The organism is Paenibacillus sp. MT124 (assembly GCF_058792755.1).
Map to the genome: position 1 here is coordinate 1,898,532 of NZ_CM179500.1, position 461,373 is coordinate 2,359,904.

Genomic DNA, 461,373 nt, shown 5'->3' on the forward strand with positions numbered 1-461,373 from the left:
TGAGCAACAGCATACTACGGTTAATGAGGAAGCACCTCTCTTGCAATGAATTTGCAGGAGGGGTGCTTTTTTTGTTGCCTGGAGGCGGCTCATCTAACTGTGAATAGGCTGCAATATTAAGGAGGGGAAATCGATGGAAGTCATTTTCATGAACAGATTGTCCAAATTGTCAGGTCAACATGAGGAACACGCTCAGCTGTGGATTGGTGAGGAGGAAGGTGCCTGGCATCTCGGGTGGAGCCAATATGAGGAAGGAGATCGCGAAGACAGCATCTGGTATGAGGGGAGCTCCTGGGAAGAACTGCTCCATATTTATCGCCACCAGTTGGCGATTCGAATGAGTGAAGGTTACCGGCCATTGATTCAGGGAGTGTTTCATGAGACGGAAGATCTGAAATTACGCAGTTATGGTGGACAGCGTCTTCACTGTTATAGTGAACGCTACGGCCATGAAGAATTATATGCTGATTTATGCACATGGCGGAGAAGAAAGGCAGCGTCTGACCGGAAGGCCCCATACTTTATTGCAACGAATCGTTTGCTGCGCATGATCAGTGCATTCGTACCCCAAACCATGGATGAACTCATGCAGTTACCAGGTGTTGGGGAGAGCAAGGCAAGTGAATACGGTCAGGAGTGGATGGAGCTTACAAGCGGAGTAGAGCGTTCGACTGCTTTTCCACTTGATTGGGTACAGTCTGTCTTGTCTGAAGATGAATATGAGAGCTGGTTGTACAAGCAAAAAGAACAGAAATATAAGCAGGAGCTGGACAAATTCACCACTCGCAAGCAGGTGCTTGAGGGTATGAAGGAAGGGCATACTCTGGAAGAGATTGTGAACCGCTCCGGACTATCCCGCAGAGAGCTAATTGAACTGCTGGAGACACTCGATACGGAAGGTTATGATACAGATAGCCTCCTGGATGCAGAGCTTGCGATCATGCCTGAGCAGGAGCAGGAGGCGGTCTGGAGTGCATACGAGGAGCTGGGAGACAGTTTCCTGAAACCTGTATTACATAGAGTATACGGCGGAGATAAGCCGGTTAGGGGCAATCTGGAGCAAGTGTACGAGAGATTGCGCATGATCCGCATTCGATTCCGAAGACATGTAGAAACAGAGCAGAACGTCGGGTAGACACCCCATATCGTTTCGAGAGAAGTTTTTGAGTACAGAAAAAAAGACGAAGCCGTTTCTCCCTGGTTGGAGCGCTTCGTCTTTTTGAATGAATAGGTTCAGATCCAATCTTTTTTGCGGAAAATAAAGAACATGCTCAGGCCGAGGGTCACCATCAGGCCAATGACTACAAAATATCCATACTTCCAGTCCAGCTCAGGCATGTTGTTGAAGTTCATCCCATAGATGCCGGTAATGACCGTCAGGGGCATGAACACCGTTGTAATGGCGGTAAACACGCGCATGATTTCGTTCGCCCGGTTGGCGATACTGGATTGGTAAGCTTCTCGCAAGTTTCCCATCAGGTCTCGATAAGTCTCAAACGTCTCGGATATTTTCACAGCATTCTCATAGATGTCACTGAAATACTTCTGCAGTTGATCATCGATCAGACGCAAGTCTTTTTTATTCAGCGTGTTGATGACCTCTTTTTGAGGTCCCAGCACTTTTTTGAGCCACAGAATCTCACTGCGCAGCCCGATAATTTCATTCAAATGGGACTTTTTCGTATGCATCAAAATATCTTCTTCCAATTTCTCAATGCGTGCTTCGATCCGGTCGCCGACGGTAAAGTAGTTATCCACAATCAAATCGACCAACAGATACAGGAGACGATCCGGGGTGCTGACTTCCTGTTCCCACAGAATAGGCTTCAAGGTCCGCAGTTCGCTGACTTTCTGCTTCGTAACACTAATGATGTAGTGTCTCCCTAGAAACAGGTTAACCGCACGCAAAAAGATCTCTTCGTCATCAAAACGAATGCTGTTTACGACAATAAAATAATGGCTCTCATAAATTTCAATCTTCGGACGCTGTTCTTCATCACTCAAACAGTCCTCTACAGCCAGATCATGCATCATGAACAGCGGCTGAAGTACCGCCAGATCATCAACGTCTGCATCGATCCAGTAAAATCCCTCAGCTGGTGGCGTCAGCGCCTGCTCAATATCGTCCACCGGGATAAATACACCGTTGTTTACCAACCGGATTTTCATCGTTCATCCACTCCTTCTGCACCCGCCAAACAGGCGGATTTTCATCAATATGGGCGCAAAAAGAACAGATCAGCCGGTCGGCAGCGGAGCCTGGATGTCAGGACTGCGTTCGCTCTATAACCAAACGGAAATAACGTCCCGCTGCCGGCATGCTGATGTCAATTCTCTATGCAGTTTGTCGGAATACGGCTGACAGTCAGGCCTCGGGTCGCCATCCATTGAATATGTCACCTCTCACATAAGGGTTTGCAACACTTGTTTAGTATACCGCTGGTACATGGTGCTTTCAAGCGCAAAAATGTGTCTATTTCGCGCCCTGAAGCAGTGTATGACAGCGATAGACAAACGGTTCCGGCCTACATGAACAGACATAAAACTACATGCTTGACGTGAGAGGATTAATGTTTTAAAGTAGACGGTGAAGTACACTAAATACACAATTGAATAAGGCGAAATCTTATCAAGAGTAGGTGGAGGGACTGGCCCGATGAAACCCGGCAACCGGCGGTATACCGCACGGTGCTAATTCTTGCAGCGACTAAGTGTCCATTGAGGCACTGTTGTAACTGAGAGATGAGAGAGGCGCATATCTATTTACATATGACCTTTCTCGGAATCCGAGGAAGGTCTTTGTTATATGCACCGACTTCTCAGCACTGATTTTCGCTATGGAACTTGAGTTTGTCAGGTTAGAGCGTTGCGCTATTTGCAATTCTCCACCTATAGACAAGCTCATGGCAGTCTAGAACGATTTGATGTGAAACACATCAAGCCTGTGATGGCTGCATCTATCTATGCACAAGGAGGAGTTTGTACATCATGCCAATTAAAATTCCAGACGCACTGCCTGCCAAGGAAGTCCTCGCAGGTGAGAACATCTTCGTAATGGACGAGACACATGCTTACCAGCAGGATATTCGTCCACTACGCATTGCTATATTAAACCTGATGCCTACCAAGGAAACAACAGAAACCCAGCTGCTTCGTTTGGTGGGGAATACCCCTATACAGGTTGATATCGTTCTGGTTCATCCCAAGTCCCACATATCGAAGAACACGTCACAGGAGTATTTGAATCTTTTCTATAAAACCTTTGATGAGATTGAACACCGCCGTTTTGACGGGATGATCATTACAGGTGCCCCTGTTGAGCAAATGGATTTCGAAGACGTGAATTATTGGAAGGAAATCCAGGAGATCTTCGATTGGACCAAAACCAACGTCACATCGACCATGCACATCTGTTGGGCTTCTCAGGCTGGTCTGTACCATCATTTCGGTGTACCTAAGGTAGCGCTGGAAGAGAAGTGTTTTGGCGTATTTCCACATACGATTAACAAATCTCACGTACAGCTGCTTCGCGGATTTGATGAAGTGTTCAATGTCCCACATTCCCGTCATACCGAAGTTCGGCGCGAGGATATTGAGAAGAACGATAACCTCGAAATTTTGGCCGAATCGGAGGAAGCTGGCATTTTCCTGGTTGCCACCAAAGACGGCAAACAAATTTTTGTGACAGGGCATGCGGAGTATGATCCATTGTCCTTGAAATGGGAATATGACCGCGATGCATCCAAGGGATTGGATATCGCACTGCCAAGAAACTATTTTCCAAACGACGATCCATCCCGTGTTCCTCCGGCAACCTGGCGGGCACATGCAAACTTATTATTCTCTAATTGGCTCAATTACTATGTGTATCAGGAGACGCCTTACGATATTGGCCCGCAAATCTAATCGAGATTACAGGAGGATACTGCAATGGAAGACAATAAGTTGAAAATCGAAAGCCGCTTGGCTCAAATCGGATCCGTCAATGAACCGGGAACTGGTGCCGTGAATTTCCCCATCTATCAATCAACGGCGTTCCGCCATCCAAAGCTCGGGCAGAGCACAGGCTTTGACTACATTCGTACGACCAATCCAACGCGTAAGGTACTGGAAGAGGCTGCAGCTGCACTCGAATCCGGTGATGCCGGTTTTGCCTGTAGCTCGGGCATGGCAGCGCTGCAAACGATCTTCGCCATGTTTGGACAGGGCGATCATCTGATTGTCTCGCTGGATCTATACGGGGGAACGTATCGTCTTCTAGAGCGTATCCTGTCTCGATTTGGCGTAACGGCAAGCTACGTGGACACGAATGATCTGGTGGCCATGGAAGACATACGTCAGCCGAACACCAAAGCTGTATTTATCGAGACGCCAACCAATCCACTTATGATGATTACGGATATTGAAGCGGTCAGCTCCTGGGCGAAAAGCCATAACCTGTTGACGATTGTGGACAATACACTGCTGACGCCGTTCTTCCAACGTCCTATCGAGCTCGGAGCCGATATCGTTGTTCATAGTGCAACCAAATACCTGGGTGGACACAACGATGTGCTTGCCGGATTGATTATCACCAAGGGCGAGGAATTGTCAGCCGAAATGGCATTCCTGCATAACTCCATTGGTGCGGTACTATCTCCAAGTGATTCCTATCAGTTGATGAAAGGCATGAAGACACTCGCGCTGCGTATGGAACGTCATGAGTATAATTCACTTACCATTGCCAAGTATTTGCTGGAACATCCATCCGTGGGGGAAGTATATCACCCTGGTTTGTCAGATCACCCGGGATACGAAGTGCAGAAGAAACAATCTAGAGGAAACACAGGCATCTTCTCTTTCAAAGTTAAAGATGCCCGTCTAGTTGAACCGCTGCTGCGCCATATCAAGTTAATTGCTTTTGCTGAGAGTCTTGGCGGCGTTGAATCGTTGATGACGTATCCTGCGGTGCAGACGCATGCAGATATCCCGCTCGAAATACGCGACGCTGTAGGTGTCGATGACCGCTTGCTGCGATTCTCGGTAGGAATTGAGCATGCAGACGATCTGATTGCGGATTTGGGGAATGCCCTGGAAGCTGCGCAGCGTGAGGTTGAAGGAGGCGTACATCATGAGTGAGCAGAACAACAAGCAATCCGAATTGAAGTTTGATACCCAGCTGCTGCATTTTGGTGACGAAGTGGATAAAACAACGGGAGCCTCCAGCGTACCGATCTACCAGGCATCCACATTCCATCATTTTGATATCTTTAATCCACCACAGCATGATTACAGCCGTTCGGGTAATCCGACACGTCAAGCGTTGGAGGATTACATCACATTGCTTGAAGGTGGAGCTCGAGGATTTGCCTACTCTTCAGGAATGGCCGCAATCTCCAGTGTGTTCCTGATGTTCTCGGCAGGCGACCACATGATCGTAACAGAAGATGTGTATGGAGGAACATACCGCCTGCTCACGTCCATTCTTAGCAGAATGCAAATTGAGACGACGTTTGTGGATATGACCAATATTGAAGAAGTAAAGGCGGCCATCAAGCCGAATACGAAGGCGGTCTATATGGAGACACCTTCCAACCCGACCCTGCGGATCACGGATATAGCTGCCGTCACATCCTGGGCACAGGAACATGAACTGATCACCATTCTCGATAACACATTTATGACGCCATATTATCAGCGCCCGATTGAGCTCGGCGTGGACATTGTTGTACATAGTGCAACCAAGTTTCTTGGTGGACATAGTGACGTACTTGCCGGACTTGCCGTTGCCCGTACCGAAGAGCTGGGGAGACAGCTCAAACAGCTTCAAAATGGGCTTGGTACCGTACTGGGTGCTCAAGAATCCTGGCTTCTAATGCGCGGCATGAAAACACTTGGAGCTCGTATGGCACACAGTGAACAAAGCACGGCGAAGCTGGCTGCCTGGCTTAGCGGACGCAGCGATATTACCGCAGTATACTATCCTGGACTGCTGGAGCATCCGGGTCGTGAAGCTCACGAGCGCCAATCCACGGGTTACGGAGCGGTTGTCTCATTTGACGTAGGCTCGGGTGACCGTGCCAAAGCGGTGCTTAACCGGGTGAAACTGCCAATTGTGGCAGTCAGTCTGGGTGCTGTGGAGAGTATTCTGTCCTATCCTGCGATGATGTCCCATGCAGCGATGCCTGCTGAGGTTCGCCTTGAACGGGGCATTACCGATGGGCTGCTGCGCTTCTCAGTGGGGCTGGAAGATATCGACGATCTGATTGCTGATCTGGATCAGGCGCTTCAAGAATCATAATCATCATTTTGGGCTAGCTGAAAAACCAATAAAACAGTCTAAAAAAGCTGGAATTATAATAGATTGAATATGTCAATATTTTTACTTAAATTTAGGGCACCTTTCCATAAGGTGCTTTTTTTCACATGTAACCTGTGTTACGATAGACAGAGTACAGAAATGCGATGTTGCCACCAGCACTTGCAAGCGATGCGTCTTATGCATAGATTTAATGAGCCGTTTTTTTCTAATAACCCAGAATGGATCGAAAGGTTCCAATTCATCTAGAATTTCTATTTCTAAGCAATTGTTTGGAACTAACCAATCATGCAGAAGGCTGGCATATATACAAGTCGGGACGGATCGTGAACATATTTTCTCTTCATGAGGGAGGCTTTTTACGATGAGTACGGTAGACCGTATCTTAGATAAAGCCCTTCGGGGCGAACGATTAGACCTGGAAGACACAATTCAGCTGTTTGAATCGAATGAAGTCGACAAAATCGGGGCAGCTGCCAATGTTATTATGAAGCGTATGCATCCTGAGCCATACAGAACATTTGTCATTGGGCGTAACGTCAACTACACCAACGTGTGTGATGTGTACTGCCGTTTTTGTGCTTTCTATCGCAGACCTGGATCAGATGAAGGATACGTGTTGCCGGACGAAGTGATTTTCCAGAAAATTCAGGAAACACAAGATGTGAACGGTACTGAGATTCTGATGCAAGGCGGAACGAATCCCAATCTGCCTTTCAGCTATTACACGGATCTGTTAAAAGCAATCAAAGAACGTTTCCCGAACATCACCATGCACTCCTTCTCACCAGCGGAGATTATGAAAATGGTAGAAGTTTCGGATGGTCTTACGCTGGAAGAGGTCGTACGTGCCATTCACGAAGCAGGACTGGATTCCTTGCCAGGTGGAGGCGCTGAGATTCTGGATGACCGTACACGCCGCAAAATCAGCCGTCTGAAAGGTTCATGGCGCGACTGGATGGACGTTATGCAGACAGCTCACCGGATCGGGATGAACACAACCGCAACCATGGTGATCGGTTTGGGCGAATCGATGGAAGAGCGTGCACTTCACCTGCTTCGTGTACGTGAAGCACAGGATGAGTGTATTGCGAACAAATATGACTCAGAAGGCTTTCTGGCATTCATTCCTTGGACATTCCAGCCGGATAATACGAATCTGAAACTGGAGCGCCAAACGCCGGAAGAATACCTGAAGACGGTAGCGATCAGCCGACTTGTACTTGATAATATCAAAAACATCCAATCTTCATGGGTAACCATGGGTCCTGAAATCGGTAAGAAATCGCTTGAATTTGGCTGTAATGATTTCGGCAGCACAATGATTGAAGAGAATGTCGTATCCGCAGCGGGTGCTACATACAAAGTCAATATTGGCTCGATTCTTCAGCTTATTCGTGAGGCGGGTTATATTCCGGCACAGCGTAATACAAGATACGATATTCTGCGCATGTTTGATGAAGAAGAGAATTCAGTGCAGCAAGATTTTGTCATGCAGAACTAATAAGAGAATTTATTTACATCTAGGTATTAGAATGAAGACCACGGGCTGCCCATTGAAGGGTAATCCGTGGTTTTTTTGTTGGATGCTTGCCATAAGGGGCCATTCCTAGGTCATGAAAGAGTACATATTACGCATATGGCGATATTTTATATTGATATTGAACTGTTAAAATGAAAGAAACGGAGCAACAGACATGCTGGAAAGGAGCAAGTGAATGAAGAGAAGGATGCTTGGCAGGACCGGTCTAGATGTACCTGTGTTGAGTTTTGGCGCGTCTTCCCTGGGTTCGGTATTTCGCGATATTGACCGCGAGGAAGGTATTCGTACGGTACATGCAGCTCTGGATGCAGGAATGAACTATATAGATGTGTCACCCTATTATGGTCTAACCAAGGCAGAGACGGTACTGGGGGAAGCGATACGAAGCCAGCCGCGCAGTTCATATATTTTATCAACCAAGGCGGGACGATACGGAGAGAATGAGTTTGATTTTTCCCGTAAGCGCATTCAGGATAGTGTCAAGGAAAGTCTGGACCGACTGCACACCGATTATATCGATATTCTGTTCCTGCATGATATTGAGTTTGCACCAGCAGAGATCATTATTGAAGAAGCCTATCCAGCCTTGCTGGAACTGAAAGAGCAGGGGGTAATTCGTCATGCGGGAGTCTGTGGTCTGCCCCTGCCCCTGTTCGAGAAGGTGCTGCCGCAAATTGATGCCGATGCCATCATCTCGTATTGTCATTATGCATTGAATGATACCTCACTATTATCTCTGCTGCCGTTATTGGAAAAAGAGGGAGTTGGTCTCGTCAATGCTTCGCCTCTGTCGATGGGCTTATTAGGTACAAGAGGCACGCCCGCCTGGCATCCCGCAGATGAACGCGTCAAACAAGTCTGTCTTGAAGCTGCGCAGTTCTGTGCAGAGCAAGGTGTGAATATTGCCAAGCTGGCTGTGCAGTTTGCTACGGCAAATGAACAGATTCCAACCACACTGGTGAGCAGTGCAAGTGAAAATAACATCCGTCATAATGCCGAGTGGGTAGATGAGCCGCTCGATGAAGAGCTTTTGGCAGAGGTACTGCGCATACTGGCACCCGTTCATAATATAACGTGGACTAGTGGTCGTCCCGAGTATAACGAACCACAACAGAAAGCAGCGAAGGGGGAACAGGGATGAAGGCTGTTGTGTGTGAAGAGATCAATCGTTTGACAATACAGGATACCGACGAACCCATTCGAGCTGAACATGAGGCCATTGTATCGATCAAGCGGATTGGCATCTGCGGGACGGATCTGCATGCTTACAAAGGCAACCAGCCCTATTTTACCTATCCTCGTATTCTGGGACATGAACTGTCAGGGAACATTGATGACATTGGTCCGAATACTGCTGGCCTTCAAGTTGGAGATCAGGTAAGCATTATTCCCTATCTGCACTGTGGTCACTGTATTGCCTGTCGGACAGGGAAAACCAATTGCTGTGCAGCCATGCAGGTCATGGGAGTACATGTGGACGGAGGGATGCGCGAAAGAATCAGCGTGCCTGTTTCCCATTTGATTAAGGCGGAAGGACTGACCCTGGATGAAACAGCGATGGTTGAACCGCTCAGTATCGGAGCTCATGCAGTAAGAAGAGCAGGTGTGCAGCCAGGGGAGCAGATTATAGTAATCGGGGCAGGACCGATCGGACTTGGGGTCATGGCTTTTGCGAAACAGGCCGGGGCCCGAGTAATCGCCATTGATCGGAACCTGGACCGATTGGAACTAAGCCGCACCTGGGCTGGGGCAGATGTTGTAATACAGGCAACAGATCAAGTGGTGGAGCAGGTAGCTGAAGTGACAGAAGGGGATTACGCTGCCGCTGTATTTGATGCAACAGGCAATGTGCAGTCCATGAATGAGGCTATTCGGTATGTAGCTCATGGCGGACAATTAATCTATGTGGGATTGGTCAAAGCCGATATTACGTTTCATGATCCTGAGTTTCATAAGCGGGAGATGAGCATACTGGGCAGCCGTAATGCAACGCGTGCAGATTTTGAGCTAGTGATATCGACTTTGCGGCAGAAAAAGCTCAGCATGGATGGATACATTACGCATCGGGAGCCTTTAACTCAGCTTCCTTCCGCCATGGACAAGTGGTTGCTCCCAGATACACATGTGGTAAAAGCTATAGTTGAACTATAAAAGTATAGAGTATCGGAAATAAGGCAAGCAGGAATGAAAACCAGGAATAAAAAAACCTCTCTCTAACCTAAAGTGATATTTTATCACAAGGTTAGAGAGAGGTTTTTGGGGTTCAAGTCGTTGGGTCATTTCTCCGGATGGGTGATAATACCAGCGTGCGGATCAATATGGCGCACAATGGATTTCAACCAGATCATCTCCAGAAAATGAACTTCATAGTACAATGCCCCCGGAATGTGATGAATCCATCCTTCAGCAGCCAATAAGGAAGCAGACTCTGAAGAGGGTACAGGAGATCCGGGTTCCCGTCGCAGACGCTTGCGAACGACTTTTTCAACCTGCGAGCTTTGGGTAGTCAAAATGTACAATTTGCGAGTGGTCCTGAATCCGCGGAATGCGATATAGACCATTTCATATGCAATAAGATAGGCAATAACAGAGTACATCGCTTGATCCCAACCAAAGACAACACCAGCGGCTGTCAGAATCAGTAAGTTGAGCAGCATGATTATTTTTTCGATAAGCATCCGTTTCCCGCTAAATACCCGTTCAGGTGGCCGGGAGGACGGATCACCGATTTCCAGCGTATCCAGTGTCCCGCCGTACCGCACCACAAGTCCGATTCCAACACCAAGACATAGTCCGCCGAACATGGCGGCAGCCAGCGGATGTTCAACCAGAGGCGGCATGGGATGAAGCACGATGGCACCAATCGAAAAGACAACCAAACCCAGTACAGTAACGAGTACAAATCTCTTTTGCACCAGCCTGTAGGATAAAAATATAAATGGAACATTGAATAAGAACAGGAACAATCCAATTCTCATCTCAGTCCAATGAGCGAACAGAGAAGATATGCCTGTTATGCCTCCAATAATAATCTTATTGGGATGAAGGAATAATTCAAGTCCCACGGAGGCTAGAATTCCACCAGCGATCACCAGCAAGAGATTCAGGAAGCGGCGCGTGGATGATATTCTGGTCTTAGCGGTTTGTGGCACCGGATTAGCCGATATCAGAGGTGCTTTCATACGTCATCCTCCTTTGTGCGGCTGGCGAGCCATTCTCCCTGGTTGATCACAGAAGATCGGCGAAGAGCCGCAGTTACAATCATATGCCTGTTCTGAACAGGCACAGGTTTTATCCTTCTTTCTGTAAAACCTTCGGTTCTTCTTTCTTCTTCCGAGGATCTTTGAACTTGAAGATTTTATCCAAAATTCTAAACACATGTTTGGACTCTTTGGTTAATAGTGGTCCAAGAATGGCTAGGATCAGTACGTACAGTGCGGCAAACGGCTGGAGAAGCGGCAAGAGTCCACCGGCTTTACCCATGTTGGCCATGATGATCGAAAATTCACCGCGGGATACAATGGTTAAACCAATATTAGCAGAAGCTTTTGGAGACAGCCCCGCACTGCGCCCGGCCAGCATGCCTGCCAGGAAGTTACCGAATAGTGTAATAACAACAGCAATCAAAGCCAGCCATACAGCTTCTCCGCCAAGGGACAGAGGGTCAATGGACAATCCGAAGCTAAAGAAGAAGATGGCTCCGAAGAAGTCACGGAACGGCAGGATTAGATGCTCTATCCGTTTGGCATGTTCTGTCTCTGCCAGAACCAGACCAACAAGTAATGCACCGATGGCCTCGGCCACGTGAATGGTTTCGGAGAAGCCGGCTACCAGGAACAATGCACCAAAAATCACAAGTGAGAACAATTCATTGGAGCGTATTTTAAGCAATTTGTTGAGCAGTGGAGTCGCTTTGCGCCCTAGTATGATGACAATAAGCATGAATCCAAGCGCGATAAGCGCGGATACGATGACGCCTCCGATCGAGGATGAGTCACTAAGCACCAATCCCGATAGGATGGAGATGTAGACAGCCAGGAACACATCTTCGAACATGATAATGCCAAGAATCATTTCCGTTTCCGGATTGGCTGTACGTTTCAGATCGACTAACACCTTGGCCACGATGGCACTGGAGGATATGGTGGTAATCCCAGCAATAACAAGTGCCTCAGCAGGCGGGAAGCCGGAAGCAAATCCGAAAACTAATCCAAGCGTAAAGTTAATCCCGATATAAATCGAACCGCCGACGGCAATGGATTTACCGGATTTGATCAGACGTCCTACCGAGAATTCCAATCCGAGATAGAAGAGCAGGAACAGGATACCGATCCGGCCCATAAATTCGATGAAAGGCTGACTTTCAATAAAACGGAAGTCCAGATGCCAGATTTTCATGGCATGTGGACCAACCGCCATCCCGATCAGAATGTAAAACGGGACGACCGAAAAACGCAATTTGGCAGATAAGAGGCCAGCGGCAGCAATGAGAACGAGCGCCAGACCTACTTCAAAAATCAGATGATCCATCGACTCACCCCCTTCCGGTCAGGAGGAGGGATTTGAAGAGTTTCTGTTGGTTGCGTTCGCCAACGGCAACAACGGTAGACTCAGCAGTAATCACGACCTCAGGACCGGGGCTGATATGTTTTTTGTGGTTTTTCTCTACAACGGCAATAACCGTTGCCCCAGAGTTTTGACGTACGTCCAGTTCACCGATGGACTTGCCGATGCATCCATAGGAGGATTCGACTTTGTACCATTCGATGATCAGATCATCAAAAGTAACTTCAATATTTTCAAGCTGTTTTGGCTTATAGGTCAATCCGCCAACGATAGCGGCAATTTGTCTGGCTTCATAATCATCAAGCGTAATCATGGAGATGCTTTGATCCGGATCGTCGTATTCAAAATGGTACATTTCACGCCGTCCGTCATCATGAATAATGATCACAATTTTATCTCCGCTGCTCGTTTCAATCTGGAACTTCTTGCCGATTCCCGGCAAATCAGTTTCACGTACATCCATGGATAATATGCCTCCTTAAATTGAGGGCTGGCCACAGAAGACAGGCTTATTTCCCGAAAATAGAATGATCTGTATTTGGAAGAAACATTAAATGATGCGGGCAAACAGAGCCAGGTACTCCTGACACACAGCCGTATACATTGATTTTTGAACAAAATTGGATATGACAAATTCAACATCGTGACACACTGTTAACCTTGTCGTTAACTAACGTTTGCTTAAAGGGTTATAAGTTATGCACAAGTACACCGTCTGTTGGACAGAGATGTCTCTATGCATGGCAACCGAACATACGGTGCAACGCCTAGTGAAGGACGTTTACGTATCTTGGTGCATGAGGGGCGAGGGACAAATACATACTGGTGAATTTAATGGGTAGCAGAAATAATCTGCGCTTAAACAGACAAATCAACGGTTTAAAGGGCAGACGCGGAGTAGGAATTCGCAGCATCAGCAATAAGGCAAGCACCAAAAATACAGGCTTGTTATTTGTCACTGCAATCAGCTTGACCATGACTTGCGAGTATTTGCGGATAGCAGGTTTTTGCTGAGTTTCGGGTATTTGTAATAACACTTCCTTATTGGAAGTGGCATCAACGGATACGCCAACAGCGGATTCTGTCTGCATCGGAATAGGGAAGCACAACGCTTGGAACAAACACAAAATGATGATAAAAGCACTGCGGAGCATTCTAGGTTGTTGTCTCATTTTGGCTTCCCCCCCTTTCCGTGAAACATACTGTTATCAAAATAATAACACATTTTTGTCTGAACTCCAAACCTCTTTACAAATATACTGAGAAATGATGACACGCTTTCCATCAATCCGCTTCGTATATCCCCCTCGGCCTTGCCATATACTTTGAAGAGGAAGGAAAGGAGTGATTCTTGTGGAGCTGTTCGCCGTATGGACCGATGTGTCAGGGCAAGAGGAAGCAGATCAATTTTATCGCTGCATCAAAGAAAAAACCAAAGGTTTACATATAAGCAAAAGAGGTTTCCGGCTCACCTTCAAACATAATGACGGCAAAGCAGCCTGGGTCTGCAGAGGGAATGAAAATCACGTGGATTTTCAGCAGTGGCTGCCTCAGATCAGTGATTTGCTTGCCAAAGGACTGGCTGATTTCATTATGGATACCCGGGAGCACTCCATTGTAGAAAATATGATTTCCAAGGCCTGTTCCGTTATGGATGAATATGAAGTGGAGAAGGTACACCGGATCTGCATGCCCTTGTTATTCAACGGTGATCTGGATCAACCAGGGCTTCGAGAGAAACGGCGCTTAACCCTCGCAGGTGGTCTTAGACAGGATCTGGAGGAGGTTCATTTCTTTCACCTGGAAGGCATTCTTCATTTTCGAATGAAGCAATACAAACAGGAACTGCACGAACTGGTCGAATATGCACTGGATGAATTCTGGATGGACCGTCAATACGAAGAATTCATGGGACTGTTAAAATATTTTGTGTTCTTTCAGGAAGCCAAAGTTCCTTTGGTCCATCTGGTGCACAAAGGCTCGCATGAATTTCAGGTTCTGGATGCAGGGCTTAACCAGCTCCCTGTACAAAAAGATGAGCAAGTCGTCGTCGAGATGCCCGGTCTTGAACTGGAAATGGATATTGAAGACATGATTGTAAGCACACTTATATCGATATCTCCCGAAAAAGTGATGCTTCATACAAACACACCCGATCTGCCGATTATATCGACGATTCGCCAGATCTTCGAGGACAAGGTTCAATTATGCCATCATTGCCCGGAGTGTGAAGTGCTTCGTTCCGGCCTGCTGTCAGGCCTTGACGCAAGTGATCTCGGCAATTATAATAACTGTTGATCCATGAATTAATGAACATGTTTTATGGATGAACTTTTACCAATAAGCAAAAGCGTTGACAAAGACAAGGACCATACGCACGGTCGGTGCAGAGAGAGGGAACCAGGCTGAAATTTCCTCCGGATGCCACGTTTGGTTTACCCCTTTGTAGCTGCAGTTTTGAAAACGGAGATGAATGTAATTTTTCCGTGAGTAAGGATATGCCGGGTCATGCCCGTTACCGTCATGCCAATGAGGGCTGTATTTTCAATGAAGAATGAAGCAGCTGAATTAGGGTGGAACCACGAGTATACAACACTCGTCCCTTTGCCGGGACGGGTGTTTTTTGCGTTCTTTGCCAATCAGCAGGAATAGCAATAGATCATCAGTCCATGATGTGGATGGATAAGGTTACATTTACAGGAGGAATGAGACAAATGGCAGTTAACATTAAACTACCGGATGGTTCCGTACGTGAGTACGCCGATGGCAGCAGTATTGAGGACGTAGCAGCATCCATTAGCAGCGGATTGCGCAAAAACGCCGTAGCAGGGAAACTGGATGGAATTGTGGTGGACTTGTCGACCCAGCTTCACGAGGGAGCTTTGGTAGAGATCGTAACTTTTGACTCACCAGACGGACTTGAAGTGATGCGTCATAGTACAGCTCACTTGCTCGCTCAAGCTGTGAAGCGCCTATATGGCAGCAAAGAGGTTCACCTTGGCGTTGGACCTGTCATCGAAGACGGATTTTACTATGATATGGACCTGGAACACCCCCTTAACCCGGAAGATCTGCAAAAGATCGAGAAGGAAATGGAACGTATCGTAAGTGAAAACCTGCCGATTGTGCGCAAGGAAGTCAGCCGTGCTGAAGCAATCAAAACGTTTGAAGAAGTGGGCGATCCTTACAAACTCGAATTGATTCGTGATCTACCGGAAGACAGCGTGATTACCATTTATGAGCAGGGCGAGTTCTTCGATCTGTGCCGTGGACCTCACGTACCTTCCACAGGCAAGATCAAAGTGTTCAAATTGATGAATGTAGCTGGTGCGTACTGGCGTGGTGACAGCAAAAACAAAATGCTGCAGCGTATCTACGGTACAGCTTTTGTGAAAAAGGCTCAGCTGGATGAGCATCTGCACTTCCTGGAGGAAGCACGTAAACGCGATCACCGCAAGCTGGGTAAAGAGCTTGAAATGTTCACGTTCTCCCAACTGGTTGGACAAGGTCTGCCAATCTGGCTGCCAAACGGTGCCAAACTGCGTCGTACGCTGGAGCGTTACATTGTGGATTTGGAAGAAAGTCTTGGATACCAGCACGTATATACACCGGTTCTCGGTAATGTGGAATTGTACAAAACGTCTGGACACTGGGAGCACTACCAAGAGGACATGTTCCCTAAAATGGTAATGGATAACGAAGAACTCGTTCTCCGTCCAATGAACTGTCCGCACCATATGATGGTGTACAAGTCCAGCATGCACAGCTACCGTGACCTGCCGATCCGGATTGCCGAGCTCGGCATGATGCACCGATACGAGATGTCTGGTGCACTGACTGGCTTGCACCGCGTTCGTGCAATGACCTTGAACGACTCACACATTTTCTGTCGTCCAGATCAAATCAAGGAAGAATTCGCTCGTGTTATTGAATTGATCCAAACGGTTTACAAGGATTTTGGTATTCATGAATATCGCTTCCGTCTGTCTTACCGTGATCCGCAGGATACCGAGAAATATTTCCAAAACGATGAAATGTGGGAAATGTCCCAACGCATGCTGCGTGAAGTTGTGGAAGAACTTGACTTGCCTTTCTATGAAGCAGAAGGTGAAGCAGCATTCTATGGTCCGAAACTTGACGTGCAGATCAAAACAGCCCTGGGCAAGGAAGAAACATTGTCCACCGTACAACTGGACTTCCTGCTTCCCGAACGATTCGAACTGGAATATGTCGGAGATGACGGGCAGAAACATCGGCCGGTCGTTATTCACCGCGGCGTAATCAGCACAATGGAACGTTTCACTGCATTCTTGCTGGAGAACTTTGCGGGAGCATTCCCACTGTGGCTGTCTCCTGTTCAAGCAAAAGTCATTCCGGTATCCGGAAACTTCGATGATTACGCACGTGAAGTGGAAGCGAAGCTGAAACGCGCGGGGATTTCTGCTGAGGCTGATTTGCGCAACGAGAAGCTTGGATACAAAATCCGTGAGGCACAACTGGAGAAAATGCCTTATATGTTTGTCGTTGGTGAGAATGAGCGAAGTGCCGAATCCGTGTCTGTTCGTAAACGCGGAGAAGGCGATCTCGGCATGAAACCTGTGGATGAAATCGTAGCTCAACTGAAAGAAGAAATCAGCACAAGATCAATATAAATATATGCATTTGAGAAAGACCGTCAGGGCGTGGCTTAATCCATGCTCCTAGACGGTTTTTTTTCTATTTCTCATGTGCTGGAAACTTGTGGAGTAGAAAATGTATAAGCATTTTGCTTTTTGGAAAACCTTTGCAGTAAGGGGGAGGTTTTAAATTGAAAAAGCAAAATGCAATGAAAACAAAACAATTACGGGTTCTGATTTCAATTATGGTCATATCCATTGGATTGGTATTGTCCTGGAATCAGGCAGAGGCGTATACATTTGAAGAGGAAAATGAAGTGCTGCATGTAATCAAGCGGCAGGATCAAGCTGCAACGCGTCAGGTTGAAAGTCAGTCCGAGTTATCGATCCATGATTATGAATACAGTGATCAGGTACAGGTCACGACGATGGTTTATATGGCTTTATTGTGGTCTCCGCAGCCTATTGTCATTCCTAAGCCGGATGTCCCAGGAAAGCAGCTTGTTCTCGACCCATCTATGCCTGTGATGGCGCCGCGCTCAGAACAGGTACTGGGAACCCAAAAGGTGACCGCGACGGGTTACACGGCAGGTGTAGAGTCAACCGGTAAAGGACCGAAACATCCTCAGTATGGTATTACTTACTCCGGGGTGAAGGTACGAAGAGACAAAGAAACGGTGTCAACCATTGCTGCTGACCCCAAATTATTCCCGCTTGGTTCCATTCTTTATATTCCCGGGTATGGTTACGGTATCGTGGCGGACACAGGTTCAGCCATCAAGGGTAATAAAATTGACCTTTATTTTCCGACCACGAAGCAAGTGTATAAGGAATGGGGCAAAAAGGACGTCGAGGTACAGGTGATTAAACAAGGTGACGGAAAGTGCACGGAAAAGATGCTGGACGAGTTGTCTGAAGCGATCGATGTGTACAAATCCGTGCCGGATTCATGGTTAGACAAGGCCGTTTAATTTGGGATGTTAAGGATGAATAACTGTAGTGCTCTCTTCACATAATACTGACTGGGGACGAACCCCGCGCAGCAGCAGTGCAGCGTAAATATGAAGAGAGAGGTGATTCGTTGTGGCTAAAAGAACACAAGGACAAGGGTACCAAACGCCAAACGAGAAGTACAATGCTGAGTTTGGACAAGAAACTGCGGCAAGCAAAGTGAAGCAATCCCAGCAAAACAAAGTACAAGAAAATTTCCAAACACCTGATGAAAAATACAATGCAGAGTTCGGTGTAGAAAACACTGGACAAACAGGCCAAGTAGGCCGTGCAGGCAAATTTCAAAAATAAATAATGATTCACCGCACCCTGGAGCAAACGCTCCAGGGTGTTTTTAGTTTTTGATAAATTTTACATAAATATCCTCAGTCCTCAGTCTGGAGACCGAGACGAATTCCATCTGCCGCCGCTGTTATCGAATCCTTGTCTGAGGTACACTGGATACAGAATACAGACGAAGGAGACATGAGCGATGAAAGGATCTATGCGAGACCGCTGGTGGGTTGGCATACCGTTGATTGCCGTTGGTGCAATCATTTTGTTTCGGCAATTGGGTTATGACATTGATATAGGATATATATTTAGAACATATTGGCCGCTGTTTCTAATCTGGTGGGGCGTAAAAGGAGTGACTGAAATTCGTCGCAATGGCGGTTATGCCATGATTGGACCTGTCATTGTACTTGCTATAGGCGGATACTTCCTGTCACGAAATCTCGGCTGGATTGATTATTCCATGGGTGAGTTTATTCGTTACCTCATTCCAATCATGTTAATCGGAGGAGGGTTGTTTGTTCTGATTGGGCCTCGTCGCCGTGATCGCAAACATCAGGACAAAATGCAGCCACCTCCGCCGCCTGAACCTTACCAGCCCTTGTCTTCCGAGGACCTGGAAATGCCTTCTTCTTTTGATGAGCAATTCGAAAAGACGTTTGGGAAACCCAAACAGGAGCCGAAAGACCACCATTACGATCCATACGCCAATGCGGCTGGAGATGAATTGCATCAGGGACATCAGCATAAGAAAAAGCATCATTCTCATTCCCATAGCCATACTCATTCACATGGTCCAGATGGTACCGGGTATGGAAACCACTATGGTGATGGCGGATACGGTAATGAATATGAAGATTACGGCAACAGAAATACCGTTAACAAATCAGCATTTATCGGTGACCTCTACATGGGACAGGAAGTGTTCTCCCTTAAACCGATGAATATCTCGGCGTTTATCGGTGATACGGTTATTGACTTGACGAAAGCACAAATCCCTTATGGCGAAACCAAAATTAATATTTCTTCATTTATTGGGGATGTAAAGGTATTCGTGCCGGAAGACATGGATCTGGGAGTCACGGTCACCACGAACTCCTTTATAGGAGATATGTCGCTGTTGAACCAAAAACGGGGTGGATTCCTCAGTAGTGCCCAGGCGGAAACTTCCCATTATCGCGAAGCAGGAAAAAAGGTCCGAATCGTAGTAAGTGTATTTATCGGAGACGTCAAAGTAAATAAGGTGGGTTAACGCATGATTCGAACGATTCTCAAGGCCAACAAGTGGGAACTGATGATGTATTTTGTCCTGACCGGACTGATTACACTGGGCGGGTTCTACTTGCTGTACGGAGAGGTGTTGATGGGAACAGGACGACAGCGCGCATGGACGTATGTGGCTGTCGTTGTACTGGCGACTGTAGTTACCGGATATATTGCTGCACTGCGGCTTCAGCGCAAAATCGACCTGCTCGATTTGAATATGCTGAAAGTATCCAAGGGGAATTTGGCCGTTCGCATGCCTGAGGCAGATGATGCCTCTTTCGGCCGGGTATACCAGGAGTTTAACGTCATGATGGATTCGATTGAGAAAAAAATGAGACTCCTCCAGCGTCTGGGTGAGCAGGAAGTGATCGAGAAAGAACAGGCTTCCGAACGAGCGGTTCTTGAAGAACGCAGACGGATGGCGAGGGACCTGCATGATACGGTCAGCCAGCAGTTGTTCGCCATTCATATGTCAGCGTCTTCCCTGCCCAAACTGCTGCAGATGAATCCGGAGCATGGAAACAAAGTACTGGACCAATTAATCCAAATGTCGCATATTGCACAACGTCAGATGCGTGGTCTTATTGCGCAGCTTCGTCCGGTGGAACTTGAAGGAAGGGACCTGGCTGAGGCACTGGATCTATGGTTTCCGGATTATTGCAGACAAAATGGATTAAAGGGAGTAAAAGAGCTGGAACTGGATGGCGGCGTCTCGGATGCCATCGAGCACCAGCTGTTTCTTGTTATTCAGGAGGCCGTTGCCAATGTAGTGAAGCATGCGGAGGCTGGCCTTGTTAGTCTGTCCATACGGGAGAGCGAGCATCAGATCAGCATGAGCATAAGCGATGACGGTCAGGGCTTCATGCAGCAAGTTGAGCGGCCAGGGTCCTATGGATTGTCCACCATGCGTGAACGGGCAGAAAAGCTTGGCGGGGATGTCCAGATTATTTCAAAACCGGGAGCGGGAACGACAGTACGGGTGCTTATCCCGAAATTCCCGGATGAACCAGAGGGGGAAACGGAATGAACGGAAAAGTGAATGTGATGATTGTGGACGATCATGATATGGTGAGAATGGGCTTGAAAACGTACCTGATGCTTGAGCCGACATTTCATGTCATGGGAGAAGCGGGAAATGGACAGGATGCGCTTAACCAGCTGCGCAAGCTGGATCAGAGTAAGATGCCTGATCTTATATTGATGGACCTGATGATGCCTGTCATGAACGGAGCCGAGGCTACGCAAGCCATCATGAGTGAATTTCCGGGTTCCAAAATAGTTATGCTAACAAGTTTTCTCGAGGATGATCTGGTGGTGCAGGCCATTGAGGCGGGAGCTGTCAGCTATGTCCTGAAGACTGTATCTGCTGAAGAATTAATCTATGCGCTTCAGGGAGCCTATCGGGGAATGCCTGTCATGACGGGAGATGTGTCCCAGGCGTTAACCCGGGGAATCAGGCAGCGCACGGCCAGAGAGAACGAATCCGGTCTGACCGAACGGGAGAAGGAAGTTCTTTTGCTCATTGCAGAAGGCAAAACCAACAAAGATATTGGAGAAGAACTACATATTAGTATCAAAACCGTCAAAACACATGTAAGCAACCTGCTAATGAAGTGCGAAATGGATGATCGGACACAACTGGCCATCTACGCTCATCGTCAGGGTTGGGTGAAGAACAAGGATTAAAATGCTGATTTAACGGGAAAAATGTTCTATTATTGCGTGCTTTTATCTCCTTTTTAATTGTTTTTAAGGTACGGTTAAGGTTTAAAGTACAAAATAAGGACAGTTAAAGAATATCTCTTGTGAAGAAGAGATTGGGAGGTAGAAAGCATGGACGAACGTAATTATAGACCGAACCGTCAAGACGAGGAAGACCAAACAAAGCAAGCGGATAACCGCAATACATCCGGAACGGACGAATCCTCTTACTATTATTCTTATGGACCTTTTCAGTCTGTGAATAATGAAGATACAGCAAGCAGTCATGTGAGTCATAGCAACCGTGAAGAGGGCAATGTACAGATCACAAGACCCGATCCTGTCAAGCCGCTTCCGATGTATTACAATAACGGATCTTCCGAACAGGCGGGCCGCGGCAACGGAAGCAGCGGTTCCGGAAACGGCGGAGATGGTGGCAACGGTGGAAAAAACGGAAATGGAAACTGGAACTACAACAACCGTAAGCCTCGCTCCTCGGTCAGATCATTATTATTTTCCTTTATAGCAGGGATGCTGGTCATTACAGTACTGATGTACACGGCAGACCGCACGAACATGTTTACTCCGCAAGAAGCTTTAACAAGTGCAGAGAATCAAAGCACAAGTCAGGAATCGACTTCTACGAATACGGGCAGCAGCAATAATGTGACTGCATCCCTTCTGCCAACAGGTAAAGAGGATGTCTCTTCTGTAGTGACGAGCACAAGTCCTGCGGTTGTAAAGATTGAAACATTGGCTAAGCAGTCCACACGCAGTGGAAGCCAAGGTGGATCCACGATGAGTGATCCATTATATCAATACTTCTTCGGTAACGGAGGTAACGGAAGCGGTGGAACGGATAGCAACCAAGGCCAGCAGCAGCAGGGAAGCAATCAGCTTGTTCCACTCGGCATTGGTTCCGGATTTATTTTTGACAAAGAAGGATATATCCTGACGAACCAGCACGTTATTCAAGGTGCAGATGTCATTCAGGTTACACTGGAGAACAACAGCAAACCTTACGAAGCCAAACTGCTGGGAAGCAGCTTCGATCTTGACCTTGCTGTATTGAAAATCGAGAAAAACAGCGGTGACGATGATTTCCCTGTTGCTCCGCTTGGCGACTCAAACAGCACACAAGTTGGTGAATGGCTTGTTGCCATTGGTAACCCAGAAGGGTTCGAGCACACTGTAACTGCAGGTGTACTGAGTGCCAAAGAACGTACAATCAGCATTCCGGACGAAGAAACAGGTAAAACCCGCGAATACAGCCATCTGCTGCAAACCGATGCGTCGATTAACCCAGGTAACTCTGGTGGTCCGCTGCTTAACCTTAACGGTGAAGTCATTGGTATGAACGTAGCCGTTAGCGCTGATGCGCAAGGTATTGGATTTGCGATCCCTTCAAGCGTCATGTCGGATGCCGTGAAATATCTGAAAGAAAACAAAGAAGTTCCAAAAGAGCCGGTTCCGTTTATTGGTGCATCCCTGATGGCGCTGACGCCTGAAGTGGCGAAACAAATGGGAACGGATATTACTGAAGGTTCTGTCGTAGCCAGCACGATCTATCAGTCTCCAGCTTACCAAGCCGATCTGCGTGCCTATGATATCATCACGGGTGCAAATGGAACGCCGTACAGCACTAGCCAAGACCTGATTGATTTCATCAAAACTCAGGAAATCGGCAGTGAAGTTACATTGAATGTGGTACGCGATGGTAAGAAGATGGATATCAAAATTAAAATCGGCAACAAAAATGACTATGATACTTCACAAACATCTGATCAACAGCAACAAACACAACCATAATTTGAATGGTGGTCGAGATTCAGAGCGGAAGGGTTTGAGGGCCCTTTCGCTTTTTTTGTCCTAATGAAGGCATGATTACAGATACCAAGCAAGAGCTTGGAGAAGCGAGAAATGCGGCCAAGATGCAGACTGGGCTTCTGGCTGTTACAATGAGATTAAAATGTGAGAATAAAGGAGAAAGACCATGCGCTCAACTATTTTGATTGTGGATGATGATGAAAAAATCGTGTCCATGCTCCGCCGGGGGCTGGCGTTTGAAGGTTATGAGGTACAGACTGCTTCCAATGGGGCTGAGGGTCTCAGTAAATTAATGGATAAGGAACCGGATGTAGTGGTGCTGGATGTGATGATGCCTCAGATCGACGGTTTCGAAGTATGTCGCCGATTAAGGGAAGCCGGAAGCAAAGTACCTGTGCTCATGTTAACCGCGAAGGATGAGGTTCAGAGCCGGGTGACCGGTCTGGATACCGGAGCGGATGATTATCTGGTGAAGCCATTCGCACTGGAAGAATTACTGGCCCGTGTCCGCGCCTTGCTGCGTCGTAAATCGGATATTGCAGAAACACCGGATAACCGGCTCGTCTACGAAGATATTATATTGGACAATGACTCACGCGAAGTGCTGCGTGACGGGAAACGTCTTGAGCTGACAGCGAAGGAATTCGAACTATTGAACTTGTTTATGCAAAATCCGAAAAGAGTGCTCTCCCGTGACCTGATCATGGATAAGATCTGGGGCTATGATTATAGCGGCGAGTCAAACGTACTGGAAGTATATATTGCGATGCTCCGGCAAAAAACGGAAGAGTATGGAGGCAAACGCTTAATCCAAACGATTCGTGGAGCGGGTTATATTCTGAGAGGTGACTCCTGACATGTCCATTCGGTTAAAACTAACCGCATGGTATTCTGGCATCTTGGCAGCTGTGCTTATTTTTTGGGGTGTCGTAATCTATGCCTTTGTTTATTTCAATACGTATCAGGAAGTCGAACAGCAGTTAAAGTCGAAGAGTGCGCGAATTACAGACCAGATCGGAGTTAACCCGTTATCTCAGACGCTTGATCTGGACCCTTTTACCGAGAGTCAGCTGCAGGAAGCCCAAATTTACATTCAACTCTGGGATTACCAAAGTCAGTCTGGCAAAATCTCAGGAAACATGGAGAAGGTTCGCATCCAATTTCCGGTTTTGAAGACGAATGAAATAGTAGAAAAACGCGGGATATCCAAGATTTACGTGAATGGCACTCCTTTTCTGGTCAATCAGCAGCCCTTGTCCCTGCAGGGGACCAATGAAATTAGGGGGCTTCTTCAGGTGGGTGCCAATGTAAGTTCGCAGGAACGATTGCTGGAGGCGCTGCTTAATATTCTGATCTTTGGCTGGCTTGTGGCCATGGCACTGGCCATTACTTCAGGTCTCATTCTTGCCCGTAAATCGATGCGCCCACTCGTCAATGTCATTGATGCAGCCAATCAGATTCAATCCGGTGACGATCTGAGTGTCCGGATACAATATACAGGTCCCAAGGATGAAATCGGCCGCCTGATTGAAACGGTGAATAACATGCTCGAACGGACAGAACTGTCCTTCCGCGGCCTGGAGGAGACCAATGCTGCTCAGCGCAGATTTGTATCCGATGCCTCTCATGAGCTGCGTACACCGCTGACCACGATTCGGGGAAACGTGGATTTCCTGAAAAAGTTATGGGATCAGGAAGGCAATGACCGACCGAATTTGGATGAGGAGACCGTCAAGGAGATGTCGCTTGAAGCGATTGAAGATATGGCTGACGAAGGCAAACGCATGAGCAGGTTGATTAGTGACATGCTGTCACTGGCTAGGGCCGATACAGGACAGAAAATAGAACTGAATCCGATTCCGCTGCAAATTTTGGTGCAAGAAGTGGCTCGCAGAGCACATTTCCTCGATCACCACGCAGAATGGCGGGTTGGCGATTTATCGATTTTAAATGGAATTTATGTGAACGGCAGCAAAGACTATCTTCAGCAGATGCTCTTTATTTTCATTGAAAATGCGTTCAAATACACACCGGACGGATCGGTAACACTTGATGCGATCCTATACAAAGGCCAGGTTGGTCTCCGCATCAGTGATACAGGCATCGGTATGGATAAGGATGAGGTGCCGTTTATCTTCGATCGTTTCTATCGTGCAGACGAATCCCGCGGAGCTACACCGGGCATTGGACTGGGGTTGTCCATCGCTAAATGGATTATTGAGGAGCATATGGGCTCCGTTGAGGTCGTGACCAGACGCGGTGAAGGAACGACTTTCATCATCTGGATGCCAGTTGTCTTTGCTCCACCTATCGAATAAAGGTATAATAGACTGGACTGCAATTACATCGGCAGTAATGCTGAAAAAGAAAGCGGGTGGCAACCAATTGGAAGTACTGCGAATTTCGCCGCGAGGGTATTGTTACGGAGTTGTGGATGCCATGGTATTGGCACGTCAGGCAGCACGTAATCTTGATTTACCACGGCCTATATATATATTGGGTATGATTGTGCATAACAAACATGTGACGGATTCCTTTGAAGATGAGGGCATCATTACACTGGATGGTCCGAACCGGATTGAAATCCTGAGTCAGGTAGAGAGCGGTACGGTCATCTTTACGGCCCACGGTGTATCTCCTGAGGTACGCAAGATGGCACGGGACAAAGGGCTCACTACAGTAGACGCCACATGTCCGGATGTAACCAAGACACATGACCTGATCCGGGAGAAAACGGCTGAAGGTTATCAGATCATCTATATCGGTAAAAAGAACCATCCTGAACCCGAAGGGGCTATTGGAGTTGCGCCTGACCAGGTGCATTTGATTGAGAAGGAAGAAGAGATTGATGCACTGAATGTGCCAGCTGGCAAGATTCTCATTACCAATCAGACGACGATGAGTCAATGGGATATCAAACACATCATGAGCCGTCTTCTGGAGAAATTTCCTGGCGCTGAAATTCATAACGAGATATGTCTGGCTACACAAGTTCGTCAGGAAGCTGTAGCTGAGCAGGCAGGTCAATCTGATCTGGTTATCGTTGTGGGTGACCCGCGCAGTAACAACTCGAACCGACTTGCACAAGTATCGGAAGAGATTGCGGGTGTAACGGCCTACCGGGTATCGGATGTGTCCGAGATCAAGCAGGAATGGCTGAAAGGGGTAAACAAGGTAGCCGTAACTTCAGGTGCTTCGACGCCGACTCCGATTACGAAGGAAGTTATCAGTTATCTGGAGCAATATGAGCATGATCAACCGGAGACGTGGGAAATTAAGCGTACCGTCAACATGAGCAAACTGCTGCCCCCAGTGCGGGAGAAGACCCGTACAACGTAACAAATACAAGAAATCCTGTGCTGCAGCCCCGAATTAGGGTTGTGGCACAGGATTTTTTTGCAAGAGGAGTAGCCGTAGTGACCTTGACGAGAATGGCTGACTATGATATATTTACTTTAGTGGATAAAAGCTTAAAAGCGAACAAGCGTTTAAGCGCAATAGAACTTTTAATTATAATCAGATGCACATCGAATCAGTTTGGTGCTCTCATACAAGGAAGGATGGGAATTAATTATGATCGTTATTGCAGGTAAGGCAACACCGGAGGAACAGATTCAGGATATCGTCGCTGTGATTGAAAAGGAAGGGCTTCAGGTGCATATCTCCCGCGGGGAGGATCGTACCATTATCGGATTGATTGGCAAAGTGGAACCCAAAATGCAGGAGCATCTTCGTCAAATGAAGGGTGTAGAGAATGTCGTAAGAATCTCAAAATCCTACAAGTTGGCCAGCCGTGACTTCCATCCTGAAGATACAGTTATCTCCATTAAGGGAGTGGATATCGGCGGAAAAGAACTTGTCGTTATGGGTGGACCATGTGCGGTTGAATCTGCTGCCCAAATTGATGAAATTGCCGGTCTTGTGAAAGCTGCTGGTGGCCAGGTACTGCGCGGCGGTGCATTTAAACCTCGTACCGGTCCTTACAGTTTCCAGGGAACAGGTGTAGAAGGGCTCATCATGATGGCTGAAGCTGGCAAGAAACATGACCTGTTGACCATCACGGAAGTCATGACTCCGGAATACGTGGATATTTGTGCGGAGTACGCGGATATTCTGCAAGTCGGAACACGGAACATGCAAAATTTCGATTTGCTTCGTAAGCTGGGCGAATGCGGAAAACCCGTATTGCTGAAACGCGGCTTCAGTGCGACATACGATGAGCTTCTGAACGCGGCTGAGTACATCCTCGCCGGCGGTAACCCTAATGTAATGCTCTGTGAGCGCGGCATTCGTACGTTTGAGTCCTATACTCGCAATACGCTTGATCTGTCGGCGATTCCTGTGCTGCAGTCTCTTAGCCATCTGCCTGTCATTTCCGATCCTAGCCATGGTACAGGACGCCGTGAACTGGTAGAACCGATGACAAAAGCTTCTGTTGCTGCTGGTGCCAATGGATTAATTATCGAGATGCACACAGATCCAGACAACTCCATGACAGGCGATGGTGTACAATCCCTGTTCCCTGACCAATTCGCCAACTTGCTGCAGGATCTGGAGAAACTCGCTCCAATCGTGGGCAAAACGTTTAATACAGCCAAACAACCTGCCGAGTTTTTCCCGGCAAGAGTGGGCGTCTAATCTTATAGTTTGACTATACAATCGGACATTTTCCTCGTTTCATTCTTAAGAATGAAGCAGGGGGATGTCCGGTTTTTCATATCAAAAGGGAATTGAATACATTTATTAATCAACAGTGATAAGAAACATTTATGATGTAATGTTTTTACCATTTTTTAGGATGTTATTATGGTTACTTTACCGCATTAACTCGGTTAAATGTAAAATCAATTCGTTGTTAAGTGAAATTAGCGAATTTATAAAATGTAAGTATAGCTAACATAGTCGCAAAAAATACCTTACATAAGTATTGACGATGTCATGTTTAAGAATTTATAATGACGACAGAAAAAAATTCGAATATGGACATTTTCTTTCGTGGGGTTGTTTATTGTTCGGAATATTTGGGAGGACGAATACATGTCGGTTGAAAACGTATTGAAATCAATTCAAGAGAACAACATCGAGTGGGTAGATTTTCGTTTTGTAGATTTAGCTGGTCGTGCACATCACATCTCGTTGCCAGCTTCGGCTGTTGATGCAGACACATTCGTAAATGGAGTAGCTTTTGACGGTTCTTCTATCCAAGGTTTCCGTGGAATCGAAGAGTCCGATATGGTTATGATGCCTGATCCTGAAGCGACTTATGTCGATCCGTTCACTGCACACCCTACATTGAATGTTATGTGTGATATCTTCACACCAGATGGCGAGCGCTATGAGCGCGACCCACGCAGCATCGCTGTTAAAGCTGAAGCTTTCCTGAAAGAGAGCGGTGTAGGTACAGCAGCATTCTTCGCACCTGAGTCCGAATTCTTCATCTTCGACGATGTACGTTATGAGAGCGGCACGAACAGCTCTTCCTACTACGTTGATTCCGAAGAAGCATCTTGGAACACGAACCGCAAGGAAGAAGGCGGCAACCTGGGCTTCAAAGTTCGCACTAAAGGCGGATATGTACCTGTAGCACCAGTGGATACTCAACAAGATATCCGTAGTGAAATGTGTCGTTTGTTGGAAGAAGCTGGCCTGTCAATCGAGCGTCATCACCACGAAGTGGCAACAGCTGGTCAAGCCGAAATCAACTTCCGTTTTGATACGTTGAAGAAAACAGCAGATAACCTGCTTGTATACAAATACATCGTGCATAACACTGCACGTCAATATGGCAAAGTAGCTACATTCATGCCGAAACCATTGTTCGGTGATAATGGTAGCGGAATGCACGTTCACCAATCCATCTTCGATGGCGACTCCCCATTGTTCTACGACAAAGCGGGATATGCAAACCTGAGCGAAATGGCTCTGCACTACATCGGAGGAATTCTGTACCATGCACCAGCTCTGATCGCGTTGACTAACCCAAGTACAAACTCATTCAAACGTCTTGTACCTGGTTACGAAGCACCGGTGAACCTGGTTTACTCCAAAGGTAACCGCTCTGCTGCAGTGCGTATCCCGGTTGCAGCTGTGACACCTAAAGGTTGTCGTATCGAGTTCCGTACGCCTGACTCCACTGCTAACCCTTACCTGGCATTCTCTGCTATGCTGATGGCGGGTCTGGACGGAATCAAACGTAAAATCAATCCAACTGAGCTTGGTTACGGTCCTCTCGACAAAAACATCTATGACTTGTCAGATGCTGACAAAGAAAACATCCGCAGCGTTCCAGCTTCCCTGGAAGAGGCGCTTGATGCTCTGGCAGCAGACAACGAGTTCTTGACTGAAGGCGGCGTATTCACTAAAGAATTCATCGAGAACTACATCAACCTCAAACGTGATGAAGCAAAAGCTGTAGCTATTCGCATTCATCCACACGAGTACAGCCTTTACTTCGATTGCTAATCCGATCGAAACAAGTGTGCCTACAATTTAAGCCTCCGGGACTCGCTCTCGGAGGCTTTTCCATGAATGAGCGATGTAGTACGTTAACTTTGCAGGGTGATAAAGTATTTTGATGACCCTAATTGCTAGCTTCAGTGCTTATTGCCCTTGATGCGGATAGGGAATACTGATATCATAGCGATAATATTTACTTCATATGTAAGCTACGGATGGAAAGGGCGGGGGAAAAATGACAAAGAGAGCGTATAATTTTAATGCAGGACCAGCGGCACTGCCACTGGAGGTTTTGGAGCGTGCGCAAGCAGAATTTGTTGATTTTCGTAACACAGGCATGTCGATTATGGAGATGTCTCACCGTGGGGCAGTGTACGAGTCCGTACATAATGAAGCTCAGGAGCGTTTGCTGTCGCTCTTAGGCAATCCGAAGGGATACAAGGTACTATTTCTTCAGGGCGGAGCAAGCACCCAGTTCGCCATGCTGCCGATGAACCTTCTGGGAGCAGGCCAAACTGCAAGTTATGTCATGACAGGCAGCTGGGCAAAAAAAGCGTTATCTGAAGCGAAGCTGATCGGTGAAACCCACATTGCAGCTTCTTCCGAGGCTGATAAATACATGAAATTGCCTGATGTATCGAACCTGAGTTTGCCTGACCGCACAGCTTATGTACATCTGACATCCAATGAAACGATCGAGGGTACACAGTTCAAGTCTTTCCCGGACACGGGATCTGTACCTTTAATTGCTGACATGTCGAGTGATATTTTCTGTAAACCATTTGATCTTAATCAGTTTGGCATGATTTATGCGGGTGCACAGAAAAACCTTGGACCATCCGGGATTACAGTGGTGATTGCTCGGGAGGAGCTGGTAAACGAATCGCCAAAAACGATTCCAACGATGCTTCGTTACAGCACGCATACCGAAAACAATTCCCTATATAATACCCCGCCTTCTTTCTCTGTTTACATGGTCAATGAAGTTCTGAAATGGATTGAAGAACAAGGTGGACTGAAAGGGATTGAACAAAAGAACATCAAGAAAGCGGAATTGCTCTATAATACCATTGATTCCTCAGGCGACTTCTATCGCGGCTGTGTTGATGCTGCAGACCGTTCCCTGATGAACGTAACATTCCGCCTTGCTTCGGAAGAATTGGAGAAACAATTCATCAAGGCTTCAGAGCACGAAGGGTTCGTTGGATTAAAAGGACACCGCAGTGTTGGAGGCCTACGTGCATCCATCTACAATGCAGCACCTTATGAGAGTGTTAAGGCATTGACAGACTTTATGAGCCACTTTCAGAAGACAAATGGATAAATCATAGGGGAATGGATGAGAGGCCTTAGCCTTCCAATCTAGCCCTTCCAGAGCCTTCCACATTGACGTGTGGGGGGCTTTTCTTTAGAATTAGAGGATTGCAACAGATACATGAACTTAAAGGAGATTGAACACATATGGCTTTGCATATCGTTCTGGTTGAACCGGAAATTCCCGCGAATACCGGCAATATTTCTCGCACCTGCGCGGCTACGGGAACCCATCTGCACCTGGTTCGCCCACTCGGGTTTCGGACGGATGATGCTACCTTGAAGCGGGCTGGCCTGGATTACTGGCATGCAGTTCACATTGAATATCATGATTCATTCGCAGAGGTTCAGGAAAAGTATCCGGAGGGTCGCTTTTTCTACGCAACCACGAAGGCGAAGAACAACTATAGCGATTTTTCATTCCAGGATGAAGATTTTTTGGTTTTTGGCAAAGAGACCAAAGGACTACCTCCTGAATTAATTGCTGCCAATCCGGAAACTTGCATGAGAATGCCTATGACAGGTGATGTACGTTCATTAAACTTGTCTAATTCAGCGGCAATTATCGTATATGAAGCATTGCGACAATTGAATTTTCCGGGTCTGGATTGATCCATATTCGCCTTCAAGTGTTTGTTGGAATTCGCTAAAAAAACATTTTTCAAAAAAAAGGACAAAAAATGTTTATTTCCAGCAGGATTCGACAAAATCTTGGCGAATCTTTAAACATAGTACAATTGTACCTAGAAATTTAGAGTAAGATAGGAGAGGTGTGCCGTAGCTATGAAGCCAGCTGGAGTAGTTCGCAAAGTTGACCAATTGGGTAGGATCGTATTGCCTAAATCTTTGCGTAAAAGGTATCAAATGAATGAGGGAGATCCTGTAGAGATCTTAGTACAAGGGGACCATATTATTCTGGAGAGATACCGTCCAAAATGTATTTTCTGCGGATCAATGGAAGAAGTCAATGAGTTCAAAGAGCGTTACATATGCGCACAATGTCTAGATGAAATGACCCAGCTTCCACAGCACGGGTAAAATAAAGAAGTATCATGACCGATAAAGGCATGATACTTCTTTTGTTTTTTTCAATATGTTTTGAAAAAATACAATAATTTATAATCCTATTGAGTAGCTTAATGTTCACTTTCAAGATGGGGAAGGATATCGGACCAGATCAGGTTCAAAATGGCCTGCATGTTCAATTCGTCACTACTAACGGCAACCACAGCGTCCAGTTCGGGCAGGACCACGCATAGTTGACCATAAGCGCCATCAGCACGGTATGCATTGTGAGAACATAACCAAAATTGATATCCGTATCCTTGTCCCCAATCGCCTTCACCCGGCGTCGTTATCTGGCGAGTTGTTGCTTGATCTATCCATCCCGCAGGGACCAGCTGATTACCGTTCCAATTGCCCTTCTGAAGCAAGAACTGTCCGAACCGGCCTAATTCCTCATTCGTAAGCTGCAAGCCCGCACAGCCTAATGTAATGCCCAGTGGAGAGGTTTCCCACTCGACGTTGTAAATCTCCAGCGGTTCAAACAGTCTGGGAATCAGATAATCTTTTACGGTCTGGCCCGAGGCTGCCTGAAACATGGCCGAGATCATAAAAGTATCGGCACTGCTGTATGTAAATGCTTCACCAGGGACTCTGTCAATTGGAAGTGACATGTAATATTTAGCCCAATCTTTCTCCGCAAGTGTGGCCCGTTCCTCCGCCCAGAGCACAGGCACATCATGCCCTGAAGACATCCGTAGCAGATCATACAGTGTGAGATCCGCCGGAGAGAATGCTGTTAGGTTCGGAGCAGGTGTTGGCCATGTGAAGTATTCTCCCAGTTTGGATTCGAGTGTGAATATGCCTTCTTCGAGTGCCAATCCTACAGCCATACAGGTAAACGACTTACTGATCGAATGCTGTAAGCGCCGCTTATCCTCAGTCCGATCCCACATTCCACGTGTTTCTCCATGCTGCAGCACACGAACCGACAGTACGTTTAATTGCTGAGCCTCAATATGTTGAACAAAGCGATCAACAATGCTGGACATAATAACATCCTTTCATTAAAAAAGACGACATTTTAGGACTGGTGAAACGTTTCCGTAATCCGGAACCAAAATCAGAAATTATGTTAGTACAATCCGAAGGGGATGTCAATGAAAGATGTGCAAACGGTTACCAAAAGGGTGTTTTATCACAAATAAAGTGCCTTTTGACGCAAATTTACACTTGAATAAGAAGTTTTTTGAGAAAATAACGCGAAATTTGTAAAAAGGTTATTGACAGGATTTACTCATCGGGATTATGATTTATTCGAAACGATTCGAAGAAATCGCTTCCAAGTAAAAAGTGCTGTTTTTAAGTCCATGTGAATCAAGTTAGCTTTGTTTTGAAACGATTCGAGAAAATCGTTTCGATAACTCGTAGGGTATGGGGGAAAGGCAAGAAGTCGTAGCAGAAAAGCCAAAGTAGAGAGAGTACAGGCAACAGCTGATGATGAAAGGGGTTGCATATGGCACACATCACGATCGAAACCGGATCGCCTACATTATGCATGAACACAAGCATACATGTAGTGTCCAGTGACTCCGGAGAGACTTCAGGCGGTACGCTATATCTGCTGCATGGGGCAGGCGATAATGCGAGTACATGGCAACGATTGACTACAATTGAAATGTACGCTGCACAATATGGCTGTACCATCATTATGCCGGAGGCAAACCGAAGCTACTACACTGATATGGAATACGGCCTGAATTACTTCCATTACATTACTCAGGAGTTGCCTGAGTTCTGCAAACGTCAGCTCAACCTGAACACGGATCCCGAGAAGACTTACATTGCGGGATTGTCCATGGGTGGATATGGTGCTCTGAAATGTGCACTGACTTATCCCGAACGTTATCGCAAGGTGGTTTCTTTATCCGGAGTAACCGACATTCAGACACGGCTTCATGATCCCAATATGCCACCCGGTATGATCAAGGAAATGAAAGCGGTTTTTGGAGAACGGTTACAGGTAAAGCCCGACCAGGACATCTACGCACTGTCAGACAAATTGCTGCAAGAGGGCAGACCTTTACCGGATGTGCTTAGCTGCTGCGGTGAAAGTGATCCATTTATTGAAATGAATCGCAGGTTCGCCGAGTACATGCTGGGAACTGTGTATCGTTTCCAGTACGTTGAATCTCCAGGAGCTCATGAATGGAGATTTTGGGAGCATCACCTGAGAACCATGTTTGATTTTCTGTATAACGACAAGACCAAAGTAGAGTGAGGAGATGCAAATTGAAACCTGCAGCCGAAGGACCTAGCAAAAAGCTGAAGGGAAACCTGAGAGGAAATTCGCTCTGGAGTGAAATCTGGAAGCACAGAATGACGTACACCCTGCTTATTCCAGGGCTTGTCTGGCTGATCTTGTTCGCCTATCTGCCAATGGGCGGCCTGTCACTGGCATTTAAGGATTACAAAGCGAACCTGGGGATCTGGGGAAGCCCATGGAGCGGATTTGAGAACTTCAAATACGTTTTCCGGGATCCCACGTTTATCGACGCGGTATGGCGGACATTGTATATCAACATTTTGAAGCTGATTATTCAATTCCCGTTCCCGATTATATTGGCCCTGTTACTGAACGAACTGCGTATGCGCAGAGGGAAAAAGTGGTTCCAAACGATTCTTACGTTCCCTCACTTCCTTTCATGGATCATCGTATCCGGGGTTGTCATCAATGTGCTGGCGTATGACGGATTGGTGAATAGCACGCTAGCATTGCTTGGATTGCCAACGATTAACTTCCTGGGTTCCGAATCCAACTTTGTACCGATGCTTCTATTAACAGATATCTGGAAATCAAGCGGATGGAGCGCCATCATCTTCCTCGCTGCGATCTCGGGTATCGATCAGGATCAATACGAATCAGCACAGATCGACGGAGCTTCACGGTTGCAGCAAATGTTCCGCATTACGCTGCCGAACATCCTGCCGACCATCACCGTTATGTTTATCCTGTCTGTCGGTGGATTGATGTCATCCGGTTTCGATCAGATCTTCAACTTGGCGAATGCCGCAACCAAAAATGTATCAGAAGTACTCGATGTATATATTTATCGGATTACGTTCCAATCATCAACCGACTTCTCGTTCTCGACAGCGGTCAGCTTGTTCCGTTCCCTTGTGAATATGGTCTTGCTGCTTCTTGCTGACAGATTTGCGAAGCTGCTTGGCGGAGATGGATTGTTCCGATAAGAAAGGAGGAAAAATGAAATGAGCAAGAAAGCTAACAAAAAATCGAAGATTGGTACAGAACGAATGACGCTTCTGGATTACGTTATCTTCGCCATCTTACTTGTGCTTGCCCTAATGATTCTGATTCCGTTCTGGAATGTCATCATGATCTCGTTCGCTACACAAAAAGAATATGCCGACAATCCAATGCTAATGTTCCCTAAAGAATTCACCTTTGATTCCTATAAGGCGCTGTTCGCTGACGGAAGTATCCTGACGGGGTACAAAAATACATTGATCCTGCTGGTGATTGGCTTGCCTCTCAGCATGTTCCTGACAACAAGCATGGCGTATGGACTAAGTCGCAGCAAATTTCCATTTAAGAAATTTATCTTTTTCCTAGTGCTGTTCACCATGATCTTCAATGGTGGTATCGTACCACTCTACCTGATCATGAAATCTCTTCATCTGACGGGATCGCTATGGTCCGTTATTCTGGCGGGAAGCTTCAGTGCGTTCAACATGATCCTGATGATGAACTACTTCTACACGCTGCCGGAATCACTAATGGAGTCAGCTCGATTGGATGGAGCCGGTGAGTGGAGAATACTGTTCTCCGTCGTACTTCCACTGGCTACGCCTATTATCGCAACGATCACGCTGTTCTACGGCGTGGCTTACTGGAACAGCTGGTATGATGCGATGATCTTCCTGCGAAAGGCGGATCAGTTACCACTGCAAAACGTACTGCGGACCATTATCGTCGAATCCCAGACGAATGCTTCCAACGCTTCCAGCGTGGATGCAGCCGGAGCCGCATCCAAATTCTCCACAGGGATGAAGATGGCAGCCGTGTTCGTCACAATGGTTCCAATTATGTGCTTCTTCCCGATGCTGCAAAAGCATTTTGCCAAAGGGGTATTAACAGGGGCTATCAAGACCTGATTATACACATAGGATTTTGAGTCAAAAATTCTAACAAAACCATGGGGGTAAAACATGAAAACGAAGAAGAAGTTATCTGTACGATCACTCTTTGCCATCACGCTTAGTGTAGTCATGCTGATGGTGACCGCTTGTTCGAGCGAAGGTGCTTCGGGAAGTAACGAGAAAGACGAAAACGGAAACTACAAAGATAAGCTGGATATTTCCGTAGCAAGTACGATTCAACTGAAAGATGGCCAAATGGATAATGAGTTCCACAAATACTGGATGGACAAATTCAATATCTCTTGGGATTACAACTTCGTAGAGTGGGATTCATGGGGCGAGAAGCTTCGTCTGTGGATCAACTCCGGTGACCTTCCTGACGTAGCCAGCTGGAACTATGTACACGGCGATGCCATGAACTATATCGACCAAGGTTTGCTCTACAAATTCCCGGATGACTGGAAAGAGCGCTGGCCTAACGTGGCGGCAGCTTACAAGCTGACTGGCCTTGGTGAGAAGCTGGAAGAATTGAAAGGCGGCACGTACATCCTGCCTAGACCTGTATATTTTGAAAACAAACCGGCAGATCCGCTGGTGAACCAAATTGGTGTCATTGCACTGCGTAAAGACTGGGCAGAAGCCGTTGGGTTCGAATTGAAAGATGCTTATACAACTTCCGAACTGATGGAGTATGCACAACTGGTTAAAGACAAGGATCCAGGTAAAGTTGGAAACAAACTTGTTCCGTTGTCCTACAACGCTGATGATGCATTGACAAACATCGTTGTTGCCAACAGCGAGCATGCTCGTGTTGAATCTGCTTTCTACAAAGGTGAAGATGGCAAATATCACTGGGGTCCTGCAGATCCTGAAACCCTTACAGGTTTGAAACTGATGCAAGAAGCTTATCAAAAAGGCCTGCTTAACCCTGAGTTCTATACTTGGAAAAACAGCGAAGGCAGCGACAATTTCAGAGTTAACGGTGTAGCTGCTGTGACAAGCCTTGGCGGTCTGGCATCCTACAGACAAGATATGGATACTCAAATGAAGAAAAACCTTGGTGTTGATAGCGATGAGCTGGTTCACACAGCGATCGTTGTAGGCGACGATGGCAAGTATCGTAACCTGGAGCAAGTAAACTACTGGTCCGCGACCATCTTCTCCCCGGATATTAGCGATGAGAAATTCGAGCGTATCATGGATCTGATGGACTACTCCATCAGTGAAGAAGGACAGCTGCTTCTGAACATGGGCTTCAAAGACAAAGACTGGAAATATGGCGAGAACAACGAATTGGTAAGCCTGTTGCCTGAAGGAACTACCCTGGAAGATAAATATCCAAGCCGTTTCGAAGGTTTGTACCTGCTGGGTGACGATTTCAGCATGATTAACCCGGCGATCAAACAAGAATATCGTGACAGAGCGGTTAAACACTTCCAAGATAAAGCGAAGCTCGGAACTGAGGGCGGTGCACTCGCTACCTACGATTGGGATGTTCAATTGTATGATTCCAAAGCGAAAAACCAGGCTACATTTGAATACCAAAACGAGTATGCCAACCTGATTCTGAAAAGCGGCGATTTGGAAGCCAACTGGAAAGAATGGGTGAACAGCAAAATGTCACTGGTTCAACCAGTTCTGGATGAGCTGAACAATCTGAAGTAACATTCTGAACCCGGTGCGCGGTCTCTCCCCGAACGCAGCCGGGTTCTTTATTTCAACAACATGCAGTGGAGGATAACGGATATGAATAATGAGCAGTTGCTTGACCTGGTCAAACAGATGACGCTGGAGGAGAAAACAGCTCAGCTTCTTCAATTGACCGCCAATTTTTACGAAGGGACGGATGCCCAAGGCCAGATTACTGGACCGATGGAAGAAATGGGGATTACAGAGCAATCTGTCGTTGCCAGCGGCTCCATCCTGGGCTTGTCAGGCGCACAGGCCATTATTGATGTACAGCAAGCCTATCTGAAAAAAAGCCGTCTCGGTATTCCGCTGTTGTTTATGGCGGATGTCGTGCATGGTTTTAAAACGATTTTCCCGATTCCACTGGCGATTGGGTGTTCATGGGATACGGATTTGGCTGAGAAAAGTGCAGAGATTGCTGCACGCGAATCCGCAGTATCCGGTTTGCATGTGACATTTTCTCCAATGGTGGATCTGGTTCGTGACCCGCGCTGGGGCCGCGTGATGGAGACGACAGGCGAAGATCCGTACCTCAACAGCCTGTTCTCAGCGGCTTTTGTACGTGGGTATCAGGGAGACGATTTGAAAGATGAGCCAGATCGTCTCGCTGCTTGCGTCAAACACTTTGCAGCGTATGGTGCTGCAGAAGGCGGACGTGACTATAACACCGTAGATATGTCCGAGCGTAATCTGCGTGAGTATTATTTGCCAGCATACAAAGCTGCCCTGGATGCAGGCGTCGAAATGGTGATGTCTTCGTTCAATACAGTAGATGGCATCCCAGCGAGCGGCAATGAAAAGCTGATGCGTGACATTTTACGTGACGAGTGGGGCTTCGATGGTGTATTGATTTCGGATTGGGCTTCCATCCGCGAGATGATTGCACATGGTGCAGCTGAAGATGATCGCGAAGCGGCATACCGTGCCATTCGCGCAGGCGTGGATATCGAGATGATGACCCCTTGTTATGTTAATCATCTGCCTGAGCTGATCCAGAGCGGTGAAGTGGAAGAGAAGCTTATCGATGAAGCTGTATTCCGTATTCTGCAGCTAAAAGAAAAACTGGGATTGTTCGACAATCCACTTCGTGCCGCTGATCCGGAACGCGAGCGCGAGATTGTATTCTCGAAGGAACATCGTCAGGTATCCTACGAGCTGGCAACCAAATCGGCTGTTTTGCTCAAAAATGATAACAGCGTGCTTCCGCTTCAGCCGGAAGCGAATGTCGCATTGATTGGGCCTTTTGCCCAGAGTGAAGACATTCTCGGCTGGTGGTCTTGTGAAGGCGTGAAGGCGGATGCTGTCAAGCTGGGAACGGCACTGCAGGAGCGTCTGCAGCATGGACAGGTTCACATGGCCCAAGGAAGTGGCGTTCACACGATCACCTCGGAACAAATCACTGAAGCCATGGAAACGGCGAGTAAGGCTGACCTTATCGTTCTGGCTCTGGGTGAAGATTCGGAAATGAGCGGTGAAGGTGGTTCGCGTACCGATATTCGTCTGCCAGCAGCTCAACTTGAACTCATCAAACAGTTGAAGACGTTAGGCAAACCGATAGTTAGCGTAATTTTTAATGGTCGTCCTTTGGATCTGCATGGTGTGTTTGAAGAATCGGATGCCGTACTTGAAGCGTGGTTCCCGGGCAGTGAAGGCGGAGCAGCCATTGCTGATGTTCTCACAGGCGTAGTGAATCCATCTGCACGTTTGACGATGTCGTTCCCGCAGTCCGTCGGTCAGATCCCGGTGTATTATAACCATTTCAACACAGGACGCCCTCTGAACCCGGAGAAAACGGAAGAACGTTATGTTTCAAAGTATATAGATAGCCCGAACGATCCACTCCTTCCGTTTGGTTATGGCTTGTCATACACCTCGTTTGAATACGGTGATTTGGAAGTCTCCAGCCAGGAGATGACTGCCGATCAAACGATCAGCATCCAGGTTCGTGTAACGAATACCGGACAGCGCGCAGGTGTGGAGACAGTTCAACTCTATGTGCGTGACGTAACCGGTGAGGTCGTACGACCGATGCGTGAGCTGAAGGGTTATACGAAGCTTGCACTAGAGCCAGGCGAGAGTGGTACGGCTACATTTTCGTTAAGTGAGGAAAAACTTCGTTATCATCATTCCGATCTGACTTACCGCAGTGACAAAGGGACATTCCAGATTTTTGTCGGCCCTAACAGCCGCGATACCCTGGAAAGCACATTCAAGTTGGTGTAGTGAGTGATTGGATTTTAGCATAAAAATGCAGTGAAGCTGCACTGCCTTCTTCAAGGCTGCTTGGCAGGGGAAGAAGGCAGGATAGGAGGATATGAATAGATACATGAATACGATGACTAGATCGCAAATCAACATTCAAGCCGGCGAGCTGAACTTCACATTCTGGGAGAGCGGTGATCTGTTCCAGGCTGTAAGTGGACAGGCCATGATCAATCAATTAATGACAAGCCCGGTGGACGGGGCCGTGAATAATCTCTATTTGCGTTTTCATGACGAATCCAGTATTCGTTATGTTCCCATGCTCGGCATCCATTCCGAGAGCCAGGTTCAACAGGACGGAGACCGCTTGGTGTGGGCGGGAAATGCGGAAGGTGTGACTTATCAGGTTGTTTTTGCACCGTCAGCTCGGGGAGTCTGGTTCTGGGATGTAACGGTTAACGGCCACGGGGAAAAAGTGGATGTCATCTACGGCCAAGACATTGGCATAGCTGACCCCGGAGCGGTACGAAGCAATGAAGCCTATCTTTCGCAATATATCGATCATACAGTCTTCGAGGATGACAAATGGGGCTATGTCGTAGCATCCAGGCAAAATCAACCCCAGGGTGGGGTATTTCCTTATGTGCAGCAGGGATCTCTAACTCGTGCTACGGGGTATTCAACCGATGGATTCCAATTCTTTGGCTTAAGCTACAAGGAAACGAACATTCCGGAAAGCCTGCTTAAATCGTCGCTGGCGAATGAAGTATATCAATATGAATTTGCGTATACTGCCCTTCAGTCAGAAACCGTGGTTTTGAATGGCGAAGCCCGCTTTGTATTCTACGGCCTGTTCCAGGCAAATCATGCGGCAGCCATTAAGGAACTGGAATATAAGGATGTTGTGGAACAGGCCTGGAACGAATATGAAGCGAAAAGTACAGGGAACGCAGCTGTTGCAGCTAGCTCTGCCAACAATTTGCCTAAAGTCTCCCTGAACCCGACTCTGGGTGAGCCGCTTCGTACTTTGGCTATGTCTGATGACGAAGTGAATGCTCTTTTCCCGGCTTCAACCAGACAACAGGAAGAACGTGCCGATGGCGAACTGTTGGCTTTTTTCACAGACACTTATGAGCATATCGTCCTCAAGGAAAAGGAACTGCGCGTGGAGCGTCCGCACGGTCATATTCTGATGAGTGGAAACAATGTGAAACTGGGCGAGAATGTGATTACGACGACTTCCTATATGTACGGTATTTTTAACTCACACATCGTTGTGGGCAATACGAACTTTAACAAAATGATGAGCAATGCCCGCAGTGCGCTGAATATCGCGAAATCCTCCGGTCAGCGGATCTACGTGGAAATGGGCGGAGTCTTCCATCTGCTCACCATGCCGTCTCTCTTCGAGATGGGCTTCAACTATGTGCGTTGGTATTACAAAACGGATCAGGACACGCTGATTGTCACGAACTATACAACACTGGATACTCCTGAAATACGTTTGCATGTGAAATCGGAAAAAGGAATCGCTTATCGCTACCTGATCACTAATCAGATCACCATGAATGTGAATGAATACGAATTGCCTGCCCGTATCACCGAACAGAACGGTGAACTTCGCATTAAGGCGAATACGGACAGCCTCAGCGCCAAGGAATACCCGAATCTGGAATATCGCATGTCGGTGAGCGGAGCGGGAATGAAAGTAGGCGACGAGACCCGACTGGCGAGTGGTGTAAATTCGGGTGACGGATCCATTTTCACCTTGCAGCTGGGGAGTACGGCTGAATGGACAATGACCATTCAAGGCCTGCTTGAAGGAGATAGTGTGGTGTTGTCCACACGCAGCTTCGAGGAGGAAGTTAATGCATATCGTGCATTTTATGCGGATGTCATGAACGGGTTCCATCTGTCGCGTCCTGGGAAGCCAAACGCAGAAGAGTTGTTCAAGGTCAATGCGCTTGCGTGGTGGTATACCCATAATATGCTGGTCCATTACTCCGTTCCGCACGGTTTGGAGCAATATGGCGGCGCAGCTTGGGGAACACGGGATGTATGTCAGGGGCCTGTCGAATACTTTATGGCTACGCAGAAATATGAACAGGTCCGCGATATTTTGAAAATGGTGTATTCGCATCAGTATGAGGATGACGGCAACTGGCCGCAATGGTTCATGTTTGACCGTTATTTCAAAATTCAGCAGGAAGAGAGCCATGGAGACATCATTGTATGGCCGCTTAAAGTACTGAGTGACTACCTGATTGCGACCAAGGATTACTCCATTCTGGATGAAGAGGTTCCTTACACCGTTAAACATGGTTTCCATTTTAGTGAAGAGAAAGCATCAGTGCTGGAGCATGCGCAGAAAGAGCTCGAATATATCCGCAGCCACTTCCTGCACGATACATTCCTTTCCTCGTATGGTGATGGAGACTGGGATGATACACTTCAACCCGCGAATGCCCAACTGAAACAGTATATGGTCAGCAGCTGGACCGTTGCCCTTACGTATCAAACACTGAGTCAGCTATCCAGAGCACTTGTGCCTGTGAAGCCGGAACTAGCGGCAGAGTTAAGCAGTATGGCTGCAGGAGTTAAAAAGGACTTCAACAAATATATGCTGGATACCGACGTTATTCCTGGTTTCGTATATATGGAAGATCCAGAGCAAGCCAAGCGGATGCTGCATCCGGATGACAGCGAGACTGGCATTCAGTACCGTCTGTTGCCAATGACACGCAGCATGATTGCCGAGCTTCTGGAGCCCGAACAGGCGGCGTCCCACTATCGTTTGATTAAGGAAAAATTGTTCTGTCCGGACGGTGTGCGGCTTATGAACCGCCCAGCTCAATACGATGGAGGGGTAAGCACACATTTCAAACGTGCAGAACAGGCGTCCAACTTCGGTCGTGAAGTTGGTCTGCAATATGTGCATGCACATATTCGCTACATTGAAGCCATGGCGAAACTTGGTAATCCCGAGGAAGTATGGAACGGCCTTGGCATCATCAACCCTGTGGGTATTCAGCAAGTCGTGCCTAATGCGGATCTCCGCCAGAGCAATGCTTACTTCAGCAGTTCTGATGGTAAATTTAACAACCGCTACGATGCACAGGAGCAGTTCGATAAGCTTCGCACCGGTGATGTCCAGGTAAAAGGCGGCTGGAGAATCTATTCCAGCGGACCAGGGATTTACATGAACCAACTGATCTCGAACGCACTGGGCATTCGTCAAGAGGAAGAGGATCTCGTCATTGATCCCATCCTTCCGGCAAGTCTGGATGGCCTGCACTTTGATTTCCAATATAACGGAAAGAACGTGACCTTTGTTTATCATCTTGGCGGAGAACCGGTACAACGTGTGCTGTTGAACGGCAAGGAACTGGATTCGACGAGACTGCGGCAGCCTTATCGTCAGGGGGGACTGCGTATTTCACGTACAACCCTTGAACAAGGTCTGGCCGAAGGTAATGTGATCGAGATTTACAGCTAAAAATGGCAGAAGACCTCTGGGGTAACAGCGATCGAAAGAAGATTCTGTAACCGGAGTGTCATCAGATAAGAGGTTAGTCCGTTTACCAACTATTCAAGAAGTCAGGTCCTCCAGCCCGGAGGGCCTGATGAACATAACAGGGGAGCGAAGATTGTGGTCAGTATCAAGGATATCGCCAAAAAGGCGGGGGTTTCGATCTCCACCGTGTCTTATGCGCTGAATGGCAGCAATAAAGTGACAGATGAGACCAGCTCCAAAATTTTGGCCATTGCCAAAGAGCTGAACTATGTTCCGAACGCTGCCGCACGAACGTTGAAGAAAAGGGAATCCAAAATTCTCGGTGTATTTCTGACAGACTTTAGCGGGGATGTATACGGGGATTTGCTTAGTGGCATGAAAACAGTTTGCAACGCTCAGGGTTATGACTTGATTGTCTGCAGTGGCAAGCAGTCCCACCGGATGCTTCCGGAGCGAATGATTGATGGAGCCGTTATACTCGATCATACGTTTGCCAGCGAGGAGCTGCTGCAATATGCCGATCGGGGACACAAAATTGTCGTTCTTGACCGGGAGCTTCATCATCCGAATATCAATCAGGTACTGCTGGATAACAAGGCAGGAGCTACACTGGCTATGGAACATCTGATTGAGCAAGGACATACGAAGATATATGTCGTAACCGGTCCGGAGGGTTCATTTGACTCGGCACAGCGTATGAAAGCGGTAAGACAAGTGACCGAGCGGGAAGCAAATGTGGAATGGATCGAGATTGTGGGAGATTTTGAGAAAAGTGGCGGAGAGCAGGCTGCTGAGTTCATTATTCAAGAGTATACGAGACCGGCTGCAGTATTCTGTCTCAATGACGAGATGGCCATTGGTCTGTGTAATCGCTTGGCCGAAAGTGAGCTGCAGATTGGCCGGGATATTGATGTAATCGGTTTTGACAACATTGAACTGAGCAAATATGTTCAACCAAGGCTGGTCACCATTGATTATTCCAAAAGGAAGTGGGGTTCCCTTGCAGCGGAGCAGTTAATCAAAATTATTGCCGGAGAACCGGTAGATCATGAACGAATCTACGTTACATTGGTGGAGGGCGGTTCAGTTTGCAGACAGGTTCCACAAGAGATCCCATTGCCTATTCGCCATGAACGGGTGGTTAACTCTTGATGCGAGAGGACGAGCCGGTAAAATGTATCATCAGCAATAGCTTCAACAATGTCGATGCTGTACCCCGAGAGACAAGGCTTAGAAGAATTACAGCATTCTTTTAAGCCTTGTCTCTTGGTATATGATCACAATAAAAAAGCCCCTCACAAGGAGAGGCTTGGCCATTAAAGGCCCTTGGTTTTGTCGTTGTTGTAGGCTGCAGTGAAAATGCCTGTCATGAACAATGCAAGTACAATTGCAATAATCCAGAATGTCAATGAGAACGACATACACTTGCCACCTCCTGTACATTTAGCACTTTCTTCTATTATAACCAATAAGGGAAGAAAAGGAATGCCTATACAGGATCATTTGTAAAATAAAAAGTGAGTAGGCACAGGTCTGAGATTGCCGTCTGATGGATTGTTCACAACCCGATTGTTCAGGATTAGCGAGGAGGAGCCGCCGCCATCCAGATTGTAGGCATCCACTACGCCCAGTTTGTATAATCGACCCTGAAGCTGCTCAAGAGTCGCACCAGAGCTTCCGCTTTCGTTATATCCATCCACGACGATAATAAGCAGCTGATCATCCTTGTAATTGCCAATTACGGTACGCGGAGCCCTCTTGGGCGACACCTTCCACTTGGCAGGAATGGCTGTTTTCTTGCCGTTCTGAAGCAGGACAGGTACAAAAGTTGCGCCGAACTGTGGTTTAAGGCGGTCCAGTGAGTTTTTATCAAAAAATTTGCCGCCTACCAGTTTGCCCGTATCGTTAAGTCCTACAAAAAACAGATCCTTGAAACTGGCTTGGAAGCCGTTCACATATTTACCGTCCATGACCGTTGTGCTGAGCGGGTATCGTTTGCCACCGCTATCTGCGAATCCGCCTGCATTGATTCCGGCGATCGCACCATTTCGCTTAACGGCCTGCATGGTTGTCTCGGCTTTTCCTGGTTCACTGCTCATAGCCATTTTCATGGCCGTAGGGTCCTTCAGTTTAACTTTCATCGCGTAACCCTTGTACGTGCCAGGATTTACTCGATAGAGTTCAATCGTAAGCCGGTCACTGTTTACCCGTTCAATGGGAACGCCAAGCTTGGACGAAATACGCTGGTTGTATATCGTTTCCGGACGTGCGGCTTGTACCGACGCGGATTGTACAATGGTAGACATCGTACTGGTCGTACGATTATACAGCTCTGTCGTTCTTTTAATAGAAGAAGAAGTTTGAACGGCAGCTTCCTTGGCCCCAGTAAGCTCCTGGCGTATAGCCTGGGTCTGGGGAGTAATCGTTTCCTCTGACAGTCCGGAATGAATCAAATCCCCGGGTTCAAGCGGGGGGCGAAGCAGCAGCAAACAGATGATCAATCCAATAAAAGGAGCAAGTGCAAGCATAAAAAAACGATTAACCTGTTTTACGGGTGTAATCATTTGAGCAGGTCCATCTTTTTCTGGAGGGTTTCCAGTTGCTTTTTGACTTCGCTCAGCTGGGTGTACAACTTATTGCTGTTATCCGTTTTGTCGCTTGCATTATCCTTAGTAAACGTCAGCAGCTCATTGAAGGATTGAACTTGTCCCTGCAGGTCGGCTACTTCCTTCGATATCGTTGTTAGCTGATTTTCGTAGTCTGCTTTTAGCGCGGCAATCTGCTGCTGATTATGGGCCTGAATCTGACTAAGCATCTGCTTCTGAAGATGGTTACTATAGTAGTAGGTTCCCAAAACTCCCAGTGCAATGAGAACAATCCACATGACCAGAAAAAGCTTGACTGAAGATCCGGCCTTGCCTTTGGCGCTCCGGGTGTGATGGATGTCAGAAGGTTGAGTAGAAGGTTTCATATCATCACTCCTGGTTATTAATAGGTAATAAAAATTCCAATCCTCATTCTATCATGTCACTATTGATTACGCAAAAATGAAATTCTTTAATCAATAGGATAAAAAGAGATTGCATCGGATGGAAGTCCTAGGATACAATTTCTTATAGATGCAATAAGTAGGAACTTTGGGCAGGATTTTCGACCTTTTTAGCTAGAGATGCAGGAAAATTATACTATATTTTGCATGAGTGAGGCATATATATTGCAATGTCACGATGCAGTTTTGGTGAAATAAAACAGCTGTATGGCTGTTCATCCATTTATTCATCATATTTCGACATTATTCGACTTTACTTCTTCTATACGTGGACTGTCGCAAGTATGGTGATAGAATCAAGGCAAAAAAGTAGAAAAGTATTTGTCCAATACATAACCAGGGGGAACAATCATGAAAAAAGTATGGCAGGTGGTCATCGTAGATATCCACCCCACCAGCATGCTGGGTACCAAATTGATATTGGAAGAGCAACAGGATTTACTTGTACGGGGAATGACCTCAACAGGTACAGAAGGACTAGAATTAGTGAAGATCCATCAACCTGATCTCATTTTAATGGATTATCGGCTTCCTGAAGGGCAAGCAGATCCATATATAACTCAGATGAAGAATGCATCCGTGCATAGTCATGTTATTATTTTGACAGATGAAGACAATGTGAAGTTGTTTCGTCATCTTATGGGTCTTGGTGCAAGCGGCATGCTGTCGAAACAGGCTTCCCCTAGCCAGCTGATTCACCTTATTTCCGGGTTGCGGGAGGGTTGCGTATCCATTCCGATCTCCTGGCTTACAAGCACTGAATGGGCTCAGCCGTCTGACTCTCCGGGAGAAGAATTTCTGGTGGAACTGACAGAAACCGAAACTTTTATCATGGAAAGAATTGTTCAGGGCGTAACCTATGATAAAATAGCCAGTGAGATTAACGTCAGCCGACGTTCCATTGATAACTATCTGCGCAAAATCTATGTGAAGTTGGATGTAAGCAGTCGCGCACAAGCTATTGAACGCTATGCCTTATATGCGAGACAGGCCAAGACGCTATCCTGATAACCATTCTTCATTTATAAAGGTACAGGATGTGAATCAGGAGGCAGGTCCAATCGTCATATTCGGCGCTCAGCAGGAATAGGTTGAAGTGGCTGTGGACTGCGAGAACAGTTCGGAATTGATGAAAGGGGAACGGACCGATGAAATATTTCTTCGCCTCCCGTACAAACAGGCTGTTGTCTTCACCACTCCGGGATATTCGTGAGATGTCTGGCCGGGATTATTTCATTTCTCTGGCCGAAGAGTTACCTGCAGAGGAATTATTTCCGTTCAAGCTGCTGGAAGAAGCGGCCGTATCTGTATTCAGTTCTGGGCCATCTGCTCTTCAGTATGGTGAGCCAGCAGGCTACAGACCTCTGAGAGAGTGGCTGGACACGGACTGGAATATCCGAAAAGACATACGTACAGTGCCAGAGCAGATTTTATTAACCACAGGAACCCAGCAGGCAATTGATTTGGTGATGCGTCTGCTGCTGGAGCCAGGGGATTCCGTATTGGTAGAACACCCTACTTCTCCGGGTTGTCTTGAAGTTCTGGAAATGCAAGGGGCCAAAATTGTGCCTGTCCTTGGCGATTCAGACGGCATATTGCCAGATCTATTGGAGCACCACATGCAGCAGCTTAGACCGAAGCTGCTTTTTGCTGCGCCAAGCTTCTCGAATCCGACGGGCGTGCTATGGTCCATGGAACGGAGAGAGGCTGTGCTTGATCTGTGCTCTCGTTACGGGGTTTTGCTTGTTGAGGATGACTCGTATGGAGAGCTTCACTTCGACGGTCTGGAGACGGCAGACTTCTATCGCAGGTTTCCTTCGTTATTTGCGCTTGATACTGCTGATCAAGGCGGGCATGTACTGTATATTGGTTCGTTCAGCAAAACGGTTGCACCTGCACTGCGCACGGGCTGGGCAGCAGGACATCCTGCCTTGATACAAGCCATGGCTTCAGTCAAACGGATTGCAGACGGGCAATCCAGTCCAATGAATCAGCGGTTATTATACCAGCTGCTCGCCCAGTCTCCATTTAAATGGAGTGACCATCTCTCCATGCTAAACCGGGAGTACAAAATCAGACTGAAGCTGATGCTTGAGTTGCTCAAAAGGCCTGGCTGGAAAGGGGTTCAATATACCATCCCCAAAGGGGGCATGTACCTGTGGGTTCAACTCCCCGAGGGGCTGGATAGCGGAGCATTGCTCAAAGTGGCACTTTCCAAAGGTGTATCCTTTCTGCCAGGTTCTCTCTGCTCCACGGGTGTCCAGGATCACCGTCACATTCGATTGAATTTTAGTCATCCTGGACGCGACGAGCTGCTGCTGGGCATGAACCTGATCAGTGAAGCTATCTCAGAATTCACTGCTCGCAATTAGCAGAATGATTAAGAGAGCGAGAGCGGCTTTCTTCAAAAGAAAGTGAGAACTGCGATTCCTAAGTAAATATATGAAATTTTGAAGAACAAATAAAAAGAGTTCATAACCCAAAGTAATTACGTTATTGCATCCACTAACATTTTTATATATAATATGTATTAATGAGTTGTTGTTTTCTTTATATATGTTGTACTCAACGCGATTTCAGGAGAAACACTCATATATTTTAATTAACGGGGGAACGAACATGTCCAATATTCTATTTGTAAAAGCAAACGACCGTCCTGCGGATCAAGCAGTCAGCGTAAAATTGTACGATGCATTTTTGAGCGCATACAAAGAATCCCACCCAGGTGACACCATCACTGAGCTGGATCTCTACAATACAGATATCCCTTACTACGGTAACACTGTAATTACAGGTGGATATAAAGCAGCTAACGGTATCGAAGCAACTGCTGAAGAGCAGCAAGCTGCTGCACTCGCAGCACAATTGCAAGATCAATTCCTGGCAGCTGACAAAGTAGTATTTGCATTCCCACTGTGGAACTTCACTGTTCCTGCTCCACTGGTAAACTACATTTCCTACCTGAGCCAAGCTGGCAAAATGTTCAAATACACAGCTGAAGGCCCTGTAGGTTTGGTTGGCGACAAAAAAGTGGCATTGCTGAATGCACGTGGCGGCGTTTACTCCGTTGAGCCAATGGCATCTGCTGAAATGTCCGTAAAATATGTAACAAACGTACTGAACTTCTGGGGTATCCAAAACCCTGAGCTCGTTATCGTTGAAGGTCACAATGCTTCACCTGATCGTTCCCAAGAGATCGTGGATGCTGGCCTGAAATTGGCAGCTGAAGTAGCAGCAAGCTTCTAATCGCTATTATATAGAATCATTTAGCAAGAGCCTGTCATCTCCTCGGAGATGACAGGCTCTTTTGTATGCATCATGATTGCTGAAACATTTATCTTGATTTAATTAACTGTTTATTTATTTTTGGACGATTGGCCAGAAGCTTCGTTTTGGAGTACCCGATACTGCTCCGTTGCCTCCGCAATTTCTCCTAGCTCTTCCACAATAAAATCCTCGGAGGAGTTCAGACTCCCTGGCACCATTAGATCATGCTCCAACGTATCATGGTCTTCCAGCATATGAGAATGCTCGGTTAGGGCTTGTGCCCCTTTGATCGTAAGTACGTATTTACCACGTGACAATCGTTCGAACCACCCATAGTAATTTTTCTGCAAAATGGCTGCAGCCGATCCGATGCCGGTTTGTCTTGCGAGTAGGGCAGGAGAAGCTTCACCTTGGCTTCGCAGGGCAGAGGCAACACGCAGCGCCTTCTCCCGGTATGCGGTTACCAGCTGCCTGCGGGTACTGCCGCCCGTGTTGTAGTCTCCGCTGCGTTCTTCAAATTCCCTCAGCAGCCGTTGACGCCTTACCCCACCTTTACGGGAAGGAATCCGGTGTGTACCGTTCAATGCCGCAGGCTCACACAGCACATCAATGAATGGTGACTTGGTCTTATAGAACGTCACCGTAATCAAGCCAAGCCCGAGCTGGTGGCACAGTGCTGTGAGTTCGCTCCAGCGCTGGTTAACAGCCCCGCGTTTGCTCCGATTGCGCTCTACAGCCAGATAAACGAATGGACTAAGCTTTAGCCTCTGCATCCCCTGAAGCAACAGCGAGAGATTGAAGGTTTTTTTCATCTCCACAATAAGGGGCTCGTCTTGATCAGATCTGACTCCGACGAGGTCGCAATGTCTGACTTCAGCCTTGATCAGGAATCCCTGCTTTTCAAAAAAGGCTTTCAGTGGCGAATATAACTCGGTCTCGTATTGTACTGCCATCATTCCTCCTCCTTTCCCAAGAAGTCGTCCATGGCGGGACGTTGTCCGGTTCCCTGAATTTAGAACCTTAATTATATCATAACCGTGCTTTTTTTTCTGAGGGCACAAGATGTCTGATAGAACAGGGAAAAGCTGAAATTCTGAATCGTGAATTGAAAAAAAAGAGGTCAACTTATCCGATTTGCCGCATAGGTATGTAATACACTTTTCACAACAATACAAGACGTTTGGACAGAGGGTGGCGGGACTAATCCGGACCGCAGATTGGTATTCAAGCAGGAGCTGCAATTCTATTGATTTCTTCATACCATTCGGAATGGTTGACAATCACACTAAAGGAGCCATGGGAGGTACCAAGCATGAATATTTTTGAACGCGTTGCGGAATATCGGGCAGAGAGTGACCGTTTGTCTTGGAATGGAACATTTAAAGATTATATTGCTCTGCTGAGAGAGGACCCGACTCCGGCAATGACGGCTCACGCACGAGTGTATCAGATGATTGAATCATTTGGCGTGGAAGAAGTCGGGGGGCATAAGCGGTATAAGTTTTTTGAACAGGAGATTTTTGGACTGGATCGCTCCATTGAGAAGCTGGTCGAGGAATATTTCCATTCGGCAGCACGCCGTCTGGATGTACGGAAACGGATTTTGCTCCTTATGGGTCCGGTAAGTGGAGGGAAGTCGACGCTCGTCACTTTGCTGAAGCGCGGTCTTGAACAGTTCTCGCGGACGGAAAAAGGTGCCGTTTACGCCATCGAGGGATGCCCGATGCATGAGGAACCCCTGCACTTAATCCCTCTGGAGCTTCGTCCCGAAGTGGAAAAAGAGATTGGTGTCCGTATTGAGGGCAACCTGTGCCCATCCTGCCAGATGAGACTTCGTACCGAATATGGAGGGGATATCAGCCGGGTCAAGGTAGAACGGGTTATCATCTCCGAGGACAACCGAATAGGAATCGGAACATTCAGTCCTTCCGATCCGAAGTCCCAGGATATCGCAGATCTCACGGGCAGCATCGACTTCTCGACCATTACCGAGTTTGGTTCCGAATCCGACCCGCGTGCGTATCGTTTTGACGGGGAATTAAACAAGGCGAATCGTGGATTGATGGAGTTCCAGGAGATGCTGAAATGTGATGAAAAATTTCTGTGGAACCTCTTATCGCTAACGCAAGAGGGTAATTTCAAAGCAGGCCGGTTTGCCTTAATCAGTGCTGATGAGATGATCGTTGCTCATACCAATGAGTCTGAGTACAAATCGTTTATTTCGAATAAAAAGAATGAAGCCCTGCAATCCCGGATGATTGTGATGCCTATTCCATATAATCTGAAGGTCTCCGAAGAAGAGAAGATTTATGGAAAGCTCATTCAGCAAAGTGACATGAAACATGTTCATATTGCGCCGCATGCACTGCGGACCGCAGCCATTTTCTCCATACTTACCCGCCTGAAGGAAACGAAAAAACAAGGCATGGATCTCGTCAAAAAGATGCGGATGTATGATGGTGAGGAAGTTGAGGGTTACAAGGAAGCCGATCTGCGTGAAATGCAAAATGAATATCTAGATGAAGGCATGTCCGGCATCGATCCACGTTATGTCATCAACCGGATATCCAGTGCTTTGATTAAGCAAAACCTTCAGTGCATTAACGCGCTGGATATTTTACGGGCAATCAAGGACGGTCTGGATCAGCATGCTTCCATTACCAAAGAAGAACGCGAGCGTTACTTGAACTTTATTGCCCTGGCGCGTAAAGAATATGATGAACTGGCCAAAAAGGAAGTGCAAAAAGCATTTGTGTATTCGTTTGAAGAGTCTGCCAAAACGCTGTTCGAAAATTACCTCGATAACATCGAGGCCTTCTGCAACTGGTCCAAAATCCGTGATCCGTTAACTGATGAGGAGATGGATCCGGATGAGCGTTTAATGCGTTCGATTGAGGAGCAGATCGGCATATCCGAAAATGCGAAAAAAGCATTCCGGGAAGAGATTCTGATCCGAATTTCAGCATACTCCCGCAAAGAGCGCAAGTTTGAATACAGCAGCCACGACCGACTGCGGGAAGCGATTGAGAAGAAGCTGTTCGCAGACCTGAAAGACATCGTCAAGATTACAACTTCAACCAAAACACCAGATGCTACACAATTGAAACGGATGAACGAGGTTATCAAACGCCTAATCGAAGAACATGGATATACGGCAGCCAGCGCAAATGAACTGCTGCGTTATGTGGGCAGTTTGCTGAATCGCTAACAGGTTCAAAACCATTCCGGATCAGGCTCCTGATGCCTGCTGTGAGGCTCCTTCACGGCAGGTGAAGGAGTCTTTTTGCATGAACAGTCGATGAAATTCGCGGAAAAACTGACACAAGAAGTCAAATTCATGACAAATTAGTTCTAATGGTATATGTAAACTTAGGCCATTTAGTCTATAATCGGTACAGTAATTTTACAAATTGGTGTTTTTTAGTAGTTATTAAGGAGTTGAAGGAACTAGTTATGAGTATTACTGCAGCAAGACAAAAGCAACTCGATTATATTGGACTCACCAGAGTGGATCTGCAATTGCTTGCCGACCACAGGCCGGTATTCCAAAAGGTTGTACATGACGTGGTGGATCACTTCTATAATCATGTCGGAGGGTATCCTGAACTCGCAGAGATGATTACACGGTTTTCTTCCATTGAACGATTGAAAGAAACGCAGCAAATGTACTGGCTGTCCATGACGGACGGCATAGTGGACGAGGCTTATATTGAACAGCGTATTGCGATTGGATTGGTACATTCACGCATTGGATTATCTGAAGATTATTACCTGGGGACATATATGGTTTATCTCGATATTGCAACAAGCATATTTCAGCAAGTCATCCCTGATTCCTGGCATCGTGTGATTCAGGCGCTGAGCAAAATGTTTAATCTCGACGCCCAGCTGGTCCTTGAAGCTTATGAGAAGAAGGAAAAGGAAAAGCTGCACCAGCTTGCTGCAGAACAGGAGCATACTCTGACGGCTGTTACGCAGATTACCCAGCAACTGACGGGAATGATCTGTGAATTGAACGAGAATGCCCAGGCTATTTCGGACGTCGCGAGAGAAACCGCTGCCTCGCAGGATCAAGCCCATGAATTGCTGGAGGCATTAACAGATGAGATCCATCAGATTGGCAAGATGGGAGAACTCATTCGTGAAATTTCGGAGCAAAGTCATCTGGTTGGCCTGAATGCCGCCATCGAAGCTGCACATGCAGGCGAATTCGGGCGGGGGTTCGAGGTTGTTGCAAGTGAAGTCCGGAAGCTTGCCGCAAGTTCCCGTGAGGCCCAGGGAAAAATTCAGACGAATCTCGAACAGATTATGAGGAAGCTTGGAAGTGTACAACAAGAGTCGCAGCACACATCTCAAGGAGCGAGACGCCAAGCTTCACGTTCGGAGGAACTTGCGGTATTCGCAACCACGATGGAGAAACTCGCACTGGATCTGAGAAAACTGGACAGGCAAATATAGGCTGTTAGCACTCCAGGATCCTGCGATACCGTTTCTGGCTGTTTTAAGCTATAATGGGTAGACAAACCTGCCGAATGTCATAGTAAATGCAGCCGGAGACAGGGGATTTGAAAGAGGTTGAGGTGATCAGGTGGCTTCTATCCATGATGTGGCCAAAGAAGCGGGCGTATCTGTTGCAACCGTTTCCAAAGTGCTGAACGATTATCCCGATGTAAGTGACAAAACTCGCAAAAAAGTCAATATAGCCATTGAACTATTGAAATATCAACCGAATGTGGTGGCACGCGGACTTGTAAAACGCCGTTCATGGACGGTAGGGGTGCTGCTCACAGTTCCTTTTACCAATCCGTTTGTTTCGGAATTGCTGGAAGGGATTAAGACAGCACTGGAGAATAGCGGTTATGATCTTGTGCGTTTGTCCACACGGTTCGACGATCCGGGATACTCGTTTATCAAACATTGCCGCAGCCGGAATGTGGATGGCGTTGTTGTGTTCGGAGAAGGAAGAGACAACAAAAGTATTGAGGAATTGGTTCAAGCTGAGATTCCGACCATGTTTATTGATACAGACTTGTTTGGCAAACGGGCCGGATATATTACTACGGATAATTCCAATGCGATTGCAATGAGTGTTAAGCATCTGCATGAGTTGGGTCATCGCAAGATTGCCTATATCTCGGGTACACTCGGCCCTGCCGTAGCCAATCTTCGGTTGGAAGGCTACCGTGAAGGATTGCGCGAGTGCGGTATTCCGTATTCAACCGTGTATCTGGAGGTATGTGACTACTCCTTTGAAGAGGGAAGCAAGGCTGCACGGCGATTGCTGGCATTGAAAGATCAACCAACAGGAATCGTCTGCGCTTCAGACATGGCCGCGTTCGGCGCAATTCATGAGATTGAGAAACACGGTCTAAGCGTGCCTGAAGACATTTCAGTCGTTGGCTTCGACAATACGTATTACGCTCAGGTATTTAAGCCGGGGTTAACCACGATTAATCAAAACATCTATTCGATCGGCATCAAGTCGATTGAGTATCTGATTGCGATGATTGAAAACCCGGATTATTCTCCGCCGGTTGTTACGGAGCCGTCCAATCTGGTTGTCCGGCAGACCACTGCACCTGTCAAAGGGTAACGGTCCGCGAAGTAAGCACAGCTGCTGGCTGTGCTTATTGGGTATGTAGAACGAATGCAGAATACATAGATGCCGTAAGGAATCTTCATGTCAAAATCGCTTCATTTTTTGAAGTTTAACAACGTATATTCATGTTCCTTAATACTGGAAATAAGTGTTGATTTTCGCCACTAGGACGTTTAGACTATATACATCACTATTAACGGGTTTCTAATGTATGGCTGCCGTGCTGTGGAAGCTGGTGGTCACGAGTCAAAATGAAACGAAGGGAGTGCCTGTCACCCGGACAGTGCACTCCCTTCTTTTTTACATTATGCCTACATACAAGATACTTCCCGGTTGAAAGGAAAGACAGAGTGGAACACCTACATGGAACGTATAACTTGGAACTGGTTGTCTTATCTTACATTATTGCTGCTCTAGCATCATATGCTGCACTTGACCTTGCCGGCCGGGTAAGCTTGGCGAAAGGAATATCCAGAAGGGTATGGCTTGCCAGCGGTGCTATGTCCATGGGGCTTGGCATCTGGTCCATGCATTTTGTGGGCATGCTGGCTTTTGTTCTTCCGATGCATGTTTCTTATTCCATGGACAAAGTTGTCCTGTCCGTCCTGCTCGCAGTCGCTGCTTCAGGGATTGCGTTACACATTGCAGGCCGGAAATCGGGCAATGTGCGCCAGATTGTTGCTGCCGGTCTCCTCATGACTGCGGGTATCACTAGTATGCACTATGTGGGTATGGCTGCCATGTCCGTTCCAATCAGTTACGAGGCAGACATGGTATTTGCTTCAGTACTAATCGCAGCAGGTGCCTCCTTTGCAGCACTATGGCTTATGTTTTATTTGAGCCAGCACCGGACACGGTTCACATGGGTTTACAAATTGGGCAGTGGGCTCATTATGGGGCTGGGCATCACAGGTATGCATTATACAGGGATGTCTGCTGCGCAGTTTCATCAGCATTCGCATGCCCAGATGGTCAATTCCATGATGCAGATTGAACCGGGGCTATTAGCATACCTGGTTGCTGCTGGTACGTTCCTTACCCTTGGACTGACGCTCTTTGGCATTTATATCAATCAACGAATGTCCATAAAAGATCAGCGGATTCGTGAAAATGAGCAGTGGTATCAAGCACTGTATGAGAACCATTCAGACGCCATTATATCGGTAAACAATGAGGGAAGGGTTAAGGGCATAAATGCAGCGGTAACGCGAATTACAGGATATCCGGAGCGGCTGGTGATTAATCGCTCCCTGGGTGAAATATCGAAGCATATTGATATCCACTGGAGTTCAAACGAGCTTCAAAGCCCTGTCTTGACGAATGCAAGCTTTGAACAACGTTATTATACGGCGAGTATGAAAGGATTCCATGGGCAGCATCTGGATTTAAGCATTAGCGTAGTGCCTGTTTTGATTGAAGGAACCGATGTCGGCAGCCATATTCTGATCAAGGATATTACCGAGGAGAAACAGGCGCAGGAGATGATACGCCATCAGGCCACGCATGATCCACTAACCGGGCTGCCGAACAGACGTAAACTGGATGAGGTGCTTGCTGAAACGATAGCATCGTCCATGATATCCCATAGTTCGTTTGCCGTGATGGTAATGGATATCGACCGTTTCAAAATGATCAATGATTCGCTGGGCCATTCCATCGGGGATGTTTTTCTTAGGGAAGTCAGTGACAGGATCCTTAAGACGATCCGTGCATCCGATCCAAACGGTATGGATAACGTGATGCTTGCCCGAATGGGTGGTGACGAATTCACACTGGTCGTCATGAATGAACAGGGGAAAGAGGAGCATGTGGCCAGCCTGGCGGAACAAATTGTTGAAGCTATCCAATTGCCGTACCGGTTAAAAGAGAATGATTTTTACGTTACAGCCAGTATCGGTATTGCCATGTACCCGGAGCATGGAACGGAAGTGGATACCCTGTTGAAGCATGCGGACACCGCCATGTATGAAGTCAAGAAAAATGGCAAGAACGGATTTCAGTTTTATACCACACAGCTGGATTCCGAGTTGTATGAACGCATTGAGCTGGAGGGTTATCTGCGCAAAGCACTCGAACGCAATGAACTGCTCCTGTATTACCAGCCACAGATTCGCACGTCTGATAGCCGGATGATCGGTGTGGAGGCCCTGATTCGCTGGAAGCATCCCCACAAGGGAATATTGGCACCCAATGTGTTTATTCCTATTGCTGAGGAAACGGGGATCATCTATGACATTGGGAACTGGACACTGCGGGAAGCTTGCAGGCAGATGAAACAATGGCATGCTAGCGGCGGTCCGTTAATTCCGGTATCGGTAAACCTGTCCAGTCAGCAATTTCATCAGTCCAATCTCGTGGAGCAGGTGAAGCTTGCTCTGGAGGAAACAGGGCTGGACGCCCGCTACCTGGAACTTGAAATTACGGAAAGCATGATGATGGATGCATCAGTTTCAACAGGCATACTGAATCAGCTTACTTCCCTCGGAGTCAAAATTAGCCTGGATGATTTCGGTACAGGGTACAGCTCGCTGAGTTACCTGAAGCATTTTCCGATTCATAAGCTGAAGATCGACCGTTCGTTTGTTACAGACATCACTGAGAATCAGAGTGACCAGGCGATTGTGGCGACGATTATCACCATGGCGCAGAATCTGAAAATGGACGTGATTGCTGAAGGCATTGAGACCAAAGGACAACTGGATATCCTGATGCAGAACGACTGCCGGGAAATTCAGGGATACTACTTCAGCCGTCCACTGCCAGCAAGTGAAGTGGAACATGATTTCTTTGTTCCGCTCCGCCTGTCGGGAAATCCCATCATTCCTGGATAAACAAGTTTGTTCAGACATGCCAAGCGGCAAGCCCCCGTCATCTGCCAGGGACTTGCCGCTTTTTTGGTACGCTTTTTATATAGAAGAAACTCACATAAATTTCCGGTGATGCTTCTTGCCGTCATAGGTAAACCAGATGGGTTTATCCTCAACCCGGGTTTCCAGATGAACCGTTCGCCCCCAGAGCCGGTACAGATAAGGGAGGGTGCGCTCCATATACTTCAGGTCCAGCTCAATACCTTCATACTGGTGCTTCAGCACAAGTTCACCTGTCCGCAGGTAATCGGCATCCTGAACAACCAGATACGGAGATCCTCCGTTAATACGGGAGAATACAAGTTGATCACGTATGTTTTCCCAGGACTTGTCGGTGATTTTCCAGTCCGGGCCTTTTTTCTCGAATACATAGAGATCCAGATCTTCAGTCAGCTGCTTCGTCATGTAATTTCGGATGAAGGAGGTGTCGGAATCGAATTCGCGAACCTCGAACATTTTGGCACGGCCCTGACCCGTTTTGCGGCCAAAGCGCTCTTGTTCTTCCCTGGAGGGATGATCCCAGCGGCGTTCAATATCTTCAAAAATTTTCAGCCCCAAATAGTAGGGATTCAGACTCTGCTTGGATGGCTGCACGACGGAAGAGTTCAATTTGGCAAATTCGATTGTGTCTTCACTACTCAGGTCCAGCTCGCGTATAATGCGTTGATGCCAGTAAGAGGCCCAGCCTTCATTCATGATCTTGGTTTCCATCTGAGGCCAGAAGTACAGCATCTCTTCACGCATCATGCTCATGATATCCCGCTGCCAATCCGTCAGTACTTCCGAGAACTCCTGAATAAACCACATGATGTCCTTTTCCGGTTCGGGCGGGAAATGATGAACCTGAATTCCTTCGGATGGAGCTTCCTCTTTCTGTATATCGTCAAGCGACCATAAGTCGTCATATCGTCCTTCTGGACGTGGTGCCTTTTCACCACGCTGCTCCCGCATTTTCATCTCCATATAACGTTGTTTGTCCAAATGACGGGGTTTGATAAGTTGAGGGTCTACATGTTCCTGAATGGCGATCACGGCATCAATGAATGACTCAACAGCTTCGGTTCCGTACTCCATTTCGTAGTTGCTGATCCGGTCCGCCGTGGCGGCCATGCTTTCGACCATATTGCGGTTCGATTTGGAGAAACGGGCATTGTTTTTGAAGAAGTCACAGTGCGCAAGCACGTGGGCCACGATCAATTTGTTCTGAATCAGGGAATTGCCATCCAGCAGGAAGGCATAGCAAGGGTTGGAGTTAATGACGAGTTCATAAATTTTACTGAGGCCAAAATCATACTGCATCTTCATCTTGTGAAAGGTTTTCCCAAAGCTCCAGTGACTGAACCTTGTTGGCATCCCGTAGGCTCCGAAGGTATAGATGATGTCTGACGGGCAGATCTCATAACGCATCGGATAATAATCCAGGCCGAATCCATCGGCAATCTCCATAATCTCGGCAATGGCGTATTCAAGGTCGCGGATTTCATCTGTCATCTTACGCTGCCTCCTTCCCGTTTCTGGAAAAAGCTGCGCAAAGCTTTGTACACTTCGCCTTTTTCTTTGATCACATAGTACATAAACTGATCCATCTTAATATGTCGGTAAGCTGACATTAATGTACTGCTGCGGTTATATTGATTGACCTCTCCGTATCCAAACATGTTGCTGCGCTTCATTAGCTCACCAATCAGTTTCACGCAGCGTTCATTATCCGAGGTGAGGTTATCCCCATCTGAGAAATGAAACGGATAGATATTGTAGCTGGAAGGAGGGTAACGCCGATCAATGATATCAAGAGCCTTCATATATACAGAGGAGCAGATCGTTCCTCCGCTCTCGCCGCGTGTGAAAAATTCCTCTTCCGTCACTTCTTTGGCTTCCGTATGATGAGCCAGGAACACAATTTCAACCTTCTCGTATTGACGGCGCAGAAAACGGGTCATCCAGAAGAAAAAGCTGCGAGCGCAGTACTTTTCAAAAGAACCCATGGACCCGGAAGTATCCATCATGGCGATAATGACGGCGTTGGACTGCGGAATAATTTTGTCTTCCCATGTCTTGTAACGCAGATCATCCGGACTGATATGATGAATACCGGGATTCCCGGTTGTGGCGTTGCGCCGGAGATTTTCAAGAATGGTTCGTTTCTTGTCAATGTTGGACTGCATACCTTTTTTGCGGATATCATTGAATACCACGGTATGTGTTTCAATCTGATCCTTGTCTTTTTGCTTCAGATCCGGAAGCTCAAGTTCAGAGAACAGCATATCTTCCAGTTCTTCAATACTGACTTCGGCTTCTACGATATCATGACCAGGCTGATCTCCGGCTTTTTCGCCTTTGCCCGGTTTTTGTGAGGCAGGATCACGACCAATGACATCTCCGACCTGACTGTCACCGTCGCCTTGACCGACATGTTTTTGCTTTTGGTAGTTATACACAAAACGGTACTCATCCAGACTGCGGATCGGTACCTTGATGATTTGTTGTCCATCGGACATGATAATGTTTTCTTCCGTAATCAGATCAGGCAGATTTTGCTTAATGACATCCTTAACCTTTTGCTGATGGCGCTGCTGGTCCTGGTACCCTTTGCGGTGAAGCGACCAATCTTCCCGGGATACGACGAACGAGTAAGGCTGGTGTGAATTTGACATGTAGGCACCCCCCATTAATTACGCGGCACAGTTTGGCCTGTCGGTAATTAAGTATATTCACCGACGGGGACGATATGTGATGCGAGAGGAGATAAAATGATACAATTTACGCAAGTGCAATTTCGATCACGGCTCAAAATGCCTGATGCAGCTCGAACTTTTTACAGAAACGATGAACCAGTATGACAAACTTCCTTTAAAATAGGGACAGGCATTGAATTGGCATTCTCTCAGGAATGCATGAAAAGGAAGGATTCTACTTGAATAAACGGGCCGTTAAAGCTTGGATTATGTACGACTGGGCCAATTCTGCATACGCGACCACAGTACTGGCCGCTGTTCTTCCGGTCTTCTACGCTTCGGTAGCTGCGGCAACACTGGATGAAGGCACAGCAGCATCTTATCTGGCCTATACGCACTCGATCGGGATGTTATGTGTGGCCTTGCTAACCCCGCTGCTGGGAGCGTTGTCGGATCTGTCTGGCCGTAAAGGGGATTTTCTGCGCGTATTTGCTATCACAGGAATGATCGCAACACTGGGCTTCAGCACGGTTGGGGAAGGGGACTGGCTGCTGGCTTCAGCCTTGCTTGTCATCTCGACCATTGGATTTGCCGGCAGTAATACCTTCTATGATGCGATGCTGCCGGATCTCGTGCCTGCGGACCGCAGGGATATGATCTCATCCAAAGGGTATGCATATGGTTACATTGGCGGTGGATTACTGCTGGCAGTCAACATGCTCATGATCCAGCAGCCTGGTTGGTTCGGGATGGGAAGTACACTGGCAGGTACCAGACTTGCCTTTATCTCCGTAGCGCTCTGGTGGCTGTTATTCTCCATCCCGCTGTTCCGTCATGCTCCCCGTCGTCCTGCGGTACCGGATATGCCTGAATCGTGGAAGGGATACGCTGAGGTAGGCATACGCAGATTGCGCCAAACCTTTCGCCAGATGCTTCGTTTTCCCCAGCTGATCCGAATGCTGGTGGCTTTTTGGTTTTTTAATGACGGCATCAATACGATCATTCTAATGGCGACAATCTATGGGACAAGTATTGGCATCGGGACAGCCGATCTGATGCTTGCGTTGCTGCTCACCCAATTTATCGGTTTCCCATGCACCTTGCTGCTTGGCGCATGGGCACAGCGCTGGGGAGCGAAGCAGATATTGATGTTGAGTCTGTCCATCTACGTGTGTATTGTCATCCTCGGATATTTCATGACAGAAGCCATCCATTTCTACTTGCTTGCCGGGCTCGTTGGTGTAGTGCAAGGTGTCAGTCAATCGACTGCCCGTTCATTGTTTAGCAACCTGATGCCTTCAGGCAGAACAGGGGAATATTTTGGCTTTGTTAACATCACCGGCAAATTTTCATCCATTTTCGGCCCGTTTGTTTTTGGCTGGGTGGGCCAGATTACGGGTTCAAGCAGGTGGGGCATTCTTTCCCTGCTCTTTTTCTTCCTTGCAGGTATGGCCGTTCTAATGACAGTAAAAGTGAAGCAAGGCATGAACGACGCACTTGAGGCGGATCGGGAAGACAGCCGTATTTTGGAATCCATTGCCCCTTCTCCTAGAGTGAACGCTAAGGCATAGTGGATCAATAAAACACAACCTTTTTTTTGAAAAGAAATAATAAAAAAATAGCTGCTCCGGAACTGTTTATCAGAAACAGTTCCGGAGTTTTTTCATGTTTGTGCACAGTCATATTTCGTAGGTACAGTGGAATAAGTATGGAGTGCTGAGTTGCCGGGGGAGGGGAAAGAGTGAACGGAAAAGGAAATTATGAAAAAGTGAAAATAAAAGATTGACATGATACATTTTGTATCATAGAGTAAAACTATGAATACACAACGTATCTGAAAGATGTCGAAACATCATAGAATTGGATTTGTACATCTTCTGTTTTTTCAGAAAAAAGGATGAGAATTCGATGACCAACTGCATGCTCATTATATTCGGACAGAGGAGGGGATGCCGGTGGTAGATGTTCAAGGTAACGGACTTGTCTTATTACTCTGTGTCCCTCGTAGTGGAAGCTCACTATCCACCGTCATGCTGCAGAACCACAGCCGCATATTTGCAACCCAGGAAATGTGGTTTCTGATGAATCTGGTGGATCTGTCGAAAGCGGATGCTCGTCCTTACGGAGGAAGCCCCATTATTCGTCAATTTTATAGTTCCATGGTCTCAGATGATGTATATGAAAAGGCATGCAGGAGCTTTGCTCTTGAAATATATAACGGATTTCTGCAGGGGAATGCAGCAGATTTCGTTGTCGATAAATCTCCGCGTTATTACTATATGCTCGAATGGCTGGATCGACTTTTTCCAGAGTCCAAGCGTATCCACCTTCAGCGTAATCCACTCTCCATCGCTGCTTCCTATAAGAAAGTTAATCGTAACCAAGGAGAAGGGTTTGATCTGGTCAGCAGTCTAAAAAGCCCACATCTGAATATGAAAGCCGTTGATCTTACGCTCGGCTTGCTTCGCTTAAATGATTATTTTGCAGTAAAGCATGCCAATGCACATGAGCTTCGTTATGAACAGCTGGTCTCCAAGCCTAAAGAAGAAGTCGAAAAGTTGTGTGAGTTTCTCGGCGTTGGATATGAAGAGGGCATGGAGCAATATGGCCTTCATGTAAACAGTTCGAAATCCAACATGTTCTACAGTATGGGGGTCGGAGACCCGTTCTTGTCCACGCATCAAGAAGCACACAAAAATTCTGTTAACAACTGGAAAAGTATACTAAGCACAACTGAAGTCGAAGCATATTGCCGTGTTCTGGGGGCGGACGTGTTCCATCGTATGGGTTACTCTGAACAGCTGCAAGAGGCGGAACAATGGACAGGAGTCCGTTATGAAGCAGCCCCGGATCAGGAAGTCATTGAACGACTTGGCCATCAGTTTATGGAAGCAACGGGCTGCAGATGGCAACCGCATTACAGCATACAGGGATCCCCATCCATAAGTACGACGAGAGATGAAATGCTCGGAGCAGCCCACCGTTCGGAGTCCGATACAGATCCAACCTTAGCTGCGCTTGCCACAATCAGACAATTGGAAGCAGCACTTCGTGCAGCAGATAACCGCTTGGAGCGAGGATACAGTGAACAGGAACGATTGAAGAGGCAGCTGGCTTCTGCTCATAGCAAGCTTCAGCGAATTAAATCCTGGATTCCATTTGGTAACCAAATCAGTGCGTGGGCATCCCAGCGCAAGATCCTTCGGGGAGGAAAGTCATGAGTGCCATAGCGGGAATTGTTCATACCGATGGTCAGGAAGCGTTTTGGGAAGATAGCTGGCGCCTGTACGCGAGCCTGGGACATATTCCTGCAGATACAACCGGCGTTTGGAAAGGGAATCAGGCATTCCTGAGTTGTCATGCTCAGTGGATCACACCCGAGTCAGTCCATGAGAAGCTGCCTTTGGTTGATGAGGTCAGTGGTCTCACGATAACCGCGGATGCTATTTTGGATAACCGGGAGCAGCTCGCTGATCAGTTATTCATCTCCAGAAGCCAGTTGTCCGTCCTCTCGGACAGTGAACTGATCTTGCGAGCCTATCAGCAATGGGGTGAACAGGCAGCCAGCAAGCTGATCGGGGACTTTGCTTTTGCAATCTGGGACGACCGCAAGCGGACATTGTTTGCAGCGAGGGATATCACCGGCATGAGGACGTTGTATTATCGGCATGACGGCAAACGTTTCTCATTTTGCACACTTATTGGCCCTTTGCTTGATCTGGAAGGAGTCACCAAGGATTTGAATGAGACCTGGTTATCCGAATTTCTGGCCATCCCGGAAATGCATGGCTCGGCAGATATTCACATGACGGCTTATTGTGGAGTGAACCAGTTACCGCCTGCTCATACCCTGGTCTTCCGAGCAGCCACTCTCCAAGTGGAACTGAAGCAGTATCATCGCTGGGACGAAGTAGAGCCGCTGCTTCTCAAATCCGATGGGGAATACGTTGAAGCATTCCGTGATGTATTCACTCAGGCAGTCAGTGCCCGCTTACGAACCCATCGGCAGGTAGCGGCTGCATTGAGCGGTGGACTGGATTCCGGTGCTGTTGTCGGCTTTGCTTCCGGCTCCCTGCGCAGTCAGGGTAAGAGGCTGAATGCGTACAGTTACGTGCCAGTGTCTGATTTTACGGATTATACTTCCAAAACGCTGCTCGCTGATGAACGACCTTTCATTCGCTCCACAGTGGATCATATCGGAAATATATCGGAGAACTATCTTGATTTCGAGGGCAGAAGTCCTTTTAGTGAGATCGATACCTGGCTGGACATGATGGAAATGCCTTATAAGTATTTCGAAAATTCATTCTGGATCCGAGGATTTTACGAAAAGGCAAGCCAGCAGGATGCAGGTGTTCTCCTTACAGGAGCCAGGGGGAATTTCACTATTTCCTGGGGGCCTGCACTGGACTATTACGCCAGTCTGATGAAACGTGGCCGCTGGATCCGCATGCTGCAGGAGATGAGGCAATATTCCCAGCGAACAGGCATGAAATTTTCCAGAATTGCTCGTATTACCGCACAAAAAGCCTACCCGGAACATTTCCATACGGCCGCGAAAGGGGCTGCCAATGTCGCTGCCAACCAGCTTATACATCCGGAATTTGCGAGCAGAACCGGGGTGCTGGAGCGACTCGGATCACTGGTTATGCTTCAGGGAGGAGCTAGGGCAGATGCGTTGAAAGTAAGAGCCGAGAAATTCAACAATCTGGCCATAGCAAACAAGAATGGAGCAGTAGCTACCAAATGTTCCTTGCGTTACCGGGCATGGGAGCGTGATCCCACCAGTGATGCCCGCGTCATTCAATTTTGCCTGTCTGTGCCTATCGAACAGTATGTCAGCAAGGGAACAGATCGCTCCCTGATCCGGCGTGCAACTTCACCTGAATTGCCTGATAAGGTAAGGCTTAATCAACGTGTTCGCGGCATACAGCCCGCGGATTGGCTGCACCGGATGATCCCTGATTGGGGTGCTTTTACCGCAGAAGTGCAGACACTTTGTTCTGATAGTCGTGTAGCCGGCATATTAAACACCGACCGGATACAATTGGCGCTTAAAAACATTCCACAGCCACGGCCTGAACTTGCTTCACACCCGGATATGCGTTTGATGATGCACAGCCTGATCGTCTACCGCTTTATCCGCAAATTTTAAACGTTAGATCTACATACTGGGCAGCATTGTAGACTCTTGAAAGGAGGTGACAACAATGGAAAAGAAAGAATGGCAAGCACCTGCACTGGAAGTGTTGGAAGTAAACCAAACTATGGCTGGAACTGGATTCAGACAAATCGACTGGATCTCCGATCACGATGCTGATCTCTACGATCCAACTTCCTAAGTTATTAAGTTTTACGAAGAGCTATCATACTTAAAGGGCGGAAAGACAACATCTTTTCGCCTCCGCCCTTATATTTGATTCCTATGAATATAAGGGCTTTTTTACATTCAGCATTGCTAAGGAGGAGTCTTTCATTGTTGCCTGTGCAGTATGAAGCATATGGATTGCGTTGGCTAAGCCAATTTCAAATGCCAGAACTCCAGATCGTGCAGAACAGTAGTCAGGATGCTGGTGATATTGACGTACATATCCAGTCTGCCGATTTAACCGCGCTTTGGGAAGCGTGGAATGTGGGGAATGAAAATTTCGTATCTCGTGACGGCAGCCTTTTTTTTCGAATTGAAGATGCAGGCATCTTCCTGATTGAGCAAGGACGCAGAATTATCGTTAACCCTAAGCAGAACGCTGATGAAAAAAAAGTCCGCTTGTTTATTCTAGGTACTTGCATGGCCGTCATCATGATGCAGCGGGGCATCCTGCCACTACACGGAAGTGCTGTGGTTATTGATGGCTGGGCTTATGCATTTGTGGGGCATTCAGGTGCTGGGAAATCCACTTTATCAGCGGCTTTGGCTTCACGCGGGTATCCGCTTCTGACCGATGACGTCGTTGCACTAACCTGGGATGCCGGAGGAAGAGCTATCGTATCTCCAGGGTATCCGCAGCAGAAGCTGTGGCAGCCCAGCCTGGATGGGTTCGGCATGAAAGAAGAGAATTATGCCACCGTGCATGCCGAGATAACGAAGTATGCGATACCGGTTAAACATTATTTTCATGAGAGAGCTGTCCCGCTTGCCGGCATTTTCGAGCTGAATCCCAAACCGGATGACGTAAGGAAGCCGATTCAATTGACGCAGGTTCACGGATTGGAAAGGCTTCATCTGCTGTGTACGCATACCTTCCGAAGTACTCTTGTCGCAAGACAAGGCCTTGCACAGTGGCTGTTCGAGACCGTTTCGAGATTATCAGCGAGCATAGAAATTTGTAGATTGACGAGGTCAGGTTCTGATTTTACTGCATTTGAGATGGTTGAACGGATCACAGATCATGTACGCAAAGGGGTGCACACAGAACAATGAAAAGTACAAAACAATTCGATTGGAAAGATCGTGTGAAGCAGAAGGAAGGCAATCTTGTCAGTGATATGGGCGGAGAAAAGGTCATGATGAGTATCCAAAGTGGAAAATACTACAATCTGGGCAGTACCGGCGGTCGTATCTGGGAACTGCTGTCTCAGGAACGTACAATCACTGACTTGGTTGATATTCTGGCATCTGAATATGAGATTGATGCAGATACATGTCATGCGCAAGTCATTCCGTTTCTTGAGCACATGTCCCGTGAGGGATTAATCGACGTTGTTCACGAGGATTAAGACGATGCTGCGCAAAATCAAAGCTTATCGTTCATTGCCCCGTGAAGTCAGGCTTATGGTATGGGAGGCTTACATTCATTTGGGGTGGGCACGAATCCTCAAAGCAAGACCTTTTGCGAAAATCGCTCCTGGGCTCGGCACAGCACAATATGAAACCTCGATGAACGGATTGAATCGGAATCAGATTATAGCGATAAGACATGTTTCCAAGGCCATTTTGCTGGCGAGCAAGTACACATTATGGGAAAGCCGCTGTCTAGTCATGGCGATCGCTGCAATGAAGATGCTGGAACGCCGCAAAATAGAGAGTACGCTGTACATGGGAACTGCGCGCAATAAGCAAGGACAAATGATGGCTCATGCCTGGCTGCGAAGTGGGAAAATTATCGTAACCGGAGCAGATACTATGGACCAATATACGGTTGTCGGTGTGTTTGGCAAGCGTTGTCCGGAGAAGGGAACTGGAGAAATTGTCTATGAATCCTGAATTTGATGACTATACAAAAGGGTTTCCACAGGAGCTCAAGCTCATTTTGACAATCATGAAAGATGAGCTGCACGGACTTGCTCCGGAAGCAGTCAAAGCTATAACCGAAGGTACAGACTGGAAGCTCTTTTTACGACTTGTCTACCATCACAGATTGTACTCGGTCCTATATATGAAACTCAAAACATTAGAATCTCCCTTCATTCCTGCGTCTGTTGTAGAGAGTTTAAGGCAGGAGTATACGGCGAATACGTTTCGCATGCTGCATCTGACCGCGGAGATGGAACAGGTCTGCAGAGCTTTTAACGAACAGGGAATTCGGAGTATTACGTTAAAAGGACCAGCGCTCGCCCACGATCTCTACGGAGATGTATCCTTAAGAACATCCAAGGATTTGGACATTCTCATTCCTTTTGATGATGTGGAGTCTGCCGAACAGATTCTGGAAACACTCGGTTATGTATCCAAGGAAGGCAAACGGCGCCCAACCGTGCAGAGCTGGAAGTGGCGGGAGCATCATATCTGTTACAAGCATCCTCTTAAGAAAACGCAAGTGGAAATTCACTGGCGGCTTAATCCGGATTCCGGAAAAGAAACGGATTTTGAGCTGCTGTGGCAGCGTAGTCGGTTCAGCACGTACACGCAAACCCCGATCCGCATGCTGGAAAGAGAAGACTTGTGGGCATATCTGGTAACTCACGGCGCCCGTCATGGCTGGTTCAGGCTGCGCTGGCTCCTGGATATCGATCAGATGATTCGCAGCATGCCTGTAGATGTAAACCTGTTAACCAGACGCCTGAAAGCTGAAGGGCGGCTCGTTATTGGTGCCCAAGCGCTTCGCCTTGTATCCGTGCTGATGAACACACCACTGGGTACTGATTATCGCAGCTTAATGTCCTCTCAAGAACGGGCAGGAGAACGGCTCGCTAAGCATGGTGTTTTATTTATGAATGATATGCTGGACACGCCCGCGAATTTACGTAGTTACCGCTCCTATCTGTTTGCACTGAGAAGTACCAGACAGAAGTTGTTTTTCTTCATTGAACGATTATATCCAAGTACCTGGGATGTGGAACAAATGCCGCTTCCGCGCTCTTTGCACTTTCTGTATTTTCCGTTACGTCCTTTCCTCTGGTTCTGGCGGCGAATGAAAAGGAACGCGATGACGGAAAGGGGTTAACGAATGATTTCAGAACTTCGATTTTATATGCGCAAGCTTCGTGATGTAACTGGACCCGTTCTCTATTGGAACTTACTAGGCATGATCTGCATTAGTTTAATGGAGGGAATTGGCATTTATATGCTAGTCCCGATGTTAAGTTTGATCGGTATTTTTGACATGGGTACAACTGGTTTACAGTTATCCTGGCTGTCCGAGTGGTTAGGTCGTCTTTCCGACAACAGTCAATTAGTATTGATATTGAGCATTTTCGTGGTTATCCTCTCCGGACAGGCCTGGCTCCAACGCATGCAGACGATTCGAAATACCCGAATTCAACAGCAGTTTATAAGAACTTTGCGACAGGAAACGTACCGGGCCATTATTATGGCCAAATGGTCTTTTTTTCTCCAAAAACGAAAATCCGATTTTAACCATATATTAACGACAGAACTTGCACGAGTCAGTCAAGGCACGAATCTGATCCTGCAAATGGCGGCGTCCTTGATTTTTACAGCTATTCAGATTGGGCTCGCTTTTTGGCTATCTGCGAAGTTAACTGCGATTGTAATCGTCTTTGGACTTCTGTTGTTCTTCGTGCTCAAGAAGTTCGTGCAGCGGGCCAAGCAGATTGGTGATCAGACATCCGAGCTATCCCAGCACTATTACAATGGTATTACAGAGCATTTTAACGGTATCAAGGATATTAAGAGCAACATGCTTGAGGAGTCGCATATCGGATGGTTTGAAAAAATATGCAAACGCATCGAGCGAAATGTCATTCAATTCAGCCAGTTGAACAGTGGAACACAGCTCATTCACCGCGTATCCTCGGCTGTTATTATTGCCGCCTTCATCTACCTGTCACTGCGTGTTCTTGCTGTACCTCCGGCAAGTTTACTGCTGATCATTCTCATTTTCTCCCGGCTGTGGCCCAGGTTTACATCCATTCAGTCCAATCTGGAGTATATTAGCTCAATGCTGCCCGCCTTTCAGCTCGTCAGAAAGCTGCAGGCTGAAACCAATTTAAGTCGTGAAATTAGTAGTTCTACCACAGGTGCAGGAGCTTCGAACCGGACTACCGAAAAAGACATTCATCCGATTCAGCCGCTTGAACTGATGCGATCCATCGAATGTATAAATGTCAATTACCGCTATGAGGGCAGTTCATCTTATTCGCTCGAACATGTTACTGCATCCATTCCTGCGAAAGGGATGACAGCCATTGTGGGTAAATCAGGTGCAGGAAAGAGTACCTTGATTGATCTTATTATGGGGCTTGTCCGTCCAGAAAGTGGGCAAATCCTCATCGATGGTGTTCCACTGTCTGAAGAGCAGTTATTGGCGTGGAGAAGTTCAATTGGATATGTGTCCCAGGATCCATTTCTGTTCCATACAAGCATTCGTGAGAACCTGCGACTGGTTGACCCTGACGCGAGCGAGGAACAGATGTGGCAAGCATTGCAGTTTTCCTCCTCAGCAGCATTTGTCCGCAAACTTCCTCACGGATTGGATACGATGATTGGAGATCGTGGGATTCGTTTATCCGGAGGGGAACGCCAGCGTCTGGTACTGGCAAGAGCGATGCTGCGTAATCCGTCTGTACTCATTTTGGATGAAGCCACAAGTGCGCTGGATAGTGAGAATGAGCAGCACATCCATGAGGCGCTTGAACGACTCAAAGGACATGTTACCATTATTGTAATAGCCCATCGGTTGTCCACGATTCGCACTGCGGATCGGGTGATTGTACTGGAGGAAGGCCGAGTAATCCAGCAGGGAGGGTACCAACAATTATCCACTGACCCGGTAGGAACCTTCAGCAAGTTGTTGAATATGCAGGCCGGTGTTGTAGGGCATTAACAGATGGATAAATCATACTCACCACATTCAAAAAAGGCACAGGATCGTCACTGTGCCTTTTTTCTATAATGGGTCCATAACCTGAATCCATACGTATTCGGATTAAATCTGACTGGTAGTAGGAGCGAGGGGAAGCTGAAGTGCACCTGTCAATTCCAGGTACTGCACAATCTTTTGAACGGCTTCGTCCAAAGGCAGTTGTTCCGTATCAATAATCAGTGAGGGATCCTCTGGAACATCATAAGGTGCCGAGATTCCGGTAAAATGGGGAATATCCCCGCTGCGTGCTTTTTTGTACAACCCTTTCGGATCGCGCCTTTCACATTCTTCGATGGAACACTGCACATAAATTTCAATAAAATCTTCAGGCTCAAATAATTGTCTGACCATTTCCCGATCCTGTGCATGAGGAGAAATAAAGGCTGAAAGAACGAGTAACCCGGCATCCACCATCAACCTGGCTACTTCACCAATGCGGCGTAAATTTTCTTGTCGATCTTTCGATGTAAAACCAAGATCGCGATTGAGTCCATGACGCACATTGTCTCCATCTAGTACATAACAACGAACGCCTCGGCCATGCAGATGCTGTTCCAAGGCAAATGCAAGTGAGGATTTACCAGCACCGGATAATCCGGTAAACCACAACGCACGGCTGCGATGGCCGTTATGTAGTTCACGTGCATGCCTGCTTAAACTCGATTGCTGCCAAGTAATATTGCGCTCTTCCTTCGACATGGAAATCCGCCTCTCCACTCATGATATGTAATATATTTTAACATATTTACAAGAATATAGCACGATCTTTAATGATCTGAGGTTTAGCGTGAACTTCACCATTTTCGGGTATAGAAGTAGTACACCCATAGCAGGAGGAAGAGCACTATGAACGAAAAAATACAGAACATACAGGTTAGCTTTCAATGTGCGGACTGTGAGCATGACATCCATGTGAGTTTTGCTTCACAACAGGTAACGACCGTACGATGCTCGGGGTGTAATAGGGCTTACACCTTAATGAAACCAACGATTGGTGAAGAAATATTGCTCGATTGGGAGCAAGAGGCGCTGTACCATAAGATGCGTGCTGATCGTTCAGAGATGGATTATGACAGCATGTCGGCACTTATTATTAAGGTGATCGAACTGCTGACCTGGCGTGACCGTGGTGACGGGCAAACGAAGGCGATCGAAACGGTCAGGGAATGGTTGTCCTCCAGCGGCAAGCCGCAAACATTAATTGAATTGCTGCATCAACCCGAGCAAAGCAACAAACGATTCTAATGCGGTCATGGCAAGTGTCATGGAAGAGGTACATACATTCGCCGTTCCGGTGGTATATTACCTGAAGGGGCTCGTGATAGGAAGCGACAACCCATTATTCAGGAACAGGAGCGGTTGAATATGAAGCGACTGGTTTTATATATGCTGTTGACTGCCGTAACGGCGTTCAGCATTTTTCCGATGCACACTGAAGCATCGCCCGTTACAGGAGCATATCACTTTGGCTTCAAGAGAAGCCAAAACGGGCAGCTGCCCTCTATTGACCAGGAAGGTTTTAAGTCGATCCTGGAAAACAATGAAGCGATCTTTTTGGGGGATACCAAACAAAAAGAATTGTATCTCACGTTTGATAACGGATATGAGAATGGGTTTACACCTGCCATTCTGGATGTGCTGCGTGATAAGAAAGTTCCTGCCGCATTTTTCGTCACTGGTCATTATTTGAAGGATCAGCCGGAACTGGTAAAGCGCATGGCAGCTGAGGGACATATTGTTGGCAACCATTCCTGGAGCCATCCGGATATGACTCGGGTATCCAACGAAAAGCTGAAAACAGAGCTTGAACAGGTGAAAGCGGAAGTGAATCGCTTAACCGGCCAGCAAGCCACTTTTTTGCGTCCGCCTCGTGGTATTTTCAATAACCGTACGCTTGCGGAGAGCCATGCTCAGGGCTACATCAATGTATTTTGGTCACTGGCTTACAAGGACTGGGATGTCAATGTACAGCGCGGAGCTGACTATGCACGTCAACAGGTGCTCAAACAATTACATCCTGGCGCTGTTATTCTCCTGCATTCAGTCTCCAAAGATAACACAGAGGCACTGGGCTCGATCATAGATGAAGCACGGAAACAAGGATATGCGTTCAAGAGCTTGAATGACTTGAAAACAAAAAGTTATTAGTATAGGAGCAATGTAAAAGGGCATCCTTGGCTGTGTGCAGCCAGGATGCCCTTTATGCGCTTGGTTATCGTCGTTTAACCAACGTTCAACGTGTATTGCTTTTTTACAAAACCGTGTTATAGATGATACCTATTGTTTTGGGTCCGCAATGGCTGCAGATTACACATCCTGCTGTAGTTAATTCAACCCGTCCACCCGTTTGTTCCTGCAGGGATTTCTGCAGCTCAAGTGCATCCTCTTCAGCCATGGTATGTACAACAATGATTAGGTCTGTATCAATCTGATGCTTTTCGCTGAGTGTATTTTGCAGCATTTGATCCAGCGCCTTTTCCCTTTTTCCACGAACCTTGTAGGCTGGTGACATCTTGCCATCTGTTACGCGAATGACGGGGCGAATCTTGAGCAGGCTTCCGATCAGGTTTTGCATGCCTGAACAGCGTCCACCCTTGTGCAGATATTCCAAAGTATCAATCACAAATTCGGTCCGTACATTGGGCTTCATTGATTCAACCAAATGAGTGATTTCTTTCAGGCTCTGACCTTTCTGCGCAGCATGCACTGCCTTCATGACAAGCAGTCCAATGCCGGAGGAAAGATTAAGTGAGTCCACAACAGAGATGCGGCCTTCGGGAAACTCTGAACTTGCCAGCAGTGCGTTTTGATAAGTGGATGATAGCTCAGAAGACAAACTGATATACAGGATGTCGTCCCCTTGTTCTATGTATGGTTGAAAAGCCTTCATGAAATCAGCAGGAGATGGAGCAGCCGTTTTGGGCAGTCGTCCGTCTTTGCTTACGCGCTCATACAGCAGTTCAGGGGTGATCTCAACACCATCCTTCAGGGATTCATCACCGAATACAACGTACAACGGAATAATCCCAATATCGTGAGTTTTAATCCAGTCTGGATTCAGATCACTCGTGCTATCTGCAAAAATTTTGATTCTTGACATGTCGATCTCCTTTAGATACGAGAATTTGACTAAATGGTTGTGGTCTGGTTGTTTTACGTCATATAAATGCCTGCCAGAATGAGTCCTGCAAATGTAAGGATCATGATACCGTTAAGGATTGTACCGATAATGGGAAATACCTTTTTACGATTTCTAAGCACAAGGCCGATGACTCCGAGAATAAGACCGGCCAGATTTAGAACAAGGCAAACCAGGATAAACAGGGATGCCATTAATACAGCTGGATGCAAAGCAATTTCCTCAACCTGCACAGGTTGTGTTATCGTCCCAAGAGCACTGCTGAGTGCAATGGTGGCGAGGAAGAAGGTCAAAATAAAACCCAAGAGTGCTACCAGTCCAATGACAAAACTTGCGATACCGGGACCTGAATGTTTCGTTCTGATCAGTACGGGATCTGTTGGATCTGCAGGATTGGTCGCAAACGGATCATTGCTGCCGGCTTGTTCATACGTATTTTGTTGTTCCATGAATATCATATCCCTCCCTACTCGTTATTGATTGTTATTAACCTCATTTAAGCATGGTGATTCTCCTGATGGTTACAGGAGTACAGATCCTTTTACTTTTCCACAACTACCGATAAAAATCAAGTTTTCTCTTTCCTTTATGCCCCATCAGACCAACCTTTCGATCCACATCTCAACGCCATATGTATGGAAGCTCATAATATCCCACTGAACTGGTAAACAGCTCAGAGATTCGCTAAAATAAGCATTAGTGTGACATGACATTAGGGGAGAGAAGTGAAAATGCAACGAGTATGGATGACAGTTGGAGCAATAATGACAATGCTGTCTGTAGCGATTGGCGCGTTCGGTGCCCATATGCTTAAGGAAAAAATCGGTGCAGATGCGATTGCCGTATATGAAACCGGAGTGCAGTATCACATGATTCATGCCCTGGCCCTGTTGATTGTTGGGTTAACAGCCGGTCAACTTGGGGTGTCCTCCAAGCTAAAATGGGCAGCTCGTCTGTTGTTTATCGGTATTATTGTGTTCTCCGGCAGCTTGTATGTACTTAGTATTACGGGCATCAAAGTTTTAGGTGCCATTACACCTATTGGTGGAGTTGCTTTTATTGCTGGATGGCTGTTATTTGCCTTGGATGTGTGGCAACGAGGGAAAGAGCGCTCCTAATTAGGGTGTGACTACCCAACTGGTCAATTGTCCGCAAGAAGTAGGAACCAGCTTACCTGGGAATGGAAAAAGCAGCTTACGAGGAATAATGTGAAATTTCCACGTAAGCTGCTTTTTTTTGGTTTGCGTTCGTAATGGATCTACAAAAACTCGTCAATTTCATTCGTTCGGAATGAGTAGACCTGTTTTTCATCTACATGGTAGACACTTACAATGCTGTTATCCCGATCAAAATTCAAAATGCGGCATGGAATACTCTGATGTTTGCCGTTCTTGTTGTTGACCACAATTCGGGTAAGCCGGTTTTCCTTAATGAGGGTATCAATCCATTCATCAAAGGAATTTCCCTGAGAAGAACTGGCCGACTCTGGTGCAGCTAAATTCTGAGAAGAAACCGTTTCCTTTTGGTCTTGTGGTTTTGCCGAGTTTGATGAATTTGTTGATTGATTCGATGGAGCTGTTTTCAGTCCGCTCAATTGAGATTTTTTCCGTTCGTGGTGAAGGGAGGTGATCGAATCTTTCCTGGACTGGATCGTTGCTTCAATAATCTTGCCAAGCTCTAAGCCAGATTGAATGCGAAAGTCCGCAATTTGTTCCTCTTTGTTCATGAGCTCCAACAGGGACTGTAGCGCCAAGGCATTCGAGCGGCTTTTGATAAGAATGTCGACATTAAATAAAAAGCCAACTTCTTCTCCGTTGGATAAGGTTTCCTTCATTCATCCCAGCCCCGTTTGTAGATATGTCAGTCGATAAATACGCTTCAATTCACTATATCATTAATGTGGCAATAATCATAGTACTAGAGGCGCAGAAAATAACGAGCAACACTGCGAAGCTGAAACAGTTTTCATATGGCCAGATACATATTCTGCATCTATTTAATGTTATGAGATGTCGTGAGAGATTTAGTATGAATTTTAATGGATCCTTTTTAAATTTAAAGTGACCTTTTTAAGGCTTTTAGTTTGTTTTCCGCAGGTGTCCACACCGAGAATCGGAATGGGGCATACAATTATCCTGACCTGCGGGAATAGGAGGTGGATCGTGAGATTATGGTGAGCATGGAGCCGATTGTAGTTGGAGAGCATGTGCTGGTTGGGGTGGAAGTGAAGTTACCCAAAACGACGTTACTGACAATAAACACATCCAAGGGATATATCATGTGTGGAGCACTTGATGTCGGATTACTTAACGAAAAGCTTGGGGATCGCAAAATTATTGCAGCTCGAGCGGTTGGGGTGAGAACGCTGGATCAGCTGCTGCACGCGCCAATGGAGTCCGTTACAACCGAAGCTGAAGCGATGGGCATAACGGTTGGTATGACAGGTGTTGAGGCATTGCTGAAGATGATCTGATCCAGGATAACGTCCGATGAAACGAAGTGAGCAGCTGAGATATCTTCGAAACAGTGCTGCTTGCGGCTGGACCGGATTCTGCAATGGTTTTATAAAGTAATGGTTTTATAAAGTAAAAGTAAAAGGGCCCCTGCGGAGCCCTTTTTTTATGTGCAGCATCTAAGTCAGATGCAACATTATACTTCTTCCTTGGCAAACAAGGCGGCTAGGTTTTCTTTGAACGGAGCACGAACAACACCTTTTTCCGTAATAATTGCTGTTACATACTCATTAGGTGTTACATCAAATGCAGGGTTGAATACTTTTACCCCTTGCGGTGCTGTACGTTTGCCAAAGCCTTCGGTTACTTCCTCGGCAGAACGCTCCTCAATCGGAATGAGATCCCCGGAAGGTGTGGATAAGTCAATGGTGGACAGCGGGCTGGCTACATAAAACGGAATATTGTGCGCTTTGGCAAGCACCGCTACGCTGTAGGTTCCGATTTTGTTCGCCACATCACCGTTTGCCGCGACGCGGTCTGTACCAACAATAACGGCTTGGATCCATCCTTTGGACATCACCATACCTGCCATATTGTCACACAGAAGGGTAACATCGATACCCGCCTGCTGCAGTTCAAATGCGGTAAGGCGCGCGCCTTGAAGAACAGGACGAGTTTCATCTGCAAAAACTTTGAGCTGAATGCCACGTTCCTGAGCGAGATACATTGGTGCGGTTGCTGTGCCGTATTTGGCTGTGGCAAGTCCTCCAGCGTTGCAGTGCGTAAGCACACCCATACCATCTTCGAAGAGTGGAAGGGCATGTTCTCCGATCATCCGGCAAACCTCTTCATCTTCTTTTTGAATTAGGAGAGCTTCTGCTTCGAGTGCAGCATTGCTATCTTCGATGCTTGTTCCAGCTTCGGCCAGATCACTTGCCTTTTGCATCATTCGATCCAGTGCCCAGAACAGATTCACTGCTGTTGGGCGTGAAGTGGCCAGATGGGCGCAAATGGATTTTACATGATCTAGCCAGCCTTGTATGAAAAGTCCATCGTAAGCTTTAGCGCCCAATACGACACCGAACGCAGCAGCGATTCCGATAGCTGGAGCACCGCGGACTTTCATGGAGTGAATGGCTTCCCACACTTCTTCAGGCGTGTATAGCTTAAGCATCAGAATGGTTTCGGGCAGAAGGCGTTGATCAAGCATTTCAAGCTTGTCCTGTTTCCAATTGAGGGAGGACAGAGGCTGGTGTTCAGGGGTTGTCATGGATGTTCCTCCGTTCCTAAGTTTAAACTTTGATTGAGGAGATGGCTGTGGACACAAGGTCCAGCACTTCACCAATGGTATTCAGTCGACGGTTGCTCTTGATTAACGTTTTACCAATAGCAAGTGCTTTGCGCTGAGCACGTTCACGTTCTGTATCATCCTGAATCGTATCAATATCTGCCACGTGGGCAAGGCCGACAATGCGGCGTACCATTTTCGCACCCGCGAAGCCAATGGAATCTCTGAACAATTGTTGTACATAAAGGTCTTGATATCCCGGTGCTTTCGCCATTGGATCAACGAGATCAGATTCCCATAATGCACGGAAGCGGGTCTCAAATTCATTCCATACATCACGAACCATATTAAGCAACAGCGTTTCGCGGTCACGCAGTGCTTTTTCATCCTGAATCCAACCTGGCAGAGAAGCATAGTTCAAAAGCAGGTTGGCGAGTACAGCACCCACGTCGAATCCCATCGGACCATAGTAGGCAAACTCGGGATCAATAACTTTGGTCGATTCCGGTGTGACAAAAATACTTCCCGTATGAAGGTCACCATGAAGCAGAGCTTGTCCATGGGTAAGGAATTTTTCCCGAAGCAGGGCCACTTCCAGATGCAACGCTCCGTCTGTGCGAAGGGCTTCAGCCTCGTCCTCGATGGAAGCTTCATAATTATTTTTCTCAGCGATCCGGTATGGTTCGTCAAAGATCAGATCTTCCGTGATTTTACACTGATCCGGATTCACGAATCGACCCTGCTTTTCCTTCTTCAACTGTTGATTCATGCCGAGATCGGATGTGAAGAAAAGCGTTCTTGCCATGAATTCTCCGATATGCTGTGCGAAGAGAGGGTATGTGACACCTTCAATGAGGCCTTTGCGCATAATCACATGATCACTGAGATCTTCCATAACCGTCAACGCGAGATCATCATCATAGTGGTACACTTCTGGCACCATCCCCGGGCAGAGACGATACTCTTCCTGCAGAATTTCACGTTCAATGCGGGCACGAACCAGAGACAGAGGCCAAGATTCACCAACCACTTTCGCATAAGGAAGGGCCTGTTTGATAATGATACTTTTATCGGAGTTCTGATCCGTGATATGGAAAACCAAATTCAGATTACCGTCTCCGATCTCACGGCATTCCAGATTTGCATCTGCCGTAAATGGACCCGGTAAGGTTTTGGCCAGCTCGATTGCTTCTTGGGGGGTTAACGGGTGATATTGAGACAAGGATGCCACCTCCATATATATGAAGAAACAGGAAAACCCACTTCTTTGCTTGGTATAAGTCAGTATATCGGAATTAACCCGTTTTTTGTACCCTTTTTTTAAGGCGAGCCCTGTGCGACTTGTTTCGAAGCTGGTGTGCCAGGGTAAAAACAAATAGGCCGGACGGTTCACAATTTACCGCCTACAAGGCCAGCCGCTATGCAGCGGTGACGAACTGTTTAACTCTCTGTTATGTAAGGCAGATTCATCTGTCAACACTACATAATAGACTAATTTTATAATAAAGGATGGGATTCACATGGCTACAAAAAACAAAACAGATCAAGCGAAATCAGTAGAACAAGTACTTAATCGTCAGGTAGCTAACCTGAACGTCCTGTACGTCAAAATCCATAACTATCACTGGTATGTAAAAGGACCAAACTTTTTCACGCTGCATGTGAAATTTGAAGAGTTCTATAATGAAGTTACTGTACAAATGGATGAAATCGCTGAGCGTATTCTTACGCTTAAAGGCAGCCCTGCTGCTACCATGAAAGAGTATCTGGAGCTCGCTTCCATCCAGGAAGCTGCAGGTGGCGAAGATGCAAAAACAATGGTGCAAAACCTGATCGAGGACTTTGCTACGCTGTCCAATGAGTACCAGGAAGGTATCGAAGTAGCGGAAGCTGCAGAAGACCAGCCGACATCCGACATGCTGACCGGTTTCAAAGCCGATCTGGAGAAACACATGTGGATGCTGCGTTCATTCTTGGGTTAAGCCACAGTTATAGAGCCGTGTAATAAAGTTAATGTCTTCTATAAAGGAGCACTTCTCAAACCCTTGATCTTATGCTGTTGTCAGGAACAGACAAAGCGTCTATACTGCTGACAAGACAGATTACGGGAGGAGATCCGCATGTTAGGCACAACGATACCGGCATTAAAAGAGTGGGCTTCCGCAATTAAAGCGCTGGAAAACGGTCGCCAGATTCTGGTGATGCGCAAAGGCGGTATTGTGGAGGAAACCAGACATTTTGAGCTGAAAAGTCCGGCATTTTATCTGTATCCGACTTATGAACATCAGCGTAAAGAACTGATTAAGTCCTCAGATCATTCATATGTTGAAGAATCACTGGCCGAATGGGTGCCCGAAGCTTCGACAATCCGCATCACTGCATATGCCGAAGTGATTCAGGATTTGGAGATCAGAGATCAGGAGATGCTGGACCGACTTCATGACTTTCATATGTGGACATCGGATTTTGCCGAAGACCGCTTGAAGTGGAAACGGAAAGATCCGTTACATGTATTGATACTCCGTGTGTACCGTTTGAATGAACCGATGGAAATACCGGTGCTGCCCGAATATAATGGGTGCCGTTCCTGGATTTCCATTCCGAATGGTCCGGTGCCGCGCGAAATGACGCCGGTGGTGGATGTTGCGGATTTTGACGAACAGGTACAGAAGATTAACGATATGCTCAAAATATAAAATGAAATAAGGAAGGGCTTGTCCAGATTATGGATAAGCCCTTTTTGGCAGATTAATATGGAATGAAATAATGAATTACAGTGATTTTTCTCACTGTGAGTTGGAAGAAATAACGGTTTCTCATTTGATTCAAACCCGCTTTTATTATAGAATCAGGTAGAATCATATTTCCTGAGAGGACAAGTGTTCTCGGAAATGACTTGATAATCAATGAGAATCAGTTTAGAATTATTCTAAAGTGATTATTGCTTTGGAAATTGCGGTACTTGTAGAAATTCAGGGGAAGCCCTGTTCAGATATTTAATAGGCGCTTTTTCGTTTTCGACAGCAAACATCAATTTAATCAATGGAGGGAAACAATACACATGGCTACGAATTTCGTCATTGAAGGTCTGAAAGCGACGATCGAAGGTAAAGAAATCCTGAAAGGCATTAACCTGGAAATGAAAGGTGGAGAAATCCACGCAATCATGGGTCCGAACGGAACAGGTAAATCCACATTGGCATCGGCTCTGATGGGTCACCCTAAATATGAAGTTACAGACGGTACAGTAACCCTTGATGGTGAAGATGTACTGGACATGGCAGTAGATGAGCGTGCGCGTGCAGGTCTATTCCTGGCTATGCAATATCCAAGCGAAATCGCAGGCGTAACGAACTCCGACTTCCTGCGCAGTGCAATTAACGCACGCCGCGGTGAAGGTAACGAGATCTCCCTGATCAAGTTCATTCGTCAAATGGAAGGCAAAATGAAAGAACTCGACATGAACCCAGAGTTTGCACACCGTTACCTGAACGAAGGTTTCTCCGGTGGTGAGAAAAAACGTAACGAGATTCTGCAAATGATGCTGCTTGATCCAAAAATCGTAGTTCTTGATGAGATTGACTCCGGTCTGGATATCGACGCTCTGAAAATTGTAGCAAATGGTGTAAACGCAATGAAGAGCGAAGATCGTGGATTCCTCATCATCACTCACTATCAGCGTTTGTTGAACTACATCACACCTGATTATGTGCACGTTATGATGCAAGGTCGTATCGTCAAATCCGGCGGACCTGAACTGGCTCACCGTCTGGAAGCAGAGGGATATGACTGGGTTAAGGAAGAGCTGGGAATCACGGATGAAACTGTAGGCCAAGAAGCGTAAAGACAAAACGGAGGAGGATAATCGATGACTACACAAACAATTCTTCCGGTTGAATCTGAAGCGCTTCGCGCCTTGTCGGAAAGTAACAACGAACCCGGCTGGTTGACCGAGCAGCGGCTTGAAGCCCTTAAGCTTGCAAGTGGTCTTGCGCTTCCGAAACTGGAAAAACAAAAAATAGAACGCTGGAATGTCAGCGAATATGGCACATATAAAGCAAGTGAGGCTATTTCTTCTCTGGAAGAAGTACCTGCTTCGATTAAAGATCTCGTTCAGGATCAAGCTGAAGGCAGTCTGGTTATCCAGCGCAATTCCGGCACAGTATACTCCAAGGTATCTGCTGATTTGGCAGCCAAAGGCGTTATTTTCACGGATCTGGCTACTGCGGTTCGCGAGCATGGCGATCTGGTAAAACCTTACCTGAACACAGCTGTGAAGGCAGATGAGCATTCCCTTGCCGCTCTGCATGCGGCTCTCTGGAACGGTGGAGTATTCCTGTATGTTCCTAAAAATGTGGAAATTGAAGTTCCGCTTCAAGCTGTTTTGCTCACAGATGATGCAACTGCAACTTTTGCACCTCATGTCCTCGTTGTTGCTGAAGCGAACAGCTCTGTAACTTACGTTGACAACTATGTTTCCGGCGAACTGTCCGCACCTGTTTTCCATAACGGTGTCGTGGAAGTCTTCGTAAAATCCGGTGCAAAAGTACGTTTCGCGTCTGTTCATCAGCTATCTACGAATGTTACTGATGTTTCCTTCCGCCGTGCAGTGGTTGAGAACGATGGAACAATCGAGTGGATCGTTGGTGAAATGAACAACGGCGATACAGCCAGCAACACGATGTCCGTGCTGAAAGGCAATGGCTCCAGCTCGGATTCGAAAGTCATCGCTGTTGGTTCCGGATCCCAAAAAATCAACTACACTACAGAAGCTCGTCACTTCGGCAAAAACACGCCGAGCCAGATGATTACTCGCGCAGTTATGCGTGAAGAAGCTTCTGCCATCATCAACGGAATCACGAAAATTGAGAAAGGTGCAACCAAAGCGGACGGTCAGCAAACAGAGAAAGTACTGATGCTGAGCCCGAAAGCACGCGGAGATGCCAACCCAATCCTTCTGATCGACGAGGACGATGTTACAGCAGGTCACGCGGCTTCCGTAGGTCAAGTCAATGCTGAACAGATCCATTACTTGATGTCTCGCGGGATTAACCGTACGGATGCTGAACGTCTGATTATTTACGGCTTCCTGGCTCCGGTGGTGGCGGATATTCCTCTGGAAGCACTGCGTACCCAATTGCAGTCCCTTATTGAACGGAAACTGGGACAATGAACCCATCCATCCGCGAGCAGTTCCCGATCCTCCACCAGGAAATTAACGGACACCCGCTCGTCTATTTAGATAACGCAGCAACTTCCCAGAAGCCGCTGGCCGTTATCAATGCGATTAAGCATTATTATGAATTTGAGAACTCCAATGTGCATCGCGGTGTGCATACACTTGGAAGCCGGGCTACGGATGCCTATGAAGGTGCACGCGAGAAGGTTGCCAAGTTTATCAACGCACGTCGTACACAGGAGATCATTTTCACCCGTGGGACAACAACAGCCCTCAATTTGGTGGCTTCGTCCTACGGTCGGTCTGTCTGCAAAGAAGGCGACGAGATCGTTATCACACCGATGGAACATCACAGCAACCTAATTCCTTGGCAGCAGGTAGCCAAGGAGACAGGTGCAACATTGAAATACATTCCCCTTCAGCCCGATGGCAATATCGATTTGGCAGATGTGGAGAAGACGATTACGAACAAAACAAAAATTGTAGCAATCGCATATGTATCCAATGTCATGGGTGTCATTCATCCGGTAAAACAAATTGCTGAAATTGCACACCGCAATGGCGCTGTCATTGTTGTAGATGGCGCACAGAGCACTCCGCATATGAAGGTGGACGTACAGGATCTCGACTGTGATTTCTATGCATTGTCTGGTCACAAAATGTGCGGACCAACCGGAATCGGTGCACTTTACGGCAAAAAGGCGCTGCTGGAGTCCATGGAACCGGTTGAGTTCGGCGGTGAAATGATTGATGAGGTTGGTCTCTATGAATCCAATTGGAAAGAGCTTCCGTGGAAATTCGAAGGCGGAACCCCTATTATCGCAGGTGCGGTAGGTCTGGGTGCAGCCATCGATTTTCTGGAGCAGATTGGCATGGATGAGATTGCCCATCATGAAAGTGTATTGGCAGCTTATGCAACAGAACGTATGGCAGAGATTGACGGGCTGACCATCTATGGTCCAGCGAAACGTCATGTTGGTGTGGTCACCTTCAACCTGGGGGATGTACATCCACATGATGTGGCAACTGTACTGGATGCGAGTGGGGTAGCCATTCGTGCCGGACACCACTGCTGCCAGCCGCTTATGCGCTGGCTGCAAGTCAGCTCAACAGCTCGTGCCAGCTTCTATCTATATAATAATGAACAAGATGTGGACCGGCTTGTCAGCGCCTTAATTCAGACAAAGGAGTATTTTGGCGATGCAACTTGATGATCTGTACCGGCGTGTTATAATGGACCACTACAAAAATCCGCGTAATCGCGGAACGTTTGATAATGACGCTGTCACGGTGAATTTGAACAATCCTACGTGCGGCGACCGGATTTCATTGCAGCTTTTACTGAAAGACGGAATCGTCCAGGAAGCCAAGTATACGGGTGAAGGCTGTTCCATCAGCATGTCGTCGGCGTCCATGATGACCGATGCTGTGAAAGGCAAATCGATGGAACAGGCGCTCGATATGGCTGACCGTTTTTCCTCACTGATGAAAGGGGAAGAAGTCGATTTCGACGATTATGAAGATCTCGAAGCCCTATCCGGTGTGAACAAGTTCCCTGCACGCATCAAATGTGCCACTCTGGCCTGGAATGCTTTACGCAAAGGGATTGACGAAGAGGACAATGTACAATAACGATAGGGAGGTAGAGCAAGATGGCTAAAAAAGCACCAGAAATGGAAGAGTATAAATATGGTTTTCGCGACGAGCACAAATCCATCTTTCAAACCGGCAAAGGTCTGACTGCAGAAGTCGTTACCGAAATTTCCCGGATTAAAAACGAACCGGAGTGGATGCTCGAGTTCCGTTTGAAAGCACTGAAACAATTCGAGAAAATGCCAATGCCAAAATGGGGCGGAGATCTCGACGAGCTGGATTTCAACGATATCCAGTACTATGTTCGTCCTTCTGAAAAACAAGGAAAAACATGGGAAGAGGTACCTTCCGAAATCAAGGAAACCTTTGATAAACTGGGTATTCCTGAAGCAGAGCAAAAGTTCCTTGCAGGGGTATCGGCTCAGTATGAATCTGAGGTTGTATACCACAACATGCAAAAGGAACTTGAAGATCAAGGCGTAATCTTCATGGATACCGATACGGCTCTTAGAGAGCACCCGGAAATCCTGCGTGAATACTTCGCTACTGTAATTCCGCCAGCGGACAACAAATTTGCAGCACTGAACAGTGCCGTATGGTCCGGAGGAAGCTTCATCTACGTGCCTAAGGGCGTTAAATGTGAAGTGCCTCTGCAAGCCTATTTCCGGATTAACTCCGAGAATATGGGACAATTCGAGCGTACACTGATCATTGCAGACGAAGACAGCTTCGTTCACTATGTTGAGGGCTGTACAGCTCCAATTTACAGCACGAACTCACTTCACAGTGCCGTGGTTGAGATCATCTGTAAGAAAAATGCCCGTGTCCGTTACACAACGATCCAAAACTGGGCACCAAACATCTACAACCTGGTTACCAAACGTGCAGTTGCTGAAGAAAATGCAACCATGGAATGGGTCGATGGTAACATCGGTTCCAAACTGACGATGAAATATCCAGCCGTTGTACTGAAAGGCCGTGGTGCAAAAGGTTCCGTACTTTCCATCGCTGTAGCTGGTAAAAATCAGCATCAGGATGCAGGTGCGAAAATGATCCACTTGGCTCCAGACACGACTTCAACGATTGTATCCAAATCCATCAGTAAGCATGGTGGTAAAGTAACCTACCGTGGTCTGGCTTCCTTTGGTCGTCAAGCAGAAGGTGCCAAGTCCAACATCAAATGTGATACGCTCATCTTGGATAATGAGTCCACATCGGATACAATTCCTTACAATGAAATCATGAATGACAACATTATGCTGGAGCATGAAGCTACGGTATCGAAAGTATCTGAGGACCAACTCTTCTATCTGATGAGCCGTGGTCTGACCGAAGCTGAAGCAACACAAATGATCATCATGGGCTTCATTGAGCCGTTCACTAAGGAATTGCCAATGGAATATGCGGTAGAAATGAACAGATTGATCAAATTCGAAATGGAAGGCAGCATTGGTTAATTGCTGCATGCACAAGGATCGGGGGATTTCCTCCGGTCCTTGTTTTTTTGAGCACGAAAATAATCCGATTTATATGAAAAAACGGACTTGTATGGCAGAAACCCGGATGGTTGAATCGCTGTTTTTCGCATAAAATAGGTTCAACAGCACAAGCGATTTCATAGATTGCTGCATCTATTGATAGAAAAGGATGGTGAATCTATGAGCTTTAATCCTTTTGTAGGATATCGCATTACAAGTTCGTTTGGTTATCGCATTCATCCCATTCATGGTGGACAAACGTTCCATCGGGGAATTGACCTCGTCACAGAACCTTGGAATGGCCCTGTATACGGCTTTATGGAAGGGACCGTACAATTTGCCGCTGAAGGAGCTACGGGATCCGGATTCGGCGGTTATGGGCTTACAGTGGCTGTCCAGGATCATCGTGGGTATCTGCATTGTTACGCCCATCTGTCGCGAATTGCGGTAAGGGTAGGTCAGCAAGTGAAACGAGGTCAGCTCTTAGGTAATCAAGGGAGTACAGGACAGAGCACCGGACCCCATGTCCATTATGAGATTCGCAAAGCGAGTACCCCGTCTTACGGGTATACAGCCAGTGTGGATGGAGTGGTTGAGCCTGGAGCATATTTGCAAGCGGAATTCGGTTCCACATCTGAAGAGCAGGAGGCTCTGCCGATGACAAGTGAAGAGAAGAAAGCTTTTGAAGCGATGGAGAAGACGCTGGAAGCTCAGGCGTCTTGGATCGCGCAGCAGAAGAATCTATCCAGTATGCCCTGTCCGCCTTGGGCAGCTGAAGCATATCATTACTATCGTTCTTATATCATGACGGATACAGGCAGTTACGACTTCTGGAGAATGCTGGTTATTATGTATCGCAAGGAAAAAGGAATTCAGGTCTCGTCCGATTCGGGAAAACAATAAGGGCCAGCGTGCTGATTGCGATTCGTATTGAAGCAGGCAAAAAAACATTTATCGAATATTGCCATTTCGCCCGGTTCGCTTACCCTGCAAGATCATATGTTAGGGTATACCTGATGAAGAGGAGGCAATCACATGAGCGAGGTAGGATATGGTTGTGGTGGCAATGTTGGCGGCGTAGGTGGATACAACCCATTCACATCGGTAGGCGCAATCTTGGTATTGTTCATTCTGTTGGTTATCATCACTAAAGCATTCTGCGTTTAATACGCACATCAAACCTGATTAAAGCAAAAGGGAAGCCGAAAAATCGGCTTCCCTTTTTACTTTCATAGGATAAGCTCTTGTAGTGTAATTCTTCATCATCATTCATTTTCTATTTTCTACGTGCTGCTACGAAACCATGGAACTATTGAATATAAATTTCAACGATGGCGATATCTCTTTCTTTCGCTAAATCAATAAAGGCTGTGGATGTCTGAACAAGCGGACGGAAATAGTCTGCAGGGTTATTCATGACGATGATGCCAGTTTCCCCCGAGGTGAGCAGTACCCTTTTTCCTATAAAATTGGGCAGCATATGTTTGATAAGCTCCTGGGTAGCTTCTCCATTTAGTTGACCAAAGCTCAGGCTGTAAAGCTCGCACAGCACGGAGATTAACTCCTGCTTGGTCTGATATACCCGGTTGGTTGTCATGGCGCTGTACACGTCAGCTACGGCCGTAATACGGGCATACGGATGAATATCGTTCCCTTTAAGTCCATGAGGATAGCCGCTTCCGTCCTCCCGCTCATGATGCTGAAGGGCGACCGTTGCCAGAATCTCGTCCTGCGTGGACTCTTTAACAATCTCATATCCATATAACGTATGTTTCTTCATTTCTTCGAATTCTTCCGGGGTTAGTTTTCCCGGTTTATGTAGCATTTCAGGAGAAATTTTGGATTTTCCAATATCGTGCAGATAACCTGCTTTTGCTACTGTCAGGCATTCTTCAGGATTGTAGCCCATCCAGCCAGCAATATAAAATGCGAGCATTCCCACTTGCAATGAATGGTTGTAGGTATAATCATTATCGCCGTCAAGCATAAGTAGAAGGGAAACGACATCCTTCTGTTTCTCCAGTTGAGTTGTCAGGTTAATCAAAATTTCATCGACCTGAGCTTCGTCAATAAACCCTTTCTCCATCGCTTGCTGAAACAGAGATTCGGTACCTTTGATCGTATCGTCAAACAAGGTAGTTAACAGACGGGTCTGATCGGAAGGCATGGTTTGCGTATCAGAGTGTAGGTCGGATGTTGTATGTTCTACATCTGCGTAATCGATTCCATGTTGCAGCAATTTGGTAATATCATCTTCGCTGAGTAAGGAACCTTTCATCAGCATGTGGAGACCTGAACTGTTGTATACATCATTTTTTAACAGATCACCAGGTTTAAGATCAGTAACATGCACTCTCACGTATAAACCACCTTTTCCTCGACTTATATCGACATATATGCTTATAATAACAAGAAAAAAATGGGTTGACAACGACTTATTTACTAATTTAATTAGCCTTGCAAGAGGTGGAATGACTATTTATAAATTGTCCAAGGGGTTCCAGGGTCCCAGTTGATGCCCCTTCCACTCAGAACCATCGTCCCATATTTCTTTTTTCCAGATCGGGACCGTTTGTTTCAGTCTTTCAATAGCGTAGCGGCTGGCATCATAACAATCACTGCGGTGAGGCGAGGAGACGGCAATAATAACACTAATCTCTGCAACGTCAACCTGACCAATCCGGTGGCTGATTGCACATCTGACACCTGGCCAGCGCTCGGAGATTTCACTTCCGATGGTAGCCATCTGAGAAAGTGCCATCGGTACATAAGCTTCATATTCCAGATGGACCGTTCGCTGTTCCCCGGTCATTTCACGAGTAGTACCTACAAAAGTCAGTGCTGCCCCGTGGTTTGCGGTTATGACCAGAGCTGTTGTTGCTTCGACAGACAAGGGGGACTTCGTAATCATAAACATACCGTCCGGAGTACGATGTTCGGAGAGTGAAGACCTATGCTCATCCTCGGACCCTTCAGTACCGTCACCTCCTGAAACGGGGGGAATTAAGGCAAGTTCATCTTCGGGCTTAATCAAGGTATCGGCCGGAGCATACTGCTGGTTTACTGCCAGAAAGGACGTTCGAATCTGTGATGCAGCCTCTGGATAGGCGAGTGCCAGGCTTTCTTTGAGAAGAGCTGCGGTCAAAGGACTTTCCGTATATTCATATTCAAGCAGGGACGTGCCCAGGCGTTCAGCAATACCTGCAAACAGTTGTATGGTTAATATCATGCTTATGCGTCACCTCTTTTTTATCTCTAAACCCTTTCAATATATCATAACGACGCGGAAAATGTTATGCTTATCTATTAGAGGAATGTACGTTAGGCAAGGACTGAGAGGAGGCGGTGTGATGAGCACCAAGGAAAAACAAACGTTAACCATTCTGCACACCAATGACATCCACAGTCATTTTGGTTCCATGAGCTCTATCGCCGCCATGATTGCACAAGAGAGAGAACGGAGCGAAAACGTTCTAGTTCTGGATATCGGAGATCATATGGATCGTATGGCCGTAGAGACAGAGGGGACACTTGGGGGAGCCAACGTTGATGTGATTAATTTGACGGGGTATGATGCCATAACGATTGGCAATAACGAGGGACTGACATTTACACCGGAGCAGCTGGCACAGTCCTATTCGGGACTACTGTGTCCTGTCGTGTGCGGAAATGTTGTGGAAGAGGCCACTGGTCTGCCTCCAATATGGATGAACTCATCTCTTATTGTGGATAAAGGACCCTTTCGGATAGGTTTGCTCGGAGCTACTGCACCGTTTACTGCTTTTTACGACTTGCTGGGATGGAAGCTGCTTGACCCTGTGGAAACACTGCGTGAGCAAGTTGAAGCGCTGCGCCCTAATGTGGATATTGTCATAATACTCTCCCATCTGGGTCTATCAACGGACCGGAAACTCGCGGAGCAGATTGAGGGCATTGACGTTATTCTTGGCGGACACACACACCATGTGCTTGAGGAACCTCTGGTCATTGGGAATGCGGTGCTGGGAGCAGCCGGAAAATTCGGTCAGTGGCTTGGTAAAGTCGTGCTAGAGCGGGATAGCAGTGCGAACAAGCCTAGACTGGTTAGTAGTGGCTGTTTTCCATTGAAGGATCAGATGCTGGATGAGAAGGTTGCACTGGCTATCGCCGCACATCGTACGGAGGCAGAGCGAGCTCTTGGACAGACAGCTGTAATAATTAACCGAACTCTTCCGATAAAATATGAGAAGGAATCACCATTCGCTTCGCTGCTTGCGCAGGCAGTAAGGCATTTCACGGGAGCGGAGCTGTCACTGGTTAACGCGGGTCAACTCCTTGGTGAACTTCCGCAAGGGGACATCAGCAAGGGAATGCTGCATTCCCTATGTCCTTCTCCGATCAATGCTTGTACAATAAGGCTGAAAGGCAGAGAGATTCGTGAAGCGCTGGAGCAGTCTTTGCTTCAGGAGTATACGGACAAGCCCATCATCGGATTTGGATTTCGCGGGAAAATACTTGGTACGCTGTGTGTGGATGGGATTGAGGTGGAGTATGATCCAGCGGGTCCCCCATATCAAAAGATCAATGCATTATATGTCGGTGGTAAGCCTATGGGTGATGAACAGGAATACGTGGTCGGAACACTAGACATGTTTACATTTAATGTGGGATACCCTTCGTTAGCCCGGGGAACCGAAATTGCATACCGACTTCCTGAATTTATACGGGATCTGCTGGAGATCGAATTAAAAAGACCAGGGGCGTTGGATGATAGCCTGCGATCCCGCTGGCATGAAAGAAATTAACGAGTACTTGCCTTCTGCTGAAGCGGCGGCTAGTGGAAATTACATCTACGGAGCGGGAGAGGATAGGCTGTGCGTTTGGTACATATAAACCTATTGCAGCCTGGCATGAAGCTGGGGAAACGAATTTATAGCGAAGAGGGTTTGGTTCTGCTTAGTGAAGATGTGGAACTGACCGAGCGGTTGATTAGACGTCTAAAAGACCTCGGCGTAGGTTACGTATATATTAAGGAAGCAGCAACAGAGGATATTATCGTTCCCGATATGCTTCAGGAGGAAACCAGACGCAGGGCACTGGTAGAAATCAAGCAGCAGTTTCAGAGTATGTCAGGTTTGAAGACCAAAAGCCGGATTCCGCATTTTGGCAAAGCGCTGAGTGGTCTGATGAGTACGATTTTGGAGGACATCGGTGGTCAAAAGGAAGCAATGATCATGCTGATGGATATGAATTCCAGTGATCTTGATCTGTACAACCACTCCTTGAACGTATGTGTGTACACACTGGTTTTGGGCGTCGCATCAGGGTATTCCAGACGGCAGCTGATGGAAATTGGACTGGGTGCCTTGCTGCATGATATAGGAAAGACACAGATTGATCCAGTTGTTTTGCATAAACCAGCGAAATTGACGGATGAGGAATTTAAAATCATTCAGCAGCATACTACATATGGACATCGTATTTTAAAAGATGAACCTGGCATACCGCTGCTGGCAGCACATTGTGCCCTGCAGCACCATGAGCGAATCGACGGTAGTGGCTATCCGTTTGGCCTCAAGGGTCCTCAAATTCATGAGTATGCCAAGTGGATTGCACTGGCTGACTCTTATGACGCGATGACGAGTAATCGCATATACCGTAAGTCATTGCTCCCTCATCAGGCGGTGGAGGTATTATATACTGGATCTGGCTCGTTGTATGAACAGCGTATGCTGGAGAAATTCCGTGACTGTGTGGCAATTTATCCCGTAGGTCTATCTGTGACGCTGAGTACGGGGGAAGTCGGCGTCGTTGCATCCATCGATTCACGCATCCCGCAGCGGCCCCGGATACGGGTGTTGAAGAATGCTGATGGACAGATGTTAAAGGCTCCTTACGAAATAGATCTGTCCACAGCCCTATCGGTTATGATTACTGGTGTTGAAGGCGATGAGGGCGTGCCTCAGACACCTTCCTGTGATGAATTTTCTTGATCGCTGTTAAGTTATTGCCAGCAGGGAGACTGCGCTCATAGCAATATCCGGGCCGGGTTGGCCTGGAGTTGTATGGGCGTTTTTGTCATGTAATGGACAGAGCACTTCATGCCGAAGCGTTCGAAATTGTGCTATGATAAAAGATAGCTCCAAAAAGATCATGCCGAAGTATGATGTAAATAAAACTTTTTAGGTTAATAAAAGGAATAAGGTGAAGAACAATGACCATGCTAAACTCAGGATCGGTTGAACCGATGCCTTTATCGCCGACTAATGATCCATGGGATCCGATCGGCTCTTTGCGTACATATGGACGCCACGTGTTAACCAGTGTTGAAATGACCGTGACTCATCTGTGCAATATGCGATGCGAGCACTGTGCTGTAGGGGATATGCTCACGATGCGTGAAGCTCCCGCACTGCCACTGCCTCTAATGCTGAAGCGGCTGGACGAAGTGGAGCATCTGCAGACCATCAGTTTGACAGGTGGTGAGCCAAGCTTCAGTCAAAAGACAGTTGATGAAATGATCATCCCGCTGCTGAAATATGCCAAGGAGCGAGGCATAAGATCACAGATCAACTCCAACCTGACGCTTGATCTCAGTCGTTACGAGAAACTGCTGCCATACCTTGATGTGATGCACATCTCATTCAACTACCTGGATGCCGATGATTTCCATCAAGTCGGCTTTGCCAACAGCGGCAGACCTGTCAAGCGTGAAGTAGCGGTGAAAATGTATGAGAAAATGATAGAAAATTCGCGCAAACTGAGTGAAGCAGGCATGTTTATCTCTGCTGAATCCATGATTAATTTCCGTACTCATGATAAGTTGGAGGGCATCCATCAACTGATTCGGGAGATGGGGTGTGTACGTCATGAAGTACATCCGATGTATAACTCGAATTTTGCTTCCACATTACCTGTCCTGTCTCTGGACCATATGCGTGCAGCCATTCATCGGTTGCTGGATGTGCGCGACAAAGACATGTGGATGTTGTTCGGAACACTTCCATTCTTTGCTTGCAGTGCGGCCGACCAGGATCGGGAATTGATCAATCGCCTGTACAGTGAGCCTAATGTGACCGTACGCAATGATCCAGATGGTCGAAATCGCGTTAACGTCAACATGTTTACAGGCAATGTGTACGTTACGGATTTTGCTGACATCCCTGCCTTTGGCAACATTCGGGATCGGAAGCTGGATGATGTGTTCCATGAATGGTCAGCGGAGCATCCGCTTAACCAGACCGTTAACTGTCACTGTGATGCTGCGTCCTGCTGCGGCCCGAACCTGTTGGTGGCGGACATGTATTATAAAGGTGTGGATTTCAAATCCAGAAAAGCAATTACGCGCTAATTAGGCGCTGATATTCCAGGTATATTCCTGAAATAGATAGAAAAAGGGGAGTGTTGACTTGGATATTCATACCGAATTTCATCTTGGGCAATTGGTGTTCAATTTGGTTTGCGTTTTTCTGCTCGTCTTCTTGAATGGCGTATTTGTCGCAGCGGAATTTTCTCTGGTTAAAGTCAGACAGACCCGGTTGACTCAATTGCAGAGCGAGGGGAATCGGCTGGCTGGGTATGCACTGAAGGTAAATGGAAAACTGGATGCTTACTTGTCGGCAACCCAGTTCGGCATTACCCTGACCTCCCTGGGACTTGGCTGGCTCGGTGAACCCGCCATTTCCGAATTACTGGTAGAGCCGCTTATGTTCAAACTGGGCGTGGCGGATACAGGACTGATCTCTACCGTTTCCGTTATCGTCGGATTCTGTATTATTACGTTTCTGCATATTGTACTTGGAGAACTTGCACCCAAGTCGCTTGCTATTCAAAAAACAGATGGCGTGGCTCTGCTATTGTCGGCACCACTTCTGCTGTTCTACAAAATATTTTTTCCATTCATCTGGATTCTCAATGCATCGGCCAATGCGCTGCTGCGATTAGCAGGGATAGAGCCTGCGAGTGAAGGAGAAGCCCATTCTGAAGATGAACTTCGAATCTTGATGAAGCAGAGTGCAAAGAGTGGCGTCATTGACAAGGATGAAATCAAACTGATGGATAACATCTTTGATTTCTCCGATATGCTTGCTCGTGAAGTCATGCTGCCACGTACAGATATGGATTGTCTGTATACCCATCTGTCCTTGGAAGAGAACCTGAAGATTATTAATGCAACGAAGCATTCCCGTTATCCTGTTGCCGTTGAGGATAAAGACGAAATTATCGGATTTATCCATATTACGGATCTGCTTTTGGCAGCCCCGGAACAGCAGCAGGACCTGGCTTCACTTGTGCGGCCCATCTTGAACGTTCCGGAATCCATGGAAATCAGCCACGTCCTTCAACTGATGCAGAAAAAGCATTCCCAGATGACCCTTGTTGTTGACGAATATGGCGGCACCGCCGGATTATTGACGGCAGAGGAAATTCTGGAGGAGATCGTAGGGGATCTATACGATGAGTTCGAGGATGAGCGACCTCATATGGAGCGCAGCGGTGATTCCTTCTCCATAGATGGACGATCCCTCATTGAAGAAGTTCATGAATGGACCGGGGCCATCATTGATGACGAAGAAGTGGATACCATTGGCGGTTGGTTGTTCAAAGAGCTTGAAGGCAGTCCAGCCAAAGGTAAAACACGGGTGCAGAACGGCTATGTTTTTGAAGTGGAGGAATCCACCCGGCTGCGAATTACCCGAGTCAAGGTGTATAAGAGCCCGGTCTCTGAAGAAGAAGCTGCTGCTTTGGATGAGGCTCAGGACGTTCCCGAATCGGACAAGTAGTGATGTGCATGGACTACCATAATGAAATGAATGTGACCTTTGGAACACTTCCCGTGGGGAGTGACCAAGGGTCTTTTTTTTTGTTAATGAACAAAACCTGAGAAATCCCGAAAGCTTTTTCAGCCGATTTGGGATTAACTTAAGAACGATGACATATGGATAATAGACGGGAAAAGCAAGGGTTTTGGTCGCCTACCGACGAGTGACCACATATCAGTGAAGGGAGGCGTTTGGAAATGATCGATCCACAGCTTCGCGCATATGCCCCTTTCGTGGGGCCGTTTGATCCGTGTAAACCGATTGAAATTAAAACCTACCTTGTTCCTCCACAGTTATTCATCCCTTTCCAGCCGATGGGCTGGCCCCAATATAGTCCGGCAGAAGCGCTGAGACTCGGAACATTGTGGCCTGCGCTATACAGTCCTTATACATCCAAAAAAACAAAGGGGAGGGAGGTAGGAGCAGATGGAGCCTGAAACAGCAAAAGCGTGTGACGCCAGATATTATGAGTTGCTGGAGGAACTGCAAGCCTTGGATTTTGTACTGGTGGAGCTGAATCTGTATCTGGATACTCACCCGGGGGACTATCAGAGTATTGAACAGTATAACAAGTTTAGCCAGGAGCGGATGAGGGTAGCCCATGAATTTCAGCAGCTGTATGGACCGCTCATGAACTTTGGGCATGCCTTCTCCAAGTATCCTTGGCAGTGGTCAGAGGCACCCTGGCCTTGGCAGGTTTAATGAACGTTTGAGTTGATATCGAAAGCATACTATACCCGGGTTTTCTGGAAGTGCAGAATCCGGATACCCGGGAAGTGGAAGAAAAAACTATTCGAATTTGGATCACATCTCAGATTAAATCGTTGAAGGAGGGATCGTCCAACATGTGGGTATACGAAAAAAAGCTGCAATATCCCGTTAGGGTAAGTAAATGTGATCCTCATATGGCCAAATTGCTGATGGAACAGTATGGTGGAGCAGACGGGGAACTAGCTGCAGCCCTTCGGTATATGAATCAGCGATATACCATTCCGGACAAAATTATCGGTCTGTTGAATGACATCGCTACAGAGGAATTTGCCCATCTTGAGATGATCGCAACAATGATCTACAAACTAACCAAGGATGCAACCATTGAACAGCTGGAGAAGGCAGGCCTGGATGCTCACTATGTGAACCATGACAAGGCACTCTTTTACAGTAATGCCGCAGGTGTACCTTTCACTGCAACCTACATCCAAGCAAAGGGTGACCCTATTGCAGATCTGTATGAAGATATTGCTGCGGAAGAGAAGGCTAGGGCTACATATCAATGGTTAATTGATCTGACGGATGATGTGGATCTGCAGGATAGCCTGAAGTTTCTGCGGGAACGGGAGATTGTGCATTCGCTTCGTTTCCGTGAGGCAGTCGAGATCCTGAAGGATGATCGGGAAACCAAGAAGATCTTCTAATCATGCAACCTTCCTTGCACATATTAAAAAGAAGGATGTCCCTTGAAGTAAAAAGGGACATCCTTCTTTTGGTTTGATGACCTGCTTAGTATTCGACCACCATGGCAACATTTTGCCACCCGGCTCCAACCGTCCAGAACAACACTTTATCACCACGCTCGACCTGACCTGAGGTTATGGCCCGATGCAGAGCAATGAAGGGACTGCTGGTTGAGGTATAGCCGAATTCGTCTCCAATGTAGACGGCGACATCATTAGCGATCCCAATGTTCTCCGATACCGCACGAATATTACCGATGGATAACTGGGAGAAGCAGGCTGCTTTGATCTGATCTGCTGCAATCTCGTTGCGTCCTAACAGTGTACGAATAGATTCAGAAGCGGCATCGACGCAGATCGAATCATCGAACGGTGTGAATTTGACATGAAAGGCTCCTGCATCCACCCCGGTCTGACCCAGTTTCGCCAGACCTTCTGCAGGAAAGAGGGAATTACCGTACACACAGGTATCCGTTTGATAGATGGAATCAATGAATCCGGTAGCCTGTTCGTCGCGTTCTATGATGATAGCCGCTGCCGCATCGCCAAAATTGGCATAGTAGACAGGATCATCTGGACTCGCGTGTGGGGCTACATAATCCGAACCGATAATCAGTGCTCTTCGAATTCGGGGATTCCCCAGCATCTGCCGGCTCACCTGTTCAAAGGCTGCCGTCATTCCGGCACAGTTGGCGTTGCTGTCGATACAGATGGTATGGGATGCTCCATTAATTAAACGATGAATCATCAAGGAATTCGTAGGAAAAATGTATTCCGGCGTTTGACTTGCATAGGCAATCAGGTCGATATCCGCACCGGTCAGTCCGGTCTTTTCCAAAAGGTTACTGGCTGCCTCATAAGCCATGCTTAGTGAGTTCTCGTCATCGTTGTTAATTTTGTAACGCTTATCACGCCCAAGCGCTTTTAACAATCCCCGAATATCTACCCCTCTCGCATCAAAATGTTCAATGTAAAAGTCATTGTCCACCTGGTGCGCTGGATGATAAATATCCATATCCACAATACGAATTCCGGCCATCTTCATTCTCCTCTTGAGCGGATGGGTGGATCCACAACTTGTCCGCCTGATTTATTAGGTGGTAACGGTAGATATAATTTCGAGGTTGTCCAGTCCAACAGCCCGTCCAAGCCTGGACAACTGCATTTTCAAAATGGCATTATTTTCGAGTGTGAGTACAACCTTTTTGAAGCCGTCCTTTTTGAATAGAGCCAGGCAGCCTTCGAGCAGAGGTACAATTTCCGGAGCGGTGACATTCAGCTTTTTGCAGTCGATACGCAGTTCATATTCCGTTGGGTCAATAGGAGCAATCGTATCCTGATAAGCCGAGATGGAACGCAATCCATCTTCTTGAGAGAAAGATCCCTCCAGTTCAATGTTAAGCACCTTGTTTGGAACGTCAGTCTTGAGTATAAAGCTTCCCATAATTGTCTCTCTCCTTTAAATGAGTTAGGCTATCCTGCTACCAGAGACAAGGTGTTATCGCCACCGTTACTGGCTTCTACGATGTAAGCTGAGATCGAGGATAATTTACCCATATTATAAAGGCGTAGATGTAATGAGATCAAGAATAAAGTCGAATCGTGTATAAAAATGTAGAATAGTTAATTATTGGATTTCATCTAGCGTTGAAAGTAGGACGTTAAATGCACTAATAATACGCGGCGCCCCTACACAAGGTGCCAAATGCAGCAGAATTCCTTTGAGCTCCTCCACAGTTACTCCAACACGAAGTGCCATAACATAATGAACACCCAGTTGTTCAAACTGCCCTTGTGTAATTAGTGAGGAGATAACGGCAACTTCTTTCCATTGATCCGAAATGCTGGTGCGCTCGAAAATGTCTCCGTAAGCTGTACCCATAATGAATTCTGCCAGCTCGGGAAAGTGTTCCTTAATGGGGGCCAAGGCTTTGGCTCCGTACTCTCCAGAAAGATTCGCGAAACGCTCCAGCCCCTGAACAATCTGCTCACTCATTTTTGTTCCTCCTAGTTCAAATTCACGGTACGATGGGCCGTAGGCGGAATCTCATCGCGATCCGTCAACAGCTCGATTACAGCGACTTGTTTCAGTTCTTGTGCTGCCTTGAGTGCAGCGGTGAACTCGCCATGTGTTTCTGCCCGAAATGCAGCTGCGCCGAGAGCTTCAGCAAACTTCGACGCATCCAAAGGCACTTCAAACAAGGTCCCGTCGATCCGGCCTGTTGTTTTTTGCATGCCTTTGAGCGCCATATCCAGCTGTTTATTGTTCACTACGATGAAGATGACCGGCAGATTGTGGCATACAGCGGTATTGATTTCGGCTCCGAGCATCATGAAGCATCCGTCGCCTGTTATACAGACGATCGTCTCGTCTGGTGCTGCTGCCTTGGCGCCGATCGCCATACCAATGGCATTCCCCATACAGGCGAAGTATGCGTCAAATACAAAACTGCCAGGTTTTTTCACTTTATAACGCTGAACAGCATGGAAGCCGTGACTTCCGTCATCAACAAATAAGGTATGATCATACGGGAGCATATCGCTCAGTTCATCCAAAATCGATGCAAGGGAGAGTTTAGGCAGCATTGGCAGAGGGACCGTATAGTCTACTGCCGTCGACTCTCTCTCTGGAGCTTCATATTCGGCCAGGGTACCCAGCAGAAACTGCAGATTGTCTTTTAGATCGCCAGTAATATGTAAGGTTTGTGAGTGGAGTATTTTACCGACAAAGGCAGGATCCGAATCGAACTGAATGAGATGTTCAGGATGATTCTCCGGTTTGAGATTGCAGATCGTCATGTCACTCAGCCGCGACCCAAGCACGATATAGAGGTCACTTTGGTTGAGCAATTCATCGGCATGGGGGAAGCCCCCGACACCACATGGTCCATGGTATAACGGGTGGTTCCAGGCGATAGCTCCTTTCCCACCGGGCGTCGTGATGACAGGAATTTGGAATTGTTCTGCAAGCTGCAATAGCTCGTCATGAGCTCTGGCTCGATTGACACCTTTGCCTGCGATAATTAATGGGTGACTGGACTTGTGAAGCAGGGGAAGAATTCGATTAAGGTTAGAGATGCTAACTAGAGGCTCGGGTTCAGGCATGACAATTCGGCATTCAGCAAGCAGTTCGGTCTGAACGTCAAAGGGTAGACACAGATGAACCGGACCTTTGTTCGGGCCAAGTGCAATGGAGAGAGCATGATTGAGCAATGTGCCGAAGTGGTCCCCACGCTCCACCAGTTTGCTGAATAACGTAGCGGGTTTGAACATCTCTGCGAGATCGGCCAGATAGGAGGAAGAGTCCTGGCACTGTGGAATGCCTAATTCCTGAATGGATTGATGACCGGTAATAAACAACACCGGAAGGTTATTGGCTTTGGCATGAGCTGCAGCGGTTAAAAGATTGGTTCCACCCGGACCTGAAGTCGCGAATGCAACACCCAGCCTTCCGGTTTGGAGAGCGTAACCAGCTGCTGCAAATCCTGAACTGGATTCGTGGCGACCTGGTATGAACTCTAGGCCGTGGTCCACCATCTTCAGAACAGCAGGACATATCGATTTTCCAATAATACCGAAGACGTGAGTAACACCAAGCTTGTGCAGCGTTTCTGCTAAATAGTCCGCAACGGTTTTCATGCGGGACACCTCGCTTCATAAAATAGGTTTTAAGACCCATAGGGTATAATCCAATTTTTTCGAATGCAAGTGCTTGTCTAAGGTTGTAAAAGGAAATATATCCTTGTTATTACGAAGGTTATCTTTTTATGTGGTTTTTTGTCAACTTATTTTTATAAGCAAAAGTACCTGATTCTTAAGTTGGTAACGCTTAACTGCTTAATGATATAGGAAAATGAAATGGTTATATATTCCTGCAACCAATGCCCTAATGAGGACGATTTACATTATATGTAAAATAAAGACATCAGATATAGACGTAACCTTTAATTGATCATAAGCATTGAGCTATATGCTTTTCTTTGCATATTAACGTAAGAAAACGGAGCCTATTTAACTTCTGTTATAATGGAAATCAGATTGGAGGAGACATAGTGACACGATTAAAAATGGCTGTGATCGGGTTAGGAAAGATGGGTTTACATATGGTTCAACAGGCGGAGCAAGCAGAGCTGAATGAAAGTATTAAGCTTGTAGCCGTATGTGAAGCACACGATGAATTGCTTAGCAACTTTGCTGATGCCCATGCAGAAATTAGCGCATATAGCGATTACATGCAGCTGCTGAATGAACATGAAATTGATCTATTGTACATTGCTGTACCGCCTAAATTTCATTATCCTGTCGTCATGGAGGCTTTAAAGCGGAAGATCCATGTGTTTTGCGAGAAACCGCTGGCGAACAGTACAGAAGAGGCGAGAGAGATGCTTGAGGCCGCGGAGCAGGCAGGGGTAATTCATGCCATTCATTTCTCCATGCCTCATGAACCTTCTGTAATGAAGCTGCAGAAACTGGTGGAGCAGCGCAGCATAGGTGCGATTCGCAAAATAGAGCTGATTCTGCAATTCCCTCAGTGGCCGCGTGCATGGCAGCAGAATTCATGGATTTCAAGCCGTGAGCAGGGGGGCTTTATCCTTGAAGTGGGCATCCACTGGATCCATATGATACAGCATGTGTTTGGCCCAATTACAGAGGTAAGCAGCGAAGTCCAGTACCCCGATAATGCGGAGGAATGTGAACATGAGGTACAGGCTGTAATGAAGCTGGAGGACGGAACTCGTATTCAGCTTAATGGAATGGCTCATTTTGCAGGTAAGGAACGAGTATCCATGGTCGTTTACGGAACTGAAGGCACGATCGCTCTGGAAAACTGGGAAGAACTGATGATGGGGCCAGTTGGCCAGCCGCTTGCACCCGTAGAGGTAGATGAATCGATGGGAGAGCTGCCAGTTCTCAAGCATGTAATCGCTCGTATTCAGGGGCAGCCGGCGAAAACGTATGATTTTAACGACGGATACCGTGCCCAATTGGTGTTGGAAGCTCTGCGTAATCCGGAGGGGAACACGATCCAGATCCGCCGCTAGTCGGTAGTGTTGCCGTCTTGGATTAGATGCTGAAAGCAACAATAAGCTTAACTAATTTATACTCTTGCAGAAATAAATTATACAAAAAGAGCAGCTGCCTTAAGTGGAAGCTGCTCTTTTTGTTTTAGCTGTTGTAAGCACACGGTTAAGCCAGCTTGAATCGTTTTACCAGTTCGTCGAGTGCATCGGACATTTGATTCAGCTGTTTGGAAGTGTCGCTCATTTCCTGTAAGGAGGCAAGCTGTTCTTCGGTCATGGCAGATACTTCCTCCGTGGCAGATGCGGTATCTTCCACAACGATGGATACTTCGTTAATGGAATTCATGACGGCCTCGCTGCCCGATGTGAGTTCTTCAACCACCGCGGATACATCCATCATTTGACCGCTGAGGTCATGTATATGCTGTGTAATATTTGCAAAGGCATGACCTGCGTCCTCGATGGTCCGCAGACCTTCGTTAACATGAACCGTGCTCTCATCTACAACATCCACTGTGCTATGAACACCTGCGACCACCGTTTCCAATATGCTCGTAATTTCCTTGGCTGATGTGGCGCTTTGATCCGCAAGATTGCGAATCTCTGCTGCGACAACTGCGAAGCCGCGTCCGTTTTCTCCTGCACGTGCTGCCTCAATTCCGGCATTCAATGCTAGCAGATTGGTTTGTCTGGCGATCCCTGACATGGCATCCGCAATGTTAATGACTTGATCGGACATCTTGGAAATATCATTAATGGCTTCCTGTACAGAGAGGAAGGATTGTTCAATAACTCCCATTTTGCCGACCGCATTGTCAATGCGCTGCTGCCCATCGATGGCTATGGATTCGGTACGTACCGCCCGTTCAGCCACGTCTGCAGCAGATGCGGCCACCCGGCTGAGTCCGGTTTGGGATTGTTGCATTGCAGCGACCATCGTTTGGGTAAGAGCAACCTGCTCATCTGCCCCTTCAGCGACTCGTTCCATGGCTGTGGCTACTTCTTTACTGGCCAGGTGGCTGTCCGCTACGCCTTTATCCATACGATCCGATGCGGTGCTGAGAACAGTGGCATTGCGCTGGATGTCCAGCATCATTTGCTGCAAACCAAACAGCATCGTATTCGCAGACTCGGCGAGTTCTCTCGTTTCATCCCTCATCGGGGTAGCGATGCGCAGGGTCAGGTCACCGTTGGAGGAACCGATGTCATTCAGCGCATGGGTAACGGTACGAATGTTTTTGACAATGGCACGGGACAAAATTAGTGCTGCAAAGATCGATATCAGGGCAACAAGAATAAGAGCTCCGTATAGTTCCCAGTTCAGAATCATATTTTTCTGTTTTAATGCTTCTGTACGTGTTTCTGTCAAAGCCAGCTCGTTGTTCCGGAAAGTAATCAGGGAACTGCGGATCTCGTCCATATCTGCTTTGCCCGGATCTGTTGCAAAAAACTGACGGATGGCATCGAGATCATTAGCCTGACGCAGGGAGACAACTGGCTCCCCGGCCACTTGAATCCAGTCATTCATGGAGCTATGTATATCTTGCAATAATGTCAATTGAGCCGGGTTATTGGAGATAAGACCCGCTAACTGCTCCTTGAGCTCGACAAGCTGCTCTTTTCCCGCTGTATAGGGCTCCAGGTAATTTTCCTGTCCAGTGATCACGTAACCACGCTGTCCTGTCTCCACATCCACCATGTTTTTCTCCAATTCATACGTCAAGGCATGCACTTTCATATCGTGATCGACGAGATAATCTAGTTCTTCCTGCAGCTGGCCAATACTGTTCTGAATCAGTGAAATGCTTCCAGCCAGTACCGCCAATACAAGCAGGTAACCCAGCCCGATTTTATAAAAAATTTTGAATGTTCTCCGTTTCTTCATGATTCCTTTTCCTTTCTTTTGGTTATATGTATTTGTCGAAAAAACTTGAAAAAAGGCAACTTGCAGGACTTATGGATGGGGAGTCTTAAGAACTATTTTTCAGTATTATACGTTATGAAAGTAAGTTTGTACATAGTTCGTTTATATTTTGTATATGGTTTGTATCGGATAAGTAAGACGTGAGGAATAAACCTTTTACAGTGTTCGGTTTACACTGCCAAACGTTTTTGTTTATCATGGAAAGGGTATGATGCTGATTACATATTTCAATCCGAAAGGAACGAATCCTGGAAATGAGTAAAGAGACTGTATTGCGAAAACCGGAAGCGATGATTTTTGATATGGACGGAACGTTGTTCCAGACAGAGACCCTGCTGTTGCCTGCTTATCAAAAGCTTTTTGATACACTGCGTGCCGAAGGACATTTCGAAGGGGAGACACCTCCCGAGGAACGGATGCTGGGAAGTTTGGGTATGCTGCTCGAAGATATATGGAAAGTGGTCATGCCGGAAGCTTCTGAAGCGGCACATCGTCGTGCAGATGAATTGCTGCTTCAATTGGAAATCGAGGGACTTGACCAGGGAAGTTCCCAGCTTTACCCGCATGTAAAAGAGACGCTTCAAGCCCTCAAGGAACAAGGTGTTCGTTTGTTTGTTGCGAGTAATGGACTGGAGGACTATGTCAAAGGAGTTGCGTTTGCACACGAGATTATGCCTTTATTCGAAGGCGTATACAGTGCAGGACAATACAAGACACCTTCCAAGGTAAACCTGGTACAAATACTCCTCGAAAAACACCGGATTCAGGATGCCTGGATGGTAGGAGACCGCTCGTCCGACGTTGAAGCAGGAAAAATGAATGGGCAAACTGTCATTGGCTGTGCATATGCCGGCTTCGGTCGTGATGAAGAACTTGCTGGATCAGATGTATTAATCTCTGACTTTACCGAGCTTACTCGTCTATACAGAGAAGCTGAATAGCAAGCAGCACTACATCTAAAACTGTCTGAATCAGCGTTCAAAACCGGAAGAGCCTTTATCTCCGAAGCCTGTTAAACGGGCGAGGAGGAGATAAAGGCTCTTTGATATGCAATGAGTATCGATTTAAGATGCATGGAGGCCGAATCCAAAGTGAAACGGCTACTTTAATCTTGATTTCCGGGACCTCCGGGCTGCGGTGGTCTTACCGGTTACAGGTTTGGTTACTTTCACCTTGTTCGGAGTACTAACCGTCCGGTTGCGGTAAACCCAGAGAGCATACTCCAGCGGCTGAGTAATTGCTTTGTAATAGATATTCCGCTCACCAATCCGTGCAAATACCTCTCGTGCCGGTTTGGGATTCACTTCAAGCAGGAAGATGCGGCCATCCTTGTCAATCGCCAAGTCCAGAGCAAGCTCACACAGATCACCGTACGTATCTTCCAGGAATGAGGCCACTGAAATGCCGAGTTTCTCGGCTGTGGCATTAATCTCATCCCTCAGTTCCTCATCGGTGATCCATTGTTTCATCAATCGGTGCATGGGAACAGCCTGACCGCCGCCATGCAGATTCGATGTTACACTCTTCTCAGCTCCCATGCGCCCAGCACAGCCGGTCAGCTCCCATTCTCCCTCGCCATTCTTCTGTACAAGCATGCGATAATCGTGCACACGGCCATTTGGGAGCTGGAGCTGAATACCTTCCTGAACCAAATATTTATCTTTCATGTTCCAATGCTGGAGCAGAGAACCAAGCCTTGATAAATGGACCTTGCGCGGGGTAATGATACGCCGTTTCTGATCACGTCCCTGAACAAGGACCATGTTGGCGTCGCTACTGTTGCGTTCAATCCGCAGGATTCCACGTCCGCCTGTTCCGTTTATGGGCTTCAAATAGATCAGCGAAGAAGCTTTAAGCATTCGATTGACATCAGACATATCCTGGAACAGAACGGTCTCCGGCAAATGTTCACGAAAGGCGGATCTTGCCGAGAGCGTCTGATGTATGGTCCATTTATTGCGAAGCGGCCGGTTTAGGAAAAGCATGTGCCCGTATTTCTCGCGAAAGGCGAGCAGCTGCTGGAATCTGCGATTTCGCTGTATGCGACAGCGGTCGAAGATCATGTCCGGAAATGGGCGCCATTCCCTGGACCATCCCTTTTCCGAATGGAAGACCATCGCCTCGATCTGTTTGCCACCGGGATGTACATCCGCAGGTGTGAACACGTAAATGTCGAGTCCCCGCTTGCGTCCTTCAAGGATCATTCTGCGGTAGATGCTCCGTTCTTCCAAGGCGCGATGTTCGTTTAAGTACAACGTCATAATGCCTAGAACAGGTGAGGACACAAACAATCACCTTCTTTAGCTGTTATTCCTTTCCATTATCGTTTGGACTGGCGGGCCAGATAGGCGCTATATTGGAAAATGCGTTCCAATGACTTTTTACGAATCTGGGGTTCATCGAATTTCATCGGTTTCGCATTGGCTTCGAAGAACCAGATTTCTCCGAGATCATCGATGCCAAGGTCCATAGACATCTCCCCAAGCGTATGGCCAGAGCCTCGTTCAACCTGACGGGCAATGGTTAATGATGTCGATCTGACCTTTTTCATTAGTGCAGTTGTTGTTTCTTCCCCGAACAGTTCGGTAAGAAGCTTCTCGGGATCTTCGACGCTGCCTCCGCGTGGAACGTGGGTTGTAATGCTTCGTGAACCCGCCAGTCTTGCACCCACCCCTGTTACACTCCACTGTCCTTTGCCATTCTTCTGTACCAGAACGCGCAGATCGAAGGGGCGTTTGCGGGATGAGGCAAGTTCGATTCCTTGCTGCATGATATAAGGTGTATGCCCGGTTTCCCGGCGAATGCGAGACCATAACTTCGCAAGCGTTGCTGTCTTATACGTGGTGCTCTTTCGGGAGCTTTGTATTCTGAGGCGGAACGGCAGACGTTCCTTTTCCTGAAACTTCAGCATCATGATGCCTTTTCCCGCTTTTCCGCTCTCCGGCTTCAGATATAGATAGGGAAATGCCCGCAGCACCGTACCCAGCGTAGTAGCACTTCGCATCCGGCGTGTATGAGGGATTAGATGCTGGGTGGATTTGGACTTCTTCAGCCATTCGAACAGATCCCATTTATTGAAGAAAAACGGATTATACAGCTCGATCCCCGCTTGCATGCATTCCTCAATTTTCCGCTGAACGGAGGGCTTTCGCTCATCTTCCCGATAGGGAATGCGATTGTACAGCACATGAGGGAGAGGGAAGGACTGTGAAGTCCACTTTCCGCTCCCTTTGTTATACGTATAGCCCTTAACCGTAGGACCACTCACGTTCAGATCTCTTACAGTTACGATATACACCTGATAACCCATGTTTTCGCCTGTCTGTATAATGTCCAGAAAATTTTGATGGTTTCCCCTGAATCCCCGGTGGTCGTCGTGCATGGTCAACACGGCAATGACAGGTTTGAAATCATCATGAAGGCTCATCAAATGCCGTCCCTCTTCCGGAATTTGCTCAAATACAGGCAGTGTTCCAAAATGTGCTCCACCGATGATTTTCCCTCCACCCGGAGTGAAGGGTGACGGAAGATGGAGCGCCCGGGTTTGGCGTTCGCTTCGAACATCCATACATGTTCCTCCTGATCAATGCCCAGATCAAAGCCAATCTCACCAATCAGATGCTGGTGCTGGGTTTCAATCGCCTGGGCCAGTGTAATAGCGACGGATTTGGCCTGCTGCAGCACTTCTCCCGCACGTTCGCCGAAGTTACGGCTGAGCGCCTGTTCAGGGGTCATCAGGGAGCCGCCATTTTTGATGTGGGTAGTCACGCTGCCCCGACCAGCCTTCTTGGCACCGATACCGACGACGACCCATTGATTGCTCCCGTTTTTGTGCATATGGAAGCGAAAATCAATCGGACACTCATCGATCTCAATGAGCCGGATCCCCTGCTGTACGACATAGCCTCGCAGCTGTTTTCCGTGCCTGCCCTGAAGCATGCGCATTAGGCCGTTGAATGAACCGAAGCGTAGAAGGGCATTGCCGCCTTTCTTCCGGTAGCGTGCGAAATATCCGCGTTTGGGCGAATAGGTCAACCGATAAATTCCGTTACCGAGACTTCCCGCCGTCGGCTTGTAATATACAAACTGGTGTCGTTCCAGCATTTCTCTCATTTGTTCGACAGTCGGATTGGTGATCGATTCTGGAATATATCTACCTGCTTCAGGATCATTCTCCAGCAGCTTGTAGATGTCCGATTTATTGAAAAAGCTCCAGTTGAAAAATGGGATTTTACGACGGACAAACCGTTCCCTCAGTTGATTGATGGCAGGCGAGAAATCGGAACGGCGGCTAGGCAACCTGTTGTACACGACGTCTGGCAAAGGGACCGTTTTCCGAACAAAGCTTCCATTTTCGTTCAGAAAAAAACCGGATACCGTTTCATTCTGCCAGTTAATATCCCTTGGAGTGAACGCATAGATATAGGATTTACGGCTGCCTTCCCGAAGCAATTGCTTGATGAACCCGGTACGGGAGCCAAACGGATTCGAGCTCGTTGCAGGTCCATCGGACAATACTCCAATTAGTGGACCGAGCTGGACTTCATCATTTTGCAGGTTGCGCAGATAGATGCTGCCCCGCTTGGGAACGTTCATCAGATTGCGTATGCCCGAGGCGAGATAGAGATGTTTTCCTGCCTTCTTGATCGGTTTGATGGTTGCAGGCACCCGGTCTCGCCCAAACCGCAGATGTATCGTTTTTTTGCCGGATAGATTCAGACTTTTCATTAATGCGTTGGATACATAAACCACTTTATCCGGTTGCTGCGTAAAATGCAGATTGCAAAAGGTCAAACTCATGATTTATCCTCCTATCCTGAAAAAAATCCTTCGGCTCCATGGCAAGCGGGCGCTGCGGGCCTAGCCGCCTTGAATCGGGATGGGTTTCAGGCCAGCTGTGCTGGATGTATTCGGCATTTTCATTGGACGAACGACGTCCGTGAGAACATGTTGTTGCAGCAAATAACGAGCATAGGCAAGCGGCTGGGTGTATGTCAGTGTCTGCATGTGTCGGTCGCCTGCCTCTGCGAATGAAGAGCGCCCTGGCTTCGAATTGACCTCAAGCAGCCAGAGACGACCTGTCGAATCTGCTCCAAAGTCCAGTCCCAATTCAGCAAGTCTGCCGAATTGACTCTCCAGCAAGGGAGGGATTAGAGCAGCAGCATGATGGATCCCTTCTAGAATGGTGTTGGCACGCATACTTCCGTATCGATCGATAAGATAAGAGTGAGCTGGATAGGCCTTTCCTCCGCCGTGCAAATTGGAGGTAAGGGAGCCCTCGGCACCCTCGCGAACCATGCATCCCGTCAGGGTCCAGCGCCCGTGTTTGTTTTTTTGCACCAGGGCACGGATGTCGAATGGATGCCCATTATGACTCAGGTCCAGATATGGCTGCATGATCATCCGGCGACTGGAAAACTTGGATTCAAGCCAGGTTGAGAGCGCATGAGGTGTATAAAATCTACGCCGAAAACGTTCATTGTCCTGATCTCTGCCTTCAATAACCCATGTGGGGGTATCATTTTCTTGGATGAGACGAAATGTTTCCTTGCCATGGGTTCCTGAAACAGGCTTGAAGAAAAGTCCCTTGGGCCATCGTTTCAGCCACTGCTCCCATGGAGCATGAGGTTGAAGGAGTACGGTAGGGACGAGGAGTCTGCTCAGCTGTTTTTCCCGAGACAGTGCCCGGTGGACTTTCCATTTACCCGGCAGGGAAACAGACCAGTAGGGTCTGATGTGCCCGCTGCCCGATAAAGCAAGTTCATGAAGCTGCTGTCTCCATCGCCTTGGAAGTGGCAGCAGGCAGCGATCCATCAGCATCTGCACCCCGTGAACAGGAGCTGTTTTCCATTGTCCTTTACGGTAAATGTATCCTTTTTCTGGTAGAGGGTTATCTCGATCAGCGGATATGGGCAGCACGATGATATTCAAGTTATAGCGATGACTCTCCAAACTGAGACGACGGCAAAAGAGTTCATCCGAGAACGGCGGTGATCCCTCAGCACCACGGACCAGAATGGCTATGGTTGATGTTTGCGGCGATGATGGCATCGAAATGCACCTCCTGTAATGGATCACTCTTCAGAATCCGGCCAGATACGTGGAGTATTCCAGCATGGCTTTGACAGAGGGCCGGATTTTACTCTCGCTCAGTGGCGTATTGTCATTCTTGGACGGTTTCGAATTAACCTCGAGCAGCCAGACACGACCAGTGGTATCCATCGCAAGATCAATACCAAGTTCACCGAAATGGGCCGGAATCGCATGCTCAATTCCTTTGGCAATGTCGAGCGCTGCCGTATGAAGATTGGCATAAGCCGAAGCTTTGGCCGATGCGGGAAGCTGGGTTTTGGCCACGGCCTCCTTAACGGTACTGAGGCTTCCACCGCGGGCTAGATTCGATACATAATGGCTGCCTCCAGCAATGCGGGCTACGATGGATGTTACACTCCATTTGCCTGATCTGTTTTTTTGTACGAGGGCACGGAAGTCTACAGGCCGGCCGCTATTATCAATGAGAGATAGGCCTTGCTGGATCTGGTATCGCGTCGTTTTCATTTTTCCGGACAGACTGGCATAGAGTTTATCCAGGGAAGTATACGTTTGTTTGCGGGTGCCCCCAACACTGGTTGCGAGTGTAAGGAAACTGCCGTCAATTTGACGGGAGACCCGGATGATTCCTTTGCCAAGCGAACCTCGTACAGGCTTGAGAAATACAACCGGATACCGGGTGCACATCGTTTTGAGCGTGGCAGAGGACTTCAGCAGATGAGACTCCGGCAGGACCCTTTTGAGCGTTGTAATGGACTTCAAGGCATCAAACACTTCATTTTTATCCAGGAACTTTTCATTAAAGGTTTGTGTGCCGTAGAGAGATTTTACTTCTTTCATGAAATGCTGTACGCTAGGTTTGTTCTCAAGCTTACGGGATGTCAGCCTGTTATTGACGACGTCTGCAATGGGCAGAACCGTCTTTTTCCAGCCGTCATCATACACCCAGCCCTGAATATGACCCGTTACCGCTCCGATATCCTCTGGCGTGAAAAAGGATACATAGGCGCCCTGCTTACGGCAGGCGTTCACCAGCTCATGACAGAACATCGTGATGGAGCCAAAGGGCCGATCGGGCTGATCGGGATAATCCTGGCTTACCAGCACACTGATGAAGGGTCCAAGGCGCAGCGTACGGCTGGCTGAACGATAGGATACACTCAGGACCGAACGGGGAACCAGGCCGGTCTTGCTGGCTACCGTCTGATTGATGCGAAGGCCGTCATATCTAGGAACCGGAATAACGGTGACTTCACGGCGGTAAGAGCCGAATTGAAGCTGAAGCGGCCTTCCCGAAGGGATTTTAAGGGCCTTGAGCACCCCTTCGCCCAGCATGATGACGTCGTCCTGCAGGATGCCCGAGCCGGTAACCTGAATCGTTACTTTTTTAGTGGACATCACGGATCTCCTTCCGGGCGGCAACTTGATGTCTGATCTCGAAGTTGAACGGCATCTGAACATGGCATGTGCTTCATCATATGAGGACATATACCCCTTGGTGATTGACCCATTTGGATTAAATGCAATTGATTTGACATCGGAATCGATGACCTGTCTGGGTCAGCCATTGTTTGAGAGAAGAGAAATGCGTGTATAAACACGGGTGAACGTTGCGACGAGAAAAATGAGGGAATGATTGAATAGCAGCAGAACAATCTAAATTGAGGAGGAATAATAGTGAATATTTATGACAAAGCCAATGATCTGGCCAAAGCACTGAGAGAAAGCAGCGAGGTGGAAGAAATTACTTCCGCGATGAAGCTGATCGAAGCTGATCCGGAGGCGAAACGCATGCTGGACAGCTTCCGTGATCAACAAATGGAATTGCAGCAGCGCATGATGAGCGGCGACATGCCGGCACCGGATGAGATGGAGAAAATGGAGAAGCTGTTTGAGGTACTGAGCCTGAATCTTAACATTCGTCGCCTATTCGATGCGGAGCGTCGTCTGAGCGTGATTATTGAAGATGTGAACAAAATTATTGCTGACAGCCTGGGCCATCTGTATGGCGGTGCTGAGGCGTAAGACGTTAAACAGGTTATTTGTCTGAATCTTTCATATTGCACAGTTCCCGTTCATAGACTAGACATATAGAGTCGATCAAGAACGAAGGAGCTGTGTATGGTGAAAAGGTTGAAAAAGGCAAAACATGTGATCTATCTGCTTATCGCTCTGTCAATGCTGGTTATCGCGCTGCCGCGAATTTCCTTCGCTGGTGGAATGGACTGGGTTAATATTTTTGGCATCGTATGGGTGCTGTTCTCCCTATTAATCATTGGTGCGCACCTTCATTTCATTCTCGGTGTAGATGAAGAGAAGAAGCGTGCACTGGAAGCTGTTCGCCGGGCCAAGCTGCGGCAGTGGGAGATGAAGCTGGTGGACAAGCAGGAGCAGAGCAAGTCTGTATAAGCCTAGCATCAAGGCGTCAGGACAGAATCCGAAGACCGATGATCCTTCAATCCGAAGGGTAATCGGTCTTTTTGCGTTGATAAACGAAGAGCGGGGGGATGGGGTTATTTTCCTCGGAGCGTGTTATAATAGATACAGAATAGTACAGATTCATCTTCGGGGGTGGTACAGATGGACGGACAGGAAGAGAATGTAACGAAGCACGAACAGCTGCTGCAGCATATCGAGCAATTAAAAGTCGGCAGTAAAATATCGGTCCGTGGCCTGGCAAGAGAGCTTGGCGTAAGTGAAGGGACAGCATATCGGGCAGTCAAGGAAGCAGAAAACTTCGGGCTGGTGGTAACCAAGGAACGGATTGGAACGGTACGGATCGAAAAGAGACCGCGCGGCATGTCAGAACAGCTGACCTTTGCCGATGTGGTCACCATTGTGGAAGGTCATGTGCTCGGAGGCAGTGATGGCTTGGCCAAACCGCTCCACAAGTATGTGATTGGTGCGATGAAAGAGCAGGCCATGGCCCGCTATATAGATGCCGGAAGTCTGCTTATTGTAGGTAACCGGGATAATGCCCATTCACTTGCGCTTGAGCAGGGAGCGGGTGTACTCATCACCGGCGGATTCGGCACAAGTCGTGAAGTCCGATTGCTTGCTGACGAGCTGGGACTGCCGATTATTTCTTCCAGACATGATACATTCACCGTGGCTTCCATGATTAACCGAGCAATCTTTGACCGATTGATCAAGAAAAAAATCATGCTTGTGGAGGATATTATCGGTCAGAAGCCCCGTCTTCAAGTGCTCAAGGTCACCAGCTCTGCCGCTGATTTTCACAAGCTGGTTGCCGAAACGGGAGATCATCGCTTCCCGGTAGTGGATGAATGGAATCGTGTTATCGGCATTGTCAGCCTGAAGGATGTAAGCGAACTTCTGGAAGACCAGAGCATTGAGAAATGCGTCGTGCGCCGCCCGGTTACAGCCTCGCTGCAAACCTCACTGGCTTCTGCCGCGCAGATTATGACTTGGGAAGGCATTGACTTTCTGCCCATTGTGGATCGCAATCGGAAGCTAATTGCCTCGATCACGCGGAAGGAAGTACTGCAGGCCATGCGCGACGCGCAGAAGCAGCCTCAGCTCGGCGAGACCTTTGATCATCTGATCTGGAACGGGTTTGCGGAGGAACGCGGAGAACAGAATGAATTGATGTTTCATGGATTCATTATTCCGCAGATGGCGACAGACCTGGGCACGATCTCTGAAGGGGTACTGCTGAACGTCATGACGCAGGCGGGACGGCGGGCTGCCTGGGATGTTACGGGCAACGATTATGTCGTGGATAATGTGACGACATATTTTGTCCATCCGGTGCAGATTGAGGATCAGATTTTGGTTCGACCCGTCATTCTGGAGACGAGCCGCCGGACCTGCAAAATGGACATTGTCATTACCCGTGAAGGAAATGTCGTTTGCAAAGCGGTCATGACGCTGCAATCCATTGACCACGCCTAGTTCAGGTGATCAGTGAATCACTGCTCCCAAATATATAACAAAGAGGATATCCCCACTATTGTCATGTCGAACTGCTGTTCACGCCGCATCAGACATGTATCGATGAGTGGAATATCCTCTTTTCGCTGCAGATAAATTATAACTGCGTGCATTAAACAGACTGCCTGGACGCGCTGCCTGACTGATTTCCGCTGTGCTCCCGTAGACGGGCAAAGTAGCTGCGGTTGCGCAAACCAGCGAACAGATTGTAGGCCCCAATAATCAGAAAGAGCGCTTCCACAACAATAGAGAGGCTCGATCCGGTGAAGACAAACATGAGGATTATGGACAATACAATCAGCATGCCACCCATCCAAATATTGGTCCATGAACGGTAAAGGCCAGCGTCAGCGGCATTCGCGGCCCGGTACGAACGAATGCTGTTCAGCGCCGAGCAGACCATGGCTAGAGCGAATATGGCGATCAGGACATACTTGAGAACATCAATTAACACGAATGAGCAGCTCCTTTTCTGGAAAGCATTTACTGCCCTTATTGTACCACGCGAGCCAGGGACAAGGGCAGTTTTTTCTAGCTGCTTCCCAGTGGTTAAGCCGGAACGTGCATCCGAATTTGTACCCAAACCTGAAGTACGCCTTCCATAACGAGCATGGTTTTGACTTGGACCGTATATTGTTTTTCCCTTACCGTGTATACTTTCTGATTCAGCATGATGCGTGTCATTTTGCTGTACTCATCGATATTAAATACATCACGACCACGAAGAACCTCAAGCTCGTCCCCCAGCTTCTGCAGCATGATTTTAAGAGAAGCCTCGTCCGGACCTTTGTCAGACTCTTCAGCGCGCACCTTAATTTCCTTAATGACGGTTTGCCGTTTACTGTATTTTTTCAGCGTTTTGATATCCTCCTCATTCTGATGCAGCTGGAGCTGCAACTCCTGATTGGTTAGCCAGAGTTTGTTATAGCTCAGGTGAAATACACCGTTGTATACAACGCTTCCCGCGATCATTCCCAGGACAAACACGGCTGTCATGCGCATAAGCGGGCGGTAGCGTGAAAAAGGTGGAATCCTCATGGGCTCAGTCCCAGTGCCATATTAACCCCGCCCTCCGCCGCATACCCATTTTACGAGTTCGGTTCCCATATGAGCGCCCATAAAGGCCGAGATCAGATACAAAATTTGCTTGACCGCTGGCGACAGATTGCCGTCGAGAACGTTGCTCTCAATGACACGCATCGGATCGATGGTGCCCCCAACTGCGGCTGCAAGCGCCCATATCTTGATTTTGCCGGAAATATCAAGCATCGTCTGAGTCGGAGGCTGGAGAGAGATAACAGCACCAATTCCTCCGATCATCGCACCGCCCAGCACAATGCCAAACGCAATAAAGAAATCAAGAATGGCTTTGGATAAAAATGTGCTCACCCGCTAACACCCCTTTCAGACCCAGCAGCGCACCTCCTGTCAGTGGCCCGAAACAGGGGGAGCGGCTTGTACTCTTATTGTATGGGCGTGCCCCCGGACGATATGATAAAATAGAATAATAAAGTACGGTTGTACCTGCTGAATTTTTATTCAGTTATTGTATTCATATAGAAGAAAGATAGGCAGCAGCTGGGTTCTGAAGACAGATGCTGCAGCTATCCGCGGCGAAAGGAAGTAACGAACATGAGTTCTTTTGTGCATTTGCACGTTCATAGTGAATATAGTTTGCTGGACGGCGCTGCGCGTATTCCGGATCTCGTGAACCATGCCGCAGATCTTGGGATGACCACACTCGCATTGACCGATCACGGCGTCATGTACGGCGCTGTTCCCTTTTATAAAGCCTGTATCGAACGAGGCATCAAGCCGATTATCGGTTGTGAGGCATACATGACCGCAGGGTCCCGCAAGGAGCGGGGCAGCCGCAAGGATCAGCCCATTCACCACTTGATCTTGCTGGCGAAGAACATGACAGGTTACCGCAACCTGATGAAATTATGCTCTATTGGGCATTTGGAAGGTTTTCATTACAAGCCACGTATTGATATGGAGAGTTTGGCTGCCCATCACGAGGGCATTATCTGTCTCAGTGCTTGTCTCGGAGGAGAAGTGCCTCAGCATTTGCTGCATGGACGGGAAGAAGAGGCCCGGCGGGCTGCGCTTCGTTATAAACATATTTTTGGTCCTGATTTCTATCTGGAGCTTCAGGATCACGGCCTCGCAGAGCAAAAAAGAGTCAATCCCCAATTGATTCGTCTAGCCGAGGAACTGGATATTCCGCTTGTGGCAACCAATGATGTGCATTACCTATCCGAAGCGGACGCTGAACTTCAGGATGTGCTCATTTGTATCGGAACCGGGAAAACCGTTGATGATGAGAGTCGTCTTCGGATTGGTACCAATCAGCTGTATTTGAAAAGTGAGCAGGAGATGGCCCGCTTGTTCCCTCATGTGGAAGAAGCGCTGAAGAACACGGTTCGTATTGCCGAATCCTGTGAACTGCAGCTGGAATTTGGCAAGTCCATCCTGCCTGAATACAGACCGCTGCCTGAGGGACAGAGTCCTTCTCAGTACCTGAGAGAGCTCTGTGAAAAAGGCATGGAGGAACGATATGCCGGCTCAGAACGCTGGACGGATTCGGCCCTTCGTTCCGAGCTGGAGCAGCGATTGAACTACGAACTTCAGGTCATCGACAGTATGGGATTCTCGGATTATTTCCTGATCGTATGGGATTTTATCGCTTATGCCCATAGACAAGGGATCGTTACCGGCCCAGGGCGGGGTTCCTCGGCGGGAAGCCTTGTTGCCTATACACTGCATATTACCGATGTTGATCCGATGAAATATAACCTGCTCTTTGAACGTTTCCTGAATCCTGAACGTATTTCCATGCCCGATATCGATATCGATTTCAGCGATGAGCGGCGGGATGAGGTTATTGATTATGTCGCAGCCAAATACGGAAAAGCACATGTGGCACAGATTATTACCTTTGGTACAATGGCTGCACGCGCAGCAGTCAGGGACGTTGGGCGAGCGTTAAATGTACCTTATGGCGAGGTGGATAAGGCGGCGAAGCTGATTCCTGCACAGCTCGGGATTAACATCCGGCGTGCCATGGAAGCAACACCTGAACTCAAGGTATTATATGAAACAAAGCCGAAAACCCGCGAGCTTCTGGATATGGCCATGAAGGTGGAAGGCATGCCGCGCCATGCGTCCACACATGCTGCCGGGGTCGTGATATCTCGCGATCCTCTGACCGATGCCGTTCCGCTTCAGGAAGGAAGCGAGGGCACTGCACTAACCCAATACTCGATGGAAAATCTGGAGTCAATCGGGCTGCTCAAGATGGACTTTCTCGGACTGCGAACCCTTTCCATTATTGAACGCTGCCTGCGTTGGATCGGGGAAGAAGGCCAAGTTCCGGATTTTCGCTATATCGCAGATGATGATGCAAAGACGTATGAGATGCTTGGCCGTGGCGACACGATGGGCATATTCCAGCTGGAATCGGCGGGCATGCGTCGTGTGCTGAAGGATCTGAAACCGACAGTATTTGAAGACATCATCTCCGTTCTCGCTTTGTATCGTCCGGGTCCAATGGAGTTCATCTCCAAGTATATTCAGGGCAAGCATGGACAGATTGAGGTCGATTATCCCCATGCCGATCTCGAATCCATTCTAAAGGATACGTATGGCATCATCGTCTATCAGGAACAGATCATGCAGATTGCTTCACGCATGGCCGGTTTCTCACTGGGGGAAGCAGACTTGCTGCGCCGAGCCGTGTCCAAGAAGAAACGGGAAGTGCTCGATCTGGAACGTGGACATTTCGTTCAGGGCAGTCTCAAACAAGGCTATAGCGAGGAAGAAGCGGACCTGGTCTATGACATGATCGTGAAGTTTGCCAACTACGGTTTCCCGCGTGCCCACGCCGCGGCATATGGTGTACTGGCGTTCCAGACCGCATATCTGAAGGCTCATTACCCGGTTCATTTTATGGCTTCCATGCTGACCGCTGTTATGGGCAGTCATCGCAAGGTTGCGGAATACGTCGTGGAATGTCGACGTATGGGAATTGAAGTCCTGCCGCCTGACGTCAACGAGAGCGGCATTCTGTTTACTCCAGTCTTTGCAGTAACAGGTAAACCGGAGAACAATCTGACTGACAGGTCCGACATGGACAATGGGAGCAACACCGAAAATCATTTGTATGATCATCCCGGCCAGGAAGAATATGGTGATGCACCATTGCCGGATGACCCAGGCCCAATGCCCGAAGAAGGTGATGATTCATATGGCTGGCAAGCTTCGACCGTAATTCCTGAAGACCTGAAACAAGAGGGGTTATATGGAAACGGTAGTGAAGCGTCGGCAATAAAACATGTAGATCAGGATGAAACGGGTTTATCCGGCGGAGTGGACCAGAAGCAAGCTGAGGTATTGGCATCCGGTTCTATCCGTTTTGGACTGGCTGCTGTGAAGAATGTCGGCACCCAAGCTATGGAGAGTATCATGCTCGTCCGCAAGGAGCGCCCATTCGACAGTTTGCTCGATTTTTGTCGCCGTGTTGATCTGCGTGTCTGCAATAAACGTGTCATTGAATCATTGATTCAGGCGGGAGCTTTTGACACTTTGCCTGGACACCGGGCGCAGCTGCTCGCGATGCTGGACGAGACGGTGGAAGCGGCTCTGAAGTGGCGCAAGGAGCGCGAGGATCTGCAGATTCAGCTGTTTGATTTTGTGGAGACACCCAACTGGGAGATTGAATATCCACAGATCCCTGCGTATTCGGCCACTCAGCAGCTGGAGCTCGAGCGGGAATTGTTGGGTCTATATCTATCCGGTCATCCGCTTGATGATTATGAAGATGTGCTCGAATCGAGCGGGGCGGACCGGATTATGGAGCTGACCGAAGCAGCCGACGATACGATGGCCGTCGCTGCCGGGATGGTGGTGTCCGTGAAGTCCATCACGACGAAACAGGGCAAGGCCATGGCGTTCATGGAGCTGGAAGACCAGATTGAACGATGCGAAGTGGTTCTCTTTCCCGAAGTATGGCGGCGGAGCCAGCAGCATGTCGGGAAAGGCGAGCTGCTCGTCGTGCGTGCCAAAGTGCAGCAGCAGGACGAAGGGTTTAAGCTGCTGGCTGAGGAGGTGGCGCCGCTCACACAGGCGGCACTGGAACAGCAGCTGCGCAGCCGCGAACGGCGCGGGAAGCCCGGCAGCGGCAGTCCTTCCCGGCCGGCGGCACCGGCACGGCAGCCGGCCGGTGCGGGTGCTGGAGCTGTACGCAGCAGCGCAGGCGGAGGGCCAGCAGCGCACCGAGAGGAAGGCGCAGGCAAGGCTGAGGCAACGCCTGCATCGCCGCCAGGCAGCACCGTTTCTGCCAGTGGATCTGACCAGATTCGCCGGTCTCAGCCCGCACAACAGCGGGTGTTCGTGAAGATCACTCCACAGTCCGAGAAACCGGAACTGCTGACACGTTTGAAGCAGCTGCTCCAGCAGCATCCGGGTCCGGTTGCAACGGTACTTTTCTATGAGCAACAGCAGAAGCTGCTTGCGTTAAGCGATGCTTACCGGATTAAACCGTCTCCTACACTGTTCTCCGAGATGGAGCAGATGCTGGGCGAGGGTACAGTTAAAATCAAGTAATGGCCTTGGCAGCGCCCATTGCCAAAGGAGGAACCTGTCCGGTTATGCCGGACGGGTTCTTTTGTTTGGTCAAACCAAGTGAGACAGCTGCCTGGGAGCCCCGTTTAACCCCGGACAGAAGTCCATTTGTGTTTTTTTATGAACGTTTTGCTGTGTAGCCGCATACACTTGAGAACACCGAAGGACCTCGCGGTCCTCGGGGGAGCGATGCGGGAGGTCGAGATATGTCATATGAAATCGTAGAAGCTATGCTGGCCCGGCGGGGTGTACAGATTGATGCAATCGCTGAAATTGTATATCGTCTGCAAAAAGGGTACCACCCGGAACTGACTATGGATGATTGTGTAACAAGTGTGAAGTCGGTACTACAAAAAAGAGAGGTTCAGTATACGCTGTATACTGGCATTGCTCTGGATGAGCTGGCTGAAAAACGTCTCTTGCCCCAGCCGCTGCAGGCCATTATGGAAGCGGATGAATCCCTGTATGGAGTGGACGAGACTCTGGCCCTTGGCATTACCCATGTGTATGGCATGATTGGTTTAACCAGTTTTGGTTACCTGGATAAAGAAAAAATAGGCGTCATTCACGATCTGAATGAAGATGGATCAGGCATTCATGTCTTCCTGGATGATCTGGTCGCCGGTCTGGCTGCTGCGGCTTCCGCACGTATTGCCCACAAAAATCTCAATGCTAAAAAATACCCTACCGATTAATAATTTCCTCCCTGGCTGCAGGACATTCAGGGCGGCAGGTGCTGCCCTGGAAAACCTGAACGTAAAATATCAGACGGAGTGTTAAGCGTATCGGTTATCCTAGTGGGACAAATGTCCCCCAAGATCCCGTTTTCTCCCCTAAGGTCCTGAACCCTTCCTTGCAGAAAAAAACGGAGGTATGGTATCATTAGTCCAATATACGGGCTCTGAACATTAGCTTAGGGGGCGGACATGGCATGTGGACGGTGATTTACATTGCACCGACAGCAAAGGTTGCGGACAAGATTAAGACCAAGCTTTCGGAAGAAGGTTTTCTGGTACAGACCCGTCCCATCAGTTTATCCAAGCAGCAATTTGAGATTCGCGTCCCTTCTGGGGAATTGGAAGAAGTCCAGGAAGTGCTGAATTCGATTCTGCATTCCTGATTTGATTCAACATCAGAGGTGCCTTGGCGAAGAAGAAAGTACCATCGGTACATAAGGGGCTGACCGCGCAAGCGGAGAGAGGAATCGACTTGCATGTATTGTATGCTGCTGTCCTTCCTTCTTTTTTTGTTAGGCTATGGACTGACCAGGCTGCTCCCGGAGACCCTACCGAGACAAGTTCAAGTATTTCGCGCAACAATCTTTCGGTAATACAGGTAACATCAATCGTGCTGATAGAAGCCACTGATTCTTGCCTTATGCCGGCGGATTTTTTTGTTGTGAATGCCTGGACAAGGCCCATTGCAGCGTGTGGGTCGTAAACGGTTCACCGCAGTACCTCTGTAGAAGTCGCTTTTCGCGATGTACTGCAGGGTGCGGCTATCAAATCAACGGCTGGAGAGGTGTAGTTGTGTTCAAAGATATATTCCAGAAAAAACGGAAGTACGCTACCATACCTTCCGAGCGTGCGGTTCGTGGCGAAGGCCAGGAAGTCGTAGAACGTCCAAAGCGTGAAATCCCTGAAGGACTTATGAACAAGTGCAGCAAATGCGGCACGATTCAATATAGCAAGGAATTGGAGAAAAATCTGAAAGTATGTCCTGCTTGCGGCTATCACATGCGCTTGAATGCCATGGAGCGTATTGCCATGGTTTTGGACGAGCAAGGCTTTGTTGAGCTGGATGCCGACATGGTTTCGGTTGATCCGCTTGGTTTTCCGGGATACAGCAGCAAGCTGGAGCAGCAGCGCCTGAAGTCAGGCTTGAAGGAAGCTGTAATTACAGGAGAAGGAACGATTGAAGGTTTACCTGTAGTTGTTGCTGTCATGAGCTTTGATTTCTTCACAGGCAGCATGGGCTCTGTTGTAGGGGAGAAAATTACTCGTGCTGTAGAGCACGCGACGGAGAAAAAATTGCCCCTGATTATTTTCTCAACCTCTGGTGGAGCGCGGATGCAGGAGAGTATCCTCAGCTTGATGCAGATGGCTAAAACAAGTGCGGCACTGGCTCGTTTGGATGAACAAGGAGGCCTTTATATTTCGGTCATCACGGACCCGACCACCGGTGGGGTATCAGCGAGTTTCGCCAGTCTGGGCGATATTAACATCGCTGAACCAGGTGCTGTATTTGGCTTTGCCGGCCGAATTGTTATTGAGCAAACCATTCGTCAGAAGCTGCCTGATGATTTCCAGACGGCAGAATTTAATATGCAGCATGGTCAGTTGGACTTGGTGATTCACCGGAAGGAACTTCGTACGACCCTTGCCAAGCTTCTGGATATGCACAGCGAAAAAGGAGGGGTCTAAATGGCGGGTGAGTTGCCATATGAAGCGCCTCTGGTTGAGATGCGCAAAAAGATTGAGGAGCTTGTACAGTTTGGACAGGAGAAGGGTATTGATTTCACTGATGAAATCGCCCGCCTGGAGGAACGTTATCATAGACTTGAAGAAGAGATTTATTCCGGCATAACGGCAGCTCAGAAAATGCATCTGGCGCGTCATCAACAGCGTCCAACTGCACTTGACCTGATCCAGCTGATTTTTACCGATTTTATCGAACTTCATGGTGATCGGATGTTTGGCGACGATTTGGCCGTCGTTGGCGGCCTTGCGAAACTGAATGGAAGAACGGTAACCGTCATCGGACAACAGCGGGGGAAAGATACGAAGGATAATATCGCCCGCTTTTTCGGGAGCGCGCATCCGGAAGGTTTCCGCAAAGGACTGCGGCTGATGAAGCAGGCGAACAAATTTGGTCGTCCAATTATTACATTTGTTGATACTAAAGGAGCCTATCCGGGTAATACTGCAGAAGAGAGAGGTCAATCGGAAGCCATCGCCCGTAACCTGATTGAAATGGCGAAGCTCACGGTGCCTGTAATTGTTGTGGTTATCGGTGAGGGTGGAAGCGGCGGCGCACTCGCCTTGGCTGTAGGCAATCGTGTACTCATGCTGGAGCATGCCATTTATTCAGCGATCTCTCCGAATGGTGCAGCGTCCATCCTGTGGAAAGATGCGTCCAAGGCAGATCAGGCAGCGGAAGCGATGAAGATAACAGCCAAGGATCTGCTCGAGATGGAAGTTATCGAAGAAATTGTTCCTGAACCACGTGGTGGTGCGCATCGGGATTATGAAGGTGCTGCAGCAGCGATCAGCGAAGCTCTGGTTCGTCATCTGGAAGAGATGAAAGGCTGGAGCGGGGATCAGCTGAAGCAGGATCGGTACGAGAAATTCCGCAAAATCGGATCTGTTACGTTCGAATCTCCAACGCCACCGGCCCCAGTTGAAGCTCCGGAGGAGCCCGTTCGAGTGGATGCAGTGAATAATTTGTCGGGAAATGCAGAATGATGTGACGAATTTCCTATACAAAAGAACGAAAGTATAGTAAATTTAATAGTTGGAAAAAGAAAAAAGACATATACAGAGAGACCTTTTAAAATCGGAGGAAACCCAAAATGCGCAAAACGAAAATTGTATGTACAATCGGTCCATCCAGTGAATCACTGGAGAACACCAAAAAACTGATTATGGCCGGTATGAACGTGGCCCGTCTGAACTTCTCCCACGGTGATTTCGATGAGCACGGCGGACGGATCAAAGCGATTCGCCAAGCATGCGAAGAGTTGAACAAAACCGTAGCAATCCTGCTGGACACCAAAGGACCGGAAATTCGGACAGGTAAACTCGAAGTTGAACCGATTGAACTGGTTCAGGACGAGTACATCACTTTGACAACAGAAGAAATTCTGGGAACCAAAGAACGTCTTTCCATTACGTATGCAGATCTTCCAAATGATGTTGAGCCGGGATCTACAATTCTGATCGACGACGGTCTGATCGGACTGACTGTGGTGGAAGTGCAAGGCACCGAGATCAAATGCCGTATCGTGAACGGCGGAACGATCAAAAGCAAAAAAGGTGTTAACGTTCCGGGCGTTGCCATTTCTCTGCCGGGTATCACTGAAAAAGATGCGAACGATATCGTATTTGGTATCGAGCAAGGTATCGATTTCATCGCGGCTTCTTTTGTTCGTAAAGCAAGTGACGTGCTTGAGATTCGTGAACTGCTTGAGAAACACAATGCTGGACATATCCAAATCATCTCCAAAATTGAGAACCAACAAGGTGTAGACAACCTGGATGAGATCCTTGAAGTGTCTGATGGCTTGATGGTAGCTCGTGGTGACCTTGGTGTGGAAATTCCTGCGGAAGAAGTACCATTGGTACAAAAACGCATGATCGAAAAATGTAATGTTGCAGGCAAACCGGTTATTACAGCTACACAAATGCTGGATTCCATGCAACGCAACCCGCGTCCAACTCGTGCGGAAGCAAGTGACGTTGCGAATGCAATCTTCGATGGAACAGATGCAATCATGTTGTCTGGTGAGACAGCTGCGGGTAAATACCCGGTTGAATCCGTGCTGACAATGTCCCGTATCGCTGAAAAAGCAGAGTCCGCTCTGCCTTATCAAGAGCTGTATCTGAAACAACGTGTTGCACAACAAACAACTGTTACAGAGGCAATCAGCCAATCCGTTGCGCTGTCCGCTCAAGATCTGAACGCAAAAGCGATCATCACTTCGACTGAGTCTGGCCATACGGCTCGTATGGTTTCCAAATACCGTCCGGAAGCTCCAATCATTGCTGTGACTACGGAAGATAGAACTTCCCGTCGTCTTGCACTGGCTTGGGGTGTTACACCGGTGAAAGGCAGACGTTGTGACTCAACGGATTCCTTGTTTGAGAATGCAATCGAAGGCGGTTTGAAATCGGGAATCGTCAAAGAAGGGGATCTGGTTGTCATCACTGCGGGTGTACCTCTGGGTCGCTCCGGTTCTACCAACCTGATCAAAGTAAGCCAAATTCCAAACAACGCTTAATTGAACAATTAAGTTTTAGATGGATCAAAACAGGAATGAAGCAATGGGGCATTTGTCCCGTTGCTTTTTTCCATCTTTATGAGACTTTTCACGGAATAAATACGTATAAAGGGTAGACCCAAGGAGGCGGGTAACATGCAAGAACAGCACCATGGAAACTGGTATGCGGCACGTCTGCGTGTACGCTATCAAGAGAGTGATCAGATGGGTGTGGTCTATCACGCCAACTATTTGAATTGGTTTGAAATCGGTCGAACCGAGATGATTCGCCAAATGGGGTATACATATCGTAAAATGGAGGAACAGGGGCTACTGCTTCCCGTAACTGGACTGGATGTGAAGTATCATAAGCCTGCAAAGTATGATGATGAGATTATGATATTCACCCGAATTGTTGCATTTAGTGGTCTTCGATTAAATTATGAGTACGACGTAAGACGCATGACCGAAGACCTTGCTGTACAATTCGGCGTTGGAGAGCAGGTATGGGCTTCTGATGAATCGCTTCCGGGAGAACGACTGGTTACAGGCTCTACCCAGCATGTGTGGGTGAATGGAGATTGGAAGCCGGTAAGACTGGATAAAGCCGCCCCTGAGCTCTATAGCGCACTGGAGAAAGTGTGGCTCTCAGGAAAGGAGTAATTGGTAATGCGAAAATGGATGTGGGCTATATTATTATTCGTTCCGGTTATTGAATTGTTTGGATTCATTCTGATGAGTGACTGGATCGGAGCCGGGAAGACCTTGCTTCTCATGATTCTCACGTCCTTGATTGGTATAGCGATGCTGCAATTTGAAGGGCGAAAAGTACTCGTCGATGCCAAAACCGAGATGGAACGCGGTAAAGTGCCTGGACGGAAAATGGTAGACGGACTTTTTATTTTTGTGGGTGGTTTCTTGCTGTTGATTCCAGGGTTTGTTACGGATATCATCGGATTTACCCTGGTATTTCCGTTAACACGTGCTGTGTACCGCTTATTTTTCCTGGGTTGGCTTGAGAAAAAAATGAAAAACGGCAGCATCACGTTCTACCGCCGTCCGTAATATGGTGTTGATTCATTATTAAAGGCTCCTTCGTGCAGATCTTTCCTGCAGAAGGAGCCTTTTTGATGTATTAAAAAATGTACAAAAGCTATCGGACCCGGCCATTGATGATGTACGTTCTCAGATCGCGCAGCACATTCGCACGATTGAAGGCATCAAGGATGACCAAGCTGACAGGACCGATGATCAGGCCGAGTACGCCAAAGAGCTTCAATCCAACAAACATGCCTACCAGTGTCGCAAGTGGATCCAGACCCACACTGCTTGCCAGCACCTTTGGCTCAATGATCTGTCTCGCAATCAGTACGATGAGATAAACGACCGAAATACCAATCCCAAGATAGATGTCTCCGTTCATAAACAGGTATGCTGCCCATGGAACCATGACCAGTCCAACGCCAAGATAAGGCAGAAGATCAACCAGCCCGATGAGCAATGCAATAGTAAAAGCAGACTTCACCTGTAAGATGAGCAATCCAATCATGACAAATACCGCAGTTATGGAAATCATGATCAGCTGAGCACGGGCATAGCCGAACAATGCTTTCTTTAGGTCGTTCCATATGTCCGTAATCGGTTTGCGGATTGAAGAAGGCACCCATCCCGAGACTGTAATGCCGTGGCGGGTCCAGCTTTTGCTAATAAAGAACGTGGAGAGCAGAACGACAATTAATACGGCTCCCATGTTGGGAAGCGAGGTAAGCAGACCCAAAATCATATTGAAAAATCCGGTAACCAGATCGCTGACAGCGGTACCTACCGTTTCGGTTGTTTTGCTGATATTGCTGTTGATCGTTTCCTGATAGTTAGGATTTTCCTTATAAAATTCGTTAATCTGTCCGATCAGGTTCTGAATCGTATCGTTTTGGGTCCAGCGGACAAAGGTTTCCTTAATCTCGTCCACATGCAGGTCAAAACTCGTGGTGAGTGATATCACTTCTTTTACCATCCGGGTTACTGCTGCGGAAAGTATCACAACGATTGCCCCGAAATAGACGATCAATGAAAGGGTCACAGCTAACCAGCGTGGAAAGCGGGCTTTGTCCTGAAGCAGCTTCACCAGTGGATTCATCGCATAAGCGATAATCCATGCGATGACAAATGGGTATAGAAGCGGGAACAGCAAGTATATGGCAAAGGCGATCAGAACGGTCGCAATAATGACCCACAAGCCGCGCAGCAGGCGTTTCATAATAATTCTGTCCAAACGTCACGTCTCCTTCTAACAATTTCGATCAGCATAGAAGCTATCTAGTTAATATAGAGCAATTGCAGCGTTTTGAAACGTTGGTTTGGCCTGCCAAGGAGCATTTATTTTCTTTTGCCTAGAGTATGCCAGAACACATGGATATATAGCAATATTCATGGAGCAGGCGCACAGAATTATATAAATAGGATAAAATGTCAACCTTGTTTTTGTAAAGGCTTTCAAAAATGATTTATAGGCGTGATAAAGAAGTTTGATGTGCGAATGGCCTTTGGTGATGTTCACATAACCGACAAAATCCAGTATGATGTTATAAGGAAATACCGATTGACAGATAAGAAACCCGAATTTTGACGGTTTTACTATTTAATGAATTGTAAATGTTTTCAACACCAATTATTATGCTTTTCTAAGAGCTTCATCATGCTTTGTGGTTTCTTGATTTCGTTTATTAAAGGAGAGATGTAATATGACAGCTACCAAAGGTCTGGAAGGCATCGTTGCAACAACCTCTTCGATCAGTTCCATTGTAGACGGTGTACTTACATACCGTGGCTACAATATTGACGATTTGGCTGAACACGCAAGCTTTGAAGAAGTTGCTTATTTGCTGTGGTTCGGCAAATTGCCCAATACGGATGAATTGAAATCCCTTCGTAAAAGCCTGAGCGATTACGCGCCGATTCCGAGCGAGTTGATTGCACAAATCCGATTGTATCCGAAAAACATGAGTACCATGGCAGCACTGCGTTCTGCAGTATCCGCTCTGGGACTGTATGATGAGCAGGCTGACGAGATGACAGCTGAAGCTAATGAAAATAAAGCGGTCAAGTTGCAAGCTCAATTGCCAACCATCGTGGCAGCCATCGCCCGCATCCGTCAGGGAAAAGAGCCTGTGGCTCCTAAAGAAGGCGCTTCCATTGCTGAGAATTTCCTGTACATGATGACAGGTGAAGAACCTTCCGATACGGCAGTTAAAGCGCTGGATCAGGCTCTGGTTCTGCACGCCGATCATGAACTGAATGCTTCGACGTTTGCAGCACGGGTAACCGTAGCTACGCTCTCCGACATTTATTCAGGCGTAACTTCCGCTATTGGCGCACTGAAGGGACCCCTGCATGGTGGTGCGAACGAAGCCGTCATGAAAATGTTGAATGAGATCGGCACGCCGGATCGTCTGGAAGCAGCGATTCAGGAGAAGCTGAACAATCGTGAGAAAATCATGGGCTTCGGACACCGTGTATACAAAAATGGTGATCCACGTGCCAAACACCTGCAGAAGATGTCCAAAGAGCTGGGCAGCATGAACAATGACACCCGCCTTTATGACATGTCTGTGAAGATTGAAGAACTGGTTACCGGACAAAAAGGGTTGAAGCCGAACGTGGATTTCTATTCCGCTTCCGTGTATACCCAGCTGGGTATCGAACAGGAACTGTTCACGCCGATCTTTGCCATCAGCCGGGTATCCGGATGGACAGCTCATATTCTGGAGCAGCTTGCGGATAACCGCATTATTCGTCCGCGTGCAGAATATACAGGTCCAACGGATCAACGTTACATTTCAGTTGAGCTTCGCTAATAGACGGAAAACCAGTATAATAAACTGGATGGGGTGAAGGGTCCCGAAAACTGGCAGCAAGCCTGGTCAGACATCAAGACCCTTCCTTCGATAAGACAAGCGGTATCATGATACCGGAATTATACCAACACTCTAGGAGGAATTATGATTATGAAATTAGAAAAATTCGCTCATCCAACTGAAGGGGAAAAAATTCAGATTGATAACGGAACACTGCAAGTGCCTAATAACCCGATCATTCCTTTTATCGAAGGTGACGGTACAGGCCGCGACATCTGGAAAGCTTCCAAGCGTGTATTGGATGCAGCTGTAGAAAAAGCATATGATGGCAGCAAAAAAATTGCATGGTATGAAGTGTTTGCTGGTGAGAAAGCATTCAATACATACGGTGAGTGGTTGCCGAATGATACGCTTGAAGCCATTCGTGAGTATATCGTAGCCATCAAAGGACCTCTGACGACGCCAATCGGTGGCGGAATTCGTTCCCTGAACGTAGCTTTGCGTCAAGAGCTTGACCTGTACACTTGCCTGCGTCCTGTACGCTATTTCGACGGAGTACCTTCCCCGGTTAAACGTCCTGAACTGGTAGACATGGTCATTTTCCGTGAGAATACAGAAGATATCTACGCAGGTATCGAGTATGCTGAAGGTTCCGATGAAGTGAAAAAAGTGATTCAGTTCCTGCAACAGGAAATGGGCGTTAACAAAATCCGTTTCCCTGAAACTTCAGGTATCGGTATCAAGCCAGTATCTTCCGAAGGTTCCAAACGTCTGGTACGTGCAGCAGTTCAATACGCCATCGATCACAACCGTAAGAGCGTGACATTGGTACACAAAGGCAACATCATGAAATTTACTGAAGGTGCCTTCAAAAACTGGGGTTATGAAGTCGCTGAGGAAGAGTTCGGCGATAAAGTGTTCACTTGGGCACAATACGACATCATCAAGGAAAAAGAAGGTACAGATGCAGCGAATGCAGCTCAAAAAGCAGCTGAAGATGCAGGTAAAATCATTGTTAAAGATGCGATTGCCGACATTGCTCTGCAACAAGTATTGACTCGTCCAGGCGAATTCGATGTTATTGCTACATTGAACCTGAACGGTGACTACCTGTCCGACGCCCTTGCTGCACAAGTTGGTGGTATCGGTATCGCTCCAGGAGCGAACATCAACTATGTAACAGGCCATGCGATCTTCGAAGCTACACACGGTACTGCACCTAAGTATGCGGACAAAGACGTCGTGAACCCTGGTTCCGTTATCCTGTCTGGCGTTATGTTGCTTGAGCACCTGGGATGGCAAGAAGCAGCAAAACTGATCTACAAAGGTATGGAAACTTCCATCAACAACAAAACCGTAACGTATGACTTCGCACGTCTGATGGATGGTGCTACTGAAGTTAAATGCTCTGAATTCGCTGATCAAATCATTAAAAACCTGTAAGGGGAGTTGAGAGGCATGACTATTCAGCGCAAAAAAATCACAGTAGTCGGTGCCGGATTTACCGGAGCAACAACCGCTCTAATGCTTGCCCAAAAGGAGCTTGGAGACGTTGTGCTGGTTGATATTCCTCAATTGGAAAACCCGACTAAAGGTAAAGCACTTGATATGCTGGAAGCGAGCCCTGTTCAAGGCTTTGACAGCAATATCGTCGGAACTTCAAACTACGAAGATGCGGCAGGTTCAGACATTGTGATTATTACTGCAGGCATTGCCCGCAAGCCGGGAATGAGCCGTGATGATCTGGTCAATACCAACGCTGGAATCGTGAAGTCCGTGTGTGAAAATGTGAAAAAATATTGCCCTGATTCCATCGTCATTATTCTGAGTAACCCGGTAGATGCGATGACTTATGCTGCATATAAAACACTAGGATTTCCTAAAAACAGAGTTATCGGCCAATCCGGTGTCCTGGATACAGCGCGTTATTGCACATTCATTGCGCAAGAGCTAAATGTATCCGTTGAGGATGTCCGTGGTTTCGTTCTTGGTGGCCACGGAGACGACATGGTACCACTTGTTCGTTATTCAAGCGTTGGTGGTATTCCAATTGACACATTGATTCCGGCAGATCGCATTGAATCCATCGTACAACGCACACGTGTTGGCGGCGGCGAAATTGTCAATCTGCTGGGTAACGGAAGTGCCTATTATGCCCCAGCCGCTTCACTGGTTCAGATGACCGAAGCCATTTTGAAGGACAAAAAACGGATCATCCCAGTGATTGCTTACTTGGAAGGCGAGTATGGTTATAACGACTTATTCCTCGGTGTGCCAACCATTCTGGGGGGTAACGGGATTGAGAAAGTATTTGAACTCGAGCTCACACCTGAAGAAAAGGCGGGACTCGACAAATCTGCGGATTCTGTTCGAAACGTCATTTCAGTCGTGACCATATAAGTTTGAAAACTTCTTGAACATGAAAAGTGAGAAAACCTCCGGAAACCCGGAGGTTTTCTTTTCTTTGGATAAGTTCCCCAGTATAATGGGATGTGATGTATAGCACACTGAAAATAATGAGGAGGATGGAAATTTTGACAATGATTATGTATTTGCTCCATATCATTGGAGCGCTATCCATGGGGTTCTATCTGATCTTGCCGTTCGTTGTTGGTAAGATCCGCACGCTGAATGCTGCGGCACAGGAAGGCGCATTCACATCGGTTCGTTCCTTGAACCGCATCGCCCAGTATGGATTGGTTATCCAGCTTCTCACAGGCGGATATCTGATGACCAAGGGTGAGTATTCTTACCTGTGGATGGGTGTCGTTGTTGTTTTATTGCTCGCCATTGCTGCCATTGGCGGTATTATGGGTAAACCGCTGCGTCTCGCAGCAGAAGGTGTGAAAAGCAACCGTGATGTGAGCCCGGAGCAGGGCAAGATTCGTACGTTCAGTACAATACTGGCTGTCCTCTTGCTCATTATGGTTTATCTTATGGTTGATCGGACGATCATCTAACTAGTTATCTGCAAGATTGTTGTTCGATACAGTCTGTTAACCTGAATATAAAACGCTTGCATGGAATGCGGGTAGACAAGCCCGACAGGGTAAATTGTGTTAGTAATAAAAATAGACAACCCACGGGGCTGTCTATTTTTATTTGCTTAACATATTGAATTAAGTAAGGCTGACTGAATGAGCAAATACAGCATTGCGTCCATTTCGTTTGGACTCGTATAATGCACTATCGGCATCCCGAAGCAAGGATTCAAGTGAATCCGTTTCACTGCTATACTGGGCAACCCCAAAGCTTGAAGTAATCGGAACAAGACTTCCCTCCACATCAAGAGGGTCATTCAGCAAAGCGACACGTAACTGCTCGGCTAGCTGCTTTCCATCCTGAAGAGCTGCATTCGGCAGGGCAATGACAAATTCCTCTCCGCCATACCGGGCGAACACCATTTCAGAGTTCAAATAACGATTACATACCGAGACGACATGAACAAGGGCCTGATCTCCAACTTCGTGTCCATAAGTGTCGTTGATCCGTTTGAAATGATCGATATCAAATAGAATAAAAGTTGCAGGCTGATGGCTAAGCTTTGCCTCGTTCAGTATTTCACGGCCTTTATGCAGGAACTGCGTTCGATTGTATATTTTGGTCAAACCGTCGAAATAAGCGAGCTGCTTCAATTGTTCTTGCAGAAACCGCTGCTCCGTAATATCGATTAGCATGATCAAGCTTCCAACGGCCTCTCCGTTTTTGTTATACACATAAGATGTTCTGACCTGATAACAGACCGTCTGCCCATTCAACTGCCAATAGAGATCCGTCTGCAGGCCTTCCCTTCCGTATTCCACGGGAAAAGTCTCTCCGGCCAGTGAAAGCCAGATATCATTCAGCGGCTGTCCAACCATGCTTGTCTCCAGTTCAGGAAGCATATCGCGCAGCGCTTTGTTGTAATCGACCAGACGATTCGAACCATCCAGAACAATAACGCCCTCGCGCATGCTCTCAAAGATACTGTCTTTGGCTATAGGAACGATGGTCAAAAGACGAGAAGACAGGATTGCCCAGATGTACATGGATGAAGTGACACACATGAGTACCGGCACAGGATCCATTCCTCCTGGCGTCAGTCCCATTAAATAAAGAAAGGCACCCGTCATCGGTATCAGTTGGGATGTAATCAATGTAAGCAGCTGACGGCGATACATTTTCTTGGTGTGTTTCCATTGCGCAATGAGGATCAGACACGCACATAACAGACATGAAAACGTAAATGCTCCGTGAACAACATACCATTGACCTGCGGCAATATCCATCAGAGGAACAGAACTATCCGTTCGAAGCCATACTTTTTTATAGAACAAATGGTGATAGTCATTGGTTGCCACCATAAAGAGCGTAATCGTCGGAATGACGAACAACGCTGCAGTAGCCTTTTTCGATAGTGACTTGCCCGTATACTGGATCATCAGGATCAAGCCGAGGGAAGCAGAGAAGGGCATGCCCATGTACTCCACTACCGTCCAGAATTTCATTTGTTCCAGTGTATTGCTGGCGAGCTCGATGGCATAACCAAAGGTATAAACGGATAAGGCAGCCGTATAGAGCATAAATACGTTGGCTCTTGAAATTTCTGCTCTTCTAAAATAGGTGTATACACACAAAAAAACATTCAGGACGGCTGAGGTGGTTACAAGGGATATATAAGCGTTAATGTGCGATTCCATTGTTTGGCTCCATGTCAGATTGAGAATCTGTTATTTGAGATGCTTGATCGAACGCAGGATATATACCGGGTATAAGGTACTAAAATCACATTTGTATACTGTACATTGTACATCAGCCCAAGCGGCATAGGAATACAATTTGTGTCATGAAACAGGTCATTATCGAAAATTAATCGAAATTTGGTGTAATCTATAATTCATCCTATTTTCTGTTTGACCTCCAAAAGAGAGTGGTAAGTAAGTATCGAGACAGCCGTAGTGAGTTTTGGATGATGTCAGCTGCAGCAGGAATAATCTGCACTGTTCATGCCATCCTACAGAATGAGAAGTTTACAGCCATTCATTTTGAGAGGAGAATGTGAAATGTCAACCAATACACAATCGCAAAAAACGATGCCAGCACAACACCAGGACCAGCGTCCCGGAATTGAATCGGAGATGCACCCTAAGCCGGAGTTCGAAAAACCGCAGTACAAGGCGGCTGACAAATTATTGGACAAAGTTGCCCTTATTACCGGAGGTGACAGTGGAATCGGACGTGCCGTTGCCGTTACGTATGCCAAAGAGGGCGCGGATGTAGCCATTGTATACCTGAGCGAGCACCAGGATGCAGAAGAAACCAAACGTCAAGTGGAACAGGAAGGACGCAAGTGTATCCTGATTGCCGGAGACATTGGTGATGATTCATTTGCCAAGAAAGCTGTTCAACAGACGGTGGAGCAGTTAGGCAAGCTGGATATTGTGGTTAACAATGCAGCCGAGCAGCACCCACAGCAGCAGCTGGAGGATATTACGCCTGAACAGCTGGAGCGGACGTTCCGCACCAACATCTTCGGGATGTTTTATATCACGCAGGCAGCCATGCCACATCTGAAGCAAGGCAGCACAATCATCAACACGACGTCCATCACAGCCTATCGAGGAAGTCCAACTCTGCTCGACTATTCGTCCACCAAAGGAGCGATCACGTCGTTCACGCGTTCCCTGTCCATGAATGTTGTTGAAAAAGGCATTCGTGTAAATGCTGTAGCTCCAGGCCCAATCTGGACACCACTGATTCCATCGACATTTGATGAGAAAAAGGTGAGCGAGTTCGGCGCTACGCAGCCGATGAAACGTCCTGGTCAACCGGATGAGCTGGCTCCTGCATATGTATATCTCGCTTCGGATGATTCATCCTATGTGAGTGGACAAGTCATTCACATCAACGGTGGCGAAGTCGTTAACGGATAAAATGATGCTCGGTTCGAGTTAATACTTTCAACTCACATATCTAAGAACGTATCGTTCAGCTAATGCGGGCGGTACGTCTTTATGTTTTTTTGACAATGTTCCCAAATTCCTGTGCTATGTTTACAAAAGTCAGGATCAGAAATGATAGTTACATGATATTCTTGATACATGTTCTCCTGGACCTCGTACAGCAAAAGTACTTCATGTCGTATCTGTTTCAATTAGAAACCAATTTGTCCCTTAGGCAACTGTGATATGATAGACGGAACATACCTATCGGGAGGATACAACATGAAGATTAGCAAACAAAACGCAGCACATTACATATGGGGTACACAGTGTGATGGATGGCATCTCGTGCAGAACGAGGGTTTAAGTATTATTCATGAGCGCATGCCTGCAGGAACAGCTGAAATACGTCATTACCATAACGTAAGCCGCCAATTCTTTTTTATCCTTAGTGGAGTGGCGTGCATGGAGCTTGATGGCGTGGAGTATACACTTGAGCCGCACGAAGGACTGGAGATTCCACCGGGAGTTCCTCATCAGATGCAAAATACAAGTGCAAATGAAGTAGAGTTTCTAGTTGTTTCACTGCCAGGTACACGTGGCGATCGGATAGAGTTAACTAACCTATAATTGAGATTAACTAAAAAGGAAGAGATTAATGAGACCGTTTCGAGTTCGCCTTTCCATCATCATGATGATATTGATTGGTGTATCCGTTATTGTGGCTGGATATACGATGGGCAGAGTATTTAAAACAACACACACCACGGCACTGGAGCAAACGATGGTGCGCGAAATCAATTTGCTCAAAGCAACGTTTCCTTTCCACGATGCGACCGATCCAACCTCTGCAGAAACAAGAAAGTACTATTCGGATCGGGCAGGCGAGCTGGAAAAGCTCACCGATTCCAGGGTAACGTTTATTAATCGGGATGGAACGGTCATTGGAGATTCAGAGAGTGATCCCGCTACAATGGATAATCACCTGGACCGGGAAGAAATCAAGGGTGCAGTCGGCGATGGTTATGGCCAGTCCATCCGATTTAGTGAGACACTGGGAGAAGATATGTTATATGTCGCTCTACCCGTGAACTCGGATCAAAGTGACATGGTCGAAGTGCCAGGCGGAGAATTCGATGGTTACATCCGATTATCGATGAGTTTGGCTGCTGTGGACCAGGGATTACAGCGCGGCTGGTTAATCATGTTTGTAGCCTTGGGACTGTTGTTCCTGATTGTGGCTCTGGTCAGTTACCGGGTTGCTCGGGGTTTAACCTCACCGATTGAACACATCACGAAGGTAGCTCACCGAATTACCAAACTGGAGTATGATGCCAGGGTAGAGGTCACACGCAGAGACGAAATTGGACAGCTTGGGCTGGCGATTAATGGAATGGCTGACAGCCTACAGACACAGCTCAAAACGATTCGTGATAATGAGGCATTACTCCAGAGTGTCCTCGCCAACATGGCAGGCGGCATTGTCATGATTGATGCGTCCCAATCCATAGCACTGGTTAACCGGGAAGCAGAGCGTATGCTTGGTATTCAATCGGAACGCGTGACAGGTAAACCCTATATTGAATTGAAGAAACATTATGAATTAACGCGGACGATAGAAGAAAGTGTAGCTGTTCAGGAACGGATGCATGAGGAGGTAAGTATTTTTAACCCGGAGGAACGCCTGATTCGTATTGACGGTGTTCCGATGACCGAAGATGATGGCGGATACCGCGGGATGCTGTTCCTTTTGCAGGATGTTACGGCGATACGCAGACTGGAGTCAATGCGCAGTGAGTTCGTTGCGAATGTTTCCCATGAATTGAAGACTCCTGTGGCCGCGGTCAAAGGGTTTGCTGAGACGCTGCTCAGCGGGGGAGTGCAGGACAAAGAGACGGAACGGTCATTCTTGCAGATCATCTATGACGAAGGCGATCGATTGAACCGGTTAATCGGGGATATTCTGGAGTTATCCAAGATCGAATCCAAGCGGGCACCGCTGCAATGTTCTCCTGTACATGTGCATTCGTTCTTCGAGATGGTTCTGGGTACACTATCCAAAGTGGCAGAGAAGAAGCAGATTCGACTGCAGATGTTTGTGCCTGAGGAGCTGTATATCGAAGCCGACGAGGATAAAATGAAACAGATCTTCATTAACCTGCTCTCGAACGGGATTAACTACACCCCTGAGGGTGGACGTGTCAAATTACAGGTGTCGGTCGAGCATGGTGAAGCCGAGGAACAGGTGGTATTTGCAGTATCGGACACCGGAATTGGTATTCCGAAGAAGGACCTGCCGAGAATTTTTGAACGTTTCTACCGGGTAGACAAAGGAAGATCACGCAACTCTGGTGGTACCGGGTTAGGATTGTCCATTGTAAAACATCTGGTTGAGCTGCACCACGGCAAGTTATCGGTTGAGAGTGAACTTGGCATGGGTACAACGTTCAAGGTCATCCTTCCCCTGATACAGGATGAAGAAATCTAGGCCTGAAGAAGTGAATTGTAAAATCGAATAAATTGCTTTACACAGCGTTAACAAATAAGTGCTATGATATAAAAAGTGTTGTGGCAACAGACAACCTATAAGGAGAGAAGGGGTATCATGGCACAGCGTTTGCTAGTTATTGAAGATGAACCTACATTATCGAGATTGCTTACGTACAACCTGACACAGGAAGGTTATGACGTTACCGCTGAGGATCATGGATCTTCAGGATATGACCGTGCAGTTTCGCAGGACTTTGATTTGATTCTGCTGGATCTGATGCTGCCCGGAATGAACGGTCTTGATATTCTGAACAAATTAAGAGTTCAGGGTGTAACTACACCCGTCATCATCCTTACGGCGAAGAACGGTGAAGCCGAGGTGGTACAGGGTCTGAAATCCGGAGCTGACGACTATATCACGAAGCCCTTTGGCGTGTCGGAACTGCTGGCCAGGGTGGACGCCGTATTAAGAAGATATTCCAATGGTGATGACCTGCCGCAGCCAGAGGACAAGGATGGTTCACGAATTGTATTGGGCGAACTTGAGATCTATCCACTGAAGTATGAAGTGACGCTGGGTGGACAATCCATAAGTCTGCGTCCCAAAGAATTTGAAGTTCTGCTCTACTTAGCCAAGAAGCCAGGCGTTGTTCTTACACGTGATGACCTGATGAATGCGGTCTGGGGCTTCGATTATATTGGAGGCCAGCGCACCGTAGACGTTCATGTAAGTTCATTGCGTAAAAAGCTGGAGCTGGACCCGGAATCCGTACACATTGATTCCATTCGAGGTGTAGGTTATAAACTGGTTGTAAAAAGAAAAACTCCCCATCATTCAAGTTCGTAATGATCGGGGAGTTTTATTTTACGTTCAATTTACATAAACCTTTATTTTCCTTTACATAGAGAGAGTAGCATGAACTTGTCCGAGTGATTCTTAGGACCTACATAACCCATCTCAGGACGGAGCTCATACGTAAAGGAGATTGCGCATTTATGCCCACGTTGCTCGAAGAGAAGCCTGATCTATCCGTAGTAGATACATATAAGCATGAGGATGATTCGATTCGTTTAACTCCGGATGATCTTACAGAATTAACCCTTAACAACCAGGTGTCCATTCGAGAATACTGCCGTCAGGTTCCCATGGTGGGGGTGCATATCACCTGTGGAGAGGCTGCCAGCATACTGAGCCAGGAACAGAAATATCCATGTGTTGTATTGGGTGACGATCAGAATCGCCCGCTGGGGTTATTGATGCGGGAAACCTTGTATCGAATACTGAATGGGCGTTTCGCCGCTGACTTGTTTTATCGCAAGTCCATATCGCATGTTGCTAATTCATCTCCGGTAGTCGTGGATGTACTAGCTCATGCGCCAGAAGTGATTGATGTAGCCTTGTCACGTAGTGAGGATCATTTCTATGATTGCATCATTGTAACGGAGGAGAACAGGCTGCTTGGTGTATTAACCATGCGGGATCTCATGTCCCTTTCCAGAAGGATGCAGAACCAGGCTGGAGAAGAACGTGTTCACACCATTACCGAGAGCCAGAAAGAAATATCCCGGATTCATGAGTCGATTACGAAACTGGTTCAATCCGCTGGAAAGGCGGGAGAAGATGCGAAGCAAATTATTCAATTGTCTGAACAGGGCGCAAGCAGTCTCATGCAGGTTGAGGCTTCGTATAACCGCGTACATCAGCATATGGGGGGACAGCGCAAGCATGCGAATGATATGCTGACCTCAATAGAAACCGGAGCGGGCATGGCACGTTCCATTCGTTCTCTGGCCGATCAGAGTGCGTTGCTTGCGATGAATGCTTCCATCGAGGCAGCTCACGCTGGCGAGTATGGGCGAGGCTTCCAGGTTGTTGCCAGCGAGATTCGGGCCTTAGCCAAACAAACTCGTGAGGTTGCGGGAGATATGTCCTCATTACTCGAAGGAATCGGTGAATTAACCAGACAAACCGTTGAACTGGTTCGCGCCAGTGCTGCTGAAATTGACGACAGCTCCGTACATGTTACTGAAGGAAGTGCAGCTTTCAATCGTTTAAACTCCGCCGTGGAAGGTATGCTGCATATTGCTGCCAACATCGCAGAGGAAGGCAAGCAGACTGGAGAAGTGGCGGATTATATCCGAAAAAAACTGGATTCTATGATTTCTGGGGGAGAATTGTAAACAAAGATAGACATCATTTACCATCTGTGATCGGAATGGGAAGGTCATGGCTTGTTGAAGGATGTCTTTTTACATTCCGTTAACATGAAAGTGATACTCTTTTTACAATAAGAAGGTAGGATATTAAGGATGACCGAGATGTTGAAGATTATTGATCTGGCCTCGGCCTCAACGTAAAGGGAGCTTGGTTTGTCCCTCCAGCGAAGGAGAAGTGAACATCCATGAAGGAACTCATTCACATTGAAGGACTTAATTTGTACTATGATACGCATCATGCGCTTAAAAATATATCAATGGACCTGCCGGAACGAACCGTAACTGCATTCATTGGACCCTCAGGTTGTGGTAAATCCACGTTGCTCCGTACATTAAACCGGATGAATGACATGATTCCAGGAGTACGTGTCGAGGGACAAGTTCTGCTCGATGGATCGGATATCTACAGTAATGAAATCGAAGTTGAAACGCTGCGCAAACGAGTAGGCATGGTGTTTCAGCAGCCCAATCCTTTTCCAAAATCAATCTATGATAATGTCGCATACGGCCCACGTTTGCACGGTGTTACCCAGAAGGCGGAGCTGGACCAGTTGGTTGAGCAAAGTCTTGTGCACGCTGCATTGTGGGATGAAGTCAAGGATGTACTCAAAAAATCGGCGCTTAGTCTGTCCGGCGGTCAACAGCAGCGACTCTGTATTGCACGAGCCCTCGCGGTACAGCCTGATGTACTGCTGATGGATGAAGCCACTTCGGCCCTGGACCCCATCTCGACATTAAAGATCGAGGAACTGGTCAAGGAACTGCACAACAAGTACACCATCGTCATGGTAACCCACAACATGCATCAGGCTGCCCGCGTATCGGGTAAGACTGTATTTTTCCTGAATGGTGAAGTTGTGGAGGCCGCTGATACAGAAACGCTGTTCTCCACGCCCCAGGATTCCCGAACCGAGGATTATATATCCGGACGGTTCGGTTAAGCAAGCTGAATTCGAACGAACCCGGCGTATCCGGAGATGATGGACAAGGGGGATATGGAAACCTATGATTCGCAGGAAAGAATTTGATCAGGAGCTTGAAGAGCTTCGCATTTTGCTTCGGCAAATGGGTGAGCATGTAGGAACGGCATTGGATGGTGCCATTGAGAGTTTACGGACATTGGATGCTGAGAAAGCTCAGGTCATCATCAAGAATGATGCGAATCTGAATGCGCTGGAAGACAAAATCATGGAACTGGGCTCCAAGCTCATTATTACCCAGCAGCCAGTCGCGAAGGATTTGCGCCGTATTATTGTGGCGTTCAAAATCTCAAGTGATCTCGAGCGTATGGGCGATCTCGCCTTGGACGTTGCCAAAGTGACGCTTCGTATGGAAGGCCAGGAGCTGATTAAGCCACTTGTGGATATCCCGCGTATGGCGGAAATCGTCAAAGAGATGATTGATGAATCCATCGAGTCGTTCCTGAAGGAAAATACGGATCTGGCTTACAAAATGGCACAAACGGATGACCAGGTGGACCAGCTGTACAGTCATATGATTGGCGATCTATACAGTTTCATGACCTCTCATCCAACTCAGGCCTCTCAGGCCATGCTGCTCATGTTGGTAGGACGGTATATTGAACGCATAGGCGATCATGCAACCAACATTGGGGAGAGCACGGTTTATCTGGTAACAGGTAAGCGTCCGGATTTGAACCAATAATCAGTAACGGCAAATCAGTGGAATTGGGGACGATTTGCTGCAAAAACAAGGGACTTTCTCCCGGCAGCCTGCAAACAACAGGCTGTCTGTGGAGAGAGTTCTTTTTTTGCTGGATGGAATGTGTAAAAAGATGCCCAATCTTTTTTGTTGTAACAGGTGTGTATGTTATCATGAGAGTAGATGTACTTGAGGGTTTGACCATACGATACGTGAGGTGCTGGAATGGAAAAGTTTATTCTCATAGATGGAAATAGCATTATTTACCGGGCGTTTTTTGCAATGCCTCCTCTGACGAATTCGAAAGGATTGCATACCAATGCGGTGTATGGCTTCACCACCATGCTGCTCCGATTGCTGGAAGAGCATAAGCCGACCCATGTCATGGTGGCATTTGATGCCGGTAAGGTCACTTTCCGACACGAGGGGTATCAGGAGTATAAGGGTGGCCGCGAAAAAACACCACCTGAGCTGTCGGAACAGTTTCCATTACTCAAAGAATTGCTGCAAGGATTGGGTATTGCCCAGTTTGAGCTGGCCGGGTTTGAAGCGGATGATATCATCGGAACGTTAACCAAACGTGCAGACGAGGCTGGAAGACAGGTATTGGTTGTATCGGGTGACAAGGATATGCTGCAGCTTGCCTCTGAACATGTACATATCGGTCTCACGCGCAAAGGGGTAACGGAAATTGAACTGTATGACCCTGCTCAAATTAAGGAACGGTATGGTCTGACGCCACTCCAAATCATCGATCTTAAAGGCCTAATGGGCGATGCGTCGGATAATATTCCGGGTATTCCGGGAGTTGGAGAGAAGACTGCCTTGAAACTTCTGCATCAATTCGGTTCTGTCGAGGAAGTATTGAACGGCACAGGTGAATTGAAAGGTAAAATGAAAGAGAAGATTGAGGCACATGCCGAAGATGCCCGGATGAGCAAACAGCTGGCGACCATTCACCGCGAAGTGCCACTGGAACAAACCTGGGATGACATGCAGTTCGCCGGGTTAAAAGAAGAACAGGCAGGGCCAGCACTGGCCAAGCTTGAATTCAAATCCTTGCTTGAACGCTTGTCATTCAGTGGGAGTGCAGGCTCTGCAGCTGAAGCGGTACCGGCTGCCGAAGTGGAATCCACGATTGCTACAGAGGAGAACATAAGTGAGCTGTTCAGTTCCCTGGGTTCCATTGATGTACTGCACGTGGAGACACATGGGGATAACCCGCACCAAGCAAAATTGATTGGACTTGCTGTAGGTTCCGCTGGAACCTATACGTTCATATCTCCCGAAGTGCTTCATTCCGAGGCAGCGGCTCCAGTGCGGGAATGGCTTGGTAATTCAGAACAACCGAAACGCGGGTATGATCTGCACCGCGTCGATCTGGCTCTGCACGCGCATGGTCTTGAATTCGCAGGAGCATCCTTCGATGTGCAGCTTGCTGCCTACTTGCTTGACCCGACGGAATCCAATCAGACCATTAGCGGCTTGACTTCGAAGTATGGCTTGCCTTCCCTGGCTGAAGACGACACGGTTATGGGTAAAGGTGCAAAATACAAGGTGCCTGATGTAGAAATACTGGGCGATTTTCTGTGCCGGAAGGCTGCTGCCGTGGCTGCCATTATTCCTCTTCAGGAGCAGGCACTTGAGAATGATGAGATGAACGCGCTCTTTCACGAATTGGAGATGCCGTTATCACGCATTCTGGCAGACATGGAGAAACAGGGGATTAAAGCGAATACAGCAGATCTGCAGGCCTTGGGACGTGAGTTCGAGGAACAGATCAGCAGGCTGATGGCGGAGATTTACCGACTATCCGGTACAGAATTCAATCTGAATTCCCCAAGACAATTAGGTGAGATCTTATTCGATAAACTCGGCCTTCCTGTGGTGAAGAAAACCAAAACAGGTTACTCCACCGATGCAGAAGTACTGGAGAAGCTGGCTCCTTATCATGATGTGGTCAAGCATATTCTGCAATATCGTCAGCTTGCCAAACTGCAATCCACTTATGTGGAGGGCTTGCTTAAAGAGATTTCTGATCGGGATGGCAAGGTGCATACGTATTATCGTCAGACCATTGCTGCAACGGGACGACTTAGCAGTCAATTCCCTAACTTGCAGAACATTCCGATTCGGATGGAAGAAGGACGCAAAATCCGGAAGGTATTTGTTCCTTCCGAGCCAGGATGGTCCATTCTGGCAGCAGACTATTCTCAGATTGAACTGCGTGTACTGGCCCATATTTCGGATGACGAACGGCTCAAGGAAGCTTTTGTTCATGACATGGATATTCATACCAAAACAGCTTCTGATGTATTCGGAGTGAAAGCCGAAGAAGTGGACAGCGACATGCGTCGTTCGGCCAAGGCTGTTAACTTCGGAATCGTGTATGGCATTAGCGACTACGGGCTGTCCCAGAACCTGAACATTACCCGCAAAGAGGCAGCCCAGTTTATCGATCAGTACTTTGAAGTGTTCCAGGGCGTTCGTCGATACATGGACGAGATTGTGAAGGAAGCACGCCAGGATGGCTTTGTCAAAACGCTGCTGGAACGCCGCCGCTACCTGCCGGAGATCAATGCAAGCAATTTTAATCTGCGTTCCTTCGCTGAGCGTACAGCGATGAATACCCCGATCCAGGGGACAGCCGCAGATATTATCAAGCTTGCCATGGTGCAGATGGATGAAGCGCTGCGTGAACGCCAATTGAAGAGCCGCATGCTGCTTCAGGTACATGACGAACTTGTATTTGAAGTGCCTGCGGACGAGCTGGAGCTGATGAAGGAGCTTGTGCCTTCCGTTATGGAAAAAGCATTGGAGCTCTCGGTACCGCTTAAAGCAGAAGTAAGTTTCGGGGAAAACTGGTACGAAGCCAAATAACCAACCGGCATGTATTTCCGTTTATTTACAAACATTTCCTCACAAGGATTCGACATAAGAAGGGGTCCCGCTGAAGCTCAACTTCCGTTATAATATAGGGGAGGTGAGAACATCATGCCGGAATTACCGGAAGTCGAAACAGTCAGAAGAACATTGAATCAGCTTGTTGTAGGTAAGACCATTGAACGCGTAACCGTTAACTTGCCGCGCATCATTCAGCGGCCGGACGATATAGAAGCATTTGCACTGGAACTCGCAGGCCACACCATCATCGGAGTGGAGCGCAGAGGGAAGTTTTTACGGATTTTGTTGGACGGGCTGGTACTGGTCTCCCATCTCCGGATGGAAGGTAGATACGGTGTATACGAGCACCACGAAGAAGTAGAGAAGCATACCCATGTTATCTTTCACTTCACAGATGGCACGGAATTGAGATACAAAGACGTACGTCAGTTTGGAACCATGCATTTGTTTGCAGCGGGCGAAGAGCTCGTATCCAAACCTTTGTTGAAGCTCGGCCTTGAGCCGCTGGATCCGGCATTTACCGTGACTGCATTTCGTGAAGCTGTTGGTAAACGGACAACCAAAATCAAGGCTGTGTTGTTAAATCAGGCATATGTCGTTGGCATCGGGAATATTTATGTGGACGAAGCCCTTTTTCGCGCAGGCATTCACCCCGAAACCATTGCCAAGACGTTGACTGAAGCCCAATTGACAGTGCTGCACGAGGCCATTGTAGCTACGCTGCAGGATGCCGTGAATGCAGGTGGATCCTCCATCAAATCGTATGTTAATGGACAAGGTGAGATGGGCATGTTTCAGCACCAACTGAAAATCTATGGTCGCAAATCCGAGCCTTGCACAACGTGTGGTACATTGATTGAGAAGAGCGTTGTTGGCGGTCGCGGGACGCATTACTGTCCGAAGTGCCAACCACTAAAATAACCCAAAGAAGATACAAATTGAAATTGTCGTTTACACGTTTACGGAGAGGGCAGAAAAAAACTGGAGAAGCGAAGCGTTCACCTACAAGCTTTCTGCAAGAAAGCTACATCGAAAGCATAGGCTATCACCGGATTTCCCCTTGGGGGAACGAAATATAAAAAATCTGGGGATAACAGTGATCGGAAGTTTAATCTGTCATCATAGTAATAAGTGTAAGCTGCAAGCTTTAATTTGTACCGGAATGAACGAAATGATTAAAACGTAGCACCCATGGATTACTCCCTCCATATACTGATATGGCAGAAATAAGCGGGCGAATACCTACCTGTAACGGTAGGTGGAAACGAGTTCCCGCACAGGGGAGGAATCCAGGGTGCTGCATCATTTTATTTCATTGCTGGCGCTTGCTTTGGCGCTTAGTTTAGATGGTTTTGGTGTCGGGATTACATACGGGCTGCGCAGGACGAAGATCCCGCTGTTATCCATTGCTGTCATCTCTATTTGTTCGGGGTTGGTCATTGCGTTGTCCATGCAGGTAGGAGTATTGCTATCCCATGTGGTATCTCCTGATGTGGCTTCGTTCGTTGGTGCGGTTATTCTGATTGCCATCGGTGCGTGGTCATTAATTCAGTTGATCCGTAAACAGGGGAAGGATCGCCTCGATTCGGAAGAGGGAACGGAAGCAGTCGGAGATGAAGAGCACGCAATCGATGCAGCGCCGGTCAAAGGCAGAAATCAAGTGCTGGCACTTGATCTTGAATCATCTGCATCCGGCGGATCGCTGGAACGCATGGTATTTACACTGGAACTGCGGAAATTAGGTGTTGTCATTCAAATATTACGGAGTCCTTCCAAAGCGGATATGGACAATTCGGGAAGCATATCTGCTCAGGAAGCGATGTGGCTTGGAATCGCGCTGTCACTGGATGCCTTCGGTGCAGGGCTCGGAGCTGCTTTGCTCGGTTTCCCCACATTGTGGACTGCACTTGTCATCGCGCTGTTCAGTGGCGCATTTCTGTTAATAGGCATGAAAGTTGGATTGCGCTTTTCAGCGCTGCGCTGGATGAGAAGACTATCCGTACTTCCTGCGTTGTTACTGATGATTATGGGAATAATGAAGCTGTTATGAGGTGAAACGATGAATATTGGCTTAACCGGCGGGATCGCAACGGGAAAGAGCAGTGTTTCCGTCCTTCTTGCCAGTAAGGGAGCGCTGCTGATTGATGCAGACGTGATTGCCCGGGAGGTCATGATGCCCGGGCATCCTGTTTTGGCTGCCGCTGTTCAGCGGTTTGGACAAGCCATATTAAATGAAGACGGGACACTGGACCGGAAAAAGCTGGGCAGCATTGTGTTTCAGAATCCGGATGAGCGTAAAGCCCTCGAGGCAATCACTCATCCAGCTATTCGGCAGGAGATGCGGGAGCGTGCTGCTGCATATGAAGAGACCTATCCGGACAAGCTTGTGGTATCGGATATTCCTTTATTGTTTGAATCAGGTCTGGAAAAAGGATTTGATGAGGTTGTCGTTGTTTACGTCCCAAGATCCGTGCAGCGGGAGCGGCTGATGAGTCGGGATGGCATGACAGAGGAACAGGCTGACGCCCGTATTAATGCGCAGATGGATATTGAACATAAGAAGCAGCGTGCTGACGTGGTCATTGACAACAGCGGCTTATGGTCGGAGACGGAGCAGCAGGTTATTTCATTTTTGCATCATAAGGGTCTGATATGAAGTTATTGCGCAAGAAACGGGTACTGCTGTTGATGTTTGTTTCATTTGTATTGGTGCTGTTCCTGAATACAAACTGGATGGCGTGGTTTTATCCGATTCATTACAAGGAAGAGATTCGTGCGCAGTCTCAGAGCTATGAAGTGGACCCTTTCCTTATCGCTTCCATCATCAAGGTGGAAACCAATTTCAAGACAAGCAAGGAATCCAGAAGAGGTGCCATCGGGCTGATGCAGCTAATGCCGGATACGGCCAACTGGATCATGGAGCAGGCCAAAATTCCCGGGACCTCGTTAGAGGAGCTAAAACATGAACCGGGCAGGAACATTCAACTCGGGACATGGTACCTGCGTAACCTCTCAGAACAATTTGACGGCAATGAGACGGCCATGATTGCCGCTTACAATGCCGGACCAGGCAAAGTAAGTGGATGGATCAGAGATGGTGTCTGGGACGGCTCATTCGAGACAGTCAAAGATATTCCTTTTGGAGAAACCCGGCACTATGTACAACGAGTCATTTATTATTATAATCAGTATGTAAAGATCTATAATACGTTCTAATCGCTGATTCCTTGGATTATGCGGTAGTCTGGAGTACAATCGGTTTGAATTGAATTTTGATATCTTATGTCTTATTTAATAGTAGAAGCACAGAGCAGGCCGGTTATTCACCGGCCGCTCCATGCTCCTCTGTCTAACGTATTACAAAGCAGATATTATTGGTATTGACCTGCCAATTGCTGTTCTGCAATTGTTACCAGACGTTTCGTGATGTATCCACCGATCGAACCGTTCTCGTAAGAAGTCATGTTACCTTGGTATCCGTCTTGTGGGATGCTGATTCCGAGTTCTTGAGCAACTTCATATTTCATTTGCTCCAGTGCTGCGGAAGCGCGAGTTACTACCAAGTTGTTGGAGTTACCGTTGCTGTTTTGGGCCATTGCTGTTCACCTCCTCGCGGTTGGTAAAAGTATTATGTGTCTTCAATGCGATTTTCATAACTAGAAGTAACAGGGAATTTATGGTAAAAGAAAAACATGGGAAGTGATCTGAGTTGAAATGTCCTTATTGCGCCTATCTGGGTACAAAAGTACTGGATTCTAGGCCTGCTAATGAATCAAAATCCATCCGCCGTCGTCGTGAGTGCGAGCAGTGCAGTCGCCGTTTTACAACGTTTGAAATGGTCGAAGAGACCCCGCTGATCGTGATCAAGAAAGATGGCAGCCGTGAAGAGTTTAGTCGCGACAAAATTCTCCGTGGCCTTATCCGGGCTTGTGAGAAACGTCCTGTCTCTGTAGAGACGCTGGAGATGATGGTTTCCGAGGTGGAGAAGTCACTGCGTAACACTGCTGAAGCTGAAGTGGAAAGCCGCCAGATTGGCGAGCTGTTGATGGAGCAGTTGTTCCCGGTTGATGAAGTTGCCTATGTGCGGTTCGCTTCCGTGTATCGCCAATTCAAAGACATCAATATGTTCATGAAAGAACTAAAATCGTTGTTGTCCAAAGAGGATCTCGACGATTAAAGAAGTGGATTAAGGGAGAAGAGCAGTCTGGGCTTGTAATTATGAGTGTTCTTGTCTGTACAGAGGTTGTTCTTCTCCAAACACTTTGCATTCTGAAAAAGTTATTGACAGCTAAAGCTGCATTTTATATGATATAGGAGTCGCCTGTGGAACATCGCTGAAGCGGACAAGTACATATATAAATGTGGGGCCTTAGCTCAGCTGGGAGAGCGCATCGCTGGCAGCGATGAGGTCAGGGGTTCGATCCCCCTAGGCTCCATACTCGAAAACCTCTTGGATACCAAGAGGTTTTTTGCTTTTTATGGATTTCTTTTCACGTGTCTGTAGCCAAAATGCTCATATTGTCATTACTCCAAAAAATAATCGCATTATAAACTTAAGACGAAGGGCATTAAAAAAACCGGGCGTAGCCAAATTGATAATGGCTCCCCCTAGTACATAATTCTCTTTTCGATTTTTATGTAAACGCTTAAAAAAATGATGGACACAAGCAAAAGACAGATGTTATATTGTTTCTGTAAGAAACAATATAATCTTCACTGAAAATTAAATTTCTTTGGATTAGTGGACATGGTAATGCTTACTAAAGGTGCTCAAGGCTCAATGATGTGATCTCTTGGATGCTTTAGCACCATGACAAGGATGGGATGAATATGAACCACAGTGAGACAACGATTAAATCATTTGACGGAACACAGCTTTATTTCAGTAAGGATACAGCCGAAGATGCGAAGGCAGCCGTGGTCATTGTTCATGGGCTGTGCGAGCATGCCGGGCGTTATGATGAGTTAACGAAGCAATTAAACAAACGAGGCTGTAACGTATATCGATTCGACCATCGTGGTCATGCGAGATCTGAAGGGAAGCGTACATTTTACAGTGACTTTCATCAAATCATCGAGGATGTAAATGTCGTAGTTGAGAGGGCTTTGCAAGAGAGCAGTGACCTCCCAGTATTCGTCATTGGACATAGCATGGGTGGATTTGCAACCTCATCATTTGGCACGAAATATCCAGGCAAGGTCAAAGGCATTGTTTTATCAGGAGCACTTACCCGTTACAATACGAAGGTTGCTGGTGAACTGCCGCTTGATCTTCCTACAGGGACGTATTTCCCGAATGAACTTGGCAGTGGCGTATGCAGTGACCCTGAGGTTGTATCCGCTTACGCAAGTGACCCGCTGGTAGAAAAACAAATTTCTGTGGATCTTTTTAATAGCCTGGGGAACGGCGTAGCGTGGTTAAAAGAAAATGCCAAGCAGTTTGTGGACCCGGTGCTCGTTCTGCATGGAGCAAACGATGGGCTGGTGAGCGAGCAGGATTCACGTGAATTCTACGGAGACATTGCCTCGACTGACAAAACGTTGAAGATCTATGCACATCTCATGCATGAAATATTTAATGAACCGACTAGACATGAAGTCATAGAAGAAGCCATTACATGGATTGAAAAACATATCTAATTTCAGTAGAGTAAAAGAAAGAGAATCTGAAAATGAAAGGGATTACTCATGAAATTAGATTGGATGGGCGACCATCGGACCCTGATTGAGAAAATTATCAAATACGGCAATGCATATTCGAACACCTATAAGCTGCAGCGAAGCTATGGTACGGACGTGATGTTCTCCGCCTCTCAGATCCAGACCCTGGAATATATTCTGGAAGCAGAGGATAAGGAGGAGAAAATGTCAGAGATGGCCGCACGTTTGGGCGTTAGCCGCAGTACATTTTCCAAAAATGTGAAGAATTTGACGGAAAAAGGCTTGCTCGAAAAATATCATTTAAGCGGTAACCGCAAAGATATTTATGTCAAACCTTCGGCGAAAGGGCGCGAAGTATATGCAAAGTACACTGAATTTGTCCGTGAGCTTTGCTTTGACGATATCTTTAAGCATGCTGACCAAATTTTAACAGCCGACAAGGAGAGTTTCATTCGCATTATGGATCTGTTCGCAGATGTGCTGGTTTGGTATGGTGAGAAGGAACAGGAACCGCGCAAACTCATTAAAATTGATCCGGGCAGCGATTAAATTCTAGGGTTACACATGCATCTGCTTAGCAGAAGGACAGAGGGCTGTGAAGCGACATATCAGACGTAGCCATCTCAGATCTGGAATCGATAATTAAACTAAGCTTAGTATAGGAATAAGAAAAATGCCCTTGAACAAGGGCATTTTTCTGTGCAATCGTTTTTTCATCTTGGATAAGGTTGGTTACTATTTAGTGCTATTAAGTGGAATTCGCAAATCTCCATCCGGCTTCTTCGTTGTATAGTTCGATACATAAAGATCAATGTCTTTATCCTTAAAATCTTGGAATACTTCCGTATGTTTATTATCAGAGTCGTTGAAATACAGCGGCGTTAAATATTGCTTTTCTCCCGCATCAAGGAAATACGTTTGGTTGATCCCGCTAAATGTAAGCTCAGGGCTGGACGTCCCAACGTACAGGTTCCCGTCCTTGAGATAATAAGTCCAGTTGATAAGGAACCCTTTGTACTCCCTTGTTACCGTTTGTGGCTGAGTCGAAATATTCGTTAGACGAATAGACGTCTGGTCACCAGCGTGCTCATCAACTCGGTCCTTCGCAATTAAGTTTATGGGTTTGTTGGCCACAGAACTAACATCCATGAGAGACGAGTCGGACTGCTCAAATCGCAGTTCGGTCTGGTTGGGATTCAACGTGCCTTCGAGGGAAACGTATCCTTCCAACACTCTGCCGTCCACTTCCAACTGATAAGTTCGGTATGGCAGTCTGTAGTAGTCTTCTTGGTGATCAATAGTTACTCGAATCTGGGTTGGCGTCACCACTAACCCACTGATTCTAGCCTCTCCATCCAATGACTGCAGTGGAATATCCATTTCTTTCTTGACTGTCCCCGTTTCCATCTGCTGTTGAGACAAGGAGAGATTGACGTTCCAGGTTCCATCTGTTCGCTCTTTCTCATGTGTATACGTGAAGGTGAAATGATCTGCGCTCTCTTTGAACTGCTGCTCGTTAAATATTTGTGTGCTGGAGTATGTTCCGGTTGCACCATTAGTACCGTATATAGGGCTTTCTGTTTCTTTAATCATGTTCCCGTTTGGATCATAAGCTGTGATTCTGGCCCAAGTCTGTTCCTTCAACGCCGTATCAGTGAAAGTCACGTTGGAACGAATCATGATTTGCTCTTCGGTGTGCTGGAAGGATTGTACTTCTACCGATTCGATTCCGTCCTTGTGTATATTGAATTTCTGAGTATTAAAATCTTGGGGATCGAGTGTAATGTCCTCCTGTATGTCTTGTAAATATCGTACACCTGTAATGGAGAATTGAAGATCGGATTGGTTCTCTGACATCACCCAGTCCGTTTCGAAGTATCCCTGATACACACCTTGCTCTTCGTTCCATTGTTGATAATAGTGTCCTTCAATAGGTGTACCTTCACTGTCTTTCAAAACGATCTGATCATATCTGATTTCTGCTCCGTCTGTTTCCATGCCGGGTTTAATCGTATAGAGAAGGACTGTTCGGTTATCATCCACAAAAGCGTTATGCACCGTTAAGGTGACTCCTTGAGCTGTGACGCTTTGTTCAATAGACTGACCATATCCTGCTTGGAGAGCTGACTCAATTCCGGACTTATGGGATAGGACATCACTCCAATCATATTGAAAGGCTGCATATACCGGAGTGGCCATAACCGCTATAGATACACCCAGGACAATAGCAACTTTCGTCTTACCGCGCTGTGATCTTTCCTTGAGCTGATCTGCTACCCGAAGCTCGTCCATCTGTATGCTGTTAAACATCTTATCAAAATCCGGATATTCAATGTGGTCTGAATGTTTCATGTGATTCTTAATTTTGGATTCTGCTGTATTCAAAACGGTTCTCTCCTCTCATGTTAACCTTCTTATAGTACTCCAGTTTCTTTCGCATCAATTTAAGAGCCTTGTGCAATCTGGATCGAACGGTACCCTGACGTATATTGAGGATTTCCGAGATTTCCGCAACAGATAGATCACCAATGTACCGCAGGGTCACAACACTGCGTAGCTTGTCAGGCAATTGGCGCAATTGTTGCTCCAATTCAGCGAAGGATAACTTAGCCATAACTATTCCATCGACCGAACCTCTAGCAAGAACCTCGTGTTCATGTAAGTTCTGTAATTGGTCTTGTTTGTCATTTTTGACTTTGTTTTTTCGAATAATGTTGAGGCAATGATTCATGGCGATACGCATAATCCAGGCCTTAAGGTGTGTAACATTTCTCCAGTCCTGCCGGAACACAGTTACAAACACATCATGACATACATCCTCGGCATCCTGGATATTTTTGAGCATATACAAGCAGGTACGATATACATCTTTGTTGTAAGAATAGAAGAGTTCGTGCTCGGTCACTTCCGCTGCTCCTTTCTTGTTGGGATATATAATAGACAAGTGAGGGTCAAAAATGATTCACTTTTTTTATCCTGTCTTCCGATGAAGAACGTGCTAAGATAATCCATTATCGTTGTTTCCTCATGAGTTGAACAGATTAACAGTTACCATAAAAGACAAGGGCCGGACAGATCAGAGCAAATAATGACAGGCCGCAAAACAAGTATTCCTCTATTATAGAAATCAAGGAGTGGTCAAACGTATGAACTGGATTGAATCGTTGCAGAAGGCTATACAGTATATTGAAGAGCATCTACTCGAAAATGTAACGATAGAGCAGATCGCAGCACAGGCTCATATCTCGCCTTTTTATTTTCAACGTACGTTTACGCTTTTAACAGATGTTACCGTATTCGAATATATACGGCGGAGACGATTAACACTGGCAGCACATGAACTTGTACAGAGCGAACAGAAAATTATTGATCTGGCGTACAAATACGGATATGACACTCCTGAATCTTTCTCCAAAGCTTTTCGCAGACAGCATGGGGTTGCACCAAGTGAGGTACGAAAAAGCAGCACCTCAGTTAAGTCGTATAATCGCTTGGCTATTCAAGTAAGTTTAAAAGGAGCGGAACCGATGGATTATAAAATTGTTGAACAGGCTGAATTTACGTTAGTTGGAATCAAGCAAGCTTACTCTTATGCAGATGGAGAGAATTTAAGGGAAATTCCTAAAATGTGGGAAGAAGCCTATGCGAACGGAACAGAAGATCGTTTATTGGCTTTGAATAATGGAGCTATCCCAGGATTACTTGGAGTCTGTGTAGATCAGACCGAGATCGAGGAGAAGCAAATGGAGTACTGGATTGGTACAGCTTATCATGGTGAAATACCAGAAGGTTTGTCCTCCTTCACCATTCCTGCTTCCAAATGGAGTGTATTTGAAGTAAAGGGGCCTCTGCCTGAGAGCTTGCAGAATCTATGGAAACAGATTGTTTCCGAATGGTTCCCATCTAATCCTTATGAGCATGCCGGGACACCCGAATTAGAGGTTTATGCAGGTCCTCATCATGCGCCACAAATTTGGATACCGATTAAATAAGGGGGTGAAGGTGATAACTTCGAAATTTCATCATCTGACAAGGGGAATTATAATCAGTCAGGATCAGGTTCTGCTCGCCCATGCCATTGGTCATCAAAATACGTTCTTGCCAGGAGGTCACATTGAATTTGGTGAGAGCGCACCGGATGCCCTAAAAAGAGAAATCGAAGAGGAGCTGGGGTTGTCATGTTACATCGATGGATATTTAGGATCAGTAGAGCATCGGTGGGAGAAAAATAAGGAGCTACATTGCGAAATGAACCAGGTTTTCAGAGTGAAAGTCCCTGAACTGGATGTGTTACAATCTCCTGTATCTCTCGAGTCTCATATTGAATTCTATTGGGCGTTTGTGTATGAGCTTGCTGGGCATCATTTGCAGCCTTATCCATTCCGTAAGTTAATCCCACAGCTTGTCAGAGGAGATACATCGATATGGTGGGAAAGTACGTTGAAGGATGGTATAACAACGGATAATATCGAATAAGGTTCTACTCTAGTTAGGGAAGCGTGAGGAGTTCACACCGTTCAATGTTGTTTTCTAATATTTTGAAGATGGAGGTGTTCCAAAGCCTTTCAATACCCTTCATCAACACCTTATTTCAACATCTTAGTTCAATACCATTTTTTAAAACCATAGATTAACACCTTTCATTAATACCTTTTTACAAGCAACAAAAGTGCCTCAAAAGGCTTGATCCATAAGGGCTTCTGTATCTGGATAAATTTAGATATGGAAAGCCCTTATTTTTATGCAAAATGATAACGCTAAGGTACACATCAGGAAACGCCAAGCCAACACTACATCTATTGAAATACCCATTAACGATCAATACATCCAAATGAGCAAAATCAATATAAACATTACCTATGGCACAAAACCACATGAGATAAAACGTTATCCACAGCTTTAGTGGCTAAATTGGGATTCAAAGGAAGTTAGGATATCACTTCTATTCCGATATTGAAAGTGCAAATCTTACTAAATCCAACGATAAGCTTACAATAACGGTAAAGTAGAAAAAACAAATAGCAGTCATTCTACTTTTTCGTAGAACCACTGCAACACAAGTTAGACTGAAATGGATCATATGGACGCACAAATAAATCTAACCCTTAAGAAATTAGACGAAGTGCGCTTGAGATCGAGTATTTTTTTGTCTATCCATATACTTCTCAATTTCCATCTTGATCTCCAGAATTGGAGCTGGAAGAGTTCTGATCCGGTAATAATGCTGGATAAACCATTCCGGATATTGTCTGAAACGATTAAGCCAGCAAGAGTGGATGAGACGAAGCTTGTCCCACACTTTAACTTGTTGGCTATGCGCTGCTTCAATTAGTTCTTGATTCATCATGGAGATCTCATCATTGGCAGAGAGGTTGGTCTCCGCCATGTGTTTCTTCTGCTTGATCTGCTCAAGCTCCACAGATAGTTGTACCGCATAGTTTAACTCGGCGGATTCCATAACGGACCGAAAATAAGCACTGATCTCATTCAGTTCATTCTTTTCTTCATTCACAATATAGGAAGAATCTTCTCTGTAGATCATGTTAAAGAAGGTCTGTGACCGTCTTTTATAATTTTGAATGCTAAAGAGAGCATGGTCGAAAATTTCAGTTGCATACTCATATCCAAATTTCGCATAGTAGTCTTCCATGACTTTTGCTATTTGCCAAACCGCTTTCCGGGATATAAAGTCACAGCAAAAACGATGCTTCATAAGCTGTTTGGTCACCCACAGCTCAGCACCTTCAGAATAGATTTCACCCATGTCAATCCATTTGGAATGAACGTTCAGTACTTGGAAGTTTTCCGTATGTATTTTGATCTTCAGATATTTGGAAGCCTTCTTAAGAATCGTGATCGCTTCTTTTGGCGTACGTATATTAAGCAGTCCAGTTGGCCCATAAAGATCATTGATGTAACCCCAGCGGAAATTGCCTGGAATGTAGATAAGCTCTTTGCCAACGTAATGAAGCACAAAGCGTTGAACATTTCGGTCCTCAGACAAAAACTCATCGCATGTAAAGAAGGCAAAATTTTTGGCATAGAGCGTTTCCTGTGAAACTTCCGCTTGATCACGTACAAAGATGTAACGGTCAAAGAACAATGTACCAGCGTTATTGTAATGAATAATACCCTCGTGTTCTAACTTGTGGAGAAGAATTCGGATTCGATAAGTGGAGGTACCCATTCGTTTAGCGAGTTCGGTCTGAGAAAGAGGAACTTCTCCGCCATATGCGCAAACGGTACCCAGCAGGAGTTTAAGTTTGAAAAGCAAACGAGTGTCATGATGTAGGGTCTGTGCATCGAATAGATCAGGATGGTGTTTCATCTGCGCCTCTCCTTAACTCCCAACTGTAAAAATGGGTATGGAAAATAAGGGTTTTGGCTTTTGTTTTTTTAGAAGACATGCTATAATGAACACATCAAAAAAGAAGCAAGACCAAGACCCCGACTTTTCGTGGTTTTAATAAGTGCCAGTCGCCAAACTATCCACTTATTAGAACGATATCGTTGGGTTCTTTTTTTATTGTAACAGAGATTTTTATTAGCTTTCCATTTACTATAAATAGATTATAGCATCCGTCTATTTAATTGGGAACACCATGAAAAGTACGAGAAATGCGTAATAAATATAGAAATGAAGAACGAAACGTAATTTGACGACCATACATATAGTACGAGAAAAAAGTTAGAAAATTAAAAATAGGGCTACAAGCTTGCATTTAGGTTGTACTCGACACCACCAGAACTTTTTTTTTGTCTTTTTAGTACGTGGAATTCGTAATAATTTTATTAAGGTACGAGTTTTGAGTAATAATTATTAGAAAGTACGAAAAATAAGTGAGAATTGCGTTAATATTTAGGTCGGTACCCTATAGCGTCAAGCTTGAAACAGCGAATCCAAGTACGAGTTTTTCGTAATAAAAATGAGACTGTCTTTTCAGTGCTTTATATATTGTGAATAATCAATTAAAGTACGAATAAAAAGTAAGAAAATGAAATCAGGTACGTTGTTTTCGTAATAAAATAATGTGGGGGAATTGCACGAATGGCGTTGTAGTGGGATATTTATTTTTATTACGAAATGAAGTACGAAAAAAAAGTAATAATATAATGCCAGTACGAGAAATGAGTAATAAAAATTCAATCAAGTAGCACTACAGAATGTTAATATTTCTAATCATCAGGGTAGATGGGGCTGCAGGAAAATCTACATAAGCAAAAAAATTGGAGAATGAGTTTCATTCTCCAATAAGTTCAGTCTGTATAGGAAAGGTAAGCTGAATAGGCGGCTCGGCTTGATCGAAAAAGTCATGCATTTCCGTATGTGTTAATGGAATAAACGAGATCTCAAAAGAGGAATGAAGTCGTTTATAATCGGCAATCAGGAAATTCAGGCTTTTGAACTCCTCAAGCGCGTCCTGGATCTTTTTCATGTTTTGTTCCGTTTTTCTTTTGTCCATTCGGACTTTACGCAAGAAATAGCTGAGCGGGAAGATATCGATGAATTGGTTTCCTTGAACATATCGCTCCAGACGTTCTTTCTGTAATGCATGGACCAAAATTTTAGAGATGTTTCCTTCAATGGAGTTGAGGCTGTCTCTATAGATTTTGACGGTCTGTTGATTAATGTATTGCTGGTGGAAGTACGTACCGATAACAATTTCGGCATAACGTCTGCCATTGGGGTTTGAGTTGATGACAACCGAGTCAAAGATGGACCAGTCGGCAGAACCGGATCTTGCTTTTTCAGACTTCTTCTTAATCACGGCCTGGAAGCCAAACGACCTGATTTTACGCAATCTTTTCTCAATCTCAACGTAGTTTTTAACCCCAGAAGAATTATAAGCTTTGCTGACCAGCTTGGAAATATCAACCGTGATCGTCCGATCTGTGTAAAAGGATTCATCCTTTTGGGAAAGGACATAGAAAATGATATCCCGGTCAGTACCATCCAGTGATTTCGTAAGGCTTTTATCCGCGAGCAGGAAATCTCCATCCTCAACCTTGATAATGGTGCGCAGGAACTCATTGTCACTGATCTCATAATCATCAAAATAGGTTTGTTTGTTGGTGATTTCGTCCAATTCCATTCGGATCTTCAGGTTTGTTGATTTTTCCGCAAAAACGACATCTTCGATCAGGCCATGAGGCTGCACATCGACTGCATTGGTTAGATCGTGTTTATCAATAATATCAGCCACAATAAAGTGCAGATCGGTGTCGATGGCCTTTTTGATCTGATTGGTTTTTTTACTCGACAAGTAACGATAGTCCGTGAGGTATGTGGAGCTGGTGGTTGCCCACTCACTAATCTGTTGCAAGCGTAGAGCGGGTAAATCATTCAGGTCCTTTACGCCAATCAATCTTTCGGATTCAGCAACGATATCCAGCCCCGCATTCGATGCTTTCATTTGCTCCAGCGCAAGTTTCCAAGAGCTAATCTCAATCAGAACAGGATTGTTTGGCACCGAATCCAGTTCCTCTTTAAATTTCTTGAGCCAATACTTTTTGCTCTGTTGTCTTTTGCGATAATTTTTATCCCGAATCTCAACGTGATCTTCCAGATGAGGCGTATCAAATCCAAAATTCTGGATTAAGAGTTCCTTGATGAGCTCAAACAGCCACGTCTCTTTTGAGGTGCTGGTCGTTTCCTTGTATACATACATGTATAGATGATCGACAATTCTTGGTGGTAAGCACTCAATTGTCTTGGTAATTGCAAAAAGCGAAAGTTTAACCATAACCATTCTCCCTTAAAAAAACTTCTCCTTAAAAATATATCATAACTTCATATCCATTAGGGCAGGGATTATCATGGAAACGGATTTAGTTTAGGGAAAAGATGATGCATCAATGTCTATCTTCCTATCAATGCTGCTTCTCATTCGATGCTGCAAGGCGAGAGGACAACAGTCAGATTCGTCGAACCCTAAGTAGTAGAACACCAAAAAGGAGAGACTATATATGGATAGAACGTTAAATGAACTTTTAATAGAGGCAGACATCGTTTCCTTGCAGGCAGCGATGGAATCTGGATCGTTATCGTCGGAGATCTGCGTTCGTTGGTATTTGGAGCGAATCACCAGGCTCAACCCTAAGCTAAAAGCAGTACTTGAAGTCAATCCGGATGCGATAGAGGAAGCCATTGCGCTTGATGCAGAGCGGAGGGAGCAGGGGGTGCGCGGACCGCTTCACGGTATTCCCATCCTGCTCAAGGATAATATCGATACAGGAGATCACATGCATACCAGTGCAGGTTCAGTCGCGTTAGCAGAACATATTGCACAGTCAGATTCAATGGTGGCTGCACAGTTAAGAGCGGCTGGAGCCGTATTCCTGGGAAAGGCAAACATGACGGAATGGGCAAACTTCATGTCGAGCACCATGTGGTCCGGATACAGCTCAAGGGGCGGACAGACGTTGAATCCTTACGGTCCTGGAGAGCTGTTCGTTGGGGGATCGAGTTCGGGCTCCGCAGCAGCCGTCGCTGCCAATCTGTGTACCGCCGCCATTGGCACAGAAACATCAGGTTCAATTATTAGTCCAGCCTCGCAAAACAGCCTTGTTGGCCTTAAGCCGACGATTGGTCTGGTCAGTCGTACAGGAATTATCCCCATTACCTATAGCCAGGATTCGGCCGGGCCGATGACACGTACGGTAAGAGATGCAGCCATTTTGCTTGGTGCAATGACGGCAGTGGATCCGGATGATGCGGCGATGCACGAGAAAGGACGAAAAGCCTATACCGATTATACGCCCTTTCTGGATGCGAACGGACTGCAAGGCGCAAGAATCGGCGTTCCACGATTCTACTATAAGGATCTGGATGAAACACGGGCAGCAGTTATCGAACGAGCTATCAGTCTATGTAAAGAACAGGGAGCAATCATTATTGACCCGGTGTCATTGCCCTGTGAAAGTGCGAAGTGGGACTGGGACGTGATGCGATATGAATTTAAAAAAGGGATAAATGACTATCTGGCCAAAGCGGGTCCCGGTGCATACGTTAAAACGTTAGATGAACTTATCGCTTATAATGTGGCAAATGCTGATGCTGCGCTTAAATATGGACAGGATACACTGATCTGGTCGAATGAAACAAGTGGTACCTTGTCTGAACCGGAGTACGCCGAGAGTTTGCAGCTTAATCGTCAGCTTTCACGGGAACAAGGCATCGACCATGCAATCCGTGAGAATCAATTAGATGCGCTGATCTTCCTGGGCAATGAGGAAGGACTCGATGTGTCTGCACGCGCTGGGTATCCTGTAATTACTGTTCCCGGCGAGTACGTCGACACAGGTATTATTGGTGAAGATGGCTATACGACCAAAGGGCCACAGGGGATTACGTTTGTCGGAACTGCCTTCAGTGAGCCCATCCTTTTCCGACTGGCGTACGCGTACGAACAAGCGACCAATTTACGTTTTGCGCCTAACGATGAGGATTAATCTAAAAATTTAGAAGAGATTGTGGCTCGCTCTTCTTGTGTTCAGAACATCAGCTCCGATATTCGCGTCCAAGGCAAAAAGCCGTCCCCAAAGTCAAATGACTTTGGGGACGGCTTTTGTTGTTTATTAGGACACATTGGAGCTTGATGCTCGCAAATGACCTGATGTGCACTTGATTTTAGTGTTTAACTGCTTCGCCAGCAAATACTTCCACGTTCATCGGTGCAGCCATGAATGCTGCTGCTTGTTGAACAAATCCTTGGAAATGAGCGCTTGCGTTGTGAGCTGCTGTAGCTGCTTCGTCTTTCCACAATTCAATCATGGTATATTGATGTTCTTGTTCAGTGCTTTTGTTCAGAACATAGCTGATGTTGCCTTCTTCATTGCGAGTTGCTGCAACGAGTTCTTTGGCTGCTGCGAGGAATGCTTGCTCTTGATCCGGTTTAATGGACAGGTGTGCGTGAATGATAATCATGTGTGTTTACCTCCGTAATGTATATAAATTGTTTGATTGTTGCCAATAGTTAAGGGTGACGCAGTTCAATGAAAAGTGTGATACATCAATTATGCCCAAGTTGTAATCGTATCAACTGGCAGACGGTAGGATGGATGACCCTCTTTGGCTGATTTACCCATGGAGATCAGCATAACCGGTTGATAGCGTTCTTTGTCCATACCGAACGCTTCAGCGATTTGATCTTTTTCGTAACCGCCAATAGGGTTGGTATCATAACCGTGAGCACGGGCAACCAGCATCAATTGCATGGATACCAGACCTGCATCAATCAGGTTGACATCGCGAAGAGCAGATTCTGGCATAATCTTGTAATAAGGCATTACTTTAGCCAACTGCATATCTTTTACTTCTTGTGGCATATAACCAAGCTCCACCGCTTTGCCGAAGATTTCTTCCATATATTCGATGTTGTTCATGTCAACAAATACGCCGATAACTGCAGAAGAAGTCAACACTTGATTTTGATTAAATCTGGCAAGAGGAGCAAGCTTCTCTTTACCCTCAGCTGTGTCCACAACCAGGAAGCGCCAAGGCTGCAGGTTGATGGAGGATGGGGCACGGGAAGCTTCGGCCAGAATCTCGGTCATCTCTTCACGACTGATTTTTACCTCCGGATCATAAAGTTTAACGGAACGACGGCCGTATGTGATCTCGTTAAAATCGTTCGTTTTTTGAAATGTACTTTGAAAGCTACTCATTCAGTGGATCTCTCCTCTATATAAAAGTATCAAAAATTGTTCTGCATGCGTTCCAGATAACTCGCAAGATTCTGGATTTCATCTTCACTGAAATCGTGTAGAATCTGATGAATAAAATTTTTCTTCTCTACTTTGTAACCCTCAATATGTTTCCGGCCATCATCGGTAAGACGAACAAAGGTAACACGGTTGTCTTCCGGATTTTTGCGTCTGGTCACCATGCCGTCCGCTTCGAGCTGCTTCAAATGGCGGGTGATGGCAGCACTGTCGATATTGATGATTTTTTGCAGCATCGATTGGTTGATCTCGTCGACCTGATCCAATTCATACAGAATCTCAAAGCGAGATGAACTGATTCCTGTGCACCGCTCGAACTTCGGGCTGACTTTGTTGCCAAGAGCATTAAGCAGATTGATAATCTGCTCTTCCTTTGAAACGATACGTGTCATGACTAGACCTCCCGGGTGAATCTGGACATGAACAACGGCTTATGTTCACACAATCCGATTGTGGCCTTTTTTACGATGCCAGTGTTGATAAAAATAATGGACGCCTCAACAATTGACATGTCAATCATTGACCGCTCAATTAATATATCATGCCTCTTTTTATTTTGCAACCCAAAATAATATGAAAAAATATGCACATCAATCGGAGTACTTCATCATCACGCTATGCAGTAGGATGTCCTGTTATAGTCATAAATATTGAGATTATATTTAAGTCAGAATGGCTATCAACTATAAAAATGAAGAACTTTTAAGTAGAAGAGGGCTATATTTTACAAAAACAGCTGTTATCCTATATACTTCAAGCTATTGATCAATTAATTACTACAGTTAGAGGTGAAACGACATGGCCAAAGATACAACGGCTTCAGTCAATCGGCGGAACGACATTATCTCAGCGGCAATTGACGTATTTGCAGAAATCGGATACTACCGTGCAACGACAGCACAAGTGGCGGAGAGGGCGCAGATTTCGCAGCCTTATATTTTTCGCTTTTTCAAAACGAAGGAAGCCCTGCTGCTGTCTGCACTGGAAGTATCATGGACGCGAGTCATTGATTCATTTCGGCAGGTTGTAGAAACAGCAGCATCGGATCAACTGGAGCGCGAATTGATAGACGCATACGAGAAGATTCTGGAATCACACCAAAGTGAAATCCTGCTTCAGATGCAAGCTCAGACCATTCAGGAAGAAGTGATTCGTCAAGCGATGCAGAAAGGGTTCAGTGAAGTAAGAACCATGGTTCTGAATGCTTTTAGCCATGCTGGCATTGCCGAAGCGAAGCAAAGAACGTTGGTTTTCCTGGCGATCGGCATGTTATGCAATGTCTCGATAGCCCTAGATATGCCTGAGCTCAAAGAGAGATAGGAAGGGTAAATGCCCTTTTTCAAAAATAGTTATTGATCAATCACTAAATATGCGTTATATTGTGTTCAGAAGTTGTGAGTAATTGATCAATAACTAAATGAGTGAGAGGATGTATGGAGATGAAAAAGGCAATTGTTATTGGTGCAACAGGCGGAACGGGTGCTGCCATTACACAGGAATTGATTAAGAGGGGGATCGCAACGGTTGCTTATGGACGTTCACGGCACAAATTGGAACAGCTTGCAGCAAAGCTGGGTTTCCCAGATCATCTCCAGCTCGCTGTAGGTGATGCATTTAACCCAAATGAAATAGTCGCTGCTTCCCAGAATGCGGATGTGATGTTCCACTGTGCCAACGTGCCTTACCATGAGATGGAGAGCAGACTCCTACCACTGGGTGAATCCGTTATGAAGGCAGCTGAACAGCTGAGTCTGAAAGTGGTGGTCATTGATGGGATCTACCCATACGGGAGAAGGCAAATGAACGAAGTAACGGAAGAACATCCGAAGCAGCCGCATACCCGCAAAGGAAAAACAAGACTCGCCTACGAGCAAATGTTATTCAGCAGCAGGTGGTCCAGAGCACAAGTCATGATTGTACGTTTGCCTGATTATTATGGTCCGACCGCGAATGAAGCCTCTTACCTGGGATCAACACTTGAATCGATCGCAAAGGGGAAAATGGCTTTTTTCATCGGCAATATGGAAACACCACGGGAATATATCTATCTGCCTGATGCAGCGGTTATGGTAGTGGAACTGGCAAGCAGGGAGAACACCTACAATCAGAACTGGAATATACCCGGTGCTGGCATTATTGCAGGCAAAGAGATCGTTAGGATCGCACAGAGGGCGGCGGGTGTAACGAAACAAGTCATGGCACTTGGGAAAATAGGACTGTCCCTGATTGGGCTGGGGGTGCCGGTCATGAAGGAAGTCGTAGAGATGTTATACCTAACCAAGGAGCCACTCGTCTTAAGCAGACAGAAGTATGAACGCAACATTGGTCCTGTGCAGGCGACGCCTTTCGCAGAAGGAATTGCTGAAACCATAACACAGCTTCAGAAAAAGTAAATTACATTTTTTAATGTTTAGTAATTGATTAATCACTAACAAACCGAATAAATGAATACTGCTTATGAATGACAGACAGATCCGGAAGCAATACCCGGGTCTTTTTTATATATGTATGCCTTGGTCATAACGATGACATCCAACTTTCAGTAACGGACAACATTTATTTGAGGGTGTATTTCGTAACGGTCAACAAGCATGTTAGCTATTTTTAGATTGGATGACAATAAAGCTTCCGTCATATTCAAAAAAGTAAAAGCAACCCATATACTAACGCTAATATAATGTCGTAGATGCAGTGATAGCACTGAAAAACGAGTTAAATATGACATCAACTTAACGTATGAATGAGATTGAATCGAAATCGATTAATGTATCTTGAAAGGGTTGGGGATCATGAGCCTGGAAGCTTTGAATCAACGAGTAAAAGAAGATCTCGCATATTTGGCCTATGGCGGTGCAAACTGGGTGCGCTCCATGGAACATGCTGAGGGTCATGTATATGACGTGATTATTGTAGGAGGAGGACAGAGCGGCCTGGGAGCAGCTTTTGGCCTACTGCGTGAGCGGATTTCTAACATTTTGGTTATTGACGAAAATAAAGCCGGACTGGAAGGGCCTTGGGAAACATACGCCCGTATGACGACCCTACGTACTCCTAAACATCTGACGTCCATTGATCTGGGTATTCCATCCCTAACCTTTCGTTCTTGGTGGGAGGCACAGTTTGGACTGGAAGGCTGGGAAGCGATGGACAAGATTCCACGCGGGGATTGGATGAATTATTTGCGGTGGTATCGTGACGTGCTGAATCTGCCTGTAATCAATGAAGTAAAGCTAAAATTGATTGAACCCGCATCTGAGGGGATTCACCGACTTCATGTGGAGGGTTCCGGTGTCGATTCCGGCACGCTGCTGGCGCGAAAAGTCGTGCTGGCTACCGGCATACAGGGAGGAGGAGAATGGCACGTACCTTCCATGATTGCAGAACGACTGCCGAGAGAACTGTATGCTCATACTTCCGAGGCAATTGATTTTGAGCGGTTGCGCGGCAAAAGAATTGCCGTATTAGGGGGAGGAGCTTCCGCTTTTGATAATGCAAGTTTTGCGCTTGCTGCAGGAGTTGCTGAAGCACATGTGTTTGTGCGGCGAGCACAACTTCCAAGTGTCAATCCCATACGCCAGATGGAGCAATCCGGGATGATTGAACGTTTTCATGCATTAGGGGCAGCTGATAAATATGCGGTAATTTCACACTTTTTTCAATACAATCAACCTCCAACCAATGATACCTTCAACCGGGCAGCAGCCTGGCCGGGCTTTGAACTGCATTTGAATTCACCCTGGCTCGGTGTGGAAGCAAACGAGGATGGAGCCGTAGTGACAACAGCCAAGGGGAAATTTGCTTTTGATTTTCTGGTGATTAGTACGGGGCTGCTAAGTGATCCCGCATTGCGGCCGGAACTCAAACTGGTGGAAAGTCATATTGCTCGTTGGGCGGATTATTATGAAGCGCCGGCTGAGCAGCGCAATGAGCTGCTGGATGCACATCCCTTCCTTACTTCCGGATTTGCGATGACGAGCCGAAGTGAAGCAGGCGAGTCACAGCTGCACGGGCTGTTTGTTTTCAATTACTCTGCCCTTGCAAGCTGTGGTCTGTCCGCTTCTGCCATCTCGGGCACCAAAAGCGCAGTTCCTAAACTGGTGTCAGCCATAGCGGACCAGCTGTTTTTGGATGATCGGGAGACGATCTTACAGCAATTTTTTGATTACGATGAGCGGGAGTTCACAGCATCCTGGGTAAAAAGCAGCGTTCCCAGCTGAACCAACCTTATTATAGCCACATTACTAACCGTACAGTGAGTTTCTGCTGTGCGGTTTGTTTATTTTATAGGAGAACTTACACTCTGCATGGTTTTGTTGTAAAATGTCGAATGGAACATGTAAAGGGCAGGTGTAAGTGGATGAAAGAAATGACCTACGAACAGTTTAGAGCTCATCTGAAGAAAGCTTCACGCAAGCGGGGTGTACCCATAATCAAGATTGTTGCATTTCAGGAGAAATACATGAAGATTGAAGATATTCAGTTCTTCGATGTCGAGCAAAATTATATGAGTGTACAGGCTTGTAATACACTTTGGATGAACCTGGAGAACAAGTCTTTTCGAAATATGGTATCTCATCCTCTGCAGTTTTATAAGGATATGGAGGATCTGGGAAGACAATCGTTTGAGAATATGATTAAGGAATTGTATGATACGGCGGTTCCACTCTGGTTGGATTATGACCCCAATGATTATTACACCTCTGAACAACTCGCTGAGATTCTGGCTACCGATGAGCAGAAGCTGATTGAACAGCTCGAAATGGGGCGTTTCAAGGGTGCGTTTATAAATGAAAATGGAAAATGGCTTAAACCCAAACCGGGAATAAACCAGTAATGCCTCTGATGATCCTGCATGCGATGAACGGCTGCAGGATTTTTTGATGTAACAAGGCAAGGGATAGCCTTGGTAAGATACAGAGACACAGATATAGGATTTTAGTATTGGATGATTGTGACCGTTTTAGTTAATATTATGGGAGATAATGGAGTACAAAAGTCGAAAGATGCAAGTTTCTGAAGGTTTATAAATTATTTTGAACGAAAATGATTGTTTTTTGAGGAATTTATGTTACTATAGAAGCAGTTGGAGGAATGAAGATGCTGACTGAAGAACGATATGCTGCAATTATAGAGCGCTTACATCAACAAGGGATAGTTAAATTACAGGAACTTGTCGACGTGCTGGGTGCGTCCGAATCAACGATAAGACGCGATTTAATTGACTTGGAGAGCCGTCAGATGCTGAAACGCATCCATGGCGGGGCAGCACTGATGAACGAAAAGACGCTCGAGCCAGGCATGGAAGAGAAAACATCCAAAAACATTCAACAAAAAGTGACGATTGCTCGTTTGGCTGCTCAGGAGATCGAAAATGGCGATTGTATCTATCTCGATGCGGGTACGACGACGCTGGCCATGATTCCCTATATTGAAGCCAAGGACGTAACCGTGGTGACCAACGGTCTATCCCATGTGGAAGCGCTCGTTAGCAAGCGGATTCGAAGTTATTTGCTTGGTGGCATGATGAAAATCCATACCAAAGCCGTCATCGGAAGTATTGCATTACAAAATATGGACAACTTCCGTTTTGATAAATGTTTTCTTGGAACCAACGGTGTGGATCCCGAGATGGGGTATACAACTCCTGACCCGGAGGAAGCCTTGATTAAGAGAAGGGCGCATCAATTGTCCGGGAAATCATACGTGCTGGCAGATTCCAGCAAGATCGGTGAAATTACGTTTGCCAAGTTGTTTGAGCTGGAGGAGGCAGATCTGATTACCGAGCAGATGCCAGAGCACTGGCGAGCCGTAATAGAGCAGAAAACTAAAATAATTGAGGGATAACAATGATATATACGATAACACTTAATCCTTCCATTGATTACATCGTGGAAGTGGATGACCTGAAGCTCGGCGGTTTGAATCGCATGAATCGGGATTTGAAGCTTCCAGGTGGTAAAGGCATCAATGTATCACGTGTGCTGAATCAGCTGGGAGCAGGTAACACGGCGATTGGATTCCTTGGTGGATTCACAGGTCGTTTCATTAATGACAAGCTGCAGGAAGATGAGATACAGACTGATTTTGTTACCATTGCGGATGATACGCGGATCAATATCAAGTTGAAGCATGGAGACGAGACAGAAATTAACGGTCTTGGCCCAGTCATTCGTGAGGAAGAAGCAGCACAACTGCTGCAGAAACTATCCTCGCTGCAAATGGGAGATATCGTCGTTCTATCGGGTAGCATTCCGCCATCCCTGGGAACTGATTTTTATGATCGTCTCATTCAGGTCTGCAAGCAGACGGGTGCAGAGTTCGTCATTGATACCACTGGACCGGCATTAATGGAAGCACTGGTGCATAAGCCATTGCTGGTGAAGCCGAATCATCACGAGCTCGCTGAACTTTTCGGGGTTAATATTGAAACTCGGGAAGAGCTGATCTTGTACGGTCGGAAGCTTCTGGAAGCAGGGGCCAAGCAAGTATTAATCTCCATGGCCGGAGATGGAGCCCTGTTGATTACGGGATCAGATGTGTACCACGCGAGTGTGCCAAAAGGAATGGTGAAAAATTCGGTTGGGGCTGGAGATTCCATGATCGGAGGATTCGTAGGCACTTATGTATTACATGGTGATATCCTTGATGCCTTCCGTACGGGAGTCGCATCCGGAAGTGCAACGGCTTTCTCGGATGATCTTGCTACACGCGAATTCATTGAAGAGCTTCGAGACGAGGTTACCATCACCAAATTGTAGATCGACATTTCAGAGGCAAGCCAATTGTAATTTATAAATTCGGCCTGACAAGGGCAGGCCGACTGAACTCAAGGGGAGTGTAACAGATGAGAATAACAGACCTGATGATCCAGGAAACGATGATCATGGACCTGCAAGCCACAACCAAAGATGAAGCAATTGATGAACTCATTGCAAGTCTGAACAAAAGTGGACGCATTAACGATCCAGTTCTGTTTAAGGAAATGATCTATAAAAGGGAAGCAGAGTCCAGCACAGGAATTGGCGGCGGTATTGCCATGCCCCATGCGAAGACATCTGCTGTGAATGAACCAACAGTAGTATTTGCAAAAAGCAAAAATGGATTGGATTTTGCAGCGCTTGATGATGAGCCGGCTCATATCTTTTTCATGATTGCTGCTCCTGAAGGTGCAGGTAATACCCATCTTCGTACACTCGCTGCTCTTTCCAGGCTGCTGATTGATAGCGATTTCATTGCTCAACTGATGAGTACGGATACACCTGCAGAAGTAAGTGCATTATTTGATGCGAAACAGGAGGAAGCAGCGGAGAAAGAAGCTGCCAAGGAGAAAGCGAAAGCCGAAAAGGCTGCAAAAGCTGCAAGTGAATCGGGTTCTGCATCGCAGCAAACTCCTGGCATCATTGTAGGTAATGAGAATTCCGAAGATTTCGTCGTAGCTGTTACAGCATGTCCAACGGGAATTGCACATACCTTCATGGCTGAGGATGCACTCAAGAAGAAAGCTCAGGAAATGGGCATTAATATCCGTGTAGAGACCAATGGTTCTGAGGGAGCACAGAACGTTTTGACCGCAGATGAGATTGCTCGTGCCAAAGGGGTTATCGTCGCGGCAGACAAAAATGTGGAGATGGCCCGGTTTGACGGTAAGCCGGTACTTCAAAGACCGGTAAGCGACGGAATTCGTAAGTCTGAAGAGCTGATTCGCAAAGCGGTGAATGGAGATGCACCAATCTATCGCAGCCAAGGCGGCAGCAATGTGAAGGAAGACGGAGCGAGTGCGAGCAAAATGAGCGTAGGCAGCAAGATCTACAAGGATCTGATGAACGGGATTTCACATATGCTTCCGTTTGTCGTGGGTGGAGGAATCCTCCTTGCGATTTCGTTCCTGATCGAACAGCTTGCGGGCGAGGATAATCCTCTCTTCCAGCTGCTGCAGACGATTGGCGGCGGAACGGGTGCATTCCACTTCCTCATTCCGGTACTGGCCGGATTTATCGCAATGAGTATTGGTGACCGTCCAGCCCTGATGCCGGGTATGGTTGGTGGATTGATGGCTGTGAACTCCAATGCTGGTTTCCTTGGCGGACTTGCAGCCGGTTTCCTTGCTGGTTATGTTGTTATCGGTTTGCGTAAGCTGCTCAGAGGCTTGCCTAAAGCCATTGACGGTCTGAAACCCATTCTGCTGTATCCTGTACTCGGATTGCTCATTGTTGGTGCAATCAGTTACTATGTCTTCGATCCGATCTTTGGCTCGCTTAACACGTGGCTTGTAGATGCACTTGGAAATCTCGGAACAGGAAATGCTGTATTGCTTGGATTATTGCTTGGCGGCATGATGTCCATTGATATGGGTGGACCGTTCAACAAAGCAGCTTATACATTTGCCATTGGTGTATTCACATCAAGCGGCAACACGGACGGTGCCTGGATGGCTGCCGTAATGGCAGGCGGGATGGTGCCACCTCTGGCCATCGCTCTGGCTTCCACGTTCTTTAAGTCCAAATTCACGGAACAAGAACGCAAATCCGGCTTAACGAACTATGTGCTCGGATTATCCTTTATTACTGAAGGTGCCATTCCATTCGCTGCGGCAGACCCGCTGCGTGTACTGACATCCTGTATCATTGGTTCGGCCGTTGCAGGCGGACTGACACAGCTCTGGAGCATTAACGTACCGGCTCCGCACGGAGGAATTTTCGTAGCAGCACTGGCTAACCATGCTCTGCTGTTCCTGCTGGCCGTTGCGATTGGTGCAGTAATCTCGGGTCTGATATTGGGATTGTGGAAAAAGTCACCAACGGTTGTAAAATAAGCAGTGTTCTCATGTAACAATACCAAGGCATTTCCTGAGTGGCTTCATTCAGGGAATGCTTTTTATTTTCGCTTGGCCCTGATCTGTGCTAAAATAGTTACAATAATTTTACTTTTGAAACGATGTTTCATCTATCGGAACATTAGGCAAGGAGGAAGCAGTATGACTCATGACGGAATGAAAGGACAAGTGCAGCAGCAATTCGGCAAAAATGCCGAGAAGTATGTGACCAGTCCCCTGCATGCCAAGGGCAAGGATCTGGATGTGCTGGTGGCTTCATCTGGGGCAAGTCCTGATATGCATGTACTTGATATAGCAACGGGAGGAGGGCATGTTGCGTGTGCACTGGCCCCTCTTGTTAAGCAGGTAACGGCTTTGGATTTGACAGAGCCGATGCTCCAGGTGGCTGAACGCTTTATTAGGAAGAGCGGTCATCAGAACGTGAATTTTGTACCGGGAGATGCGGAGCATTTACCCTTCGAAGATGATGTCTTCGATATCGTCACCTGCCGGATCGCTGCGCACCATTTTCCCGATGTTTTTTCTTTTCTAACGGAGGCGTTCCGGGTAACGAAACCAGGCGGAAGACTGCTGCTGATAGACAACGTGGCACCGGAGCGTGATGAATATGATCAATTCTACAATGAAGTAGAGAAGCGCCGCGATCCCAGTCATGTTCGTGCATGGCGCAAGTCGGAGTGGATTCGAATGATGGAAGTGGCGGAATATCGCGTGGAAGCGATGGTTTCCTTCGAGAAAACCTTCCTCTTTGAAGATTGGTGCAAGCGTGCCGGACTGCCTGAAGCGGATGTACGGGAGCTTGAAGCAAGCATGCTATGTGCACCTTCGGTCATTAAAAAGTTCTTCCGGTTCGAAGAGGCAGCACCGAATAAGCTGTCAAGCTTCGGGGGAGAAAGTGTACTCATTCAAGCCTCGAAAGCTAGATAGTTCAAGCGATGCAACAAGAGTACCAATTTTCATCCAGTCTGGCATATGAATAAACAACACAAAAGGCAGATGACCTGTACAAGGGCATCTGCCTTATTGCTGTACTCATGCTCCTACATTAAGGTTTCAGCACAACTTTCGTACATTCGTCTTCATGATCGTTGAAGATCCGATACGCCTCACTGGCATTTTCCAGCGCAATGCGATGGGAGACAATCTCGGTCGGATCAAATTCACCTGCTGTAATCTTGCGGAACAATTCCGGCATATAGTGGATGACAGGAGCCTGTCCCATTTTAAGATTAATGTTGCGTTCAAACATACTGCCCAGTGGGAACATGTTGTAGGACGAACCGTACACACCTGTAAGCTGGAATGTACCGAATTTGCGTACGGCTTTCATACCAATTTCAATGGCACTCAGGGCACCACCGTGAAGCTTCAGCTTCTGTCCGATTTCCTCCAAAGTGGATTTTTTGCCGTCCATGCCGACACAGTCGATGACCACATCGGTACCGCCACCCGTAATCTCGCGGATATGTGCGCCCATGTCATCATAAGCTTCAAAATTGAAGGTTTCCACATCATTCATACGCTTGGCTTTGTCGAGGCGATACGGAAGGCGGTCAACAGCGATAACCCGCTTCGCGCCTTTCATCCAGGCGAACTTCTGGGTCATCAAGCCAATGGGGCCACTGCCCAGTACGGTTACCGTATCTCCAGGTTTAACGCCGGCATTTTCGACACTCCAGTATGCGGTAGGAAGAACATCGGATAGAAACAGCAAGGCTTCGTCTTCCAATTCACAGGATTCCGGAATGACAAACGGCATGAAATTTCCGTATGGCACACGCAGGAATTCCGCCTGACCACCAGGGTGATTGCCATACCGTTCCGTAAATCCGAAATAACCACCGGTGTGAATATCCGGGTTACCGTTGGAATTGTCACATTGGCTTTCCATGTCGTGGTTGCAATAGAAGCATTCGCCACAAGAAATGTTAAAAGGCAGGACCACGCGGTCCCCCTTTTTTACACGTGTCACTTCAGGACCAACTTCCTCCACGATCCCCATCGGTTCATGACCGATGACATAATCCTTTTCAGCGGGTAATGCGCCCTGATAAATATGAAGATCTGATCCACATATGGCTGTAGAAGTAATACGAACGATAATGTCATCCTTTTGTTGCAGTCTTGGATCTTCAACCTGCTTTACCTGAATATCCTTGGTCCCTTGAAAAGTAACGGCTCTCATCATCATATTCCTCCTATCGTATAGTAGTTCTCTGAGAATTACCCCGTTTGGGACTATTTGATAGAGGTACATATGAAATTAAACGACAGGCCATTTCACTTTGCGCAGGGCATCAAGCAGCTCCGTTGGAGCGTTCAGATTGTCGCGGACAAGTTCACGAGGTGTAAGTGCCATCCATTGGTTCAATGAGATATCTTCAAAACGGTCACTTCGGAAGATCTCTAAAAACCATAAGGTATCGCTGCCCGTGTTTTGAACATAGTGTCCCATGGCTACAGGAACATACCCTACATCTCCGGCTCTGTAATTGAATGTGCGTGCCGCACCATTGCCGCCGAACACTGTCATCCTTCCTTGTCCCGTGAGATAATACTGCCATTCATCCGCATTCGGATGCCAGTGTAATTCACGCATACCACCAGGCTTAATCTCGACCAGTGCAGCAGCGACGGTTGTGGAGATCGGGAAGTTGGTGGAATCCACGATGCGTACACTTCCTCCCGGCGTTATAAGCGGCTCCTGAGCCAGCAAACGATGTTTGAATGAAAAGGGGACTGTACCATAGGGTGAAGGAATCTCCTGACTCGCGAGTGAACCCGGAACCTGATCCTGAAAAATATAAATCTGATCTGTCGGCCTGGACTGAAATGCAGATTCGGGTACTCCGAAATTGACAGATAGTACCTCTGCAGGGGTGTGCGCGAACCAGTCTGAAATGGATAACGTGTTGAGATCGGAGAAGGAACCATCATCAAAAACGAGCAAAAATTCACAGCCTTCTTCCAGTCCCTGAATGGAATGGGGCAGGCCTTTGGGAAAGAACCACAGGTCTCCAGGTCCGACATCAGCGATAAAATTCCGGCCCTCCTGATCCACAGATGTGATTCTTGCCGTTCCCCAGATCATATAAGCCCACTCGGATTGCTGGTGCCAGTGGAGTTCCCGTACGCCGCCTGGAGTCAAACTCATGTTGACCCCAGCTAGAGTCGTGGCAATGGGCAGATCTCGCACTGTAATCTCGCGTGACCATCCGCCATGGTTTAACTGCATATGTGTATCGGAAAAGGACATTTTCAGATTGGGGAGAAGCCCTGCATCCGTTGCTGGAGGAACCAGCATATCCGGATTTTCAAGGTCTCTCATGACATCACGTGGACCCAAATCCGGCCCGCCTGCCCCGTCTCTTCGGATTGGTTGTGGAACAATGGTTGGTTTACCGTTAGGTTGTGATCCTTTTGTCATTCGTCTATCCCTCCAGTTCAGATCATGCTGAAGCATACCTTGTCGTCATTCATACATTTATGAAGCAGGGCCTGGATATTATGAAAGACAGGGGGGAGACGGGATCCATGGCTTGTCTGTGCCACAAACTCTTAAGACATGAAGGAGGACGCTTCTGGCATTGCTCGTTTGTGGCTTGAAACATAAGGATTGACGTTCATCGCATTTCATAGTACCCTGATATTGTTTCATATGAAACAAAAAAATCTACAAGCGGTATACATACTTATTCGGAAATGAGGAAGTTCATATGACAATAGCCGATACGATTCGCTCTCGACGAAGTATCCGCAGCTTCAATACACAACCGGTGTCCACAGATTTAATTATTCAATTGCTTAATGATGCGGTCTGGGCACCTAATCATGGCATGCGAGAACCCTGGCGTTTTATTCTCGCTGAGCGTGCAGAAGCAAAAGAACATGTGGCCAGTCTGATGCTTGAATCGGTGCAAAACATGAAATTGATGAAGTTGATGCCCGGCAAACTGCAGCAGGCGCTGAAAAATAAGTTCAGCCGCATGCCTGCGCATCTTATTGTGGTAATGAAGAATGAAAAGGATCACCATAAGCAGGAAGAAGACTATGCGGCTGTAAGCTGCGTTATTCAGAATTTTCAACTACTTGCCTGGGAAAAGGGCTTAGGTATGATTTGGTCTACGATGGAATACATTCATTCCCCCATTTTTTGCGAGGGTTTGAGCGTGAAGACAGATGAGCGAATCGTCGGTGTGCTGCATATGGGGTACTTCGACAAAACACCGAAACCCAAGTCGCGCACTTCCGCTGAACAAAAGCTTACCCTGCTGTAGTCCCGGAACAGGAGGTTGATATTATCGTACTAATTCTGATTATATTGTTTCCGTTGAAACAAACTTCGGTGTATAATATAAGTTATTCAAGCCTAGCTTGCATAATAGACCGAGAGAAGAAAAGGTTGGGGAAACTATGGATCAGGAACAGACGGATCTGCGTTACATTTATGGATTGTTTATTAAGCTTTTGCATCAAAAAGAACAAAAGGATGACCAGGAAAATCTATTCTTCATGAATATTATTCGCGAGACTCTGTCATCAGACGCAGCTATGAACATGACGGATGTGCATGTGATTGCGTGTATTGGGGAACACGAACCCATTAATCTGACTTCCATAGCTGAACGAATGGAGCTCAGCAAAGGGAACACCTCCAAAGTGGCTCATAAACTGCTGAAGCAAGGATGGCTTCGAAAAACACAGTTAAATGACAACAAAAAGGAGATTTATTTCCGGTTAACCTCACCAGGCAAAAAGCTGTTTCACGTTCATGCCGATCTGCACGAAAAGATTGAAAATCAATTCCTCCGTTTTCTGGCCGAATATAACAAAATGGAGCTTGAATTTTTAAAGAGATTTGTGCTGGATTTGACTCGTTTCTATGAGCAGTTGGATACTCGAAGTTTAATGGATGGCTTGGAGGAAGAGTGATTTGACAGGGAACAAAACTGAAATGGAGAGAACCCCCGTGGTGACACGGGGAGAATGTTACTTGCCAAAGTGCAGTATTTCCAGTTGTTAATCGCTTTTTTGATTTCCACTTCCTGCAGGTATTGAACATAGAAACTCTTGCTCGTAAATTTCATGTACCCGTTTCAAAATGAAGGGACCTTGCTCTTTGAAACGAAGTTCAGTCGGTTTATTTTTAATCAGAAACGTACCTGATTCATGATTGGTCTGTGAGAATGCGGCACTATACAGTAACGAAGCACCGTGACTTGGAGGAGGGAAGAACAGTTTCATGACAGGCTTGATGTAAAAGGGCAAACCGGATTTTTTGCTGCCGCGTAAAGTATTGTTCCCTCCAGGATCTACGCTCAGAAGACGAATGCCATCTGACTTCGCCGCCTCAGCCGCCTCGCGTGTCCATAAGGAGAGGCCAAGCTTCGAGGTGGCATATGGACCAAACAGCTTTTTGAATTCGGTTGGACGTTCCAGGATGTCCAAGTTGAACTGTCGGACCATACTGAATGCACTCGTTGAAGTGTTAACAACCGTCTTGAAGGTGCTCCTGCGTATAAGATCATATAACTCCATATAAATGATATAAGGAACGATGGTTTGAAGTTCAAAGTGTATTTCATGCCCTTGGTCAGAAAAACGAAGCTCTGCTGCACTGCCCCCTGCGTTATTAAACAGGACATCAATCGTATCCAATTGGAGTTTAATCTGATCGAGCGCGATTTTCAGACTTTCGTAGTTGGTCAGGTTAGCCTGAACCCAATGAAGCTGCCCTGAACGTAATGCATGCTGAATATCGCCTTGCTCTGCCGGAAAAGGTGAACGGTTGAGGCCGATGACACGCCATCCTTCGGCCAATAACGAGCGGGTCAGCTCGAGGCCAATTCCTGAGGTTGAGCCCGTAATCAGCGCGGTGTGAAGTTTGTTTGGTTTATTCATAGTTACCTCCATTATGTTGGGAATTACAGAACGAATCTGTGTGCTGCGCTCATTCTATAATTTGGAGTCGACTCCAAGTCAAGCAGTTGGATCGAATGAATTTTGAACGTTCATGTTGATTGATTGTAGGGCTGGATCCGGCTTGACTTGGAGCTGACTCCAAGTTGTAAGATGAAGGTATGAGGGCAAAGGAGGCTGAGGCGGATGAGTAATGAGGCACTATATTCCATTAAGGAAACAGCGGAGAAGGTGGGATTATCGGAAGATACGATTCGATATTATGAGAAGATTCAGCTTCTGCCGCGGGCAGATCGGAAGGCGAACAGGCACCGTGTATACCGTCAAGAGGATATTCGGACCATGAAACTTATTTCTTGTCTAAAAAAGACAGGTATGTCTCTGGAGGATATGAAGCCTTACCTGCACATGTCGATGGATTCGAATCTGGACGAATTCCCGGAAGAGCGTGAGATGCTGGTGAGCCATCGAATGAAAATAGAAGCGCAGATTGCCTCGCTGCAGCAGGTCGTTGATTTTATCGATGAGAAGCTGAACAAGCGGAGCTTGTTTCCTGATGAATGTCCTATAACTGGAGAGAATCAGATGTCGGTTTTTGAGAAAAAGAACATGTTCTCCTGATGGACACCATCCCAATAACATTCATTACACCCGAGAACCCACGTCTGGACGACGCGGGTTCTTTTTGATTGCGATTAACACTCAAATTTGCAGCGCATGACGAAGACGTTGGATATCGCTTTTTGGTGGCAGACCATACATTCGGGCATATTCCCTGCTGAATTGGGAAGGGCTCTCGTATCCAACCTGAAATGCGGCATCGGCAGCATCAGTTGAACCGGCAATGAGCATACTTCTGGCTTCCTGCAGCCGGATTTGTTTTTGAAATTGTATGGGGCTCATGGCGGTGATGGCTTTGAAATGGTAGTGAAGTGAGGAGGAGCTCATATTAACCATGGCGGCAAGCTGGTCCACGCGCAGCGGTTTATCATATTCGGATTGGATGACTTCGATCACCTTGGCGATGTGCTGGGCGTGGCTGTTTTGAACGGCAAATTGTTTTATTGAGTGTCCATGTTCATCCTGAATAATTCGATATAAAATTTCACGGATAATCAGGGGAGCGAGTGTTGGAATATCTTCTGGAGTATCGAGCAGCCGAACCAATCGGATGATGGCTTCAAGAAGCGGGACCTTGTTAGAGCTGACAAATAATCCACGCTGGGTTGAGTTGTCCGGTTTGAATTGTAGAGCAGTCGGGTCTTGTATCAGATCGAAAATCTGACCTGAGTCAAAATCAAGTCGCATACATAGATATGGCTTATCTGCAGTAGCTTGAACCACTTGTCCTGAAATAGGCAAGTTTACTGAAGCTACCAAATATTGTGTCTCGTCATAGGTATAACTCTCCCGGCCCAGTATGACTAACTTAGATCCTTGAGCGACAATGCAGAGAGCAGGTTGTTGAACAGAATATATGGGTTGAGATATCTCCGAGGCACGAATCAAAGAGAGCGCAGGGATAGCCGTGGAATGAATTCCGTCTTTTAGGGTAAAACGCCCGATAAGATGAGCCAATTCCTGCATCTGAAACGTGACATCCTCATCCATATGTAGTGATGAAGTCATGGAGCATACAACCTCCTTTTTTCGAATCGGTTTATTTTATTCTAGAATCTTCTGGAGGAATAGGCAAGATTGTTGGGGGAATCTTCTATCTGGTGTGAGATGATCTCCTACATAATAAGGATAAGCAATTGAAGCTTTTGAAAAACAGCAAGGAGGTTGGGAAATGGAATACAATCCATCAGGTAACAGACCGGAACATGGACACCCTTATGTTGGCATGTGGGTGACAAAGGATGGTTATATCCGCCATGAACTGCTCTCGAATGGTCGATATGATGAAGCCAGAGGTCAGAGGAAAAGTGCATATCAAGGACGTTATGTCGTGGAAGGAGATCATATTGAATATGTGGATGATACGGGTTTTACAGCGGATGGAGACTTTGTAGAAGGTATCTTATATCACGCAGGCATGGTTTTGTACAGAGAAACAAATAAAAATAACTAATGGTAAAGGAGCGGATTTCACATGTTTAATGTAAAAGGAAAAGTCGTTGTCATTACAGGTGCTAGCAGCGGAATTGGAGAAGCGACGGCTCGATTGCTGGCACAGCAAGGGGCTCACGTGGTTATTGGGGCTAGACGTGTCGAACGTTTGCATGCACTCGCATCTTCCATCCGTTCTGAGGGTGGATCCGTAGAGGTTCAGGCACTCGATGTAACCCGGCTGGAAGAAATGCAGAGTATTGTAGATCTGGCGCTAACCCGCTACGGTCGTCTGGATGTGGTTATCAACAATGCGGGTTTGATGCCATTATCTCCTCTTGAAGCCTTAAAAGTGGATGAATGGAATCGAATGATTGATGTCAATATTCGGGGAGTGCTACACGGGATAGCAGCTGGGTTACCTGTCATGACAAAGCAGGGTGCTGGCCAATTTATTAACATCGCTTCGATTGGTGCCTATGCCGTAACACCGACAGCATCCGTCTATTGTGCAACCAAATACGCAGTCCGTGCGATCACGGAGGGTTTACGTCTGGAAGTGGGTGGGGATATTCGGGTAACACTTGTTTCTCCAGGGGTAACCGAATCGGAGCTTGCCGAGACGATTACGGATGTCGGAGCGCGTGATTTCATGAAGGATTATCGGCGTATTTCCATCCCGGCATCGGCCATTGCTCAGAGCATCTTGTATGCAATTAGCCAACCTGCTGAGGTAGATGTCAATGAAATTGTCGTAAGACCAACAGCAAGTCTCGTTTAAGGCGAACACTCTTTTGGTATATAATAGAACCAACTATACGAAAAGAGGAATAACACGTTGACTCTGCAACAATTAAAATATGTGATTGAAGTTGCCACGCGCGGCTCCATGAATGAAGCGGCCAAACGGCTATTTATTTCTCAGCCGAGCCTTTCGAACGCGATCCGTGATTTGGAACAAGAGATGCGTATTACCATTTTTGAACGTACAAACAAGGGAATCTCGCTGTCCAAAGAAGGTGTGGAATTTCTGAGTTATGCCCGGCAGGTCGTGGAGCAGGCAGAATTGCTGGAGAATCGATACTTGAATGCCAAGCCTTCCCCACAGCATTTCTCAGTATCCACTCAGCATTATGCGTTTGCCGTGAATGCCTTTGTACGTCTGGTACAGCAGTATGGTCAAGATGAATATGAGCTTGCACTGCGGGAAACAAAGACATATGAAATTATCCAGGATGTAAAGAGCCTGCGAAGTGAAATTGGGATTCTGTATTTGAACGAGTTCAATGCCAAGGTGATTAACAAATTGTTAAAGGATGCCGGTCTGGTGTTCACAAGCCTCTTTATAGCCAAACCGCACATCTTCATCAGTGTGAAGAACCCTCTGGCTAAGCAAGCATCTGTGGCGATTGAGCAGCTGAAGGACTACCCTTACCTGTCATTTGATCAAGGGGAGTACAACTCTTTTCATTTTTCCGAAGAGATTCTGAGTACGTTATCCCATCCCAAGAGCATCCAGGTCAATGACCGGGCGACGTTGTTTAACCTACTGATTGGTCTGAATGGGTATACCATTTCAACAGGTGTTCTCAGCGCTGATTTGAACGGAAATGAGATCATTCCTGTTCCGCTGGAGTGCGAGGAATCGATCAATGTGGGCTGGATCAGCCACAAAAGCACCTCTCTTTCCAATCTGGGTGTGGAATATGTCAAAGCTTTGCATGAGGCCATAGGGTCCTGACTGTACGGACAAGTTGGGATTTTCCTGAAAAATATGCAAACCTGCTCCACTCCCATATTCGGGTTTGGTCATTATTAAAATTTGTGAGCTTCTCTTAAGCTATTCAAAACCGTTTCAGGGTAACCGTGAACGGTTTTTTTCTCATTTTTATGGAGTACGGCGATAGAGAATTGTTATAATGAAAAATAGTTTATTTACATGTAATGGATGGAACTTGAGAGGAGTACAGCTCGTGAGAGTTTTATATCGGAATATGAGTGAGCAGCATGCGTTAACCGTATATGATACAACCAGGCTTTATGGGGAAAAGGGACATTTCCGGGTTTTGGAGTTTTCGAACGAGGCTGTTCAGGGAGCCATGGATCTCGATGAGCCTTCACGAATGCTGCTTGAATACCCAAGGGCAATGGTTCATCTAATGGAGCGCAATACGCCTGAATACGAAAAGGTTTTTGTAGTGGGGCACGGAATTGGTACGCTCTCGACTTATCTGTCAAACCGCCAGGTGAAGATCGCCGAGCTGGACGAGGAAGTGGTTGAATTAAGCAAGACGCTATTTGGATATGTGGGCAGTGAAGTCATGGTGGGAGATGGCCGGGAGCTGCTGCAGCAGGAACCGCCTGGGACATATGATTATATTATTATCGATGCATTTACCGCAGCAGGAACACCGAAGCAGTTTACCTCCAGATCTTTCTTTACGATGGCTCAAAGCAAGCTGCGTTCTGGTGGAAGCATACTGTTGAATGTATTCGGGCGTGCGGGCAATGACAGACTTGTAAACGCGATATATGCAACGATGGCTGACCAGTTTGATTACACACGTTCATTCGTACTACCTACGGAAACGCAGGATGAGATACAGAATCGAATTCTGGTAGGCAGCGATGCTCCTATTGAGTTCCAATCGCGCTATATGGCTGGGTTTGTGGAACAGGCGCCTGGGGAAGGATACATCATCGAGGACGAGCTTTGATCCTGGAGAAGAAGACAGACGCCTGATTTATGAAGTTAGTCATGGAGTTGTCAATTTTAATTGAAGAAACTGTAAAATATTCATACAAAATTAATACATTCATAACAACTTTCGTGTAGAATAGAGAGAATATGCCTTTTCATGAAAATCCGGGGGAAAGCACTAATGATCGCAAAGAAAAAAGCATCCAGATGGCGAAGAAAAGCGAGAACCTATAAAAAAATCAGCCTTCCTGCCTTGCTAAGTGGGCTGGTCACCATTTCGGTGCTGATGACCTTGACTATCATGTTTATTTCGTCTTACACAACGCAGAAGCAGTCTCTCATTGACAATACCTTGTCTCTTAATTATTCAAGCGCAGCTCAAATGAGTCAGACACTGGATTCGCTATTTCAGTCCATGCAGAACAGCTTGAAATATGCTGCAGATTATTTTCCTCAGATGGACTATTCAGATACGGAAAAGTTGGATTCGACGCTGGAATTGATCCAAAGCAGCAGCAACTATTTTAACTCCGTAGCCCTTGTGGACGAGAAGGGTTTGGTACGCAGCATGTCGCCGTATTCGGGTTTATCCGTCGGGGTGCAGGTTTCATCTGATGCAGCCAAAAAAGCGATGGAGCTTAAGGCGCCTTATATTTCCGAAGCCTATCAGACCCCAAGGACGAAGCGCAGAAATGTTTTTGTCAGTGAACCGATCTTCGATGCAGCTGGACAATTTAAGGGGACCATTGGCGGTAACATTTATCTGCAGGAAAATAATATCCTGAACCTCTCTTTTGGAAGTCAGCTGAGGACAAGCAATGGTTCTTATTTTTTTATTGTCGATGCCAAGGGCACGCTTCTATTTCATCCAGATACCAAAAGAATTGGTGAGGACATCAGTAAAAATGAAATTGTACACAAGCTGCTGGATAATCAAACCGGTAAGGAGCAGTACAAAAATCTGGCTGGCATAGATTCGCTTGCCGGGTATCAGAAGGTGCCTGCTACCGATTGGGGGGTCGTGGTCGTATCTCCAACCCAGACCGTGTATGATCAGTTGAATGAGCATATTCGCATGTTATTGCTGTATACTTCGGTTCCGTTTCTCATCCTGACCCTGATTGTCATTCGTGTAGCGCGAAAATTGGCGAGTCCATTTGTCTATCTGGCCGATCTGGTTAATCAGGTGGATCAGGGCAAAGTGGACCTGCCAACGATGAAACCGCATTGGAACAGGGAGGCTGATTTGCTAACCCGCACGGTTTTGGGTGCATTGGCGAATTTTCGCAAGCAAACGGACCAGCTTACCTATGATGCCAGAACGGATGTACTGACAGGCATGACGAATCGCAGGACATTTGAAGAGGTCATTCAGCAATGGATTGATGAACAGACGCCATTCTCGATTATTGTTCTGGATATCGACCGCTTCAAATCCATTAACGATACGTACGGGCATCATGCTGGAGACGAGGTTCTGAAGCATATTGCAGGTCTGATCAGGTTGGCCGTTCGGCCGCAGGATGTGAGTTCCCGTTTCGGCGGGGAGGAGTTTGTCGTGCTGCTCCGCCATACCGGAGCTGAAACCGCTTATCAGATTGCCGAATTTATCCGTGTATCGGTTGAGGAAAGTATCATGCCGATCGATCGCTCCGTGACGATCTCGGCAGGGATTGCCGAATATCCGCTGCATTCATCTTCAGCGACGGAGCTGTTCCATCTCGCGGACACAGCCCTGTACCAGGCGAAGGAAGAAGGGCGCAATCGTACCGTGACCATTCAGACCGTAGAAAGGTTATAAACTGGCCGGGAAGATCGCCTATGAAATACACTATAAAAAGCTGATCCCTTATGAGAAGGAATCAGCTTTTTTTGCGTTCACTATACTTCCTGTGACTTGGCCTGGACAACTTCATTTGTATAGGTTTCTCCCCAGTCCCGCATGCTGAATATGATTGGACGGAGCGTTTCCCCAAATGGCGTAAGTGAGTATTCCACTTTGGGTGGCACTTGAGGGTAGATTTCCCGGTGTACGATCCCGCTGCTCTCCAGTTCTCTTAATTGCAAGGTGAGCATCCGCTGCGTAATGTCGGGAAATAACTTTCGGAGTTCATTGAAGCGCAAGGAACCCGAAAACAAGTGATATAGAATGGCACCTTTCCATTTGCCTCCAATAACGCTAAGTGTAACTTCTACGGCGCAGCCATAGGGTTTGGGGCATGTCTCGGTTGAGATTTTTTTCATTGATCTGCACCTCCGTCAGCTATGTGTATAGTATCAATTTAAGCACTACGTACCTAAAATGTGTGTATGTTCTCTTCAAAGCATACCATGTCTGATTCGGATTATAAACCCTGGATATCGGATTAATGAAAAGGCGCAATGTATAGTGAAAAAACCCGGTTTCGCTATACGAAACAACGGGTTGATGTAAGATTCAGGCTATAAAGTAATAATTATATGTTAGACCAATGAAGACAAGATGGTATCACACAGGGCCATCGTTCCGACATTATCCTTGCCGCTTGAATGCGGAAGCAAATGATTGTGGCAGCATGACATGAAATGCGCCATCTCACCTACAAATCCACGAAGGTAGAGATCGCGGTATGCGCCTGACATGGGAGAGCTGGAAGGAGTATAGACCGTATCCTGCTCTTCAAGAGCCTTCCAGGCGAGGCTGTCCGAGGCGCGAGAGTGATGAATGGTAAGTGTATTCATTTCATCTGCTGACGCAAAACCGTGATCGAATGTAACCAGAACACTTTCGCTTTCACGTGACCATGCACTCATGCCAGCGAAGTAGGCACTGCCCACGATACCGTTCTCAAATTTCAGGGAGATGCTCTGATTAATAAGCTCCCCATCCTTGACTGTGGTACCCGTCACTTGCTGTACCTCGCCAAAGAGGAAACGCATCAGATCGACCATGTGGATGGCAGCGAGTTTCATGAACTGTTCTTCATTTTTGCAAAAGGGCGTACTGTCAACAGCAAATTTCATTTGAAATGAACGCGTTTTACCCATCGAACCGCCATCAATCAGTTCCTTTAATTTCGTATATATAGGCGCATAGCGTTTCATAAATCCTACCATTAGTACAACGCCAGCCTTTTCGGCCGCATCTGCAATTTCTGCAGCTTCTCTGGCAGTCCAGCCAAGGGGTTTGTCAACATAGACATTCTTGCCCGCCTTGATGCATTCCATGGCAAGAGACGTTTGATCCTGAGGTTGAGCTACCACAACAACATTGCTGCAGTCTTCGTTTTGCAGCATGAGAGTTGCGTTATCATATGCTGATCCTGTGCTGCCATATCGCAGCAAAGCGGCTTGAGAACGTTCAATACTGCGAGTGGAGATGGCCTGGATGGTAGCCCCTGCTTCTACAGCAGAAGGGTAGATATTGGTCGTTGCATGAAATCCGGCACCGATAAAACAAAGATTCGTTTGAATCATAACCATTCTCCTTCATTGTTGATCGAACCATTTTTGTCAATCTAAACAGCTTTCTCGCTCAAATGGTACAGCATCTGGCTTGCAATCTCCGAGTTGACGATATGAGGAACAGGCTGTGGTCCATTCACCAGATGCTGACGCTGCTGAACAAGATAGAGCAGGGATGCAGCCTGGAGGGACAAGCCCAGATCCATCGTCTCGGCAGGATTTCCGCTTCCACCTGCAAGATTAAGCATCTCACCTTGGGTAAGCAGCATGAGCCGTCGGCCATTCCTAAGGGTGAATTGTTCGATATCTGTTGTAAGACGTTCGGTATGTGCAGCTTCCTGCCGAAGTCCGTCCAGGTCCATTTCCCAGGAGAAATGTCCAGCGTTGGCAAGAATGATACCATCGTTCATCTGATTAAAGTGTTCCATTGAGATGGCACTCGGGCGACCTGTAACCGTGATGTAAACCTGGGCAAAAGCGAACGTTTCTTCCAGCTTCGCTACGCGAAATCCATCCAGGGCAGCTTCGAGTCCAACGATAGGATCGGTCTCAACCACAATAACCTGGCTGCCTAGATTACGCAGATATCGGGCAATCCCACGTCCACAGGAACCATATCCTACGATAACGAAGCGTCTTGTAGGCAGAATCAGATTCGTGGTGCGCATGAATCCTTCAATAATGGTCTGACCCACGTCATGTTCATTTTCCATGATGCGCTTGAGAGGACTATCATTAATGACAATAATCGGGAAGGTCACTTCCGCCCCTGTTTCTTCACGCAGCAGATTGGCTCCTGTCGTGGTTTCTTCTGTTCCGCCAATGAGCGCACTATGGTCATAGTGCTGAATGAGAGTGCGAGCCAGATCGGCTCCATTATCCATGAGAAGATGCGGCTGGTGCTCAAGCACGCGATGAATATTTTGCATATGCTGACGGCGTTCATCTGAACGTTGTCCATACACGGGAATGCCTTCGGCGATAAGTGCAGCAGCAACTGCATCCTTGGTCGTGCCTGGGCTTCCTGTTAGTACAACGTTGGCTCCACCAGCCTGTAGGGTTCGGCATAGAACCGCCGTCTTAGGCTCTACGTGAATACAAATTCCAATGGTAAGGCCAGCAAAGGGACGTTCTTTGGAAAATCGGGATTTTAGTGCAGCGAGGAGGGGCATATGCATTTCTGTCCAATGAAGATGTCGTTTTCCTTCTTCAATAATTTCAGGTGTCATGTTCATAGGTTTGCTCATATTCCTCTCTATCCATAGGTTGTTTGTCCTTGAGGACAGTTGGTGATTTTTACGATAGGAGGTTTTTAATTTCTATAAAAGGACATATGTCCTATCCATTTCAGTTCATAAAAAAGTATTGCATTCTTCTTCCAGAGCGTGTATACTCTTAATTACGGTGAAACGAGAGATGGATTAACCGGATGCTTTTCATCAAGGATGAAAAGATACATATTATGCGGTCGTGGCGGAATTGGCAGACGCGCACGGTTCAGGTCCGTGTGGGCTAACCCCCCGTGGAGGTTCGAGTCCTCTCGACCGCATCGAAGAGAAAAAGGTTCGAAGATTGCTTTTGCAATCTCTCGAACCTTTTTTTATTTTTCTACGAATTGTATTGTCCTGAAACCGGCCTGGTTACGTGTCCTCTTGGTTCGGTTGTTAGTGTTGACGCTGGCGCTGGCGTAAGAAAATCGCTGTCCATAGTCCGGACAAGGCCCCAATGATGCCGAAAAAGGAAACGCTGCCGACCACTTCATATGCCTGAAATTGGAATAAGAACGCAATTCCGCTGCCCAGGGTCGTTCCTGCAAGAAAACCGAGAGATAGGCCTGTATCTTTGCCGAGCTGCATTGGATCACCTGCTTCAAATAGTTTGTCAAAACATTTGCAAAATGCGGGTACAAGAAGTAAAGTGTGAACAGGAAAATCATTGAAATTTTTCCTATACTCATTGTGTGGCTTTTCCAGTGCAAATATGCATGAACTTAGAAACGGGAGGTTACGAACACATGAATATGAATGAACGCATTGCTGCTTGGAATGCGGAAGCACAGCAGTGTACCTGTGGACATGATCATCGGCTGGTGCAAATGCAGGTCTTTTTGGAACATGGTGCAATTCGTAGAATACCGGGGTACCTGTTGGAACAGGGCTATAACCAGGTTACTGTGGTATATGATGGCTGGACAGGTCCGGTGGCGGGATATGAGGTGGTAAAAAGCCTGAGGGATGCGGGACTCATGGCAGATGAATTCCAGATGCCGGAGAACAGTGCGGGGGATATCATTGCCGATGAGGCTGCGATTGTGCAGGTGCTGCTTGGTGTAAAACAAATGACTCAGGCCATCATCGCAGTGGGATCGGGGACCATACATGATCTGGTGCGATTTGTCTGTGCCAAAATGAACAAGCCATTTCTGTCTGTCCCAACAGCGGCATCGGTTGATGGCTTCACTTCAGCAGGAGCGCCGCTCATTGTAAGCGGCATCAAGCAGACGTTTCAGGCTGTACCGCCCGAAGCGATTTTTGCGGATATTGACATTACCCAGCAGGCTCCCCAAGCAATGACGGCGGCGGGATTCGGTGATATGTTAGGCAAATATACGTCTCTGGCAGATTGGATTGTGTCGCGTGATCTGGGCGGGGAGCCATTCTGTCCGGTTGCTTATCGGATGACGGAAGAAGCGCTGACGGCCTGCATCGAAAATGTACAAGCCATCGCCGAAGGAAGAGCTGAGGGTATAACCGCATTGATGGATGCGCTAATCATTTCCGGTGCCTCCATGCTAATTATTGATCATTCCCGTCCGGCATCCGGCGGTGAGCATCACATTTCTCATCGTTGGGAGATGGAATTGATGGCAGCGGGCCGGAAACCTGTGCTGCATGGGGCCAAAGTCGGCGTAGCTTGCGTGCTTCTTACAGAGCGCTACAAGGAACTTGCGAGTCTGTCCCGAGAACCTGTTTTTGATGTGTATGCTACTTTACCTGATGCGTCACAGCTTACGGCATGGCTTGAGCAGGTTGGGGGTCCGACCACAACAGATCAGCTTGGGGTTACACCGGATATGGTGGCACATGCATTTGCAACAGCACATACACTTAGAGAGCGATATACCGGACTCAAATATATTAATGAATCTCTGAACGTATTTTAAAATAAAACCAACCTGTACATCGGATAAAAATTATCGGAATGGCTCTGTGCTTTGGTCTTATTTGTACGTACAAATCAAGATATTATTCGTTATAAGTTCGAACAATTTGCTGAGTAAATTGAAGGGGATGCACGTCACAGGTGTATCAAGAGGCATGTTTCATTTAAAAGGCTCTGTATTCCCGTGTGGGAAGAACAGAGCCTTTTGTCGTTCGCTAATTTAGTTGTTGCGACGCTCTTTCAGGATGACATCTGCGAACAAGATGGTTTTCGGGATGCGGAAAAATTGTTCCGCTTGTTCCTGAAACGCGGCAGAAGGCAGCGTTCCCTGATGCAGCCATTTGCGGAAAGTGCCGGGATGAACCCCGATCCAGTGGCTGACATCTGTCACCGACAGATCATGGACCATACACAAGCCTGTCAGAATACGGTTGCTAACCGGAGATCGGGTCACCGTACGCTTCATGAAACGGGAAGGCTCGGGCTGACAAATGACCGGGCTTTTGCGTACCACTTCTTCATTGAAGAGAATGTGACGCGGGTAGCCTAGCAATTGGCACGCTTTGTCCAAATTGGTACTGCCGGGTATCCGCCCCTCATACACCCACGCGCTTACGCTGCGTGATGAGATGGATAGATCTTCGGCAAGCTGGGACAACTTGATATCATTGGCCATCAGCACGGCTAGAAGAACGCGGTTTCGGATTTGACAGCGTGTCGGTTTACGGAATCGTTTAACACGGACGCCTTTTCCCAAGTATTTACGGTTGATCAGAGACCACGCCTGGATGGAATGTTGTTCTGGTTGATTAGGCATATTTCCTCCGATTTTTTTAACCAAATACTACAATAAGAACCGGGGTACTTTCAAGTGCCAGGTGCACTGGTTTGGATTAGGCTCAATCCTCTGAGAAAGTTAAAGGAGGGAATTATGGACTAGGGTATGTGCAATTCATTTCCTAGTATATTCCTAGATTACAATGTTTCACTAAATTTCAGGGATCAAAGAGAACATGGAAACCAATAAATTAGGTCTTTAAGACCATTTATAGGACTTTTATACTTTTCTCTGATTTTAGTTGATATGATGCGGATTATTACCTAAAATCCACCAAAAAATTGGGACAGTACTAATCTTTATCCCAGAATGATGTGCACAAATCCGAAAATAAAATCCGCAAGTTGAACCGGGCGATTGGTCTGTCAAAATCTCTAACTCTTACATATTTTGTATAATGATCAATTCAGAGAGAGGGGTGAAAACGTGAGTCCAGCCGTAAATACCTTTGCTGCAATTTCCGGAGCGTTCGTAACGTTTGCTTTTGGCGTTTGGGATGAATTGTTGAGTCTGCTTGTCATTGCGATGGCTGTGGATTATGTTACAGGTCTCGCTGCAGCGGTAAGGTCGGGAACCGGGTTAAATAGCAATATCGGGTTCTGGGGACTTGCCCGCAAGGGGCTAATGCTGACCGTTATCCTTCTTGCTCACCGTATTGATCTGCTTATGGGAACAGACATTATCAAGGGGGGAGCCATCTACTTCTACTTGGTTAACGAGTTAATTTCCATTACTGAAAACTATGCCAGGATTGGTCTTCCGCTGCCTGATAAGCTCAGACAAGCCATTGCCGTGCTGAAGAAACAGGAAGACCTTTCGGATCGGGAGTGGTCCAAACCGCAAGTAAAAGCACCTGAAGCTGATTCGAAAACCCCTTCAGAAGAGACATCTCCTGCACAGGATGAAGATAATGCAAAAAAGAACAGTTCAGCATAGCATCGTTTTATCGTTTAGAGAACGTTTACAAGTATCCTTTCGCAATAACTAACGTTATGATATATTTTGGTTACACGAAAAATCATTCATTTCCACTAATATATGCAAACGGGGTGCTTGTTCAATGATTAAACATATTGTTCTTTTTAAAATGAAAGATCGTTCTCCAGAAACCATTGAGGCTGCTGCAAACGTTCTTCGCAACTTGCAAGGCAAAATTGATGTCCTGATCTCATTGGAAGTTGGCGTGGATGTGCTTCGCTCTGACAGATCTTTCGACATCTCATTGACAGCCGAATTTGCATCACTGGAAGATCTGCAGGCCTACCAGGTCCACCCACTTCATCAGGAAGTCATCCAGTACATGAACGAGGTCAGAGAACAGTCGATCGCAGTGGATTACGAGATCTAATTTAATCATTTCATTCTGCAGTTGTTAAAGGAGACTGGGCATGAGCGATTTAAGAGACGTTATGGAATTTTTATATATTTTTATCGTGTTTTTGATCGCTTGTCCGGTGATGCTATTCTGGCTTAAGCGAAGAGGGAAACGGAATCGATAATTCACTGAACGGGAAGTGACTGCATTGTATTACGTAAACAGAGAACAGATTGCCCGCAGACTTGCTGCCGTGCCGGAAGTAGCCGAAGGGCTCCGCCGGGCAGCGCAAGCTTGGGATGGCAGTCTTATGCTTGGTCTGGTCCAGGAACGCTGTCTTCATCTGGCTATTGAGATTGTAACGGATGTGGGAAGTTATCTTATTGATGGTTTCATTATGCGGGATGCCAGCAGTTATGATGACATTATTCAAATCAATCACGAAGAGAAGGTATTTGACGTTCCGACTTACGAGGTGCTGAAGCGTCTCGTGTCGCTGCGCAAGCCGCTGGTACAGGATTACTTCAGCTGGGAGCGGGGAGAATTGCACCCGTTAAGCGCAGAGGTACCATCTATTCTGGAACAGTTTGCTGAGCAGGTTAGTATCTATGTGGAAAAAGAACTTGGTCCATTTCAGCAAGGTCAGACCGAGGGACAGAGTAAGGAATGAGGGGAACCAGCATGACAAATGAAAGGCAAGATGAAATAGAGAAAAATGAAGCGAATGATATTCCTTCCGGATTTCACCCTGTTTATATGGTAGAGCTGTTATTTCGAGAGCAACCTAAAATAGATCGGATCCGGCTGCAGAATGCACTTACCCGTTATACCGGACAAGTCCGTCTGGCTGTGAAGCAGGTCAATGATCAACGCTCCTCACAGAATAAGAAGGATGAGGCAGCGACGGAGATCGGGAAAAGTGATACTCCAGAGCATAACCTGGACATGCTTGTTTTCTATCATATGGATCATCCGGTTTCATTTGAGGAAGGGAATATACCTGCACAGACCTGCATGCTTCCTGTGAACGAGATCAAGGATCGTTCCCGCTTCGGTGGAGCAGTGCAGCAAGCCTGGCACTGGCCGGAAGCAGGAGAGACCGTGAAGACAGCGCAGTATTCGATCCGGCTTCATGATATGTTCTCTGCAGCCATGTCTCGCAAACAGCGTCTGGAATTGTTCCAGAATACGCTCCAGGCAGTCATGGAAGTTCTGCCTTGTGAGGGGATGTATTGGTACGGCAGTGACAAGCTGGTTGAGCCGGAGGCTTACATTCAGTCACAGAAGCGGGAAGAACATCTCTATGGAGCAATGAATGTCCGCATGTATCAGGCAGGTGGAACGGAAGAACAGCGTGAACTGGTTATGGATACCGTTGGGTTGTCGGCGCTCGGTGTTCCCGATGTGCAGTGTCACTTTACGGGACTGGATCCGGATACGGTAGCCCAGACATTGCTTGGGGCGGCCTATTACATATTCGATCAGGGTGATGTTCTGCAGGACGGACAGACACTGGGCTCTTCTGGAGGAAGACGCTGGCGCTGTGAGCATCAGGCTGCGCTAATTGCGCCTGGCCGTTATGTCATTGATCTCGATCCGGGAGATGCCCATGCTGCACAGCCACTCGAATCTTCTCGGCATCATTAATGCTGACATTCTAATGCGCAATAAGGGATTTAAAAAGTTTTTGCTATCTGGAGTGTCAGGTCAAGCCCTTGCTGCTTATACTGCATCAACAGAGTAGGCATTCGCCCGGATCAATAAGCATCAAGATGTATTGATGCATGGTATCCGGTACTTCAATTAAGGTAAAGGGAGAGATGCAACGTGAAGGATTCAAACAAAAGTTTGTTGTGGGGAGCATTGATCGGTTCGGTAGTGGGTTCTGTAACAGCGCTGCTGTTGGCGCCAAAATCCGGACGTGAGCTGCGTCAGGATATTTCGGAAGGTGCGCGTCAGGTCACCGAGAAAGGTCAGGAATTGGCCGTTAAGGTGGGCGAACAAAGCTCACAGATCGTATCCAAAGTAAAAGAAACGGCAGACGTTGTCATTCAGGATATCCAATCCTGGCGGAACTGCGCTGAAGGGAAGGAATTACGCGTATCTGCTGTTATTACCGACTCGGATTCGTCTGTAGACTCTTCTGAGAACAAAGATGAAAATGAGTCTGGCATTAACGTAGTTGCAAAGCTGCCTGCAGATGATTCGAAAGATAATATCTGAAGCATTGCTGGGCAATAGGCAGGCTTTCCTCGAAGAATGAGGGGAGCCTGCTTGTTTGTGTGCGACAATGCTGTGGAAGCTGCAGCGTGCCGGGTTTTATTTGAACCCTGAGATGAAATCGGGTAAGATGTAGGTACCTTTTTGCCGGAATAATCATACGGTAGGAAGAAAGCTCTGGAACCCAAATCGTTATCAGAACCAATTCAATGAAGAAGGAAGCGGTGTGTTCGTGCAGCAAGCAATCGCTATATTAGACTCCGGTGTAGGGGGATTGACCGTCGCCAAGGAAGTGATGCGTCAGCTCCCGCGGGAAAAGATCATTTATTTTGGAGATACTGCCCGGACACCGTACGGACCCCGTTCGTCCGAACAAGTTAAACAATTTACGGAACAAATCGTTGATTTCTTGATCCAGTTCGATCCGAAGGTTATCGTTATCGCCTGTAACACAGCCACGGCTGCAGCTCTTGACTATATCCGGGCGAAGGTGAATGTGCCTGTCATTGGGGTCATCCATCCCGGGGCGCGTGCTGCCATTACGGCTACTCGAACAGGGCGCATTGGCGTAATCGGTACAGTGGGAACGATAGGAAGTGGTGCATATACTTCGGCACTTAAGCAGTTATCCCCCTATATTGATGTCGTCAGTCAGGCTTGCCCCGCATTGGTGCCTCTGGTAGAGCAGGGTGAATTCCGTTCCGAACAAACAACACTTGCGGTGGAGCAGTCGTTGGGTCAGATCAAACAACAGCCAATTGACTGTCTCATTTTGGGTTGTACCCACTATCCATTTCTCATGGAAACGATCCAGGAAGTCATGGGACAGGAAGTGAAATTGATCAGTTCGGCAGATGAGACGGCGAGGGAAATCAGTACGATTTTGTATGATAAACGAAAGCTGGCAAGTGGGGATGAGACACCGGTGCATCAATTTTTCTGTACGGGAGACCCACGCATGTTCCAGAATATTACCCGCCAGTGGTTGGGAGAACAGATCTCGAAAACACCTGTCGTGTGGCAGGTCACCCGATTAACGTAACATAGCAGTAATACCCATTCATATTGGAGTTGAGGTTGAAGCTTAACCCACTGCACTCATCAGTCATTCCGGAGCCCTTGCGCTCCGGTTTTTTATTTATACGAAGAACAGCGCTTGGAAAAGGCTCGCGTGATTCATGTCACATGACGGACAACCGGGTTCGCATACATATTAGGGTAGCACAATAAGAGCATAGGACGGGGAGAACTGCGTTCTCCCGCCGGGAAAGGAGACACCATGGAGCTTCAGTGGATTATTGTTCAGTCAGGGGATACCTTATCCCGCATTGCTTCTGCGCACCACATGACGAGGGCGTTGCTGGCTGCCCTGAACCCGGAGGCAGCGGCACAGCCCTACTTGCTTGCTGGACAGATGCTGCGAATCCTGCCGGGAACCGGTCGCAGATATGCTGTTCAGCCTGGGGAAAACGTGGGGTGGATCGCAGAACGTTTTGGCCTGAATGAAAAAGAACTGCGTGACGCCAATCCTGAGTTTGCGAACGTTGAGGATTGGTGTGGGCGATGTATTCATATTCCGGATTCAAATGGCAAAACTATTGTCAGGTTACAGGGTGAATACGGTTACCGTGAATTGAGCCGGGATGTCGCTTTGCTTGAGAAGCAATATCCGTTCATTTCCACAGGTACAATTGGTGCAAGCGTCATGGGGAAGGCTATACCTTACGTAAAGATTGGCGAAGGACCTCACCATATTCACGTTAATGCGTCCGTTCATGCCAATGAATGGCTTACGAGTGCGGTAATCATGCGTTTTGTTGAAGAATATGCGAGGGCATACACTGACAGCGTGCCTTGGCAGCAATTCAGGACAGAGCGTTGGATGCAGGAAACGACGTTGTGGGTCGTGCCTATGGTCAATCCCGATGGAGTGGAGCTCGTCCAGGAGGGTGTTGTAAATAGACATCCACATGCCAAGCAGCTGCTTGCATGGAATGCCGGTCGTCCGCATTTTACCCATTGGAAAGCCAATATTAGAGGAGTTGATCTGAACGATCAATTTCCGGCTCACTGGGAGGAAGAGGCAGCGCGGAGAGGCATTACATCACCCGGTCCCCGAGATTATGCAGGCAAGGCACCGTTATCTGAGCCAGAAGCAAAGGCACTTGCGGAGTGGACAGAACAACACAGCTTCGCTGCTGTCGTTTCCCTGCACAGTCAGGGGCAAGAGATCTATTGGAATTATCGTGATTTGGAGCCCAGAGAGAGTGCGCCGTTATCGCGCAGGTTGGCACGGGCCTCGGGTTACAAAGCCGTTAAATTAGGTGGAAGCGATGCGGGATACAAGGACTGGTTCATTCAACAGTTTCGCAAGCCGGGCTTCACGGTGGAAGTCGGACTCGGCGTCAACCCACTACCTGTTGAACAGTTTGATGATATCTGTGTCGAGGTAGGCCTGCTGCTGGCTGAGCTGCTGTCGGATGGGGAAACCGGAACAGAAGCCCTGTCATGAAACTTCAAGCTTCACATTTCGTATATAACATACGGGCGCTGTGACAGCGTCCCGTCTTTTTTTGGTTATCATACCATTCTTAAAAGGGTAATGAGTGGAATACGATCATGCGCCTTCATTGGCTCATGAAGAATATGGAGGGATTCACATGAAGTGGAGAAGACTGCTGTCGTTTAAACGATGGACTGAAGTGTTCAAGAGACTGCCCCGTCTATTGCGGGCTCCGCAGATCCCTTTGCATGAGAAACTGCTGTTCATCATCCCGGTCATACTGTATTGGGTTCTACCGGATGTCATGCCTTTTATGCCTATCGATGATATTGGTGTTACTTTGCTGCTCATGAACTGGTTTGTCAGCCGTGCGGAGCGTAAATATCCGGTGCTACCCTCTCGCGCCTAAAGGAATTATAAGGTCAATCGATACGGTTTACCTTTGATTTTGCATCAATGTTATTGCGAAGCGGAGTAACTTTCTTTACAATAGATGCTGGAGTTTAGAAATGCTGAAATTGTTGGAACCAGCAATTACAATATAGGAGATGAAGTCGAAATGAACTGCAAAATTACTCGTAATGCTGCCAAAGTATTAAAATTGGAGCTGGACAAGCCCGAAAACGAAGGAAAAAAACTTCGTGTAGTTATCACGCATGCTCACGGTGACCACGCTCACTACGGTCTTGATCTGGACACGCCGAAAGAAAACGATACCGTAGTATCTACGGACAAAGAGATCGATGTTATTCTTGAGAATGATCAACCACTTCTGGATGGCGTTAAAATTGACTACCTGTACCTTCCTCAAGAAGGATTTGTCATCACGAACCCATCCAAAGGCAACCACGGCGACCACTAAGGCTGCGAAGAAGGGGAACTCATGGCTAACGATATCCGCGTATGCGAAAAGTGTAATCATATCAGACTGAAGTCGATTGTACCCAAGCTGGAGAAGATGGCTCCGGATACGGAGATCAAGATTGGGTGCAAATCGTACTGTGGTCCATGTGCGAAGCGTGCTTTTGTGTTTATCAACGGTCGGTACATTAGTGCGCCGACAGAAGAAGAAGTGCTGGCAAAAGTCGCAAAATTCGTGAAATAAGAGAGAGGCCCATGCCTCTCTTTTTTTGTGCGCAGTGATAACTTGGAAGTATTTCAATGTTCCAAGAACACTTAGGGAGGATTATAGGGGAGTGTCTTTTTTCATTTCATGAATTTCAAAGGTATCCTCATGTATTTCGATAGCGACTACCGTGTCGTTTTTTTTGAGGAAATGAACATGTCCCATTCGGTTCTCCTCCAACTCTACCCACCCTTCATCGTGTAATTTCTGAAAATAATCAGCAGGCGTATACAGGCCTTGTTCACCTCCGATATGTTTCAATTCATACTTTTCACTTATTTTAATATTGGGGTTTGCTGAATCTGTCGTGACTTTTAATGGTGTGGCGTTCGTAGGAACTGGAATATCTGCAATAATGGAGGAACTTGTATAACCCGTTATTTCATATGTTGCAGAGGCACAGCCACTGGTTATCAATAACAAAGTCAACATAATGACGGGAATCCTCAGGTTTTTCAAACAACCACCTCTTTCTTCTAAAAAACTCATCTATAAGATAAACGCAGTGAGTTAGGAGAAGGTTACAACCATGGGGATGATGAAGGTGCAAATGGAGTCACGACATGACATTCATAAATTGTTTATGCAAAAGAAGAATAAGGCAGGACCTCATCATCCATCCTAAAGGGGTAACAGGAACATGATCCCAAGGAGGAATACTCATGCCGAAGCGTTATGATTCCAGTTTGCAAGCGAATACGACCGTATCTCAGGCGCAGAATGCAGTGAACAAACTTCATTTTGCCGTATCTCAGGCCATGTCACATCCAACAGAGCAGACCATTGAACAGGCCGAGCGCCGATTGGCGCATACGGAGCAGGCGATGCTTCAGGCTGAACGTTCGCTTGGAGGACAGGGTGTTGAGCTGGCAGAAGAGATGTTCTCTGAGGAGAAGAGAAGATTGAACTCCATCCAGAGTCAGAACGGGCAAGGGAATCAATAGCTGATCCTGTCACACCAGAACCCGCATGCCATAGAGCCTGGCGGGTTCTTTTTCTAATACTGCCTTTTCAAGAATCTCCCGGAAATAGGTCGCCTGTACAGGAAGATAAGGAAACGCTTAAATTTCTGTCAGAAGGTTAATAAACCTTGAGCAGCCAAATTCCATACGGGAGGTACAGGATGACCAAACATATTACAGATTGCACGATTCTGAATAATGGGGTAACGATGCCTTGGCTAGGATTTGGAACATATAGAGCAAAGGGTAAGGAAGTGCAGCAAGCGGTTGAGACCGCATTGGAAGTAGGATATCGCAGTATTGATACGGCATCTGTCTACGGGAATGAAGAAGAAGTGGGACAAGCCATAGCAAGCAGTGGAATTGCCCGCAATGAGCTGTTCGTGACAACCAAGCTCTGGAATGAGGATCAGGGTTTCGATTCAACACTCAGAGCATTTGAGGCCAGTCAGAAGGCACTGGGATTGAATGTTATTGATCTATACTTAATTCACTGGCCGGGAAGAGACCAGTACAAGGAGACGTGGAGAGCATTCGAACGTCTATATAGCGAAGGAAGTGTTCGGGCGATTGGTGTGAGCAATTTCCAAATCCATCATTTGCGCGAAATCATAGATGAAGGTGGAACGGTACCTGCAGTCAATCAGGTGGAACTGCATCCGGGTCTGATTCAGCAGGAACTGCAGGATTTCTGCGGGGAGCAGGGAATTCAGCTGGAAGCCTGGAGCCCGATCATGCGAGGAAAACTGAACAATGAATCCACGTTAAAGGGCCTTGCCCAAAAATATGGAAAGACGCCGGCACAGATCATTTTGCGCTGGGATATTCAAAATCAGATTGTGACCATACCGAAGTCCGTTACACCCGAACGTATTCGTGAGAATGCAGACATTTTTGATTTTGAGTTAACGCCGGATGAACTTAGATCGATTGATGCCTTGGATTCTGATAAGAGAACCGGGCCGCATCCGGATCAACTCTTTTGGGATTGAGCAAGGATAGCAATCCATGCCATAAAACGAAAAGGTCCTCTTCAAGAAGGAGAGGGCCTTTTCTCTCTTTCATAATTGCTGCCCGACTTGGGTTCGAGGGGTGCTGCCTAAGAGATGCTTCTGATAAAGGAAAACGTTTAGCGCATGCAACTAAAAAGATTCAGTCGTATAACGAACAAAAATTTCCTGTCACAACAATGTCAATTTGGTGTATAATCTAATATTATGTGAACGTCGTCACAAAGTGTTAAAGATTTAGCATCATAGGAGGCATAAATACATCATGAGTAATTGGGCTTTATTTAAAAATATGACTCGACTGTATTCCGTAACGGTAATGGTTGTTCCGGTAATACTAGGCACCATCTCTGCCTACGCCATGCAGAAAGAATTTCATTTTCTTTTGTTTTTGTTGACGCTAGTAGGCGCGGTGTCAGCTCATATTTTTTCCAATATGGTAAACGATCTATGGGATTATCGGAACGGAACCGATACCCAAGCAACAGAGACAGAAGGCGCGATTTCGACACACTCCGGGTTTCTGACTTCGGGAACCATGACCGAGAAGAAATTTGCGGCTATTACCTGGGGATTCCTTGTGCTGGCTGGGGCTTGTGGTCTCATTCTAACAATCGTCAGCGGTTGGCCGATCCTGGCTATTGCACTGATCGGTGCTTTGATCGCTTATTTTTATGTTGCGCCACCAATTAAATTTGGCTACCGCGGAAAAGGCTATAGTGAGATCGGGATATTTGTTTCCTTTGGTATCCTGCCGGTTTTGGGTGCCTACTATGTACAGACAGGAGAGTTTGCGCTTGCGCCGCTGCTGCTGTCCTTGCCGGTCGGCATGCTGACCACCATGCTGCTGTTTAACCATCATTTTCTGCACTGGCGTGCGGATCGTGAAATTGGCAAGAAGACGCTGGTCGTCATGTGGGGGGAAGAGCGGGCGCTTCGTCTATCCAAGCTGATGACGATCCTTGCTTATGTCCTTTTGATCGTAAGTGTGGTGTTCCATGCTTTGCCCGTTTATGGTCTAGTCGCGATTATTTCCGTTATCCCAATGTATAAGGTTTATAAATCACTGGGCAAAGTTAATCCGTCCGAGACGTATCTTCCCCTTATGGGAGCTTCCCAGCAATCATCTGTGCTCTGCGGCCTGATTATGTGCGTAGGGCTGCTGCTCTAAATGAGGGTATAAATAGGGTCCGGTCCTGCGTCAAGTAGGTCGGACTTTTTATTTATTTTATATGGGTGAATTTTACCTAAGGATTAATTAGATTTAAGTTGAAAAAAAGCAGCGGGTTCAGGGGATAGCCCTTGCTCCTGCTGCTTTTGTGTTATTAGGATGGTTTATCGGATTGCGGTACTTCGCATCCATCATCAGTGCACACACCGCCGGCATCGGCGTTAGCTGTGCTGGATTCAACCATGGTGAAAGGGGAGCGCTCATCCCACGCCTTCTGAATGGCATCACGGAACACGTCGTCCGGCTGCGCGCCTGATACCGCGAATTTGCGGTCGAATACGAAGAATGGCACGCCGCGAATGCCTAATTGCTCGCCTTCAGCCTGATCTGCACGAACCTGCTCCGCGAATTGATTGCTGGCCAACACCTCGGCTGCTGCGTTGCGATCCAGACCCACTTCCTCGGCCAGTTGAATCAGTACATCCGTGTCACCAGCATGTTTGCCTTCTATGAAAATGGCCTTGAACAAACGCTCGCTGAGTTCAAGCATTTTGCCTTGTGTATCTGCCCAGTGGGTCAGGCGGTGAGCAGAGAACGAGTTGGTTGGGATCATCTCATCAATGTTATATTCCAATCCGGCCGTACGGGCATTGGCATTCATTTGAGCATTCATGCCCTTTGCCTGTTCCACGCTCATATTGTATTTGGCAGCCAGATATTCCGCGTTCGTTTTGCCGCTGTTCAGTTCAGCATTAGAATCCAGCTCGAAGCTTTTGAATTGCAGTTTCACTTCATCACGGTGTGGGAACTGAGCCAATACATTTTCCAAACGGCGTTTGCCAATATAACAGAAAGGACACATAAAGTCGGACCATATTTCAATAATCATTCTTTTTAAACCTCCATATAAATGAAACTATTTTAGTTACAATTATAAAGCGACTTTCTAAATAACGCAAGGCAGGTATCGGGCTGGTCCCAAAAAAGAAGTGCTAAACATGCAGTGGGCTGCACGCTTAACACTTTTGTGGTAATTAAAGGTGGAAATGCTCGATTCGGAAGTACCTGAATACTTGAATTACATAAAGAAGCAGAACTGTATCCCTATTTATCCCGGTATGCCTGGGACCAGTGGTAAGGCTGGATTTCGTCCAGTCTTTTATAGATTAACCTTCCATCCGGGTCATATACAGCGGCTTTGACATCTTCACCCCAGAAAAATAAACGTTCCTGACATACCCCGCAAGGAGTAAGCACTTTGAATTCCGAATGTTCGTCATCTCGTGCCACGCAGATGGAGTGAGTAACTCTCTCGTTTAATTTATGTGCTTCGAGGTAGGCGCCCGTCTCCATGCACAGGTGTGTGGCATCATTGATCACTTCTGGAGCAACGCTGATTAACAGCGAACCTGCTGCGGTATAAACTGCTGCTGCACCACCCCAACCCTGAGGGTAGCGATGCATCACAAAGTTCGCTGCTTCATCATATAATTTTTGTTCAATGGACAAGGGTTCGGATTGAATTGTCATGATTTTATGTTTCTCCTTTAATCAAAAGCTGCTATACGAAGACATTGGCATTAGCTGTGTCTAGGAAGCAGGTTCTGCGCTGTTTTCTTCACGGAATTGCCGAATCAGGTCATACGTTATGACGGTATCGGATACATGCAATCTCTTCGAAGCTTCATCATGTCCGGAACTGCACGCACTGATGTCTGTCTTGTTGCGGGTGGATAGATCATAACATGAACCGTTCTCGTAAATATAATCGTCTGAAGGGATATAAAATACGGAACCGTCAGTGAATGCACCACTTCGCAATACAATGGTTCGGGATGATCCGTCATAGATGTCGTTCCCCATGTGATAATAGTCATCTGGGATGCCGAGCAAATGAAGCGCTGATGGAGTGATATCCAGTTGTCCGGCAGGTTGGTCTACGGTTCCTGCTTCGGCTCCGTCCGGCAGATGCACCAGCAGCGGGACCTCATTCATGATTTGCTCCATATCCAGTTCATTCAGGGACCGTCCAAGGAACTGCTCATACTGCGCTTGTTCTTTGATTGAATTATCGTGATCCCCATAGAACATGAAGATGGTTTTGTCCCATAATCCCCGGGTTTTCAGATCTTCCACCATACTGCCCAGTGCAGAATCCACATAATGAACGGATTGCAGGTAATCACCAAACATCGTGCCCTCGAACTCACCTACATCAAGCTGCTGTTTATCCTGCGGGAGTGCATATGGATGATGACTGCTGAGTGTGATGAGGAAGGAATAGAACGGCTCGGTTATCTCGCTGTCCATCTTCTGAATGGATTGCCTAAAAAAAGACTCATCGGACAGGGACCAGCCCAGTGGATCATCCTGTTCAAAATCATTTTTGCTGTAAAATTTGTCGTAGTTCATGTTCTGATACATTGTATAACGGTTCCAAAATCCACTCTCGTACGCATGAAAAACATTGGTGCTGTATCCATTGTCCTTCAGTATTGAAGGCAAAGAATCATATGCGTGGTTTGCGTACCGAACAAAAGCTGATCCAACAGGCAGTGGGTGGAGTGAAATATTGGCTCCAAAATCGGCATCCGATGTTCTGCCCTGACCTGTTTGGTGATAAAAATGACTGTAATATTGGCTTTCCTTCATCAGTTCGTTAAAATGCGGCGTGATTTCCTGACCACCGATACTTTGCCCGATCATGAAATTCATGAAGGCTTCTCCTTGAACGATGATGAGATTACTATCCTTGTACTTGCCAAACAGGGCATTTTCACTAGAAGCGTTATTCTGTCTGTCAGCAAAAAAGGATGTGGCTTGCTCGACATCTGCAGGATCGGCTTCGGGACCGGAACCGATATGGTCTTTTGCATAGTTGTACAGATCATATCCATGAAAAGCGAGAAGTCCGGTCACGTTGTACATGGAGACGTTCCACCAATTATTGTCGAACAGCCCCTTGGCCCACGTTTTACTGTAAAAATAGATTGGCCCCACCGCAAGACACAGTCCGAGCACCAATGCAATGCCGCCTGCAGTGAGTCTGCGCATGCCTCTTTTCTTGCTGCGGTAATTGGAGTAATTCCCCAACCCGTTATTGGTTGTAGACAAACGGGAGATACGATTTCGCCTGCTGAATAGCAGGATGGCCCCATACGGAATGATGGCAAGCCAGTCTGCGAAGAACCACAAGTCACTGGCGTGTATGAGCGTAGCAATGCTGTCGCCCAGAGCGTCAACTTGTCTGGCCTGCATTAACACAGGGATCGTTAGAAAGTCCTGAAAGTATCGATAATAAACCATATCGGCATAGATCAGCGCTGTGAGGAGCAGATTGAGAACGACAAGAGACAAGATCATGCCCCGTCTAGGCAGCCACCAGGTCCAGAAGGACAGGAGCAGCAAAGAGCCGATGGCAATGACTTTATCCAGGAGACCCATGGTGATGTTATAGGCGTGCAGGTTGTGATGAAGCCACATGAGTTTCAGCAGCATCAGCACTAGAAAAATGAGATATAACGTAAGTGGATGATTAAGAAGCCTACGCGGCGTCATGCTGCGTGTAGGCTGTGAGATGACCATCAAGGTTCCCTCCCAGTTGCAGTGTTTTGTTCATTTAATGTTAACGGAGTGTAAAAAACAGGGCTCCATTCATTATAGCTCTCCTTCATGGCATTTCAACTATGCCCCTAGCAGATGTGCTTCATGCAGATCATTGGTTGCATAACCGTACAAAAAAACGCCCCAGCCGTGAAGGCAGGAGCGTTCTGTTTGAATCGTATCATTACTGTTCCGGTGATGAATTCCGCGGAGGTAACGGCCCCAAGTACTGATAGTATTGGGTCTCAATGCGTCCGTTAAACAGTTTGCGGCGTTTATCCGCTTTACGGCCAAAAGCTTCTTCGAAGGATTTGGTTGAAGTGATGGCAAAAAAGGACCAAGTCGGCATCTCGAGATAACTGCGGCCTAAGGAGCGGATCAGCTTCAAGACGTCCTTCTCTTCGCTCAGGCGTTCACCATATGGCGGATTGGTGATAATTACACCATACTGCCCTTGAGGTCTTGCGCGGTGTGCAGGCAGTACGCTGACCTCAATATCCTTGGCAAATCCTGCACTTTTGATCGCTGCCTGCGCTACCTCGATCGCTTCAGGGTCAATATCACTACCCGAAATCTGCAATGGAACGTCGTCACGAACAGCATCAAATGCCTCCTCGCGAGCCTGTTCCCACAGTTCTTTAGGGATGACATCCCAATTCTCGGAGTTGAAGGAGCGGCGCAGTCCTGGTGCGATGTTCCACCCGATCATGGCTGCTTCGATCAGCATGGTGCCTGAACCGCAGCACGGATCATAGAAGGGGCGGGATACGTTCCAGCGACTAAGCTGAATAAGCGCTGCAGCGAGTGTTTCTTTCAGCGGAGCCTCCGTCACCAGTTTACGATAACCCCGTTTGTGAAGTCCTGGTCCGGTCGTGTCGAGTGTAAGCAGGGCGCGGTCATTCAGCAAAATCACTTCAATGACATAACGAGCCCCGTTCTCGGGGAACCATTCGGTGTTATGTGTCAGTTTCAGTTTCTCAACGATCGCTTTTTTCACGATACCTTGGGAGGCAGGAACGCTGCTCAGTTGGGATTTGTGGGAGCGGCCTTCGACAGGGAATTCACCGTTCGCTGGGATCCATTCTTCCCAAGGGAGTGCTTTGGTACCTTCAAACAATTCGTCAAATGTGGTTGCCGGGAATTCACCCATCTTGATAAGGACACGGTCAGAACTTCTCAGCCACAAGTTGCAGCGGCAAATATCAATATAATCTCCAGTAAATACAACCCGGCCGTTCTCGACCGTAACATCCTCATACCCCAGCTGTTTCAATTCCCGAGCTACAACAGCCTCAAGTCCCATTGCTGAGGTCGCAATTAATTGCAATTGAGCCATGTGTTTCATTTCAACTCCATTTCAAGCGGAAGAGGTCGATGCCTTCATCCAGCTGTATAGTAACGGTGCGGCCTTGCCGCATTCCGTGAAAAAACTTACAATGAGAAATGCGGTGAGCACTAGCTCGCTAAGAAGCAGGTGATACTGTAGTCTAACCGCCTGTGTTGATAACAAACATTCATTATAGAACATTGGCATCCATAAGGAAAGCAGTCCAAGTGTCCAAGGAGGATATACGTGGTGAATCTTACCCCTGACGAATATGTAAATCAATTATTTCAAGAGGATGAGCTGTTATTAAAGGTAAAAGAGGCCATCCGTTCAAACAACATGCCGGAGGTGTCGGTTGCACCGGCTTATGGCCGTTTGCTTACGTTTCTCGCCAAGACATCAAAGGCAGAGGCTGTGCTGGAAATCGGCGTATTGGGCGGTTACAGCGGAATTTGCCTTGCTCGCGGTATGAGGGAAGGCGGAACGCTGACGTCGCTAGAGTTGAAAGAAGAATACGCGGCGATGGCCCGTGGGCATCTGGAGGAAGGTGGCTTCGGCGAAAAGGTAGAGTATCGCATTGGCCCGGCGGCAGACAGCCTGAAGCAATTGGAACAGGAAGGTCGCACATTCGATTTCTTCTTTATTGACGCAGATAAGGAGAATTATCCGGTATATCTCGATTATGCCATTAAGCTGGCCCGGCCGGGTGCTGTTATTGTAGGCGATAATTGTTTCTTGCGTGGTCGTACGCTGAATCCGGACAAGCAGGGTCCTGCTGTTCTGGCTGTGCGTCGTTTCAATGAGCAGATGGCGAGTGACCCGCGCCTTGTCACCACCATGCTGCCGGATTATGATGGCTTGGCGCTGGCTTGGGTGAAGTAATTAAGCAAACGTAAGACTTATTGGAGCAAAAAAAGAGATGAACACATCCCTGATCACAGGGCCCGGGTTCATCTCTTTTTGCCATTTTATAAAATAAGGATAAAAGTATGAGAGCTATTAAACTTCAGGTGTACCGTATGTTTCAAACCATTTTTTAATCGTTTCAAAATCATCACTGAACGACAGGCCGAGCATGAGCAAAATACGTGCCTGTTGAGGGCTGAGGTTGTCCCCGGCAATGACACCGTTGCCGCCGCCATATACGCTTCCTGAACCTGTACGGGTCGTGGTTACGAAGATGACGCCCTCTTCAATCGCTTTCGTGCGGGCTTGTCCCATTGCTCTGGAGATGCCGCCTGCTCCGGTACCGGAGGTTACAATTCCTTTGGCTCCGCCGCGTACGAAACCTTCGATCGCTTCCCCGCCAGCTTCCTGATAGGAGATAGCAATTTCGACTTTCGCCAGATCAGCCTTCGTAATCTTGCTCAGATCAAATGCTGGCTTGGCTGTGCCTTCAGGCTTCAGTGCGCGTGCCGGAGCACGGTAGATTCGGATATTCTCTTCATCGATGTAACCAACAGCACCCAGCATTGGCGTCTCAAATGTATCCGTACGATAGTCATTCGTTTTGGTTACACCACGTGCAAGCTGAATCGTGTCGTTCAGCATCAATACCGTTCCGAACGAGGTAGTGCGTCCGCTGCCCGCAAGTTTGATGGCATTGTACAGGTTCGCTTGGGCATCTGAACCGATAACGGTCCATGGTCGCATGGAGCCGGTAATCACCACAGGCTTATCGCTCTGCACCGTCATGTCAAGGAAATAAGCGATCTCCTCCATGGTATCCGTACCTGTCGTAACCACGACACTGTCATACTGTGCAAGTGCCTTATCTACGGTAAGGGATAGATCGTATAGATCTGCCATTGTATATGAACCAGAACCTGAGTTGCCGAATTGAAGTGTGTTAACATCCGCTATCTTCTGTTTGTCGGGAAGCGCATCCACCATTTCTTCAATGGGGAGTGTGCCTGCCTTGTAATTTTGGAAGCTGGTTGCATCCTCGGATTGACCGGCAATCGTTCCGCCTGTTCCAATGACAAGTACATTAGGTAATGCAGATTGTTTGGAGGATTGAGGCAAGGCAGGAATGGATGTATTCCGTGCTGGAGTACTAGGCGAAGTGGACTGTACCGCACTTGTTGTTCCGCTCACTTCTACAGTAGCTGCTTGAGCAGCATAAGTTCCGACCGGGGACAAAGAGATGGTCAGAGCGGTTAAAGCAGCAGTACTCCATACTGCCCAGGGACGAAGATTTGAATGTTTACTCATAATTAGCACTCTCCTTCAAGTTAGTAACATGTGATGTTTGTTCAGAAGACTATGTAAATGAATTGAGATGATTGTATTTCATGTTAACTAATATGACAATAGTAGAAAAACGGAGATTATATGGCTATATCGATAGATATTTAGAGTAAAACTATTATTTATAAGATTAATTGAATAAATATAAATCGATAAAAGCAGAAATGAAAGGAGGGGTAAAGCTAATCAGAGGTTTTCATGTTAATTAAAATGACATATAAGACTTTTATCCTGATTGAAAATGAGGTTCGTAGGATATAAATGGCATCCCCTAGGAGAAGAGGCTCAATTATTGCCAAATATTTGTATGACCTTACAGTAAAGTCTATAATATATGGTGTTTCTTATATGTAAATAAATATATATTAGTGATTGGAGGAATGACGATGAACCGAGCACCCAGAAAGTATGCCAATTATATTCCGATCCGGGAACTGGAAGCAGTAGAGCAGCAGCTATCTCCCTTCCAGGTGTACGCCGAACTTCGTGAGAATACTCCAGTCCGATACGATGAGCACCGTGAATGCTGGGATATCTTTCGTTATGAAGATGTGCAGTACGTCCTGAAAAATCCCAAGTTGTTTTCTTCCGCACGTGATCGTGCAAACACCAGTATGCTTACAACGGATCCACCCAAACACAAGCAGTTAAGGGACTTGGTTAATCAGGCATTCACACCGAGGGCCATAGAAGCGCTTGCTCCGCGCATTCAGGAGATTGCCGATGAATTAATCACTCCCCGGTTGTCCCAAGGTCAAATGAATCTGGTCGATGATCTGGCGGCTCCGCTACCTGTTATCGTCATTGCGGAACTCCTGGGAGTCCCTGCAAAAGACCGGCAGAAGTTTAAAGTATGGTCGGACGCCTTGGTTAAGGGGGCACGCGATGACAGTGATGAAGCTTTCCAGGAGCTTATGGAAGAGAAAAAACGAAATCAACAGGAGCTGGCCATTTATTTTACAGCCATTATGGAGGAACGTAGGCAGGAGCCGCAGGATGATTTAATCTCTTTGCTGCTGGCAGCAGAGATTGAAGGAAAAAAGCTGAGCGAGGAGGAACTGGTTGGTTTTTGCATTTTGTTGCTTGCAGCAGGTAATGAAACGACGACCAATCTGATTACCAATGCGGTTCGCATTCTTACAGAACAACCCGAGCTGCAGCAGCGGCTGCGTGAACATCCAGAGCACGTTGCATCAGCTGTTGAAGAGACGCTCCGTTACTACCCGCCGATTGTTGCAATTGGACGCGTAGCCAAAGAAACGGTTGAATTGAACGGGCAGATCATTCAGGAGGGGACTCAGGTTATTTCGTGGGTAGGTTCAGCCAATCGGGATAGCGAAGTCTTTGGCGATGCAGAACAATTTGTCGAGGATCGCAAACCAAACCGGCACATGGGATTTGGATTTGGCATTCACTTTTGCCTGGGTGCCCCGCTAGCCCGTCTGGAGGCGAGGGTTGTACTCCACACCATGCTGCAGCAGATGCAGAATATCAGGCTTGTTCCGGGAACGACACTGCAGCCGATCCAGAGTGCTTTCGTATTTGGTGTGAAGGAGTACCCTATCCAATTTGAAAGCCTTAAGCAGTCTTAACAAAGTGATAACGAAAAAGCCGCATTCTTTGTCCCTAGGGCAATGAATGCGGCTTTTGTGATGCGTTCCAAGTGAAGGGATGTCCTGCTCAGGATTCCCTGACGAGAGTAGGCTTTTTGTATAGTTTGAATCGGACCCATACCATATTGATTAACAGCAGCCCACCGGAGACAATGAACAATCCCTCAATGCCGATGAATCCTGCCATAAAACCGCCGATCACAGCCCCAAGCATGTTCCCCAGGGCGAGCGTGCTTGTATTAAAACTGAATGCACGACTGATCATGCCATCTGGGGTGTAGGCCCGAATCAAGGCATTGACGCTAGGCAGCAAACCACCCATGAATACACCCATGGCGAAACGTACCAAAATGAGCTGCCATACCGATTGTACGAAGGCTTGTGGTATTAGCAGCAGTCCCGTACCTATAAGAGAGAAGGTCAGTACCTTGTGTGCTCCAATACGATCACTGAGCTTGCCGAGTATTGGAGACATGGCCATGTTGGATAGTCCGGTAACAGCGCCGACAAGACCGGCCCAGAATGCCACGTTTACATCCGATGCATGCAGCTTCTGTACATACAGCGGCAAGAGTGACATGGGGCTGATCATCGCAAACTGCAGCAGGAACGTTACAGCAAACAATGCGGGCAGCTGTGGCGACTTGTTCAATTCCTTCAGTCCGGACAAAACGGATTGTTCCGGTAGTTTGGCCGCTTCCTTGCGGTCGAATTTTTCCCGAACAAGGAACATGGCCAGCAGCGATGCAGCAAAGATGAGGCCACCTGTAATGTAGAATATGGGCCGGAAGCCAACGGCATCTGCAAGCAAACCGCCGATCAGCGGACCGAGAATCGTTCCGGCTACTTGTCCGGACTGACTTATACCCATGGCGAAACCCATACGATCCTTGGGCGTTGTTCCCGAGATCAGGGAAACGGCTGCCGGATTAAAACCGGAGATAGTACCGTTGAGCAAACGCAATAAGAGGAGCTGCCACGGATTCTGGGCAAATCCCATGAGCGCGATCACAATCGCCATCCCGAATCCGGAGCGCAGCAGCATAATTTTACGTCCATACTTATCGGACAGTTTGCCCCACAAGGGCTGGAACAAAAATGAAGTGAGGAAATTGGCAGCAAATATAAATCCCGCCCATATGCCAATCTCGTGCTCACCGACAACGCCTAAATCCTTGGCAAGGTATAGGGATAAAAAAGGCGTAATCATGGTCATGCCCGAATTGACCAGAAACTGTCCAAACCAAAGCACGATGAGGTTTACTTTCCAAGTTTTCAAAGTGCTTTCACTTCCTTTCTGTAATTCGTGGAAAAAACACCATTCTTTCATTATACCATAATTGGCATATGGATGAGGCGATGTAAGGAATGTCATAGTATTGTCATCGGAACAGATCGGCACGTGGTTGTTACAGCTCTTCAAAAAGGGCATAATGAGAGTTATGAGTCCAAAAACTATTGGAGGCTTCTTACATGAGCTATAATGATCGTTTGATTCGAGCCAGCTTCAAGCAACAAGTAGACCGTGTTCCTGTGTGGTACATGCGTCAGGCTGGGCGTTATGATCCTGAATATCGTAAAATTAAGGAAAAGTACTCTTTGCTCGAAATTTGCCGCAGGCCAGAGCTAGCAGCTGAAGTTACACTCATGCCGGTACGTAAACTCGGTGTGGATGCGGCTATTTTGTACTCCGATATTATGAATCCGGTTGCGTCTTTGGGCATTGATTTTGATATTGTAAAAAACATTGGTCCCGTCATTGATAACCCTATCCGTTCGGCGGCAGATGTGGATCGTCTGCGTCCGATCGATGTCGAAGGGGACCTGTCGCATATTCTGGAAACCATTCGGATTCTGGACAAGGAATTGGACGTTCCCCTCATCACATTTGCCGGCGCGCCGTTTACCATTGCCAGTTATCTGATCGAGGGTCGTCCTTCCAAGGGCTATATTCGGACCAAAACCATGATGTACAGCGAGCCTGAAGTATGGCACAAGCTCATGCAAAAACTAGGTGATATGGTAATTACATATGTCCGTGCACACATTGCTAATGGAGGCAAGGCTTTTCAGCTATTCGACAGCTGGGTTGGAGCCCTTTCTCCAAATGATTTCAAAACGTATGTGTTGCCGACGATTACCCGTATCTTTACCGAATTATCGGATTTGAATGTACCGAAAATCTATTTCCCTGGTGTGGCCTCCGGTGAACTGCTACCGACTCTGACGGATCTGCAAGCCAATGTGATCGGTCTGGACTGGAGAGTTTCTATCACAGAAGGCCGCAAGAGACTGGGTGGCAAATTTGCCGTTCAAGGCAATCTGGATCCCTATGTGCTGACAGCACCGATGGACTTGATTAAGCAGCAGGCCAAAGTCATTATTGATGAAGGTATCAAGGAGCCAGGTTATATTTTCAATCTGGGACATGGCTTGTTCCCGGAAGCTTCTCTTGAGAAATTGAGAGAACTTACGACATATATTCATGAATATTCTGCAGAAGTTTTGAAGACGGGGGTGACGGTTAGCAATGACTAATACCGTAGGTGTACTGGTGATGTCTTATGGCACACCTGAAAATATGGAAAGTATTGAAGCGTACTACACACATATTCGAAGAGGACGGCCGCCTGAGCCGGAACAACTGAAGGAACTGACAGACCGGTATGAGGCTATCGTTGGGGGCGTTTTCCCGCTGCGTGAAAATACAGATAATCAGGTTAAGGCCCTGCAGGAGACGCTGAGCCAAGATGAGCGTACGAACGGAGTGGAGTTCCGTTGTTATCAAGGGCTGAAGCATGCTCATCCATTTATTGAAGATGGTGTGGAACAGATGGCGAAGGACGGAATTCAGACAGCAGTCGGTGTTGTACTTGCTCCTCACTATTCCACAATGAGTGTGGGCAGCTACATCAAGCGTGCTCGTGAGAAAGCAGAGGAACTGGGAATTCAAATGACATTTGTTGAGAGCTACCACCTGCATCCTAAGCTGATCCAGGCTCTCTCTTCCCGTGTCAGTGCCAAGCTGGATGAATTTGAAGAGGCTGGGGCGAAGCGCGGTGATGTACGAGTCCTGTTCAGTGCACACAGCTTGCCTGAGCGGATCGTAAGTCTGGGGGATCCTTATCCGCAGCAATTGCTTGAAACCTCCGAAGTCATTGCATCACGTGTAGGTATTAGCAACTGGCAATTTACATGGCAAAGTGCTGGACGTACGGCTGAACCGTGGCTTGGTCCGGATATTTTGGACACACTTCAGGAACTGTCCCGCGAACAGGTTGAGGATGTGCTGGTTGCACCCATTGGATTCGTCTCTGATCATCTTGAAGTACTCTATGATCTGGATATTGAGGCCAAAGCGATTGCCAAGGAGATTGACATGCGCCTAATGCGGATCGATTCGCTCAACAGCGATCCTCTCTATATGGAAACGTTATGCGACGTTATCATAAGCCAGTGGCAGCAAGGGTCGGATGTGTAATGGAAGACCAGAAACGTCGTGTTGTTGTCGTTGGTGGAGGCCTGACCGGCCTCAGCGCGGCATTTTATATTCGGAAGCATTACCGGGAAGCCGGGATTGAACCGCAAATTACACTGATTGAAAAAAGTTCGTCCATGGGTGGAATGATTGAGACGCTGCACCGGGATGGATTTGTCATTGAAAAAGGCCCAGATTCATTCCTGGCCCGCAAAACGGCCATGATTGATCTTGCCAAGGAATTGGAAATGGATCATGAACTGGTAAGCCAAAATCCGGAATCCAAAAAAACATATATTATGCAGCGGGGCAAGCTTCACCCCATGCCTGCTGGACTTGTGCTCGGAATACCAACAGAGTTGAAGCCGTTTCTGAGAAGTGGCCTGGTTTCTCCGGCAGGGAAGCTGCGGGCGTTGATGGATTTCTTTATTCCACCGCGCCGTACCGCGGAAGATGAATCCCTCGGTTACATGATTGAACGGCGTCTCGGTCCGGAGGTGCTTGAAAACCTGACCGAGCCTCTGCTTGCCGGTATTTATGCCGGGGATATGCGTCGTCTGAGTCTTCAGGCGACATTCCCGCAATTCGGTGAAGTGGAACGGGATTATGGTAGTCTGATCCGCGGCATGATGACAGGTCGTAAACCTGCAGAGACACATACGGGAACGAAGAAAAGCGCGTTCTTGAATTTTCGCCAAGGACTTCAGAGTCTTGTTCACGCCTTGGTTCACGATATGCAGGATGTGGACCAACGCCTGAATACGTCTGTTCTATCATTGGATGTTCAGCAAGGTGGTCAAACGAGGTACAGTGTGCAGCTCAATAACGGGGAGCGTATTGAAGCGGATGACGTGATTGTTACAGTCCCGACGTATGTGGCATCTGAACTGCTCAAACCGCATGTGGACACCTCTGCGCTGGATGCAATTAATTACGTATCTGTAGCCAATGTAGTCCTTGCTTTTGAGAAAAAGGATATTGAACATGTATTTGATGGTTCAGGCTTCCTCGTTCCACGCAAGGAAGGGCGGAATATTACTGCCTGTACCTGGACATCGACCAAATGGCTGCACACTAGTCCGGATGACAAAGTGCTGCTGCGTTGTTACGTCGGCCGCTCCGGAGACGAGCAAAATGTAGAACTTCCCGATGATGCGCTGACAGCTCTGGTGCTCAAGGATCTGCGGGAAACGATGGGTGTAGAGGCCGTTCCGATCTTCTCGGAGATTACCCGCCTGCGCAAATCCATGCCGCAGTATCCTGTAGGTCATCTTCAGCATATTGCAGCACTGCGTGAGGAACTAGGCAGTAAGATGCCGGGTGTTTACATTGCTGGTGCTGGTTATGAAGGAGTAGGTTTGCCGGACTGTATCAAACAGGCAAAAGAAATGTCGCTTCAGGCAGTTCAAAAGCTGGCTGTGCACTAATGCAGCCAATGTAAGGCTGCCTCTCCCGCGGAATGAATTCATTCTGTAAGGAGAGGCAGCTTTTTTCATGCAGGATATTTATTTTCGAGTGAATTGAATGATGGAAATCCAGGATATGCCTGATATAATGATAAAGGATTGCTGTAGAAGAAGAGGAGCTGCCTATGTATCCCCCAAGATCTAATCGAAGTAATCAAAAGAAAAAAGAAAAACGTGCACGCAGACGTATGATCTGGATGATCAATCTGTTTCTGATTGCTGCAATCGGAGGGGTAGGCATATATTACGCAGCAGAGGTGCAGAAACAGCAAGCGGAGCCGGCGACAAATGAAGCTGTAGTAAAAGAGCAACAACCTGCGGATCAGGAGGATGCCAAAGGTGGTGATGAGCTGGATTCGCCTGAAGCCGAGTCAGATGCAGATCCGGATGCAGAACAAGATTCTATGGAAGTAACCAGTCCGGGGTCAGAAACTGCTGAAGATGAGAGCGTTTCATCCGGCGGTGAAACAACGGAGTCGGGCAGTAAGGAGTCTGTTAAAGGGTCCGAAGAAGGACAAACAGGGACGGGAACAGCCAAACCATCAAATCCGAAGGACAATGAAAGTTCCGGAGCCCAAACAACGGTTCCACAGCCTACAGGATCAGGGAAGAACGTAACCATTAATTTTGTTGGTGATATTCAGTTCTCTGGCAAGGTGGCCGAATTGTTGGATAAGAATGGCTACGATTACCCTTATGCCAAGCTTGGCGGTCTGTTCAAGAACGATGATCTGACCGTGGGCAACCTGGAGACTCCCGTGACGCTGGGTGGTTCAGCTGCTGAGAACAAAACATATGTTTACAAATCTTCGCCAAAAGCATTGGCAGCGATGGCTGCTGCCGGATTTGACGCAGTAAATCTGGCTAACAATCACATTTTGGACCAGGGTGTGGAAGGACTCGTCGACACACTAACCTACCTTCAGGAGTATGGTATTGCGCATACTGGGGCCGGGATGAACAGGGACGAAGCTTATGCGCCTGCCTATCTGGAAAGGAAAGGCATCAAGATCGCACTGCTTGGCTTCAGCCGGGTTGTGCCTGAAGCGAGCTGGAAGGCGGAAGGCAATCGTGCTGGTGTTGCAGAAACCTATGATTCTACAGGGGCGGTAAACGCGATTCAAGAAGCTCGTCAGAAGGCGGATCTTGTGATCGTGGTAGCACATTGGGGAGAAGAGCGAGTCAGTACACCCAATGATGACCAGACCAGACTGGCACATGAGTTTGTGGATGCTGGGGCTGATCTCGTCATTGGTGGGCATCCTCATGTGCTTCAAGGAGTAGAGTATTATAAGGGCAAGTGGATCGCATATAGCACAGGAAATTTTATTTTTTCGAAATCAACGACGGAAGAAACCTGGAAAACAGCTGTTTTTCAGGCAGAATGCAGCGCGGAAGCGAAGTGCAGCATGAAAGTCATTCCATATGAGGCGGGGCTTGGTCAGGCCATTCCAATGCTAGGTGAAGCCAACAAGCTGTTATTGGAGCAAATGACCAGGCTCTCACCAGGAATTCGCTTTGACGCGGCTGGAGTGGCCTCAACAAGCTGATACAAGAATGATAACGTCTAAGGAGTGGGGAATAATGAGTAACTTATGTGTAGCACACCGTGGATTTTCTTCCACAGCACCTGAGAATACGATGGCAGCTTTTCAGCTGGCCATGGAGCAGTCTTATGTAACTTGGATCGAACTGGACGTGCAATTGTCCCGCGACGGCGTGCCAGTAGTCATCCATGACTTTTCGTTCAACCGGACGACGAATGGAGAAGGGCTTGTACGGGAGACGAATTGGTCTGATATTCAGAAGCTGGATGCAGGGAGTTGGAAGTCCAAGGAATATGCGGGGGAACGCGTTCCGGCTCTCAGCGAAGTGTTGGACAGCTGCAAGGGCAAAGTACGTCTGAACATTGAGCTGAAAACACAAGGAGACATGTATCCGGGCTTGCCGGCAGCCGCTATTGAGGAAGTACGGAAAAGAAACATGCAAGCCGAAGTCGTTTTCACTTCCTTTGAACCTGCTGCGCTGGCTGAATCCAAAAATATCGCACCTGAGATCACTACAGGTCTCATCATTGATGCTCGTCCAGGAGATCTATTAGCGAGACTTCGTCAGCTGCAATGCGGGTTCCTATCGATCGGTTACACCAACGTGGACAAATCACTGATGCGGGAAATGAAGAACAATGGCATTCAGGTCATGGCCTGGACCGTAGATGATAAGATCATTATGAAGCGCCTCGCTGCAATTGATCCCGAGCTTATGCTGTGCACGAATCGTCCTGACGCTTGGAATCAGGCATTGCAAAAGTCGAGCAATCGGGCATAAAGATAAGGGTCCATATTCTCTAATTAATCCAATAAAGGTGGTCGTATTCCGATGCTCTCAACGATTCGTAACGTATACTGTGTAGGACGCAATTATAAACTTCATGCGGAAGAGCTGGGTAACGCGGTTCCGGACGAACCGATGATCTTCATGAAGCCTTCGCATGCGGTGGTACCCATGAATGGAGAGGCGATTGAATTACCTGCTTCCCGTGGGGAAGTTCACTATGAAGCTGAACTGGTCGTTCAAATTGGCAAGAGTTATGAGCCAGGGGTTGCTGTAGAGGATTTGATCGAATCGTATGCATTTGGCATTGATTTTACGCTGCGTGATGTACAGTCGGTCATCAAGAAGAAAGGCCACCCGTGGACTGCGGCCAAAGGATTCAAAAATTCCGCACCTGTAAGTGGGTTTCAGGCCTTTTCCAGTACGGAAGCTTTGCTTGCAAAAGATTTTACGCTGACCAAAAATGGTGTTGAAGTGCAGCGAGGCAACATTCGCAACATGATTTTTGACCTTCAACACATTGTGGATTATGTAGGACATCACTATGGTCTTGGCGCAGGTGATATCATCTTCACCGGGACACCAGAGGGTGTGGGACCAACCGTAGAGGGAGATGTGCTTGAGCTCGCCTGGGATGGTCAATCCGTTGGGAAATGTACCATTGCAGCAGCGAAATAATCCTGTAAGTTCCGTATGAATTATAGTTATACAGTCATCCATTCAGGGGCGGGAAACCGCTCCTTTTTGACGTGATCATAGAAGATAAACGAACACGCATCTGTACACGTTTAGGCCAACTCGTAAGAGGTACGGGCGCTTTCTAGAACAATTTGTTCGATTTCCGCATGTTGTGCCTCATATTGCTCTTGGGTGATACTTCCGCTTGCCAGACGATCATCCAGCTGCTGCCTGAGTTGTTTGACCTGCAAAGCCACGACCTGACTGAAATCTCCATCATTCTCGTCTGCAATGGTTTGGAGTGATTTGCCTGCGTACAGATCCTGGTACAAATCTTCCTCGGAGGAATGGTTCAGTGCAGTCAGCAGCTCATCCTTGTTATCATCTTTGGTATTTATACTTACGATGGACCACTCCGTCAAGGGAATCGGAGAAATGGCTGATTTGCTCCAGGCGGTTCCTGCAAAAGACATGGTTACCATCATCGTACCCACAAACATTACACGTTTTATATTCATTCCTGTCATCCTCGCTTCTCTATTTAAGTACGAAGGGAATCGTAGCTTAATCTTGTTGTGTTGATCTGAGATTAGTTTAACCGGAGAAGCTGAAGTGAAACTTAAAATGGCATAAATAAATCCTGACAGGCAAAAAAAGAATAATAACTTTTAATTCTTACTTGACAGGTTGGGTTAGTAGGTTATATGATGAACTCAATTATTTTAACACTCATTAAATGAACAGTGAAATAAATTTGAATACGGATGCGAGCTGATTGGACCACCAAAGGCTCCCGGGACTACTCCATATGGAATGTCTTCGGGAGCCTTTTTGCGTACTTGCTAACGTTTCGGCCGGATAGGAGGAAATGAGATGAACGAGAGAGATTGGGATGCGTTGGAGAAAACGGATTGGCTGTTTCGCAAGATGGTCAGACGATTCGTCAAGGAGCGGGATCGCATAACGGTGGAAGGCATTAGCCTGCCGGGTATGCTCATCCTGCACAAAATCATTCGTGAAGGAGAACAGCGGCTTGGCGACCTGGCCGATCAATTGGATTTCACTTCCGGTGCCATTACTGCACTGACTGACAAGCTGGAGAAAAAGGGATTAACGATCCGCAGACGCAAGGAAGACGATCGCCGTACCGTCCTGCTCGATATAACCGCCAAAGGTAGGGAAATGTATGCCCGCAATAGCAATATCGGTGCCCGATGTATCACGCTTCTGTTTGAGGGATTTACCACTGCGGAACTGGAACAGCAAAGCCAATTGTATGAGCGGGTGATCGCGAATCTGGAAGGATTCTCAGATACACTGCTGGAGCTTGCCGAGAGCAACACGAGAGATGAGACAGATCCGTCTGTGGGCAACGACCTTGAACAGAAGCGAAAGGGGAATTCCGGAAAGAACAACTATCTCAGTTATTAATGCTTGAACTGTAGTAAATGAATCTAACAATCCAAGGGAGAGATGAGAACGATGGGACACTCAACAATTTATCCAACGGGAGCAACGCTGTATAATCCGGAAAAGGCTTGGGGTGGTTACACCGTGTACCAGGCAGGTGAAGAAGGCGTTGTATTAATTGATATGAACGGGAAGGAAGTTCACCTCTGGAAGGGACTGCTCGGATTTCCGGCCAAAATTTTCCCAGGAGGTTATGTGCTGGGAAGCACGGGCAGAAGAGATCCAAAGTTCGGTATTCAGGATAATGTGGACCTGGTTCAGGTGGACTGGGATGGCAACATCGTGTGGAAATACAATAGCTACGAACATATTGAAGATCCGGGATACGAACCATTGTGGTACGCCCGCCAGCACCATGATTATCAGCGTGAGGGCAATCCGGTAGGGTATTATGCTCCTGGTCTTGCTCCGAAAACACAGGGTGGCAAGACACTGATCCTGGCGCACAAAAACGTAAGCAATCCGCAAATCTCGGATAAACCTTTACTTGATGATGCCATTATTGAAGTGGATTGGGAAGGCAATGTGTTGTGGGAATGGCTTCCGAACGAGCATTTTGAAGAACTGGGCTTTGACGAGGCTGCACGCAATGTATTGTACCGTGACCCGAATACGCGTTCATTTGGTCACCTTGGTGGGGGGGTAGGTGATTGGCTGCATATTAACTCGGCTTCCTATGTTGGTCCTAACCGGTTCTATGAAGCGGGAGACGAGCGCTTTAACCCGGATAACATCATATGGGATGCCAGAGAAGCCAATATTATTGCCATTACGGACAGACAGAGCGGCAAAATTGTTTGGAAACTCGGCCCGGATTATTCCTCTCCTGAAGCGAAGCATATCGGCACCATTATCGGACAGCATCATGCGCATATCATTCCTCAAGGACTGCCAGGCGAGGGCAATCTGCTGGTGTTTGATAATGGAGGATGGGCAGGTTATGGTCTTCCGAATCCGGCTTCTCCATATGGCTTGAAACACGCGGTCCGTGATCATTCCCGTGTACTTGAGATTGACCCGTTGACACTGGAGATTGTGTGGCAATATACCTCTGCTGAAGCTGGCTTTTCCGTTCCAACCGATTCTTATAAATTCTACAGCCCATATATTAGCTCAGCCCAGCGCTTGCCTAACGGTAACACGTTGATTACCGAAGGGTCCAATGGCCGATTATTTGAAGTTACAGCAGAGCATGAGCTGGTGTGGGAATATATTTCTCCATACAAGGATGGGCGTAATACCAATATGGTTTATCGTTCGTATCGAGTTCCATATCAATGGGTTCCTCAACTGGAGAAGCCGGAAGAGGTGGCGATCGAATCCATTGATGTATCGGTCTACAGAGTGCCGGGAGCAGCAGCCAAAGGCTCTGACTCGGTAGTCAGTGTAGAGACAACACTGCCGTTTGTTGAAGGAGCAGCTTGCGTAGCAACATCGGATGAAGGAAAACAAGGCAGTTAACGGTAGCCGAGGATAAATTGATTGAACGGGGTGCATGTTGTGAAAAAAACAGCCATTTTAAAGGGAGCATTCTTATTGCTCCTCTCCATAACTTTTATCATCTCCGGATGTTCTTCATACGGAACGGTGTCCGAAGCGAAAGGCGGCTCCGCAGGTAGTGGCACCAAGGTAAAGATCCGCATAGCGGATACGAGCACAAACCCGACGTTCAGGGTAGCCATTGCCAAAGGGTTCTTTGAAAGCCAAGGCATTGATGCAGAGAGCATCACGTTTGGTTCTCCGGCAGAAGGTGTGAATGCACTGTTTATCAAACAGGTCGACATTGCCTACGGTGCTGACTTCCCGGTGTTGAACGCTCTGGCCAAAGGGGATTATTCGATCATCGCTTCTGCGGGTCAGACAACGGATGAAGCAGCTGCTGCATGGAAGCTGTATGCCAAGGAGGAGATCCAGACGGGTGCAGACTTGAAGGGCAAGAGCGTAAGCTTTATTCGCGGAACATTCATTCCTTATCTGTGGGATGAGTATTTGAAGGATCAGGGGCTTGCGCTTGGTGATGTGAAGCAGATTGGGCAAGGGGCCTTCGATGAGTCCTATATTGCATTGAAGCAAGGAGAACTGGATGCCACTTGGGTTATCGGATCTGCATTAACCGATAAGTTCGATACGCTCGAAGGCGTGCATCAGCTGACAGATATGTCCCAGACTCCGGTAAGGCTTGGTATGGGATTGGTTGCAAGCAATGAGTTCATTGAAGCGAATCCGGAAACGGTAAAGGGATTTCTTGTGGCGCTGGATCAAGCTGCAACATATGCCCAAGCTCATCCTGATGAGGTAGCGGATCTAATGTACAAGGAGACAAAACAACCCAAGGAAGCAACCTTGAAGGATCTTCCCATCAATCCTTGGGTCGTTGGCTTTACTCAGGAAGCTTATGATAGTTTGGCGGGACAGAAGCAATACATGGTGGATAACGGAATCATTGAGCAGGATTTTGATCTCAAAGGCAAGTTAAACCTGGAACTTCTGAAACAGGCATTGCCGGATAAAGTAACATATACCGAATAATCCAAAACGTACTGGAGGTGTCCTTATGTCCTTACCCGCAGATCGTCACACGATTCATATTGAACAGCTTCGAAAAACCTACAATGCTCCAACCAATGGAGAAGTGCATTACATTATCAAGGATGTTGATCTGGTGATCAAGGGCGGCGAATTCTTCGTTCTGCTTGGTCCCAGCGGCTGCGGAAAATCAACGTTACTTAATATGATCGCGGGTTTTATCTCCAAGTCGGGCGGGCAGCTTAAAGTGAATAACAAGGAGATCGACAGACCTGGAAGGGATCGTGCGATGGTGTTCCAACAGGCCGATTCCTCACTCTTTCCGTGGCTTACCGTAAGGGAAAATGTTGAATTCGGACTTCGGATGTCCAAGGTGCCCAAATCTGAACGCCGTACGATTTCGGACCGATACATTCAGCTCGTGGGGTTGGGAGGACATGAAGGGAAGTATCCGAAGGAGCTGTCGGGAGGCATGAAGCAGCGGGTACAACTAGCGCGGGTGCTCGCCAATGACTCGGCGATTCTGCTCATGGATGAACCTTTCGGTGCGCTCGATGCCATGACTCGAAGAGTCATGCAGAAGGAACTGGTGAATATATGGAGGGAAACACATAAGACCGTTATTTTTGTTACCCATGACATCCAGGAGGCTCTATTGCTCGGTGAACGGATCGGAATCATGTCAGTGGGACCTTCGTCGAATATAACGGACATTTACCATAACGTTCAGTCTTATCCGAGAAATATTGCTTCGGCTGAATTCAATAGCCTGTACGATCAGATTCAAAGCCATTTTGAAGAATAACTGAGGTGATCTGGACCATGAAATGGTTGGAGAAAAAGTGGGTGTCTGTACCGATATTATGGGTTACAGTCATTCTGATATGGCAGCTTGGTGCATTGCTCTACGGGCCGGACGTGATTCCTGGTCCATGGGATACTGTGCAGGGTGCTCGCGAATTAATTGCGGATGGCACACTCATGCAGTATATCGGGATCAGCTTCACACGTGTACTGGCCGGATGGGTGCTGGGAAGTGTCATTGCCATTCCGGTAGGGCTGCTTATCGGCAAGGTTCACATCATCCGTCTGTTTGCCGAACCTTTCCTTAATTTTATTCGATTTATCCCGCCGATTGCTTTCATTACATTGTTCCTGGTCTGGTTCGGCATTGGGGAACAGTCCAAGATTGCACTGATCATGTATGCGACATTTTTCATTGTTGTCCTGAATACACTGACGGGTGTCCTGTCCATTGAAGAGGATAAGATTCGTTCAGCCCGCAGTATGGGCGCGAATGAGTGGCAGATATTGCTGCATGTGGTTGTCCCTGCTACGACCCCTTATATTTTCACAGGTATTCGATTGGCGATGGGAACTTCCTATATGGCCATTATCGGTGCAGAGATGATTGCTTCTAATGAAGGCGTAGGTTATTTGATCTGGAATTCACGGTTATTTTTCCGGACGGACTGGATTTTTGTTGGTCTCATCTCCTTGGGATTCATGGGTTTTCTCACGGATCGTTTGTTCAACTGGTTTGGTCGCCGTGTATTGTATCGGTATGGTGTCATCGGAGGGGTCAAGAGAGGCTGACACCGTGCGGAGCGGACGACTCGATGTTTAGTTGTAAAAGGGCAGTTTTCATCAATTATATTTCATCTAGCAGACCTGGTTCGCAGCTTTCTAAGCTGCCGGATCAGGTTTTTGTCATGCCTGCAACGGGAGTTTCGGCATTGGGCTCAAACCGTGGTATAATTGAATTTCAAAAATAACATAAACGTCATGTGGACCATAGATGCTGCCACATGCAGGAGAGATTATGGACTGGATTATCGGCGCCGTATGCGCTTTTATTGTGGCGGGTGCAGCCTACGCAAAGAAATCGCTAACCCTGTCCGGTTGCTTGGCAGCTGTGTTGATGGGAACGATCTATTACGGGGCAGGCAACCTGTTTTGGTTTGGCACACTGCTGTTGTTTTTCATAACTTCAACCTTGTTGTCCAAGTATCGTAAGGAACGCAAGCAGGAGCTGGAGAAATCGTATGCCAAGTCAGGCAATCGGGATGCAGGGCAAGTGTTTGCCAACGGCGGAATGGGCATGCTTCTATGTTTGGGATACTGGATATTTCCACATCCGGCCTGGATCTATGCTTTCATTGGTGTAATGGCAACCGTAACTTCCGATACCTGGGCTACCGAACTCGGAAGCCTGAGCCGTAAGCCGCCACGTTCTGTGGTGAGTTGGAGGGTGCTGACTCCGGGCGCTTCCGGTGGTGTGTCGTTGCTTGGGACAACAGCGGCGGCAATAGGCGGAGCATTAATTGGAGCAGGGGCATTTATCTTTTCTTGGATCGCGGACTTTGAAACGCTTGGATTTCTGAGCTGGACGTGTGTTGGTCTTGTAGGTGGACTGGCTGGAGCATTTGCCGATTCCTACCTTGGAGCAACAGTCCAGTTGATGTATCGCTGTACTGAATGCGGCCGTGAAGTTGAGGTCAGTGAACACTGTGGCCACAAGACCGTTCGCGCACGAGGCTGGACATGGATGAGCAACGATCTGGTCAACGTGCTGAGTTCGGTGATCGGAGGATGTGTGGCTATCGGTTTGGGTATTATTTTGGCGCTGTAGGGAGGGAGTGCAAGTGAGCACTGTGCAGGGAGACAAGTCGGAGGCTATTTTGGATGCGGCTTATGGTATTTTTGGATCAAAAGGATTTTATGAGACGAAAATGTCCGATATTGCTGAAGAAGCTGGCATTGCAAAAGGCACCATTTATTTATATTTCAAGAGCAAGGAACAACTATTCGTCGCGGTTTCCAAGCGGGACTGTAACAGTTTTATCAGCAGGCTTGATTATGCCTTGAAATCTCAGGAGAATACAGGTGAGAAGCTTGGCGCAATCGCCAAGACGCACCTGACTTATTATTACGAGCGGCGCAATCATACGAAGCTGTTTTTTATGGCACCTAATAACGATCCGGATCTTATGAAATTCATGAAGGCCTTTATGAATGAGTATATGAGCATGGTGTGTGAGGTGCTGAAAAGTGCAAGTGTACCTGAGCCTGTGCTTTTGGCAGAAGCCTATATCGGGATTTTGGATCGATTGAAGATGGATATTATGCTGAATCCGGAGTTCAATGAGGAAGATCTGAATAAACGGATTGCTTTTGCAGCGGCACTATTTCTGGACGGTTGTCGTTCTTTTTTACAAGTATAAGTATCATCATGAGCATGGAATCAAGAAACTGTTGAATCTCAATTTACAGAGAAGTGGGTAACGAGCAATGAACATAATGACGGTAGAGCAAATTTCAAAAAGCTATGGCGAAAAAATATTGTTCAAGGACGCCTCGTTTGGCATGGGCGACCAGGATAAGATCGGCGTCGTTGGCGTAAACGGAACGGGAAAGTCTACATTTCTGCGTGTAATTGCAGGCATGGAACCGGCTGATGAGGGACAGATTGCTATCGGAAATGATGTACGTATTCAGTTTCTGGCACAAAACCCCGATTTTAACCCTGACAATACCGTACTGCAGCAAGTATTCGAGGGCGATAGTCCAGAGATGAAAACAGTGCGTGAATACACGGAGACGATGGAACTGCTCGAATTGAATCCATCCGATCCTGCCTTGCAAGAGCGGTTATTGCGTCTGAATCAACAGATGGAGCAGCTTCAGACCTGGCAGATGGAAAGTGAAGCCAAAAGCATTCTGTCCAAACTGGGTATCCGTCAATTTGACGCGCTAATGGGAACATTGTCCGGGGGACAACGCAAGAGGGTGGCTTTAGCGTCTGCTCTGATTCATCCCTGCGAGCTTCTCATTCTGGATGAGCCGACGAACCATATCGATAATGATTCCGTCGTTTGGCTGGAGCAATACCTGCAAAAACGTCGTGGTGCACTCCTCATGATTACGCATGATCGCTACTTCCTGGATCGTGTGGCGAATGTGATGCTGGAGCTGGATCATGGGCGTTTGTTCCGTTATGAAGCAAACTACACCCGCTTCCTTGAACTCAAGGCAGAGCGGGAAGAGCGCGAATCAGCCTCAGAGCAAAAACGGCAAAACCTGCTCCGTACAGAGCTTGCCTGGATCCGTCGCGGGGCCAAGGCGCGGACCACGAAACAAAAAGCAAGAATTGACCGTTTCGAACAGCTGAAGGATCAACAGGGGCCGAATCGCTCTGGCTCTTTGGAGGTTTCGGTAGGCTCTACTCGTTTGGGCAAGAAGATTCTGGAGATAGAGCACTTATCCAAATCCGCAGGTGGACGCAAATTAATTGAGGACCTGAACTATATCGCCGTGCCTGGTGACCGGGTAGGTATCGTGGGTCCGAATGGCAGTGGTAAATCGACTCTGCTGCAGCTGATCTCAGGCAAATTGGAACCGGATGCTGGAGAAGTCGTCCTCGGTCCAACCGTTAACCTGGGCTATTTCACGCAAGAGCATCAGGAGATGAATGAATCTCTGCGTGTCATAGAATATATCAAGGAAGTGGCCGAGAATGTGCGGACGGCGGATGGATCCCTGATCACGGCAGCCCAGATGCTGGAGCGGTTTCTCTTTACTCCTGCGTCGCAGTGGACGCCAATCTCCCGTCTGTCAGGTGGGGAGAAACGTCGTCTATATCTGCTGCGTATATTGATGGCTGCGCCCAATGTATTGCTGCTGGATGAGCCAACGAACGATCTGGATATTCAGACGCTGGCGGTACTCGAAGATTACCTGGATGACTTCCCGGGTGTTGTTTTCGTTGTCTCCCATGATCGCTATTTCCTGGACCGTACAGTGGATAAAGTGCTGGCCTTCGAGGGCAATGGAGCCATCCGGGTACATGTTGGCGACTATAGTGAGTATGCTGAATGGATGCTGAAGAATGCACCGGGAGCTTCTCAGGTGGGCGATATGGGGTCAGCAGCGAAAAAAGCAAAAACAGATGAGGTTAAGCCTGCTGCATCTACGGCCAAGCCGAAGCTGAAGTTTAGCTTCAAGGAACAACGGGAGTATGATCAGATCGACGAGAATATTGAGAAAGCGGAGGCTAACCTTGCGCGGATCAACACGGCGATGGAGGAATCCTTCAGTGATTCAGCCCGTTTGCAGGAACTCATGGCAGAGCAGGCTGAAGCAGAGCGTCATCTGGAAGAACTGATGGAACGTTGGACGTTCCTGAATGAGCTTGCAGAGCAGATTGAGAAAAGCAAATCCTAATCGAAAAGTACAAATCGTCATCCTTTAAAATAGGGCTTAACGCCTTGTTATGAAGGATGGCGATTTTTTTATATGAAACGTTAGCCATATCCATTACGTTGTAAGTAGTAAGGAAATAATTCCAGTGAAAGGAGAGAACACCACATTTATGTACAAAGAATTGAATGAACAACTGGCTGTGCTCAAGGAAAAGGGGAGAATTTACGAGAAATGGAACAATCGCCTGGAGAAGTTGAACCAGGAAGAAGTCGAGTGGAAGGCGAAAGTACAGCGGCGCCTGGAGCATCTCCAGAAGGAGCAGAATGATGTGGACCGGCTGAATGGCATGACCTTATCTGCATTTTTCTATAACTTGATTGGCAAAAAGCAGGAGAAGCTGGAGAAGGAAGAACTCGAATTAATGGAGAGTAAGGCTGAGTATGATACAGCATGCCAAATGTTACAAGACATTCATGAGCAGAGGAAAGAAGTGCAGCGCGAACTAGATGAGCAGAGTAAATATCAATTCTGGGAAAATGATTACAAGGTGCTGTGGGGCAAAAAGGAAAATCAACTGCTGGCGAATCACGATGAACTTAGGCAATTGGCAGAGGATCTGGAGCATTTACGCGGAGAAATGAAGGAACTTAAGGAGGCAGACCGGGAAGGGGAACGCCTGCTCAGTGCACTGGGCCGTGCGGGGGATGCGCTCAAGTCTGCAGGGAATTGGGGAGTATACGACATGATGGGCGGAGGCATGATATCCACTCATATCAAACGCGGTCGTATGGATGACGCTCAATCTGCCTTAACGGAAGCGGGAAGACATTTGAAGCGATTCCAGAAGGAGCTTGAAGATGTGAAAATGGCGGTACACGCTGACCTGGAGCTTGGGGGATTATTATCCTTTGCAGATTATTTCTTCGATAATCTCTTCGTGGATTGGATGGTGCAAGACAAAATCCGAAAAGCCGAATCCCAGGTGGAGGAGGGCCGTCTTACCGTCCGTCGTACATTACATGTGTTAAAAAATGAAATTCGTGATCATGAGAGAAAAGTAACCAAAATCGAGCAGCAATATCGTCAGTATGTGGAGCAGGCTGATTAAGGTAGATGTCCAGTTAGAAGAACATGATAGGGTAAAAAAAAGATGCCAGGCAGCGGTGTGATCTGTTGCTGGCATCTTCTTATTTTCCTGAAGTATATAAGGGTGATTACTTGGTTGTGATGTATGAAGCGAGCAGTCTGGCTGTATTCAGAACGGCATCCTTGTGCGTGCGCTCCATCGAATGGGAAGCATGTACCCCAGGGCCAATCAGTGCAGCACGAATGTTGTTTCCACCTCGCAAGGCAGCACTGCCATCTGAGCCGTATTGAGGATAAATATCAACGACATAATCGAGATTTGCTTGCTTGGCAAGTTCAATCAGGCGACTCGTCATGTCATAGTCATATGGACCAGAAGAGTCTTTGGCGCAGATGGATACATCCGTTTCTTTACAGCTGAGATCGTCACCCATTGCCCCCATATCTACGGCGATCAATTCACTGATCTCGGACGGGATATATGAGGCGCCATGTCCAACTTCTTCGTAATTCGAAATAAGCAGAGAGACGTTATGTAGAGGCTTCCAGCCTTCCCGATGAGCAGATTCCAAAATGCCGAAAAGGGCAGCCACGCTAGCTTTGTCATCCAGATGACGTGACTTGATATAACCGCTTGGCGTAATAACCGCACGTGCATCGAAAGAAATAAAGTCACCGACGCCGATACCGAGTTCAAGAACATCTTCCTTGGATGAAACCACTTCATCAATACGAACTTCCATATGGCTTTCCTTACGCTCAAAGGTGCGGGCATCCGGGTAGACATGAACCGAAGGGTGCAGGGAGAGAATCGTACCGGTATATGTTTTGCCATCCCGTGCGTGGATCGTGCAATACTCGTTTTCAATACTGTTCATGGTGAATCCACCCACAGAGGTTAGTTTGAGCGTACCGTAAGAAGTGATGGAACGTACCATCGCGCCTAGTGTATCCACATGTGCACTGAGTCCAATGGTCTTGGAGGCATCCAGCCCAGGCAAAGTGAGTACCGCTCCGCCTTTGTTATTTAATTCAAATGAAATATTCAATGATTGGGCTTCTTCCCGGATCATCTCGATAATGTGGTGTGTGTAGCCACTTGGACTCGGAGTATCCAGCAGCCTTTTCAGAAGGTCCAGGACGTAGGATTCATTAATTGTAAAATTCATATAGAGATTCCTCCTCATAATCAGTGTTCCCAGAACAAGAATGCAGCCTGTCTGGTCGAATGGGATATCCATTCCTTATGCCAGCAGGCTGCTTGTTCTTCTTACAACGAATCTGCAGAATTTCCTTTGCGCTGCTGACTCTGGATGGAATCCGTCTCAGCCATGCGATCCGTTTCAGTTGTTTCGAAGGCTTCCATTGTCGCGGTGGAACCCGGTGAAGAATAGCTCGAAGCCGTGTTCTCCAATTCGGTTACACGCAATTTCAATTGCTTGTTCTCACGCTGCAATCGATACTGACGGAAAATGCCATAGGATCCGACAATGATTCCACCAATCAGGGTACAGCCCAGAATCAGCAAAATCAGGGGGATTTGAACCGTGTTAAACAGCAGGTTAACCTGCACGGAATCCACATTAATAACAGCGAAGATTCCGGTAAGAAGTGCAAAAACAAGACCTGCGATGAGGGTCCATTGCATTTTCATGGTGGTGCCTCCTTGTTGAACAATTCAGGAATACGAATGCATTACCCCAAAGAAGGCGCTGTGCATCTGGCTTGATTATAAAATCCCTTGCCCGAAATGGGCAAGGGATGCAGGTCGCATGTAACAGAGAGACAACTTTATTTAGTCAATTGTTCCATCTGTTCAATCAATTCTTTGAAGACACTCATGGCTTCGCGAATTGGCTGTGGAGAAGACATATCCACGCCTGCTTTTTTTAGAATATTGATGGAGTAGTCACTTCCACCACTCTTTAGGAAGCCAAGATAACGGTCTACCGCAGGCTGACCTTCTTCGAGAATCTGTTTGGAGAAGCTCGTTGCTGCAGAGAACCCGGTTGCATATTTGTAAACGTAGAAGCTGTTGTAGAAATGGGGGATACGTGCCCATTCCATCTCAATATCCTTATCTACAGCCATGCTGTTTCCATGGTATTGGACGTTGAGGTCGTAATAAATTTCAGACAGCAGCTGCGGTGTAAGGGCTTCGCCCTGTTCAGCACGCTCATGAATGATTTTCTCAAATTCGGCAAACATCGTTTGACGGAACACCGTTGTACGGAATTGATCTGCATAATAGGTCAACAGATACAGTTTTTCCTTCGGATCCGTGGATTTGTTAAGCAGGTAATCCATCAGCAATGCCTCATTGGTTGTGGATGCAACCTCTGCTAGGAAGATGGTGTACTGTGCATCCCGATACGGAAGGGTAGTATCCGAATAATAGGAATGCAGAGCATGACCCATTTCATGTGCTAGTGTAAACATGCTGTTCAGATTGTCTTTATGGTTAAGCAGGACGTATGGGTGTGTGCCGTATGCACCCCAGCTGTAAGCACCTGAACGTTTGTTTTCGTTCTCATATACGTCAATCCAGCGGTCATCATATCCAGCCTGCAATGTATTCGCATAATCCTCGCCCAGCGGTTTCAGGCCATCTTTGACGGTCTGTTTTGCTTCCTCATAAGTGATGTCCATTTTATACTCATCAACCAGAGGAGCGAACAAGTCATACATATGCAATTGATCCACACCGAGTAATTTTTTGCGCAGATCCATATAACGGTGCAGGAGCGGGAGGCTTTCATGAATGGTGTCCACCAGGTTGGTATATACCTCTGTTGGAATGTTGTCACCATACAGTGACATTTCCATTACGGAAGGGTACTTCCGGACATTTGCATAGAACATATTTTTGGTGACATTGGCATTCAGGGCTGCAGCGATCGTGTTCTTCTGTTTGGCGTACGTTTCATACACCGCTTTGAAGGCACGTTCGCGAACTTCGCGATTAGGGTTCTCCAGGAATTGAATGTAACTTCCGTGGGTAAGCTCCACATCGTTACCGTGTTCATCCTTAATTTTCGGGAACTTGAGATCAGCATTATTCAGCATGCTGAAGATGGTTTGTGGCGCTTGGGACAAGTTGCCCACCTGTGCAAGCAGGGCTTCCTCCGTTTTGCTCAAGACATGCGCCTTCTCACGTTTCATCTCTTCCAGTGTGAACTTGAATGCAGACAGTTTCTCATCTGCAATGAAAGCATCCAGCTGATCATCCGGCAGAGAGAGGATTTCTGGTGTGACAAAGGAAAGAGCTTCTCCGACACGCACACTTAGCTTTTGCGCTTTTTGGGACAGGTTTTGGTATGTAGGATTAGCTGTGTCTTCATCTTGGTGCATGCGTGCATACACAAAAAGGCGTTCAATTTTGAGACTTACCTCATCTTCAAGTTCAAAGCATGCCTTAAGAGATTCCGGCTTGTTCAGCTTACCTTGAAATTCGGAGGCTTTCTTGGTCAGAGACGTTACTTCTTCGTATTCCTGATCCCAGGCTTTTTGATCGGCGAACAAATCTTCGAGTTTCCACGTATGTTCTGTTGGCACCTCGGAACGTTTCAATAATTGACTCATGGGAATCCTCCTTTGATGAAGTTGATGTATAGACCAATCTGCTCCCGTCTCGCTCGCTTGTGCGGAGAGAGACGAAGGAATCAGACTGAGTACTAGTATGACAAACAGTGATTTTCGATATTTCAACGGCCTTCCTCCTGACTATACGAGCAATTCGGTATAGTATGGCCTCGGACCGATTGAAATATTTGAGAGCACTAGGCTCCCATGTTGGCCAGGAAATAGACGATCAGGAAAAAAGCAAAACAGATAAGCAGTGTGGCTATAAGGGCCATTCCCCGTCGCAGTCGATCCGGAATGGAACTGCGTCCCAGAATAAGCACAACTCCCAGCGAAAAGGCGAGGATAATGAAGATGACAACATTGCTTGAGTCAAGCGTCATTCATTACACCTCTTTGAAAGCAGCCATCAGCTGACGCCATTCATCCTCGCGGTTCTCGAAATCGGCTTTTGGAAAACGGCGCTCAGCCCAGTGCATCAAGGCAGGGCGGCTGAGAAACGTGTGGCATTCTTCGCCCCATTCCTCTGAAATTTCACGGAGTACGAGGTATTTGCCTTGTACTTCTACTGTCATCATATTCCACTTGTCTCTTTTGTATATTTCATGTTTTTTAATCATAGATAGTCTCCAAACTTACGGTTTTGGTAAAATGATACCGTACCCTACGTTTCAAAGCAAATTTTTTCCGCATTTATTGAAAAGATAAATTGCAAAGTGGAAAGTCATACAGTATAATGAGGGTATTCGCCATAGATGGCGATATTTTTAGGAGGTTGTTCATTTGAAAGGTACAGTTAAATGGTTTAACGCAGAAAAAGGCTATGGCTTTATTTCAGTTGAAGGCGGCGAGGACGTATTCGTACATTTCTCCGCAATCCAAGGCGACGGCTTTAAAACATTGGAAGAAGGTCAAGCGGTAGAATTCGAAATCACTGATGGAAACCGTGGTCCTCAAGCAGCTAACGTAATTAAATTGTAAGATTTTTCCGTTCACCGGATTTCTTATAAATGATTGGCTTCTAGCTGAATATAAAGAACCCAAGCACAGTCCCCTACGGAGACTGTGCTTTTTTGTGTTCATTTTTATAAAAAGAGCGAGGTGTGCTCATTGTGCACGTTTGGTCATACTGGATAACAGCTTCAGGATGAAACCAAGAAGTGCAGCGAGTGAGAAGGCCATGGCAGTAAGATAGAAGACCTGTCTGCCTGCATGATCCAATATCAACCCGCCAAAGGTTCCGCTGAGCAGACCTGAGGCACTTGACCATACGATGGTGAACAGGGCCATACCTGTCGCACGATACGCATCGGGTACAAGGCGGGTAATATAGCGAACGGCTGTTACATAGAAAATGCCAAAGGTGACGCTGTGCATGGTTTGAATGGCGACAACAGCGGCAGGTGTATCCGATACAGACATCAGAAACAAACGAAGGGTATACATAAGGGCAGCAAAGGTGAGTAACGGAAGCTCCTTATACCGATTGCCATACTTGCTGAGCAGCAGGAATATAGGAATCTCGCTCACGGAAGAAATGAGCAGCGACCAGCCGATCAGGCCTTCACTGGCACCGAGATCCTTCAGCGTGATGGTGAGAAACGCTTCGTTCATTCGATGCCCCAATGCCAGCAGGAAGACACACCCGAAAAAGCTCAGCACATCTCTTCGTTTCAGGATTGCCCAGAGCCCGGATAGCTCCATTTTACTGCTGCTTCCAGAGGGTTCATTCTGATCCTGCAACCGGAAACCAATCAGAAGAGTAATGGCCGCAAGTGTAACGCACACCCACATCGTCCACCCGGGTCCAAAAGAACCAAGAAAATAACCAATGCTTAATGCAAAAAAAGCATAGCCAATGGAGCCGAAAACTCGAATGGACGTAAAATTCCGACCGTATTTGCTTGCAGTGGTAATTGCCATCGTATCGGCAAGCGGGTAGACCGGATAATAGAAAAAGTAAAATAACGTCACCAGGATAAATACTTGGCCAAAGGACGTTGCATTGGCGAGCATGACGCCTGTAATTAATTGTCCGCCGAGCAGAATAATCATGACTTTGCGAACCGTTTTGTAGCGGTCACTGGCCATACTCCAGAACATGTTGGAGAATACGGAGACAAGTGGACCTATACCGTACAAGTAGCCAATCTCGGCCCGGCTGAATCCCAGATGACTGAAGTAGAGCTGGAGATAGGATACCACCAGCACGGTTGAACCGAAAATTGTAAACATAAGTGCCCGCAGCCAGTTTTGATCCGGGCGGGCGTTGTGACTTAATTTCATGTTGAGAGACTCCATTCTTCATTACATTTCAATATTTAGCCTTTAAGTGAAGACGACTTGCGGGACGGTGGAGCAGACATGGAAGGTTCCTTCTGCGTGCGCCGGATAACGAGCCATACAATGATCAGTTCTGCCAGCAGACCGAGGGACTGGGCGACTGCACCAATCATGCCGTTCCAAGCTGGGAAGATGCTGACCAAAATGAGCAGGACGATCACGGTACAGATTGCATTGGCTGACTGGGAGCGGAACATCGTTTTGGTCTGTCCCCGCAGCAGGATTAGCCCATTGCTGAAATCAAGAAAAGGCGAAATCAGGGGAAATAGCACAAAGGCACGCAGTGTCCACAAACTTTGCTGCAGCAGGTTTCCCTGAACGCTCATTACATTTTCCAGTACCCATGGACCTAGAGGCGTATAGGCTATGGCTGCTGTCATGGCAAAAGGAATGAATCCGGTTACCAGTGCGAATTTTTTCACCAGTTTGGCATCAATCTCATAGAAATTAAGCACAATTTGATGGATGTAGGTGAAAAAGCTTAACATGAGCTGCATCAAACTGCTGGCTACAGCAAAAGAAGAGATGGCCAGTGCAATACCTGTTGTTTTGCCAAGCACGATATTAATGACAGGTCCGATGAACAAGGCGACAAAACTGGATAACAGCAGCGGTTTGTAGAAGCGGAAAACGTCTCCTTTGTTTTCGACAGGATGATCCTCTAGCTTGGCTGGCATGTTCCGCTTGATGCTGTTTCCCTCAAGAAAACTGACGAGCGCTTCAATCATCATACCTGCCGCAAAAATGATAGCGCCTACACGACCACTGTTAATACTGTCTGTATAGATGAAATACAAGGATAGGCCATACATGCCTCCAAGACGAAATAACATGCCTATCGTCAGCCATTTGGTCCGATTATTCGTAATGATAATGCCTTGATAGATATTGCGAATGACCGAGAAGATACTGACGTACATCAGGATTTCGTAGACATCGATTACTTTGGACAATAAATCGGGACTCACGCCGAACAGATATTTAAAAACCACTGTACCAATGGGAGAGTATACGATAAGGAATCCGATCAGCAGTACGCAGGCAAGAAATATTTTGGTGACGAAAGTGAGGGCCTGAAAGGACAGGCGGTCCCGTACCAGCGCAGAACAGGTTTGCCGCAGCAGTGTGGAGGGGCGTTCCGTAAGGGTCAGCAGGCTGCCTGCAATGGCGTAGCTGGCAATGACCGTCTCCGGATGGGCGGATCTGGCGAGTGTGCTATTAATAATTACGTGAGAAATGGTAACCAAAGAGGCGGATATGCCGAGCGGTACAAAAAAAGCAAATAACCGTCTCCACGAGAGAGGCTCACTTGACATCATGTCAACGACTCCTTTGATGGATGAAATATGCTTAGTATATCACAAAGGCTAGTTGGCGGAAGCGATTTTTTCCCGTGATTATGCAGTAGATCATTTGTACAATTAAGGGGTTCATATTATAATGGGATTGGTTAAAAATCGCTCTAATACGTATTCAACCAAGTGGAGGCACATTTATTTTGAGCCAATCTAATCAAAGTCGACATCAATATCCGCGGGGACCGCTGGAATTGATGAGAAGGGTGTACAAGTACACCATTCCGGAAACGCGGAAAGAACTGGCTGAATGGAGAGCTAAGGCTGAGAAAATTCCGAATGAGGAATTGCGCAATCAGGCTCTGGCTAGTCTCAAGGACAAACAGTTTCACTGTGAGGGTGGAACGGTTTATGCTTTGCCCGATATGCCTAAGAGGCACATCTTGATTCCGCTCATCGTTTCTTATCAAACCATAAGTGATTATTTGGACAATCTGTGCGACCGCAGCACATCGATGGACCCGAATGATTTTCGGCTTCTCCATCAATCCATGCTTGATGCGGTAGATCCCGAAGCAACCCCGGTCAATTATTATGCGCTCCGTGAGGAGCAGGACGATGGTGGATACTTACGGAATCTGGTGACGACATGTCAGGAGCTCACACGTCAGCTGCCTGGATATGCGTCCGCCAAGCCTCAAATTCAGGATCTGGCAGGCCTATACACGGACCTGCAGGTATATAAGCACATCAAACCGGAACTGAGAGAAACGGCACTGCTCGAGTGGTGGGCAGAGCATCGCCACCGTACACCTCAGTTCCGTTGGAACGAATTTGCCGCCGCTACCGGCTCTACGCTGGGCGTATTCATGCTGTTTCTGGCTGCGAGTGATGATCAGCTGACTGAAGAGCAGGCGGCCTCAATCCATACTGCCTATTTTCCGCATGTATGCGCATTGCACATTATGCTCGATTATTTAATCGATCAGGATGAAGATCGTATCGGTGGAGATCTCAACTTCTGCAATTATTACGAAAATGTGGAGATGATGCTAGACCGCATTGCTTTTATTGTGGAGATGGCCCGCAGTGATGTGCAGAATATTCCGGGAAGTGCTTTTCACCGGATGATTATCGAAGGACTGCTTGCCATTTACCTGTCTGATCCCAAAGTCAGCGAACAGCAGGAAGTTCGCGCCATATCCAAGCGTTTGATGAAGAAGAGTCCAATGACCAGAGTTTTTTTCTTTATCTTCAGTCGCTGGATTCGCAAGCATATGTAAGTCAGGCGCATTGTTGCGGAAGCCTGAAGTGAAACTAGAGGAGGAAGAAACATCATGACAGCAGTAAAAAAAATCGCAGTTTTAACGAGCGGTGGTGACTCACAAGGAATGAACGCGGCTGTTCGTGCGGTCGTTCGCAGCGGACTGTTCCACGGTCTTGAAGTATACGGTGTTCAACGCGGGTACCAAGGTCTCTTGAACAACGATATATTCCCAATGGATCTGCGTAGTGTAGGTGACATCATTCAGCGCGGGGGAACGGTTCTGCAATCCGCCCGTTGCAAAGAGTTCTATACTGCTGAAGGTCAGCAAAAGGGAGCAGATATCCTGCGTGCACGCGGCATCGATGGTCTGGTTGTAATCGGTGGGGACGGCTCCTACAATGGTGCCAACAAACTAAGTAAACTCGGTATCAATACAATGGGTCTTCCGGGAACCATCGACAACGATATCTCGTTTACGGATTACACGATCGGGTTCGATACAGCAGTAAGTGTTGTGGTCGATGCAGTCAACAAACTGCGTGATACCATGTCTTCCCACGAACGTTCTTCCATCGTTGAAGTTATGGGCCGCCACTGTGGTGATATTGCGCTTCATGCCGGACTGGCTTCGGGTGCAGAAACGATTCTGGTGCCTGAAGTTCCATTTGACATGGATGAAGTGGCAGACCGGATGAAAGCCAACTTCGCACATGGCAAACGCCACAGTATCATTATCGTTGCCGAAGGTGTTGGCAAGGGTGAAGATGTGGCCAAAGAACTGATGGAACGCTGTCCGACATATGAGCCGCGTGTAACCGTACTGGGTCACATTCAACGTGGCGGTACGCCGACTCCGTTTGACCGCAACCTTGCCAGCCGTCTGGGAGACTTTGCTGTGCGCAGCCTGATCGCGGGAGAGACCGACAAGGGGTGTGGCATTATCAAAGGTGAGCTTGTTCTGACAGACATCGATAAAGTCGTTAACACCAAAAAGGATTTCGATATGAACACTTACGAGCTTGCACAACGTTTATCTCAATAAACAACAAGCAAAAGAGCACAGCGCCGTCTAAACGGGCTGTGCTCTTTTTTGTATGAATCAACATTATGATCTGTTTGCGTTATATCGATCGGTTTATCGGGATTGCTCGATCATGCGGATGGCCGCTTTTCGCTGAACCAGGAATAGCCTCCATAGTAGTGCTGTAGCACCGACTGCGAGGCCGGCAATCAAGCCAATCCAGTATCCAAAAGCGCCAAGCGTTGTATACGTAGCTGTAATGTATCCCACTGGAAGGCCAATGATCCAATAAGCCACAAACGTAATGATCAGTGCAGGATTAACGTCTTTGTATCCCCGAAGAGCACCCTGAGTCGGTGTTGCAATGGCATCTGAAATTTGAAAGAAGATGGCGTATATCAGGAAATGCTGAGTCAACGCAATGACTTCTTGCTCGTTTGAATACAGTCCTGCAATTTGTTCCCCGAACACGAGCAATACGACTGCAGTGAGCAGCGAGAGTACAATAGCTCCGCCGATGCCAAGCAGGCTGTACTGTTTGGCATCCTTTAAACGTCCTGCACCCGCCTCATAACCGACCAGAATGGTGAGGGCCATACATATGCTCACTGGCAGCATGTACAGCGTAGAGGCGAAATTAAGAGCAGCCTGATGCGCAGCAATCGTGATGGTATCAAATCGGCTCATCATTAATGTAACGGCTGCAAAGATTGACGTTTCAAAAAAAGTAGCGAATCCGATGGGTACCCCGATTTTGAGCAATTCTTTCCATTTGCCCAGCGATATGCCGGAGAGATGGCGGAACACGCCATACTGGGCGAAGGGTTCAATCCGGTGAACAAAGAAGATGCTGATCAAAAAAATGATCCAGTATGTACACGCGGTAGCGACGCCTGCACCTACACCTCCCAGCTGGGGGAAACCCCAACGTCCGAAGATGAGCAGATAATTCAGCAAAATATTAACCGGAAGTGACACTAACGTAATTAACATGGTTATTCGTGTCTGTCCAAGTGCATCCATAAAACTGCGCAGCACGGTATATCCGAACAGTGGAATGATGCCAAAAGCCAGTGCGCTTAAGAAATAAAAAGCTACCCGTGCAACCCGTGGCTCCAGAGGCATCCCGTTCAGAATTGGGGTAAGTACCACGGCTCCGATGGCCAGAACGGCTAGGCTCACCGCGATGCCCAGATATAGTGCCTGGATCACGCTGTGGCCGATCTGATCATTGCGCTTGGAACCCAGCAGATGGGATACCACGGGGGTGATTCCGATAAGAATACCGCTAAGCCCGGTTTGTACCGGCATCCACAGACTCGTGCCAATAGCTACACCAGCGAGATCCGCAGGGGAAAACTTGCCTGACATATTGGTGTCGAAGAAAGACATGGCAGACAGGGCAATTTGTGTTGTGAATATCGGTAGAAATATGATCAGGAATTGCTTTACTTTTTGCGAAAAACGGGTGGTTGTCATGTTCACTTGAAAGTGCCTCGCTATTCATAATAATGATCATCAAACTATCATACGACAGCTATTCATTGTAGTGGATTTTGCTGAATTTGAACAGGGAAAGGCCGGAATTACGTGGCGAAAATAATAAAAATCCCGCTCCGCGTGAGCGGAACGGGAAGATGATAATTAAGGGAAGAGTGCTTTACTTATAGTTCACACCTGAGGTATAACGATTGGACGCATTCCAGAGCAGATACTCATCCACATCCATGTCTTTCATTGCACGAATCTGGTCTTCGACTTGCTTTTTGCCGTATTTGATGTAGTGTCCACTGCCGAGCCAGCTGGCCGTAAAGTCCTGAATCCAAGGCCGAATTACCGGTTTAAGATCCTTGGTTGGGTCGAGTTTCTTATGTGTATCCTCCATGGAGCCTTTGATCGTTGTGTAAGGGTCCTTGTCAGGATCCTTTACGCCATACCATCCGGTAGAGTAGTGACTTGGATAGACCATTGGTGAGATCACGTCCACATTTTCGGAGATTTTAACAAAGTCCTGACCGATTCCTTCTGCTGCGGGTACAGAGGCCGCATAGCCGAAAATATCAACCGAAACCCGGACACCCAGAGGCGCAAGCTCCTTGCGGGCGTATTGAACAAATTCCGCAACAACATCGACCCGCGATTTGTCGGTTTTGGTGTATTTTAATATATCGGCACGGTTCTCGAAGCCTTCTGGGAAACGCACATAGTCAAATTGAATTTCCTTGAATCCTAGCTTGGCGGCTTCCTTGGCGATTTCAATATTATAGTCCCAAACTTCCTTGCTGTACGGATTAACGAAACTGTCGCCTTTGCCATTGGCCCATACCGATCCGTCCTTGTTTCGGAAGGAAAGCTCCGGATTTTTCTTGGCAAGGATCGTATCTTTGAATACAACGACCCGTGCAATTGGGTAGACCTCGTGTTTTTGCAGTCGTTTCATCAAGGCGTCAATATCCCGGATAAACGGTTGGGATTTGCCCATTTTCTGTAACGATTGGTTCTCTGTAGGGTAGGTTATGTATCCGAGGTCGTCCTTGATATCAATGACCATGGAGTTAAGCTCTGTATTATCAATCAGATCGAGCAGCTCCTTCATCCGGGCTCCGCCGGCACTGTAAGCCGTAACATAAATTCCTTTGACAACTGGAGCATCCGGCTGAGGGTCAATTTTGGCAGGCGGATTATCCGCATCAATGACGACTTGATCCTTTTGGGATTGAATAATGGCGGTGTTAAAACTATTTGTTAACGATTGAAGCTGCTGGTCACCCTGATCTGCTGTTGCCGATACTCCACTGAAGCTTCCCAAGGCCATGGCCAGTAAAGCCCAAAACGTATTCATTTTATTCCCACTCCCTTTATGTACATTCCATGATTGAATTATATAATAAAGCCTCTGGGCTTTTAACCATATTAATCAAGTGATGAAACATTCCGGAAAAAATGAAAACCGCTTCCTGCGAGGAGAACCTCCCAAGAAGCGGCGTGATTAATCAAAAAAATATTATTGAATGTAGATGTCGTTCTGATGCTCACAAATACTGTACTGAATGATTTCCATTGCGTCTCCCTGCTCCAGAATGCCCAGCCCATCCCGGAGAACAATAAGTGAATCGAGCTCATTCGGTTTCAAGAAAGGGAGCATTTCCGGGCACCATCTGTTGACGATTTCAAACAGTTTTACCGTTTCCATATCCACAATAATCACCCTTTCCTACTCGAATTCCAAAATGGTAAGTCATTCGGGGCGAATCGGAAAAGCATATGGCCTGTGAAAGTGAAGGGCAGATCCTGCTATACATCATATTTAGGAGCCGTGCACAATTATTATACCACAATTATATAAATTGTTAACCGTACATGTGTCTCAACTTCGGCGGAAAGAACCCATGACACCGACTGTCTCAACGATATTGACGAACGCATTTGGATCGGTTTCCTTGATGATGCGTTTAATCTCAACCAGCTCATAACGAGTAGTCACTGTCATTAACATGTCCTTTTCAATGTCGGTGTATGCTCCCTGAGTTTTGATCTTAGTGACACCACGGGGACGAACCAGCAATTTCTTCAACATGGCTTCCGTCTCGTTCGTGATAATGTACAATGTCACCTTGACATGGCTGATATGGATCAGATCAAGCACCTTACCTGTAATGTAGATCGAAACCATGGAGGCGAGAGCAATATTCCAGTCATTGTTCAGATAACCAGCGAGCATAATAATAGCTCCATTCATACCCGCCATAACGGTACCAATGGGGAAATCCCGGTAACGCGTGAAGATGGAACCCACAATGTCGAGTCCTCCTGTAGAACCGCCTACACGGAAGGAGATGCCTGTACCAAGACCTACGAGCACGCCGCCAAACACACAGCTGAGCAGAGGGTCTGTTGCCACGACAAAAACAGGCAGCAATCCAATAAACCAGGATGTGGCAGCTACCGACACGATGCTTAATATAATAAATCGTCGTCCAAGAATAAACCAACCTGCGACCAGCAGAGGAATGTTGAGAACAAAGTACATTATACTAAGATTCAAGCTTGTAAAATAACCAAGAAGCATGGAAATACCGGATACCCCGCCGCTTAGCAGCTGATGGGGAACCAAAAACCAGTTGAAGCCACAGGCAATAGCTGCAGCACCCAATATGATCACTAAAGAGTGCCATATTATTTTGGGCAATTTAATCACCTCATTTATATTTAAAACCAGATTGCTGGTAATCTTGAATTGTTTTGTGATATAATGATTTGTGGATATTCTTGAGTAGGGAACTTTTTCCAAATGGAACGATAAAATTTGAAATGTTTCAAACACATGTATGTAGTTTTAGTCTTATGTTGGGGACCCATTCACGAATTATGTTGATAATGAAAATAATTTGCCCATATGGGATACCCTATAAATATTAACGCTACTTAAGAATACAGACAACAAAGTGGATTGTCCACCATGTCCACCCTATAGAAGGAGTATGAATAATTTTGACAAATTTAAATTTCGTAGATTTCAATCTTGAACCACTGGTGCTGCAAGCCATCACCGAACTCGGGTTTGAAGAGGCGACGCCGATTCAATCCAAATCGATCCCTATTGCGCTAGAAGGCAGAGATTTGATCGGCCAAGCTCAAACAGGTACCGGTAAAACAGCTGCATTCGGTATTCCGCTGATCAGCAAAATCTCCAAAAGTGACGAAAAAATCCGCGCCCTCATTATGGCACCTACACGTGAACTTGCGATCCAAGTTGCCGAAGAGATCGAAAAACTTACCCGCTTCAAAGGTTTGCGCTCCCTGCCAATTTACGGAGGACAAGATATCGTTCGTCAAATCCGTGCACTGAAAAGAAAACCACAGATTATCATCGGTACACCTGGACGTCTCCTGGATCACATCAACCGCAAAACGATTAAACTTGAAGATGTACAAACTGTTGTATTGGATGAAGCAGATGAAATGCTCGACATGGGCTTCATGGAGGATATCCAATCCATCCTGAAACAAGTCCCTGCGGATCGTCAAACGATGCTCTTCTCAGCAACAATGCCTCCTAACATTCAAAAATTGGCTCAGCAATTCCTGACCAATCCTGAGCACGTGTCTGTTATCCCGAAACAAGTTAGCGCACCTTTGATTGACCAAGCGTACATTGAAGTGCCAGAGCGTCAAAAATTCGAAGCGCTTAGCCGTTTGCTTGATATGGAATCTCCAGAACTCGCAATCGTATTCGGTCGTACAAAACGTCGTGTTGACGAATTGGCTGAAGCATTGCAAAAACGTGGATATTCAGCTGACGGTCTCCATGGTGACCTGTCCCAGAACCAACGTGATACGGTAATGCGTAAATTCCGTGATGGAAGCATTGATGTACTCGTAGCAACAGACGTGGCTGCACGTGGTCTCGACGTATCTGGCGTAACACACGTTGTGAACTTTGACCTTCCGCAAGATCCGGAAAGCTACGTTCACCGTATCGGTCGTACTGGACGTGCTGGTAAAGAGGGTGCTGCCTGGTCCTTTGTTACACCGCGTGAGATTGATCACCTGCACTTTATTGAACGTGTAACTCGTCACCGTATCCCTCGTAAGCCTCTGCCAACATTGGCTGAAGCAGTAGAAGGAAAACAACGTTTGACAGCTGAACGTTTGCTCGAAATCGTACAAAATGGTGAACTGAACGAATACAAAGGTATCGCTATCCAATTGCTTGAGCAATACGATTCTGTTCAACTGTTGTCAGCTTCCCTGAAGCTCCTTACAGGCGACAAAAAAGATGCTCAAGTTGATCTGACTCCTGAAGATCCGATCCGTGCGAAACGTCGTAAACCAGATGTTCGCTCTGGCGGACGTAAGCCATCAGGTTACAGCGGCAACCGCAGCGGTGGCGGCGGTGGCTACAACCGTGACCGCAACAGCAGTGGTGGCGGACGTGGAGGATACAATCGCGATCGCAACAGTAGTGGCGGTGGAAGCAGAGAAGGTGGTTACAACCGTGACCGCAAACCACGTCCAAGCAACAACGAAGGACGTCGTCCTGCGAAAGATTCCTCTTTTGAATAATATGCAAGATTGATTTAAGAAATGGGGCAGGCAGCTGCTCCATTTTTTTTTTATGTCTCAAATTGCCTGAATCCGTTACGCTGTAGAACCCATAACAAGCAGAGTTGCTGATCTGTTTTCGGGAAGTACTGGCTTTTCCTATCAATAATAAGGTATATTAATATTAGACTTCAGGTTATACGCAAGGCTGCGGAGGAGGAGAAATGTTTGGAATTTAAAGGAGCTATGGGTGGGATCTATCGGCTTACAGAGTGGATTACGAGACTGGCCGCAACCAATCTGTTGTGGGCTATTTGTTCGTCTCCGTTCTTGTTTTTCTTGATTATGAAACTGCTCGTTATGCAGCAGAACCTCGCAAATGAATCATTGCAAATGAACTGGGCTATAGCTATTGTGGCACCGCTTACACTGTTTCCGGCAACATCGGCCCTTTTTACGGTCGTTCGTAAATGGAATATGGGTGACACGGATGTACCGATCTTCCGTACATTCTTTGTAGGTTACAAAGAGAACTACAAACAAAGCTTAATCGGGGGCATATTTTACACTTTGCTTTTTGCCATCATGTATCTGGATTACACGGTATACATGACACAGTTCCGTAATATGCAGCTTGTGGGAATTATCATGCTTGTGCTGCTGTTGCTTTTGTTTGTTTCCTTGTTTAACTTTTTTTCGATGGTTGTACACTATCATATGTCAATCGGACTCATTATTAAAAATGCAGTACTCTTGACTCTGATCAGACCGTTTCGTGTGTTCTCTACATTGCTCGGAAGCGGACTATTGTTTTACATTGGATTCCGGTATCCGGTATTGTTTGTCTTCTTTATTATCAGTATCATTGCCTGGTTTGCATTCTTTAACTTCTACGCAACCTTCATGAAAATGCAGGAGCAGATGGAGAAAATGCAGCAGAAGAAGGAAGAGGAAGAAGCGGCGCAAAATGATGATGGAGTAGATAAAATCGGTGATCTTGAAGCTTCAGACGTGAAAAACGAAAATCTGCAAAAATAAAACATGGAGCGTCACCATTTACTTTTTACGCGGTTAGGGATATAATAATTGTACATCCTGCGATGTACGTTTCGGTTATTCGTTGTTTTGAACCAATGATGATGTCTTCGGGAGATCTACACAGAATGTTGCTGAAACGCCCTGTCTATACGACATGGGGACTTCAAATAATACATTATTGCGGTCACCCACCTGCTAAGCAGGTTCATAAGACAATGTAGCCGGACGGCATGGCGGGTTCCTATTTTACAAGTACAGCACCCTGACTCTTTCCTCTAATCCAGGAAGCTCAGGGTGCTTTTTATTTGAAATTTTATGTTTTGACCAGTGTATTTGTGTTAAAAGCGCGCTACGCCCTTTTGTTACTACCTGAACAATGTTACACTAGAATACATAAATGGAACGGTTACATTCAAAGGAGGAAGGGTCTTGACCTTAAAGAGAACGCTCGTCGGTATCATCCGCAGTATGGAGGGAACCAGCGATCGAGCCAAGGATCCCAAATTAAAAACACGGTATTATAATTTATCCAAAGACAGAGCCTGGGAAGAAGTTTCTTCAACATTGAAAAAGATTCCGGGTTATAAGGTGCTTCATGAGGTTCCTTCGGTCGGAGAGATTATTCTGGAAAAACGCACAACGTTTGGGCGGACCATGGATATTACAGTTTCTGTTATTTCGGTAAGTCCGGTTCGAAGTGCTGTAGACATGTATTCAGCTTCACGTGGTTCGCTTGGAGATCTGGGTTCCAATTATCGAACGATCATGAATCTGTTTTCTGTACTCGATAAGAAGCTCGCCAAATATAAGGCAAACGATTGAAATAGATGGGTGGTAAAACAAAAAGCGAGAGAAGGTGAACCTTCCTCGCTTTTGTTCTGAACGTGGAATCCTTTTACAGCAAAGCTTTTACTGCAGCAATGGCTTGCTCGAAGTTAGGGGATTCTGTCATCTCAGGCAGATATTCCACATATGTAATCCGGTCTTCCGTATCCACTACGAAGATAGAACGCATGTCCAATTGGAATTCCTTGATCAGAACACCGTAGTTTTCACCGAAAGAGCGTGTTTTGTAATCGGACAATGTTACAACGCGGTCTACACCGGCAGCTCCGCACCAGCGTTCCTGTGCGAATGGAAGGTCCACGCTTACCGTCAAAACGACAACATTGTCGCCAAGTTCTCCGGCTTCAACATTGAAGCGGCGAGTTTGGGCATCGCATACTCCAGTATCCAGTGAAGGAACAACGCTGATTAGTTTGATTTTGCCTGCGAAGTCTTTCAGGGATGCATCTTCAAGCAGATTTTTGCTCAATGTAAAATCGGGAGCTTGATCGCCCACTTTCAATTCGGGTCCGATCAATGTAATAGGGTTGCCTTTGAATGTGGCTGCGCCTGTACGTTCTTGTGCCATAATAATGTTCCTCCTTAAATTGGTGATCCGTGCCAAAATCCATTATAATCTTTTATGAAAGGCATTGTCCAATTCGGACGTGCAATTATGATAATGAAACCAAGTGAAGGAAGATCTGAACAGGGTGGAGTGAAAGGGAAAACGTATGATATTTATTCGGTATGAAAATTGGAGAAGTTATTTGAAGTTTTTCCCGCTGACGTCAATTTTGTTGGTTGCCAATGTCGTGATGTTTATATTACTTGCTGCTAATGGTGGATCGACGAATACGATGACATTGCTTAAATTTGGTGCTTTGACTAACCATGAGTTTTTCTCGGGAGAATGGTGGAGATATTTTTCGTCCATTTTTCTTCATGCAGGTTTCAGTCATCTGCTGTTTAACAGCTTTGCGTTGGTTGTATTTGCGCCTCCGATGGAGCGCTTGCTCGGATCGGTAAGATATGGCTTATTGTATCTGGGCAGCGGGGTTCTGGGTAATGTTTTGGCGCTTGCCTGGTATAACTCTGCAGGAGAAACAACAATCTCTGTAGGTGCATCAGGAGCCATTTACGGGATTTATGGTGCGTTTCTGTATGTTGCTCTGTTCCAGCGGACGATGATGGATGAAGCATCACGCAAAACGTTGTATACACTGCTTGCATTCGGTATTATTTTCTCATTTGCCATGTCGGGCATCAACTGGATGGCTCATTTGGGTGGATTGTTGGGTGGATTCTTTATTTACGGACTTCTTATCCGTTTGTGGAGGCCGAGGAAATTCAGAAAGCAATAAACACGTATGGGTGTAATGATCTGAAGACGGAATGCAGGCAGGTCTAAGAAGGGTATAGCAGATTGGAGAGATCAGGCGAGTGGAATTAAGACAGTTGCATTACTTTTTGAAAGTGGCACAAAAGGAGCATGTGACCCAGGCAGCTGAAGAGCTGCATGTCGCACAGTCAGCAGTGAGTCGCCAGATTCATCAGCTGGAGGAAGAGCTGGGTGTTGACCTCTTTATGCAAAAGGGGCGGAATCTGCAATTGACCGCAGTAGGTCAGCTCTTCTGCAAACGTGTTGAAGGGATTTTAAAGGATCTGGACAAAGCAGTCGGGGAAGTTCATGAGTTTTTGGATCCGGAACATGGTGAAATTCGTATTGGTTTTCCTCATAGTCTGGGTATCCATCTGATTCCTTCGGTCGTGGCCGCATTTCGTCAGCGTTATCCCAATGTCAAATTCAGATTTAAACAGGGTATGTATCCGACGCTCATTCGTGACGTGCTGTCTGCTGAGGTGGATCTGGCTTTCATATCACCTTTCCCGGAAAAGCATGATCAGGTCGCAGGTGATATCGTGCTAACCGAAGAATTACATGCCATTCTTCCTCCGAATCACCCGCTTGCAGGAGAAGAGGAAATCGCACTTGAACAGCTCAAAGATGATAAATTTGTACTGTTCAGCAAAGGGTACTCATTGCGTCCGATCGTCTGGCATGCCTGCCTGGAAGCAGGGTTTACACCGAAAATTGCTTTTGAAGGTGAAGAGACGGATACCATTCGCGGGTTGGTTGCAGCGGGCATGGGAGTGAGTCTGCTGCCAGAAATGGCGCTTTTCCAGACCAATCCACTACAACCGGCACATGTGGCCATTTCTCATCCCAAAGTAACGCGGACCATTGGTTTGATCCATCGTGCGGATGACAAATTGCCGCTTGTAGCACAATCATTTCGTTCGTTTTTACTTAACTACTTCGGTTTGCAGCAAAACAATACCCCATCCGAGTAAACGGTGGGGTATTGTTTTTTGTTTCTATTTGTTCGATTAGTCGCGACTGTTGAAAATCCCGATGTAACGGATCAACTCAAGCAGGGAGATCAGTGCAGCGGCCACATACGTCAAAGCTGCAGCGTTCAGTACCTTGGCTACGCCTTTTTCTTCTTCATTGCGAATGTAACCTTCAGAAACCATGATTTCACGAGCGCGATTGCTGGCATTGAACTCTACTGGCAATGTAATGAGCTGGAACGCAACGGTAACGGAGAAGAAGATAATACCGAGACCAACAAGGTTCATGGCATTGAAGATAAAACCGGCAATCAACAGAAAAGGTGCAAGTCCGGATGCGAAGTTCACAATCGGGAAGATCCGGTGGCGAAGTGCCAGCATCGGATAGCTTTCCTTGTGCTGTATCGCATGGCCGACCTCGTGACAGGCTACGGAAACAGCTGATATCGAATTTTCATAATATACAGGTTCAGACAATCGTACAACCCGGTTAATTGGATCGTAGTGGTCTGAGAGGGCGCCGCGAACGGGTTCAATTGGAACATCGTGCAGACCGTTGGCATCAAGCATGTGACGTGCTGCATCATATCCGGTCATGCCATTCAGGTTTTGCACGCCAGCCCAACGGTTGAATGTACTTTTAACGCGAAATTGCGCCCATAAGGAGAGCAAAAAGGCGATAATGATCAAAACGAACATACCGTTATTAAAACTCATATTCATTCCTCCGCTTTCTAATATTAAGCTACATCATGGTGTTCTCAAGCAAGATCTTCAATGCTTCCATCGTACCGGCGCTTTTCGTAAGTAGGCCTGCCATCATTTTGCGTGCTTGTACAGGTTTCATCTCGCCAAGCAGCGGTTTGAGCTCGTTGACCTCTCGCTCGAGTTGTTGTACGTGGAGCTCAAGTGTTGTCAGTTTACTGGCAACCTGCTCTTCAGTGCTAACGAGGCTCCACTTCTCAAGAGATTGTTTAATCTCGTCGAGACTATACTTCTCTTGTTTCATCTGTACAATACGTTCTAGTCTGGTTAAAGTTTCATCACTATATAGACGATAGTTTTTTTCAGTGCGCTCTTCAGGAGCGATCAAACCAAGCTTCGTGTAGTAATCAATCGTCCGTTCACTCACACCAGCGGTCTTGGCTAGTTCGCCAATCCGAAAAAGTTTCATATCCCCAATGGTATTCACCTCGCTTGCAAGTTCTAATGTAGGGAACTATTCGATTCCACGTGCGGCTTTACAGACTCCGCCCAATTTTTTTCTTACTAATAGTTATGATACATGATCTTTAACCGTACAGTCAAACGTTATGCTTTGATCCGTTGTAAATCGTGTTTCTATATCTATGTGCTCATAGGACATGAATATGTACTTAAGTGCAAGAAAAAGACGCATGACTTTATTCCCAGAAATAATTTCTGGATTTGTTTAAAATACTCTTGTCAACTTTCCTGTCTTCTGCTTATAATGACATTAAGAGTTTCACGTTATGTGAAGAAAATTAACATAAGAGGGAGTGGGGTACATGAGAAAGAAATGGTTGGTTTCGGTGTTATTAATGCTTACTTTACTGGCTTTCCCAGTCAGCGCGTTTGCTGCAGCTGAGGGGCCGACTAACATCGAACTTCAAAGCGGTCTAAACTCAGCCTTTACGTTTCTGGCTGTTGTGCTGGTTTTCTTGATGCAAGGGGGATTTGCATTATTGGAAGCAGGTTCAACGAGAATGAAAAATGCAGGACACATTGCGGGTAAGACAATCCTGACGTTGGGTATTTCGGTTATTGCCTTCTGGGCTCTCGGCTTCGGTCTTGGCTTCGGTAACGGAAACAGCTTTTTTGGAACAACAGGATTTTTCCTGAGTGGTGACCAAATGGCTGCATCCTTCGAATCACTGGCCTTCTCCGATGTCCCACTTACCATTAAATTTGTATTCCACCTCGCTTTTGCGGCGGTATCGCTGGCCATTGCCTGCGGCGGTATGGCTGAACGTGCAAAAATGAGCGTATATATTGTTTTCGGAACACTTTATACCATTATCATGTATCCGGTTGTTGCTCACTGGGTATGGGGCGGCGGCTGGCTTGCAGAGCTGGGTATGCAAGACTTCGCAGGCTCAACTGTAGTTCACTTGACGGGTGCAACAGCTGCATTGGTAGCTACGATCCTCTTGAAACCGCGTATTGGTAAATATAACAAAGATGGCAAACCTAACATCATTCCAGGTCACAACCAAGTATATTCCGTGCTCGGCGTAATCATCCTCTGGATTGGTTGGTTCGGCTTTAACCCAGGTAGTACATTATCTGCTATGGGCGATGGATTCTTCGGTTATGTTGCATTGACTACAAACGTTGCCGCAGCTGCTGGTGGTGTTGCTGCACTGCTGATCTCGTGGGCAGTTCTTGGTAAATCCGATATTCCAAGCATGTTGAACGGTGTTCTTGCGGCACTCGTTGCGATTACAGGTGCTTGTGCCTTTGTAGAACCTTGGGCAGCTCTGGTTATCGGTGCTTTGGCAGGTATTATTACATTCTTCACAGCTCAATACTTCGATCGCAAAGGAATTGACGATCCAATCTACGCTTTCTCCGTTCACGGTATCGCTGGTATGTGGGGAGCGATTTCCACAGGATTGTTCGCAACTCCGGAGCTTGCTGAAAATGCAGGTGTAGGTCAAGCGGGTTTGTTCTACGGCGGTGGATTCCACCAGCTGGGAGTTCAACTCTTGGGTCTGGCTGGCGCATTCGCCTTCGTACTGGTTGTTTCCTTCATTATCCTTGGCGGAATGAAAGCCATCATGGGTATCCGTGTAACTGAAGAAGAGGAAACCATGGGTCTGGATCTTAGTGAGCACGGTACTTACGGGTACCCTGAGCAAATGAAAAGTATTGAAGGTAAAACGAGCGGTGGCGGTACGTTCAGCTCCTAGGGTGAATGATGACTGAATCACGCTTCAAGGAGGCAGGACATGATGGAACCTATCCCGTTTATAAACCATTCTTGGTCCTATCAAGGGATCGATGGTGCCGCTTCTTCCGAGGAGCTGCGTCAGGCACGTGTAGTTTTGCAGAATGAACTCCAGGAATTGTTGTCCGCTTCCTTGTCGCCGATCGAGTGGTACCAAACGGTAAATGAACTGCATGACCGGATATACCGGAAAGCAGTAGAGTTATGCATCCAGGGGATGGTAGAGGAAGGCTTCGGCCAGCCTCCCGTCCCCTATGCCTTTATCGTTTTTGGCAGTTCGGGCAGGGAAGAAGCTACATTATGGAGTGATCAGGACAACGGCATGATCATCAGCGATAACCCGCATGAGGGAAAAGAGGAGTATTTTGCCCAACTCGGGGGACGAATGGCTGATATGCTTGAAGAGCTAGGCTATGCCAAATGTGAAGGGAAAGTGATGTGTTCGGAGCCGTTATGGCGCAAAACACTGGAATCCTGGAAGGAACAGCTTCGGTCGTGGAGGTCGGATCTGGCGTGGGAACCTGTACGCAATTTGATCATCGCATCGGATATGCGTTTTGTGGCAGGGGAGAAAGGTCTGGCGGATGAATGGATTGCTGCCTTCTATGATGGGTTCAGAGCCGTTCCCGAGCTATCTGATGCTGTGCTGCGCAATACCGTTAAACACAAGGCAACCCTGAATATTCTCGGTCAGGTGGTCACAGAAAGGTTTGGAGAGCATGCTGGCGGTTTCGACGTCAAGTATGGACTATACATTCCGCTGGTAAACAGTGCACGTTTCCTGGCACTCCAGCATGGAATCAAGGAAACATCTACGCTTAAGCGAATACAGAGATTGGTGTCCCTTGAAGCGGTTCCCCTCACGTTGCTTGATGCGGCAGGGCGTGCTTTTATGATTGCACTGAAGTTTCGACGCAGTACACCGGTAGTCATTAGAGGTGGGCTGCAGCAGAGCAGTGGTTTTCTGGATGAGAAACAAATGAAGCAAAAACAGATGCATTATGAACTGAGGGATACATTAGGACAGGTGCGACGTGTGCATCGTGCACTGCAAAGACAACTTCGTTTTGCAGAAAGGAGACGTCCATGAGAGAGCCGGCAAGGGGCAATACTGGATTTTGGAATTCGCTGCGTCAGGGAGGGGTTCCTTCTGCCATCGCTTCCATAATGGGGGCCCCAACGGCGCAACACATGGCGTTCATTCGCTCAATGATGAGGGAGCAGCGCAGACCGGAAGTTCTGCATACGCCGCTGAATGAATTGGATGCTGTTGTGTTCGATTTGGAGACGACAGGTTTTTCTCCGCAGCATGGAGATGAGATTCTATCATTTGGCGCCGTGCGCATCAGTGGTGGTGTAGTGCTGGAGGGAGAACAGTTTTATACACTCGTTCAATCCAAAGCTGCAGTACCAGAACACATTACCGAACTTACAGGTATCACACAGCAGATGTGCGTTGATGCACCTACACTGCTGGAGGGGCTGCATGATTTTATGTCTTTTGTTGGAGGCAGTGTACTGGTTGCACATGCAAGTGCGCATGATCGGGCATTTCTGAATGCTGCTCTGTGGCGCACCTCCAAGGTCAGACTGACTCATCGGCTGATCGATACCATGATGCTGGCTCGATGGCTGGAGCCGGACAGACCGGGATATGGTCTCGATGAACTGCTGGAATCAAGGGGGATCCCGATATACGGACGCCATCATGCATTGGAAGACGCCAAGATGACTGCGCAGCTATGGTCCTGTTATTTGGAGGATATGACTCGTAAAAATATAGAAACACTGGGTGACTTGTACACCCATTTAAGTCATGCGTAGTTGTGCTGGCTGGACATCATAGCACTTTTGCTGATGTGACTTACTTGGGTTTTCCACTTTGTACAGGATCTCATAACCATTCAAATGCATACTAGGTTCAGACTTGCTTGTCAGAGCAGGCGTGCCAATCAGATACACCTTGATTAACTCGGCGTAAGCTGGAAGGGCCATGAGGTCCTGATGGGACGGTACGGGACTGGTTCGCGGATGTGAGTGGAAGATGCCAATGAGCTGTGGCTCGTTAAATATGCAACGAATCCATTCCTCCTCATCCAGGCTGAAGTGATGCAGCGGGTTAGGCGCAACGTTGCGAATTGGCTGAAACCGACTGATTCGTATGCCGCCCGCTGCAGCTTCACCCAGCACAACCCCGCAGGCTTCCTGCGGCAGCGAATCGTACATGTGTTTCGACATTTCTTGCTCTACGGAAGAAGAAATGAAGATCGTGTTTTGCTGTCCGTGAAGTGCTGCCATTTTGTATTCACCCCTCTCTCTTTGGCTCCTGCTTAGGCAGGGGTCCTTTTTTTGTTTGAATTTGTATGATCCCTGATTGTAAAATTTTAAAGGAAAAGGGTACAATATTAAAGAGATTATTTTACAACAAGGATTAAGTGACATCACCACGTGCAAGCGTATCAAGTGATTAGGACCACTTGCAATGAGTGACGGTAATAAAGTTATACCCGAGATGCTGATTCTACGAGAAGGTGGCTAGCCATGAAACGAAACATATACATACTGCTTGGTGTTGTATTGCTCATTGGGGTTGCACTGGCTCAAAATGCGGATAACGGAATCGCTGCCGTGTTTAAACAAGAAGAGCCGCTTCCAACCGAAACAGGACCGAGAGCGGGATTGCTGGCCCCGGGGTTCACTCTTAAAGGCATGGATGGAAAAACATATACCGCAGGAGGAGCAAAGGAAAAGGCTGTATTTGTCAGCTTCTGGGCTTCCTGGTGTGAACCCTGCAAGGAGGAAGCGCCAGCGCTTAATACCTTAGCAGCTAAATATAAAGATGAAATGGATATGTATGGAGTCAATGTAACCCCTTACGATAAGCTGAAAGATGCGAAAGCTTTTGTGGAGGAATACAAACTGACGTTCCCTATTTTGCTTGATGAAGATGGGGAAGCCTATGCAAAATATAACGGTGTGGCTTTTCCCACAAATGTGCTGATTGACAAGAATGGAGTTATTCAAGAAGTCATACTCGGCATTTTGCCTGAGAAGGAATTGGAGCGTAAAATCAAGAAAGTCATCAACTAGTGAATCGTATAAAAAGCGCCTGTCCCCAGTGATTTTGGAGGCAGGCGCTTCGTTTATTTTCCGGGAAATAAGCGTTAATGGTTGCTTAATCCATGCATGGCTGTGTGAACAACATTCGGCTCGTCCTGTAACTTTTCCTGAAGCAGGGCATAACGGAAACTGTGAACAAGGGCTTCCCAGCTGGCTTCAATGACGTTTTCGGAAACGCCGACCGTATTCCATGTATTCTCTGTATTTTTGGATTCAATTAATACACGTACTTTGGCTGCTGTGGCATCCTTCTCATCAAGTACACGAACTTTATAGTCAGAGAGATGCATGTTAGCAAGCGAAGGGAAATATTGGACAAGTGCTTTCCGAAGAGCGTTATCGAGAGCATTGACCGGACCATTGCCCTCCGCAGCGGTATAAACGCTTGTTCCAGCGACATTGAGCTTAACGAATGCTTCGGAGACAACGGACTTGTCGGCTGCTTTTTCCACGAGCATTTTGAAGGATTCGAATGTGAACAGTTCCTTCATATCTCCGTTTGCTTCGCGAATGAGCAGCTCAAGGGAAGCGTCTGCACCTTCAAACTGATAACCTTGATGCTCCAAATCTTTGATTTTTTCAATGATCTGGCGGGAATTGGCGCTGCTTGGATCGAACTCCAGTCCAAGTTCCTGTGCCTTGGAGACGATGTTGCTCTGCCCAGCCAACTCGGAAACGAGTACACGCTGTTTGTTCCCGACAAGTTCAGGTACGATATGTTCGTAAGTACGGGAATCACGCAGGATAGCAGAGACGTGAATGCCGCCCTTATGAGCGAAGGCCGCATTACCAACATAAGGCTGGTTGATCGGCATATTCACATTGGCAATCTCGCTAACATAGCGGGCTACGTTTGTGAGCTGTCTCATCGAATCTTCGGACACGCATTCATATCCAAGCTTGAGCTGTAGGTTCGGAATAATGGAAGCCAGATTGGCATTGCCGCAACGTTCTCCATAACCGTTCATCGTGCCTTGAACCTGTCTGGCACCAGCTTGTACAGCACTAAGCGTATTGGCGACAGCCAGTTCACAGTCATTATGTGTATGGATTCCGAGATGAGCATGAGGGAGACTTCCAGAGAGTCTGGATACAATCTCGTATACTTCATGCGGCATGGTTCCGCCGTTGGTATCACACATCACGAGCCAGTCTGCACCAGCTTCATGAGCTTTCGTTAACACAGCTTGAGCATACTCCGGGTTATGCTTGAATCCGTCGAAGAAGTGCTCGGCATCGAAAATAACTTCCATTCCATTTTGCTTTAAATAAGCAATGGAATCATAGATCATGGATAGATTCTCTTCCAAAGTGGTTTGCAAGGCGGTATGGACGTGGAAATCCCACGATTTACCAACCAATGTTGCTGCTTGTGCACCGGATTCGATCATCCGTTTCAAATTGGCGTCTTCGCTGGCGATGCTTCCTTTGCGACGTGTACTGCCAAAAGCAACGACCTTGGCATTGAGATTTAATTCTTTCACTCTTTTGAAAAACTCAATGTCTTTGGTGTTGCTGCCGGGAATTCCGCCTTCAATATAATGAGCACCTAGGTCGTCGAGTTTCTTGGCAATTTTAAGCTTGTCATCTGCCGATAAACTGACACCCTCCCCTTGTGTGCCGTCACGTAAAGTCGTATCGAAGATGGAAATGGCCTTTGACATGAAGATCCTCCTTTGAGATAAAGCGCTTTTTAAAAAGTTGAATGTTGTGTTGGAAAAGTGTTCAAATAAGTGTGCATGTGAATCCTTCGGTTCTGCAACGCTACACTGTGTTAAACTCCATGCGTTGATTTGTCCTAAAGTCGCGAATTTGTATAATTAATTATTATAGCACCATTATGGCCAAATGCTACACAGAAATCGCAGTTTCGTGTAACAAATTTTTGTTTCTCGATGATCGGATAAGTGATTGATATCTAAATGTATGTTATATTGAAGTTTTAACTGGTAAATGGGATATATGGAAAAGAGGAGGGACATGAATGCATTTTGTATGGGAGAACACGGTTATTGCCTTGATTTTTTTAATTCTTTTGGTGAGTGTAGGGTAGGCTAATTATTCGATCAATCCTCCGGTCTACTCGAAAATAGGAAAATAACAAACGTAACTGATTTTACATAACGAACTTGATATAATAGGGTGAATAGAGATTTAAGCTTCATTAACTAGAGTACGAAAGGGCGGAGGTACATGTCTGGGGATGAAACCCGTCACACGAATGTGGATCGATATTATCCTGCCGCCGGAAGGGTCATTTTGCATGTCGACATGAACGCATTTTATTGCTCGGTGCATGAAGCCGAAGAGCCGGAACTATACAGAGGAAAAGCAACAGCTGTAGCGGGCAGCAGTGAAGTAAGAAAAGGCGTTATCGTGACGTGTTCATATACGGCTCGAAGAAAAGGCATCTCGACAGGCATGGTCGTCCATCAGGCGTTGAAAAAATGTCCGGAATTAATCGTAATTCGTCCTGATTTTCATCTATATCGTCAATATTCAAGAGCATTTATGAAAATAGCCTACAGTTATACACCACTGCTGGAGGCAACCTCAATAGATGAATGTTATCTGGATATCACAGGCTCTAAACAGTTCGGTACACCCATGGAAATTGCGGAGAGCATCCAGCAACGAATTCGGGAAGAACTGGGACTTCCATGTTCCATCGGCATTGCACCCAACAAATTGCTGGCAAAGATGGCTTCCGATCTGAAGAAACCTAACGGCATTTCCATCTTGCGAATGAGGGATGTACCTCAGATTCTCTGGCATAGACCCTGCAATGAGTTGTTCGGTATTGGCAAAAAGACGGCTGAAAAACTGAAAAAGCTTGGCATTGAAACCATAGGACAGCTTGCAAAATCGGATGAGCGGATGCTGACGGATGTATTCGGAGTTAACGGTACCTGGCTGAAGAATTCAGCCAATGGCATCAATCATTCTACCGTTCAGGCAGAGCGGGAAGCGAACAAATCCATTGGGCATACCACGACGTTACCAGCGGACATTACCGAGATGGAGGACGTACACCGTGTACTGCTCAACATTAGTGACCAAGTGGCCAGGCGTTTGCGCAAGCACGAGATGCTGAGTCAGGGGATTCAGATTACAATCCGAACACCGGATATGAAAACCATCACCCGTTCACGGATGATGGAAGTTCCTACGGAGGATGCAACGGTAATCTACCGGGAAGCCTGCGCTTTATTTGCCAAGCACTGGAGTAGTGGGAAGCCTGTACGCATGCTGGGAGTTACCCTTCAGAATTTGATTCCACGTGAGGAATCAGCTGTACAGCTGGATCTGTTTGAATACGAACAGAAGCCGAAAAAGGAGAATCTGATTCGCATTATGGACCAGCTGCGTGACAAATTTGGAGAGAATGCTGTTGTAACAGCGGGCATGCTGGGGGATGACCCTTCCGTTTTGCTCCGTAATCACAAGGTGAGGGGCACGTCTTTGCAAAAAGATAACTTGCAAAGTCTTGATTAAATAGGGCATAATATACTCTTGATGTTGTCAAAATAATTTGAAATTACTTCTACTTTGGTTTAATATGTTTTCTAGATAAAAACACTGTACGTTTCGAATTTTAGGAGGAGAGATTGTAATGAGTAAGTACACTTGGGTTGAAAAAGACACATGTATTGCATGTGGTGCTTGCGGAGCAACGGCACCTGACATTTATGACTATGATGATGAGGGCTTGGCAGAAGTGATTTTTGATGGCGATGCTAACCAAGGAATCAAGGCTATCCCGGACGACCTGTTCGACGATATGCAAGATGCTTGTGATGGCTGCCCAACGGATTCCATCAAAGTAGCGGATGAACCTTTCAACAAAGAAGGCTAATCATACACCATATAACCAGGAAGAAGCACATTCCTCTGTCTTAGGGCAGTGGGACGTGCTTTTTTAGTGCGTAGAAATTCATGTTGGTGCGGGTTCTATAGTTGAAGGGTTGTGATATTTTGTCGAATGCTTTGCGTTCCATCCGGGTACTCAAGTCCTATGGATTTCATTCCGTCCTATGCCGATATAAAAGATAGTAACGGAAAAAGCTGAATCAAGCGGAGGATCGGATGCAGAATACTCACCTAAGAACATATGTTAAGAAACATCCTGATAATAAAATGGCCTGGTATTTGCTCGGTAAGGAGTATGTGCGTGAAGGTCAGGAAGGCAAGGCCAACTATTGTTTTCAGCAAGCGGGCGAAGTTTACGAAGCATTTGAACGGAGTAAGGCTCCTGCAGACATATGGGTGGATTATCAAAACAAGCTGGTGGAGATGGGAGAACAGAAGGAGAGGAAACAGCGCATTCGCAAAATGTGGCTGACCCTGCTGATGCTGCTTGTGCTTGCTCTGGTACCGCCTGCAGATGCTCCAGGATTCAATCGTGACGCAGCTGAAGCGTTGGCATCGGCTTTGGAAACCGGGGATGATGATTGGGCGGATGGCCCAATCTCTGATGATCATGAAGCTGCTTCGGCTCCTATCACCAATTCGAATGTTTTTACAGCTGCGAGATTCGGAGGGAACCAGCATGGAGAAACTGCGCTCGCTGCTGCATGGTCTGGTGCGGGACCTAAGGTGGAGACATCGGCTGTTCTGGGCATGCAGACTTCTGACGAATGGGCGTTATGGAAACGGAATATGCCGGTAAAATATATTGTGCAAACAAATAGCAGCGGCAGATTAACAGCCCAAAGTTACGATGCCGACCAGTGCAACTGCGAACCGCCCGAGGTTTCAAAAGACATCAAGCAGCTTGCACAAGTGTGGACAGCCAAACAAGAATCAGCGGCTTCGTTGTCCAGTGCAATCCATACATACTATAAGCAAAACAAAACCTGGCCCAAAAACGTAAGTCAGCTTGCGCAGCCTTTTCCAAACAACATTTTGGGTGAGACAGCACCGGGCATGAAAGACATGTTTCCTGCAATACTTGCGATGCAGAAGCAAGGAAAGGAAGAGGCAGGTCAACAAGCCGGTCAGGAACAAGCTGGGCAATCACCTGCTCTGCAAGCGGGTGGTCCATTTGCAGATACGCTTGGAGGGGAACTCTTTTTACAGGATCCATTGGAGATCGTAGTCGATAAAAGCAACCACAGACTTGCGTTGATTAGCGGTAATACCATTATTCGCAATTATGAGGTCGGGTTAGGGGGAGGGAGAACACCAGAAGGCAGTTTTGTCATTACGGACAAAGTCGTGAATCCAAATGGTCGCTCTGATGGAGAATTTGGTACAAGAGGCATGCAGCTGTCGGATACAAATTATGCCATCCACGGGACCAACGAGCCTGACAGTATTGGGCTGGATGAGTCCCTTGGATGTGTGAGAATGAGTACTGGGGATGTGGAGGAACTGTTTGCACTCGCACCTCAGGGCACCCCGGTACGCATTGGAACGAATCTTCTGCCAAAGACCATCCTTGTACCGGAATCGAAGGATCGCTATCAGCATACGCTTGTTCCCAAACAGAACAATCCAAACAAGACGTATCATTGGCTGAACTAATCGATTCCTGTAATCTGTTACGATGGCGTGTACTCCAGCTAAAGCATTATGTACTGGACTGGCAGTCGGTTTGACCGTTTACATATTGGCGATAATGATGAGTGCGCCGATAATAATGATCAATCCGATGACGCTGGCCGCTGTCCAAGCAATGGCTTTCCGATTGACTTCTTCTTTCTTTTGCTGCAAAGCAGGCGGTTTACGTTTGGGAGCCATGGGCTGTCCCTCCTTCGTTCATTGGTACTGGTGTATCGTTGCCATGCTCCCATTGTAAAGAATTCACCTCGTCATTTCCAGTATGCGGGATTATTTCTTCCATAAGGTTTAAAGTGGTTTGCAGACTTGGCTAAAATGAGGATGTCTATGCGCAAACTACTTTCCTTTTGATGAAGAAACGGATAGACTTGTGTGTAGAGTGTTTTTTTACATATGAAAAAGACGGGAAAGCATATTTACGGCGTACCGGACGAGAACGGAGTGAGTGATTTGTTATATAGAAGTCTTGCTAAACCCTTGTTGTTCAAAATGGACCCTGAACAGGCCCATCATCTAATTATTGGCGGCCTTAGCGGCATGGGCAGTATTCGCCCGGTGCCTTCCGGCTTGCGGGTGATGTATGGCGTGCGTGAAACGGAAGATCTGGCTGTCGACATGTTCGGCTGTCATTTTCCCACCCCAGTGGGCCTTGCAGCAGGTCTGGACAAAAATGGACAGGCCGTAACGGGTTTCTCATCCATTGGATTCGGGTTCATGGAAGTCGGCACCGTAACACCGCTCGCGCAGCCTGGCAATGATCAGCCACGTCTGTTCCGTCTGCCTCCAGATGAAGCTTTGGTGAACCGGATGGGGTTCAACAACCTTGGGGCGGAAGCAATGGCAGGTGAATTGGCACGTCTGAAGGAGCGTCGTATTCCCGTTGCAGTCAACATCGGCAAAAACAAAGCTACACCTAATGAAGAAGCACACCTGGATTATGAAAAATGTATTCGGGCGATGTATGCTTATGCGGATTTGTTCGTCGTGAATATCAGTTCACCAAATACACCGGATCTGCGTAACCTGCAACATGGGAATGAATTGAAGGAACTGCTTGCAGCCGTGATGAGTGAAATGGAAGCACAACGCACAAAAGCAGGCGGGTCGGTCAAATCGGTTCTGGTCAAAATCGCACCGGATGTCAACGACCAGGAGCTTGAATATATGGTCAGCACGATCGCGGATAGCGGTGTTGCCGGCATCATTGCCACTAACACGACGGTTAACCGGGAGGGTCTATCCCATCAGCATGCCAAGGAAACCGGTGGACTCAGCGGTAAACCGCTGCGGGATCGTTCCACGGAGGTAATTCGGCGCATCTATCGTCAAACCGAAGGGAAACTTCCGATTATCGGTTCCGGAGGTATTTTTACAAGCGAAGACGCATACGAAAAAATTAAAGCCGGTGCAAGTCTGGTGGAAATATACACAGCTCTGATCTATGAAGGACCTGAGGTGAATCGGCGTATCCATGCCGGATTGCGTGAGCTATTGCGCAAAGACGGTTATCGTCATATCTCCGAAGCTGTTGGTGCAGAGCACAGATAAGAACATAAAGGATAAGAAGTTCCCCGGAGCGAAAATATAGAAGCTTGGAAGAGGATTGCGTACGGGACTCTTCCCCCCGCTGAACATCATGTATAATAGACTAGAACAGGGGACGCTATAGAGACAGGAGGCATAAGCATGGACGGTAGAGACTGGGGTACATTTTTACTTCCTTATGAACAAGCGGTAGAGGAATTGAAAGTCAAATTCAAGACAATGCGAGCGGAACTGAAGAAACGGGAAGAATACGCCCCGATTGAATTCGTTACCGGTCGTGTCAAAAAAATATCCAGCATTTTGGAGAAATCCAGACGTCTGAATGTGCCACTAGATCAGGTAGAGACGGGAATTGAGGATATTGCAGGAATTCGTATTATGTGTCAATTTGTGGATGATATTCGAAGAGTGGCGGAGTACATCCGCGCACGCAAGGATTTAACGGTATTGATTGAGAAAGATTATATTACGAACTTCAAAGAGAGCGGTTATCGCAGTTTCCATATGATTATTGAATATCCTGTTCAGACGGCTCTGGGACAGAAGAAAGTGCTGGCCGAGATCCAAATCCGGACGCTGGCCATGAACTTCTGGGCTACGATTGAGCACTCGCTGAGCTATAAATATCGGGAAAGTCTGCCGGATGATATGCGGGCAAGGCTGAAGAAAACGGCAGAAGCCGCTTTTGTATTGGATAATGAGATGTCAGCCATTCGGCTGCAGATCCTCGAAGCGCAGAAGGAGTTTGAAGATGATTCAAACATCGTCTCCAAGACACTGTCCATCATACATCAGTTGTATTTCTACCATCTCGTCAATGAGGCCATTGAGGCTCAGAAGCGCTTTAACGACTGCTGGGAGCGTCATGACATGGAAGCACTTAAAGATTTATTGGATGATGTGAAGGCTCTTCTGAATTCGGCTAGGAAGGGCGAAAATCCCGATGAGCAGCTATGAGCCGCTGTATATTGATTATTTGATCTATTTTAACCGTGATCAGGACTACTTCGAATGCCATGAGGTTTTGGAAGAGTTGTGGCTGGAACTAGATCGGGATCCTTTTTATAAAGGCTTGCTGCAGATTGCAGTTGGCTTATATCATTTCAGAAACAGCAATCTTCGTGGAGGGCGGATGATGTTACAGAGTTCGGTTGATCTGCTGGAGCATTATCCTGAACGTACAAAAGGGATTGAGCTTGGAGAATTGGTCGAGGAAGTGAAGGGACTAGTCAGCGGACTAGCGGGTCCTGAATCGCAGCATTTTCCATATAAGGATCTGACCATACGGATCTGGGATGAGACACTGACTAATGCATTTCAAGAACGATCTAAGGAACTGAAACCCAACATTCCGCAGCGTCGCAGCCCGACGCGGGGACGCATCTATGAAGAGAAAATGAAAGCAATGCAGCAGGCGAACAATTTTGGTGAAAATCAGAATTAGTATAGATGGCATGATGCATATCGGATATAACATAAATCACCCCGGCTGAACCTTGGAAAAGGATCGGCCGGGGTGATTTTTTGGTCTGCGTTTATTGGCTATGAAGCTCAGAGTAAATATGGAAGAGCCTGTCCACATGCACCACTTGAAGTGAGATGTTGATTTGTAGTCAACGATTACTTCTTAGCTTGCCGAAGCAGCGGAGCTGCCTTTGTACTTGTCAAAAAATTGTCTGTAGTCATCCAGCGTATAACCGTTGTCACTACCATTCTCCTGAAGTCCGCCAACCATGCGATCCTTCTCTACGCCATCTTGATAATAAACCAGCGTAGGTGTAAATTCGATATTATAATCTGTCCAGCCGGAATCGAACTCACGCAAATTGAATTGTGGCAGCTCAATACCTACTTCGTCTACCAGCGGCATCAACTGTGGTGTCGTTGCCCGGCAATGTGAGCAATCGGAGGCAAAGAAATAAACGAAAAAGCTTTCCTTATTATCAATCTTGGATTTGAGAGCATCCGGCAGAATAATCTGTTGGTAGTTAGGATCATCGAGCAATTCGCGTGTAGCCGGATTAAGCTTGGAAGCTGCAATACCATAAGCATTCTCCACAGCGTCCATTTGTTTCTTGGATTGTTGATTTACTACGACAAGCGCTGCAATTAGGACCACGAATATACCCAGGAAAATCAGGATTGAGGCACTTTTCTTTTTCTTCGATTTCATTGGACATCCCCCATCGATCATATCAAAATATAGTTTTGGCAAAAATAAAGGTTGGGATAATATACATAAACACCCGTTTTTTGCACGAGAATCAACCTACTTGTCATTATACAACATTACACGCTGTAGTGGAATATGCAGCGAATCAATAGGAAAGCTGCACTGGGATATGATAACATAGAACAATATGCATTTTAACAGGACAGGATGAGTGAATATGGCTGTACAGCTACCTTCAATCTTCGCCGAGCGCATGAAAAGCTTGCTCGGAGATGAGTTTGAACAATTTATGAAATCATATGAACAGTCTCCGCATGCGGGACTTCGAGTGAATACGTTAAAAATATCCATGGAGCAATTTGATGAATTGGCTCCATTTGATTTGCGGCCCATTCCGTGGTGCGGGACGGGCTTTTATGTGCCGCATGGCGTGAAACCAGGCCTGCATCCGTACTATCATGCGGGTCTATATTACATTCAGGAACCAAGCGCGATGGCTCCGGTGGAGCTGCTTGACGTTCAGCCAGGGGATCATGTACTGGATTTGTGTGCAGCACCCGGCGGCAAGTCTACCCAGATCGCAGCAAAGCTGCAGGGTAAGGGTGTGCTGGTGACCAATGACATTCATTCCGAACGGACCAAAGCACTTGCCAAAAACGTGGAGTTGTACGGTGTGCGAAATGCTGTTGTCCTGAATGAGTCGCCGGAACGGATTGCCGGTGCATTTCCGCATTATTTTAATAAGGTACTCATTGATGCTCCTTGTTCAGGAGAGGGAATGTTCCGAAAAGATGAAGACATGGTGAAGTCATGGGAGCATCATTCGGTAGAGAAGTGTGTGCTAATGCAGCGAGATATTCTGGAGACAGCTGCGAAGCTGCTCGCTCCGGGAGGAACGATCGTATATTCCACGTGTACGTTTGCGCCGGAGGAAAATGAAGCCATGATCGCCGAATTTCTGAATCTCAATCCAGACTTCACTGTTCATGATATTCCGGGAACAGCCGGATTCGCTCCGGGAAGACCGGATTGGGTACGCCAGATGCTGCCTGAAACGGCAGAAAAAACAGGTGCTGTACTGGATCAAACACGTGGTACAGCGAGATTATGGCCTCACTTGTTGGAAGGCGAAGGGCATTATGTAGCTGTATTGCAGCATCATCCTGAGACCTCTGCAGAGCGGATCAGCGGCGTTGAGGATGAGAAGGAGACTGTATCCAAGGTCCCCGAGGATCAAGGGATTGCTGTAACTCAGCCGCTCAGCAAAGCGGACCGAAAACGCGAACGATTGATGAGAACTGAATCGAGAGAACGGAATGAAAGACCAGCTCGAGGTGGCAAAAATGAGGGGAAAGCGGGAAGGAATAACGAGCGTGATGCGCGTAAGTCCAATCGTGGAAAAGGTCGAGGAACCGATCAGGTGAACATTGACCCGGGGGCTGTGTATCAACAATTTATAGAGGAGCATCTGGATCTCGAACTCCCTGGGGAAACAGTATTTTACGGAGACCGTGTGTATCAATCGTCTGTTGGTGCATCGCGTCTGGAAGGGCTCAAAGTGATCCGGCCCGGATGGTTTATGGGTACCGTAAAAAACGGAAGGTTTGTCCCGTCTCATCCACTGGCTTGCGCGTTGAACCGTTCTGAGACGAAAAGGGTTATAAACCTGGCTTCTGCAAGTGGAGAAGCGGTAAGGTATCTGAAGGGTGAAACGCTGAATATCGAAGAAGCGCGCGCGGAGTGCAAGCCTGGAGTAGCTGCCAAAGGTTATGCGCTGGTATGCGTCGATGGATATGCTCTTGGTTGGGGGAAATGGCTGGATGGCGTGCTGAAAAATGAGTATCCGGCTGGCTGGAGGTGGACATCGGTATGAGTGACAAAGGAAAGAAAACACAGCGTCTTGACAAAATACTAAGTCACATGGGTGTAGGTACCCGAAGTGAACTCAAAAAAATGGTAAAGCAGGGCAAAATTTTTGTCGATGGCAAAGCTGTGAAAGATAGTGGCATGCAGGTAAATCCAGAGACCAATGTCATTGAAGCCGATGGAGTGCGTATCGTGTACCGTGAAACGATCTATTTGATGCTGCATAAACCTCCGGGCGTTGTGTCGGCAACGGAAGACGCCAGGGATAAAACGGTTCTGGATCTCCTGCGCAAAGAGGACCGGGTATTCGATCCGTTCCCGGTAGGGCGGCTCGATAAAGATACAGAAGGATTGCTCATTCTGACGAATGACGGTCCGCTTGCGCATGATCTGTTATCTCCACGCAAGCATGTACCCAAAACATACGAAGCCCGTGTATTGGGGAAAGTGGATGACGAGGATGTTCAACGTTTCAAGGCGGGCATACAGCTGGATGACGGTTATGAAGCCATGCCAGCCGAATTGACCGTGCTTCATCATGAGGAGACGGAGGAGGGAGTGATCTCTTCGATCTCTCTCATTATTCACGAGGGCAAATTTCATCAGGTAAAACGGATGTTCCAGGCTGTAGGCAAACGAGTGGTTTATTTGAAAAGAGTAGCCATGGGCGACCTTCAGCTTGATCCAGAGCTTCCGATCGGCAGGTACCGCGAACTAACCGCAGACGAGCTGGCCAGTCTGCGTAAGTAAAGCTCCCGCCCTTCGCGGAGCGTAGCAGGGAGCCCGGGCAGGGGGCGAAGCGCTGCCCACAGCGCCACAGGCGCAAGCTTCCGTCCTTCGCGAAGCGGAGCAGGGAGCCCGGGCAGAGTGCGAAGCCCTGCCCTCAGCGTCGCAGGCGCAAGCTCCCGTCCTTCGCGGAGCGGAGCAGGGAGCCCGGGCAGGGGGCGAAGCCCTGCCCTCAGCGTCGCAGGCGCAAGCTCCCGTCCTTCGCGGAGCGGAGCAGGGAGCCCGGGCAGGGGGCGAAGCCCTGCCCTCAGCGCCACAGGCGCAAGCTCCCGTCCTTCGCGAAGCGTAGCAGGGAGCCCGGGCAGAGGGCGAAGCGCTGCCCTCAGCGTCGCAGGCGCAAGCTCCCGCCCTTCGCGGAGCGGAGCAGGGAGCCGGGCAGGAGGCGAAGCGCTGCCCCCAAGCGCCACAGGCGCAAGAAGCTCCCGTCCTTCGCGGAGCGGAGCAGGGAGCCCCGGGCAGAGAGCGAAGCGCTGCCCGAAATGGTCGCGCTTAAGCTTGGCCTGGATTTCGCGATAAGCGGAGATCCAGGCAGACAAGCGCTCCCACACCCACCGTCACATAGCAAGACCCGACACATCGCCGGTCAACAGACGGGAGTCCAGAGGGCAGAGCCCTCTGGGGCCCTCCCTCGGAAGGGAGGGTTTGGGAGGGTGCGATTACTTAAACAGTTGAGGAGTGAAGACCCGATGACAATCAAATTAATTGCACTTGACGTAGATGGCACGCTGCTTAATGATCATCATGAGCTTACCGAATGGACCCAAGAGATTCTGATCCGTGCTTCCCGGCAGGGAGCCGAGATCGTTCTGTGTTCGGGCAGAGGCCCGGCCAACACCATTCCTTTTATGAAGCGAATGGGGCTAGACGGATATGTGATTACACATAACGGAGCCGTGACGGCCGAAGTGGAGAGTCGTGAAATTGTGCACAGATTTGCCATGGATGGTCAGGGATTGGAGCCCTTTGTCACGTATTGCCGTACAAACGGTGTGCATTTTGACATCAACACGGCATTTGGATTATATGTGGATCAGCCGGAAGGATTGGAATTACAGGTTCGGGAGATGTATAACAACTTCATGATGGAGCCCTTAAAGCTTCCGCAGTGGGCAGACCTGTCAGAACCGCTTGCCAAATTCACCGCGTTTGGGCCCATAGAGCAGATGGACAAGGTTCAGCAGGAATGGGGAACTTGGAATTTGCCTTACTACATGACTCGCAGCGGAGACTTTTTCATTGATCTGATGCACCCGGAAGCCTCCAAGGGAGCGGCGCTGAAGAGACTGGCCGAATCCAAAGGTATTGTACCTTCCAAAATTTTGGCAATCGGCAATTACTACAATGATATCACGATGCTGACATATGCAGGCATTGGGATCGCCATGGACAACTCGCCGGAAGAGGTGAAGGCTGCTGCGGATGAAGTGACACTCTCCAATAACGAGCAGGGTGTTGCGCATGCTGTCCAAAAACACGTCCTAGCTGTCTAATAACAACCACATTTTTCATTTTCAAAGGCTCCTGCTTCATAATCTACTGGCCTCATGGGTAACCTATGAGAATACCATTAGAAATGGAGGAGGACAGGCACATGAAACAGAAAGTGGAGCTGATTCCGGATCTGCGTACATCAGGTGGTGAAGTGCTCGATATAATGGTGAATGATCAATACGCGGGTTCACTTCTGCTGGTATATAGAGAAGGAGACCGTTTGTCTGGCAGTCTTCAGATGGAGCGGGAATTGGTTTCAGCGGATGAGGAAAAGCACATCATTGATCAGGTTCATGCATATATCCGATCACTTACGGATGCAGTGGAGGCGATCTATTATGAAGTGCTGGTCAGCTGTGGCACATTGCATTCAGTTCTGCAAAACCTTGAATTTGATCCAGAGCGTGAGTCGGATGATATGCACTACGAGGCTGATGAATACTTGGATGACCTGGATGTGGATGATTCTCGCGTAATTCCGGATACAGCAGATGAAGCTTTTACATATGAAGATCGGGAACATGTGCTGGAAATGGAGCTTGTAACCGCTGGACGAAGTATATCGACCTATGTGTTTAACGATGCTGACGGGACTGAGCTGGCAGAAGCTTCATTGAAACAATATGGGGCCGACATTCAAGGTGAGATACACTGGTATGACGTGCCTCTCGAGAGCCAGCTTGATGCTGCGGCAGAGCTGCTCGTAAGAGAACTCGACGAAGAAGTGATCGACACGATTACTCTTCGCATGTGGCATCAGGGGAATGAGCTGGAGTCCATGGAGTGGGTACACCGCGACTTTGTGGATGACTCGGAGGAAGAGGAATTTACCGAATACGAGGATTGGGATGATTCTGAAGACGAGATAGACGAAGCAGAGGATTCCTGTTATGTCATGTTGGTGCGCAAGGACCGTGAATTCAGGGTCTATGAGCTATTTCTGCAAGAACGTGGCGGATTACCTGTAGGGACAGCAACCATTGATACATCTCATGCTGACCTGACGGGCTATATGGATTACCAGGTACCCGGAACCAGTGCACAGCGGCGGGATCTGGTTGAGGTGCTGCTTCAGGAACTGGACAAGGACCTTGAATTCGACACATTGCACCTTACCATGCTGTACCGGAATCAGATTATAGATGAAGCGAAGATCGACGGGTAAGAGGCTTAGGCCTTTTACCTTTTTTGATTTGTTTTGACGAAAAATTCATTTCCGGGTATAGTTCCAATAGTTCTTAAGAGATCTGGAATTGGAGGAGAACCATGAAGCACTCATTTACAATCATTACAGAATATATTAACGATGATTTTAGAGCAATGCAGGCTCAGCCGGAAGACACGGAAGATGTACTATCCTTGCTTAGGGAGACAGCTGAATGGTTACGCAGCCAGGGATCTTCCCAGTGGAGTGCGCTTTTGAAAGGTGAAGATTCCCACGATACAGCAGGAGCCATTCGTCGCGGTGATGTGTTTGTGTTTAAGAAAGAAGGCGATGTGGCAGGCATGGTTATTCTGATGCAGCAGCCAAGTGCTTGGGATTCCGAGCTATGGGGACCGCAAGCGCATCAAGCGGATGGCGCCGTTTATTTGCATCGTTTGGCCATTCGGAGAAAGTACGCCCGTACCGGACTGGGTCGGGACATTTTGGGTTGGTCCAGCAGTGGAATCCAATTTGACAACAAACACGTCATGCGATTGGATTGTGTGGGTGACAATGAGAGGCTGAATGAATTTTACCCTCGGAACGGATATACCTTTGTGGGGAAAACAAATGGGTATAGTACGTTTGAGAAGCCATTTCAATCCTAAATATATTTTAAAAACAGGGCATTTTATTTCATCAACCTATTCACTCCATTAATGAACGGAAAATAAAGCCGGGAGCACTAATGCTCACCGACTTTGAGTCGTGATAGGGCTAGTCTATTGCATGCGTCTAAGGCCTTTAGGCAGACGGTTCTTTAGCTGTCCTGCACTGGCTTTTCCCCACCCCAGTGGGAGACCGTTGAAAGTCACAAGAGTCCATCCGGTAAGTCCGCTTTCGGCAGGAAGGCTCTCACCGCGAAGATATGCCGCCACTTGGCTGGTCTCTGCATCTAGTGCTGCATGCTGCATGTTAACAGCCTCTTGTTGTCCCAGAGCCAGCGCGAGTGCATGAGCAGGCTCGAAGCGCCCTTTTTTCCAATCACCGACATGAAGCCCTGGACGGGGCAGCTTCAATCCATTTAACCGATCATCGGTCAGCAGCTGGGCAGTATGCTCTGGCAATACATATAAAGCTTCACCAAAAAGCAGAGGTCTGCCGGTTCCGTTAGCTACCGTGTCTGTATGGTCAGAACTCCAGGCCAGATAAGCATTCCACGCAGATTCCACTTCTTTGGATGACGCCGTTTGACGTGGATTTCTTCCTCTTTTATCTTTGCGTTTGCGAGGTGGTTCTTCCAGCTCTTGGGATGCATGAGCTTGGGATTCTGCTTTGGTCACTACAGCTACAAAGTGTCCCTCGCCCTGGGCCAGGTGAGGCCAGATTCGTTCAGTCCGTACTAGAGTCAGATCTGGATAAGCGGTAACGAAACGTTCCATCATGCCTTCATTCTCTTCCCGATTGAAGGTGCAAGTGGAATAAGCCAAAGTCCCGCCCGGTTTAAGCATGATATAGGTATCCTGCAAAATGTCCCATTGTCTGTTCACACACAGTGTGACCAGATCATCGCTCCACTCGGTGACCGCATCCGGATCTTTGCGGAACATACCTTCGCCAGAGCAAGGGGCATCCAGCATAATCCGGTCAAAGGCTGCAGGAAAGCGGGCCGACAAGTCTCCCGGCGCTGCACTTGTAACAACGACTGAAGAGAGTCCCATTCGCTCTACGTTCTCTGCCAAGATTTTGGCTCTGGCCGGATGAATTTCATTGGAAACGAGCAGCCCCTGGTCTTCCATGAGTGAGGCAATGTGGGTTGTTTTGCCGCCTGGTGCAGCCGCGAGATCCAAAATGATCTCACCCGGTTGCGGGTTCAGCATTTCCACGGCCGACATTGCAGAGGGCTCCTGAATATAGTACAGTCCTGCAGCATGATACACATGTTTGCCCGGACGCTCATTCGATTGGTAGTAGTATCCCGTCTCGCACCAGGGAACCTTGGTCAGGTTAAACTGCTCTATCACCTGCTTTTTGAGCTCTGGTGTAGCTTTAAGGGAGTTAAAACGCAACCCCTGTACACGAGGCTGATCATAGCTGTCAATAAATGCTTCTGCTTCTGAGCCGAGCATTTCCCGAATATGATGTATATACGACTCAGGGAGTGAAGGCTTGCTCATGTCTTGTTGCTCTCCTTTTCATTCGCTTGTCCGCATGACCCTCCCCGGATAAACCTCAGGGTCTGCAAGCTGCAACGTTGTTGTTAAAATGGTGAGGAATAAACAGTTATTTCTTTACTGAAACATACGTTCTAATATATCATGATTGAAGATGTACTGAAAGACTGAAGCTAGAAAGGGGGAAACTAACGGTGAAATTGCTGCAGGCGCTTTTCTTTCCTCCGGAGCAGCCCGGAGGTGTATCCTCTATGATTCCGTATATGCAGGAGAGGTTTACGTCCCCGAGGTGGGAGATGGACTTGTTCTCGCTGCCGAAGCGAATTCGCAACAAGGGCAGGGAGGACGTGCAGTTCGAAACGTTCGATTGGACCAAGTATCAGGAAAGTCCTGTCGTTCAAAAATATATGCAGACTTACCGTGATTATTTATGGTGGACGAAGCTGCGCATTCAGAAGCCTTATGATTTGATTCACGCTCACCATCCCATTGCGGGTCTTGCCATGAAAAGTGTTTTTCCCGATACACCGCTTATTCAAACCATTCACTCCAGTTATGAGCGTGAGTTGATTCTGAATGGAAGAATCGAGCCAGACGGTCTGGATCATCAGTTTTTGATTGCCATTTACGGCGAGCTGGAGCATCAGGCAGAGCGGTTGTTAACCGTCTCCGAATCTTTTCGGCAGTATTTAACTCCTTATGTGAAGCAGTCTGACGTCATTGGCATTATTCCGAACGGATTTGATGATAAACGTTTTAAACCCATTCCTCATGATAATGCGATTCCGCAGCTGGTTACGGTATGCCGGCTTGTCCCGGCCAAAGGACTGGATATTTTGTTCAAAGCCTGCGCGGAACTCAAAGGTCGAGGACATGACTATGTTTTACATATTATCGGGGATGGTCCGATTCGACCTGATTTAGAAGAGTTGGCTCAGCGTTTGGGTATCTATAATGAGACTATTTTTTATGGATACACCCTGCATCCGGAAGAGTTCATGCCATTTTTCGATATATTTGTACTTCCTTCCAGGGCAGAGGCGTTTGGTTCCGTGTTTGCCGAGGCAGCCCTGAGTTGTCTTGCACTTATAGGTACGGATGTGGGCGGAATTCCTGAACAGATCGAGAACGGCAGCAACGGGCTGCTTGTTCCCCCTGAGGATCCCTCGGCACTTGCTGAGGCGTTGGAGAAAGTGATGCTGGATCCTTCGTATCGGTACGAACTTGCACGCTCGGCGTGTGAAAAGGCCAAAACGCACTATTCATTGGGCAGATCGGTTAATGAACTGAAAAAGCTGTACCTGCAATACGCGAGCAAAGCCTAGATTCATCCCTGAAATAAAATAAACAGAAGAAGCCGCTGGAGAACAGCGGCTTTTTGCTTGAGAGAATATGGTATTAAAATATAATACATTTTGGCACGCAGTATAACTTACAGGTTTTTATGTCTCGTGCGAAAGCTTCCCCAACGGTCGATCACCAATTTTCCGGCCCAGACTAGGGCTAGGCTGCCGAAGATTGGATAGAGAATGGATAGAAGAGAACTGAATCCAAACTGGCTAAGTGAGTAGCACAGCATCATAATGGTTAATGTAATTAATCTAGGGGGTACTTGTAAGTGCTGACCCAGCTGAAGAGTCATACCATAGATATCTGCGACGAACGTTGTGAATATTTCCATGAAGATCAGAGTTACATACACAGATTGCACAGCCCATCCAAGTTGGAAGGCGATGCTCCCCATCGGAATTTCGAACTGCATGATACCTGGCATCTGGGCTGACATGGCGAAATGGGCGGCTAACAGCATGAAGCCTACGCCGATTCCGCCGAGTACACCGCCCCATTTCAGGACATTACGATCACGGATCTGATTGCCTACCGGCACCAGAACAGCTTGGGCCAGTACCAGATTGAAGGATGAATACAATAGTGGAGACAGCCACACCTGTATAGGATTGGTATCTGTAGTCAGCGTAACGAACCGTAAGGCACCGGGATGGTGTATGGTGCTTGTAATCATGAGAATGGACAACAGGAGCATCATCGGAACCACAATGCTATTCATTTGCAATATGGCCTTGATGCCTCGTCCAAGAAGCAGGTACGTTCCCACTATCGTAATAATCAAACCAGTCTGGTAATTCAGTCCAAGATGCTCCACGAAGACAGAGCCTGCTCCGGCGAGCATTACACTGTTTACACCAATAAGTATCAGAAGCGTTATCCAGGTAATCCACTTTCCAGCCTTTTGGCCGAATAGGTGCTTGTTCAGGTCCTCGTAAGAGCGGGAGCCGGTATCATGGGCGATGAGCATCATTTTGGTGCCCAGCCAGACAAATAGTATGGTCGATAAGCCAATGGTGATGGTGGCCCATTTGCCATACTGGGTAAAAAACTGCAATATTTCCTGCCCTGTCGCGAAGCCTGCCCCTACAACCGTTCCGATGTATGTAAATGCGATCTGCAGCACCCGGAATGCCTGTTTCATGCGTTTCCCCTCTCAGGCCCCATAATAGTTTGGACATGCGGGTACCATGGTACAAGGTATGCTTGACCCTGGTAACTCATGACAATTGTAAGAAGCTTTCGTCCCCAGAATCGGTCAATGATGGAGGAAAGCCGATTTCGCTTGAACTGACAGCCTCATCTATGATACTTTTACCTCATAGGATAGGCTTGGGAGGTCGAATGATGGAAGTATTAAAACAACGAATATTACAAGAAGGCGTAGTCATCTCGGATCAGGTGCTGAAGCTGGACGGATTATTGAATCATCAGATTGATCCTGCATTGACAATGGAGATGGGCCGCGAGTTTGCCGCTCGCTTTCGTGAAAGTGGAGTGACACGGGTCATAACGGTGGAGTCTTCAGGGATTCCGGTTGCTTTTGCCGCAGCACATGAACTTGGGGTGCCGCTCGTATTTGCCCGTCGAAAAAAGACACTTCTGGCAGATCCCGATGCCTACTGTGAACGCGTACCTTCCTTTACCAAAGGGATCGTAACCGATATTATGGTATCCCGCGAATATATTCATGAAAACGACCGTATTTTGTTTATAGACGATATTATCGCCAACGGAGATGCAGCTCGCGGTGTCATTAAAATCATTGAACGTTCAGGGGCGGAGCTCGTCGGATTCGGTGTCGTGGTTGAGAAATGTTTTCAGGCCGGTGCACGTACGATCCGTGAGCAGGGCATTCCCGTGGAAGCCTTGGTGCGCATTCGTTCATTGAATGATGGAACCGTGCAATTCGACGATAATTAAATGTGACAGTTTAAAGGAAAAAGCCTATTTTTTGAACAATGCCTTTGCATGACCGCGGATTTCATTTATAATGGGGTTATGTTAGGGAGAGGAGGCAACACCATGGGGAACCAACCGGCATCAGAACAATTTTTTATTGAAAAGCTGGCGGAGTCGAAAGTTCATTTTGAACGTGCCCTGGATTGTAAACATACGGAATTTGATGACCTTTATCCCTATATGATTGAACATCCTCAATTTTTCTGGTACAAACGCTATGTTGCCTGGTCAGAGTTGCTGACCATTGTAGGCTTGTGTGAAGAGTTGTCCTTCGCTTGGAAAGAACAATTTACACCACATCAAGTGGAGTACCTTGAAGAACGTGTGATGTCCGCCAAAGTGCTTGATTTTTGGTTCGAGAAGAACGACAGCAAAGAGCACGCGCAGCGGTAACTTTCAGTCGGGACATTTTTCGAATGACATAACAGTCCAATACAGTCACGTGAGACCTAAATGACTCTTCATTTAGGTCTCTTTTTGTAAATTATTTTGGAACATAGGAGCCATAGACATGATTAGTGATGCAGAATTGGATGCACTGCGCTTATCGGGTGAAAAAGTAAGAGTGGTACGGGATGGTTTGGAGTCCAATGATGTAACAGGGATTATCGTTGCATGGGATGGGGAACAGGTGCTTATCCGTCGCCAGAACAGACGTGTGGTCAAGCTGGACCGCAGCTATCGTTATCAGCTCTTTAGCGAACCGCGCCAAAGCCCGGCTGATGAATAGAGCCGCTCTGGAGACGGATGCATGGAATTACCATGGATGCTTTGGCATAATTCCGCCACTCGGGAGAGAAGATAGGTACAGCGAGAATTCGTAAACTTATCAGCCGAGAGGATGTGCGGGTAGCCATGACATTGATGAATGATAAGGTACATGCCTACAAGGATCAGATTGGAGAATTAAGCGATGTATTGCCTGGCGTAGTCAAAGCGTATCACGAATTTACGGGTGAATGCTTTCAGTCAGGTGCCATTGATGCCAAAACCAAGCAGCTGATTGCCCTCGGCATCGGATTGTTTGCCAATAACGAAGTATGTACGTTTTACCACGTAGAAGAGGCACGTGCGAAGGGCGCAACCGATCAGGAGATTATGGAGACGGTTGCGGTAGCCGGAGCAGTAGGCGGCGGTCACGCGCTGTCTCAAGGCGCAATGCGTGTGCAAAAGGCATTGCACTAAGGTTTCTCCTGCAAGTGTGCTGAATAACTAGAGAGCAAAACAGGCTCTGGAATGATCCAGAGCCTGTTTCTTGTCCAACTTATATTTTTCCAAGCATCTTATTATACATAAATTGTCCAGTCACCCGGCGTGCGGTAACGTAGCGAGTGTTGAAATACGGATTTGATAATTTGGTAATGCTGACACCTTTGCTGCTGGAAGCATGAGCGAATTGTCCGCCCCCGATGTATACGCCTGTATGCGAAATGCCGCTGCCTGAAGTGTTGAAGAATACCAGATCACCTGTGCGGATATTGGCTTTGGATACCGGAGTACCCGCCTTAGCCTGCTGCTGTGAAGTACGTGGCAAATCAATGCTATATTTTTGGAAGAGATATCTCATAAATCCAGAGCAATCAAACCCGGCCAGCGTCGTGCCGCCCCACTTGTAAGGAATTCCAGTCATGTTGTTAACGACGGTGTTGATACTGCTTGCCTCAGTGCTTGCTGCACCAGATGTGAATAGAACGGCTGCGCCAAAAATAGAAATGATCAGTTTTTTCAAAATCAATGTTCTCCCTTCGATGCCTACGGAGTTAGCTAAGGGTTCGGTAGAAGGTTCCCTATATTTCCTATGTATAAGAATAATTCACCCAAAATGGTTCCCCCGTTTTCAAACATGAAACTCGGCAAATGAATAATTAAGTTTTTGTAACCTTTTGAAACTATATTGCATAAATGCGTAATTGTCAAACCTTTCTTCCTTCTGCAATGTTAACGGAATTCAAGACTTTTTGTGAAAAATAGTAGTTCTCCATGTTTATTTATGATGACAAAAACGTAATTTGTGTTTCATCAGCACAGAAATTGGACAAATAAGTAAATTGGAGTATCAGAGGAGAGCACGGTTCATTCTCATCAGGGAAAGTCAGGTCTCGACCAGATTTTATAACTTTCGGTTATCGTAGTTTTATACCAAATCATTTAATTGTTGACACATTGAATTTCACATGATATATTATTTCTTGTCGCCGCGATAGATTATCTCGGAGATATACCATATGCGGTCGTGGCGGAATTGGCAGACGCGCACGGTTCAGGTCCGTGTGGGCTAACCCCCCGTGGAGGTTCGAGTCCTCTCGACCGCATCAATTCATACATGAGGTTTCTGATCTGCTTTTTCTGGCAGATTGGGGACCTTTTTGTTTTTTTTAGTTACATTAGAGATGCTGCAGTTCATCAAATGAGAAAAACAAAATAGCTGTATGCAAGTCGAGCTTCTGTTTGGAGCGCCGGCTGAAAAAGGATATTGTTGAACAATAGGCATTTCTTCAGGTCCCATTGCCTCTTGGCAAAAAGCACCTCGAATAACCCCAGGATTTTCAAGACAAAATGTACATAAATGGGGTGAATTGTCTATGAGGAAAAAAGGGATTCGGAAATTGCCTTGGATTTTGTTATTGGCCATGCTTATCGGATGTCAGAGCTCGAAACCTAAAGAACAGGATTTGATGCGGATAAATTCCGCTAATGGTAACAATGCGAAAAAAGTCATTTTCCTGATGGTGGACTCTTTAATGTATCAGGCGATCGACCAAGGAATCGACAAGCAGGAGCTTCCTGCCTTACAATTTCTGATCAAGAACGGGCAATATTATAAAAATCTGGTCAGTTCTTTTCCCACGATGTCCGTCACGATCGACAGCTCCTTGCTTACCGGTGCATATTCGGACCTTCACCGTGTGCCGGGTCTGACTTGGTATTCTGCGGACAACAAAAAAATGATCATGTACGGAACCGGCCCGACGGAAGTGCTCAAACAAGGAGTGCACCCGGTAGTGACCGATGCTCTAATCCATTTAAACGGGAGTCATTTGAACAGGAATTTACCTACGATCTATGAGGATCTTGCCCGGCAAGGATTAAAATCGGGTTCAATCAACGGCCTGATATACAGAGGGATGTCCGCTCAAAAGCTGTCGATACCTCAATGGATTCAAGCAGCTGCTTCTTTACCCAAAGAGATTGATGTGAAAGGGCCGGACTTAATGTCCCTGGGTGCCTTGTCTAATCCGTTTCAAGGGATTAAAGACTTGCCGGATGGTCTCACGAAGCGAATGGGGATTCATAATGAATTTGCGATTGAAGCCTTAAAATATTTAATTCAATCCAATAAATTACCGGATTTTTTGTTTGTCTATTTACCGGATTTAGACCGGGAGTTACATAAGAAAGGCCCTACGGGACTTCGTGGAGTCAAGGAGTTAGATCAGCAGCTTCAATCCGTGTTGCAAACATTCGGTTCTCCGGAAAAAGCTTTGCAAGATGCCATCCTTATCATTGCGGGTGACAGCGGAATGACTCGTATTCTGCCTGAAGATCAGAATCCGGTCATTGATCTGCCCTCTTTGCTGGGAGATGCCAAAATTATGCGTCCGGGTGATGCTGTATCGAAGGAGACTGAACTCATCCTTGCCGTCAATGAAACGATGGCCTATATATATTCATTGAAGGTGGACCGTTCCCTTAGAGATATAGCAAACCTGCTAAAGGATGATCCACGCATTGACTTTATTTCCTGGAAAGAGAACGAGTGGAATTACGCAGTTCAGGGATCCACAGGCAAACAGCTCAGATTTAAATCAGGAGGTAACCTGACCGATTCATACAACCAATCATGGACGGTTGAACAGGATGAAGAGGTACTGGACTTAAGCACAAACAAGGTTAAACATACATTGAAATACGATGAGTATCCGGATGTCCTGAAACGCTTGTCAAGCTCGCTCCGTTCACACCAAGGTGAATTTTTGGTTGTCACGGCCAAACCGGGCTATGAATTTACCAGTGGCAATTCACCAACGCACAAGGACGGAGGAGGCCACGGATCAATTCGTAAACAGGAATCGCTTGTCCCCTTGATTATCAGCGGAACAGACCAAAAGCCTGAGTATTTACGAATCGTGGATTTAAAAGATTATTTGCTTAACCTTTTGACCAAAAAGACTCAAAGAAACCAATAGTGCATTGATAAATAAACAGCTGGAGTAGCTCGTTCAAGGTATTCAGCTCGGTCGCACCGATACGAGGCAAGAGAAGCCACCTTGATATGCTCTTTAACTTCGAATTGCTGTTGTCTGATCGTATCTTTTGATTATAAGACCATCGGTATAGTTTATACTGGTGGTTTTTTGCGTTGATAAATACTGTACGTCAGAACATTTTTCGAATAGATGACATCAACTTGCGCTAGTCCATATTGCTTCATTTGCGGCATCGGTTAATCCCCTAGGGCAGCCACTCCAACTTTCTTTAAGGTATAGATCCAGTGCTATTTGGAGAAATGCCTGTTCTAGCCTGCTATGCCCCTGCTTTCAAGGTGAAATGTACGCTAAAAGGCGAAGTGTACCTATTCTGGAAATCGCGCATCCACTATTCTTTTCTCGTAAGGAAAGCGCTATCATTATGGATTTAAATTCATTATTTCAGAGGGGGTAGGGATGATTTGAAGCGAATGGGTAAACGGATGGCGATGGTTTTTCTGGTGTTCATCTTTGCAGCAGTTCAGTTTGGTTTTACAGGGACCAAAGGTCGTGTGGTTGAAGCAGCGGCGGAGAAAACATTGGCTGAGAAACCGTACATGGGCTGGAGCAGTTACAGTATGCAGGTGTATGACCCTTCCGTAAAATGGACATCAGCGGAGAGCATCAAGAAGCAATCGGATGCCATGCGCGAGAAGTTACAGGCTCATGGCTATGAATATATCAATATTGATGCAGGATGGAACGGAGATAATGATGAATACGGAAGACCGATTCCTAACAAAGAGTTGTATCCGAACGGATTCCAGGAGGTTATCGACTATGTTCATAACAATGGTCAGAAGATCGGGATCTATCTGATTCCCGGATTGTCCATTGATGCATACAATAAAAACCTCGAGATTTACGGAACAGGCGGAGCTTGCCGAATGCAGGATATTGCATATCAGCCGCTTACCGTGATGGATGCTTGGAATGCGTATACCTACAAGATTGATTTTTCGAATCCATGTGCTCAGAAATACATCGATTCCATCGCAGATCTACTGGGCGAGTGGGGCATTAACTTTGTCAAATTCGACAGCGTGACTCCAGGATCAGGCATTAACAATCTGAGCAGGGATGCACGAGGAGATGTGGAGGCCTGGTCCAAGGCTTTGGCAAGGCATAATATCTGGTTCGAGCTTTCATGGGCACTGGACCATAACTACGTGGATTTCTGGAAAAAACACGCCAATGGCTGGCGTATTGACTGGGATGTCGAAGCATACGACAGCAATGTGGGTTTAACGCAGTGGGCTAACATTGCACGATTGTTTCCAATCGCTGCGCTTTGGTGGCGTGATGCAGGCCCTGGCGGGTGGAATGATTTTGACTCGCTAAACGTGGGCAACGGTTCCATGGATGGGCTCACGAAGGATGAACGGAAGACAGCCATGACATTCTGGGCGATCTCGTCTGCACCGTTGTATACAGGGAATGACATGACCAGGCTGGATAGCTATGGACTTGAACTTCTGACCAATGATGAAGTGATCGCTGTCAATCAGGCTGGACGTCCGGCTCATCCGGTATCGATGGATACCCAGCAGCAGGTATGGTACGCCAATAACGGAGATGGAACGTACAGTGTGGCTCTGTTTAATCTGGGCAACCGGAGTGCTGAGGTCAAGGTCAATTGGAGCGATATCGGTCTGGAAGGACCTGCATCGGTCCGTGACCTGTGGAGCCATTCCGAACTGGGTAACTTTAACGAGGGATTTAGCAGTGGTTTATTGGAGCCTCATGCTTCACGAATGCTGAAAGTCAAGGCACTGAGCGGAACATCGACGGTGAATGACGATGATACAGGCATGCGCTATACCGGAGATTGGAAGCGAAATGGAGGCAAGGAACAATTAGAGGGTTCGCAGGACCTGACTATAGCAATTCAGGATTCCACAGGCAATGATAGAACGACTGCTGATCCAGCGAGCAATTCCAATGTAGCAGATGAACTGGCTGCTGAACCATCCATTGCTGGAGAGGATACCACGGTTACCGAGGTGGTCTACGTTAACGATGACGACAGTGAGATACATTACACAGGTTCATGGAATGCGAATACCGGCAGAAGTTTCGGGGACTTCAATGACGATGTACATTATACAGAAAAAGACGGCGATTATTTTGAATACACATTCACAGGTACAGGTATCGAGCTGCTGACAGAGAAGCATCAAGAGCAGGGGGACATGAGCATTATTCTCGATAATGGTGAGGCAGAACTGGTAAGCGCGTATACCGATGGAGAAAGGGAAGCCCAGCAGGTGCTGTACAGCAAAACAGATCTGCCAAGTGGAACACATACCCTGAAGGTCGTTAAGGCATCGGGCCAATACATGCTTCTCGATGCACTCAAGGTAACCAGGGAAAAAGAGTCTGGTGGGCAGAACAGTGGAATAAGCCCAGTCGCTGCAGACTTTGATAAAGCAGTGGATCAGCAGGCGGATGTGAAGATCACGTTAAACCTGAATGGTAATACGTTAACTGGTGTGACATACGACGGGGGCAATCTCGGCGAAGATGACTACGATGTCGTTGACAACACGTTAACGATCAAGAAACAATACCTCACCCAGCTGCCCGTTGGCACAACGAAGTTTAACGTGGTATTTAGCGCGGGGGATCCGCAGACGCTGGCGATTAAGGTTATTGACACTTCAGGAATCCGATTCGCGATGATTAACAATGACGATCCCGCAATTAAGTATAGCGGCAACTGGTCACGCAGCACGGGGAGAGCATTTGGCGACTATAAGGATGATGTGCATTACGCCGAGCAGAACGGCGATTATTTTGAGTATGAATTCAGGGGAACGGGTATTCAGTTTTTTACGGAAGTGGATCCGTCCCAGGGCGACATGGATATTTACGTAGATGGTGAGTTTAAGGAAACGGTAAGTGCTTACCGTGACGGACGTTTGGCGCAGCAAAAGGTCTATAGTGTCTCAGGGCTGCCAGATGGGCTGCATACGCTTAAAGCCGTGAAAAAGTCAGGGCGGTTCATGCTTCTTGACTTCCTCAAGGTGGAAATTCCAAATATCATTCAGCCGGTGAGTGCTGTTTTTGACAAAGCTGAATCTGCTCAAACTGATATTGAAGTGAAACTTTTGCAGGAACCGGAAAGTTTCAAGAAGATTATGAATGGCTCACTTGAGCTGGTAAAGGGAACCGATTACGAGGTAGCAGGGGATAGGGTGACGCTTAGAAAATCCTACCTTGCTGCACAGCCTCTCGGCACGTTGAACCTCCGTTTTGTTTTTGGCGGCGATTATCTCAATGATGTTCATTATTCGGCTGTAAACGGTGATTCCTTTGAGTATGTCTTCAAAGGTACTGGCATCCGTATGATTACTCCGACTGGGCCGCAGCAGGGTGAGGTGGAAATCTACATCGACGGAAATCTGGTGCAAACCGTAGATACGTACAGTGAGGGACGTAAAAATAGGCAGGAAATCTACAGCATAACAGGACTGACAAGTGGTGTGCATACGCTGAAGGCGGTCAAAAAGTCCGGTGAGCTCATGCTCACGGATCAACTGAAATTTACGATAGCTGCTGGGGACAGCGGGCCAACAAACCCAACAAATCCAACAAATCCGAGCAATCCATCTGGACCTTCCAATCCGGGTGGACCGTCAACTCCTGTTGTACAGCCTCCAGTTACTCCGGTTCCGGAAACAGAAGCAGGAGAGGAACCTTCCGGGAATACGGAGACGACTCGGCATGAGGCATATATTAACGGTTATAAGGACGGACTGTTTAGACCGAATAACAAGATCACTCGTGCAGAGATGGCAGCCATACTCACCAAAGTCGTTGAAAAAGATGCTGCATCATTAGACGTGACGTTCAGTGATGTGAGTTCTTCCCATTGGGCAGCAGCATCAATCGACAAGGTTGCAAAAATGGGACTGATGCAAGGCTACAAGGATGGCACATTTAAACCGAATCAGTCCTTGACCCGTGCAGAGATGGCAAGTTTGGCTGTGAGCCTGGCTCCGGATACGACCAAACCAGGCAGCGGGTTCTCTGATATTGGCAGTCATTGGGCTAAGGATGCAATTCAAAAAGCCCAAGGGCTGGGAATTCTGACAGGTTACAATGACGGGACCTTCCGGCCGAATACTGAGCTGACAAGAGCGGAAGCCGTTGTTATCATTAACCGGGCGCTGGGAAGAGGACCACTTAAGGGAGTTTCGCAGCCTAAGTGGAAGGATGTATCACCTTCCCATTGGGCATTTGAAGATATTGAAGAAGCGTCAGTTAATCATGGTTCGAAGCCCGCTGCAAGTGGCGGAGAGCAATGGGTTGAATAGCTGAAAATAGTGCTAATTGAGAAGGGGACCATATAGGTCCCCTTCTTTCTGAATCATTTTAATAAAGGGTGGGCTGCATCAGTAAAGCGCAATGCATGAGCTGCTGCACAAGCAAGAAAACATTTGACTAAGCCAAAAAATGATATAATCTGTGATTATGATAGCGCTACCAACAACTCGGCGATGGAGGGGTTGCCCATTCGAAATTCCAGTGTTTTTCGGAAATTTCTCATTTCATATGTCATCATTTTGGTCATACCCAGCATAGGTGGCTACATGTCTTATCTGACTTCGATTTCCGTAACGCAATCCATTTCCATTGAGAATGGGGTTACTCAGCTTGAGAAGGGCCAAGAAATATTGGAACGGCGCATGGCTGAAGTCGAAGGCTTCACCAGACAGCTTGCCGTGAATCAGGAACTGAACGTCCTAATGAATGAAAGGGATAACGAAACGAATGTATATGGCATATGGCGAGCCATGGAGAATGTGCTGACATTTGGGCAGACGAATGATTTCCTGCAAAATTATTATATTTATTTAGCCAATTATAATCTAATTCTTACCCCGGGTTCCTCCTACAGGCCGAATCATTATTATGCCGATTTTCATTATACAGATCTGTCCCTGGAGGAATGGATGAAGCAAGTATTACAACAAACACATCGTAGTGAAATTAAGCCGCTCAGCTCCTATGTCAGCAGAGGCCAGCAAACTTCGGTCATTACATATATGCAATCACTGCCTTTGGACAGCTTCAACGATTCCTCGCCGGCGGTAGCTGTCGTCGTCATTGATGAGAAGATGATCGTAGGACTGCTGTCCAGTATGACGGACCGATATGGCGGCTGGGTTCACATTAGCGATGCGGAAGGGAGAACCATTGCGCTGAAGGGCAGTGGAGAACCTGAGATGGCCAAGATGATCTCTGATCCGAAATTCGATCCGAACAAGGTTAGTCAGTTCTATAAGGATGATTTGGTCATCACTACGCAATCGGATTCTAACGGCTGGGTATATCAGGCAGGGATTCCGCGTGACCTTCTTCTGGAAAATGCAAACAAGATCAAGAAGATGAGCATGCTCATTACAGGTGGAACACTACTGATTGGACTGCTCGTAGGACTGGTGCTTGCTTATCGTCATAGCGCCCCAATCAATCGACTGCTAAGTGTGATGAAGGAGCAATTCGGACGAGATGACGAGACTTCCAGGAATGAGTTTGATTTTCTAAGCGGAAACATCTCGGATATGATCACCAAGAACAAGCTGCTCGAGACAGAATTGAATCGCCAGCTGCCACTCGTAAGGGATGCTTTTTTGAAGCGCCTGATCTCGGGTGAATTCAAATCACGTGACGAGATTCTGTCTGCGGCCGAACAGGCGGATATTCTTTTGCATCAGGGAGCAGGATATGCGGGTCTCGTTCAGATCAAAGGTTATGGCAGCATGGATAACGTTGATATCCTGAATGAACTAAATGCTTCTCGGTTGCTGTTGAAGCAGGCGCTGAGCGAGCTTGGTGTTAATGTACTGATGACCGATTGGGGATCGGATAAAGTAGCCACTTTGTTTTTCTCCACGGATGAGGAAGCTGATACACAACGCACCGTAGAAGATATTACGCAGACCATGGATGAGTTGGCACAGGTTGTGTTTAATGATTACCGGATCACCATCCAGTCAGGATTCGGCAACCATTTCTCGTCCGTGACGGAGGTCAGTGATTCCTTCGACCAAGCTAATCAAGCTCTTGAATATGCTATCTACATGAACGAAAGGGGTATGGTGTGGAGCAGTGAAACACAGACCGAAAATACGACCTATTATTATCCGCTCGACTCCGAGCAGCGACTGATTACAACGATCCGGGCCGGAGAACTTGAGGAAGCTAAGCGGATTGTCGAAGCCATCATGGTACAGAACATGGAGCAGCGGGAGCTATCTATGGAAATGAAACATCAACTGATTGGCGAGATGAAGGGAACCTTTATCAAGCTGCTTGATCAAAAGGCATTTACGGAATATGATTCCATCGAAAACGTCAAACGGCGGATCATCGACATTGGGTCCGCGGAGCCACTGGAGACCGTTAAGTCTGAATTGTACGAAATCATGGAAGAACTGTGCGGACTGATTGCAAACAAGAAGAAGGATACCCATAGTCAAATCGTTAAACAGATCAAAGCGTATACTGCAGAGATGTATTCGGATGCCGAGCTAACCCTGTATCGCGTTGCTGAACACGTTGAGCGACCTGAAAAATACATTTCCCAACTGTTCAAGGAGTATACGGGGGTTAATTTTTCTGATCATCTGATCAAAGTGCGAATGGATCAGGCGATGATCCTGTTAAGGGATAATAACTATACAGTGGACGAAATAGCAGCAAGAGTGGGGTACAACAGTTCACATTCCTTCCGGCGTGCCTTTAAACGATTGAATGGTATTTCTCCGAGTGTGTATAGACAGACTCCTTACGAATGAAATCATTCAGGTCTTATGGCCGTGTTGTCCCAAGAGGACGATGCGGTCTTTTTGGTGCAATCTAGCGGTTTATATGGAGAAATGGCCGTTCTGTTGCTGGTTTGTGCCCTCGAAAAAGGGATAACTGTACGCTCTACAGCTCAATTGTACCTGTTAAGAAGCCATCTCAATCCACTATGATCAACGTGTAGTAAGCGCTATCATCATTGAACATCACAGACTGAAGTCAGGGGGGGTTGTTCTGGAGAAGGAAGTCGTTGTGAATCACAGGTCATTGCCACAGAGAAAAGAAACGAGCTTATGGAGCAATGCCCGCAGGAAAATGAGGAAGCACTGGCAATTGCATTTACTGGTGATTCCACCCTTGCTGTTTTTTCTTATTTTCAAGTATTACCCAATGATTAATGCAGTCCTTGCCTTTAAGGACTATAACGTCATTAAGGGTATTTGGGGAAGTCCCTGGGTGGGGCTGCAAAACTTCCGTCTGTTCTTCGAAAATCCGTTATTTTGGACACTGGTGAAGAACACGATTATACTGAGCGGATATTTGCTGCTGGCGGGATTCCCGATTCCAATTATCTTAGCCCTTATGATTAATGAAGTGCGGAGCACGAAGTTTAAAAAGTTCGTACAGCTCGTATCGTTTGCGCCCTATTTCATTTCAACAGTCGTAATGGTATCCATTATCATGCTGTTTCTGGCACCTCGGCTTGGCTTTGCCAACATTGCCCTTAATTTTTTCGGGCTTGAATCGGTCAATTTCCTCGGCGAACCCGGGATGTTCCGATCCATCTATGTCTGGTCGGATATATGGCAAACCGCAGGATACAGCGCAGTGATCTATTTGGCAGCTCTTGCCGGAATTGATCCGACGCTGTATGAAGCGGCCAAAGTTGATGGAGCTTCACGGTTTCAAAAGATCAGACACGTCGACCTCCCAGGTCTTGTTCCGACCATCGTCATTATTTTGATTCTCAATGTAGGGAATGTCATGGCCATTGGCTTCGAAAAGGTCTACCTGCTGCAGAATCCGCTTAACCTAGCCAACTCTGAAATTATTGCAACCTATGTTTACAGCATTGGCCTGTTGAATGCCAACTATAGTTTTGCGACCGCGGTCGGATTGTTCAACTCGCTGATTAATCTCGTTTTGCTGGTTACCGTGAACGGTTTGGCGAAACGAGTGACCAACAATAGTATCTGGTAGGAAAGGAGGGTCCTAAAGTGGCAGCAACGGTACCAAAAAGGATTAGGGAATCTGCCGCCGACAGAGCGTTCCTGATTACGATCTATATTGTGCTCAGTCTCGTTGTACTGGCGGTGATCTATCCTCTGATTTTTATTATAAGCAGCTCGTTAAGCAGCCCGGCAGCCGTCACTTCTGGCCGTGTATGGCTCTGGCCTGTAGATATTTCATTCAGTGGTTACAAGGCACTATTCAACACACCTGAAATCTTAAAAGGGTACGGTAATTCCATCTTTTATACGGTGGTAGGTACGTTTATCAGTGTGGTCCTGACCATCATGATTGCCTATCCGCTATCCCGCAGAAGCTTTTTTGGCCGAAATGCCTTAATGATGATTATCACCTTTACGATGATTTTCAGCGGCGGGTTAATTCCGACGTATATGGTTGTGAAGCAGCTTCATCTGATCGACACACGCTGGGCGCTGCTGATTCCTAATGCCATTTGGGTGTGGCAAGTCATCATTGCCCGTTCCTTCTTCAAATCCTCCATTCCCGAGGAATTGCTGGAAGCCAGCGAGATGGACGGCTGCAGTGACATGCGCTTCATCTGGAGTATCGTTCTCCCTCTATCCAAGCCCATTATCGCTGTGCTGGTACTGATGTATGCGGTTGGGCAGTGGAATGCTTATTTTGATGCTCTTATTTATCTTAAATCGGCTGATCTGTTCCCGTTACAGCTGATTCTGCGCAGCATTATTATTCAGAACAACAGTGCAGGAGCGATGGATGCTGCGAAAATGGTGGAGAGACAGCAGCTTGCCGAGCTGTTAAAATATTCCTTGATTGTGGTGGCTACATTGCCTGTGCTGGTGATCTATCCGTTTGTACAGCGTCATTTTGTACAGGGAATGCTGGTTGGTTCCATTAAGGGCTAATTCACAGCTTGAGTTAGGAAATCATTTTCTTCACCGGTAAATTACTATAGGGAGTGATCCATTTTGAAGAAAAGTCTGACAATCATACTTATGCTGCTCATGGCGTTCACGATTGTAATGAGCGGATGCTCGAGTGAAAACTCGTCAAGCCCTGAATCAGGAGAGTCGGCTGCAGGAGACGGTCCGGTGAACATCAGTGTATTTTCCGTACAGGAATCGGGGATCGATATCCCGACCAACCAATTCACCAAATTCGTGGAAGACAAGTTCAACATCAAATTCAACTGGCAGATCAATCCGTCGGATGGAGCCAAGGAGAAGCGCCAGATCTCGCTCGCAAGTGGCGACTATCCTGATGCCTACCTGCTTACTCATTACATTGACCAATTCTCCCAAGCGGATCTTTTGAAATATGGCAAACAGGGCGTCCTCTTGCCGCTCAACGATCTGATTGATCAATATGCGCCCAACATCAAAGCAGCGATGGAAAGTAACTCAAATTTGAAAACGCTTAACACAGCACCGGATGGCAATATCTATGGCCTTGTTGCCTATACGGAATGTTTCCACTGCTCTTATCCGAGCAAGATGTGGATGAATACGGAGTGGCTCAAAAAGCTCAATTTGGAGATGCCAACCACGACGGAGGAGTTCAAAAATGTGCTGCAGGCGTTCAAAACGCAGGACCCGAACGAAAATGGCAAAGCCGATGAAGTACCTCTTAGCGGTTCCATCGAAGAATTTGGTGTGCGCATCATCCCATTCCTTATGAATGCCTTTGTGTACGATGATGACCGCAACTACCTGCAAATGGACGGAGGAAAGGTTCAATCCGCAGCCATTACGCCGGAGTGGAAGGAAGGATTGACCTATATCAAATCGTTGTACGATGCAGGTCTCATTGATCCAGGAGCTTTTACACAGAACGCGGAAGCCTTTAAGAAAATTGGGGAAAATGCAGATGCGGAAATTCTCGGCGTCGGGGCAGGAATGCACCCCGCAATCTTCGTAAACATTGATCCTGGCAATACACGCTCGGCACATTATAATCCTGTACCTCCGATTTCCGGACCGGGAGGCGTATCGTACGCAACCCATGATGGAGGCGGCGTATCTCCGGGAGCCAAATTCGTCATTACCAACAAGGCAAGCGAAGAAGCGCAGATCGCTCTAATCAAAATGGTGGACTATATGTTCACTGCCGAAGGTCAAACGAACGGGGCGAGTGGTCTGAAAGGAATCGATTGGACCGATCCGGGAGAAGGCGACGTGGCACTGGGCAAGGATTCCAAGCCGATGGTTAAACAGATTCCAATGGCTGAGGGAGAAGCGCCGCGCAATGCGGGCTGGAGCGGAATGGCTCATTTCTATATGCCGAAGGAGTATCGGGATACCTTTGTTCAAGGCACGGATATCTACGCCTCCGACGGCTATGAGCGCAGACTGTATGATGCTACGCTGCTGTATGAAGGACACGAGCCAGAAGAGCTGTTCCCGATCTGGTCTGTATGGATTGACCCTTCCGAAATTGATGAAGCAAGCTTGCTGCAAACCAATATCCGAAACTACATTGAGCAGAACCAGCTTCAATTCATTACGGGCAACAAGGATCTGAACAAAGATTGGGATGCATATGTCAAAGGTCTGGAAAACCTGAAGCTTGACCGCTATCTTGAAATTTTGCAAAAGGCCTATGAGGCATCCAAATAGCAGGTGAAGATTCGAACATCAGGTGCCTGAGTTGGACCAGGCACCTGATGTTTGTTGCATCCACAGCATAAGGATGATGTGAATAGTCTTCGTTCAATGACCAACAAGAAAGGGGGGATATTCATTCATCGGTCGAAACAAGCTGCAGAGGCTACACCTGTGATCATACGATTAACGGATTATGGGGCTCAGCCAGATTCGGAGCAGGATACTCAGCCTGCCATGACTCATGCCATTCAGGCGGTTTCTCAAATCTCCGGACCAGTGGTGCTGGACTGTGCTCAAGGGAGGTATCATTTTTATCCGCATGAGGCCGTTCAGGCTCCTTATTACATTTCAAATACGGCCAGTGAGGAAGAGAACCCGGATATCACTAAGACGATTGGCTTGTGGTTGAAAGGTCTGGATGGACTGAAACTGGAAGGCAACGACTCATTGTTTATTTTCCACGGGAAGCAGACGATGCTGGTTCTGGACGGTTGCACCAGTGTGGAAATATGCAATCTGCGTATTGACTATGACCAGCCAACGGTGACCGAGATGACGATTGTAGACAGGGGAAGCAGCTATTTTGATGCCAGGGTTCATCCGGATTCCCGGTATGAGATCCTTAACGGACAACTGGCCTGGGTCGGAGAGGGTTGGAGCTTTATGAACGGGCCGATGCAGACCTATGATCCCTTGCGTAATACAACATGGAGAATAGACAACTGGCTGGAGCAGGCGAAAAATGTTGAGGAGATCGAGCCGAGGCTGCTTCGTTTTCATTTTGATTTCTCCCCTGATGTTGGCCTGGGTCATGTCCTGCAAAACCGGGATGGGCTTCGTGACCAGGTGGGTGTATTTATCACCGAATGCTCAGACGTCACCTTTGCAAATGTCGGTCTGCATTTCATGCATGGACTTGGTGTTGTGAGCCAATTCAGTCGTAATCTTACTTTTCGCCGAATGAATATGACTCCTCGTACCAAAACCCGAAGAACGGTTGCCGGCTTCGCCGATTTTCTTCATCTGTCCAGCTGTGGAGGCAAGGTCGTGGTGGAGGACAGCCGTTTGATAGGTTCACACGATGATTCCATTAATGTGCATGGGACTTATCTTCGTATCATCCAGCGAGTGGGGAAGAATTCCGTAAAAGTCCGTTTCATGCATCCCCAGACGTATGGTCTCCCTGCGTTTTACCCAGGGGACGAGATCGAGTTTGTTCGTGCTGGCTCTCTTACCACCTATGCAGCGAACCAAGTGGTAGGAGTCCAACGTCTGACTGCGCGCGAGTTCATTTTGACTCTTGCCCATGATCTTCCGGAAGATATAGGCAGCCAGGATGTGATTGAGAACATCACCTGGACACCTGAGGTAGAGATTGTGAATAACTATTTTGCCAGGGTCCCGACTCGGGGCATTCTGGTAACCACCCGGCGTAAAGTATGGATTGCTAACAATGTGTTCGAACGGATGCACATGAGTGCTATTTTGATCGCGGCGGATGCCAAGTCATGGTATGAGTCGGGGAGGGCAGAAGATGTGACCATTACAGGCAATCATTTCATTGAATGCGGGAGCGAGGAATACCCGGTTATCTCCATTGCACCGGAAAACGAAGAGATGGATGAGGGTTTACCCGTTCACAAGCAGGTGATTATTCAGAACAATCAATTCCAGACGTGCAGCAACGTTATGCTCTTGTGTGCCAAGAGTACCTCCGGACTAGTCTTCACATCGAATAAAATCGTTCGTGCTGGCGGAGTGGATCTGCGGTCCTGCATTGAAGACTTCGTCCATGTCACCGCTTGCACTGAAGCTGATATTCAAGGCAATACAGTCAGTAGCAATACCAAAACGGAATGAGGGAGAGAACCTATGAAACTTCAATATGACAAACCCGCCAGTGTATGGACGGAGGGGCTTCCCATTGGTAATGGTCGTCTCGGTGGCATGATTTTTGGAGGAGTAGAGCAGGAGAAAATCAGTCTGAACGAGGACACTTTATGGTCGGGCTATCCTACGGACGGTAATAATCCGGGCGCGAAGGAGGTTTTGTCGAAGGTTCGCAAGCTGATACAGGAGAGACGCTACCAAGAGGCAGATACGCTGACGAGAGAGATGCAGGGACCCTATACGCAATCCTACTTGCCCTTCGGAGATTTGCTTCTTCGTTTTGAGCATGGGGCGATTCATCATTCCTACAAACGGACGCTGGATATAGAACAGGCACTGCACAGCGTTGAATACCAGGTTGGGAACGTCACCTACAAGCGTGAGATGTTTGCTTCGAATCCCCATCAGGTGATTGTGCTGCGTCTGACCGCAAGTGTACAGGGGAAACTCCATGTGCATACCGCTCTGGACAGCCCGCTTCGGCACACACTTCAAGTAAAGGAAGATCGCTTCGTATTATCAGGTACCGCTCCGGAACATGTGGATCCCAGCTATGTTGCAAGCGATAATCCCATTAGATACGGTGAACCGGAAGCCGGGAAGGGCATGGTTTTCGAAGGACAGCTGGCCGTGATAACAGAGGATGGACAGGTGATTGTGGATAGTCAAGGCATTCATCTGTTGGGGGCAACCGCTGCCACCTTCTATTTCAGTGCAGCTACAAGTTTCAATGGCTATGACAACATGCCTGAAGGGGAGGGAAGAGAGGTCACAGGGATGAATAATTCACGACTGAACATGGCGACAGTCCAGCCATATATAAGTCTGCGTGACGCCCATATCTCGGATTATCGCTCCCTGTTTGACAGAGTGAAACTGCACCTCGGTACGCCGATCGCCCCGGAAGGGATGTCGACAAGCCAGCGGATTACGACCTATGCGGCAGAAGATCCGGGACTTGTGGAGCTGCTCTTTCAATACGGACGCTACTTGCTGATCTCAAGTTCTCGACCTGGTACACAGGCCGCCAATCTTCAGGGAATATGGAATGCACTCACCCGCCCGCCATGGAGCAGCAATTATACCTTGAACATTAACACGGAGATGAACTATTGGCCGGCTGAGGTCTGTAATTTGGCGGAGTGCCATATGCCTCTGCTGGATCTGATCGGTAATCTGGCAGAGAAAGGTACTGAGACTGCACAGGTTAACTATGGTACCCGTGGCTGGGCGGCTCATCATAACTCGGATCTATGGGCGCATACAGCCCCGGTTGGAAATTACGGAGGTGGAGATCCAAGCTGGGCATATTGGCCAATGGGTGGCGTATGGCTGACTCAGCACTTATGGGAGCATTACGCCTTTAACAGAGACGAAGCGTATTTGAGAACAACTGCCTATCCGATCATGAAGGAGGCGGCACTCTTTGCACTTGATTGGCTTATCGACGATGGAAGCGGAAATTGGACTACAGCCCCATCCACTTCTCCAGAGCATAAATTTCGCACAGCGGAAGGTGTAGCAGCAGTCAGCTCGGGTTCAACGATGGATATTTCCCTGATCTGGGAGTTGTTCACGAATTGCATGGAAGCCGCGGAACGACTTGGAACAGACATGGAATTCAGGGAGGAGCTGGAGCGTGCACGAGAACGCCTGCAGCCGCTGCAAGTCGGTAAGTATGGTCAGCTTCAGGAATGGTCGGAGGATTTCGAAGATGAGGATACCTACCACCGGCATACGTCGCACCTTGTAGGCGTATATCCTGGACGGCAGTTGTCCGAGGAGGAAACGCCGGAATGGTTTGCCGCGGCAAGAACTTCACTGGAGCGTCGCGGAGACGAAAGTACAGGCTGGAGCCTGGGCTGGCGTGTTGCTCTCTGGAGTCGGTTCCGGGATGGTAACCGTTCCCTGCGACTGCTCTCCAACATGCTCCGTCTGGTTCAGGACGGGGACACGGAGCAGTACAACCACGGCGGAGTATACGCCAATCTGCTTGGCGCGCATCCACCATTTCAGATTGACGGTAATTTCGCAGCATCAGCCGGCATTGCCGAGATGCTGGTGCAGTCTCACCTTTCGTATCTTGAATTGCTTCCGGCCCTACCGGATTCGTGGCAGAAGGGCTGCGTATCCGGGCTGCGTGCCCGAGGTGGTTTTGAAGTTAGCATCTGGTGGGAAAGCGGACAGCTCGCCGAAGCGCAGATCACCTCTACGCTGGGTACGGATTGTGTACTTCGTAGTGTTGTCCCGCTCATCGTAACTTCGAACGGCACTCGGTTGGATGCGATCCGCATCAATGCCTCGACACTGAAATTTCCGACATCAGCTGGCCAAACGTACAGTATTGCAGTGGAGGGTGACCAGTAAACATTTTGCCAGGAAGTGTGTTAAATCGCGATATGGATCGGAAGATCGGTGCATGGATTACGGTCTGTCCTGTCTTTATAATGAGGGCAGACTTGGGGGAGGGAACGACCGCTCCTGCCAACCAACCATGCAACCTCGAGGAGGCATATGATGCTAACGAACGATACAGCCGTTGAAGTGCAGCAGAATGACACACGGATCCAAGTGAGTAACGGCCATGTAAATCTGGAGATTCATCTTGAAAATGGTGAGGCTTCGTGCAATGACAACCGCGCTTGTCTTGTTAACTATTTTCGCAGTGCTTTTCGCTGGCAAGGTCGGGAATATAGCACGGAACACTACGAGAGACATGAGATGAAAAGCAAGGAAGCCATTGTCCGGGAAGGATTCGGCAAAGGAGTGCACTTGGTAATCCTGCACCAGTCGTCCAAGCTTCCCCAATTAGAACAGCATTTTTATGTATACGAGTCTGTACCATTTGTGTTAGTACAGAGCACAATCCAAAGTGATAAAGAGATCAAGGTCAATCGCTTCGCGGTCGTTCAATCCAAACAGGTATCACTTAACGCAGGAAATCAACAGGAAAGGCTCAGCATCCTGCGGATTCCTTATGATAACGACAAATGGGTTCGATACACGGTTATCAAACCTCCAGTGGATATCGAAAGCTATGAAGCTGCAGCTGTGTTCGAGCCGAATAGCCGCCGGGGAATGATTCTGGGATCACTTACTCACAAGGTATGGAAAACGGGAATCCGGTTTAAAAGTGAGAATAGCGGCCGCATCGAAGAGCTGGATCTCTATGGCGGAGCTGTCAGTGAGCTGACCCGCGATTCCCAGCCGCATGGATATGTGACAGGAAAAATCATTGAATCACCACTCGCATTCATCGGATTTTACGAAGATTATAGAGATGGACTCGAAGCTTACGGCCGTGCTAACACCTGGGTGGAGGCTCCACTGCCATGGAAGGGCGGCGTTCCGGTCGGCTGGAACAGCTGGTCTGCAGCGATGAGTACACTCGATTATGACTTGTATACGTCGACTAGTGATTTTTTGAAGAAGGAAGTACAGCCTGTGGGTTTCCAGAACGAAGAGACCTTATACGTTAACTTTGATGCCTTCTGGGACAACTTTACACCTGAACAGATGAAAGAAGCGCTGGAACGGGTACGGCAAAATGGACACCGAGCCGGAACGTATTGGACGCCATTTACGTTCTGGGGGAGCCCTGAACAGTTCAGCCAAGTCGTGGAAGGGACGGATGGTCAGTATACCTACGGGGATATTCTGCTGAGAGACATGGAAGGCGAGGTTTTGCCGGATGTGGATGGCGGTTTGGCTATAGACCCGACACATCCCGGAAATCTGCTGAGAATGGACTGGTTTGCGAATAAATTCGTCTCGGAAGGATTCGAGTATATTAAGCTGGACTTCCTTGCACATGGCGCCCTTGAAGGGCAGCATTACGACCCCGACATCACAACAGGGATTGCAGCTTATCGCCACGGCATGTTTTATTTACAGCAAAAGCTCTCACCGGAGCCTATTGGCCGCCCGTTCTTCATCAACCTGTCCATTGCGCCGATCTTTCCGTACGCCTTCGCTCACAGTCGCCGCATTTCCTGCGATGTCTTCGGTACGCTTCAGGATACGGAATACCTGTTAAATTCATTGACCCATGGCTGGTGGATGAACAATACGCTGTACCGCTACAATGATCCGGACCATTCCGTGCTGTATAAGAGCTTCAACCAGGAAGTAACTGGCTGGCACGAAGGAAGAAGCCGTCTGACCGCCTCGGTGATTGCGGGTACGGTATTGCTGCTCGGAGATGATTTCCGTCAGGCAGAGGCTGCGGAGCGGGCAAAAGACTGGCTTGCGAATAAGGAAATCATGAACATCGCCCGACTCGGCCGAACGTTCCGTCCGCTGGAAGGAGATTGCGGGAAGCAGGCATCAGACGTATTTGTACTGGAATCGGCAGACGACAAGAGTTTTTATATGGCCGTTTTTAATTTTGATGCTGCGAATGCCGCACATAGAACGGTTTCCCTGGAGAGAGCCGGACTGGATGCAAGTGCCGTGTACAGTTATCAGGATTTATGGGAAGGGGCACAAGGGGAAACCATTGGTCACATGAGCGTAACGCTGGAACCAGCAGAGTCTAAAATTTTTAGATTAACGATGAAAAGAAGCTGACAATCTGCATTAACCTAATAATAGGCGCGCTTTTGTTGGACACAGACAGCGCGCTTTATTTGGGTTTCGGCGATTATAGATTCAGATAATCCATTAGAACAGGAGGGCGTGAAATGGACGATTTTACATTATGGTACTCAACTCCAGCAGTGAATTGGAATCAAGGCTTGCCGCTCGGGAACGGAAGAATGGGAGCTGTGGTCATGGCTGCACCGCAACGTGAAGTGTGGAGCATGAGCGAGGTAACCTACTGGTCCGGTCAAGCAGATCCAGAGCCGACTCCTGCAGGAGGGAAGAGAGCGCTGGAGGAGATGCGGCTTCAGTTCTATTCCGGCAATTATGATGAGGGAGATCGTCTTGCGAAGCGATATTTGCAGCCCGACAAGCAGAATTTTGGCACCAATCTGGGGTTATGCAAGGTTGTCATTCAATTTGCCGAGCAGAGCCCTGACAGAACGCTAGAGGGAAGCTTCCGGCGTGAGCTGGACTTAAACCGTGCGCTGGCCAAGGCTGCCTGGAGGAACAAGGATACAACCGTGTTTCGTGAGGTTTTTGCTTCACATGCTGACGACCTGGTTGTCTCCAGGGTTTGGAGTGATCGCTCTGGCGGCGTATCCTTTTCGCTCAGCCTGGAGGGAGATGCGGGATCGTTCCACAGCTTAACAATGGATGACTGTACATTGAAGTTTGTGGGCCAGGCTACCGAAAATGTCCACAGCAACGGCAGCTGCGGTGTATCGGCCGAAGGGTATGTGAAGATTGTTGTGTCTGGCGGTACGGTTACCGGGAGAGACGGAAGATTGACCGTCCATGGAGCGGATGAGGCCTCCATTTACTTTACGGTCAGTACCGATTATCGCAAAATGGGACCCGAGTGGAAACAGGAGAGCTGCGTAATACTCGATAAGGCACTAGGCAAAGGATATTCCCTTCTGCGAACGGATCACATCGAGGATTACGCAGAGCAGTATAACAAGGTCGACATTCAGCTTGGGATTGCAAGCAAAAGTAATCTGACGACAGATCAGCGCATCCGGCTGCTGGCCCGAGGTGGGGATGATGATCCCCAACTTTTTGCGCTATTTCTGCAATATGGCCGGTATCTGACCATTGCCGGTTCGCGTGCCAATTCTCCGCTTCCTCTTCATCTTCAGGGAATATGGAATGACGGAGAAGCATGCCGTATGGGCTGGAGCTGTGATTATCACCTGGATATCAATACCCAGATGAATTATTATCCGGCAGAGATTACGAACCTGGGAGACAGCCATCTTCCGCTCATGAGGTATGTTGAAGACCTGGCAGCAGCCGGAAAGTCAACGGCACGTAACTTATATGGCAGTGAAGGCTGGGTAGCGCATGTCTTCTCTAACGTCTGGGGATTCACACTTCCCGGCTGGGATACATCGTGGGGGCTGAATGTTACCGGAGGACTGTGGCTCGCCACTCACTTAATGGAGCATTATGAATATAGCCAGGACCGTACTTTTCTGGAAAATACAGCGTATCCTGTGCTCCAAGAAGCCGCAGTATTCTATCTGGATTATATGGACATTCATCCCGAATATGGTTGGCTGGTGACGGGTCCATCCAATTCTCCGGAGAATCATTTCTATCCGGGTACAGCTGGCGGTACTGTGCATCAGCTCTCGATGGGAACGACATTAGATCAGATTCTGGTGCGTGAGCTGTTCGAATTTTGCCTGAAGTCGATTGAACTGCTAGATCGGGACGCGGAGTTCGGTCAACAACTGAAAGAAGCTGTTGATATGCTGCCACCGCTGCAGATTGGGAAGAAAGGACAGCTGCAGGAATGGCTGGAGGACTATGAGGAAGCACAGCCGGAGCATCGACATCTGTCACATCTATTCGCCCTGTATCCGGGGCATCAGATCACGCCTGAGCGGACACCTGAGCTTAGTGCGGCTGCAAGAGTCACGATGCAAAACCGGATGCTGCAAGAGGAACTGGAGGATGTGGAATTTACAGCTGCCCTGTTTGGACTTGGTTTTGCGAGGCTGCATGATGGAGAAATGGCTTACAAACATGTCTCGCATCTGATTAGTGGACTGTGCTTCGATAATTTGTTTACGTATTCCAAGTCAGGCATTGCCGGTGCGGAAACCAATATTTTCGTCATTGACGGAAATTTCGGAGGAACGGCGGTCATTGCGGAGATGCTGTTGCAAAGTTACGCAGGTGAAATTCATCTCTTGCCAGCACTGCCGCAGGTTTGGAGTAAAGGGAAGGTAAACGGGCTAAGAGTCAAAGGCAATGGCGAAGTAGATGCAGTCTGGGAGGATGGGGAGCTGACCTCAGCCACAATCCGTACTTTTACGTCTGGAACATACACCGTATGCAGAGGAGAACGGAGAACAACTTTTCATGCCGAAGCGGGTGGAAGCTACACATTTAATCACGAGCTGGACTTGATCAATCAATGAATCAAGCAAGTAAGCAAGCAATTGTATCATAACCGATCTGGTCGAATGGGAGAGAAAACATATAATAGAGACAGAGACAGCTTAAATGGAGGGGACTTCAATGTACAGTATTTTTCTCGTAGACGACGAAGAGCTCGGGCTTGGTATGATGAGAGATTACATTCGCTGGGAAGAGATGGGGATCTACATTATTGGGACAGCGAGCAACGGCAGAGAGGCTTTGGAGAAGATTGAGGCCCTTCAGCCTGATATTGTACTTACCGATGTACAGATGCCCATTATGAACGGGATTGACCTGGCTCGAAAAATACATGAGTTGTATGATTCCATTCAAGTGATGTTCCTGACGGGACATGATGAATTCCATTATGTGAAATCGGCGCTCCATGTCGGAGCGGTAGGATATTTGCTTAAACCGCTTGATTTGAATGAAATTGAAAGCGTTATTTCGAAGGTGAAACAGCGCTGTGAAGAAGTTGCAATCAAGAAACGTTCCACAGAGGCTGCTAAAGCCACGATTCTAAAGGAACTGTCCTATGAAAAAGATACGACTCGTGCTGCGGAGCTGGCATCCGATTATAGCAGGTTGACCCGTCTGCCCGTGACATCACGGTACGCCTTGGCCTTGTTCAGTATCGATCCCATTGAAGCGGAAGAAGAGCAGCAGAGTCTGGAGGAATGTACCACCCGGCTGGTGTCTTATCTGAATTACTATTTCCAGGCGAAGAATCTGAAGGCTAGCTTTGTTGATTACAAGGAAGGCGAGACAGGACTATTTATGGAAGCAGACCAACAGCCAGGGTATTACGCCTGGGAGGACTTGGCAGTGGCAATGCGAAGTGCACTCGATTTTACGGTGACTGCAGCGGTAGGCGCCGAAGCTGCCGAATTGTCCAATCTCCACGGTTTATATGAGCAAATGCGTGTGATCCTGAACGAACGTTTCTACGAAGGAACGGGAACGATGATCCATGCAGAAGCCGTAACGAATCAATTGTACAGCGAACATATGCCGCCTTTTGAGAAGAATGAATGGTTTGAAGCCATACATCAACTGGATTTTGAGTGGGCAGCACAGAAGCTGCATCAGTATATTGAAGCTCTGGCTGCCATGCGAATCAAGAAGAAGATGACATGTGACTGGTCCATCGATCTCGTCGATGAACTGCTGGAACAGGTGCAGGAGCCCTTTTCGAAGGGGGTTCAGCGAGCAGAGTTATACCACTCCATTTATAATGCATCGACATTGCATGAGATAGAGGGGCTAATTCTGGATGCGGCAGGTCATGCCGTGAATCTGCTGGGAGAGCGATTTATGGATAAAAATGAAAAACTGATTCATAAGGTACGCACCCTCATTGATCAAAATTACAATCATCCGGTTACGATTAACAGCCTGTCTGAACAGGTTTATTTGTCACCTAACTATTTGCGGTCCATTTTCAAGGAAAAGACAGGAATGACCATCCATGATTATTTGACGCGTATCCGGCTTGGCAAAGCAAGGGAGATGCTGGCGGATGGCTCGCTCAAGATTCATGATATTGCTCAGAGAGTAGGCTACGAGAGCACGTCCTACTTCATTTCTCTTTTTCTTAAGAATGAAGGAGTAACGCCGAATGAATACAGGAAATCGATCTGAACGTTTATAAATCGCCTGATTGTTTTGTAAAAGAGAGAAATTCAAATATGAATCGTAACATTGCGATATGGATCATTCCTGTCGCTCTTTTTACAATTAGGCATGTAACCAATATGCAGCCCTTATAACACTGAAAGAACAAAGGAGGATGAGAAACTAAATTATAAATTGAAAGCGATTACAAAAAATGTGATTCACTGCTCTATCATCCATGTAAATCTAACGTTAGCCTAATTATTGAAGTTGGAGGGATGTTATGTTAGAACGAGTCCTGCAAAAATCCTTTATAATCCTTTTGATCTTCTGTCTGGTGACAGGTATCGGTCCAACGGCAGCCATGGTAAGTGCCAGTGAACCTAACAGCTATGAAGCCGAAGCGGATGGGAATACGCTGAGTGGAAATGCGAGTGTATCGGATAGCCCGTCTGCATCGGGGGGGAAGAAGGTCGGAGGTATGTACCAAGGCAGTTCGCTGCAATTCAATAATGTGATCGTAAACGAGTCGGGAAATTATAAAGTTGTCGTTTATTACATTTCGGGTGATCCCCGGCCGTTCAACATAAGTGCCAACGGCGGGGCAAAACAATTCGAAGAACCACCGAAGACTGCGGATTGGGATACCGTAGGCACATATGATGTTACGCTGCCCTTGAACGCAGGGAGTAACTCGATCCTGATCGATGACAACCATTGGTATTCACCTGATATCGACAAAATTGTCATTGCCGGACTGGATGATAATGAGACAGAGCCCGGGAATCCCGGTGAAGAGGAAGACCTGGGCACACCAGGGGATACACATCAATATGGAACGATCTCGGTGACGGATTATACGTACGGTTTTTTCGTGAAAAACGAACATTATGAAGTAACTTATAATACCCAGTCAGGATTGGTTGGTTACAGCTGGGCTGACGGTCAGAAGCTTCGGGGCGTATACAGCAGCATGAAACTCGGTGATGAGTCTCTCGTGCAGAGCAAAGATTATGAGAACCATACTACTGCTGGCGCACCACTGGAATTGGAAGACGGATTCGGCAAAGGAATCGAGCTTTCGTTTGTCCACACATCCGCTAGCAAACCCACGTTGAAGCAGGTATATCGTTTCTATGAAGATAAGGCGTATTTTCTGACCGGTTTAAATGCTATTGGGGAAACGGAGATCCATACGAATTACATGTCCCCGATTACGGTGACCCATGCAGGTGGGGTGGACATTGGTGATAGTTCAGACAATCGTGTACTCACCGTGCCTTTTGACAATGATGCCTGGATTCGGTATAAATCTCAAACGATGAACCGGACAGATACAAGTTATGAAATGACGGCCATCTTCAATAACGCAACACGTAACGGATTGGTGATTGGTTCGGTAACACATGATACCTGGAAAACAGGTATTGATTGGCAAGGATCTGCCAACCAAATTCATGAACTTTCCGTATATGGCGGAGCTGCCACTGATGTGACCAGAGACACCCAGCCGCATGGCAGTCTGACGGGCACGGAGCTGTCCTCGCCGTTGATTATGGTGGGAGGGTTCAGTGATTACCGGACAGGTCTTGAAGAATACGGTAAGGCTAATGCAGTCATCACGCCACCACTGGAATTAAATCCAGAACTTCCGCAAGGCGTTCCCTTTGGCTGGAATAGCTGGGGAGCGTATGGCAGCACACTGTCTTATCAGAACGTTGTGGATGTCTCCAACTATTTTAAGAACAACTTACAGAACTTTAACAACGAGGGCAATGTATTTATCAACATGGATTCCTACTGGGATAACCTGAGCGATGAAGAACTTGCACAGGCTGTATCCGTTATAAAGGGCAACGGTCAGCATGCGGGTATCTATTGGGCACCATTCGTGTATTGGGGAAACAATATGAGCCAGTCGGTGGAAGGTACCAACAACCAATATACGTATGGGGATATCGTGCTTAAGGACTCTACCGGCAAACCGCTGCCAACCCTGGACGGGGCGTATCCCCTGGATGTGACACATCCAGGAGCCAAGATGAGGATGGATTATTTTCTGGATAAGTTCAAAAATCTCGGTTTCACCTACATCAAACTGGATTTTCTGACGCACGGTTCTCTGGAAGGGAAGCATTATGACGAGCAAGTAACCACCGGCATCCAGGCTTACAATCAAGGTATGCGTTATGTGGAAGCGCGACTGGACGGAAAAATGTTCATAAGTGCATCCATTGCACCGATCTTTCCAAGCCAATATGCGCACAGCAGACGCATCTCCTGCGATTCGTACGGCAGCATTAATGAGACAGAATACATGTTAAATTCGCTGACCTACGGCTTCTGGCAAAATGGAACCATATATTCCTATACCGACCCTGACCATCTGGTACTGGCTAAAGCATCAAGGCTGACCGAAGCCCGCAGTCGGGTGAACTCGGGTGTCATTGCGGGAACAGTCATGATGGCTTCCGATGATGTGAATGATCCCAAGGCTCAGGAGTACATGACTGCACTGTACAACAATACGGATGTTCTAAATGTTGCGAGGAAAGGGAAAATATTCAGGCCTCTTGAAGGCAACACCAACGCGAATGCTGCGGATACGTTTGTGTTGAAGGATGGAGATGATTATTACCTTGCCTTATTTAACTACAATGCGACCAGTCCTGTTGAGCGGACGATTAACTTGGAACGCGCAGGGTTGAATGCTGTCCAAACGTATTCGCTCAAAGACCTCTGGACAGGCGAAGTTTCGTCCGTAACGGGTTCATGGTCGGTTACGCTGGAAGCAGCTGAATCAAGATTGGTGAAATTGACGGAAATGCAGGGGACTCCCGGGAATCCGAGCAATCCGGGCAATCCGAGCAACCCGGGGAATCCAGGGAACCCTGGCGTGCCAGGAAACTCAGGAAGCACTGGCAATACTCATGGCAGCAGCATAAATGAGAGCAATGGGAGTCAAGCAAGTGTGACTACAACCCTGTCCATCACAGCAGATATGCTGCAAACGAACAAAGAGTCAGGTCAAGCCGTAGTGGAAATCAAGGCTGACACGCAGGAAGTGCAGTTATCCTCAGCTGTTGTCAAGCAGCTTGGAAACTACGCACTGGTAGTTAAATCGGGCAAGCTAAGCCTTCAAATTCCTGCAGAAGTGCTTCAGCAGCTTATGAAAAAGCTGCCAGAACAGCATCAGGAAGGCAGCATCGTCTCTCTCAAGATGGTTCCACTTGGCAGTAAAGGTAATGAGATCATTGCCGCAGCACAGGACATGACGCAAGCCAAGGTTTCATTGAAGAGTGAAATCTACGAATTCAGTATATCCATTCAGAGCAAAACAGGGTTAAATGAAACACTCTCCAAGTTTGTTAAGCCCGTCGTGTTGAGTCTGCATGCGGCCGAAGGTTTCGATTCTTCTAAAGGTGGCATGTATGCGATTGGAGATAAAGGTAAGCTTGAATTTGTCCGAGGTGAATATGCAGCGAATATGTTGACAGGGGAAATCAGTCCATTCGGCACATACGCTGTATTGGAGCTGGAGCGCTCCTTCACAGATGTCCCTGCTTACCACTGGGCGAGTCCTGTTATTCATGAGTTGACGGCCAAGCTGATTGTTCAAGGTACACATGCAGGCCTGTTTGCACCAGGCCGTGAGGTCACAAGGGCCGAGTTCACTTCAATGCTCGTACATTCCCTGGGACTGACCACAGCCGGGGAAATGGAGTTTCGCGATGTAGCGGCGGATCGCTGGTATGCTGCGCCGATCTCCATCGCGTACAAGGCCGGGATTGTAAGCGGCAAAAGTCGGGATGCCTTCGAACCAGATCTGCCGATTACTCGCGAGGAAATGGCAGTCATGGTAATGAAGGGCTATTCCTTGGGGAAGGCTCAGGAGCCTGTTGATTCCAACGATACCATATTCGGCGATATGAATCTGGTTTCACCATGGGCAGCTGATTCAGTAACTGAAGCAGCCAATCGAGGTCTGATTCAAGGAAACAGACATGCCAAGTTTGAGCCCAAAGGGATCGCATCGCGGGCAGAAGCGGCACAGATCATCTACAATTTGATTTTGAAATAAAACGTCAAGGGCTGCAGAGTAATCCGCAGCCCTATTTCCGTATTTTTGTAGAGAATAGTACGATGGCATTCATGATTGTTATAAAAGGGCATTTTGTGGAAGGATGATTTGCACAGTCGTCCCCGCACCCAATCTGCTGTATACGTGGACACCGTAATTCTCTCCAAACTTCAGTTTAATCCGCCGGTCCACGTTGGAAATACCATACCCCCGTCCTGGTTTGTCTTCAAGTATAGATAGAAGGGTTTCACGCGACATGCCCATCCCGTCATCTATGACGGAGAGGATGATCGAGTCATTTTCGAAGCCCCCCTTGATATGAATATTAAGCGGCCTCTCTTGATTCCAAACGGCATGAATAATCGCATTTTCAACAAATGGCTGGAGAGCAAGCTTAACCGTGGAGTAGGGTAAAATCGCCTGATCAATGGTATAAATGAAATTTAACTGCCCCTTGAATCGGATCAGCTGAATGGCGTTATAGCTTTGGGTTAATTTCAACTCCTCATTGATAGTCAGAACACTTTTTCCTTTGTTCAGAGATATCCGATAAAACTTGGCAAGATTTAATACCATCTCCTGAATTTGCGGATCCTGATGTTTAATCGCGAGAGAAGAGATCGAGCCCAGTGTGTTATACAGAAAATGAGGGTTAATCTGGGCCTGCAAAAGATCGAGCTCGGCTTCCTTGCTCTGCAGTTCTTTTTGATATACCTCGGTGATGAGACTTCTCAACCGGATCGTCATTTGCTGGAACGCGAAGTGAAGCTGTCCAATCTCATCACTGCCCAATTGTTCCTCATGTGTTGGTGTGAAGTCTCCGCGCTCAATCCGGCGAATCATACGGATTAAGGTCCGGATGCGTTTGCTGAACAGTGAAGCCGTAATATAAATGAGCAGCAGAGCCACACCTATAAAGGCAAGTGACACTTTAATCATAAGCTGCGACAGTGATTTGGCATCTTTAATAATACTTTCATAAGGGAAGATGGAGACGGTCTTCCAGCCATTTTTGAGTGTGTTATAGACGGCTAGTGCTTTAACGCCCTGATAGGTCGTGTCGAATCTGCCGGAAAGAGAGTCATCAAACTGTTGGTCAAGCAGTTCCGGCAACCGTGTATTGATTAATTTTTTGTCTGCAGAAGATAGAATAACACCTTGGTCATTCATGATAAAAATGTCTTTGCCTCCGGCTTCCTTCTCCATTAACGAATAGATAACCGACTCGGAAATTTGGAATACCAGCATCCCATACGGATATTGATTGCTATTATTATTCAGCAGTCTCGCAAGGGTAAACATGGCAGGTCCATCCGCCGTTTGCGGGGAGGAGAGGTGAATGATATTACCATACGACTGTTTCAGCTTCTGGACCAGCTCGGTCTCCTCAACTTCGGGTGTAATGGGCTTGATATAGTAGTTATCCTTAGGCAGAGACGGATTGTCCGAATAAATGAATGCGCTATCAAAATCAGGGTAGGCAGCCATAATGGTATCGATGCGATTGCCAATGTAATTATAAACATCCAGATAGGAAGGATCATCCTGATACTCTGTCGTCAGGTAATTGGCAAGTCGATTATCCAGATAAATGGAGGCTGAAATATGTTCATAGCTATCGAGTTTATTCTCCAGGTTTTTGGTGATCTGGGCGGTTGAATTCATCATGTTGATGTACAGCTGTTCCGTCAGCTTGGATTTGGTAAGTTCGAACGAGAAATAAACCAGCAGCATCATCGGGATAATGGTGACCAGCACAAAAACAAGAAAGAGTTTGGATCTGAAGCTTAAATCAACAAAAGGCATGTAAATGTATTTTCGGTAAAATGGACGCATGGAGCAGCCCTCTCTCAATTGAAAGTGTTTACATAGAGTTCATCATAGCAGACCAAATATGGAAATCCAATAACGGTTTTCACCGAAAACATCTTTAAAAAGCGGCATTTATCGGAGAATTGAAGTATGGAAAGCAAGCGCTATCAAAATTAAGATAAAAAGGTAATCAGCTGAATCTGAATCAGGCCAATCATGATGGTATAAAGAAAGGGGAGGGCATCTGATGCATAAGGTAAGCGCTATCAAAACAGTCAGAAGCAATAATCTGATCAGCAGACTAAAAGAACAAAAATGGTTATTCGTGCTTATGCTGCCTGCCTTCGTTGCAACCCTGCTGTTTTCCTACGGTCCCATGTTCGGACTGTACATGGCATTTACGAATTATCAGCCGGGAGGGGAGTCTTTTTTTAGGCAGTTTTTTCATGCAGAGTTTGTAGGCTTCCGGTGGTTTGAATATTTCTTCACAACAGGTGATTTCTATCGGGTTATGCGCAATACACTCGCAACGAGCTTGCTCACACTGTTGTTCGGGTTTCCTGCGCCAATCATCCTTGCGCTTGTCCTGAATGAAGCCAGACAGGGATTTTTCAAGCGTTTTGTACAGACGGTATCCTATTTGCCCCACTTCATCTCGTGGGTTATTGCGGCCAATATTGTCATTACACTCCTGGCTTCAGACGGTATGCTCAATAATATTCTGGTGCTGCTGGGTATTGTGGATGATCCGATCGCTTTCCTGCAAAATGGACCTTTGTTTTGGTGGATTATCGCCTTGTCGAACATGTGGAAAGAGATGGGCTTCAGTGCCATCATGTATCTTGCGGCCATTTCCTCCATTAACCCTGAACTTTATGAAGCTGCGAGGGTAGATGGTGCGAGCAGATTTAAGCAAATGTGGCATATTACTCTGCCGGCTTTGCGTCCAACCATTGTCATACTGGCTATTCTTGCGGTCGGCGGAATTCTGAATGCGGGTTTTGAACAGCAGTATCTCCTGCAAAACAACACTGTACTCGAGTATTCGGAAGTCATCGATATTTATGCCTACAAATACGGCTTGCAGAACAGCATGTTTTCATACGGAGCTGCTGTTGGAATGTTCAAATCTGTCGTTGCTTTCATACTCGTTGTTATTGTGAACCGGATCTCAAGAAAGGTGAATGATCAGGCGTTGTTCTAACCAAGAAGGAAAGGAGTGCTCATGATGTTATTGAACCGATTCGGTGATCGGATATTTAAGTTCTTTGTATATCTCATTCTGGTCCTGGTTTTACTGGTTACATTTCTGCCTTTCTGGAATATACTTGTCCTCTCCTTGAATAGCGCGGAGGATACGGTTCGTGGTGGGGTCTACTTGTGGCCACGCGTGCCAACCTTGGACAGCTACAGCCAGATTTTGAAAGACAGTGAGATTTTGAATGGGTTGTGGGTTACGGTCAAACGAACGCTGATTGGTGCACCGCTCTCGGTGCTGGTTATCACGATGCTGGCGTATCCGCTAAGCCGGCGGAATTTGGTGGGGCGCAAGGGTTGGAATTTGTACTTCATATTCACGATGTATTTTGGCGGTGGATTGATTCCCTATTACATGGTACTCAAAGCGCTGAATATGATTGATACGTTCTCCGTCTTCATTCTGCCCAGTCTGATGAATGTGTTTTACATGATTATTGTACGAACATTCATGGAGCAGCTTCCTCATGAGATTGAGGAATCGGCCAAAGTCGACGGAGCTAATGATCTTACGATTTTTTTCCGAATTGTTATGCCGCTGACCACGCCTGTACTCGCGACAGTGGGATTATTTCAGGCCATTGGACACTGGAACTCCTGGTTTGACTCTTATGCGTTCACGTACAGCTCAGATTTGAAAACCTTGCAAGCTGTACTTGTCAAAATCCTGAGTCAGTTTCAGACCGGTGGGATGATCTCGCAAACGCAGATGCTGGCCAATTCAGCCAAGCGGAATGCTGTTTCGAGTGACACCATACGAATGGCTGCGACGATGGTTGCTACGTTGCCAATCATTCTCGTCTATCCGTTTTTGCAGAAGTATTTTGTCAAAGGCATGACGCTCGGAGCAGTAAAGAGTTAATCATTGCTGGTCTGGCTGCCAGAGAAGAACTCTCGGCGGGCACTCCTGAAAGGGGGGTGATACAGCTTCATTGGTTTGCTCCATTATACACGCAAGTCACTTCATTCATTGGGAGGAATTAGGGTGTCAATGAAAAAGACAAAAAAATGGATGGTTATGGGTATTACTGCTGCATTAGTCGTGGGTTTGCTTGCGGGCTGTTCTTCTAGCGAAGGGACAGATACCGCAGGTACAGATGAGAAAGGGGCTGAACAAGGCCCGATTACGCTGACCTGGTTTGATGGTAATACCAAAGGTGAGCCATTCACTGATGCGGTTGCACAGCAAATCACCGAAAAAACCGGAATAGAGATCTCCATACAGCAGCCGACGGGAAACCCGACGGAGAAGCTGAGCTTGATGCTGGCGAGCGGAGATTACCCCGATGTCGTGGTGATGAGCCGCGGAGATGCCTCACTGGACAAATATATTTCTAGCGGAGCCTTCATTCCGCTTGATGAGTTAATCGAGGAATATGGAGCAGATTTAAAGCAAATGTACGGGGACACGTTGACCAAGACACGTTATACGGACGGCAAAAACTATTATCTGGCAAACTGGTACGGGCTCGACAGTGATCCAGTCTTCGGTATGCTGATGAGGCAAAGCCTGCTGGAGGAGCTTGCTCCTGAGAAAGCGGATGGATCCGAGCCGCTCACGACGGACGAGTTTGAAGCACTGCTTAAACAGTTTAAACAAAAATACAGCACGATTGATGGTAAAGAGTCGGTTCCCATGACGATGAATGGCGAGAATATGGGGGCGAATCTGGGTACCTTCAAGGGCATGTGGGGTCTAAAAACCTATTACGATAATAATGGTAGATTGCAATATGATGTTAAGGATCCTAAGTATCGTGAAATGCTGTTATATATGAACCGTCTATATCGAGAAGGGCTGATTGAGAAGGAATTCGCTATTAGCAAAACGCAAACATGGATTCAGAAGCTCACAACAGGTGCGGTATTCTCCACACCAGGCGCGTACTGGGATCCGGGCAACGGCAATGCCGCATTGAAAAAGGATGGCGGTGAGAAGAATCAATTATTCGCATATAAAGTCGTAGCTCCTGGTGTGGACCCGGCTCAAACGACCTTTGGACCGAGAAGCTCACTTGGGTGGGATGCCATTGCCATAACCAAAAATAATAAACACCCGGAAGAAACGATGAAGCTGTTCAACTATTTGGCGAGTGATGAAGGACAGCACTTGCTCCTATGGGGTAAGGAAGGCGAACAATACACCATGGTGGATGGCAAACGTCAACCTGATCCTGCATTCCTGCAGAGCTTCAAGGATAACTGGGATGAAACGGTGAAAACCAGCGGGGTTCGTAAATGGCTGTGGTTTATCAAAAACGGGTTGGATCCGAACGGACAGCCGTACGACATGGCCGTCAAATATCAGCGCAGCGAAGTGGATGAACTGGCCATCAAGAGCCTGGGCGATTCGGTATGGGATACCGCTGAATATGATAACCTCAATCCGGATGGGGGAACACCGGAAGCTCTGACTGCACAAAAGGTCAAGGATATTATGGACCAAAGCATTACTAGAGCCATTATTGCCCCGACTGAAGCGGAAGCCAATGCCATATTTGACAAAATGCTAGAGGACATGAAAAAGGCAGGGGATGAGAAAGTAGAGGATATTATTAACCAGAAATACGCTCAGCGTATGGAAGTATGGGGAACCAAGTAAGCTGCACGGAATGACGATATTGTGGAGGGCTCTCCTAAGGGAGGGCCTTTTCTTATGCATGGAACAGGCTTTTTTTGTCTAACATATTCCTTCTTCAATGTTCAAATAATGAGGGGAACGAACAAAGGAGGGAACGATGGATGAAAAAGGCCGAACGTAAAGTATGGTCCAGTACATGGACGATTCGTACTGCATGGGTGATGGTGAATATGCTGTTTATTACTTATGGAGTAAACTCGTTTACCTGTAGTGCAGAATCACGGGTCACAGAACCTGCTCAGGCAGCGGTAATGACTTCATCCCAACCACAGCTCAAACGAATGGCGATCATCATTGATGATGCGGGAAACGATATGAAAGGCACGGCGGAAATTTTGGACATGCCAGTCAAGCTGACGCTTGCGGTCATGCCGTTTTTGCCCACCACGAAAAAGGACGCTATTGCTGCACATGAAAAAGGGATGGATGTAATCGTTCACATGCCCATGGAACCCATATCAGGAAGACCTGAATGGCTCGGTCCCGGTGCGATTACATCCAGTCTCACAGACGATGAGGTCCGCGAACGAGTGGAGAAAGCCATTGATGATGTTCCCTACGCCATCGGCATGAACAATCACATGGGCTCCAAAGTTACTTCGGACAAACGAATCATGTCAATTGTGCTTGATGTTTGCCGGGAACGAGGACTGTTTTTTGTAGATAGTCGTACCAATTTCCGTTCGGTCGTGGGTGAACTCGCGGTATCCAAAGGCATGCCTCCGGTCGGTAATGATATTTTTCTGGACGACCGGAATTCGAAGCCGCATATTCGCCATCAGATGGAATTGGCAGCCAAGCGAGCCGTCGAGAAGAATATGTGCGTTGTCATTGGGCATGTTGGTCAGACGGGACTAAACACATCCAGCGTTGTTCGCGATTCCGTCACCCAGCTGAAGGGTGATATAGAGTTTGTTGGCATCGGTGATCTGGTGCGTGAAGTTTGGCACTGGCATGCTGCCCCTACACTACCGACAAATAATAAATAATCCCGTCTGCAATGGACTGGGCAATGCGCTTCTGCTCTGCAGGATCATTCATCATGGCCCGGTCCTCTGCATTGCTCAGAAATCCGGTCTCAACGATAACGGCCGGCTGTTTAATCTGATTCAGCAGGTAGAAAGGCTTGCCCCACACAACACCGCGCCGAGTGCCAAATAGATGGTTTAGCTCGGTCTGGATGGAGTCTGCCAGAAGGTAGCTCCTGCCTTCATTCTGGTAAAGGACAACTGGCCCCCTTGTAGACGATTTTGGACTCCAGTTCCCATGGATGCTGACCACAATATCCGTGCTTACTTCTTCACTGAGACTCTTGCGCTGTGCCAGATCCCTGCGATGGCGGGATCTGCTGTTCAGCCAGCGGTTTTCGTCACTAAGGGCATAATCCCCCAGCCGGTTGATGATGACAGCATATCCTTTGCTGCGAAGCAGGAGGTACACCTTTTGACTGATCGCCAGATTGATGTCTTTTTCAAGCACCCCATGATCAGACGTGCCTCCATCAATACCGCCATGTCCAACATCCAGCAATATAACTGGTGCAGCAAATGCGTGATGCGTGGAACGATAACTGTCACCATCCGTTACAGGGAGCAAGGAAGGACTCACGGATTTTGAGTTGGGATGAGTTGACGGAATAGCCGCGGAGGATACCTGCGCAGATAACACAAGTATAGAATTGAACGCGATCAGCGATGCCACTAACGCAGATAGCAGCTTAACCATGTGTATGCACGCTCCTTTTTCTCATAGGCATCTCCTGCAATAGCGTATTAGGATGGATACCTTTGGCATTAGACTGTGCATTCTTGGTTTTTTCATACTCTCAGCAGAAAAAAATGTTTATGCATGGGCCGTTTTGCACACAATAGATGTATCGTAAGCTTGCGAATTACAGTTGAGCAGTTCACATAAATGCTCAGGTAAAAAAGGAGGCAGAGATGGATGGCCAAAAGTGATGAGCTGGTGAAGTACATTACGCAGCGGGTTGTTCATTTTATGGATACACCGAAGGAAGAGCGAAAAGGGCGTTCCAAGGTAAAAGAGCCCTGGGCGATGAAATGGTTTGGCATGCTCCCCTTTGCCGTATCATTGTGGGTAGGGAAAAAGGAAAAAGCATTAGATCCACGCGGGGAAATGCAGAAGCGAAGCTCTTCTGGCAAATAAACCTGTTCTGTTTAAGTCACAATAAATAAAAAGACGCGTTCCTGATTCGGTGATCAGAGGAAGGCGTCTTATTTGTGTTCGATTGGGACTATTACAAAACTCACGGCTTCACGGCTTGAAAGTATAAAAATGACCGTCGTTCATTAACGTGTCGATCGGAACGAACCGTTTTACGGAAGAATGTCCCCCAATCGCTACATATTCCATTTGCTCCGAACCATCATCCATTCTCCAGATCTGATATCCGGTAACAGGAAGAGGGCCTCCATATAATACATTGCGCTCATCTGCCGAAAAGACAACGGCCTGATGGTTTTTCCACTGCTGTATCAACGGCTGTAAACTTGTTACAGGGACGGCTTCTGAAGTAATCCACAAGAGATTATCGGCAGGATCAAAATCCGGTTGCACGTAGATCGGATCCGCTGAAAAGGCTGGAATCTTGGGCAACTCATCTGTTCTGGATTGGAGTTGTACAGACAAGGATAGCGTAGGAGAAGGCGGCCAAGTATGTTCAACCCGAGATTCACGCTCCATGGCCTTTACAGCACCATTCGGTAAAGTGTCACCGTTGGTTGCATCGATATAGATGGTGCCAGCACCGGATTGCTCTACTTTCCAATAGGCAAGAAGAGGGGAGGCATAACGTAACTGGATGTCTTCTGCATGTGACAATTCTTCCAGATTCAGATGATGTCGTTGAAGAGATTGCAGCAGCAGAGAGAGGTCATATGGATTGTGTTCTCCCTGTCCGTACTCGCTTAGCTGCAGGTTCCCTGTACGGTTAGCTGTAATGATCATATATCCAACAGATATTCCATCAATATGAGCGTTTACAAGCCAGCTGTGTGTTCCGGGACCAAGAGGCGTAAAGTCTAGCTGCGCCTGGTTCCAGCCTTGGTCCATTTTTTGTAAGGAGCCCAAGGCCTTGACCTGTTGAAGAGCAAACTGCTGAACAACAGCAGGAGCAAACTTGTCAGATGCATGGGAAGCATCGCTTTTTGCCGTCGTTAGCTGGTAGGAAAGTTCTGTGGTGGCTGCTTGCAAATCAAAGACATCTTCTGCCTGCAATGTTGTGGACAACGTAGTTAAACCCAAAAGGCACATGACACCCACGCCTGCTGCCCGGCGGATGACAAGCCATGGCCTATGGAAGATTTGGTTCATAATTAACACCTTCTTTTTCTGGAGTACATTATGACGAACAGGGACGATTATTCGCTGCACGATCACTTCTAGGTTCATTCTAGTGGACAAGCCATGCAAAGGTTGCTGCAACCTGTCGGGTGGCTGCTCATGAATAAACACTACTTTTGCCGTCATTTGCTGGAAAAGTAGTGTCTGCGTCTATCTTAAATGAAACATGCCGCTGCTTATGGCCGTGACCTTCACTTTCGGCTCATACTGCCAGATCATTTCTGTCCGGCGGGTTTCGTATTGCAGTTTCATCGCTTCACGGTCCAGAACTGCCTGGCGTGCCTTCTCCTGCTCGGTATCCGTTTCCTCATCCAAAGGGACGGCCTGTTCAGCAGCAAGTTCGGCATCCGCGTGTGTCTCCAATTTAGCCATGCCTGCGGATATTCGATTCACAGGAGGTACACCGGAGTGATCCCCCGCAGTAGACTGAATCCTCATGGCGTTCGTCACGGGCTCTTGCTTGGTGGATGCAGAATTATGACCAACTCCTCCGGAGTTGTCGTCTAACTCAACCTCAGGTGTATCCTCTCTCAGTACGGCTTCATAATAAGCATCAACCACAGCAAGTTCCAGGTCCAGTCGTGTCTTGGCTTGTTCAGCCCAACCATAATCCAGTTCCAGCAGCCGCCTGGTAAGGTGTTTCTCGAGTGCTGCTCCAGCATCCGACAGCGATACCTTGGCTGTCTGGACATGCATGTTCTCAGCCAGCCTTGGGCTGAGGTCTCGTCGGTTCAGCTTGGAACCGAATTGTTCGATAATTTCACCTGTGCGAAGGGAGATGCCAAGAAAATGGAGCTCCTCCCGTTTCAAATCACAGGCGAATTCCACTTTGAAACATACACCAAGCCATGGTTCATATACAGCTGGTGCGGCAGCGCGCAGCTGACGTTTGGGTGCCTGCTCAAACAGGTTCACGAATGCGCCGCCTTCACGGGCTGCCTCGAAGATCTGCTGCAGCCTGCGACTGCCATAGACGACGTCTTCACGCAGGATGCGGCCTGGCCCGAGCTGCGGCAGGGCTGGAGTAATGCCGAAATAGCGGCCAAGAATGGTTTCTTTAGGTGCATCTGCTCCAGAACCAGACCCGGCGCTGCCTGGCCCGACAGGTCCGCTCTGACTTGCAGAGAGCGAGGAAGATGACTGAGCGGCTCTGGCTTCTGCTGCCTCGATGGCTTGCTGATGTGCTGCCGGATCAAATACGAACGTAAAGGACATCGTTTCCGCCGGAGCCCCAGTGCGCTCAACAAATCCCCAATAGTACGGACGGTTGGTTAAAGCCTTGTCGGCTTCCGGCGATAGTTTAACAGTTAGATGCGCAGGAGAACGCTCCATGATCTGGCATTCCATGGCTTCGAGATAGGTTGTCACATAAGCTTGAACTTCTTGGGGTGACATGGTCATGGTCAGCGTCCTCCTTTGCCCAGATCCAGAAGGGAGACGGAGGGCACTTCATCGGCGACTTCACGCTGAATGGAATTCAGCGATTGTCCTAGCGAATCCATTTTCCGGCGAATGTCATCTTCGTTCTGGGATTCGAGCATGATTTTATAGAGACTCTTTTCGATGGATTCCTTTTTCTCCAGGCGTTCCAGAATAACGTCCAGTCCGCCGATGACCATCTCGAACATGTTGATCTTTTCATGCAGCAGATTCAGAATATGTTCTTCAATTGTGCCTGTCGTCGACAGATTATAGATATTGACGTCATTTTGCTGTCCCAGCCGATGTACCCTGCCAATTCGCTGCTCTACACGCATCGGGTTCCAGGGCAGGTCGAAATTAATCATGTGGTGACAAAATTGAAGGTTAATGCCTTCGCCACCAGCTTCGGTTGCGATCATGGCCTGGACACGACCTCGGAACAGGTCCATCATCCAGTCCTTTTTCCCCCGGTTCATGCCGCCACGATATGGAACAGCCGTAAGTCCGTTGTTGCGAAAATAATTCAGCAGATACTCCTGCGTGGCCCGGTATTCGGTGAAGATGATGACTTTCTCATTCATGTTTCGAATCAGTTCCATCGTTTTCTCGGCCTTCGTATTCTCCTTAATGGCCTTGATATGGGCAACCAGATCCCAAATTTTGTCCCGGAGCGGGGAGTCAAGCGGGAGCTTCTTGGACAGATTGACCAACGTAACAAATACTGCATCCCGGCTGCTGCACACTTCCCGCTGCAGCGTAACAAGGGAGAGCATGCTGCTCAGGTTTCCACCAGCCTCCTGATATTGATCTTTAACAAAGGAAGTTACCCCATCATAGAGTGCCTGCTCCTCAGGAGATAGCTGCAAATTCACATTGGAAACATTCCGCTTGGTGAACTGTACTGGTCCTTCACCGCGACGGTTCCGGATCATGACTTTGGACAATTCGTCCTTAAGCTGTTCCTGGTTTTTGGGGATTCGTTTATCCACGACAAAATTGGCACTAAAGTCACCTTGACGACCCAGCTGGCCCGGCTTCAGCAAGTTTATGAGATTGAACAGCTCGCTCATGTCATTTTGTACAGGTGTTGCAGTCAGCAGCAGACAATATTTTTTCCGCAGTTTCAGCATGAATTGATAGTTGGTCGTTTTTTTATTTTTGAGTTTGTGGGCTTCGTCAATAATGATCATGTCATAGTCCGTACTCAGCAAGATGTCCTTATGCGGATCTCGCTTAGCCGTATCCATGGAAGCCACAACCACTTCATTTTGCCAGGAATAGGCTTTTTTCTGTGCAACTGCGGGGATGCCAAACTTTGAATTCAGCTCTCGTACCCATTGAAGAACAAGGGATGCAGGCACGAGAATGAGGACCTTGGATACAAGACCGCGGACCATATATTCTTTCAAAATCAGACCGGCTTCTATGGTTTTTCCCAGACCGACCTCATCGGCAAGAATGGCACGGCCTGACATTTCAAATAATACTTTACGTGCAGTGTCCATCTGGTGCGGAAGCGGCGTCAGTCCCTGCAAATGCTTCAGACACTGTATTTCATCAAAATTGGGAATCAGATTGGTCTCTTCGGCTTGAATACCAAGCTGAAAGAGTCTGTAATCTCCCCAAGGACCGCCTTTATCGAGCCGTGACTCCAATTGGGTCAGCCAGCTGCGATCGAATTCGAGCGGAACGGGCAGTTCTGCTGCAGGTTGATTCATGTGAAGCGGATGTTTCCGGTTCATGGTGATTCCTCCCCTGCCATACATGATGACGTTTTATTCGTAGCTCATAGTATGGACGAATGAGAGGCAGTTCATAACCTACCTCCAAATAAGGTGCGAATTCGAACCTTTATGTCTAAAAAAATTCACAAATTTTGAATGAGAGAGTCTGATGGCGTAAGAGTGAGCTAGTCCAAGTACAGGGCGAATAGAAAGGGCAGCTGTGACTTAAGTCACATGGAAAATCAATATATGGTGTACTATACTGAATATAAATCACTATATGTGGTGTTTTGGCATAATTTAAACACATAATAGAAATGTAATGGGATTTTTGGGGAGGCTGTTAAACATAATGAATTCGAACAAATTGTCGCACAAGTTGGAAGGACTAAGTGAAAAAATATTTTTGGACCGTTATGCCTGGAAGGATGCTGATCCAAACCATGCGAAGGTAGGAGATGTTGTACTCGTTCTGACGAAAGATGACCCGAAATTTCCGACAAAGGAAGTGGGGGAAATCATAGAACGGCAGGGTCAGACAGTGAAAGTGAAGACTCGCAGTGGAGAAACGATCCAGACGGAAGTGGAGAAGCTGACACTAAATATAGAAAAAACACCGGAGGAGATGTGGGACCGGCTCGCGAGAGCGATGGCATCTGTAGAGTCCACTCCGGAAGGACAGCAAAAGTGGCAATCCAAGTTCCGGGCTGTCCTGGACGATTGGAAGCTGGTTCCGGGAGGCCGAATTGCTGCTGGTGCGGGTGCTAGCGATGAGCTGACCCTCTTTAACTGTTATGTCATTCCTTCTCCGCAGGACAGTCGGGGCGGCATCATGAAAACGTTGACTGAAATGACGGAGATTATGGCTCGCGGTGGCGGGGTTGGCATCAACCTGTCGTCACTCCGTCCGCGTCGTGCCGTTGTTAAAGGGGTCAATGGATCTTCCAGCGGTTCGGTATCCTGGGGAGGCCTGTTCAGTTATACCACTGGACTGATTGAACAGGGAGGAAGCCGCAGGGGAGCGCTTATGCTGATGATGAACGACTGGCATCCGGATGTGGTGGATTTTATTACCGTCAAACAAACGATGGGGCAGGTCACCAATGCCAATCTGTCCGTATGCGTGAGCAACGCATTTATGGAAGCCGTCAAACAGGACGGGGACTGGGAACTTGTTTTTCCGGATACGAGCGATCCCGAGTATGACAACGAGTGGAACGGTGATCTGCAGCAATGGAAGGAAGCCGGGCACCAGGTTATCCATTATCGCACAGTAAAGGCCCGGGATATATGGCGTACAATTATCGAGTCGGCCTGGAAATCAGCAGAGCCGGGTGTTGTCTTTATGGAGTACTACAATCAGATGTCCAACAGCTGGTACTTTAATCCGATTATATGTACGAATCCATGCGGCGAACAAGGCCTGCCAGGATGGGGCGTCTGCAATCTATCGGCGATCAACTTATCCAAATTTTACGATGAAACCAATCATGATGTTGCATGGCAGGAGCTGGCGGAGACGACACGCATTTCGGCCAGATTTTTGGACAATGTGATTGATGCGACACCTTATCATTTTGAGGAAAACCAGAAGAATCAGCAGCGGGAGCGCCGGGTTGGACTAGGCACGATGGGTCTCGCGGAGCTGATGATTAAGCTGCGCATCCGGTACGGCAGTCCGGAATCTCTTGAATTTCTGGATAAACTGTATGGCTTTATCGCAAAAGAAGCATACCTCGCATCAGCAGAGATTGCGGCCGAGAAGGGAGCATTCCCTGCCTTTGAAGTGGAGCCGTATTTACAGAGTGGATTCATGAAAAATCTGGTTGGGACCTATCCTGAAGTGGGAGAGGCCATTCGTAAACATGGCATTCGTAATGTAACGCTTATCACGCAGGCCCCAACAGGAAGTACGGGAACGATGGTGGGTACGTCGACAGGAATCGAACCCTACTTTGCGTTTAAATATTTCCGTCAAAGCCGGCTCGGTTACGATGAGCAGTTTGTCCCCATTGCCCAGGCGTGGCTGGATGAACACCCCGGCGAGGAGCTTCCCGACTATTATGTAACGGCCATGGATCTGTCAGCAGAAAATCATATTCGGGTGCAGGCAGCGATTCAACAGTGGGTGGACAGCTCCATCTCGAAGACGGCCAACTGTCCGGCTGATTTTACGGTTGAAGATACGGCACAGTTGTATGAGCTTGCTTTTGATCTCGGTTGTAAGGGCGTCACCATCTACCGGGACGGCAGCCGCGATGTACAGGTCCTCTCCACGACGAAGAAGGAAGAGGCGAAGAGCGAAGTAAGTGAACAAACTAATGTGACAGATCCGTTAAAAGAAACGAGTACTGCAAACGAAACGACAGCCTTCATGTCGACACCATCGGAGACAGGGAACGAGGGCAAAACAAGTGTGGCGGCTTCGTCCGCTGCCAAAGTACTGGATAAACAGTACAAGAGTCGTCCGCAGGTACTGCGGGGAGCAACGTACAAAATAAATACTCCGTTTGGCATGGCTTACATTACGATCAACGACCTGGGTGGCATTCCGGCTGAAATCTTCCTGAACGTGGGTAAAGCCGGCTCCGATGTATTCGCCATGGCGGAAGCGCTGGGAAGAGTGTGCTCCCTGTTCCTGCGATATGGTGATCACGGACATAAAGTCGAACTTCTTATCAAACATCTGAAAGGCATCGGTGGTTCGGGAGCGATTGGCTTTGGTGTAAACCGGGTAGAGTCCATCGCAGATGCAGTAGCGAAAGCGCTCGAAAGCCATGTACAGAGCACCTCTCAAGAGAGTGCATCCTCTACTAATGAAGAGGCAGACCAGAGTGTGAAACGAATTTCTGAATCGGCAATTGTTGACGAACCGTCAGTAACCTATACAGCATCGAGAGATTTGTGTCCTTCCTGTGGTTCAGCTTCATTGATCAATATTGAAGGCTGCAAGACTTGCAGCCAATGTGGATACAGCAAATGTAATTAGAGGATAGACATCATCCAGGTTAATGTGATGAGTAGAATACAGCTAAGGGTGACCAGCACTTTGGTCGCCCTTTTTGTATGACCTGACGTAGAATCAGCGGGCTTCAAAGGATGATTCCAACTAGAGGATTCCCGGAATAAAAGAGGATTCATCCTTTTCACCTCCAGAGTCCTAGGCATCTAGAAGCATTTATGGGCAAAACTTTCAATCCTGCTGGGGATAGGTTTATAATGGATTGTGGCTGCTGAGGAAGTCGGCAGTCTTTTTGTATTGATATGGTAGTGAGGTAATATTACCCAGCCCAAGAAAAAGACTGTATTAAACGACAATTTTGGAGTATGATTTTACAGCTATATTAGCTGGCAGGAAAGGTTACATCGTTTCACCACTTTGTAACTACTGCTGTAATTTATCTCACTGCGCTTGAGCGTATAATGCTAAACGTGAGTGTTGATCGATATATTTGGAAATGAATGACGAAAGGTGCAATACGTATGTTAATGACAACCAGAATCACGATGCGAAGCCAAGCTGATTTGCAGCTGCCCCAGACATCCACGATGTGGGCCCGAAGCAACAAGGAGGGGCACGAATGTCACAAACGTTGAACAACAGGCGGCATATGAACGGATTGGATGGTCTGCGGGCCATTGCCGTGCTTGCTGTGATTGGATATCATCTTAATCTGAGTTTTATTCCCGGCGGTTTGCTCGGTGTAGGCATTTTCTTTGTTTTATCAGGTTATCTGATTACTGATATTCTTGTGTCCCAATGGCAGGAACATGGACGCATATCACTCGGTGATTTTTGGGTGAGACGAATCAGGCGTCTCGTGCCTGGCATGCTTACCATGACTGCAGTGGTCATGATTTGGATTCTCTTCACAGATCCTTCCCGGCTTGCTGCCCTGCGTGGGGACGTTATATCGGGTGTATTATACATAAGCAATTGGTGGTATATCTTCCACCAAGTATCCTATTTTGAGAGTTTCGGTCCTCCATCACCGTTCGGACATTTCTGGTCGCTTGCCGTGGAAGAGCAGTTTTACCTGGTGTGGCCGCTGCTCCTTATCCTTTCAATTAAGCTGTTCAAAAGAAAAGGATGGCTCGTTGTTTTTATTGTCGTTGCCGCTGAGTTATCCGCTGGAGCAATGGCTATTCTATATAATCCGAATCTGGACCCGAGCCGAGTATACTATGGTACGGACACGCGTGCTTTTGCCTTGCTGGCCGGGGCTGCCCTGGCTGTTGTGTGGCCAAGCCGCAAACTGTCCTCCTCCCTTGCGAGCCTTAATCGAGCGGTGCTCGATGTTTCGGGCTTGGCAGCGCTGGCCCTGCTGGTTTACATGATGCTGAACAGCAGTGAATATGAACCATCGCTCTACCAAGGGGGGATGGTACTTCAAGCCATAGCTACTACGCTGCTGGTCGCTGTGTTGGCTCATCCCTCTTCGATGCTGGGACGCCTGATTGGTGCAAAACCGCTGCGGTGGATTGGGGAGCGTTCCTATGGGCTCTATCTCTGGCATTATCCTGTAATCATCCTGACAAGTCCTGTGGTCGATACGGGAGGTTTACATCCGGTTCGAATGATTCTGCAGGTGGCAGCAACGGTAGTGCTGGCTTCACTATCATTGAAGTTTATCGAAAATCCAATCCGCTATAACGGATTCCTTGATACCTGGTCCCGGCTATGGGGTAGAGGGCGAAACGGTATTAGTTCGCATCAGATCTGGTTGAAGCGGGGCGGAGTGGTGATGTCAGTTCTGTTTATGTGCTTCACCGTGTCACAGATGATGATTTCCACTGCAGCGAACTCCGACTCACATTCTGTATCGATGTCTACCACATTGAATGGAGAACATGCTGTGCATGAAGAGATCGGACAGGATGTTCTTCCGGCTCCTGTTGATACTGCAGGTTCCGGTCAGAAGCCGGCACCGCAGAAGAATGACAAGCCTGCAGATGATGGTGGCAATCAGCAAGACAAGCCAGCAGAGCAGACGTCGAAGCCAGAAACGCCTTCCACAACGGAGGAACAGGCATCCGATGAAGGAGATGGAACGGCTGCTGATGAGCCGAATCAGACTGCTGGAGATGCTGCTGGAAATAAGGATCATGCCAATGATAACGGGACTGATTCTGCGGGGAACCCGGATCAGCCAGGAGATGCTTCGCAAGAGGGTGGAGACAAAGCAACCCCTGCTGAAGACGGCAAGATCCACTATACCGTGGTAGGGGATTCGGTCATCCTGGATGCCAAACCTTATTTGGAACAACATATGTCCGGGGTACACGTGGACGGTCATGTTGGCCGTCAGATGTGGGAGGCAGCCGATGTCCTGGATGGGCTCAAACGAAACGACCAGCTTGGCAATCAGGTTGTCCTGGAACTGGGAACCAACGGTTCATTCAATTCCAAAAGCCTGGATTCCGTGCTGGATTACCTCAAGGATGAGAATCATGTATATCTGGTTACTGTCCGGGTCCCTCGTCCTTGGGAACGAACGGTTAACAGAGCACTAGACGAAGCAGCCTCATCCTACAGTAATGTTTCCCTCATTGATTGGAACAGTGCAAGCGAAGGGCACGATGAGTACTTTGAAAAAGATGGCGTTCATCTGACAAAGGAAGGCTCGGAAGCTTTTGCCGCACTTATCAAAAGCAGCATGAAATAAATTGAACTTATTCTTTTTCATACGAAATAGATTGTTTGCTTAAAGAGCTCTCACATCGAGAGCTCTTTTTGTTTTAATTACAAGTAACACGCCATTGGGTGGGGCATCCGATATTTTTCACCCCACCATCCGTGGATCGTCACCTTACGTTATGATAGCGTTAACATTTACAATGAGGGTATTCAAACAGCCAAGGGGGAGTATAGAGATGTTAAAAAGATGGCTTTCGGGTTTTGTGGCAATTGCCTTGTTTTCGATGGTACTCGCTGCCTGCAGTGGCGGTGATGGTTCGGAGGGAACGGGCAGCAGCGATAAAGTCACGGTTACGCTGTGGCATAACTGGACCGGACAGGATGCAAAGGCAGTAGCCATGCGAAAAATTATTGAAGATTTCCGAGCAGCACATCCGGATATTGAAGTGGTGGATGAGGGCTTGCCGACAGACGGCCTTAAAACAAGGCTCCGTACCGTAGCAGCTGCAAACGAAATGCCGGATTTGTTTGTGATGTGGCCGGATGCCATGACGAAAGAGTTTGTAAAAGGCGATCTGCTTCAGCCCATTAACTCAGAGCTGGATGCGAAGCCGGAGTGGAAGGACAACTTTATCCCGAATGCATTGGATGGATATACAGTTGACGGAAACATCTACTCCGTGCCGATGAATCTGGCGCCAAGTTCCTTCATTTATTACAACGAAGCACTGTTTAAACAGTATAACGTCAAAGTTCCTGAAACGTGGGCCGAATTGGAACAGGCCATTGCAACGTTTAATGAGAACAAGGTTATTCCAATGGCCCTGGGGAACAAGGCAAACTGGGTTGCACAATCGACGATCTTCAGTACATTGGCAGACCGGATTACGGGTACAGATTGGTTTCTGAAAGCAGCAGCCCAGGATGGTGCCAGTTTTACGGATCCGCAGTTTATTGAGGCGTTAAACAAAATGCAGGAGCTTGGTAACAGCAAAGCATTTCAGGATGGGTTCAACAGCATTGACGAAACCCAGATGATGCAGCTGTATTTTCAGGGGAAAGCAGCCATGGTCATGAATGGTGGATGGGCCCTGGCGAACCTGGTGAACAACGCACCTGCGGAGGTATTGGACAACACGCATATTACTATTCTTCCCCCGGTAGATGGTGGTGAGGGAGAGCCAAGAACGACATCAGGCGTTGTAGGTACCGGTCTGGGTGTAAGCAAAAAGCTGAGTGGTGCCCAAAAAGAGGCAGCCATGGAGCTGTTCTATGCCCTGGCAGGGCCTGACGGCCAAAAAGCTACGCTGGACAGCAGTACACTCGTTAGCTACAACATTGAGCTGGATAAATCCAAGGCACATCCATTGTTCATCGAATTGTACGACCTGATGCAGGAAGTGAAGATTAATCCGGTTTACGATTCCAAGCTGGGGTCTGCAACGGTTGAAGTTATTAATAATGGATTGCAGGAACTGCTGATGGGCGGCAAAGCGGAAGATATCGCTGCCAAAATTCAGGCTGCACAGGCTAATGCCGCTGGCAATTAACAGAATCGATGAGGAATAGGTTGTAGATTGAAAACGCTCGGTGATTCGTACTTCATGGGATTAACTGAGCAGTATAGCCCCTTCCCGGCAGGGGAGGGGTTTTCCGTTTCATTTGCAGGCTTTCAATGTGTGGTAGGGATATGTAAGGCATTAATGAAGGGAAGTGAAGGAATGAATGCACTGCGCAGTCGTCGCTTTATTATGCTGGGGCTTGCTCCGGCAGTCATCATATATGCATTGTTTGTATTTGTTCCGGTTGTATGGTCAGCCTATTACGGCTTCTTCAACTGGTCCGGCATCGGGGAGTCCAAATATATCGGCCTGAATAACTATGTGGAGATCTGGCATGACCCGGTATTCTGGCGGGCACTGAAAAATAACGTCATTTTTGTACTGGCCTCCGTGTTCGGTCAGATTCCGTTAGCGCTGATGCTCGCTGTCATTTTACACAAAAGCAATCCGCTGCAGCGCTTCCTGCGCTCTGCTGTATTCCTGCCCATGGTCTTGTCTACCGTCGTTATCGGCATGATCTGGCAGTATATCTATCATCCACAGATTGGGATCCTGAACTTCCTGCTGGATGCGCTCGGCCTGGAGAGCTGGAAGCTGCAATGGCTTTCTGACGACAAAATTGCCATCTTCTCTCTCGTACCGCCACTGCTGTGGAGCTTCGTTGGTTTGTACCTTATTATTTTCATCTCTGCACTGCAAAACATTCCTGGTGAAATTCATGATGCTGCCAAAATTGACGGCGCTTCGGGCATCCGTAAGCTGGTATCGATCTCACTGCCCATGATCTGGGGTACCGTGCAGGTTGCGATCATTCTGTGTATTTCGGGCAGTCTGAAATCGTTTGATCTGGTTTACATCATGACCAAAGGTGGTCCGGCTCATGCAACCGAGCTGCTCGCTACGTATATGTATAATTCAACCTTTACAACCTACCGTTACGGTTTCGGTAGTGCAATCTCGACAACCATCGTATTGATCTCCTTGCTGCTTATCGGAACAAGCCAGTGGGTGACCAGTCGCAAAAGAAAAGAGAATTAAACGAGAGGGGGAACTGTAATGAGTACGACACCTGTAATGATGCCATCACCAGGAAGAGCCTCAGGCCATCCGGTTCGCCGGCTGCGCAGCGGAATTGTTTGGACGCTGCTGACGGTGTATGGTATTTTAACATTGTATCCGTTTTACTGGCTTGTGATCAGTGCGTTCAAAACGAATGAAGATTTCTACAGCAGGCCATTTGGTATGCCGGCCCAATGGAATGTAGCCAATTTCAGCAATGCGTGGGAAAGCTCCAGATTGGGTACAGCATTTGGCAACTCACTGGTGGTATCATTGGGATCATTGATTTTGACTTTGTTTATTGCAGCTCTAGCCTCCTTCATACTGTCACGATTCCAGTTCCGCTGGAAAGGGCTGGTCATGACCTTTTTCGTTGTAGGCATGCTGATTCCCATTCATAGCACATTGGTTCCTTTGTTCATTCTGATGAAGCAGATGTCTCTATTGAATACGTATTGGGCATTAATCCTGCCGTATACGGCCTTTGCTTTGCCAACGGCCATCTTTGTACTGACGGCATATCTGACGAGTGTACCACGCGATATTGAAGAGGCAGCGTTTATCGATGGAACAGGTCTGTGGGGACTGTTTACCCGGATCATGCTGCCGATGTCAGTGCCTGCCTTGTCCACCGTTACGATTCTGAGTTTTTTGCATGCTTGGAATGACTTTTCGTTCGCACTTGTATTCATTAACAAGACAGGATTGAAAACGTTACCGCTGGCGATTGCGAATTTCGCGGACGGATACCAGACGGATTATGGATTAACGCTGGCCGCCATGACACTGTCGGTTATTCCGACCATAATTCTATATCTTGTTTTTCAGGAACAGGTGATGAAAGGCATGACGGCTGGAGCGGTTAAGGGTTAAACGAAGGCGCATCCAGAGGAGGAAAAGAATTGGGAAGCTGGCTCACATCATCGCTGCAGAGGAAGCTCTCGGTTGTCGTAACTGCCTCCATGATCGTGCCGCTGCTGGCGCTGGGTCTGTTCGCATTTCTGATCTCTTCCCGCATTACCGAGCAGAAGACGAAGCTGTCCGGTATGGACACGCTGAAACAGGTGGAAGCCAATCTTCGCTACATGCTTCAGGACGCCGAGAATATTTCGATTTTCCTGATTGGAGAGCGCGATATTCAGCAGTATCTGAGCCGAAATGAAGATCATGAACTGGACCGCGTGGATATTGTCGGCAGGATGACCAATCTGGCGGCGTCTAAAAAATATATTGCAAATATAGCGATATATCCGGATCGGTTTGATGCTGTTCTGACAACGGCTACCTGGTATGAACCGGGTACTTCCGATCCGCCAGCTCCTGCTGGCGATGCGGTAAAAATGTGGACCGGCGTCTACCCGGTTCGCAACTATGCAGGCATACAAAATGTGATCACGTTGGTGCGTCCCATCCGCAGCATTCATGATTATCGACCCATCGGATGGCTCGCGATCAGCCTGGATGAAAAGGCCATTTCCAAAGACTGGGCTGCGCTCGGACTAGGCAGAGGTGAAGGGCGTCTGGAGCTGGTCGGACAATCCGGAGAGATCCTGTCCTCCATGGATAAATCCCGGCTTGGGCAGACTCTGGAGCAGGTCGAGCCTGAATTGCAGACGCTGATTCGGCAGAGTGAGAGCGGGACGACTACGTATGGCAGCGGAGAAAACAAACGGACACTGCTCTATTACCCGGAACAGCTGACTGGATGGACCTTGACTGGAACAGTTCCTTACGACCAATACAAGTCGGAGAACGGTTATATTCTGATTCTCACGGCTGTAGCCGTGGTGGCTTCTGCTGTCATCTGTGCAGGGCTGGTCTGGTTTACCGTCCGCCGCGTGACAAGGCCGCTCCGTGTGCTCACCAGGCACCTGTCCCGTATTGACCCGGATCGGCCGCTGCCCTTGTTTCGATCTGAAAGTGATGATGAGATCGGCAGACTGGGAGAGAGCTACAATCTGCTCGGTGCACATATCGAGAGCCTGAAGGAAGAGGTTATACAAGGTGAAGCCCGCAAGAAAGAAGCTGATCTCAGGGCACTTCAGGCACAGATCAATCCGCACTTTCTGTATAATACCCTTTCGTCCATTCACTGGATTGCACTGATGTCAAAAGAGAGCCGGATTGCGGATATGGTCGAAGGTTTAAGTGATTTCCTGCGCATCAGCCTGAATAACGGCAAGGATTTCTGTCCTGTTGGACAGGAGATTGCCCATATCCAGCATTATGTACGGGTGCAGTCCATCCGCTTCCCTGATAAATTTTCGGTGCACTATATTGTGGATCCTGCACTGGAGCAGCGGATGATGCTGAAGCTTCTGCTGCAGCCGCTCGTTGAGAATGCCATGGTACATGGTATTCAGCCCAAGAATGGTCCGGGAACGATCACCATCATGATTCGTCAAGATCAGGATGAAGCACGAATGAACGTATTGGTGCTGGATGATGGTGTCGGCATGGACCAGGAGAGGCTGGAACAGCTGAAGGAAAAACTGCCAGAAGTGAATCCCACTGCTGGTGGCTATGGAATCCACAACGTTAATGAGAGATTGCTGCTCCATTATGGTGCGGCTTCTCAACTTGAAATGGACAGCCGTGTCGGTGGAGGGACCCGTATTTCATTTTCCATACCCTTTCTGGAGGAATCGCCATGAGACTACTGATTGTCGATGATGAAGTGATCATTCGCACCGGACTTGCCAGCGTTATTGCCTGGGGCGAGCTGGGGATTGATCTCCTTACACCAGCAGCCTCGGCTGAAGAAGCGTTGTCCCGGTTGGCTGAGGAGCGTCCGCACATTCTGATGACTGACATCCGCATGACTGGCAAGACAGGGCTTGAACTTGCAAATGAAGGACTGCAATTGCTGCCTGAGATGGAGGTCATTATTTTGTCAGGCTACGATGACTTCTCTTATGCACAGCAGGCGATTCGGCAGGGTGTGACGGATTATCTGTTAAAAACGAGCAAACCGGAAGAGATCATCAAAACGGTTCTCCAGGCCAAGCAAAGAGTTATGGACCGCTGGACAGAAAAGTCCAAGGAAGGGCGACTTTTACAGGAGAATAAACAGCGATTGTTTGAACGGTGGGTTATTGACGGTGATGTGATTACAGGTTCGTGTCCAGCATTTTTGAAGCCGGGCGTGGCGGAGTCTGCTGGTGTATCATGGGACGGCAGTCAGGTCTATCAGCAGGTTGTATTTGTTATTCGTGCGCAAGGATGGAGTCGCTCTTCTGCTGCACTTCTGAGATTTGCCGTGCAAAATATGCTGGAGGATATGCTGCCTGGTGCAGCGACACATATTCATAAGGAACAGATTATTGGTGTAATGCAGATAATGAGCAGGCAGCAGGAATTGCTGAACACGTTGGGAACGGTAGTTAATCATATGGAGCAGCTCTTGAAATGTACGCTCCGTGCAGCTGTAGGGCATCCGGTTAGTGGCGAGGTACACCTTCACGAAAGCTATTTAACAGCATCCGCAGCGTATCAATATATGAGTCTGCTTGACGATAAAATTTGGAGCATCGAGCATGTGAAAAACCGCAAGGGTGGTAAAACATTACTTACGCATGAAGAGGAAACCGTGCTGGGGACCCTTTTGCTCGATAATGACCCTGTCACGCTCACCACATGGACACGGGAGCTTGTGAAAGAACTCGTGTTGGACCCGGAGGTAACACCAGAATCGTTCAATGCCTGTTTGCATTCCGCGGTCATTGCAGGACAACGCTGGCTGGTTCGCACGATGCGTGCAATAGGAAGAGAAGAGCCTGCGCGATATGACCCATGGGTGCCGGAACCTGATGCAGATGCTGCGGAGCTTCAGGATATGCTGTTTCACCATTTATATGGTCTGATGCATACATATTATAGCCAAATGGGTCAAGGGCAGGCTTCGCATGTGCAAAAGGCCATTGCCTACATGGAATCCGGGTTGGCTCAAGAAATCAGTCTACAGCAGGTGGCTGGCCAAATCCATTTGCACCCGGGACATCTCAGTGAACTGTTCAAGAAAGAGACAGGTACAACGTTTGGGGATTTTGTAACGAATATGCGTATCCGGCGGGCCATGGAGATGCTGGCAGTCTCTCCTGCAAAAGTCAGTGAAGTGGCTGCCATGAGTGGGTATGAAGACGTAAAATACTTTAGCAGGCTGTTCAAAAAACATACAGGCAAGACCCCGAGTGAATTTCGCGAAGAGACGTATGCATTCAAGCCTTCAGGAAGTTAGCAGGCACGAATGGTTGTCGTTGTTTCTGCAAACGTTTTCGATAATGTGGAATGATTCAGGGATCTGGGGAGTGAGGCATATGATGAAGAAGAGTGATTCAAGTCAGGATTTGTCAGGTCAATGGAAGATCCAGCATTTTGAAGCCTTGGAAAAACGGACGATGGACATTGCAGCTGCTGCACTGGATGACCGTTTCTGGATCGGGGCGGAAGTGCCAGGGGATGTTCATTCGGCCTTGGTGGCGAGGAGCATAATTGATCCGCCATACTACGGGCATAACGATGCCAAGAGCCGTTGGATCGAGCAAAAGGAATGGTGGTATCGTACCAACTTTAACCTGGTGAAGGCGGAAGAGGATCAGGAACATTTCGAGCTTGTCTTCGAAGGTTTGGATACGTTTGCAACAGTCTATGTGAACGGACATGAGGTGGGGAAAACAGCCAATATGCTCATGTCCCATACCTTCAATGTTACGACACTGGTCCGCCATGGGTGGAACGCCATTGCAGTTCGATTCGATCCGCTGTTTCTGCACAACCGGGACAAAGAGACATTCGATTGGTCATCCTATACGAAGGAACGGCCTTGGCTGCGCAAGGCAGCGATGAATTTCGGCTGGGACTGGGGACCGCGCATGGTTACTGTGGGCATCTGGGGTGCAGTCCGGTTGGAGAGACACAAGATAGCAAAGCTGGATAGTGTGTTTGCCCGGACCAAGTCCGTCAGCCAAGAACAGGCGGTTATCGACGTTACGGCAAAAGTGAAATCGGTGATGTCCTTCCGAAGCAGACAGCAGCTGAAGCAAGCTGTGGTCACGACATGTGATGTCCGCTTGTTGGATGCGGGCGGTGAGGAAGTGATTCAAGCTGCTGCGCTGACTGTCCAAGGCGGACAGGCGGATACAACACTCGCTGTGCCTTCACCGCGATTGTGGTGGACGCATGATCTGGGTGAACCGTATTTGTATACACTGGAGGTAGTCCTATACGCCGATGGAATTGAAGTAGACCGTTATCGCGAGCCCTATGGAATTCGAACCATTGAACTTGCCCTCCACAATGAACAGGGAGAAGACGCGTTTGCTTTTATACTGAACGGAATCAAAATGTATGCCAAGGGGGCAAACTGGATACCCGCTGATCATCTAATTGGTGCTATTCCCGACTCGAGATATCGGGAGCTCATTGAGCTGACCGTCGAAGGAAACATGAATATGCTGCGGGTGTGGGCAGGCGGTATCTATGAGAAGGATGTCTTTTATGATGAGTGCGATCGGCAAGGGGTGCTGGTCTGGCAGGATTTTGCCTTTGCCAATGCATTATTTCCTGACTTCAATCAAGATTTTATGGAGAATGTCAGATGCGAAGTTGAAAATAATGTGATCAGGCTGCGGAACCGGGCATCCCTTGCCCTCTGGTGCGGCAATAACGAGATTGACTGGCTTTACGATATGAAGTCTGCCAGCGGAGACATCACCAGTCCTTTCTATGGGGAGCTGATCTATCATGAGCTGATTCCTGAGGCTCTGGAACGTCTGGATCCGTCCCGTCCGTATTGGCCCTCTTCACCGTTTGGAGACAAGGATGGCAATGATGCCAATGATCCGGATGTTGGTGACCGTCACAACTGGCAGGTTTGGCATGGTTCCGTTTACCCAAGAAAACACGGTGAACCACCGCTGCTCGACTACAGCATTGAGGGCGTAACATTTAAAAATTATAAAAAGGACTATGCCTTGTTCAGCAGTGAATTCGGTATGCATGCTTCGGCCAACCGTTATACGCTGGAGAAAAATATGCCTGAAGGGCAGTTCTACTGGGGAAGTCCGGAGATGGCCTATCGCAACAAGGATACCAATCACCAAAAGGGCATTCTTTTGATGGAAGGCTACACGGGCATTCCACAAACGATTGAAGAATACATGAATTATTCGATGCTGACTCAAGCGGAAGGCTTACGGTACGGAATCGAACATTTCCGGAGGATCAATCACCGGAATAGTGGCGCGCTTGTGTGGCAGCTAAACGATAGCTGGCCGGGAACGAGCTGGTCCATGATTGATTATGAGCTGCTGCCCAAGGCATCCTTTTATTATGGGAAGACCTTCTTCCATCCGATCCTACTGTCACTGGAGCATGAGCCAGGCGATCCGCTTGCATTGTGGGTCGTGAACGATAAACTTGAGGGGTTACAGGGACATCTTCAGATTAATGTATATCAGCTGAATGGGGAGAAAGTATATTCGGATACACTGCAGGTGGAGGTTGAACCCCAATCTTCTTCAAAGGTTGGAGTATTAAGTGAAGCAGCAGTGCTGCAGGGCAGACGTGCCGAAGAAGTCTTGATTGAACTCGTATCGGAAGGATTTGCTGCCCCGCTTAACCGATATTTCCTGCGTGATCCGAAGGATATCGCGCTGCCGTTGTCCCAGCTGAGTGTACATGTCAATGAGGAGGAGCAGTCTGTTACCGTTACAGCCAGCGGTGCCATCGCAAGGTTGGTTAAACTGGAGCTTCCGCTGGGACGTGTGCGATTCAGTGACAACTATTTCGACTTGCTTCCAGGGGAGAGCCGCACGGTGTATTTGCGCCATCCAGAGACGAGGTCGCTGCCCCTGAATGAGCTTCGGGTAAGTGCAATGAACGGTCGCGAAATATAATTGCAAAATGAGCAAAAACATGCCGATGGCCTTTGAACAGAAGCCATCGGCATGTTTGATATGAATTAAATGTTATCGATTTCGAGCGGTTGGTAGCGCATGGATTCGTAACGCTGTTGAAAGGAGGATTCCATCTCCACCTGACGAGCAAGCTGTTGTTTCACTTTGCTGCTGCGAATCACCTGAAGCTGCTTCAATAGGTCCATTGATTGAAATTGATCAGAGGCCATCTGAATGATAATTTCGGCAAGTACATCGGCATCTTCTAGGGCTGCATTGAGCCCAAAGGCTCCTGTAGGCGTCATGGTATGTGCCGCATCACCGAGCAGAACCACATTGTCCTGAGTCCATGACTCGCTATAACTGCTCTCTACGGATAACAGTACAAAATCGCTCCAGGTCTGAATATGTGCAGCAACCGATTCCGCGAGACAAGGGAAGGCTTCAACGAGTTTCTCCACAAAAGGGGCGAAGGGCTGCTCACGCAGCTTGGAGAAGGAACCCTGTGGAATATTCCAGCCAATCTGTACATACCCGCCGTATTGGGAGAACAGCGCCAGCTGCTGACCGTTCATGCTCGCCATACGAACGGCTGGTTCCCAGCCTACAGGCGCGGGAATTCGGGCCCATAACAGATCATACCCATGCTTGCGTATATCCGGGGTGAGGCCAGCGTATTTTCGTACAGCAGAATATCTCCCGTCCGCTCCGACAATAATGGCTGCTTCTATAGAATCGGGAACACCATTTTGCCGAACATTGATGCCTACTGTTTTTCCTGTCTTATCTCTAAGCAGTCCGGTCATCACCGTATTAAATAGTACCTTCTCGTGATTGTGCGGCAGGGCCTGTGATTGTGAAACAATATAATCCAGCAGGTGATCCTGTGGTACGTGGATGCCCACATGCGTTTCTCCCTCACCAGGGTAAACCGTGTGGATAATCTGTCCGTTCTCCCAGTATTGAATCTGCTCCAAAGGCATGGCTCCAAGCTGTGCTACTCCCGAATAGAGTCCATGTTTGCTCAGCACAGCTTCACCGTCCTGGTTAAGCAGTTCACCGCGAAATGACTTGTGCAGATGAGGTTGACGTTCAATTAGTGCTGTTGATATTCCTTGGCGGTTCAACAAGTAAGACAGGAGGGCGCCGCCTGGTCCGGCTCCAACAATACAGACGTCTACTTGTAACGGATTATTGTCATTCATATATATAATTCCCTTGCTATGTTATTATATTACTTTCTGATAACAAATTTATAAAAATTATTAAGTAACTAAAAGTAACTTTAAGATACTAGTTATTATAAACAAACACACTTCATTTTTGCAATAGGCAGTTGTGACTTTGCTTAGAAGGTGGACTCAAGCCTGCGCTGTTTTCCCGCTTCTTGAAGAAAGGGCAGGCTTGAGAACAAAAGGTGAGATACATCCTCCCGAATGGAACACGGTCTAGGTGATCAGACGATTGGTGATTCGGGCGACACGTTCTCCAAGTGCTTTGCCAAGAGCAATTCCTTGATCGCTTAACAGAACATCACTATCCACTGGGCAGGTAACTCCAACGCCATAATAAGAACCATATAAAGCGTTGTCAGCAAAGTTTCCTGGCAGCCCGGTTATAATCATTCCCTGATGCAGCATCGGGGTCAGCAGATGAAGTAATGCTGATTCGAGCCCTCCATGTTCTGTGGCAATCGTACAGAATACAGCACCTACTTTATCCACGAGTTTTCCCTGAGCCCATAGGTAACCCAGCTTGTCGATCCATTTTTTCAGACCGGAGCTGATTGAACCAAAATGACCTGGACATCCCCATATAATGGCGTCCATTTCCACCAGCTTGTATACATCTGCTTCTTCGGTGGAGTGCAGATGAACGGTGGCCCCGTGCACACTGGCTGCCCCGGCTGCAATCGCCTCAGCCAGCGCCTGTGTATGACCGCCCTCGCTATCGAAAACAATATAAATATTCAAGCTCCATTACCTCCTCAAAATGCATCATTTATCATGCTATGAGGTAGCTTGTCACATGTATCGCAAAAATAAGCATGAACTTTACAAACAGCAATGGATCCATGGAGCAAGCGTATTTTTCACAAACAAAAAAGTACAAATATGTTACAATGTTAGGAAGGTTATGATGAAAGGCAGGAGGAACGTTTATGAGCCTGGATACGGAGCAAAACTCTCAATTGGCAAACATTGATCAATTGTTGGAGGCCTTCTTCAGATATAAAAATAAGGTATTGGACCAGCAGCAGAAAACAGAAACAAACTGCAAACTCAATCCGACTAAGAGTCATATATTGGGCATGCTTTTAAGGGAACAGCGCTGTATGGCTGTTGATGTGGCAAGGCAGCTCAGCTTATCATCTGGCGCTACCACCATTGTTTTGAACCAGCTGGAGAGTGAAGGGTTGATTCAGCGGGTACGTAGTGAAGAGGATCGAAGAATTGTGTGGTTATCCCTGACGGAAGATGGAGAGCAGCTGGCCAAATCCCTGACTGCAAACCGTGGACGTATGACATGGGAACTGTTACAAGCGCTTACGGAAGAAGAACAGCAGCAGATGATAGGCATGCTTAAGAAAATTGAACTGAAGCTGCTCGAAAAAATGAAGGTTTTGGAACAAACACATCGTTAAAATGGCATTGAAGCGTCAGTCTTCAAGGTTCGCCCCGGGTTGGGACGAATGTTGAAGGCTGACGTTTTTTCATGTTATAAGCTGATGATTACAGGTGGAATCGTTCAATGTGATCCATTAGGCCAATCTCCATCAGGATTTCTTTTTGTTTCTGTCCGAGCAGGTCAAAATGGGGAAAAGGCTGACGTCGATGGATATAACGCGGATCAAGGCCGTGTTCCAGACACCATTGTTCAAGGCGTTCCAGATTCGAGCAGCCTACTTTGGTTACGCTTGTAATGCCCGGGAAACGCGGGTCTATCCAAAAATGAGTAAGATAAGCAAGCTCGCCGCGTGATACACGGTCTTTCCATTCTGACAACTCCTGCCGATTAATTCCAAATGCCATAGTTACCATGTTCCTTTCCAAACGGGTATTGTCCTGAGCATATTGTAACATCTTATAAACAAATCCAAACTGAATTGTTACTCTGAGCTACTTGTCTTCATTAAATGGGTAATGGATATGACAACATTTTTATAACAAAAACGGATATATGTTAAAATAAGACTACTCCGATTGGGTTTATTACTTCATTTAGGGAAAGGGATTACCATCATGGAATTGTTTATTGCGGTACTTGTATTGCTGGTACTCATCGGTTTATCGAACATCCTGAACCGGTTTGTACCTTTCATCCCGGTTCCGCTCATTCAGATTGTCCTCGGCGTAGCCATTGCGCTACTTCCTGCAGGGGTACATCTGCCATTGAATCCGGAACTGTTTTTTGTGCTCTTTATCGCGCCTTTGTTATACAACGATGGCAAACGAACACCACGGCATGAACTGTGGAATTTAAGGGCTCCCATTCTGCTGCTGGCACTCGGTTTGGTCTTTGTTACCGTAGTTGTGGCTGGTTATGCCATTCACTGGCTGATTCCCTCTATTCCGCTGCCTGCCGCTTTCGCCCTTGCAGCCATCCTGTCCCCAACCGATGCGGTTGCCGTTGGCGCTATGGCAGGGCGTGTACATCTGCCCAAAAGCATACATAGACTTCTTGAAGGCGAAGCTTTGATGAATGATGCATCGGGCCTGGTCGCATTTAAATTTGCCATCGCAGCAACCGTTACAGGCGTTTTCTCGTTGGCAGAGGCTTCATTCAGCTTTCTCATCATTGCCATTGGTGGACTGCTGGTAGGTGCGCTATTATCCTTTCTGCTCATTCGGCTCGGTGTATGGATCCGGCGTTTGGGTATGGAAGACGTCACCGTGCATATGCTGCTGCAGATCCTTACGCCATTCGTTATTTATCTAGTGAGTGAAGAAATTGGCGTCTCAGGCATTTTGGCCGTTGTGGCGGGAGGTATTATCCATGCCATAGAACGTGACCGGACTGAATCGGTTCAGTTGAAGATGCAGGTAGTCTCTGCAAGCACATGGTCCGTTATTTTATTTATTCTGAATGGTTTGGTGTTTGTCATTCTGGGTGTCCAGATTCCGGATGTGCTGAATACAATCTTCAAGAATGTGACCTTTAACAATTTTCAAGTTTTGGGTTATGTGGGATTAATATCCCTATTGTTGTTACTGCTTCGTTTTGTCTGGATCTATCTGTTCTGGCAGGGGAATGAGTGGTTCCGCAAGAAGTCCCCGATTGGAAAACCAAGGTTAAAAGAGATGACCATTATCTCCCTGTCGGGTGTGAGAGGCGCAGTAACCCTTGCGGGTGCATTCTCCATCCCGTATGTGCTTCAGGACGGATCCCCTTTCCCGGAACGGGACTTGATCATATTCCTGGCAGCCGGGGTTATTCTGTTTACGTTAATCGCTGCAAGCGTGTTTCTTCCAGTACTCGCCAAGAATGATGAAAAGGCTGCTGATGGCTCTCAGCAAACGACAGAGCGAAAGGCACAGGACATCATGCTTAATGCGGCCATTCGGGCAGTCAAGTCCGAGATGACCGACGAGAACAAAGCCGCAGCACTTGCTGTAGTCTCTGATTTATCGAAATACATCAGGCAGGCTGCAGGACAGATGACGGCGGGCAAACGCAAGGACATCATGAAGCAGGAAACGGCCATTAACCTGATTGGCACGCGTGCGGAGCGTAAGGAAATTGAAAATATGATGGATGAGAACGTCATTGCATCCGAAGCGGCGTTTAAATGTAACAGCTGGCTGGACCGTAAGGAAATGATGCTGGCTAACCGCACCAACACGCAGATGATGTTCTCCATTAGTGAGATCGGACGTGTGCTCGGTCATCTGTTTACGAATCGCTCGGAGAAGCCCGAGCAGCCGTTCATGTTAGAGAATGCAGATCAGTTTCGACAGGTTAAGCTTCGTACTTCGGAAGCGGCTATCAAAGCCATTCGGGCTCATATGAACGACGGCAATCGGCCTGTGGCGCTGTCCGTGATTGCCAAGTATGAGCGGGTGATCGCCAGACTGAGAAGCTGGAATAAGGGGAAGACCGAAGATCCGTTCAATCAGGAGAAGCTTGAGCTGCAAATGGTAGCCATTCAAGAGCAGCGTAATACGGTACAACAGTTGTATGAGAATGGAGAGATCAATCGAGACGTGGCTGCGAAGCTCCGCCGATTTATCAATGATGTTGAAGCGACCGTACTGAAAAATAGCTAATCCGATAAATCCGATATTTTAAATGTAAAAATGACTCTGATATAATGGATTCACCGCAGGATGAACTACTTAAGATAACCATTTAGCCAATGCTCAGGAAAAGGAGATGGATGAATTATGGCACAGCAACAGACTCGCCTGGGGAAAACGGATTTGCTCGTTAACCCAATTGGATTGGGTGCAAACGCAGTAGGGGGACATAATATCTACCCGGATATGCTGAACGATGAAACAGGCAAGGAAGTGGTTCGTACAGCGCTGAAACAAGGGATTAACTTTGTGGATACAGCTTTCATCTATGGACCTGAACATTCAGAGCGTTTAATTGGAGAGGTGCTTAAGGAAACGGGGCAGCGTCACCAAACGATTATCGCCACCAAGGCAGCCCACAAATTCGTGGATGGCAGCGTGGTGATGGATAACTCTCCTGCTTTTCTGAAAGCTTCTGTGGATGAAGCCTTGAAACGTCTTCAGACGGATTACATCGACTTGTTTTACATCCATTTTCCGGACGAGCAGACACCGAAGGATGAAGCAGTAGGTGCACTAAAACAACTTAAAGACGATGGTAAAATCCGCGCAATCGGTGTATCCAACTTCTCCATCGAACAGCTGCGAGAAGCGAATCGGGATGGTTATGTGGATGTGCTGCAATCCGAATACAATCTGTTCAAACGAGAGGCTGAGAAAGAACTGCTTCCGTACACAGCAGAGCATGAAATTTCTTTTGTTCCATACTTTCCGCTGGCAGCCGGACTGCTGGGTGGTAAATATAATCGGGATACGACATTCCAGGATGGACGGGCCAAAAATCCGCTGTTCACTGGTGAAAACTTTATCCGCAATCTGGACAAAGTGGAACAGCTCCGCAGCATTGCCGAATCCAAAAATGCAGAGGTTGCACATCTCGTGCTGGCCTGGTACCTGACTCAGCCTTCGATTGATGCACTCATTCCAGGGGCGAAGAAACCGGAGCAGGTCATTAACAATCTGAAAACCTTGGATGTAACGTTGTCTGCCGAGGAGATCGCAGTGATTGACCAGATTTTCCGTTAAATAGTTCCGGCATTTCGGGAAATGCTAACAGGGAGTTTACGTTTGACGATAAAGAGAGGACTTAAACATGAACCTGAAGGCAGCCCGAACGATCGGATTGTTCACCCTAATTCTCATGCTAGGCACCAGCTCTGCCTATGCGAAGCCGGTACAGAAGAATCGTCAATATTACGAGGAACGAGGAGAGATTGTCTGGGAGGTCCCTACCCATGACAAGCTCATTGCGTTGACCTTCGATGATGGTCCTGATCCGGTGCAGACCCCGCAGATACTGGCTTTGCTTAAGCAGTACCAAGCTAAGGGCACTTTTTTCGTACTGGGTAAATGGGCGGAAAAGTATCCTGAGCTGGTCATGCAGGAACAGCATGAAGGACATGAAGTGGCCAATCATACTTATGCACACACTTATGCGGTCAAATCCACAGCCAGGGACAAGTTTACGCAGGATATGGTGGCTGCTGAGCAATCCATTACGGATGCGGGGGTACCACGACCGCTGCTGTTCCGACCGCCCGGAGGATTTTACAATGACATGGTCATTGATGTTGCCAAACAAAAAGGTTATACCATTGTGTTATGGTCCTGGCATCAGGACACCCGGGACTGGGCTTCTCCTGGGGTAGCAGCCATTACAAACAAGGTACTGAAAAATGCACGCAATGGGGACATCGTGCTGTTTCATGACAAGGTGGAGGGAAGGGCCCAGACCGTTGCTGCCCTAAAAGTAATCCTTCCCAAGCTTCAGCAAGAGGGATACCGCTTTGTCACCGTATCAGAACTGCTTGCAGTGAAGGCAAAAGAAGCAACAAAGGATGGCGTTTCCTTTAAATAGCGCTCCTAATACATTAACAAAAGCCGCCGGTTTCTCTTAGGAGAGACCGGCGGCTTTTGTTATGTTTCCGGAATATGATTATTGTTCTGTCTTCACCGCACGAGGGCGGGCTCTTGCCCGCCGCAGAAACAGCGACAGGAGTAAACCAATAATGGAAATCCAGGTGGCAACAATAAAGGCGTCGTTAATGCCTTCAATCGTCGAGGTCTGAACTGCGATACCGTATAGCTGCTGTAACGCCAGTGAAGAACCTTGTTCAGCTGGCACGCCTGCTACGGCAGCCATCTGCGAACCTAGGAGCCCGACTTGTTCAGTCAGGGGCACATTGGTTGTCGTGACCGTATTGCTGTAGTCAGCCAAATGAATGCCTGACCGTGTAGCCATAACGGTAATCAGCAGGGCTGTTCCAATCGAGCCAGCTACCTGCCTTATCGTGTTGGACATGGCTGTACCGTGACTGGTCAGATGAGGGGGTAACTGGTTTAGGCCCTCGGTCTGCACGGACATCATCAGCATGGACATGCCGAAGCTCCGAAGAGTATACAGCATCATAATGTGACCATAAGGGGTTTCCCCGGTCAATTTACTGAACTCAAAGGTAGAGAATGCCGTGATCAGCAAGCCGACAATGGCTAGTGGCCGGGAGCCGATCCGGTCGAATAGTGCTCCTGATATGGGTGACATAACCCCCATCAGCAGTGCACCTGGCAGCAGCAAGAGACCCGATTGCAAAGGGGAAAATCCTCTTATATTTTGCAGATAGATGGGTAACAGAAGCATCCCCCCGAAAAGGGCCATGTTGATGGTAGCACTGACTAGTGTGGAGATGGTAAAAATATCGTATTTAAACACACGAAACTCCAGCAGGGGATGTTTCATTGCCGTTTCCCTGAGAACAAAGAACGTGATGAACAGAATGCCGATGATCAAGGTCAACAGTACAATTGCACTGCTCCATCCCTTGTCGCCGGCAGAACTGAATCCATACAGCAGAAATCCGAATCCGATCGTTGAAAAGAGCGCACCGTACGCATCGAATTTGGGAGAACTGAGCTTGGACACATTTCGCAGCCAGAGAAAAGCAAACAGGATATCGAGCAAAGCCAGCGGGATAACCATGTAGAACAGAATGCGCCAAGTGTAGTGCTCCACGATCCAGCCTGACAGGGTAGGACCAATAGCTGGAGCAAACATCATGGCGATCCCCATGGTGCCCATTGCTGTTCCCCGTTTTTCGGGTGGAAATACGGTTAAAAATACGTTCATAACGAGCGGCATGATAATGCCGGCACCACAGGCCTGTACAATACGCCCAATTAGCATGACTGTAAATCCCGGACTGATTGCGCAGATGGCAGAGCCAACGGTGAACAGCAGCATCGCTGTGGTGAACAGTTTACGGGTCCCGAATGACTCAATCAGATAGGCTGTTATGGGGATGAGAACCCCATTCACGAGCAAATAGGCAGTGGATAGCCATTGCACTGTTGTGGCCGAGACGTTGAAGTCATTCATCAGATGGGGGATCGCCACATTAAGCAGAGTCTGATTCAGAATGGCGATAAAGGCGCCGAGCAGCAGGACGGCAATGGTTCTTCCGAGCGGCAATTGATTATCCATCGGCAGACCTTATATATGAACGCGCACAGTGGCGCTCATGCCTGGGACAACACCCAGACCTTTGTAACCCTCAATCGTAATAGTAATCGGGATAACCTGCGTAACTTTGGTGTAATTGGCATTGGTATTGGTCGAAGGCAGTAGGGAAAAAGAGGAAGCTGTAGCAAGCCCAATCTGATCTACTTTGCCTGTTAGTGTGGTATCTGGAAATGCATCGATGTATACGTCAACGATTTGCCCGCTTTTGATTTTGTCGATGACGGTTTCTTCCACATTCGCGGTCACATACAAGTTATTAAAATCATAGGCTCTAGCCAGTGGATTACCGGCAGAAACCAATGAGTTCTCCACAGCGGTCGCCTGGACAACGGTGCCGGCAACTGGCATGGTAATGGGAGTTGACTTACCTCCTGCAGAGACGGTCCCGATCGTATCCCCTTGATTGTATGAGGTACCTACTTTGCCTTTCCACGTTTGGAGTTCGCCGCTTACGGTGGAAGCAATGGATATGGGCTGACCCGTAACTAACGCATTATCCGTTTTGACGTAGCTAGTGGATTGGTTGTAGTAGTATATGCCTGCGGCACCTGCCCCCAAAATCACCAGAATGACAATGATATTGATCAATATGGCACGAGAGTTCATGTGATCATTCCTCCTAATATATTCTTCTGCTGACAATCCTGTTTGGAGCATTCCCGGTACTCTGCTGCTCTATACGAAACAACATGAAATATAATTCGCAGATTGGGGAACCAATATATTGATAAGTTGCCACAGGCGATGACAAGGAGGATGCTCAGATGTTGATTATATTGGCCGTAATTGTTTTACTAGGGATTACTTTTCTCATGATCTTTAACTCCAGATCGACCCGCAGAGCTGCAGAAGCCAGGGCTGCCCAAACGGCTACAGAACGAGAGCCTGTCCTTCTGCAGGGGGACGAGCAGACAGAGGGACAATTGCTGGATTCTTCAGACCCGGTGGATTATACGGAACCGGATGGACCAAGAGAGACGGAAACGGAATTGCGGGAAAACAAGATTGAAATGAGCCACCAAGCCAGGCAGCAGGAAACTCAAACAAAAAGAAATGATGATAGTGAGTACCGTCAAGCTCTGCTTCATTTTCGCAAACCACCTGAACCTCAAGAGGAACCCGTAGTCGAGTCCACCTCTAATGAAATTGAAAAGAGTGCGGATGAGATCTACCGGTCCGCTCTGCGGGACATGAAGAGCAAATCATCTTCTCCGGATTCAGATCCGAAATAAGGCTGCTGCACGTTTCCATGCAGCGGGCATGGCTTTTGTTTTAAATCCAAAAGATTTACAATAGATGAAGCTTTGCTCTAACATAGCTGAATGGATTGACGTTGCAAGAGGAAGGAGAGGATTGCAAAATGAACGGACAACAACGAGTGAACATTAAACCTGGTCTGGAAGTAGATATCGTACTGAAGCAAGATCAGCCTACAGGCAAACTGACAAGGGGAATCGTCAAGGATTTGCTGACCAAATCACCCACGCATCCCCATGGCATCAAGGTTCGTCTGACAAGTGGGCAAGTTGGTCGCGTAAAACAGGTGATTACAGGAGCCGCGGAATGATTCGTTTGCCTCAGAATCCATGAAGACAACTGCTGAGGTTTTGGCACATTTGGCATCCGGGAACGAACGGCAGCGGGAAGCTTACCGGGTGCTTCTTCAGAGTGGTTTGTTCTCCATTTTGGAGGCATATACCCCTTATCCGGCAGGAACCGTACCCATTGATATAGACATTCCTGGAAGTGATCTTGATATATTGTGTGAAGTTCGCGATCTGAACACGTTCGAGATGGTAGTGACTCAGCATTTTAGCGGAATGGAGCATTTTTCGTGTCAACGCGGAACGGGGCTAGGTATGGATATCCCTAGTGCCTACATGACTTGTTCTTTTCAGATTGAGGATTGGCCATTGGAGATTTACGCCCAATCGTTGCCGGTCAATAAACAAAATGTCTATCTTCACATGTTAGTCGAATGGGAGCTGCTGCAGCTCTGGGGTGCCGAAGGTCACGACGAGATCCGCCGACTGAAATGGAGTGGATTGAAGACAGAGCCAGCCTTTGCCGAAGTGCTGGGGTTACAGGGTGACCCTTATGTGGAGCTGCTGCATCTAGCCCATTGGAGCAGGCACGAGCTATGGCTCTGGGCCAGGCAGCGTACTTCTTTTCAAAATGCGTAAAAAGAATGCACTAATTATAGTAAGAAAATGGCGACGATCGTCGTGACCGTTAAACCAAGCAGTACCGGCTTCAGGTTGCGACGCGCCAGTTCAAATGGACTGACTCCGCAGATGGCAGCAGCTGGAATTAAAGCCCAAGGGATTAAGGTACCACCGCCAACCCAGATGGCAGCAATCTGACCGAGTGCTGTTAATACGGGGGCTGAGTCTGCTGTGCCGGCAAACATCGAAGCGATGGACCCTACCAGGGATATCCCTGAAAACCCCGAACCATCCATTCCCGTAACGGCTCCAATCAAGGTCATTGTGATCGCACCTACCGTATCATTCAAGGGAACCAGCCCCGCAAGAGCAACACCAAGATCATTGACTATACCATGTGATCCATCGGGTAGAGGGTTACTAAACAGTTCGGTGATGGCTGCGTCCCCCAGATAAAAGAAAGCTGCAATAGGGATAACGGGACCGAATACTTTGAAGCCAAACTGAAAGCCTTCAATTAAATAATTCGTTGTCTCTTCAGGGCCTTCATGCCGATGTGCTGCGAGAGTGACCGTGATGAGGATAAGTACGGCGGTACCTCCGATTAAGGCTGTAGCGTCCCCGCCCTGAAGCTTAAGAACAAACATCAGAATCACATCCACTGCGAATAACAATGGAATAAGTATGGCGAATGCCTTTTGTAATCGTATCGGTATCGCTTGACGTTGTTGTACGGGTACGACCCCGGCCCCCGGCAAGGTTTCGGAAGGAGAAGAAGCCCCAATTAGAGGTTCACCTGGGACAGGAGAACGCATCTGAGTGCGGACGCCACTTTTCATCTCATTTCGTAACATCCAAAAGGCCGTCAGTGTGGATACCGCGCCCATCACGAGGACCAGTGGTATGCTTGCCGTCATGACGGAAGTAACCGGAAGGCCAGCTGCATCTGCCGTCAGTTTGGGAGCTCCTTGAATGATATAGTCTCCCGAGAGGGCGATACCATGTCCGAACAGATTCATTGCGATGGCAGCACCAATGGGTGGAAGTCCTACACGAACGGCGACGGGAAGCAAAACTGCCCCGACCAGTGCTACCGCTGGCGAAGGCCAAAAAAACAGGGAGACCGTCATCATGATAAGCCCAATTCCCCAATAGGCCACCTGCGGAGAACGAATAAACCGGGTTAGTGGAGCAACCATTACTTCATTAATACCTGTGCGAATCAGTACCCGGCTCATGGCGACAATGATCGAGATGATAAAGATCGTGCTGAGCAGCTCTTTGGCAGCATATACAAAACTATTGAAGATTCCTGACACCGCACCGCTTAACGTCTCTGTTGCCAGTAATCCAATCGTCATAATCCCGGCAACACAGATAATCATCGTATCCCGGCGCCGTATCATGACAGCCACAATGAGCACGATAAAAGCCAGATATACATAATGTAACGGTACCAATTGAATATTCACACCGCATACCTCCTTCCACCTTAGTCCTAAGGCGTGATATATCGTATGCATGTCAGGACCGGGCGTTCATGGAGAAGAGGAGGGCTGGAAGGCTTTATTTTTTGTGTAGAACGTGTGAGTGTGACAACCAGCAGGAATTTTTTTGCAAATGGAGAATTGATTAGACGGTACATATCGAATGAACGACGTGATCAGGTCACCAGAGCTGACAGAGAAAGGTCACTTCATCATATATACAGCACATAATAAGCATGATTACAATGAACATGCCGCCGTTAAGGAAGAAATATGGAAATTTAACAACAGGCCGGAATAGAAACAGAATAGTAGGTTGTTTGTTTTTGATAACGTTTACAGAGTAGAAGGTCATATAAAACATTGAGAATAAGAGGGCGGGAATCCATGAACTTTATCCGTTCACTGCGCTTCAAATTCATGGTTGGCTTAACGCTGATCATGCTGCCGCTGTTTCTGCTGTTGTATTACAACAACGTCTATGCAATTCGAGTCGTCAGGGACAAAGTATCCCTAACCAACATGAATCATCTTGCGAAGAGTGTGGAGCAGAATGAGCGAGTGCTGCAGGAGACCAATCGGTACCTATACAGTCTGGGCGAGCGGGACCCGGATATCATTTCGCTTTTTTTCCTGAAATACGGCAGCGGGGACTATATCATTGCGAAACAGCGGATCATGAACAAATTCATGACCGATATCGGATTTTACAATCTGATTGATTCTTTCTTTCTGTATGATGCGGTAAATGATGATCTGCTGCTGGCGACTTCGGGCAGTTATGACATCAAAATGTCACTTGTCCGGGATAGCATGCCTGTACAGATGACGCAATTGGATGATGAGACTCAGCGGCCAGAATGGAGCATTGTTCGCGGTGGTGGATGGAATGCACTGGTCAAAACGGTCCGAATTAATCAGCAGTTCTACGCTGGTGCGCTTGTGGATATGAATGCACTGAACCACCCCGAACAATTCACTGAATCCGGTGAACGGGGAGGTGCCGTTATCGTGGATAGCAATGGAGAAGCGCTGTCCGGTTCAGCCCTCAGCTCGGAGCAGATCAAGCTGGCTGCAGCACATCTCTCCGGTTTGGAGAATCCGTACCAGGTCATATCAGAGGTTACATCCAAGGGGGATGAACGGCAGTACCTGATGCTCGGCTTGCCTTCGGCGATGTCCGACATGAACTATATTGTCTTGTTGCCCGAAGAGGATATGCTGCGCAACCTGCCGTTCTTTCAGCAGATTATTCGCCTGCTGCCTATTGGCGCAGCCGTCATTTTGATCACGGCCCTGATTTTCCTGCGTCAGTTGCTGTTTCGACCTATGAATACTTTAATCAAAGGGATGAGACGGGTCAGTCGTGGAGAACTCGACGTGAGGCTTGATCCGCCGACTTCATCGGAATTAGAGTTCGTCACTCACAGCTTCAATCAGATGACCAGCCAGATTCAGCATCTTAAAATCGATGTTTATGAAGAACAGCTTCGTACCAGGGAGGCCGAATTCAAGCAGCTTCAGATGCAGATCAACCCTCACTTTTACCTGAATTCCCTGAACATTATTCATAGCCTGGCTTCACTGCAAAAACATGAACTGGTCCAGCAGATGGCCGGACATCTGGCCGATTATTTCCGGTTTAGTCTCCGGGCAGGCAAACGCGTGATCAGGCTGGATGAAGAACTCGAGCACATTCGTCATTATCTGGAGATTCAAAAGCTCAGGTTTCCGAACAAATTGGATTTTTCCCTGGATGTGGATGAAGGTCTTGGTCATTTTGTACTGCCGCCTTTAACCCTCCAGCCTTTTGTGGAAAATGCAATTATTCATGGGTTTAGGCGGCGTACGGAACCATTTGTCATACGCATCTCAGCCAACTTAACGAAAACGTTATCCAGTCCACATTCTGAGGTTGAAGCTATACAGCACAACACTACATTAAGGGTTTCGGTAGAGGATAACGGTGTCGGCTTCGAACAAGACATGCTTGCGCGTCTCCAGCGGGGAAACTATGCGGAAGACCACAGTGGACAGCACATCGGGATTTGGAACGTTGCTCACCGTTTGCTAGTGAAATACGATGAATCAGCCAAATTGGAGTTCCAAAACCTGAAGGCTGGCGGAGCAGCAGTGATCCTGTATCTGCCCGCCCAAACGGAAGAGGAAGAAGGGGGAGCTTGAACTGATGCGAAATCTATTAATCGTGGACGATGAGGTTTATGCTCTTCAGGCCATGGTAGAAGGGATTGATTGGCGTTTGGCCGGCATCGATCGGGTATTTAGTGCGGGTGATGCGGAAGAGGCACGAATGGTGCTTCAGAGCCAGTCCATCTCGATCATGATCTCTGATATTGAAATGCCGGGAGAGACGGGTCTGGATCTGCAGAGCTGGGTTTTGAAGCATGCTCCGGGCATCCTGACGATCTTTTTGACAGGTCATGCCTTGTTTGACTACGCCCAGACAGCGCTCAAGTTAAACAGCTTTGATTATGTGCTAAAACCTGCCCAGGCTGATCAACTTCTTAAGGTGGTTACGCAGGCCGTAGATAAACTCAAGGCCGGAGAGCAGCATTCGCGTATCAACGAAATATATGAGTCGGTATACAAGCGCTGGCAAACCCACAAACCACTGCTGACCGAGCGGTTCTGGAAAGATGCCATCTCCCAGCGCGTCACTCTAACCAAGCCACGGTTGAAGGAGCTGGCCGAGGTCTATGGTGCGGAGATCGACCCGCATGCCCGTATTCTGCCGATTGTCATATCGGTAGAGGAGTGGGTAAGGGAATTCGATCTGCGTGATGAGGAGGTACTGGAATATGCTCTTCGGAATGCAGCGAGGGAGATGATCCTTGGAGATCGGCCAGGAGAAGTATTTCAGGACCATAGCGGTCTGAATATCGTACTTGCGTATGAACAGGATGGAGTTGTACCTGCTGCTAGCCAGGTGGCACAGAATTGTCAGCTGTATATTCGGGAATGTGGGACGTATTTCTACTGCCGCTTGTCCTGTTACGTAGGTGCACCCGTGGCCGTAACCGAATTACAGGGTTTGCTGAACGAACTGATGGATATGGAGCGACGCAATATCAGGGAGCTTGAGGGAGTATTCGTTTATGATGAGCAGGGAAAGAAACCGGAGGACCGATTTCTGCCAATTCCCTGGTTTTCGGAGTTGTCGATTTTGTTTGAAACCGGCAAAGTGGATGATCTTCGGGAACGCGTGGAAGAAATATTCGAGCTGCTGGCTGCGCAGGAACAGTTATCTCCAGAGATTCTGCGCCTGTTCTATCATGCCATGCTGCATGTGGTTTATCCCCTGCTTCATCAGAAAAATGTATCCGTACGCAGTCTGTACCCTGGTGAGCGTGAGCCTGAAGAAAGTATGGTTACACGATCCTTGCCGCAATTAAAACTTTGGTCCCTGGATCTGATTGACCGTGCCATTCCGATCCTGTATCCGGATGATCACAGTCCGATGACGATTGTGGACCAACTATGCATTTATATCGAGAATCATATTGGCGAAGATTTGATGCGTGAGGAACTGGCGTCGTTTGCCGGCTTCAATCCAGCATATCTGTCCCGGCTGTTTCGGAAGGAGAAGGGAATGTCTCTCTCTGAATTCATATTGCAGCGGCGGGTAGACAAAGCCAAAACCTTGTTATCTGAATCCACCGTAAAGGTCACGGATATTGCCGGCAAAGTGGGCTATTATAACTACTCCCATTTCACGAAAATGTTCAAAAAGTGCACGGGCATTACGCCGCAGGAGTTTCGTAAACAGTCCAGAACGGTCTAGCGTTGACGCAGCATGCTGCGTCTTTTATTTTGTTTTTATTTTATCTGGTATCATGCCAATGTCATCATTTGATAAGTGAAAAGGTCACCACAGCCGATATTGGGCCAGAGCTCCCCGCGGTTATACTTGAACCACAGGATACACAGCGGTGCTTCATCCTGAGGAAGGAAATCAAGAGGAGTGAGGGAGAAGAGGTTATGAAGACACAACCCCAGGCGGGTAAGGGTGTACGGGTAGCGGATATACCAGATAGATCCGTCCGCAAGCGAAAGTCCGTTTTGTACAATCTTGGTAAGTTCAAGGTCTTGTATCTCATGTTTTTGCCAGGGATTCTGTTTCTGCTGGTGAACAACTATATGCCGATGTTTGGCGTCCTGATTGCATTCAAAAATGTGAATTACGCCGACGGAATATGGGGCAGTCCCTGGAGCGGTTGGGATAACTTCAAGTACCTGTTCTCAACGAGTGATGCTTGGGAGATCACACGTAACACACTTGCGTATAACACGGTATTTATTGCGCTGAATCTGTTTGTGGGGGTAGGGCTTGCGATCCTGCTGAATGAAGTAAAGAACAAAGCGATGTCCAAACTGTATCAATCCTTGATGCTCCTGCCTTACTTTTTATCCATGATCGTGGTTAGCTATCTGGTTCTGGCGTTTCTCGGCAAGGATTCAGGTTTTATGAACTCGACGATCCTGCAGCTCTTTGGCGGGCAGCCCATTGACTGGTACTCGGAGCCGAAGTATTGGCCGTACATTTTGCCGATTGTAAACACCTGGAAAAACATCGGATACTATGCCGTCATTTATCTCGCAGCTGTGGTAGGCATTGATGAGGAGTACTACGAAGCCGCCGTGCTGGATGGAGCAAGCAAGTGGCATCAGATCCGGTTTATCACGGTTCCGTTTCTCGTTCCGCTCATTGTCATCATGACCTTGCTGCAGATCGGCCGAATCTTCTATGCGGACTTTAGTCTGTTCTATCAGGTTCCATTGGAATCGGGGGCATTGTTCCCTGTAACGAACGTTCTGGATACCTATGTTTATCGCACATTCCTCATTGGCGGCGACATTGGGATGTCTTCTGCGGCTGGACTCTATCAGGCTGTTGTCGGATTTGTACTTGTGCTTGTATCCAATACGATCGTCCGAAGAATGGATAAAGATAATGCATTATTTTAGAGAGGAGGCAAGTCTGCTGTGAAATCACGTGACCCACTTGCTGTATCGCGACGTTCCGCGTCCGTTATACACGCGATGTTCATCTTCTATGCCATAGCCTGTATTGTTCCGATTTTGCTAGTCTTCGCCATTTCCTTCTCGGACGAGACAACCGTCATTGCGAACGGATACAAGCTGATCCCCGAGAAGTTTAGCCTGACGGCTTATGAGTTTCTGTTCAAGGATATGGATCAGATTATCCATTCCTACGGCATCTCCATCATCGTGACAGTGGTAGGTACCATTACCAGCGTGGCGTTGACTGCACTATATGCCTACCCGCTTTCCAGAAGGGATTTGCCCTACCGCGGATGGTTTGCCTTCTTTATTTTCTTCACGATGTTGTTCAACGGGGGGCTCGTTCCCTGGTATCTCGTATACGTCAATGTCCTGGATCTGAAAAATTCCATTCTGGCCTTGATATTGCCGTTATTGTTATCACCGTTCTTCGTTCTGGTGATGCGGACATTCTTCGCCAATTCCATTCCGGTATCCATTCTTGAATCGGCACGGATTGATGGAGCAGGTGAGCTCCGAACGTTTACACGTATCGTACTGCCGCTCTCCTTACCGGTTATGGCCACCGTGGCACTATTCAGCACACTGAACTACTGGAATGACTGGTACCTCAGTATGATTTTTATCTCTGATAACCGGACGATCAGTCTTCAGTACCTCATGTACCGAACACTGCTCGATATTCAATATTTAACATCCAACTCCAATGTTTCTTCACAGATTTCATCACAGGGCGGATTGTTGAATCTTCCTAACAAAACGCTGCAAATGGCGATGGCTGTCGTGGGCATCGGTCCGATTGTGCTGGCCTATCCGTTCTTCCAAAGGTACTTTATTAAAGGTCTGACGGTGGGTGCTGTGAAAGGATAACTCCGTCCCGGTCAGCGGGGTAGTGGATGATCCCAAGATAGAATGAAAGGGCATATATACAATGCAGTGAAGGATCTAAGTTAGATCCGGGTTACATGCGAATTGGGGAAATCGTGTGCGCAAAAGTTCAACATTATTGGGAGGGGTTCAGTTGATCAAATCAATGAAGGTATGGACGCGACTTACGGCAGCCGTGATGGCATTCAGCCTGGTGCTTGCCGGATGTTCATCAGACCAAGGCGGAACAACGCAAGGGGCAGAAAATGGAGGTTCAGGGGAAAATGCAGCCAAACCGTATGAGGTAACGTTGTACTACCCGGGGACACCACAGAAAGATGTGGCACTGGTGGAAGCCGAGATCAACAAAAAAATGGAGCCCAAGATCGGAGCTACGCTCAAGATTAACGCAATCGACTGGGGACAGTGGGATAACAAGCTCAACCTGATGATCTCTTCCGGAGAAAAATCGGATATTATTTTCACGGCGGCATGGCAGAACTATACCGTCAACGTGGCCAAAGGTGCATTCCTGCCCCTGAATGACCTGCTTGATCAATATGGGCAGGATATCAAAAAAAATCTGGATCCTGCTTTCCTGGAAGGTTCCCAGGTTGATGGTGTGAACTACGGCGTTCCGACAAACAAGGAATTGGCAGCTACACGTGGTGTTCTGGTGCGCCAGGATCTCGCGGATAAATACAAACTCGATCTGACCAAGGTAAAAACGTGGACCGATCTGGAGCCTCTGCTGAAAACAATCAAGGAAAACGAACCATCCGTTACTCCATTCTATATGTCGAACACCAATGGTAACGGACTGCTGGAGAATCTGGATTGGGATTATCTCGGTGATGCATCTGTACCTGGAGTCATCTCCAAGACAGCTGGCACAACCACCGTGCTGAACGAAGTGGAGACACCTGAATTCAAGGAGGCCGCAGCACTGGCACGCAAATGGTATCAAGCGGGATACATCAATAGCGATGCGGCAACTTCCAACGTCTTCCCGAAAGATCAGGCGAAGGCAGGTAAGGCGTTTATGTGGACAGATGGCATGAAACCGGGGAAGGACAAGGAAGAAGAAGGGTACGTCGGATACCCGCTGACTCAGATTGAAATGACAGAGCCGACCATCACAACCGGTGATGCTTCCGGTGCCATGCTGGCTATCTCGCGTTCTTCCGAGCAGCCGGAAAAAGCGATGCAGGTCATCAACCTGCTCCACTCGGACAAGGAAATCAATAATCTGTTGAATTTCGGAATCGAAGGCAAGCATTATGTGAAAAAGGATGGTCAGGACAATATTATCACGCTGCCTGAAGGTGTGGATGCGAACAGCCGCACGTATAATCCTGGTGCCCAATGGCAGCTTGGTAACCAGTTCCTGAACTTCCTCTGGGATAATGAAGATCCTCAGAAGTGGGAGAAGTTCAAGGAGTTTAATGCCAAGGGAGTCAAGTCGCCTGCACTGGGTTTTACCTTCAACAGCCAGTCCGTCAAAAACGAAATAGCAGCGGTTAATAACGTAAACAAACAGTTCAAACCAGGCATGACATCCGGAGCAGTGGATCCAAACGAAATGATTCCCAAGTATCTGGAGAAGCTGAAGGCCGCAGGTATCGATAAAATCATTGCAGCCAAACAGGAACAGCTCGACGCATTCCTAGCCAAGTAACGATACTTCCTCTGATCAAGGTGTTTTCGGCAATAGTCGAAGACGCCTTGATTTATTTTTTTTGATATGGATTGTACACCATAATTAGGAAAATTATGATATAATCAGGTGGCTAAATAGGGGGTGTTCCTGTGTCGAGGACGAAATTAGCGTTCTCTGCGATTTTGCTGCTTTTTGCGATCATTTTTACGTTTAATCACCACCTGGGTTACTCGGTGGGAGATCGGATGTTATCCAAAATAGGGTTATCCCCCTATACCACGGCTTACATGAGCGGTGTACATATTACGCTATTTATAGGACTAGGTTTATTAGGATGCAGTTTTTATCTAACCCGCAAGGAAGTAAAGTCTTCGTATCCTCGGCTGGCAAGACAGCTCTGGCTGATCGTCGTGGTCATTATTTTAAGTTATTCCTACATCACAGATAAGGTGATGTATGTCGCCAAATGGGGTTCCACTGGTATCCATGGTGTATCATATCTTCAGAATGATAGCTCCTGCATGTACGATGTGGCTCTGGATGGAAATACAAGAGTAAGCTGTGATCTCACACTTAAAAATTATAGCAGGCAGCCCGTCGCAGCTGTGCTTTTGCCCGACTTGGCGAGAAGTTACAGACAGCAGGATGATCCTTTATACGAGGCTCTGAAGTCCGTTGAACTCCAGCCGGTTCATCTCGAAATCATGCCTCATGGCACGTTCACCGGCAAACTTGCATTTTCAGGTTCTGCACAGTCACCGCTTCAAGTAAGGGGAAAGCTTAGGAATATTGTGCTGGATGTAGAGGTAGAAGGTCAGAACATTGTATTCGATTATGCCATACCATAAGTTTCAGCAAGGAACACATACATATAGAAACCAATTTCAAGAAGCATGAAATAGCGATGTTATCCGCGAAGAGCTGGCCAATAGGCTGGCTTTTTTGTGTTGTGGAAGTTGCATTTAGTGCAGAAATATTGGTTTTGTGACCTTTATCCTCAATATGGTAACGCTTACGCTATAAATGAGCCGTTTTGATTGAGTCTGGTGAATGGGCAAGGGCGGAGAACTGCGTGGATAAAAAAAGTGATTGTTTTTACCGCTTACATCATTACAATTAATGTCACGACAAATTTAGACAAGGTGAGATGAATAATGTCATACCGGACCAATCTGTTTTCCAAAATGGTGATCTTGATCCTGATTATGCTGATCCCCGTTGTATTGCTCTACTGGTACTCGAATCACAAAACGACGGCCGTACTCAGGGACGAATTGAATCGTTCCAATAGCAACCAGCTTGAATTTTTTCAAAATCAGGTGAATACGCACATTGAGCTGTTATCGTCCTGGCCTAATCTTCTCATCCATGATCCGGATATTGCGAGCTTCCGCCGGATTTATACCGATAGTCGGTATTTTGACCTCGATGCAATCAATCTGGTCAAGCGGATCCAGAACAAGCTGAGTATTCAGGAAAGCTCGTCGAACTGGACAACGAAATTATATTTATATTCCCCTTCCATGGGCAGGGTTGTCTCCGAACGCGATGCCCGTTTTTATGACAAGCAGGCACTCAGAGAAAGTATGGTTCCGGGTTGGGATGTCCGCAAGATTATTGATGGGAAAGATGAGAAATTCATGTTCAGCTGGATTACCGCTTCTCCTTATGGGATTAAGGACCCCGCGGTGAATGCTGAGACCATTATCAAGCTGGAATTTGACAGCGATAACATTCGGGATATGCTGGACAAGTTCAAGGATGATGGAAGACATGATCCCTTCTATTATCGAGAGGAATCCGGTGTCATCTATAACCGAACCTCGGATCGTGAGCTGACCAATCGGCTGATGGACCAGCTGGCGATTCATACCCTTCAGGATGTGGACAATCGCACTGTAGTGATCGACAACGAACCTTACATGGTGAATACGGTCAAATCCAGCACGACAGGCTGGTATCTGGTGGACTATATGCCGTTATCTGATATATTAAAACCCATTCATCAATCGAATGTGCTTTTTTATTCTTCAATGATATGTTTGCTCGGCATGAGTTTCCTAGCCGCCTATCTGTTGTACGTTCAGGTACAGGTACCTGTGAAACAGCTTATTCGCGGATTCCAGCGATTGAAGCAGGAAGATTATTCGGTACGAATTAAGCCCAAGGGCCGGAATGAATTCAGCTTTTTGTCCGAGCGATTCAACTCCATGGTGGAACAGATTCAGCAGCTGTTTGAGCATGTGTATCTGGAACAGATTCACGTACGTGAAGCCCGATTGAAGCAATTGCAATCCCAGATTAACCCGCACTTCTTCTATAACTGTTTCTCTTTTATCACAAGTATGGCGAAATTGAAACGTGTGGATGCCGTGGTAGCCATGTCACACAATTTATCCAGATACTATCGCTATACAACCAGACAGGAACGTGACGTTGTGCCGCTGAACGAGGAAATTGAATTTGTGAACTGTTACCTCGAAATCCAGCAGATGCGCATGGATCGGATTCGTTACCGCATTGATCTGCCAGACAGCATGATGAGACAGGAGGTTCCACCCCTTATCGTGCAGCCATTGGTTGAAAATGCGGTCATTCACGGCATTGAAGCCGATGCAGATGCTGGAGAGATCAGGGTATCGGGAGAAAAACAGAATGGTGTCATGATTCTAAAGGTCGAAGATGACGGACAGGGCATGACCAGTGAGGAGCGGGATAAGCTGCTGTACAAGCTCAGGGGCACGATGGATCAGGATATGGGTTGTGGTCTGTGGAATGTGAATCAACGATTGCAGCTGCGGTATGGAGAACAGGCAGGCATTCACATAACCGAATCCCCACTGGGGGGTCTCTGTGTAGCCTTATCATGGCCAGCAGAAGATGCAATAGATGAGGAAGAAGTAAGTGCCGATGCAAAGTGATTGACGACCAGTGATTGCTTTTTGAGAGTAAATATATATTGCAAATGTAGCAGACAGGGAGTGACGAACGTTGATTGATATACTGCTGGTGGATGACGAAACGTATGTAACGGAGAGTCTGGAAATGACCATTCCGTGGGGAGAGCTTGGAGTAACGACGGTGCTTCGTGCAGCGTCCGGCAAGGAAGCACTGGAGATTATGGAGGAAAATGCGGTCGATATCGTCGTTACCGATATTCGTATGCCCGGTATGAGCGGATTGGACCTGATTGAAGAGGTGAGCAGCAGATGGTCTCATATCCGCTGTATTCTGCTGACCGGACATAGTGATTTTGATTATGCCAAAAAGGCAATTCAGCTGCAGGCATCCGATTATATTCTGAAACCCGTGAATGATGAAGAATTTATGGCTTCGGTCTCTGCTGCGATTACGTCTCTCCGCGGGGAGTGGGATGAGTTTGATAAATATCATAGGCTCCTGTACAGCCGGAAATCGGATTATAAAATTTTGCGTGAAAATCTGATGCATGATCTGCTGCTTGGTCGTGAAATTACAACGCGTGCCCTTCGCGAACAGCTGCAGCAATATGAGATTGGACTTGAACCCGAAGAACCGGTGGTTATGCTCCTTATTCGTCTTACAGGCCGATTCTCTTCCATGGATCAGCAATCACTCGACCTGATGGACTTTGCGGTAGGCAACATCGCAGAGGAAGTTCTCGGAGACCAATTCAGAGTCTGGTTTGGACGAGGGCCGCATGAATGTCTGGTCATGTTTTTACAGCATCAGGGACCGGTGGAGGAAGCATCCATGAGCGAGGAGACATTGACCGGACCGGTGAATACTTTCCGGGAGCATGTCATTCGTTACCTGCAGGGAGATCTGTCCATGGTGGTTACACCGCCGTTTCCGTTTAAAGAAATGACTGCAGCTTACCGCCGAAGTCTGGGATCGCTGGTCCTTTCCGGACCGGAAGAGAACAAGATTATTTTCATGGACAAGGATAGATCCCTGCGGATGGAAAACGATGCAGCGCACGCGCTGGAAGAACTCTATAAACCTCCCGTTTTGCCCCAGTTGCTCGAAACGAAGCAGTGGGAAGCTGCAGCGAGCAAGCTTAATGCTGTATTTGACGCGGCAGATCGGGTGTGTTTGTCCAGAGAGCACGTGTATGAAATGTATTTGTCTGTGACCAATGCGTTCATGTATATCGCTCACAAGCAGGGTCATCTGGTGCACGAGATCGATCACGCAGGCTTTGACCTGCTGCTGGCACATCAGTTGATCCAATCTCCCGAACGGTTGCGACGCTGGGCTACGGAAATGCTTGCGAAGCTGCAGGAAGAGTTATCCGATCAGGCGGGAACCCAGAGCCGCAGGCATGTCATCAAGCAGGTTCAGGAGATGGTTACCCGAGATACGGGACAGGATCTGTCCGTGAAGATGATTGCCGACAAGGTATACCTGCATCCCGTGTATCTGTCGAAGATTTACAAAGCCGAAACGGGCGAAGGTCTTGGGGACTACATGATTCGCATGCGCATGGAACGTGCGCTGTATCTGCTGAAGAACAGCAACAAGAAGATTTACGAAATTACGAGTGAACTTGGATATCAAAATCCGCAATATTTCAGCAAAATGTTCAAAAAGCATTACGGCATGACGCCGAATGAATTCCGTGACCAGGCATAATTTCATCCTCCATTCCAATATATAGGTTGTCAAAGGTGCAGAAATCTTGTTTTCGTGACATAGGCTGAAAGGCCTGGCAGGCCTATAATGAAAGGGTAACCAAAACGATTGATTGAAGGGGGAACAACAATGAGAGCGAAATCTACAAAAAAGAGATGGCTGCCGCTCCTGGCTACGACAACGTGTTTGGCTGTCATTCTTGCTGCATGCGGTGGAGGCAGTGGCGGTGAGAGTGCGGGCTCCAGCACGTCTGCCATTGAAAACGAATACAAAGAAAAATATGATCCGGAAGTCACCATTACAACAGCATGGGGGATTGACCCGGAGCTGAAGTTCAAAAATGGGGAATCGATGGAAAATAACGTCGCAACCAAGTGGGCCAAAGAGAAGTTTGGGATCAATATCAAATCCCTGTGGTCTGTGACAGATACGAACAACGCATTCGCGACAAAACTTCGTCTGGCCATGTCTTCCGGTCAAGAGATGCCTGACGTGGTAACGGTAGGGGATAACCTGCTGGCTCAGGATTTGATTGATTCCGGCATGTATCAGGAAGTCGGTCCACTTTTCGATAAATACGCATCGGATACTTGGAAGAAAGCGATGGAGCAGGACCCGAACGTATGGAACCAGTACAGCCGTGATGGCAAAAGAATGGGTATACCGGTACTCGACTATGCCTACAACAATGACTATCTGCTCTGGATCCGTCAGGACTGGCTGGACAAGCTGAACATGAAAGCCCCAAAAACGATTGACGAACTGGAAACCGTAATGGAGGCGTTCAAAAACCAAAACCCGGATGGTTTGGCTCCCGACAAGGTCACTCCACTGAGCATCGGTTTCAAAACATCCATGAATACCTGGATGGGTGATCCATCCTGGATCTTCGGTGCCTACGGTACGTTGCCGTTCCAATGGAATTTGGGTGCAGATGGCAAGCTAGAGTATGGCTCCATCAACCCTGGCATGAAACAAGGTTTGGCCAAATTGAGTGAGTGGCTCAAAAAGGGATATATTCCACAGGAAGCAGCTTTGTGGGATGAGAACAAAACGGCAGAGCCTGCTGTGGCGGGAACGGCCGGTATTATTCCAGGCCCTTACTGGATGAGCGGATGGCCGCTGCTGGATACAGTGAAAAATGTACCAAGTGCCGTATGGAAGCCGATCGAAATTCCAGTAGGACCTGAAGGTAAAGCCATGCGTCATGGTACACAGTTTGTTAATGGTGTCGTTCTGATTAAGAAAGACATGGAGCATCCTGAAGCCTTCTTTACTTATGAGAACTACCTGTTCGACAACTATGCAGATCCTGCACCAGGAAGCCCTTATGATAATGGTCTGTTTGAAAAGTATGACTATCAATTGGATGCTGACGGCAAACAAATGCCGATCGATGATATTGAAGGCGGTTATGTCAACGTTGTCCGTTACCTGCTCGTTCGTGATGGTGCCCGTATTCCGGATGCACAGATGAAAGCGCTCTTGAACCTGGCAGACGGCAAAGAGCCTGAAACGAAGCTGGAGAAGGATGTGGCCGTTAACTATGGGCCAGAAACCCCTGCTGCTGCAAAAGTATTGCTCAGTCAGGAAGAAATTTCGTACAAAAACATGTTTACAGGTCCTACAACTGCGACGATGAAATCCAAGCTCGACTATCTGAACAAAATCGAGAATCAAGCATTCAACGAAATTATTTATGGTAAAAATCCTGTAGATGCGTTCGATACATTTGTACAAACGTGGAAATCGGGTGGCGGTGACCAAATCACACAAGAGGTCAACGAGTGGTATGAGAGCGTAAAAAAATAAGGATACAAGGAGCGTGCAGACCAGCCAGGTCTGCGCGCTTTTTTGTCGTTAGGAGAGCTTGATTTGCTTGATAGGGGTGCTAGCCCAAGAGGGAGGAATTGGCTGTAAATGCATCTAGTCCAAAGTGGTTGCTTTTGTGCCATTTATATTGCTTTTATGTGCTGTTTGACCTATGCAAACGATTGATATAATCGCAGTATAAGCCACTCAGGAAGCCTTGAGTAGGAAGAATTACAGGGGGAGCAATCATGAGAACTTTGAAACGAACTTGGCCATTTCACGTAATGCTGCTGCCAGCTATCATCTTTCTGATTATATTCAGTTATGTGCCTATGGGCGGAATTGTTATGGCATTTCAGAACTACAAACCATGGCTCGGCATCAGCGGCTCGGAGTGGGTCGGGCTTGATAATTTTAGATATTTATTTGAACGCGAGGACAGCCTGCAAGTCATTTGGAATACATTGATCATTGCTGTGCTAAAACTCATTTTTAACTTGTTTGTCCCGTTTGTGTTCGCGATTCTGCTCAATGAGGTTCGCAAGATGGCGATCCAGCGAACGATTCAAACCTTGGTGTATCTGCCTCACTTCTTGTCTTGGGTCATCCTGGGCGGAATTCTGATTGATCTGTTATCCACCGGAGGACTGGTGAACCGGGTACTCGGGGCATTCGGACTTGGGCCATATTTCTTCCTTGGCGATAACAGCTGGTTCCGACCAACGATCATTCTAACGGATGTGTGGAAGGAATTCGGCTATAACATGATTGTCTTCCTGGCTGCCCTTGCCGGCATTAACCCGGCGCTGTATGAAGCAGCAGAAATTGACGGAGCGGGTCGCTGGAAGCAGACGCTGCATATTACCATCCCGTCTCTTGTACCGATGCTGATGGTGGTTGGAACACTGGCACTGGGCAACGTGCTTAACGCCGGGTTCGATCAGATTTTCAACCTGTACAACCCGCTCGTATATCAAACGGGCGACATTATTGATACATTCGTATATCGTTCGGCGCTGGAAAATGGAGAGATGGGCTTCGCGACCGCAATTGGATTGTTTAAATCAGTCATCAGCATGATCTTGATCCTTGTATCATACAGCCTAGCCAAAAAATACGCCGGATATCGTATATTCTAATCGAATGAACGGAGAAAGAAGGGACCACGATGTATCATAAATCAACGCCTTATCGCGTGTTCAACGTCATTAATATTTGTTTTCTCATTTTGGTTGCCATTATGTGTATTGTACCGATGATTCATGTCCTGGCTGTATCCTTCAGTAACAAGGCTGCCGCAGACGCCAACCTCGTCAGCCTCTGGCCGGTAGGATTCTCACTTGAAGCATACAAAAAAACGATGAATAATCCGATTTTCCTAAACTCACTCTGGATTTCCTTGCTGCGGACCGTTATTGGTACGGGAATTACGTTGCTGATTACCTTTTTGGCGGCGTACCCGTTGTCGAAAGAAAATAATGAATTTAAAGGAAGAACCGTCTATTCATGGATTTTCGTTTTTAGTATGATTTTCAATGGGGGGCTGGTTCCCTTCTATATGGTCATTCAGAAAATCGGCCTAATGGATTCCTTCTGGGTGCTGGTGCTGCCGGGAGCTGTTAATACATTCCTCGTTATTCTGATGCTAAACTTCTTCCGGGGTATTCCGAAAGAGCTTGAGGAAGCGGCGTTGATGGATGGAGCGAATCACTTCAGAACGTTGTTCAGTATTTTCCTGCCGATTTCCATGCCATCGATCGCAACCATTGCACTGTTCAGTATGGTGTTCCACTGGAACTCATGGTTTGACGGATTGCTCTATATGAACAATGCTAAGGATTATCCTCTGGCTACTTTCATGCAGACCGTCATTATCAAACGTGATATGAGTACGATGGCCATGAACCCGAAAGAGATGGAGACCATTTCTCAAACCACGGTAAGAGCTGCACAAATCTTTATCGGAAGCGCCCCAATTCTGATTGTGTACCCGTTCCTGCAGCGTTTCTTTGTTAAAGGCATGACACTGGGTTCAGTTAAAGGCTGAGCCTGGTTGCTAAATCTAATCCAATGGAGGTTGAACAAGTGAGCAACTTGGAGAATAAGCCATTCATTCTTGGAATGGATGTGTCTTTTATGGATGAAATTGAACAGCATGGAGGGAGCTACAGCGACACGGACGGCAAGGAACAGGACCTGCTGTCCATCCTGAAGCTGAACGGTGCCAATGCGATTCGACTGCGGATCTGGAACGATCCTGTCGGAGGATTCTGCAATCTGGAGCGAACCGTAACGATTGCCAAACGGATCAAAGAACAAGGGCTGCAATTTCTCCTCGACTTCCATTACTCGGATCGCTGGGCAGACCCAGCCAACCAGTGGAAGCCCAAAGCGTGGGAGAATCTGTCTTATGAAGAGCTTCAACGGGCGGTGTGCACCTATACAGCAGATGTGCTTCGCACGTTAAAAGAACATGACGCGCTGCCTGACATGGTACAGGTCGGGAATGAAATTACCCCAGGCATGCTGTGGGATGAAGGACGGGTGAGCGGTGAAGAGCATGACACCGACGAACAGTGGGAACGTTTTGCAGGCCTGGTGAAGTACGGTATTGCTGCTGTTAAATCCGTTGATTCCAATATCAACATCATGATCCATATTGATCGTGGCGGGGATAACGTGGAAAGCCGAAAGTTTTACGACCGTTTCGAAGCGCTTGGCGTGGAGTTCGATACGATTGGACTCTCGTACTATCCCTGGTGGCATGGAACGTTGGACGCGCTGCGTGACAATTTGCATGACCTGGCCGCCAGATACGGCAAGCCCATTAACGTGGTTGAGACCGCTTATCCCTGGACATTGGAACAACCCGAAGATCACGAGTGGATTCTGAATCAGGAAGATCTGCTGCTGCCAGGTTATCCGGCAAGTGTGGAAGGCCAAGCGCGCTACCTGCAGGACTTACTTCAGATTATTCGTGAGGTTCCGGGAGGATTGGGTCAAGGTTTTTACTACTGGGAGCCTGCATGGATCCCGAGTAAGCCGGAATGGTCTGTTGGACATCCGAACAACTGGGGCAATTTGACGATGTTTGATTTTAAAGGCCGCAAATTGGAATCGTTTACAGCTTTGAAGGCTGATGTAACTTCGGAAGAATTTGAAACGGATACACCGAAGGGCTCGGCATTAATCAGATAGAGAGCTATTAACATAAGGATAAGGAGACTCGAAATATGATTTATAAATATCCACCTGTAAGTACGAAGGTGCCGCACATGCTGCATGGTGCAGATTATAACCCGGAGCAATGGCTCAAATATCCTGAGGTGCTGGAAGAAGATATCCGCCTGATGAAGCTTGCCAAGTGCAACGTGATGTCCATTGGCATCTTCTCGTGGGTATCCCTTGAACCGGAGGAAGGAGTATACACCTTTGAATGGCTGGATCGTGTTTTGGATACGTTTGCAGCGAATGGAATCTACGCCTTTCTTGCGACGCCGAGCGGTGCAAGACCTGCATGGATGTCCGCCAAGTACCCGGAAGTATTGCGTGTAGGAGCCAATCGGGTTCGCAACCTGCACGGTTTCCGTCATAATCATTGTTATACATCTCCCGTATACCGGGAAAAGGTAACGGCGATCAATACCAAACTCGCCGAACGTTATTCGAAGCATCCTGCGATTATCGGCTGGCATATTTCCAATGAATTTGGCGGCGATTGCCATTGTGATTATTGTCAGGAGGCTTTTCGCGGCTGGGTGAAAAATAAATATGGCACGCTTGATGAATTGAATCATTCCTGGTGGACTACGTTCTGGAGCCATACGGTTACAGACTGGAGTCAGGTGGAATCGCCTTCGCCGCATGGTGAGACACAGGTGCATGCCATGAATCTGGACTGGCGCCGCTTCGTTACGGATCAGACAGCAGACTTCATTGTGCATGAAACAAAACCGCTCAAAGCAAGTAATCCGGATCTGCCTGTAACGACCAATCTGATGGAATTTTATGAAGGGTTGAACTACTGGAAATTTGCCGACATTCTGGACTTCCTGTCCTGGGACAGCTATCCGACATGGCATGATGCGGACGAGGAAGATAAACAGGCCTCCAGAATAGCAATGATGCATGACATCGTTCGTTCTATCAAAGGTGGGCAGCCGTTCCTGCTGATGGAGAGTACGCCAAGTTCTACGAACTGGCAGGAGACCAGCAAGCTGAAACGTCCAGGCATGCATCTGCTGTCTTCTCTTCAAGCGGTAGCGCATGGTTCGGATAGTGTGCAGTACTTCCAATGGAGAAAGAGCAGAGGCTCCAGCGAGAAGCTGCATGGTGCTGTCGTGGATCATGTTGGACATGAACACACCCGTGTGTTCAAGGATGTGACGGACGTAGGCACGGCTCTGGAAGGAATGGAAGCGGTTGTAGGCACGTCCGTACCGGCAGAAGTGGCCATCATTTTCGATTGGGAGAACCGCTGGGCAGTGAAGGATTCCCAGGGACCACGTAATATTGGCGTGAAGTATGAGCAAACGGTAGAGTGGCATTATGATGCATTTTGGAAAAAAGGAGTACCTGTGGACGTGATCGATATGGAAGCCGATCTATCCAAGTACAAATTGCTGATCGCACCGATGCTCTACCTTGTGCGGGAAGGTGTAGGCGAACGGATTGAGCGATTTGTTGAAAATGGCGGTACATTCGTTGGAACCTATTGGTCAGGGATCGTCAATGAGAATGACCTATGCTTCCTGGGAGGTTTCCCCGGTCCGCTTCGCAAAACGTTTGGGATCTGGTCTGAAGAGATCGACGGGCTGCATGACCGGGATCAGAATGGGGCGATTCCTGTGAGCGGAAACGAGCTCGGTCTGCAGACTGAATACGATGCCATCGAATTATGTGATCTTGTCCATCTGGAAGGTGCGGAGACGCTGGCAACCTATCGTTCAGACTTTTATGCCGGACGACCTGCATTGACCGTTAACCGATTGGGGTCGGGTAAAGCGTATTATATCGCAACGCGTTTCACTGCACCGTTCTACGATGATTTCTATGGCAAGCTCATTGTCGATCTGGGAATTGAACGTGCACTCGATACCAAACTTCCTGCAGGAGTCACTGCGCATCTGCGAACTGATGGTACATCCGATTATGTATTTGTACAGAACTATACGCCGGAAACCAAGCAGCTTGAACTGGATAAGCAATCTTATACGGACCTGCTACATGGCGATGAAGTTCATGCTCAGTTGGATCTGCAGCCGTATGACATTCGTGTCTTGAGAAGACCGGCCGCACGAAAATAAGATACATGAGAAAGACCGTCCTACACGTCAGATCAGACGTAAGGGCGGTCTTTTTTTGTATAAAGTCATGTAGCAGTTGTCACTTTTTCTGGACAAGATAAAGGAAAAGAGTGCATGTACAGCGAAGAGAAACAGGTAACGTGCAACTCAAGACTTTCAGTCTGGGAGGAATTGGAATGAATCAGAGAAATCTGGACGGCAACAGCATTATTATTCGGCTGGAAATGACAACGAAAGATATCAAGTTTGGCGAAGTGGCCTCGGCCATCTCGGAAGCTGGGGGAGACATCATTGCCATCGACGTGATTTCGACCAATCAGGATGTGAGTGTGCGCGACTTGACAGTTGCGGTAACGGATGCGCAGGATAACAGCAAAATCATAGAAGCGGTACGCCAGCTCAAAGGTGTGTCCATTATTAACGTGTCTGACCGCACGTTTCTGCTGCACCTTGGCGGCAAAATCGAAGTCACTCCCAAAACGCCGATTCATAACCGGGAAGACTTGTCACGTGTTTATACACCAGATGTGGCTCGTGTATGTTCGGCGATTGCCGATGAACCGGGCAAGGCATTTTCGCTGACCATCAAACGGAACACGGTGGCCGTTGTATCCGATGGCAGTGCCGTGCTCGGACTGGGGAACATTGGACCTCGCGCAGCGATGCCGGTTATGGAAGGAAAGGCTATGCTGTTTAAGCAGTTTGCCGGTGTGGATGCATTTCCTATCTGCCTGGATACACAGGATACCGAGGAGATCATCCGTACGGTGAAAGCGATTTCACCTGCTTTTGGCGGTATTAATCTGGAGGATATCTCCTCTCCGCGATGCTTTGAAATTGAACGAAGACTGAATGAGGAACTGGACATTCCCGTGTTTCATGATGACCAGCATGGTACCGCAGTTGTGTTATATGCCGGTCTGATTAATGCGCTCAAACTTGTCGGCAAATCCATTAACGATGTGAAGATCGTTGTCTGTGGTATTGGCGCCGCAGGGGTGGCCTGCAGCAATATTCTCCTGTCCGCTGGAGCAAGCCGGTTAATCGGTGTTGACCGTGAGGGAGCGATTGTACGGACACAAACCTATGAAAATGAGGTATGGAGTGATTATGCTTCGCGAACCAATCCGGAGCTGGAGTCGGGTTCATTGCGGGATGTTATTCGAGGAGCAGACGTGTTTATCGGATTATCCCGTGGCAATCTGTTAACCCGTGAAGATGTGCAATCCATGGCTGAGGACCCTATCGTATTTGCGATGGCAAACCCGGTACCGGAGATTATGCCGGCTGTGGCGGAGGATATCGTGGCCGTCATGGCTACAGGCCGTTCGGATTATCCGAATCAGATTAATAACGTGCTTTGTTTCCCGGGGATGTTCAGAGCAGTTCTGGACTGCCGTGCGACGGAGATTAATGAAGAAATGAAACTCGCAGCCGCGAAGGCCATTGCTTCTGCCATCTCGGATGAGGAACGTACACGTTATTATATTATTCCAAGCGTATTCAATGATAAGGTGGTCAAGTCGATCCGTAAGCGTGTAGTTGAAGCGGCAGTGAGAACTGGTGTTGCCCGGCGTGTGCCGCGTGAACAGGCCCGAGAAGGCGGGGAAGAGTAATCGTGGACGACAAATCCAGTCTGACAATGAATATATCCGGACATCCTGAGCATGTAGATGGTACATCTGCCAGAGAGGCCATCCTTGGAGCCGCCCGAGCCTTTGTCCAGGGGGAAGCCGGGAAGCATACGGACGGTCATGATTGGCCGCATATTGAACGAGTTACGGCGCTTGCTGTTGAGCTTGCCCATCGAATGGGAGCAGACCCTTTTGTCTGTGAGCTGGCTGCACTGCTGCATGATGTGCCGGATGAGAAACTGAACGAAAGTCTGGAAGCCGGGATGGAGAAGCTGAATCGATGGCTGGATGATCAGCAGCTTGAACCGGACACCCGGGAAGCTGTTGTTAACATCATCAGCACGATCTCCTTCGCAGGAGGGCAGCGTCCGGCTGTCTCTTCGCTGGAAGCTCAAGTCGTGCAGGATGCAGACCGACTGGATGCGATGGGGGCCATAGGTATCGCACGCACGTTTGCTTTTGCAGGAGCGCGAGGCCGTGAAATGTATGATCCAGCCCTTCCGCCGCGGGAGCAGATGACCCGGGAGGAATATCGAAATGGACGGAGCACGACAATTAATCACTTTTACGAGAAGCTCTTTAAACTGAAGGATCTCATGAATACATCCTATGGCAAGGAACTGGCCGAGCAGCGCCATGCGTTTATGGTGGAGTTCGTGGAGCAGTTCAAGCGGGAGTGGGAAGGGACAGATCGTTAAGCACCCTTGGACTTGGTGAAACGATAACCAAACCCATATACTAGCAAACCTTTGGTGGTGGTAAATACCACATTCCAAAGGTTTGCTTTTTTTTGCAAGAAAACAGGTTATCTAATCTTGTGAAATAAACATTATGAGGAATCACATGGTAACCACATAGCGTCCGTGGTAAAATAAGTCGTTCTGATAAAAATTATGTTGAAGTTACATGGCTACGGAACATTAAAAGGAGCTGCTGTTATCGTTAATGGATGAAAAAGTGGAGTATTGGATCAAAATAATTCAACAAAAAAAGAAATACGGGGTAATAATGATTATTAATGGTTTAGTTCAAAATGAGAGTACAGGTAAGGAGGGGTTACCGTGTCGTTTGGAGCACGCGTGCTTAAGACAGGAATTGCGGTAACGCTTGCTCTGTACCTGAGCATGTTCTTGAATCCGCAGTCACCGGTACCGGCTGCCATAGCTGCCATCTTCGCGATGCAGCCATCAATCTATCGTTCCTGGAAGTATTTCCTGGATCAATTGCAGACAACTACGCTTGGAGCCATTGTTGCCCTCTTGGGCGGTATGGTATTGTCCAATGAGCCAATCGCAGTGGGATTGATCATTGTGCTTGTTATTATGATTTGTCTTAAACTGAATATGGGTGAAACTGTAGGGCTGACTCTAGTTACCGTCGTTTCCATTATGGAAGCTTCAGGTGACTGGCACTTTGCATTGAACCGGTTCCTGCTGACGCTTGTTGGTATTGTATCCGCGTTTCTCATTAATATCACGGTATTCCCGCCTAAGCCCAAGGTGCAGTTTGTGAAGCAGATCCAGAATGTGTTCAACAGCATGTCCCTGCTTTTACGCACGTCCATCTCGGATGAGATCAAGGAAGTCGTTTTCAGGGATGAGAAGGGCAGTCTGGGTGGTTCCATCAAATCGCTCTCGGATAAGTACAATTTGTTTGAGGAAGAACAGAAGAAAATGAAGCGTTCCAAATTCAGCGAGACGCGGCAGATGGTTGTATATAAACAAATGCTGCTGAGCCTGCAAAAAGGGTATGACGTGCTGGATTCCGTGGAGCGGCATTATTTCCAGGCACAGCGGACGCCGGAGATGGATCAGTTTTTTGATACACATCTCGAATTGGTCATTAAATTCCACGAGCACGCCCTGCTCAAATTCGAGGATAAGTTGAAGCCAAACGGGGAAGAGGCAGCACAGTTTATATTGGATAATGATCGGTTCATGGAACAAGCCATTTCCCAGTTTGATATCGATCAGGAAGGCATGCTGAGACTATCTATCGTTGCTGCAGCAATATACGATTACGGATATCAGCTGGAACGGCTCAACAGGCTTGCCGAACATGTGCATAGCTCCACGGAAGACAACGAATCACAGGATAAGATCCTGAACTGGCTTAAGTGGCCTTAACAGCAATTGCACACAGGCTTCCCAATCAGATACAATAGAAATACAACGTGCAGCCCGGACAACTGTGTCCGGGTTGTTTTGTATACATAACTAACGGATAAAGGTCATCTTAGTGAACCGAGGGAGAATAATATGAACGATAAACATCTTAATCCAGAATTTGTTGAATGGCTGAGTGGTGATCAATTGGAGGAGAAACAGCATGAGGCCATGCAGCTGCTAACCGTGTCAGAGGATGGATGGCCGCATCAGGCCATGATTAGTGTGGGGGAGATCATTGCTATGAACCCAAATACACTTAGACTCGCATTATGGCCAGGGACACAAACAAGTATGAATATGAACAGAACAGGCAAGGCTACCTTGATTGCCGTACATGAGCATAAGTTGCTGTATGTGCGCTTGGAGATCAGAGCACTTCCTCCATTGAAGGAAGCTATTCATCCTAGAGATCGGTATGAGGCTCGAGTGACGGGCGTACGCGTGGATCGTGCTCCGTATGCTGACATCACCACAGGCATCACGTTTCAACTAAAAGACGAAGCAGCATCCATATCAAGATGGAAAGAGTCGATTGCAGAATTGCGTCATTAGAAGACGAACCATATCTATATTCATCCATTTCAAGGGTAATAATAAAGAGGTCTATTGGAACGATGCCCTTAGTATATAAGGTTAGTATTTAAGGGTGGAAACAACAAAAAACGCCTCCGCTTGCATCGGGACGCTGTCACTGGTACAATAAAAAATGGTTTTCAGAAAATTAGAACAAATTAACATAAAATTAAAATGTTTACTTTCTAATTAATTATACCATAGCCTTTTCGGGCTTGTCAAATGGGCTTTTGAGGACACAATCCGGGGAAAGAGGGGCGTATTAACATATGAGTACTGACCAGCAATGGAGCGAGGAGCAGCAGCGAGTAGACATCGTAACCGATCAGATCGAGCGGAAAATAACCGACCTTGAAAAGGAGGTTGGGTCTTTCCGGGATGAAGTTGTGGAGATGAGAAAGGACTTCTGGGATGAAGTCACCATGAACTTCAGTGAGGCGGATGATGTTGGGGAAACATCGACCAGCATGCGGCAGCAATCGCAGGTCCTGTCTGATCGGGAGCGCAGTCATCTGAATACGGCAGCAGCGCTGGACAAAATGAAACGACTGCATCACTCGCCCTATTTTGGACGTATCGATTTTAAGGAAGACGGTTATCCGCAAGCAGAGCGGATTTATCTGGGTATTGCCTCACTGCTGGATGAGAAGGAAGAGTCCTTCCTGGTCTACGACTGGCGAGCGCCGATATCCAATCTATATTACGATGGTGCCCCCGGACCAATTACTTACCATACACCAAGCGGGGAAATCAGTGGCGATATCGAAATGAAACGACAGTTTGTCATTCGGGATGGGCGCATCCGTTTTATGTTCGATACCGGGGTTACCATTGGAGATGAACTTCTTCAGGCGGTGCTGAGCCGTACATCGGATGCACAGATGAAAAGCATTGTGGCGACCATTCAAAAGGAACAAAACCGAATTATCCGTAATGACCGTACACGTATGCTGATTGTGCAGGGAGCAGCCGGCAGCGGGAAAACGTCAGCTGCATTGCAGCGTGTAGCCTACCTTCTATACAAGTATCGCGAGCATTTGCAGGCCGATCAGATGGTGCTCTTTTCACCGAACCCGATGTTCAACAGTTACGTCTCCACGGTACTGCCTGAGCTTGGGGAAGAAAATATGCTGCAAACGACGTTTCAGGAGTACCTGGAACGCAGGCTTGGCCGCGAATATCAGCTGGAGGATCCATTCATTCAGCTTGAATACGTCCTCTCCAATATGGAGGATCCAGGATACACGGCGCGCATGTCAGGCATCCGCTTCAAGTCTTCCGAAGCCTTCCTGAAAGTGATTACGCAATTCAAGGACAGCCTGATGTCGGAAGGCATGAAATTCAAACCGGTGCGGTTCCAGGGACAGGCGGTTGTCACAGCGGAGGCGATGGCTGAGAAATTCTACAGCTTCGGGTCATCCGTGAAGCTGGTGAATCGTCTGGAAATGCTGCGGGACTGGATGCTGAAGGAATTGTCGGCCTTTGGCAAAAGTGAATTGGAAGCACCTTGGGTTGATCAGCAGCTGGATCTGATGGAACCGGAAGATCTGCAGCGTGCTTATCAGCGGCTGAAGCGCAAACAAAAGGGGAAAGTGGATACATTCGATGATTTTGCACAGGAACGGGAGATCTTGGCCCGCATGGTGGTTAGTGATCGGCTCAAGCCATTGCGGAAGTGGATCAAATCGCTGCGATTCGTGGATATTCGCCAGTTGTATGCGCATCTGTTCCAGGACCAGGCACAGATGATTCGTCTGCTGGAAGGCGAGGCACTGCCTGCCCACTGGGATGAAATCTGTAGCATGACCCTTCGCCGAATGAAAGTACAGGAACTGGCTTATGAGGATATTACCCCTTATCTGTATTTGCGGGAGCTGCTGCTTGGGTTCCATATCAACTCGAATATAAGACATGTGATTATTGACGAGGCACAGGATTATTCTGCGTTTCAGCTGGCTTTCATGAAAAGACTGTTTCCACGGGCGAAAATAACGGCCTTGGGTGATTTTAATCAGGCGATCTACGCCCATTCTTCAGTACTTCGTGGGACTGGACCACTCACAAATCTGTATGGACCAGAGAATACCGAAGTGATCGAACTCACGCGGAGCTACCGTTCAACACAGGAGATTGTGGAGTTTACAAGGGGGATGGTTCCCGGTGGGGAAGAGATTATTCCGTTCAATCGCAGCGGCGAGAAGCCGGCAGTCATTGTGTCATCCAATACGGAGGAGCATATGAAGAAGATTGCAGCGGATCTTAGCCATCTCATTCAGGAAGAGTATGAATCGGTTGCGGTAATCTGTAAGACGGCGGAAGAGAGCAAGGAAGTTCATGAGGCGTTAAGCCGCGTACTGCCTGCTGCACCGAAATTGATTAAGAAGACAACACTTGCCTTCGAACGGGGTGTGCATGTCATACCGGCATACCTTGCAAAAGGGGTGGAGTTTGATGCAGTGCTGATCTATGACGGTTCAGCAGAACAATATGCGCAGGAGCACGAGCGCAAACTGTTCTATACGGCGTGTACCCGAGCGATGCACCTGCTCCATGTGTACAGCCTTGGTAAACCAAGTCCGTTCATAACCTCACAACCGCAGCAATTATATGCCATTAACCATGTATCTGCGGCTCAAACAGATTAAACAAGGTGATCCTTTTATATGAGAAGACTTCCGTTCCCTAGAACGGGAGTCTTTCTATGTAGGGTAAGGTTTTGAATATGATAAACGCAGTGGAAGAGCAAGGCTGGATAACGATTCCTGACATAAGAATGAATGGGTTTAGTTCCGTGGATAATTATTGAGCTTGAATTTGTACTCATGCACAATTGGTGGGAATTTTCTTTACACATGCCGTGCGGACTCATATAATCGTAACAATATATTTTTTTGGGATCGTTAATGAATGAAGGAGGCAATGGCATGAACAAACCATCTTTTGAACGGCCATTAATGGCAGATTGTGTGCCTGATCTGGTAGCAACAGCGCGAGGAGATATGAAGGCAACATTAGTGATTCGGGGCGGGACGCTGGTTAATGTCATCTCGGGTGAAATTTTGCCGGATATGTCCGTTGCGGTGCAGGGAGCTCGGATTGCTTATGTTGGCAAAGATGTGAGTCATACCATCGGAGAGCATACACGTATTATTGAAGCAAAAGGGAAATACATTGCTCCAGGATTACTGGACGGACATTGCCACATTGAGAGCACGCAGATGAAGGTGACGGAGTTTGCGAGAGCCGTACTGCCTTCCGGTACAACCGGTGGTTTTTTTGACCCGCATGAGATTTCCAACGTACTCGGACTCAAGGGTCTGCGGCTTATGCTGGATGAAGCGAGAACGACGCCGCTCGCAGCCTATATGCAGGTGGCTTCCTGTGTGCCTTCAACACATCCTGGTTTGGAGACGACAGGAGCTTATATCGGGCCTGAGGAAGTGGCTGAGGCTCTCTCCTGGGGCCCTGACATGATTGGGCTTGGTGAGGTCATGAACTTCCCGGGTGTCGTATACGGGGATGAAACGATGATAGGAGAAATCCAGGCTACGCTGCGGGCTGGCAAGGTGGCGGACGGTCACTTTACCTGGGCAGCGGATGACTGGCGTTTACCTGTTTATGCGGCAAGCGGAGTGACTGGAGACCATGAATGTGTGACGAAGGAAGATGTCGTGGAGCGTCTGAGACTTGGCATGTATGCCAAAATGCGGCAGGGATCAGCGTGGCATGATGTGGCCGAAACGATCAAAGCCTGTACCGAACTCGGACTGGATACTCGCCGAATGATGCTGGTGACCGATGATCGGAGTTCGGAATCGCTGCTCAAAGAAGGACACATGGATTTCGTCGTCCGACTGGCTATCTCGCAGGGGGTCAAACCCGTGACTGCCTTCCAAATGGCAACGATAAACACAGCGGAACGTTTCGGTGTGGCTCGTGATATTGGGGCCGTTATCCCTGGCAATATAGCTGATATTATCTTACTGGATGGCCGACTGGCAGATGTGCGTGTTGGCATGACGATTGCTGCCGGGCATGTTGTCGCAGAGAATGGGAAGATGACGGCCGTCTGGGATAGCTTCACTTATCCGGAGGAAGCGTTGAATACGGTGAAGCTGGAAGCTAATATTCAGCCGAAAGATATGGAACTGCAAGCGCCGATTGCCGAGGGAGCCATTGGGGCCAAAATCATTCATGTGACCGAAAACCATGTGGATACGAAAGAAAGACATGTTCCTGTACCTGTGCAAAACGGTAAGGTAGCTGTTTCCAAAACGGGGGATATCTGCAAAATTGCAGTACTGGAACGGCATAAGCAAACCGGTAACAAGGCAGTTGCACTTGTAGGCGGCATTGGATTCACACGCCCTGCAGCCATTGCGATGACAGTAGCTCATGACAGTCACAATCTTCTCGTTATCGGTAACGATGATACCTTGATGGCGGAGGCAGGTAATCGGGTAATTCGCATGCAAGGCGGGGTTGCCGTGATTACGGATGAAGGTGTAACCGAGTTTCCACTTCGGATCGCAGGATTAATGTCCACCGAGCCCTTTGAAGAAGTCGCTGCACAATCTGCTGCAATCAGCGAAGCACTGCAATCGGCAGGCTGTACTCTGAATAATGCCTTCATGACACTTTCCCTGCTTGCTCTGGTCGTTATTCCTGAGCTGCGTTTATCGGATAAGGGGTTAGTACGGATCTCGGCAGACGGAATTGAGCTGGTGACGTTATTTGACGAGACAACGGAAAGCAGCCCAATTACCCCTACTGGATCATAACCTGGGAGTATGTTTTCTCATGCTAGCTGGTTTGTAAGAACGTGATGAACAGAAATGACAAAGATAGATGGATGAATGTTTCTATGTAAGACGGAAGTCGCCTTTATGGCGGCTTTTTTTGTTTCTTTTTAGAGAAAACGCTTCCTAGGTCTTCTGTTGGTCATTCGTATATGGCAATAACGACAGAAGTTGTGGAAATTTTCTGTATAAATTAAAATCTTTTTAATAAATGAGACTTTAGAACTATGAATACAGAAGTGTGAATTCCCGAAATAATCTTATATGATTCTTTCGTCGTAAGTCCAGAAGATGATATTGCATATGAAAGCAAATGCATAAACGAATAGTTATCTAATTCATAAAATGAAGGGTAAAACGACAAACATTCTTCCGTACTACGACGATGGAGCGGTAAATTACAAGGGGAGTGTACAAATATGCAAAGCAAGCGGGGGTTTCATTTTATTAAGATCATCAGCTGTCTGGTCCTGATTGCGGGTGTCACGTTCTCATCCAAGACCATTGCACAGGGTTCTGTAGAAAGTTATGAATCGATCCATGGCAACGTGGAAGGACCAATTAGAGCGACTTGGGTATGGGATACCACTCAGATCGAGAAAAATCCACAAGAGGTGCTGAAATTTGCCGTGGATCATGATATCAACACGGTCTATCTGCAGATCAATCGTGATGTGAAGATACCCTACTATACAGATTTCATTCGTAAGGCCAGAGCTTATAATATCGCTGTCGATGTGATGGATGGAAGAGCGGCTTGGGGGCTAACCGAAAGCAGAGAGCAAATTGCAAGTTTCCTCGACTGGATTGAAGCCTATCAGGATTCCGTAGAACCTGACGAGAAATTTGCCGGCATTCATCTTGATATTGAACCGCATGTGCATCCGGAGTGGAAAACCAATCAGGCCAGCGTCATTACCCAGTGGCAAGGGAATGTTCAATACATCGTTGACCGCGCTGCCCTGATGAATATGCCTGTGGCAGCAGATTTGCCTTTCTGGCTGGATAACTACAAGATTCCAGGTTCAACGATGGCTGTGAGCAGCTGGATGATCCGCCAATTTGATGCGATCACGATTATGGCATACCGCGATACGGCTGCAGCAATCTATGACGTGGCCAAGAACGAGCTTGCAGAGGCTTCCCAGCTGGGCAAAACGATCTCTATTGCCGTAGAGACGAAGCAGAGCAAGGAAGGCAACTTCATTACATTTTATGAAGAAGGTTCAGTGTACATGGAATCTCAACTGAAGCTGGTGGAGAAGTTGGCGGGAGAGCACTCCTCATTTAAGGGATTCTCTATTCATGAATATACTTCTTGGAAAACGCTGAAAGAATAAATGCTCTACTAGGCATAGCAAAAAAATAAAAGGTGCTTGCAGCAGAATTGCTGTAGGCACCTTTTTTGCTTCATATAAGTGCAGGCTCCATAGCCACCTTTTCATAAAACATTTTCCGATACTGCGAGGGGGTGGTATTTTTGTGTTTTTTGAATGTGGTGATGAAATAGCTCAGATGTTCAAAGCCAACATCCATGGCAATATCCACGATTTTGTGATCCGTGTTCTCGAGCTGGTAACAGGCTTGCTGCACACGGTAGTAGTTAATATAGTCGACAGGACTTTTTTGTACCATCTGCTTGAAAAAGCGACAAAAGTGTCCTTCACTCATATTGGCCTCATCCGCCAGCTCTTTCAGCTTCAGCGGCTCAGGGTAGCGCTTGTGAATGTAGCCAAGGACGGATTTGAGTCGCTCCACTTTGTCATGGCTGCCTGTCGGGACGGTACCTTTCACAGGTGCAGGGCGCATGTGTTCAAACATACGAGCGAAAATGAGATACAGGTAGGCTTTGGTTGTCATCTCACAGGTTTCAGAACCGTTCGCATGATCGGCAAAAATACGCTGCAGATGGAGCAGGATCTCACGGCCCCAGTCATCCTCCGGCTTCATATGAAATGGAGGGATAAGTGTCTTATGAACGAGTGGTCTGATAAACTTCTCCTGTACGGCATCGAAGGTGCGGCTGCCCAGCAGCTCCGGACTGAACACGATGGAGGAAAAAACGCAGGGAAGGTCGCTTTTCAAATAGCCAGCATGAATTTCGCCACGGTTAACAAAAATCGCCTCGCCCGCTTTCACCTCTACGGTATTCATGTCAATCTGGAACACGGCACTGCCTTGAGTGACCATCGTAAATTCCATCTCGTCGTGCCAGTGGCAATCCAGAATGCTGTCTCCGTTAAGCTGTTCAATATCCGGATAAACACTGACGGGATACATTGCATTACCGTGGATTCGGTCCTCCCGTAATCGTTCGCGTTCCATAGAAGGTCCTCCTTTATGGTATCATTATTAATGTAATCGTTTCCATAGATTGGTGATCTTGTTCAATAATCGGACAGGAAATATCAAAATCGTGATATATTTGGTCAAAATATCGGAAGAAAACCATGTTTAATATCAATATTATTATAATATAACCGAAGGGGGAAAGAAAACATGAAATTTACTGATGGATTCTGGATGACTCGTGAAGGATACCACATTCAAAACCCGACTGACATTCGTGATATTGTGCAAAAAGGGGATTCGTTGACCGTATATGCGGCAACTAAATATATTCGTACCAAAGGTGATACGTTGAACGGTACATTGCTGAAAGCAACGTACAGCTCACCTATGCCTAACGTTATTCGTGTAACCTTGAATCACCATAAAGGAAGAGTGAAAAAGAGTCCTGAATTTGAACTCAACTATCAAGATGTGAATGTTGACATCACGCAAGATGAACAAGGAGCTGTTTTGAAAAGCGGCAATCTTGAAGTTCAAATCGACAAAACCAAAGGCTGGGACGTCAACTTCCTGTATGAAGGAAAACGGATTACGGGCAGCGGTCAGAGAGCGGCTGGTTATATTACAGGTCCGAGTAAAGAAGCATACTTCCGCGAGCAGCTTGATCTTGGCGTTGGTGAATACGTTTACGGTCTGGGCGAGCGCTTCACACCATTTGTTAAGAATGGTCAAGTGGTTGACACATGGAATGAGGACGGCGGTACAAGCAGCGAGCAGTCCTACAAGAACATTCCTTTCTATTTGTCCAGCAAAGGATATGGTGTATTCGTAAACCATCCTGAACGCGTATCCTATGAGATTGCATCTGAAAATGTATCCAAAGTGCAGTTCAGCGTAGAAGGCGAGACGTTGGAATACTTCATTATCGGCGGTGACAATCCGAAGGATGTACTTGATAACTATACGAAATTAACAGGTAAACCAGCCCTTCCACCGGCATGGACGTTTGGTCTGTGGCTGACAACATCATTTACAACCGATTATGATGAAGCAACCGTTAACCATTTCGTGGACGGCATGGCTGAACGTGATCTTCCACTTTCCGTATTCCACTTTGACTGCTTCTGGATGAAGGAATATCAATGGTCTGATTTTGTATGGGATGAAGCGATGTTCCCGGATCCGGAAGGCATGATTCGCCGTTTGAAAGACAAAGGTCTTAAAATATGTGCTTGGATCAACCCATATATTGCAGAAAAATCCTACTTGTTTGATGAAGGTATGGAAAACGGTTATCTGGTGAAAACAGCTGATGGCAGTGTATGGCAGTGGGATATGTGGCAAGCTGGTATGGCTCTGGTTGATTTCACCAATCCGGATGCTGTGAAGTGGTATAAGAGCAAGCTGGAAGTACTGCTCGATCAAGGTGTAGATTCATTTAAGACAGACTTCGGTGAAAGAATTCCGACAGATGTTGTATACTTTGATGGCTCTGATCCGGTTAAAATGCATAACTACTATACACATCTCTATAACAAAGCCGTATTTGAATTGCTTGAAGAGAAAATTGGCAAGAATGAAGCTGCCCTGTTTGCCCGCTCGGCAACAGCAGGTGGTCAACAGTTCCCGGTTCACTGGGGCGGAGACTGCTCTTCTACGTATGAGTCCATGGCTGAATCGCTTCGCGGCGGTCTGTCACTCGGACTTTCCGGTTTCGGCTTCTGGAGTCATGATATCAGCGGATTTGAAAATACAGCGACACCTGATGTATACAAACGCTGGGTACAATTCGGTCTGTTGTCTTCTCACAGCCGTCTACACGGAAGTACTTCGTATCGTGTGCCTTGGCTGTTTGACGAGGAATCTGTGGACGTTGTTCGTGATTTCACCAAACTTAAAAACAGCCTGATGCCTTACCTCTATAATTCTGCGCAGGAATCAACTGTAAAAGGCATTCCGATGATGCGTGCCATGGTGCTGGAGTTCCCAGAAGACCCTGCAACATACAGCCTGGATACGCAATACATGTTTGGGGATTCGATTCTGGTAGCGCCGATCTTTAATAAGGAAGGCGATGTAACTTACTACTTGCCAGAAGGAACGTGGACAAACTTCCTGACAGGTGATAAAGTGCAAGGCGGCCGTTTCGTACGTGAGAATCACAACTTCCGCACCTTGCCAATGATGATCAAACCAAACAGTTTGATTGCAGTGGGTGCAACCAATAGCAAACCGGATTATGATTATGCTGGTGACGTTTCTCTGCACTTGTTCGAGCTCGCTGATGGCAACACAGCGCAAGCGGTTGTTGTGAACCAACAGGCTGAGCAGGAACTGGTTGTAAACGTAACCCGTAATGGATCTGTTCTGGAGGTACGTGCTGAAGGTGCAGGCAAGCCATGGAATGTGGTGCTTCGCGGCATCGAAAGTGTATCCAGTGTTGATGGTGGATCCCAGACAGCTGGTGAACAAGGCATCGTAGTAACTGCAGCAGCAGGCGTAAGCTCGCTCACGATTCAATTGTAATTTGCAAGTATGACTTAGAGGACGGTACCGCAAGGTGCCGTTCTGTTTGTCTACAGCGGAGGCAAGCAGAAGTAGCTGCAGCCAGCAAGCCATAGTGTGATTGAGGATAGTCAGTAATAGATAGGAGAATGAAAGAAATTGAGTACCATTACCACAGGCTTACACCGGGCTATTCCAACCGAGATATTATATCAATTGGTAGAGAAGAATTTTGGAACCGCTACCAAAGTGAAAAGGTACTCCCTCTTGCAGGGCGGACTTTTCAATACAACTTACCGGGTACTGCTGGAGCATGCTGCTTATTCAGATGTGATTTTGCGTTTGGCTCCAGAAAGAATAGATCCGCAAGCGGAGAAGGTTAGTGATCCGTTGTTTTCCTTTGAACGCACGATGATGACAGCAGAACCGGTTGTTTATGATTATTATCAGAAGGCAGGCATTCCGGCTCCCCATGTCATTGTGTGTGATAACAGCGGTTCAATCATTTCGAGAACTTATATGTTTATGGAGTTTATTCCTAGCAAGCAGCTGAATCACCCTTCGATCTCGTTACCCGAAAAGGATAAGCTCTACCGCGAGCTGGGCAAATATACTGCCGCCATGCATCAGATTCAGGGTGAATCCTTCGGCTGGCCACAAGGAGACGGTACCATCCAAGGATCGGATCGTTGGTCCGAGGTACTGATGGCCTTTGCTGAAGAAACAGCGTGGAAAGCCGAGCAGGTTGGATATATGCCGGGTGTTGGCGAACAGATTACGAGCATATTCCGGGATCACAGCGAATTATTTGATGAGGTGACCGTTCCTGTACTTGTCCATAACGATCTGTGGGAATCAAACGTGTTGATTCATGAGGATAAGGATGCTTTGAACATTGCCGCCATCATTGATGGAGATCGGTCCATGTTTGCCGACAGGGAGTTTGAAGCCATTCTGTCCACAGCACCGCCTGCATTTCACGAGGGTTACGGTCAAGCTCTGGATATGTCTGATCAGGGACTGGCACGCCGGCTGGCCTATAGAATATTGTCCTCTTATTTTAATGCTTACGTTCATGAATATCAGGTTGACCAGCCGCATGACGGACAGAAGTTTTGTCAACGTACGTTGGACCTCATCGAACAATGGAAGATGATGATTGAACCATACCAATAACTAGGAGGCGTAAGTATGAAGGAATATGAACAATACCCCATGTGGGATGCAGCTTTGCCACTCAAACAGAGACTTGATGACCTGATTAAACGTTTGACGATAGAAGAGAAGATCAGTCTGATTCCTACACGCGAAGCAGCCGTCCCGCGGCTGGGGATTCCTGCATACAACGTTGGAGGAGAAGCTGCCCATGGGGTGGCTTGGAAAGGGGAAGCAACCGTTTTTCCGCAGCCTCTCGGACTCTCAAGCACATGGAATACGACACTCATGCGTGAAATTGGTTCCGTCATTGGGGATGAGGCCAGAGCCTACCACCATCGCGAACCTGAACGCCACGGCTTGACCCTGTGGGCACCAACCGTTGATCTGGAGCGTGACCCGCGTTGGGGTAGAACGGAAGAAGGGTACGGTGAAGACCCTGTACTCACAGGAGAGATGTCAGCAGCTCTCGTGCAAGGCATGCAGGGCAATCATTCATTTTATTTGAAAATGGTAGCTACGTTGAAACACTTTTTCGCCAACAATAACGAGAAGGACCGGCTGAATTGTTCATCCAGCATAGATCCGCGAAACTTGCGCGAGTACTATCTTAAAGCATTCGAGACACCGTTTGTTGAAGGTGGTGCCTTGTCCATGATGACAGCCTATAATTCCATCAACGGCACGCCTGCGATAGAAAGTCCTTATGTGAACGATGTGGTTAAAGGCGAATGGGCTATGCCCGGTTTTATCGTCTGTGACGGGGGAGACCTCTCGCAAACCGTAAACTATCATGGATACCATGCGACGCATGCCGAATCTGCGGCAGGTGCCTTGAAGGCAGGTGTGGATTGTCTGACCGATGAAGTGGATCTGGTGGTAGCTGCATTGCAAGAGGCCCTTGATCGAAATTTGCTGAAGGAAGAGGATCTGGACCGGGCTATTCGCAACATTTTTGGTGTTCGCATGCGTCTTGGACAACTGGACCGCTCGGGTCTTAATCCATACGCGTCTATACCGGAGTCCGTCCTGTGTGCGCCGGAACATGCCAAATTAAGTTATCGAGCTGCGGCAGAGTCTATTGTATTGTTGAAAAATGACGGGTTGCTCCCATTAAAGTCGGATGCACTTCGCAAGGTAAGCGTGATTGGACCTCTCGCGGATGCAGTCTTCACCGATTGGTATAGCGGTACGCTGCCATATCGAATTACCGTATTAGATGGTTTACGGAACAGATTGACTGATGCAGAGATCCTCTATGAAGACGGGAATGATCGAATCAGTCTCCAGACACAGGAAGGGCAGGTATTATCGATCGGAGATGAAGGAACCGTTGTAGCCGTTCCGGAAGGCAGTGCGGAGAAGGCTGTGTTCGTTCATCAGGATTGGGGATGGGGAAGTCATACGTTGCGAAGCGTGAAGAATAATCGCTATATTACGTTAACCGAACAAGGCAAGTATCAGGCGATTGCACCAGAGATCGGGGGATGGTTTGTTAAGGAAGTTGTGCAATTTGATCCCGAGATCGATAACAGCACCTTATTGCGGACGTGGAATGGTCTTCCTTTAGGACTTGCTAAATATCAGGACAAGCATGTTTTGGCACCCGTTGCAGATCCATCAGAAGGTGGAGCCGCAGCAGCGAAAGCAAATGACTTGGTGATTGGAGCGAAGGAGCCAGTACAACTGGTGAAGCATGTCGAGATTGATGGTATCAAGCGAGCAGCAGCTTCTGCAAAAGTCAGTGATCTATCTGTAGTCGTTGTCGGCAACAGTCCCTATATTAACGGCAAGGAAGAAATTGATCGGCCTGGTCTTACGCTTCCGTCTGAGCAAGTCCGCCTGGTCAAGGAGGTTTGCAAGGCAAATCCGAATACCGTAGTCGTCATTGTGGGAAGTTATCCATTTGCACTTCAGGAACTGAAGGACATAGCTCCAGCCATTGTATATTTGACCCATGCAGGACAAGAACTGGGTCATGCGGTTGCGGATGTGCTTCTTGGCACATATGCTCCGGCAGGCAGACTGAATATGACCTGGTATGAGGATGAGTCACAGCTTCCTGATATCATGGACTACGATATTATTAATAACGGTACGACATATATGTACCATGAAGGTTCCGTCCTATATCCATTTGGACATGGTTTGACTTATTCTCCATTCGAATACAATGCAATTGACGCTCAGCGAATTAAGGGAGTATCCGGAGCTGATGTATTGAAGGTTGAAGTGCAGGTTCGAAATGCGGGAGAAGTTGCAAGTGATGAAGTAGTGCAGATCTATGGACGTCCGCAGACATCCCGAGTGAAGCGGCCGTTGAAGCAATTAATTGGCTTTAAGCGTATCCATCTTACACCTGGCGAAGTGCAGACCGTAGCTTTTGAAATTCCTGTTCAAAAGCTTGCCTTCTGGGATGTCACACGTGACCGATATTGCGTGGAGACAGCGACGTGGTCCATCATGGCTGGACGCTCCTCGGAAGATATTCGCCAGACAGCCGATATGAAGATTGAAGGGGAGGTTATACCTGCCCGCCAATTGGACTTGCCAACATTTGCAGAGAATTTTGATGAGTATGCAGGTGTGCTCCTGGACGAGTGCTTGGAAGGACGATCAGCAGTTCGGGCGGTTGTTCCTGGAGAACCACTGTATAAGGAAGATCAGCTGTCCTGGATTGCTTTCCTGAATAACGGAACACAAGGAGCGCATACATTTGAAGCACGGGTAGCTGCTTTTGGAAAAGGTGGCGAGCTGCAGATACGTTCTGGAGGGCCAGATGGGCCGCTCCTTGGAACATGTCCCGTGCCCATGAATGGTTCTGTATCCACACCGGGCCAAGATCGCTCTGACATCCAGTGGACAACGGTCCAATGTCCACTTCAACTTGAGCAGGAACTGGAGCATTTAACTATTGTGTTCCAAGGTGGCGCTGCCATTCAGCAGTTCAGATTAAAATGTTAATCATTGCTGCGGAGTGAAAAAGATGTTCCAATACGATCAATGATACACATGGACCGTTCCGGTTGTACAAACCGGAACGGTTTTTTTATCATGCTGTAACTGAACTTTTTTACATATCCCGTATAATCAATTGGCGAACGAACCACACTAACATTGTTGTTTTCCGATCTCGTAAAGGTGGTTAAGGCATGAAAGATAAAAAGTGGGACCTCGTCGCACTTGCTTCCATCCCGGTTATTATGACGTTGGGTAACTCCATGCTGATTCCGATCCTTCCGCAAATTGAGCGTGAACTGAAAGTATCGTCTTTCAAGGTAAGCATGCTTATCACGGTATACGCAGTGGTTGCCATACTGCTTATTCCGATTGCAGGGTATCTGTCTGATCGGTTTGGACGTAAAGCGGTCATCATCCCCAGCCTTATCATTGCTGCAGCTGGGGGTGCGGTAGCAGGCGGAGCTGCATTAATGCTCAACGGAAGCATAGCGTATTGGACCATCCTTGGCGGAAGGCTTCTGCAAGGGATAGGTGCCGCTGGAGCTTTTCCCATCGTTATACCCCTTGTTGGTGACATGTTTGACGACGAAAAGCAGGTCAGCAAAAGTTTGGGTATCATCGAAACATCCAATACGTTCGGTAAAGTCATAAGTCCCATCTTGGGTGCTGCACTGGCCGTTTGGCTGTGGTACCTGCCTTTTATGGCCATACCGGTGCTCTGTTTGCTTTCCCTGGTACTCGTTATTTTTCTGGTAAAAACGCCGAAGAAAAAAGAAAAGCCACCGACCTTCTCCGAGTTTGTCTCATCCGTTCGTACAGTGCTAAAAGAAAAAGGCCGCTGGTTATATTCACTTTTTGCCATCGGTGGAATTTGCATGTTTGTTATTTTTGGCGTGCTTTTTTATTTGTCGGAGACGCTGGAGTCTGAATACCAGCTGAAAGGTGTTCTTAAAGGTCTGGTGCTTGCGATTCCGCTGGCGGCTCTGTGCTTGTCATCTTTCCTCGCAGGTAAATGGATTGGCAAGAGCAAGGTTCGCATGAAGTGGGTGGGTTTTACGGGACTTGTGATACTGACCGGATCTTTGATCATTATGGGGCTCTGGGATAACATCTATCTGGTGGTGGGATTGTTCACTCTGGGTAGTGTAGGGATTGGTGCCACGCTTCCATGTCTTGATGCACTTATTACTGAAGGCGTTGACAAAGCGCAGCGCGGTACGATTACAGCCTTGTTCAGCAGTATGCGTTTTATTGGCGTTTCTTTGGGGCCACCGATCGTATCCCTTCTCCTTGGTACATCGCATTTTATTCTTTTTATTGTAATCGCAGCTACTGGAGCGGTAGGTGGCCTGCTCACATTATTTGCGGTTAAGCCTGAAAAAGGAAAACAGCCCAGCTCGGGGGAAGCCCCTAACAAGTTGGAGCAGCATGCAGAGACGAATCATGTACCTAGACGGGTACCCGTTAGGCGAAAGAAAAGTCCATTTTAAATGAACTGCGTTAATGCGTAGACACAAAAACGCGCTTGCTGGTGAGAACATCATTCTCAGCCGGCAAACGCGTTTTTTATTTATGACGAAAATTTTTTATTTTTCAGCGGATGTGGTGGAACTGGACTCTTTGGAGTCTGAATCCGTGCCCGATATATGTGTATGGGCAAGTAACGGATGGACGGTGACTGCGAAAGTTCCACTACGTTTACCTTGGATAAGATAGATCAGCAGGAACACAATCATGAAGATGACAGAATACCGGTACATGTCCGTGTAGCTTGTCATCGAGGCGATAGCACCAAGCAGCAGAGCACCCGTAGCGATCCCCAAATCAAGTGTATTCAAGAACATGCCATTCGCCATCCCGCGCTGGGTTGGCGCTACAATCTGAATCATCCAGGTCTGCAGTGACGATTGCATGGAACCATATCCAATGCCGTATATAAATGCTGCGACAAATAAAATCGGCATGGACGTTGCAAAAGAAAGGATAGTCAGTCCGATCGCCACAAAAATCGCTCCAGGAATAAGCAGCGCTTTGGGTCCCTTGCTGTCATACAATCTGCCTGCAAACGGTCTGACTAGCAGTACAGCTAACGCGTTAAACAAGAAAAATAAAGCAGGGTTGGCCAGATTGGCCTCTTTGCCATATAACACAATGAATCCGACAAGTCCACCATAGGTGATCGATAACAAACAATTCAGCACACTGGGCAAGATTAATTTTCGATTAAAAGGAATTTTCTCCTTCGTTCCGGAAACGTTCGCTGCGGGCCCAGCTGAAGTTTGAGGTGAACCAGCATGTGAACGTGCAGCTTTCTTACGTGTTAATGAATAACTGAGTGGATAGATGACGACGATCACGGCGGCTGTACACAGCATAAGTGTTACGAATCCTGAACCCTGCAGCAGCGTAACCCCGATAATGGGACCCATAGACATGGCAAGACTGGTAGATAACCCGAAATAGCCCATACCTTCTCCCATACGTTTAACCGGAATGATGTCAGATGCCATGGTTGGGAACGCAGTACTGCTCATTCCGAAACCAACACCAAAAATCATGCGCAGCAGCAGCAGAACAGCTATACCGGCAGCAAAATAATACCCGAGCGTAGCAAGAAGGGCTACGGACAGGCCGATGTAGATCATGGCATTGCGTAGGCCTTTTTCGAGTGCTTTGGCTGAGTATAGGCGAGCAGCAATTGCACTAAGTGCAAACAGACAGGTGAATAAGCTGACTTCAAAAGCATTCGCGTGGAATCGTTCCTGTACGTAGGAAGGAAGAGGAGAAACAATCATATGCAGCTGTAGGAAAAGAAGGAAGTTACAGAGCATGAGCAAAATAAAATCGGTGGTCCAAAGTTTAACCTGTGTAGAACGGTCTTTCATATGAATTCATTCCCCCTTGAGATGTTCGGTTCATTACAAGTTGCGATTGATGAGGGAAAGAGTATGTTTAAATGCTTCCATCTGGTCTTCGGGTATACCTTCAGCAAGTTCTTTATTCATTTCTCTTTCAATGGGAACCAGAATATCGATCAACGCTTTTCCTTCCGCAGTCAGATAGAGGAGATAAGCTCTGCGATCCTGTTCACTGGTCCGACGTTCAACCCATCCCTTTTTCTCGAGTAGATCAATAATGCGTGCAGTGGTGGGTTGATCCTTCAGAACGCGACTCGCAACTTCCTTTTGGTTCACGCCTTCTCCCTTATCGATATTGAACAGAACAGAGAATTGCTCGGTTGTTATATCGTAAGGTTTAAAACGGGTCGCGAGTAAAGCAGCGGCTTTGCGATATGTGAAGCCCAGCATAAATCCGACAGATTGCTCTAGCGAATAGTCCATACGAACGAAGTTCCTCACTTTCCTATAAATCATCTTCAAACGAATTACTTGTTATAACAACTATATGTGATGCAACCAATTTTGTCAAAGCAAATTGGAATAAACCACTTTCAAATTGGATTGTGCGAAGATAGAGTATCCTGATAGAATGGAAGTGAACTGCATAGGTGGAAAGTTAAGGATGTCATCTTGGAATACCGAAGGTTATTCTGCTCCATTCGATGTGTGGAGCTAACAAGGAGAGCTGAGTATGCTGAAAAACATTCCTGCAATAATTTCTCCAGAACTGCTTAAGATTATGTCCGAGATGGGGCATGGGGACGAATTGGTGCTTGCAGATGGCAATTTCCCTGCAGCCAGCCATGCCAGGCATCTCATCCGTTGTGATGCGCTGGGAACCGTAGAGTTACTGGAGGCCATTTTGAGGTTGTATCCACTTGATACGTATGCAGAACGGCCTGCAGCCGTCATGCAGGTTGTAGAGGGGGATCAGGTTGTTCCGATCATATGGGAGGATTACCGCAGGCTGATCTTGGAGCATGAAGGCATCACAGACGCCTTCGACCAAGAAGAACGATTTTCGTTCTATGAGAGGGCTTCTCGTGCCTATGCCATCGTTGCTACCGGTGAGCGTGCCCAGTATGCCAATCTCATCTTGAAAAAAGGGGTCATTTTCCCTGATGTAAATCCTGATCCGCAAAATCAACGTATGGAATTAAAGTGATTTTCATTGATGCATTTAGACGATAGACATGGCGATGGAGCTGCTTAAGCTCTGTTCGCCTTTTTTATTTTTAGGCCACGAAGCCAATGTACAGCCACATACACAATGGGCATCGATTCAATGGTCAAGGTAAATACAGGTACCGCATAGGAACGGATAGCGAGTTCATAGGAGGCGGCGTCTTTTGCATATTGAAGCACCATGGCTGCGGCTGTTCCACCAAGCAAATAAACGAAGGATTTCTGCCGTTCAACGCCAAATAATCTGGAAAGGCATACCGAGGCGACATACAGAAGAAAAGAGCTGCGGGTAAACATGGTCGTGGACCAGATGGCAATCAAGACAGGATCCAGATTATCCAGAAAGTCTCCATAACGGGCGAATCGGATCATCTCCAGCAAAGGATACCGCAGGCTTGCAGCTACATATGGCCCAAAATTCATGATCGTGAACATCCAAAAGAAAATGATGAATATAACGACGGTGGCTCCAGCAAAAAACATACTCTTGAGCAGGGGGCGCCTGAATACGATTGCAGGTGCAAGAAACAGGAACAACATCCACTCCGAAAACCACGGCATGGTTGAGAGGGAGCCGAACAGGATTTCGGACGGGTCATGGTGGGTCAGCATAGACATTAATATTCCCGGGTTTCCACCGCCTCCTACAGTCGGTATCAGAAAGGTTGAGGTGATTAGCTGTACAACAAAAATACCTTCTGACATAAACACAATCGTGATTAATCCGGAACGAGCGGACAGACAAACACACAATATGGTTATACCTGCCGTTAACCAGATCGGCGTTTCGGGAAGGTACATCGATTGAAGAAACACAAGAAAGTTTTCCACATCGATAGATAGCAAGTAAATACACAGCATGGCGATCAGCCCAACATAAATTTGGTGCACATATTTGCCGACAATTTTGTCTCCAAATGAAATCCAGGGCTTATCCGGATGAAGTGAGCCCAACTTGTAAGTAGACAGAAGAAAGATCAGGCTAATGGTGAATCCTCCAATGGTGGACAGCCAGCCCTGATACCCGCTCATTTTAAATAATCGCTGTAAGAGAAAGGCGACTGGCTCTGAATACAGGTAAACAAACATGAAGCGATAGGCTTGTCCGGCAGTGAGATGGTTCAAGGGAATCCCCTCCTTATTGGGATATTCGGTCAGCCCAGCCAAAGACCTGAAGGATCATGTCGTTGGGAGTTGGCCATCCAGGCCAGCTCACCGCCAGTGTATTCCATATGAGATAGCAAAACAGCAAGACGAAGTAACCGGCTTTCATTTTCTTATTGCTGGAGCGAATCGAAGACCAGTCCAAGAAGTAAAGTCCTGCAAATAGTAGTACCGCTATCATGATATCCTCCTGGGCAGTTGGACGGTAAACAGCTTTCAATCTGGTTAGAAGCTGGACTCCGATCCTACGAATTGAATATTGATGTCAGTAGTGACCTGGTACTGCAAATCGTTCTTCACATAATTGATCCACTTTGGCCGAAGCGTTTTCCACATTTCAGGATATCGCCATTCCAGTCTGTATCCGAGTCTCAGAATATCAGCCCCTTTGTTCTTTCCAGTCTGGATTGCACTTCTCAGCTGAGCGCTTACTTTTTCGCCGGCGGCCTGCTCAATATCCCTCACTGCCACGATATCTTTTGCTTTAAGCACAGGAATGACCGAGTTGAGTTCAGCCTTCCCCTCCAGTTTAATGTCGAAAATCGGCTCACCTCGTTCTAATCGAACGTGAACGACTGAATGCATGTCATAGATCGTCATGCTTGCTTTTTCTTTTTTTGTTTTGACGGATATGCTCAAGGAGTCGAGGTTTCGCTCTGCCCAGGCAACCGCACGGGCTTCCTCGTCAGAGAGCGAGGCAACCATTTTCATTTGTTTGAACAGTGCACCGCCAGATTGGCTCACCCACTTTTTTAACTTGCCTTCTTCACTTGCCATATGACGTTGATGGACAGTCAAGATTGGGGATGCAAATCCCTGATTCATTTTATCTGCTGCAAAGACGTTAAGCACCTGAGTCTTTAACAGGTTTTCTTCTGTGGAAAACTCACGCAGCACGTCACTAGGAGTTTCTTCAAACACAGGCGTAAGGTCGGAGACATCCTTGGCTTTGCCTTTGGCAACCATGATGTAGCTGCTTAGGTGAAACAGAGGTTCACGTGCTATCCATGCCAGCGTATCTTGAATCCCTTCCTTGGCATAGGCTTCGCCAAAAACGACCACCCGTGTATGACCCCAAGAGATTTTGCGCGTTAAATCGGTCTGTATTCTTTCCAGTGCATCTGCTATCGTCGGTGCGTTGGCAGAAACGATGGCATAAGGGGATTTACTTGATCCGCCGCCATCGGGTGCAAGCCGATTGGGAAGAGGCATGCTGAGCGTTAACTCAATATCGCCTGGCTTCTCGCCCTTGTCGATGTACATGGCTGTGATGAAGGTTCTCTCGTTGATCTCTACTTTGGACCAGCATCCGGTGCAAAGGACGAAGCAAAGTAATACCAGTCCACTCTTAACACACATATGGCGGGCACTCATGGTGTCTTTTGCCTCGTTTCATTATCCGCAGCGTAGGCTTTGGTTCTTTTTTTCATCCCAAACCAGGGAACCCGTACAAAAGTATCTTTGAAATCCCGAAGCACCAGTGGGGCAAACGGCTGCATGTAAGGAACGCCAAAAGAACGCAGGCTTACCATATACCAGTAAATCAGATAGATGGAAATGACCACACCGAATAATCCTAACGTTCCACCCATGAGTAGAACCGGAAAACGAAGCAGCCGAAAGGCAAGGCCCAGCTCGAAGTGTGGGATAATGAACGCGGCAATGCCTGTAATGGATACAACGATGACCAGCGGAGCAGAGACGATACCAGCTTGTACGGCGGCTTGGCCAATAACGATTCCTCCGATAATGGAAACGGTTTGGCCTAAAGGTTTTGGGATCCGTATGCCTGCTTCGCGCAATCCTTCGAAGGTAATTTCCATGATGATGGCTTCAATTAATGCCGGAAAAGGGATGTTCTCCCTTGCGGCAGCAATTGTAATCAGCAGATTGGTCGGTATGATTTCCGGGTGAAAGGTCGTCACGGCAACATAAATGGAAGGCAGTAAAAAGGCGATAATCGAAAAAAGCAGCCGGATGATCCGAATGAACGAAGCAGAATGAAAGCGCTGGTAGTAATCTTCCGAAGACTGCATCAAGGAAAAGAAGGTAACGGGAAGCAGCAGGGAGAAAGGTGTCCCGTCCTGCATCACTCCGATGCGTCCCTCTACCAAAGCAGCAGCGACAGTATCCGGCCTTTCGGTGTACTGATATTGCGGAAAAGGAGAGAGGGGATGATCTTCCAAAAACTCGGACAGATAGCTAACTCCCAAACTGCTGTCCATGTCAATTTCGTCAAGACTGTTCAACACATTTTCAAGAATATCCGGTTTGCATAGTCCTTCGATGTATACGACATAAACTTCTGTTTTGGTGTATTTGCCGATGGTGAACTTGACTAATTTGAAGTCAGGATGTTTGATTTTGTGTCGAAGCAGCGACATGTTTACATTAATATCCTCTATAAAGGCTTCTTGAGGACCGACGACGACAACCTCATTTGTGGATTCTGGAACAGAGCGTTTTTGATAATCTTGTACGGAAAAGGAAAGCATGCCTGATAAGCCCTCCAGATACAAGGCTGCTTTACCTGAAACAATGTCGTCTACCAACTGTTCTACGGAATCGGAACGGTTGGATTCCAGTGAGAAAAACTCGCCGCTGATGACATGTGATAAAAAGAGAGGCTCCACTACATGATGTGATACCTTTTCGAGCAGCGGTTTGATAATGGCTTCTCGCATTGTCACTGTATCTACGATGGACTGAATATAAATGAGAAAACCGCCCACAGGGCCTAATTGCAAAGGTTGATAGACGATATCGGAGATTCCGGTAAGGCGCCGTTTGAGCTGATCGAGAATTGTCTCCGTGTCCATAATAAGCACTCCTTTAACTGCGACTTCGAATAAGTCCAGGCTTAAGAGTATAGTTTGCATAGGTTGACTTAAATTATTCTTCTTAGACAACGATTGCAAACTTTGATGCACTTGATGAATGGTAGATGGTTGTGATTGCCTTAAAATAAATAGAGTATATAAAAAATCATTCCGTGGTTAAGGGAGGAAGAAACAAATGATGTACCAGGTTAGACGGGCAGGGTTTGATGATGCCCAGCAAATAGGTGAATTATTTAACCAGTACAGAATGTTTTACAACCAGGTTTCTGATACGGAGAGGGCCATTAAGTACATTCAGGAGCGTTTGAGCAAGGATGAATCTGTGATATGGATGGCAGAATCGGATTCCAAAACGGAACCTGGTCCAGGAAATATTGCCGGGTTTGTTCAGTTGTATCCAAGCTTCAGTTCAGTGTCCATGGGGTCCATATGGGTGCTAAACGATTTATTTGTACATAAGGACCACCGCAAGCAAGGTATAGCTCGCAAGTTGATACAGGCTGCACATACCTTCGCTAGCGAGACAGGGGCGATTCGAATAACCTTATCCACAGCAATTAACAATACACAGGCACAGGCATTATATGAATCAGAGGGGTATGCGAAAGACGATCACTTCCTGTATTATGAACGTAATGTGTAACTAACCTGGAATAGGTTTACTCGAAGTAGAGATAGATCGGGGAGGGATGAACGCAAAATGATGCAGTGGATTGCCATGATCACGATGCTGATCGATCACATAGGTGCTGTCTTTTATCCGCAGGTTGAGGAACTGAGGATCATTGGGCGGATTGCTTTTCCCATATATGCATTTGCTGTCTATATCGGGTATAAGCATACACGTAATGTACAAAAATACATCTGGCGTCTTTTTTGGATCGCTATGCTCTCCCAAGTCCCTTTCATGGCGGCATTTAATCACTTGTCATTAAACGTCGTATGGACCCTGTTGTCGTCCCTGCTGGTTTTGCTGGTACTGGACAAACTGCCGAACCGATTACTGGGTATCCCGATTGTTGTTGGGGCAGGCATAATTATGGAGATAACGGCCATGGATTATGGCATGTATGGACTGCTGCTAGTACTGTTATTCCGGTACTTCCAGGGACCCGTACTGGTGCTGGGGCATGTTTTGTTAACGGCTCTTTATATCCAGCTCTACAGCAGTTCAGTCCAAATGTACAGCGTAGTGGCTACGTTGGGCATAGCCATTGCGCAGTATTACGGTGCAGGTTTTCGTTTGAAAGGACCAAGGTGGATCTGGCGTTATTTTTACCCGGCTCATCTTGCCATTATTGCTATAATACGCTGGACATAAAACAAACAAGCCACCTGGCTGTCAGAAGTGACGACCAGGTGGCTTGTTTGTTTTTTTATAAATGAATCGTTCTACTCCGCAATATGAGATGTGGAAGAGTCAAGCTGCGGCTGACTAGCAGCAGGGAAATATCCAATGTTAACGGCATATTGCAGCATGCTGGAGATGAATGAGTCATCTGCTTTTGCACAGTGAATTCCGGCTGGCTCTACATACGCTGTTGTTACCGGGCAGGCATAAACGTAGGCTGAATCCTTCGCACCGTCACCTTCCAATTGGGCAATGGCGAGCTGCAGGGCCTCTGGATCCTTGCTGATGGATGAATCGAATAACCAGCTGGTATATTCATCAAAAGGCAGCGTTTCGACTTCATATCCCGCACGATTGATGGAAGCAATCAAACGATCGTAACGGATCGACTCGGGATTACAAATGTGGAATACCCGTCCAGCCGTGTCATCACGCAGAGCCAAATGCACGATAGCCTGGCTTGCATAATCGATCGGTGTGAAATCAACCAACCATTCGGCAGCAGGAGCTTTGCCGAGAAGGAGCATCGCTTTGATCATCCGGTAGAAGGCATTGCTGTCGATGTTGGACTGGAAGCGTCCCGTTTCCGAATGACATGTCAGGTTACCCGCACGGTAGATACTTACCGGTACACCTTCCTCTGCTGCAATCATCAGTACTTTCTCCGCTTCAAGTTTGCTGTCAGAGTACAGGTTCTCTACATGCAGATCTGCCGGAAAACGGTCATACTGAAGGGATGATTCCCATTGTCCACTGAGCGCCAGATCTTCCGGTATGCCCATGGTCGAGACATGATGGAAGGAAGCGCCGGGTTTGCTGCGAACCAGATTCAGCAGGGCTACCGTACCCTCTACATTGGTTTTGGCAAACTGTTCAGCATCTCCAAAGTGTCTTACGTCTGCCGCACAGTGAATGACACGATCAATCCGGGCTTGTACCTTACTGGTTTGCTCAGCGGTTAAATCGAGGTTAGGCTTCTCCAGATCTCCCTCGATAATCTCCACACGTGAAGCGAGAAGTGCACTGATCTCAGGCCCGAAATATCCCTCCATAACCTTGCTTAAACGCTGCATGGCTGTGTTACCGTCAGACGGACGACGAACAAGCGTATGGATTGTCACATCCGAATGAAGAAGGAGCTGCTGCAGCACATGTGAACCAAGGTAACCTGTAGCGCCTGTTAGCAGAACATGCTCCGGCTTAAGAATCTCAGGGTAGCCCAGTTGGGATGCCAATTCGACCGGATGCTCTGCCAGCTGCGTCATTACGCCAGTTTGCTCACCGGATGGGGCAGTTTGCTCAGTAATCTGCGCAAGTGACTGTACCCGAAGTGCCAGGGAACGAATGGTTTTCTCTGCAAAGAAGTCGGCAATCTTCAGCTGTGGATAGTGCGGCTTCAGAATAACCAGGACATGGATTACTCGTAAGGAGTCGCCACCGATCGTAAAGAAGCTGTCTTCGATTCCAAAGTCGCTATGTCCGAGAATTTCTTTCCACGCATTGAATATAATCGCCTCGGTCTCTGTCTCAGGCATGATCCGATTCGGCCGATTCTCATGTCTTTCCTCGTTTGGTAGAGATACCATCGCTTTCCGGTGAATTTTGCCGGTAGGTGCGATAGGCATTTCATCAAGCTGACAGATCCATTTCGGTACAAAATAGGATGGAAGCTTGTCTGCCAGTTGGGCTTTGATATGATCTACCGATAGAGTGGTGCCATCCTTGGAAGTGAAATATCCCACAAGCATGTTCTGGCCGTCCGATTCTTTCTTGGGAATGACCACAGCATCCTGAATTCCTTCAAGGCGAGCAAAATGATCCTCAATCTCACCAATTTCAATCCGATGACCCCGGATCTTCAACTGTGAATCACTACGTCCGACGTATTCCAGCAAACCGGTATCAAGCAGCTTGGCAATATCACCGGATTTGTAGATTTTTTCATCGAGTGCAAAAGGATTATCAATGAAGGCTTGCTCTGTACGTTCTGGTTGATTCAAGTATCCTTTCGCCAGTGCAGGGGTAGCAATATATACTTCACCAGGCACGCCTACAGGACAGAGCTGCTGCTCTTCATTGACGATATACACTTTGTAGTTATGAATCGGTTTACCAATCGGAATGTTAGCCACATGATCCGGTACCTGTTCACTGATCCGGTGTGTCGTTGTCGCCACAGTACATTCGGTAGGCCCGTACACATTGACGATATCGATCTGGTTACCAAATTTGCGCTGGAAGGCGCGAACCTGTTCTCCGTAGAGGGCTTCGCCCGCAACAGTAATAATTTTAACCTTGGCCAGCTTATGGAACCCTTCGTCTGACAGATAGGATGCAAGCTGGTTAAAGAAGATCGTAGGCAGGATCGTAATAATCGTTGTGCCTGTGCGCTCGATTGCCGTGGCGAACTCCTCTACAGATACACGTTCCTCGGCAGATAACAGGTACAATTCCGCTCCATAGAACAGTGCACCAATCGTATCCCAGACGGAAGCATCGAAGCTGTATGTAGCAAACTGAGTCAAAACGTCCCCGGCTTGAATGTCACAATCGCGCTGCACGACACTTCCAAGGTTGACAACCCCGCGATGGGCAACGAGTGCGCCTTTGGGTTTGCCTGTGGATCCGGAGGTGTAGATGATGTAAGCGAGATCGTCTGCCTGAATATCCAGATTAGGATTACTTGCTGCAAATCCGGCCAGGCGTCCATCCACAGCCAGAATTTGACGTACGGTAGGAATAACCGAGAATAACCGTGAAGCTTCCGCTAGAGAGGACTCCTTGGTTAAAACAAAAGAAGAAGCCGTATCTTCCACGATATAACTATTGCGCTCCTGTGGATGTTCAGGGTCAATCGGAACGTAAACACCGCCTGCCTTCAGAATGCCGAGCAGGGAAATGATCGTTTCCAGACTACGTTCCATGAAGATGCTGACGAACTCACCCTTTTGCAGGCCGTTGGATAACAGTACGCGTGCGACTTGATTGGCACGTTCGTTCAATTCTCTGTAGCTATACCGGCCAAATGGGGACGTGATTGCGGGCGAATCGGGATACTCGGCAGCCGTAGCTTCAAACCAGCCATGAATGGTCTGATGCTCAGGTTCAGTCACACAGGTATCATTCATCTCGCGGTACAACGTCCGGTCAGAGGCGGACAAAATATCGACGGAGCCAATGGCCACGTCTTCATTCCGAAGCATGGAGAGAAGCAGGGTTTGATAGTACTCAGCGTATCTCAGCACGGTTGCTTCTTTCAGAAGGGATGCATCAAAGAACAAGTCGAGAGTGTATACATTCTGCTCCTCGCGGATACTCCAATTGAGCACCTGCGGAGCCTGAGGAAGCTGAACACTATTAAACATAAACAAGGTTTCCGGGTAAGCACCCGGCTGCACCGAATCTTCTTTTTCTTGCAAAAGGGTAATTTGACGAATTAGCTCACGGAAGCTCATCTTGCCATGTACCTGCAGCAGCAGAACTGATGCAGAACGATCCGGATCAAGCGTGCCAATGCCTAATTCCTGTTCTCCTGATAACCGGAACAACAAGGCAGCATATGCCGACAGGAGCGCGTTATAAATCGACGTTGAGCCATATTTCTGAGTGAGTTCACGGCTCTGTGTTGGCTGCAGCTGTATATGAGCTGATTCATACGAAAATGATTGTTGACGGCGCCCAAAATCCAGTGGAATCTGGAGAACTGGCAACTCAGATTCCACTGTCTGGGAAGATGAAGAGTGATGATCGATCACGTCTATTTTCCTCCTTAATTATAACGTTCGTTTCGTTTTATCGTTGTTGTTTAGGACTTGCTTACATTAAAGTGAGAGATCAATTCCTGTAATTCCTCGGACATGCTGTTCAAACGGGTGGAGGAATCAACAAGGGTAGACAGGGAAGCCTTCTGGTCATCGACGGAAGCGGCAATACGCTCACTGCTTTCTGCTGTTTTGCTAACGCTGGCAGACAGATCATCTGCGGTAGCAGTCATTTCCTCAGTACTTGCAGAGATTTCTTCTGTAGCACTGGAAACTTCCTGAATCTGATTCGATACTTTCTTCGCAGCTTCCAGAATATCTTCAAACAACTTTCCTGTCTGATCTGCAACGTCAAGTCCGGTATCGACTTCTGCCGTACCTTTTTCCATTGCGCGGACAGCTTGTTTGATCTCGGTTTGAATCTCGTCAATCAATACGGCGATCTGGCTTGTGGATTGTTCGGATTGTTCCGCAAGCTTACGAACTTCACCAGCAACAACGGCAAATCCTCGGCCCTCTTCACCAACACGAGCTGCCTCAATGGATGCATTCAACGCAAGCAGGTTGGTTTGGCTGGAAATGCCGGAGATGATGTTCAGGATATCTCCGATTTCCTGTGAACGACTCTCCAGAACCTGGATTGCTGAAGCCGTATTCTTCACGGATTCCGTAATGAGTGTCATTTGCTGAGACACTTGGCGTACAACCGTGTTACCCTGTTGGGAACGGCGTTCCATTTCATAAGCTTCATCTGCTACATTAGCGGAACTGCTGGCAATCGTTTGAATGACAGTCGCCATTTCGGCCATGGCACGGGCACTATCGAGACTCGCCTGTTCCTGTCCACGGATGTTGGAAGTGATTTGCGTTACATTGCTGTTGATGGAATCGGCGTTCTCGCTGTTTTTCTCAGATACCTCATACAGCTCTTTGGCAGATTGGTTAACCTCTTGAGAGGTGACTTGCACTTTAACGATTGTGTCATTGATTTTGCGAACCATCGTGTTGAACTTTTCGTTTACAAGTCCGAGGTCGTCTTTACCTGTCGGAATATTGACATTCAAATTACCCCGGCTAACGTCATCGATACCTTTGATCAGGTGACGAATTGGGGATAGCGTATTTTTAACTACTAGGTATTGGATAATCAGGAACAACAGAAGGAAAGCAACCAGAATGATGATACCGTTTTTAAGCAGTGTTTTCAGTCCGGCAGGAACTGCTGTTGCATCTGCGTCGACTGCAAAGTAAGAGAAGATTTTGCCGTTGCTATCCTTGATCGGATAAGCGATGGTTGTCCATGTGCCAAAATCATCTGAATAGAAAGTCGTAAAGGTTGGACGGTCCGTATTAAGCATTTCTTTTAGTGCATTAGCTACAACAACAGGTTGTTCATACATGTCGCCAATATTAACATTATCGCTCTGGAATGATTCTCTCAGATTGGTCGGCATGGCTACGAGGGAAGTTTCTCTTTTCGTATCTCCGCCTAGCTCTACACCAAAGATATAAGCTTGGGCGATATTCGGGTAGTACTGATGCATTTCATCGAAATAAGCACGCAACTGGGTTTGCACTTTTCCATCATAGCTGCCTTCCGCAATAGCTGCCTCTACATCGGCTGGGTTGATTCCCTCTGCCCACTTTTTAGTGATTTGTTCTACTTGTCCATGCAGCTGGTCTACGAGAACCGTCTTTTGGAAGTAATAGCTGCTCGCAATAAGTGCAACCCCGATAATAATGATGTTGGTGAATGAAAGTAATAAGTTTTTCGAGAAAAAGGACATGCTTTTCCAACTAAGTGATTTCACTAAATTCCACTCCTGATCTTCTTGTAATTAACAAACCTTTTATTTGCTTGCATGAATGCAGCCAATCAAGTCATTTGTTGATCCCCCTCCAGAGCTTATGTATGCGACCATGGTCTTGGGTTCGCGGTCTTAATGCAGAGACTTTTGTACCTCATAATCCATAGGTGTCTAATTATTAAAACACATCTATACTTAATATGTCGTATGAAATGTGGTTAAATTGAATAGTTTCGTTAAAACTTTTTTAATAATTTACATATTTGCGGACATACCACTTATTACATAGGTATTTAGAACTGTTTATTTGGAGGAATTTCCATTTTCTAGTCCCCGTCTTTATTTTATAACAGGATGATACAAAAAACACCTTTAAAACTTAAGAATGACTTCAGACTTGAAAATTATTGTAATGAGCAGGAACAGCCTTTTGTCTGTTAAGGAGAACGGAGTATGCAGATTTCTTATACCATTTTAACTAACTATAAACTTACATAGCAGGAAATGGAGAAATCCGGGATTTGTCATTAGATCAAATTTCCTGCTGCATGGCATTCGGCATGGATATACATCGGAAGCGGTTTTATCTATAATAAAGACAGTGTGCATTTTTCAAATCATAAGCAGGCGGGGGTTTATTTTAGATGAATCTGAAAAAAATTGCAGCAGAGCGGGCGGCAGAATACATTCAAGACGGCATGAAGGTTGGACTCGGAACAGGCTCGACGGCATATTTTGCGATATGCAGACTGGGAGAGCGTGTACGCGAGGGGCTGCAAATCCAGGCTGTGGCGACTTCGGAAGCTTCGGACAAGCTGGCTCGCGAGTGGGGAATTCCGATCATCCCATTCGACCAGATTGGAAGGCTGGATATTACGATTGATGGTGCAGATGAGGTCGATCCTGATTTCAATCTGATCAAGGGCGGCGGCGGAGCTCTTCTCCGTGAAAAAATCGTGGCGGCTAACAGTGATAAACTCATCATAGTTGCTGATGGGAGCAAGGCGGTTCAACAATTGGGTCAGTTTCCACTGCCGGTAGAAGTGGTTCCTTTTGCATCGGAATGGACCTTCCAGGCGCTGGAGAAGCTGGGCTGCCGACCAGAATGGCGTATGAATGAAGATGAGCGCTACCTTACGGACAACGGAAACCTGATTGCGGATTGCCGGATGGAATCCATCGTCAACGTGGCTGAGCTCAATGTACAACTCAACATGCTGCCAGGCGTAGTCGATAACGGTTTGTTCGTTAACATGGCCGATACGGTGATTCTGGCCAAAGATGACGGTAGTATTGATGAGCGCCATCGTTCCTAAGATCGATCAGATGACCCTAGGATACATGTGTTTAGCTTATTGATTGTAATGACTTGTTTAGAGAAGTGCTGTGTGAGGGATGAAAACGCTGCTTGGCATCGAAGCGCAGCCTGAATTTGCAAACCATTGACGGAGGATTATGGAAATGCCGAATACGGAGGACAATCGGGAACTATCTTTACAATTATTCGTGGTTCTCGCCCGAGCATATAATTCTGTTACATCAAGGTCCAATCGTGACATCCAGAGTCATGGACTGAATACGACAGAATTCGGGGTACTGGATTTGTTATATCATAAGGGCCCGCAAGCCTTGCAAAAAATCGGAGAGAAAGTGCTAATGTCCAGCGGGAATATAACCTATGTAGTGGATAAGCTGCAAAACAAGGATTTGCTGTTTAGACGTGCATCCAAGGAAGACCGCCGAGTTATTTACGCGGAATTGACGGAAAAGGGAAGAAATCTATTCACCCAAATATTCCCTGGACATCATCAGGTTATCATCGATGCGATGGAAGGTTTAGATCCATCGGAAAAAGCGGATGCCATTCGCCTATTGAAGAAGCTAGGACTAGCTGCTGAAGGAAAAACCGACTTGCGTCCATAACGCAGGCCGGTTTTTTTTGTGTAAAAAAGGGGGCATGAACTGGCTAGATGACTTGCAGGAATGCTCATAATATAGGAAAATTGTTCTAATATGCAGCTCCAAATGAAATGTTTCTCCCTGGAGTTCATGTATAATAATAAAAGCATTTCCCGATCAATAGCTGATTGAAATCGAATTAACTCTTATCGTGGATATTTCATGATGGTTGATACGATTGCACAGCAAGAGGAGGGATAACGTAATGACCCATCAGGAAGCTGGGGAACGCTTGCTGAAAGCAGCAGGTGGGCTGGCTGATAAAATAACGGAGAAGCAGTATACGCTGCAACCTGAGTTGCTTGAACGTTTTGGTGAAAATGGCAGAATGCGGACTCAACAGGATTCACAATATAGCTTGAATTATCTGGCTGAGAGCGTTCTGGTTAAGAGTCCTAACCTGTTTACTCATTATATATCTTGGCTCAAAACGCTACTGGCAGGTTATCACGTTTCGGCGGATGATCTGGCCATTAATTTAAATCTAATTAAAGAGACGTTGGAAGAAGAGTTTGATGATGCATCCAAGTCACTTGTTCTAGATTATCTGGAAATGGGAATCTATCAAACCCAGCAGCATGACGTAGCACAAGGGTTCGTTAACGAATCTTTTCCATATGGCCATGCTGCCAAATCTTATTTGCAGGCCCTTCTGGATAGCAGACGCCAAGAAGCTTTTGGCATTATTGAAGCCGAGCTGGAAAGCGGAGCAAGCATTCGTGATATTTATCGTTATATTTTTCAACCCACTCAATATGAAATAGGCCGCTTGTGGCAGCTTAGCCAGATCAGTGTCGCTCAGGAGCACTTTTGTACGGCAGCCACACAGGCTATTATCTCCCGGCTGTATCCCCGCTGGTTGATCCATGAGCCACAGCAGAAAAAGCTGGTTGCAGCCTGTGTAGGCAGTGAGCAGCATGAGATCGGTTTGCGTATGCTTGCTGACGTGTTTGAGATGGAAGGTTGGGATACGTATTATCTGGGGGCAAATGTTCCGAATGGCAGCCTGCTTGAGGCGATCGAGCGCCATCAGGGAGATGTGGTGGCTATTTCAGTAACGATGACATTTCATCTTCATCTTGCCAAAGAACTTATCCAAATGATTCGTAATCACCCAGCTACCTCGCATGTGAAAATCATGGTAGGAGGTTATCCATTCAACATTGATCCGGAGTTATGGAGGACCGTTGGGGCAGATGGTTATGCTCCCGGAGCTGATGAGGCTGTTGCCGTCGCAGAAAGTCTGCTGGCTCAGCAATCTGCCAACTGCAACGTTGGTATGATTCGCGAATAGAGAGGAATGACGCAATGTCTAATGAAGCTGGAGAGATCGAAAAGCTGCGTAAAACGATTGAGCATTTATCTGATCAGATTATTCGCAGTAAGGAACAGGAAGAGCGAATTCTTGGTGAATTCTCGGAAATGAACAATGAACTGGTGACGCTTCAGCGTCTGCTTGCTAAAAATAACGCAAGTCTGGATGCAGCTCGGAAAGAAGCAGTATCCGCAGGGGAATCCAAGAGTTCATTTATAGCCGTGATCAGCCATGATTTCCGTACACCCTTAAATGGAATATTAGGCATGGCTGAACTTCTGCAGCATTCTTCCCTGTCCGAAGAACAGCAGCATTCGGTTCAAGTGATTCAAGAAGCAGCGAGACTTCTGCTGAAGCTGATTCAGGACCTTCTGGACTTTTCCAAACTGGAAGCAGGTCAGATGCGTCTTGAAATGGGAGATGTCGAACTGGAGCCTACGTTTAACTACATCGTTCGTTTGCTGGAGCCCAAGGTGATCCAAAATGGGAACAAACTGGTCGTGGAATGTGATCCCCGAATTTCCGGGGTTCTTGAGGGAGACTCCACACGAATTACACAGGTTTTGATGAACCTGATTCAAAATGCCAACAAATTTACAAAAGAAGGATCAATATGTATTCAAGTTGTCCTGGTTCGGGAAGATGAGAACTCTCAATGGATCCGATTTGAGGTAAAGGATACGGGAATCGGAATCGCCGAAGAAGATCAGAAAACCTTGTTCCAACCCTACGTTCAAACGGAAAAAGGCCGTTCCAAGGAATATGAAGGAACAGGCCTGGGGTTATCCATATGCCAGTCTCTTGTGGGGTTAATGGGGGGGCAGATTGGAGTCATTAGTCAAGAGGGCCAGGGCTCGACATTTTGGTTTGAAATTCCAATGGGACGCAAGACACAACATGTAAAAACCACAATCCCGACGGGAGAAGATACATTACATGATTCGGGTGCCTTACTACAGGAACCCTATTCTCGGCCAATCCTGCTCGCAGATGATAATCTGATTAACCGTCAGGTTGTTTTGATGCAGCTTAAGAAACTTGGGATCACCGAGGTTGATTCGGTTTCCAACGGAGAAGAGGCTGTTGCGGCCTTTCTTAGCAAGAGGTATGGAATCATACTGATGGATAACATGATGCCGGTTATGGATGGACTTGAGGCAACGCGCAAAATAAGAGCCATGGAGCAGGATGAAATGCGTCATGCCATTCCGATTATTGCGATGACAGGCAACGTCATGGATGGAGAGAAAGAAAAATGTCTTGAAGCTGGAATGAATGATTTCATTGGCAAGCCGTTTACACTGGAATCATTAAAAAACGTAATTCAAAAATGGCAGCATTCCTCGGAACCTCGGGAAGTGCTGAATATGAGCATAGTCAAAGAGATTGGCGAATTGAACAGCGACGGTGAGCAGTCAATACTTGAGATGCTGCTGGGCATGTATCGTAACGAAACACCTGGCAAAATTGAAGTGCTTCGGAGATACGTTGTCTCCGGAGACCATATTGCAGCTGCTGAATGTGCCCATGATCTGAAGTCCGGCAGCTTGAGTCTCGGAATAGAATATTGTTCAACGCTTTTTGCCAGAATTGAACAGCTTGCCAAAACAGGTCAAGTGAGGAAGGCTGAGCCATTGCTGGGTGAATTGATGCCAGCATATCAGGAGGCCTGTGAAGCTTTGGAGAAAGTCATCATTTAAGGGTTTGCTGTCTTAACGAAATAAGTTAGGGCAGCAAGCCTGTTTTTTCGTTCGAAAACGAGTGTACATAAGAACATGTATCCTTAACTGTGTTAGGGGCAGAAGATCTTGAGAGGGAGAGAAAAGCATTCATGTTAATATACGGGATTACCGCACTAATTCTGGTCATTCTTATTTCGACTTGGATCGGAGGACTATACTTTTTCAAAACAGCTATTCGCCGAGCGCCAAAACCATTTCTAATCGACAATCCGAATCTAATGCCTGAACCGGATAATGAATTGATCAGCAGTGCATCAGACCTCGAGTGGTTGGACATGCAGGATGGCGAAATGGTAAGCATCACGTCTCACGATGGGTTGAAATTGCAGGGAATATGGTTGGCTTCAAATGGGAAGTCGAGTCAGACGGTAATTCTGGCGCATGGGTATTCCGGGAGAGGCAGAGAAATGGCTGGGTTTGCAAGGTACTATGTAGAGAAGAGAGGCTGTAACGTACTCATGCCTGATGATCGCGCTCATGGTCACAGTGAAGGAGACGTCATCGGATTCGGCTGGCTGGATCGGAAGGATTACGTCGATTGGGTCCATTGGGTGATCAACAAGGTAGGCAACCAGACAGACATTGTGCTGCATGGCATCTCCATGGGCGGTGCAACGGTTCTTATGACAGGCGGAGAGTCTCTGCCGGATCAGGTAAAAGCCATCGTGTCAGACTGCTCCTATACATCGGTGAAGGATGAGCTTACGTTTCAGCTTAAACAATTGTACAAATTACCGCCCTTTCCATTTATCCCTGTGACGAGTCTGATCTCCAGATGGAAGGCAGGGTACTCCTTCGGGGAGGCATCGGCCCTCAAACAGCTCGCCAAGGTGCAGGTTCCCGTTCTATTTATTCATGGAGAGGCAGATACCTTTGTCCCGACGGAGATGGTGTATCGGCTTTATGAAGCTTGTCCTACGGAAAAAGAGCTGCTGACCATTCCCCGTGCAGGGCACGGTACAGCTTTTCAGGTGGATCGATTGCGTTATGTGGAAGTCCTTGATGCCTTCCTTAACAAGGTAATGATGCAGCGCGCGAATTAGATTTTTAATATCGTGGGTAGTTAAAGTAGGTGCTTATAACAAGGAGGTGCAGCATGCCGCGATCACGAAGAGTTTGTTCTTACTGTCAACAGGAAATGGGAGAAGACGAGTTCAAATGTAAAGCATGTGGCAATCTCGTTGAAATGAAAACCGTTCCTGCGGAGACTACACAAATGGAAGAATACGAGGAGGGTTTATTGGATCGTTACTCCATAGGTCTGCTAATTTTAATTGCGATTCTTCTTCCTCCGATAGCGATTGCTATTGGTGGGGTAATGTTATTTAATGACGATCTTTACAAAAGGGACACCGGGAAGATGCTTGTCACAGGTGCCCTGCTCGTGTTAATCATTTGGGCCATCATTCTAATTTCGATCTCAGGAACGCTGACAATCCAATTCTAGATTATTATGGGGGTGCCATTCATGGGAAAAGAACAATTCGAAGCCGCGCGCAAAGCGGAGGCAGGTTACCATTCGAACTTTTATCAGAATAATGAACTATTTGAAGCCGGAACGTGGATGGCTAGACCGATGCCAATGGTGATGGAGATGCTGGAACGTTTGCTTGCACACAAATCGGATCTGCGAGTACTTGATCTGGGATGCGGAGTAGGGAGACACACCATTCCAATTGCACAGCGTCTGCAGCAAACGAACAGCGAGGTTATTGGTGTGGATCTGCTGGACGAAGCCGTTGAAGGACTTCGGAAATATGCGAAGAAATATCAGGTTGATCATATGGTAAAAGCCGTGAAAGCAGACGTGGAGCATTACGATATCAGGCCCAATACATTTGATTTTATTGCAGCGTGCTCCTGCCTGGAGCACGTATCGGGTGAAAATGCTTTTCTGGAAGCGCTAAGTCGTCTTCAGGCAGGCACACGCACAGGTGGAATTCATTGCATCACGATGAGTACAAGTGTAGAGGAGCAGGAGATTAGCACTGGACGGCGAATTGAGCCTTTGATCGAATTAAATCTGTCAACAGCCAAGGCGACCGAATTGCTTGAAGAGGCATATGCAGGATGGAATATCCTGCTTCAGGAACACGTAACTCAGACCATCGAAGAAGAAAAGTACGATGAACCGACACAGTTCCGCTGCGAATTGCTTCGTTTTGCCGTACAGAAGCAATAACAGAACCTGCCGGGAAGTATGAGGCTATGCATCCCGGCAGTTCTGTTTTCTATGACATAAGAAAACGGCGTGAATACAGTCTACTATCAGAGTGTGGGGGATACAAATGAATATATATGTAATAGGCATAGATGGTGGAGGAAGTCATACAAGAGTGGCTGTAGCCGATGGAGATGGGCAACTGTTGTCCTATGTGGAAAAGGGAGGTTGTAATCGTTATCACGATTCCAATGCTGAGCAGCATGTGCTCGGAGGCATAGCGGAAGCGCTGGAGCAGGCTGGCATTAAGGCTGAACAAGTGGCTGCCATTCAAGCCGGTATGGCAGGTCTGGACCGGGAAGAAGAATTCACCTGGGCCGAGGGTGTTCTTGCCAAAACGGGGATCCTTGGGAGGAGAAGTGCCGTAAACGATACACATATTGCTCATACAGCTGCCTTTAACGGTAGGCCTGGAATCGTGGCAATTGGGGGCACCGGGTCTTTGATCCTTGGCAGGACGGAGCAGGGAATCTGGCTCCGAAACGATCAATTTGGGCACTATGCTCCGACGGCAGCGCGTTTTCTGTCCTACGATACGGTGCATTCCGTTCTGGCAGGCCGATATGAGCCAGCGGATCATCCCTTTGTCGAACAGATTCTTGCATATTGGAATGTGCGTTCCGTGCCGGAGCTTGCAGCGCTTGGAGCCGCAGGGTTTGCTGATGATAAACAGGCGATGAACCGCAAATTCAGCCAAATGGCACCCTTGGTGACGGAAGCTGCCGCTCAGCAAATTCCACTTGCGATGAGGGTATGTGAATCGGCAGCAGATACCGCTGTTGTGGGTATTCTTATGCTGGCAAGCTGTTTTCAATCTCAACAGGTCTCTTACACACTGACTGGAAGCTGCCTGACCTCATCTTATATGAAGGCTGCTGTTCAGAAAGGGTTAGGTCAAAACCATCCATCTACAGGTAGAGAGTTCGATTACATGTCCAGCGAATTGCCAGCCGTTGGCGGCGCAATCCTGGATGCTTTTCAATTGGCTGGTATTCAGGTGAATCAGGATACCCCCGCTGCACTTCAGAGTCAGTTACAAGGGTATGGGACTTGAACTTTGACAGGCTAACGACTACAATACGATAACGGAATTAAGCAAGTCATAGGAGGAATATAAGAGTGTTGATTAATCTAAAATCACGCATACAGGAGCCGGAAGTGCAGGAATTGCTGTCCTACTCGGTTTTCCCGGACCCGGAGCAAGTCGGTCATGCGCTGCAGCAATATTTGATTAAGGACGAGCTTCTGCTGGATGGATATGAGGATGAGGGACAGTTGGTCGGCTTGGTTGGGTATGAGAAAACGGGAAACAGCGAGATTACCATCCAGCATATTGCGGTATTACCGGAGAACCGTTTCAAAAACTATGGCCGTGGCATGATTGCACAGCTGCTGGAGAAGTATAATCCGGACAAGCTCATCGCGGAAACGGACCAGGAAGCTGTGGAATTTTATCGTAATACTGGCTTTGTCGTATACAGCCTGGGTGAGTTATATCCAGGTGTCGAACGATTCCGTTGTGTACTGGAAAAAGACGAGGATGCAATCGAAGAATAGATGATGGATCACCTTAATCATGGTGAGCTTCGTAATGTAACAAAACAAGAAACAGGGCGTGTGACTTGGCCGGGAGCTAAGCCTTACGCCCTGTTTTTTGTCGTGAAAACACAAAATAACAGGAATAAAGTATTGCTTTGTATTATAGTTTCAATATAGAATAGTTTCATTGAAGAATAGTTCGATAAGTGAACTATATGGACAAAAAGGTCAGAAAGGAGAATAAACATGAATACACCGGATGCCAAAAGTTTGGTGAACCGCTATCTGGATGCATCGTTCCTGGTATCCAAACAGTTTGATACGCGAATCCGTGAAAAGGTGGGGCAGACCATGACAACAGACCAGTTCTGTGCTCTTCGTTTGATTGAGGAGAAACCATCCTGCACACCATCCGATCTGTCAGAGCTCCTCTGCGTCGGGAAAAGCAGCATCACGGCATTGGTTAACAAGCTGGTTGATCGGGATCTGGTCCATCGGGCTGGAGATGAGCGGGATCGCAGAGTGGTATATCTGACATTGACAGATACCGGCCGTCAGGTATATCGCGAGACAGAACGGGAAATACAGCAGCTTCTTGAGCCGTACCTGGTTCATTTTAAGCCGGAAGAAGTACAGAATTTTATTGAATCCTTTGAGAAGTTGGCGACCTTGCTAACGAATGAGGGAGGACAGGAGAGCGAATGAGAACGATTCTGAAAGCAAGATGGTGGTTGATGGGGTTATGGGTTGTTGTAGCCGCTGTATTGATGTTCACAGCCCCCAACATGAGTGAACTGATTCGGGAAAAAGGACAGTTTTCGGTCCCGGAAGGGTACTCATCCACCCAGGCAGCTGCCATCCTCGATGAAGCTGCTGCACAAAAAGGCGAACAGCAGGGCAGTCAGCTGGCACTTGTTTTTTATAATCCGGATGGTTTGGGTACGGTAGGAAAACAAGAGGCTGAGAAGGCTGTAAAGCAGCTGGAGTCGAAGAAAGAAGAACTCGGCATTTTGTCCATCTTGGAGCCCTTCTCCCAGCCAGAATTGTCAGACAAAATGATCTCTGCTGATGGAAAGACGATCCTGACATCTCTGTCTATCGATCAGGGAGATCGTACCGTCAAGGAAATGCGTGAGGATCTTAATAAAACGCTGGACTCGGTCAATGTGGAACACTACATAACCGGTAAAGGATTAATCGATGAAGATACGGTAGAGAGTTCCCAGGAGGGACTCAAGAAATCGGAGTATATTACGGTTGTATTTATTTTGCTCATATTGTTCCTTGTATTCCGTTCGTTTGTAGCTCCATTTGTCCCTCTGCTTACCGTGGGTATCAGCTATATTGTATCGCAGCAGATTGTTGCATTCCTGGTCGATGGGGTGGATTTCCCGATCTCGACCTTTACGCAGATTTTCATGGTTGCCGTCATGTTCGGGATTGGTACCGATTACTGTATCCTGCTCATCAGCCGATTCAAGGAAGAATTAGCACATCATGAAACGACGTGGGAAGCGATTATTGCAACCTATCGGACAGCAGGCAAAACGGTATTCTTCTCTGCTCTTGCCGTGCTGGTTGGTTTTGTCGCCATCGGTTTTGCGCAGTTTATGCTGTACCGTTCCGCAGTGGCAGTCGCAGTCGGCATTGCCGTAATGATGCTCGCGCTGGTTACCATTGTTCCGTTCTTCATGGCGGTGCTGGGCAAGAAGCTGTTCTGGCCTTCCAAAGGTTCACTCGAACATGCGGAGAGCAAGATCTATGGAGCAGCGGGTCGCTTCTCGCTAAAACGTCCATGGGCTGCGCTGCTTATTGTTGCAGCTGTCTGCGTGCCGCTTCTGGCCACGTACGATGGGAAATTATCGTTTAACAGCTTGGATGAGATTGGTGAGAAGTATGATTCGGTAAAAGCGTTCAACATTATCTCGGAAAGCTTTGGTCCGGGTGAGTCCCTGCCGGGTCAGATTGTGATCCAAAATGATGAACCGATGGACAATGCCAAATATATGGCCGTAGCCGAGAAAATCAGTCGCGAAGTGGAGAAGGTGCCGGGAATCTCCGGGATACGCAGCATGACGCGTCCGACGGGTGACGAGATCAAGGATTTCGAAGTCACTCAGCAAGTGGGGACTTTATCGGACGGACTCGGTGAAGGCAAGACGGGTCTGGATAAAATTCGTGATGGTCTTAGCGAAGCCAGCAGTCAATTAAGCAAGAACGAACCTCAGATCAAAGAAGCTGCAAATGGTGCCGGAGAACTGAGCAAAGGTACGTCCCAGCTGCAAACGGGAATTAGCCAGTTGTCCGAAGGTCTTCAGCAGATTGAGCAAGGAATTCGTGACGGCTCGGCCGGTGCTGGTGATTTGCAAGCAGGGCTGCAGCAGGCGAAAACAAGTGCTGACCAGCTGGCTCAGGCGAGTAATCAGCTGCTTGAAGCTTACCGTCAGGCTGGTGCAGGTGTAGCTGAGCTTGGCGAGGGTACCGGCGAAATTCAGCAGCAGCTCACAGGCATATCTACTGCGCTGACCAGTCTGAATGAATCATTTGCAGCGCTTGAAGAAAAATACCCTGAGCTGCTGCAGGACGCAGACTATCTGCGGGTCAAAGGTACACTTGGGGAAACGGGAACAGGCACAGCTCAACTCGCACAGGCACTAGGACAGATTCAAAGCAATCTGAGTCAAGCTGCTGCAGGGATCAACCAGGCTAACGAAGGCTTCGCTTCCGCTGCATCTGGACAACAGGCTCTGGCTAGTGGACTGGGTCAGATTGTAACGGGCATAGGACAGCTTGAAGCCGGGCTGAAGCAGGCAGCAGATGGTCAAGGTAAAGTGATCAGCGAGATTCCTTCCATCCAGGATGGACTCAGCCAGCTTCAGGGTGGTCAGGAGAAAATTAGCCAAGGCTTCTCGGACCTGAGTGGTCAGCTGACCCAATTAACGGATGGCCTGAATCAGAGTGTGGATGGAATTGCGCAGGTGTCCGGTGGTCTTGATTCTGCACAGGATTATCTGACACAGCTGCAGAATTCACCGGATTCTGATCTGGCCGGCTGGTATGTACCTGAAGAAGCATTGAGCAACAAAGACTTCGCACAGGTATTCGATACGTATCTGTCCCAGGATCGGAAGACCATGACGATAGATGTTATTTTCGCTGAAAATCCGTATGGTATTGAAGCGATTGATCGTGTACCGGATATTGAAGCTGCGGTTCACCGTGCTGTACAGGGTAGTGCGCTGGAAAAAGCAGACATTGCTGTTGGCGGGGTAACCAGCACGTTTGCTGATTTACAGGAGATCTCCAACAACGACTACACACGCACGGTTATGCTCATGCTTGCAGGCACATTTATTGTTCTAGTCCTGCTTCTGAGATCCGTGATCATGCCGCTATATTTGATCGTTTCCCTGCTGCTGGCCTATTTCACATCCATGGCTCTAACCGAGGCGATATTCGTGAATATCCTTGGTTTTGCGGGCATCAGCTGGGTTACGCCATTCTTCGGATTCGTAATGCTGATAGCGCTTGGTGTGGATTACAGTATCTTCCTGATGGATCGATTCAATGAAAATAAAGGCATGAAAGTTCAGGATGCAATGCTGTATGCCATGAAAAACATGGGTACGGTCATTCTGTCGGCCGCCGTTATTCTGAGCGGAACTTTTGCTGCTATGTATCCATCCGGAGTTCTCTCCATGATGCAGATTGCTACCGTTGTTCTTAGTGGCTTGGTCCTGTATTCATTGCTGTTCCTGCCGTTCTTCGTGCCTGTCATGGTGAAGATGTTCGGCCGGGCCAACTGGTGGCCTTTCCCTAATAAGGATCAGAGTGATTCGGCGGATTCGGACCGTACGATGAGCATGTAGCTGAAATCATATCGCCCCTACGAAATATGAATATTTTCGTAGGGCTTTTCATTTTGAGAGGATATGTGCATGTCGAAAAAATAAAGGTGTGCGCCTACGGACACCATCCCGCGCCTTGTCTTCGGTTCTTTCATATAGATATAGCAGTCAGTCATAAGTTAGCAGAGAGGGGCGACGGTGATGGTATATCGATATGCGGCCATTGGAGACTCGTTAACGGTAGGCACAGGCGCGCTGCTGGGCACCGGCTTTGTTCCTTTGTACCGCAGGATGGCAGAAATGAATGTTCGCACATTTGTCTCGATGGATAATATGGGGGTCAACGGATTAACCTCAGGTGAACTGATGCAGATGGTATCCTCCAACACGAGGGTAAGACAGTCTCTGCGCGAAGCGGACATCATTACAATATCCATTGGCGGGAATGATCTCATTCGCACATTTAAGGCGAGCGGAGGTATGCCAAGCGCAAGTAAAATGACACAGGTGCTGGGCGATACTCGCAGTAACGTGTCACAGATCATGAGACATATTCGTCAGTTAAAAGGTAACAGTGTCTATTACGTCCGAACGATTGGATTGTACAACCCGTATCCTCAAGCCGCAGAGGCAGCGTATTGGGTTCGTCAGTATAATTCCTTTCTGAATGGTGCAGGGTCGGGGAACTACGCCTGTGCTCAGGTGTACGACCGGTTTGAAGGGCATGAACGGGAATTATTATTCTGGGATCGTGTTCATCCCAATGCAAGAGGGTATCGTGTTATTGCGGACCAACTTAATCGTATGGGGTATAGACCTTTTGACTGAAGATCTCAATAGGAGATTACGATATGGCTGTAGGTTATACCTGATTCAGACTGGACCCGAATATGGGCTTACGTTAAGATGGGGAGAATAAGAGATTTTATCTTGTAGATCCATATAGATATTACAGTTGAAGGAGTATTAATCGGTGCACAACATTCATTTACGTCCTCATGAGGATCAGGAACGGCAGCTGATACAGGAAGTGTTAGCCGTATTTTCACCTCAATCCTGCTGGGAAGCGGAACGCGGATACGGCGGGATGAACAATACAACGTTTATGGTTAAACTAGATGGCGAGCGTTATGTTCTCAGAGTGTACGAAACACATACGGATCTTGTAAAAATTGCGTTTGAGCACCACGTGTTATCAGCACTCAGAGAGACAGACTTCGAACTGAGAGTACCAGTTCCGGTCAAAGCCAAAAAGGGTGATGGATATACGTTCCATTCCTTTTGCGATCCGAATAATGGACAGAACAAAATCGCAGCCCTCTTTACGTATAGTACAGGCAAGAACCCGGTGTGGAATACACCAGATCAGCTAGTTGAACTGGGAAGTGCGGCAGGTTTGCTATCTGTGGCTCTGGCCGGGCTGAAAATATCTCTTGAGCCTGTATACCCTCCTTATTATCAAATTCAACAGGCATATCCACTCTGTCCGCCAGAGAAATTGATACAGCTTTGTACGTCACCACCTAGCGGGCTCCAGGCCTGCGCAGAAGAAATGAAGGATCTGCTGCCTGTGCTTCCAGCGTTGTTCGAGGCTCTAAACGGGATGGAACATCTGTCTCATCAACTGGTTCACGGAGATGTTAACGCATCCAACGTCTTGTCAGACGACGATGGCCGAATCTGTTCCATTCTGGATTTTGAGTTTGCCACATGGGATTTGCGGGTCATGGAGCTGGCTGTTCCCATGTCGGACCTGCTAACTATGGACAAGAGTGATGAATGGATGTGGGAGGCGCTCGAAGGACTGATCCGGGGATTTCGGAAACAGGTGATTCTGGAGCCGGATGAACTGCTGGCTATTCCGCAGCTTATTCTGCTGCGCAGTCTCGATGTGGTTATGCATTTTATCAGTCGCATGTTCGAAGGAACGGATGAACCCGATGTTGCAGTTAACCAGATCATTAAGCTGCAAGAGCGGATCCTCTGGATGAATCGTAATGAGGAGCGGTTACGCAAATTATTAACGTGAACAGGCAGCTGCCTTTGTTTAACCATTAGAAACAAAAGAACGCCGATTCTGTTTTGAAACAGAATCAGCGTTTTTTATTAAGGCATTCGACTCTACCTTAGCGTATACCGAACACTTGTCGACATGACGGGTTCCCTACAATCCGCGCTTGCGGAACCAACTGCGGACAGCCCAGCGGCGTTCCTGACGCTTCTTGTATTTTGGCAGGGAGCGGTAGACGTTCAGGGATTGCTCATAGGCTTGCTTGGCATCTGCAGTCCGTTCCAGCGAACGGTAAACGGAACCTAGCAAATAGTAAGCTTCACTCGAGGATGAGTGGATATCCTGGAATTGTTGTACGTATGTCAATGCCTTGTCTCGATCTGACTCCTTAAAGGCATTGGCTAAGGTTAGATAAGGCTGACCGTACTTAACTCTAGGATTGATGTCGAGAGCCCGCAGGATATGCCGCTCACCTGATTCCATGTGACCAAGGTGAAGTTCTGTCGTTCCCAATGCCTCCCAGTATTCAGCAGATTGCTCATAGGGACGTTCAAGCTCAAGAAGCAATTCATAAGCTTCGTTATAACGTTTGCGTTCCATCAGAAGTCTGGCCAGGTCAAGCTTGGAAGAGACTTCATTGGGACTCATCGCAATCTGCTGACGCAGCCGTGAGATTGTACGCATGCGTTTGATCGGTTTCATAAAACTGGGGAACACGCCGACATAGCGACGATCCAGGAAATACAGAATAATGAGAAGAATCAGAACAGCCAAAAACGGATTGCCAACAATCCGCCATAGAAGGCCGAATATCAAAAATTTAATCAGCACAACAAGTTCAACTCCGTTTATGATGTTATCGCATTACGAACGCTTAAAATATATTTGGATTGATCCAGCGGATTTACGCCTCTGCGTTTGCGCAACGGCCTCACATCCGGAGGGCAATCCTGATATCCGGCAAAAGAGGTGACAAGTACACCCCGTCCCCCGGTCTCAGAGCGGAGCTTCACCGGATAATCCATGGAAGAGGCTAGCGGAATCTGCCCTTCCACAATGCATCTCCCGCCGCCAATAACAGGTGCTTCAAACGTTGCTCGCATATGCACAAGATCGCTTAGAGCCTTGCCTCCGTATTCTTCCGGTACCGTCAAGCGAAATTGCAGAAGCGGCTCCAGCAGCTTAGTACCTGTACGAGCCAGGCCATCCATGATTCCCATCGGCGTAGCAACGACAAAGTCCAGCGGATGCGTATGCCAGACATGATGCTCTCCTTCGACAAGCGTGACCTTCAGATCGGTGACTTCCCAACCGAACATGCCCTGAGACAGAGCCTCTGGTACACGTCGCTGCACTTCATTTTGATACCGCAGCAGCAGTTGGTCTGTTCGAACGGTGGATTCATAGATCAGACCGCTTCCGCGTGGCAGCGGCTCCATGTGGAAGCGAAGAATGGCCCAACAGGGTTTAGGCATCGTATAGGCGATGAACCCTTCACCTGGAGCGTTTAGCGTTTCTTTGTAAATGACAGAAGGCGGGTCGAAAACAACTCCCAGTCCAAAACGACTGCTTAACAAGCTCGACAGGATCTCTAGCTGAATGGTTCCCATGACTTTGAGGTGCAGTTCCCGATCTTCTGGAAGCCATTGCAGGTCAAGCAGCGGGTCCTCATCGGTTAACTCCTGCAATGCAGCAACAAGGTCGGGGTAACGGGCCGGATCCTGGCCGTGTACCTGTACTGTCAGCAAAGGCACTGCCATTTGGGGCATGGGAGGAACGGCGTCTGGATTTCCTATAATGTCACCTACATGCGTCTCGCTTAGACCGTAAAGAGCGGCGATCTGTCCGCTGTGTACTGCTCCGGTATCTGACCATTTGCGACCATCCATCTGGCGGATTTGAGTCACTTTTTCTTCCAGTCCCCTGGTTGTGTTATAGATCGTGTCCCGGTTGTGAATGCTGCCTCCGTACATGCGAACGTAAGCTGTTCGTCCCATCGTTTTGTTCCGTTCAATTTTGAATACGACCCCCGATACTGCAGAATCCTCTGTGATTGCAGGTGGTGGGAGGAACCGGGTAACCGCATCAAGCAGTTCGGATACCCCAATCCCTTTCCCCGACGCACCAAAACAAACCGGAAATATCTCGCCTTGATGCACCAGCTTGCGGAATGTTGAATCGATCTGCTCTGATGGCAGAGAGACTTCATTAATGTAAGATTCCATGATCTCTTCATCCAGTTCTGCAATCATCTCAAGGAGTCCAGGAATCGTTTGCTGATTCGCCTGATCATGCCATAAGGAATGAACACCGATGAATGAATCCTCATCCATTACGCAGGATTGTACCGGGCATGCAAATGGAGAGAATGTGGAGTGAACCTGTTCCATAATGGCTGCTGCAGAGGCGCCAATCCGGTCCATTTTATTGATATAAATAATGGTGGGGATGCGAAGGGATCTCAAGGCGTGCCAGATGGTCTCACTCTGGGACTGAATCCCTTCCACAGCTGACAAAATGAGAATGGCACCGTCCATTACACGCAGGGAACGTTCCACTTCGGAGCTAAAATCGATATGTCCCGGTGTATCGACGAGGTCGATCACGGTATTGTTCCATGTAAGGGAGGTCATGGCTGCCTGTACGGAAATTCCGCGTTCTCTCTCAATGTCCAGGGAGTCCGTAGCTGCCGTACCGTCGTCTACCCGGCCGGGGCTGCGAACTATGCCGCCATGATATAACATATGTTCTGTTGTGGTTGTTTTGCCTGCATCTACGTGAGCAAAGATACCGATATTTCGGCGATTGAATTCGTTATGCATGGGATCTAAAGCTCCTCTGACCGAAGAAACGTATCGTTTCTGACATTGTTATTCCGTTTTATCATACCACAAGGGCTGTATGGAAGAATATGTTACACTTTTGCAAATCAACCATTCATCGTTCTGCGGTAAGCCGCAGGCGTGGTGCCCGTAATTTTTTTGAATTGCCGATAAAAATGGGGCAGGCTCTCAAAGCCACAGGCATCCGCTACAGATGCCATGGTGTCATCGTTCCGAAGCAGATGCTCCTTTGCCATGATCACCCGGCGGGCTAGGGCATAATCGGTTAGCGTCATGCCGGTATATTTTTTGAACGCCCGGCTGAAATGGGCAGGGGATACTGCTGCCTGCAGAGCAAGGTCTGACAAGGAAAGGCCGCTGCGAAGTTTATCGTCAATATTGGACAGGGTGGCTGACAGCCAGCTCGGACCGGAACTGGAATGAACAGAGCGGGCAGGACCAGCGTCCTCGAGACGTTCAAGAAATATGAGCAGCAGTTGAAGCCGAAGCAGGGCTGCATGGGCGCTTAGCTGATTCTCCATCTGGAATTCGGCATGGATTTCTTCAATAAACGCAGTCACTTTGGCTTGTTCCTCCGGGGTCAGGTGTCTTTTATAAACCCTGCGTCTGCGGCATCGCTCAAACAGGGAGAGCAGGACTGAAGCACTGCCTCCTGCAGCTGCAGTCAGTAATCCGGGACTGAAAAACAGAGCTGAAGAGGTTACAGGATTAATCTCGTCCGGCAAAGCCCGGTGCACTGTACTGCCAGGAATGATGAATAAATCCCCTGTCTGCATGTCTTCAAGACCCGTATCAATAAAAATGGTCCCTTGACCGCGATATACGTAAATGATTTCATGCCAATCATGCAGATGATCCGGCAGTTCATTCTGGGGAGCTTTCGTATCTGCATAGACCAGTCGAAAGGGAATGCCTGAATCTGACTGGATAGTTGTGCGAACGGGCGAGCGTGCCATAAGGACTCCTTTCTAAAGCTAATTAATACACGGTAGATCACGCCTGGTCATGAAAGAGTATATTTAACGCAATATAAGCAATTTAATTTCCTTTTTTTGATGATACAATGAATTTAAAGCGTTTTCAATTAATGAATATAACAGATGAAATCAGATTCGGATGATCACAAATAAATGATGAGGTGAGTGTGCATGTCGGCGAGCACCAAACGACCAAGACTCAAGCTGAATCTGTTGGGAAACGACGGACAGCGAAAGTGCAAGGAAATCATGGATCGTCCCGTTAAGGTACTGCAGATTGGAGAAGGTAACTTTTTGCGGGGATTTGTGGACTGGATGCTTCATGAGAGTGCTAGACAAGGCAAATTCCATGGCAGTGTGGTGGTTACCCAGCCAAGGCCAGGGGGCAAGGCGAAGCTGGAGCAGATCCGGGATCAGGATGGACTGTATACCATGATTACCCGAGGTCTTTCTCAAGGTAAAGCCGTGGAGCGCACCGAGATGATTTCGATCTTTTCCCAGTGCATGAATCCTTATGAAGAATGGCAGGCCTTTTTGGAACTGGCCGAGCTTCCTTCACTGGAGTTTGTTATCTCCAATACGACGGAGTCGGGATTAAAATATATTCAGTCGGATTACGTGGAAGGAGAGCCTGTTTCTTCATTTCCAGGCAAGCTGACCGTGTTTCTCCATCAGCGTTATATACGGTTTGATGGTGATCCTTCGAGAGGATTGATTCATCTGCCATGTGAACTGCTCGAAGGGAATGGTGATGTCTTGCGCAGCTGCGTATTGCGTCACAGTGAGGACTTCGGCTATTCGGATGCATTCCGTAATTGGATTAAAGACCATAACCTGTTCCTGAACAATTTGGTTGACCGAATCGTGACGGGTGCGCCAGCTCAGGAAGAAGCCGACACTTTGGCAGGGCGCTGGGGTTATGAGGATCAACTGATTAACACGGCAGAGCCTTATCATTTCTGGGCCATCCAGGCTGATGAGGGACTGGACAAGAGATTGCCGCTGAAGCAGGCTGGACTCAATGTTCACTGGGTCAAAGATCTGAAGCCTTATCAGGTGAGAAAAGTTCGTATTTTGAATGGCGCACATACCTTGATGTCCTCTCTTGGCATTCTTCAAGGCAAGCAGTATGTGAGGGAAACGATGGAGGATCCCGAATTTGGACCATGGATCAGGGAAGCCGTGCATCAGGAAATTGTGCCTGCGCTGGATATGCCGGATCATCAACTTGACCAGTACGCTGAAGAGGTATTCGAACGATTCCTCAATCCCTATATCAATCATAAGCTTCAAGATATTGCGTTAAATACCATTGGCAAATTCAAGGTGCGTGTTCTGCCTACCTTATTATCTTATGAACAAACTCAGAACAGCTGGCCGACACGCCTGGTTCGTGGGTTTGCCGGACTGTTGTTATTGTACCGCCCGGTGAATACGTTAGACGGATACCACGGCCATCGCTTCAACGGTGAATCCGTTGTGCTGAGGGACGACCCGGATGTTCTTGCAGCCCTAACTGCACACTGGGAGAACTATGATTCACTCCGAAGGGACCGGCAGCAGTTGAACGACAGGCTGGCTGCCGTATTGTCGGACTCAACCATTTGGGGAGAGAATCTGAATGAGCGAAGAGGACTGCGCGAAGCGCTTCTTGATGAGATCGTTTTACTGGAAGGTGAGACGGAATGAATACAACAAGTACAACGCATGACTGGATTGCCATACAGCCGCAGGATGATGTGATCATAGCTCTTCGTGATTACACAAAGGGAGAAACGGTCAACCTCCCTGACGGGGTTTCATTTACACTGCTTGATGATGTACCCAAAGGGCATAAGATCGCTGTACATGGAATCGAACCAGGTGATGATGTCCTGAAATATGGTTTCTCCATCGGCATTGCCAAGGAACGGATTGAACAAGGGAACTGGATTCATAGCCATAATCTGAAAACAGGGCTGCATGGCTTGCTGGAATATGAATATCAGCCTGGTGCATCCGTTCAAGCCGATATGCCCCCGGAACATTTACGGACATTTGAAGGCTATTTGCGCCCTAATGGAGAGGCAGGCATACGTAATGAAATATGGATCGTTAATACGGTAGGATGCATCAATAAGGTGTGTGAGGCACTGGCACGTATGGGGCAATCACAGTTCGGCAGCAGGGTGGACGGCGTGTACCATTTCCCTCATCCATTCGGCTGCTCGCAGCTTGGCGATGATCTGAAGTATACCCAGCAGCTGCTGGCTTCCCTCGTCGAACATCCAAATGCAGGTGGTGTATTGGTTATTGGATTGGGGTGTGAAAATAATCAGGTCGACCAGTTCCGCGAATGCATCGCACCTGAATATCAGGGGAAGGTTCGTTTTCTCAAGGCACAGGAAGCAGATGATGAGCTTGAAGAGGGTTTGCGTCTGATGGAAGAGCTGGTGGAGATTGCCGAGCTGGAACAGCGCCAGCCGCTGCCACTTAGCAAGCTCAAAATCGGATTGAAGTGTGGCGGTTCTGATGGTTTATCCGGCATCACTGCCAATCCGCTAGTGGGCTCGGTTGCCGATATGCTGGTTGCTGCAGGAGGGACGGCCATTCTGACCGAAGTGCCAGAGATGTTCGGGGCAGAGACCATTTTGATGAATCGGGCTGCAAATGAACGGGTTTTCGGTGATTTGGTGGATTTGATTAACGGATTCAAGCAATACTTTGTAAACCATGGGCAGAACATATATGAGAATCCTTCCCCTGGTAACAAAGCCGGTGGCATAACGACACTTGAAGAGAAATCATTGGGCTGTACTCAAAAAGGCGGTCGTTCTTCGGTCGTTGATGTGCTTCGTTATGGAAAACGTGTAACCAAACCTGGCTTGAACATCGTAGAGGCGCCTGGTAATGACTTGGTGTCCGTCACGGCATTGTCAGCTGCAGGTGCTCACATTGTACTGTTTACTACAGGAAGGGGGACCCCATTCGGAGGTCCGGTTCCTACGGTCAAGATTGCAACGCAATCGGATCTGGCGAATCGAAAAAAACATTGGATCGACTTCAACGCAGGTCAACTGCTCGAAGGCCGGACGATGGATGACGTGAAAGTTCAGCTCTTCAGCCAGTTGATTGACATTGCCTCAGGACGTGCTCAGACACTTAGTGAGCAGCATGGGTTCAGGGAAATTGCCATATTCAAAGATGGTGTAATTCTATAGAATATACATTCCATTCCTTGATTCCTTGGCATAGCATATCTTCATTAGCTCATTCAAAATCCCGGTAGGCATTGGTGATGTGGCCTCCGGGATTTTCGTTGTGTATAGGTATGCATATTCGAAATCTCAAATGCCCTGTTTCTATTGGCGGAGTGTACCTTAAGTGCAAGACGTCGGTCTATACGATGCCAAACGCCTTTTTGATTTTTACCAGTCCAGCCTCAGTCGTGTGTTCAACGAGCTTGTCCAGTAAAAGGTCACGTGCTTCTGCGATGCTGCCTTTAAAAGGTTCGATACCCTGACGGCTCATCCAGTGACCTGCCGTCTCATAGGAAGAACTGTTCCAGGCCACCTTGCCTTCTGCAAGACCTTCCTTTTCCTTGGTTCCGCTAATGACAACGTCTGTACTGCCTTGAAGATCCAGTAGCCCTTGGTCAAATGCCTTCTTATCTTCCTTGGCGCCGAAACCAGCCTGTGCACGTAATGCCCGTCCATCAATGCCTTCCTGATCTTCGATTCGCTCATAGAGCTTGAATGCGTCACGGGAGAGCAGGCCGGCATCATATTGCTCCTGAATGGTTCTGCTGTCAGATAGCAACCGGTGCACCCAAGGGAAACATTCGCGGGAGATGAGGATGGCTTTCTTTTTGACAAATTTGCCGTATGCAGCAGCGCCTTCTTCAGCCAGGCGTGAACGCCACAGCCAGGGATCGAGAGGAGAATCAGTATGCCAATTTTCCGATGGCGTTAACGAAGATAGAGAAGGAAAGTCAGGAAATAACGGTGCGAGTGGAAGCAATCCCGCAGTCTGTATACGCTGGACAGCTTCCTCATAGGTTACAATCGGCTCGGTAATCATGGTTAGGCATCTCCTTTTATGTAGTTGTACAGGAATTAGGGTTAGCACACACATACAGTCGGCACACGTCCTCGGCATGCTGCCTGATCTCGCTGCGGAGTTCCTCGGGTTCAATGACTTCGGCTTCACGGCCCAGACGATAAAAGAAACGAACAGCCCACTCCCATTGGTCTGCTGGACAGAGGAAAGAAAGCTCCCAGAGATCTGGGGCAATCTCTGTCAATTTCTCACCAATGTGCCTGTCTTGTTCTGCCTCAACCATGGCGCAGTAGCTTAAACGTGCTCTGATACGAACGGCAGGTTTTGCCAAAGTGCGAGGCTGGATCAATTCATGTTCGGCATCTATCGTTAACTGTTCGGTTTTGGAGGAGTCAATAGACTCAGCTTCCAGAATCCGGTCTACTCGAAACACACGCTGTTCCCCATGTTCCTCCGAATATGCATCACAGTACCAGAATCCTGCAGAAGCATAAATGCGGATCGGACGGATATGGATCCAGCGCTGGCGTGAAGCCGAACGATACAGGATACGCAACCAACCCTGTTCAGGAATGCATGCAAGGAGCGGTTCCAGATGATGAAGAATATAGTTGCGCTCCGGGATACAGTGATTCAACTGTTTGAGCATGGGATCGATTCGAGCCATGACGTCATCCGGAATAATACCTTTGATTTTATCCATAACCGTCCAGCGTTTCTCTTGAAAAGGTGTATCTGCATAATGGCTAATTCCCTCAAGAGCGAATATGAGCGTTGCTGCTTCCACCGGATCCAGCTGCAGTGGAGGCAGTACATAACCCTCCATAAGCCGAAAGCCACCTCCAGGGCCGGAAATTGCAATAATCGGCACGTTCATCTCGGAGAGGGACTGGATATCTCGCAAAATGGTACGACGGGACACTTCAAACTTGTCTGCCAGTGAATGTGCTGTTTCCAGTCCGTGCTGTAATGCCATGACGATGGCAGCAAGCCGATTTATTTTGTTCATGTCAGCCACTCCGTTTCGAGAGTTAGGCCGCCGGAAAGGTTGCCGGAGTGCTAAAGCCATTGTAGCAGCCAATTAGTGACATCTTGGGTGTCACCAATCATATGTATGCCTTTAATTTTGCTGAGTAATGGTGAATGAGGGAGCTCTTTTCCGGCAGGGGCCCTTATAATATGTGTCTCGTCCAAATTCGCCCTATGGAGTAATATTTCCTTCTCACCAAAACTCCACGAAATTGGCAAAAAAACCGTATCCGGTTATACGGATACGGTTAGTAGCAGCTAGTATGATGAAAAGAAGCTTATATCTAGCTTAATCGATTGAGATTTACGTAATTTTTAAGAAAAAGCATGAGTGTTAAGATTAATTCGTAACAGGTTGTATCGAGTGGTTACCAATCGTTCTGTTTTTTATCTTTTTCAACACAGATAGGATCACTGCATCTCGAACTCACTTCATCTCAAGCAGTTGAACACCGCGGCCCTCAATCTCCACACTACCCGAAAGTTCGCGATCCGTTAAGAGGTCCTGTGCCTTATCATTTCCAAGTTCATACGACTGAGTGGTCGCATTGTGGTTCATGACGAAGAGGTACTGCTTGCCGTCTTTTGTACGTGCGCTTACTTCCACACCATCTGGTGTTTCGAGCAAAGGGTGGATGTTTTTGGCTGCCGCAAGCTGTCCCAGCAGGCCATCCAGGAAGCGTTCTTCCGGATCGGAAGCCACATACCATGCTTCACCCTGACCGAACGTGTTGCGGGTTACGACAGGCATGCCTTGATAGAAATCATCTCCATACTCGGCGATAACTTCAGCACCTTCACTGTGCAGCAGGTCACACAGCATGCCGCATTCATATTTGCCTTGAAGATCACCATACGTGTCTTTCAGCACGATACTGTTTTTCTGCTCAGGGAGCAGAGCGTCGATCTCTTCGATCCAGATTCCAAGCAGCTTACGAAGTTCACCTGGATAACCACCTGTAGTGACGAGGTCACTCTCATTGACAATGCCGCTGAAGAATGTGGTCAGGAACGTACCGCCGGCTTCAACAAACTTCTCCAGTTTGGCTGCAAATCCGGGTTTGACCATATAAAGTACCGGAGCAAGAACAATATCATACTTGCTAAGATCGGTATCCACGCTGACAATATCCACTTGGATATTGCGGCGGAAAAAGGCAGCGTAATATTTGTGAATTTGATCCACATAATTCAGGGCAACGGTAGGACCGCTGGATTTCTCGATGGCCCACCAGTTATCCCAGTCAAACACAATCGCCACTTTGGATTCCACCGTAGCATCTAGTGTTTTGTCACCGAGCAATTGCAGCTCCTTGCCAAGCTGGGCAACTTCGCGGAATACACGTGTATTCTCGTGTCCGACGTGCTCGATGACCGCACCATGATACTTCTCGCATGCACCGATGGAGCGGCGAAGCTGGAAGAACATAATGGTGTCTGCGCCATGTGCAATCGTCTGATAGCTCCACAGTCGCATTACCCCAGGACGCTTCAGCGAGTTGTACGGCTGCCAGTTTTGCTGGCTTGGTGTCTGTTCCATAAGCATGAATGGCTGACCATCTTTCAGCCCGCGCATCAGATCATGTGCCATGGCGGTGAAGCTGAATGGCGTGGCAAGGCCCGGATAGCTGTCCCAGGAGATGATATCCATATATTTGGCCCATTTGAAATAATCGAGCTGCTTGAAGAATCCCATCAGGTTCGTGGTTACGACGGAATCAGGGACATGCTTCTTGATCGCATCATATTCCAAACGGTAACAGTCAAGCATGCTGTCGGAGTTGAAGCGGGAGTAATCAAGGGAGATGCCCTGGAACGTCGAGTTGTTGTTACCCCAGTGCTCACTCAGATTGCTTGGCAGAACGATTTCGTCCCAGTCATAGAAGGTGTGACCCCAGAAGTTGGTGTTCCATGCTTGATTGAGCTGATCGAGAGTCTTGTAACGCTCTTTCAGATACACACGGAAGGCTTTCTCACAGTTGTCGCAATAGCAGTCTCCACCGTATTCGTTGGAAATGTGCCATACCAGAACAGCCGGATGGTCTTTGTAGCGTTCCGCCAGTTTATCGGCAATTTTCTCCGAATATTTGCGATAGGTTGGGCTGTTTGGACAGGAATTATGGCGTCCGCCAAATTTGCGTTTGCGTCCATCTGCATCCACACGCAGTACATCCGGATATTTTTTGGCCATCCACGCTGGATGAGCAGCCGTGCTGGTAGCCAGACAAACATAGACACCGTTTTCATAGAGACTGTTAATTAATTGATCCAATTCTTCAAATCTATAGGTTACCTCATCAGGCTGAATTAGAGCCCAAGAGAAAACGTTAATCGTGGCAATATCAATCCCTGCCAGTTTAAACATGCGCAGGTCTTCAAGATGGGTCTCGTGATCCCATTGTTCAGGGTTGTAGTCACCGCCATAGAACATTTTGGGTAATTTGCTGCTAATCAATATGTTCACCTCTTGTATAAGAATAATTGTATATTATATGATTCAAATAGCTTTTAAAATATAAGAAAAGTAATGATTCATATAAGAATATGGAAATGAGAGAAGCAGCTTTGTATTGGCTGGACGCTTACCATCGAGAGGAGAACACCATGTTAATCTCACCAACCCATCGAAGATATTTCATGACGCCGCGCGAAGAGCCGCTCCCGCTGTATATCGAAAGCATTGGTTATAACGGCAATCAGGAGAATGTACGTAGGCCTGCAGGCTATCCTTGTTATCACTGGCTTCAGACGGTGAAGGGAGCTGGGGAGTTTCATTTTGCCGGTTCAACTGTAGTCCTCGGTGAAGGCTCCGGAATTCTCCTGCCTCCGAATGAGCCGCATGAATATGTACCTTCATTAGGGGAGTGGGAAACGCTCTATATTACGTTTGGCGGATCCCAGTGTCCGGCCATTGCCGAGGCACTTGGACTTGGAGAGGCGGCACTTCATCAATGGGATGCTGGAAGCCCGCTGGAGAACTACGGCAGGAAGGTGTTGGATTCCATCAGTAGCGACCAGGACTTGTCCGGTCTGGAAGCTTCCGCCGATATGTACCGCTTTTTGATCCTGCTCAAGAAACACGGCAAGACCGGCAGCCGATCATCCATCTCGCATGCCGTGGAACGGCTAGCACCGCTCATTGCATTCATGGACCAGCATTATGCAGATCCCGATATTGGCCTGGAACAGATGGCTGCCGTGCCAGGAATTACACCAAGGCATTTGAATACGTTGTTTAAACAATCATTTGGCATGACGGCCTACAGCTATTTTATTCTTCTGCGGATTCGCAAATCCAAGGAATGGATGACAGGGAACAGCAAATTGACTGTGAAGGAGACGGCTGCGCGTGTCGGGTTTCGCGATGCGAGCCATTTTGTAGCGACATTCCGGCGAATTGAAGGTGTAACACCTGAGCAGTTTCGAACGTTATATTTATAGCGAAGTAGGGAGGAGTACGGCTCTTGATTACGATATCTGATCGTGTTTCTTCCCCGCGATGAGCCTATGAACAAAAGTCATGCCAGGAAGGTATTGATGCATGGGGGCAGTTGCCGTATGATGATATCGATTCCTTCAATTGGAAAACGAAAGCGGATGATCGTATCCGTTCTACTAAGAGAGGATGATAGAAGTTGACAACAACAACCATTCCATTATGGGATCACGCAGCACCTCATGCGGCTAAAGGGCATGAAGAAGAAATGCCATATCTTATCCCTTTTATTCAGCCTGGTTCCGAGAGCGCTGTCATTGTCTGTCCCGGCGGCGGTTACGGGTTTCTCGCAGATCACGAAGGAGCCCCAATCGCCGAATTGCTCAACCGCGCTGGTATTAGTGCATTTGTGCTGAAATACCGCGTAGCGCCACACCAGCATCCGGCACCACTATCCGACGGTCAGCGTGCTATCCGATATGTACGCGCCCATGCCCAGGAATTTGGGATCAATCCTTCCAAAATTGCTGTACTCGGTTTCTCTGCAGGCGGCCATCTTACAGCTACACTGGGTACCCTGTATGATAAGGGACAGCCGAATCATGAAGATCCGATTGAGCGTGAAAGCTCACGTCCGGATCGGGTTATTCTCTGTTATCCGGTTATCACGATGGAGTCGTATGGACATGCTGGTTCGCGCGAAAATCTGCTGGGCCCGAATGCCTCGCCTGAACAGATTAGAGCATTTAGCGCAGAGCAGCAAGTTAAAGCCGACGCACCTGAAGCATTTATCTGGCATACAAGTGACGACGAGGCCGTGCCGGTCGAGAACAGTTTGCGTTATGCCCTTGCATTGGGTGCCCAAGGTATTCCTTATGATCTGCATGTATTTGAAAAAGGATCGCATGGTCTGGGCCTTGCTGAAGATGATCATGCTGTTCGGGCGTGGTCGGATCTGTTGCTGACTTGGCTCAAAAATCAAGGATGGTAACCATTTACCCCTCATTTAATGCGCTATAGGGCGAAGGAGATACGACTATGAAATTGCAAAAGAATGACAAGCTGCTCTTTATCGGCGATTCCATCACGGACTGTGGTCGTGAACATCCTGTAGGTGAAGGCAGTTCAGGACTCGGACATGGTTACGTTGCACAGGTATACGCACTTTTGCGTTCCATTTATCCGGAATTGATGCTGCGTATTCAGAATGTGGGTAATAGTGGGAATACCATTCGCGATCTGAAGCAGCGCTGGGACCGTGATGTTATTGATCTGAAGCCCGATTGGTTGACGATCATGATTGGCATCAACGATGTATGGCGTCAGTTCGACCGTCCACTTTCCGCAGATTCGCATGTGTTTTTGGAAGAGTATGAGTCCACTTTGAGAGAACTTGTGGCTTCTGTTCGCCCCAATCTAAAAGGACTTGTCTTGATGACTCCATATTACCTGGAGGCCAATCCAGAAGATCCTATGCGCGCGACGATGGATATCTATGGCGAAGCTGTGCGTAGGGTAGCGAATGAGTTTGATGCCATTTTGGTGGATACACAGGCAGCTTTTGTCCCGTTCTGGGATCATTTCTATACGTCAGTTCTGACCTATGACCGTGTTCATCCAGATGCAACAGGCCACATGATTTTGTCCAAAGCATTTTTGGATGCCATCGGTTTTGAATGGTCAGGCGGCGCCAAATCATAAAAGGATGTGATTGCTTGAGCAAGCTCAACATTGCAGTACATACCCCGGCACGGCTGGGGGAAGGTCCAAGCTGGGATGCAGAACACAATCGTTTATTATGGGTGGATATCGAAAGTTACAAGGTACATGTCTATGATCCTCAAACAGGCCAGGATCAGGCTTACGACGTAGGTGAACATGTGGGTGCTGTTGTTCCCTATCGCGGCGATGAGGTTGTTGTGGCACTCCGAAGCGGGTTCCATACCTACCATCTGAGCACGGGAGAATTGAAGGCAATCGAGGATCCCGAGAGCGACAAAGCCACCAATCGATTCAATGATGGGAAGTGTGATTCCCTTGGTCGGTTCTGGGCGGGTACTATGAGTTTGCATGATGAAAGTAAAGCAGGCTCATTGTATTGTCTCGAGGAAGGCAAACCGGTTCGAACCATGGTCCGAGATGTGTCTACCTCCAATGGACTTGGCTGGAGCCCAGATGATCAAGTGATGTACTATATCGATACCCCTACACGTTCCATTGACCGATTTGATTTTGATCTCGCAGCAGGTGAAATTACGAATAGGACGAGTGTTATTTCGGTACCGGAGGACTTTGGTTTTCCAGACGGAATGACGGTGGATAGCGAGGGCATGCTGTGGGTTGCTCATTGGGGCGGCGCAAGAGTGACACGGTGGAACCCGAATAACGGAGAATTACTGGAGCAGATTGAAGTGCCTGCAGACCAGGTAACCTCCTGTTGTTTTGGCGGGCCTGACTTGGAGGATCTCTATATCACAACCGCGCGAATAGGCATTAGTGAGGAACGTTTGGTGGAGACGCCCGATGCCGGTTCTGTCTTTGTGATTAGGCCCGGTGTTAAAGGGCAGAAGACCCATGCGTATGGCCGTGTACATCAGGCCGATTAAATCACAGCAGGAATTCAATGTACGATGAAGCGTTTTGGTTTGTTCAAGTAATCATTGAACTTTAATTAGATCGTAAGATATGATAAGAAGTCCTGGAACACCGATGGTCTGTAGGTGAACCAAGGCTTCTTTTTTTGTCGAAAAATAGTGTAAAATGAATAAGTGGATTTTTGTTCAGGTATACGTCTGGCTTTCAATTTCCATTGATTTAACAACGATTATGGGATATAAAGAGAGAACCAAAACTTTAAAATTGTTGTAACCGCTAACACGGGGGACCCGTTATATCCGATATAAAAAAGGTATAACCTGTAGAGACATAGAGGAAAGATTAGACAAGGGGGTCGCGATCATGAACCGGTTGTGCAAGGTGCTGATTGTTGACGATGAGTTTCTGGTACGCCAGGGGATCAAGCATCATATGAATTGGGAATCGGAAGGATTCCAGATTGTCGGAGAAGCGTCCAATGGCGAAGAAGGCCTGGAACAGGTACGTTTGCTGAAGCCTGACATCGTCATAACCGACATTGTGATGCCAATCATGGACGGTGAAGCGTTTGTACGAACGCTTAAAGCGAGCCAGCCGCAGATTGAAGTCATTGTGCTCAGCAGCTTCAGTGAATTCGAGTATGTGCGTTCAACGCTTCAGCATGGAGCTGCAGATTACATTTTGAAACCGAAGCTGGACACCGACGAGCTGCTGCAGGTACTTCAGCGAACGGCCGGAAAAATTCCCGAACTGCAGTATGAGCCCTCAAATGAAGGGTGGAAGCTGGGACAGTTCATGGAGAAGATGCTATCCGGTTTTGCATTGGAAGATGAAAAAGATATGGCTATGGTCAGGGACACGTTTCCACATCATTGTTTTCGCCTCCTTGTTTCCGGAAAGCATTCGCACTTGGGTCAGAAGGATACCGAAAGCAAGCTGCTGAATTATCTTGCCGATGTGGAATGTGCCATGGTACCGGTGGAGAGTGAAATGCCTATATTCCTTCTGAATGTAGACCCTGCCAAAGAGGATTGGATGGTCGGGCGGATCAAAGAGATGGCCATTGAAAATGGAGCGGGCATTAAAGGACCCAGCTGGGTCTTAAGTGACAGCTTTACATCTTTTGACCAGATGGGTGAAGTGTACCGTAATCAACTCATTAAACTCATGGAATATCGTTTTTATTATGAGGACCGTTCAATTCTTGTCTTCAGCGAACTTCCACCACTGCATACGGCAGGTTACCAGTTTAATGTGAATATGTTTTTGCAGCACGTGAAGCGGAATCGTACCGAGTCAGCCAGGGAGTATCTGAAAGAGCATGCCCTTACCCTGGGACGTGACTACATTGCGGATGTGTTCGAGATCAAATCCTTTTTGGGCAATCTGATTTTCAACGTAACGATTACCCTTGCGGATATGGACGTACAATCTTCGGCACTGGAAGAGAGCAAGTATACTTATTTCAAAAATGTGGACGGAGCTTCAAGTCTGAATGAAGCCATGCAGGTGCTTGATCAGTTCATGCTGGAAGTGCAGGAATGCACGGCTGGTGATGGAGGTAAACGCAGTGACCCGAATATGAAGATGCTGCTTGAATATATGCATGAGCATTTCGATCAGCCGCTCGGTCTCGCTGAAGTTGCGAAGCATTTTCATTTTAATCCATCGTATCTATCCAGTTATTTTTCGTCACATAAAAAAGAAGGATTCAACGAATATCTGAACAAAATTCGCATTGAGAAGGCAGAAGAACTCTTGCGATCGGATGATGTTACCATTTCCGAAATCAGCAGCATGGTAGGCTATTCGGATCACAGCTATTTCTGCAAAGTGTTCAAAAAATTTACCGGACTGTCACCAAGCCGATATCGTCGGAAATTCTGGGCATAAAGTCAGAAGGAAAAAATCATGAAGAAATGGATGAACGGATTATCACGTCTCGGATTGTTTCCCAAGCTTTTTCTCGTCATGGTGATAAGCATCGTTCTCGTTTCCGTACTTATTTTATGGACTACCGTCCATATGTCGACGAAGCTGTTTACCGAGACATTTAGCATCACCAACTCCAAGGTGCTTAGTCAGATTAAAACCACCTTCGAATCCTTTAATGATGCGATTGCGGCCGTCTCCAACAACGTAAGCCAAAGCGGGGCAATTCGCGGCTATCTGTCGGAGGGAGAGGGGGACTCTCTCACGATGGCCAAGTCCTATTATAATATGAGGGAATCGATGGACCGTATCCAGTCCATTATGGAATCCTATGAGGTCGGCATTACGATCAGCGGAATTAATGGGCGCACCTATTCTACGGATCGGTCCCACCTGAGGATGTCGCTGGAGGAATTGAGAGAACTGCCGATTACAATCGACGCTGTGAAGACACCGAATCGGTTGATGTTTGACGATTACCAAACGGACACCGACGTTGGCACGCAGCAGATGATCTCAGCTACCAAAGCATTGGCGGATCGGACCCAGAGCCGGATTTACGGAACGCTTTATGTAACCATCAAAGAGAGTGTGTTCCGTCAGTTCTACAGCAGTTTCACGAGCAGAGGCAACGATGTGGTCATTCTCAATGAAAACGGGGAAATTGTGTCCTCCAACCGGGAAGAATGGATTGGTACGAAGCAGCTGGATCTTCTATCTTACGCCAGACAAATGGCCACAAAGAGCGATAATAATGGTATAAACGCAAAGGTAATGGAGCAGGACAGCGTAGTTCTGTCCGAATATCTGCCGTTTTACCGTTTCTATATTATTAATGTGGTTGATAAGGATCAGGCTGTGGGACAATTGCTTGATCTCAAAACCATTGCCTTGATTTGTGCCGCCATTGTGGCTGGGGCGCTTGTACTGGTGTTTCTAATCACCAATCAGATTACAAAGTCGCTGCGCAGGCTCGTGAAGCAAATGTCCAATATTACAAAAAGCGATCTCGATAACTACATTCCGGTTAGTGGAAGTTATGAGAGCAGGCAGCTTGGTCATGCGTACAATTACATGCTTGATGAGCTTCATGACTATGTGGATCAGCTCGTATTGACCCAGCGGGAACAGCGCAATGCAGAACTTGCGGCATTACAAAGCCAGATCAATCCTCATTTTCTGTATAATACTCTGGCTTCGGTGAAGGTACTCGTGCAGCAGGGGAACAAGGATCGGGCAGCAGAGACGATTAATGCCTTGATTGCCTTACTGCAAAATACGATCAGTGATGTAAGCGAGACGGTAACGGTAGAGCAGGAAGTGGAGAACCTGAGGAACTATGTCTTCATCAATCATGTCCGTTATGGTGGACGAATCAAAGCGGCCTTCTATGTAGCACCCGACTGTAATCACTACCATGTACCCAAACTTGTCATCCAACCGTTTATTGAAAATGCCTTCTTCCACGCCTTTAACCGCAAAGAGACCGGCACCATTCATGTTCTTGTCTCTCGGGCAGGGGAAACGCTCATCTGCGAGATCATGGATAACGGAGATGGTATTGAAGGGTTCTCAATGGGCGAATCATTGCCTAATCCCAAAAATAATCGGCAGCTGTTTAGCGGCATTGGCATTCGTAATGTGCATGACCGGATTGAACTGCTGTATGGTGCCCCTTATGGTGTGACGATTATGAGTACCCCAGGCGAGGGGACAAGAGTGACGGTGACACTTCCACTGATTACAAGCTGAAGAAATGGCACAGATGCCATATGAGCTTACAACGAACATGGATCAAAAGTCTTTCTGTGGAGTGGTCTCCACACGAAAGGCTTTTTTTATTTTGATAAATGAAAGCGGTGTTTTGCTTTAATGGTAAAATTTTTGGCTCGATCTGCTCCAAAATCAAAAGGAATTACCAAAAAACAAATTTAATGCAAACGGTTTCTGTAAAGGTTTTCATTGTGGCAATAAGATGACAAATCCGTACAAAATTATTACTAACGAATGCCGATTTGGGAATGATAAGATGAATACATCGAAAGCAACCGCTTTCAGAAAACGCAAACAAATTACACACAAAGAGGTTGAAGGGGAGTTGAATGATTTGAAAAAAATGTGGGTATTGATGCTCGTTACTGTCCTGCTGTTGTCCGCATGTTCTTCCGGTGGAGGAGGAAACACGGCTGGCGAGGGTGAGAAAGCATCCAATGAGATTACGATCTGGGCTTGGGACCCATCGTTCAACATTGCTGCATTGAATACAGCAAAAGAAGCTTACGCTAAAGATCATCCTGATGTAAAAATAAACGTTGTTGAATACGCACAAAATGATATTATCCAAAAACTCAACACAGGTTTGAACTCGGGAACAAGCAACGGTCTTCCAAACATCGTACTGATTGAAGACTACCGTGCACAAAGCTTCCTGAATGCTTACCCGGATGCCTTCAAGGATCTGTCTTCCAACTTCACGGCTTCTGACTTCGCCGATTACAAATTGGGACCGACAGCTTATGACGGCAAACAATACGGTGTTCCATTTGACTCCGGTGTAACGGGTCTCTACTACAGAACAGACCTGCTGGAGCAAGCTGGTTACAAAGCTGAAGATCTGCAAGACATCACGTGGGATGACTACATCCAAATCGGTAAAGATGTTAAAGCAAAAACAGGTAAAGATCTGATCACTCTTGATCCGAATGACCTGGGTCTGATTCGTATGATGATTCAATCCGCAGGTTCATGGTACTCCAAAGAGGATGGCAAAACACCGAACCTGGCTGGAAATGAAGCACTGAAAGAAGCATTTGTTACTTACAAAGCAATGATGGATGCCAATGTGGTTAAACTGAACTCCGACTGGAGCCAGTTCGTAGCAGCATTCAACAATGGTGACGTAGCCACGATCCCAACAGGTAACTGGATTACACCATCCGTTCGTCAAGAAGCATCCCAATCCGGTCAATGGGCTGTAGCTCCGCTTCCTAAAATGGCTGGTCAACCAAACTCTGTACATGCATCCAACCTTGGAGGTAGCTCCTGGTATGTCATGAACAATGTTCCTGGTGCAGATCAAGCAGCAGACTTCTTGGGCAGCACGTTTGGTTCTGACAAACAATTGTATCAAGACCTTCTTAACGGTATCGGCGCAATCGGAACTTACAAACCGGCCACTGAAGGTGAAGCATTTGATAAAGCAGATGAGTTCTTCGGTGGACAAAAAATCTTTGCAGACTTCGCAAAATGGACTGAAGAAATCCCTAGCGTAAATTACGGTATTAACACATATGCAATCGAGGACATTCTGGTTGTTGAAATGCAAAACTTCCTGAACGGCAAAGCGATCGACGACGTTCTGGCAGATGCACAAAAACAAGCTGAAGCTCAATTAAACTAAGATGATCCACGGTAACTTATAGAACCCAAGGAAGCATCGGAGCCGTTCCACCGTCTGGCGAAGCACACTGCCGACCGGACATGGTGGAAGGCTCCATGGGTTCTATCCATGTTGCATGGAGAGAGAGGAGCCATACTGTGAAAGCCATGAATACAGGAGACAGTCTCCAAAAGAAAAATAATCTGACTGGATGGGCTTTTATTTCGCTCGCTGTCATCGGGATCGTTGCATTCTACTTCTATCCGATGCTGCAGGCACTGCTCTTATCTTTCAAGTCTGGCGTGGGTGCCAATCTTGAATTTACGGGGCTCGATAACTATAAAAGATTGTTTATTGATACAACATTCCGTACAGCCGTATCGAATACATTTTTGTATCTGATCATTCAAGTCCCTGTCATGATCATTCTCGGATTGTTCATTTCCGTTCTGTTGAATGACAGCACACTGCGCTTCCGCAGCTTTTTCCGTACTGCAATCTTTTTGCCTTGTGTAACCTCACTGGTTGCCTACTCTGTTGTATTCAAGTATTTGTTCTCTGCAGATGGAATGGTCAATCAATTCCTGATGAATCTGCATGTCATTGCTGAACCGATTCAATGGATCACCGACCCGTTCTGGGCTAAAATTACGATCATAATCGCCGTTACTTGGCGTTGGACCGGATATAACATGATTTTCTATCTGTCTTCCCTGCAAAATATCGATCAATCGATCTATGAAGCAGCACGGATTGATGGTGCAAATGCATTTACTCAATTTTTCAAAATTACAGTACCATTGCTCAAACCGATTATTCTGTTCACGTCCATTACATCAACGATTGGTACCTTGCAAATCTTTGATGAGATCATGAACATCACCAAGGGTGGACCGGGTAATGCAACGATGTCCATCTCGCAATACATCTATAACCTTTCGTTCAAATATTCACCGGACTTCGGATACGCGGCAACCGTTTCGTATTCCATCGTGCTGATGATTATTGTATTGTCCATCATCCAGTTTAAAGTGGCAGGTGATAAAAATGGCTAAGAACAAAGTGAAACGCATTTTCACCTATGTATTCCTGTCCCTTGTGGCCTTCATATCGATCTTCCCATTTTTCTGGATGCTCGTCAGCTCCACGAATGCTTCGGTAGATGTCACCAGAGGCAGATTGTTACCCGGCTCGGCTTTCCTGGATAACTTTACGAAGCTGCTGGATACGACCAATCTGGTACAGGCACTGGGCAACTCGGCCATTGTATCCGTTATTTCCACAGTGCTTGCGCTGTTGATTGGTTCCATGGCTGGTTACGGCTTTGAAGTGTACCGGACAAAATCACGTGACATCGTCTTCAACATCCTGCTGCTTTCCATGATGATTCCGTTCGCAGCCTTGATGGTACCACTCTATCGGATGTTTGCAACCATCTCGGGAATTGCACCGTTTATGGGTATTAATACGATGGCCGCAGTGATTCTGCCAACCATCACAACAGCGTTCCTGATCTTCTTCTTCCGTCAGAACACCAAAATGTTCCCGAAAGAGATGCTCGAAGCAGGCCGGATTGACGGTCTTAGCGAACTGGGTATCTTCCTGAAGATCTATATGCCTACAATGAAAACAACATATGCGGCAGCTGCGATCATTACATTCATGAGCAGCTGGAATAACTACCTGTGGCCACTCGTTGTGCTGCAGACACCTGATCAACAAACGATTCCATTGCTGATCTCCAATCTCGGCTCCAGCTACTCGCCGGATTATGGGGTGATCATGACAGCAATCGTCATCGCCACGCTGCCTACAGCATTAGTGTTCTTCATTATGCAGAAACACTTTGTCGCTGGTATGGTTGGTTCTGTGAAATAATGGAATAGTGGATGTCATCTGAAAAGACTGATGTAGAAAAAAACGCAGAGGACACCAGCAATGGTGTACCTCTGTCTTTCTGTTTTTGTTATTGGAAGAGGAAATACAGGTTTGAATCTTGAATAATTCATACTATACATTTCGCACTAGAGGGAGAGAGAGCCGATGAAAGCAACACAAGCAGATATCAACTGGCTGGGAAATGTAAGCGTTTTTGAGGTCAACCGTCTAAACGCTTACTCGGATCATCGTTATTACAGCACCATGGAGGAAGCAGAGGCTTCAGAAACCATGAAGATGCGTTATGACTTGAACGGAACCTGGAAATTCAATTATGCGATTCGTCCGGATTGTCGGCCGGAGCTATTCTACCAATCGAATTACTCGAGTGAAGGCTGGGATGACATCGAAGTGCCTGGTCACATTCAGCTTCAAGGATATGGCCAAATTCAATATGTGAATACGCAATATCCTTGGGATGGACTGAACGAACTGCGTCCGCCAGCACTGCCACAGGACAAAAATGCAGTTGGAAGCTACATTCGGACGTTCCACCTGCCATCAGGATGGCAGAACAATCCGGTATTTATTTCCTTTCAGGGAGTGGAATCCGCATTCTATGTGTGGCTTAATGGTCAGTTCGTGGGTTACGGAGAAGATAGCTTCACCCCTTCGGATTTCGATCTGACGCCGTTCCTTCAGGATGGAGAGAACAAGCTGGCTGTGGAAGTATATCAACGCAGCACGGGCAGCTGGCTGGAAGATCAGGACTTTTGGCGCTTCTCCGGCATTTTCAGAGACGTATATCTCTATACGGTACCTGCAGCACACATCCGGGACCTGCGTGTGGTAACAGATCTGGACCAAACTTATACCAACGGTACGCTGAACCTCGATCTGAAGCTGGAAGGTAAAGCTGCTGCTGGAGCACGAGTTGAAGCTGAACTGCGCGATGCTGAAGGGAACGCTTTGAGAACATTTGGTGGTGTGGAAGTTACGAATGGTCTGGTTAGTCTTCGAGAAGAGTTCGGTAAGGTAAACCTGTGGAGTGCGGAAATACCGTATTTGTATCGTTTATACATCCGTGTATATGATGCTGCAGGTCAGCTGGTTGAAGTGGTACCTCAGTCCGTTGGTTTCCGCAAATTTGAAATGATCGATAAAGTGATGCATATCAATGGTAAACGCATTGTATTCAAAGGAGTTAACCGTCACGAGTTTAACCCGCGCCGTGGCCGTGCCATTACCAAAGAGGACATGCTCTGGGATGTGCGTACCATTAAACAGAACAATATGAATGCGGTTCGTACATCACATTATCCGAATCAAAGCTTGTGGTATGAATTGTGTGACGAATACGGATTGTATGTTATTGATGAGATGAACCTGGAGACACATGGTTCCTGGCAAAAGCTTGGCGCCGTTGAGCCTTCCTGGGTCATTCCTGGAGATAAACCAGAGTGGCAAGACATTGTCATGGACCGGGCTGTATCCATGGTGGAGCGTGACAAAAACCACCCGTCCATTCTGATCTGGTCGTGTGGTAACGAGTCACATGGCGGTGAGGTCATCTACAAAGTATCCCAATACTTCAAATCTGCTGACCCAACACGTCTGGTGCATTATGAGGGAGTTTTCCATGATCGTCGTTTTGATGAGACAAGTGATATGGAGAGTCGCATGTATGCCAAGCCAGCAGACATTGAGGAATTCCTGAATGCGAATCCGACCAAGCCTTACATCAGCTGTGAGTACATGCACGCCATGGGTAACTCCATCGGTGGCATGCACAAATATACGGAATTGGAAGACAAATACCCGATGTATCAGGGTGGATTTATCTGGGATTACATTGATCAATCCATTTACAAGAAAGACCGTTACGGCAAGGAATACCTCGCATACGGCGGCGATTTCGGCGATCGTCCTTCGGACTACTCGTTCTGTGGGAACGGCATCGTGCATGCGGATCGCAAAGTAACTGCCAAAATGCAGGAAGTAAAGTTCCTGTATCAAAATATCAAGTTGTTCCCGAATCGTGAAGGGGTCAAAATCATTAATGGTAACCTGTTCGCAGATACATCAGCATTGGAACTGGTGTACAGCCTGGAGCGTGAGGGACATGAAGTGCTGCGCGGAACGTTGGAAGTCAATGTAACTGCACAAAGCGAGAAAATAATAAGTCTTCCGCTGGATACAGATACTCTGGCTGGTGGCGAATATGCGGTTAATGCTGCGTTTGTTCTCAAAGCGGCTACCCTCTGGGCGGACAAAGGGGACGAAGTCGCGTTTGGCCAATTTATCTTCACACAAGATTCAGCTGTAACAGCTGCAGAGGATCTGAATCTGACACATGATATTCAGGTGGTTGAAGGGGATGTGAACATTGGTGTCCGTGTAGGTCAAACTCACGTGCTGTTCTCCAAAGCCTTCGGAACTTTGGTATCCCTCAAACTGTCCGGCCGTGAGACGATTGCTCAGCCTCCTGCGCCATTGTTCTGGCGGGCAACGACGGATAATGATAAAGGAACTGCCATGGGCTTCGAACTTGGTGCGTGGTATGCCGCTAGTCTGCTGCCAAGATGTGTGGAGTGGAAGGCAGAACAGAAACCGGATCAATATCGCATTGAATTCACGTACAAGCTCAACATTTCTGCAGATGTGCAGGTAAAAGTGACTTATACTGTGCGTGCAGATGGTAGCGTGCATGTTCATAACGCCTACAAAGGTACAGCAGGCTTGCCTGACCTTCCGATTCATGCCTTGTCTTTCAAAACGTCACCGGAATATGACAACGTGCAATGGCTGGCCATGGGTCCGGAAGAAAACTATGCGGATCGTGCATTTGGAGCACGCTTGGGCATTCATGGCAGTAAAGTGGCGGATACGGTTGCGCCATACCTGGTACCACAGGAATCGGGTAACCGCACAGGGGTACGCTGGGCAAAACTGACCGATGATGCAGGACGCGGCTTCAAAATTGAAGCTTCTGCAGCTCCGGTTGAGCTGAACGTATCGCCTTATACGGCATTCGAACTGGAGAACGCACAGCATGCATACGAGCTGCCACCAGTACATTACACGGTGGTTACGGTAGCAGGCAAACAGATGGGTGTTGGCGGTGATGATAGCTGGGGTGCGCCGGTTCATCCGGAATATCGCATTGCCTCGGACGGCGAACTGGAATTTGAATTTGTCATTCGTTCACTGTAAGATTTATATCCTAATAAATGTAGAACAGGGGTCTCCGTGTATCGGATGACCTCTGTTTTGCTATGAAGAAATGGTCGCGCAAGAATAATTGCGTGAAACCGCTATCGAAGCTATTTCGTACTATACGGGACATGGAACAAAGGGAGGGCTTCATTATGAGCAGAAAGGCAAAAGCAGGTGTGTGGGTTACTGTACTGGCTGTACTCGGTATCATTGTGGGGTGTTTCATCTGGTATTTCAATACGGCTTCGGGTGAACGGGCGCTGAAAACGATGAGATCCAACAACTCCGGGGGTCTGGAGCGGATTGTTAAGGTGTACAGTGACTCCGGTGAGTTGATTCAGACCTATGAAGGGAAAATCGATGTGCAGGATACGGAATATGGCAATAAAGTTCTATTTGATCTGAATGGAAAGCGTGTTGTGATCTACAACGCAACGGTTATTACGGAAGAGAAATAACATGAAAAGAAAGAATATTTCTTGGTAGTCAAAGTTAAGACACACTTTTGCTTATGTGGTAAAATAAAGAAACTTGAGGCAAACAAATTTGGAGGTGAGAGGGGCATGTTCATGGAAATGTTCTTTGCTCTAGTTGCGATCCTGGGTATGGGTGTGTTCTATGCTGTGCTCGTGTATTATCTCGTTCGTCTCATCTCCAAAAAAGCGTTTAAGCTTACGCTAACCAAGATTGAGGCTATTGAAATACTGGTTTGGCTCGCGATTGTATTCTTCGGTGTTGTGATGCTTATTAAGCAGAATTGGAATTTATTTTTACCGATAGTACTTCTGCTGGTCCCCATGATAAACTTGCGGCGTTCCAATCGGAAATACCGGGAGATGGAGAACCATGAATAGCCAGAGCATCATGGCATACCGTCTTAACTAATGATTTTCATACATATTTGAAAGCAAATAAAAACAGGCCCTCTTTCGAGGGCCTATTTTTCATGGGAGAGGAGAAACCGGACGAAGAGCTTATGGGGAAACGTAAGTCTTCTCCGCGGTTGTCTACGACACTTGTGATGTCGATAATTATAGAATGGCCGAAAGGTTTCCTTTTTATACATATGCGTCAACAACGGGTCAACAATTTTTTGAAATGAATGGAGACAGACTATTTTTCAAACTGAACCCGAGTGTGGTACGATAGCTGTATCAATAAACTTACATAGAGAGAAAAGGTGACTCATCAGTGAGAGTGGTATCCGGGAGTGCGAAAGGCAGACCGCTGAAGGCTGTTCCTGGCAATGGAACACGTCCGACCACCGACAAGGTGAAGGAAGCGCTGTTTAGCATGATTGGCCCTTATTTTGAGGGCGGTACAGCATTGGATTTGTTTGCGGGTAGTGGGGGTCTCGGAATTGAGGCGCTGAGCCGCGGCATGGACAAGGCTGTTTTTGTTGATTTGGAATCCAAAAGTATTGAAGTGATCCGAGCCAATCTGAAGGCAACCAAGCTGGAGGATCAGGCAGCTATATACCGTAATGATGCAGGTCGTGCGTTAAAGGCGCTTGCCAAGCGAACGACAAAATTTGATCTGGTGTTTCTCGATCCACCTTACCGGATGAAAAACGGGGATGAGCTGATGCTTACGATGCATGAACTTGAACTGCTTAAACCGGAAGCGACGATCGTGCTTGAATATGAATCCAAATATAGTTACCCTGAGCAATTCGGCCCGTTTGAACAAACGCGCAAGGCTGTGTATGGGGAGACAGCTGTGTCCATCTTTGATTATGCACCTGAGGCATCGAATGATGGAGAAAACAGCATAGCAGAAGAGGAGGCTCCTCATGACTGAAATGATACACAGGCAGGAACGGATTGCCGTATATCCCGGGAGTTTTGATCCTGTAACGATGGGCCATCTGGACATTATCGCCAGGGCGTCCAAGCAATTTGACCGCGTCATCGTGGCTGTACTGAATAATATGAGCAAAAATCCACTGTTCACGGTGGAAGAGCGTAAAGCGCTCATTACAGAAGTTACTGGGCATCTGCCCAATGTGGAAGTGGATAGCTTCCGTGATCTGACAGCCAATTATGTTCGGCAAAAGGAAGCTCAGGTCATCGTACGTGGTATACGATCCGTGACTGATTTTGAATACGAGCTGCAGCTTGCTTCCACTAACAGCAAGCTGAACCCGGATGCGGAAACCATCTTTATGATGACCAATCCGAAATATTCGTATTTGAGCTCCAGTATCGTCAAGGAAATTGCTCATTACCATGGAGATGTAACCGATCTGGTGTCCCCGGAAGTGGAAACGGCACTTCGCCGGAAAATCAGCGAGAAAAACGGCGGTTAAACCAGTGGGTCAAGCCCGACAGGCTGATCATAACGGCAAGAATGATCGCAAGTCCGATACAGACTGCGGGGAAGCTGCTCCATAAAACCTCTGCCGCAGCGTTGTTGACTTCAAGCTGGGGTTGCATCGGCAGCATAGTCGTCTCATCCGCGCTTGCAGAAGGCCAGAACGGAGCCCATACCTCTGCAATAAAGCGGCTGAAGGGTACCCAGAGGAAGACACTTAATGAAAAGGCAGTCAATGCATGAATCAAACGTACAGCAGCAAAATAGATCATGCTTTTGCCTGCCATTCCGGCGGATTTCATCACAGCTGAGACTTGTAAATGGGAGCACAGTCCACCCCAACCAAGAACCGCAGCAATTAGGGAAATCGTAAGCAAGGGAGCCCATGGCGTTTGACTTAAATGGTATGTGCCCAAATGCAATTCCAATACAGAAGGCCAGAGGGCAGCCGAACTGCCGGGTGTGATGTATAGGCCCAGAAGTCGTATGAACACGGCAAAACCGATGATGTAACCACCAGTCATCATTAGCGTCTGTACCGCATGAGATACGGTGTCACCTAGCAGTTTACCGAACCCGCGGCCATCTCGGGCCTGGGCTTCACGGGCTGCGTTCATCATTTGAAACCAAAGCCCCTGGTGCTGGCTTCGCTTGGGGGGACTGACTGTAGTGGACTGTTTTTGATGACTGCGATTGAAACGAATGGCAATCATTGCAGCAATCCATCCACTGAGCCAATGAATTATAAGCAGAAAGTATCCGGCAGCAGGCTGGTGAAGAAAAGCGGCACCTATGACCAAAATGATCATCATCGGATTGGTGAAATGAGCTGCAGCGACCAGAATAATGGCCTGTTTGCCGGTTATTTGTTGATCCCGAACCAAACGGGACGCTGTGTCCGCCCCAGCAGGAAATCCTCCGCACATGCCGACCGCAAGGGCTAGTCCAGCTTCGCCGGGGAGGCGAAACCAACGCTGCATCAGTGGTCCCAGCAAGACGCCGAGAGCGTCTGTAAAACCAAATGCAGTGAGCATTTGCGACAGCATCAAAAATGGGAGCATTGCCGGGAAGATAATTTTCCACCAGATGTCCAATCCTTGAATGGAGGCATCGAAGGCATCCTTTGGAGATACAACTACAGCGACGACCAGTAACAAAGCGCCGGTACTAAGTAGTACCGACCTGATCGGGTTGGATCCTGTAACCTCGGTCTGCATTGTCATCGTTTCACCTCATATGAAATAGCGCCGATTCATTCGGCTGCAGTAATCGGATTGGACGGCCGAATGACGTCCAGGGGACGGTTCGGCCTTGACCGGACAAGCGACAGAATACTGCGGCCTATCCGGCCTGTACCATTGTATGCGTGAGATTGAGGATGTTAGACTTATAATTATAGAAGAAACGCAAAGAACGGGGGCTCATGCGATGAATCGGATTCGAAAATCTGGCGGCTTCAGAGCTTCGATCTTTGTGATCGTGGTAGCTCTGGTTGTCTATGTTGCAGTGTATATGCCAACGCCATATATCATCTATATGCCTGGCAGCGCGGATGAAGTAAAGCCGATGGTTACGGTGAAGGATGGGGACCAGGAAGAACGTGGTGTATTCATGATGACGACGGTGTCGGCAACGTATGCCAATGTGTTTTTGCTGGGTACGTCCTTGTTTAACCGAAATATGCAAATTGACAAAAAGGAAGACCGCCTGCAAGGAAAAACGGAAGCGGAGTACTCGGCCGAACAGGTATGGTTCATGAGCGATTCCCAATCTTCCGCCATGGAAGCGGCTTATGAGCAGGCGGGGGTTAAGTATTCCATTGTTCCTGAACATATCTTCGTGTTTGGTTTGTCGGAGGATCCGAAACCACAGGGAGATATTGCTCCTGGTGACATTATCCTGGGTGTGAATGGCACAGCTACACCGGATAACACGGTATTATCTGCCCAGTTGAAGGATAAAAAAGTGGGAGATACGGTAGAAATGCAATTGGAACGCGAAGGCGAGACGATTAGCCGTGATGTGAAGCTGATTGAAGTAAAAGACAGCAAAACGGGTGCTACCCGGCCTGGGCTGGGTGTAATGATCGGAACCGTACAGAAAGTAAAACCCGAAGATTCGAATAAACAAATTACGTTTACGGATACTCAGGTTGGGGGTCCTTCGGCCGGATTGATGTTTACCCTGGAAATTTATAATCAGCTTACTCCCGGGGACCTTACCCAAGGTCACCGAATTGCCGGCACGGGAACGATCACCAAGGAAGGCGTAGTCGGTCCCATTGGTGGCGTGGTGCATAAAATCGTTGCTGCGGATCGAAAAGAGGCGGAGATTTTCTTCGTTCCGAAACAAAATTATCAGGAAGCCGAAGCCAAAGCGGAACAGATTGGCACTAAAATGAAGCTGGTTCCTGTGAATACGGTAGATGATGCCCTGGCTTATCTGAAAACACTGTCTGCGAAATCATAAAAGCTTGAAATGGATAATGTGATTTGGAACAAGCGCGTTATCAAGGAAAAGAAAGAGCAGACAAATGGAAATCCCCTATGCGATCGTTTGAATAAACGACACGACATAGGGGATTTTTTTGATAAGAACATTGATGAACAATTTATTTGTAATATAACGTTTAGCATCGAACTGGTGGCTCATAATAGTCGCTGTACATGGCCCGTGTGTCCGTCTGCTCATAAGAGAGGGCATACGCTGCTTGTGCCTGCACATCAAGCTCCAGCTGGTTGTGAGTGAAGGCAGACGGTTTCAGCACAACAGGCAGGGACGAAGCCGTTTTCATCTGTTTCAAGAGATTTTGGCCCAGTGAATTGAATCCAAGGACACGAAGATAACCAGGTCCTTCGGCTAGCTTGTCCGGGGTGAATTCAGCCTTGGCATGATTCAACAGAATATGGGTCAACATTCGCTGCAGCTTGGTGCGCGTGTACCGCCTGGTTTTGAGTGCATCCAGCAGCGATTCGACCGATGGCTCCGGAAGCTGAGCCAGTGTGCGGAGCAGCCTGTGCTCCAATCCTTCCGTGACTTCGGCGATATTTGCCAGCTCGGAGGCACGGCGGGTCGCCGCGATGTGCAGCAGCGGCTGGGCGAAGCGCTCCCAGTGCACGGGAGCGCGTCCCGCTTGCCATTCGCGCTGCAGAATGGCAAGTGTTGCCGCCGGCACATACGGCGCGGCGGCCTGGGGTCCGTCCGCCATCAGCAGGCGGCGGACAGCCGTTGCACTGGCGATCGCCCCCGGTCCGGGCGTCGCCTCATGATACGCGGCACCGATGCGTGCCGTCGTCAAGGGCTGGATCGCGCTGCCGAGTCGTTCCAGCGCGATCAGGTAGTGCAGCCCAAGCGAATTGTTGGGCTGCCCGAGCAGTGCGGCGGCGGCAGCTTCGCTCACGCCGCCGGGCGCCAGCGCTGCCGCCGCGCCTGCGTACGCGGCGGGGTAGCTGGCGCCTTCCCGCAGGCGGCGCGCGATGTCCTCGCGCAGCCCTGCGGGCTCCACAGCCAGCACGCGCGCAATGCGCTGCAGGCTGTCCAGGTCGCCGGACTCGCTGCCGAAGCAGAGCGAGTCCACGACCCCGGTGCGGTGCAGCAGCGAGACCGCACCGAAGGCAAACCATTCCGCCGGTTGTACCGCATAAGCAACCGGCAGCTCAATCACCAGATCGGCTCCTGCGTGCAGCGCCATCTCCGTACGAGCCCTTTTGCCCACAATGGCGGGTTCCCCGCGCTGGAGAAAAGGGCCGCTCATGACGGCCACAAGGGCATCTGCTCCACTTAGCCGTCTGGCCTCATTTAAGTGATAGACATGTCCGTTATGCAGCGGATTATATTCCACAATCACACCTACAGCTTTCATCAGTGGGCACTCCTTTTAATAACAATGTTATATATCTTCAATACCTGACTGGTATTTTGTTCTTATTGGTCGATTAAGGCCATTGCTGCTTCGCCGAGCAGAAACGTCTTGCTTAATAATAGGGGATACGAGCATCGTTATTCAAATAAAAGCGTTAAGAAAACGCCAAAAAAAGCACGGTGTCGCATTCAGATGAATACGGCCCGTGCTTTCAGGGGAGTCATGGATGATCCTTTATTATTACTTCTGGAGATAAATTAAATGGCTTCCGGTGCAGGAATCAGGTTTGTTTTGGGACCAAAGAACTCATAATGAATATTCTCAGGTGAAACGCCAATCTCGCCCAGTGCGGCATACATCGTCTGCATAAAGGAGACAGAACCGGTCAAATAATAATCGGATTCCAGGGGCTCGCGAATCATCTGTGACAGCCAGGCTGCATCAATATAACCCTCTCTGTGAAAACGCGATTGCTCGCGGTCATCTGGTGTCGGCTGTGCATAACAATACAATGCCTGTATGTTCTCATGCTGTTCTGCCAATGTATTTACATGATCCCGGAAAGCATGAACTTCGCCATTTAGGGCAGCATGGACAAAAGTGATAGAACGCTGGACATTACTGTTAACCAGCGTGTTCAACATGCTGATCATCGGAGTGAGGCCAACGCCACCGCTCAATAATACGACATCGCGTGAATCCTCCGTGTTCAGTGTGAAATCGCCTGCAGGAGCAGACAATTCGACCAAGTCTCCTTCAGTGATATGGTCATGCAGATAGGTCGAGATTACACCATCTGGTCGTTCCATCCGAGCACTCTCACGTTTAACGGAAATGCGATAATACGGTTTTCCTGGAGCTTCCGAAAGGCTGTACTGTCTAATTTGGGCATACGCATTTCCCTCAGGTTTCATCCGGAGACTGATATACTGTCCAGATTGGTACGTGGCTATTGGATTGCCGTCCGTTGGCACTAGATAAAAGGAAGTAATCAGGTCACTTTCTTTTACCTTTTTGGCTACCCGAAATGACCGGAAACCTTCCCAGCCACCACTTTGGTTTTCGCTGGCTGTGTACAGATCCTTTTCTAAATCGATAAAGATACCCGCAATGACATTGTAGGCGTCCGCCCACGCAGCAATAATCTCCTCGGTCGCAGCATCACCCAGCACATCCTTGATCGCTTTCAGCAAATAGGTGCCCACGATTTCGTATTGTTCCGGGGCGATGCCGAGACTGCGGTGTTTGTGCGCAACCTGACGTACGGCTGGCAGGACTGCGGCGAGATTATCAATATGAAGGGCAGCAGCGTATACCATATTGGCAAGGGCGGCCTGCTGCCGTCCCTGTTTTTGGTTAGCGTGATTGAAAATATTCAGCAGTTCGGGATGATGTGCAAACATTGTTTTATAGAAATGGCTGGTAATGGCCTCGCCATGAACTTCAAGTACAGGTACGGTGGATTTAATCACTCGAATTGTATTTTCGCTTAACATGGATTTTTCCTCCTATAAATGGATTGACAAATTAAATGGATAACCTTGCGCCATTTATCTATTATGCGTGGCATATAGCAAGTATAGATAGGGTCTAAAGGGGGACGTGTGATCTACATCACACGAATAATTAAAGAAATGTGTCCGTCATACTAGTAAAAGGATTAGCTTGTAGTATGGTGGAGAGAAAGTTTATAATGCGGAAGAGTGTTTTTATCGTCCGGGTATCTTTCTTTTCCAAAAGGGTGTAAAGTTAAAAGTGTTGACAAACGTCTTGGAAAATCGGTATAATGATTTTTGTTTGTTAAGTCAATTTCATAATACTTTTAACGACGAATCGTCAGAATACATACAGTCAAGATATGAAGTGCACAACGATCAGACTTGATCTGTATAACTGCCGTCAAGCATTTAACATGAATTATGAAATTGGTTTCGTTTGGAGTGATGGGAAATGTTATTGCCATTTCGCAAAGTGGCTATCAGTGACCGACCCCTGCAGTTCAATGAACAGTGGGACATTAAGGAACTGATTTCTAACCGACAAGATATCACAGCCGTTACCCCGCTGACTGCGGATTTATCTGCAGAACAAGCAACGGGGGGCGTGGTGGATGTTCATGGCAAAGTGTCAGCAGGAGTGGACATGTTGTGCTCACGTTGTCTCAAGCCGATTAGTGAACATCTTCATATTGATTTTCATGAGCAATTCAAGCAGGGAGAACAGCCGGAGGACTTGCCTGAAGAAGATGATACTGTCTATGTGGATGGAGAGGACATCGATCTGAAGCTATATGCCGAGGAAGCTTTTCTGCTGCACCTACCGTTTATACCGCTATGCAGCGATACATGCAAAGGGCTATGTCCAAAGTGTGGCCATGAGCTGAACGAGGGTGACTGCGGTTGCGATAACGAAGTTATCGACCCGCGGCTTGCAGGGCTCAAGGATTTTTTTAAATGAGCAAATGAAAATCTAGTGTTACAACTACCTGCAAAGGTTGATTTTGATAAGGAGGTGGGAATAATGGCAGTACCTCAACGGAGAACGTCCAAGACGCGTCGCGACAAACGTCGCACTCACTTTAAATTGGCTGTACCGGGCATGGTGAAATGTGAACAATGCGGCGAATTGAAGCTTGCTCACCACGTGTGCAAAGTGTGCGGAACGTACAAAGCAAGAGAGATCATCTCTCAATAATAGTTAGACATCAAGTAGTACTTCATTTCGATGAGGTACTACTTTTTTTGAATGTTTAAACTCATGTTCGTGTTAAGGGCTGGACTGACTTCGGTTGATTGTTTCAAGAAGAAAGATTCGTAGAATGCAGGAGAGCGGCTGTTTAGCAGAGAGTGGTTTTTGCCCGCCCAGTCTTTCTTTTTGACACAGGATGAGATATACTATGCTTTAGTACCAGGTTCTAAGATTTGGGGTTACATAGAGAAGAACCATAAATTCGTGTGTTGAATAACCTCTGAAGATCAGAGGCTCCATTATAGAGAACGAAGTGAAATGATAGAACGGACCTGCATGGGACGCTTTCTTATACGATACAGCGGGGGGTGTCAGGCATCGAACGTGTACCGAAGAGACAGAGGCAGCAGCAATTGACCAAAATGATCGAAGACAATCCGTTTGTGACGGATCAGGAACTGACGCGCCAATTGAAGGTGAGTATTCAAACGATTCGCCTCGACCGTCTGGAGCTGGGGATTCCCGAGCTTCGTGAACGAATGAAACTGATGGCAGAGCGTTCGTATGACCAGGTACGCTCGCTGCCTCTGCATGAGATTATCGGTGATATTGTAGATTTGCAGCTGGACAAAAGTGGGATCTCCTTGTTTGAGATCAAGGAAGAGCATGTATTTTCGAGGACGGGAATTGCTCGTGGTCACTATGTATTTGCCCAGGCTAACTCCCTGGCCGTCGCTGTCATTAATGACGAGATTGCATTGACGGCTTCGGCCGATATTCGATTTGTTCGTTCGGTTCATCTGGCCGAGAAATGTATTGCGAAAGCGTATGTGAGATCGATCTCGGGTCAAAAGGGGAAAGCAAAGGTTGAAGTGTTCACCTATGTAGGTGAGGAAATGGTGTTTCAAGGCAACTTTGTCATCTACCGTTCGGGTGGAGACGACAGCCTAGAGGGAGGTCATCTGGAATGAAAATCGTCATAGATGCCATGGGAGGCGATCATGCACCCCAGGCAACGGTAGAAGGTGCAATTGCTGCCGCCACGGAATGGGCAGATACACAGATCGTGCTTGTTGGCGATGAAGCCAAGCTGGCACCGCTTTTGAATCAGTCCGCTGCGAAGCCGGCTAACCTGTCTGTTCGTCATGCTTCGGAAGTGATCGGTTCGGATGACGAACCTGTTAAAGCCGTTCGTCGCAAAAAGGATGCTTCCATGGTGGTCGCGGGCCGCATGCTTAAGGAAGGCGAAGCAGATGCCATGATCTCTGCAGGTAATACCGGAGCGCTTATGACAACCGGTCTGCTGGTGGTGGGCCGCATGGAAGGTATTGAACGACCGGCACTTGCACCTATGATTCCAACAATAGATGATGTTGGCGTGCTTGCGCTTGACCTGGGTGCCAACATGGATGCCAAGCCCGAACATTTGGCACAATATGGTCTTATGGGTAGCTTATATCGGCAGAAAGTACAAGGAGTCGACTCACCCCGAGTGGGATTGCTCAATGTCGGAACGGAGCCGGGCAAAGGGAACGAACTAACGAAGCACGCATATCCGCTACTGGAGCAGCTTCCGATTCGATTTGTCGGTAATGTGGAAGCTCGCGATGTCCTTACAGGTGCATGTGACGTGCTTGTCTGTGACGGATTTGCTGGTAACATATTGCTGAAATCACTGGAAGGCACAGCAGGTGCCATCTTTGCATTGCTGAAGGAACAGTTCTCATCTTCGCTCAAAAGCAAACTGGCTGCAGCGGTGCTGATGCCTGAGCTGCGCGGGCTGAAACGGAAACTGGATTATACCGAACATGGCGGTGCGCCGCTTCTCGGGTTGAGCAGACTGGTAGTGAAAAGCCATGGATCAGCGGATGGCAATGCGATCAAAAACGCTGTTCGCCAAGCTAGAATTGCAGTACAGAACCAATTGGTGGAAAGCATATCTAAGGAAATTAGCGGGAAGTGAGTGACGACATGAATAATTTGCGCCCTGTAGGGGTTATCGGTACAGGTAAATATGTACCGGAGAAAATTTTGACCAACAGTGACCTTGAGAAAATGGTAGATACCAATGACGAGTGGATCGTTAGCCGCACTGGAATCAAGGAACGTCATATCGCAGCTCCCGATCAGGCGACTTCGGACCTGGCATACGAAGCAGCGATCAAGGCGCTTGAGTCTGCTGGAATGACAGGCAGTGATCTGGATCTGATCATCGTAGCCACAATTACGCCGGACTCGGCATTTCCGTCTACGGCCTGCATTTTGCAGGATAAGCTCGGTGCCAAAGGCGCTGCGGCATTTGATTTGTCCGCTGCATGTTCAGGATTTGTATATGGTCTGGCAACAGCAACCAGCTTTATCCAAAGCGGCATGTATAACAATGCGCTTGTTATTGGCGCGGATTGTCTATCCCGGATTACGGACTATACAGACCGTAACACATGCGTATTGTTCGGTGACGGAGCGGGCGCAGTGGTTATTGGCGAAGTTCCTGAAGGTCGTGGATTCAAATCGTTTGATCTTGGAGCGGAAGGTGCTGGTGGCGGCCTGCTTCAACTGGAGGGCGGCGGTTCCCGTCTGCCTGCGTCCGCAGAGACGGTTGAGAATAAAAAACACTACATTTACATGAATGGCCGTGAAGTGTTCAAATTTGCCGTCCGTGTAATGGGTACAGCAACGGATGAAGTTCTGCGTAAAGCAAGCTTGGAGCGCACGGACGTGGATCTGTTTGTTCCTCATCAGGCTAATATTCGTATTATTCAATCCGCCATGCAGCGACTTGAGCTTCCGGAAGAAAAAGTGGTTGTCAACGTAGACAAATACGCCAATACTTCGGCAGCATCCATTCCGCTTGCATTGGTGGAAGCGGCTGAAGAAGGCCGCATGAAAGCCGGCGACACCATCTTGATGGTTGGTTTCGGGGGCGGACTGACTTGGGGTGCCTCTGTACTCGTTTGGTAAATCAGATAGCTGGGAGAGATAAATCTAATGAGCAAAATCGCATTTGTATTTCCCGGACAGGGATCACAGGCTGTAGGCATGGCCAAGGACGCGTATGAGTCTGTGCCTGCGGCAGCAGAAATTTTCCGTACAGCCGATGATGTGCTGGGCTTCTCGCTGAGCAATCTCGTTTTTGAAGGACCAGAGACCGAATTGAAACAGACATCAAATACGCAACCGGCTCTACTCACTGCGAGTATTGCACTGCTTGAGGCTTTTAAAGAAAAAGGGATTGAGCCCGACTATACGGCTGGACACAGTCTGGGTGAATACAGTGCTCTCGTTGCAGCGGGCGTTCTGTCATTTGCTGACGCTGTGAGCATTGTACGGGCACGTGGTCAGTATATGGAACAAGCAGTACCAGGCGGGCAGGGAGCAATGGCTGCTGTTCTGGGTGCGGATCGGGAAGCGCTGGGGGTGCTTTGCCGGGACGTATCCGAAACGGGTCACGCGGTTGAACTGGCTAATATGAACTGTCCGGGTCAAATTGTTATTTCCGGTGTTAAGGAAGGTGTGGCTGCTGTAGCGGAACGGGTGAAGGAAGCTGGCGGCAAGCGTGCTATTCCATTGGAAGTTAGCGGTCCTTTTCATTCCTCATTGATGAAGGAAGCTGCTGGGAAACTGGCAGAGAAACTGGAGACCGTAACATTTTCGCCAGCCAAGGTTCCTGTAGTCGCTAACGTGACAGCAAGACCTGTGGAAAATGGACAGGTTCAACAATTGTTGACGGAACAGGTCTATTCTCCGGTTTTATGGGAAGACAGTGTGACATGGCTTATTGAGCAAGGTGTAGATACCTTCATTGAGATTGGTTCTGGAAGTGTATTGACCGGATTGATTAAAAAAACAGATAAATCCGTAAAATTGTACAATGTGAACAGTCTTGAAACGCTTGAAGCGACTGCAGCTGCATTAAAGTGATTAAATGACAGGTTATTTGGGGAAAGGAGGAATTAGGTTGTCTAAACCGTTAGAAGGTAAAAACGCACTGGTTACAGGGGCATCTCGCGGGATTGGCCGCAGCATTGCACTTGCTCTGGCTGAAGCTGGTGCCAATGTAGCCGTAAACTATGCAGGCAGTCAGGCTGCTGCTGAAGAAGTGGCGGAAGAGATTCGTGCTAAGGGAGTTCAGGCCATTACCATTCAGGCGAATGTTGGAGTAATGGATGAAGCTGAACAAATGGTCAAGGCTACTCTTGAAGCCTGGGGCAATGTTGACATTCTGATTAACAATGCAGGGATTACACGTGATAATCTGATCATGCGCATGAAAGAGGAAGAGTTTGATCAGGTTATTGAGACCAATCTCAAAGGGGTATTTAACTGCCTTAAAGCCGTTACTCGTCCAATGATGAAACAACGCTCGGGCAGAATTATCAATATTTCTTCTGTGGTTGGTGTTCTGGGTAATGCTGGACAAGCCAACTATGTTGCTGCCAAAGCGGGGGTCATCGGTCTGACCAAGGCGTCGGCTCGTGAATTGGCTTCCCGTGGTATAACGGTCAACTGTGTAGCACCTGGGTTCATTGAGACGGATATGACCAAGGAATTGTCACAGGAACTCGTAGATGGTATGCTGAGTGGCATTCCGCTGTCCCGACTGGGTCAGCCGGATGAAATTGCCGGAGTTGTTACATTCCTGGCATCGGGAGCTTCATCGTATATGACAGGGCAGACATTGCACGTCGATGGCGGCATGTACATGTAAAACTTCCCGGACTTAAATCAATAGTCGGGGAACAGGCGCTGGACGATCCGAAATGCCGGAAAAAGGCCGGATTCCCCGGCCGGGAGCCGCATATGTCTTCTATGGCATTTTGCCTGCGATTCTCGTATAATACCAAGGAGGAGGTGAACCGGATGTCCGATGTATTGGAGCGTGTAAAACGCATCGTCGTCGACCGCTTGGGCGCAGACGAAGCTGAAGTTACACTTGAAGCATCTTTCAAAGAAGATTTGGGTGCTGATTCTTTGGATGTAGTAGAATTGGTCATGGAATTGGAAGATGAATTCGATTTGGAAATCTCTGATGAAGATGCAGAAAAAATCACGACCGTAGGTGAAGTTGTAAACTACATACAATCTCATACCTAAAGTCAATTCAGTCCCGCACCTGTTTTCGAACAGGCGGGACTTCTCATCATTCATTGGTTTTTCTCATTCCGCAGCGATGCTCATTCAGCTTGATTTTTGGATCGGGATGGGTGAGCATCCGCTTGCGGATATTCCCACAAAATAATTGCGCAAGCAGTCGATATAGAGGTGAGTCGGTTTGAAACAAAGAGTAGTAATTACCGGAATGGGCGTAATGACATCGCTCGGAAAAGATTTGGAAACGTTCTGGGGAAGTTTAATGGCAGGCAAGTCCGGAATCTCTCAGATTGAGGCCTTTGATGTGAGTGAATACACGACACAAATTGCTGCCGAAATTAAGGATTTCAACCCGGATGAATATATGGATCGCAAGGATGCTCGCAAAATGGACCGTTTTGTTCAATTTGCTGTAGCAGCTGGTTTCAAAGCTGTTGAAGACAGTGGTTTGAAAATTAATGAGAACATCGAAGCCGAGCGCTTTGGCGTATCTATCGGTTCAGGTATTGGCGGACTGGGAACTTGGGAGGACCAGCATAATGCATTGCTGCAAAAAGGTCCAAAACGGGTTAGCCCATTCTTTATCCCTATGATGATCTCTAACATGGCTTCTGGCCAAATGTCGATTTCTCTCGGAGCTAAAGGTCCGAACACCAACGTAGTAACAGCCTGCGCTACAGGAACGCATTCCATCGGGGACTCTTTCAAGATGATTGCAAATGGTGATGCAGACGCGATGATCTGCGGTGGTGCGGAAGCGACAATCAGACCAACGGGTCTGGCTGGTTTCTGTGCAATGCGCGCGATGTCTACGCGCAATGACGAGCCGGCTAAGGCAAGCCGTCCTTTCGATACAGGACGTGACGGATTCGTTATGGGTGAAGGAGCAGGTATTCTGATTCTGGAATCCTTGGAACATGCTCAAAAACGTGGTGCACGTATTTATGGTGAAGTGATCGGTTACGGTCTGACTGGCGATGCGCATCATATGACTGAGCCGGATCCGGATGGAGCAGCACGCTGCATGAAGATGGCTCTTCGCAATGCCGGAATTGAACCGGAAGAAGTGGACTACATCAATGCACACGGTACATCAACTCCTGTGGGTGACCGATCCGAAACGCTGGCGATCAAAAAGGCATTTGGTGATCACGCGTACAAGCTTGCAGTAAGTTCAACTAAATCCATGACAGGTCACATGCTGGGTGCAGCTGGTGGCGTGGAAGCCGTAATCTGCGGATTGTCTCTGACTCATCAGACACTCGCACCTACGATCAATTTGGAAAATCAGGATCCGGAATGTGATCTGGATTATGTTCCGAATGTTCCGCGTGAAACTAACGTGAACGTAGTCATGTCCAACTCGTTTGGATTCGGCGGTCACAATGCTACCATTATCCTCAAAAAATTTGAAGCATAAGGGGCTAGTTCGTTTGAGTGAAGATCTGAAGCAGTTACAACACAAACTTCAAATCAAATTTGACAACAGGCAGCTTCTAAAACAAGCGTTTACCCATGCTTCCTATGTAAACGAACACCGATTCAGTCAGCACCAGGATAACGAACGTCTGGAGTTCTTGGGCGATGCGGTGCTTGAGTTGACTGTATCGGAATACTTGTATCATTTGTATCCTAACCGTCCGGAAGGTGAACTAACGAAGCTGCGGGCATCTATTGTCTGCGAGCCTTCCCTCGTCAAATTTGCAGAAGCACTTGGTTTTGGTCAGTATGTACTTCTTGGTAAAGGTGAGGAACTGACGGGAGGACGAACACGGCCGGCTTTGCTGGCTGATGTGTTTGAATCTTTCATCGGTGCACTGTATCTGGATCAGGGACTGGAGCCAGTCAGAACGTTTCTGGACCAGCATGTTTTTCCGTTGATCGTTCTGGGCGGCAAGCTTCAGATGAGCGATTACAAGACGGAACTGCAGGAACTCACTCAGCATCACAATATGGGAGCTCTTGAGTATCGGATCGTCGAAGAACGGGGCCCTGCCCATGAACGTGAGTTTGTCTCGGAGGTCCATATGGGTCAAGAACGGCTTGGCAGAGGTACAGGACGTTCCAAAAAGGAAGCTGAGCAGCAGGCTGCATCCGCAGCGCTTGATCGATTGAAGCTTCCGGAAGCCTGAGCTTACCGGGTAGCGCATAGACAAACGAAGAGCAAAGAGCAGCCCCTCGGGTCCGCCCCGGCGGAAATTATCGGCCGGACTGCTTTTTGCTCTTTTTTTTGTAAAGAGCGGATGGGGAAGAAAGATTCATTCCTAATCCAAGATCAGCACTGAAGGAGCACATGAAATAAGCAAGAGGAGGTGACGGGATACCCTATGTTTCTGAAACGAATTGAACTGGGTGGATTCAAGTCATTCGCCGACAAAACAGAGATGGAATTCGTTCGCGGCATTACGGCTGTAGTAGGTCCGAACGGAAGTGGCAAGAGTAATATTTCAGACGGGATTCGCTGGGTACTTGGGGAACAAAGTGCCAAATCACTGCGGGGCGGCAAAATGGAAGACATCATTTTTGCCGGCAGCGATGCAAGAAAAGCCGTCAATTACGGTGAAGTATCGTTAACGCTGGATAATGAAGATCACGCGCTTGCCCTTGATTTTGGTGAAGTGACAGTGACACGTCGTGTACATCGCAGCGGGGACAGTGAATATTTTATTAACAAGCAGTCCTGTCGGCTGAAAGATATAACGGAATTGTTTATGGATACCGGGATCGGTAAGGAAGCTTACTCCATTATCGGACAGGGTCGTATCGAGGAGATTTTGAGTACTCGTTCTGAAGATCGCAGGGGTATCTTTGAAGAGGCATCCGGTATTGTGAAGTATAAATCCCGTAAGCGGGATGCCACACGCAAGCTGGACGAGACGGAGCAGAACTTGCTGCGTATTCACGATTTGGTTACAGAGCTGGAGGACCAGATAGGCCCGCTGAGAGAGCAGTCGGAAAAAGCAATTCACTACAAGGAATTGCGTGGACAGCTCAAATCGAAGGAAATCTCCATGTATGTCTACCAGATCGAACAGATTCATGCGTCCTGGAGCAAGGCCAATGAACGGTTACAGTCGCTAAAAGAAGAAGAAGTTGGTCTTGCCGCCATTGTTTCCACACATGATGCCAAGCTGGAAAGCGACCGGAATGCACTGCGAATTCTGGAATCGGAGACGGAAGAGCTGCAATCTGCCTTGCTGCAGTTTAGTGAAGCGACAGAGAAAAGTGAAGGTCTTGGAGAATTGCTCAAAGAACGTTCTCGTCATCTGCAAACCAATCATGAGCAGCTCACGGTTACACTTGCTGCGAGTGAAGATCGACATCGGGAACGTGAGGCCGAGCTCCTTGCATTACGCGAGAAGTTTGGCAAGCTGGAGCAGGAACTGGGTGATGTGCGAAACCGTTTGTCTGAAGAAGAGGCGAAGCTCATTGGCGTTACAGGCGGAATCAGTCAGCAGCAGGAAGAAAGCCTTAAGGGTAATTTGCTGGAACTGATGAACCAGATGGCTCAGACGCGCAACGAGATCCGGTACGCCGATCAGCAGAAAGAGTCGCTTGAACGTCGTATGAACCGTGCATCCGAGGAATCCGGCAAGTGGGAAGAGCAGAAGGAAATGCTCGAAGCGCGAAAAGCCGAGATTGAGAAAAAAGTAGTCCGCTTGGGTAAAGAGATCAGTGATTTGCGAGGCGGATATATAACTGAAAGTGAACGACTGCAATCTTTGCAAAAGCTGCTGGAAGAGAGCCGCAGCACGGTTCGAAAATGGGAACAGAAGCGCGAAGCACAGGTATCCCGCCGGGATACGATGAAAGAGATGCAGGATGATTTTGACGGATTTATGCTTGGGGTCAAAGAAGTCCTCAAAGCTTCTCGCAAAGGTACTCTTAGTGGTGTACATGGAGCCGTGGCGGAACTCGTTAAAGTTCCTGAAAAAATCGAATTGGCTGTGGAAACGGCAATGGGTGCCGCACTTCAGCATGTCGTTATGGAAAACGAGTCGGTCTCCAGACAGGCCATTGCATTCCTGAAGCAGCGTCAGCTCGGTAGGGCTACATTCCTGCCGCTTGATGTCATTCGTCCACGTACGGTTGGTTCCAGTGAGCGTTCCATGATTGAAGGCATGGATGGTTTCGTGGGGATTGGTGCTGATCTCGTGCATTTCGATTCCCGTTATGCGAATATCATTGGAAGCCTGCTCGGGAATGTCATCATTGCCGAAACGCTGGAATACGCCAATAAAATTGCGGCACGCTGTCAGTACCGTTTCCGCGTCGTGACCCTTGAAGGTGATGTCGTCAATGCGGGCGGTTCCATGACAGGGGGAAGCCAGCACAAGAAAAATGTAAGTCTACTCAGCCGGAAACGGCAGTTGGATCAACTGGGTCAGGATATTTTGGATACCGAAAACCAGATTGTGAAGCTGCACCGCAGTGTTGATGATGTGAAAACCCAGTTGGAACAATGCCAGGACAAGCTGGATGAGCTGCGTCAATCGGGTGATGATACACGAAATGCCGAACAGCAGGCATCGATGGAAATGAAACAGGTCGAGCACGAGCTGCGTCACGTATTGGAACAAGTTGCGGTAGCCGGCCAGGAGAAAAGCGGATTCACCGAAGAAATCAAAGAGATGGATACGGCACGAGAAGCAGCTGTGCAGAAGCTGGAGCAGCTTGAAGAGGAAGAGAAGGCAACTCACCGTGCCATTCATGCTGCAGAGTTTGCCCGCAAAGCGAATGAGTCGGCGAAGGAAGAGCTGCAGAGCCAGTTGACGGAACTGAAAGTCAGAGAGGGTAAGCTGGATCAGGAACGGTTCTCGAATGAGGAGCAGCTGCGCCGATTGGAGCGTGAAGTGGAGTCGCTGGTCAAAGATTTACGTCAAAACCGGACACTGCTGGCTTCGATGGAAGCAGACCTGAAGAAAACGCAGGTGGAGAGCGTCAAACAAATTGAAGATCTGAACCAGTTCAAGCTGAAGAAAACGGAAGCTTCCGAGCAGCTGGATTTTAAGCGTGCTGCACGAAGTGAGCTGTCGAAGAAGCTTGAACTTGCTGAGAGTGAAACGAAGGAACAGCGTACACAGTTAAAAGCGGTAGAAGAACAGATGCGTCAGACGGAAATTTCCGTAAACAGACTTGATGTTGAACTCGAAAACATACTGCGTAAACTGATGGACGACTATGAACTTGGTTATGAGCTTGCGAAAGAGCGATACCCAGTACCTGAAGATGTAGAGAGCACTCAGGCTGAAGTGCAGAAGCTTAAGCGCAGCATCTCAGCTCTGGGAGAAGTCAATCTTGGGGCGATTGAGGAATTCCAGCGGGTTAATGAACGTTACGAGTTCCTGAATGAGCAGAAAAATGATCTGGTGGAAGCTAAAACGACGTTGTATCAAGTCATCCGTGAGATGGAAGATGAGATGGCTAAACGTTTCAAGACAACGTTTGATGCAATCCGCCGTGAGTTCGGTACGGTATTTACCAAGTTATTTGGCGGTGGGCGTGCGGATCTGGTTCTGATGGACCCGGAACGGCTTCTGGAAACCGGAATTGATATCGTTGCCCAGCCACCAGGCAAGAAACTGCAAAACCTGCAGCTCTTATCTGGCGGAGAACGCGCATTAACGGCAATGGCGCTGCTATTTGCCATCCTGCACGTGAAGCCAGTACCGTTCTGTGTGCTGGATGAAGTCGAAGCAGCGCTGGATGAGGCTAACGTGGTACGTTTCGCCCAGTATTTGCGGGAATTCTCCGAACAGACACAGTTTATCGTTGTTACTCACCGGAAGGGCACAATGGAAGAAGCAGATGTATTATACGGTGTCACCATGGAAGAGGGCGGAGTATCGAAGCTCGTTTCGGTTAGACTGGAAGATGAGGAAGCCGAAATAGCCAGTGCTTAAAGAATTCAATCATGCATCAGGAACTTGTTAATTAAATAAACAGCACTAAGATTATGTACACGATGGAGGGGCTTTATGAGTTTCTTTAAGAAGCTGAGAGACAGCATTGCAAGCAAAACGGAGTCGGTAACAAAACAGTTCAAGGATGGACTGGAGAAGACTCGTAAAGGGCTTGTGGAGAAAGTATCCGATCTCGTTATTCGCCGCAAAAAGATCGATGAGGAATTCTATGAGGAACTGGAAGAGATCCTGATTGGAGCGGACGTTGGGGTCAATACCGTCATGAACCTGATTGAAGACCTGCGTGTTGAGGTCAAAAAACGCAAAATCGAAGACGCGGCTGAATTGCAGCCTGTATTGTCTGAGAAATTGACAGATCTCCTGCGCGGTGAACAAAATAACGAATTGAAGATGAACCCGGATGGCATTACCGTTATTCTGTTTGTCGGTGTCAACGGCGTAGGTAAAACAACAACGATCGGCAAGCTGGCACATCGTTTCAAACAGCAGGGCAAAAAAGTCATTATGGCTGCTGGTGATACCTTCCGTGCCGGTGCAATTGAGCAGCTTGAGGTATGGGGACAGCGTGCCGGCGTTGAAGTCATCAAGCAGCAGGCCGGATCAGATCCCGCTGCGGTTATGTATGATGCTGTGCAAGCAGCCAAACAGCGCGGAGCAGATGTTTTGCTATGCGATACGGCAGGTCGTCTGCAGAACAAATCCAATCTCATGGAGGAGCTTAACAAGATCTATCGTGTTATTCAGCGTGAAATCCCGGAAGCTCCACACGAAGTATTGATGGTTCTCGACGCGACAACTGGACAAAATGCATTGAATCAGGCCAAACTGTTTGGGGAGAAAAGCGGCGTGACTGGACTCGTACTGACGAAGCTGGATGGTACGGCGAAAGGTGGTATTGTCGTTGCCATTCGTCAGGAACTGGATCTGCCAGTGAAGATGGTAGGTCTTGGTGAGAAAATTGACGATCTGCAGCCATTCGATTCCGAGCAATTTGTACATGCCTTGTTTGCTGGATTAATTCAGGAGCAGCCAGCTCAAGGGACAGAGGAAGAAGAAGCGAATACCTAAAAATTGATAAAATGATAAGCCCTATTGCCGTTGATGAGCGTGTACATACATGTTAAGTCACCGGCAATAGGTGTATAATGGAAGAATGTAGATATCTTAATAGGGTTAGAAAGGACGGTTGATATGGCCAATACCTATACCTATTCCCGCCGTGAAGAAGTCGCTAATGCAGTGACTCATGGAATCGGCGCTGTGCTCAGTGTAGCTGCACTGGTGCTGTTGATTGTTTTTTCGAGTATGAAAGGTACAGTCTGGCATGTCGTCAGTTTCACGATCTATGGGATCACGATGCTGCTTCTTTATACGAATTCGACAATGGTCCATGCATTGAAAGAAGGCAAGGTCAAGGATCTGTTCGAGTTTTTTGACCATTCCTCGATCTATTTGTTTATTGCAGGTACGTACACCCCATTCTTGTTTGTAGCTGTTCGCGGCACGCTCGGATGGAGTCTGTTCGGAGTTATCTGGGGCATTGCAATCGCAGGAGTGATTTTCAAAGCCTTCTTTACGAAAAAGTTCCTGTTTATGTCCACGATCTTCTACATTGCCATGGGCTGGCTTATCGTCATTGCCTGGCAGCCGCTCGTTGCGGCAATCCCTTCAGGAGGAATAGTCCTCTTGGTTGCAGGTGGTCTGATGTATACACTTGGGACACTATTTTATGTATGGCGCGGCTTTCCATACCATCATGCGATCTGGCATGTATTTGTGCTCGCAGGCAGTGTTCTTCATTTCTTTGCCGTTCTGTTGTACCTTACGCCTCTTAGATAGGAACGTAAAAACGAATCGACTTCTTAACGAAGACGTATTCGTTTTTTGTTAGTTTTGGGGGTGCTTGATTGGAAGAAAAACAGCCGCAAATTAATGTTTTGGATGCTTCAACTACATGTTTTTTTCGTGACAAGTATTTTTGCTTGACATCCTGATTTGTTTTCGGTATTATTAGGAACGTTGCAAGAGTGTAAAGTGTTTTTCCTTGACGAAGGGAGTGCCCCGATATGAGTCAAGAAAACCGGCTTGAGAAGACAAACCGGATTAACTTGCTGTTTGCTTTCTATGAGCGTTTGCTTACTGAGAAACAGCAAACATTTCTGAAATATTACTTTCATGATGATTTCTCGCTTGGTGAAATTGCAGCCGAGTTTGAGATCAGCCGCCAGGCGGTATATGAGCATATCAAGCGTGCTGAGCAGGTGCTGGAAAATTACGAAAGCAAGCTTGGCTTGCTGGAGAAGCACGAACGACGCAGCCGCAATCTTGAAGAATTGCAAAATGCACTGGAACGCGCAGGCGTCTCCATTCATAACAACAAACAAATAAACGATATTGTTCACCAGCTCCGGGAATGAGGAAATGGGACGGAACGTATCGGTTCTAAAAACAGTATTACAGCTTAAGGAGGTGGGATCATGGCATTTGAAGGATTAACGACCCGATTGCAGAATGTGTTCAGCAAGCTGCGCGGCAAAGGCAAGGTATCGGATGAAGATGTTGCCGAAGCTATGCGTGAGGTACGTCTGGCATTGCTCGAAGCGGATGTAAACTTCAAAGTGGTCAAGGAATTCATCGCCAAGGTGAAAGAGAAAGCTGTCGGCAAGGAAGTTATGGAAAGCTTCACGCCAGGCATGGTAATCATCGACATCGTTAACAAGGAACTGACGGACTTGATGGGTGGAAGCCAGTCGAAACTGGCTAAAGCAAACAAGCCGCCTACGGTGCTGATGATGGTAGGTTTGCAGGGTGCTGGTAAAACCACGACATCCGGTAAGCTGGCTAAAATGCTGCAGAAGCAAAACAGCCGACCATTGCTGGTCGCGGGTGATATTTATCGTCCGGCAGCCATTAAGCAATTGCAAGTACTGGGTGAGCAGATCAAAGCTCCAGTGTTTACATTGGGAGATCAGACAAGCCCGGTGGAGATCGCACGTCAGGGTCTGCAGCATGCTAAGGATAACGGCAATGACTATGTCATTATCGATACCGCGGGACGTTTGCATGTAGATGAGGAACTGATGGAAGAGCTACGCCAGATTCACAGCGTAGTGAATCCGGACGAAGTCCTGCTTGTGGTCGACAGCATGACCGGTCAGGATGCCGTTAATGTGGCAGAACACTTTAACCAGCAGCTTGACTTGACCGGAGTTGTTTTGACCAAACTGGATGGGGATACACGCGGTGGTGCTGCCCTTTCGGTAAAAGCAGTGACCGGCTGCCCAATCAAGTTTGCGTCACTTGGCGAGAAGCTTGATGCTCTTGAGCCTTTCCATCCGGAACGAATGGCTTCACGGATCCTCGGCATGGGGGATATGCTTTCCCTGATTGAGAAGGCACAATCCAACATTGATACCGAAAAAGCCAAGGAAATGGAACGTAAAATGCGTAATGCAGAATTTACGTTTGAGGATTTCCTGGAGCAAATGGATCAGGTGAAGAAGCTGGGCCCAATCGATCAGATTATGGATATGATTCCCGGCATGGGCAAGATGAAGCAAGCCAAGGACTTGAAAGTGGATGACAAGCAGATGGGCCGGATCGAGGCGATTGTGTACTCCATGACCACAGAGGAGAAGCGCAACCCGGATATGATCAACCATAGCCGTCGGAAACGGATTGCTACAGGTAGCGGTACATCTCTGGCTGAGGTTAACCGTCTTATCAAGCAGTTTGATGAAATGCGTCGCATGATGAAACAGTTCTCGGATATGATGGGACCTAAAGGCGGCAAAAACAAGGCAATGAAGCAGCTGAAGGGTCTTGGCAAAGGAATGAAGTTTCCTTTCCGTTGATTGCAAGGGTTGCTGAGGAATATACAGATTTCATTGAAGGAGGTGAATTTTCAAATGGCAGTTCGTATTCGTCTGAAACGTATGGGTGCTCACAAAGCTCCTTTCTACCGCGTAGTGGTATCGGATTCCCGTTCCCCACGTGACGGTCGTTTTATCGAGGAGATCGGTTACTACAACCCGGTTGAACAACCGGCTGTTGTTAAGATCGATGAAGATAAAGCATTGCAATGGCTTCAAAACGGTGCGCAAGCATCCGACACTGTCCGCAACTTGCTGAGCAAAGCGGGCGTGATGAAGAAGTTCCACGAGTCTAAACAAGCAAAATAAGGTGCTGATTCGGAGGGTCATCTATGGAAGAATTAGTAAGCATAATTGCTAAGGCTTTGGTCGATCATCCGGAAGATGTGGCGGTTCGGACGGTTGAGAAAGACCGGCTTGTCGTTTACGAGTTAACTGTTCATCCTGACGATGTCGGGAAGGTTATTGGTAAGCAAGGGCGAATCGCAAAATCTCTTCGTACGGTCGTCACATCAGCAGCAGTTAAGATGGATAAACGGGTTACCGTCGATATCATATCTTAAAGATATACGAAAGGGGGTTAGGATGCATGTCCTAGCCCCTTTTCGTGCATGCTGAAACTTAAATACTATGATGGACTAGCTCGTCAAATATCAATAGCGCTCGCGCTTGCCTTAATCACTGAATTTTGACCTTTGAATAATGAAATTTATATTTAGAGGATAACAGCGATCGAATAACGATCTATAACCGGAACGATCGTAAGAAAATCATGACTATGAACAATATTGAATGAAATGCAGGAGGAACGTATGGCAGAGTTTATGAATGTAGGTAAAATCGTCAATACACACGGAATTCGTGGTGAGTTGAAAATCATGCCTTTAACCGATTTCCCGGAAGTGCGTTTTGCGAAAAATGCGGAGCTGTATTTGTTTACACCCGATAACCACCCTGTGCTGGTTCATGTTGAATCGGCACGATTGCATAAAAATATGTATATCGTTCGATTGAAGGAATACGGAAATATTAATGAAGTGGAAAAGTTCAAAGGCGGCATAGCCAAAGTCTCCAAAGAGAACTTGGCTGAGCTGGAGGAAAATGAGTATTACTTCCACCAAATCGTTGGATGTACTGTTGTGACAGAAGAAGGTGAGAACCTTGGAACAATCTCCGAGATTCTGACGCCTGGAGCCAACGACGTATGGGTTGTTAAAACGGCGGCAGGCAAGGAAATTCTGTTACCCGTTATTGATGATGTTGTGCTTGATGTCGATGTGAATGAGAAAATGGTTAAGGTTCATCTGATGGAAGGATTGCTCTAACATGAGAGTAGATGTACTAACGTTATTTCCAGAAATGTTCGAAGGTGTATTCGGGACAAGCATCCTTGGCAAAGCTCAGACGAAGGGGCTCGTGTCACTGAATGCAGTAAACTTCCGTAACTATGCTACGAATAAACATAATACGGTTGATGATACACCTTATGGTGGAGGCGGAGGGATGGTATTAAAGCCGGATCCGATCTTTGCTGCTGTGGAGGATGTCCTTGATAAACGCAGTAAAGAGTCAGCAGCAGCATCGAGCAAACCTCCTCGCATCATTCTAATGTGTCCGCAAGGTGAGACGTTTACACAGAAAAAAGCAGAAGAACTGGTACAAGAAGATCATCTGATTTTTATCTGTGGACATTATGAAGGATATGATGAGCGTATTCGCGAATTTCTCGTCACCGATGAATTATCCATTGGGGATTATGTATTAACCGGAGGTGAGCTGCCTGCAATGGTTGCCATTGACAGTGTTGCTCGTTTGATCCCGGGTGTACTCGGAAACGAGACGAGTGCTGTGACGGATTCGTTCAGCACAGGGCTCCTCGAATATCCGCATTATACACGACCGCCTGAATTCAGAGGCATGAAGGTACCAGACGTGCTGTTATCTGGACATCATCTGAATATTGATGCATGGCGCAGAGAACAATCTCTGATTCGTACGTTGGAGCGCAGACCGGATATGCTGGATACTGCTGAATTGACCGAAAAAGAACGGATATGGCTCGATAAACTTCGATCTGAGATGGAACGGACTTCCGAGTAGCGGCAAATATTTTATGATTGCATGGTAAGTAGCGAAGCGATGATTACAAAACATACAGGCCACCCTTTAGGTAACGAGGTTGGTCTTTTTTTTGTTGTTGTGGAAAGGTATGCTGGAACTTTTTAATGATTGAAAATGTAAAAAGATGGATTAAACAAGCAAACTATTATAAAATGTAATTATGAAACGTTGTTTCATTAAATGAAACGAAGAGGGGGTACTGAAATGAATTATAACTTTTATGGTCTTGATCATGTCCAACTTGCGGCACCAGAAGGATGCGAAGCGGAAGCACGGAGATTTTTTCATAACCTTATGGGATGGAACGAAATTCCGAAACCTGAAGCTTTAAAAAAACGTGGTGGCGTATGGTTTCTATGTGGAACTCATCAGGTTCATATTGGAGTACAAAAAGATTTTGTGCCCGCTACCAAAGCTCATCCAGCATTTCACGTTCAGAACCTAGACTTACTTAAGGAACATTTAAGCGGCAAACAGGTTCATATCATAGATGATGAAGCGAGAACGGATGAAGGAGTAAAACGCTTCTATGTTCACGATCCTTTTGGCAATAGGCTCGAGTTTTTGGAATGGATTAAATAAGAACAGGCAGCGTTCATAACAGCACGGTTATATAATGTGAATGTTTATTTTTTAGGAATTCAGAACAAGAGCTATCAAAAATAGATGAGATCTTTGTGTTAAATTTAGGGTGAGCAATCTATAACGATTAAACGGAGGAGGAAGATGATGTATCATCAGCCTTACGAGATCGGCAGAATAGATATAAGTAAAGCCGGGGAACGATGCAAAATGCTTCTTGGGGATCTGAATGGAGATGGACGATTAGAGATGCTGCTGGTTCAAGCTGACGGCGGAATCGATGACCGTTATGTTCCGCATCAGGTATCCTGTCTGACGGCATATGATCTGGATGGAGAGCTCCTCTGGCAAGTGGGAAAACCTGATCCGGATGCTGGTGGTCCTGGATCGGATTACCCCGCTCAAATTGCGGATTGGGATGGAGACGGGAACAAAGAAGTTATTTGTATTATGGGTAAGCAGTTTTTGATTTTGGACGGGAAAACCGGAGATATTAAAAGCACACATTCTTTACCAGGTGACGAGGCACATGACTGCATTATTCTTGCAAATCTGACCGGAGATGAACAGAAGATGGATGTCCTACTCAAAGATCGGTATAAAACCTTATGGGCCCTTGATCATGATTTCAATCTTCTATGGAAGCACGAAGGCAATGTAGGACATTTCCCATGGGTATACGATATCGATGAAGATGGGAAGGATGAGGTTATGGCAGGCTATGACATGCTTGATCATGACGGGACCTTGCTATGGTCTTGCACTGATCTGGACGATCATGCCGATTGTATCTGGTTTGGAGATGTGAACGGAGATGGTCAGATTGAAATAGTTATCGGCGGCAGTGTAACGGTAATGATGGACCGTTACGGCCATGAGATATGGCGCTATGCCGATTCTATTGAATCGCAGCACATCGCCTTAGGGGAGTTTTGCGACGGGCTGCCCGGTTTGCAGATCGCTGGTCTTGATCGTATCATCCGCGGTGATGAGCATGGTAAAGACGGAATGTTTTTGCTGGATTACGAGGGAAAAGAACTCTGGAAGGAAGATCGGATTACACGTGGCTGGCTAACGATTATAGAGCCTGTACGGGACTGGGATGATAGTGGACTGGATTATATTTTGGCTTATCGCAGAGGCGGAGGGTTGCTGCCTTCTTTGGTCGATGGACAGATGCAATCGGTTGCAGTATTCGGAAAAGAAGGATATGCCGTACATGCGGATCTCTGTCAGACCGGGAAGGAACAGATCATTATCTATGACGCGATTGAAGCTGTCCTGTATTCCAGCTCCAAGATTGAACTGACCCCATGGACCTCCAAAAAAGCCGAGCCACAGTCCAAAAGACTGTACAGCTCGACTCTATATCCAGGCGGAGAAGTGTTGATTTAACTTCTATTTACTGATGTCAACCAAAGGGAGTATTTCCGACTGATCTGCCTCTGGGTTAAGCAATTTGGCTAAATCCGTTCCGGTCGTCACTGTTAGTCTTGGGAGCTTCATCGGGTTATCTCCCGGATGAACAAAACCCGAGCGAACCGAAAAAGCCATGCGGTAGCCATTTTGCTGCAGCTGATAAATCATCTGCGTGCTGGTGTAACCGAAAGGATATGCCAAATATGGCGTGTCGATTCCCTTTTCCTTCATCATCCTGATATCATCGCTCAGCAGGCTTGTATCAAGTCCTACAGGCACGCTCTCACCGCAGCGCATAAACCCCTTGTGATGCAAGTTATAGGTGTGGCTGTTAAACTCAAATACATCTGCTGCAGCCTTCATCTCCGGTTCGGAGATGAACGTTTTTTTGGCGGGATCAAAATCAGCTGGCTGATCTTGAATCTTGCTGCCGATGACAAAGAGAGAAGCATGAAAATTATATTTTTTGAGCACGGGATAGGCAAGTGTATAATTGTTCTGATATCCGTCATCAAAAGTGATGACAATAGACTTCTTGGGTAGTGAGATCAGACCATTCACATAGTCTTCCAGCTGCTCCAATGTAATCGTATTGTACCCTTCGTCATGCAAGTACTTCATATTATCTTCGAAATCCTCAAGATTAATAATGGACTTGTTTCCTGTTTCGTGATTATTCACTTTGGGCTGTATGTAATGATACATGAGTACAGGAACTTCCGTAGCTGTACCAGGCGCAACTTGAAAGGTAGCCAGATTCAGACCGGTCTTGCTAGAGTAGTCCGTGTGTGACATCAGGAACGCTTTACGCTTGACCATATCCCAGGATGTACATGCTTTGTGCGATAGTGCATTTGTCGGATGACTAACAGCATAGGCATATAGCGTAATGATGCAAGTGACTGCGGCTAGTGACGCAAGGGTAAATCTTTTCCAATGTTTCATAGTTCGGTTGTTTCTCCTTATACAATTTCATTTCTTAGTGCAATTGAGACAGGTATTCATTATTCTACCAAGCTATATCATAGACGAACATTCTTGACAGAAAGTTACATTATTTTTTCCGTAATGTGGTTGACTTCGGGTGGAAGAGTTGTT

General features: G+C 47.4%; 397 protein-coding genes, 3 tRNA genes, 1 other RNA gene, 1 pseudogene and 2 riboswitches. Of the genes and pseudogenes, 292 read left to right on the forward strand and 110 right to left on the reverse strand.

Features of this window, described 5'->3' with window-relative positions; translation table 11 throughout:
• The first annotated feature begins 133 nt into the window (after positions 1–133).
• Positions 134–1,135, forward strand: coding sequence for an HRDC domain-containing protein (locus AC3RCI_RS08945; RefSeq protein WP_492528675.1), 1,002 nt, complete (start codon positions 134–136; stop codon positions 1,133–1,135).
• Positions 1,136–1,233: 98 nt separating this feature from the next.
• On the opposite strand, the gene corA is transcribed toward AC3RCI_RS08945, so the two are convergent.
• Complete coding sequence (corA, locus tag AC3RCI_RS08950; RefSeq protein ID WP_095288290.1) at positions 1,234–2,169, reverse strand: magnesium/cobalt transporter CorA; 936 nt, start codon at positions 2,167–2,169, stop codon at positions 1,234–1,236.
• A gap of 49 nt (positions 2,170–2,218) precedes the next feature.
• Here corA and AC3RCI_RS08955 point away from each other — a divergent pair, with 49 nt between their 5' ends.
• The 7 genes from AC3RCI_RS08955 to AC3RCI_RS08985 all read left to right on the forward strand — a co-directional run bounded on the left by AC3RCI_RS08955 (position 2,219) and on the right by AC3RCI_RS08985 (position 9,992).
• Entirely contained in the window at positions 2,219–2,362 is a 144-nt protein-coding gene (locus AC3RCI_RS08955) for a hypothetical protein (RefSeq protein WP_492472689.1), read from the forward strand.
• Between the two features lie 261 nt (positions 2,363–2,623).
• A riboswitch (SAM riboswitch) is annotated at positions 2,624–2,749 on the forward strand.
• Positions 2,750–2,988: 239 nt separating this feature from the next.
• Positions 2,989–3,906, forward strand: a complete 918-nt coding sequence (gene metA / locus AC3RCI_RS08960) for a homoserine O-acetyltransferase MetA (RefSeq protein WP_127539433.1) — start codon at positions 2,989–2,991, stop codon at positions 3,904–3,906.
• Positions 3,907–3,930: 24 nt separating this feature from the next.
• The gene (locus AC3RCI_RS08965) at positions 3,931–5,118 is read left to right on the forward strand and encodes a PLP-dependent transferase (RefSeq protein ID WP_183521266.1); all 1,188 of its coding nucleotides are present in this window, start codon (positions 3,931–3,933) and stop codon (positions 5,116–5,118) included.
• Entirely contained in the window at positions 5,111–6,280 is a 1,170-nt protein-coding gene (locus AC3RCI_RS08970) for a trans-sulfuration enzyme family protein (protein ID WP_336779363.1), read from the forward strand. Before AC3RCI_RS08965 ends, AC3RCI_RS08970 begins: the two co-directional genes overlap by 8 nt.
• 382 nt (positions 6,281–6,662) lie before the next feature.
• The gene (gene mqnC, locus AC3RCI_RS08975; RefSeq protein WP_095288286.1) at positions 6,663–7,802 is read left to right on the forward strand and encodes a cyclic dehypoxanthinyl futalosine synthase; all 1,140 of its coding nucleotides are present in this window, start codon (positions 6,663–6,665) and stop codon (positions 7,800–7,802) included.
• A 214-nt stretch (positions 7,803–8,016) separates the two neighbouring features.
• On the forward strand, positions 8,017–8,982 hold the full coding sequence (locus tag AC3RCI_RS08980) for an aldo/keto reductase (protein WP_336779364.1): 966 nt from the start codon (positions 8,017–8,019) through the stop codon (positions 8,980–8,982).
• On the forward strand, positions 8,979–9,992 hold the full coding sequence (locus tag AC3RCI_RS08985) for a zinc-binding alcohol dehydrogenase family protein (RefSeq protein ID WP_336779365.1): 1,014 nt from the start codon (positions 8,979–8,981) through the stop codon (positions 9,990–9,992). Before AC3RCI_RS08980 ends, AC3RCI_RS08985 begins: the two co-directional genes overlap by 4 nt.
• Before the next feature lie 125 nt (positions 9,993–10,117).
• Here the strand turns inward: AC3RCI_RS08985 and AC3RCI_RS08990 are convergent, their stop codons facing one another.
• The 4 genes from AC3RCI_RS08990 to AC3RCI_RS09005 form a co-directional block, all read right to left on the reverse strand.
• Positions 10,118–11,023 (reverse strand): YitT family protein, encoded by a 906-nt coding sequence (locus AC3RCI_RS08990; protein WP_492528677.1) that lies wholly within the window; start codon positions 11,021–11,023, stop codon positions 10,118–10,120.
• A gap of 109 nt (positions 11,024–11,132) precedes the next feature.
• Entirely contained in the window at positions 11,133–12,371 is a 1,239-nt protein-coding gene (locus AC3RCI_RS08995; protein ID WP_336779367.1) for a cation:proton antiporter, read from the reverse strand.
• A 4-nt stretch (positions 12,372–12,375) separates the two neighbouring features.
• On the reverse strand, positions 12,376–12,870 hold the full coding sequence (locus AC3RCI_RS09000; protein ID WP_110821088.1) for a cation:proton antiporter regulatory subunit: 495 nt from the start codon (positions 12,868–12,870) through the stop codon (positions 12,376–12,378).
• 304 nt (positions 12,871–13,174) lie between these two features.
• A complete protein-coding gene (locus AC3RCI_RS09005; protein ID WP_154895906.1) occupies positions 13,175–13,579 on the reverse strand; it encodes a hypothetical protein in 405 nt (134 codons plus the stop codon).
• Positions 13,580–13,751: 172 nt separating this feature from the next.
• On the opposite strand from AC3RCI_RS09005, the gene AC3RCI_RS09010 reads away from it, so the two are divergent.
• The 16 genes from AC3RCI_RS09010 to AC3RCI_RS09085 all read left to right on the forward strand — a co-directional run bounded on the left by AC3RCI_RS09010 (position 13,752) and on the right by AC3RCI_RS09085 (position 31,909).
• The gene (locus AC3RCI_RS09010; protein ID WP_336779368.1) at positions 13,752–14,705 is read left to right on the forward strand and encodes a putative sporulation protein YtxC; all 954 of its coding nucleotides are present in this window, start codon (positions 13,752–13,754) and stop codon (positions 14,703–14,705) included.
• Between the two features lie 416 nt (positions 14,706–15,121).
• On the forward strand, positions 15,122–17,059 hold the full coding sequence (thrS, locus tag AC3RCI_RS09015; RefSeq protein WP_336779369.1) for a threonine--tRNA ligase: 1,938 nt from the start codon (positions 15,122–15,124) through the stop codon (positions 17,057–17,059).
• A 209-nt stretch (positions 17,060–17,268) separates the two neighbouring features.
• Entirely contained in the window at positions 17,269–17,994 is a 726-nt protein-coding gene (locus AC3RCI_RS09020; RefSeq protein WP_419719981.1) for a 3D domain-containing protein, read from the forward strand.
• A 112-nt stretch (positions 17,995–18,106) separates the two neighbouring features.
• Complete coding sequence (locus AC3RCI_RS09025) at positions 18,107–18,325, forward strand: hypothetical protein (RefSeq protein WP_127539443.1); 219 nt, start codon at positions 18,107–18,109, stop codon at positions 18,323–18,325.
• Positions 18,326–18,506: 181 nt separating this feature from the next.
• Positions 18,507–19,559: a cell wall-active antibiotics response protein LiaF gene (gene liaF, locus AC3RCI_RS09030; RefSeq protein WP_336779371.1), complete on the forward strand. Its 1,053-nt coding sequence runs from the start codon at positions 18,507–18,509 to the stop codon at positions 19,557–19,559.
• 3 nt (positions 19,560–19,562) lie between these two features.
• On the forward strand, positions 19,563–20,600 hold the full coding sequence (locus tag AC3RCI_RS09035; RefSeq protein WP_492528679.1) for a HAMP domain-containing sensor histidine kinase: 1,038 nt from the start codon (positions 19,563–19,565) through the stop codon (positions 20,598–20,600).
• Positions 20,597–21,259, forward strand: a complete 663-nt coding sequence (locus AC3RCI_RS09040) for a response regulator (protein WP_336779372.1) — start codon at positions 20,597–20,599, stop codon at positions 21,257–21,259. The genes AC3RCI_RS09035 and AC3RCI_RS09040 overlap by 4 nt, the downstream gene beginning before the upstream one ends.
• 147 nt (positions 21,260–21,406) lie before the next feature.
• On the forward strand, positions 21,407–23,083 hold the full coding sequence (locus tag AC3RCI_RS09045; protein WP_492528681.1) for a S1C family serine protease: 1,677 nt from the start codon (positions 21,407–21,409) through the stop codon (positions 23,081–23,083).
• Between the two features lie 184 nt (positions 23,084–23,267).
• On the forward strand, positions 23,268–23,957 hold the full coding sequence (locus tag AC3RCI_RS09050; protein WP_095288273.1) for a response regulator transcription factor: 690 nt from the start codon (positions 23,268–23,270) through the stop codon (positions 23,955–23,957).
• A 1-nt stretch (position 23,958) separates the two neighbouring features.
• The gene (locus tag AC3RCI_RS09055) at positions 23,959–25,419 is read left to right on the forward strand and encodes a sensor histidine kinase (RefSeq protein WP_492472684.1); all 1,461 of its coding nucleotides are present in this window, start codon (positions 23,959–23,961) and stop codon (positions 25,417–25,419) included.
• 67 nt (positions 25,420–25,486) lie between these two features.
• Positions 25,487–26,440, forward strand: a complete 954-nt coding sequence (locus AC3RCI_RS09060; protein WP_095288433.1) for a 4-hydroxy-3-methylbut-2-enyl diphosphate reductase — start codon at positions 25,487–25,489, stop codon at positions 26,438–26,440.
• Positions 26,441–26,674: 234 nt separating this feature from the next.
• Positions 26,675–27,739 carry a 3-deoxy-7-phosphoheptulonate synthase gene (aroF, locus tag AC3RCI_RS09065; protein WP_095288271.1) on the forward strand — a complete coding sequence of 355 codons (1,065 nt, stop codon included), beginning with the start codon at positions 26,675–26,677 and terminating at the stop codon, positions 27,737–27,739.
• A gap of 399 nt (positions 27,740–28,138) precedes the next feature.
• Positions 28,139–29,563, forward strand: coding sequence for a type I glutamate--ammonia ligase (glnA, locus tag AC3RCI_RS09070; protein WP_095288270.1), 1,425 nt, complete (start codon positions 28,139–28,141; stop codon positions 29,561–29,563).
• A 229-nt stretch (positions 29,564–29,792) separates the two neighbouring features.
• Complete coding sequence (serC, locus tag AC3RCI_RS09075) at positions 29,793–30,881, forward strand: 3-phosphoserine/phosphohydroxythreonine transaminase (protein ID WP_492528683.1); 1,089 nt, start codon at positions 29,793–29,795, stop codon at positions 30,879–30,881.
• 137 nt (positions 30,882–31,018) lie between these two features.
• Positions 31,019–31,483 carry a tRNA (uridine(34)/cytosine(34)/5-carboxymethylaminomethyluridine(34)-2'-O)-methyltransferase TrmL gene (gene trmL, locus AC3RCI_RS09080; RefSeq protein ID WP_154895912.1) on the forward strand — a complete coding sequence of 155 codons (465 nt, stop codon included), beginning with the start codon at positions 31,019–31,021 and terminating at the stop codon, positions 31,481–31,483.
• Between the two features lie 171 nt (positions 31,484–31,654).
• On the forward strand, positions 31,655–31,909 hold the full coding sequence (locus AC3RCI_RS09085; protein WP_024629045.1) for an AbrB/MazE/SpoVT family DNA-binding domain-containing protein: 255 nt from the start codon (positions 31,655–31,657) through the stop codon (positions 31,907–31,909).
• 98 nt (positions 31,910–32,007) lie between these two features.
• Here the strand turns inward: AC3RCI_RS09085 and AC3RCI_RS09090 are convergent, their stop codons facing one another.
• Positions 32,008–32,925 (reverse strand): serine hydrolase domain-containing protein, encoded by a 918-nt coding sequence (locus AC3RCI_RS09090; RefSeq protein WP_492528685.1) that lies wholly within the window; start codon positions 32,923–32,925, stop codon positions 32,008–32,010.
• A 464-nt stretch (positions 32,926–33,389) separates the two neighbouring features.
• On the opposite strand from AC3RCI_RS09090, the gene AC3RCI_RS09095 reads away from it, so the two are divergent.
• The 7 genes from AC3RCI_RS09095 to AC3RCI_RS09125 all read left to right on the forward strand — a co-directional run bounded on the left by AC3RCI_RS09095 (position 33,390) and on the right by AC3RCI_RS09125 (position 44,591).
• Complete coding sequence (locus tag AC3RCI_RS09095; RefSeq protein WP_492528687.1) at positions 33,390–34,154, forward strand: alpha/beta hydrolase; 765 nt, start codon at positions 33,390–33,392, stop codon at positions 34,152–34,154.
• 11 nt (positions 34,155–34,165) lie between these two features.
• Entirely contained in the window at positions 34,166–35,125 is a 960-nt protein-coding gene (locus tag AC3RCI_RS09100) for an ABC transporter permease (protein ID WP_153977722.1), read from the forward strand.
• Positions 35,126–35,143: 18 nt separating this feature from the next.
• Positions 35,144–36,049: a carbohydrate ABC transporter permease gene (locus tag AC3RCI_RS09105; protein WP_153977723.1), complete on the forward strand. Its 906-nt coding sequence runs from the start codon at positions 35,144–35,146 to the stop codon at positions 36,047–36,049.
• Positions 36,050–36,103: 54 nt separating this feature from the next.
• Positions 36,104–37,699, forward strand: coding sequence for a type 2 periplasmic-binding domain-containing protein (locus AC3RCI_RS09110; protein ID WP_153977724.1), 1,596 nt, complete (start codon positions 36,104–36,106; stop codon positions 37,697–37,699).
• An 81-nt stretch (positions 37,700–37,780) separates the two neighbouring features.
• Positions 37,781–39,946 carry a beta-glucosidase BglX gene (gene bglX, locus AC3RCI_RS09115; protein WP_492528689.1) on the forward strand — a complete coding sequence of 722 codons (2,166 nt, stop codon included), beginning with the start codon at positions 37,781–37,783 and terminating at the stop codon, positions 39,944–39,946.
• A 103-nt stretch (positions 39,947–40,049) separates the two neighbouring features.
• On the forward strand, positions 40,050–43,421 hold the full coding sequence (locus AC3RCI_RS09120; RefSeq protein WP_492528691.1) for a GH36-type glycosyl hydrolase domain-containing protein: 3,372 nt from the start codon (positions 40,050–40,052) through the stop codon (positions 43,419–43,421).
• Positions 43,422–43,574: 153 nt separating this feature from the next.
• The gene (locus AC3RCI_RS09125; RefSeq protein ID WP_154895917.1) at positions 43,575–44,591 is read left to right on the forward strand and encodes a substrate-binding domain-containing protein; all 1,017 of its coding nucleotides are present in this window, start codon (positions 43,575–43,577) and stop codon (positions 44,589–44,591) included.
• Positions 44,592–44,938: 347 nt separating this feature from the next.
• Here the strand turns inward: AC3RCI_RS09125 and AC3RCI_RS09130 are convergent, their stop codons facing one another.
• On the reverse strand, positions 44,939–46,003 hold the full coding sequence (locus AC3RCI_RS09130) for a phosphodiester glycosidase family protein (RefSeq protein WP_492528693.1): 1,065 nt from the start codon (positions 46,001–46,003) through the stop codon (positions 44,939–44,941).
• Positions 46,000–46,410 (reverse strand): hypothetical protein, encoded by a 411-nt coding sequence (locus tag AC3RCI_RS09135; RefSeq protein ID WP_336779383.1) that lies wholly within the window; start codon positions 46,408–46,410, stop codon positions 46,000–46,002. Before AC3RCI_RS09135 ends, AC3RCI_RS09130 begins: the two co-directional genes overlap by 4 nt.
• Positions 46,411–46,839: 429 nt before the next feature.
• Here AC3RCI_RS09135 and AC3RCI_RS09140 point away from each other — a divergent pair, with 429 nt between their 5' ends.
• From AC3RCI_RS09140 to AC3RCI_RS09150, 3 genes are all read left to right on the forward strand, one after another.
• Positions 46,840–47,496: a response regulator transcription factor gene (locus AC3RCI_RS09140; protein WP_095359066.1), complete on the forward strand. Its 657-nt coding sequence runs from the start codon at positions 46,840–46,842 to the stop codon at positions 47,494–47,496.
• Positions 47,497–47,636: 140 nt separating this feature from the next.
• Positions 47,637–48,860 (forward strand): aminotransferase-like domain-containing protein, encoded by a 1,224-nt coding sequence (locus AC3RCI_RS09145; protein ID WP_095288256.1) that lies wholly within the window; start codon positions 47,637–47,639, stop codon positions 48,858–48,860.
• Positions 48,861–49,044: 184 nt separating this feature from the next.
• Complete coding sequence (locus AC3RCI_RS09150) at positions 49,045–49,734, forward strand: FMN-dependent NADH-azoreductase (RefSeq protein ID WP_371859981.1); 690 nt, start codon at positions 49,045–49,047, stop codon at positions 49,732–49,734.
• Between the two features lie 110 nt (positions 49,735–49,844).
• On the opposite strand, the gene AC3RCI_RS09155 is transcribed toward AC3RCI_RS09150, so the two are convergent.
• Positions 49,845–50,708 carry a DUF2161 domain-containing phosphodiesterase gene (locus AC3RCI_RS09155; protein WP_492529854.1) on the reverse strand — a complete coding sequence of 288 codons (864 nt, stop codon included), beginning with the start codon at positions 50,706–50,708 and terminating at the stop codon, positions 49,845–49,847.
• Between the two features lie 359 nt (positions 50,709–51,067).
• Here AC3RCI_RS09155 and AC3RCI_RS09160 point away from each other — a divergent pair, with 359 nt between their 5' ends.
• The 4 genes from AC3RCI_RS09160 (at position 51,068) to AC3RCI_RS09175 (ending at position 58,185) form a co-directional block, all read left to right on the forward strand.
• Entirely contained in the window at positions 51,068–52,963 is a 1,896-nt protein-coding gene (locus AC3RCI_RS09160; RefSeq protein WP_492528695.1) for a PrkA family serine protein kinase, read from the forward strand.
• Between the two features lie 245 nt (positions 52,964–53,208).
• Positions 53,209–54,213 (forward strand): protoglobin domain-containing protein, encoded by a 1,005-nt coding sequence (locus AC3RCI_RS09165; RefSeq protein ID WP_336779385.1) that lies wholly within the window; start codon positions 53,209–53,211, stop codon positions 54,211–54,213.
• A gap of 130 nt (positions 54,214–54,343) precedes the next feature.
• Positions 54,344–55,348, forward strand: coding sequence for a LacI family DNA-binding transcriptional regulator (locus AC3RCI_RS09170; RefSeq protein ID WP_492473625.1), 1,005 nt, complete (start codon positions 54,344–54,346; stop codon positions 55,346–55,348).
• 356 nt (positions 55,349–55,704) lie between these two features.
• Entirely contained in the window at positions 55,705–58,185 is a 2,481-nt protein-coding gene (locus tag AC3RCI_RS09175) for an EAL domain-containing protein (protein ID WP_492528697.1), read from the forward strand.
• Positions 58,186–58,275: 90 nt separating this feature from the next.
• Here AC3RCI_RS09175 and AC3RCI_RS09180 read toward each other — a convergent pair whose 3' ends face one another.
• On the reverse strand, positions 58,276–59,712 hold the full coding sequence (locus tag AC3RCI_RS09180; RefSeq protein ID WP_492473622.1) for a SpoVR family protein: 1,437 nt from the start codon (positions 59,710–59,712) through the stop codon (positions 58,276–58,278).
• Entirely contained in the window at positions 59,709–60,875 is a 1,167-nt protein-coding gene (yhbH, locus tag AC3RCI_RS09185) for a sporulation protein YhbH (RefSeq protein ID WP_095288248.1), read from the reverse strand. Before yhbH ends, AC3RCI_RS09180 begins: the two co-directional genes overlap by 4 nt.
• 260 nt (positions 60,876–61,135) lie before the next feature.
• On the opposite strand from yhbH, the gene AC3RCI_RS09190 reads away from it, so the two are divergent.
• From AC3RCI_RS09190 to AC3RCI_RS09230, 9 genes are all read left to right on the forward strand, one after another.
• Positions 61,136–62,467 (forward strand): MFS transporter, encoded by a 1,332-nt coding sequence (locus tag AC3RCI_RS09190; RefSeq protein WP_336779388.1) that lies wholly within the window; start codon positions 61,136–61,138, stop codon positions 62,465–62,467.
• 378 nt (positions 62,468–62,845) lie between these two features.
• On the forward strand, positions 62,846–64,117 hold the full coding sequence (locus AC3RCI_RS09195) for a sulfotransferase family protein (RefSeq protein ID WP_492473621.1): 1,272 nt from the start codon (positions 62,846–62,848) through the stop codon (positions 64,115–64,117).
• A complete protein-coding gene (locus AC3RCI_RS09200; RefSeq protein WP_492528699.1) occupies positions 64,114–66,051 on the forward strand; it encodes an asparagine synthase-related protein in 1,938 nt (645 codons plus the stop codon). Before AC3RCI_RS09195 ends, AC3RCI_RS09200 begins: the two co-directional genes overlap by 4 nt.
• A 55-nt stretch (positions 66,052–66,106) precedes the next feature.
• A complete protein-coding gene (locus AC3RCI_RS09205; RefSeq protein ID WP_110821067.1) occupies positions 66,107–66,238 on the forward strand; it encodes a paeninodin family lasso peptide in 132 nt (43 codons plus the stop codon).
• 134 nt (positions 66,239–66,372) lie between these two features.
• Complete coding sequence (locus AC3RCI_RS09210; RefSeq protein ID WP_095288244.1) at positions 66,373–67,317, forward strand: HPr kinase/phosphorylase; 945 nt, start codon at positions 66,373–66,375, stop codon at positions 67,315–67,317.
• On the forward strand, positions 67,314–67,613 hold the full coding sequence (locus AC3RCI_RS09215; protein WP_430195050.1) for a lasso peptide biosynthesis PqqD family chaperone: 300 nt from the start codon (positions 67,314–67,316) through the stop codon (positions 67,611–67,613). The genes AC3RCI_RS09210 and AC3RCI_RS09215 overlap by 4 nt, the downstream gene beginning before the upstream one ends.
• Before the next feature lie 4 nt (positions 67,614–67,617).
• Positions 67,618–68,100: a lasso peptide biosynthesis B2 protein gene (locus AC3RCI_RS09220; RefSeq protein WP_095288242.1), complete on the forward strand. Its 483-nt coding sequence runs from the start codon at positions 67,618–67,620 to the stop codon at positions 68,098–68,100.
• Entirely contained in the window at positions 68,090–69,280 is a 1,191-nt protein-coding gene (locus AC3RCI_RS09225; protein WP_492528701.1) for a nucleotidyltransferase domain-containing protein, read from the forward strand. The genes AC3RCI_RS09220 and AC3RCI_RS09225 overlap by 11 nt, the downstream gene beginning before the upstream one ends.
• 3 nt (positions 69,281–69,283) lie before the next feature.
• A complete protein-coding gene (locus AC3RCI_RS09230) occupies positions 69,284–71,122 on the forward strand; it encodes an ABC transporter ATP-binding protein (protein WP_492528703.1) in 1,839 nt (612 codons plus the stop codon).
• Positions 71,123–71,224: 102 nt separating this feature from the next.
• On the opposite strand, the gene cysC is transcribed toward AC3RCI_RS09230, so the two are convergent.
• The gene (gene cysC, locus AC3RCI_RS09235) at positions 71,225–71,860 is read right to left on the reverse strand and encodes an adenylyl-sulfate kinase (RefSeq protein WP_492528705.1); all 636 of its coding nucleotides are present in this window, start codon (positions 71,858–71,860) and stop codon (positions 71,225–71,227) included.
• 147 nt (positions 71,861–72,007) lie between these two features.
• Between cysC and AC3RCI_RS09240 the strand changes: the two genes are divergently transcribed.
• Entirely contained in the window at positions 72,008–72,406 is a 399-nt protein-coding gene (locus AC3RCI_RS09240) for a hypothetical protein (RefSeq protein WP_153977743.1), read from the forward strand.
• A 120-nt stretch (positions 72,407–72,526) separates the two neighbouring features.
• Positions 72,527–73,309: a delta-lactam-biosynthetic de-N-acetylase gene (gene pdaA, locus AC3RCI_RS09245; RefSeq protein WP_419719968.1), complete on the forward strand. Its 783-nt coding sequence runs from the start codon at positions 72,527–72,529 to the stop codon at positions 73,307–73,309.
• 103 nt (positions 73,310–73,412) lie between these two features.
• On the opposite strand, the gene AC3RCI_RS09250 is transcribed toward pdaA, so the two are convergent.
• Together AC3RCI_RS09250 and AC3RCI_RS09255 are read right to left on the reverse strand one after the other, a co-directional pair.
• On the reverse strand, positions 73,413–74,261 hold the full coding sequence (locus AC3RCI_RS09250) for a DegV family protein (RefSeq protein WP_336779398.1): 849 nt from the start codon (positions 74,259–74,261) through the stop codon (positions 73,413–73,415).
• Positions 74,262–74,314: 53 nt separating this feature from the next.
• Positions 74,315–74,749: a hypothetical protein gene (locus AC3RCI_RS09255; RefSeq protein ID WP_336779399.1), complete on the reverse strand. Its 435-nt coding sequence runs from the start codon at positions 74,747–74,749 to the stop codon at positions 74,315–74,317.
• 282 nt (positions 74,750–75,031) lie between these two features.
• On the opposite strand from AC3RCI_RS09255, the gene AC3RCI_RS09260 reads away from it, so the two are divergent.
• On the forward strand, positions 75,032–75,418 hold the full coding sequence (locus AC3RCI_RS09260; RefSeq protein ID WP_336779400.1) for a DUF423 domain-containing protein: 387 nt from the start codon (positions 75,032–75,034) through the stop codon (positions 75,416–75,418).
• Between the two features lie 140 nt (positions 75,419–75,558).
• Here AC3RCI_RS09260 and AC3RCI_RS09265 read toward each other — a convergent pair whose 3' ends face one another.
• On the reverse strand, positions 75,559–76,134 hold the full coding sequence (locus tag AC3RCI_RS09265; protein ID WP_154895934.1) for a hypothetical protein: 576 nt from the start codon (positions 76,132–76,134) through the stop codon (positions 75,559–75,561).
• A 336-nt stretch (positions 76,135–76,470) separates the two neighbouring features.
• Between AC3RCI_RS09265 and AC3RCI_RS09270 the strand changes: the two genes are divergently transcribed.
• Positions 76,471–76,773 carry a YunC family protein gene (locus tag AC3RCI_RS09270; RefSeq protein WP_095359044.1) on the forward strand — a complete coding sequence of 101 codons (303 nt, stop codon included), beginning with the start codon at positions 76,471–76,473 and terminating at the stop codon, positions 76,771–76,773.
• Between the two features lie 176 nt (positions 76,774–76,949).
• On the opposite strand, the gene mtnA is transcribed toward AC3RCI_RS09270, so the two are convergent.
• On the reverse strand, positions 76,950–78,023 hold the full coding sequence (gene mtnA / locus AC3RCI_RS09275) for an S-methyl-5-thioribose-1-phosphate isomerase (protein WP_336779401.1): 1,074 nt from the start codon (positions 78,021–78,023) through the stop codon (positions 76,950–76,952).
• 22 nt (positions 78,024–78,045) lie between these two features.
• Positions 78,046–79,263 carry an S-methyl-5-thioribose kinase gene (gene mtnK / locus AC3RCI_RS09280; RefSeq protein WP_336779402.1) on the reverse strand — a complete coding sequence of 406 codons (1,218 nt, stop codon included), beginning with the start codon at positions 79,261–79,263 and terminating at the stop codon, positions 78,046–78,048.
• 298 nt (positions 79,264–79,561) lie between these two features.
• Between mtnK and AC3RCI_RS09285 the strand changes: the two genes are divergently transcribed.
• From AC3RCI_RS09285 to AC3RCI_RS09325, 9 genes are all read left to right on the forward strand, one after another.
• Positions 79,562–80,023, forward strand: coding sequence for a Dps family protein (locus AC3RCI_RS09285; protein ID WP_095288229.1), 462 nt, complete (start codon positions 79,562–79,564; stop codon positions 80,021–80,023).
• 138 nt (positions 80,024–80,161) lie between these two features.
• Positions 80,162–80,737, forward strand: a complete 576-nt coding sequence (locus tag AC3RCI_RS09290) for a DUF1802 family protein (protein ID WP_127536549.1) — start codon at positions 80,162–80,164, stop codon at positions 80,735–80,737.
• A gap of 365 nt (positions 80,738–81,102) precedes the next feature.
• Positions 81,103–81,885 (forward strand): Fe-S cluster assembly ATPase SufC, encoded by a 783-nt coding sequence (sufC, locus tag AC3RCI_RS09295; RefSeq protein ID WP_095288227.1) that lies wholly within the window; start codon positions 81,103–81,105, stop codon positions 81,883–81,885.
• Positions 81,886–81,909: 24 nt separating this feature from the next.
• On the forward strand, positions 81,910–83,214 hold the full coding sequence (gene sufD, locus AC3RCI_RS09300; RefSeq protein WP_154895938.1) for a Fe-S cluster assembly protein SufD: 1,305 nt from the start codon (positions 81,910–81,912) through the stop codon (positions 83,212–83,214).
• Positions 83,211–84,431, forward strand: coding sequence for a cysteine desulfurase (locus AC3RCI_RS09305; RefSeq protein WP_336779404.1), 1,221 nt, complete (start codon positions 83,211–83,213; stop codon positions 84,429–84,431). Before sufD ends, AC3RCI_RS09305 begins: the two co-directional genes overlap by 4 nt.
• The gene (gene sufU / locus AC3RCI_RS09310) at positions 84,421–84,852 is read left to right on the forward strand and encodes a Fe-S cluster assembly sulfur transfer protein SufU (protein ID WP_127536547.1); all 432 of its coding nucleotides are present in this window, start codon (positions 84,421–84,423) and stop codon (positions 84,850–84,852) included. The genes AC3RCI_RS09305 and sufU overlap by 11 nt, the downstream gene beginning before the upstream one ends.
• Positions 84,853–84,872: 20 nt before the next feature.
• A complete protein-coding gene (gene sufB / locus AC3RCI_RS09315; RefSeq protein WP_095288223.1) occupies positions 84,873–86,270 on the forward strand; it encodes a Fe-S cluster assembly protein SufB in 1,398 nt (465 codons plus the stop codon).
• Positions 86,271–86,471: 201 nt separating this feature from the next.
• Positions 86,472–87,194 (forward strand): M23 family metallopeptidase, encoded by a 723-nt coding sequence (locus tag AC3RCI_RS09320; protein WP_492528707.1) that lies wholly within the window; start codon positions 86,472–86,474, stop codon positions 87,192–87,194.
• 132 nt (positions 87,195–87,326) lie between these two features.
• The gene (locus AC3RCI_RS09325; RefSeq protein ID WP_212676985.1) at positions 87,327–87,458 is read left to right on the forward strand and encodes a YjcZ family sporulation protein; all 132 of its coding nucleotides are present in this window, start codon (positions 87,327–87,329) and stop codon (positions 87,456–87,458) included.
• A 142-nt stretch (positions 87,459–87,600) separates the two neighbouring features.
• Here the strand turns inward: AC3RCI_RS09325 and AC3RCI_RS09330 are convergent, their stop codons facing one another.
• Together AC3RCI_RS09330 and AC3RCI_RS09335 are read right to left on the reverse strand one after the other, a co-directional pair.
• Entirely contained in the window at positions 87,601–88,650 is a 1,050-nt protein-coding gene (locus tag AC3RCI_RS09330) for an HD-GYP domain-containing protein (protein WP_154895940.1), read from the reverse strand.
• 120 nt (positions 88,651–88,770) lie between these two features.
• Positions 88,771–89,520, reverse strand: coding sequence for a molybdenum cofactor biosynthesis protein (locus AC3RCI_RS09335; protein ID WP_492528709.1), 750 nt, complete (start codon positions 89,518–89,520; stop codon positions 88,771–88,773).
• Positions 89,521–89,641: 121 nt separating this feature from the next.
• Here AC3RCI_RS09335 and AC3RCI_RS09340 point away from each other — a divergent pair, with 121 nt between their 5' ends.
• The 7 genes from AC3RCI_RS09340 to AC3RCI_RS09370 all read left to right on the forward strand — a co-directional run bounded on the left by AC3RCI_RS09340 (position 89,642) and on the right by AC3RCI_RS09370 (position 96,507).
• On the forward strand, positions 89,642–91,075 hold the full coding sequence (locus AC3RCI_RS09340; RefSeq protein ID WP_492528711.1) for a bifunctional metallophosphatase/5'-nucleotidase: 1,434 nt from the start codon (positions 89,642–89,644) through the stop codon (positions 91,073–91,075).
• Between the two features lie 69 nt (positions 91,076–91,144).
• Positions 91,145–92,263 carry an HD-GYP domain-containing protein gene (locus AC3RCI_RS09345; RefSeq protein ID WP_492528713.1) on the forward strand — a complete coding sequence of 373 codons (1,119 nt, stop codon included), beginning with the start codon at positions 91,145–91,147 and terminating at the stop codon, positions 92,261–92,263.
• Between the two features lie 221 nt (positions 92,264–92,484).
• The gene (gene yfkAB, locus AC3RCI_RS09350; protein WP_492528715.1) at positions 92,485–93,621 is read left to right on the forward strand and encodes a radical SAM/CxCxxxxC motif protein YfkAB; all 1,137 of its coding nucleotides are present in this window, start codon (positions 92,485–92,487) and stop codon (positions 93,619–93,621) included.
• A 58-nt stretch (positions 93,622–93,679) separates the two neighbouring features.
• Positions 93,680–95,053, forward strand: a complete 1,374-nt coding sequence (locus AC3RCI_RS09355) for a hemolysin family protein (RefSeq protein ID WP_127536542.1) — start codon at positions 93,680–93,682, stop codon at positions 95,051–95,053.
• Positions 95,054–95,289: 236 nt separating this feature from the next.
• Positions 95,290–95,529, forward strand: coding sequence for a spore coat associated protein CotJA (locus AC3RCI_RS09360; protein WP_095359029.1), 240 nt, complete (start codon positions 95,290–95,292; stop codon positions 95,527–95,529).
• Positions 95,519–95,794 carry a spore coat protein CotJB gene (locus AC3RCI_RS09365; RefSeq protein WP_127536541.1) on the forward strand — a complete coding sequence of 92 codons (276 nt, stop codon included), beginning with the start codon at positions 95,519–95,521 and terminating at the stop codon, positions 95,792–95,794. The genes AC3RCI_RS09360 and AC3RCI_RS09365 overlap by 11 nt, the downstream gene beginning before the upstream one ends.
• Positions 95,795–95,937: 143 nt before the next feature.
• Positions 95,938–96,507, forward strand: a complete 570-nt coding sequence (locus AC3RCI_RS09370) for a manganese catalase family protein (RefSeq protein ID WP_110821050.1) — start codon at positions 95,938–95,940, stop codon at positions 96,505–96,507.
• Between the two features lie 85 nt (positions 96,508–96,592).
• Here the strand turns inward: AC3RCI_RS09370 and AC3RCI_RS09375 are convergent, their stop codons facing one another.
• From AC3RCI_RS09375 to AC3RCI_RS09390, 4 genes are all read right to left on the reverse strand, one after another.
• Positions 96,593–97,585: a 3-oxoacyl-[acyl-carrier-protein] synthase III C-terminal domain-containing protein gene (locus AC3RCI_RS09375; protein WP_336779410.1), complete on the reverse strand. Its 993-nt coding sequence runs from the start codon at positions 97,583–97,585 to the stop codon at positions 96,593–96,595.
• Between the two features lie 54 nt (positions 97,586–97,639).
• A complete protein-coding gene (locus tag AC3RCI_RS09380) occupies positions 97,640–97,990 on the reverse strand; it encodes a hypothetical protein (RefSeq protein ID WP_095288149.1) in 351 nt (116 codons plus the stop codon).
• Positions 97,991–98,173: 183 nt separating this feature from the next.
• A complete protein-coding gene (locus tag AC3RCI_RS09385; RefSeq protein ID WP_492528717.1) occupies positions 98,174–98,542 on the reverse strand; it encodes a carboxymuconolactone decarboxylase family protein in 369 nt (122 codons plus the stop codon).
• A gap of 11 nt (positions 98,543–98,553) precedes the next feature.
• Positions 98,554–100,185 (reverse strand): thiamine pyrophosphate-binding protein, encoded by a 1,632-nt coding sequence (locus AC3RCI_RS09390; protein WP_336779412.1) that lies wholly within the window; start codon positions 100,183–100,185, stop codon positions 98,554–98,556.
• Positions 100,186–100,598: 413 nt separating this feature from the next.
• On the opposite strand from AC3RCI_RS09390, the gene AC3RCI_RS09395 reads away from it, so the two are divergent.
• The gene (locus AC3RCI_RS09395; protein ID WP_492528719.1) at positions 100,599–101,588 is read left to right on the forward strand and encodes a Gfo/Idh/MocA family protein; all 990 of its coding nucleotides are present in this window, start codon (positions 100,599–100,601) and stop codon (positions 101,586–101,588) included.
• Positions 101,589–101,733: 145 nt separating this feature from the next.
• Here the strand turns inward: AC3RCI_RS09395 and AC3RCI_RS09400 are convergent, their stop codons facing one another.
• A complete protein-coding gene (locus AC3RCI_RS09400) occupies positions 101,734–103,452 on the reverse strand; it encodes a methyl-accepting chemotaxis protein (protein ID WP_492528721.1) in 1,719 nt (572 codons plus the stop codon).
• A 293-nt stretch (positions 103,453–103,745) separates the two neighbouring features.
• Between AC3RCI_RS09400 and AC3RCI_RS09405 the strand changes: the two genes are divergently transcribed.
• Positions 103,746–104,432, forward strand: coding sequence for an HAD hydrolase-like protein (locus AC3RCI_RS09405; protein WP_095359022.1), 687 nt, complete (start codon positions 103,746–103,748; stop codon positions 104,430–104,432).
• A gap of 159 nt (positions 104,433–104,591) precedes the next feature.
• On the opposite strand, the gene AC3RCI_RS09410 is transcribed toward AC3RCI_RS09405, so the two are convergent.
• Genes AC3RCI_RS09410 through AC3RCI_RS09430 form a run of 5 tightly spaced genes read right to left on the reverse strand, consistent with a single transcriptional unit; the run spans position 104,592 to position 110,940 of the window.
• Complete coding sequence (locus tag AC3RCI_RS09410) at positions 104,592–105,776, reverse strand: YheC/YheD family endospore coat-associated protein (protein WP_336779415.1); 1,185 nt, start codon at positions 105,774–105,776, stop codon at positions 104,592–104,594.
• Between the two features lie 35 nt (positions 105,777–105,811).
• Positions 105,812–106,918: a YheC/YheD family protein gene (locus AC3RCI_RS09415; protein WP_154896045.1), complete on the reverse strand. Its 1,107-nt coding sequence runs from the start codon at positions 106,916–106,918 to the stop codon at positions 105,812–105,814.
• Positions 106,918–108,291, reverse strand: a complete 1,374-nt coding sequence (locus AC3RCI_RS09420) for a YheC/YheD family endospore coat-associated protein (RefSeq protein WP_095288141.1) — start codon at positions 108,289–108,291, stop codon at positions 106,918–106,920. Before AC3RCI_RS09420 ends, AC3RCI_RS09415 begins: the two co-directional genes overlap by 1 nt.
• Positions 108,292–108,351: 60 nt before the next feature.
• Positions 108,352–109,542: a YheC/YheD family endospore coat-associated protein gene (locus AC3RCI_RS09425; protein WP_492473602.1), complete on the reverse strand. Its 1,191-nt coding sequence runs from the start codon at positions 109,540–109,542 to the stop codon at positions 108,352–108,354.
• 30 nt (positions 109,543–109,572) lie between these two features.
• Positions 109,573–110,940: a YheC/YheD family endospore coat-associated protein gene (locus AC3RCI_RS09430; protein ID WP_336779417.1), complete on the reverse strand. Its 1,368-nt coding sequence runs from the start codon at positions 110,938–110,940 to the stop codon at positions 109,573–109,575.
• A gap of 279 nt (positions 110,941–111,219) precedes the next feature.
• Between AC3RCI_RS09430 and AC3RCI_RS09435 the strand changes: the two genes are divergently transcribed.
• From AC3RCI_RS09435 to AC3RCI_RS09445, 3 genes are all read left to right on the forward strand, one after another.
• Positions 111,220–111,567: a YlbF/YmcA family competence regulator gene (locus AC3RCI_RS09435; protein WP_095288137.1), complete on the forward strand. Its 348-nt coding sequence runs from the start codon at positions 111,220–111,222 to the stop codon at positions 111,565–111,567.
• A 96-nt stretch (positions 111,568–111,663) separates the two neighbouring features.
• Positions 111,664–111,951 carry a hypothetical protein gene (locus AC3RCI_RS09440; RefSeq protein ID WP_076289792.1) on the forward strand — a complete coding sequence of 96 codons (288 nt, stop codon included), beginning with the start codon at positions 111,664–111,666 and terminating at the stop codon, positions 111,949–111,951.
• Positions 111,952–112,122: 171 nt separating this feature from the next.
• Positions 112,123–113,457: a DRTGG domain-containing protein gene (locus tag AC3RCI_RS09445; RefSeq protein WP_127536532.1), complete on the forward strand. Its 1,335-nt coding sequence runs from the start codon at positions 112,123–112,125 to the stop codon at positions 113,455–113,457.
• A gap of 151 nt (positions 113,458–113,608) precedes the next feature.
• On the opposite strand, the gene AC3RCI_RS09450 is transcribed toward AC3RCI_RS09445, so the two are convergent.
• From AC3RCI_RS09450 to AC3RCI_RS09460, 3 genes are all read right to left on the reverse strand, one after another.
• Positions 113,609–113,950, reverse strand: coding sequence for a YtpI family protein (locus AC3RCI_RS09450; protein WP_095359016.1), 342 nt, complete (start codon positions 113,948–113,950; stop codon positions 113,609–113,611).
• Positions 113,951–114,045: 95 nt separating this feature from the next.
• On the reverse strand, positions 114,046–114,534 hold the full coding sequence (locus tag AC3RCI_RS09455) for a sporulation membrane protein YtrI (RefSeq protein WP_095288134.1): 489 nt from the start codon (positions 114,532–114,534) through the stop codon (positions 114,046–114,048).
• 21 nt (positions 114,535–114,555) lie between these two features.
• Positions 114,556–114,885, reverse strand: coding sequence for a YtrH family sporulation protein (locus AC3RCI_RS09460; RefSeq protein WP_095288133.1), 330 nt, complete (start codon positions 114,883–114,885; stop codon positions 114,556–114,558).
• Positions 114,886–115,128: 243 nt separating this feature from the next.
• Between AC3RCI_RS09460 and AC3RCI_RS09465 the strand changes: the two genes are divergently transcribed.
• From AC3RCI_RS09465 to AC3RCI_RS09500, 8 genes are all read left to right on the forward strand, one after another.
• Positions 115,129–119,103: a DNA polymerase III subunit alpha gene (locus tag AC3RCI_RS09465; protein ID WP_492528723.1), complete on the forward strand. Its 3,975-nt coding sequence runs from the start codon at positions 115,129–115,131 to the stop codon at positions 119,101–119,103.
• Between the two features lie 224 nt (positions 119,104–119,327).
• The gene (locus AC3RCI_RS09470) at positions 119,328–119,816 is read left to right on the forward strand and encodes a phosphatidylglycerophosphatase A family protein (protein ID WP_095288131.1); all 489 of its coding nucleotides are present in this window, start codon (positions 119,328–119,330) and stop codon (positions 119,814–119,816) included.
• Between the two features lie 236 nt (positions 119,817–120,052).
• A complete protein-coding gene (locus AC3RCI_RS09475; RefSeq protein WP_017689496.1) occupies positions 120,053–120,241 on the forward strand; it encodes a hypothetical protein in 189 nt (62 codons plus the stop codon).
• 409 nt (positions 120,242–120,650) lie between these two features.
• Positions 120,651–121,544, forward strand: coding sequence for an acetyl-CoA carboxylase, carboxyltransferase subunit beta (gene accD / locus AC3RCI_RS09480; protein WP_336779419.1), 894 nt, complete (start codon positions 120,651–120,653; stop codon positions 121,542–121,544).
• Positions 121,545–122,585, forward strand: coding sequence for an acetyl-CoA carboxylase carboxyltransferase subunit alpha (locus AC3RCI_RS09485; protein ID WP_095288129.1), 1,041 nt, complete (start codon positions 121,545–121,547; stop codon positions 122,583–122,585).
• Positions 122,586–122,692: 107 nt separating this feature from the next.
• The gene (gene pyk / locus AC3RCI_RS09490; protein WP_095288128.1) at positions 122,693–124,120 is read left to right on the forward strand and encodes a pyruvate kinase; all 1,428 of its coding nucleotides are present in this window, start codon (positions 122,693–122,695) and stop codon (positions 124,118–124,120) included.
• Positions 124,121–124,255: 135 nt separating this feature from the next.
• Positions 124,256–124,762, forward strand: coding sequence for an acyl-CoA thioesterase (locus AC3RCI_RS09495; RefSeq protein ID WP_336779420.1), 507 nt, complete (start codon positions 124,256–124,258; stop codon positions 124,760–124,762).
• Positions 124,763–125,164 carry an FxsA family protein gene (locus tag AC3RCI_RS09500; RefSeq protein WP_127536528.1) on the forward strand — a complete coding sequence of 134 codons (402 nt, stop codon included), beginning with the start codon at positions 124,763–124,765 and terminating at the stop codon, positions 125,162–125,164.
• A gap of 88 nt (positions 125,165–125,252) precedes the next feature.
• Here AC3RCI_RS09500 and ytvI read toward each other — a convergent pair whose 3' ends face one another.
• Positions 125,253–126,371, reverse strand: coding sequence for a sporulation integral membrane protein YtvI (gene ytvI, locus AC3RCI_RS09505; protein ID WP_336779421.1), 1,119 nt, complete (start codon positions 126,369–126,371; stop codon positions 125,253–125,255).
• A 469-nt stretch (positions 126,372–126,840) separates the two neighbouring features.
• Here ytvI and citZ point away from each other — a divergent pair, with 469 nt between their 5' ends.
• The 4 genes from citZ to AC3RCI_RS09525 all read left to right on the forward strand — a co-directional run bounded on the left by citZ (position 126,841) and on the right by AC3RCI_RS09525 (position 130,913).
• Positions 126,841–127,953 (forward strand): citrate synthase, encoded by a 1,113-nt coding sequence (gene citZ / locus AC3RCI_RS09510; protein ID WP_127536526.1) that lies wholly within the window; start codon positions 126,841–126,843, stop codon positions 127,951–127,953.
• 150 nt (positions 127,954–128,103) lie between these two features.
• Positions 128,104–129,396: an NADP-dependent isocitrate dehydrogenase gene (icd, locus tag AC3RCI_RS09515; RefSeq protein ID WP_336779422.1), complete on the forward strand. Its 1,293-nt coding sequence runs from the start codon at positions 128,104–128,106 to the stop codon at positions 129,394–129,396.
• 15 nt (positions 129,397–129,411) lie between these two features.
• On the forward strand, positions 129,412–130,353 hold the full coding sequence (mdh, locus tag AC3RCI_RS09520; RefSeq protein ID WP_095288122.1) for a malate dehydrogenase: 942 nt from the start codon (positions 129,412–129,414) through the stop codon (positions 130,351–130,353).
• Positions 130,354–130,487: 134 nt separating this feature from the next.
• Positions 130,488–130,913 carry a hypothetical protein gene (locus tag AC3RCI_RS09525; protein ID WP_127536525.1) on the forward strand — a complete coding sequence of 142 codons (426 nt, stop codon included), beginning with the start codon at positions 130,488–130,490 and terminating at the stop codon, positions 130,911–130,913.
• Between the two features lie 159 nt (positions 130,914–131,072).
• On the opposite strand, the gene AC3RCI_RS09530 is transcribed toward AC3RCI_RS09525, so the two are convergent.
• Complete coding sequence (locus tag AC3RCI_RS09530) at positions 131,073–132,632, reverse strand: histidine kinase N-terminal 7TM domain-containing diguanylate cyclase (protein ID WP_492528725.1); 1,560 nt, start codon at positions 132,630–132,632, stop codon at positions 131,073–131,075.
• A 363-nt stretch (positions 132,633–132,995) separates the two neighbouring features.
• Here AC3RCI_RS09530 and AC3RCI_RS09535 point away from each other — a divergent pair, with 363 nt between their 5' ends.
• From AC3RCI_RS09535 to AC3RCI_RS09590, 12 genes are all read left to right on the forward strand, one after another.
• Positions 132,996–133,865, forward strand: a complete 870-nt coding sequence (locus tag AC3RCI_RS09535) for an SDR family oxidoreductase (protein ID WP_186812088.1) — start codon at positions 132,996–132,998, stop codon at positions 133,863–133,865.
• A 291-nt stretch (positions 133,866–134,156) separates the two neighbouring features.
• Positions 134,157–134,504 carry a cupin domain-containing protein gene (locus AC3RCI_RS09540; RefSeq protein ID WP_154895955.1) on the forward strand — a complete coding sequence of 116 codons (348 nt, stop codon included), beginning with the start codon at positions 134,157–134,159 and terminating at the stop codon, positions 134,502–134,504.
• A gap of 28 nt (positions 134,505–134,532) precedes the next feature.
• Positions 134,533–136,362, forward strand: a complete 1,830-nt coding sequence (gene pnpS / locus AC3RCI_RS09545) for a two-component system histidine kinase PnpS (RefSeq protein WP_492528727.1) — start codon at positions 134,533–134,535, stop codon at positions 136,360–136,362.
• Between the two features lie 117 nt (positions 136,363–136,479).
• On the forward strand, positions 136,480–137,211 hold the full coding sequence (locus tag AC3RCI_RS09550) for a response regulator transcription factor (RefSeq protein WP_095288117.1): 732 nt from the start codon (positions 136,480–136,482) through the stop codon (positions 137,209–137,211).
• Between the two features lie 149 nt (positions 137,212–137,360).
• Positions 137,361–138,545 carry a methyl-accepting chemotaxis protein gene (locus tag AC3RCI_RS09555; RefSeq protein ID WP_492528729.1) on the forward strand — a complete coding sequence of 395 codons (1,185 nt, stop codon included), beginning with the start codon at positions 137,361–137,363 and terminating at the stop codon, positions 138,543–138,545.
• Between the two features lie 221 nt (positions 138,546–138,766).
• Positions 138,767–139,522, forward strand: a complete 756-nt coding sequence (gene pstB / locus AC3RCI_RS09560) for a phosphate ABC transporter ATP-binding protein PstB (RefSeq protein ID WP_095288115.1) — start codon at positions 138,767–138,769, stop codon at positions 139,520–139,522.
• Positions 139,523–139,586: 64 nt separating this feature from the next.
• On the forward strand, positions 139,587–140,246 hold the full coding sequence (phoU, locus tag AC3RCI_RS09565; RefSeq protein ID WP_095288114.1) for a phosphate signaling complex protein PhoU: 660 nt from the start codon (positions 139,587–139,589) through the stop codon (positions 140,244–140,246).
• A 222-nt stretch (positions 140,247–140,468) separates the two neighbouring features.
• Positions 140,469–143,123, forward strand: coding sequence for a DNA polymerase I (gene polA, locus AC3RCI_RS09570; RefSeq protein ID WP_492528731.1), 2,655 nt, complete (start codon positions 140,469–140,471; stop codon positions 143,121–143,123).
• A gap of 114 nt (positions 143,124–143,237) precedes the next feature.
• Positions 143,238–144,068: a DNA-formamidopyrimidine glycosylase gene (gene mutM, locus AC3RCI_RS09575; RefSeq protein ID WP_492528733.1), complete on the forward strand. Its 831-nt coding sequence runs from the start codon at positions 143,238–143,240 to the stop codon at positions 144,066–144,068.
• Between the two features lie 373 nt (positions 144,069–144,441).
• Positions 144,442–145,197, forward strand: coding sequence for a manganese efflux pump (locus tag AC3RCI_RS09580; RefSeq protein WP_492528735.1), 756 nt, complete (start codon positions 144,442–144,444; stop codon positions 145,195–145,197).
• Between the two features lie 9 nt (positions 145,198–145,206).
• A complete protein-coding gene (gene coaE / locus AC3RCI_RS09585; RefSeq protein ID WP_492528737.1) occupies positions 145,207–145,803 on the forward strand; it encodes a dephospho-CoA kinase in 597 nt (198 codons plus the stop codon).
• Complete coding sequence (locus AC3RCI_RS09590) at positions 145,800–146,363, forward strand: lytic transglycosylase domain-containing protein (RefSeq protein WP_095358995.1); 564 nt, start codon at positions 145,800–145,802, stop codon at positions 146,361–146,363. The genes coaE and AC3RCI_RS09590 overlap by 4 nt, the downstream gene beginning before the upstream one ends.
• Before the next feature lie 155 nt (positions 146,364–146,518).
• On the opposite strand, the gene AC3RCI_RS09595 is transcribed toward AC3RCI_RS09590, so the two are convergent.
• Positions 146,519–146,743, reverse strand: coding sequence for an alpha/beta-type small acid-soluble spore protein (locus AC3RCI_RS09595; protein ID WP_193722082.1), 225 nt, complete (start codon positions 146,741–146,743; stop codon positions 146,519–146,521).
• 113 nt (positions 146,744–146,856) lie between these two features.
• Between AC3RCI_RS09595 and nrdR the strand changes: the two genes are divergently transcribed.
• The 4 genes from nrdR (at position 146,857) to AC3RCI_RS09615 (ending at position 149,357) form a co-directional block, all read left to right on the forward strand.
• On the forward strand, positions 146,857–147,324 hold the full coding sequence (gene nrdR, locus AC3RCI_RS09600; protein ID WP_095288107.1) for a transcriptional regulator NrdR: 468 nt from the start codon (positions 146,857–146,859) through the stop codon (positions 147,322–147,324).
• Positions 147,325–147,510: 186 nt separating this feature from the next.
• Positions 147,511–147,583 (forward strand) — tRNA-Ala (locus tag AC3RCI_RS09605).
• A gap of 394 nt (positions 147,584–147,977) precedes the next feature.
• Positions 147,978–148,787, forward strand: coding sequence for an alpha/beta hydrolase (locus AC3RCI_RS09610; RefSeq protein ID WP_492528739.1), 810 nt, complete (start codon positions 147,978–147,980; stop codon positions 148,785–148,787).
• Between the two features lie 48 nt (positions 148,788–148,835).
• Entirely contained in the window at positions 148,836–149,357 is a 522-nt protein-coding gene (locus AC3RCI_RS09615) for a MarR family winged helix-turn-helix transcriptional regulator (RefSeq protein WP_492528741.1), read from the forward strand.
• A gap of 186 nt (positions 149,358–149,543) precedes the next feature.
• Here AC3RCI_RS09615 and AC3RCI_RS09620 read toward each other — a convergent pair whose 3' ends face one another.
• Positions 149,544–151,193, reverse strand: a complete 1,650-nt coding sequence (locus tag AC3RCI_RS09620; RefSeq protein ID WP_492528743.1) for a DUF4179 domain-containing protein — start codon at positions 151,191–151,193, stop codon at positions 149,544–149,546.
• Positions 151,168–151,713, reverse strand: coding sequence for an RNA polymerase sigma factor (locus tag AC3RCI_RS09625; protein WP_492528745.1), 546 nt, complete (start codon positions 151,711–151,713; stop codon positions 151,168–151,170). The genes AC3RCI_RS09620 and AC3RCI_RS09625 overlap by 26 nt, the downstream gene beginning before the upstream one ends.
• Positions 151,714–151,954: 241 nt before the next feature.
• On the opposite strand from AC3RCI_RS09625, the gene AC3RCI_RS09630 reads away from it, so the two are divergent.
• Both AC3RCI_RS09630 and AC3RCI_RS09635 read left to right on the forward strand, forming a co-directional pair.
• Positions 151,955–152,800, forward strand: a complete 846-nt coding sequence (locus AC3RCI_RS09630) for an AraC family transcriptional regulator (protein ID WP_492528747.1) — start codon at positions 151,955–151,957, stop codon at positions 152,798–152,800.
• A gap of 10 nt (positions 152,801–152,810) precedes the next feature.
• Positions 152,811–153,284, forward strand: coding sequence for an NUDIX domain-containing protein (locus AC3RCI_RS09635; protein ID WP_492528749.1), 474 nt, complete (start codon positions 152,811–152,813; stop codon positions 153,282–153,284).
• A gap of 637 nt (positions 153,285–153,921) precedes the next feature.
• Here the strand turns inward: AC3RCI_RS09635 and AC3RCI_RS09640 are convergent.
• Positions 153,922–155,136, reverse strand: coding sequence for a helix-turn-helix domain-containing protein (locus AC3RCI_RS09640; protein WP_492528751.1), 1,215 nt, complete (start codon positions 155,134–155,136; stop codon positions 153,922–153,924).
• 913 nt (positions 155,137–156,049) lie between these two features.
• Positions 156,050–157,552, reverse strand: a complete 1,503-nt coding sequence (locus AC3RCI_RS09645; RefSeq protein ID WP_095288093.1) for a hypothetical protein — start codon at positions 157,550–157,552, stop codon at positions 156,050–156,052.
• Positions 157,553–157,775: 223 nt separating this feature from the next.
• Here AC3RCI_RS09645 and AC3RCI_RS09650 point away from each other — a divergent pair, with 223 nt between their 5' ends.
• On the forward strand, positions 157,776–159,260 hold the full coding sequence (locus AC3RCI_RS09650; RefSeq protein ID WP_492528753.1) for an amidase family protein: 1,485 nt from the start codon (positions 157,776–157,778) through the stop codon (positions 159,258–159,260).
• Positions 159,261–159,438: 178 nt separating this feature from the next.
• Here AC3RCI_RS09650 and AC3RCI_RS09655 read toward each other — a convergent pair whose 3' ends face one another.
• The 3 genes from AC3RCI_RS09655 to AC3RCI_RS09665 form a co-directional block, all read right to left on the reverse strand.
• Positions 159,439–159,735, reverse strand: a complete 297-nt coding sequence (locus AC3RCI_RS09655; protein WP_127536506.1) for a putative quinol monooxygenase — start codon at positions 159,733–159,735, stop codon at positions 159,439–159,441.
• Between the two features lie 89 nt (positions 159,736–159,824).
• The gene (locus AC3RCI_RS09660; RefSeq protein ID WP_492528755.1) at positions 159,825–160,475 is read right to left on the reverse strand and encodes a nitroreductase family protein; all 651 of its coding nucleotides are present in this window, start codon (positions 160,473–160,475) and stop codon (positions 159,825–159,827) included.
• Between the two features lie 29 nt (positions 160,476–160,504).
• The gene (locus AC3RCI_RS09665; protein WP_492528757.1) at positions 160,505–160,924 is read right to left on the reverse strand and encodes a MarR family winged helix-turn-helix transcriptional regulator; all 420 of its coding nucleotides are present in this window, start codon (positions 160,922–160,924) and stop codon (positions 160,505–160,507) included.
• A gap of 406 nt (positions 160,925–161,330) precedes the next feature.
• Between AC3RCI_RS09665 and AC3RCI_RS09670 the strand changes: the two genes are divergently transcribed.
• The 8 genes from AC3RCI_RS09670 (at position 161,331) to AC3RCI_RS09705 (ending at position 170,292) form a co-directional block, all read left to right on the forward strand.
• The gene (locus AC3RCI_RS09670; RefSeq protein ID WP_127536504.1) at positions 161,331–161,852 is read left to right on the forward strand and encodes a TetR/AcrR family transcriptional regulator; all 522 of its coding nucleotides are present in this window, start codon (positions 161,331–161,333) and stop codon (positions 161,850–161,852) included.
• Between the two features lie 119 nt (positions 161,853–161,971).
• On the forward strand, positions 161,972–162,925 hold the full coding sequence (locus AC3RCI_RS09675; RefSeq protein ID WP_492528759.1) for an SDR family NAD(P)-dependent oxidoreductase: 954 nt from the start codon (positions 161,972–161,974) through the stop codon (positions 162,923–162,925).
• 396 nt (positions 162,926–163,321) lie between these two features.
• Positions 163,322–164,749: an NAD(P)-binding domain-containing protein gene (locus AC3RCI_RS09680; RefSeq protein ID WP_492528761.1), complete on the forward strand. Its 1,428-nt coding sequence runs from the start codon at positions 163,322–163,324 to the stop codon at positions 164,747–164,749.
• A 140-nt stretch (positions 164,750–164,889) separates the two neighbouring features.
• Complete coding sequence (locus tag AC3RCI_RS09685) at positions 164,890–165,366, forward strand: hypothetical protein (RefSeq protein ID WP_492528763.1); 477 nt, start codon at positions 164,890–164,892, stop codon at positions 165,364–165,366.
• A 263-nt stretch (positions 165,367–165,629) separates the two neighbouring features.
• Positions 165,630–166,376 carry a DeoR/GlpR family DNA-binding transcription regulator gene (locus tag AC3RCI_RS09690; protein WP_127536500.1) on the forward strand — a complete coding sequence of 249 codons (747 nt, stop codon included), beginning with the start codon at positions 165,630–165,632 and terminating at the stop codon, positions 166,374–166,376.
• Between the two features lie 2 nt (positions 166,377–166,378).
• On the forward strand, positions 166,379–167,290 hold the full coding sequence (gene pfkB / locus AC3RCI_RS09695) for a 1-phosphofructokinase (protein ID WP_492528765.1): 912 nt from the start codon (positions 166,379–166,381) through the stop codon (positions 167,288–167,290).
• Between the two features lie 86 nt (positions 167,291–167,376).
• Positions 167,377–169,344 carry a PTS fructose transporter subunit IIABC gene (locus AC3RCI_RS09700; protein WP_492528767.1) on the forward strand — a complete coding sequence of 656 codons (1,968 nt, stop codon included), beginning with the start codon at positions 167,377–167,379 and terminating at the stop codon, positions 169,342–169,344.
• 162 nt (positions 169,345–169,506) lie between these two features.
• The gene (locus AC3RCI_RS09705; RefSeq protein WP_492528768.1) at positions 169,507–170,292 is read left to right on the forward strand and encodes a class I SAM-dependent methyltransferase; all 786 of its coding nucleotides are present in this window, start codon (positions 169,507–169,509) and stop codon (positions 170,290–170,292) included.
• 118 nt (positions 170,293–170,410) lie between these two features.
• Here AC3RCI_RS09705 and AC3RCI_RS09710 read toward each other — a convergent pair whose 3' ends face one another.
• Positions 170,411–171,550: a zinc-dependent alcohol dehydrogenase gene (locus AC3RCI_RS09710; RefSeq protein ID WP_354485683.1), complete on the reverse strand. Its 1,140-nt coding sequence runs from the start codon at positions 171,548–171,550 to the stop codon at positions 170,411–170,413.
• 78 nt (positions 171,551–171,628) lie between these two features.
• Positions 171,629–172,792, reverse strand: a complete 1,164-nt coding sequence (locus tag AC3RCI_RS09715) for an oxalate decarboxylase family bicupin (protein WP_154895984.1) — start codon at positions 172,790–172,792, stop codon at positions 171,629–171,631.
• A gap of 289 nt (positions 172,793–173,081) precedes the next feature.
• Here AC3RCI_RS09715 and AC3RCI_RS09720 point away from each other — a divergent pair, with 289 nt between their 5' ends.
• Together AC3RCI_RS09720 and AC3RCI_RS09725 are read left to right on the forward strand one after the other, a co-directional pair.
• Positions 173,082–173,642 (forward strand): nitroreductase family protein, encoded by a 561-nt coding sequence (locus tag AC3RCI_RS09720; RefSeq protein ID WP_336779461.1) that lies wholly within the window; start codon positions 173,082–173,084, stop codon positions 173,640–173,642.
• A gap of 136 nt (positions 173,643–173,778) precedes the next feature.
• A complete protein-coding gene (locus AC3RCI_RS09725; RefSeq protein WP_492528770.1) occupies positions 173,779–174,297 on the forward strand; it encodes a MarR family transcriptional regulator in 519 nt (172 codons plus the stop codon).
• Positions 174,298–174,384: 87 nt separating this feature from the next.
• On the opposite strand, the gene AC3RCI_RS09730 is transcribed toward AC3RCI_RS09725, so the two are convergent.
• Positions 174,385–175,266, reverse strand: a complete 882-nt coding sequence (locus tag AC3RCI_RS09730) for an SDR family NAD(P)-dependent oxidoreductase (protein WP_492528772.1) — start codon at positions 175,264–175,266, stop codon at positions 174,385–174,387.
• A gap of 204 nt (positions 175,267–175,470) precedes the next feature.
• On the opposite strand from AC3RCI_RS09730, the gene AC3RCI_RS09735 reads away from it, so the two are divergent.
• Positions 175,471–175,905 (forward strand): MerR family transcriptional regulator, encoded by a 435-nt coding sequence (locus AC3RCI_RS09735; protein ID WP_492528774.1) that lies wholly within the window; start codon positions 175,471–175,473, stop codon positions 175,903–175,905.
• Positions 175,906–175,986: 81 nt separating this feature from the next.
• Here AC3RCI_RS09735 and AC3RCI_RS09740 read toward each other — a convergent pair whose 3' ends face one another.
• Entirely contained in the window at positions 175,987–176,913 is a 927-nt protein-coding gene (locus AC3RCI_RS09740; protein WP_492528776.1) for an AraC family transcriptional regulator, read from the reverse strand.
• A 163-nt stretch (positions 176,914–177,076) separates the two neighbouring features.
• On the opposite strand from AC3RCI_RS09740, the gene AC3RCI_RS09745 reads away from it, so the two are divergent.
• The 5 genes from AC3RCI_RS09745 (at position 177,077) to AC3RCI_RS09765 (ending at position 181,838) form a co-directional block, all read left to right on the forward strand.
• Positions 177,077–177,358: an Atu4866 domain-containing protein gene (locus AC3RCI_RS09745; RefSeq protein ID WP_127536489.1), complete on the forward strand. Its 282-nt coding sequence runs from the start codon at positions 177,077–177,079 to the stop codon at positions 177,356–177,358.
• A 21-nt stretch (positions 177,359–177,379) separates the two neighbouring features.
• Positions 177,380–178,117, forward strand: a complete 738-nt coding sequence (locus tag AC3RCI_RS09750) for an SDR family oxidoreductase (RefSeq protein WP_492528778.1) — start codon at positions 177,380–177,382, stop codon at positions 178,115–178,117.
• A gap of 57 nt (positions 178,118–178,174) precedes the next feature.
• Entirely contained in the window at positions 178,175–179,077 is a 903-nt protein-coding gene (locus tag AC3RCI_RS09755) for a LysR family transcriptional regulator (RefSeq protein WP_127536487.1), read from the forward strand.
• Positions 179,078–179,309: 232 nt separating this feature from the next.
• Positions 179,310–180,053: a spermidine synthase gene (locus AC3RCI_RS09760; protein WP_492528780.1), complete on the forward strand. Its 744-nt coding sequence runs from the start codon at positions 179,310–179,312 to the stop codon at positions 180,051–180,053.
• Positions 180,054–180,218: 165 nt separating this feature from the next.
• Entirely contained in the window at positions 180,219–181,838 is a 1,620-nt protein-coding gene (locus AC3RCI_RS09765; protein WP_492474181.1) for a sensor domain-containing diguanylate cyclase, read from the forward strand.
• An 80-nt stretch (positions 181,839–181,918) separates the two neighbouring features.
• Here the strand turns inward: AC3RCI_RS09765 and AC3RCI_RS09770 are convergent, their stop codons facing one another.
• The 3 genes from AC3RCI_RS09770 to AC3RCI_RS09780 form a co-directional block, all read right to left on the reverse strand.
• Entirely contained in the window at positions 181,919–182,281 is a 363-nt protein-coding gene (locus tag AC3RCI_RS09770) for a winged helix-turn-helix transcriptional regulator (RefSeq protein ID WP_095288069.1), read from the reverse strand.
• A gap of 219 nt (positions 182,282–182,500) precedes the next feature.
• Positions 182,501–183,493: a Gfo/Idh/MocA family protein gene (locus AC3RCI_RS09775; RefSeq protein ID WP_492528782.1), complete on the reverse strand. Its 993-nt coding sequence runs from the start codon at positions 183,491–183,493 to the stop codon at positions 182,501–182,503.
• A 41-nt stretch (positions 183,494–183,534) separates the two neighbouring features.
• Entirely contained in the window at positions 183,535–184,728 is a 1,194-nt protein-coding gene (locus tag AC3RCI_RS09780; RefSeq protein WP_492528784.1) for an adenosylhomocysteinase, read from the reverse strand.
• A gap of 217 nt (positions 184,729–184,945) precedes the next feature.
• On the opposite strand from AC3RCI_RS09780, the gene AC3RCI_RS09785 reads away from it, so the two are divergent.
• Positions 184,946–185,030, forward strand: a tRNA-Leu gene (locus tag AC3RCI_RS09785).
• 115 nt (positions 185,031–185,145) lie between these two features.
• Here the strand turns inward: AC3RCI_RS09785 and AC3RCI_RS09790 are convergent.
• Positions 185,146–185,337 (reverse strand): hypothetical protein, encoded by a 192-nt coding sequence (locus AC3RCI_RS09790; RefSeq protein WP_095358960.1) that lies wholly within the window; start codon positions 185,335–185,337, stop codon positions 185,146–185,148.
• A gap of 158 nt (positions 185,338–185,495) precedes the next feature.
• Here AC3RCI_RS09790 and AC3RCI_RS09795 point away from each other — a divergent pair, with 158 nt between their 5' ends.
• Positions 185,496–186,644, forward strand: coding sequence for a sn-glycerol-1-phosphate dehydrogenase (locus AC3RCI_RS09795; RefSeq protein ID WP_336779472.1), 1,149 nt, complete (start codon positions 185,496–185,498; stop codon positions 186,642–186,644).
• Positions 186,645–186,863: 219 nt separating this feature from the next.
• Here the strand turns inward: AC3RCI_RS09795 and AC3RCI_RS09800 are convergent, their stop codons facing one another.
• A complete protein-coding gene (locus tag AC3RCI_RS09800; RefSeq protein WP_336779473.1) occupies positions 186,864–187,460 on the reverse strand; it encodes a helix-turn-helix domain-containing protein in 597 nt (198 codons plus the stop codon).
• Positions 187,461–187,907: 447 nt separating this feature from the next.
• On the opposite strand from AC3RCI_RS09800, the pseudogene AC3RCI_RS09805 reads away from it, so the two are divergent.
• The 10 genes and pseudogenes from AC3RCI_RS09805 to AC3RCI_RS09850 all read left to right on the forward strand — a co-directional run.
• A pseudogene (locus tag AC3RCI_RS09805) lies at positions 187,908–188,291 on the forward strand (phage holin family protein); the annotation flags it as partial.
• A gap of 250 nt (positions 188,292–188,541) precedes the next feature.
• Positions 188,542–188,829, forward strand: a complete 288-nt coding sequence (locus AC3RCI_RS09810; protein ID WP_127536480.1) for a Dabb family protein — start codon at positions 188,542–188,544, stop codon at positions 188,827–188,829.
• Positions 188,830–189,004: 175 nt separating this feature from the next.
• A complete protein-coding gene (locus AC3RCI_RS09815) occupies positions 189,005–189,466 on the forward strand; it encodes a DUF86 domain-containing protein (RefSeq protein WP_492474177.1) in 462 nt (153 codons plus the stop codon).
• 11 nt (positions 189,467–189,477) lie between these two features.
• A complete protein-coding gene (locus AC3RCI_RS09820) occupies positions 189,478–190,443 on the forward strand; it encodes a DUF4261 domain-containing protein (protein WP_492528786.1) in 966 nt (321 codons plus the stop codon).
• Positions 190,444–190,623: 180 nt separating this feature from the next.
• The gene (locus AC3RCI_RS09825) at positions 190,624–191,019 is read left to right on the forward strand and encodes a YtxH domain-containing protein (protein WP_095288059.1); all 396 of its coding nucleotides are present in this window, start codon (positions 190,624–190,626) and stop codon (positions 191,017–191,019) included.
• Between the two features lie 229 nt (positions 191,020–191,248).
• Positions 191,249–192,058: a glutamate racemase gene (gene racE, locus AC3RCI_RS09830; RefSeq protein WP_095288100.1), complete on the forward strand. Its 810-nt coding sequence runs from the start codon at positions 191,249–191,251 to the stop codon at positions 192,056–192,058.
• A 237-nt stretch (positions 192,059–192,295) separates the two neighbouring features.
• Positions 192,296–193,528: a M14 family metallopeptidase gene (locus tag AC3RCI_RS09835; RefSeq protein ID WP_492528788.1), complete on the forward strand. Its 1,233-nt coding sequence runs from the start codon at positions 192,296–192,298 to the stop codon at positions 193,526–193,528.
• A gap of 148 nt (positions 193,529–193,676) precedes the next feature.
• Positions 193,677–193,928 (forward strand): hypothetical protein, encoded by a 252-nt coding sequence (locus AC3RCI_RS09840; protein ID WP_095288057.1) that lies wholly within the window; start codon positions 193,677–193,679, stop codon positions 193,926–193,928.
• A gap of 150 nt (positions 193,929–194,078) precedes the next feature.
• Positions 194,079–194,381 (forward strand): heme biosynthesis protein HemY, encoded by a 303-nt coding sequence (locus AC3RCI_RS09845; RefSeq protein ID WP_095288056.1) that lies wholly within the window; start codon positions 194,079–194,081, stop codon positions 194,379–194,381.
• Between the two features lie 21 nt (positions 194,382–194,402).
• Positions 194,403–194,624 (forward strand): YuzB family protein, encoded by a 222-nt coding sequence (locus tag AC3RCI_RS09850; RefSeq protein WP_095288055.1) that lies wholly within the window; start codon positions 194,403–194,405, stop codon positions 194,622–194,624.
• Positions 194,625–194,705: 81 nt separating this feature from the next.
• Here AC3RCI_RS09850 and AC3RCI_RS09855 read toward each other — a convergent pair whose 3' ends face one another.
• The gene (locus tag AC3RCI_RS09855; protein ID WP_492528790.1) at positions 194,706–195,104 is read right to left on the reverse strand and encodes a hypothetical protein; all 399 of its coding nucleotides are present in this window, start codon (positions 195,102–195,104) and stop codon (positions 194,706–194,708) included.
• 203 nt (positions 195,105–195,307) lie between these two features.
• Between AC3RCI_RS09855 and AC3RCI_RS09860 the strand changes: the two genes are divergently transcribed.
• The 3 genes from AC3RCI_RS09860 to AC3RCI_RS09870 all read left to right on the forward strand — a co-directional run bounded on the left by AC3RCI_RS09860 (position 195,308) and on the right by AC3RCI_RS09870 (position 197,788).
• Positions 195,308–195,589: a hypothetical protein gene (locus AC3RCI_RS09860; protein ID WP_095358951.1), complete on the forward strand. Its 282-nt coding sequence runs from the start codon at positions 195,308–195,310 to the stop codon at positions 195,587–195,589.
• 179 nt (positions 195,590–195,768) lie between these two features.
• Positions 195,769–196,599 carry an aldo/keto reductase gene (locus AC3RCI_RS09865; RefSeq protein ID WP_095288052.1) on the forward strand — a complete coding sequence of 277 codons (831 nt, stop codon included), beginning with the start codon at positions 195,769–195,771 and terminating at the stop codon, positions 196,597–196,599.
• A gap of 283 nt (positions 196,600–196,882) precedes the next feature.
• The gene (locus AC3RCI_RS09870) at positions 196,883–197,788 is read left to right on the forward strand and encodes a prenyltransferase (protein WP_492528792.1); all 906 of its coding nucleotides are present in this window, start codon (positions 196,883–196,885) and stop codon (positions 197,786–197,788) included.
• Positions 197,789–197,942: 154 nt separating this feature from the next.
• On the opposite strand, the gene AC3RCI_RS09875 is transcribed toward AC3RCI_RS09870, so the two are convergent.
• The 4 genes from AC3RCI_RS09875 to AC3RCI_RS09890 all read right to left on the reverse strand — a co-directional run bounded on the left by AC3RCI_RS09875 (position 197,943) and on the right by AC3RCI_RS09890 (position 202,727).
• A complete protein-coding gene (locus AC3RCI_RS09875; protein ID WP_492528794.1) occupies positions 197,943–198,677 on the reverse strand; it encodes a DsbA family oxidoreductase in 735 nt (244 codons plus the stop codon).
• 215 nt (positions 198,678–198,892) lie between these two features.
• The gene (locus AC3RCI_RS09880; RefSeq protein ID WP_492529856.1) at positions 198,893–199,297 is read right to left on the reverse strand and encodes a cytidine deaminase; all 405 of its coding nucleotides are present in this window, start codon (positions 199,295–199,297) and stop codon (positions 198,893–198,895) included.
• Positions 199,298–199,378: 81 nt separating this feature from the next.
• The gene (locus AC3RCI_RS09885) at positions 199,379–201,373 is read right to left on the reverse strand and encodes an LTA synthase family protein (protein WP_492528796.1); all 1,995 of its coding nucleotides are present in this window, start codon (positions 201,371–201,373) and stop codon (positions 199,379–199,381) included.
• 202 nt (positions 201,374–201,575) lie between these two features.
• Positions 201,576–202,727 (reverse strand): THUMP domain-containing class I SAM-dependent RNA methyltransferase, encoded by a 1,152-nt coding sequence (locus AC3RCI_RS09890; RefSeq protein ID WP_492529858.1) that lies wholly within the window; start codon positions 202,725–202,727, stop codon positions 201,576–201,578.
• 240 nt (positions 202,728–202,967) lie between these two features.
• Between AC3RCI_RS09890 and AC3RCI_RS09895 the strand changes: the two genes are divergently transcribed.
• Complete coding sequence (locus AC3RCI_RS09895) at positions 202,968–203,600, forward strand: O-methyltransferase (protein ID WP_095288047.1); 633 nt, start codon at positions 202,968–202,970, stop codon at positions 203,598–203,600.
• 117 nt (positions 203,601–203,717) lie between these two features.
• Here AC3RCI_RS09895 and AC3RCI_RS09900 read toward each other — a convergent pair whose 3' ends face one another.
• On the reverse strand, positions 203,718–204,932 hold the full coding sequence (locus tag AC3RCI_RS09900; RefSeq protein ID WP_492474172.1) for an asparaginase: 1,215 nt from the start codon (positions 204,930–204,932) through the stop codon (positions 203,718–203,720).
• A gap of 422 nt (positions 204,933–205,354) precedes the next feature.
• Here AC3RCI_RS09900 and AC3RCI_RS09905 point away from each other — a divergent pair, with 422 nt between their 5' ends.
• Positions 205,355–206,560 (forward strand): cytochrome P450, encoded by a 1,206-nt coding sequence (locus AC3RCI_RS09905; RefSeq protein ID WP_492528798.1) that lies wholly within the window; start codon positions 205,355–205,357, stop codon positions 206,558–206,560.
• An 88-nt stretch (positions 206,561–206,648) separates the two neighbouring features.
• Here the strand turns inward: AC3RCI_RS09905 and AC3RCI_RS09910 are convergent, their stop codons facing one another.
• Positions 206,649–207,911, reverse strand: coding sequence for an MFS transporter (locus AC3RCI_RS09910; protein ID WP_336780212.1), 1,263 nt, complete (start codon positions 207,909–207,911; stop codon positions 206,649–206,651).
• A gap of 143 nt (positions 207,912–208,054) precedes the next feature.
• Here AC3RCI_RS09910 and hemE point away from each other — a divergent pair, with 143 nt between their 5' ends.
• The 6 genes from hemE (at position 208,055) to AC3RCI_RS09940 (ending at position 214,537) form a co-directional block, all read left to right on the forward strand.
• Complete coding sequence (hemE, locus tag AC3RCI_RS09915; RefSeq protein ID WP_154896007.1) at positions 208,055–209,119, forward strand: uroporphyrinogen decarboxylase; 1,065 nt, start codon at positions 208,055–208,057, stop codon at positions 209,117–209,119.
• On the forward strand, positions 209,112–210,062 hold the full coding sequence (gene hemH / locus AC3RCI_RS09920; RefSeq protein ID WP_492528801.1) for a ferrochelatase: 951 nt from the start codon (positions 209,112–209,114) through the stop codon (positions 210,060–210,062). Before hemE ends, hemH begins: the two co-directional genes overlap by 8 nt.
• Positions 210,062–211,486 (forward strand): protoporphyrinogen oxidase, encoded by a 1,425-nt coding sequence (gene hemY, locus AC3RCI_RS09925; RefSeq protein ID WP_492473208.1) that lies wholly within the window; start codon positions 210,062–210,064, stop codon positions 211,484–211,486. Before hemH ends, hemY begins: the two co-directional genes overlap by 1 nt.
• Before the next feature lie 164 nt (positions 211,487–211,650).
• Entirely contained in the window at positions 211,651–213,075 is a 1,425-nt protein-coding gene (locus AC3RCI_RS09930; protein ID WP_492528803.1) for a CapA family protein, read from the forward strand.
• A 34-nt stretch (positions 213,076–213,109) separates the two neighbouring features.
• Entirely contained in the window at positions 213,110–213,853 is a 744-nt protein-coding gene (locus AC3RCI_RS09935; protein WP_492528805.1) for a glycerophosphodiester phosphodiesterase, read from the forward strand.
• 51 nt (positions 213,854–213,904) lie between these two features.
• Positions 213,905–214,537, forward strand: coding sequence for a fumarylacetoacetate hydrolase family protein (locus AC3RCI_RS09940; RefSeq protein ID WP_492473211.1), 633 nt, complete (start codon positions 213,905–213,907; stop codon positions 214,535–214,537).
• A 110-nt stretch (positions 214,538–214,647) separates the two neighbouring features.
• On the opposite strand, the gene AC3RCI_RS09945 is transcribed toward AC3RCI_RS09940, so the two are convergent.
• The gene (locus AC3RCI_RS09945; RefSeq protein ID WP_492473212.1) at positions 214,648–215,055 is read right to left on the reverse strand and encodes a hypothetical protein; all 408 of its coding nucleotides are present in this window, start codon (positions 215,053–215,055) and stop codon (positions 214,648–214,650) included.
• A gap of 355 nt (positions 215,056–215,410) precedes the next feature.
• Here AC3RCI_RS09945 and AC3RCI_RS09950 point away from each other — a divergent pair, with 355 nt between their 5' ends.
• From AC3RCI_RS09950 to AC3RCI_RS09990, 9 genes are all read left to right on the forward strand, one after another.
• Positions 215,411–215,968 carry a MarR family winged helix-turn-helix transcriptional regulator gene (locus tag AC3RCI_RS09950; RefSeq protein ID WP_336779488.1) on the forward strand — a complete coding sequence of 186 codons (558 nt, stop codon included), beginning with the start codon at positions 215,411–215,413 and terminating at the stop codon, positions 215,966–215,968.
• A 51-nt stretch (positions 215,969–216,019) separates the two neighbouring features.
• A complete protein-coding gene (locus AC3RCI_RS09955) occupies positions 216,020–217,468 on the forward strand; it encodes an aryl-sulfate sulfotransferase (RefSeq protein WP_336779489.1) in 1,449 nt (482 codons plus the stop codon).
• Positions 217,469–217,507: 39 nt separating this feature from the next.
• Complete coding sequence (locus AC3RCI_RS09960) at positions 217,508–218,536, forward strand: ABC transporter substrate-binding protein (protein WP_492528807.1); 1,029 nt, start codon at positions 217,508–217,510, stop codon at positions 218,534–218,536.
• A gap of 25 nt (positions 218,537–218,561) precedes the next feature.
• Positions 218,562–219,338, forward strand: coding sequence for an ABC transporter ATP-binding protein (locus AC3RCI_RS09965; RefSeq protein WP_153977843.1), 777 nt, complete (start codon positions 218,562–218,564; stop codon positions 219,336–219,338).
• Positions 219,339–219,355: 17 nt separating this feature from the next.
• Positions 219,356–220,129: an ABC transporter permease gene (locus AC3RCI_RS09970; protein WP_095288032.1), complete on the forward strand. Its 774-nt coding sequence runs from the start codon at positions 219,356–219,358 to the stop codon at positions 220,127–220,129.
• Positions 220,130–220,355: 226 nt separating this feature from the next.
• Positions 220,356–221,165, forward strand: coding sequence for a DUF92 domain-containing protein (locus AC3RCI_RS09975; RefSeq protein ID WP_492529860.1), 810 nt, complete (start codon positions 220,356–220,358; stop codon positions 221,163–221,165).
• Positions 221,166–221,178: 13 nt separating this feature from the next.
• Positions 221,179–221,757: a TetR/AcrR family transcriptional regulator gene (locus AC3RCI_RS09980; RefSeq protein ID WP_095288031.1), complete on the forward strand. Its 579-nt coding sequence runs from the start codon at positions 221,179–221,181 to the stop codon at positions 221,755–221,757.
• Between the two features lie 67 nt (positions 221,758–221,824).
• The gene (locus AC3RCI_RS09985) at positions 221,825–223,756 is read left to right on the forward strand and encodes an ABC-F family ATP-binding cassette domain-containing protein (protein ID WP_492528809.1); all 1,932 of its coding nucleotides are present in this window, start codon (positions 221,825–221,827) and stop codon (positions 223,754–223,756) included.
• A gap of 148 nt (positions 223,757–223,904) precedes the next feature.
• Complete coding sequence (locus tag AC3RCI_RS09990; RefSeq protein ID WP_492528811.1) at positions 223,905–224,843, forward strand: hypothetical protein; 939 nt, start codon at positions 223,905–223,907, stop codon at positions 224,841–224,843.
• Positions 224,844–224,949: 106 nt separating this feature from the next.
• Here the strand turns inward: AC3RCI_RS09990 and AC3RCI_RS09995 are convergent, their stop codons facing one another.
• From AC3RCI_RS09995 to AC3RCI_RS10015, 5 genes are all read right to left on the reverse strand, one after another.
• Positions 224,950–225,990, reverse strand: coding sequence for a M42 family metallopeptidase (locus tag AC3RCI_RS09995; protein ID WP_336779495.1), 1,041 nt, complete (start codon positions 225,988–225,990; stop codon positions 224,950–224,952).
• Positions 225,991–226,091: 101 nt separating this feature from the next.
• A complete protein-coding gene (locus tag AC3RCI_RS10000) occupies positions 226,092–226,475 on the reverse strand; it encodes a lipopolysaccharide assembly protein LapA domain-containing protein (RefSeq protein WP_183521126.1) in 384 nt (127 codons plus the stop codon).
• Between the two features lie 137 nt (positions 226,476–226,612).
• Positions 226,613–228,403 (reverse strand): oligoendopeptidase F, encoded by a 1,791-nt coding sequence (gene pepF / locus AC3RCI_RS10005; RefSeq protein ID WP_183521124.1) that lies wholly within the window; start codon positions 228,401–228,403, stop codon positions 226,613–226,615.
• Between the two features lie 197 nt (positions 228,404–228,600).
• On the reverse strand, positions 228,601–228,786 hold the full coding sequence (locus tag AC3RCI_RS10010) for a hypothetical protein (RefSeq protein WP_095288025.1): 186 nt from the start codon (positions 228,784–228,786) through the stop codon (positions 228,601–228,603).
• 3 nt (positions 228,787–228,789) lie between these two features.
• The gene (locus AC3RCI_RS10015; protein WP_095288024.1) at positions 228,790–229,023 is read right to left on the reverse strand and encodes a hypothetical protein; all 234 of its coding nucleotides are present in this window, start codon (positions 229,021–229,023) and stop codon (positions 228,790–228,792) included.
• 163 nt (positions 229,024–229,186) lie between these two features.
• Between AC3RCI_RS10015 and AC3RCI_RS10020 the strand changes: the two genes are divergently transcribed.
• Entirely contained in the window at positions 229,187–229,384 is a 198-nt protein-coding gene (locus tag AC3RCI_RS10020) for a cold shock domain-containing protein (RefSeq protein ID WP_095288023.1), read from the forward strand.
• Positions 229,385–229,510: 126 nt separating this feature from the next.
• On the opposite strand, the gene AC3RCI_RS10025 is transcribed toward AC3RCI_RS10020, so the two are convergent.
• Entirely contained in the window at positions 229,511–230,689 is a 1,179-nt protein-coding gene (locus tag AC3RCI_RS10025; protein ID WP_154896019.1) for an MFS transporter, read from the reverse strand.
• Between the two features lie 35 nt (positions 230,690–230,724).
• A complete protein-coding gene (locus AC3RCI_RS10030; protein ID WP_336779497.1) occupies positions 230,725–232,065 on the reverse strand; it encodes a polysaccharide biosynthesis protein in 1,341 nt (446 codons plus the stop codon).
• Between the two features lie 233 nt (positions 232,066–232,298).
• On the opposite strand from AC3RCI_RS10030, the gene AC3RCI_RS10035 reads away from it, so the two are divergent.
• Together AC3RCI_RS10035 and pfkA are read left to right on the forward strand one after the other, a co-directional pair.
• Positions 232,299–233,324, forward strand: a complete 1,026-nt coding sequence (locus AC3RCI_RS10035) for a tetraprenyl-beta-curcumene synthase family protein (RefSeq protein WP_492529862.1) — start codon at positions 232,299–232,301, stop codon at positions 233,322–233,324.
• 54 nt (positions 233,325–233,378) lie between these two features.
• Complete coding sequence (gene pfkA / locus AC3RCI_RS10040) at positions 233,379–234,350, forward strand: 6-phosphofructokinase (RefSeq protein ID WP_127536449.1); 972 nt, start codon at positions 233,379–233,381, stop codon at positions 234,348–234,350.
• A gap of 93 nt (positions 234,351–234,443) precedes the next feature.
• Here pfkA and AC3RCI_RS10045 read toward each other — a convergent pair whose 3' ends face one another.
• From AC3RCI_RS10045 to AC3RCI_RS10060, 4 genes are all read right to left on the reverse strand, one after another.
• Positions 234,444–235,808, reverse strand: coding sequence for an MATE family efflux transporter (locus AC3RCI_RS10045; RefSeq protein ID WP_492473272.1), 1,365 nt, complete (start codon positions 235,806–235,808; stop codon positions 234,444–234,446).
• A gap of 181 nt (positions 235,809–235,989) precedes the next feature.
• A complete protein-coding gene (locus tag AC3RCI_RS10050) occupies positions 235,990–237,171 on the reverse strand; it encodes a putative glycoside hydrolase (protein ID WP_127536448.1) in 1,182 nt (393 codons plus the stop codon).
• 162 nt (positions 237,172–237,333) lie between these two features.
• On the reverse strand, positions 237,334–237,522 hold the full coding sequence (locus AC3RCI_RS10055) for a hypothetical protein (RefSeq protein ID WP_170948057.1): 189 nt from the start codon (positions 237,520–237,522) through the stop codon (positions 237,334–237,336).
• Positions 237,523–237,696: 174 nt separating this feature from the next.
• Complete coding sequence (locus AC3RCI_RS10060) at positions 237,697–238,518, reverse strand: YitT family protein (protein ID WP_095288017.1); 822 nt, start codon at positions 238,516–238,518, stop codon at positions 237,697–237,699.
• Positions 238,519–238,820: 302 nt separating this feature from the next.
• On the opposite strand from AC3RCI_RS10060, the gene cshA reads away from it, so the two are divergent.
• The 4 genes from cshA to AC3RCI_RS10080 all read left to right on the forward strand — a co-directional run bounded on the left by cshA (position 238,821) and on the right by AC3RCI_RS10080 (position 242,234).
• Positions 238,821–240,395 carry a degradosome RNA helicase CshA gene (gene cshA, locus AC3RCI_RS10065; RefSeq protein ID WP_336779500.1) on the forward strand — a complete coding sequence of 525 codons (1,575 nt, stop codon included), beginning with the start codon at positions 238,821–238,823 and terminating at the stop codon, positions 240,393–240,395.
• 207 nt (positions 240,396–240,602) lie between these two features.
• Positions 240,603–241,412 (forward strand): YesL family protein, encoded by an 810-nt coding sequence (locus AC3RCI_RS10070; protein ID WP_127536446.1) that lies wholly within the window; start codon positions 240,603–240,605, stop codon positions 241,410–241,412.
• 51 nt (positions 241,413–241,463) lie between these two features.
• Positions 241,464–241,656: non-coding RNA, 6S RNA (ssrS, locus tag AC3RCI_RS10075), on the forward strand.
• A gap of 185 nt (positions 241,657–241,841) precedes the next feature.
• A complete protein-coding gene (locus AC3RCI_RS10080; protein WP_154896022.1) occupies positions 241,842–242,234 on the forward strand; it encodes a DUF1499 domain-containing protein in 393 nt (130 codons plus the stop codon).
• 73 nt (positions 242,235–242,307) lie between these two features.
• Here the strand turns inward: AC3RCI_RS10080 and tpx are convergent, their stop codons facing one another.
• Positions 242,308–242,826, reverse strand: coding sequence for a thiol peroxidase (gene tpx / locus AC3RCI_RS10085; RefSeq protein WP_154896023.1), 519 nt, complete (start codon positions 242,824–242,826; stop codon positions 242,308–242,310).
• A gap of 145 nt (positions 242,827–242,971) precedes the next feature.
• Here tpx and AC3RCI_RS10090 point away from each other — a divergent pair, with 145 nt between their 5' ends.
• Both AC3RCI_RS10090 and gltC read left to right on the forward strand, forming a co-directional pair.
• Entirely contained in the window at positions 242,972–243,601 is a 630-nt protein-coding gene (locus AC3RCI_RS10090; protein ID WP_492528813.1) for a rhomboid family intramembrane serine protease, read from the forward strand.
• Positions 243,602–243,680: 79 nt separating this feature from the next.
• Entirely contained in the window at positions 243,681–244,592 is a 912-nt protein-coding gene (gene gltC, locus AC3RCI_RS10095; RefSeq protein ID WP_127536444.1) for a glutamate biosynthesis transcriptional regulator GltC, read from the forward strand.
• 36 nt (positions 244,593–244,628) lie between these two features.
• On the opposite strand, the gene AC3RCI_RS10100 is transcribed toward gltC, so the two are convergent.
• Positions 244,629–245,309 carry a zinc metallopeptidase gene (locus tag AC3RCI_RS10100; RefSeq protein WP_127536443.1) on the reverse strand — a complete coding sequence of 227 codons (681 nt, stop codon included), beginning with the start codon at positions 245,307–245,309 and terminating at the stop codon, positions 244,629–244,631.
• A gap of 28 nt (positions 245,310–245,337) precedes the next feature.
• Entirely contained in the window at positions 245,338–245,766 is a 429-nt protein-coding gene (locus AC3RCI_RS10105; protein ID WP_127536442.1) for a MerR family transcriptional regulator, read from the reverse strand.
• A gap of 355 nt (positions 245,767–246,121) precedes the next feature.
• Here AC3RCI_RS10105 and AC3RCI_RS10110 point away from each other — a divergent pair, with 355 nt between their 5' ends.
• The 3 genes from AC3RCI_RS10110 to AC3RCI_RS10120 are packed head-to-tail and all read left to right on the forward strand — an operon-like array spanning position 246,122 to position 249,387.
• On the forward strand, positions 246,122–247,525 hold the full coding sequence (locus AC3RCI_RS10110; RefSeq protein ID WP_154896024.1) for an ammonium transporter: 1,404 nt from the start codon (positions 246,122–246,124) through the stop codon (positions 247,523–247,525).
• Between the two features lie 42 nt (positions 247,526–247,567).
• Positions 247,568–248,653, forward strand: a complete 1,086-nt coding sequence (locus AC3RCI_RS10115; protein WP_419719982.1) for a DUF294 nucleotidyltransferase-like domain-containing protein — start codon at positions 247,568–247,570, stop codon at positions 248,651–248,653.
• On the forward strand, positions 248,650–249,387 hold the full coding sequence (locus AC3RCI_RS10120) for an exonuclease domain-containing protein (protein WP_336779504.1): 738 nt from the start codon (positions 248,650–248,652) through the stop codon (positions 249,385–249,387). Before AC3RCI_RS10115 ends, AC3RCI_RS10120 begins: the two co-directional genes overlap by 4 nt.
• On the opposite strand, the gene AC3RCI_RS10125 is transcribed toward AC3RCI_RS10120, so the two are convergent.
• Positions 249,373–249,861 (reverse strand): M67 family metallopeptidase, encoded by a 489-nt coding sequence (locus AC3RCI_RS10125; protein WP_492528815.1) that lies wholly within the window; start codon positions 249,859–249,861, stop codon positions 249,373–249,375. The genes AC3RCI_RS10120 and AC3RCI_RS10125 overlap by 15 nt on opposite strands.
• Positions 249,862–250,104: 243 nt before the next feature.
• Here AC3RCI_RS10125 and AC3RCI_RS10130 point away from each other — a divergent pair, with 243 nt between their 5' ends.
• Positions 250,105–250,653 carry a TlpA family protein disulfide reductase gene (locus AC3RCI_RS10130; protein WP_492473219.1) on the forward strand — a complete coding sequence of 183 codons (549 nt, stop codon included), beginning with the start codon at positions 250,105–250,107 and terminating at the stop codon, positions 250,651–250,653.
• A 74-nt stretch (positions 250,654–250,727) separates the two neighbouring features.
• Here AC3RCI_RS10130 and cimA read toward each other — a convergent pair whose 3' ends face one another.
• The gene (gene cimA / locus AC3RCI_RS10135) at positions 250,728–252,347 is read right to left on the reverse strand and encodes a citramalate synthase (protein WP_127536437.1); all 1,620 of its coding nucleotides are present in this window, start codon (positions 252,345–252,347) and stop codon (positions 250,728–250,730) included.
• Between the two features lie 529 nt (positions 252,348–252,876).
• Between cimA and AC3RCI_RS10140 the strand changes: the two genes are divergently transcribed.
• From AC3RCI_RS10140 to AC3RCI_RS10150, 3 genes are all read left to right on the forward strand, one after another.
• A complete protein-coding gene (locus AC3RCI_RS10140; RefSeq protein ID WP_492528817.1) occupies positions 252,877–254,178 on the forward strand; it encodes a DNA polymerase IV in 1,302 nt (433 codons plus the stop codon).
• A 118-nt stretch (positions 254,179–254,296) separates the two neighbouring features.
• Entirely contained in the window at positions 254,297–254,539 is a 243-nt protein-coding gene (locus AC3RCI_RS10145) for a ferredoxin (protein WP_062322102.1), read from the forward strand.
• Positions 254,540–254,769: 230 nt separating this feature from the next.
• Entirely contained in the window at positions 254,770–256,209 is a 1,440-nt protein-coding gene (locus AC3RCI_RS10150) for a L,D-transpeptidase family protein (RefSeq protein WP_492528819.1), read from the forward strand.
• A gap of 78 nt (positions 256,210–256,287) precedes the next feature.
• On the opposite strand, the gene AC3RCI_RS10155 is transcribed toward AC3RCI_RS10150, so the two are convergent.
• Positions 256,288–256,425, reverse strand: a complete 138-nt coding sequence (locus AC3RCI_RS10155) for a hypothetical protein (protein WP_164764163.1) — start codon at positions 256,423–256,425, stop codon at positions 256,288–256,290.
• Positions 256,426–256,695: 270 nt separating this feature from the next.
• Between AC3RCI_RS10155 and AC3RCI_RS10160 the strand changes: the two genes are divergently transcribed.
• From AC3RCI_RS10160 to AC3RCI_RS10170, 3 genes are all read left to right on the forward strand, one after another.
• Entirely contained in the window at positions 256,696–257,793 is a 1,098-nt protein-coding gene (locus tag AC3RCI_RS10160; protein WP_492529864.1) for a quinone-dependent dihydroorotate dehydrogenase, read from the forward strand.
• A gap of 138 nt (positions 257,794–257,931) precedes the next feature.
• Positions 257,932–258,747: a GTP diphosphokinase gene (gene yjbM / locus AC3RCI_RS10165; RefSeq protein WP_095288001.1), complete on the forward strand. Its 816-nt coding sequence runs from the start codon at positions 257,932–257,934 to the stop codon at positions 258,745–258,747.
• A complete protein-coding gene (locus tag AC3RCI_RS10170) occupies positions 258,734–259,234 on the forward strand; it encodes a DUF309 domain-containing protein (protein ID WP_336779509.1) in 501 nt (166 codons plus the stop codon). The genes yjbM and AC3RCI_RS10170 overlap by 14 nt, the downstream gene beginning before the upstream one ends.
• 183 nt (positions 259,235–259,417) lie before the next feature.
• On the opposite strand, the gene AC3RCI_RS10175 is transcribed toward AC3RCI_RS10170, so the two are convergent.
• Entirely contained in the window at positions 259,418–259,963 is a 546-nt protein-coding gene (locus AC3RCI_RS10175) for a thioredoxin family protein (protein WP_336779510.1), read from the reverse strand.
• A 217-nt stretch (positions 259,964–260,180) separates the two neighbouring features.
• Here AC3RCI_RS10175 and AC3RCI_RS10180 point away from each other — a divergent pair, with 217 nt between their 5' ends.
• The 6 genes from AC3RCI_RS10180 (at position 260,181) to AC3RCI_RS10205 (ending at position 265,918) form a co-directional block, all read left to right on the forward strand.
• Entirely contained in the window at positions 260,181–261,836 is a 1,656-nt protein-coding gene (locus tag AC3RCI_RS10180; RefSeq protein ID WP_492528821.1) for an RsmB/NOP family class I SAM-dependent RNA methyltransferase, read from the forward strand.
• Positions 261,833–262,579, forward strand: a complete 747-nt coding sequence (locus tag AC3RCI_RS10185; protein WP_492528823.1) for a pseudouridine synthase — start codon at positions 261,833–261,835, stop codon at positions 262,577–262,579. Before AC3RCI_RS10180 ends, AC3RCI_RS10185 begins: the two co-directional genes overlap by 4 nt.
• A gap of 117 nt (positions 262,580–262,696) precedes the next feature.
• Positions 262,697–263,131, forward strand: coding sequence for a hypothetical protein (locus AC3RCI_RS10190; protein ID WP_492528825.1), 435 nt, complete (start codon positions 262,697–262,699; stop codon positions 263,129–263,131).
• Positions 263,132–263,301: 170 nt separating this feature from the next.
• Positions 263,302–264,105, forward strand: coding sequence for a Cof-type HAD-IIB family hydrolase (locus AC3RCI_RS10195; protein ID WP_492528827.1), 804 nt, complete (start codon positions 263,302–263,304; stop codon positions 264,103–264,105).
• Positions 264,106–264,206: 101 nt separating this feature from the next.
• Complete coding sequence (locus tag AC3RCI_RS10200; RefSeq protein WP_492473227.1) at positions 264,207–265,271, forward strand: hypothetical protein; 1,065 nt, start codon at positions 264,207–264,209, stop codon at positions 265,269–265,271.
• Between the two features lie 101 nt (positions 265,272–265,372).
• A complete protein-coding gene (locus AC3RCI_RS10205) occupies positions 265,373–265,918 on the forward strand; it encodes a GNAT family N-acetyltransferase (protein ID WP_492528829.1) in 546 nt (181 codons plus the stop codon).
• A 114-nt stretch (positions 265,919–266,032) separates the two neighbouring features.
• Here AC3RCI_RS10205 and AC3RCI_RS10210 read toward each other — a convergent pair whose 3' ends face one another.
• Complete coding sequence (locus tag AC3RCI_RS10210) at positions 266,033–267,427, reverse strand: RsmF rRNA methyltransferase first C-terminal domain-containing protein (RefSeq protein WP_492528831.1); 1,395 nt, start codon at positions 267,425–267,427, stop codon at positions 266,033–266,035.
• A gap of 191 nt (positions 267,428–267,618) precedes the next feature.
• Here AC3RCI_RS10210 and AC3RCI_RS10215 point away from each other — a divergent pair, with 191 nt between their 5' ends.
• Positions 267,619–268,749, forward strand: a complete 1,131-nt coding sequence (locus AC3RCI_RS10215) for a glycosyltransferase family 4 protein (protein ID WP_492528833.1) — start codon at positions 267,619–267,621, stop codon at positions 268,747–268,749.
• Between the two features lie 107 nt (positions 268,750–268,856).
• On the opposite strand, the gene AC3RCI_RS10220 is transcribed toward AC3RCI_RS10215, so the two are convergent.
• Positions 268,857–269,915, reverse strand: a complete 1,059-nt coding sequence (locus AC3RCI_RS10220; protein ID WP_336779517.1) for a YkvI family membrane protein — start codon at positions 269,913–269,915, stop codon at positions 268,857–268,859.
• Positions 269,916–270,118: 203 nt separating this feature from the next.
• On the opposite strand from AC3RCI_RS10220, the gene AC3RCI_RS10225 reads away from it, so the two are divergent.
• The 4 genes from AC3RCI_RS10225 (at position 270,119) to AC3RCI_RS10240 (ending at position 271,918) form a co-directional block, all read left to right on the forward strand.
• Entirely contained in the window at positions 270,119–270,694 is a 576-nt protein-coding gene (locus AC3RCI_RS10225; RefSeq protein ID WP_336780215.1) for a xanthine phosphoribosyltransferase, read from the forward strand.
• Between the two features lie 102 nt (positions 270,695–270,796).
• On the forward strand, positions 270,797–271,126 hold the full coding sequence (locus AC3RCI_RS10230; RefSeq protein WP_095287969.1) for a hypothetical protein: 330 nt from the start codon (positions 270,797–270,799) through the stop codon (positions 271,124–271,126).
• A 118-nt stretch (positions 271,127–271,244) separates the two neighbouring features.
• Positions 271,245–271,463, forward strand: a complete 219-nt coding sequence (locus AC3RCI_RS10235) for a hypothetical protein (protein ID WP_492473231.1) — start codon at positions 271,245–271,247, stop codon at positions 271,461–271,463.
• Between the two features lie 125 nt (positions 271,464–271,588).
• On the forward strand, positions 271,589–271,918 hold the full coding sequence (locus AC3RCI_RS10240) for a carboxymuconolactone decarboxylase family protein (RefSeq protein ID WP_095358830.1): 330 nt from the start codon (positions 271,589–271,591) through the stop codon (positions 271,916–271,918).
• Between the two features lie 79 nt (positions 271,919–271,997).
• Here the strand turns inward: AC3RCI_RS10240 and AC3RCI_RS10245 are convergent, their stop codons facing one another.
• A complete protein-coding gene (locus AC3RCI_RS10245; protein WP_154893689.1) occupies positions 271,998–272,462 on the reverse strand; it encodes an NlpC/P60 family protein in 465 nt (154 codons plus the stop codon).
• Between the two features lie 5 nt (positions 272,463–272,467).
• A riboswitch (cyclic di-AMP (ydaO/yuaA leader) is annotated at positions 272,468–272,599 on the reverse strand.
• A 361-nt stretch (positions 272,600–272,960) separates the two neighbouring features.
• Here AC3RCI_RS10245 and AC3RCI_RS10250 point away from each other — a divergent pair.
• The 13 genes from AC3RCI_RS10250 (at position 272,961) to AC3RCI_RS10310 (ending at position 300,207) form a co-directional block, all read left to right on the forward strand.
• Positions 272,961–273,045, forward strand: a tRNA-Leu gene (locus AC3RCI_RS10250).
• A 270-nt stretch (positions 273,046–273,315) separates the two neighbouring features.
• Positions 273,316–274,920: an alkaline phosphatase family protein gene (locus tag AC3RCI_RS10255; RefSeq protein WP_492528835.1), complete on the forward strand. Its 1,605-nt coding sequence runs from the start codon at positions 273,316–273,318 to the stop codon at positions 274,918–274,920.
• A gap of 491 nt (positions 274,921–275,411) precedes the next feature.
• Entirely contained in the window at positions 275,412–279,299 is a 3,888-nt protein-coding gene (locus AC3RCI_RS10260; RefSeq protein ID WP_492529866.1) for a X2-like carbohydrate binding domain-containing protein, read from the forward strand.
• A gap of 276 nt (positions 279,300–279,575) precedes the next feature.
• Positions 279,576–281,786: a helix-turn-helix domain-containing protein gene (locus AC3RCI_RS10265; RefSeq protein ID WP_492528837.1), complete on the forward strand. Its 2,211-nt coding sequence runs from the start codon at positions 279,576–279,578 to the stop codon at positions 281,784–281,786.
• A gap of 322 nt (positions 281,787–282,108) precedes the next feature.
• Positions 282,109–282,993 carry an ABC transporter permease gene (locus AC3RCI_RS10270; RefSeq protein WP_221192575.1) on the forward strand — a complete coding sequence of 295 codons (885 nt, stop codon included), beginning with the start codon at positions 282,109–282,111 and terminating at the stop codon, positions 282,991–282,993.
• A gap of 17 nt (positions 282,994–283,010) precedes the next feature.
• On the forward strand, positions 283,011–283,910 hold the full coding sequence (locus tag AC3RCI_RS10275) for a carbohydrate ABC transporter permease (protein ID WP_186811980.1): 900 nt from the start codon (positions 283,011–283,013) through the stop codon (positions 283,908–283,910).
• Positions 283,911–283,973: 63 nt separating this feature from the next.
• Entirely contained in the window at positions 283,974–285,620 is a 1,647-nt protein-coding gene (locus AC3RCI_RS10280) for an extracellular solute-binding protein (protein WP_492528839.1), read from the forward strand.
• Positions 285,621–285,779: 159 nt separating this feature from the next.
• On the forward strand, positions 285,780–287,468 hold the full coding sequence (locus tag AC3RCI_RS10285) for a right-handed parallel beta-helix repeat-containing protein (RefSeq protein WP_492528841.1): 1,689 nt from the start codon (positions 285,780–285,782) through the stop codon (positions 287,466–287,468).
• 12 nt (positions 287,469–287,480) lie between these two features.
• Entirely contained in the window at positions 287,481–289,865 is a 2,385-nt protein-coding gene (locus tag AC3RCI_RS10290) for a glycoside hydrolase family 95 protein (protein ID WP_492528843.1), read from the forward strand.
• A gap of 147 nt (positions 289,866–290,012) precedes the next feature.
• Complete coding sequence (locus AC3RCI_RS10295; protein ID WP_492528845.1) at positions 290,013–292,067, forward strand: alpha-galactosidase; 2,055 nt, start codon at positions 290,013–290,015, stop codon at positions 292,065–292,067.
• A 113-nt stretch (positions 292,068–292,180) separates the two neighbouring features.
• Complete coding sequence (locus AC3RCI_RS10300; protein WP_492528847.1) at positions 292,181–294,511, forward strand: glycoside hydrolase family 95 protein; 2,331 nt, start codon at positions 292,181–292,183, stop codon at positions 294,509–294,511.
• Positions 294,512–294,611: 100 nt separating this feature from the next.
• Positions 294,612–296,153 carry a response regulator gene (locus tag AC3RCI_RS10305; RefSeq protein ID WP_492528849.1) on the forward strand — a complete coding sequence of 514 codons (1,542 nt, stop codon included), beginning with the start codon at positions 294,612–294,614 and terminating at the stop codon, positions 296,151–296,153.
• A 256-nt stretch (positions 296,154–296,409) separates the two neighbouring features.
• Positions 296,410–300,207, forward strand: a complete 3,798-nt coding sequence (locus AC3RCI_RS10310) for an S-layer homology domain-containing protein (protein ID WP_492528851.1) — start codon at positions 296,410–296,412, stop codon at positions 300,205–300,207.
• A 78-nt stretch (positions 300,208–300,285) separates the two neighbouring features.
• Here the strand turns inward: AC3RCI_RS10310 and AC3RCI_RS10315 are convergent, their stop codons facing one another.
• Positions 300,286–302,043 (reverse strand): cache domain-containing sensor histidine kinase, encoded by a 1,758-nt coding sequence (locus AC3RCI_RS10315; RefSeq protein ID WP_492528852.1) that lies wholly within the window; start codon positions 302,041–302,043, stop codon positions 300,286–300,288.
• A gap of 223 nt (positions 302,044–302,266) precedes the next feature.
• Between AC3RCI_RS10315 and AC3RCI_RS10320 the strand changes: the two genes are divergently transcribed.
• From AC3RCI_RS10320 to AC3RCI_RS10335, 4 genes are all read left to right on the forward strand, one after another.
• Positions 302,267–303,223 (forward strand): ABC transporter permease, encoded by a 957-nt coding sequence (locus AC3RCI_RS10320; RefSeq protein WP_095358806.1) that lies wholly within the window; start codon positions 302,267–302,269, stop codon positions 303,221–303,223.
• 21 nt (positions 303,224–303,244) lie between these two features.
• Complete coding sequence (locus tag AC3RCI_RS10325) at positions 303,245–304,138, forward strand: carbohydrate ABC transporter permease (RefSeq protein WP_336779529.1); 894 nt, start codon at positions 303,245–303,247, stop codon at positions 304,136–304,138.
• A 129-nt stretch (positions 304,139–304,267) separates the two neighbouring features.
• Entirely contained in the window at positions 304,268–305,878 is a 1,611-nt protein-coding gene (locus AC3RCI_RS10330) for an extracellular solute-binding protein (RefSeq protein WP_336779530.1), read from the forward strand.
• Positions 305,879–306,018: 140 nt separating this feature from the next.
• A complete protein-coding gene (locus AC3RCI_RS10335; RefSeq protein WP_492528854.1) occupies positions 306,019–306,906 on the forward strand; it encodes a divergent polysaccharide deacetylase family protein in 888 nt (295 codons plus the stop codon).
• Here the strand turns inward: AC3RCI_RS10335 and AC3RCI_RS10340 are convergent.
• A complete protein-coding gene (locus tag AC3RCI_RS10340; RefSeq protein WP_492473247.1) occupies positions 306,881–307,642 on the reverse strand; it encodes an N-acetylmuramoyl-L-alanine amidase in 762 nt (253 codons plus the stop codon). The two genes, AC3RCI_RS10335 and AC3RCI_RS10340, sit on opposite strands and share 26 nt — an antisense overlap.
• A gap of 219 nt (positions 307,643–307,861) precedes the next feature.
• Here AC3RCI_RS10340 and AC3RCI_RS10345 point away from each other — a divergent pair, with 219 nt between their 5' ends.
• Complete coding sequence (locus AC3RCI_RS10345) at positions 307,862–308,083, forward strand: YqzE family protein (RefSeq protein ID WP_183521046.1); 222 nt, start codon at positions 307,862–307,864, stop codon at positions 308,081–308,083.
• Between the two features lie 108 nt (positions 308,084–308,191).
• Here AC3RCI_RS10345 and AC3RCI_RS10350 read toward each other — a convergent pair whose 3' ends face one another.
• The 3 genes from AC3RCI_RS10350 to AC3RCI_RS10360 form a co-directional block, all read right to left on the reverse strand.
• Positions 308,192–309,250 (reverse strand): hypothetical protein, encoded by a 1,059-nt coding sequence (locus tag AC3RCI_RS10350; protein WP_492528856.1) that lies wholly within the window; start codon positions 309,248–309,250, stop codon positions 308,192–308,194.
• 180 nt (positions 309,251–309,430) lie between these two features.
• Positions 309,431–310,681, reverse strand: a complete 1,251-nt coding sequence (locus AC3RCI_RS10355; protein WP_492528858.1) for a YqhG family protein — start codon at positions 310,679–310,681, stop codon at positions 309,431–309,433.
• 2 nt (positions 310,682–310,683) lie between these two features.
• Entirely contained in the window at positions 310,684–312,444 is a 1,761-nt protein-coding gene (locus AC3RCI_RS10360) for a DEAD/DEAH box helicase (RefSeq protein ID WP_492528860.1), read from the reverse strand.
• Positions 312,445–312,778: 334 nt separating this feature from the next.
• Here AC3RCI_RS10360 and AC3RCI_RS10365 point away from each other — a divergent pair, with 334 nt between their 5' ends.
• The 8 genes from AC3RCI_RS10365 to AC3RCI_RS10400 all read left to right on the forward strand — a co-directional run bounded on the left by AC3RCI_RS10365 (position 312,779) and on the right by AC3RCI_RS10400 (position 327,581).
• Positions 312,779–315,415 (forward strand): adenosylcobalamin-dependent ribonucleoside-diphosphate reductase, encoded by a 2,637-nt coding sequence (locus AC3RCI_RS10365; protein ID WP_492528862.1) that lies wholly within the window; start codon positions 312,779–312,781, stop codon positions 315,413–315,415.
• A gap of 592 nt (positions 315,416–316,007) precedes the next feature.
• Positions 316,008–318,092, forward strand: coding sequence for an acyltransferase family protein (locus AC3RCI_RS10370; protein ID WP_492528864.1), 2,085 nt, complete (start codon positions 316,008–316,010; stop codon positions 318,090–318,092).
• Between the two features lie 208 nt (positions 318,093–318,300).
• Positions 318,301–319,614, forward strand: a complete 1,314-nt coding sequence (locus tag AC3RCI_RS10375; protein ID WP_492528866.1) for an extracellular solute-binding protein — start codon at positions 318,301–318,303, stop codon at positions 319,612–319,614.
• A gap of 171 nt (positions 319,615–319,785) precedes the next feature.
• Entirely contained in the window at positions 319,786–320,664 is an 879-nt protein-coding gene (locus tag AC3RCI_RS10380; protein ID WP_095287994.1) for a carbohydrate ABC transporter permease, read from the forward strand.
• Positions 320,665–320,682: 18 nt separating this feature from the next.
• On the forward strand, positions 320,683–321,558 hold the full coding sequence (locus tag AC3RCI_RS10385; protein WP_492528869.1) for a carbohydrate ABC transporter permease: 876 nt from the start codon (positions 320,683–320,685) through the stop codon (positions 321,556–321,558).
• 29 nt (positions 321,559–321,587) lie between these two features.
• Positions 321,588–323,339 (forward strand): sensor histidine kinase, encoded by a 1,752-nt coding sequence (locus AC3RCI_RS10390; RefSeq protein ID WP_492473254.1) that lies wholly within the window; start codon positions 321,588–321,590, stop codon positions 323,337–323,339.
• Positions 323,336–324,922 carry a helix-turn-helix domain-containing protein gene (locus AC3RCI_RS10395; RefSeq protein ID WP_492473255.1) on the forward strand — a complete coding sequence of 529 codons (1,587 nt, stop codon included), beginning with the start codon at positions 323,336–323,338 and terminating at the stop codon, positions 324,920–324,922. Before AC3RCI_RS10390 ends, AC3RCI_RS10395 begins: the two co-directional genes overlap by 4 nt.
• An 82-nt stretch (positions 324,923–325,004) precedes the next feature.
• Positions 325,005–327,581: a beta-mannosidase gene (locus AC3RCI_RS10400; protein WP_492529868.1), complete on the forward strand. Its 2,577-nt coding sequence runs from the start codon at positions 325,005–325,007 to the stop codon at positions 327,579–327,581.
• A gap of 65 nt (positions 327,582–327,646) precedes the next feature.
• Here AC3RCI_RS10400 and AC3RCI_RS10405 read toward each other — a convergent pair whose 3' ends face one another.
• The gene (locus tag AC3RCI_RS10405) at positions 327,647–328,786 is read right to left on the reverse strand and encodes an FAD-dependent monooxygenase (RefSeq protein WP_336779541.1); all 1,140 of its coding nucleotides are present in this window, start codon (positions 328,784–328,786) and stop codon (positions 327,647–327,649) included.
• A gap of 243 nt (positions 328,787–329,029) precedes the next feature.
• Positions 329,030–329,554 carry an NAD(P)H-dependent oxidoreductase gene (locus AC3RCI_RS10410; RefSeq protein WP_127536391.1) on the reverse strand — a complete coding sequence of 175 codons (525 nt, stop codon included), beginning with the start codon at positions 329,552–329,554 and terminating at the stop codon, positions 329,030–329,032.
• A 188-nt stretch (positions 329,555–329,742) separates the two neighbouring features.
• Between AC3RCI_RS10410 and AC3RCI_RS10415 the strand changes: the two genes are divergently transcribed.
• Positions 329,743–330,225 (forward strand): MarR family winged helix-turn-helix transcriptional regulator, encoded by a 483-nt coding sequence (locus AC3RCI_RS10415; protein ID WP_095358788.1) that lies wholly within the window; start codon positions 329,743–329,745, stop codon positions 330,223–330,225.
• Between the two features lie 88 nt (positions 330,226–330,313).
• Here the strand turns inward: AC3RCI_RS10415 and AC3RCI_RS10420 are convergent, their stop codons facing one another.
• Positions 330,314–330,613 carry a hypothetical protein gene (locus AC3RCI_RS10420; protein WP_153977897.1) on the reverse strand — a complete coding sequence of 100 codons (300 nt, stop codon included), beginning with the start codon at positions 330,611–330,613 and terminating at the stop codon, positions 330,314–330,316.
• Between the two features lie 210 nt (positions 330,614–330,823).
• Between AC3RCI_RS10420 and AC3RCI_RS10425 the strand changes: the two genes are divergently transcribed.
• The 3 genes from AC3RCI_RS10425 (at position 330,824) to AC3RCI_RS10435 (ending at position 334,736) form a co-directional block, all read left to right on the forward strand.
• A complete protein-coding gene (locus AC3RCI_RS10425; protein WP_492528871.1) occupies positions 330,824–332,848 on the forward strand; it encodes a Na+/H+ antiporter in 2,025 nt (674 codons plus the stop codon).
• 117 nt (positions 332,849–332,965) lie between these two features.
• Complete coding sequence (locus tag AC3RCI_RS10430) at positions 332,966–333,904, forward strand: aldo/keto reductase (protein ID WP_336779545.1); 939 nt, start codon at positions 332,966–332,968, stop codon at positions 333,902–333,904.
• A gap of 67 nt (positions 333,905–333,971) precedes the next feature.
• On the forward strand, positions 333,972–334,736 hold the full coding sequence (locus tag AC3RCI_RS10435) for a polysaccharide deacetylase family protein (protein ID WP_336779546.1): 765 nt from the start codon (positions 333,972–333,974) through the stop codon (positions 334,734–334,736).
• Positions 334,737–334,814: 78 nt separating this feature from the next.
• Here AC3RCI_RS10435 and AC3RCI_RS10440 read toward each other — a convergent pair whose 3' ends face one another.
• Both AC3RCI_RS10440 and AC3RCI_RS10445 read right to left on the reverse strand, forming a co-directional pair.
• A complete protein-coding gene (locus tag AC3RCI_RS10440; RefSeq protein WP_492528872.1) occupies positions 334,815–336,356 on the reverse strand; it encodes a DHA2 family efflux MFS transporter permease subunit in 1,542 nt (513 codons plus the stop codon).
• A gap of 9 nt (positions 336,357–336,365) precedes the next feature.
• Positions 336,366–337,001 (reverse strand): efflux RND transporter periplasmic adaptor subunit, encoded by a 636-nt coding sequence (locus AC3RCI_RS10445; RefSeq protein WP_110759410.1) that lies wholly within the window; start codon positions 336,999–337,001, stop codon positions 336,366–336,368.
• A 158-nt stretch (positions 337,002–337,159) separates the two neighbouring features.
• Here AC3RCI_RS10445 and AC3RCI_RS10450 point away from each other — a divergent pair, with 158 nt between their 5' ends.
• The 3 genes from AC3RCI_RS10450 to AC3RCI_RS10460 all read left to right on the forward strand — a co-directional run bounded on the left by AC3RCI_RS10450 (position 337,160) and on the right by AC3RCI_RS10460 (position 338,578).
• Complete coding sequence (locus tag AC3RCI_RS10450; protein WP_492528874.1) at positions 337,160–337,627, forward strand: hypothetical protein; 468 nt, start codon at positions 337,160–337,162, stop codon at positions 337,625–337,627.
• Between the two features lie 128 nt (positions 337,628–337,755).
• A complete protein-coding gene (locus tag AC3RCI_RS10455; RefSeq protein WP_095287993.1) occupies positions 337,756–337,962 on the forward strand; it encodes a YwbE family protein in 207 nt (68 codons plus the stop codon).
• A 49-nt stretch (positions 337,963–338,011) separates the two neighbouring features.
• On the forward strand, positions 338,012–338,578 hold the full coding sequence (locus AC3RCI_RS10460) for a DUF4269 domain-containing protein (RefSeq protein ID WP_492528876.1): 567 nt from the start codon (positions 338,012–338,014) through the stop codon (positions 338,576–338,578).
• A 14-nt stretch (positions 338,579–338,592) separates the two neighbouring features.
• On the opposite strand, the gene AC3RCI_RS10465 is transcribed toward AC3RCI_RS10460, so the two are convergent.
• Positions 338,593–340,032: a hypothetical protein gene (locus tag AC3RCI_RS10465; RefSeq protein WP_336779549.1), complete on the reverse strand. Its 1,440-nt coding sequence runs from the start codon at positions 340,030–340,032 to the stop codon at positions 338,593–338,595.
• A gap of 402 nt (positions 340,033–340,434) precedes the next feature.
• Between AC3RCI_RS10465 and AC3RCI_RS10470 the strand changes: the two genes are divergently transcribed.
• From AC3RCI_RS10470 to AC3RCI_RS10565, 20 genes are all read left to right on the forward strand, one after another.
• Complete coding sequence (locus AC3RCI_RS10470; protein ID WP_492528878.1) at positions 340,435–342,231, forward strand: sensor histidine kinase; 1,797 nt, start codon at positions 340,435–340,437, stop codon at positions 342,229–342,231.
• 4 nt (positions 342,232–342,235) lie between these two features.
• Complete coding sequence (locus AC3RCI_RS10475) at positions 342,236–343,849, forward strand: response regulator transcription factor (RefSeq protein ID WP_492528880.1); 1,614 nt, start codon at positions 342,236–342,238, stop codon at positions 343,847–343,849.
• Positions 343,850–344,046: 197 nt separating this feature from the next.
• Positions 344,047–345,033 carry an ABC transporter permease gene (locus AC3RCI_RS10480; RefSeq protein ID WP_176476010.1) on the forward strand — a complete coding sequence of 329 codons (987 nt, stop codon included), beginning with the start codon at positions 344,047–344,049 and terminating at the stop codon, positions 345,031–345,033.
• Positions 345,034–345,051: 18 nt separating this feature from the next.
• Positions 345,052–345,960 (forward strand): carbohydrate ABC transporter permease, encoded by a 909-nt coding sequence (locus AC3RCI_RS10485; protein ID WP_127536375.1) that lies wholly within the window; start codon positions 345,052–345,054, stop codon positions 345,958–345,960.
• 151 nt (positions 345,961–346,111) lie between these two features.
• The gene (locus tag AC3RCI_RS10490) at positions 346,112–347,635 is read left to right on the forward strand and encodes an ABC transporter substrate-binding protein (RefSeq protein WP_492473263.1); all 1,524 of its coding nucleotides are present in this window, start codon (positions 346,112–346,114) and stop codon (positions 347,633–347,635) included.
• Between the two features lie 131 nt (positions 347,636–347,766).
• Positions 347,767–348,465, forward strand: coding sequence for a hypothetical protein (locus AC3RCI_RS10495; protein ID WP_492473264.1), 699 nt, complete (start codon positions 347,767–347,769; stop codon positions 348,463–348,465).
• Positions 348,466–348,771: 306 nt separating this feature from the next.
• Positions 348,772–350,538, forward strand: a complete 1,767-nt coding sequence (locus AC3RCI_RS10500) for a sensor histidine kinase (protein WP_492528882.1) — start codon at positions 348,772–348,774, stop codon at positions 350,536–350,538.
• Between the two features lie 70 nt (positions 350,539–350,608).
• Entirely contained in the window at positions 350,609–352,231 is a 1,623-nt protein-coding gene (locus tag AC3RCI_RS10505; RefSeq protein ID WP_127536367.1) for a response regulator, read from the forward strand.
• A gap of 129 nt (positions 352,232–352,360) precedes the next feature.
• Positions 352,361–354,043 (forward strand): type 2 periplasmic-binding domain-containing protein, encoded by a 1,683-nt coding sequence (locus AC3RCI_RS10510; protein ID WP_492528884.1) that lies wholly within the window; start codon positions 352,361–352,363, stop codon positions 354,041–354,043.
• A 248-nt stretch (positions 354,044–354,291) separates the two neighbouring features.
• Positions 354,292–355,182 carry an ABC transporter permease gene (locus AC3RCI_RS10515; protein WP_336779558.1) on the forward strand — a complete coding sequence of 297 codons (891 nt, stop codon included), beginning with the start codon at positions 354,292–354,294 and terminating at the stop codon, positions 355,180–355,182.
• 29 nt (positions 355,183–355,211) lie between these two features.
• Positions 355,212–356,090, forward strand: a complete 879-nt coding sequence (locus AC3RCI_RS10520) for a carbohydrate ABC transporter permease (RefSeq protein ID WP_062321957.1) — start codon at positions 355,212–355,214, stop codon at positions 356,088–356,090.
• 38 nt (positions 356,091–356,128) lie between these two features.
• Positions 356,129–357,241 (forward strand): glycoside hydrolase family 53 protein, encoded by a 1,113-nt coding sequence (locus tag AC3RCI_RS10525; protein WP_492528886.1) that lies wholly within the window; start codon positions 356,129–356,131, stop codon positions 357,239–357,241.
• Between the two features lie 35 nt (positions 357,242–357,276).
• Complete coding sequence (locus AC3RCI_RS10530; protein WP_492528888.1) at positions 357,277–359,349, forward strand: beta-galactosidase; 2,073 nt, start codon at positions 357,277–357,279, stop codon at positions 359,347–359,349.
• Positions 359,350–359,525: 176 nt separating this feature from the next.
• Positions 359,526–360,965: an NAD-dependent malic enzyme gene (locus AC3RCI_RS10535; RefSeq protein ID WP_336779562.1), complete on the forward strand. Its 1,440-nt coding sequence runs from the start codon at positions 359,526–359,528 to the stop codon at positions 360,963–360,965.
• 2 nt (positions 360,966–360,967) lie between these two features.
• A complete protein-coding gene (locus tag AC3RCI_RS10540; RefSeq protein WP_492528890.1) occupies positions 360,968–361,681 on the forward strand; it encodes an HD domain-containing protein in 714 nt (237 codons plus the stop codon).
• A 363-nt stretch (positions 361,682–362,044) separates the two neighbouring features.
• A complete protein-coding gene (locus tag AC3RCI_RS10545) occupies positions 362,045–363,109 on the forward strand; it encodes an FUSC family protein (protein ID WP_095358767.1) in 1,065 nt (354 codons plus the stop codon).
• A gap of 132 nt (positions 363,110–363,241) precedes the next feature.
• Positions 363,242–363,703: a pyridoxamine 5'-phosphate oxidase family protein gene (locus AC3RCI_RS10550; RefSeq protein ID WP_492528892.1), complete on the forward strand. Its 462-nt coding sequence runs from the start codon at positions 363,242–363,244 to the stop codon at positions 363,701–363,703.
• Positions 363,704–363,993: 290 nt separating this feature from the next.
• The gene (helD, locus tag AC3RCI_RS10555) at positions 363,994–366,369 is read left to right on the forward strand and encodes an RNA polymerase recycling motor HelD (protein ID WP_336779565.1); all 2,376 of its coding nucleotides are present in this window, start codon (positions 363,994–363,996) and stop codon (positions 366,367–366,369) included.
• A 279-nt stretch (positions 366,370–366,648) separates the two neighbouring features.
• On the forward strand, positions 366,649–368,505 hold the full coding sequence (gene ade, locus AC3RCI_RS10560; RefSeq protein WP_492528894.1) for an adenine deaminase: 1,857 nt from the start codon (positions 366,649–366,651) through the stop codon (positions 368,503–368,505).
• Between the two features lie 437 nt (positions 368,506–368,942).
• Complete coding sequence (locus AC3RCI_RS10565; protein ID WP_492528896.1) at positions 368,943–369,863, forward strand: hypothetical protein; 921 nt, start codon at positions 368,943–368,945, stop codon at positions 369,861–369,863.
• Positions 369,864–369,933: 70 nt separating this feature from the next.
• On the opposite strand, the gene AC3RCI_RS10570 is transcribed toward AC3RCI_RS10565, so the two are convergent.
• Positions 369,934–370,848, reverse strand: coding sequence for a helix-turn-helix domain-containing protein (locus tag AC3RCI_RS10570; protein ID WP_127536348.1), 915 nt, complete (start codon positions 370,846–370,848; stop codon positions 369,934–369,936).
• A gap of 174 nt (positions 370,849–371,022) precedes the next feature.
• Here AC3RCI_RS10570 and yicI point away from each other — a divergent pair, with 174 nt between their 5' ends.
• The 4 genes from yicI to bcbE all read left to right on the forward strand — a co-directional run bounded on the left by yicI (position 371,023) and on the right by bcbE (position 378,926).
• Complete coding sequence (gene yicI, locus AC3RCI_RS10575) at positions 371,023–373,341, forward strand: alpha-xylosidase (RefSeq protein WP_492528898.1); 2,319 nt, start codon at positions 371,023–371,025, stop codon at positions 373,339–373,341.
• A gap of 138 nt (positions 373,342–373,479) precedes the next feature.
• The gene (locus AC3RCI_RS10580; RefSeq protein WP_492528900.1) at positions 373,480–374,496 is read left to right on the forward strand and encodes a phosphotransferase family protein; all 1,017 of its coding nucleotides are present in this window, start codon (positions 373,480–373,482) and stop codon (positions 374,494–374,496) included.
• Between the two features lie 15 nt (positions 374,497–374,511).
• Positions 374,512–377,439: a glycoside hydrolase family 3 C-terminal domain-containing protein gene (locus AC3RCI_RS10585; protein ID WP_492528902.1), complete on the forward strand. Its 2,928-nt coding sequence runs from the start codon at positions 374,512–374,514 to the stop codon at positions 377,437–377,439.
• Between the two features lie 188 nt (positions 377,440–377,627).
• Positions 377,628–378,926 carry a bacillibactin exporter BcbE gene (gene bcbE, locus AC3RCI_RS10590; protein ID WP_336779571.1) on the forward strand — a complete coding sequence of 433 codons (1,299 nt, stop codon included), beginning with the start codon at positions 377,628–377,630 and terminating at the stop codon, positions 378,924–378,926.
• A gap of 96 nt (positions 378,927–379,022) precedes the next feature.
• On the opposite strand, the gene AC3RCI_RS10595 is transcribed toward bcbE, so the two are convergent.
• The gene (locus tag AC3RCI_RS10595) at positions 379,023–380,321 is read right to left on the reverse strand and encodes an MFS transporter (protein ID WP_127536341.1); all 1,299 of its coding nucleotides are present in this window, start codon (positions 380,319–380,321) and stop codon (positions 379,023–379,025) included.
• Positions 380,322–380,354: 33 nt separating this feature from the next.
• Positions 380,355–380,777 carry a MarR family winged helix-turn-helix transcriptional regulator gene (locus AC3RCI_RS10600; protein WP_095358757.1) on the reverse strand — a complete coding sequence of 141 codons (423 nt, stop codon included), beginning with the start codon at positions 380,775–380,777 and terminating at the stop codon, positions 380,355–380,357.
• Positions 380,778–381,027: 250 nt separating this feature from the next.
• Here AC3RCI_RS10600 and fucU point away from each other — a divergent pair, with 250 nt between their 5' ends.
• Positions 381,028–381,501: an L-fucose mutarotase gene (gene fucU, locus AC3RCI_RS10605; protein WP_127536339.1), complete on the forward strand. Its 474-nt coding sequence runs from the start codon at positions 381,028–381,030 to the stop codon at positions 381,499–381,501.
• 44 nt (positions 381,502–381,545) lie between these two features.
• Here the strand turns inward: fucU and AC3RCI_RS10610 are convergent, their stop codons facing one another.
• From AC3RCI_RS10610 to AC3RCI_RS10625, 4 genes are read right to left on the reverse strand one after another with little or no spacing between them, the layout of a single operon-like run.
• The gene (locus AC3RCI_RS10610) at positions 381,546–382,646 is read right to left on the reverse strand and encodes a GerAB/ArcD/ProY family transporter (protein WP_492474279.1); all 1,101 of its coding nucleotides are present in this window, start codon (positions 382,644–382,646) and stop codon (positions 381,546–381,548) included.
• A 13-nt stretch (positions 382,647–382,659) separates the two neighbouring features.
• Positions 382,660–382,866 (reverse strand): hypothetical protein, encoded by a 207-nt coding sequence (locus AC3RCI_RS10615; RefSeq protein WP_336779573.1) that lies wholly within the window; start codon positions 382,864–382,866, stop codon positions 382,660–382,662.
• Positions 382,867–382,910: 44 nt separating this feature from the next.
• On the reverse strand, positions 382,911–384,059 hold the full coding sequence (locus AC3RCI_RS10620; RefSeq protein WP_492528904.1) for a Ger(x)C family spore germination protein: 1,149 nt from the start codon (positions 384,057–384,059) through the stop codon (positions 382,911–382,913).
• Positions 384,056–385,504 (reverse strand): spore germination protein, encoded by a 1,449-nt coding sequence (locus tag AC3RCI_RS10625; protein WP_336779575.1) that lies wholly within the window; start codon positions 385,502–385,504, stop codon positions 384,056–384,058. The genes AC3RCI_RS10620 and AC3RCI_RS10625 overlap by 4 nt, the downstream gene beginning before the upstream one ends.
• A gap of 196 nt (positions 385,505–385,700) precedes the next feature.
• On the opposite strand from AC3RCI_RS10625, the gene AC3RCI_RS10630 reads away from it, so the two are divergent.
• Both AC3RCI_RS10630 and AC3RCI_RS10635 read left to right on the forward strand, forming a co-directional pair.
• Positions 385,701–386,168 (forward strand): GNAT family N-acetyltransferase, encoded by a 468-nt coding sequence (locus AC3RCI_RS10630; protein WP_492528906.1) that lies wholly within the window; start codon positions 385,701–385,703, stop codon positions 386,166–386,168.
• A gap of 57 nt (positions 386,169–386,225) precedes the next feature.
• On the forward strand, positions 386,226–386,846 hold the full coding sequence (locus AC3RCI_RS10635) for a TraX family protein (RefSeq protein ID WP_492528908.1): 621 nt from the start codon (positions 386,226–386,228) through the stop codon (positions 386,844–386,846).
• A 71-nt stretch (positions 386,847–386,917) separates the two neighbouring features.
• Here the strand turns inward: AC3RCI_RS10635 and AC3RCI_RS10640 are convergent, their stop codons facing one another.
• Together AC3RCI_RS10640 and AC3RCI_RS10645 are read right to left on the reverse strand one after the other, a co-directional pair.
• Positions 386,918–390,631, reverse strand: coding sequence for a non-ribosomal peptide synthetase family protein (locus AC3RCI_RS10640; RefSeq protein WP_492528910.1), 3,714 nt, complete (start codon positions 390,629–390,631; stop codon positions 386,918–386,920).
• A 50-nt stretch (positions 390,632–390,681) separates the two neighbouring features.
• The gene (locus tag AC3RCI_RS10645; RefSeq protein ID WP_336780219.1) at positions 390,682–392,424 is read right to left on the reverse strand and encodes a methyl-accepting chemotaxis protein; all 1,743 of its coding nucleotides are present in this window, start codon (positions 392,422–392,424) and stop codon (positions 390,682–390,684) included.
• A gap of 665 nt (positions 392,425–393,089) precedes the next feature.
• On the opposite strand from AC3RCI_RS10645, the gene rpiA reads away from it, so the two are divergent.
• From rpiA to AC3RCI_RS10710, 13 genes are all read left to right on the forward strand, one after another.
• A complete protein-coding gene (rpiA, locus tag AC3RCI_RS10650) occupies positions 393,090–393,761 on the forward strand; it encodes a ribose-5-phosphate isomerase RpiA (RefSeq protein WP_336779579.1) in 672 nt (223 codons plus the stop codon).
• A 145-nt stretch (positions 393,762–393,906) separates the two neighbouring features.
• Positions 393,907–394,368, forward strand: coding sequence for a MarR family winged helix-turn-helix transcriptional regulator (locus AC3RCI_RS10655; RefSeq protein WP_336779580.1), 462 nt, complete (start codon positions 393,907–393,909; stop codon positions 394,366–394,368).
• Positions 394,369–394,609: 241 nt separating this feature from the next.
• Positions 394,610–395,698 carry a cobalamin B12-binding domain-containing protein gene (locus tag AC3RCI_RS10660; protein ID WP_336779581.1) on the forward strand — a complete coding sequence of 363 codons (1,089 nt, stop codon included), beginning with the start codon at positions 394,610–394,612 and terminating at the stop codon, positions 395,696–395,698.
• A gap of 14 nt (positions 395,699–395,712) precedes the next feature.
• On the forward strand, positions 395,713–397,419 hold the full coding sequence (locus AC3RCI_RS10665) for a hybrid sensor histidine kinase/response regulator (protein ID WP_492528912.1): 1,707 nt from the start codon (positions 395,713–395,715) through the stop codon (positions 397,417–397,419).
• A 131-nt stretch (positions 397,420–397,550) separates the two neighbouring features.
• Positions 397,551–398,504 carry an alpha/beta hydrolase gene (locus tag AC3RCI_RS10670; protein WP_492528914.1) on the forward strand — a complete coding sequence of 318 codons (954 nt, stop codon included), beginning with the start codon at positions 397,551–397,553 and terminating at the stop codon, positions 398,502–398,504.
• Positions 398,505–398,557: 53 nt separating this feature from the next.
• Entirely contained in the window at positions 398,558–398,908 is a 351-nt protein-coding gene (locus tag AC3RCI_RS10675; RefSeq protein ID WP_492528916.1) for a hypothetical protein, read from the forward strand.
• Between the two features lie 21 nt (positions 398,909–398,929).
• Positions 398,930–399,643: a class I SAM-dependent methyltransferase gene (locus AC3RCI_RS10680; RefSeq protein ID WP_492528918.1), complete on the forward strand. Its 714-nt coding sequence runs from the start codon at positions 398,930–398,932 to the stop codon at positions 399,641–399,643.
• Positions 399,644–399,749: 106 nt separating this feature from the next.
• Positions 399,750–400,736: an N-acetylglucosamine kinase gene (locus AC3RCI_RS10685; RefSeq protein ID WP_492528920.1), complete on the forward strand. Its 987-nt coding sequence runs from the start codon at positions 399,750–399,752 to the stop codon at positions 400,734–400,736.
• 65 nt (positions 400,737–400,801) lie between these two features.
• Positions 400,802–401,239 (forward strand): GNAT family N-acetyltransferase, encoded by a 438-nt coding sequence (locus AC3RCI_RS10690; protein ID WP_492528922.1) that lies wholly within the window; start codon positions 400,802–400,804, stop codon positions 401,237–401,239.
• A 228-nt stretch (positions 401,240–401,467) separates the two neighbouring features.
• Complete coding sequence (locus AC3RCI_RS10695; RefSeq protein WP_127536322.1) at positions 401,468–401,926, forward strand: MarR family winged helix-turn-helix transcriptional regulator; 459 nt, start codon at positions 401,468–401,470, stop codon at positions 401,924–401,926.
• Entirely contained in the window at positions 401,923–405,090 is a 3,168-nt protein-coding gene (locus AC3RCI_RS10700) for an MMPL family transporter (protein WP_492528924.1), read from the forward strand. Before AC3RCI_RS10695 ends, AC3RCI_RS10700 begins: the two co-directional genes overlap by 4 nt.
• Positions 405,091–405,270: 180 nt before the next feature.
• On the forward strand, positions 405,271–405,897 hold the full coding sequence (locus AC3RCI_RS10705) for a GDSL-type esterase/lipase family protein (RefSeq protein ID WP_492529870.1): 627 nt from the start codon (positions 405,271–405,273) through the stop codon (positions 405,895–405,897).
• A gap of 145 nt (positions 405,898–406,042) precedes the next feature.
• Positions 406,043–407,098, forward strand: a complete 1,056-nt coding sequence (locus tag AC3RCI_RS10710; protein WP_492528927.1) for a phosphotransferase — start codon at positions 406,043–406,045, stop codon at positions 407,096–407,098.
• 135 nt (positions 407,099–407,233) lie between these two features.
• On the opposite strand, the gene AC3RCI_RS10715 is transcribed toward AC3RCI_RS10710, so the two are convergent.
• From AC3RCI_RS10715 to AC3RCI_RS10725, 3 genes are all read right to left on the reverse strand, one after another.
• The gene (locus AC3RCI_RS10715; protein ID WP_492528929.1) at positions 407,234–407,911 is read right to left on the reverse strand and encodes a tetratricopeptide repeat protein; all 678 of its coding nucleotides are present in this window, start codon (positions 407,909–407,911) and stop codon (positions 407,234–407,236) included.
• A 17-nt stretch (positions 407,912–407,928) separates the two neighbouring features.
• Positions 407,929–409,902: a GTP-binding protein gene (locus AC3RCI_RS10720; RefSeq protein ID WP_492528931.1), complete on the reverse strand. Its 1,974-nt coding sequence runs from the start codon at positions 409,900–409,902 to the stop codon at positions 407,929–407,931.
• A gap of 107 nt (positions 409,903–410,009) precedes the next feature.
• Positions 410,010–410,879: an AraC family transcriptional regulator gene (locus tag AC3RCI_RS10725; RefSeq protein ID WP_127536314.1), complete on the reverse strand. Its 870-nt coding sequence runs from the start codon at positions 410,877–410,879 to the stop codon at positions 410,010–410,012.
• 192 nt (positions 410,880–411,071) lie between these two features.
• Here AC3RCI_RS10725 and AC3RCI_RS10730 point away from each other — a divergent pair, with 192 nt between their 5' ends.
• Together AC3RCI_RS10730 and AC3RCI_RS10735 are read left to right on the forward strand one after the other, a co-directional pair.
• Positions 411,072–412,589: a tagaturonate reductase gene (locus tag AC3RCI_RS10730; protein WP_492528933.1), complete on the forward strand. Its 1,518-nt coding sequence runs from the start codon at positions 411,072–411,074 to the stop codon at positions 412,587–412,589.
• Positions 412,586–414,100: a UxaA family hydrolase gene (locus AC3RCI_RS10735; RefSeq protein ID WP_492528935.1), complete on the forward strand. Its 1,515-nt coding sequence runs from the start codon at positions 412,586–412,588 to the stop codon at positions 414,098–414,100. Before AC3RCI_RS10730 ends, AC3RCI_RS10735 begins: the two co-directional genes overlap by 4 nt.
• A 178-nt stretch (positions 414,101–414,278) precedes the next feature.
• Here the strand turns inward: AC3RCI_RS10735 and AC3RCI_RS10740 are convergent, their stop codons facing one another.
• The 3 genes from AC3RCI_RS10740 to AC3RCI_RS10750 all read right to left on the reverse strand — a co-directional run bounded on the left by AC3RCI_RS10740 (position 414,279) and on the right by AC3RCI_RS10750 (position 418,422).
• Positions 414,279–414,959, reverse strand: coding sequence for an AlkZ-related protein (locus AC3RCI_RS10740; protein ID WP_336779593.1), 681 nt, complete (start codon positions 414,957–414,959; stop codon positions 414,279–414,281).
• A gap of 16 nt (positions 414,960–414,975) precedes the next feature.
• Positions 414,976–415,947: a helix-turn-helix transcriptional regulator gene (locus AC3RCI_RS10745; RefSeq protein ID WP_336779594.1), complete on the reverse strand. Its 972-nt coding sequence runs from the start codon at positions 415,945–415,947 to the stop codon at positions 414,976–414,978.
• Between the two features lie 447 nt (positions 415,948–416,394).
• On the reverse strand, positions 416,395–418,422 hold the full coding sequence (locus tag AC3RCI_RS10750) for a beta-galactosidase (protein WP_492528937.1): 2,028 nt from the start codon (positions 418,420–418,422) through the stop codon (positions 416,395–416,397).
• A 149-nt stretch (positions 418,423–418,571) separates the two neighbouring features.
• Here AC3RCI_RS10750 and AC3RCI_RS10755 point away from each other — a divergent pair, with 149 nt between their 5' ends.
• The 14 genes from AC3RCI_RS10755 to coaD all read left to right on the forward strand — a co-directional run bounded on the left by AC3RCI_RS10755 (position 418,572) and on the right by coaD (position 434,711).
• Complete coding sequence (locus AC3RCI_RS10755; RefSeq protein WP_336779596.1) at positions 418,572–419,408, forward strand: AraC family transcriptional regulator; 837 nt, start codon at positions 418,572–418,574, stop codon at positions 419,406–419,408.
• A 194-nt stretch (positions 419,409–419,602) separates the two neighbouring features.
• On the forward strand, positions 419,603–420,394 hold the full coding sequence (locus tag AC3RCI_RS10760) for an alpha/beta hydrolase (RefSeq protein WP_336779597.1): 792 nt from the start codon (positions 419,603–419,605) through the stop codon (positions 420,392–420,394).
• Between the two features lie 47 nt (positions 420,395–420,441).
• Positions 420,442–421,104 carry an SGNH/GDSL hydrolase family protein gene (locus AC3RCI_RS10765; RefSeq protein ID WP_153977956.1) on the forward strand — a complete coding sequence of 221 codons (663 nt, stop codon included), beginning with the start codon at positions 420,442–420,444 and terminating at the stop codon, positions 421,102–421,104.
• 14 nt (positions 421,105–421,118) lie between these two features.
• Positions 421,119–422,009 carry an SMP-30/gluconolactonase/LRE family protein gene (locus AC3RCI_RS10770; protein WP_492528939.1) on the forward strand — a complete coding sequence of 297 codons (891 nt, stop codon included), beginning with the start codon at positions 421,119–421,121 and terminating at the stop codon, positions 422,007–422,009.
• A gap of 352 nt (positions 422,010–422,361) precedes the next feature.
• A complete protein-coding gene (locus AC3RCI_RS10775) occupies positions 422,362–423,891 on the forward strand; it encodes a response regulator transcription factor (protein WP_492528941.1) in 1,530 nt (509 codons plus the stop codon).
• An 18-nt stretch (positions 423,892–423,909) separates the two neighbouring features.
• Complete coding sequence (locus AC3RCI_RS10780) at positions 423,910–425,682, forward strand: sensor histidine kinase (RefSeq protein WP_095287876.1); 1,773 nt, start codon at positions 423,910–423,912, stop codon at positions 425,680–425,682.
• Positions 425,683–426,046: 364 nt separating this feature from the next.
• The gene (locus AC3RCI_RS10785) at positions 426,047–427,330 is read left to right on the forward strand and encodes an ABC transporter substrate-binding protein (RefSeq protein WP_492472464.1); all 1,284 of its coding nucleotides are present in this window, start codon (positions 426,047–426,049) and stop codon (positions 427,328–427,330) included.
• A gap of 146 nt (positions 427,331–427,476) precedes the next feature.
• Positions 427,477–428,364, forward strand: a complete 888-nt coding sequence (locus tag AC3RCI_RS10790; RefSeq protein ID WP_095287984.1) for a carbohydrate ABC transporter permease — start codon at positions 427,477–427,479, stop codon at positions 428,362–428,364.
• Entirely contained in the window at positions 428,357–429,187 is an 831-nt protein-coding gene (locus AC3RCI_RS10795; RefSeq protein ID WP_127536299.1) for a carbohydrate ABC transporter permease, read from the forward strand. The genes AC3RCI_RS10790 and AC3RCI_RS10795 overlap by 8 nt, the downstream gene beginning before the upstream one ends.
• A gap of 165 nt (positions 429,188–429,352) precedes the next feature.
• Complete coding sequence (lacZ, locus tag AC3RCI_RS10800; protein WP_492528943.1) at positions 429,353–432,400, forward strand: beta-galactosidase, LacZ type; 3,048 nt, start codon at positions 429,353–429,355, stop codon at positions 432,398–432,400.
• A 155-nt stretch (positions 432,401–432,555) separates the two neighbouring features.
• The gene (locus AC3RCI_RS10805; protein ID WP_095287873.1) at positions 432,556–432,861 is read left to right on the forward strand and encodes a hypothetical protein; all 306 of its coding nucleotides are present in this window, start codon (positions 432,556–432,558) and stop codon (positions 432,859–432,861) included.
• Between the two features lie 105 nt (positions 432,862–432,966).
• A complete protein-coding gene (locus AC3RCI_RS10810; RefSeq protein WP_492528945.1) occupies positions 432,967–433,257 on the forward strand; it encodes a hypothetical protein in 291 nt (96 codons plus the stop codon).
• Between the two features lie 337 nt (positions 433,258–433,594).
• Positions 433,595–434,203 carry a 16S rRNA (guanine(966)-N(2))-methyltransferase RsmD gene (gene rsmD / locus AC3RCI_RS10815; RefSeq protein ID WP_336779602.1) on the forward strand — a complete coding sequence of 203 codons (609 nt, stop codon included), beginning with the start codon at positions 433,595–433,597 and terminating at the stop codon, positions 434,201–434,203.
• 1 nt (position 434,204) lies between these two features.
• A complete protein-coding gene (gene coaD / locus AC3RCI_RS10820; protein WP_110822714.1) occupies positions 434,205–434,711 on the forward strand; it encodes a pantetheine-phosphate adenylyltransferase in 507 nt (168 codons plus the stop codon).
• On the opposite strand, the gene AC3RCI_RS10825 is transcribed toward coaD, so the two are convergent.
• Positions 434,689–435,939: a nucleoside recognition domain-containing protein gene (locus tag AC3RCI_RS10825; protein ID WP_492528947.1), complete on the reverse strand. Its 1,251-nt coding sequence runs from the start codon at positions 435,937–435,939 to the stop codon at positions 434,689–434,691. The two genes, coaD and AC3RCI_RS10825, sit on opposite strands and share 23 nt — an antisense overlap.
• A gap of 205 nt (positions 435,940–436,144) precedes the next feature.
• On the opposite strand from AC3RCI_RS10825, the gene AC3RCI_RS10830 reads away from it, so the two are divergent.
• Positions 436,145–437,185 carry a SepM family pheromone-processing serine protease gene (locus AC3RCI_RS10830; RefSeq protein WP_095358723.1) on the forward strand — a complete coding sequence of 347 codons (1,041 nt, stop codon included), beginning with the start codon at positions 436,145–436,147 and terminating at the stop codon, positions 437,183–437,185.
• A 160-nt stretch (positions 437,186–437,345) separates the two neighbouring features.
• On the opposite strand, the gene AC3RCI_RS10835 is transcribed toward AC3RCI_RS10830, so the two are convergent.
• Both AC3RCI_RS10835 and hmpA read right to left on the reverse strand, forming a co-directional pair.
• Positions 437,346–438,578, reverse strand: coding sequence for a nucleotidyltransferase (locus AC3RCI_RS10835; protein WP_492528949.1), 1,233 nt, complete (start codon positions 438,576–438,578; stop codon positions 437,346–437,348).
• A gap of 257 nt (positions 438,579–438,835) precedes the next feature.
• Entirely contained in the window at positions 438,836–440,074 is a 1,239-nt protein-coding gene (gene hmpA / locus AC3RCI_RS10840; protein WP_492528951.1) for an NO-inducible flavohemoprotein, read from the reverse strand.
• A gap of 454 nt (positions 440,075–440,528) precedes the next feature.
• Between hmpA and AC3RCI_RS10845 the strand changes: the two genes are divergently transcribed.
• The 21 genes from AC3RCI_RS10845 to AC3RCI_RS10945 all read left to right on the forward strand — a co-directional run bounded on the left by AC3RCI_RS10845 (position 440,529) and on the right by AC3RCI_RS10945 (position 460,251).
• The gene (locus AC3RCI_RS10845; protein ID WP_127536290.1) at positions 440,529–441,035 is read left to right on the forward strand and encodes a YceD family protein; all 507 of its coding nucleotides are present in this window, start codon (positions 440,529–440,531) and stop codon (positions 441,033–441,035) included.
• Positions 441,036–441,098: 63 nt separating this feature from the next.
• Positions 441,099–441,272, forward strand: coding sequence for a 50S ribosomal protein L32 (gene rpmF, locus AC3RCI_RS10850; protein ID WP_090923906.1), 174 nt, complete (start codon positions 441,099–441,101; stop codon positions 441,270–441,272).
• 416 nt (positions 441,273–441,688) lie between these two features.
• A complete protein-coding gene (fapR, locus tag AC3RCI_RS10855) occupies positions 441,689–442,237 on the forward strand; it encodes a transcription factor FapR (protein WP_221192561.1) in 549 nt (182 codons plus the stop codon).
• The gene (gene plsX, locus AC3RCI_RS10860; RefSeq protein ID WP_492528953.1) at positions 442,234–443,229 is read left to right on the forward strand and encodes a phosphate acyltransferase PlsX; all 996 of its coding nucleotides are present in this window, start codon (positions 442,234–442,236) and stop codon (positions 443,227–443,229) included. Before fapR ends, plsX begins: the two co-directional genes overlap by 4 nt.
• Positions 443,230–443,237: 8 nt before the next feature.
• Positions 443,238–444,227, forward strand: a complete 990-nt coding sequence (locus AC3RCI_RS10865) for a beta-ketoacyl-ACP synthase III (RefSeq protein WP_492472440.1) — start codon at positions 443,238–443,240, stop codon at positions 444,225–444,227.
• 27 nt (positions 444,228–444,254) lie between these two features.
• Complete coding sequence (gene fabD, locus AC3RCI_RS10870) at positions 444,255–445,187, forward strand: ACP S-malonyltransferase (RefSeq protein WP_127536286.1); 933 nt, start codon at positions 444,255–444,257, stop codon at positions 445,185–445,187.
• 37 nt (positions 445,188–445,224) lie between these two features.
• The gene (gene fabG, locus AC3RCI_RS10875; protein ID WP_095358716.1) at positions 445,225–445,974 is read left to right on the forward strand and encodes a 3-oxoacyl-[acyl-carrier-protein] reductase; all 750 of its coding nucleotides are present in this window, start codon (positions 445,225–445,227) and stop codon (positions 445,972–445,974) included.
• 152 nt (positions 445,975–446,126) lie between these two features.
• Entirely contained in the window at positions 446,127–446,360 is a 234-nt protein-coding gene (acpP, locus tag AC3RCI_RS10880) for an acyl carrier protein (protein ID WP_024630176.1), read from the forward strand.
• A 178-nt stretch (positions 446,361–446,538) separates the two neighbouring features.
• Positions 446,539–447,777 (forward strand): beta-ketoacyl-ACP synthase II, encoded by a 1,239-nt coding sequence (fabF, locus tag AC3RCI_RS10885; RefSeq protein ID WP_095287861.1) that lies wholly within the window; start codon positions 446,539–446,541, stop codon positions 447,775–447,777.
• 13 nt (positions 447,778–447,790) lie between these two features.
• The gene (rnc, locus tag AC3RCI_RS10890) at positions 447,791–448,489 is read left to right on the forward strand and encodes a ribonuclease III (RefSeq protein WP_095287860.1); all 699 of its coding nucleotides are present in this window, start codon (positions 447,791–447,793) and stop codon (positions 448,487–448,489) included.
• A 195-nt stretch (positions 448,490–448,684) separates the two neighbouring features.
• Positions 448,685–452,260 carry a chromosome segregation protein SMC gene (gene smc / locus AC3RCI_RS10895; RefSeq protein WP_492528955.1) on the forward strand — a complete coding sequence of 1,192 codons (3,576 nt, stop codon included), beginning with the start codon at positions 448,685–448,687 and terminating at the stop codon, positions 452,258–452,260.
• 75 nt (positions 452,261–452,335) lie between these two features.
• On the forward strand, positions 452,336–453,349 hold the full coding sequence (gene ftsY, locus AC3RCI_RS10900) for a signal recognition particle-docking protein FtsY (protein WP_336779610.1): 1,014 nt from the start codon (positions 452,336–452,338) through the stop codon (positions 453,347–453,349).
• A 123-nt stretch (positions 453,350–453,472) separates the two neighbouring features.
• Complete coding sequence (gene trhA, locus AC3RCI_RS10905) at positions 453,473–454,120, forward strand: PAQR family membrane homeostasis protein TrhA (RefSeq protein ID WP_336779611.1); 648 nt, start codon at positions 453,473–453,475, stop codon at positions 454,118–454,120.
• A gap of 227 nt (positions 454,121–454,347) precedes the next feature.
• Positions 454,348–454,698 (forward strand): putative DNA-binding protein, encoded by a 351-nt coding sequence (locus AC3RCI_RS10910; protein WP_127536283.1) that lies wholly within the window; start codon positions 454,348–454,350, stop codon positions 454,696–454,698.
• Positions 454,699–454,758: 60 nt separating this feature from the next.
• Positions 454,759–456,135, forward strand: a complete 1,377-nt coding sequence (gene ffh, locus AC3RCI_RS10915) for a signal recognition particle protein (protein WP_024630183.1) — start codon at positions 454,759–454,761, stop codon at positions 456,133–456,135.
• Between the two features lie 54 nt (positions 456,136–456,189).
• Positions 456,190–456,462 carry a 30S ribosomal protein S16 gene (rpsP, locus tag AC3RCI_RS10920; RefSeq protein ID WP_175396091.1) on the forward strand — a complete coding sequence of 91 codons (273 nt, stop codon included), beginning with the start codon at positions 456,190–456,192 and terminating at the stop codon, positions 456,460–456,462.
• Positions 456,463–456,485: 23 nt separating this feature from the next.
• Entirely contained in the window at positions 456,486–456,716 is a 231-nt protein-coding gene (locus AC3RCI_RS10925) for a KH domain-containing protein (protein ID WP_024630185.1), read from the forward strand.
• Between the two features lie 249 nt (positions 456,717–456,965).
• Positions 456,966–457,478 carry a ribosome maturation factor RimM gene (rimM, locus tag AC3RCI_RS10930; RefSeq protein ID WP_336779612.1) on the forward strand — a complete coding sequence of 171 codons (513 nt, stop codon included), beginning with the start codon at positions 456,966–456,968 and terminating at the stop codon, positions 457,476–457,478.
• A gap of 1 nt (position 457,479) precedes the next feature.
• Positions 457,480–458,253: a tRNA (guanosine(37)-N1)-methyltransferase TrmD gene (gene trmD, locus AC3RCI_RS10935; RefSeq protein ID WP_336779613.1), complete on the forward strand. Its 774-nt coding sequence runs from the start codon at positions 457,480–457,482 to the stop codon at positions 458,251–458,253.
• Positions 458,254–458,478: 225 nt separating this feature from the next.
• Positions 458,479–458,856, forward strand: a complete 378-nt coding sequence (locus AC3RCI_RS10940) for a VOC family protein (RefSeq protein ID WP_336779614.1) — start codon at positions 458,479–458,481, stop codon at positions 458,854–458,856.
• A 147-nt stretch (positions 458,857–459,003) separates the two neighbouring features.
• Positions 459,004–460,251 carry a hypothetical protein gene (locus AC3RCI_RS10945; protein WP_492529872.1) on the forward strand — a complete coding sequence of 416 codons (1,248 nt, stop codon included), beginning with the start codon at positions 459,004–459,006 and terminating at the stop codon, positions 460,249–460,251.
• A 3-nt stretch (positions 460,252–460,254) separates the two neighbouring features.
• Here the strand turns inward: AC3RCI_RS10945 and AC3RCI_RS10950 are convergent, their stop codons facing one another.
• Positions 460,255–461,220: a polysaccharide deacetylase family protein gene (locus AC3RCI_RS10950; protein WP_492528957.1), complete on the reverse strand. Its 966-nt coding sequence runs from the start codon at positions 461,218–461,220 to the stop codon at positions 460,255–460,257.
• Positions 461,221–461,373: the final 153 nt, after the last annotated feature.

Bases quoted from the DNA above. Each gene is read 5' to 3' on its own strand.
- AC3RCI_RS08945 (WP_492528675.1), top strand. From the start codon at position 134: ATGGAAGTCATTTTCATGAACAGATTGTCCAAATTGTCAGGTCAACAT.
- corA (WP_095288290.1), bottom strand. From the start codon at position 2,169: ATGAAAATCCGGTTGGTAAACAACGGTGTATTTATCCCGGTGGACGAT.
- AC3RCI_RS08955 (WP_492472689.1), top strand. From the start codon at position 2,219: ATGGGCGCAAAAAGAACAGATCAGCCGGTCGGCAGCGGAGCCTGGATG.
- metA (WP_127539433.1), top strand. From the start codon at position 2,989: ATGCCAATTAAAATTCCAGACGCACTGCCTGCCAAGGAAGTCCTCGCA.
- AC3RCI_RS08965 (WP_183521266.1), top strand. From the start codon at position 3,931: ATGGAAGACAATAAGTTGAAAATCGAAAGCCGCTTGGCTCAAATCGGA.
- AC3RCI_RS08970 (WP_336779363.1), top strand. From the start codon at position 5,111: ATGAGTGAGCAGAACAACAAGCAATCCGAATTGAAGTTTGATACCCAG.
- mqnC (WP_095288286.1), top strand. From the start codon at position 6,663: ATGAGTACGGTAGACCGTATCTTAGATAAAGCCCTTCGGGGCGAACGA.
- AC3RCI_RS08980 (WP_336779364.1), top strand. From the start codon at position 8,017: ATGAAGAGAAGGATGCTTGGCAGGACCGGTCTAGATGTACCTGTGTTG.
- AC3RCI_RS08985 (WP_336779365.1), top strand. From the start codon at position 8,979: ATGAAGGCTGTTGTGTGTGAAGAGATCAATCGTTTGACAATACAGGAT.
- AC3RCI_RS08990 (WP_492528677.1), bottom strand. From the start codon at position 11,023: ATGAAAGCACCTCTGATATCGGCTAATCCGGTGCCACAAACCGCTAAG.
- AC3RCI_RS08995 (WP_336779367.1), bottom strand. From the start codon at position 12,371: ATGGATCATCTGATTTTTGAAGTAGGTCTGGCGCTCGTTCTCATTGCT.
- AC3RCI_RS09000 (WP_110821088.1), bottom strand. From the start codon at position 12,870: ATGGATGTACGTGAAACTGATTTGCCGGGAATCGGCAAGAAGTTCCAG.
- AC3RCI_RS09005 (WP_154895906.1), bottom strand. From the start codon at position 13,579: ATGAGACAACAACCTAGAATGCTCCGCAGTGCTTTTATCATCATTTTG.
- thrS (WP_336779369.1), top strand. From the start codon at position 15,122: ATGGCAGTTAACATTAAACTACCGGATGGTTCCGTACGTGAGTACGCC.
- AC3RCI_RS09020 (WP_419719981.1), top strand. From the start codon at position 17,269: ATGGTCATATCCATTGGATTGGTATTGTCCTGGAATCAGGCAGAGGCG.
- liaF (WP_336779371.1), top strand. From the start codon at position 18,507: ATGAAAGGATCTATGCGAGACCGCTGGTGGGTTGGCATACCGTTGATT.
- AC3RCI_RS09035 (WP_492528679.1), top strand. From the start codon at position 19,563: ATGATTCGAACGATTCTCAAGGCCAACAAGTGGGAACTGATGATGTAT.
- AC3RCI_RS09040 (WP_336779372.1), top strand. From the start codon at position 20,597: ATGAACGGAAAAGTGAATGTGATGATTGTGGACGATCATGATATGGTG.
- AC3RCI_RS09045 (WP_492528681.1), top strand. From the start codon at position 21,407: ATGGACGAACGTAATTATAGACCGAACCGTCAAGACGAGGAAGACCAA.
- AC3RCI_RS09050 (WP_095288273.1), top strand. From the start codon at position 23,268: ATGCGCTCAACTATTTTGATTGTGGATGATGATGAAAAAATCGTGTCC.
- AC3RCI_RS09055 (WP_492472684.1), top strand. From the start codon at position 23,959: ATGTCCATTCGGTTAAAACTAACCGCATGGTATTCTGGCATCTTGGCA.
- aroF (WP_095288271.1), top strand. From the start codon at position 26,675: ATGATCGTTATTGCAGGTAAGGCAACACCGGAGGAACAGATTCAGGAT.
- glnA (WP_095288270.1), top strand. From the start codon at position 28,139: ATGTCGGTTGAAAACGTATTGAAATCAATTCAAGAGAACAACATCGAG.
- serC (WP_492528683.1), top strand. From the start codon at position 29,793: ATGACAAAGAGAGCGTATAATTTTAATGCAGGACCAGCGGCACTGCCA.
- trmL (WP_154895912.1), top strand. From the start codon at position 31,019: ATGGCTTTGCATATCGTTCTGGTTGAACCGGAAATTCCCGCGAATACC.
- AC3RCI_RS09085 (WP_024629045.1), top strand. From the start codon at position 31,655: ATGAAGCCAGCTGGAGTAGTTCGCAAAGTTGACCAATTGGGTAGGATC.
- AC3RCI_RS09090 (WP_492528685.1), bottom strand. From the start codon at position 32,925: ATGTCCAGCATTGTTGATCGCTTTGTTCAACATATTGAGGCTCAGCAA.
- AC3RCI_RS09095 (WP_492528687.1), top strand. From the start codon at position 33,390: ATGGCACACATCACGATCGAAACCGGATCGCCTACATTATGCATGAAC.
- AC3RCI_RS09105 (WP_153977723.1), top strand. From the start codon at position 35,144: ATGAGCAAGAAAGCTAACAAAAAATCGAAGATTGGTACAGAACGAATG.
- AC3RCI_RS09110 (WP_153977724.1), top strand. From the start codon at position 36,104: ATGAAAACGAAGAAGAAGTTATCTGTACGATCACTCTTTGCCATCACG.
- bglX (WP_492528689.1), top strand. From the start codon at position 37,781: ATGAATAATGAGCAGTTGCTTGACCTGGTCAAACAGATGACGCTGGAG.
- AC3RCI_RS09120 (WP_492528691.1), top strand. From the start codon at position 40,050: ATGAATACGATGACTAGATCGCAAATCAACATTCAAGCCGGCGAGCTG.
- AC3RCI_RS09130 (WP_492528693.1), bottom strand. From the start codon at position 46,003: ATGATTACACCCGTAAAACAGGTTAATCGTTTTTTTATGCTTGCACTT.
- AC3RCI_RS09135 (WP_336779383.1), bottom strand. From the start codon at position 46,410: ATGAAACCTTCTACTCAACCTTCTGACATCCATCACACCCGGAGCGCC.
- AC3RCI_RS09140 (WP_095359066.1), top strand. From the start codon at position 46,840: ATGAAAAAAGTATGGCAGGTGGTCATCGTAGATATCCACCCCACCAGC.
- AC3RCI_RS09145 (WP_095288256.1), top strand. From the start codon at position 47,637: ATGAAATATTTCTTCGCCTCCCGTACAAACAGGCTGTTGTCTTCACCA.
- AC3RCI_RS09150 (WP_371859981.1), top strand. From the start codon at position 49,045: ATGTTGTACTCAACGCGATTTCAGGAGAAACACTCATATATTTTAATT.
- AC3RCI_RS09155 (WP_492529854.1), bottom strand. From the start codon at position 50,708: ATGGCAGTACAATACGAGACCGAGTTATATTCGCCACTGAAAGCCTTT.
- AC3RCI_RS09160 (WP_492528695.1), top strand. From the start codon at position 51,068: ATGAATATTTTTGAACGCGTTGCGGAATATCGGGCAGAGAGTGACCGT.
- AC3RCI_RS09165 (WP_336779385.1), top strand. From the start codon at position 53,209: ATGAGTATTACTGCAGCAAGACAAAAGCAACTCGATTATATTGGACTC.
- AC3RCI_RS09180 (WP_492473622.1), bottom strand. From the start codon at position 59,712: ATGACAGATGAAATCCGCGACCTTGAATACGCCATTGCCGAGATTATG.
- yhbH (WP_095288248.1), bottom strand. From the start codon at position 60,875: ATGTCAAATTCACACCAGCCTTACTCGTTCGTCGTATCCCGGGAAGAT.
- AC3RCI_RS09195 (WP_492473621.1), top strand. From the start codon at position 62,846: ATGCCGGTGGTAGATGTTCAAGGTAACGGACTTGTCTTATTACTCTGT.
- AC3RCI_RS09200 (WP_492528699.1), top strand. From the start codon at position 64,114: ATGAGTGCCATAGCGGGAATTGTTCATACCGATGGTCAGGAAGCGTTT.
- AC3RCI_RS09205 (WP_110821067.1), top strand. From the start codon at position 66,107: ATGGAAAAGAAAGAATGGCAAGCACCTGCACTGGAAGTGTTGGAAGTA.
- AC3RCI_RS09215 (WP_430195050.1), top strand. From the start codon at position 67,314: ATGAAAAGTACAAAACAATTCGATTGGAAAGATCGTGTGAAGCAGAAG.
- AC3RCI_RS09220 (WP_095288242.1), top strand. From the start codon at position 67,618: ATGCTGCGCAAAATCAAAGCTTATCGTTCATTGCCCCGTGAAGTCAGG.
- AC3RCI_RS09225 (WP_492528701.1), top strand. From the start codon at position 68,090: ATGAATCCTGAATTTGATGACTATACAAAAGGGTTTCCACAGGAGCTC.
- AC3RCI_RS09230 (WP_492528703.1), top strand. From the start codon at position 69,284: ATGATTTCAGAACTTCGATTTTATATGCGCAAGCTTCGTGATGTAACT.
- cysC (WP_492528705.1), bottom strand. From the start codon at position 71,860: ATGTCGAAGGAAGAGCGCAATATTACTTGGCAGCAATCGAGTTTAAGC.
- AC3RCI_RS09240 (WP_153977743.1), top strand. From the start codon at position 72,008: ATGAACGAAAAAATACAGAACATACAGGTTAGCTTTCAATGTGCGGAC.
- pdaA (WP_419719968.1), top strand. From the start codon at position 72,527: ATGAAGCGACTGGTTTTATATATGCTGTTGACTGCCGTAACGGCGTTC.
- AC3RCI_RS09250 (WP_336779398.1), bottom strand. From the start codon at position 74,261: ATGTCAAGAATCAAAATTTTTGCAGATAGCACGAGTGATCTGAATCCA.
- AC3RCI_RS09255 (WP_336779399.1), bottom strand. From the start codon at position 74,749: ATGGAACAACAAAATACGTATGAACAAGCCGGCAGCAATGATCCGTTT.
- AC3RCI_RS09260 (WP_336779400.1), top strand. From the start codon at position 75,032: ATGCAACGAGTATGGATGACAGTTGGAGCAATAATGACAATGCTGTCT.
- AC3RCI_RS09265 (WP_154895934.1), bottom strand. From the start codon at position 76,134: ATGAAGGAAACCTTATCCAACGGAGAAGAAGTTGGCTTTTTATTTAAT.
- AC3RCI_RS09270 (WP_095359044.1), top strand. From the start codon at position 76,471: ATGGTGAGCATGGAGCCGATTGTAGTTGGAGAGCATGTGCTGGTTGGG.
- mtnA (WP_336779401.1), bottom strand. From the start codon at position 78,023: ATGACAACCCCTGAACACCAGCCTCTGTCCTCCCTCAATTGGAAACAG.
- AC3RCI_RS09285 (WP_095288229.1), top strand. From the start codon at position 79,562: ATGGCTACAAAAAACAAAACAGATCAAGCGAAATCAGTAGAACAAGTA.
- AC3RCI_RS09290 (WP_127536549.1), top strand. From the start codon at position 80,162: ATGTTAGGCACAACGATACCGGCATTAAAAGAGTGGGCTTCCGCAATT.
- sufC (WP_095288227.1), top strand. From the start codon at position 81,103: ATGGCTACGAATTTCGTCATTGAAGGTCTGAAAGCGACGATCGAAGGT.
- sufD (WP_154895938.1), top strand. From the start codon at position 81,910: ATGACTACACAAACAATTCTTCCGGTTGAATCTGAAGCGCTTCGCGCC.
- AC3RCI_RS09305 (WP_336779404.1), top strand. From the start codon at position 83,211: ATGAACCCATCCATCCGCGAGCAGTTCCCGATCCTCCACCAGGAAATT.
- sufU (WP_127536547.1), top strand. From the start codon at position 84,421: ATGCAACTTGATGATCTGTACCGGCGTGTTATAATGGACCACTACAAA.
- sufB (WP_095288223.1), top strand. From the start codon at position 84,873: ATGGCTAAAAAAGCACCAGAAATGGAAGAGTATAAATATGGTTTTCGC.
- AC3RCI_RS09320 (WP_492528707.1), top strand. From the start codon at position 86,472: ATGAGCTTTAATCCTTTTGTAGGATATCGCATTACAAGTTCGTTTGGT.
- AC3RCI_RS09325 (WP_212676985.1), top strand. From the start codon at position 87,327: ATGAGCGAGGTAGGATATGGTTGTGGTGGCAATGTTGGCGGCGTAGGT.
- AC3RCI_RS09335 (WP_492528709.1), bottom strand. From the start codon at position 89,520: ATGATATTAACCATACAACTGTTTGCAGGTATTGCTGAACGCCTGGGC.
- AC3RCI_RS09340 (WP_492528711.1), top strand. From the start codon at position 89,642: ATGAGCACCAAGGAAAAACAAACGTTAACCATTCTGCACACCAATGAC.
- yfkAB (WP_492528715.1), top strand. From the start codon at position 92,485: ATGACCATGCTAAACTCAGGATCGGTTGAACCGATGCCTTTATCGCCG.
- AC3RCI_RS09360 (WP_095359029.1), top strand. From the start codon at position 95,290: ATGATCGATCCACAGCTTCGCGCATATGCCCCTTTCGTGGGGCCGTTT.
- AC3RCI_RS09365 (WP_127536541.1), top strand. From the start codon at position 95,519: ATGGAGCCTGAAACAGCAAAAGCGTGTGACGCCAGATATTATGAGTTG.
- AC3RCI_RS09370 (WP_110821050.1), top strand. From the start codon at position 95,938: ATGTGGGTATACGAAAAAAAGCTGCAATATCCCGTTAGGGTAAGTAAA.
- AC3RCI_RS09375 (WP_336779410.1), bottom strand. From the start codon at position 97,585: ATGGCCGGAATTCGTATTGTGGATATGGATATTTATCATCCAGCGCAC.
- AC3RCI_RS09380 (WP_095288149.1), bottom strand. From the start codon at position 97,990: ATGGGAAGCTTTATACTCAAGACTGACGTTCCAAACAAGGTGCTTAAC.
- AC3RCI_RS09385 (WP_492528717.1), bottom strand. From the start codon at position 98,542: ATGAGTGAGCAGATTGTTCAGGGGCTGGAGCGTTTCGCGAATCTTTCT.
- AC3RCI_RS09390 (WP_336779412.1), bottom strand. From the start codon at position 100,185: ATGAAAACCGTTGCGGACTATTTAGCAGAAACGCTGCACAAGCTTGGT.
- AC3RCI_RS09400 (WP_492528721.1), bottom strand. From the start codon at position 103,452: ATGAAGAAACGGAGAACATTCAAAATTTTTTATAAAATCGGGCTGGGT.
- AC3RCI_RS09405 (WP_095359022.1), top strand. From the start codon at position 103,746: ATGAGTAAAGAGACTGTATTGCGAAAACCGGAAGCGATGATTTTTGAT.
- AC3RCI_RS09415 (WP_154896045.1), bottom strand. From the start codon at position 106,918: ATGAGCCTTCATGATGATTTCAAACCTGTCATTGCCGTGTTGACCATG.
- AC3RCI_RS09420 (WP_095288141.1), bottom strand. From the start codon at position 108,291: ATGAGTTTGACCTTTTGCAATCTGCATTTTACGCAGCAACCGGATAAA.
- AC3RCI_RS09425 (WP_492473602.1), bottom strand. From the start codon at position 109,542: ATGCCATCATCGCCGCAAACATCAACCATAGCCATTCTGGTCCGTGGT.
- AC3RCI_RS09430 (WP_336779417.1), bottom strand. From the start codon at position 110,940: ATGTCCACTAAAAAAGTAACGATTCAGGTTACCGGCTCGGGCATCCTG.
- AC3RCI_RS09440 (WP_076289792.1), top strand. From the start codon at position 111,664: ATGGTGAAAAGGTTGAAAAAGGCAAAACATGTGATCTATCTGCTTATC.
- AC3RCI_RS09445 (WP_127536532.1), top strand. From the start codon at position 112,123: ATGGACGGACAGGAAGAGAATGTAACGAAGCACGAACAGCTGCTGCAG.
- AC3RCI_RS09455 (WP_095288134.1), bottom strand. From the start codon at position 114,534: ATGAGGATTCCACCTTTTTCACGCTACCGCCCGCTTATGCGCATGACA.
- AC3RCI_RS09465 (WP_492528723.1), top strand. From the start codon at position 115,129: ATGAGTTCTTTTGTGCATTTGCACGTTCATAGTGAATATAGTTTGCTG.
- AC3RCI_RS09470 (WP_095288131.1), top strand. From the start codon at position 119,328: ATGTCATATGAAATCGTAGAAGCTATGCTGGCCCGGCGGGGTGTACAG.
- AC3RCI_RS09475 (WP_017689496.1), top strand. From the start codon at position 120,053: ATGTGGACGGTGATTTACATTGCACCGACAGCAAAGGTTGCGGACAAG.
- AC3RCI_RS09485 (WP_095288129.1), top strand. From the start codon at position 121,545: ATGGCGGGTGAGTTGCCATATGAAGCGCCTCTGGTTGAGATGCGCAAA.
- pyk (WP_095288128.1), top strand. From the start codon at position 122,693: ATGCGCAAAACGAAAATTGTATGTACAATCGGTCCATCCAGTGAATCA.
- AC3RCI_RS09495 (WP_336779420.1), top strand. From the start codon at position 124,256: ATGCAAGAACAGCACCATGGAAACTGGTATGCGGCACGTCTGCGTGTA.
- citZ (WP_127536526.1), top strand. From the start codon at position 126,841: ATGACAGCTACCAAAGGTCTGGAAGGCATCGTTGCAACAACCTCTTCG.
- icd (WP_336779422.1), top strand. From the start codon at position 128,104: ATGAAATTAGAAAAATTCGCTCATCCAACTGAAGGGGAAAAAATTCAG.
- mdh (WP_095288122.1), top strand. From the start codon at position 129,412: ATGACTATTCAGCGCAAAAAAATCACAGTAGTCGGTGCCGGATTTACC.
- AC3RCI_RS09530 (WP_492528725.1), bottom strand. From the start codon at position 132,632: ATGGAATCGCACATTAACGCTTATATATCCCTTGTAACCACCTCAGCC.
- AC3RCI_RS09535 (WP_186812088.1), top strand. From the start codon at position 132,996: ATGTCAACCAATACACAATCGCAAAAAACGATGCCAGCACAACACCAG.
- AC3RCI_RS09540 (WP_154895955.1), top strand. From the start codon at position 134,157: ATGAAGATTAGCAAACAAAACGCAGCACATTACATATGGGGTACACAG.
- pnpS (WP_492528727.1), top strand. From the start codon at position 134,533: ATGAGACCGTTTCGAGTTCGCCTTTCCATCATCATGATGATATTGATT.
- AC3RCI_RS09550 (WP_095288117.1), top strand. From the start codon at position 136,480: ATGGCACAGCGTTTGCTAGTTATTGAAGATGAACCTACATTATCGAGA.
- AC3RCI_RS09555 (WP_492528729.1), top strand. From the start codon at position 137,361: ATGCCCACGTTGCTCGAAGAGAAGCCTGATCTATCCGTAGTAGATACA.
- pstB (WP_095288115.1), top strand. From the start codon at position 138,767: ATGAAGGAACTCATTCACATTGAAGGACTTAATTTGTACTATGATACG.
- phoU (WP_095288114.1), top strand. From the start codon at position 139,587: ATGATTCGCAGGAAAGAATTTGATCAGGAGCTTGAAGAGCTTCGCATT.
- polA (WP_492528731.1), top strand. From the start codon at position 140,469: ATGGAAAAGTTTATTCTCATAGATGGAAATAGCATTATTTACCGGGCG.
- mutM (WP_492528733.1), top strand. From the start codon at position 143,238: ATGCCGGAATTACCGGAAGTCGAAACAGTCAGAAGAACATTGAATCAG.
- coaE (WP_492528737.1), top strand. From the start codon at position 145,207: ATGAATATTGGCTTAACCGGCGGGATCGCAACGGGAAAGAGCAGTGTT.
- AC3RCI_RS09590 (WP_095358995.1), top strand. From the start codon at position 145,800: ATGAAGTTATTGCGCAAGAAACGGGTACTGCTGTTGATGTTTGTTTCA.
- AC3RCI_RS09595 (WP_193722082.1), bottom strand. From the start codon at position 146,743: ATGGCCCAAAACAGCAACGGTAACTCCAACAACTTGGTAGTAACTCGC.
- AC3RCI_RS09610 (WP_492528739.1), top strand. From the start codon at position 147,978: ATGAACCACAGTGAGACAACGATTAAATCATTTGACGGAACACAGCTT.
- AC3RCI_RS09615 (WP_492528741.1), top strand. From the start codon at position 148,836: ATGAAATTAGATTGGATGGGCGACCATCGGACCCTGATTGAGAAAATT.
- AC3RCI_RS09630 (WP_492528747.1), top strand. From the start codon at position 151,955: ATGAACTGGATTGAATCGTTGCAGAAGGCTATACAGTATATTGAAGAG.
- AC3RCI_RS09640 (WP_492528751.1), bottom strand. From the start codon at position 155,136: ATGAAACACCATCCTGATCTATTCGATGCACAGACCCTACATCATGAC.
- AC3RCI_RS09645 (WP_095288093.1), bottom strand. From the start codon at position 157,552: ATGGTTAAACTTTCGCTTTTTGCAATTACCAAGACAATTGAGTGCTTA.
- AC3RCI_RS09650 (WP_492528753.1), top strand. From the start codon at position 157,776: ATGGATAGAACGTTAAATGAACTTTTAATAGAGGCAGACATCGTTTCC.
- AC3RCI_RS09655 (WP_127536506.1), bottom strand. From the start codon at position 159,735: ATGATTATCATTCACGCACACCTGTCCATTAAACCGGATCAAGAGCAA.
- AC3RCI_RS09660 (WP_492528755.1), bottom strand. From the start codon at position 160,475: ATGAGTAGCTTTCAAAGTACATTTCAAAAAACGAACGATTTTAACGAG.
- AC3RCI_RS09665 (WP_492528757.1), bottom strand. From the start codon at position 160,924: ATGACACGTATCGTTTCAAAGGAAGAGCAGATTATCAATCTGCTTAAT.
- AC3RCI_RS09670 (WP_127536504.1), top strand. From the start codon at position 161,331: ATGGCCAAAGATACAACGGCTTCAGTCAATCGGCGGAACGACATTATC.
- AC3RCI_RS09675 (WP_492528759.1), top strand. From the start codon at position 161,972: ATGAAAAAGGCAATTGTTATTGGTGCAACAGGCGGAACGGGTGCTGCC.
- AC3RCI_RS09680 (WP_492528761.1), top strand. From the start codon at position 163,322: ATGAGCCTGGAAGCTTTGAATCAACGAGTAAAAGAAGATCTCGCATAT.
- AC3RCI_RS09685 (WP_492528763.1), top strand. From the start codon at position 164,890: ATGAAAGAAATGACCTACGAACAGTTTAGAGCTCATCTGAAGAAAGCT.
- AC3RCI_RS09690 (WP_127536500.1), top strand. From the start codon at position 165,630: ATGCTGACTGAAGAACGATATGCTGCAATTATAGAGCGCTTACATCAA.
- pfkB (WP_492528765.1), top strand. From the start codon at position 166,379: ATGATATATACGATAACACTTAATCCTTCCATTGATTACATCGTGGAA.
- AC3RCI_RS09700 (WP_492528767.1), top strand. From the start codon at position 167,377: ATGAGAATAACAGACCTGATGATCCAGGAAACGATGATCATGGACCTG.
- AC3RCI_RS09705 (WP_492528768.1), top strand. From the start codon at position 169,507: ATGACTCATGACGGAATGAAAGGACAAGTGCAGCAGCAATTCGGCAAA.
- AC3RCI_RS09710 (WP_354485683.1), bottom strand. From the start codon at position 171,550: ATGAGAGCCGTTACTTTTCAAGGGACCAAGGATATTCAGGTAAAGCAG.
- AC3RCI_RS09715 (WP_154895984.1), bottom strand. From the start codon at position 172,792: ATGACAAAAGGATCACAACCTAACGGTAAACCAACCATTGTTCCACAA.
- AC3RCI_RS09720 (WP_336779461.1), top strand. From the start codon at position 173,082: ATGACAATAGCCGATACGATTCGCTCTCGACGAAGTATCCGCAGCTTC.
- AC3RCI_RS09725 (WP_492528770.1), top strand. From the start codon at position 173,779: ATGGATCAGGAACAGACGGATCTGCGTTACATTTATGGATTGTTTATT.
- AC3RCI_RS09730 (WP_492528772.1), bottom strand. From the start codon at position 175,266: ATGAATAAACCAAACAAACTTCACACCGCGCTGATTACGGGCTCAACC.
- AC3RCI_RS09735 (WP_492528774.1), top strand. From the start codon at position 175,471: ATGAGTAATGAGGCACTATATTCCATTAAGGAAACAGCGGAGAAGGTG.
- AC3RCI_RS09740 (WP_492528776.1), bottom strand. From the start codon at position 176,913: ATGACTTCATCACTACATATGGATGAGGATGTCACGTTTCAGATGCAG.
- AC3RCI_RS09745 (WP_127536489.1), top strand. From the start codon at position 177,077: ATGGAATACAATCCATCAGGTAACAGACCGGAACATGGACACCCTTAT.
- AC3RCI_RS09750 (WP_492528778.1), top strand. From the start codon at position 177,380: ATGTTTAATGTAAAAGGAAAAGTCGTTGTCATTACAGGTGCTAGCAGC.
- AC3RCI_RS09765 (WP_492474181.1), top strand. From the start codon at position 180,219: ATGATCGCAAAGAAAAAAGCATCCAGATGGCGAAGAAAAGCGAGAACC.
- AC3RCI_RS09770 (WP_095288069.1), bottom strand. From the start codon at position 182,281: ATGAAAAAAATCTCAACCGAGACATGCCCCAAACCCTATGGCTGCGCC.
- AC3RCI_RS09775 (WP_492528782.1), bottom strand. From the start codon at position 183,493: ATGATTCAAACGAATCTTTGTTTTATCGGTGCCGGATTTCATGCAACG.
- AC3RCI_RS09780 (WP_492528784.1), bottom strand. From the start codon at position 184,728: ATGAGCAAACCTATGAACATGACACCTGAAATTATTGAAGAAGGAAAA.
- AC3RCI_RS09790 (WP_095358960.1), bottom strand. From the start codon at position 185,337: ATGCAGCTCGGCAAAGATACAGGCCTATCTCTCGGTTTTCTTGCAGGA.
- AC3RCI_RS09795 (WP_336779472.1), top strand. From the start codon at position 185,496: ATGAATATGAATGAACGCATTGCTGCTTGGAATGCGGAAGCACAGCAG.
- AC3RCI_RS09800 (WP_336779473.1), bottom strand. From the start codon at position 187,460: ATGCCTAATCAACCAGAACAACATTCCATCCAGGCGTGGTCTCTGATC.
- AC3RCI_RS09810 (WP_127536480.1), top strand. From the start codon at position 188,542: ATGATTAAACATATTGTTCTTTTTAAAATGAAAGATCGTTCTCCAGAA.
- AC3RCI_RS09820 (WP_492528786.1), top strand. From the start codon at position 189,478: ATGACAAATGAAAGGCAAGATGAAATAGAGAAAAATGAAGCGAATGAT.
- AC3RCI_RS09835 (WP_492528788.1), top strand. From the start codon at position 192,296: ATGGAGCTTCAGTGGATTATTGTTCAGTCAGGGGATACCTTATCCCGC.
- AC3RCI_RS09840 (WP_095288057.1), top strand. From the start codon at position 193,677: ATGAAGTGGAGAAGACTGCTGTCGTTTAAACGATGGACTGAAGTGTTC.
- AC3RCI_RS09845 (WP_095288056.1), top strand. From the start codon at position 194,079: ATGAACTGCAAAATTACTCGTAATGCTGCCAAAGTATTAAAATTGGAG.
- AC3RCI_RS09850 (WP_095288055.1), top strand. From the start codon at position 194,403: ATGGCTAACGATATCCGCGTATGCGAAAAGTGTAATCATATCAGACTG.
- AC3RCI_RS09860 (WP_095358951.1), top strand. From the start codon at position 195,308: ATGCCGAAGCGTTATGATTCCAGTTTGCAAGCGAATACGACCGTATCT.
- AC3RCI_RS09865 (WP_095288052.1), top strand. From the start codon at position 195,769: ATGACCAAACATATTACAGATTGCACGATTCTGAATAATGGGGTAACG.
- AC3RCI_RS09870 (WP_492528792.1), top strand. From the start codon at position 196,883: ATGAGTAATTGGGCTTTATTTAAAAATATGACTCGACTGTATTCCGTA.
- AC3RCI_RS09875 (WP_492528794.1), bottom strand. From the start codon at position 198,677: ATGATTATTGAAATATGGTCCGACTTTATGTGTCCTTTCTGTTATATT.
- AC3RCI_RS09885 (WP_492528796.1), bottom strand. From the start codon at position 201,373: ATGGTCATCTCACAGCCTACACGCAGCATGACGCCGCGTAGGCTTCTT.
- AC3RCI_RS09890 (WP_492529858.1), bottom strand. From the start codon at position 202,727: ATGGCTCAATTGCAATTAATTGCGACCTCAGCAATGGGACTTGAGGCT.
- AC3RCI_RS09900 (WP_492474172.1), bottom strand. From the start codon at position 204,932: ATGAGTAAACATTCAAATCTTCGTCCCTGGGCAGTATGGAGTACTGCT.
- AC3RCI_RS09905 (WP_492528798.1), top strand. From the start codon at position 205,355: ATGAACCGAGCACCCAGAAAGTATGCCAATTATATTCCGATCCGGGAA.
- AC3RCI_RS09910 (WP_336780212.1), bottom strand. From the start codon at position 207,911: ATGAAAGAATGGTGTTTTTTCCACGAATTACAGAAAGGAAGTGAAAGC.
- hemE (WP_154896007.1), top strand. From the start codon at position 208,055: ATGAGCTATAATGATCGTTTGATTCGAGCCAGCTTCAAGCAACAAGTA.
- hemH (WP_492528801.1), top strand. From the start codon at position 209,112: ATGACTAATACCGTAGGTGTACTGGTGATGTCTTATGGCACACCTGAA.
- hemY (WP_492473208.1), top strand. From the start codon at position 210,062: ATGGAAGACCAGAAACGTCGTGTTGTTGTCGTTGGTGGAGGCCTGACC.
- AC3RCI_RS09930 (WP_492528803.1), top strand. From the start codon at position 211,651: ATGTATCCCCCAAGATCTAATCGAAGTAATCAAAAGAAAAAAGAAAAA.
- AC3RCI_RS09935 (WP_492528805.1), top strand. From the start codon at position 213,110: ATGAGTAACTTATGTGTAGCACACCGTGGATTTTCTTCCACAGCACCT.
- AC3RCI_RS09940 (WP_492473211.1), top strand. From the start codon at position 213,905: ATGCTCTCAACGATTCGTAACGTATACTGTGTAGGACGCAATTATAAA.
- AC3RCI_RS09945 (WP_492473212.1), bottom strand. From the start codon at position 215,055: ATGAATATAAAACGTGTAATGTTTGTGGGTACGATGATGGTAACCATG.
- AC3RCI_RS09950 (WP_336779488.1), top strand. From the start codon at position 215,411: ATGAACGAGAGAGATTGGGATGCGTTGGAGAAAACGGATTGGCTGTTT.
- AC3RCI_RS09955 (WP_336779489.1), top strand. From the start codon at position 216,020: ATGGGACACTCAACAATTTATCCAACGGGAGCAACGCTGTATAATCCG.
- AC3RCI_RS09965 (WP_153977843.1), top strand. From the start codon at position 218,562: ATGTCCTTACCCGCAGATCGTCACACGATTCATATTGAACAGCTTCGA.
- AC3RCI_RS09970 (WP_095288032.1), top strand. From the start codon at position 219,356: ATGAAATGGTTGGAGAAAAAGTGGGTGTCTGTACCGATATTATGGGTT.
- AC3RCI_RS09975 (WP_492529860.1), top strand. From the start codon at position 220,356: ATGGACTGGATTATCGGCGCCGTATGCGCTTTTATTGTGGCGGGTGCA.
- AC3RCI_RS09985 (WP_492528809.1), top strand. From the start codon at position 221,825: ATGAACATAATGACGGTAGAGCAAATTTCAAAAAGCTATGGCGAAAAA.
- AC3RCI_RS09990 (WP_492528811.1), top strand. From the start codon at position 223,905: ATGTACAAAGAATTGAATGAACAACTGGCTGTGCTCAAGGAAAAGGGG.
- AC3RCI_RS09995 (WP_336779495.1), bottom strand. From the start codon at position 225,990: ATGAATTTTACAATTAATGAATCCTACGTCCTGGACCTTCTGAAAAGG.
- AC3RCI_RS10000 (WP_183521126.1), bottom strand. From the start codon at position 226,475: ATGAAAATGCAATGGACCCTCATCGCAGGTCTTGTTTTTGCACTTCTT.
- pepF (WP_183521124.1), bottom strand. From the start codon at position 228,403: ATGAGTCAATTATTGAAACGTTCCGAGGTGCCAACAGAACATACGTGG.
- AC3RCI_RS10010 (WP_095288025.1), bottom strand. From the start codon at position 228,786: ATGACGCTTGACTCAAGCAATGTTGTCATCTTCATTATCCTCGCCTTT.
- AC3RCI_RS10015 (WP_095288024.1), bottom strand. From the start codon at position 229,023: ATGATTAAAAAACATGAAATATACAAAAGAGACAAGTGGAATATGATG.
- AC3RCI_RS10025 (WP_154896019.1), bottom strand. From the start codon at position 230,689: ATGAAATTAAGTCACAACGCCCGCCCGGATCAAAACTGGCTGCGGGCA.
- AC3RCI_RS10030 (WP_336779497.1), bottom strand. From the start codon at position 232,065: ATGATGTCAAGTGAGCCTCTCTCGTGGAGACGGTTATTTGCTTTTTTT.
- AC3RCI_RS10035 (WP_492529862.1), top strand. From the start codon at position 232,299: ATGAGAAGGGTGTACAAGTACACCATTCCGGAAACGCGGAAAGAACTG.
- pfkA (WP_127536449.1), top strand. From the start codon at position 233,379: ATGACAGCAGTAAAAAAAATCGCAGTTTTAACGAGCGGTGGTGACTCA.
- AC3RCI_RS10045 (WP_492473272.1), bottom strand. From the start codon at position 235,808: ATGACAACCACCCGTTTTTCGCAAAAAGTAAAGCAATTCCTGATCATA.
- AC3RCI_RS10050 (WP_127536448.1), bottom strand. From the start codon at position 237,171: ATGAATACGTTTTGGGCTTTACTGGCCATGGCCTTGGGAAGCTTCAGT.
- AC3RCI_RS10055 (WP_170948057.1), bottom strand. From the start codon at position 237,522: ATGGAAACGGTAAAACTGTTTGAAATCGTCAACAGATGGTGCCCGGAA.
- tpx (WP_154896023.1), bottom strand. From the start codon at position 242,826: ATGGCACAAGAACGTACAGGCGCAGCCACATTCAAAGGCAACCCTATT.
- AC3RCI_RS10090 (WP_492528813.1), top strand. From the start codon at position 242,972: ATGATATTTATTCGGTATGAAAATTGGAGAAGTTATTTGAAGTTTTTC.
- AC3RCI_RS10100 (WP_127536443.1), bottom strand. From the start codon at position 245,309: ATGAGTTTTAATAACGGTATGTTCGTTTTGATCATTATCGCCTTTTTG.
- AC3RCI_RS10105 (WP_127536442.1), bottom strand. From the start codon at position 245,766: ATGAAACTTTTTCGGATTGGCGAACTAGCCAAGACCGCTGGTGTGAGT.
- AC3RCI_RS10110 (WP_154896024.1), top strand. From the start codon at position 246,122: ATGAGAAAGAAATGGTTGGTTTCGGTGTTATTAATGCTTACTTTACTG.
- AC3RCI_RS10115 (WP_419719982.1), top strand. From the start codon at position 247,568: ATGGAACCTATCCCGTTTATAAACCATTCTTGGTCCTATCAAGGGATC.
- AC3RCI_RS10120 (WP_336779504.1), top strand. From the start codon at position 248,650: ATGAGAGAGCCGGCAAGGGGCAATACTGGATTTTGGAATTCGCTGCGT.
- AC3RCI_RS10125 (WP_492528815.1), bottom strand. From the start codon at position 249,861: ATGGCAGCACTTCACGGACAGCAAAACACGATCTTCATTTCTTCTTCC.
- AC3RCI_RS10130 (WP_492473219.1), top strand. From the start codon at position 250,105: ATGAAACGAAACATATACATACTGCTTGGTGTTGTATTGCTCATTGGG.
- cimA (WP_127536437.1), bottom strand. From the start codon at position 252,347: ATGTCAAAGGCCATTTCCATCTTCGATACGACTTTACGTGACGGCACA.
- AC3RCI_RS10140 (WP_492528817.1), top strand. From the start codon at position 252,877: ATGTCTGGGGATGAAACCCGTCACACGAATGTGGATCGATATTATCCT.
- AC3RCI_RS10145 (WP_062322102.1), top strand. From the start codon at position 254,297: ATGAGTAAGTACACTTGGGTTGAAAAAGACACATGTATTGCATGTGGT.
- AC3RCI_RS10150 (WP_492528819.1), top strand. From the start codon at position 254,770: ATGCAGAATACTCACCTAAGAACATATGTTAAGAAACATCCTGATAAT.
- AC3RCI_RS10155 (WP_164764163.1), bottom strand. From the start codon at position 256,425: ATGGCTCCCAAACGTAAACCGCCTGCTTTGCAGCAAAAGAAAGAAGAA.
- yjbM (WP_095288001.1), top strand. From the start codon at position 257,932: ATGGACGGTAGAGACTGGGGTACATTTTTACTTCCTTATGAACAAGCG.
- AC3RCI_RS10170 (WP_336779509.1), top strand. From the start codon at position 258,734: ATGAGCAGCTATGAGCCGCTGTATATTGATTATTTGATCTATTTTAAC.
- AC3RCI_RS10175 (WP_336779510.1), bottom strand. From the start codon at position 259,963: ATGAAATCGAAGAAAAAGAAAAGTGCCTCAATCCTGATTTTCCTGGGT.
- AC3RCI_RS10180 (WP_492528821.1), top strand. From the start codon at position 260,181: ATGGCTGTACAGCTACCTTCAATCTTCGCCGAGCGCATGAAAAGCTTG.
- AC3RCI_RS10185 (WP_492528823.1), top strand. From the start codon at position 261,833: ATGAGTGACAAAGGAAAGAAAACACAGCGTCTTGACAAAATACTAAGT.
- AC3RCI_RS10195 (WP_492528827.1), top strand. From the start codon at position 263,302: ATGACAATCAAATTAATTGCACTTGACGTAGATGGCACGCTGCTTAAT.
- AC3RCI_RS10200 (WP_492473227.1), top strand. From the start codon at position 264,207: ATGAAACAGAAAGTGGAGCTGATTCCGGATCTGCGTACATCAGGTGGT.
- AC3RCI_RS10205 (WP_492528829.1), top strand. From the start codon at position 265,373: ATGAAGCACTCATTTACAATCATTACAGAATATATTAACGATGATTTT.
- AC3RCI_RS10210 (WP_492528831.1), bottom strand. From the start codon at position 267,427: ATGAGCAAGCCTTCACTCCCTGAGTCGTATATACATCATATTCGGGAA.
- AC3RCI_RS10220 (WP_336779517.1), bottom strand. From the start codon at position 269,915: ATGAAACAGGCATTCCGGGTGCTGCAGATCGCATTTACATACATCGGA.
- AC3RCI_RS10225 (WP_336780215.1), top strand. From the start codon at position 270,119: ATGGAAGTATTAAAACAACGAATATTACAAGAAGGCGTAGTCATCTCG.
- AC3RCI_RS10230 (WP_095287969.1), top strand. From the start codon at position 270,797: ATGGGGAACCAACCGGCATCAGAACAATTTTTTATTGAAAAGCTGGCG.
- AC3RCI_RS10235 (WP_492473231.1), top strand. From the start codon at position 271,245: ATGATTAGTGATGCAGAATTGGATGCACTGCGCTTATCGGGTGAAAAA.
- AC3RCI_RS10240 (WP_095358830.1), top strand. From the start codon at position 271,589: ATGACATTGATGAATGATAAGGTACATGCCTACAAGGATCAGATTGGA.
- AC3RCI_RS10255 (WP_492528835.1), top strand. From the start codon at position 273,316: ATGAGGAAAAAAGGGATTCGGAAATTGCCTTGGATTTTGTTATTGGCC.
- AC3RCI_RS10260 (WP_492529866.1), top strand. From the start codon at position 275,412: ATGGGTAAACGGATGGCGATGGTTTTTCTGGTGTTCATCTTTGCAGCA.
- AC3RCI_RS10265 (WP_492528837.1), top strand. From the start codon at position 279,576: ATGTCTTATCTGACTTCGATTTCCGTAACGCAATCCATTTCCATTGAG.
- AC3RCI_RS10270 (WP_221192575.1), top strand. From the start codon at position 282,109: ATGAGGAAGCACTGGCAATTGCATTTACTGGTGATTCCACCCTTGCTG.
- AC3RCI_RS10290 (WP_492528843.1), top strand. From the start codon at position 287,481: ATGAAACTTCAATATGACAAACCCGCCAGTGTATGGACGGAGGGGCTT.
- AC3RCI_RS10295 (WP_492528845.1), top strand. From the start codon at position 290,013: ATGATGCTAACGAACGATACAGCCGTTGAAGTGCAGCAGAATGACACA.
- AC3RCI_RS10300 (WP_492528847.1), top strand. From the start codon at position 292,181: ATGGACGATTTTACATTATGGTACTCAACTCCAGCAGTGAATTGGAAT.
- AC3RCI_RS10305 (WP_492528849.1), top strand. From the start codon at position 294,612: ATGTACAGTATTTTTCTCGTAGACGACGAAGAGCTCGGGCTTGGTATG.
- AC3RCI_RS10310 (WP_492528851.1), top strand. From the start codon at position 296,410: ATGTTAGAACGAGTCCTGCAAAAATCCTTTATAATCCTTTTGATCTTC.
- AC3RCI_RS10315 (WP_492528852.1), bottom strand. From the start codon at position 302,043: ATGCGTCCATTTTACCGAAAATACATTTACATGCCTTTTGTTGATTTA.
- AC3RCI_RS10320 (WP_095358806.1), top strand. From the start codon at position 302,267: ATGCATAAGGTAAGCGCTATCAAAACAGTCAGAAGCAATAATCTGATC.
- AC3RCI_RS10325 (WP_336779529.1), top strand. From the start codon at position 303,245: ATGATGTTATTGAACCGATTCGGTGATCGGATATTTAAGTTCTTTGTA.
- AC3RCI_RS10330 (WP_336779530.1), top strand. From the start codon at position 304,268: ATGAAAAAGACAAAAAAATGGATGGTTATGGGTATTACTGCTGCATTA.
- AC3RCI_RS10335 (WP_492528854.1), top strand. From the start codon at position 306,019: ATGAAAAAGGCCGAACGTAAAGTATGGTCCAGTACATGGACGATTCGT.
- AC3RCI_RS10340 (WP_492473247.1), bottom strand. From the start codon at position 307,642: ATGGTTAAGCTGCTATCTGCGTTAGTGGCATCGCTGATCGCGTTCAAT.
- AC3RCI_RS10345 (WP_183521046.1), top strand. From the start codon at position 307,862: ATGGCCAAAAGTGATGAGCTGGTGAAGTACATTACGCAGCGGGTTGTT.
- AC3RCI_RS10350 (WP_492528856.1), bottom strand. From the start codon at position 309,250: ATGAACCAAATCTTCCATAGGCCATGGCTTGTCATCCGCCGGGCAGCA.
- AC3RCI_RS10355 (WP_492528858.1), bottom strand. From the start codon at position 310,681: ATGACCATGTCACCCCAAGAAGTTCAAGCTTATGTGACAACCTATCTC.
- AC3RCI_RS10360 (WP_492528860.1), bottom strand. From the start codon at position 312,444: ATGAACCGGAAACATCCGCTTCACATGAATCAACCTGCAGCAGAACTG.
- AC3RCI_RS10365 (WP_492528862.1), top strand. From the start codon at position 312,779: ATGAATTCGAACAAATTGTCGCACAAGTTGGAAGGACTAAGTGAAAAA.
- AC3RCI_RS10370 (WP_492528864.1), top strand. From the start codon at position 316,008: ATGTCACAAACGTTGAACAACAGGCGGCATATGAACGGATTGGATGGT.
- AC3RCI_RS10375 (WP_492528866.1), top strand. From the start codon at position 318,301: ATGTTAAAAAGATGGCTTTCGGGTTTTGTGGCAATTGCCTTGTTTTCG.
- AC3RCI_RS10380 (WP_095287994.1), top strand. From the start codon at position 319,786: ATGAATGCACTGCGCAGTCGTCGCTTTATTATGCTGGGGCTTGCTCCG.
- AC3RCI_RS10385 (WP_492528869.1), top strand. From the start codon at position 320,683: ATGAGTACGACACCTGTAATGATGCCATCACCAGGAAGAGCCTCAGGC.
- AC3RCI_RS10395 (WP_492473255.1), top strand. From the start codon at position 323,336: ATGAGACTACTGATTGTCGATGATGAAGTGATCATTCGCACCGGACTT.
- AC3RCI_RS10400 (WP_492529868.1), top strand. From the start codon at position 325,005: ATGAAGAAGAGTGATTCAAGTCAGGATTTGTCAGGTCAATGGAAGATC.
- AC3RCI_RS10405 (WP_336779541.1), bottom strand. From the start codon at position 328,786: ATGAATGACAATAATCCGTTACAAGTAGACGTCTGTATTGTTGGAGCC.
- AC3RCI_RS10415 (WP_095358788.1), top strand. From the start codon at position 329,743: ATGAGCCTGGATACGGAGCAAAACTCTCAATTGGCAAACATTGATCAA.
- AC3RCI_RS10420 (WP_153977897.1), bottom strand. From the start codon at position 330,613: ATGGCATTTGGAATTAATCGGCAGGAGTTGTCAGAATGGAAAGACCGT.
- AC3RCI_RS10425 (WP_492528871.1), top strand. From the start codon at position 330,824: ATGGAATTGTTTATTGCGGTACTTGTATTGCTGGTACTCATCGGTTTA.
- AC3RCI_RS10430 (WP_336779545.1), top strand. From the start codon at position 332,966: ATGGCACAGCAACAGACTCGCCTGGGGAAAACGGATTTGCTCGTTAAC.
- AC3RCI_RS10435 (WP_336779546.1), top strand. From the start codon at position 333,972: ATGAACCTGAAGGCAGCCCGAACGATCGGATTGTTCACCCTAATTCTC.
- AC3RCI_RS10440 (WP_492528872.1), bottom strand. From the start codon at position 336,356: ATGGATAATCAATTGCCGCTCGGAAGAACCATTGCCGTCCTGCTGCTC.
- AC3RCI_RS10445 (WP_110759410.1), bottom strand. From the start codon at position 337,001: ATGAACTCTCGTGCCATATTGATCAATATCATTGTCATTCTGGTGATT.
- AC3RCI_RS10450 (WP_492528874.1), top strand. From the start codon at position 337,160: ATGTTGATTATATTGGCCGTAATTGTTTTACTAGGGATTACTTTTCTC.
- AC3RCI_RS10455 (WP_095287993.1), top strand. From the start codon at position 337,756: ATGAACGGACAACAACGAGTGAACATTAAACCTGGTCTGGAAGTAGAT.
- AC3RCI_RS10470 (WP_492528878.1), top strand. From the start codon at position 340,435: ATGAACTTTATCCGTTCACTGCGCTTCAAATTCATGGTTGGCTTAACG.
- AC3RCI_RS10475 (WP_492528880.1), top strand. From the start codon at position 342,236: ATGCGAAATCTATTAATCGTGGACGATGAGGTTTATGCTCTTCAGGCC.
- AC3RCI_RS10480 (WP_176476010.1), top strand. From the start codon at position 344,047: ATGAAGACACAACCCCAGGCGGGTAAGGGTGTACGGGTAGCGGATATA.
- AC3RCI_RS10500 (WP_492528882.1), top strand. From the start codon at position 348,772: ATGTCATACCGGACCAATCTGTTTTCCAAAATGGTGATCTTGATCCTG.
- AC3RCI_RS10510 (WP_492528884.1), top strand. From the start codon at position 352,361: ATGAGAGCGAAATCTACAAAAAAGAGATGGCTGCCGCTCCTGGCTACG.
- AC3RCI_RS10515 (WP_336779558.1), top strand. From the start codon at position 354,292: ATGAGAACTTTGAAACGAACTTGGCCATTTCACGTAATGCTGCTGCCA.
- AC3RCI_RS10520 (WP_062321957.1), top strand. From the start codon at position 355,212: ATGTATCATAAATCAACGCCTTATCGCGTGTTCAACGTCATTAATATT.
- AC3RCI_RS10530 (WP_492528888.1), top strand. From the start codon at position 357,277: ATGATTTATAAATATCCACCTGTAAGTACGAAGGTGCCGCACATGCTG.
- AC3RCI_RS10535 (WP_336779562.1), top strand. From the start codon at position 359,526: ATGAATCAGAGAAATCTGGACGGCAACAGCATTATTATTCGGCTGGAA.
- AC3RCI_RS10550 (WP_492528892.1), top strand. From the start codon at position 363,242: ATGAACGATAAACATCTTAATCCAGAATTTGTTGAATGGCTGAGTGGT.
- helD (WP_336779565.1), top strand. From the start codon at position 363,994: ATGAGTACTGACCAGCAATGGAGCGAGGAGCAGCAGCGAGTAGACATC.
- ade (WP_492528894.1), top strand. From the start codon at position 366,649: ATGAACAAACCATCTTTTGAACGGCCATTAATGGCAGATTGTGTGCCT.
- AC3RCI_RS10565 (WP_492528896.1), top strand. From the start codon at position 368,943: ATGCAAAGCAAGCGGGGGTTTCATTTTATTAAGATCATCAGCTGTCTG.
- AC3RCI_RS10570 (WP_127536348.1), bottom strand. From the start codon at position 370,848: ATGGAACGCGAACGATTACGGGAGGACCGAATCCACGGTAATGCAATG.
- yicI (WP_492528898.1), top strand. From the start codon at position 371,023: ATGAAATTTACTGATGGATTCTGGATGACTCGTGAAGGATACCACATT.
- AC3RCI_RS10585 (WP_492528902.1), top strand. From the start codon at position 374,512: ATGAAGGAATATGAACAATACCCCATGTGGGATGCAGCTTTGCCACTC.
- bcbE (WP_336779571.1), top strand. From the start codon at position 377,628: ATGAAAGATAAAAAGTGGGACCTCGTCGCACTTGCTTCCATCCCGGTT.
- AC3RCI_RS10595 (WP_127536341.1), bottom strand. From the start codon at position 380,321: ATGAAAGACCGTTCTACACAGGTTAAACTTTGGACCACCGATTTTATT.
- AC3RCI_RS10600 (WP_095358757.1), bottom strand. From the start codon at position 380,777: ATGGACTATTCGCTAGAGCAATCTGTCGGATTTATGCTGGGCTTCACA.
- fucU (WP_127536339.1), top strand. From the start codon at position 381,028: ATGCTGAAAAACATTCCTGCAATAATTTCTCCAGAACTGCTTAAGATT.
- AC3RCI_RS10615 (WP_336779573.1), bottom strand. From the start codon at position 382,866: ATGATAGCGGTACTACTATTTGCAGGACTTTACTTCTTGGACTGGTCT.
- AC3RCI_RS10620 (WP_492528904.1), bottom strand. From the start codon at position 384,059: ATGAGTGCCCGCCATATGTGTGTTAAGAGTGGACTGGTATTACTTTGC.
- AC3RCI_RS10625 (WP_336779575.1), bottom strand. From the start codon at position 385,504: ATGGACACGGAGACAATTCTCGATCAGCTCAAACGGCGCCTTACCGGA.
- AC3RCI_RS10630 (WP_492528906.1), top strand. From the start codon at position 385,701: ATGATGTACCAGGTTAGACGGGCAGGGTTTGATGATGCCCAGCAAATA.
- AC3RCI_RS10635 (WP_492528908.1), top strand. From the start codon at position 386,226: ATGATGCAGTGGATTGCCATGATCACGATGCTGATCGATCACATAGGT.
- AC3RCI_RS10645 (WP_336780219.1), bottom strand. From the start codon at position 392,424: ATGTCCTTTTTCTCGAAAAACTTATTACTTTCATTCACCAACATCATT.
- rpiA (WP_336779579.1), top strand. From the start codon at position 393,090: ATGAATCTGAAAAAAATTGCAGCAGAGCGGGCGGCAGAATACATTCAA.
- AC3RCI_RS10655 (WP_336779580.1), top strand. From the start codon at position 393,907: ATGCCGAATACGGAGGACAATCGGGAACTATCTTTACAATTATTCGTG.
- AC3RCI_RS10660 (WP_336779581.1), top strand. From the start codon at position 394,610: ATGACCCATCAGGAAGCTGGGGAACGCTTGCTGAAAGCAGCAGGTGGG.
- AC3RCI_RS10665 (WP_492528912.1), top strand. From the start codon at position 395,713: ATGTCTAATGAAGCTGGAGAGATCGAAAAGCTGCGTAAAACGATTGAG.
- AC3RCI_RS10670 (WP_492528914.1), top strand. From the start codon at position 397,551: ATGTTAATATACGGGATTACCGCACTAATTCTGGTCATTCTTATTTCG.
- AC3RCI_RS10675 (WP_492528916.1), top strand. From the start codon at position 398,558: ATGCCGCGATCACGAAGAGTTTGTTCTTACTGTCAACAGGAAATGGGA.
- AC3RCI_RS10680 (WP_492528918.1), top strand. From the start codon at position 398,930: ATGGGAAAAGAACAATTCGAAGCCGCGCGCAAAGCGGAGGCAGGTTAC.
- AC3RCI_RS10685 (WP_492528920.1), top strand. From the start codon at position 399,750: ATGAATATATATGTAATAGGCATAGATGGTGGAGGAAGTCATACAAGA.
- AC3RCI_RS10695 (WP_127536322.1), top strand. From the start codon at position 401,468: ATGAATACACCGGATGCCAAAAGTTTGGTGAACCGCTATCTGGATGCA.
- AC3RCI_RS10700 (WP_492528924.1), top strand. From the start codon at position 401,923: ATGAGAACGATTCTGAAAGCAAGATGGTGGTTGATGGGGTTATGGGTT.
- AC3RCI_RS10705 (WP_492529870.1), top strand. From the start codon at position 405,271: ATGGTATATCGATATGCGGCCATTGGAGACTCGTTAACGGTAGGCACA.
- AC3RCI_RS10720 (WP_492528931.1), bottom strand. From the start codon at position 409,902: ATGCATAACGAATTCAATCGCCGAAATATCGGTATCTTTGCTCACGTA.
- AC3RCI_RS10725 (WP_127536314.1), bottom strand. From the start codon at position 410,879: ATGGCACGCTCGCCCGTTCGCACAACTATCCAGTCAGATTCAGGCATT.
- AC3RCI_RS10730 (WP_492528933.1), top strand. From the start codon at position 411,072: ATGTCGGCGAGCACCAAACGACCAAGACTCAAGCTGAATCTGTTGGGA.
- AC3RCI_RS10735 (WP_492528935.1), top strand. From the start codon at position 412,586: ATGAATACAACAAGTACAACGCATGACTGGATTGCCATACAGCCGCAG.
- AC3RCI_RS10740 (WP_336779593.1), bottom strand. From the start codon at position 414,959: ATGATTACCGAGCCGATTGTAACCTATGAGGAAGCTGTCCAGCGTATA.
- AC3RCI_RS10745 (WP_336779594.1), bottom strand. From the start codon at position 415,947: ATGAACAAAATAAATCGGCTTGCTGCCATCGTCATGGCATTACAGCAC.
- AC3RCI_RS10755 (WP_336779596.1), top strand. From the start codon at position 418,572: ATGTTAATCTCACCAACCCATCGAAGATATTTCATGACGCCGCGCGAA.
- AC3RCI_RS10765 (WP_153977956.1), top strand. From the start codon at position 420,442: ATGAAATTGCAAAAGAATGACAAGCTGCTCTTTATCGGCGATTCCATC.
- AC3RCI_RS10775 (WP_492528941.1), top strand. From the start codon at position 422,362: ATGAACCGGTTGTGCAAGGTGCTGATTGTTGACGATGAGTTTCTGGTA.
- AC3RCI_RS10780 (WP_095287876.1), top strand. From the start codon at position 423,910: ATGAAGAAATGGATGAACGGATTATCACGTCTCGGATTGTTTCCCAAG.
- AC3RCI_RS10785 (WP_492472464.1), top strand. From the start codon at position 426,047: ATGTGGGTATTGATGCTCGTTACTGTCCTGCTGTTGTCCGCATGTTCT.
- AC3RCI_RS10790 (WP_095287984.1), top strand. From the start codon at position 427,477: ATGAATACAGGAGACAGTCTCCAAAAGAAAAATAATCTGACTGGATGG.
- AC3RCI_RS10795 (WP_127536299.1), top strand. From the start codon at position 428,357: ATGGCTAAGAACAAAGTGAAACGCATTTTCACCTATGTATTCCTGTCC.
- lacZ (WP_492528943.1), top strand. From the start codon at position 429,353: ATGAAAGCAACACAAGCAGATATCAACTGGCTGGGAAATGTAAGCGTT.
- AC3RCI_RS10805 (WP_095287873.1), top strand. From the start codon at position 432,556: ATGAGCAGAAAGGCAAAAGCAGGTGTGTGGGTTACTGTACTGGCTGTA.
- AC3RCI_RS10810 (WP_492528945.1), top strand. From the start codon at position 432,967: ATGTTCATGGAAATGTTCTTTGCTCTAGTTGCGATCCTGGGTATGGGT.
- coaD (WP_110822714.1), top strand. From the start codon at position 434,205: ATGATACACAGGCAGGAACGGATTGCCGTATATCCCGGGAGTTTTGAT.
- AC3RCI_RS10825 (WP_492528947.1), bottom strand. From the start codon at position 435,939: ATGACAATGCAGACCGAGGTTACAGGATCCAACCCGATCAGGTCGGTA.
- AC3RCI_RS10830 (WP_095358723.1), top strand. From the start codon at position 436,145: ATGAATCGGATTCGAAAATCTGGCGGCTTCAGAGCTTCGATCTTTGTG.
- AC3RCI_RS10835 (WP_492528949.1), bottom strand. From the start codon at position 438,578: ATGAAAGCTGTAGGTGTGATTGTGGAATATAATCCGCTGCATAACGGA.
- hmpA (WP_492528951.1), bottom strand. From the start codon at position 440,074: ATGTTAAGCGAAAATACAATTCGAGTGATTAAATCCACCGTACCTGTA.
- AC3RCI_RS10845 (WP_127536290.1), top strand. From the start codon at position 440,529: ATGTTATTGCCATTTCGCAAAGTGGCTATCAGTGACCGACCCCTGCAG.
- rpmF (WP_090923906.1), top strand. From the start codon at position 441,099: ATGGCAGTACCTCAACGGAGAACGTCCAAGACGCGTCGCGACAAACGT.
- fapR (WP_221192561.1), top strand. From the start codon at position 441,689: ATGATCGAAGACAATCCGTTTGTGACGGATCAGGAACTGACGCGCCAA.
- plsX (WP_492528953.1), top strand. From the start codon at position 442,234: ATGAAAATCGTCATAGATGCCATGGGAGGCGATCATGCACCCCAGGCA.
- AC3RCI_RS10865 (WP_492472440.1), top strand. From the start codon at position 443,238: ATGAATAATTTGCGCCCTGTAGGGGTTATCGGTACAGGTAAATATGTA.
- fabD (WP_127536286.1), top strand. From the start codon at position 444,255: ATGAGCAAAATCGCATTTGTATTTCCCGGACAGGGATCACAGGCTGTA.
- acpP (WP_024630176.1), top strand. From the start codon at position 446,127: ATGTCCGATGTATTGGAGCGTGTAAAACGCATCGTCGTCGACCGCTTG.
- smc (WP_492528955.1), top strand. From the start codon at position 448,685: ATGTTTCTGAAACGAATTGAACTGGGTGGATTCAAGTCATTCGCCGAC.
- ftsY (WP_336779610.1), top strand. From the start codon at position 452,336: ATGAGTTTCTTTAAGAAGCTGAGAGACAGCATTGCAAGCAAAACGGAG.
- trhA (WP_336779611.1), top strand. From the start codon at position 453,473: ATGGCCAATACCTATACCTATTCCCGCCGTGAAGAAGTCGCTAATGCA.
- AC3RCI_RS10910 (WP_127536283.1), top strand. From the start codon at position 454,348: ATGAGTCAAGAAAACCGGCTTGAGAAGACAAACCGGATTAACTTGCTG.
- ffh (WP_024630183.1), top strand. From the start codon at position 454,759: ATGGCATTTGAAGGATTAACGACCCGATTGCAGAATGTGTTCAGCAAG.
- rpsP (WP_175396091.1), top strand. From the start codon at position 456,190: ATGGCAGTTCGTATTCGTCTGAAACGTATGGGTGCTCACAAAGCTCCT.
- AC3RCI_RS10925 (WP_024630185.1), top strand. From the start codon at position 456,486: ATGGAAGAATTAGTAAGCATAATTGCTAAGGCTTTGGTCGATCATCCG.
- rimM (WP_336779612.1), top strand. From the start codon at position 456,966: ATGGCAGAGTTTATGAATGTAGGTAAAATCGTCAATACACACGGAATT.
- trmD (WP_336779613.1), top strand. From the start codon at position 457,480: ATGAGAGTAGATGTACTAACGTTATTTCCAGAAATGTTCGAAGGTGTA.
- AC3RCI_RS10940 (WP_336779614.1), top strand. From the start codon at position 458,479: ATGAATTATAACTTTTATGGTCTTGATCATGTCCAACTTGCGGCACCA.
- AC3RCI_RS10945 (WP_492529872.1), top strand. From the start codon at position 459,004: ATGTATCATCAGCCTTACGAGATCGGCAGAATAGATATAAGTAAAGCC.
- AC3RCI_RS10950 (WP_492528957.1), bottom strand. From the start codon at position 461,220: ATGAAACATTGGAAAAGATTTACCCTTGCGTCACTAGCCGCAGTCACT.